Annotated in this window: 405 protein-coding genes, 10 tRNA genes, 2 pseudogenes and 1 riboswitch (2 of these 418 cut by a window edge); of the genes and pseudogenes, 158 read left to right on the forward strand and 259 right to left on the reverse strand. The window is 62.8% G+C overall.

The window, feature by feature from the left end; all coding sequences use genetic code 11:
* Together BLV18_RS12970 and BLV18_RS12975 are read right to left on the reverse strand one after the other, a co-directional pair.
* Nucleotides 1-1080, reverse strand: partial view of an aminopeptidase P family protein gene (locus tag BLV18_RS12970; protein WP_090359073.1) — the 5' portion only. 729 nt of this gene lie to the left of the window's left edge; the window shows 1080 of its 1809 coding nt (coding positions 1-1080); it begins with the start codon at nt 1078-1080; the stop codon falls past the left edge of the window.
* A 137-nt stretch (nt 1081-1217) separates the two neighbouring features.
* The gene (locus tag BLV18_RS12975; RefSeq protein WP_090359075.1) at nt 1218-1781 is read right to left on the reverse strand and encodes a helix-turn-helix domain-containing protein; all 564 of its coding nucleotides are present in this window, start codon (nt 1779-1781) and stop codon (nt 1218-1220) included.
* A 189-nt stretch (nt 1782-1970) separates the two neighbouring features.
* On the opposite strand from BLV18_RS12975, the gene BLV18_RS12980 reads away from it, so the two are divergent.
* Genes BLV18_RS12980 through BLV18_RS13005 form a run of 6 tightly spaced genes read left to right on the forward strand, consistent with a single transcriptional unit; the run spans nt 1971 to nt 8034 of the window.
* Nucleotides 1971-4889 carry a monovalent cation/H+ antiporter subunit A gene (locus BLV18_RS12980; protein WP_090359077.1) on the forward strand — a complete coding sequence of 973 codons (2919 nt, stop codon included), beginning with the start codon at nt 1971-1973 and terminating at the stop codon, nt 4887-4889.
* A complete protein-coding gene (locus BLV18_RS12985) occupies nt 4889-5233 on the forward strand; it encodes a Na+/H+ antiporter subunit C (RefSeq protein WP_043186251.1) in 345 nt (114 codons plus the stop codon). The genes BLV18_RS12980 and BLV18_RS12985 overlap by 1 nt, the downstream gene beginning before the upstream one ends.
* Nucleotides 5230-6909: a monovalent cation/H+ antiporter subunit D gene (locus BLV18_RS12990; protein WP_090359079.1), complete on the forward strand. Its 1680-nt coding sequence runs from the start codon at nt 5230-5232 to the stop codon at nt 6907-6909. Before BLV18_RS12985 ends, BLV18_RS12990 begins: the two co-directional genes overlap by 4 nt.
* Nucleotides 6906-7394 (forward strand): Na+/H+ antiporter subunit E, encoded by a 489-nt coding sequence (locus BLV18_RS12995; protein ID WP_090359082.1) that lies wholly within the window; start codon nt 6906-6908, stop codon nt 7392-7394. Before BLV18_RS12990 ends, BLV18_RS12995 begins: the two co-directional genes overlap by 4 nt.
* Entirely contained in the window at nt 7391-7669 is a 279-nt protein-coding gene (locus BLV18_RS13000) for a K+/H+ antiporter subunit F (protein ID WP_049858721.1), read from the forward strand. The genes BLV18_RS12995 and BLV18_RS13000 overlap by 4 nt, the downstream gene beginning before the upstream one ends.
* Complete coding sequence (locus BLV18_RS13005; protein WP_049858722.1) at nt 7666-8034, forward strand: Na+/H+ antiporter subunit G; 369 nt, start codon at nt 7666-7668, stop codon at nt 8032-8034. The genes BLV18_RS13000 and BLV18_RS13005 overlap by 4 nt, the downstream gene beginning before the upstream one ends.
* A gap of 1 nt (nt 8035) precedes the next feature.
* Here BLV18_RS13005 and BLV18_RS13010 read toward each other — a convergent pair whose 3' ends face one another.
* Both BLV18_RS13010 and BLV18_RS13015 read right to left on the reverse strand, forming a co-directional pair.
* Nucleotides 8036-9052, reverse strand: a complete 1017-nt coding sequence (locus tag BLV18_RS13010; protein ID WP_090359084.1) for an ABC transporter substrate-binding protein — start codon at nt 9050-9052, stop codon at nt 8036-8038.
* Nucleotides 9053-9121: 69 nt separating this feature from the next.
* Nucleotides 9122-9589, reverse strand: a complete 468-nt coding sequence (locus BLV18_RS13015; protein ID WP_082223526.1) for a hypothetical protein — start codon at nt 9587-9589, stop codon at nt 9122-9124.
* Nucleotides 9590-10096: 507 nt separating this feature from the next.
* On the opposite strand from BLV18_RS13015, the gene BLV18_RS13020 reads away from it, so the two are divergent.
* Nucleotides 10097-10333: a DUF2789 domain-containing protein gene (locus BLV18_RS13020; RefSeq protein ID WP_090359086.1), complete on the forward strand. Its 237-nt coding sequence runs from the start codon at nt 10097-10099 to the stop codon at nt 10331-10333.
* Between the two features lie 21 nt (nt 10334-10354).
* Here the strand turns inward: BLV18_RS13020 and BLV18_RS13025 are convergent, their stop codons facing one another.
* Entirely contained in the window at nt 10355-10759 is a 405-nt protein-coding gene (locus BLV18_RS13025) for a TraR/DksA family transcriptional regulator (protein WP_049858726.1), read from the reverse strand.
* 274 nt (nt 10760-11033) lie between these two features.
* On the opposite strand from BLV18_RS13025, the gene BLV18_RS13030 reads away from it, so the two are divergent.
* Complete coding sequence (locus BLV18_RS13030) at nt 11034-11678, forward strand: YceH family protein (protein ID WP_090359088.1); 645 nt, start codon at nt 11034-11036, stop codon at nt 11676-11678.
* A gap of 8 nt (nt 11679-11686) precedes the next feature.
* Here BLV18_RS13030 and BLV18_RS13035 read toward each other — a convergent pair whose 3' ends face one another.
* Nucleotides 11687-12505: a shikimate 5-dehydrogenase gene (locus BLV18_RS13035; protein WP_090359091.1), complete on the reverse strand. Its 819-nt coding sequence runs from the start codon at nt 12503-12505 to the stop codon at nt 11687-11689.
* 183 nt (nt 12506-12688) lie between these two features.
* On the opposite strand from BLV18_RS13035, the gene BLV18_RS13040 reads away from it, so the two are divergent.
* The 3 genes from BLV18_RS13040 to pbpG all read left to right on the forward strand — a co-directional run bounded on the left by BLV18_RS13040 (nt 12689) and on the right by pbpG (nt 14474).
* On the forward strand, nt 12689-13054 hold the full coding sequence (locus BLV18_RS13040) for a hypothetical protein (protein WP_090359094.1): 366 nt from the start codon (nt 12689-12691) through the stop codon (nt 13052-13054).
* A gap of 113 nt (nt 13055-13167) precedes the next feature.
* On the forward strand, nt 13168-13347 hold the full coding sequence (locus BLV18_RS13045) for a hypothetical protein (RefSeq protein WP_049858967.1): 180 nt from the start codon (nt 13168-13170) through the stop codon (nt 13345-13347).
* A 206-nt stretch (nt 13348-13553) separates the two neighbouring features.
* Nucleotides 13554-14474: a D-alanyl-D-alanine endopeptidase gene (gene pbpG / locus BLV18_RS13050; protein WP_049858730.1), complete on the forward strand. Its 921-nt coding sequence runs from the start codon at nt 13554-13556 to the stop codon at nt 14472-14474.
* Nucleotides 14475-14590: 116 nt separating this feature from the next.
* Here pbpG and BLV18_RS13055 read toward each other — a convergent pair whose 3' ends face one another.
* Entirely contained in the window at nt 14591-15043 is a 453-nt protein-coding gene (locus BLV18_RS13055) for a hypothetical protein (protein ID WP_090359096.1), read from the reverse strand.
* 218 nt (nt 15044-15261) lie between these two features.
* On the opposite strand from BLV18_RS13055, the gene BLV18_RS13060 reads away from it, so the two are divergent.
* The 3 genes from BLV18_RS13060 to BLV18_RS13070 are packed head-to-tail and all read left to right on the forward strand — an operon-like array spanning nt 15262 to nt 17979.
* Complete coding sequence (locus BLV18_RS13060) at nt 15262-15945, forward strand: response regulator transcription factor (RefSeq protein ID WP_049858732.1); 684 nt, start codon at nt 15262-15264, stop codon at nt 15943-15945.
* Complete coding sequence (locus tag BLV18_RS13065) at nt 15923-17314, forward strand: sensor histidine kinase (protein ID WP_090359098.1); 1392 nt, start codon at nt 15923-15925, stop codon at nt 17312-17314. The genes BLV18_RS13060 and BLV18_RS13065 overlap by 23 nt, the downstream gene beginning before the upstream one ends.
* A gap of 2 nt (nt 17315-17316) precedes the next feature.
* Nucleotides 17317-17979, forward strand: coding sequence for a response regulator transcription factor (locus BLV18_RS13070; RefSeq protein ID WP_090359102.1), 663 nt, complete (start codon nt 17317-17319; stop codon nt 17977-17979).
* 15 nt (nt 17980-17994) lie between these two features.
* Here BLV18_RS13070 and BLV18_RS13075 read toward each other — a convergent pair whose 3' ends face one another.
* Nucleotides 17995-19098 (reverse strand): DUF1615 domain-containing protein, encoded by a 1104-nt coding sequence (locus BLV18_RS13075; protein WP_090359104.1) that lies wholly within the window; start codon nt 19096-19098, stop codon nt 17995-17997.
* A gap of 102 nt (nt 19099-19200) precedes the next feature.
* Here BLV18_RS13075 and BLV18_RS13080 point away from each other — a divergent pair, with 102 nt between their 5' ends.
* Together BLV18_RS13080 and BLV18_RS13085 are read left to right on the forward strand one after the other, a co-directional pair.
* On the forward strand, nt 19201-19599 hold the full coding sequence (locus BLV18_RS13080) for a hypothetical protein (protein ID WP_090362267.1): 399 nt from the start codon (nt 19201-19203) through the stop codon (nt 19597-19599).
* A gap of 89 nt (nt 19600-19688) precedes the next feature.
* Nucleotides 19689-20459: a YkgJ family cysteine cluster protein gene (locus BLV18_RS13085; protein WP_090359106.1), complete on the forward strand. Its 771-nt coding sequence runs from the start codon at nt 19689-19691 to the stop codon at nt 20457-20459.
* A 19-nt stretch (nt 20460-20478) separates the two neighbouring features.
* Here the strand turns inward: BLV18_RS13085 and BLV18_RS13090 are convergent, their stop codons facing one another.
* Genes BLV18_RS13090 through cydP form a run of 5 tightly spaced genes read right to left on the reverse strand, consistent with a single transcriptional unit; the run spans nt 20479 to nt 23810 of the window.
* The gene (locus BLV18_RS13090; protein WP_090359108.1) at nt 20479-20769 is read right to left on the reverse strand and encodes a cyd operon YbgE family protein; all 291 of its coding nucleotides are present in this window, start codon (nt 20767-20769) and stop codon (nt 20479-20481) included.
* Nucleotides 20759-20875: a cytochrome bd-I oxidase subunit CydX gene (gene cydX / locus BLV18_RS13095; protein WP_056843503.1), complete on the reverse strand. Its 117-nt coding sequence runs from the start codon at nt 20873-20875 to the stop codon at nt 20759-20761. Before cydX ends, BLV18_RS13090 begins: the two co-directional genes overlap by 11 nt.
* A gap of 12 nt (nt 20876-20887) precedes the next feature.
* Nucleotides 20888-22030: a cytochrome d ubiquinol oxidase subunit II gene (gene cydB, locus BLV18_RS13100; protein WP_090359110.1), complete on the reverse strand. Its 1143-nt coding sequence runs from the start codon at nt 22028-22030 to the stop codon at nt 20888-20890.
* Nucleotides 22030-23616 (reverse strand): cytochrome ubiquinol oxidase subunit I, encoded by a 1587-nt coding sequence (locus BLV18_RS13105; RefSeq protein WP_090359112.1) that lies wholly within the window; start codon nt 23614-23616, stop codon nt 22030-22032. The genes cydB and BLV18_RS13105 overlap by 1 nt, the downstream gene beginning before the upstream one ends.
* On the reverse strand, nt 23613-23810 hold the full coding sequence (gene cydP / locus BLV18_RS13110) for a cytochrome oxidase putative small subunit CydP (RefSeq protein WP_090359113.1): 198 nt from the start codon (nt 23808-23810) through the stop codon (nt 23613-23615). The genes BLV18_RS13105 and cydP overlap by 4 nt, the downstream gene beginning before the upstream one ends.
* 226 nt (nt 23811-24036) lie before the next feature.
* Here cydP and BLV18_RS13115 point away from each other — a divergent pair, with 226 nt between their 5' ends.
* On the forward strand, nt 24037-26148 hold the full coding sequence (locus BLV18_RS13115) for a TonB-dependent siderophore receptor (protein WP_090359116.1): 2112 nt from the start codon (nt 24037-24039) through the stop codon (nt 26146-26148).
* A 51-nt stretch (nt 26149-26199) separates the two neighbouring features.
* On the opposite strand, the gene BLV18_RS13120 is transcribed toward BLV18_RS13115, so the two are convergent.
* Nucleotides 26200-28092, reverse strand: a complete 1893-nt coding sequence (locus tag BLV18_RS13120) for a methyl-accepting chemotaxis protein (protein WP_090359118.1) — start codon at nt 28090-28092, stop codon at nt 26200-26202.
* Nucleotides 28093-28346: 254 nt separating this feature from the next.
* On the opposite strand from BLV18_RS13120, the gene BLV18_RS13125 reads away from it, so the two are divergent.
* Nucleotides 28347-28880, forward strand: a complete 534-nt coding sequence (locus BLV18_RS13125; protein WP_090359120.1) for a cytochrome b — start codon at nt 28347-28349, stop codon at nt 28878-28880.
* Nucleotides 28881-28900: 20 nt separating this feature from the next.
* Here BLV18_RS13125 and BLV18_RS13130 read toward each other — a convergent pair whose 3' ends face one another.
* Nucleotides 28901-30388 carry a YdgA family protein gene (locus tag BLV18_RS13130; RefSeq protein WP_090359123.1) on the reverse strand — a complete coding sequence of 496 codons (1488 nt, stop codon included), beginning with the start codon at nt 30386-30388 and terminating at the stop codon, nt 28901-28903.
* Between the two features lie 305 nt (nt 30389-30693).
* Between BLV18_RS13130 and BLV18_RS13135 the strand changes: the two genes are divergently transcribed.
* Nucleotides 30694-31059 (forward strand): response regulator, encoded by a 366-nt coding sequence (locus BLV18_RS13135; RefSeq protein ID WP_090359125.1) that lies wholly within the window; start codon nt 30694-30696, stop codon nt 31057-31059.
* Between the two features lie 109 nt (nt 31060-31168).
* On the opposite strand, the gene BLV18_RS13140 is transcribed toward BLV18_RS13135, so the two are convergent.
* From BLV18_RS13140 to BLV18_RS22240, 3 genes are all read right to left on the reverse strand, one after another.
* Nucleotides 31169-31849, reverse strand: coding sequence for a GNAT family N-acetyltransferase (locus BLV18_RS13140; RefSeq protein WP_090359127.1), 681 nt, complete (start codon nt 31847-31849; stop codon nt 31169-31171).
* Between the two features lie 109 nt (nt 31850-31958).
* Complete coding sequence (locus BLV18_RS13145) at nt 31959-32711, reverse strand: SDR family oxidoreductase (RefSeq protein WP_090359129.1); 753 nt, start codon at nt 32709-32711, stop codon at nt 31959-31961.
* Nucleotides 32712-32732: 21 nt separating this feature from the next.
* A complete protein-coding gene (locus BLV18_RS22240) occupies nt 32733-33089 on the reverse strand; it encodes a hypothetical protein (RefSeq protein WP_139211023.1) in 357 nt (118 codons plus the stop codon).
* A gap of 168 nt (nt 33090-33257) precedes the next feature.
* Between BLV18_RS22240 and fnr the strand changes: the two genes are divergently transcribed.
* The 4 genes from fnr to BLV18_RS13170 all read left to right on the forward strand — a co-directional run bounded on the left by fnr (nt 33258) and on the right by BLV18_RS13170 (nt 36799).
* Complete coding sequence (gene fnr / locus BLV18_RS13155; RefSeq protein WP_049858749.1) at nt 33258-33995, forward strand: fumarate/nitrate reduction transcriptional regulator Fnr; 738 nt, start codon at nt 33258-33260, stop codon at nt 33993-33995.
* A 216-nt stretch (nt 33996-34211) separates the two neighbouring features.
* Entirely contained in the window at nt 34212-34760 is a 549-nt protein-coding gene (locus BLV18_RS13160; protein WP_090359133.1) for an adenine phosphoribosyltransferase, read from the forward strand.
* A 108-nt stretch (nt 34761-34868) separates the two neighbouring features.
* Complete coding sequence (locus BLV18_RS13165; RefSeq protein WP_090359135.1) at nt 34869-35930, forward strand: SDR family oxidoreductase; 1062 nt, start codon at nt 34869-34871, stop codon at nt 35928-35930.
* A gap of 146 nt (nt 35931-36076) precedes the next feature.
* Entirely contained in the window at nt 36077-36799 is a 723-nt protein-coding gene (locus BLV18_RS13170) for a CatB-related O-acetyltransferase (RefSeq protein WP_090359137.1), read from the forward strand.
* Nucleotides 36800-37032: 233 nt separating this feature from the next.
* On the opposite strand, the gene BLV18_RS13175 is transcribed toward BLV18_RS13170, so the two are convergent.
* Nucleotides 37033-37899, reverse strand: coding sequence for a manganese catalase family protein (locus BLV18_RS13175; RefSeq protein WP_090359139.1), 867 nt, complete (start codon nt 37897-37899; stop codon nt 37033-37035).
* A 672-nt stretch (nt 37900-38571) separates the two neighbouring features.
* Nucleotides 38572-39468, reverse strand: coding sequence for a DUF808 domain-containing protein (locus tag BLV18_RS13180; RefSeq protein WP_167375946.1), 897 nt, complete (start codon nt 39466-39468; stop codon nt 38572-38574).
* 161 nt (nt 39469-39629) lie between these two features.
* Here BLV18_RS13180 and BLV18_RS13185 point away from each other — a divergent pair, with 161 nt between their 5' ends.
* The 4 genes from BLV18_RS13185 (at nt 39630) to BLV18_RS13200 (ending at nt 44433) form a co-directional block, all read left to right on the forward strand.
* Nucleotides 39630-40235 carry a TetR/AcrR family transcriptional regulator gene (locus tag BLV18_RS13185; protein WP_049858757.1) on the forward strand — a complete coding sequence of 202 codons (606 nt, stop codon included), beginning with the start codon at nt 39630-39632 and terminating at the stop codon, nt 40233-40235.
* A 97-nt stretch (nt 40236-40332) separates the two neighbouring features.
* Complete coding sequence (locus tag BLV18_RS13190) at nt 40333-41148, forward strand: ion transporter (protein ID WP_090359143.1); 816 nt, start codon at nt 40333-40335, stop codon at nt 41146-41148.
* A gap of 98 nt (nt 41149-41246) precedes the next feature.
* Complete coding sequence (locus BLV18_RS13195; protein ID WP_049858759.1) at nt 41247-42245, forward strand: sulfate ABC transporter substrate-binding protein; 999 nt, start codon at nt 41247-41249, stop codon at nt 42243-42245.
* Between the two features lie 169 nt (nt 42246-42414).
* A complete protein-coding gene (locus BLV18_RS13200; protein WP_090359145.1) occupies nt 42415-44433 on the forward strand; it encodes an acyltransferase family protein in 2019 nt (672 codons plus the stop codon).
* 17 nt (nt 44434-44450) lie between these two features.
* On the opposite strand, the gene BLV18_RS13205 is transcribed toward BLV18_RS13200, so the two are convergent.
* From BLV18_RS13205 to ccmA, 10 genes are all read right to left on the reverse strand, one after another.
* Entirely contained in the window at nt 44451-44855 is a 405-nt protein-coding gene (locus BLV18_RS13205; protein ID WP_090359146.1) for a hypothetical protein, read from the reverse strand.
* A gap of 9 nt (nt 44856-44864) precedes the next feature.
* Nucleotides 44865-46064, reverse strand: coding sequence for a c-type cytochrome biogenesis protein CcmI (gene ccmI / locus BLV18_RS13210; protein WP_090359148.1), 1200 nt, complete (start codon nt 46062-46064; stop codon nt 44865-44867).
* Complete coding sequence (locus BLV18_RS13215) at nt 46061-46546, reverse strand: cytochrome c-type biogenesis protein (RefSeq protein WP_090359150.1); 486 nt, start codon at nt 46544-46546, stop codon at nt 46061-46063. Before BLV18_RS13215 ends, ccmI begins: the two co-directional genes overlap by 4 nt.
* A complete protein-coding gene (locus tag BLV18_RS13220) occupies nt 46543-47079 on the reverse strand; it encodes a DsbE family thiol:disulfide interchange protein (protein WP_090359154.1) in 537 nt (178 codons plus the stop codon). Before BLV18_RS13220 ends, BLV18_RS13215 begins: the two co-directional genes overlap by 4 nt.
* Nucleotides 47076-49046 carry a heme lyase CcmF/NrfE family subunit gene (locus BLV18_RS13225; protein WP_167375984.1) on the reverse strand — a complete coding sequence of 657 codons (1971 nt, stop codon included), beginning with the start codon at nt 49044-49046 and terminating at the stop codon, nt 47076-47078. Before BLV18_RS13225 ends, BLV18_RS13220 begins: the two co-directional genes overlap by 4 nt.
* Before the next feature lie 11 nt (nt 49047-49057).
* Entirely contained in the window at nt 49058-49501 is a 444-nt protein-coding gene (gene ccmE / locus BLV18_RS13230; RefSeq protein ID WP_090359158.1) for a cytochrome c maturation protein CcmE, read from the reverse strand.
* Nucleotides 49498-49674, reverse strand: coding sequence for a heme exporter protein CcmD (gene ccmD, locus BLV18_RS13235; RefSeq protein WP_056843526.1), 177 nt, complete (start codon nt 49672-49674; stop codon nt 49498-49500). The genes ccmE and ccmD overlap by 4 nt, the downstream gene beginning before the upstream one ends.
* Nucleotides 49671-50435 (reverse strand): heme ABC transporter permease, encoded by a 765-nt coding sequence (locus tag BLV18_RS13240; RefSeq protein WP_208598887.1) that lies wholly within the window; start codon nt 50433-50435, stop codon nt 49671-49673. The genes ccmD and BLV18_RS13240 overlap by 4 nt, the downstream gene beginning before the upstream one ends.
* 61 nt (nt 50436-50496) lie before the next feature.
* On the reverse strand, nt 50497-51165 hold the full coding sequence (gene ccmB / locus BLV18_RS13245) for a heme exporter protein CcmB (protein ID WP_090359160.1): 669 nt from the start codon (nt 51163-51165) through the stop codon (nt 50497-50499).
* Entirely contained in the window at nt 51162-51794 is a 633-nt protein-coding gene (gene ccmA / locus BLV18_RS13250) for a cytochrome c biogenesis heme-transporting ATPase CcmA (RefSeq protein WP_090359162.1), read from the reverse strand. The genes ccmB and ccmA overlap by 4 nt, the downstream gene beginning before the upstream one ends.
* A 170-nt stretch (nt 51795-51964) precedes the next feature.
* Between ccmA and fliK the strand changes: the two genes are divergently transcribed.
* The 3 genes from fliK (at nt 51965) to BLV18_RS13265 (ending at nt 56784) form a co-directional block, all read left to right on the forward strand.
* The gene (gene fliK / locus BLV18_RS13255) at nt 51965-53530 is read left to right on the forward strand and encodes a flagellar hook-length control protein FliK (RefSeq protein WP_090359164.1); all 1566 of its coding nucleotides are present in this window, start codon (nt 51965-51967) and stop codon (nt 53528-53530) included.
* The gene (locus BLV18_RS13260) at nt 53527-53847 is read left to right on the forward strand and encodes an EscU/YscU/HrcU family type III secretion system export apparatus switch protein (RefSeq protein ID WP_090359166.1); all 321 of its coding nucleotides are present in this window, start codon (nt 53527-53529) and stop codon (nt 53845-53847) included. Before fliK ends, BLV18_RS13260 begins: the two co-directional genes overlap by 4 nt.
* 186 nt (nt 53848-54033) lie before the next feature.
* Nucleotides 54034-56784, forward strand: coding sequence for a dermonecrotic toxin domain-containing protein (locus BLV18_RS13265; protein ID WP_090359168.1), 2751 nt, complete (start codon nt 54034-54036; stop codon nt 56782-56784).
* A gap of 69 nt (nt 56785-56853) precedes the next feature.
* Here BLV18_RS13265 and BLV18_RS13270 read toward each other — a convergent pair whose 3' ends face one another.
* The 54 genes from BLV18_RS13270 to BLV18_RS13540 form a co-directional block, all read right to left on the reverse strand.
* The gene (locus BLV18_RS13270) at nt 56854-57246 is read right to left on the reverse strand and encodes a DUF2802 domain-containing protein (protein ID WP_090359170.1); all 393 of its coding nucleotides are present in this window, start codon (nt 57244-57246) and stop codon (nt 56854-56856) included.
* Nucleotides 57247-57726: a chemotaxis protein CheW gene (locus tag BLV18_RS13275; RefSeq protein WP_049858774.1), complete on the reverse strand. Its 480-nt coding sequence runs from the start codon at nt 57724-57726 to the stop codon at nt 57247-57249.
* Nucleotides 57727-57766: 40 nt separating this feature from the next.
* Entirely contained in the window at nt 57767-58657 is an 891-nt protein-coding gene (locus BLV18_RS13280; RefSeq protein ID WP_090359172.1) for a CheW domain-containing protein, read from the reverse strand.
* Entirely contained in the window at nt 58657-59445 is a 789-nt protein-coding gene (locus BLV18_RS13285) for a ParA family protein (protein ID WP_090359174.1), read from the reverse strand. Before BLV18_RS13285 ends, BLV18_RS13280 begins: the two co-directional genes overlap by 1 nt.
* Nucleotides 59446-59495: 50 nt before the next feature.
* Nucleotides 59496-60380: a flagellar motor protein MotD gene (gene motD / locus BLV18_RS13290; RefSeq protein WP_090359176.1), complete on the reverse strand. Its 885-nt coding sequence runs from the start codon at nt 60378-60380 to the stop codon at nt 59496-59498.
* Nucleotides 60381-60391: 11 nt separating this feature from the next.
* Nucleotides 60392-61132, reverse strand: a complete 741-nt coding sequence (locus BLV18_RS13295; protein ID WP_090359178.1) for a flagellar motor protein — start codon at nt 61130-61132, stop codon at nt 60392-60394.
* A complete protein-coding gene (locus BLV18_RS13300) occupies nt 61132-62280 on the reverse strand; it encodes a protein-glutamate methylesterase/protein-glutamine glutaminase (protein WP_090359180.1) in 1149 nt (382 codons plus the stop codon). Before BLV18_RS13300 ends, BLV18_RS13295 begins: the two co-directional genes overlap by 1 nt.
* 16 nt (nt 62281-62296) lie before the next feature.
* A complete protein-coding gene (locus BLV18_RS13305; protein ID WP_090359182.1) occupies nt 62297-64522 on the reverse strand; it encodes a chemotaxis protein CheA in 2226 nt (741 codons plus the stop codon).
* A gap of 58 nt (nt 64523-64580) precedes the next feature.
* Nucleotides 64581-65369, reverse strand: a complete 789-nt coding sequence (locus BLV18_RS13310; protein WP_049858781.1) for a protein phosphatase CheZ — start codon at nt 65367-65369, stop codon at nt 64581-64583.
* A 19-nt stretch (nt 65370-65388) separates the two neighbouring features.
* Nucleotides 65389-65763 (reverse strand): chemotaxis response regulator CheY, encoded by a 375-nt coding sequence (locus BLV18_RS13315; RefSeq protein WP_090362272.1) that lies wholly within the window; start codon nt 65761-65763, stop codon nt 65389-65391.
* A gap of 213 nt (nt 65764-65976) precedes the next feature.
* Nucleotides 65977-66723, reverse strand: coding sequence for an RNA polymerase sigma factor FliA (gene fliA, locus BLV18_RS13320; protein WP_236690444.1), 747 nt, complete (start codon nt 66721-66723; stop codon nt 65977-65979).
* Entirely contained in the window at nt 66717-67550 is an 834-nt protein-coding gene (gene fleN / locus BLV18_RS13325; RefSeq protein WP_043186074.1) for a flagellar synthesis regulator FleN, read from the reverse strand. Before fleN ends, fliA begins: the two co-directional genes overlap by 7 nt.
* A gap of 118 nt (nt 67551-67668) precedes the next feature.
* Nucleotides 67669-68988: a flagellar biosynthesis GTPase FlhF gene (gene flhF / locus BLV18_RS13330; protein WP_090359184.1), complete on the reverse strand. Its 1320-nt coding sequence runs from the start codon at nt 68986-68988 to the stop codon at nt 67669-67671.
* 11 nt (nt 68989-68999) lie between these two features.
* The gene (gene flhA / locus BLV18_RS13335) at nt 69000-71129 is read right to left on the reverse strand and encodes a flagellar biosynthesis protein FlhA (protein ID WP_049858971.1); all 2130 of its coding nucleotides are present in this window, start codon (nt 71127-71129) and stop codon (nt 69000-69002) included.
* Nucleotides 71130-71355: 226 nt separating this feature from the next.
* Nucleotides 71356-72492 carry a flagellar biosynthesis protein FlhB gene (gene flhB, locus BLV18_RS13340; RefSeq protein ID WP_049858784.1) on the reverse strand — a complete coding sequence of 379 codons (1137 nt, stop codon included), beginning with the start codon at nt 72490-72492 and terminating at the stop codon, nt 71356-71358.
* Between the two features lie 3 nt (nt 72493-72495).
* The gene (fliR, locus tag BLV18_RS13345) at nt 72496-73281 is read right to left on the reverse strand and encodes a flagellar biosynthetic protein FliR (RefSeq protein ID WP_049858785.1); all 786 of its coding nucleotides are present in this window, start codon (nt 73279-73281) and stop codon (nt 72496-72498) included.
* The gene (gene fliQ / locus BLV18_RS13350) at nt 73281-73550 is read right to left on the reverse strand and encodes a flagellar biosynthesis protein FliQ (RefSeq protein WP_043186065.1); all 270 of its coding nucleotides are present in this window, start codon (nt 73548-73550) and stop codon (nt 73281-73283) included. The genes fliR and fliQ overlap by 1 nt, the downstream gene beginning before the upstream one ends.
* Before the next feature lie 138 nt (nt 73551-73688).
* Nucleotides 73689-74441 (reverse strand): flagellar type III secretion system pore protein FliP, encoded by a 753-nt coding sequence (fliP, locus tag BLV18_RS13355; RefSeq protein ID WP_049858786.1) that lies wholly within the window; start codon nt 74439-74441, stop codon nt 73689-73691.
* Nucleotides 74441-74884 (reverse strand): flagellar biosynthetic protein FliO, encoded by a 444-nt coding sequence (gene fliO, locus BLV18_RS13360; RefSeq protein ID WP_090359186.1) that lies wholly within the window; start codon nt 74882-74884, stop codon nt 74441-74443. The genes fliP and fliO overlap by 1 nt, the downstream gene beginning before the upstream one ends.
* Entirely contained in the window at nt 74884-75354 is a 471-nt protein-coding gene (fliN, locus tag BLV18_RS13365) for a flagellar motor switch protein FliN (RefSeq protein WP_049858788.1), read from the reverse strand. The genes fliO and fliN overlap by 1 nt, the downstream gene beginning before the upstream one ends.
* Nucleotides 75355-75396: 42 nt before the next feature.
* Nucleotides 75397-76365 carry a flagellar motor switch protein FliM gene (fliM, locus tag BLV18_RS13370; RefSeq protein ID WP_056843540.1) on the reverse strand — a complete coding sequence of 323 codons (969 nt, stop codon included), beginning with the start codon at nt 76363-76365 and terminating at the stop codon, nt 75397-75399.
* A 9-nt stretch (nt 76366-76374) separates the two neighbouring features.
* Nucleotides 76375-76884, reverse strand: a complete 510-nt coding sequence (fliL, locus tag BLV18_RS13375) for a flagellar basal body-associated protein FliL (protein WP_090359189.1) — start codon at nt 76882-76884, stop codon at nt 76375-76377.
* 131 nt (nt 76885-77015) lie between these two features.
* Nucleotides 77016-78380 carry a flagellar hook-length control protein FliK gene (locus BLV18_RS13380; protein ID WP_090359191.1) on the reverse strand — a complete coding sequence of 455 codons (1365 nt, stop codon included), beginning with the start codon at nt 78378-78380 and terminating at the stop codon, nt 77016-77018.
* An 89-nt stretch (nt 78381-78469) separates the two neighbouring features.
* Entirely contained in the window at nt 78470-78763 is a 294-nt protein-coding gene (locus tag BLV18_RS13385) for an Hpt domain-containing protein (protein ID WP_090362274.1), read from the reverse strand.
* A 135-nt stretch (nt 78764-78898) separates the two neighbouring features.
* Nucleotides 78899-80611, reverse strand: coding sequence for an ATP-binding SpoIIE family protein phosphatase (locus tag BLV18_RS13390; protein ID WP_090359193.1), 1713 nt, complete (start codon nt 80609-80611; stop codon nt 78899-78901).
* Nucleotides 80608-80925 (reverse strand): STAS domain-containing protein, encoded by a 318-nt coding sequence (locus tag BLV18_RS13395; RefSeq protein WP_090359195.1) that lies wholly within the window; start codon nt 80923-80925, stop codon nt 80608-80610. The genes BLV18_RS13390 and BLV18_RS13395 overlap by 4 nt, the downstream gene beginning before the upstream one ends.
* Before the next feature lie 84 nt (nt 80926-81009).
* Nucleotides 81010-81459, reverse strand: a complete 450-nt coding sequence (gene fliJ / locus BLV18_RS13400) for a flagellar export protein FliJ (RefSeq protein ID WP_049858794.1) — start codon at nt 81457-81459, stop codon at nt 81010-81012.
* A gap of 6 nt (nt 81460-81465) precedes the next feature.
* Complete coding sequence (fliI, locus tag BLV18_RS13405; protein WP_090359197.1) at nt 81466-82824, reverse strand: flagellar protein export ATPase FliI; 1359 nt, start codon at nt 82822-82824, stop codon at nt 81466-81468.
* Nucleotides 82814-83581 (reverse strand): flagellar assembly protein FliH, encoded by a 768-nt coding sequence (fliH, locus tag BLV18_RS13410; protein WP_056843545.1) that lies wholly within the window; start codon nt 83579-83581, stop codon nt 82814-82816. Before fliH ends, fliI begins: the two co-directional genes overlap by 11 nt.
* Nucleotides 83582-83680: 99 nt before the next feature.
* A complete protein-coding gene (gene fliG, locus BLV18_RS13415) occupies nt 83681-84700 on the reverse strand; it encodes a flagellar motor switch protein FliG (protein ID WP_043193255.1) in 1020 nt (339 codons plus the stop codon).
* Nucleotides 84693-86480: a flagellar basal-body MS-ring/collar protein FliF gene (gene fliF, locus BLV18_RS13420; protein WP_090359199.1), complete on the reverse strand. Its 1788-nt coding sequence runs from the start codon at nt 86478-86480 to the stop codon at nt 84693-84695. The genes fliG and fliF overlap by 8 nt, the downstream gene beginning before the upstream one ends.
* Nucleotides 86481-86494: 14 nt before the next feature.
* Nucleotides 86495-86821, reverse strand: a complete 327-nt coding sequence (gene fliE / locus BLV18_RS13425; RefSeq protein ID WP_090359201.1) for a flagellar hook-basal body complex protein FliE — start codon at nt 86819-86821, stop codon at nt 86495-86497.
* 152 nt (nt 86822-86973) lie between these two features.
* Nucleotides 86974-88362, reverse strand: coding sequence for a sigma-54-dependent transcriptional regulator (locus BLV18_RS13430; protein WP_090359203.1), 1389 nt, complete (start codon nt 88360-88362; stop codon nt 86974-86976).
* The gene (locus BLV18_RS13435; protein WP_090359205.1) at nt 88359-89576 is read right to left on the reverse strand and encodes a sensor histidine kinase; all 1218 of its coding nucleotides are present in this window, start codon (nt 89574-89576) and stop codon (nt 88359-88361) included. Before BLV18_RS13435 ends, BLV18_RS13430 begins: the two co-directional genes overlap by 4 nt.
* Before the next feature lie 227 nt (nt 89577-89803).
* Nucleotides 89804-91285, reverse strand: a complete 1482-nt coding sequence (locus BLV18_RS13440) for a sigma-54 dependent transcriptional regulator (RefSeq protein WP_056843548.1) — start codon at nt 91283-91285, stop codon at nt 89804-89806.
* A gap of 150 nt (nt 91286-91435) precedes the next feature.
* Nucleotides 91436-91729, reverse strand: coding sequence for a flagellar protein FliT (locus BLV18_RS13445; RefSeq protein WP_049858802.1), 294 nt, complete (start codon nt 91727-91729; stop codon nt 91436-91438).
* 10 nt (nt 91730-91739) lie between these two features.
* Entirely contained in the window at nt 91740-92147 is a 408-nt protein-coding gene (gene fliS / locus BLV18_RS13450; RefSeq protein ID WP_049858803.1) for a flagellar export chaperone FliS, read from the reverse strand.
* A gap of 205 nt (nt 92148-92352) precedes the next feature.
* A complete protein-coding gene (gene fliD / locus BLV18_RS13455) occupies nt 92353-93819 on the reverse strand; it encodes a flagellar filament capping protein FliD (RefSeq protein WP_090359207.1) in 1467 nt (488 codons plus the stop codon).
* A gap of 80 nt (nt 93820-93899) precedes the next feature.
* Nucleotides 93900-94244, reverse strand: a complete 345-nt coding sequence (locus BLV18_RS13460; protein WP_090362276.1) for a flagellar protein FlaG — start codon at nt 94242-94244, stop codon at nt 93900-93902.
* A gap of 71 nt (nt 94245-94315) precedes the next feature.
* Nucleotides 94316-95773: a flagellin gene (locus tag BLV18_RS22610; RefSeq protein WP_090359210.1), complete on the reverse strand. Its 1458-nt coding sequence runs from the start codon at nt 95771-95773 to the stop codon at nt 94316-94318.
* A 604-nt stretch (nt 95774-96377) separates the two neighbouring features.
* Entirely contained in the window at nt 96378-97304 is a 927-nt protein-coding gene (locus tag BLV18_RS13470; protein WP_049858805.1) for a ketoacyl-ACP synthase III, read from the reverse strand.
* A gap of 274 nt (nt 97305-97578) precedes the next feature.
* Complete coding sequence (locus BLV18_RS13475; RefSeq protein ID WP_090359213.1) at nt 97579-99180, reverse strand: flagellar hook-associated protein 3; 1602 nt, start codon at nt 99178-99180, stop codon at nt 97579-97581.
* Between the two features lie 13 nt (nt 99181-99193).
* Nucleotides 99194-101236 (reverse strand): flagellar hook-associated protein FlgK, encoded by a 2043-nt coding sequence (gene flgK, locus BLV18_RS13480; protein WP_049858807.1) that lies wholly within the window; start codon nt 101234-101236, stop codon nt 99194-99196.
* Between the two features lie 11 nt (nt 101237-101247).
* Complete coding sequence (flgJ, locus tag BLV18_RS13485; RefSeq protein ID WP_090359215.1) at nt 101248-102450, reverse strand: flagellar assembly peptidoglycan hydrolase FlgJ; 1203 nt, start codon at nt 102448-102450, stop codon at nt 101248-101250.
* 11 nt (nt 102451-102461) lie between these two features.
* Nucleotides 102462-103571, reverse strand: a complete 1110-nt coding sequence (locus tag BLV18_RS13490) for a flagellar basal body P-ring protein FlgI (RefSeq protein WP_049858809.1) — start codon at nt 103569-103571, stop codon at nt 102462-102464.
* A gap of 12 nt (nt 103572-103583) precedes the next feature.
* Entirely contained in the window at nt 103584-104279 is a 696-nt protein-coding gene (gene flgH / locus BLV18_RS13495; protein ID WP_049858810.1) for a flagellar basal body L-ring protein FlgH, read from the reverse strand.
* A 70-nt stretch (nt 104280-104349) separates the two neighbouring features.
* Nucleotides 104350-105135: a flagellar basal-body rod protein FlgG gene (gene flgG, locus BLV18_RS13500; protein WP_049858811.1), complete on the reverse strand. Its 786-nt coding sequence runs from the start codon at nt 105133-105135 to the stop codon at nt 104350-104352.
* Nucleotides 105136-105184: 49 nt separating this feature from the next.
* Nucleotides 105185-105922, reverse strand: coding sequence for a flagellar basal body rod protein FlgF (locus BLV18_RS13505; protein ID WP_049858812.1), 738 nt, complete (start codon nt 105920-105922; stop codon nt 105185-105187).
* Between the two features lie 432 nt (nt 105923-106354).
* Nucleotides 106355-107665: a flagellar hook protein FlgE gene (gene flgE, locus BLV18_RS13515; RefSeq protein WP_049858813.1), complete on the reverse strand. Its 1311-nt coding sequence runs from the start codon at nt 107663-107665 to the stop codon at nt 106355-106357.
* Nucleotides 107666-107693: 28 nt separating this feature from the next.
* Nucleotides 107694-108395, reverse strand: coding sequence for a flagellar hook assembly protein FlgD (flgD, locus tag BLV18_RS13520; protein WP_090359220.1), 702 nt, complete (start codon nt 108393-108395; stop codon nt 107694-107696).
* A gap of 15 nt (nt 108396-108410) precedes the next feature.
* Nucleotides 108411-108854: a flagellar basal body rod protein FlgC gene (flgC, locus tag BLV18_RS13525; RefSeq protein WP_049858815.1), complete on the reverse strand. Its 444-nt coding sequence runs from the start codon at nt 108852-108854 to the stop codon at nt 108411-108413.
* A 3-nt stretch (nt 108855-108857) separates the two neighbouring features.
* Nucleotides 108858-109265: a flagellar basal body rod protein FlgB gene (gene flgB / locus BLV18_RS13530; RefSeq protein WP_090359222.1), complete on the reverse strand. Its 408-nt coding sequence runs from the start codon at nt 109263-109265 to the stop codon at nt 108858-108860.
* A gap of 225 nt (nt 109266-109490) precedes the next feature.
* On the reverse strand, nt 109491-110318 hold the full coding sequence (gene cheR / locus BLV18_RS13535) for a protein-glutamate O-methyltransferase CheR (protein ID WP_049858975.1): 828 nt from the start codon (nt 110316-110318) through the stop codon (nt 109491-109493).
* A gap of 48 nt (nt 110319-110366) precedes the next feature.
* Nucleotides 110367-111293: a chemotaxis protein CheV gene (locus tag BLV18_RS13540; RefSeq protein ID WP_090359223.1), complete on the reverse strand. Its 927-nt coding sequence runs from the start codon at nt 111291-111293 to the stop codon at nt 110367-110369.
* Nucleotides 111294-111351: 58 nt separating this feature from the next.
* On the opposite strand from BLV18_RS13540, the gene flgA reads away from it, so the two are divergent.
* The 4 genes from flgA to BLV18_RS13560 all read left to right on the forward strand — a co-directional run bounded on the left by flgA (nt 111352) and on the right by BLV18_RS13560 (nt 114173).
* Nucleotides 111352-112104 (forward strand): flagellar basal body P-ring formation chaperone FlgA, encoded by a 753-nt coding sequence (flgA, locus tag BLV18_RS13545; RefSeq protein WP_090359225.1) that lies wholly within the window; start codon nt 111352-111354, stop codon nt 112102-112104.
* A 149-nt stretch (nt 112105-112253) separates the two neighbouring features.
* Nucleotides 112254-112559 carry a flagellar biosynthesis anti-sigma factor FlgM gene (flgM, locus tag BLV18_RS13550; protein WP_049858819.1) on the forward strand — a complete coding sequence of 102 codons (306 nt, stop codon included), beginning with the start codon at nt 112254-112256 and terminating at the stop codon, nt 112557-112559.
* A 49-nt stretch (nt 112560-112608) separates the two neighbouring features.
* Nucleotides 112609-113076, forward strand: a complete 468-nt coding sequence (locus BLV18_RS13555) for a flagella synthesis protein FlgN (RefSeq protein WP_090359227.1) — start codon at nt 112609-112611, stop codon at nt 113074-113076.
* Between the two features lie 350 nt (nt 113077-113426).
* Complete coding sequence (locus tag BLV18_RS13560; RefSeq protein ID WP_090362279.1) at nt 113427-114173, forward strand: flagellar brake protein; 747 nt, start codon at nt 113427-113429, stop codon at nt 114171-114173.
* Between the two features lie 36 nt (nt 114174-114209).
* On the opposite strand, the gene BLV18_RS13565 is transcribed toward BLV18_RS13560, so the two are convergent.
* Nucleotides 114210-115502 carry an MFS transporter gene (locus tag BLV18_RS13565; protein WP_090359229.1) on the reverse strand — a complete coding sequence of 431 codons (1293 nt, stop codon included), beginning with the start codon at nt 115500-115502 and terminating at the stop codon, nt 114210-114212.
* Between the two features lie 114 nt (nt 115503-115616).
* The gene (locus BLV18_RS13570; RefSeq protein ID WP_208598889.1) at nt 115617-116858 is read right to left on the reverse strand and encodes a glutamine synthetase family protein; all 1242 of its coding nucleotides are present in this window, start codon (nt 116856-116858) and stop codon (nt 115617-115619) included.
* A 310-nt stretch (nt 116859-117168) separates the two neighbouring features.
* On the opposite strand from BLV18_RS13570, the gene BLV18_RS13575 reads away from it, so the two are divergent.
* Both BLV18_RS13575 and BLV18_RS13580 read left to right on the forward strand, forming a co-directional pair.
* Nucleotides 117169-117894 carry a winged helix-turn-helix domain-containing protein gene (locus tag BLV18_RS13575; RefSeq protein WP_167375947.1) on the forward strand — a complete coding sequence of 242 codons (726 nt, stop codon included), beginning with the start codon at nt 117169-117171 and terminating at the stop codon, nt 117892-117894.
* 108 nt (nt 117895-118002) lie between these two features.
* Nucleotides 118003-118443, forward strand: coding sequence for a winged helix-turn-helix domain-containing protein (locus BLV18_RS13580; protein ID WP_090359235.1), 441 nt, complete (start codon nt 118003-118005; stop codon nt 118441-118443).
* On the opposite strand, the gene BLV18_RS13585 is transcribed toward BLV18_RS13580, so the two are convergent.
* The 4 genes from BLV18_RS13585 to BLV18_RS13600 all read right to left on the reverse strand — a co-directional run bounded on the left by BLV18_RS13585 (nt 118440) and on the right by BLV18_RS13600 (nt 142477).
* A complete protein-coding gene (locus BLV18_RS13585) occupies nt 118440-119690 on the reverse strand; it encodes an HlyD family type I secretion periplasmic adaptor subunit (protein ID WP_090359237.1) in 1251 nt (416 codons plus the stop codon). The genes BLV18_RS13580 and BLV18_RS13585 overlap by 4 nt on opposite strands.
* An 18-nt stretch (nt 119691-119708) precedes the next feature.
* Nucleotides 119709-121886 (reverse strand): type I secretion system permease/ATPase, encoded by a 2178-nt coding sequence (locus tag BLV18_RS13590; RefSeq protein ID WP_090359239.1) that lies wholly within the window; start codon nt 121884-121886, stop codon nt 119709-119711.
* Complete coding sequence (locus tag BLV18_RS13595) at nt 121883-123340, reverse strand: TolC family outer membrane protein (RefSeq protein WP_425272650.1); 1458 nt, start codon at nt 123338-123340, stop codon at nt 121883-121885. Before BLV18_RS13595 ends, BLV18_RS13590 begins: the two co-directional genes overlap by 4 nt.
* A 135-nt stretch (nt 123341-123475) precedes the next feature.
* A complete protein-coding gene (locus BLV18_RS13600; RefSeq protein ID WP_090359243.1) occupies nt 123476-142477 on the reverse strand; it encodes a BapA/Bap/LapF family large adhesin in 19002 nt (6333 codons plus the stop codon).
* A 612-nt stretch (nt 142478-143089) separates the two neighbouring features.
* On the opposite strand from BLV18_RS13600, the gene BLV18_RS13605 reads away from it, so the two are divergent.
* Both BLV18_RS13605 and zapE read left to right on the forward strand, forming a co-directional pair.
* Nucleotides 143090-144232 carry a M14 family metallopeptidase gene (locus BLV18_RS13605; protein WP_192001493.1) on the forward strand — a complete coding sequence of 381 codons (1143 nt, stop codon included), beginning with the start codon at nt 143090-143092 and terminating at the stop codon, nt 144230-144232.
* A 27-nt stretch (nt 144233-144259) separates the two neighbouring features.
* Nucleotides 144260-145363, forward strand: coding sequence for a cell division protein ZapE (zapE, locus tag BLV18_RS13610; protein ID WP_244156864.1), 1104 nt, complete (start codon nt 144260-144262; stop codon nt 145361-145363).
* 8 nt (nt 145364-145371) lie between these two features.
* Here zapE and BLV18_RS13615 read toward each other — a convergent pair whose 3' ends face one another.
* Nucleotides 145372-147249 (reverse strand): propionyl-CoA synthetase, encoded by a 1878-nt coding sequence (locus BLV18_RS13615; protein WP_090359248.1) that lies wholly within the window; start codon nt 147247-147249, stop codon nt 145372-145374.
* Between the two features lie 157 nt (nt 147250-147406).
* Here BLV18_RS13615 and BLV18_RS13620 point away from each other — a divergent pair, with 157 nt between their 5' ends.
* On the forward strand, nt 147407-148693 hold the full coding sequence (locus BLV18_RS13620) for a leucine-rich repeat-containing protein kinase family protein (protein WP_090362285.1): 1287 nt from the start codon (nt 147407-147409) through the stop codon (nt 148691-148693).
* Nucleotides 148694-149055: 362 nt separating this feature from the next.
* Here BLV18_RS13620 and BLV18_RS13625 read toward each other — a convergent pair whose 3' ends face one another.
* Nucleotides 149056-149760: a YebC/PmpR family DNA-binding transcriptional regulator gene (locus BLV18_RS13625; RefSeq protein WP_090359250.1), complete on the reverse strand. Its 705-nt coding sequence runs from the start codon at nt 149758-149760 to the stop codon at nt 149056-149058.
* Between the two features lie 113 nt (nt 149761-149873).
* Complete coding sequence (locus BLV18_RS13630) at nt 149874-150425, reverse strand: NADPH-dependent FMN reductase (protein ID WP_056843571.1); 552 nt, start codon at nt 150423-150425, stop codon at nt 149874-149876.
* A 175-nt stretch (nt 150426-150600) separates the two neighbouring features.
* On the opposite strand from BLV18_RS13630, the gene BLV18_RS13635 reads away from it, so the two are divergent.
* Nucleotides 150601-150810: a hypothetical protein gene (locus BLV18_RS13635; RefSeq protein WP_043185963.1), complete on the forward strand. Its 210-nt coding sequence runs from the start codon at nt 150601-150603 to the stop codon at nt 150808-150810.
* Nucleotides 150811-150871: 61 nt separating this feature from the next.
* The gene (locus tag BLV18_RS13640) at nt 150872-151774 is read left to right on the forward strand and encodes a LysR family transcriptional regulator (protein ID WP_090359252.1); all 903 of its coding nucleotides are present in this window, start codon (nt 150872-150874) and stop codon (nt 151772-151774) included.
* On the opposite strand, the gene BLV18_RS13645 is transcribed toward BLV18_RS13640, so the two are convergent.
* The 4 genes from BLV18_RS13645 to BLV18_RS13660 form a co-directional block, all read right to left on the reverse strand.
* A complete protein-coding gene (locus BLV18_RS13645; RefSeq protein WP_090359254.1) occupies nt 151757-152314 on the reverse strand; it encodes a GNAT family N-acetyltransferase in 558 nt (185 codons plus the stop codon). The genes BLV18_RS13640 and BLV18_RS13645 overlap by 18 nt on opposite strands.
* Nucleotides 152315-152332: 18 nt before the next feature.
* The gene (gene dnaQ, locus BLV18_RS13650) at nt 152333-153064 is read right to left on the reverse strand and encodes a DNA polymerase III subunit epsilon (protein ID WP_090359256.1); all 732 of its coding nucleotides are present in this window, start codon (nt 153062-153064) and stop codon (nt 152333-152335) included.
* A gap of 150 nt (nt 153065-153214) precedes the next feature.
* The gene (gene rnhA / locus BLV18_RS13655) at nt 153215-153667 is read right to left on the reverse strand and encodes a ribonuclease HI (protein WP_043185945.1); all 453 of its coding nucleotides are present in this window, start codon (nt 153665-153667) and stop codon (nt 153215-153217) included.
* A complete protein-coding gene (locus BLV18_RS13660; RefSeq protein ID WP_090359258.1) occupies nt 153667-154437 on the reverse strand; it encodes a methyltransferase domain-containing protein in 771 nt (256 codons plus the stop codon). The genes rnhA and BLV18_RS13660 overlap by 1 nt, the downstream gene beginning before the upstream one ends.
* Before the next feature lie 81 nt (nt 154438-154518).
* Here BLV18_RS13660 and gloB point away from each other — a divergent pair, with 81 nt between their 5' ends.
* The 8 genes from gloB to fabI all read left to right on the forward strand — a co-directional run bounded on the left by gloB (nt 154519) and on the right by fabI (nt 165164).
* A complete protein-coding gene (gene gloB / locus BLV18_RS13665) occupies nt 154519-155298 on the forward strand; it encodes a hydroxyacylglutathione hydrolase (protein WP_090359260.1) in 780 nt (259 codons plus the stop codon).
* A gap of 99 nt (nt 155299-155397) precedes the next feature.
* Nucleotides 155398-156843 (forward strand): lytic transglycosylase domain-containing protein, encoded by a 1446-nt coding sequence (locus BLV18_RS13670; RefSeq protein WP_090359263.1) that lies wholly within the window; start codon nt 155398-155400, stop codon nt 156841-156843.
* A gap of 138 nt (nt 156844-156981) precedes the next feature.
* Nucleotides 156982-158814 carry an extracellular solute-binding protein gene (locus BLV18_RS13675; protein WP_090359265.1) on the forward strand — a complete coding sequence of 611 codons (1833 nt, stop codon included), beginning with the start codon at nt 156982-156984 and terminating at the stop codon, nt 158812-158814.
* Nucleotides 158811-160643, forward strand: a complete 1833-nt coding sequence (locus BLV18_RS13680) for an extracellular solute-binding protein (protein ID WP_090359267.1) — start codon at nt 158811-158813, stop codon at nt 160641-160643. The genes BLV18_RS13675 and BLV18_RS13680 overlap by 4 nt, the downstream gene beginning before the upstream one ends.
* A gap of 1 nt (nt 160644) precedes the next feature.
* Nucleotides 160645-161718, forward strand: coding sequence for a microcin C ABC transporter permease YejB (locus tag BLV18_RS13685; protein WP_049858842.1), 1074 nt, complete (start codon nt 160645-160647; stop codon nt 161716-161718).
* 1 nt (nt 161719) lies between these two features.
* The gene (locus BLV18_RS13690; RefSeq protein ID WP_049858843.1) at nt 161720-162739 is read left to right on the forward strand and encodes an ABC transporter permease; all 1020 of its coding nucleotides are present in this window, start codon (nt 161720-161722) and stop codon (nt 162737-162739) included.
* Nucleotide 162740: 1 nt separating this feature from the next.
* Nucleotides 162741-164351: an ABC transporter ATP-binding protein gene (locus BLV18_RS13695; RefSeq protein WP_090359269.1), complete on the forward strand. Its 1611-nt coding sequence runs from the start codon at nt 162741-162743 to the stop codon at nt 164349-164351.
* Between the two features lie 18 nt (nt 164352-164369).
* Nucleotides 164370-165164 (forward strand): enoyl-ACP reductase FabI, encoded by a 795-nt coding sequence (gene fabI / locus BLV18_RS13700; RefSeq protein WP_090359272.1) that lies wholly within the window; start codon nt 164370-164372, stop codon nt 165162-165164.
* 183 nt (nt 165165-165347) lie between these two features.
* Here fabI and BLV18_RS13705 read toward each other — a convergent pair whose 3' ends face one another.
* The 6 genes from BLV18_RS13705 to tig form a co-directional block, all read right to left on the reverse strand.
* Nucleotides 165348-167222 (reverse strand): SurA N-terminal domain-containing protein, encoded by a 1875-nt coding sequence (locus BLV18_RS13705; RefSeq protein ID WP_090359275.1) that lies wholly within the window; start codon nt 167220-167222, stop codon nt 165348-165350.
* A gap of 171 nt (nt 167223-167393) precedes the next feature.
* Entirely contained in the window at nt 167394-167666 is a 273-nt protein-coding gene (locus BLV18_RS13710) for an HU family DNA-binding protein (RefSeq protein ID WP_049858847.1), read from the reverse strand.
* Nucleotides 167667-167809: 143 nt separating this feature from the next.
* On the reverse strand, nt 167810-170206 hold the full coding sequence (lon, locus tag BLV18_RS13715; RefSeq protein ID WP_090359277.1) for an endopeptidase La: 2397 nt from the start codon (nt 170204-170206) through the stop codon (nt 167810-167812).
* Between the two features lie 151 nt (nt 170207-170357).
* Complete coding sequence (clpX, locus tag BLV18_RS13720) at nt 170358-171644, reverse strand: ATP-dependent Clp protease ATP-binding subunit ClpX (protein ID WP_049858849.1); 1287 nt, start codon at nt 171642-171644, stop codon at nt 170358-170360.
* Nucleotides 171645-171756: 112 nt separating this feature from the next.
* Nucleotides 171757-172392, reverse strand: coding sequence for an ATP-dependent Clp endopeptidase proteolytic subunit ClpP (gene clpP / locus BLV18_RS13725; protein ID WP_049858850.1), 636 nt, complete (start codon nt 172390-172392; stop codon nt 171757-171759).
* 91 nt (nt 172393-172483) lie between these two features.
* On the reverse strand, nt 172484-173794 hold the full coding sequence (gene tig, locus BLV18_RS13730) for a trigger factor (RefSeq protein WP_049858851.1): 1311 nt from the start codon (nt 173792-173794) through the stop codon (nt 172484-172486).
* Between the two features lie 312 nt (nt 173795-174106).
* Here tig and BLV18_RS13735 point away from each other — a divergent pair, with 312 nt between their 5' ends.
* Nucleotides 174107-176275, forward strand: coding sequence for a GAF domain-containing protein (locus BLV18_RS13735; protein ID WP_090359279.1), 2169 nt, complete (start codon nt 174107-174109; stop codon nt 176273-176275).
* 101 nt (nt 176276-176376) lie between these two features.
* Here BLV18_RS13735 and BLV18_RS13740 read toward each other — a convergent pair.
* From BLV18_RS13740 to BLV18_RS13750, 3 genes are all read right to left on the reverse strand, one after another.
* Nucleotides 176377-176461: transfer RNA gene (locus BLV18_RS13740), tRNA-Leu, on the reverse strand.
* A 57-nt stretch (nt 176462-176518) separates the two neighbouring features.
* A tRNA-His gene (locus BLV18_RS13745) sits at nt 176519-176594 on the reverse strand.
* 41 nt (nt 176595-176635) lie between these two features.
* Nucleotides 176636-176712: transfer RNA gene (locus BLV18_RS13750), tRNA-Arg, on the reverse strand.
* 290 nt (nt 176713-177002) lie between these two features.
* On the opposite strand from BLV18_RS13750, the gene folD reads away from it, so the two are divergent.
* Entirely contained in the window at nt 177003-177857 is an 855-nt protein-coding gene (folD, locus tag BLV18_RS13755) for a bifunctional methylenetetrahydrofolate dehydrogenase/methenyltetrahydrofolate cyclohydrolase FolD (protein WP_090359281.1), read from the forward strand.
* A gap of 113 nt (nt 177858-177970) precedes the next feature.
* Here folD and BLV18_RS13760 read toward each other — a convergent pair whose 3' ends face one another.
* From BLV18_RS13760 to BLV18_RS13785, 6 genes are read right to left on the reverse strand one after another with little or no spacing between them, the layout of a single operon-like run.
* On the reverse strand, nt 177971-179716 hold the full coding sequence (locus tag BLV18_RS13760) for an ABC transporter substrate-binding protein (protein WP_049858854.1): 1746 nt from the start codon (nt 179714-179716) through the stop codon (nt 177971-177973).
* A gap of 46 nt (nt 179717-179762) precedes the next feature.
* Nucleotides 179763-180035, reverse strand: a complete 273-nt coding sequence (locus tag BLV18_RS13765; RefSeq protein ID WP_090359282.1) for a DUF2160 domain-containing protein — start codon at nt 180033-180035, stop codon at nt 179763-179765.
* Between the two features lie 10 nt (nt 180036-180045).
* Complete coding sequence (locus BLV18_RS13770; RefSeq protein ID WP_049858856.1) at nt 180046-180846, reverse strand: carbohydrate ABC transporter permease; 801 nt, start codon at nt 180844-180846, stop codon at nt 180046-180048.
* A 7-nt stretch (nt 180847-180853) separates the two neighbouring features.
* Nucleotides 180854-181720 (reverse strand): carbohydrate ABC transporter permease, encoded by an 867-nt coding sequence (locus BLV18_RS13775; protein ID WP_090359284.1) that lies wholly within the window; start codon nt 181718-181720, stop codon nt 180854-180856.
* Nucleotides 181717-182814 carry an ABC transporter ATP-binding protein gene (locus BLV18_RS13780; RefSeq protein WP_090359286.1) on the reverse strand — a complete coding sequence of 366 codons (1098 nt, stop codon included), beginning with the start codon at nt 182812-182814 and terminating at the stop codon, nt 181717-181719. Before BLV18_RS13780 ends, BLV18_RS13775 begins: the two co-directional genes overlap by 4 nt.
* A complete protein-coding gene (locus BLV18_RS13785; RefSeq protein WP_049858859.1) occupies nt 182814-183908 on the reverse strand; it encodes an ABC transporter ATP-binding protein in 1095 nt (364 codons plus the stop codon). The genes BLV18_RS13780 and BLV18_RS13785 overlap by 1 nt, the downstream gene beginning before the upstream one ends.
* Nucleotides 183909-184164: 256 nt before the next feature.
* Between BLV18_RS13785 and BLV18_RS13790 the strand changes: the two genes are divergently transcribed.
* A complete protein-coding gene (locus BLV18_RS13790; protein ID WP_090359288.1) occupies nt 184165-185961 on the forward strand; it encodes a sigma-54-dependent Fis family transcriptional regulator in 1797 nt (598 codons plus the stop codon).
* A 15-nt stretch (nt 185962-185976) separates the two neighbouring features.
* Here BLV18_RS13790 and BLV18_RS13795 read toward each other — a convergent pair whose 3' ends face one another.
* Nucleotides 185977-186801 (reverse strand): IclR family transcriptional regulator, encoded by an 825-nt coding sequence (locus BLV18_RS13795; RefSeq protein ID WP_090362288.1) that lies wholly within the window; start codon nt 186799-186801, stop codon nt 185977-185979.
* 238 nt (nt 186802-187039) lie between these two features.
* Between BLV18_RS13795 and BLV18_RS13800 the strand changes: the two genes are divergently transcribed.
* From BLV18_RS13800 to BLV18_RS13830, 7 genes are read left to right on the forward strand one after another with little or no spacing between them, the layout of a single operon-like run.
* A complete protein-coding gene (locus BLV18_RS13800; protein ID WP_090359291.1) occupies nt 187040-188065 on the forward strand; it encodes an ABC transporter ATP-binding protein in 1026 nt (341 codons plus the stop codon).
* Nucleotides 188062-188907 (forward strand): ABC transporter permease, encoded by an 846-nt coding sequence (locus BLV18_RS13805; RefSeq protein ID WP_090359293.1) that lies wholly within the window; start codon nt 188062-188064, stop codon nt 188905-188907. The genes BLV18_RS13800 and BLV18_RS13805 overlap by 4 nt, the downstream gene beginning before the upstream one ends.
* 3 nt (nt 188908-188910) lie before the next feature.
* Complete coding sequence (locus tag BLV18_RS13810; protein WP_056843590.1) at nt 188911-189705, forward strand: ABC transporter permease; 795 nt, start codon at nt 188911-188913, stop codon at nt 189703-189705.
* Nucleotides 189705-189995, forward strand: coding sequence for a (2Fe-2S)-binding protein (locus BLV18_RS13815; protein WP_049858865.1), 291 nt, complete (start codon nt 189705-189707; stop codon nt 189993-189995). Before BLV18_RS13810 ends, BLV18_RS13815 begins: the two co-directional genes overlap by 1 nt.
* Nucleotides 189992-191347 (forward strand): FAD/NAD(P)-dependent oxidoreductase, encoded by a 1356-nt coding sequence (locus BLV18_RS13820; protein ID WP_090359296.1) that lies wholly within the window; start codon nt 189992-189994, stop codon nt 191345-191347. Before BLV18_RS13815 ends, BLV18_RS13820 begins: the two co-directional genes overlap by 4 nt.
* The gene (locus BLV18_RS13825; RefSeq protein ID WP_090359298.1) at nt 191344-192486 is read left to right on the forward strand and encodes an NAD(P)/FAD-dependent oxidoreductase; all 1143 of its coding nucleotides are present in this window, start codon (nt 191344-191346) and stop codon (nt 192484-192486) included. The genes BLV18_RS13820 and BLV18_RS13825 overlap by 4 nt, the downstream gene beginning before the upstream one ends.
* A complete protein-coding gene (locus BLV18_RS13830; protein WP_090359300.1) occupies nt 192483-193523 on the forward strand; it encodes an ABC transporter substrate-binding protein in 1041 nt (346 codons plus the stop codon). The genes BLV18_RS13825 and BLV18_RS13830 overlap by 4 nt, the downstream gene beginning before the upstream one ends.
* A gap of 155 nt (nt 193524-193678) precedes the next feature.
* On the opposite strand, the gene cysS is transcribed toward BLV18_RS13830, so the two are convergent.
* Together cysS and BLV18_RS13840 are read right to left on the reverse strand one after the other, a co-directional pair.
* Nucleotides 193679-195061, reverse strand: a complete 1383-nt coding sequence (gene cysS / locus BLV18_RS13835; RefSeq protein ID WP_090359302.1) for a cysteine--tRNA ligase — start codon at nt 195059-195061, stop codon at nt 193679-193681.
* Nucleotides 195062-195090: 29 nt separating this feature from the next.
* A complete protein-coding gene (locus tag BLV18_RS13840; protein ID WP_090359303.1) occupies nt 195091-196788 on the reverse strand; it encodes a glutamine--tRNA ligase/YqeY domain fusion protein in 1698 nt (565 codons plus the stop codon).
* A 242-nt stretch (nt 196789-197030) separates the two neighbouring features.
* Here BLV18_RS13840 and BLV18_RS13845 point away from each other — a divergent pair, with 242 nt between their 5' ends.
* The gene (locus BLV18_RS13845; RefSeq protein ID WP_049858872.1) at nt 197031-197534 is read left to right on the forward strand and encodes a peptidylprolyl isomerase; all 504 of its coding nucleotides are present in this window, start codon (nt 197031-197033) and stop codon (nt 197532-197534) included.
* Nucleotides 197531-198265 (forward strand): UDP-2,3-diacylglucosamine diphosphatase, encoded by a 735-nt coding sequence (gene lpxH, locus BLV18_RS13850; protein WP_090359305.1) that lies wholly within the window; start codon nt 197531-197533, stop codon nt 198263-198265. The genes BLV18_RS13845 and lpxH overlap by 4 nt, the downstream gene beginning before the upstream one ends.
* 72 nt (nt 198266-198337) lie before the next feature.
* Here lpxH and BLV18_RS13855 read toward each other — a convergent pair whose 3' ends face one another.
* From BLV18_RS13855 to BLV18_RS13865, 3 genes are all read right to left on the reverse strand, one after another.
* Nucleotides 198338-199870, reverse strand: coding sequence for a DHA2 family efflux MFS transporter permease subunit (locus BLV18_RS13855; RefSeq protein WP_049858874.1), 1533 nt, complete (start codon nt 199868-199870; stop codon nt 198338-198340).
* Between the two features lie 57 nt (nt 199871-199927).
* A complete protein-coding gene (locus tag BLV18_RS13860; protein WP_090359307.1) occupies nt 199928-201154 on the reverse strand; it encodes an HlyD family secretion protein in 1227 nt (408 codons plus the stop codon).
* 71 nt (nt 201155-201225) lie between these two features.
* Nucleotides 201226-201699, reverse strand: coding sequence for a MarR family winged helix-turn-helix transcriptional regulator (locus tag BLV18_RS13865; protein ID WP_090359309.1), 474 nt, complete (start codon nt 201697-201699; stop codon nt 201226-201228).
* Between the two features lie 313 nt (nt 201700-202012).
* On the opposite strand from BLV18_RS13865, the gene dacB reads away from it, so the two are divergent.
* Nucleotides 202013-203473, forward strand: a complete 1461-nt coding sequence (gene dacB / locus BLV18_RS13870) for a D-alanyl-D-alanine carboxypeptidase/D-alanyl-D-alanine endopeptidase (protein WP_056843596.1) — start codon at nt 202013-202015, stop codon at nt 203471-203473.
* Between the two features lie 77 nt (nt 203474-203550).
* Here dacB and rlmKL read toward each other — a convergent pair whose 3' ends face one another.
* Nucleotides 203551-205827 carry a bifunctional 23S rRNA (guanine(2069)-N(7))-methyltransferase RlmK/23S rRNA (guanine(2445)-N(2))-methyltransferase RlmL gene (gene rlmKL, locus BLV18_RS13875; RefSeq protein ID WP_090359311.1) on the reverse strand — a complete coding sequence of 759 codons (2277 nt, stop codon included), beginning with the start codon at nt 205825-205827 and terminating at the stop codon, nt 203551-203553.
* Between the two features lie 533 nt (nt 205828-206360).
* Between rlmKL and rmf the strand changes: the two genes are divergently transcribed.
* Entirely contained in the window at nt 206361-206576 is a 216-nt protein-coding gene (gene rmf / locus BLV18_RS13880; RefSeq protein ID WP_008368461.1) for a ribosome modulation factor, read from the forward strand.
* Nucleotides 206577-206668: 92 nt separating this feature from the next.
* On the opposite strand, the gene BLV18_RS13885 is transcribed toward rmf, so the two are convergent.
* From BLV18_RS13885 to ppsA, 9 genes are all read right to left on the reverse strand, one after another.
* Nucleotides 206669-207697, reverse strand: coding sequence for a quinone-dependent dihydroorotate dehydrogenase (locus BLV18_RS13885; RefSeq protein WP_090359314.1), 1029 nt, complete (start codon nt 207695-207697; stop codon nt 206669-206671).
* Between the two features lie 149 nt (nt 207698-207846).
* On the reverse strand, nt 207847-208881 hold the full coding sequence (locus BLV18_RS13890) for an OmpA family protein (RefSeq protein WP_049858880.1): 1035 nt from the start codon (nt 208879-208881) through the stop codon (nt 207847-207849).
* A 104-nt stretch (nt 208882-208985) separates the two neighbouring features.
* A complete protein-coding gene (gene sigX, locus BLV18_RS13895; RefSeq protein ID WP_082484608.1) occupies nt 208986-209576 on the reverse strand; it encodes an RNA polymerase sigma factor SigX in 591 nt (196 codons plus the stop codon).
* Nucleotides 209577-209679: 103 nt separating this feature from the next.
* The gene (locus BLV18_RS13900) at nt 209680-210504 is read right to left on the reverse strand and encodes a mechanosensitive ion channel family protein (protein WP_090359317.1); all 825 of its coding nucleotides are present in this window, start codon (nt 210502-210504) and stop codon (nt 209680-209682) included.
* A gap of 3 nt (nt 210505-210507) precedes the next feature.
* Nucleotides 210508-210753, reverse strand: coding sequence for a hypothetical protein (locus BLV18_RS13905; RefSeq protein ID WP_049858883.1), 246 nt, complete (start codon nt 210751-210753; stop codon nt 210508-210510).
* Between the two features lie 84 nt (nt 210754-210837).
* Entirely contained in the window at nt 210838-211833 is a 996-nt protein-coding gene (locus BLV18_RS13910; RefSeq protein WP_090359319.1) for a divalent cation transporter CmaX, read from the reverse strand.
* Nucleotides 211834-211860: 27 nt separating this feature from the next.
* Nucleotides 211861-212346 carry a ribonuclease E activity regulator RraA gene (rraA, locus tag BLV18_RS13915; protein WP_056843603.1) on the reverse strand — a complete coding sequence of 162 codons (486 nt, stop codon included), beginning with the start codon at nt 212344-212346 and terminating at the stop codon, nt 211861-211863.
* Nucleotides 212347-212430: 84 nt separating this feature from the next.
* A complete protein-coding gene (locus tag BLV18_RS13920; RefSeq protein ID WP_090359321.1) occupies nt 212431-213417 on the reverse strand; it encodes an alpha/beta fold hydrolase in 987 nt (328 codons plus the stop codon).
* 161 nt (nt 213418-213578) lie between these two features.
* On the reverse strand, nt 213579-215954 hold the full coding sequence (ppsA, locus tag BLV18_RS13925; protein WP_090359324.1) for a phosphoenolpyruvate synthase: 2376 nt from the start codon (nt 215952-215954) through the stop codon (nt 213579-213581).
* Nucleotides 215955-216126: 172 nt separating this feature from the next.
* On the opposite strand from ppsA, the gene ppsR reads away from it, so the two are divergent.
* The 6 genes from ppsR (at nt 216127) to BLV18_RS13955 (ending at nt 222435) form a co-directional block, all read left to right on the forward strand.
* A complete protein-coding gene (ppsR, locus tag BLV18_RS13930; RefSeq protein WP_049858888.1) occupies nt 216127-216945 on the forward strand; it encodes a posphoenolpyruvate synthetase regulatory kinase/phosphorylase PpsR in 819 nt (272 codons plus the stop codon).
* Nucleotides 216946-217126: 181 nt separating this feature from the next.
* Nucleotides 217127-217669 carry a retropepsin-like aspartic peptidase RloA gene (gene rloA, locus BLV18_RS13935; RefSeq protein ID WP_049858889.1) on the forward strand — a complete coding sequence of 181 codons (543 nt, stop codon included), beginning with the start codon at nt 217127-217129 and terminating at the stop codon, nt 217667-217669.
* A 5-nt stretch (nt 217670-217674) separates the two neighbouring features.
* Nucleotides 217675-219210 carry an osmotic stress tolerance membrane protein RloB gene (gene rloB / locus BLV18_RS13940; protein ID WP_049858890.1) on the forward strand — a complete coding sequence of 512 codons (1536 nt, stop codon included), beginning with the start codon at nt 217675-217677 and terminating at the stop codon, nt 219208-219210.
* On the forward strand, nt 219210-220196 hold the full coding sequence (locus tag BLV18_RS13945) for an alpha-L-glutamate ligase-like protein (protein WP_090359326.1): 987 nt from the start codon (nt 219210-219212) through the stop codon (nt 220194-220196). Before rloB ends, BLV18_RS13945 begins: the two co-directional genes overlap by 1 nt.
* A gap of 78 nt (nt 220197-220274) precedes the next feature.
* Nucleotides 220275-221618, forward strand: coding sequence for an aminodeoxychorismate synthase component I (pabB, locus tag BLV18_RS13950; RefSeq protein ID WP_090359328.1), 1344 nt, complete (start codon nt 220275-220277; stop codon nt 221616-221618).
* A gap of 82 nt (nt 221619-221700) precedes the next feature.
* Complete coding sequence (locus BLV18_RS13955; protein ID WP_056843608.1) at nt 221701-222435, forward strand: phosphoadenylyl-sulfate reductase; 735 nt, start codon at nt 221701-221703, stop codon at nt 222433-222435.
* A gap of 45 nt (nt 222436-222480) precedes the next feature.
* Here the strand turns inward: BLV18_RS13955 and cysB are convergent, their stop codons facing one another.
* Together cysB and BLV18_RS13965 are read right to left on the reverse strand one after the other, a co-directional pair.
* The gene (cysB, locus tag BLV18_RS13960) at nt 222481-223455 is read right to left on the reverse strand and encodes an HTH-type transcriptional regulator CysB (protein WP_049858894.1); all 975 of its coding nucleotides are present in this window, start codon (nt 223453-223455) and stop codon (nt 222481-222483) included.
* Between the two features lie 121 nt (nt 223456-223576).
* Complete coding sequence (locus BLV18_RS13965; RefSeq protein ID WP_090359330.1) at nt 223577-224077, reverse strand: universal stress protein; 501 nt, start codon at nt 224075-224077, stop codon at nt 223577-223579.
* A 213-nt stretch (nt 224078-224290) separates the two neighbouring features.
* Here BLV18_RS13965 and BLV18_RS13970 point away from each other — a divergent pair, with 213 nt between their 5' ends.
* Nucleotides 224291-225364 (forward strand): 3-deoxy-7-phosphoheptulonate synthase, encoded by a 1074-nt coding sequence (locus BLV18_RS13970; protein WP_049858978.1) that lies wholly within the window; start codon nt 224291-224293, stop codon nt 225362-225364.
* A 54-nt stretch (nt 225365-225418) separates the two neighbouring features.
* Here the strand turns inward: BLV18_RS13970 and BLV18_RS13975 are convergent, their stop codons facing one another.
* Nucleotides 225419-225700 (reverse strand): GNAT family N-acetyltransferase, encoded by a 282-nt coding sequence (locus tag BLV18_RS13975; protein ID WP_049858896.1) that lies wholly within the window; start codon nt 225698-225700, stop codon nt 225419-225421.
* 480 nt (nt 225701-226180) lie between these two features.
* Between BLV18_RS13975 and BLV18_RS13980 the strand changes: the two genes are divergently transcribed.
* Nucleotides 226181-226432 (forward strand): Lpp/OprI family alanine-zipper lipoprotein, encoded by a 252-nt coding sequence (locus BLV18_RS13980; protein ID WP_043185736.1) that lies wholly within the window; start codon nt 226181-226183, stop codon nt 226430-226432.
* Between the two features lie 67 nt (nt 226433-226499).
* On the opposite strand, the gene BLV18_RS13985 is transcribed toward BLV18_RS13980, so the two are convergent.
* From BLV18_RS13985 to BLV18_RS13995, 3 genes are all read right to left on the reverse strand, one after another.
* Entirely contained in the window at nt 226500-227468 is a 969-nt protein-coding gene (locus tag BLV18_RS13985; RefSeq protein WP_090359333.1) for a L,D-transpeptidase family protein, read from the reverse strand.
* A 92-nt stretch (nt 227469-227560) separates the two neighbouring features.
* Nucleotides 227561-227854, reverse strand: coding sequence for a hypothetical protein (locus tag BLV18_RS13990; protein ID WP_049858898.1), 294 nt, complete (start codon nt 227852-227854; stop codon nt 227561-227563).
* A 56-nt stretch (nt 227855-227910) separates the two neighbouring features.
* A complete protein-coding gene (locus BLV18_RS13995) occupies nt 227911-228516 on the reverse strand; it encodes an arylesterase (RefSeq protein WP_090359336.1) in 606 nt (201 codons plus the stop codon).
* A gap of 11 nt (nt 228517-228527) precedes the next feature.
* On the opposite strand from BLV18_RS13995, the gene BLV18_RS14000 reads away from it, so the two are divergent.
* Nucleotides 228528-229211, forward strand: coding sequence for an ABC transporter ATP-binding protein (locus BLV18_RS14000; protein WP_049858900.1), 684 nt, complete (start codon nt 228528-228530; stop codon nt 229209-229211).
* Nucleotides 229211-231715, forward strand: a complete 2505-nt coding sequence (locus BLV18_RS14005) for an ABC transporter permease (RefSeq protein WP_090359338.1) — start codon at nt 229211-229213, stop codon at nt 231713-231715. Before BLV18_RS14000 ends, BLV18_RS14005 begins: the two co-directional genes overlap by 1 nt.
* Nucleotides 231716-231730: 15 nt before the next feature.
* On the opposite strand, the gene BLV18_RS14010 is transcribed toward BLV18_RS14005, so the two are convergent.
* From BLV18_RS14010 to BLV18_RS14020, 3 genes are all read right to left on the reverse strand, one after another.
* The gene (locus BLV18_RS14010) at nt 231731-232039 is read right to left on the reverse strand and encodes a hypothetical protein (RefSeq protein WP_090359340.1); all 309 of its coding nucleotides are present in this window, start codon (nt 232037-232039) and stop codon (nt 231731-231733) included.
* 196 nt (nt 232040-232235) lie between these two features.
* Nucleotides 232236-232712, reverse strand: a complete 477-nt coding sequence (greB, locus tag BLV18_RS14015) for a transcription elongation factor GreB (protein WP_090359343.1) — start codon at nt 232710-232712, stop codon at nt 232236-232238.
* A gap of 70 nt (nt 232713-232782) precedes the next feature.
* Nucleotides 232783-234204, reverse strand: coding sequence for an MltF family protein (locus BLV18_RS14020; RefSeq protein ID WP_090359345.1), 1422 nt, complete (start codon nt 234202-234204; stop codon nt 232783-232785).
* 121 nt (nt 234205-234325) lie between these two features.
* On the opposite strand from BLV18_RS14020, the gene BLV18_RS14025 reads away from it, so the two are divergent.
* Nucleotides 234326-235171 carry a TatD family hydrolase gene (locus BLV18_RS14025; RefSeq protein WP_090359347.1) on the forward strand — a complete coding sequence of 282 codons (846 nt, stop codon included), beginning with the start codon at nt 234326-234328 and terminating at the stop codon, nt 235169-235171.
* Nucleotides 235172-235326: 155 nt separating this feature from the next.
* Nucleotides 235327-235557 (forward strand): hypothetical protein, encoded by a 231-nt coding sequence (locus BLV18_RS14030; RefSeq protein WP_049858907.1) that lies wholly within the window; start codon nt 235327-235329, stop codon nt 235555-235557.
* Here the strand turns inward: BLV18_RS14030 and BLV18_RS14035 are convergent.
* From BLV18_RS14035 to BLV18_RS14085, 11 genes are all read right to left on the reverse strand, one after another.
* Nucleotides 235526-236320, reverse strand: coding sequence for an acyl-CoA thioesterase (locus BLV18_RS14035; RefSeq protein WP_090359348.1), 795 nt, complete (start codon nt 236318-236320; stop codon nt 235526-235528). The genes BLV18_RS14030 and BLV18_RS14035 overlap by 32 nt on opposite strands.
* A gap of 114 nt (nt 236321-236434) precedes the next feature.
* Complete coding sequence (locus tag BLV18_RS14040) at nt 236435-238420, reverse strand: transglutaminase TgpA family protein (protein WP_090359350.1); 1986 nt, start codon at nt 238418-238420, stop codon at nt 236435-236437.
* The gene (locus BLV18_RS14045; RefSeq protein ID WP_375143188.1) at nt 238417-239400 is read right to left on the reverse strand and encodes a DUF58 domain-containing protein; all 984 of its coding nucleotides are present in this window, start codon (nt 239398-239400) and stop codon (nt 238417-238419) included. Before BLV18_RS14045 ends, BLV18_RS14040 begins: the two co-directional genes overlap by 4 nt.
* Entirely contained in the window at nt 239370-240287 is a 918-nt protein-coding gene (locus tag BLV18_RS14050) for an AAA family ATPase (protein WP_049858911.1), read from the reverse strand. Before BLV18_RS14050 ends, BLV18_RS14045 begins: the two co-directional genes overlap by 31 nt.
* A gap of 80 nt (nt 240288-240367) precedes the next feature.
* On the reverse strand, nt 240368-240646 hold the full coding sequence (locus BLV18_RS14055) for a hypothetical protein (RefSeq protein ID WP_043193238.1): 279 nt from the start codon (nt 240644-240646) through the stop codon (nt 240368-240370).
* Nucleotides 240647-241167: 521 nt separating this feature from the next.
* A complete protein-coding gene (locus BLV18_RS14060) occupies nt 241168-241875 on the reverse strand; it encodes a response regulator (protein ID WP_090359354.1) in 708 nt (235 codons plus the stop codon).
* Nucleotides 241876-241877: 2 nt separating this feature from the next.
* On the reverse strand, nt 241878-244514 hold the full coding sequence (locus BLV18_RS14065) for a DUF4118 domain-containing protein (protein WP_090359356.1): 2637 nt from the start codon (nt 244512-244514) through the stop codon (nt 241878-241880).
* 28 nt (nt 244515-244542) lie between these two features.
* A complete protein-coding gene (gene kdpC / locus BLV18_RS14070) occupies nt 244543-245103 on the reverse strand; it encodes a potassium-transporting ATPase subunit KdpC (protein ID WP_043193234.1) in 561 nt (186 codons plus the stop codon).
* 16 nt (nt 245104-245119) lie between these two features.
* Nucleotides 245120-247174 (reverse strand): potassium-transporting ATPase subunit KdpB, encoded by a 2055-nt coding sequence (kdpB, locus tag BLV18_RS14075; protein WP_090359358.1) that lies wholly within the window; start codon nt 247172-247174, stop codon nt 245120-245122.
* A 10-nt stretch (nt 247175-247184) separates the two neighbouring features.
* A complete protein-coding gene (gene kdpA, locus BLV18_RS14080) occupies nt 247185-248879 on the reverse strand; it encodes a potassium-transporting ATPase subunit KdpA (RefSeq protein WP_090359361.1) in 1695 nt (564 codons plus the stop codon).
* 6 nt (nt 248880-248885) lie between these two features.
* Nucleotides 248886-248975, reverse strand: a complete 90-nt coding sequence (locus tag BLV18_RS14085) for a potassium-transporting ATPase subunit F (protein WP_082223535.1) — start codon at nt 248973-248975, stop codon at nt 248886-248888.
* A gap of 198 nt (nt 248976-249173) precedes the next feature.
* On the opposite strand from BLV18_RS14085, the gene BLV18_RS14090 reads away from it, so the two are divergent.
* Both BLV18_RS14090 and BLV18_RS14095 read left to right on the forward strand, forming a co-directional pair.
* Complete coding sequence (locus tag BLV18_RS14090; protein WP_090359363.1) at nt 249174-250415, forward strand: exonuclease SbcCD subunit D C-terminal domain-containing protein; 1242 nt, start codon at nt 249174-249176, stop codon at nt 250413-250415.
* Complete coding sequence (locus BLV18_RS14095; RefSeq protein ID WP_090359364.1) at nt 250412-254044, forward strand: AAA family ATPase; 3633 nt, start codon at nt 250412-250414, stop codon at nt 254042-254044. Before BLV18_RS14090 ends, BLV18_RS14095 begins: the two co-directional genes overlap by 4 nt.
* A 54-nt stretch (nt 254045-254098) precedes the next feature.
* On the opposite strand, the gene BLV18_RS14100 is transcribed toward BLV18_RS14095, so the two are convergent.
* The 4 genes from BLV18_RS14100 to BLV18_RS14115 form a co-directional block, all read right to left on the reverse strand.
* Nucleotides 254099-255259, reverse strand: a complete 1161-nt coding sequence (locus BLV18_RS14100) for a lactonase family protein (protein WP_090359367.1) — start codon at nt 255257-255259, stop codon at nt 254099-254101.
* A 106-nt stretch (nt 255260-255365) separates the two neighbouring features.
* Nucleotides 255366-255641, reverse strand: a complete 276-nt coding sequence (locus BLV18_RS14105) for a DUF5629 family protein (RefSeq protein ID WP_236707082.1) — start codon at nt 255639-255641, stop codon at nt 255366-255368.
* Nucleotides 255642-255710: 69 nt separating this feature from the next.
* A complete protein-coding gene (araD1, locus tag BLV18_RS14110; protein WP_090359369.1) occupies nt 255711-256700 on the reverse strand; it encodes an AraD1 family protein in 990 nt (329 codons plus the stop codon).
* Nucleotides 256701-256722: 22 nt separating this feature from the next.
* Entirely contained in the window at nt 256723-258033 is a 1311-nt protein-coding gene (locus BLV18_RS14115) for an MFS transporter (protein WP_090359371.1), read from the reverse strand.
* Nucleotides 258034-258247: 214 nt separating this feature from the next.
* On the opposite strand from BLV18_RS14115, the gene BLV18_RS14120 reads away from it, so the two are divergent.
* Nucleotides 258248-259987 (forward strand): IlvD/Edd family dehydratase, encoded by a 1740-nt coding sequence (locus tag BLV18_RS14120; protein ID WP_090359373.1) that lies wholly within the window; start codon nt 258248-258250, stop codon nt 259985-259987.
* A gap of 103 nt (nt 259988-260090) precedes the next feature.
* Here the strand turns inward: BLV18_RS14120 and BLV18_RS14125 are convergent, their stop codons facing one another.
* Both BLV18_RS14125 and earP read right to left on the reverse strand, forming a co-directional pair.
* The gene (locus tag BLV18_RS14125; protein WP_049858924.1) at nt 260091-260660 is read right to left on the reverse strand and encodes an elongation factor P; all 570 of its coding nucleotides are present in this window, start codon (nt 260658-260660) and stop codon (nt 260091-260093) included.
* Between the two features lie 49 nt (nt 260661-260709).
* Nucleotides 260710-261852, reverse strand: a complete 1143-nt coding sequence (earP, locus tag BLV18_RS14130) for an elongation factor P maturation arginine rhamnosyltransferase EarP (protein WP_090359375.1) — start codon at nt 261850-261852, stop codon at nt 260710-260712.
* 122 nt (nt 261853-261974) lie between these two features.
* Here earP and BLV18_RS14135 point away from each other — a divergent pair, with 122 nt between their 5' ends.
* On the forward strand, nt 261975-262439 hold the full coding sequence (locus BLV18_RS14135) for a GreA/GreB family elongation factor (RefSeq protein WP_090359377.1): 465 nt from the start codon (nt 261975-261977) through the stop codon (nt 262437-262439).
* A 128-nt stretch (nt 262440-262567) separates the two neighbouring features.
* Here the strand turns inward: BLV18_RS14135 and BLV18_RS14140 are convergent, their stop codons facing one another.
* Together BLV18_RS14140 and BLV18_RS14145 are read right to left on the reverse strand one after the other, a co-directional pair.
* Nucleotides 262568-264991 carry a glucose/quinate/shikimate family membrane-bound PQQ-dependent dehydrogenase gene (locus BLV18_RS14140; protein WP_090359379.1) on the reverse strand — a complete coding sequence of 808 codons (2424 nt, stop codon included), beginning with the start codon at nt 264989-264991 and terminating at the stop codon, nt 262568-262570.
* A gap of 295 nt (nt 264992-265286) precedes the next feature.
* A complete protein-coding gene (locus BLV18_RS14145) occupies nt 265287-265712 on the reverse strand; it encodes a cell wall hydrolase (RefSeq protein WP_090359381.1) in 426 nt (141 codons plus the stop codon).
* A gap of 233 nt (nt 265713-265945) precedes the next feature.
* On the opposite strand from BLV18_RS14145, the gene BLV18_RS14150 reads away from it, so the two are divergent.
* The gene (locus tag BLV18_RS14150; RefSeq protein ID WP_090359384.1) at nt 265946-268060 is read left to right on the forward strand and encodes an ATP-binding protein; all 2115 of its coding nucleotides are present in this window, start codon (nt 265946-265948) and stop codon (nt 268058-268060) included.
* A 187-nt stretch (nt 268061-268247) separates the two neighbouring features.
* Nucleotides 268248-268709 carry a PA2169 family four-helix-bundle protein gene (locus BLV18_RS14155; RefSeq protein ID WP_056843640.1) on the forward strand — a complete coding sequence of 154 codons (462 nt, stop codon included), beginning with the start codon at nt 268248-268250 and terminating at the stop codon, nt 268707-268709.
* 94 nt (nt 268710-268803) lie between these two features.
* On the opposite strand, the gene BLV18_RS14160 is transcribed toward BLV18_RS14155, so the two are convergent.
* The 5 genes from BLV18_RS14160 to BLV18_RS14180 form a co-directional block, all read right to left on the reverse strand.
* Nucleotides 268804-269352, reverse strand: coding sequence for a S1 family serine peptidase (locus BLV18_RS14160; protein WP_090359386.1), 549 nt, complete (start codon nt 269350-269352; stop codon nt 268804-268806).
* A gap of 576 nt (nt 269353-269928) precedes the next feature.
* The gene (locus BLV18_RS14165; protein ID WP_090359388.1) at nt 269929-270855 is read right to left on the reverse strand and encodes a LysR family transcriptional regulator; all 927 of its coding nucleotides are present in this window, start codon (nt 270853-270855) and stop codon (nt 269929-269931) included.
* Complete coding sequence (locus BLV18_RS14170) at nt 270852-271826, reverse strand: quinone oxidoreductase family protein (protein ID WP_090359390.1); 975 nt, start codon at nt 271824-271826, stop codon at nt 270852-270854. Before BLV18_RS14170 ends, BLV18_RS14165 begins: the two co-directional genes overlap by 4 nt.
* Before the next feature lie 120 nt (nt 271827-271946).
* Nucleotides 271947-272987 (reverse strand): histone deacetylase family protein, encoded by a 1041-nt coding sequence (locus BLV18_RS14175; RefSeq protein WP_090359393.1) that lies wholly within the window; start codon nt 272985-272987, stop codon nt 271947-271949.
* Between the two features lie 27 nt (nt 272988-273014).
* Complete coding sequence (locus BLV18_RS14180) at nt 273015-274349, reverse strand: MFS transporter (protein WP_049858935.1); 1335 nt, start codon at nt 274347-274349, stop codon at nt 273015-273017.
* A gap of 162 nt (nt 274350-274511) precedes the next feature.
* Between BLV18_RS14180 and BLV18_RS14185 the strand changes: the two genes are divergently transcribed.
* Nucleotides 274512-275453 carry a LysR family transcriptional regulator gene (locus tag BLV18_RS14185; protein ID WP_090359395.1) on the forward strand — a complete coding sequence of 314 codons (942 nt, stop codon included), beginning with the start codon at nt 274512-274514 and terminating at the stop codon, nt 275451-275453.
* 3 nt (nt 275454-275456) lie between these two features.
* Here BLV18_RS14185 and BLV18_RS14190 read toward each other — a convergent pair whose 3' ends face one another.
* Nucleotides 275457-276434: a LysR family transcriptional regulator gene (locus BLV18_RS14190; protein WP_090359397.1), complete on the reverse strand. Its 978-nt coding sequence runs from the start codon at nt 276432-276434 to the stop codon at nt 275457-275459.
* A 118-nt stretch (nt 276435-276552) separates the two neighbouring features.
* Between BLV18_RS14190 and BLV18_RS14195 the strand changes: the two genes are divergently transcribed.
* From BLV18_RS14195 to BLV18_RS22535, 19 genes and pseudogenes are all read left to right on the forward strand, one after another.
* Nucleotides 276553-277308, forward strand: coding sequence for a class II aldolase/adducin family protein (locus tag BLV18_RS14195; protein ID WP_049858938.1), 756 nt, complete (start codon nt 276553-276555; stop codon nt 277306-277308).
* On the forward strand, nt 277305-278234 hold the full coding sequence (locus tag BLV18_RS14200; protein ID WP_049858939.1) for a 2-hydroxyacid dehydrogenase: 930 nt from the start codon (nt 277305-277307) through the stop codon (nt 278232-278234). The genes BLV18_RS14195 and BLV18_RS14200 overlap by 4 nt, the downstream gene beginning before the upstream one ends.
* An 80-nt stretch (nt 278235-278314) precedes the next feature.
* Nucleotides 278315-279544: a Zn-dependent hydrolase gene (locus BLV18_RS14205; RefSeq protein WP_090359399.1), complete on the forward strand. Its 1230-nt coding sequence runs from the start codon at nt 278315-278317 to the stop codon at nt 279542-279544.
* A gap of 168 nt (nt 279545-279712) precedes the next feature.
* A complete protein-coding gene (locus tag BLV18_RS14210) occupies nt 279713-281047 on the forward strand; it encodes an MFS transporter (RefSeq protein WP_090359401.1) in 1335 nt (444 codons plus the stop codon).
* A gap of 68 nt (nt 281048-281115) precedes the next feature.
* Nucleotides 281116-281505, forward strand: a complete 390-nt coding sequence (locus BLV18_RS14215; RefSeq protein WP_090359404.1) for a RidA family protein — start codon at nt 281116-281118, stop codon at nt 281503-281505.
* Nucleotides 281502-282119, forward strand: coding sequence for an RraA family protein (locus BLV18_RS14220; RefSeq protein ID WP_090359406.1), 618 nt, complete (start codon nt 281502-281504; stop codon nt 282117-282119). Before BLV18_RS14215 ends, BLV18_RS14220 begins: the two co-directional genes overlap by 4 nt.
* Nucleotides 282120-282555: 436 nt before the next feature.
* Nucleotides 282556-283794 (forward strand): urea ABC transporter substrate-binding protein, encoded by a 1239-nt coding sequence (locus tag BLV18_RS14225; protein WP_056843648.1) that lies wholly within the window; start codon nt 282556-282558, stop codon nt 283792-283794.
* Between the two features lie 10 nt (nt 283795-283804).
* On the forward strand, nt 283805-284674 hold the full coding sequence (locus BLV18_RS14230) for an ABC transporter permease subunit (protein ID WP_090359408.1): 870 nt from the start codon (nt 283805-283807) through the stop codon (nt 284672-284674).
* Nucleotides 284674-285705 (forward strand): ABC transporter permease subunit, encoded by a 1032-nt coding sequence (locus BLV18_RS14235; protein ID WP_049858946.1) that lies wholly within the window; start codon nt 284674-284676, stop codon nt 285703-285705. The genes BLV18_RS14230 and BLV18_RS14235 overlap by 1 nt, the downstream gene beginning before the upstream one ends.
* Nucleotides 285702-286427, forward strand: a complete 726-nt coding sequence (locus BLV18_RS14240) for an ATP-binding cassette domain-containing protein (RefSeq protein WP_090359410.1) — start codon at nt 285702-285704, stop codon at nt 286425-286427. Before BLV18_RS14235 ends, BLV18_RS14240 begins: the two co-directional genes overlap by 4 nt.
* Nucleotides 286420-287124: an ABC transporter ATP-binding protein gene (locus tag BLV18_RS14245; protein WP_049858948.1), complete on the forward strand. Its 705-nt coding sequence runs from the start codon at nt 286420-286422 to the stop codon at nt 287122-287124. Before BLV18_RS14240 ends, BLV18_RS14245 begins: the two co-directional genes overlap by 8 nt.
* A 12-nt stretch (nt 287125-287136) precedes the next feature.
* On the forward strand, nt 287137-288657 hold the full coding sequence (locus BLV18_RS14250; protein WP_090359412.1) for an amidase: 1521 nt from the start codon (nt 287137-287139) through the stop codon (nt 288655-288657).
* Nucleotides 288654-289778, forward strand: coding sequence for a transporter substrate-binding domain-containing protein (locus BLV18_RS14255; protein WP_090359414.1), 1125 nt, complete (start codon nt 288654-288656; stop codon nt 289776-289778). The genes BLV18_RS14250 and BLV18_RS14255 overlap by 4 nt, the downstream gene beginning before the upstream one ends.
* Nucleotides 289779-289794: 16 nt before the next feature.
* Nucleotides 289795-290439 (forward strand): ANTAR domain-containing response regulator, encoded by a 645-nt coding sequence (locus BLV18_RS14260; RefSeq protein ID WP_090359416.1) that lies wholly within the window; start codon nt 289795-289797, stop codon nt 290437-290439.
* Between the two features lie 21 nt (nt 290440-290460).
* Nucleotides 290461-291612, forward strand: a complete 1152-nt coding sequence (locus tag BLV18_RS14265) for an iron-containing alcohol dehydrogenase (RefSeq protein ID WP_090359418.1) — start codon at nt 290461-290463, stop codon at nt 291610-291612.
* A gap of 248 nt (nt 291613-291860) precedes the next feature.
* Nucleotides 291861-292397: a hypothetical protein gene (locus tag BLV18_RS14270; RefSeq protein WP_139211024.1), complete on the forward strand. Its 537-nt coding sequence runs from the start codon at nt 291861-291863 to the stop codon at nt 292395-292397.
* Nucleotides 292398-292411: 14 nt separating this feature from the next.
* A complete protein-coding gene (locus BLV18_RS14275) occupies nt 292412-293194 on the forward strand; it encodes a DODA-type extradiol aromatic ring-opening family dioxygenase (RefSeq protein WP_090359422.1) in 783 nt (260 codons plus the stop codon).
* Between the two features lie 126 nt (nt 293195-293320).
* Nucleotides 293321-293932, forward strand: coding sequence for a LysE family translocator (locus tag BLV18_RS14280; protein ID WP_056843659.1), 612 nt, complete (start codon nt 293321-293323; stop codon nt 293930-293932).
* A 1-nt stretch (nt 293933) separates the two neighbouring features.
* A pseudogene (locus BLV18_RS22535) lies at nt 293934-294185 on the forward strand (GNAT family N-acetyltransferase); the annotation flags it as partial.
* A gap of 105 nt (nt 294186-294290) precedes the next feature.
* On the opposite strand, the gene aroQ reads toward BLV18_RS22535, so the two are convergent.
* The 6 genes from aroQ to BLV18_RS14315 are packed head-to-tail and all read right to left on the reverse strand — an operon-like array spanning nt 294291 to nt 298596.
* Nucleotides 294291-294737: a type II 3-dehydroquinate dehydratase gene (gene aroQ, locus BLV18_RS14290; protein WP_090359424.1), complete on the reverse strand. Its 447-nt coding sequence runs from the start codon at nt 294735-294737 to the stop codon at nt 294291-294293.
* 11 nt (nt 294738-294748) lie between these two features.
* Nucleotides 294749-295567: a shikimate dehydrogenase gene (gene aroE, locus BLV18_RS14295; protein WP_090359426.1), complete on the reverse strand. Its 819-nt coding sequence runs from the start codon at nt 295565-295567 to the stop codon at nt 294749-294751.
* Nucleotides 295564-296796 carry a CaiB/BaiF CoA transferase family protein gene (locus BLV18_RS14300; protein WP_090359428.1) on the reverse strand — a complete coding sequence of 411 codons (1233 nt, stop codon included), beginning with the start codon at nt 296794-296796 and terminating at the stop codon, nt 295564-295566. The genes aroE and BLV18_RS14300 overlap by 4 nt, the downstream gene beginning before the upstream one ends.
* Nucleotides 296793-297251: a MaoC family dehydratase gene (locus BLV18_RS14305; protein WP_090359431.1), complete on the reverse strand. Its 459-nt coding sequence runs from the start codon at nt 297249-297251 to the stop codon at nt 296793-296795. Before BLV18_RS14305 ends, BLV18_RS14300 begins: the two co-directional genes overlap by 4 nt.
* Nucleotides 297248-297649 carry a VOC family protein gene (locus BLV18_RS14310; RefSeq protein WP_090359433.1) on the reverse strand — a complete coding sequence of 134 codons (402 nt, stop codon included), beginning with the start codon at nt 297647-297649 and terminating at the stop codon, nt 297248-297250. The genes BLV18_RS14305 and BLV18_RS14310 overlap by 4 nt, the downstream gene beginning before the upstream one ends.
* Nucleotides 297646-298596: a ketopantoate reductase family protein gene (locus tag BLV18_RS14315; RefSeq protein WP_090359435.1), complete on the reverse strand. Its 951-nt coding sequence runs from the start codon at nt 298594-298596 to the stop codon at nt 297646-297648. Before BLV18_RS14315 ends, BLV18_RS14310 begins: the two co-directional genes overlap by 4 nt.
* A 91-nt stretch (nt 298597-298687) precedes the next feature.
* Between BLV18_RS14315 and BLV18_RS14320 the strand changes: the two genes are divergently transcribed.
* Nucleotides 298688-299626, forward strand: a complete 939-nt coding sequence (locus BLV18_RS14320) for a LysR family transcriptional regulator (protein ID WP_090359438.1) — start codon at nt 298688-298690, stop codon at nt 299624-299626.
* A 62-nt stretch (nt 299627-299688) separates the two neighbouring features.
* On the opposite strand, the pseudogene BLV18_RS14325 reads toward BLV18_RS14320, so the two are convergent.
* Nucleotides 299689-299988 (reverse strand): annotated as a pseudogene (locus BLV18_RS14325) (VOC family protein); the annotation flags it as partial.
* A gap of 172 nt (nt 299989-300160) precedes the next feature.
* On the opposite strand from BLV18_RS14325, the gene BLV18_RS14330 reads away from it, so the two are divergent.
* Nucleotides 300161-300547 carry a hypothetical protein gene (locus tag BLV18_RS14330; protein WP_090359440.1) on the forward strand — a complete coding sequence of 129 codons (387 nt, stop codon included), beginning with the start codon at nt 300161-300163 and terminating at the stop codon, nt 300545-300547.
* 151 nt (nt 300548-300698) lie between these two features.
* Complete coding sequence (locus tag BLV18_RS14335) at nt 300699-301286, forward strand: LysE family translocator (RefSeq protein WP_090359442.1); 588 nt, start codon at nt 300699-300701, stop codon at nt 301284-301286.
* On the opposite strand, the gene BLV18_RS14340 is transcribed toward BLV18_RS14335, so the two are convergent.
* Complete coding sequence (locus tag BLV18_RS14340) at nt 301237-302088, reverse strand: helix-turn-helix transcriptional regulator (protein WP_090359445.1); 852 nt, start codon at nt 302086-302088, stop codon at nt 301237-301239. The two genes, BLV18_RS14335 and BLV18_RS14340, sit on opposite strands and share 50 nt — an antisense overlap.
* A 147-nt stretch (nt 302089-302235) precedes the next feature.
* On the opposite strand from BLV18_RS14340, the gene BLV18_RS14345 reads away from it, so the two are divergent.
* On the forward strand, nt 302236-302460 hold the full coding sequence (locus BLV18_RS14345; protein WP_049858979.1) for a YgdI/YgdR family lipoprotein: 225 nt from the start codon (nt 302236-302238) through the stop codon (nt 302458-302460).
* Here the strand turns inward: BLV18_RS14345 and BLV18_RS14350 are convergent.
* The gene (locus tag BLV18_RS14350) at nt 302438-303352 is read right to left on the reverse strand and encodes a DMT family transporter (protein WP_090359447.1); all 915 of its coding nucleotides are present in this window, start codon (nt 303350-303352) and stop codon (nt 302438-302440) included. The genes BLV18_RS14345 and BLV18_RS14350 overlap by 23 nt on opposite strands.
* A gap of 88 nt (nt 303353-303440) precedes the next feature.
* Between BLV18_RS14350 and BLV18_RS14355 the strand changes: the two genes are divergently transcribed.
* A complete protein-coding gene (locus BLV18_RS14355; RefSeq protein ID WP_090359449.1) occupies nt 303441-304772 on the forward strand; it encodes an aminotransferase-like domain-containing protein in 1332 nt (443 codons plus the stop codon).
* A gap of 11 nt (nt 304773-304783) precedes the next feature.
* On the opposite strand, the gene BLV18_RS14360 is transcribed toward BLV18_RS14355, so the two are convergent.
* Complete coding sequence (locus tag BLV18_RS14360; RefSeq protein ID WP_090359451.1) at nt 304784-306409, reverse strand: methyl-accepting chemotaxis protein; 1626 nt, start codon at nt 306407-306409, stop codon at nt 304784-304786.
* Nucleotides 306410-306603: 194 nt separating this feature from the next.
* Between BLV18_RS14360 and BLV18_RS14365 the strand changes: the two genes are divergently transcribed.
* Entirely contained in the window at nt 306604-307335 is a 732-nt protein-coding gene (locus BLV18_RS14365) for a carbon-nitrogen hydrolase family protein (RefSeq protein WP_090359453.1), read from the forward strand.
* A gap of 82 nt (nt 307336-307417) precedes the next feature.
* Here the strand turns inward: BLV18_RS14365 and BLV18_RS14370 are convergent, their stop codons facing one another.
* Nucleotides 307418-307744, reverse strand: coding sequence for a DUF2845 domain-containing protein (locus tag BLV18_RS14370; protein WP_090359455.1), 327 nt, complete (start codon nt 307742-307744; stop codon nt 307418-307420).
* Nucleotides 307745-307802: 58 nt separating this feature from the next.
* Nucleotides 307803-309155, reverse strand: a complete 1353-nt coding sequence (locus BLV18_RS14375; RefSeq protein ID WP_090359457.1) for a Fic family protein — start codon at nt 309153-309155, stop codon at nt 307803-307805.
* A 258-nt stretch (nt 309156-309413) separates the two neighbouring features.
* Between BLV18_RS14375 and BLV18_RS14380 the strand changes: the two genes are divergently transcribed.
* Nucleotides 309414-309671: a type B 50S ribosomal protein L31 gene (locus BLV18_RS14380; RefSeq protein ID WP_049858980.1), complete on the forward strand. Its 258-nt coding sequence runs from the start codon at nt 309414-309416 to the stop codon at nt 309669-309671.
* A gap of 251 nt (nt 309672-309922) precedes the next feature.
* Here BLV18_RS14380 and BLV18_RS14385 read toward each other — a convergent pair whose 3' ends face one another.
* Complete coding sequence (locus BLV18_RS14385) at nt 309923-310228, reverse strand: hypothetical protein (protein WP_139211025.1); 306 nt, start codon at nt 310226-310228, stop codon at nt 309923-309925.
* Nucleotides 310229-310579: 351 nt separating this feature from the next.
* On the opposite strand from BLV18_RS14385, the gene BLV18_RS14390 reads away from it, so the two are divergent.
* Nucleotides 310580-311308 carry an AraC family transcriptional regulator gene (locus tag BLV18_RS14390; protein WP_090359461.1) on the forward strand — a complete coding sequence of 243 codons (729 nt, stop codon included), beginning with the start codon at nt 310580-310582 and terminating at the stop codon, nt 311306-311308.
* Nucleotides 311309-311388: 80 nt separating this feature from the next.
* Nucleotides 311389-312330: a DMT family transporter gene (locus BLV18_RS14395; protein WP_090359463.1), complete on the forward strand. Its 942-nt coding sequence runs from the start codon at nt 311389-311391 to the stop codon at nt 312328-312330.
* An 82-nt stretch (nt 312331-312412) separates the two neighbouring features.
* On the opposite strand, the gene BLV18_RS14400 is transcribed toward BLV18_RS14395, so the two are convergent.
* A complete protein-coding gene (locus BLV18_RS14400) occupies nt 312413-313600 on the reverse strand; it encodes an FAD-dependent monooxygenase (RefSeq protein WP_090359465.1) in 1188 nt (395 codons plus the stop codon).
* 166 nt (nt 313601-313766) lie between these two features.
* Between BLV18_RS14400 and yfcF the strand changes: the two genes are divergently transcribed.
* The gene (gene yfcF / locus BLV18_RS14405) at nt 313767-314393 is read left to right on the forward strand and encodes a glutathione transferase (protein ID WP_090359467.1); all 627 of its coding nucleotides are present in this window, start codon (nt 313767-313769) and stop codon (nt 314391-314393) included.
* Nucleotides 314394-314495: 102 nt separating this feature from the next.
* Here the strand turns inward: yfcF and BLV18_RS14410 are convergent, their stop codons facing one another.
* The 4 genes from BLV18_RS14410 to BLV18_RS14425 form a co-directional block, all read right to left on the reverse strand.
* Nucleotides 314496-315260, reverse strand: a complete 765-nt coding sequence (locus tag BLV18_RS14410; RefSeq protein ID WP_090359469.1) for an IclR family transcriptional regulator — start codon at nt 315258-315260, stop codon at nt 314496-314498.
* Between the two features lie 116 nt (nt 315261-315376).
* Complete coding sequence (locus BLV18_RS14415) at nt 315377-316696, reverse strand: MFS transporter (protein WP_244156865.1); 1320 nt, start codon at nt 316694-316696, stop codon at nt 315377-315379.
* 87 nt (nt 316697-316783) lie between these two features.
* Nucleotides 316784-317983 (reverse strand): CaiB/BaiF CoA transferase family protein, encoded by a 1200-nt coding sequence (locus BLV18_RS14420; protein WP_090359470.1) that lies wholly within the window; start codon nt 317981-317983, stop codon nt 316784-316786.
* On the reverse strand, nt 317980-318921 hold the full coding sequence (locus BLV18_RS14425) for a hydroxymethylglutaryl-CoA lyase (RefSeq protein WP_090359472.1): 942 nt from the start codon (nt 318919-318921) through the stop codon (nt 317980-317982). Before BLV18_RS14425 ends, BLV18_RS14420 begins: the two co-directional genes overlap by 4 nt.
* A gap of 305 nt (nt 318922-319226) precedes the next feature.
* Between BLV18_RS14425 and BLV18_RS14430 the strand changes: the two genes are divergently transcribed.
* Entirely contained in the window at nt 319227-320153 is a 927-nt protein-coding gene (locus BLV18_RS14430; RefSeq protein WP_090359474.1) for an SMP-30/gluconolactonase/LRE family protein, read from the forward strand.
* Nucleotides 320154-320257: 104 nt separating this feature from the next.
* Nucleotides 320258-321544, forward strand: a complete 1287-nt coding sequence (locus BLV18_RS14435; protein WP_090359476.1) for a CitMHS family transporter — start codon at nt 320258-320260, stop codon at nt 321542-321544.
* A gap of 101 nt (nt 321545-321645) precedes the next feature.
* On the opposite strand, the gene BLV18_RS14440 is transcribed toward BLV18_RS14435, so the two are convergent.
* Complete coding sequence (locus BLV18_RS14440) at nt 321646-322812, reverse strand: MFS transporter (RefSeq protein WP_090359478.1); 1167 nt, start codon at nt 322810-322812, stop codon at nt 321646-321648.
* 94 nt (nt 322813-322906) lie between these two features.
* Between BLV18_RS14440 and BLV18_RS14445 the strand changes: the two genes are divergently transcribed.
* The gene (locus BLV18_RS14445; protein ID WP_056843690.1) at nt 322907-323800 is read left to right on the forward strand and encodes a LysR family transcriptional regulator; all 894 of its coding nucleotides are present in this window, start codon (nt 322907-322909) and stop codon (nt 323798-323800) included.
* A gap of 251 nt (nt 323801-324051) precedes the next feature.
* Here BLV18_RS14445 and BLV18_RS14450 read toward each other — a convergent pair whose 3' ends face one another.
* The 3 genes from BLV18_RS14450 to BLV18_RS14460 all read right to left on the reverse strand — a co-directional run bounded on the left by BLV18_RS14450 (nt 324052) and on the right by BLV18_RS14460 (nt 327299).
* On the reverse strand, nt 324052-325143 hold the full coding sequence (locus BLV18_RS14450; protein WP_090359480.1) for a polyamine ABC transporter substrate-binding protein: 1092 nt from the start codon (nt 325141-325143) through the stop codon (nt 324052-324054).
* Nucleotides 325140-326174 (reverse strand): histone deacetylase family protein, encoded by a 1035-nt coding sequence (locus BLV18_RS14455; RefSeq protein WP_090359482.1) that lies wholly within the window; start codon nt 326172-326174, stop codon nt 325140-325142. The genes BLV18_RS14450 and BLV18_RS14455 overlap by 4 nt, the downstream gene beginning before the upstream one ends.
* A 132-nt stretch (nt 326175-326306) precedes the next feature.
* The gene (locus tag BLV18_RS14460; RefSeq protein ID WP_056843695.1) at nt 326307-327299 is read right to left on the reverse strand and encodes an AraC family transcriptional regulator; all 993 of its coding nucleotides are present in this window, start codon (nt 327297-327299) and stop codon (nt 326307-326309) included.
* Between the two features lie 242 nt (nt 327300-327541).
* On the opposite strand from BLV18_RS14460, the gene BLV18_RS14465 reads away from it, so the two are divergent.
* Together BLV18_RS14465 and BLV18_RS14470 are read left to right on the forward strand one after the other, a co-directional pair.
* Nucleotides 327542-328339, forward strand: coding sequence for a phosphodiesterase (locus BLV18_RS14465; RefSeq protein ID WP_090362295.1), 798 nt, complete (start codon nt 327542-327544; stop codon nt 328337-328339).
* A gap of 341 nt (nt 328340-328680) precedes the next feature.
* Nucleotides 328681-329598 (forward strand): arginase family protein, encoded by a 918-nt coding sequence (locus BLV18_RS14470; protein ID WP_090359484.1) that lies wholly within the window; start codon nt 328681-328683, stop codon nt 329596-329598.
* 24 nt (nt 329599-329622) lie between these two features.
* Here the strand turns inward: BLV18_RS14470 and BLV18_RS14475 are convergent, their stop codons facing one another.
* The 5 genes from BLV18_RS14475 to BLV18_RS14495 form a co-directional block, all read right to left on the reverse strand.
* Nucleotides 329623-331233, reverse strand: coding sequence for a PQQ-dependent sugar dehydrogenase (locus BLV18_RS14475; RefSeq protein ID WP_244156867.1), 1611 nt, complete (start codon nt 331231-331233; stop codon nt 329623-329625).
* A gap of 239 nt (nt 331234-331472) precedes the next feature.
* A complete protein-coding gene (locus tag BLV18_RS14480) occupies nt 331473-333989 on the reverse strand; it encodes a TonB-dependent siderophore receptor (RefSeq protein WP_090359488.1) in 2517 nt (838 codons plus the stop codon).
* 97 nt (nt 333990-334086) lie between these two features.
* A complete protein-coding gene (locus BLV18_RS14485) occupies nt 334087-335085 on the reverse strand; it encodes a FecR domain-containing protein (protein WP_244156869.1) in 999 nt (332 codons plus the stop codon).
* A gap of 5 nt (nt 335086-335090) precedes the next feature.
* The gene (locus tag BLV18_RS14490) at nt 335091-335600 is read right to left on the reverse strand and encodes a sigma-70 family RNA polymerase sigma factor (RefSeq protein ID WP_090359490.1); all 510 of its coding nucleotides are present in this window, start codon (nt 335598-335600) and stop codon (nt 335091-335093) included.
* Nucleotides 335601-335641: 41 nt separating this feature from the next.
* Nucleotides 335642-336547: a helix-turn-helix domain-containing protein gene (locus BLV18_RS14495; protein WP_090359492.1), complete on the reverse strand. Its 906-nt coding sequence runs from the start codon at nt 336545-336547 to the stop codon at nt 335642-335644.
* Nucleotides 336548-336704: 157 nt separating this feature from the next.
* Between BLV18_RS14495 and pobA the strand changes: the two genes are divergently transcribed.
* The gene (gene pobA, locus BLV18_RS14500; RefSeq protein WP_090359494.1) at nt 336705-337889 is read left to right on the forward strand and encodes a 4-hydroxybenzoate 3-monooxygenase; all 1185 of its coding nucleotides are present in this window, start codon (nt 336705-336707) and stop codon (nt 337887-337889) included.
* A 39-nt stretch (nt 337890-337928) separates the two neighbouring features.
* On the opposite strand, the gene BLV18_RS14505 is transcribed toward pobA, so the two are convergent.
* From BLV18_RS14505 to BLV18_RS14520, 4 genes are read right to left on the reverse strand one after another with little or no spacing between them, the layout of a single operon-like run.
* Nucleotides 337929-338120, reverse strand: a complete 192-nt coding sequence (locus BLV18_RS14505) for a hypothetical protein (protein ID WP_090359496.1) — start codon at nt 338118-338120, stop codon at nt 337929-337931.
* Between the two features lie 43 nt (nt 338121-338163).
* Nucleotides 338164-339189 (reverse strand): sensor histidine kinase, encoded by a 1026-nt coding sequence (locus BLV18_RS14510; RefSeq protein ID WP_139211026.1) that lies wholly within the window; start codon nt 339187-339189, stop codon nt 338164-338166.
* A gap of 9 nt (nt 339190-339198) precedes the next feature.
* A complete protein-coding gene (locus BLV18_RS14515; protein WP_090359500.1) occupies nt 339199-340683 on the reverse strand; it encodes a DUF7125 family protein in 1485 nt (494 codons plus the stop codon).
* Complete coding sequence (locus tag BLV18_RS14520; RefSeq protein ID WP_244156870.1) at nt 340680-341114, reverse strand: hypothetical protein; 435 nt, start codon at nt 341112-341114, stop codon at nt 340680-340682. The genes BLV18_RS14515 and BLV18_RS14520 overlap by 4 nt, the downstream gene beginning before the upstream one ends.
* Before the next feature lie 414 nt (nt 341115-341528).
* On the opposite strand from BLV18_RS14520, the gene BLV18_RS14525 reads away from it, so the two are divergent.
* On the forward strand, nt 341529-343094 hold the full coding sequence (locus BLV18_RS14525) for a sensor domain-containing diguanylate cyclase (RefSeq protein ID WP_090362305.1): 1566 nt from the start codon (nt 341529-341531) through the stop codon (nt 343092-343094).
* Between the two features lie 44 nt (nt 343095-343138).
* On the opposite strand, the gene BLV18_RS14530 is transcribed toward BLV18_RS14525, so the two are convergent.
* On the reverse strand, nt 343139-345121 hold the full coding sequence (locus BLV18_RS14530; protein ID WP_090359502.1) for a methyl-accepting chemotaxis protein: 1983 nt from the start codon (nt 345119-345121) through the stop codon (nt 343139-343141).
* Nucleotides 345122-345503: 382 nt separating this feature from the next.
* Between BLV18_RS14530 and BLV18_RS14535 the strand changes: the two genes are divergently transcribed.
* Nucleotides 345504-346469 (forward strand): DMT family transporter, encoded by a 966-nt coding sequence (locus BLV18_RS14535; protein WP_090359504.1) that lies wholly within the window; start codon nt 345504-345506, stop codon nt 346467-346469.
* A gap of 14 nt (nt 346470-346483) precedes the next feature.
* Here the strand turns inward: BLV18_RS14535 and BLV18_RS14540 are convergent, their stop codons facing one another.
* Nucleotides 346484-347182, reverse strand: a complete 699-nt coding sequence (locus BLV18_RS14540) for an SDR family NAD(P)-dependent oxidoreductase (protein WP_049862113.1) — start codon at nt 347180-347182, stop codon at nt 346484-346486.
* A gap of 38 nt (nt 347183-347220) precedes the next feature.
* Nucleotides 347221-347745 (reverse strand): winged helix-turn-helix transcriptional regulator, encoded by a 525-nt coding sequence (locus BLV18_RS14545; RefSeq protein WP_090359506.1) that lies wholly within the window; start codon nt 347743-347745, stop codon nt 347221-347223.
* Nucleotides 347746-347828: 83 nt separating this feature from the next.
* Between BLV18_RS14545 and BLV18_RS14550 the strand changes: the two genes are divergently transcribed.
* A complete protein-coding gene (locus BLV18_RS14550; RefSeq protein ID WP_090359509.1) occupies nt 347829-348569 on the forward strand; it encodes a class I SAM-dependent methyltransferase in 741 nt (246 codons plus the stop codon).
* Nucleotides 348570-348710: 141 nt separating this feature from the next.
* Here BLV18_RS14550 and BLV18_RS14555 read toward each other — a convergent pair.
* Nucleotides 348711-348800, reverse strand: a tRNA-Ser gene (locus tag BLV18_RS14555).
* A gap of 212 nt (nt 348801-349012) precedes the next feature.
* On the opposite strand from BLV18_RS14555, the gene BLV18_RS14560 reads away from it, so the two are divergent.
* The 3 genes from BLV18_RS14560 to BLV18_RS14570 all read left to right on the forward strand — a co-directional run bounded on the left by BLV18_RS14560 (nt 349013) and on the right by BLV18_RS14570 (nt 351541).
* A complete protein-coding gene (locus tag BLV18_RS14560; RefSeq protein WP_090359510.1) occupies nt 349013-349702 on the forward strand; it encodes a crotonase/enoyl-CoA hydratase family protein in 690 nt (229 codons plus the stop codon).
* 84 nt (nt 349703-349786) lie between these two features.
* Nucleotides 349787-350509 carry a lysophospholipid acyltransferase family protein gene (locus BLV18_RS14565; protein WP_090359512.1) on the forward strand — a complete coding sequence of 241 codons (723 nt, stop codon included), beginning with the start codon at nt 349787-349789 and terminating at the stop codon, nt 350507-350509.
* A 60-nt stretch (nt 350510-350569) separates the two neighbouring features.
* A complete protein-coding gene (locus BLV18_RS14570; protein WP_090359514.1) occupies nt 350570-351541 on the forward strand; it encodes a magnesium and cobalt transport protein CorA in 972 nt (323 codons plus the stop codon).
* Nucleotides 351542-351578: 37 nt separating this feature from the next.
* Here the strand turns inward: BLV18_RS14570 and BLV18_RS14575 are convergent, their stop codons facing one another.
* The 10 genes from BLV18_RS14575 to BLV18_RS14620 form a co-directional block, all read right to left on the reverse strand.
* A complete protein-coding gene (locus BLV18_RS14575; RefSeq protein WP_090359516.1) occupies nt 351579-352304 on the reverse strand; it encodes an amidotransferase in 726 nt (241 codons plus the stop codon).
* A gap of 537 nt (nt 352305-352841) precedes the next feature.
* Nucleotides 352842-353675, reverse strand: a complete 834-nt coding sequence (locus BLV18_RS14580; protein WP_049862120.1) for a transglutaminase family protein — start codon at nt 353673-353675, stop codon at nt 352842-352844.
* A complete protein-coding gene (locus tag BLV18_RS14585; protein ID WP_049862121.1) occupies nt 353672-354622 on the reverse strand; it encodes an alpha-E domain-containing protein in 951 nt (316 codons plus the stop codon). The genes BLV18_RS14580 and BLV18_RS14585 overlap by 4 nt, the downstream gene beginning before the upstream one ends.
* 12 nt (nt 354623-354634) lie before the next feature.
* The gene (locus BLV18_RS14590; RefSeq protein ID WP_049862122.1) at nt 354635-356044 is read right to left on the reverse strand and encodes a circularly permuted type 2 ATP-grasp protein; all 1410 of its coding nucleotides are present in this window, start codon (nt 356042-356044) and stop codon (nt 354635-354637) included.
* Nucleotides 356045-356420: 376 nt separating this feature from the next.
* Complete coding sequence (locus BLV18_RS14595; protein ID WP_049862123.1) at nt 356421-356762, reverse strand: ribonuclease E inhibitor RraB; 342 nt, start codon at nt 356760-356762, stop codon at nt 356421-356423.
* A gap of 220 nt (nt 356763-356982) precedes the next feature.
* On the reverse strand, nt 356983-357219 hold the full coding sequence (locus BLV18_RS14600) for a hypothetical protein (RefSeq protein ID WP_049862124.1): 237 nt from the start codon (nt 357217-357219) through the stop codon (nt 356983-356985).
* 177 nt (nt 357220-357396) lie between these two features.
* Nucleotides 357397-359496: an LTA synthase family protein gene (locus BLV18_RS14605; RefSeq protein ID WP_090359518.1), complete on the reverse strand. Its 2100-nt coding sequence runs from the start codon at nt 359494-359496 to the stop codon at nt 357397-357399.
* A 199-nt stretch (nt 359497-359695) separates the two neighbouring features.
* Nucleotides 359696-359887 carry a PLDc N-terminal domain-containing protein gene (locus tag BLV18_RS14610; RefSeq protein ID WP_043185491.1) on the reverse strand — a complete coding sequence of 64 codons (192 nt, stop codon included), beginning with the start codon at nt 359885-359887 and terminating at the stop codon, nt 359696-359698.
* Nucleotides 359888-359977: 90 nt separating this feature from the next.
* On the reverse strand, nt 359978-360508 hold the full coding sequence (locus BLV18_RS14615) for a hypothetical protein (RefSeq protein WP_090359520.1): 531 nt from the start codon (nt 360506-360508) through the stop codon (nt 359978-359980).
* A gap of 64 nt (nt 360509-360572) precedes the next feature.
* On the reverse strand, nt 360573-361094 hold the full coding sequence (locus BLV18_RS14620) for an ankyrin repeat domain-containing protein (RefSeq protein ID WP_090359522.1): 522 nt from the start codon (nt 361092-361094) through the stop codon (nt 360573-360575).
* 355 nt (nt 361095-361449) lie between these two features.
* Between BLV18_RS14620 and BLV18_RS14625 the strand changes: the two genes are divergently transcribed.
* Nucleotides 361450-361728, forward strand: a complete 279-nt coding sequence (locus tag BLV18_RS14625) for a DUF3509 domain-containing protein (protein WP_090359525.1) — start codon at nt 361450-361452, stop codon at nt 361726-361728.
* 137 nt (nt 361729-361865) lie between these two features.
* Here the strand turns inward: BLV18_RS14625 and BLV18_RS14630 are convergent, their stop codons facing one another.
* From BLV18_RS14630 to aroC, 3 genes are read right to left on the reverse strand one after another with little or no spacing between them, the layout of a single operon-like run.
* Nucleotides 361866-362411, reverse strand: a complete 546-nt coding sequence (locus BLV18_RS14630; protein WP_090359528.1) for a hypothetical protein — start codon at nt 362409-362411, stop codon at nt 361866-361868.
* A 20-nt stretch (nt 362412-362431) separates the two neighbouring features.
* A complete protein-coding gene (locus BLV18_RS14635; protein WP_090362308.1) occupies nt 362432-363610 on the reverse strand; it encodes an MFS transporter in 1179 nt (392 codons plus the stop codon).
* Nucleotides 363611-363615: 5 nt separating this feature from the next.
* Nucleotides 363616-364707, reverse strand: coding sequence for a chorismate synthase (aroC, locus tag BLV18_RS14640; RefSeq protein ID WP_056843750.1), 1092 nt, complete (start codon nt 364705-364707; stop codon nt 363616-363618).
* Nucleotides 364708-364834: 127 nt separating this feature from the next.
* On the opposite strand from aroC, the gene BLV18_RS14645 reads away from it, so the two are divergent.
* Entirely contained in the window at nt 364835-365800 is a 966-nt protein-coding gene (locus tag BLV18_RS14645) for an alpha/beta hydrolase (protein WP_236707091.1), read from the forward strand.
* A 74-nt stretch (nt 365801-365874) separates the two neighbouring features.
* Nucleotides 365875-366657, forward strand: a complete 783-nt coding sequence (locus BLV18_RS14650) for a hypothetical protein (protein ID WP_090359530.1) — start codon at nt 365875-365877, stop codon at nt 366655-366657.
* A 30-nt stretch (nt 366658-366687) separates the two neighbouring features.
* Here the strand turns inward: BLV18_RS14650 and prmB are convergent, their stop codons facing one another.
* Nucleotides 366688-367596, reverse strand: a complete 909-nt coding sequence (gene prmB / locus BLV18_RS14655) for a 50S ribosomal protein L3 N(5)-glutamine methyltransferase (RefSeq protein ID WP_090359532.1) — start codon at nt 367594-367596, stop codon at nt 366688-366690.
* Between the two features lie 137 nt (nt 367597-367733).
* On the opposite strand from prmB, the gene BLV18_RS14660 reads away from it, so the two are divergent.
* The 7 genes from BLV18_RS14660 to budC all read left to right on the forward strand — a co-directional run bounded on the left by BLV18_RS14660 (nt 367734) and on the right by budC (nt 372458).
* Nucleotides 367734-368324, forward strand: coding sequence for a cysteine hydrolase family protein (locus tag BLV18_RS14660; protein ID WP_090359534.1), 591 nt, complete (start codon nt 367734-367736; stop codon nt 368322-368324).
* Between the two features lie 35 nt (nt 368325-368359).
* Nucleotides 368360-368680 (forward strand): hypothetical protein, encoded by a 321-nt coding sequence (locus BLV18_RS14665; protein ID WP_049862133.1) that lies wholly within the window; start codon nt 368360-368362, stop codon nt 368678-368680.
* 36 nt (nt 368681-368716) lie between these two features.
* On the forward strand, nt 368717-369274 hold the full coding sequence (locus BLV18_RS14670; protein WP_090359536.1) for a Smr/MutS family protein: 558 nt from the start codon (nt 368717-368719) through the stop codon (nt 369272-369274).
* 72 nt (nt 369275-369346) lie between these two features.
* On the forward strand, nt 369347-369892 hold the full coding sequence (gene folE, locus BLV18_RS14675; protein WP_043185450.1) for a GTP cyclohydrolase I FolE: 546 nt from the start codon (nt 369347-369349) through the stop codon (nt 369890-369892).
* Between the two features lie 28 nt (nt 369893-369920).
* Nucleotides 369921-370292, forward strand: a complete 372-nt coding sequence (locus BLV18_RS14680) for a glutaredoxin (RefSeq protein WP_090359538.1) — start codon at nt 369921-369923, stop codon at nt 370290-370292.
* Nucleotides 370293-370401: 109 nt separating this feature from the next.
* Entirely contained in the window at nt 370402-371595 is a 1194-nt protein-coding gene (locus BLV18_RS14685; protein ID WP_090359541.1) for a benzoate/H(+) symporter BenE family transporter, read from the forward strand.
* 98 nt (nt 371596-371693) lie between these two features.
* The gene (gene budC, locus BLV18_RS14690; RefSeq protein WP_056843758.1) at nt 371694-372458 is read left to right on the forward strand and encodes a meso-2,3-butanediol dehydrogenase; all 765 of its coding nucleotides are present in this window, start codon (nt 371694-371696) and stop codon (nt 372456-372458) included.
* Here the strand turns inward: budC and pyrF are convergent, their stop codons facing one another.
* Nucleotides 372459-373160 (reverse strand): orotidine-5'-phosphate decarboxylase, encoded by a 702-nt coding sequence (gene pyrF, locus BLV18_RS14695; protein ID WP_049862138.1) that lies wholly within the window; start codon nt 373158-373160, stop codon nt 372459-372461.
* A 206-nt stretch (nt 373161-373366) separates the two neighbouring features.
* Here pyrF and BLV18_RS14700 point away from each other — a divergent pair, with 206 nt between their 5' ends.
* Entirely contained in the window at nt 373367-373534 is a 168-nt protein-coding gene (locus tag BLV18_RS14700; protein ID WP_082223724.1) for a DUF2897 family protein, read from the forward strand.
* A gap of 271 nt (nt 373535-373805) precedes the next feature.
* Here the strand turns inward: BLV18_RS14700 and BLV18_RS14705 are convergent, their stop codons facing one another.
* Nucleotides 373806-374717 carry a LysR family transcriptional regulator gene (locus tag BLV18_RS14705; protein WP_090359543.1) on the reverse strand — a complete coding sequence of 304 codons (912 nt, stop codon included), beginning with the start codon at nt 374715-374717 and terminating at the stop codon, nt 373806-373808.
* 139 nt (nt 374718-374856) lie between these two features.
* On the opposite strand from BLV18_RS14705, the gene BLV18_RS14710 reads away from it, so the two are divergent.
* The 8 genes from BLV18_RS14710 to aauR all read left to right on the forward strand — a co-directional run bounded on the left by BLV18_RS14710 (nt 374857) and on the right by aauR (nt 384295).
* Complete coding sequence (locus tag BLV18_RS14710) at nt 374857-376161, forward strand: MFS transporter (RefSeq protein ID WP_208598892.1); 1305 nt, start codon at nt 374857-374859, stop codon at nt 376159-376161.
* 60 nt (nt 376162-376221) lie between these two features.
* Nucleotides 376222-377496, forward strand: a complete 1275-nt coding sequence (locus BLV18_RS14715) for a glucarate dehydratase family protein (RefSeq protein WP_090359546.1) — start codon at nt 376222-376224, stop codon at nt 377494-377496.
* A 388-nt stretch (nt 377497-377884) separates the two neighbouring features.
* The gene (locus tag BLV18_RS14720) at nt 377885-378799 is read left to right on the forward strand and encodes a glutamate/aspartate ABC transporter substrate-binding protein (RefSeq protein ID WP_090359549.1); all 915 of its coding nucleotides are present in this window, start codon (nt 377885-377887) and stop codon (nt 378797-378799) included.
* Between the two features lie 84 nt (nt 378800-378883).
* Nucleotides 378884-379630, forward strand: a complete 747-nt coding sequence (locus BLV18_RS14725; RefSeq protein ID WP_049862143.1) for an amino acid ABC transporter permease — start codon at nt 378884-378886, stop codon at nt 379628-379630.
* Nucleotides 379627-380295 (forward strand): amino acid ABC transporter permease, encoded by a 669-nt coding sequence (locus BLV18_RS14730; RefSeq protein ID WP_049862144.1) that lies wholly within the window; start codon nt 379627-379629, stop codon nt 380293-380295. Before BLV18_RS14725 ends, BLV18_RS14730 begins: the two co-directional genes overlap by 4 nt.
* On the forward strand, nt 380292-381026 hold the full coding sequence (locus tag BLV18_RS14735; RefSeq protein WP_043185416.1) for an amino acid ABC transporter ATP-binding protein: 735 nt from the start codon (nt 380292-380294) through the stop codon (nt 381024-381026). The genes BLV18_RS14730 and BLV18_RS14735 overlap by 4 nt, the downstream gene beginning before the upstream one ends.
* A 63-nt stretch (nt 381027-381089) precedes the next feature.
* A complete protein-coding gene (gene aauS, locus BLV18_RS14740) occupies nt 381090-382979 on the forward strand; it encodes a two-component sensor histidine kinase AauS (protein ID WP_090359552.1) in 1890 nt (629 codons plus the stop codon).
* Entirely contained in the window at nt 382976-384295 is a 1320-nt protein-coding gene (gene aauR / locus BLV18_RS14745) for a two-component response regulator AauR (RefSeq protein WP_090359554.1), read from the forward strand. Before aauS ends, aauR begins: the two co-directional genes overlap by 4 nt.
* Before the next feature lie 127 nt (nt 384296-384422).
* Here aauR and BLV18_RS14750 read toward each other — a convergent pair whose 3' ends face one another.
* Both BLV18_RS14750 and metE read right to left on the reverse strand, forming a co-directional pair.
* Complete coding sequence (locus BLV18_RS14750) at nt 384423-385442, reverse strand: alpha/beta fold hydrolase (RefSeq protein WP_167375948.1); 1020 nt, start codon at nt 385440-385442, stop codon at nt 384423-384425.
* Nucleotides 385443-385533: 91 nt separating this feature from the next.
* Entirely contained in the window at nt 385534-387843 is a 2310-nt protein-coding gene (gene metE / locus BLV18_RS14755; RefSeq protein WP_090359557.1) for a 5-methyltetrahydropteroyltriglutamate--homocysteine S-methyltransferase, read from the reverse strand.
* Nucleotides 387844-387949: 106 nt separating this feature from the next.
* Between metE and metR the strand changes: the two genes are divergently transcribed.
* Complete coding sequence (gene metR, locus BLV18_RS14760) at nt 387950-388867, forward strand: transcriptional regulator MetR (RefSeq protein WP_049862367.1); 918 nt, start codon at nt 387950-387952, stop codon at nt 388865-388867.
* A 113-nt stretch (nt 388868-388980) separates the two neighbouring features.
* Nucleotides 388981-394257, forward strand: coding sequence for a dermonecrotic toxin domain-containing protein (locus BLV18_RS14765; protein ID WP_090359559.1), 5277 nt, complete (start codon nt 388981-388983; stop codon nt 394255-394257).
* A gap of 155 nt (nt 394258-394412) precedes the next feature.
* Here BLV18_RS14765 and mgtE read toward each other — a convergent pair whose 3' ends face one another.
* The gene (mgtE, locus tag BLV18_RS14770; protein ID WP_056843768.1) at nt 394413-395861 is read right to left on the reverse strand and encodes a magnesium transporter; all 1449 of its coding nucleotides are present in this window, start codon (nt 395859-395861) and stop codon (nt 394413-394415) included.
* Nucleotides 395862-396186: 325 nt separating this feature from the next.
* Between mgtE and BLV18_RS22405 the strand changes: the two genes are divergently transcribed.
* Nucleotides 396187-396576: a hypothetical protein gene (locus tag BLV18_RS22405; RefSeq protein ID WP_167375949.1), complete on the forward strand. Its 390-nt coding sequence runs from the start codon at nt 396187-396189 to the stop codon at nt 396574-396576.
* A gap of 20 nt (nt 396577-396596) precedes the next feature.
* On the opposite strand, the gene BLV18_RS14775 is transcribed toward BLV18_RS22405, so the two are convergent.
* The 7 genes from BLV18_RS14775 to ltaE form a co-directional block, all read right to left on the reverse strand.
* Nucleotides 396597-396673: transfer RNA gene (locus BLV18_RS14775), tRNA-Arg, on the reverse strand.
* A 76-nt stretch (nt 396674-396749) separates the two neighbouring features.
* A tRNA-Arg gene (locus BLV18_RS14780) sits at nt 396750-396826 on the reverse strand.
* 106 nt (nt 396827-396932) lie between these two features.
* Nucleotides 396933-397023: transfer RNA gene (locus BLV18_RS14785), tRNA-Ser, on the reverse strand.
* A gap of 62 nt (nt 397024-397085) precedes the next feature.
* Nucleotides 397086-397274 carry a carbon storage regulator CsrA gene (csrA, locus tag BLV18_RS14790; RefSeq protein ID WP_043185394.1) on the reverse strand — a complete coding sequence of 63 codons (189 nt, stop codon included), beginning with the start codon at nt 397272-397274 and terminating at the stop codon, nt 397086-397088.
* A 134-nt stretch (nt 397275-397408) separates the two neighbouring features.
* Nucleotides 397409-398641 carry an aspartate kinase gene (locus BLV18_RS14795; protein WP_043185392.1) on the reverse strand — a complete coding sequence of 411 codons (1233 nt, stop codon included), beginning with the start codon at nt 398639-398641 and terminating at the stop codon, nt 397409-397411.
* 87 nt (nt 398642-398728) lie between these two features.
* The gene (alaS, locus tag BLV18_RS14800; protein ID WP_090359561.1) at nt 398729-401353 is read right to left on the reverse strand and encodes an alanine--tRNA ligase; all 2625 of its coding nucleotides are present in this window, start codon (nt 401351-401353) and stop codon (nt 398729-398731) included.
* Nucleotides 401354-401498: 145 nt separating this feature from the next.
* Entirely contained in the window at nt 401499-402503 is a 1005-nt protein-coding gene (gene ltaE, locus BLV18_RS14805; protein WP_090359563.1) for a low-specificity L-threonine aldolase, read from the reverse strand.
* Between the two features lie 140 nt (nt 402504-402643).
* Nucleotides 402644-402801: riboswitch (FMN riboswitch) on the forward strand.
* A gap of 106 nt (nt 402802-402907) precedes the next feature.
* Here ltaE and BLV18_RS14810 point away from each other — a divergent pair.
* Both BLV18_RS14810 and BLV18_RS14815 read left to right on the forward strand, forming a co-directional pair.
* The gene (locus BLV18_RS14810) at nt 402908-403411 is read left to right on the forward strand and encodes a 6,7-dimethyl-8-ribityllumazine synthase (protein WP_090359565.1); all 504 of its coding nucleotides are present in this window, start codon (nt 402908-402910) and stop codon (nt 403409-403411) included.
* Between the two features lie 165 nt (nt 403412-403576).
* Nucleotides 403577-404692: a M91 family zinc metallopeptidase gene (locus tag BLV18_RS14815; protein WP_090359568.1), complete on the forward strand. Its 1116-nt coding sequence runs from the start codon at nt 403577-403579 to the stop codon at nt 404690-404692.
* Between the two features lie 3 nt (nt 404693-404695).
* On the opposite strand, the gene astE is transcribed toward BLV18_RS14815, so the two are convergent.
* From astE to acs, 13 genes are all read right to left on the reverse strand, one after another.
* Nucleotides 404696-405694, reverse strand: coding sequence for a succinylglutamate desuccinylase (gene astE / locus BLV18_RS14820; RefSeq protein WP_090359570.1), 999 nt, complete (start codon nt 405692-405694; stop codon nt 404696-404698).
* 27 nt (nt 405695-405721) lie between these two features.
* Entirely contained in the window at nt 405722-406012 is a 291-nt protein-coding gene (locus BLV18_RS14825) for a hypothetical protein (RefSeq protein ID WP_043185377.1), read from the reverse strand.
* A gap of 37 nt (nt 406013-406049) precedes the next feature.
* A complete protein-coding gene (astB, locus tag BLV18_RS14830; RefSeq protein ID WP_090359572.1) occupies nt 406050-407393 on the reverse strand; it encodes an N-succinylarginine dihydrolase in 1344 nt (447 codons plus the stop codon).
* Nucleotides 407394-407442: 49 nt separating this feature from the next.
* The gene (astD, locus tag BLV18_RS14835; protein WP_167375985.1) at nt 407443-408909 is read right to left on the reverse strand and encodes a succinylglutamate-semialdehyde dehydrogenase; all 1467 of its coding nucleotides are present in this window, start codon (nt 408907-408909) and stop codon (nt 407443-407445) included.
* On the reverse strand, nt 408906-409934 hold the full coding sequence (gene astA / locus BLV18_RS14840; protein WP_090359576.1) for an arginine N-succinyltransferase: 1029 nt from the start codon (nt 409932-409934) through the stop codon (nt 408906-408908). Before astA ends, astD begins: the two co-directional genes overlap by 4 nt.
* Before the next feature lie 60 nt (nt 409935-409994).
* Nucleotides 409995-411023 (reverse strand): arginine/ornithine succinyltransferase subunit alpha, encoded by a 1029-nt coding sequence (gene aruF / locus BLV18_RS14845; protein WP_090359578.1) that lies wholly within the window; start codon nt 411021-411023, stop codon nt 409995-409997.
* A 77-nt stretch (nt 411024-411100) separates the two neighbouring features.
* Complete coding sequence (locus BLV18_RS14850) at nt 411101-412321, reverse strand: aspartate aminotransferase family protein (protein ID WP_090359581.1); 1221 nt, start codon at nt 412319-412321, stop codon at nt 411101-411103.
* 358 nt (nt 412322-412679) lie between these two features.
* Complete coding sequence (gene argR, locus BLV18_RS14855; RefSeq protein ID WP_049862160.1) at nt 412680-413660, reverse strand: transcriptional regulator ArgR; 981 nt, start codon at nt 413658-413660, stop codon at nt 412680-412682.
* Between the two features lie 116 nt (nt 413661-413776).
* Nucleotides 413777-414541, reverse strand: a complete 765-nt coding sequence (locus tag BLV18_RS14860; protein ID WP_049862161.1) for an ABC transporter ATP-binding protein — start codon at nt 414539-414541, stop codon at nt 413777-413779.
* A gap of 71 nt (nt 414542-414612) precedes the next feature.
* Complete coding sequence (locus BLV18_RS14865) at nt 414613-415311, reverse strand: ABC transporter permease (RefSeq protein WP_049862162.1); 699 nt, start codon at nt 415309-415311, stop codon at nt 414613-414615.
* On the reverse strand, nt 415308-415997 hold the full coding sequence (locus tag BLV18_RS14870; protein ID WP_090359583.1) for an ABC transporter permease: 690 nt from the start codon (nt 415995-415997) through the stop codon (nt 415308-415310). Before BLV18_RS14870 ends, BLV18_RS14865 begins: the two co-directional genes overlap by 4 nt.
* 86 nt (nt 415998-416083) lie before the next feature.
* A complete protein-coding gene (locus BLV18_RS14875; RefSeq protein ID WP_090359585.1) occupies nt 416084-416860 on the reverse strand; it encodes an ABC transporter substrate-binding protein in 777 nt (258 codons plus the stop codon).
* 498 nt (nt 416861-417358) lie between these two features.
* Nucleotides 417359-419320: an acetate--CoA ligase gene (gene acs / locus BLV18_RS14880; RefSeq protein ID WP_056843945.1), complete on the reverse strand. Its 1962-nt coding sequence runs from the start codon at nt 419318-419320 to the stop codon at nt 417359-417361.
* A gap of 337 nt (nt 419321-419657) precedes the next feature.
* Between acs and BLV18_RS14885 the strand changes: the two genes are divergently transcribed.
* Nucleotides 419658-419918, forward strand: a complete 261-nt coding sequence (locus BLV18_RS14885; protein ID WP_043185340.1) for a DUF2790 domain-containing protein — start codon at nt 419658-419660, stop codon at nt 419916-419918.
* Between the two features lie 96 nt (nt 419919-420014).
* Here the strand turns inward: BLV18_RS14885 and BLV18_RS14890 are convergent, their stop codons facing one another.
* Nucleotides 420015-422939, reverse strand: coding sequence for an RHS repeat domain-containing protein (locus BLV18_RS14890; RefSeq protein WP_090359588.1), 2925 nt, complete (start codon nt 422937-422939; stop codon nt 420015-420017).
* A gap of 221 nt (nt 422940-423160) precedes the next feature.
* Between BLV18_RS14890 and BLV18_RS14895 the strand changes: the two genes are divergently transcribed.
* The gene (locus BLV18_RS14895) at nt 423161-424363 is read left to right on the forward strand and encodes an MFS transporter (protein WP_090359590.1); all 1203 of its coding nucleotides are present in this window, start codon (nt 423161-423163) and stop codon (nt 424361-424363) included.
* A 12-nt stretch (nt 424364-424375) separates the two neighbouring features.
* On the opposite strand, the gene arfB is transcribed toward BLV18_RS14895, so the two are convergent.
* From arfB to BLV18_RS14915, 4 genes are all read right to left on the reverse strand, one after another.
* On the reverse strand, nt 424376-424789 hold the full coding sequence (gene arfB, locus BLV18_RS14900; protein WP_090359592.1) for an alternative ribosome rescue aminoacyl-tRNA hydrolase ArfB: 414 nt from the start codon (nt 424787-424789) through the stop codon (nt 424376-424378).
* A gap of 12 nt (nt 424790-424801) precedes the next feature.
* Nucleotides 424802-426175 carry an amino acid permease gene (locus tag BLV18_RS14905; RefSeq protein ID WP_090359594.1) on the reverse strand — a complete coding sequence of 458 codons (1374 nt, stop codon included), beginning with the start codon at nt 426173-426175 and terminating at the stop codon, nt 424802-424804.
* A gap of 164 nt (nt 426176-426339) precedes the next feature.
* A complete protein-coding gene (rluB, locus tag BLV18_RS14910; RefSeq protein ID WP_090359596.1) occupies nt 426340-427521 on the reverse strand; it encodes a 23S rRNA pseudouridine(2605) synthase RluB in 1182 nt (393 codons plus the stop codon).
* A 112-nt stretch (nt 427522-427633) separates the two neighbouring features.
* Complete coding sequence (locus BLV18_RS14915; RefSeq protein ID WP_049862171.1) at nt 427634-427828, reverse strand: DUF1289 domain-containing protein; 195 nt, start codon at nt 427826-427828, stop codon at nt 427634-427636.
* A 287-nt stretch (nt 427829-428115) separates the two neighbouring features.
* Between BLV18_RS14915 and BLV18_RS14920 the strand changes: the two genes are divergently transcribed.
* A complete protein-coding gene (locus BLV18_RS14920; RefSeq protein ID WP_090359599.1) occupies nt 428116-428586 on the forward strand; it encodes a hypothetical protein in 471 nt (156 codons plus the stop codon).
* Between the two features lie 79 nt (nt 428587-428665).
* Here BLV18_RS14920 and BLV18_RS14925 read toward each other — a convergent pair.
* From BLV18_RS14925 to BLV18_RS14995, 15 genes are all read right to left on the reverse strand, one after another.
* A tRNA-Asp gene (locus BLV18_RS14925) sits at nt 428666-428742 on the reverse strand.
* A 94-nt stretch (nt 428743-428836) separates the two neighbouring features.
* A tRNA-Asp gene (locus BLV18_RS14930) sits at nt 428837-428913 on the reverse strand.
* A gap of 68 nt (nt 428914-428981) precedes the next feature.
* Nucleotides 428982-429057 (reverse strand) — tRNA-Val (locus BLV18_RS14935).
* 218 nt (nt 429058-429275) lie between these two features.
* Entirely contained in the window at nt 429276-430487 is a 1212-nt protein-coding gene (locus BLV18_RS14940) for an O-succinylhomoserine sulfhydrylase (RefSeq protein WP_090359602.1), read from the reverse strand.
* A gap of 14 nt (nt 430488-430501) precedes the next feature.
* The gene (purF, locus tag BLV18_RS14945; RefSeq protein ID WP_056843788.1) at nt 430502-432007 is read right to left on the reverse strand and encodes an amidophosphoribosyltransferase; all 1506 of its coding nucleotides are present in this window, start codon (nt 432005-432007) and stop codon (nt 430502-430504) included.
* Nucleotides 432008-432048: 41 nt separating this feature from the next.
* On the reverse strand, nt 432049-432606 hold the full coding sequence (locus BLV18_RS14950; protein ID WP_049862174.1) for a CvpA family protein: 558 nt from the start codon (nt 432604-432606) through the stop codon (nt 432049-432051).
* 181 nt (nt 432607-432787) lie between these two features.
* Nucleotides 432788-433429, reverse strand: a complete 642-nt coding sequence (locus BLV18_RS14955) for an SPOR domain-containing protein (RefSeq protein ID WP_090359604.1) — start codon at nt 433427-433429, stop codon at nt 432788-432790.
* On the reverse strand, nt 433413-434720 hold the full coding sequence (gene folC / locus BLV18_RS14960) for a bifunctional tetrahydrofolate synthase/dihydrofolate synthase (RefSeq protein WP_090359606.1): 1308 nt from the start codon (nt 434718-434720) through the stop codon (nt 433413-433415). The genes BLV18_RS14955 and folC overlap by 17 nt, the downstream gene beginning before the upstream one ends.
* Nucleotides 434717-435637 carry an acetyl-CoA carboxylase, carboxyltransferase subunit beta gene (gene accD, locus BLV18_RS14965; RefSeq protein WP_049862177.1) on the reverse strand — a complete coding sequence of 307 codons (921 nt, stop codon included), beginning with the start codon at nt 435635-435637 and terminating at the stop codon, nt 434717-434719. The genes folC and accD overlap by 4 nt, the downstream gene beginning before the upstream one ends.
* Nucleotides 435638-435801: 164 nt before the next feature.
* Nucleotides 435802-436428: a phosphoribosylanthranilate isomerase gene (locus BLV18_RS14970; RefSeq protein WP_090359608.1), complete on the reverse strand. Its 627-nt coding sequence runs from the start codon at nt 436426-436428 to the stop codon at nt 435802-435804.
* A gap of 39 nt (nt 436429-436467) precedes the next feature.
* Nucleotides 436468-437340 (reverse strand): tRNA pseudouridine(38-40) synthase TruA, encoded by an 873-nt coding sequence (gene truA / locus BLV18_RS14975; protein ID WP_090359611.1) that lies wholly within the window; start codon nt 437338-437340, stop codon nt 436468-436470.
* 157 nt (nt 437341-437497) lie between these two features.
* Nucleotides 437498-439987, reverse strand: coding sequence for a motility hub landmark protein FimV (locus BLV18_RS14980; protein ID WP_090359612.1), 2490 nt, complete (start codon nt 439985-439987; stop codon nt 437498-437500).
* A 127-nt stretch (nt 439988-440114) separates the two neighbouring features.
* A complete protein-coding gene (locus BLV18_RS14985) occupies nt 440115-441122 on the reverse strand; it encodes an aspartate-semialdehyde dehydrogenase (protein ID WP_090359615.1) in 1008 nt (335 codons plus the stop codon).
* A gap of 165 nt (nt 441123-441287) precedes the next feature.
* A complete protein-coding gene (gene pap / locus BLV18_RS14990) occupies nt 441288-442766 on the reverse strand; it encodes a polyphosphate:AMP phosphotransferase (RefSeq protein ID WP_090359617.1) in 1479 nt (492 codons plus the stop codon).
* Between the two features lie 21 nt (nt 442767-442787).
* On the reverse strand, nt 442788-447083 hold the full coding sequence (locus BLV18_RS14995; protein WP_090359619.1) for an NEL-type E3 ubiquitin ligase domain-containing protein: 4296 nt from the start codon (nt 447081-447083) through the stop codon (nt 442788-442790).
* A gap of 147 nt (nt 447084-447230) precedes the next feature.
* On the opposite strand from BLV18_RS14995, the gene mnmC reads away from it, so the two are divergent.
* The 6 genes from mnmC to pdeM all read left to right on the forward strand — a co-directional run bounded on the left by mnmC (nt 447231) and on the right by pdeM (nt 456746).
* Nucleotides 447231-449234, forward strand: coding sequence for a bifunctional tRNA (5-methylaminomethyl-2-thiouridine)(34)-methyltransferase MnmC2/FAD-dependent 5-carboxymethylaminomethyl-2-thiouridine(34) oxidoreductase MnmC1 (gene mnmC, locus BLV18_RS15000; RefSeq protein WP_425272626.1), 2004 nt, complete (start codon nt 447231-447233; stop codon nt 449232-449234).
* A 90-nt stretch (nt 449235-449324) separates the two neighbouring features.
* The gene (locus tag BLV18_RS15005; RefSeq protein WP_090359621.1) at nt 449325-449993 is read left to right on the forward strand and encodes an ABC transporter ATP-binding protein; all 669 of its coding nucleotides are present in this window, start codon (nt 449325-449327) and stop codon (nt 449991-449993) included.
* A gap of 1 nt (nt 449994) precedes the next feature.
* Complete coding sequence (locus BLV18_RS15010; RefSeq protein ID WP_244156871.1) at nt 449995-452466, forward strand: ABC transporter permease; 2472 nt, start codon at nt 449995-449997, stop codon at nt 452464-452466.
* Nucleotides 452456-453535, forward strand: a complete 1080-nt coding sequence (locus tag BLV18_RS15015; protein ID WP_425272627.1) for a lipocalin-like domain-containing protein — start codon at nt 452456-452458, stop codon at nt 453533-453535. The genes BLV18_RS15010 and BLV18_RS15015 overlap by 11 nt, the downstream gene beginning before the upstream one ends.
* Before the next feature lie 86 nt (nt 453536-453621).
* Nucleotides 453622-456093, forward strand: a complete 2472-nt coding sequence (locus BLV18_RS15020) for a ligase-associated DNA damage response DEXH box helicase (protein WP_090359624.1) — start codon at nt 453622-453624, stop codon at nt 456091-456093.
* The gene (gene pdeM / locus BLV18_RS15025) at nt 456090-456746 is read left to right on the forward strand and encodes a ligase-associated DNA damage response endonuclease PdeM (RefSeq protein ID WP_090359626.1); all 657 of its coding nucleotides are present in this window, start codon (nt 456090-456092) and stop codon (nt 456744-456746) included. The genes BLV18_RS15020 and pdeM overlap by 4 nt, the downstream gene beginning before the upstream one ends.
* A 4-nt stretch (nt 456747-456750) precedes the next feature.
* Here the strand turns inward: pdeM and BLV18_RS15030 are convergent, their stop codons facing one another.
* Together BLV18_RS15030 and dcd are read right to left on the reverse strand one after the other, a co-directional pair.
* The gene (locus tag BLV18_RS15030) at nt 456751-456954 is read right to left on the reverse strand and encodes a hypothetical protein (RefSeq protein ID WP_049862190.1); all 204 of its coding nucleotides are present in this window, start codon (nt 456952-456954) and stop codon (nt 456751-456753) included.
* Nucleotides 456955-457051: 97 nt separating this feature from the next.
* Nucleotides 457052-457618, reverse strand: a complete 567-nt coding sequence (gene dcd / locus BLV18_RS15035) for a dCTP deaminase (RefSeq protein ID WP_043185284.1) — start codon at nt 457616-457618, stop codon at nt 457052-457054.
* A 324-nt stretch (nt 457619-457942) separates the two neighbouring features.
* Here dcd and BLV18_RS15040 point away from each other — a divergent pair, with 324 nt between their 5' ends.
* Nucleotides 457943-458152, forward strand: a complete 210-nt coding sequence (locus BLV18_RS15040; RefSeq protein WP_049862192.1) for a cold-shock protein — start codon at nt 457943-457945, stop codon at nt 458150-458152.
* Between the two features lie 126 nt (nt 458153-458278).
* Here the strand turns inward: BLV18_RS15040 and apbC are convergent, their stop codons facing one another.
* Nucleotides 458279-459373 (reverse strand): iron-sulfur cluster carrier protein ApbC, encoded by a 1095-nt coding sequence (gene apbC, locus BLV18_RS15045; protein WP_090359629.1) that lies wholly within the window; start codon nt 459371-459373, stop codon nt 458279-458281.
* A 202-nt stretch (nt 459374-459575) separates the two neighbouring features.
* Between apbC and rapA the strand changes: the two genes are divergently transcribed.
* A protein-coding gene (gene rapA, locus BLV18_RS15050; protein WP_090359631.1) for an RNA polymerase-associated protein RapA crosses the window boundary here: on the forward strand, nt 459576-461373 show its 5' portion. It continues 1049 nt past the right edge of the window; 1798 of the gene's 2847 nt are visible here — the first part of the coding sequence; its start codon is at nt 459576-459578; its stop codon lies off the right edge, out of view.

The following is a 461373-nucleotide window of genomic DNA, read 5'->3' on the forward strand; positions in this document are numbered from 1 at the left end:
ACGTGCGCGTGCGGCCGTGAGCTGCTCGTCGATGGTCAATTCGGTTATGCGCTCGCCTGCCCAGGCACCCTCCAGCCACGCGAAGAACTCGCACAACGCCGCGCCGTCCTGCTCCATGGCCTGGCGAATGTGCTCTGCCTCTTTTGCGGTCTTGCGTGATTTGCTCAGGGTCGTCGGGTTCAGCGCTTCTATCAGGCTGACACCGGTGTCGAGGTTTTCGATGATGCCCACGGTGACGCGGGCAGGATCGATCAGGAGCTTTTCACCCCCCGGTATCGCAGCCAAGGCAGCGCCGATCTCGGTGTAATCCCGGACGTCCACGCCTTCCTGAGACAAGTCATCGCGCAGTGTGGGATCGACTCGGGACAGTGCTGTGAACAAGGTTGCCGTGCCCTCGCCGATCAACGCGAAGGCGACGAAGACCGGATTGTAGGGGACGTCCGAACCGCGCAGATCGAACAGCCAGGCGATATCGTCGAGGGTTGCCAGCAAATGCCACTGAGCGCCGTGGGATCGAATCTGGTCGCGCAGCGCTTTCAGCTTTTCAGCGCGCTCGCGAGCGGCGTACGGCGGCAAATGCGCATAGACAGCTTGCTCCGGCAAAGCGGGACGATCGAGCCAGACCTTTGCAAAGAGGTCGATGTCGGTACGCAGCGACGCCCCCGTGTGTTGCAGTTTTTCGCGCAACTGGCGGGCGGCAGCCACTGCCATGACTGCGCCGTCGACCGCGACCTTAGCGCCAGTGGACATGTGCAATCCCAGCCAATCCAGAGGACCCGGCTGCCCCGCCATCAGTTTGACCAGTTCGATGCCGCTTCCGGCGAGTTCGACCTGAGCTTGTTCCCAGTAGCGGCTGTCGGCCCAGAGTCCGGCGAAATCGGCGGTCACGATCAAGGTACCAACCGATCCATGAAAACCGGACAACCACTGGCGTGCCTGCCAGTGTTCAGGCAGGTATTCGGACAGATGCGGGTCCGCCGAAGGCACCAGCAAAGCGTCGATGCCTTCGCGCTGCATGATCGCGCGCGTCTGGCGCAGACGCTCGGAAATGGGGAAGTGGGCAGAAGGTGTCAGGCTCATTCGGGCTCCGGTTCGGATGCTGAATCGTGTGGGTTGCTTTTGTGGACCGATCATGGCGAATGCGGGAGCGCGGGGCAACCTTGGCAGGGAGGTGCGTGGGGACGCCAGGCGGGTGCAGGCCGCTGTCGGCAGCTACCCTAGATAACGACGTTGCGCACGAAGCGCACCAATGTTTCGCTGTCGTTGCGATAGGCATAGGGCTGATTGCTGGGATAGACGAAGAACTCGCCGGCTGCCAGCTCATGGGAGCGGCCGTCCAGCAGGATGGTCAGTCGTCCTTCACAGACGTAGATCTGTTCGCTCCAGCCTTCGGCATCGGGCTCCGATGCGTAGGCTTCGCCGGGCTGCAGCAGCCATTCCCACAGTTCGACTTCCTTGCTGGCCACTGTGCTGGCCAACAGCACGGCCTTGCTGCCTGGCAGCGTACCGACCCAGGCCAGCTCGTTGATGCGACTGGGATCGCGATTCTCGCCGGGCTGGATGAGATCGCTGAAAGCGACATCGAGCGCTTCGGCAATCCGGTCCAGGGTCGTCAGGCTGACGTTGTTGTCACCGGCTTCTATTGCCACCAGCATCCGGCGGCTGACCCCGGAGCACTCTGCCAGGGCGCTCTGCGAAAGCCCGGCGGCCTGGCGCAGGCGGCGCACGTTATGACTGACGTGCTGGAGAACCGAGGCTCTGGAAGTGGGGTCTTTGACCAAGGGGATCTGTGCTCGCTGGGATAGTCCTGCTGATCGATACAATCGCGGCGGAGCTATCGATGGTAAAAAATTGTCATAAAAAAACAAGTCGTTATGGCGCACCTGTACGATTCTGGCACAGCTTGCGGGTTGGTGATCACCCAGTGACACCGTATGATCCCTTTCAATATTCCTGCAGATTAGAAGCCTATGTCCTTGATAGTACTATTGCTTCTGCCCTTCGTAGGCAGCTGCGTAGCGGCTATTTTGCCGCACAACGCACGCAACGCAGAATCGCTTCTGGCCGGACTGGTTGCCTTGGTCGGCACGGTACAGGTAGCCATGCTGTATCCGCAAATTGCCAACGGTGGCGTGATACGCGAGGAATTCCTCTGGCTGCCCAGCCTCGGCCTCAACCTGGTGCTGCGCCTGGACGGCTTCGCGTGGCTGTTTTCCCTGCTGGTGCTGGGCATCGGGGCGCTGGTCGCGCTCTATGCGCGCTACTACATGTCGCCGCAGGATCCCGTACCTCGCTTCTTCGCGTTTTTCCTAGCGTTCATGGGTGCCATGCTGGGCCTGGTGATCTCGGGCAATTTGATCCAGATGGTGTTTTTCTGGGAACTGACCAGCCTCTTCTCTTTCCTTCTCATCGGCTACTGGCATCATCGCGCCGATGCTCGCCGTGGTGCCTACATGGCGCTCATGGTGACCGGCGCCGGTGGGCTGTGCCTGCTGGCTGGCGTGTTGCTGCTGGGCCATATCGTGGGCAGCTACGACCTGGACAAGGTGCTGGTTGCCGGTGACGCCATTCGGGCGCATGGCCTGTATCCGGTCATGCTGACCCTGGTCCTGCTCGGCGCACTGACCAAGAGCGCCCAGTTTCCGTTTCATTTCTGGTTGCCGCACGCCATGGCGGCGCCGACGCCGGTTTCGGCGTATCTGCACTCGGCGACGATGGTCAAGGCCGGGGTATTCCTGCTGGCCCGGCTATGGCCTTCCCTGTCGGGCAGCGAACAATGGTTCTGGATCGTCAGCGGCGCAGGGGCTTGCACGCTCATGCTTGGCGCATACGCGGCGATGTTCCAGAACGATCTCAAAGGCCTGCTGGCCTACTCGACCATCAGCCACCTGGGCCTGATCACGCTGCTGTTGGGGCTCAACAGCCCGCTGGCAGCGGTGGCTGCGGTGTTCCACATTCTCAATCACGCGACGTTCAAGGCGTCGCTGTTCATGGCCGCCGGCATTATCGACCACGAAAGTGGAACACGCGACATACGCCGCCTGAGTGGACTGTTCCGCCTCATTCCCTATACGGCGACGCTGGCCATGGTTGCCAGCGCGGCCATGGCAGGGGTGCCACTGATGAACGGCTTCCTGTCCAAGGAAATGTTCTTCGCCGAAACGGTTTTCATCAGCTCCACCGCCTGGGTCGAGATCGCCCTGCCGGTAGTCGCGACGCTGGCCGGTATCTTCAGCGTCGCCTATTCACTGCGCTTCACGGTTGACGTGTTCCTGGGGCCCAAAGCCACCGACCTGCCCCACATCCCCCACGAGCCGCCGCGCTGGATGCGTGCGCCCGTGGAACTGCTGGTGCTGACCTGCCTGGTGGTCGGCATCTTTCCGGCACAGTCGGTGGCGCCGTTCCTGGCGGCCGCGGCGATACCTGTTGTAGGTGGCGATCTTCCGGAGTACAGCCTGGCCATATGGCATGGCTGGAATGCCCCCATGGTCATGAGCCTGATTGCGATGGGCGCCGGGGTGCTTCTATATGTATTGCTGCGCAATCAGTTCCGTCACGGTCGGCTGCGCTATCCACCGGTGATCGAGCGCTTCAACGGCAAGCGGCTGTTCGAGCGCTCGCAGGTGGTCATGATGCGGCTGGCGCGCAGGGTGGAGCGACTGCTTACCACCAGACGCCTGCAGGCCCAACTGTTCATGCTGGTGCTGGTTGCGGTGCTCGCGGGCCTCGCGCCGATGCTCCATAGCGGACTAAGCTGGGGGGATCGACCGAAGATCCCGGGATCAGGTGTCTTCGTGATTCTCTGGTTGATCGCCATTGCCTGCGCATTGGGCGCTGCCTGGCAGGCTAAGTACCACCGGCTGGCAGCCCTGACCATGGTCAGCGTGTGCGGATTGATGACCTGCGTCACCTTCGTCTGGTTTTCCGCACCGGATCTGGCGCTGACTCAGTTGGTGGTCGAGGTGGTGACCACGGTGTTGATATTGCTCGGGCTGCGTTGGTTGCCTCGGCGGATCGAGGATGTCGCACCTTCCAGGGCGACGCTGGACCGTGCCAAATTGCGCCGTCTGCGCGATCTGGTGCTGGCAGTGGTGGTCGGCGGCGGCATGGCGCTGTTGTCCTATTCGATGCTCACCCGCGCCACGCCCAACTTCATTTCCGAGTTCTACCTGAGCCGTGCCCTGCCCCAAGGCGGCGGGACCAACGTGGTCAACGTCATGCTGGTGGACTTCCGCGGCTTCGATACCCTGGGCGAGATTACCGTGCTTGCCGCCGTGGCCCTGACCGTGTTTGCCCTGCTGCGGCGCTTCCGCCCACCCAAGGAAAGCATGCAGCTGCCGGCGCAGCAACGATCGCTGGCACCCGACGTGGTCACCGATCTCATCAACCCGCGCGGCGCGGACGACACTGCGCTGGGCTTCATGATGGTTCCGGCCGTTCTGGTTCGTCTGTTGCTGCCAGTGGCAGTGGTGGTGTCGATGTATCTGTTCATGCGCGGGCACAACCAGCCTGGCGGTGGATTCGTTGCCGGCCTGGTGCTGTCGGTAGCGTTCATCCTGCAATACATGGTGGCGGGTACCCAGTGGGTGGAGGCGCAGATGCGCCTGCGACCGCTGCGCTGGATGGGTACCGGACTGCTTTGTGCCACTGTCACCGGGATCGGCGCCATTGCCTTGGGTTATCCATTCCTCACCACACACACTGCGCATGTTCATTTGCCGGTCCTGGGTGACTTTCATGTCGCCAGCGCCCTGTTCTTCGACATCGGTGTGTTCACCGTCGTGGTGGGATCCACTCTGCTGATGCTCACCGCGCTGGGTCACCAGTCGGTGCGTGCTCACCGCCCCTCGAGCCTGCCCAAAGGCATTGCCCCAAAAGGAGCCGTCTGATGGAAGAAGTGATAGCGATTGCCATCGGCGTACTGGCTGCATCGGGCGTTTGGCTGATCTTGCGTCCACGAACGTTCCAGGTGGTCATGGGCCTCTGCCTGCTGTCTTACGGGGTCAACCTGTTCATCTTCAGCATGGGCAGCCTGTTCATCGGCAAGGAGCCGATCATCAAGGAAGGTGTGCCGCAGGACCTGCTCAATTACACAGACCCCCTGCCCCAGGCACTGGTACTGACTGCCATCGTCATCAGCTTTGCGATGACTGCGCTGTTTCTGGTGGTTCTGTTGGCTTCGCGCGGCCTGACCGGCACTGACCACGTAGACGGCAGGGAGCCCAAGGAATGAGCTGGATGCCCCATCTGATCGCTGCGCCCATCATTCTGCCGCTGTTCACGGCGGCATTGATGATGCTGCTCGGAGAGAAACACCGTTCGCTGAAAGCACAGATCAACATCATCTCCAGCCTCCTGGGACTGGCGATTGCCTGTTACCTGATGTGGTGGGTCCAGGATCAAGGCCAGGCCGGTTCGATTGGCGTGTACTTGCCCGGCAACTGGCAGGTGCCATTCGGTATCGTGCTGGTGGTGGACAGGCTGTCAGCGTTGATGCTGGTGCTGACGGGCATCGTCGGCGTCTGCGCCCTGCTGTTCGCCATGGCCCGCTGGGATCGGGCCGGCGCGAGCTTCCACGCCTTGTTCCAGATTCAGTTGATGGGCCTCTACGGTGCCTTCCTGACCGCCGATCTGTTCAACCTGTTCGTGTTCTTCGAGGTGCTCCTGGCCGCTTCCTATGGCCTGATGCTGCATGGTTCGGGCAAGGCCCGGGTATCGGCCGGGCTGCATTACATCGCGATCAACCTGCTGGCCTCGTCGTTGTTCCTGATCGGTGCGGCCATGATCTACGGAGTCACGGGAACCCTGAACATGGCTGACCTGGCCCTGAAGATCCCGTTGGTGCCCGAAGCGGATCGCGGCCTGCTGCATGCCGGTGCTGCCATTCTCGCGACAGCCTTCCTGGCCAAGGCGGGCATGTGGCCGTTGAATTTCTGGCTGGTGCCAGCGTACTCGTCCGCCAGCGCCCCGGTTGCGGCGCTGTTCGCGATCATGACCAAGGTGGGCTTCTATACCCTGCTGCGGCTGTGGACCCTGATGTTTTCCGGACAGGCCGGTGCCTCGGCGCATTTCGGCGGTCAGTGGCTGATCTACGGGGGCCTGGCGACCATCGCCGTGGCGGCCGTCTGCATTCTTGCGGCGCAGCGACTGGAGCGCATGGCGAGCCTGAGCATCCTGATTTCAGCCGGCATCCTGCTGGCGGCGATCGGTTTCGGGCAGAGCGGGTTGATCGCTGCCGCGCTGTTCTATCTGGTCAGCTCGACCTTGGCACTCAGTGCGCTGTTCCTGCTCGCCGAATTGATCGAGCGTTCGCGGTCTGCCAACGAGATTCCCCTGGAGTACGATGCCGACCCTCTGCCAGCTGCAGTCGAGGCATTGCATCCGCCCAAGGGTATCAACCTGGATGACGAACAGAAGGCCGTGGTAGGCCAGGTGATTCCCTGGACCATGGCCTTCCTGGGCTTGAGCTTCATTGCCTGCGCACTGCTGATCATCGGCATGCCGCCGTTGTCCGGGTTCATCGGCAAACTGAATCTGATCGCCGCGTTGTTCAATCCACAGGGTCTCGGGGTGGCCACCGAGCAAACCCCGAGTGCGAGCGCATGGGTCTATCTGGCGTTGCTGGTCCTTTCCGGACTGGCGTCGCTGATCGCTCTGGCGCGTGTGGGCATGCAGCGCTTCTGGACGCCGCACGAGCGGCCTTCACCGTTGCTGCGGCTCAACGAGTGTGTACCGATCATGGTCCTGCTGGGATTGTGTGTGTTGTTGGCGATGCGCGCAGAACCGTTACTGCGGTACACGGCCGATACGGCGGCCATGCTCGATGATCCCAAGCAATACGTGATGACCGTGCTGGGCGCCCAGCCGGTACCCGGTCCGACTACAACAAGCCTTGAGGGTGAACCATGAGTCGCCTGTTTCCTGCTCCGTTGCTGTTGATCGCCCTTGCCATACTGTGGTTGCTGCTCAATGTTTCAATGAGTGCCGGCAACCTCTTGTTCGCCGTGCTGCTGGGGTGGCTGGCGCCGCTGTTGATGTCGCCGCTACGACCTCAAGCCGTGCGTATCCGTCGGCCCATGGTGATACTGCGGTTGCTGCTGCGCGTAGGCGGCGGTGTACTGGTGTCGAACCTGCAGGTGTTCTGGCAGGTGTGGAGCATGGACGCTCGCCCGCCACGTTCGGCGTTCGTGGAGATTCCGTTGCAGTTGCACAATGCCAACGGGCTGGCTGCCTTGGCGGCAGTTGCCACCGTCATTCCTGGCACCGTATGGTCCGAGTTGGCGCTGGATCGCAGCGTTTTGCTGATGCATGTTCTGGATCTGGATGACGAGGCGCAATTCATCGAGGAATTCAAGGACACCTACGAACGCCCGCTGATGGAGATCTTTCAATGAGCGCATTGCTGTCCAATGCCATCGTCGCGAGCTTGTTCATATTTGCGCTGGCGATGTTGCTGACGCTGATCAGACTGTTCAGAGGACCGTCGGCCCAGGACCGGGTATTGGCTCTGGACTACCTGTACATTCTGGCAATGCTGGTCATGCTGGTGCTGGGCATACGTTATGCCAGTGACACCTATTTCGAAGCGGCCCTGCTGATTGCCCTGTTCGGCTTCGTCGGCTCGTTCGCGCTGGCCAAGTTCCTGCTGCGTGGAGAAGTGATCGAATGAATTCACTCCAGGTTTTACCCTTCTGGGTAGAGGTGGCCACGGCCATATTGCTGCTCGCCAGCAGTCTGTTCGCGTTCACGGGCGCCTTGGGGTTGCTGCGCTTCAAGGATTACTTCCAGCGCATGCACCCGCCAGCGCTTGCGTCCACGCTGGGCGCCTGGTGCGTAGCGCTCGCGTCGATCCTGTATTTCTCCTGGCTCAAGCATGGGCCGGTGGTGCATGCCTGGCTCATTCCCATCCTGCTATCGATCACCGTGCCGGTGACCACGCTGCTGTTGGCCCGGGCAGCGCTGTTTCGCAAACGCACGGCTGGAGAAGCGGTGCCTGCCGAGGTCAGCAGCCACCGCAGCGACAGCGGTCACTGACTCATTTCAGACTGGCGTTCACTTTGCTGGCTACGTCTTCAGGCAGCCAGGTCTTCCACACTTCAGGATGGTCCTTCAGAAACGCCTCGCCAGCCTGGCGAGGCGAAGTACGGTTTTCGCTCATGTTGGCCAGGGCCTTGTTCAGTTGATCGATCGGAAGGTCGACCTTGGCGAAGAACTCGACCAGTTGCGGATACTCCTGCTGGAATGCCTTGGACACTCCGATCGACAGCTTTGATGGCAGTGAACGGGTGGGCAGCGGCGCGGGATTGTCAGCATCGGTCAGGGTGGCCCAGGCCTTGGCATCGAACGGTGGCTCTTCAAGCTGGATCAACTTGTAGCGGCCCAACAGGGGAGTCGGTGACCAGTAGTAGAAGAGCACGGGCTTGCCGCGACGGATGGACGAGGCGATCTCGGCGTCCAGTGCGGCGCCGGAGCCCGAACGGAAATTGACGTAGTCGTCGGTCAGCTTGTAGGCCTTGAGTTTTTGCGCGTTGACGACCTCGGATGTCCAGCCAATGGGGCTGTTGAGGAAGCGGCCTTTGTCTGGGCTTTCCGGATCCTTGAAAACATCCTTGTAGCGCGGTAAGTCGGCGACGCTGCGCAGATCCGGCGCCAGCGGCTTGATACCTTTGGCGGCGTCACCCTTGATCACGTATTCAGGCACGAACCAGCCTTCGGTGGCGCCTTTGACGGTGTCACCCAAGCCGATCACCTTGCCCTCGGCTTCGGCCTTGACCCAGACCGGACTGCGGCCGGCCCACTCTTCGGCAATGACCTGGATGTCGTTCTTGGCCAACGCCGTTTCCAGCGTGATGGTCGTGCCAGGCTGGGTATCGGTGGGCAGGCCGTAGCCCTTCTCGACGATATAGCGCAACAGTTCGGTAATGAGGCTGCCACTCTCCCAGTTCAGGTCGGCGAACTGGATGGGCGTGGTTTGCGCGTGGGCCGGAAGTGTTGCGGTCGATAGCCAGAGGCCGGCGCCACAGGCGACAAGCCAGGCACGTAATCCTTTCATGCGGGGTTCCTCGGTAACAGTCGATGACTTGGGTAAGTCACCTTACTGTAGCGCAGGTTCCCCGAAGCATTATTCGCTGGGTTTGAAGGTCAGTTCGCCCTTGCGCCATTTGGCTGCCTTGGCGGTCGCCGCTTTCAAGGTCTTGCCCAGATTTTCCTCGATGCGCTCGTGGGCAGCGAAGACCAGCATCACGGTCTGACCTTCCTTGAACACGATGCCTTCGCCCTGCGCCATGCTGACGAACGCATACTCGCCCAATCCGTAGACAGTGAGTTTGATATCGCGAAACTTGAGTTCGAACTTGCCACCTTCGCGGCTCGGCAAAACCGCAGCGCGGAAGTGATCGCCTACTTTGAGTTCCAGTCGAGGTTTGTCGTCGACCACCAGAGCGGACTCGGTATCGAGTTCGGCCATGTAGATGCCTTCCGCGCTTTGCTCGGTGACATAGACGAAACGCGACTGAAAGAGTTTGACCAACTTCGCACGCAAATCGCCGAGCACGAACAGTGCGTGCATATCCAGATTAGTTACTGCCAATGAAGAATCCTCAAATCGAAACACAGACTACCGGACGCTGTTCGCGTGGTAATAACCTGAAGACGCGGGGAGCGCCGAACGGTCGGCAGCACGTGCAATGATTGCCACCGACCTGCTAACGAAAGACTAAAGGATCGAACCTTGATCCGGGATGCGCAGCGTCGACCTGCTGCAGGGAAAATTGCCGAAGACCGCGAAGGAAAAAGGCAAGCCTGGACGTGTATGGCAGAGCGGCGCCACGGCCTCATGGGGAAGCTGGCGACCAACACGTGCAGGGCAGCGAAGCGCATGACGGTGATCTGGCGCGAATAGTACCGAATCGAACCCCGGCGCGGTCAAGAAGTTTGTTGGGTGGACACGTTCAAAACAGGATCGGGGCAAAGCTCGATGCCCTGTGCCGTCCATTGCAAACAAACACGGTACTGCGAGCGAACTCTGGCGAGGCCGTCGCCTCAGATACAGGGTAACCTTTCAATCATGGCTGGAAACGGCCGCAGAGGAGTCAACATGGATCTGCCGAACCCAAGCCTTACTGGCCTTTTCGATCAACTGGGTCTGGACAGCGAAGAAGCTGACATTCAGAAGTTCATTGCCGAGCATCAGCTCGACCAAGACACCAAGCTGATCGATGCGCCCTTCTGGACTGATCAGCAGCGCAGCTTTCTGAAAGAGGAGCTGCACAGCGATGCGGAGTGGGCACCCATCGTCGATGAACTCAACGTGGCCTTGCATCCGCAGGCGTAAGAAACGCCTGCGGTCTATTGATCACGCTTGACGTTGATGCTTGTCGATCTGCTCGTGGCGCTCTTGCGCCTCGATGCAGTACTTGGTGGTAGGGCTGATCAACAGGCGCTTCAGGCCGATCGGCTCGCCACTGTCGTCACACCAGCCGAAGCTGTCGTCATTGATGCGGCCCAGGGCCATTTCCAATTGCGGCAGCAGGCGCTGGTCGCGCTCGATGACATTGACCAGCCAGTGACGCTCCTCTTCCACAGAGGCAGCGTCGGCAGGATCGGCGGGCGTGTCCAGGCTTTCAATGGCTACACGGCTTTGCTCGATGCGCTGCTGGGTCTCGATCTTCATGGCCTGCAACAGCTCGGTGAAGTAGGCCAGTTGCTCAGCGTTCATGTAGTCATCAGCCGGCATGGCCAGCAACTTTTCCTTTGTCATTGATTTCTCTGCAAACGAATAATGCGCTAGGGCAAAACAGGAAGCCCGCGACGCTGTCAGCGACGCAGGCAGAATTCTTCAAGCACCACACGGCACATGGTCAAGAGGGGCGGCAGTCTAAGGCCGGTTTACATGCGCAGCAACCCTAAATTTGGCAGCGGGCCGAGGGCCTGCTCGCTGGCGCAGGCGCGACCGCGCCACAGGCGGCGGCAGGCAGCCGTCTGGGCGGTTTTTATAGCATACTGGCCGTTACCGATTGCCTGGGGTTTATGCCATGACCGATGTTGAAACAACCGCTTCCGAACCCGTACGACTCGATGCCGTGGAGATTCGCGTACTGGGCGCACTGATCGAGAAACAGGCCAGCAATCCTGAAACCTACCCATTGACGCTCAATGCGCTGGTGCTGGCGTGCAATCAGAAAACCAGTCGCGAACCGGTGACCCAGTACACCCAAGGACAGATCGGGCAAAGCCTGCGCGCACTCGAAGGTCGGCAGATGACCCGTCTGGTGATGGGCAGCCGCGCCGATCGCTGGGAGCACCGGCTGGACAAGGCGCTCGAACTGGTGCCTGCCCAGGTCATTCTGATGGGGCTGATGTTCCTGCGCGGACCGCAGACCGTTGGCGAGCTGCTGACGCGCAGTGCCCGCCTCCACGATTTCGAGGACGCCGAGCAGATCCTGCATCAGTTGGAGCGTCTTGCGAGCCGCGGCTTCGCGGTACATGTGCCACGCCAGGCGGGGCAGCGCGAGGATCGCTACAGCCATGCCTTGGGCGATCCTGCGGCTATCGACGCCATCTTGAGCGCCCGGGGCGTGCCGCCCGAGCGCAACGGTTCAAAACACGACGATACCCGCCTGGACGAGCTGGAGGCACGTATCGCTGCGCTTGAAGAGCGCCTGTCGCGGCTGGAATGACAGCCGTGTCAGCCGCGGGCGTACTCGGTGGCCAGGCGTAACTGCTCGGCGGTAGGGCGTACGCCGGTGTAGAGCACAAACTGCTCAAGGGCCTGGATGGCGATGACCTCGAGGCCGGTAATCACGGGTTTGCCCAGCTCAAGAGCGGCTTTGATCAGTGGCGTCTGCCACGGCAGGGCGACGACGTCGAACACCTGCTGCGCCGCCTTGATGGCGGCCCTATCGAACGACAGTTCCTCGGCCTGGTCACTGCCGGTCATGCCGACTGGCGTGACATTGACCAGCAGCTGTGGGCGCGAGTCGCCCAACTCGGCCTGCCAGGGATAACCGCAGGTATCGGCCAGCGCGCGTCCGGTTTCGTAGTTGCGCGCAATGATCAGGCCATTGCGCAGACCGGCGTCGCGAAACGCCGACGCCACGGCTTTGGCCATGCCGCCGCTGCCGCGCAGGGCGAACGTGGTGTCGGGGTCGACGGCGTGCGTGTCCAGCAATTGGCGGATGGCCAGATAGTCGGTGTTGTAGGCTTTCAGATAACCGTTGTCGTTGACGATGGTATTGATCGATTCGATGGCCGAAGCCGATGCATCGAGTTCGTCCACCAAGGGTATGCAGGCTTCCTTGAACGGCATCGACACGCCGCAGCCACGGATGCCCAAGGCGCGGATGCCGCCAATGGCGGCCGGCAGATCGCCTGTGGTCATGGCCTTGTAATAATAGTTGAGACCCATCTGCTCATACAGATGGTTGTGAAAGCGTACACCGAACGTTCCGGGACGCGCGGCAAGCGACATGCACAGGATGGTGTCGCGGTTGGGAGCAATGGACATTCTTGGCCTCCGGCGGCGTGGGGCATGAAAAAAAACAGGCAGACGTCGCGCTGCCCTTACACAAAATTTACCCATCGACGGGGACGCTTTTGACGGTTTTTTTGTCATAGTCATGTCCCCGGCGAAATGATTTGACCCTATCGCAGGTTCGAACGCCAGGGCGCGAAACACGAGGAATCTATCATGATGCGTCAACTTCCCAAGATGGCTCTGCTGGTAGGGGCGCTGGCGATGGCCGGTCAGGCCTCGGCGCACGGCGGCGGCTGGCACGGTGCCGGGCCGGGTATATTGGGCGCGGTACTGGGCGCGGCCGTGGTAGGCGCAGTGGTCACTTCCAATGCGCCGCAGCGGGTCTATGTGGAGCAGCAGCCGGTGTATGTGCAGAGCCCGCCGCCGGTGTACGTGCAACAACCTGCCTATGTGCAGCAACCGGTGTATGTGCAGTCGCCGCCTGTGTATGTGCAGCCTTATCCGGTGTACGCAGCCCCGCCTCCACCGCGTGGCTACTATGGGCCGCCACCGGTGTACTACGGCCCCCCACGCTGGTGAGTCGCCGCGGCAGGGCGTGATAGGAATCGTCGATGGTGACTATCGAGCAAGGTGATTTCTATGGGCCGCGGCGAACTCGTAAGGTGGCTGACAGGAACCACCGGAGGTGTCTCATGCCTGTATTAAGAATCATGTCGGTCGTCGGCAGCGCGGTCCCGGAAAAGTTGCGTGATCTGGGCCTTTTGGCGTGCTGGTACGTGGTGCGCGACGGCGAGCCTGTCAGTGGGCCCCTGCCCTCCCTACCCCACGCCAAACAAGCCTTTGCCACGCTCAATGCAGCGCAGCCCCACTAGCCAGCGCACTGCATGGAATGGATCAAGCCCCGCTCTGCGGGGCTTTTTAATGGTGTTTGCGCTGGATGAGCTTTTCTTCACGCACCAGGCCTTGCCGGGCGCGACAATCGACAGGCGCTTTGCCATACTCGCGCCACGTGACAATCGTCACTTCGAATCCGCTCCACCCCAGGCCCGATCTACCTCTATTTCAGTGAGCGCTCCGCGTGAAGACCCCGCTATCTCTTTTCAGCCTGTTGCTGGCTTTGACCACTTTCGTCGCCACCCCAAACCTCGAAGCGGCGGAAAAAGCCGCCGTGCCACGGGATCCCTCGCAGTTGCACCTGGCTTCGGGCAGCGCTCTGCTGATCGATCTGCAGACCAATAAAGTGGTCTACGAGAACAACGCCGACCATGTGGTGCCTATCGCATCGGTGACCAAGTTGATGACCGGCATGGTCGTGCTGGACGCCAAGCAGTCGATGAGCGAAGTGATCTCGGTCGACATCACTCACAACAAGGAAATGAAGGGTGTGTTTTCCCGGGTCAAGCTCGGTAGCGAGCTGAACCGCCGGGACATGCTGCTGATCACCCTGATGTCTTCGGAGAACCGTGCAGCGTCGAGCCTCGCCCATCATTACCCCGGCGGCTACGGCGCTTTCATCGCGGCGATGAACGCCAAGGCTCGCGCACTGGGCATGACCCATACCCGCTATGTAGAGCCGACCGGCTTGTCGACCAGCAACGTGTCCACCGCCCGTGACCTGGCCAAGTTGCTGATCGCGGCGCAGCAGTACCCGTTGCTCAGCGAGCTGAGCACCACGCGGGAAAAGACCGTGGCGTTCAAGAAACCCAGCTACACCCTGGGGTTCCACAATACCGATCACCTGATCAACAAGGATGACTGGGACATCAAGATCACCAAGACCGGTTTCACCAATATGGCCGGGCACTGTCTGGTGCTGGTGACGCGCATGGGCGGCCGACCTGTGGCGATGGTGATCCTCGATGCGTTCGGCAAGTACACCCACTTCGCCGATGCCAGCCGTCTGCGCAAATGGGTAGAAACCGGCAAGAGCAGCGCGCCGCCAGCCGTGGCGATGGACTACAAGGCGCAGAAAAAGCAGATGCGCCAGGCTGCCGACTGACCGCATCCTTCAGGCACGGCGGGCGGCCTGGTTGCGGTTGTACGTTGTGGCATCGGCACGGGAATCGGCGAGCAGACGCTTGGCGGTGCCGCGATGGGCCGGGAATTGACAGAGCCTCAGGCGGTGGTACTGACCATGGAGCCGGCGGTGCTGCTGCCTGATTCCTGCATGGCTTGAAGCAAGGCGGCGGTAGCGGTCTGCAACCCTGCAGAGGTGGCGACGACCTGGGCCTGGATGGCGGCTACCGCAGCGGCCTTGCTCTCTTCGCTCTGCTGGCTGGCCTGGACACGAGCCATCTCCTGTTGTTGCTCTTGCAACTGTTTCTGCAGCTCGGCGATCTGCTTCTGCAGTTGTTTGATCGTGTCCGAGTTGCCGCTGCTGCTACTGCTGCTCTGACTGCCACCCGCCCCGCCTGGGCCACCGACCGGGGCGTTCGTCGGCGTTGCGGCCGGTGCGGCAGCGGCCTGCGTTGCATCGCTGTCGGCAGTGGACGCGGGAGCGGCGGTGGTTGCGGCGAGCGCTGGGGTACGGATGCTCAGGTTGCTGGCGATGGTGCTCAAGGTGCTCATGGCGATCGTGTCCCGATAGGCTGTGACCGTTACATCGGCGCCGATCGGCCAGGCTTTAGGATGCGCCTGTGATTCATCGGCCAATCGCGCGTGCAGGACGACTGGGCTCACGCCGATGGGGTCAGGTGGCGCAAGATGAAAAAAACTTCAACGAGCCCTGGGCCGATTGTTGTCACAATGCCGCCATCCTCAGCAGAAATCATCGGGTAGAGACCAACATGACTCGCGTACTGACCATCGAAGACGATGCCGTGACCGCCAGGGAAATCGTGGCGGAACTGAGCAGCCACGGCCTGCAGGTCGACTGGGTGGACAACGGCCGCGAGGGGCTGGTCAAGGCGGTTAGCGGCAACTATGACGTGATCACCCTGGACCGGATGCTGCCGGAGCTCGACGGACTAGCCATCGTGACCACCCTGCGCACCATCGGTGTGAGCACGCCGATCCTGATGATCAGCGCGCTGTCGGATGTCGACGAGCGGGTGCGTGGTCTGCGTGCCGGTGGTGATGATTACCTGACCAAGCCGTTCGCCTCGGACGAGATGGCCGCCCGAGTCGAGGTGCTGCTGCGTCGCAACAACGCCGTGGCCGCCGCCGACAACACGCTGCGCGTGGCCGACCTGACGCTGGATCTGATGACCCGCGAGGCGTGCCGTGGCGAACAGGCGTTGAACCTGCTGCCCACCGAATACAAGCTGCTGGAATTCCTCATGCGCAATGCCGGCCAGATCCTCACGCGTATGATGATTTTCGAGGAAGTCTGGGGCTATCACTTCGACCCGGGCACCAACCTGATCGACGTGCACATCGGCCGCTTGCGCAAGAAGATCGACCCACCGGGCACCGCACCGTTGATCAAGACCGTGCGAGGCTCCGGCTATGTCATTGCCGAACCTGTCTAAAGGCTGGCGCTCGTCCAGCAGTCGGCTGCTGGCGCTCTACAGTTTTCTGTTCGTGGCCTGGAGCAGCTTGCTCATGGGCGTGCTGTACTTCGAGGTCTCGGCCTATCTGGCCGATCTGGCGCGGCATTCGCTGATGCAGCGTCAACATCTGTTTTCGCGCTTTCACGGCGAAGCATTGAACGAGGCGCTGGCTGCCAGCGAAGCGTTCGACGACCGTACCTTCGACGCCTATGGTCTGTTCGATCTGCAATTGCGGCCGTTGTCTGGCCAGTTGCTGCAGGTGCCGCGAGGTCTTCCACTGGACGGGCGCATCCATGACCTGAACAGTTGCGTGGACAGCGACAACCCGCAAATGCCGCAGAACAGCTGCGACGCGGTGGCGATGCGCACTCTGGATGGCCGCTGGCTGGTGCTGGTACGCGACAACGGCTCGTTGTTCGCGGTCACTCACATCATTCTACGGGCGCTGCTGTGGGGCATTTCCCTGACGATCATTCCCGGCATTGCCGGCTGGCACCTGTTACGGCGCAGGCCGTTGCGGCGCATCCGCGCCATCGAAGCGAGCGCCGATGCAATCGTGGCCGGTGATCTGACTACCCGCCTGCCGCTGTCGGACCGGCGCGACGAACTGGACATGCTGGCGGCCATCGTCAACGCGATGCTCGAACGTATCGAGCAGCTAATGATCGAGGTCAAGGGTGTCTGCGACAACATTGCCCATGACTTGCGCACGCCGCTGACCCGCCTGCGCGCGCAGCTCTACCGCATCCAGCAGGAGGCGCCGGCGGATTCGCGCCAGGCGTTGCAACTGGATGAGGTAATCGCTGAAACCGACACGCTGATGGCGCGATTCCGTGGCTTGTTGCGTATCTCCGAAATCGAGGACCACCGCCGACGTTCGGGCTTCATTTCCTTCGACCCGCAACCCCTGCTGCACGAGCTGCACGACTTCTATCTGCCCCTGGCCGAAGACGAGGGCATCAATCTGCGTCTGGACGTGCCGGACACGCTGCCAATGCTGCATGGTGACCGCGCGCTGCTGTTCGAAGCCGTGGGCAACCTGCTCAGCAACGCCATCAAGTTCACCCCGGCCGACGGCCTGGTGGTGCTGCGCGCCACGGCGGAGAACGGCGCCACGCGGCTGGAGATCAGCGACAGCGGGGCGGGCATCGCGCCCGAGGAACGTGAGGCGATCTTTCAACGTTTCTATCGCTGCGAGGGCGATGGCCAGCACAGCGGTTTCGGGCTGGGGCTGTCGATCGTCGCGGCAGTGGTGAAGCTGCACGGATTCACCCTTGAGGTGGGCAGCAGCGAACAAGGTGGCACGCGGATGACCCTGTGGTGCCGACAAAGCAAGGCATTGGTGTGACCATGAACCTGCTCTATATCAGCGATACGCCCGATCCGGCCATGCAACAGGGGTTGGCGCAACATCACACGGCCCTGAGCACGGTCGGCACGGCCGCCGCAGCGCAGGCACTGGCGCAGGACCGGTACGGCTTCATCGTTCTGGCGCTGGAACGACCCGGCAATAGCCTGCTGCAACATTGCCTGGCGAACCGAGGCGATGCTGCGGTGATGGTGCTGCTGGCCGACGACGACCGGCTGGCGCGCATCGCTGCGCTGCGCGCCGGTGCCGATGCGTGCCTGGCGCAGCCGGTGGCCCCTGCCGAGGTGTTGGCGCGCTTGCAGGCCTTGGCTCGGCCGCGCCCCCGGGCGACGGCGCTACCGCCATCGCGTCTGTGGCTGTCGCCTTCGCGGCTGATGGTTGGGCGGGGTAAACGTCAACAGAGCCTGACGGTGAGCGAGCATCGCTTGCTGGCCATGCTGGCGAGCACCCCCGGCGCGGTCAGCCGGGAGTCCATCGAGCAGCAGCTATGGGGCACGGGCCTCGAGCCCAAGACCGCACTGATCGAGCGCCACGTGTGCAACCTGCGCCGCAAGCTGGCACAGCTGGACTGCCCGCAGGCGTTGCAGACCCTGCGCGGTTTCGGCTACAGCCTGGCCGAACCCCTGGTACTGCGCGCGGATTGAGCATGCCGATCAGGCTCAGCGTGCGCGGGCCATGCAGCGGGTGTAGCGTTCGTCGACGCGTTGGGCGAACCAGGCGGTGGTCAAGTTGCGGGTGATCTTCGGACTCTGCAGCTTGATGCCGGGCAGGATCGCGCGTGGTATCGGTTTGCCAGCGGCCTTGTCGGCCAGGGCAAAGGTACGCTGGTAAAGCGTGGTCTTCTCGAAATCCAAGGTCTCCCCCTCTTCCAGAGCACGGCGAATGTCGCGGTCGCTCATGTTCAAGCGGTTGCCCAGCCCCCGCACGGCCAGCTCGGTATTGCTCGCGGCGCTGGAGTCGTAGCGGATCAGGTCACCGTCGAGCGCCAGGCGGCTGGCGGACAGCTGGTTCACGGCGTTCTGGAACGCGGCGTTGCGGCTGGCGTACCAGCCGGCATTGAAGTCGGCGAAGCGATACAGCGGTCGCTCATAGCTGGCCGGGTAGCCGAGCAGATGGGCAATGCCGAAATACATGCCGCCGCGCCGGGTGAACACTTCGCGTCGAATCGAGCCGTCCACCGTGTAGGGATAGCCCGCCCGGTGTTTCTCGGCGAAATCGATGCTGACCTGCATAGGCCCGCCGGTACGCACCGGGTTGAAGGTGCCGAACAGCTGTCGGCCCAGGGGCACCATGCCGGTGAAGTCATCGAAGATTTCGCTGAGCTGTTTCTCCGAGCGCGCGGCTTCCAGCCGCTGCGCATAGGTTTTACCGTCGCCCGAGCGGATGCCCAGGGCAGTGTCGACGAGAAAACCGGGCACGTGCACGCTTCCAGCGCGGCGGTCGATTTCCTGGCGGGCGATCTTGCCCAGGCCCGGCACGCTGGGATCGACCTGAAAGGTGGACTCCTGTTCGGCTACCGCCAGTATTGCGCAGAGGTTGTCGTCGGTGCCGGCGATGTCCTGCACCTTCAGGGCGGTTTCGATATCGGCGGCCCAGCCCTCACGGTCGGCGACCTTGCCGGGCAACAGTTGCACGAGCTTGGCGCGGACCTGCTCGGACGAAGGCGCCGGGGGTTGGCCGGCGCGCTGGGTGGAACAGGCGGCGAGCAGTACAAGGAGGATGCTCAGTGCGCCATGGCGCACGGCGAGCCGACTTCTGGACATGTAAGGCCTTGGGAACGGATGAATTCGCGCCAGTATGGACGAGCACCCGTCCTGTCGACAGCCCCTGTGCAAATCACCTGCAGCATGGCTATGCTGCGGGTCATGAACATGGCCCCTGTCGCTCGCCAACCTTGCCCGCCCGGCGCTTGCATCTGCGAGCGCGAACGGCTGCACGCGTTACCCGACGCCGACTTGCGCATCCTGCGCCTGACTCGCGAGGAAGAGAGACGCCTGCTCGAACGACTGGAGAACGTGGAAAGCCTGGACGAGTTGCGGCGCCTGCAACAACGCATCTTCGATCAGCTCGGGCTGCGCGTGGAAGTCACGCCGGGCGCGAGCACCGTGCGCAGCATGCGCGGCATCTCCATTCACATCGAGGCGTTGCCGGGACTGTGTCGCAAGACGCGGCAGTCGATTCCGGCGGCCATCCGTCGCGGCCTGGAAAAGAACCCTCAAGTGGCTTACAGACTGCTGGACGCCCATGACCTGCTCGGTGGCTGAAGCCCGCTGGCACGGAATCTGCTCTCTCCCCTCTCACTGATGACGAAGCGCCACGTTTTCGTCACTCATCCAGTTCAGACGGGGTTTGCATGGACACACGTTTTTCTTGCACCGGGTGCGGCAAATGCTGCAGCGACCACCACGTACCGCTGACCCTGACCGAGGCGCGGCGCTGGGCGGAGGATGGCGGTCAGTTGATCGTGTTGCTCGAAGCCTTCCTGGAAAACGGCCCCGGTTTGCACAGCCTCAACCTCAGCCACGCCCAGCAGGAACATGCCCGCCGTCGCTCGCTGCCGGTGCTGTGCGGCAGCGCGCCCGCCTACGTCTCGATCACCTTCGCAGCCTACAACCTGGGCCCCTGCCGGAATCTGAACGCCGACAACCGCTGCGGTATCTATGCCGAGCGGCCGCTGGTGTGTCGCATCTATCCGATGGAGATCAATCCGCACATCCCGCTGCGTCCGGACATGAAGGACTGCCCCAGCGAAGCCTGGGCCACGGGCCCTGCGCTGATTGCCGGCGGGCAGTTGGTGGACGCGCCGCTGGCGGCGCTGATTGAACAATCGCGCCAGGCTGACCGTGACGATATCGCTGCCAAGGCACAGGTCTGCGCGCAGTTGGGCATTCATACCGCTGCGCTCAAGGGCGACGGCTTCACCACCTACCTGCCCCAGCCCGCCGCGTTCCTTGCCGCGCTGCGCGAAGTCGACGATATGCCGATGCTGGAAGACAACTCGACGCGCTGGGACCTGCACATTCCAGACGAGGACCTGGCCCGGCGCCTGGCCGAAACCGGCGCGATGATCGCCGCCATCCTGGCCGACGACGCCATGTTCATCTCGTTGCGTCGCGCGGCCTGAACACCCGTTGTGGGTGCGCTCAGAGGTTACGCAACAGTACCCAGTAGCCCAGTGCCATCAAGACCCACCCCAGCGAAGGATGAAAGATCAGGCGCCAGGCCCAGGCACGCGGGTCGAAGCCGACCCCGTGCACGTATCCGGTGGCAATGCCCCACATCATCAGGCTCAGCAGGCCATGGCTGTAATGTCCCTGGGCATCGAGCAAGGCCACCGGGTGCAGCAGCAACACCAGGCTGATCGGTCCGGCGAGCAGCGATGACAGCCAGCGCCAGCCGGGCGTGCGCAGCGCGGGCGCCGCTTCAGCGTTCATCCGCAGGGTCCTCGTCCAGGGCGTTGGAGGCTTCCAGCCACAGGGCGTTGATGATGCCCAGGCTGCACGCCAGCAGCACTCCCAGAATCCAGGCGAAATACCACATAGTCAGGCTCCTTCAGTAAAGACTGTGCGCGTTCTGCTCGATCTGAGCGGTGGTGACCCGGCCCCACATGCGGCGGTAGCACCACAGGGTGTAGCAAAGGATCAAGGGCACGAAGATGCCGGCGGCGACCAGCATGATCAGCAGGGTCTTGTGGCTGGACACCGCGTCCCACACGGTCAGGCTCGACGCCGGATCCAGGCTGGAGGGCATGACGAACGGGAACAGCGCAAAGCCTGCGGTGCACAGTGTGCCGACGATCGCCAGGCTGCTGCCGGCGAAGGCCAGCGAGGCGCGCCGACCTGCGGCGGCCAACAGCGCCAGCACACCGCCGAGCATGCCCAGCACCGGAGCGATGGCCGTCAGCGGATGGCGCACGTAATTGCCCATCCAGCCTGGGTTGCCGCTGACGACCGTCTTGGCCAAGGGGTTGAGCGCCAGTTGCGGATCCAGATTCGAACTGATCACCAGGCCCTGCACATGACCGCTCGCCAGCCAGACACCGGCGGCGCCGAAGGCCAGCACGAACAGTACCGCCATGGCCACGGCAGCCTGCCGGGCACGTCCGGCGATCGCGCCTTCGGTGCGCATCATCAGCCAGGTTCCGCCGTGCAGGCTCAGCAGGCTCAGGCTGACCACGCCGGCGAGCAGGCCGAAGGGGCTGAGCAGTTGCCAGAACGAGCCGTGGTAGCTGGAACGCAAGGTGTCGTCGAAACGAAACGGCAGGCCCAGCAGCAGGTTGCCGAAGGCGACGCCGAACACCAGCGCCGGTACCACGCCGCCCACGAACAAGCCCCAGTCCCAGCTCTGCCGCCAGCGCGTGTTGGCCAGTTTGCTGCGGTAATCGAAGCCCACCGGACGCACGAACAGGGCGAACAGCACCAGCAGCAAGGCCCAGTAAAGGCCGGAGAAGGCTGCGGCGTAGACCAGTGGCCAGGCTGCGAACAAGGCGCCACCGGCCGTGATCAGCCAGACCTGATTGCCATCCCAGTGCGGTGCGATGGTGTTGATTACCACGCGGCGCTCGTTGTCATTGCGGCCGACGAAGGGCATCAGCACGGCGGCGCCCAGGTCGAACCCGTCGGTCAGGGCAAAGCCGATCAGCAGCACGCCGACCAACACCCACCAGATCAACTTGAGATTCTCGTAATCGAACATCAGATGGCTCCCTGTAGCGGACCGTGGGACAACGCCGCCCCGCGTTCGAAGTGATAGCGACCGGTGTGCAGGCTGCTCGGGCCCTGTCGAGTGAACTTGATCATCAGGTACATCTCGATCACCAGCAGCACGGTGTAGAACGCGGCCAGGGCCAGCAGCGATCCCCAGACGTCACCCGTGGAAAGACTCGACGCCGACAGGTGGGTGGGCAGCACTTCACCGATCGACCAGGGCTGGCGGCCGTGTTCGGCGACGTACCAGCCGGTTTGGGTCGCGACCCACGGCAACGGCAGGCTGAACAGCGCCCACTTGAGCAGCCAGGGTTTGCGTGTTTCGTTGCGGCGGATCGAGGCCCAGAAGGCGCAGATGAACAGACCCAGCATCAGCACGCCGCTGAGCACCATGAGGCGGAAGGTCCAGAAGATCGACGCCACACCGGGGATCGAGTCCAGTGCGGCGGCTTCGATCTGCGCGTCGCTGGCGTCGACCACGGTGTCGGTGTACTTCTTCAGCAGCAGGCCATAACCCAGGTCTTTCTTGACCTGATTGAAGGCGCTCAGGGTCTGTTCGCTGAGGTCGCCGCCGCGCAGTTGCCCCAGCAGTGCGTAGGCCTGCATGCCATTGCGGATGCGTGCCTGGTGCTCGATCACCAGGTCCTTGATGCCGGTGACCTGCTTGTCCACCGAGCGGGTGGCGATGATGCCCATGACGTAGGGGATCTTCACCGCGTAGTCGGTGCGTTGTTCAGCCTGGTTGGGCAGGCCGAACAAGGTGAAGGCGGCTGGTGCCGGTTCGGTCTCCCATTCCGCTTCGATGGCGGCCAATTTGGTTTTCTGCACGTCGCCGATCTCGTAGCCGGACTCATCGCCCAGCACGATCACCGAGAGGATCGACGCCATGCCGAACGCGGCGGCGATGGCGAACGAGCGCCGGGCGAAAGCGATGTCGCGGCCCTTGAGCAGGTACCAGCTGGAGATCGCCAGGATGAAGACCGCGCCGGTGACGTAGCCGGCGGCCACGGTGTGGACGAACTTGACCTGGGCCACCGGGTTGAACAGCAGGTCGGTGAAGCTGGTGAGCTCCATGCGCATGGTGACGAAGTTGAACTCGGCGCCCACCGGGTTTTGCATCCAGCCGTTGGCGATCAGGATCCACAACGCGGAAAGGTTCGAGCCCAGCGCGACCAGCCAGGTCACCGCCAAGTGCTGCTTGCGTGAGAGGCGGTCCCAGCCGAAGAAGAACAAGCCGATGAAGGTCGATTCGAGGAAGAACGCCATCAGGCCTTCGATGGCCAGCGGCGCACCGAAGATATCGCCCACGTAGTGGCTGTAATAGGCCCAGTTGGTGCCGAACTGGAATTCCATGGTCAGCCCGGTGGTCACGCCCAGGGCGAAGTTGATGCCGAACAGCTTGCCCCAGAACTGGGTCATGTCCTTGTACACCTGCTTGCCGGTCATGACGTAGACCGATTCCATGATGGCGAGCAGGAACGCCATGCCGATGGTCAGGGGCACGAACAGAAAGTGATAGAGCGCGGTCATGGCGAACTGCAGCCGAGAAAGGTCGACGACTGATTCGGAGATCATTTCAGGTTCTTCTCGAGAGGTGGGGAAGCGGAGCCGAGCACATGCTGGCCGACGGTGGTGCCGTCATCCTTGACGTCTACGCCCGCGTCGAACCACAGGCTGCGAATGCCCAGCAGCAGGACCAGCTTGATCAGCAGAATCACGGCGATTTCCCGCGCAAGCGGTTTCTTGAGGAAGTCGAAGTGTCCGGACATGGGTGGCACTCGGTGTCGGGCGGGTCGGTAGGTGGGCGGATTTTCTGCCCGCACCGCCAGACGGCCATTGATCCAGATCAATGATTCTCGAGCGCCAAGCTGCGACCAAGCGCCACAGTGACTGCTCAGGGAGGAACACCGCTTCCAGAAGATGTAGAAAAGAGATAGGCAACGGCGCAATTCATGACGTTATAATATAACTATAATCACCAATGGACTGCTGCACATGCGCTCACCTCGCTTCGCCCCCCTGGCCGGCTTCGCCTTCAGCGTGCTGGGGTTGCCCGCCTATGCCGAAACCCCGCCCGAGACCCTTGAACTGGAAGCCATCAGCGTCACCGCTGGCGGCGAAATGGAGACGGCCAATGGCCCGGTCACAGGCTACCGCGCCACGCGCTCGGGCAGCGCGACCAAGACCGACGCTGCGATCAAGGACATCCCCCAGGCCGTGAGCGTGGTTCCGGTAAAGGTCCTGGAGGACCTGGGCAGCACCAACGTGGAGCGGGCCCTGCAATACGCAGGTGGGGTGTCCCAGCAGAACAACTTCGGCGGGCTGACGCTCTACGAATACAGCGTGCGCGGCTTCACCACCTCGGAGTTCTACCGCGACGGTTTCAGCGCCAACCGTGGCTATCCCGCTACACCGGACGTGTCCAGCATCGAGCGCATCGAGGTGCTCAAGGGGCCGGCCGCCAGCTTGTACGGCCGGGGCGACCCCGGTGGGACGGTCAACATCGTCAGCAAGAAACCGCAGGCCGAATCCTTCGCCCGCCTGTACGGCAGTGCCGGCTCATGGGATCGCTACCGCACCAGCCTGGACCTGAACACCCCGCTCGATGACGAAGGTCAGGTGCTCAGCCGCGTCAACCTGGCGGTGGAGGACAACCACAGCTTTCGTGACCATGTGCAGAACAAGCGGGTGTACGTGGCGCCGTCGCTGAGCTGGCAACTGGATCCGGATACCTCATTGCTGGTGGAGACCGAACTGGTGCGGCATCAGTCGGCGTTCGACCGCGGTGTGGTTGCACCTGGCAACGGCTGGGGTGGCGGCTCGCGGCGGACCTTTCTCGGCGAACCCAACGACGGTTTCATCGACAACGACAACAACCGTATCCAGGCCGCGCTGGAGCACCGCCTCAGCGACGACTGGCAACTGCGCGTGGCCAGCCACTACAAACAGGGCGAGCTGAGCGGCGATGCCAGCGAGGCCCGCGCGCTCAACGCCGACGGACGCACCGTCAACCGCCGCTATCGCGAGCGCGACATGGATTGGCACGACAGCATCAGCCAGGTCGAGCTGCGTGGCTTTCTCGACACCGCCAGCGTGCAGCATGAACTGTTGATCGGCACCGAGTATGAGGATTACCGCAAGAGCGAACGGGTGACCAACACAGCCGGTGCCTATCCCATCGACATCTTCAATCCGGTGTATGGCCAGGCCAAACCCACCGGCGCGCGTTCTGGCACCGACTTCCGCGAGCATGTGCGCAGCCACGCGCTGAACCTGCAGGATCAACTGGTCTTCAGTGAAAAGCTGCGCGGCATGCTCGGGGTTCGCTACGAACATTTCGACCAGCGTATCGCCGACTACACCACTGGCAACCGCAGTACCCAGCGCCAGGATGCCGTCACCCAGCGCGCCGGCCTGCTCTACCAGCTCACGCCGCAATGGGGTGTGTTCGCCAATGCGTCCACCTCGTTCAAGCCCAACAACGGCCTGGATGCCAGTGGCAAGTCATTCGACCCGGAAGAAGGCATCGGCTACGAAGCCGGTTTCAAGGCCGAACTGTTCGACGAACGCCTGAGCGCCACCTTGGCAGCCTTTCACATCGACAAGGAAAACGTGCTGGCGCTGGACCCGACGAGCAACCTCAACCGGGCCATCGGCAAGGCACGCAGCCAGGGCGTCGACCTGCAGTTCAGCGGCCAGTTGAGCGACGCGCTGCGTGTGATCGGCGCCTACGCCTGGATCGATGCCGAGGTGACCGAGGGCGATGCCAGCGTGCCCAAGGGCAGCCGCCTGCTCGGTATGGCACGCAACAGCGCCAGCCTGCTGGGCGTCTATGAGTTTCAGGATGGTCGGCTGCGCGGTTCCGATATCGGCGCAGCGTTCACCTACGTGGGCGACCGGTCCGGGGAGTCGGGGGGCAATTTCGAGCTGCCCGCCTACCACACGGTCGATCTGCTGGCGCACTACAAGGCTAGCGACAAGGTCACCCTGGGCGTCAACCTGAACAACCTGTTCGACGAGAAGTACTTCGAGCGTTCCTACAGCAACTACTGGGCGATGCCCGGCGAGCCGCGCAACCTGACCTTCAGCGTGGCGATGGATCTGTAGCCTGACGCGGCTCCTTCCCTGGAAGCCGTCGTGCCGGCGCAGGCCGGGTGATCAGATGCGGAAACTGCCGACCAGTTGCTTGAGGCGCAACGCCTGCTGTTCGAGGTCGGCGCACGCGCGCAGAGTGGATTGCAGGTTCTCGACACCCTCTTGATTGAGGGTGTTGATCTCGGTGATATCGACGTTGATGGATTCCACCACCGAGGTCTGCTCTTCGGTGGCTGCGGCCACCGACTGGTTCATGCCGTCGATCTCGCCGATGCGCTGGGTCACGCTGACCAGACGTTCGCCGGCCTGGTTGGCGATGGTGACGCTGGATTCGCTCTGGCCCTGGCTTTCGTTCATCAGGATGACGGCCTGGCGCGCCCCCACCTGCAACTGCTCGATCATGCCCTGCACCTGCTGGGCCGATTCCTGGGTACGGTGCGCCAGATTGCGCACTTCGTCGGCGACCACGGCGAAACCGCGCCCTGCTTCGCCAGCCCGCGCCGCTTCGATGGCGGCATTGAGCGCGAGCAGGTTGGTCTGCTGGGAAATGCTGGTGATCACTTCCAGGATCTGACCGATGTTCACCGTGCTGGCATTGAGGCTTTCGATGTTGCCGCACGAGCCGCTGATTTTCTGCGACAGCAGGTTCATGGCGCTGATGGTCTGGCCAACCACGGCCTGGCCATCGGCGGCCAGATTGCGCGCGGCACTGGAGTGCTGCGACGCCAGGGCGGCGTTCTGGGCGATTTCCTGCGCGGCGGCGCCCAGTTCGTTGATGGCCGCCGCCACGCTGCTGGTGCGGTTGGCCTGCTGATCGGAGTTGAGCATCGAAGAGTTCGAAGCGCTGACCACCCGCTGGGCCACTTCGTTGACCTGGCCGGTGGCCGAGGACACTTCGCGGATCGAGTCGTGGATACGCTCCACGAAACGGTTGAAGGACAGGGCCAGGGTGCCGAATTCATCGGCGCTGTGGATGCTCAGGCGACGGGTCAGATCACCCTCGCCTTCGGCAATGTCGTGCATGGCCCGGCCCATGGTATGAAGCGGCTGCATCAGCAGGCGAATCAGCATGCCCAGCAAGGCGATGATCAGGACCACGGCCACGATCGTGGCGATCACCGCCGAGCTGCGGAATTGGCTGAGCATGGCGTAGGCCTTGGCCTTGTCCATGCTCAGACCGATGTACCAGTCCACCGAAGGCAGGCCCTCGACCTTGGCGAAGGTGACGATGGAGACGCGGCCATCGCGTTCGACTTCGGTCACGTCATCGCCGATGCGCGGGGTGTGCTGCGGGTACACGTCCTTGAGCGATTTCATGACCAACTGGCTGTCGGGATGAACCAGGATCTTGCCATCGCCGCTGACCAGAAAGGCGTAGCCACCGCCGTCGAAATCCAGCGAGTTGATGGTCTTGACCAGGGTGTCCAGGCTCAGGTCGCCACCCACGACGCCTACCGGCTGGCCGTTGCTGCTCATGGCGGGGGTGGCGATGGTGAGGATGGTCTTGCCGTTGGCGGCATCGATGTAGGGCTCGGTGAGAACGGTCCGACGCGCACTCATGGCATCGGTGTACCAGGGCCGCGTGCGTGCATCGTAGCCTTCGGGCATGGTGTCCGGTGGCTCCAGAAAGTAGTTGCCGGAGACATCGCCCAGGTAGGCGAAGTCAAAGTTGGCCAGCAGGGTTTTCTGCTTGAGCAACGCGCCCACGGCTTCGGCACTGGGGTTGAAGGCAACGCTCTCGGCCAGGGTTTCGGCCAGCAGGATACGACCCGAGAGCCAGTGCTGAATGTTGGTGGACGTGGCGCTGCCCATTTCGTGCAGGTAGCTTTCCAGGTCGTCGCGAATGGCGTTGCGCTGCAGATAATCGTTGTACAAAGTGAACAGCGCGAAGGCTGCAGTCACGATGAGCGAGGCGGCCAGGAGAATCTTGTGGCTGAATTTCAGGGTTTTTTGCATGGCCGATAGGTCCGCTGTGTAGTTGCAGGGGCTATCGGCACCGAGTTGCCGCTATTGAATGAAATGAAACAGAAACGTGAATCGATTCATCTTTTCCGACTGGCGGTTATAGGGTCATCGGACAATGCCCGCCTGACCGGTACGCCGTTCGCACCACGGCAGTAACGGACATACTATGACCCAGTGGGTGCAGCCGGTCGGCACGCCGACGTCGAGATACGTCCGCCAGGTGCGGCGCTTGAGGAAGTGAGAGGATGGTGATCGAACGCTACAACGGCTTCGCCCAGGCATTGCACTGGCTGACGGTCGCCGCGCTGTGCCTGGTACTGCCCTGTGTCTGGGTCGCGGAGAACTTCCCACCCGGCCCGGTGCGGGTGCTCTGGTACCTGGCCCATGAATCCATGGGCATCAGCGTCGGCCTGCTGGTGCTGATCCGGCTGACCTGGCGCTGGCGGTACCCAGCTCCGGCCTATCGTTCGGACATCGGCGCGTGCACCAGGATGCTCGCCCACTTGAACCATGGCCTGTTGTACGCCGTACTGCTGGCCATGCCGGTGACTGGCTACCTGATGGCGGGTAATGGCCAGGATGTGCCGTTCTTCGGCCTGGTATCGCTGCCTGGATTCGCCAAGAACGAGGACCTGGGCAAACTGGCCAACACCGTCCATGTGTGGGGCCAGTTTGCGGTGTACGGCCTGATCGTCCTGCACGTGGCCGCCACGGTATGGCACGTGGCGGTGCGGCGCGACGGCATGCTCGAACGCATGTTGCCGCCGCAGCGCGACTGACGCTTGCGGCACCCCTGCCCTCAGCGCTGCCCCATGACGCCGACCTGGCCGAGCATCTGGGCGAATTGCTGCAGCGGCATCTTCTGACCGTTGAAATCCACCACGGCATCGCTGTAGCGCAGGGTAGCGCGCAAGTGTTCGCCTTCATCCTTGACCAAGCCCAGCATCTGCCCCAAGCCGGCAATGGTCGCAGTCAGATCACGTCCGGCCTGGGCCACACGCGCCGGGTCGGTCTGCCCTTGCAGGCTTGCCTGCAGACTGCCCACGTCGGCCAGCATCGGCTTGGACACTTGCAAATCGGCCTGCAGACTGGGGATCAGCGCAGGCCAATAGGCAGAAGAGCCTGGTTGCGTCGGCGCCGGATTAGCCAGTTGCGCCGTCATGCTCAAATGGCTCTCACCGTGTTCGGTGGCCAGGCTCAACCGCTCCAGTTGCAAGCGGGGCTTGGCATCGAGCAGTCTGCCGATGACCGCGTCCAGTTGTTGGCGCTGCACCTGGGTCAAGCGCAAGGGCGGTAAGGTGCCATCAGGCAGAGGTGTCTGCCACTGCGGGGCAATGACGGTACGGTACAGATCGCCGAATTCGCGGCTGGCGGCGATGTCGAGGTTGGCCAGCTTGACGCTCATCTGAAGCGCGCCGACCGGGCGGCTGGCATAGTTCAAGGCGCCGACGCTGTAGCTGGCCTGGACATCCAGATTGCCTTCGACTTCCTGCATCAGGCCGGAAGCGGAAAGATTTTCCACCCGTACGGGCGCAACATCGGCGCCTTGCAGGCTGGCCTCGGCCAGCTTGAGATCGGAGTGCCCCAGGTACAGGCCGGAGGCGCCCAGGGTGCCACCGGTGTCGAAACTCAGGCCTTTGAACTGCGCCTGGAGGCGTCCGGCCTGGCCTTCGATATCGGCGAGCAGTTCATCGCTCTGACCGGTCAGGCTGTAGCGGCTGGCGTCGGCGTTCAGCGTCAGGCGTGCATTCAAGCCGGAAAACCGGACGGTGTCATTGGTTTCGCGGGCGTCGAGCGGCAGCAGTTGCAGGCGGGTATCGCTGGCGCCGTCGTAGCCAAGGCTGACCTGACCGCGCAACGGCGGCTGATTCTGGCTCATGGCGAACCAGGCCTGGGTATCGGCGTTACGCTCGAGCTCGAAGTTGCTGGCTGCCATCACCGGCATGAGCCTGAAGGCCTTGAGGTGCGACCATGGCAGTGGCCCGTGCTCGATGTGATCGACCAGCAACAGCTCGCGGCGCTCAGGTCCGGTGTCACTTTGCAGGTTGTTGAGTGTGATGCGGTAGTGCGCCGTGCTGGTGAAGAAACGTCGGTCCAGCGACAGCAGTTCGATCTGCATGCCGGGTTGGCCGTCGACGTTGAAGGACGCCGCCAATTCCCGGTTGGCTTGCGTGATGGCAGTGCTCAGGACCGGCTCCAGCTGAGTGCCGGTGTACCAGGCCCCACCCACGGTGGCGGCTGCGGCCACGACGACGATGCCAGCGAGGATGCCTGTTGCTTTGTTCATGATCGGACTCGTTCGAAAGGGTGCCGAGCCATCGGGGCTCTGGCGCAAGACGGTGGCGCGCTCGGCATGAGGTTAGCACCTGCGCTTGGTGATCAGCCAGCCAGAGAGGTGAGCGCTGCGAAGGAAAATGATGCCGCAGATGACTTTATTCGACATCGTCGATCCGGGCTGAATCTCTTTGCATATCCGTTACTTGTACGCAACAGTTTATGCCCTTTCGTCAGTCTTTTTTTCTTGGCACAGAACCCTTTCAAGTTGTATCAGTCGACTGTGTAGCCGCTTATGCATCTTTGAAGGTACGCCCCATGCCCACCGCCTCCATTCTGGTCCTCGAAGACGAAGATCTTATCCGTGATCTGCTGACGACGGTACTTGAAGATGCAGGCTTCAAGGTCACTGCATTTCAGACGGCCGACCAAGGTTGCGACTTTCTGGAGACCCATCCAGGGGAAGTCAACATGGTGGTCAGCGACATTCGCATGCCCGGGAAAATGGACGGCTACGATCTGAGCATGTTGGCCGCCGAGCGCTGGCCGGCCCTGCCGATCCTGCTTACTTCAGGTTTCTCCGGTCGCGACCTGGTGTTGGGGCCGAACGTCGAGTTCTTGCCCAAGCCCTGGACGAGCGAGCGGTTGCTGACGAAGGTCAACAAGTCGCTGCATATTCATTGATGTGAGCGTTCCGCGCCGACCTCGGCGTTCCAACGGGTGATTGATCAGGGATACCTGGGTGGCAGATGACGCGGCTTGCGCCGCTGCTACAGGGGAATGGGGCAACCGGTCAGATTTGTGAGTCCCGGGCGAATGTGGCGGCCTGGCGGGTCATGTGGTCGAGTTGCCGGTCACGCTTTTTTTCGGCGTCGAGCATGGCCCTGCGGCCGTGCTGGTTGAGCAGATAGGCGTGGATCTGCCGTACTTCCAATGACGCATAGATGGGCGCCACGTCCAGTACCGCAATGGGCTGATCGGTCGTTTCACCGTCACTGCTCAGCTTGACCTGCGGTCCTTGCGCGCCGATCACCTGAAACCCCATGTTTTCGAACCACGACACCTTGCTCACCACGCAGGCCAGTTCCACGTGGGCATGACGCTGCTCGATCACGTCGAGCAAGGCCCGCGCCACGCCCCTGCGACGTTTCGATGCGCGCACTGCCATGTAGGCCACGGTACACACCGAAGGGTCGTGCTCGGCGCGCAAGAACAAGGCGAACCCGTCCAGCGTTTCCGGCTGCGCTTCGTCCAATGCCAGGACCAGTTCCGGTCGCACCTCACGACCGCCCGACATCGCCTCCAGATACTGATGCACTTCGTAGCCGACACCGTACTGGTAAAGCTGATAGAGCGGATTGCTCGGGGTGATGCCCAGACTGCTGATGTCGGTGAGATAATCGACGACCATCTGCAGCAGCTGACTCTTGATGTCCTCGGACGGCGCGGAACTGGAATGGTGGATCAGTGACATCGGTGGCAGGGCTCCGGCAGGATGCTCGCAAGGGAAAGAGCGCCATGATAAACCCTGATCCGCGCCGATCGACAGCGTAGCGAGAGCGCACGAGTCGCAGGGAGGCGTTTCAGCCTCGCCCCACGAACGGCATGTTGGTGGCCATCACGGTCATGTTCAACACGTTCGCCGACAACGGCAGCTTGGCGATGTAGCGAACCGCGTCGACCACATGTTCCATGTCGACCATGGGTTCGACGGCGATGTCGCCATTGGCCTGGCGTACACCCTTTGTCATGCGTGCCGACAGTTCGGTCAGGGCATTGCCGATATCGATCTGGCTGCAGGCGATGTTGAACTCGCGGCCATCGAGCGCCAGGCTCTTGGTGATGCCGAGCACGGCGTGCTTGCTGGCGGTATAAGGCATGCTGAAACTGCGTGGCGTGTGCGCCGAAATCGAACCGTTGTTGATGATCCGTCCACCTTGCGGTTGTTGGCGACGCATCAATCCGAACGCAGCGCGGCAGCACAGAAATACGCCGGTGACGTTGGTCTGCAGAACGTCGGACCACTTGGCCACGTCCAGCTCGTCGATCGGCACCGCAGGGGCGCCAATGCCCGCATTGTTGAAAATCACGTCGAGGCGTCCGTAGGTCTGCTCGACGGTGGCGAACAGAGCGTCGACGCTGACGCTGTCGCGGACATCGGCCGCCACTGCCAGGGCTTCACCGCCCTGCCCCGCTATCTGCTGCGCCACCGCCTGCACGGTTTCCAGACGTCTGCCCGCCAGCACCACACAGAAACCATCGGCTGCCAGCCCCAAGGCGGTCGCCCGGCCGATGCCGCTGCCGGCACCGGTCACCAACGCTATTTTCTTCGACATGCTTGTTCCTCTGGTTTGGGGTCAGTTGCTGTCCGCCGCTCGCCCCTTGCGTTCTTCGATCATCTGCGCACCGCTCTGCTGGCGCTGCTGTTGCAAGGTGTCGGTCGTGTCCGAAGGTGAGGAGGACGCGGGCTCTTGGATCGTACTCGAACTTCGGGTGGCCGGGGCGCGATTCATGCTGCTGGACGGGTTGCGTGTGGTATTGGCCTGGGGCTGCGCAGTGCTGGCTGCCGGGGCCGTATTCACGGTCGAGCCGCCCCCGCCGCCCGCCGCAGGACCCGAGGCGCTGAGCCCGGTTGCGGCACCGACGCCGCATGAGGCCGATAAAAGCATGCCGATCACCCCGCTGTATTTCAGTGCACGAAAAAGCGTGTTCATGGGTATCTACCTTTGGCTGTGACGCGGTGGCTTTCCTGATGTAGCTGAGCCTTTGGTTCGCGCGTAGTTCCCCGCGCCTGATGGCGGTTGTTGGCCTGGAGGCGGTTGACTGGGTTACCCTTGTCCGGTCACGAGTGCTTATCAAGATGTTTCAAGAAGGATCGACCAATGTCCGAGCCGGCGAAAAACCGCGCCACTCATCAGACCCATTGCAAGGACTGCAGCCTGGCGCCCCTGTGCCTGCCCCTGTCACTGGAACTGGCCGACATGGATGCGCTGGACGATATCGTCAAGCGTGGCCGCCCGTTGAAGAAAGGCGAGTTCCTGTTTCGCCAGGGCGAAGCCTTCGATGCCGTGTACGCAGTGCGTTCGGGGGCGTTGAAGACGTTCAGCCTGAGTGACAACGGTGAGGAGCAGATCACCGGTTTTCATTTGCCCAGCGAACTGCTGGGACTGTCCGGGGTGGACAGCCAGACGTACCCGGTCACCGCGCAGGCTCAGGAAACCACTTCGGTGTGCGAGATTCCCTTCGAGCGTCTGGACGAGCTGTCGGTGCAACTGCCGCAGTTGCGTCGTCAGCTGATGCGGGTGATGAGCCGCGAGATCCGCGACGACCAACAGATGATGCTGCTGCTGTCGAAGAAGACCGCCGACGAGCGCATCGCCACCTTTCTGGTCAACCTCTCGGCTCGGCATACCGCCCGTGGCTACTCGGCTGTACAGTTTCGCCTGAGCATGTCGCGCAACGAGATCGGCAACTTTCTTGGCCTGGCGGTGGAAACCGTGTCGCGGGTGTTCACCCGTTTCCAGCAGAACGGCCTGCTCGAAGCGCAAGGCAAGGAAGTGCGTATCCTCGATGCGCAGCAGCTATGCGCCGTGGCCGGTGGCACCCTAGGGTCTGTGTGAAAAGTCTTGAGACGAAGGTCAGGCCAGGCGAAAACAGCCGAGGAAGCAGGGTTTACGGGCTGTAAATGAGCATCGCAAGGCTGTTTTCAACGCAGCATCACCGAGTATCAAGGCTTTTCACACAGAGCCTAGTCAAATGACCGCAGCCGGCGGGGCAGTACTGGCCGGCGGTGAAGGTTATACTGCGCCATCCCTGCCCTTCCAGAGCTATGACCGATGGTTTTCGACGAACACAGCTTCAAGTCCCTGATCCGCCCCGTACCGGATTTCCCCAAGCCCGGCGTGGTGTTTCGCGACATCACTCCACTGTTTCAATCACCCAAGGCCCTGCGCCTGGTGATCGACAGTTTCGTGCACCGCTACATCGACGCACAGTTCAGTCACATCGGCGCGATGGATGCGCGCGGTTTTCTGATCGGCTCCATCGTCGCCCATGAGCTGAACAAGCCACTGATCCTGTTCCGCAAGCAAGGCAAGCTGCCAGCGGACGTGCTGTGCGAGGGTTATCAGACCGAATACGGCGAAGCGTTTCTGGAAGTGCACGCCGACAGCCTGTGCGAAGGGGACTCGCTGGTGCTGTTCGATGATCTGATCGCCACTGGCGGCACACTGATCGCAGCGGCCAATCTGGTTCGGCGGATGGGCGCAGAGGTGTTCGAAGCGGCGGCCATCATCGACCTGCCCGAACTGCAAGGCTCGCAGCGTCTTCGGGACGCCGGGGTCGGCACCTTTAGCCTGACCCGCTTCGCCCTCGACGAACGCTAGGCGCTCTGCTCAGCAGCGCTGCGACGTCCCACCACACGCAATTCGATGCAGTCCCCCGCGGGATGTTGCGGTCCAACGCCACAGCATCCACTCAAAACGGGAGACAACATGACTCATTCTGCATTGGTGGTAGGCGCCAGCGGCATCGTTGGCAGCGCGACTTCGCGGCTGCTGCTGGACCAGGGTTGGCAGGTCGCTGGCTTGGCGCGCAAGCCAGCCGTGGCCGAGGGTGTCACCCCGGTCCAGGCTGACCTGCTGGACCCAGCTTCACTGGCCACGGCGCTGGCCGAGCTCAAGCCCACCCACGTCTTTTTGACCACCTGGGCCCGCCAGGACACCGAAGCGGAGAACATCCGCGTCAACGCCGCCATGGTGCGCAACGTGCTCGACGCCTTGCGCGCGGCGGGAAGCGTCAAGCATGTGGCCCTGGTCACCGGTCTCAAGCACTACCTGGGCCCGTTCGAAAACTACGGCAAGGGCAGCCTGCCGCAGACCCCGTTTCGTGAGGAGCAGGGTCGCCTGGACGTCGAGAACTTCTATTACGCCCAGGAAGATGAAGTGTTCGCCGCCGCCCAGCGCGATGGTTTCACCTGGAGCGTGCATCGCCCTCACACCATTACCGGTGTGGCTGTAGGCAACGCCATGAACATGGCGACCACCTTGGCGGTGTATGCCTCCATCTGCAAAGCCACCGGCCGCCCGTTCGTGTTCCCCGGCTCGCGCGTGCAGTGGGACAGCCTGACCGACATGACCGACGCCCGTTTGCTGGCCAAACAGTTGCTCTGGGCCAGTACGACTCCCGCGGCGGCCAATCAGGCTTTCAACGTGACCAACGGTGACGTGTTCCGCTGGAGTTGGATGTGGCAGCAGATCGCCGACTGGTTCGGTGTCGAGGCAGCGCCCTATCCGCAGCAGGTCACGCCTCTGGCAGAGCAAATGACCGACGACGCCGACGTATGGCAACAGTTGGCCCAGAAACATGGCCTGCGCGAAGCGGATATCGATCGGCTGGTTTCACCTTGGCACACCGATGCCGATCTGGGCCGTCCGATCGAGGTGGTCACTGATGTGTCCAAGAGCCGTCGACTGGGCTTCACGGAGTTTCAGGCCAGTGATCAGGCATTCTTCGACGTGTTCGAGAAGCTGCGCAGCGAACGCCTGATTCCTTGAACGCTGTAGCGGCGGCGCGAGCCGCGCCGACGGTCGATGCGTTGGGTCGATAGGATCGCGGTGCGGCCAGATAGGGCTTGCGCCGCTGCTACAGCGATCGCGCATGGGATATGCTTACGGCCCGCATGACTGATCCGGACCCTGCAATGAACGTTCTCAAACGCGCCTTCCTCGACCGCAAGCTGAAGAAAACTCTGGCGGCGCGCAAGTGCCGCCTGGACTGCGGCAGCCGCGGATTGCGCAACGGCATCGAGCTAACGCTCGAGGAAGGCGTCAAACTGCATGACGTCAAGCTGTTCGGCCAGCGCCTGAGCATCGGCGCGCACACCGATATCATGAGCGGTGCCGAGTTGCATGAAGTGTCCGAGATCGGTCGTTACTGCTCGATCGCCGCCAACACGGTCATTGGTCACAGCCGTCAGTCGCACCCGCTGGGCTGGCTGTCCACTCACAGCAAACTGTTCGCCTTGCGTGCGGCGCGAGCGCCCGGGGCGGCGGGCTATTATGTCAGTGCACCAACCACATTGGGGCACGACGTATGGGTCGGGCGCGATGCGATGATCATGGACGGCCTCAGCATCGGCACGGGCGCCGTGGTAGGCGCGCAGTCATTGGTGAACAAGGACGTGCCGCCTTACGCGATCGTCGCCGGGACCCCGGCACGGGTGATTCGCTACCGCTTCGACCCCGGTACCATCGAACGCTTGCTGGCCAGCCAGTGGTGGGAACTGGCGCCTGATGCCTTGGCCGACTTGCCCATGGAGCAGCCTGCGGCGCTGCTCGAAGCACTGGCGGAAAAACCCACAGCGCGCCTGACACCACGCCGAGTCAGGCTGCACAGTGCACCGTGGCATATTGAACCGCTTTGATCCATGGTTCGTGTCCCGTCCGGTCTTGCAGGGCTAACTCGCTCGTCAGGAATCTCTGCATCGAGTCTGCGCTTGCCTGAACGGGTTCGAAACCAGAAGCGGTCGGTGAGCCGGCAGGCCACCCATGAGTGTTGTCACTGTGCCGATCATGGACACTGAAAAACCTCCCGGCAGCCAGGCTGCGGGGAGGTTTTTTCAGTGCTCGACAGCTCCAGCGATCAGGCAAGACCGCCTTACGCCTTGCCTGAACCCAGATCGGCCCCGGTGACCGGATCGGCATCCGGATCGGATTCGGTGCGCAGCTTCATCGCCGCCAAGACATCCGCATCGTCTGCGGACAACGTTACAGAAGCGCTGCCATCACCGCCATCGACTGCCGGTTCCGGTGACTCGACGAATTCCCACTCTTCTCCCTGATTCCACGGCCCACGTACATTCGGCTCACCCGACATATTGAAGTACTTGTTGGTGAATTCCGGCATGCCCGGCAACTTGCCTTGGGGAAAGTTGGGCTGAATGGAATGCAAGGCTTTTTCGAATGACAATTGATGCGCTATTTCACGCGTCATCAAAAAGCCCAGCGCTTCTTTTACGCCCGGATCGTCCGTCACATTCATCAACCGCTCGTAGACAATCTTCGCCCGTGACTCGGCGGCAATATTGGAGCGCATATCGGCAGTGGGTTCACCGATGGTATCAATGTAGGCGGCCGTCCACGGTACACCTGCAGAGTTGACCAATGGTGCACCGGCACCATACAGCAGGCTGGTGATATGGGAATCATTGCCCGCTCCGTTGATAGCGCGGTACAACTCGCCCTCTTCCTGCACGCCTTCGGCCAACTGCCCCTTGGCGCCCTTGTTGAGCATGACGATGATCGAACCGACGATTTCCAGGTGGCTCAGCTCTTCGGTGGCGATGGACATCAGCAGGTCCTTGCGGCCCGGATCATCCTCGGCCAGAGCCTGGGTAAAATAGCGCGCCGCGGCAGCCAGTTCGCCCTGTGCGCCACCGAATTGTTCCAGCAAGAGGTTAGCCAGTCCGGGATTGGGTGCGGCCACACGCACGGTGTATTGCAAACGCTTGTTGTGCAAGAACATTGTCAAATCCTCAGGCTATCTAATTATGCTATCGGGTCATGGAGCGGCACACGGAAACTCCCGATAAACGAGAGCCACTGCTACAACGCCGTCCTAACTAGGAAGATAGATCGCCGAGTTAATGCCATTTATATTGGACGGACAGACGAAAGGTTATTTATAAAAGAATGACTACTGGCCTATCAGTATGACCTTGTCGTGTCACGAAGCATGAAATGATTGCCATTCAACTGCGAGCCTTGTTTAACGACACCTTATATCCAAGCATTCATTAACACACCTGAGTGGTCGAGCTTTTGCATGTCCAGGGGAAGGACGTTGAGTTCGTGAATACGCCGGTGGCCCAACTGAGCAAGGCGCTGCGCATGAAGTTCGTAATCTCGCAGAACACCAGGCAAACGTGGCCGCGTACACACCGAGCACCGCGTCGTTCCCGAACGCGGCTTGCGCCGCTGCTACAGAAGATTGCGGTGCCTGTAGCAGCGGCGCGAGCCGCGTCGGCGGGGTATGCGGTGTGGCTGTCGGACCGCGTCGTGGCCGGACGCGGCTAGCGCCGCTGCTACAGAAGATTGTGGTGCCTGTAGCAGCGGTGCGAGCCGCGTCGGCGGTGGATGCGGTGTGGCTGTCGGACTGCGTCGTTCCCGGGCGCGGCTTGCGCCGCTGCTAGAGGAGCTAGGATTTGCCGAAGAGCTTTTTGCCAAGGGTGACAACGGCCAGGACCACGGCGCCGGTAAGGATACCGGTCAGTGCGTCCACCAAGGTGCTGGCCACCGTGCCCATCACGCCGCCACCGGCCAACGCCACCGCTGCCTCGCTGATGTGATGCACGAACGGCAGGCCGTGGGCGATGATGCCGCCACCCACCAGAAACATGGCGATGGTGCCCAGAATCGATAACACCTTCATCAACACCGGCGCCAGCCACAGCAGACCATTGCCCAGCGCCTGACTGGCCGATCCGGTTTTCTGCTTGAGGTACAGCCCCACATCGTCCAGCTTGACGATGCCGGCCACCAGTCCATAGACACCTGCGGTGATCAGCACCGCAGTGATCACCAGCACGCCGACCTGGTCCAGGAAGGGTCGCGTTGACACCACCCCCAAGGCCAGCACGATGATTTCCGCCGAGAGGATGAAATCGGTGCGCACCGCGCCTTTGATCTTGTCCTTCTCGAACGCGACCATGTCGACCTTGGCATCGGCCATGGCGGCCTTGCGCTGCTCAAGGTCAGCAGCCGAGTCCTTGTGCAGGAACTTGTGCACCACCTTTTCGAAACCTTCGAAACACAGATAGGCACCGCCGATCATCAACAGCGGCGTGATCAGCCACGGTGCGAACGCGCTGATCAACAGCGCCGCCGGCACCAGGATCGCCTTGTTCAGCAAGGAACCCTTTGCCACTGCCCAAACCACCGGCAGTTCGCGATCCGCCTTGACCCCGGTGACCTGTTGGGCGTTGAGCGCCAGATCGTCGCCAAGCACCCCAGCGGTTTTCTTTGCGGCCAGGGAAACGTCGTCGAGCAGAGTGGCGATATCGTCGAGAAGGGTCAGCAAATTGCCTGCGGCCACGGGGAGTATCCTTATGGGTGAGTTAGGTGGCTGACGCATGGGACACCGGCTTAGTTCCCCCACAGGGCCGCTGTTGAGCGCTCGGCAAGGCCGGTGCTAACATCGCAGACCCTCCGGCGCGGCCGGATGCCACTGCGCAGAAACAAGGATCTTTGCCCACCATGAGCAGTATTCGCGAGCGCAACAAGGCCCTCATCCTGCGTGCGGCGAGCGAAGAATTCGCCGACAAGGGTTTCGCCGCCGCCAAGACCCAGGACATCGCCAGCAAGGCCGGTGTGCCCAAGCCCAACGTCTACTACTACTTCAAGTCCAAGGAAAACCTCTACCGCGAGGTGCTGGAAAGCATCATCACGCCAATCCTGCAGGCCTCCACGCCGTTCGACACGGCCGGCGAGCCGCAAGCGGTGCTGCGCGCCTATATCCGCTCCAAGATCCACATCTCCCGCGCCCTGCCCTTCGCCTCGAAAGTGTTCGCCAGCGAAATCATGCACGGCGCGCCGCACCTGAGCGCCGATCAGGTCGAGCAGCTCAACGCCCAGGCATTGCACAACATCCAGTGTCTGCAGACCTGGATCGATCGTGGGCAGATTGCTCCGGTGGACCCTCATCATCTGATGTTCAGCATCTGGGCCGCGACGCAGACCTACGCCGACTTCGACTGGCAGATCGCCTCGATCACCGGCAAGGCCAAGCTGGACGACAGCGATTACGAAGCAGCCATCGACACCATCACGCGGCTGGTGCTCAAGGGCTGCGCGCCGGAATAGCGCCACCTCGCCAGACCCGCTGACGAGGTCGGCGCACAGCCTTGCACCGACGCGGCAAAGCTCCTACGCTGTGCGCCTTCTTGGGAACCCCTTTGCCATGACCACTTTGCGTGATCGCCTGTACGTCGTCGTCTTCCAGAGCGATACCCCTGCCGGACGCCGCTTCGACAAGACCTTGTTGCTGATCATCCTCGCCAGCCTGCTGGTGGTGATCATCGACAGCGTCGAGACGGTGCACAGCCAATACGCCGACCTGTTCGCCTGGATCGAATGGGGCTTCACGTTCATCTTCGCCGTGGAGTACCTGCTGCGCCTGTACTGCTCGCCCAAGCCCCTGCGCTATGCGTTCAGCTTCTACGGCCTGATCGACCTGCTGGCGATCGTCCCCGGCATCCTGGCCATCTACTACAGCGACGCCCAGTACCTGATGATCGTACGCGTGGTGCGCATGCTGCGGATCTTCCGCGTGCTCAAGCTCAGCCCTTACCTGAAGCAGGCCAACTACCTGCTGGCGGCTCTGCGTGGCAGCAAGCAGAAGATCATCGTGTTTCTGGTGAGCGTCACCACTCTGGTCACGGTGTTCGGCACCTTGATGTACGTGGTCGAAGGTCCGCAGAACGGCTTCGCCAACATTCCCACGGGCATCTACTGGGCCATCGTCACGCTGACCACGGTCGGTTACGGCGATATCGTACCGATCACGCCGATCGGCCAGGTGCTCTCGGCGATGGTGATGATCACCGGTTACTCGATCATCGCCGTGCCCACCGGCATCTTCACCGCCGAACTGGCCAACGCCATGCGCAGCGAAGGCCTGCAGCACGAGTGCGGGGTGTGCCACAAAAGCAGCCACGAACAGACAGCCTCGTTCTGCTCCCAGTGTGGCAATGCGCTGTTCAAGAAAGCGCTATAAGCACCGCCCTTTTTGATCTAATCGCCCCCATAACGCCTGGCCACGGGGCGCAGGCATAATGCCGCCTATTTCCAAGAACGCTCGAAGAGGGAACTGCAGTGAAAAAATTGATCGGTGCCTCGCTGTTGGCGGCAGGCTTGAGCCTGACCGGCCTGGCCCAGGCCGCACCCAGCCTGCTCAACGTCTCGTATGATGTGATGCGCGACTTCTACAAGGACTACAACAGTGCGTTCCAGAAGCATTGGCAAGCCGAACACAACGAAGCCATCACCGTGCAGATGTCTTTCGGTGGTTCGAGCAAGCAGGCGCGTTCGGTCATCGACGGCCTGCCGGCAGACGTCATCACCATGAACATGGCCACCGACATCAATGCCTTGGCTGACAATGGCAAGCTGGTGCCCGACGACTGGGTCACGCGCCTGCCGAACAACAGCGCACCGTTCACCTCGGCGACCGTGTTCATCGTACGCAAGGGCAACCCAAAGGCGCTGAAGGACTGGCCTGATCTGCTCAAGGATGGCGTGCAGGTTATCGTCCCCAACCCCAAGACCTCCGGCAACGGCCGCTACACCTACCTGTCGGCCTGGGGCTATGTGCTCAAGAACGGTGGCGATGAAAACAAGGCCCGCGACTTCGTCGGCAAGCTGTTCAAGCAGGCACCGGTCCTGGACACCGGCGGTCGCGGCGCGACCACCACGTTCATGACCAACCAGATCGGCGATGTGCTGATCACCTTCGAGAACGAAGCCGAAATGATCGCCCGCGAGTTCGGCCGCGACCAGTTCGAAGTGGTCTACCCCAGCGTTTCAGCCGAGGCGGAGCCACCCGTCAGTGTGGTCGACAAGGTCGTCGACAAAAAGGGCACGCGTGCCGCGGCCGACGAATACCTGAAGTACCTGTGGTCGCCGGAAGGCCAGGAAATCGCGGCCAACAACTACCTGCGCCCACGTGATCCTGCAGTGCTGGCCAAGTACACCGATCGCTTCCCGAAAGTCGAATTCCTCTCGGTGGAGAAAACCTTCGGCGACTGGCGCAGCGTGCAGAAGACCCACTTCAATGACGGTGGCGTGTTCGACCAGATCTACACCGGCCAGTAAACGATCGCTCCACCGCTGGACAGCGTTGCAGGCTTGGGGTAAAACCTCGCCTGTAACGCCCTGCCTTTCGCTTCTCCCCCCTTCTCTTTCCTACGTCCAACGTTCGGCGGTAGCCTGCCCGATGGTTTTTCATCGCGCGCGCTCCAGCGTTGGCGCGAGTTCGACCATCATGAGCACATCATCGGATGCCGTACTGAAATATCGCCCGGAAATCGACGGCCTGCGCTCGCTTGCCGTGCTGCCGGTGATTCTGTTTCATGCCGGCTTCAGCCTGTTTTCCGGCGGATTCGTGGGGGTCGACGTGTTCTTCGTGATCTCCGGTTATCTGATCACCTCGATCATCCTGGCGGAAATGACCAAAGGTGATTTCTCCCTGCTGCGCTTCTACGAGCGTCGGGCCCGACGGATTCTGCCGGCGCTGTTCGTGATGTTGCTGGTCTGTCTGCCCATGGCGTGGCTATGGCTGGACCCGCCGGACCTCAAGGCGTTCAGCAAGAGCCTGGCGGCAGTGCCGCTGTTTTCCTCGAATCTGCTGTTCTGGCGCGAAAGCGGCTATTTCGATGCCGCCGCCGAGATGAAACCTCTGCTGCATACCTGGACATTGGCGGTGGAAGAGCAGTACTACGTGCTGTTCCCACTGCTGCTGATAGCCGGCTGGCGGCTGGGCCGTCGCGCGATCGTGGCACTGTTGGCCGTGCTGGCCCTGGCGAGCCTAGTCCTGGCCGAACACGGCGCCCGTGCGGAATCGGTGGCCGCGTTCTACCTCCTGCACGCCCGCGCCTGGGAGCTGCTGATCGGCGCCTTCATCGCCTTCTACTTCACCTGGCGACCACGCTCGGTCGAGCCTTGCCTGCAAGCGCAGATGGGCAGCCTGCTGGGCGTGGCCATGATCGGCTATGGCGTGCTGGCGTTCGACCACGCCACGCCGTTTCCCGGTGTGAATGCCTTGTTGCCGACGCTAGGCGCGGCGCTGGTGATCGTTTTCGCTCATCCGGGCAACGTCGTCGGCCAGGTGTTGGCCAGCCGCCCGTTGGTAGGCATTGGCCTGATCAGCTACAGCGCCTATCTGTGGCATCAACCGTTGTTCGCCTTCGCCCGCAACAACAGCCTGGTGGCGCCCAGCTCGCTGACCATGCTGGGCTTGAGCGGGCTGTCGCTGGTGTTGGCCTGGCTGAGCTGGCGCTTCGTCGAACGTGGCTTTCGTGACCGGCATAGCGTTCCCGCTGCGCGCTTGTGGCGTTGCAGCGCAGGCGCTTCGGCGCTGTTCGTCGTGCTCGGCATTACCGGGTTCACGCAGCAGGGCTTCACCGAGCGTTTCGACGTGGACCCCAGCATCATGACCGCCTTCGAAGACCCACATATCCGCGATGCCTGCGACACGAACTATGACGGCAAGGGCTGGGGCATGGACTTCTGCCTGTTCGGTGCCGATCGCCAGCGGCAGGCTGCGGACGTGGCGGTGTTCGGCGACAGCCATGCCGAAGCCCTGTTGCCGGCGTTCGATACCGCAGGCAAGCGGTACGACCGGCGCATCGCTCACATTGGCATGGGTGGCTGCCCGCCGTTGCTGGGTGTCGACGTGGCGGTGGGCAACTATTCGCCAGGGGCGTGTCCGGCGTTGGCCCAGCGCGAGTACGACTATGTGAAGGCCCATGGCATCAAGACGGTGGTGCTGGTTTCACGCTGGACGCTGTACACCGATGGCGATTACGACCAGAACCGCATGAGCGGCTATTTCCTGGTGGATCAAGCCAGCCAGGCGCGCACCCGCGAGGCCTCGCGCGCGGTATTCGAAAAAGCCCTGGAACGGACCATCGATGCCTACCGAGCGTTGGGCGCACAGGTCTACGTGGTGGCTCAGGCGCCGCAACAGCAGACCAGTCCGAAGCAGCTCTACTATCGTCTGGCGCGCGACAAGGGGGACGATGCCGAACACACGCAACGGCTGCTCGACCGGCTGTCCGTGCCCTACGCGAAACACCTGCAGTTCCAGCACTACACACGCTCATTGTTCGCCGCCGACAGCGCGCGCGAACGGATTCGCCTGGTCAACCTCGATGAAGCGCTGTGCAGCCCGCAGACGTGCCTGATCGGTGACAGTGGGTCGTGGTACAAGGACCACGACCACTTGAGTGCCCGCGGGGTCGAGCGGGTGGCGAGCCTGGTGGGTCAGATCATGCAGAACTGACTCGCGCCTGCCGTGCTTCAGGGATGTTTGCGCCCCAAGCCAGCCGGCACGCCGGTGGTGTCAGTCGCTTCCCATGGGCCTTTGGGACTGGTGGCCCAGCTCCAGCCGTCGTTCCAGCGGTAGTAGGTGCGCTGGCGATAGTAGGTGTCGGGCTGATCTTCAAGCACGTACACACCCAGGCTTGGGTCCCAATGACTGGCACCGCCCGGGGGCGGAGCGAAACTGGCCGAGGTCCGCGGCATCGGCTTGGGTGCGGGTGGCGTGGGCGTCGCAGGTGGGGCTGGAGTGGGCGCGGTGCTCGGTCCTGTCGGTGGCAGGGTCTGCACCGGTGGCTGCGGCGCAGGTTCGGACGGGCGCTGCACGGCGCAGGCGCTCATGCCCAGGGCCAGGCTGATCACGGCCATTCGAGCTAAACGGTTCATGGCATCTCTCTACAGGTCAGGGCTGTCGATCATCAATTGCTGCACGGCGGCGCTGTCGCTGGCGATCGGCGCACCTCGCGCCAGCCATTCGCCCTGCGTGGGCTGGCCGGCCCTGGATATCCGGGCGATGAGTTGGACTTCGGGAAAGTTAGACAGTTTCAGCTGCGGCATCATCGCATCGCTGTCCGCCAGTTCGACTTGGGCCGGCAGGTCGGCGACCGTCAGGCGCTTGACCGCCAGTGGCATGGGCGGCCCGGACACCGCGCGGGCAAAGACGAACACGCTGTCGCCCGGCTGGACCCTGGCCACCACGGCGGGTGCCAGGGCTACCTGCACCTTCAATACGGCGCGTGCCGGAGCGGGCTCGGCGACAGGCAACTTGCCAGCGGCGGCCAGTTGGCCGCGGGCACGTTCGATTCCACCCTGCAATGCCGTGCGTGCGGGGTCTCTGTCCGGAAGCGTGGCCAGCAGGCGCTCCCAGTAAGCGATGGCCTTGTCGAAATCGCGCCCTTCGAACGCGACGATACCGAGCAAGCCCAGACTGGTGGCTTCCTTCGGATCACCCAGCAGGGCTTCGTCAGTGAGTGCCTGGATCTGCTCGGACCATTTCTTGCCTGCAGCGAAATACAGCGCTTGCGCCCACTGCCCCAGCACCTCTGGCTGACGACCGCTGAGTTTTGCGGCGCGCTCGAACAAGTCCGCCGCCTGCGCCGGCCGGTTCTGCGCCATGTAGGTCCGACCCAGGATGTACACCCCCTCCACCGCCTCCGGCTGCATCTGCACCGCCTGTTCCAGGCGCGCCGTCATCTGAGCGATGGACGTGGGCGGTACGGCGAACTCGCGGCTCAACTCGACCTGGTCGCTGGCGCCATAGTGCAGGTACACCACGAGCCCCAGCACCGGCACCAGAATCGCAGCCACCAGCGGTATCGAGCGGCCCAGACGGGTGTCAGCGAGCACTTCCCCGCCCTCGGTATCGGCCAGCAACTCGCGGGCGGCTTCGGCCTGGCCGCTTTCCAATTGCGCGGCCGTCAAGACGCCTGCAGCCTGTTGCGTATTCAGTTCGGCCAGGCGCTCTTGATACAGCGCCACGTTGAGGGCGGTGCGGTCCTGCTCGGGCTGGTTGCGACGGGCACGCAGCAACGGTACCAGCAAAAAACCCAGGGCGAGCAGCAGCAACAGGCCGGCAGCGAGCCAGAAATCGATCATGGGCGGTCTTCATCCAACGGTTTTTGGGCGAGCAACGCGGCCAAACGGGCGCGTTCGGCAGGGTCGAGATCCCGCGGGCTGGTAGCGGGTTGCCTGCGCCGACGTCGCAAGGTCAGCGCGATCACACCCACGCCGACCACCAACAAAACCGCCGGGCCGAACCAGAGCAATCCGGTACGCGCGGTCAGCGCTGGCTTGTAACGAACGAACTCACCGTAGCGATCGACCATGAACTCTATGATCTGCCCGTCATCCTTGCCCTCGGTCAACAGCCGATGGATCTCGCGGCGCAGGTCACTGGCGATGGGCGCATTGGAATCGGCGATGTCCTGGTTCTGGCATTTGGGGCAGCGCAGTTGCTGGGTCAATTGGTGAAAGCGCTCGCGCATCTGGTCGTTGGCGAACTGATAGGTATCGATGGCAGCCCGTGCCACGCCGGACAGGCTCAACAGCAGTATCGACAGCAGCAGCCAGCGCTTCATGGCCGAGCCTCGTCGAGCAGCGCCTGGTACAACGGCGCCAGTTGCTCGCGCCAAACGGTCTGGTCGATGACCCCGACCCACTTGTGGCGAATCACGCCCCTGGCGTCGATAAGGAACGTCTCCGGTGCGCCGTACACACCCAGGTTCAAGCCCAGGCTGCCGTCCTTGTCGTTGATGTCCAGCGTGTAGGGATTGTGATAATCGGCCAGCCAGCGCCGTGCTGCCACGTTGTCATCCTTGTAGTTGATGCCATAGATCAGCACGCCCTGCTCGGCCAGCGTGTTGAGCACGGGATGTTCGACGCGGCAGGCCACGCACCACGTCCCCCAGACATTGACCAAGGCCGGCTTGCCCAGCAGATCGGCTCGAGTCAGCCTTCGTTGGCCCTGAGTGTCAGGCAGGCTGAACTCGGGAAACGGCTTGCCGATCAGGGCCGACGGCAACTGCGCAGGGTCAAGATAGAGCCCGCGGTAGAGCAGCACGGCCAGCACCAGGAAAGCCCCCAGCGGCACCGCCAACAGCCAACGCTTCATGCCACGGCCCCTTTGCCCAATACGTCACGCACACGCGCCTTGACCTTGATGCGATAGCGCCGGTCCAGTGCGGCGAGGAAGCCGCCCAGCCCGGTCATCAACCCACCCAGCCAGATCCAGCGCACGAATGGCTTGACGTGGATCCGCACCGCCCACGCGCCGTTTTCCAGCGGTTCGCCCAGCGCGACATAGAGGTCGCGGGTGAAGCCGGCATCGATGCCGGCCTCGGTCATCACCGATTGCTGCACGCTGTACAAGCGTTTTTCCGGATGCAGCAGGCTGACTTGCACGCCATTGCGCAGGACTTGAACACTGCCCCGCTGGGCGCTGAAATTCGGCCCCCGGTAAGGCTCGGCGCCCTGGAAGATGAACTGATAGCCACCCAGATCGACCGCATCGCCCGGCGCCATGCGCAGATCGCGTTGGGCACTGTTGTGGCTCGACAACACCACGCCCAGGGCACAGACGGCTATGCCCAAGTGAGCCAGCTGCATGCCCCAGTAGCTGCGCGGCAAGCCGGCAATGCCGCGGGGCAGGCCCTTGTGACGGGTCTTGTCGTGCAGGTCGCGCACGCCGGCCAGCACCACCCAGGCCGCCAGGGCGAACGTGCTCAGCACCGGCCAGGCGAAATCTCTCAGGCACCAGGCGGCCAGCGGCGCCAGCACGGCGCTGCCGAGCAGTACCGGCACCAGCATGCGACGCAGCCAGGCGGTCGGCGTGTGTTTCCAGCGCACCAGCACGCCAACGGCCATGGCCAGCATCAGCAACGCCATGAGGGGCACGAACAGCGCATTGAAATACGGTGGACCGACCGACAGCTTGGCGCCGGTCAGGGCATCCAGCGCCAGCGGGTACAGGGTGCCCAGCAGAATCATCGAAGCGGCCACCACCAGGATCAGGTTGTTACCCAGCAGCAGGGTCTCCCGCGACCACAGGCCGAAGCCCACGTGGCTCTTGACCACCGGCGCGCGCAGCGCGAACAGCGTCAATGATCCGCCCACCACGAACAGCAGGAAGATCAGAATGAACACGCCACGGGTCGGATCCGAGGCGAACGCATGCACCGAGGTCAACACGCCCGAGCGCACCAGGAATGTGCCCAGCAGGCTCAGGGAAAACGCGGCAATGGCCAACAGCACCGTCCAACTCTTGAACACGCCGCGCTTCTCGGTGACCGCCAGGGAATGGATCAGCGCAGTGCCGACCAGCCAGGGCATGAACGAGGCATTTTCCACCGGGTCCCAGAACCACCAGCCGCCCCAGCCCAGTTCGTAGTACGCCCACCACGAACCCAGGGTGATGCCAATGCCCAGAAAGCTCCAGGCCACCATGGTCCAGGGGCGCGACCAACGGGCCCAGGCAGCGTCCAGCTTGCCGCCCAGCAGCGCGGCGATGGCAAAGGCGAAGGCGACCGAAAAACCCACGTAGCCCATGTACAGCATCGGCGGATGGACGATCAGACCAATGTCCTGCAGCAACGGGTTGAGGTCGCGACCGTTGGCCGGAATCTGCGGCAGCACGCGGGTAAAGGGGTTGGAGGTGAGAATCAGGAACAACAGGAAGCCGACGCTGATCATGCCCATCACTGCCAGCACCCGCGCCAGCATGACCTGGGGCAACTGCCGCGAGCGGATCGACACGGCGAAGGTCCAGCCGCCCAGGATCAGCGCCCACAGCAGCAAGGAGCCCTCGTGGGCACCCCATACGGCGCTGAACTTGTAGTACCAGGGCAATGCGCTGTTGGAGTTTTCGGCCACGTAGCGCACGGAAAAATCGTCGCTCAGAAAGCTTGCGGCCAAGCACGCGAACGCCAGTACCAGGAAGGTGAACTGGCCCCACGCGGCCGGCCGTGCCAGGCTCATCCACAGTCGATCACCGCGCCATGCGCCCACCAAGGGCACGCTGGCCTGGACCAGGGCCAGACACAGCGCCAGGATCATCGCCAAGTGGCCCAACTCGGGCACCAGCAGAGCGCCGATCATTGTGAAGCTCCCATTCGGCCGGAATCCTTCAAAGCCTTGGTGACCTCCGGTGGCATGTATTTTTCATCGTGCTTGGCCAACACCTCGTTTGCTTCCACAACGCCGTCGGCGTTCAAGGTGCCCAGGGCGACGATGCCCTGCCCTTCGCGAAACAGATCGGGAAGGATCCCGCGGTAGGTGATCGTGACGCTGTGCTGGAAGTCGGTGACCACGAAGCGCACATCCAGCGAGTCGCCGGAGCGTTGCAGCGAGCCCTTTTCGACCATGCCACCGGCGCGAATGCGCGTGCCCGTCGGCGCCTCGCCATTGGCGATCTGCGTTGGCGTGTAGAACAGGTTGATGTTCTGCTGCAATGCGCCAAGGGCCAGTCCGACGGCCAGGGCGACGCCGGCCACCAGGGCGAGGATCAGCGTCAGGCGTTTGCGCCGTTGCGGTTTCACGGTCGGCCCTCCCGGCGCAGGCGTCGCGCCTCTTGTTGCAGATAGCGTCGCCGGGCCAGCAGCGGCCCGACCACGTTGACGATCAGTACCAGCAGGCACAGGCCATAGGCCGACCAGACGTAGACACCATGGCGCCCCATGCTCAGAAACTCGGCGAACGAGGTGAAGCTCATGGCCCGACCCTCGGTTTCAGTTCACCGGCCAGGTATTCCTGAACCCAGCGGCTGCGAGCCTCGCGCCGGAGCACTTCCAGACGCATGCGCAGCAGCAGTACCGCACCGAAGAAACAATAGAAACCCAGGACCGTGAACAACAGCGGCAGCCACATCTGCGCGGGCATCGCCGGTTTTTCGGTCAGGCTGAAGGTGGCGCCCTGGTGCAGGGTGTTCCACCACTGCACCGAGTACTTGATGATCGGAATGTTGACCACGCCGACGATGGCCAGCACTGCGCAGGCCTTGGCCGCGTTTTCGCGATTGCCGATGGCCTGGCCCAGGGCAATGAGCCCCAGGTAGAGAAACAGCAGGATCAGCATGGACGTCAGGCGCGCATCCCAGACCCACCAACTGCCCCAGGTCGGCTTGCCCCAGATGGCGCCGGTGGCCAGCGCCAGCACGGTCATCCAGGCGCCCACGGGCGCGGCGCATTGCAGTGCGACGTCGGCAATCTTCATCTTCCAGACCAACCCGACCACACCGGCCAGGGCCATCATCACGTAGCAGGACTGGGCAAGCATGGCCGCGGGCACGTGGATGTAGATGATGCGAAAGCTGTTGCCCTGCTGATAATCCGGCGGAGCGAAGGCCAGGCCCCACACCACACCGGCACCGATGAGCAACGCCGCCGCCAGGCCCAGCCAGGGCAGCAAGCGCCCGCTCAGGGCATGGAACGCCTTGGGCGAGCCGAGCTTGTGAAACCACGTCCAGTTCATCACCTTGTTCTTCATGACCCCGTATTCAAAAGCATGAGCCGGTCGCACACCCGGCCTCGTCCGTTCATTCGCCGACACTGATCTTGAGCCCGGCCGCGATCGCGAAGGGCGCCAGTGTCACGGCCAGTGCCGTCAGGCTGCCCAGCCACAACAGGTAGCCAGCGGTCGGCAACTGCTGCAAGGACGCCTGCAGCGCGCCACTGCCCAGAATCAGCACTGGGATGTACAGCGGCAGCGTCAGCAAGGCCAACAGCAGGCCGCCGCGCTTGAGCCCAACGGTCAGCGCAGCTCCCACCGCGCCCAGCAGGCTGAGCACCGGCGTGCCGAGCAGCAACGAGGCCAGCAGCACCGGCAGGCAGCGTTCAGGCAAGCCGAGCATCAGGGCCAGCAGCGGTGAAACCAGCACCAGCGCCAGCCCGGAGAACGCCCAGTGCACCAGCACCTTGGCCAGCACCAGCACTGGCAATGGGTGTTCGGACAGCACCCATTGCTCGAGCGAGCCGTCTTCCAGATCACTGCGAAACAACCCGTCGAGCGACAGCAGCACCGCCAGCAACGCGGCCACCCACACCAGGCCTGGGGAAAGACTTTGCAGCAGCTGCATCTGCGGCCCCACGGCCAGCGGGAACAGCGCAACCACGATGGCGAAAAACACCAGAGGATTGGCCAGCTCTGCGGGTCGCCGACACAGCAGTCGCGCCTCGCGCTTGAGCAACAGGACGAAGACACTCATGCCGCGTTCGCACCCAGTTCCAGTCGCCGGTAGCGATTCGGCGTCTGCCCCAGCACATGGTGTGTGGTCAGCACCACCATGCCGCCTCGCTCGCAGTGATCGACCAGGTGCTGCTCGACCTGCTCGACCGCCTGCGCATCGAGCGCGGTGAAGGGCTCGTCGAGAATCCATAACGGCGGGCCGGGCAGATACAGACGGGCCAACGCCACGCGGCGCTGCTGACCCGCCGAAAGCATACGGCACGGCACGTCTTCGAAGCCGCGCAGACCGATGGCGGCCAAAGCCTTCCAGATGTGCTCGCGGCTGGCTGGCGTATGCAGCGCGCAAAGCCAGGCGAGGTTTTCCTCGGGGCTGAGGGCATCCTTGATACCCGTCGCATGGCCGATCCACAGCAGCTGACCGCCACGCTCGCTGCGCTGCGCGTGCAGCGCCGGGCTGGCAAAGACGACCTGCCCATCGGCGGGCTGCATCAGCCCGGCCAGCACGCGCAGCAGACTGGTCTTGCCACAGCCGTTGGGTCCGCACACCTGGAGCATGTCACCCGCAGCCACCTGGACCTGCAGATGCTCGAACAGCAGGCGCCCATCGCGGTCGCAGGCAAGATCGGTGGCGTACAGGTATGGGGTCAAGAATCCGCCTCATCGGGTTCGGTCGCAGGTTACGGCACCGTGCCGCACTCAAGTTTCGCAGGGCAAGGCCGCTATACTCCCATGGCGCTGTGTAGCAGAGCCGGCCGCCGTGGCCGCGCATTATACATGCGCAGTCTCTGCCCAAGGGCGTAACCGACACAGGTTTCATCATGCCTGACCTGATCAGCAACCTCGCCGCGCTTCCCACCGCCAGCGGTGCCGCGCGCGTCAGTGCGTCGAACACCGAGACGGTGAAGATCACCCAGCCCCTGGACAGCCTGCTGGCCCTGGGCGAGACGGTCGATGCCGAAGTGGTTTCGGTCAAGGCCGGCGCGCAGGATTTCCAGTTGCTGCTACGCCTGAGCCTGGCCGGCGGCGGCGTGGCGACGATCACCGCCAGCAGTCTGCAGCCGGTGCCGCAAGGCACTGCATTGCTGGTGTCGCACCTGGCCGGGGGCGCAGCACTGGTCACCACCCAGGAGCGCGGCAATGGCGCACCGGTGACCCTGACACGCATCGACACCCAGGCCCTGCCAGTCGGCACGCTGTTGCAGGGCAAGGTCAGCAGCAGCCAGACGCTGCCTCAGATCGCCGGGCAACCGGCGGTGTACAAAGCCATGGTGACCCTGCTCAACACTGCCCAGGCCGGCAACATTCTGGCCATCGAGAGCCCTCAGCCGCTGCGCCTGGGCAGTCTGCTCAGCGCCCAGGTGATGAGTGACCAGAGCCTGAATTTCGTGCCCTTGAGCGGGCGCATGGACCAGTTGGCCGTGGCCCAGCAACTGGGGGCCCAGCAAGCCCGGCAGGGTTCGCTCGACAGCCTGCTGAGCCTGGTGCAGAACCTGAGCCAAAACCCCGATATGGCGCCGCCGACCCGCGCCGGCCTGGAACGCCTGCTGGCCAGCCTGCCGGACGTGCAGCAGATGGCCGATCCGAAAACAGTCGCCCAGGCCGTGGTCGCCAGCGGCGCCTTTCTGGAAGCCAATCTGCTCAACGGACAACCGGCCCCCGATCTCAAGTCGGCGCTGTTGCGCCTGATGGCGCAGATCGCGCCCGGCACGTTGCCCAATCCGGCGGCGCAACCGGCGGTGGCGGCCAATGTCCTCGCTCAGGTCTTGCCGGGCCGGGTGCGCAATGCCCTGAATGCCTGGGGGCAGGTCAGCGAAAAGACCGTGCCGGTGAGCTTCCCCCTGCCCGCCCGTACTGCACAGAAAGGCGAAGGCGAAGACGACCTCGAACACCTGTTGCGCCTGGCCGGTGCAGCGGTGGCTCGGCTGCAGAGCCATCAGCTTGCCGGCCTGGAGCAAACCGGACGCACCCCCGAAGGGGCCACACAGACCACCTGGCAACTTGAGATTCCCATGCGCCACCTGCACGAGTTCATCCCGCTGCAGGTCAAGGTGCAACGCGAAGACCCGCCACCGGATCAGCAGCCCCCTGACAAGAACGAGTCCAGGCCGGCCCAGGAGAAGATCTGGCGGCTGGACCTGGCCTTCGATCTGGACACCCTGGGCCCGCTTCAGGTGCAGGCGCAATTGGCCCACGGCAGCCTGTCCAGCCAACTGTGGGCGCAGCGTCCGGCTACCGCCCTGCTGATCGAGAACCAATTGGACAATTTGCGCCAGCGTCTGCAAGCCACAGGCTTGAACGTGGCTGATCTGCAATGCCATCAGGGCAGCGCACCGCAAGGTGCACGGACGCGACTGGAGCAACGCTGGGTGGACGAAACCGCATGAGCGAACGAGCCCCGCGCCAAGCCATCGCCCTGCGCTACGACGGCCAGAAGGCCCCTACCCTTACCGCCAAGGGCGACGATGAGCTGGCCGAAGCGATCCTGGCGATGGCCCGCGACTATGAAGTGCCGGTCTACGAGAATGCCGAGCTGGTGAAGATGCTGGCACGCATGGAACTGGGCGACAGCATCCCCCACGAGTTGTATCTGACCATCGCAGAGATCATCGCCTTCGCCTGGCACCTGCAAGGCAAGACCCCCGCAGGGTTCGAGCTGGCACCCGCGCCCGTGGAACGCGACATCACCCCCAAAGCCCCGTAGATCCTGGGCTGCGGGCCCCACACGGATCGATGACTGGATCCTTTTCGAGGCGTTCAGCCATGACGCGCTCGCACCCCCGAACGGACGTTCGTGACTACAGCGCCCTATCTATGTATCCCGTTCACCGTCCGCCCGCCGCGAATCATGGCCTGGCACGAATTTCCGTGCTTGAACAGGAATACCGCCATGACCCAATCATTCATCTCTGCCCAAGGCATCCAGGCCGTCCGCGATTCGCTGGACAATTACCCTCGGCCCGATCGCGCCGCCGCCGACGCCATAACCGAGTGGGCTGCAAAGCGCGACATGAAGCTGAACCCGGACAGGATCGATGCAGTCACGCTGCACTATCAGATCAAAGGTCAGCGCTGCATCGCCCGTGTCGTTCAGAAACTCACCATGACACAGGCGCTGCTGTCCAACTGGCAGGGTGAGTCGAACAACAATCTGATCGGTGCTGCGCTGCATGAGGCGTGGGCGGGGGATCCGCCGCCGTACCCGATCACGCTGGTCGACCACTTGGACGAGCAGAGCCTGTTCGACAATGGCGCGCCCTATCTGGTGTACAACGGACTCTACCGTCAGTCGTCGCAAGCTGCCTTCGACGCGGACCATCACGTACGTCTTCCTGCCGAAGACTTCCAGCGATTCATCTGGCAGTTGGACTTCCGCTATCCCTATGGGCGCATGCTGGAGACGTACTGGAAAGATGGACTGACCCGCTACCGCGATGCGGCAAAGGTCAACTTCATCGCCGCCTGCAACAAGCAGGTCGCCAACGCAAGCCTGAGCGACGACGGTCGCGTTCTGGCCTGGCAGGTGGCCGGCCTGCAAACGCGCCCGCGTCACGTCCAGGTCGCCTGCCTGAACATCTATGGCTATGTGGCCACCAACCTGCTTTGCCTGAAAAACACGACCACGGGCCTGACCCTGTTGTACATACCTGGCAACAGCTCGCCGTTCCATGAGTTCAGCGACGAGTTGACCATGCAGCGTTGGGTGGCCAGACAGTGCAAGCACCCCGATACCCGGCAGGCCCTGGAAACTCACTTCCCGCCAGGCGACGAGGCCGACACATTGGGTTTCAGCGGCTTGAGCACAGCGTTGACCGGGCTGGGACTGTTCCCGAAAGAGCACCACTTCGACCCTGATCGCCACCCTGGCTTTGCCACCAGCGGCTTGTGGAAACCCAAGGAGATCGTCAACTACAACGTGAGCAAATACAGCCCTCCCATCGAAGGCGATCTGTTCAAGGCGATGGCCAGGCAGCAGAAGAAGCGCTGCGAGCAGGACGCTGATTTCATCATCAGTACCGACAATTCGGTGACCAAGGAGAAATGGCGGGGGTACTTCGACTCGCTCATCAATACGCTGGCGCCGATCGCAATGGTCGTGCCGGAACTGGCGCCGATATTTGCGCTGGGCGGGCTGATCGAACTGGGCCTGGGCCTGGACCGCGCAATCAATGCCAAGACGCTGGCGCAGCGTGCAGACGGCGCCGCAGACGCTGCCTGGGGCCTACTCAACGCTGAGCCGCTGGTGCATCTGACAGTCCCGGAAACGCCTGCTATCTTTCGCATAAAACGGTCCGAGTTCGTACTTCCCAGCCGAGTCAATGGACAGATCGGGTATCCGCTGAGTCCGCTCAACGCTCCGCACCTGCCGCCTGTCGAACCGGTCCTGGAAACGGCGTTCAGCCTGCCCAACGCCATCCCGCCCTTGGCCGGTGCGCGTGAGGATATTGCAAATGCCATCGTCAGGGTACGTACCTACCGGGGTACGCGGGACATTCTGGAATGCGAGATCGATGGAGAGCTGACAGACGTGCACTACGATGTGGAGCACGATGCCTTCGTCCGCACCTCGGACGTGGACGAGCAGAACCCGCAGTACTATGTAGCGCCCCAGTCAGGCGGCCGGTCTCTGGTAAAGCTGGAAAATCCCGAGCGACCCGTTACCGATGCACAGCGCATGGAAACGCTGCAGGCACTGGGGGTGGACGTGATACTGCCCATGAGCCTCGCCGAACTGCGTCCGCCAGCCGCCAAACCCATCCCGCAGAAAATCTCGTGCATCTGGGTAGGCGACAAAGTCATCAGTCCCTCACTTTTAGCGAATGTGCGGCGCAACGCCGCCCTTCTGAGCGAATCCAGATACAAATATCGCCTGTACCTCTCCACGATGTCGCCAAGCATCTATGCTCGCAACGTCGAATATCTGGCCGCACATGCTCCAACGCTTGAAGTCATCCCGCTCGAATCGCAGCCACTGTACAAGGAGTTCCAGCGAAGCCCCTATTACGCCCAGTACAAAGCGGCCATCAACGGCAATCGCGGTGTGGGTTCCAACTTTGCGTCGGCATCGGACGTACTGCGCTATCGGGTGCTCTATCACGAAGGGGGGCTGTACATGGATCTGGACGATGCCATCCTGCCGCCGGGAAAAAAAACGCCACTGAAGCAAACGTCGGTGCCGATCGATTCGGTGCCCATGCGCACTTCGAACCGAGGCTTGATTGTGGGCTTGCCATTGTCCAATGAAACCTTGGGCATGAACACTGAATATGGCAACAGCATGATCGGCAGTCATCCGGGCAATCCGACCCTGAACGCGATATCGGACACCATGCGCCAGCGTTTCGAGGCGCAACCGGACTTCTACAAGAGCCGTCCGGACTTCTTTCACGACCCTGCAGGGTTTCAACGTTACGCCATTGCCCTGAACCACATAAGCGGGCCAAAAGCACTCACCGACACCATCCGTGAGCGGCTGCTGGAGCTGGCTCAGTACCGTGAAGTCTGGAACATGATGGCACTGCCGTTGCGCAATCAGGCCGCGACCATCAATTGGTCCGAAGTCGAGGAAGCCTACCAGGCGCTGACGCCTCTGAATAAGTTCTCTCAGGTGGGGAGTACTGCGAGCTGGAGATACACTTGATGGCCCACTGCCCGAATACCTGAATGGCGTCTGCTGTTGAATCCGATGACAGGCTGCACCGTCTCCGTGTTACCCACGGTGCAGTTTGCTCATCAGCTCGGCCTCGGCTTGGGTCAGGCCACACGCCTGAGTCAGCTCATCCACCGAGGCGCCCATGGCCACCAGCTTGCCGGCCTGGGCGAACGACAAGCTGCCGGGGTCGCGCTGCTCGAGCTGCGCCAGCTTCTCGGGCAGAGGCCCGACCACTGCGCGCAGCTCGTGCAACGCTTCGCCCAGGCGCACGTTGAGGTTCTGGTAGTCGTCCAGGCGCTTGGTCAGCTCGCGCAGCCGCTGATCACGCAGCGCGTCACCGGCCGCCTGCTCGGCGGCCAACAGGCGCTGGGTTTTCTGGTAGGAAAGGAACAACGACACCGTTCCTATCCACAGCACCGCCAGCAAGACGACAGCGACCTCGAAGATCACTCAGATGTTCTCCAGCTCGGACCACTCTTCTTCGGACATCATCTTGTCCAGCTCTACCAGAATCAGCAACTCGCCGTTCTTGTTGCACACGCCCTGGATGAACTTGGCCGACTCGTCGTTACCGACGTTGGGCGCGGTCTCGACTTCCGACTGGCGCAGGTAGACGACCTCGGCGACGCTGTCGACCAGAATCCCCACCACCTGCTTGTCGGCCTCGATGATGACGATGCGCGTATTGTCGCTGACATCGCTGGACTGCAAGCCGAAGCGCTGACGCGTATCGATCACGGTGACCACGTTGCCGCGCAGGTTGATGATACCCAGCACGTAGCTGGGCGCACCCGGCACCGGCGCGATTTCGGTGTAGCGCAACACTTCCTGCACCTGCATCACATTGATGCCATAGGTTTCATTGTCCAGACGGAAGGTGACCCATTGCAGAATCGGATCTTCGGAACCTTGGGCAGACGACTTCTTCATGCTACTAACCCCTCAAATGCCATGACGGCGGCGTGTTCATTCAATGCTTGATAACGGTGTTGATGCTGCTGGCGGCGGACTTGCCCGACGCCGAGTCGACCGCGCGCAGATGTCGCGCGCCGCCACTGGCGATCAGCTCGGCCAGCTCTGCGACGTCCAGTAGCGCACACATGTGTTCGATGACGGTTCCTGCCAACCATGGGCGCTGACCGCGCTGGCTGCGCCACTTGATCTCGCTTGGGTCCAGGCGCAGGGAGCGGCTGACTTGATGCACGGCCAGGCCCCACTCGTAGCCCTGCACCGAAATGACGTACTGCAGCCCGTCGCGGAAATCGTCACGATAGCGGTCGGGCATGACCCAGCGCGCGGTGTCGAGCACCTTCAGGTTGCCGCTGTTGCTGGGAAGGATGCCGAGAAACCAGTCTGGCTGGCCGAACAACGGCGTCAGGGTCTGACCGGCCAACGCATAGATGGAACCCAGGCATACCAGCGGTACGGCCAGAGTCAGCCCGGCCACGTCGAACAGCAGGCACTCGAACGGCTCGGCCGCCCAGGTGGGACGGCCATCGACCGCCGCCAGCAACGGTCGCGTGGCGACCGTCGGCAGATGCACATCGGCCACGGGCGAGACGCGCTCGGGCTCGGCGATGGGCAACGGATCGGCGACCGGAATGGGTACGGGCATGGGTACTGGCGCTGACCGCAATGGCGCCGGCTCGGGTTCCAGTACTGATTCGGCCACTGGCGCGGGCGCCGACTGCAGACTGACGGCATCGCGCGCCTGCTCTTCGAGCACCGCGGCCTGGAATTCGTCGAGCCGGTCCAGGCTGGGCTCCAGTTCGAGTGCTTCGGTGGCTTCGTGCAGCAGACTGTCCAGGTAGGACTGCAAGGCCACCTGTGGCCGCTGGGCAATATCGACGGGACGGTTCATCAGGCTACCTGCGCGACAAGTTGTTGAGCCAGCAAGTGCTTGAGCAAGGCACGGTAGGCGACCACGCCGCGGCTCTTGCCGTCGAAGCGCGAGGGTGTCTGTCCGGCCCGGCTGGCATCGCGCAGACGGGTGTCGACCGGGATGTAGCCCGGCCAAAGATGTTGCGGGTAATCGTCGCGCAGGGTGCGCAAGGTGCTCAGCGATGCCTGGGTACGACGGTCGAACAGAGTCGGAATGATGCTGTACGGCAACGCCTGGCGCCGCGAACGGTTGATCATGGTCAAGGTGCTGACCATGCGTTCCAGGCCCTTGACTGCCAGATGCTCGGTCTGTACCGGAATCACCAACTGCTGGCTGGCCGCCAAGGCGTTGACCATGAGCACACCCAGCAAAGGCGGGCTGTCGATCACGGCGTAGTCGAAATCCTGCCACAGCTGCGCCAGCGTCTTGGCGATGACCAGGCCAAGCCCGCTCTGCCCAGGCTGCTGCCGCTCCAGCGTGGCCAGTGCGGTACTCGACGGCAACAGCGAGACGTTGGCCTCGCTGGTCGGTAGCAGCAACTGGTGGGCGAGCCCTGCAGGCACTGCGCCCTTGTGCAGGAACAGGTCGAAGCAGCTGTGCGCCAGCTCGTCCGGATTGTGCCCGAAATAACTGGTCATCGAGCCGTGTGGATCGAGATCGACCACGACCACGCGTTTGCCTGCCTCGGCCAGCAAACCCGCCAAGGCGATCGAGGTCGTGGTCTTGCCGACCCCGCCTTTTTGATTGGCTACTGCCCAGACTCTCATGATGGTGGTTTCCCCTCGGTCAACAGCCGCCGAGACAGTGATGCTTCAATTTATGGGCCGGGCGGCGGACTTTTGACAGAGCCAGCCGCCGACGGCGCGTTTAGCGGCGTCAGTGCAGTTTGTGTGCCAGCACGACGCAACGCCGCATCCGGCTGCGCATTGGCACTGCCTGAACTGGTGATGCTGCGACGTACGTCCAGGTTGCGTGAAATGACCAGCACCACCCGACGGTTGCGCCCTCGCCCATCGGCGGTGGCATTGTCGGCCACCGGCTGGAACTCGCCATAGCCCACCGCAGCCATGCGGCGTGGGTCGATTCCCTCGAGGGCCATCATGCGCACGATACTCGCCGCCCGTGCGGTCGACAGCTCCCAGTTGGTCGGGTACTGCGCCGTGCTGATGGGCTGATTGTCGGTGAATCCCTCGACATGCACCGGGTTGTCGAAAGGCTTGAGAATGGTCGCGACCTTGTCGATGATCGAAAACGCCATGTCACTGGGCATCGCATCGCCGCTGCCGAACAGCAGGCTGGACTTGAGCTCGATCTCGATCCACAACTCGTTGCCGCGTACCGTCAATTGATCCGAGGCGATCAGGTCACCGAACGCCTGACGCACATCGTTTGCGATAGTCTGCAGCGGATCGGCCGCCTCGCCGACGGCCGCTTCAGGCTGTTCGCTGTCGGTCACCAACGGCTGCGCCGGACGGGTCGTCAAGGGTCGCTCCTCGCCGATCGGAATCGGCCGGATGCTGCGGTCCGGATCATTGAAGACCCCGACCAGCGCTTGCGAGAGCACCTTGTACTTGCCTTCGTTGATCGACGAGATCGAATACATCACCACGAAGAACGCAAACAGCAAGGTGATGAAATCGGCGTAGGACACCAGCCAACGTTCATGATTCTCCGGCTCTTCAATGCGACGACGACGGGCCATGGCTTGCTCTCCTAGTCGAGATAGCCTTGCAGCTTCATTTCGATGGAGCGCGGGTTCTCGCCCTCGGCGATGGACAGCAGTCCTTCGAGCAGCATTTCCCGATAGGCCGCCTGCCGCTGGGCCAATGCCTTGAGCTTGTGCGCCACCGGCAACAGCAGCAGGTTGGCACTGGCCACGCCATAGATGGTCGCCACGAACGCCACGGCGATGCCATTGCCCAGCTGGCTGGGATCGGCCAGGTTGCCCATGACGTGGATCAACCCCATGACCGCACCGATGATGCCGATGGTTGGGGCATAGCCACCCATGCTTTCGAACACCTTGGCCGCTTGCAGATCGCGGGTTTCGCGGTTGTACAGATCGACTTCGAGAATGTTGCGGATGGTCGCCGGCTCGGCGCCATCGACCAGCAGCTGCAAGCCCTTGCGGGCATAGTCGTCGGGCTCGGCTTCGGCGCTGGCTTCAAGGCCCAGCAAGCCTTCCTTGCGCGAGACCAGGCTCCAGTTGACGACGCGATCAATGCCCCCGGCCATGTCGATCCGGGGCGGAACGATGATCCAGCGAACGTTGTGCAGGGCGCGCTTGAACGCGCTCATGGGCGACTGGATCAGCGCCGCGGCCAGGGTTCCCCCGACCACGATCAGCGCGGCCGGACCGTTGAGCAGAGCCGACAGGTGGCCGCCTTCGAGAAAGTTGCCACCGATGATGGCGACGAACGCGAGGATGATCCCGATCAGGCTCAAGACATCCATCAGCCGCACGCCTCGACCAGGTGCCGACCGATGTCGTCGAGGCTGTAGACGGCGTCGGCCAGGCCAGCCTTGACGATGGCCATGGGCATGCCATAGATGACGCAACTGGCCTCGTCCTGGGCCCAGATCTGACTGCCACCCTGCTTGAGCAGACGCGCGCCCTCTCGCCCGTCGGCGCCCATGCCGGTAAGTACCACCGCCAACACCTTGTCGCCGTAGGACTTGGCCGCCGAGCCAAAGGTGATGTCGACGCAGGGCTTGTAGTTCAGCCGCTCGTCACCCGGCAGGATCTTCACCGCGCCACGGCCATCGATCATCATCTGCTTGCCGCCGGGCGCCAGCAAGGCCAGCCCGGGACGTAACACGTCACCGTCCTCGGCTTCCTTGACGGTGATCCGGCAGAGCTTGTCGAGGCGCTCGGCGAAGGCGCGGGTGAACGCGGCCGGCATGTGCTGGACCAGCACGATAGGGGTCGGAAAATGCGCGGGCAACTGGGTCAGGACGCGCTGCAGGGCCACCGGGCCGCCGGTGGAGGTGCCGATCGCCACCAGCTTGTAGGGCTTGCGCCGCGGCGTTGCGTTGCTGGCCGCGGGCGCTGGAGCGCGCGCAGGTGTGGCTGGCGCACTCGTGGCAGGCGATGGTGACCGGCTTGGCGCTGGCCGCGAAGACGCCGCTGCGGTACTGGCACCTGACGTGGCCGCAGGTGCGGCCGGCGCAGCCGGCGCCGTGAAGTGCGAGCCCAAACGGCGGTTACTGCGCGAGATCGTATGGACCTTCTCGCAGAGCATCTGCTTGACCTTCTCGGGGTTGCGAGAAATGTCTTCGAAATTCTTCGGCAGGTAATCCACCGCCCCCGCGTCGAGGGCGTCGAGGGTCACCCGCGCGCCTTCGTGGGTCAGCGAGGAAAACATCAATACCGCAGTGGGGCAACGCTGCATGATGTGACGCACGGCGGTGATGCCGTCCATCATCGGCATCTCGTAGTCCATGGTGATCACATCAGGCTTGAGCGCCTGGGCCTGATCGATCGCTTCGCGGCCATTGGTGGCGGTCCCGACCACCTGGATGGTGGGGTCCGACGAGAGAATTTCCGAGACGCGGCGGCGGAAGAAACCAGAATCATCCACCACCAGGACCTTGACTGCCATAAACACTCCACTACGATCAGATACGCCGCGCGGCGTAGCGCTTGAGCATGCTCGGTACATCGAGGATCAAGGCGATACGGCCGTCCCCGGTGATCGTCGCGCCGGACATGCCCGGCGTGCCCTGCAGCATCTTGCCCAATGGCTTGATCACCACTTCTTCCTGGCCGACCAGCTGGTCCACCACGAAGCCGATACGCTGAGTGCCCACCGACAGAATGACCACATGCCCCTCGCCCTGCTCCTCGTGAGCGGCGGACTTCACCAGCCAGCGCTTGAGGTAGAACAACGGCAGCGCCTTGTCGCGCACGATGACCACTTCCTGGCCGTCGACGACGTTGGTGCGCGAGAGGTCCAGGTGGAAGATCTCGTTGACGTTGACCAACGGGAAGGCAAACGCCTGGTTGCCCAGCATCACCATCAGCGTCGGCATGATCGCCAGGGTCAACGGCACCTTGATGACGATCTTGGAACCCTGGTCCTTGGCCGAGAAGATGTTGATCGAGCCATTGAGCTGGCTGATCTTGGTCTTGACCACGTCCATGCCCACGCCACGGCCCGACACGTCGGAGATTTCCGTCTTGGTGGAGAAACCCGGCGCGAAGATCAGGTTGTAGCAGTCCGATTCGCTCAGGCGGTCGGCCGCATCGCGGTCCATCAGGCCCTTTTCCACGGCCTTGGCACGCAGGACCGCAGGGTCCATGCCCTTGCCGTCGTCGCTGATCGACAACAGGATGTGGTCACCCTCCTGCTCTGCCGACAATACCACCCGCCCACCGCGCGCCTTGCCGCTGCGCTCGCGCTCTTCGGGTGTCTCGATGCCGTGGTCGACGGCGTTGCGCACCAAGTGCACCAACGGGTCGGCCAGGGCCTCGACCAGGTTCTTGTCGAGGTCGGTTTCTTCACCGACCAGCTCCAGATGGATTTCCTTCTTCAACTGCCGCGCCAGATCACGGACCAGGCGCGGGAAGCGCCCGAAGACCTTCTTGATCGGCTGCATCCGCGTCTTCATCACGGCGGTCTGCAGGTCGGCGGTGACCACGTCGAGGTTGGAGACCGCCTTGGACATGGCCTCGTCGCTGCTGTTGGCGCCCAGGCGGACCAGGCGGTTACGCACCAGCACCAGTTCGCCGACCATATTCATGATTTCGTCGAGGCGCGCGGTGTCGACCCGCACGGTCGTCTCGGCTTCGCTGGCAACCGGTTTCTCGGCCACCGGCGCACGTGCCGGAGCGGCCTCGGCCTTGCGCGGGGCCGCAACCGGCGCCGCTACGGCAGAAGTCGGCTGCGCGTCGGGCAGGCTGGCAACATCGCTGAACTTGCCCTTGCCGTGCAGCTGGTCGAGCAATGATTCGAATTCGTCGTCGGTGATGTTATCGCTCACCGGAGCCGGGGCTTGCACTTCGGCGGGCGGTTGCGGCTTGACCGCATCGGCGGTGAACGCACCCTTGCCATGCAACTGGTCGAGCAGCGCCTCGAACTCGTCGTCGGTGATCTCGTCGCCCGGTGCCGGGGCAGCCGTTGAAGCCGTTACGGTATCAACGGCTGGCGTATCGGCAACTTCCGAGGCAACCGGCGCTGTGGAAGCAGGCGCCAACGCGTCGACGGCGAACTGACCCTTGCCGTGCAGTTGATCGAGCAGCGATTCGAATTCGTCGTCGGTGATCTCGTCACTGACCGGCACATCGGGCACAGCAGTGGCTGGCGCAGCAGCCTGCGCCTTGGCAGCACCCAGAGAGTCGAGCAACTGCTCGAATTCGTCATCGGTGATGTCGTCGCCAGGCGCCGGAGCCGGTGCAACGACCGGTGTCGCCACGGGCGGTGCAGCCGTCACTGCGGGTGCTGCGACGGCCACTGCCGGCTCGGCCAGACGCGCCAGCGCATCGAGCAGCTGCGCACTGGCCGGCGTGACCGGGGCGCGCTCGCGCACTTCGGCGAACATGCCATTGACCGCGTCCAGGGCCTCGAGCACAACGTCCATGAGTTCCGAGTCAACCCGGCGCTCACCCTTGCGCAAGATGTCGAAGACGTTTTCGGCGATATGGCAGCACTCCACCAGCTCGTTGAGCTGGAGGAAGCCGGCGCCGCCTTTTACAGTGTGAAAACCGCGAAAAATTGCGTTGAGCAAGTCGGCATCATCGGGACGGCTTTCCAGCTCGACCAGTTGTTCGGACAGTTGCTCGAGAATTTCGCCGGCCTCTACCAGGAAATCCTGAAGGATTTCTTCGTCGGCGCCGAAGCTCATGTGGATGCTCCCTGGAATACGTGATTAACGGTCAACACAGTCAGACGCAGGCGGTGGCCTAGAAGCCCAGACTGGACAGCAGATCGTCGACATCGTCCTGACCGGATACGACGTCTTCACGTTTATCGGCATGAATCTGCGGACCTTCACCCTTGGCAGGATGTTTTTCTTGATCTTTTTCGGCACGAAGCTTTTCGTGGTCGTGCTGGATGCCGGCGAAGCGGTCCACCTGGCTGGCCATCAGGACCAGTTTGAGCAGGTTGCTTTCCACTTCGGTGACCAACGCGGTAACGCGCTTGATGACCTGGCCGGTGAGGTCCTGGTAATCCTGTGCCAGCACGATGTCGTTGAGGTGGCTGGCCACTTCACGATTGCCCTGCTCGCTGCGGGTCAGGAATCCGTCCACCCGGCGGGCCAGTTCGCGGAACTCGTCGGCGGCCACTTCGCGGCGCATGAAGCGCTGCCAGTCGGCGCTCAAGGCGCTGGCCTCGGTGCTCAGCGTATTGAGCACAGGCGTGCTCTGCTCGACCAGGTCCATCGTCCGGTTGGCTGCGCTCTCGGTCAGGCGCACCACGTACGACAGGCGTTCGGTCGCGTCGGTGATCTGCGACACCTCTTCGGCCTGGGGAATGGTCGGATCGATCTGGAAACTGACGATGGCGCTGTGCAGCTCGCGGGTCAGCTTGCCGACTTCCTGATACAAACCGCGATCGCGGGTCTGATTCAGTTCGTGGATCAATTGCACCGCTTCACCGAAACGGCCTTTCTCAAGGCTGTCGACCAGCTCGACGGCGTGTTTCTTCAGGGTCGACTCGAAGTCCCCCAACGTGCTTTGTTTGTGGTCCATTGCGCCCCCATTGCAGACTTCAGCTATTGACGCGCTCGAAAATCTTTTCGATTTTTTCTTTCAGCACTTGCGCAGTGAAAGGCTTGACCACATACCCGTTGACCCCGGCCTGGGCGGCTTCGATGATCTGCTCGCGCTTGGCCTCGGCGGTCACCATGAGCACCGGCAGGTGCTTGAGGCGGTCGTCGGCGCGCACCTGGCGCAGCAGATCGATGCCCGACATGCCCGGCATGTTCCAGTCGGTGACGAGGAAATCGAAGTTGCCGCTGTGCAACATCGGCAAGGCGGTGTTGCCATCGTCGGCCTCGGCGGTGTTGGTGAAGCCCAGGTCACGCAGCAGATTCTTGATGATGCGCCGCATCGTCGAAAAATCGTCGACGATGAGGATTTTCATGTTCTTGTCCAATTAGACCTCCAGCAGTCTTGAACACGCCCAGCCTCTGAGCGTGCATAACAATCGAATTCGCCTGAGCCACTTGCCGCTGCAGATCGCTTACACGCGCTACGCCAACGGGCCTCTTCGCGGGCAGAGCCCGCTCCCACATAGGTCGAGACTGTGGGAGCGGGCTCTGCCCGCGAAAAAGCCCGCACCGATCTCGCCGTTCCTTCAGCGTGCCCGCCACTCTCCCAAGCGCCCGCGCAGTCGCGCGGCGCACTGGCTGTGCAACTGGCTGACGCGCGATTCGCTGACACCCAGTACCTCGCCGATTTCCTTGAGGTTCAACTCTTCGTCGTAATACAGCGACAACACCAGCTTCTCGCGTTCGGGCAGGTTGGCGATGGCCTCGGCCAGCGCACCCTGGAAGCGCTCGTCCTCCAGATCCCGCGAGGGCTCCAGCGAACCGCTGGCGCCGTCTTCGTGCAGCCCCTCGTGTTCGCCGTCCTGCAGCAGGTCGTCGAAACTGAACAGGCGGCTGCCCAAGGTATCGTTCAGGATCCCGTAGTAATCATCCAGACTCAGATTGAGTTCGGCCGCAATCTCGTGATCTTTAGCGTCGCGACCGGTTTTTGACTCGATTCGGCGAATGGCATCACTGACCATGCGGGTATTGCGGTGCACCGAACGCGGTGCCCAGTCACCCTTGCGCACCTCGTCGAGCATCGCGCCGCGAATACGAATGCCGGCATAGGTCTCGAAACTGGCCCCTTTGCTCGAGTCGTACTTGGTCGAAACCTCCAGCAGGCCGATCATGCCGGCCTGGATCAGGTCTTCCACCTGCACGCTTGCCGGCAGTCGCGCCAGCAGGTGATAGGCAATGCGCTTGACCAGCGGCGCGTATTGCTCGATCAGCTGATGCTGCTGCGAGTCGCGCGACGCCTTGCTGTACATACGGTATCCGCTGGCGCTCATGATACGGGCCCTGCACTGGTTTGCTGCACCAGGCGTTCGACGAAGAACTCCAGGTGGCCGCGGGGATTGGCCGGCAATGGCCAGGTGTCTACCTTCTGCGCGATGGCCTTGAAGGCCAGCGAGCATTTGGAGCGGGGAAACGCCTCGTAGACGGCGCGCTGCTTCTGCACGGCCTTGCGCACCGACTCGTCGTACGGCACGGCGCCGACGTACTGCAGGGCCACGTCGAGGAAGCGGTCGGTCACCTTGGTCAGCTTGGCGAACAGGTTGCGGCCTTCCTGAGGGCTCTGCGCCATGTTGGCCAGGACCCGGAAGCGATTCATGCCGTAGTCGCGGTTGAGCAGCTTGATCAGGGCGTAGGCATCGGTGATCGAAGTCGGCTCGTCGCACACCACCAGCAGCACTTCCTGGGCCGCGCGTACGAAACTCACCACGGAGTCGCCGATACCGGCAGCGGTGTCGATGATCAATACGTCGAGGTTGTCGCCCACGTCGCTGAAGGCCTGGATCAGGCCTGCATGCTGGGCCGGGGTCAGGTGCACCATACTCTGGGTGCCGGAGGCCGCCGGCACCACGCGAATGCCGCCAGGGCCCTGCAACATCACGTCACGCAGTTCGCAGCGACCTTCGATCACGTCGGCCAGGGTGCGCTTGGGGGTCAGGCCCAGCAATACGTCGACGTTGGCCAGGCCAAGGTCGGCGTCCAGCAACATGACCCGGCGGCCGAGCTCGGCCAACGCCAGGGACAAGTTCACTGACACATTTGTCTTGCCGACGCCGCCTTTGCCGCCGGTCACCGCGATCACCTGTACGGGATGCATGCTGCCCATGTTCGTTCTTTACCTTGTCTAGACCGAGGCCACACCAGTGGCTGCCAGTTCGATTGCTCGAGTAATTCCTGGCAACCCTACGATGCAGGAAGATTGTGCTTGCCTAACGTTCTTCACCTCAGCCAACTCGCTTGTCGGGGCTGTGGTAGAGACCTGCGAACATATCGGCCATGGCCTCTTCGCTGGGCTCTTCTTGCATCTGCACGCTCACCGCGCGGCTGACCAGCTGGTGCCGCCGCGGCAGATGCAAGTCGTCGGGAATGCGCGGCCCATCGGTGAGATAGGCAATCGGCAGTTCCTGACTGATGGCCAGGCTCAGCACTTCGCCGAGACAGGCCGTTTCATCGAGTTTGGTCAGGATGCACCCGGCCAGACCGCAACGTTTGTAGCTATGGTAGGCCGCGGTCAGCACCTGCTTCTGGCTGGTGGTCGCCAGCACCAGGTAGTTGCGGGCGTTGATCCCACGTCCGGCCAGGCTTTCGAGCTGCATGCGCAGGGCCGGATCGCTGGCCTGCAGGCCGGCGGTGTCGATCAAGACCACGCGCTTGCGCAGCAGCGGCTCCAGGGCCTGTACCAATGACTGGCCCGGATCCACCTGAGTCACCGAAACGTTGAGAATGCGGCCCAGGGTCTTGAGCTGTTCCTGAGCACCGATACGAAAACTGTCCATGCTCACCAGAGCCACGCTCTGCGAGCCGTATTTGAGCACATAGCGCGCCGCCAGCTTGGCCAGGGTGGTGGTCTTGCCCATGCCGGCCGGGCCGACCATGGCGATCACGCCACCTTCTTCGAGCGGTTCGACGTCCGGCGTGCGAATCATACGCGCCAAGTGCGCCAGCAGCATCCGCCAGGCCTGCCGTGGCTCGTGAATTTCACTGGTCAGGCTGAGCAGTTCGCGAGCGATCGGGCCAGACAGGCCGATGCGCTGCAAGCGCCGCCAGAGATTGGCCTGGGCCGGCTTGCTGCCCTGCAGCTGCGTCCAGGCCAGGGAGCCGAGCTGCACTTCGAGCAACTGGCGCAGACCGTTGAGTTCCGAACGCATGGAATCGAACACGCGCTGGTCGACCGCAGGCTGAGGCGCCGGTGCGGGCTGGGTACGTGCTGGCTCTTCGCGACGCGGCTCCACCAACGGCTCGGCGGCGGTCAACGGCAGGCCGGCGACCAATTGACGATTGGTGGCGGCGTCGGTTGCGCCACGGGTGCTCAGTTCGGCCTGGGCGGAGACGATGCGCGACTGGGTCTTGCGCAGCTCTTCTTCCAATTCCAGGTTCGGCACGCGCGGGGCCAGGGCCGACAGCTTGTAGTCCAGGGCAGCGGTCAGCTCGACGCCGCCGGCAATGCGACGGTTGCCGATGATGGCAGCGTCGGCACCCAGCTCATCGCGGACCAATTTCATGGCCTGACGCATGTCGGCGGCGAAAAATCGCTTCACTTGCATAACCCACTACCTCAGCCGTTGGGCCCTACTGTCGCTACGATGGTGACTTGCTTGTTATCAGGGATTTCCTGATAGGCCAGTACGTGAAGGTTGGGGATCGCCAGGCGACCGAAGCGTGACAGCATCGCGCGGACCGGACCGGCCACCAGCAGTATCACCGGTTGGCCCTGCATCTCCTGCCGCTGCGCCGCATCGATCAGGGATCGTTGCAGCTTTTCCGCCATGCTCGGTTCCAGCAAAACGCCTTCTTCCTGACCCTGACCAGCCTTCTGCAGACTATTTAGCAATATCTGTTCCAACCTTGGCTCCAAGGTGATAACTGGCAGCTCCGGCTCAACGCCTACAATGCTTTGCACGATGGCACGGGACAAACCGACCCGTACGGCCTGGACCAGCGCGGCGGTATCTTGACTCCGATGACCGTTGTTGGCGATCGCTTCGGCGATGCTGCGAATGTCGCGCACAGGCACCTGTTCGGCCAACAGCGCCTGCAACACCTTGAGCAGCGAGGACAGCGAAAGGATGCCTGGAACCAGCTCTTCAGCCAGCTTGGGCGAGCCTTTTGCCAGAACTTGCAGCAGTTGTTGCACTTCTTCGTGACCGATCAGCTCATGCGCGTGTTTCTGCAGAATCTGATTCAAATGCGTGGCCACTACCGTACTGGCATCGACCACGGTGTAGCCGAGGGATTGCGCCTGGCTGCGCAGGTTGACGTCGATCCACACCGCGTCCAGACCGAACGCCGGATCCTTGGCGGTGATGCCGTTGAGCGAGCCGAACACTTGACCCGGGTTGATCGCCAGTTCGCGATCCGGATAGATCTCGGCTTCGGCCAGGATCACACCCATCAGCGTCAAACGATAGGCGCTGGGAGCAAGGTCAAGGTTGTCGCGGATATGAACCGTCGGCATCAGGAAACCGAGGTCCTGGGACAGCTTCTTGCGCACACCCTTGATCCGCGCCAGCAGCTGGCCACCCTGGTTGCGGTCCACCAGGGGAATCAGGCGATAGCCGACTTCCAGGCCGATCATGTCGATGGGCGTCACGTCGTCCCAGCCCAGCTCCTTGGTTTCCTGGGTGCGCGTCGGCGATGGCAACAGTTCCTGTTGGCGCTGAACTTCGGCCAGGGCCTGGACCTTGACGTCGTTCTGCTTCTTCCACAACAGGTAGGCGGCGCCACCGGCGATGGCACCCAGGGTGATGAAGGCCAGGTGCGGCATGCCGGGCACCATGCCCATGATGGCCATCAGCGCGCCGGAAACGGCCAGCGCCTTGGGGGAGGCGAACATCTGCCGCTGGATCTGCTTGCCCATTTCCTCGGAGCCCGAGGCACGGGTGACCATGATCGCGGCTGCGGTGGAGAGCAGCAGCGAGGGCAACTGCGCCACCAGGCCATCACCGATGGTCAACAGGGCATACACCTTGCCCGCTTCGGCGAACGGCATGTTGTGTTGCAGCATACCGACCAGCATGCCGCCGATCAGGTTGATGAAGAGGATGAGCAAACCGGCGATGGCGTCGCCGCGGACGAATTTGCTGGCACCGTCCATCGAGCCGTAGAACTCGGCTTCGGCCGCCACTTCGCCGCGACGAGCCTTGGCCTGGTTCTGATCGATCAGGCCGGCGTTGAGGTCGGCGTCGATGGCCATCTGTTTGCCGGGCATGGCGTCCAGGGTGAAACGCGCGCTCACTTCCGAGATACGCCCGGCACCCTTGGTAACCACCACGAAGTTGATGATCATGAGGATGGCGAACACTACGATACCGACGATGTAGTTACCGCCGATCACCACCTCACCGAAGGCCTGGACCACCTTGCCCGCAGCGGCGTGGCCTTCCTGGCCGTGAAGCATGATCACCCGCGTCGACGCGACGTTGAGCGCGAGGCGCAGCAGCGTGGCCACCAGCAGGATGGTCGGGAACACGGCGAAATCCAGCGGCCGCAAGGCGTACACACACACCAGCAGGACGACGATGGACAAGGCGATGTTGAAGGTGAAGAACACGTCCAGCAGCAGTGCCGGGATCGGCAGCATCATCATCGCCAGCATCACCAGCAACAGCAGCGGCACCCCCAGGTTGCCGCGGCCAAGGCCGACGATGTTGCTGCGAGCGGTGTTGATTAATTGAGAGCGATCCACCGGCATTCCCCACTTCCCCAAGCGAACTTTTGACGCGCCAGGCGTCCTGTCAGGGGGCAGTGCAAGAAGGGGTCCAACTTTTGTCGGAGGGGATTAAAGATTCTCGCCCTATGGTCGAGTGCTGGGTGTCAGGCGATTCGGCGGTGCGCCCTTCGCGGGCAGAGCCCGCTCCCACAGGGTTGGCACTTGTGGGAGCGGGCTCTGCCCGCGAAGGCCGGGGCGCGGTCTAACTGTCTCGCTGCAGATCCGGCGGAATCGGCAGGTCCTTCAACGGGTCGGGCCGCTTGCCTCGCCCCGCCTGGTATTGGCGGATCTGGTAGACATAAGCCAGCACCTGCGCCACCGCCAGGTACAGCCCGGCCGGGATCTGCTGCTCAATGTCCGTGGAATAGAAGATCGAGCGTGCCAGGGCCGGCGATTCGAGCACCTGGATGCGGTGCTCGTTGCCAATCTCGCGAATCTTCAAGGCAATGAAGTCCGAGCCCTTGGCCAGCAGCACCGGCGCATTGCCCTTCTCCGGATCGTACTTGAGCGCCACGGCGTAGTGGGTCGGGTTGGTGATGATCACGTCCGCCTCGGGAATGGCCGTCATCATCCGCCGCTGGGACATTTCGCGCTGCAACTGACGCACTCGCCCTTTCACCTCGGGACGGCCTTCGGCGTCCTTGTGCTCGTCCTTGACCTCCTGCTTGGTCATCATCAGCTTCTGCTTGCTGCTGTACAGCTGGAACGGCACGTCCACGGCGGCGATCAGCGCCAGCCCGCAGGACATCCACAAGGCGCTCCAGCCGACCAGTTGCACGCTGTGGATGATCGCCATTTCCAGCGGTTCGTTGGCAATGGCCAGCAGGTCGGCGCGGTCCTTGGCCAGGACAGCAATGGCAACAATGAGGATGATGGCAAACTTGGCCAGTGCCTTCAGCAACTCGGTCAGCGCATGCATGGAAAACATGCGCTTGAGGCCCGCGGCCGGGTTCATGCGGCTGAACTTGGGCGCCATGGAGCTGGCAGCGAACAGCCACCCGCCCAATGCAACCGGCCCGATCAGGGCTGCGAGCAGCATCGTCACCAGAATCGGCTGGGTGGCCAGGATCGCCACCTTGCCCGACTGCAGCAGAAAGATGCCCATGTAGCGCTCGTCGAGCAGCACCTCGCGGCTCAGGGTGAAGTTGCTGCGCATCAGCTCCAGCAGGCTCTGCGCCAAATGCCCGCCGAACGCCAGCAGCGCCCCGCACCCGGCGACCATCACCGCCAGGGTGTTGAGCTCCTTGGAACGGGCGATCTCGCCTTTTTCGCGCGAGTCTTTCTTGCGCTTGTCCGTGGGGTCTTCTGTCTTGTCGGCACCGCTTTCGCTTTCGGCCATTGCCTACTCCGCTCGCGCCAATTCGCGCAGCCACTGCAAGGCGTTGGTCGCCAGCGGCTGATACTGGTTGAGGATGTCGCCCAGGCTGACCCAGAGGATGAACATCCCCAGTACCAGGGTCAGCGGGAAACCGATGGAAAAGATGTTCAGCTGCGGCGCGGCACGGGTCATCACGCCGAAGGCGATGTTGACCACCAGCAAGGCGGTGATGGCAGGCAGCACCAACAGCACGCCGGCACCCAGCACCCAGCCCATGCGCAGCACCACATCCCAGTAATGCGCGGTCAGCAGGCCGCCGCCGATGGGCAACGTGGTGAAGCTCTCGGTCAGCACCTCGAAGATCACCAGATGACCGTTCATGGACAGGAACACCAGGGTCACCAGCATGCTGAAGAACTGGCCGACCACCGCTACCGACACGCCGTTGGTAGGGTCGACCATGGACGCGAAGGCCATGCCCATCTGGATCGCCAGAATCTGCCCGGCGACCACGAAGGCCTGGAACAGGAACTGCAGGGAGAAGCCGAACAGCGCGCCGATGATGATCTGTTCGGCCACCAGCAGCAGCGCCTGGACACTGATGGCGTCGACCGTCGGCGCGGGCGGCAGCCCCGGCACGATGACCACGGTGATCGCCACGGCAACGTACAGGCGCACCCGCTGCGGCAGCACCTGGGTGCCGAAGATCGGCATGGTCATCAGCATCGCGGCAACCCGGAACAATGGCAGGATGAAGCTGGCCACCCAGCCACCGATCTGCGCGTCGGTCAGTTGCAGCAATGGCTGCATCAGCCGATCACCTGCGGGATGTTGGAGTACAGGGTGGTGATGTACTCCATGAAGGTGCGCACCATCCACGGCCCGATGACGATCAGCGTCACCAGCATCACCAGCAGGCGCGGCAGAAAGCTCAAAGTCTGTTCGTTGATCTGCGTGGCAGCCTGGAACATGGCGATGATCAGGCCGACGATAAGACTGGGCAGCACGAGGATCGCGACCATTACCGTGGTCAGCCACAGCGCTTCGCGAAACAGGTCGACGGCGACTTCCGGGGTCATGGGTTCAGGCTCCTGGGCAAGGCAGATCTGGCTTCTTCGCGGGCAGAGCCCACTCCCACACAATGGGTAGCGCCGCGACTGATGTGGGAGCGGGCTTTGCCCACGAAGAGGCCCTCGACAACACAGCACATCGCAAAGTCAGACACCACCGAAACTCCCCGCCAGGGTCCCGATGATCAGCGCCCAGCCATCGACCAGGACGAACAGCATGATCTTGAACGGCAGCGAGATGATCAGTGGCGAGAGCATCATCATACCCATGGCCATCAGCACACTGGCGACCACCAGGTCGATGATCAGAAACGGAATGAAGATCATGAAGCCGATCTGGAACGCCGTCTTCAGCTCCGAGGTGACGAAGGCCGGTACCAGGATGGTCAGCGGCGCCTGGTCGGCACTGGCGATGTCGGTGCGCTTGGACAGCCGCATGAACAGCTCGAGGTCACTCTGCCGAGTCTGCGCCAGCATGAAGTCCTTGATCGGACCTTCGGCGCGGGCGACCGCGTCCTGGGCGCTGAGCTGTTCGTTCAGGTAGGGCTGCAGGGCCTGCTGGTTCACCTTGTCGAACACCGGCGCCATGATGAACATGGTCAGGAACAGCGCCATGCCGGTCAGCAACTGGTTGGACGGGGTCTGCTGCAGGCCCAGTGCCTGGCGCAGGATGGAAAAGACGATGATGATGCGGGTGAAACTGGTCATCAGCATGACGAACGCCGGGATGAAACTCAGCGCGGTCATGATCAGCAGGATCTGCAGGTTGACCGAATACTCCTGCTGGCCGTTGGCGCCGCTGGTCATGGTCAACGCCGGAATCTGCAGCGGATCGGCGGCCAGCGCCAACGGCGCCGCCAACATCAAGGCCAGGGGCAGGACTACGCGCAACGCACCCATCACTTCTTATCCTTCTGGTCCTTGCCCAGCAGTTCCATCAGGCGCTGGGCGAATTCGGGTGTGGCCTGCGTGGTTCGGTCGGGCGGCATGACCGGCGTGTTCATCACGTGCAGGGCGCTGATGCGACCGGGGCTGACGCCCAACAGGATCTGCTCCTCGCCCACCTGCACCAGCACCAGCCGGTCACGCGGACCCAATGCCTTGGCACCGATCACGTCGATGACCTGCCCCTGACGCGGCGCGACCTGCTGCACACGGCGCATCAGCCAGGCCAAACCGAAGATCAACGCTACCACCGCCAACAGCCCCAGCACCGTTTGGGTCAATTGACCGGCCAAGCCAGTTCCACCCGACGCCACCACCGGCGCCGCAGCCGGGGCCGCTTCGGGCGCCGCCAGAACGACCATGGGCAGGAGCAGCAGAGCCCACAGAAAGCGGCCCATCACCGCAGCTTCTTGATGCGTTCGCTGGGACTAATCACGTCGGTCAGGCGGATGCCGAACTTCTCGTTGACCACCACGACTTCGCCATGGGCGATCAACGTCCCGTTGACCAGCACATCCAGCGCTTCGCCCGCCAGCCGGTCGAGTTCGATCACCGAACCCTGGTTGAGCTGCAGCAGGTTGCGGATGCTGATGTCGGTCGCCCCGACTTCCATGGAGATGGTCACCGGAATGTCGAGGATCACATCCAGATTCGGTCCATCGAGGGTGACCGGGCCGTTGCCCGACTTGGGCGAACTGCCGAACTCTTCCATGGGCAGGCGCGAGGAGGCGGAGCCGCCACGGGCATCGGCGGCCAGCAGCGCATCGATGTCGTCCTGCCCGGCATCCCCGGACTCACCCAGTGCAGCGGCCCATTCATCGGCGAGCGCCTGGTCTTCGGCGGAAATTGTTTCATCTTGATCAGCCATCAGTGGTCCTCGACGGGCATCTAAATCATCGGATTGAAGCGATCAGCGACGCTCGATCGGTTCGATTACTTGTAAAGCCAGGTTGCCCTTGTGCGAGCCCAGTTTGGCCTTGAACGAAGGTACGCCATTGGCGCGTAGCACCAGCTCTTCCGGCAGTTCCACCGGAATCACGTCGCCGGGCTGCATGTGCAGGATGTCGCGCAGTTTCAGCTGGCGTCGCGCCACGGTGGCGCTCAACGGCACGCTGACGTCCAGCACGTCTTCACGCAGCGCCTTGCTCCAGCGCTCGTCCTGGTCGTCCAGGTCGGACTGGAAGCCGGCATCGAGCATCTCGCGCACCGGCTCGATCATCGAATACGGCATGGTCACGTGCAGGTCACCGCCACCGCCATCGAGCTCGATGTGGAACGTGGACACCACCACCGCCTCGCTGGGGCCGACGATGTTGGCCATGGCCGGATTGACCTCCGAGTTGATGTACTCGAAGTTGACTTCCATGATCGCCTGCCAGGCCTCCTTCATGTCGAGGAAGGCCTGGTCCAGCACCATGCGCACCACGCGCAGCTCGGTCGGGGTGAACTCGCGACCCTCGATCTTGGCGTGGCGACCGTCGCCGCCGAAGAAATTGTCGACCAGCTTGAACACCAGCTTGGCATCGAGAATGAACAGACCGGTGCCACGCAGCGGCTTGATCTTCACCAGATTGAGGCTGGTGGGGACGTACAGCGAGTGGACGTACTCACCGAATTTCATCACCTGCACACCGCCAACCGCCACATCGGCGGAGCGACGCAACAAGTTGAACATGCTGATCCGGGTATAGCGGGCGAAACGCTCGTTGATCATTTCCAGGGTGGGCATGCGCCCACGCACGATGCGATCCTGGGTGGTCAGGTCGTAGCTCCTGATGCCTCCGGGTTCGCCATTGCCTTCGGTTTGCACCAGGCCATCGTCGACACCATGCAGCAGCGCATCGATCTCGTCCTGGGACAGCAGGTCCTGCACGGCCATGAGTTGTTCCTACTGCAATACGAAGTTAGTGAAGAGCACCTGGTCGATGACTGGCTTGCCCACTTCTTTCTGCGCCACTTCCTGCACGCTAGCGGTCGCTTTCTGGCGCAGCATTTCCTGGCCGATCGGCGTGGTCAGGGTGTCGAACGGTTGCCCGGAGAAGAGCATGACCAAGTTGTTGCGGATCACCGGGGTGTGCACTTTCAAGGCCTCCATGTCGGCCTTGTCGCGCGCCTGCAGGACAATGCTGACCTGCATGTAGCGATCACGGCCGTTCTGCTTGAAGTTGACCACGAAGGCGGGCGTCAAGGGCTCGTAGATTGCCGCAGGCTTGACGTTGGTGGCTGCCGCCGGGGTTTCCTCTGCGGGCGCACTGGCGGATTTGTGCATGAAGTACCAGGTGGCGCCCACCGAAAGGCCGACAGCCAGCAACAGGCCTACGACCACCAGGATGATCAGCTTGAGTTTGCCCTTGCCTTCCTTGGCTGCGGGGTCCTTTGCTTCTTCGGTCTTTGCCATGCCAATAATCCGTCACCATTGAGGGGTAAGCGTACCCATGGCGACGATGGAGCAAGGGTTATGCCAACACTCACGGCGATGTGTCTGCGCGGCACGGCGCCAGGATCGACCGGCTGGATCAGGCAGCTGGATCAGGCATAGTAATCCACCGCGCTGCTGCCCAGCACAGTGCTGGATGTCACGGGCTGGACAGCAGCCACCGCGGGCTCGCCGGTGTCGATCGCGTCGCCGCCGGAGCGTTCACCAGTGCTGCGGCGACTCTGCTGTGCCTGCTGCTGCTCGCCCTGGGACTGGCGAGACTGGTCGGATACGTTGACGTCCAGTTGCCCCATGCCCTGCTGGTTGAACATGTCCTTGAGGCGATGCTGCTGGCTTTCCAGCGCCTCGCGTACGCCGATATGAGCGCTCGAGAAGGTCACCTGCGTCTGCTGGTCGGGCGTGATGTCGACTCGAATGTCCAGACGTCCCAGCTCTGCGGGTGTCAGCTGGATATCCGCTGATTTGAGGTTCTGGCTCGACAGGTACATGACCCGATTGACCAGGCCTTCGGTCCAGCCCGATTGCTGCATGGCCAGCGGCTGGCCCAAAGGACTGGCCAGCGGTGCCGCACTGCCGGCCTTGGCCGTGGCGGTCTGAGTCAGGGCTTGCAGGCGATCGGCGAACGTGTCGACGCGGCTGTCACCGGCGGCCGCATCGGGGTCTTTCGGAGCACTGTCGAGCAAACCAGCAAACCCAGTATCATCGCCCTCGCCCGCTTCACCTGCCTGCTCCTTGCCCATCATCGCCGCCAGACCGTTGACGAAACCGCCCTCCAGACTTCGCTCGTTGGTCGCCGAAGGGTCGGTCGGTGACGTTTGGCTGGCATGTGCGGAGGTGGTGCCATTGTTTTTGGCGGTCTGCTCAAGCGCCAGACGCAGTGCAGGCAGGTCAGCCAGGACGTCCTGGGTCGGATCGAAATCCTCGGCTGGGGTGTCGGTGTCGCTGTCGGTGAGACTGGCAGCAGTCAACGCCGCAGGCGGAGCCTGGACCAGCGCAGGGTTGCTGGCAGGGTCGGCAGGGACCGGCGCAGCCGCGGAATCGACCGGCGCAGTCGTCGAGGCGACGGCAGAATCATCCTTGTCGTCAGCAGCGGTGACCTTGTCGTCGTCCTTGTCGGCAACCTTGTCGGCCTTACCGGACTTGTCAGCCTTGTCGATCTTTTCAGGTTTCTCCGGTGTGTCTGCCTTGGCCACTGGCAACTTCTTGCCGCTATCGGCAACCGTCGAGCTGGCTCCGGCAGCTTTGTTGGCAGGAGTGGCAGCCGTTTCCCGTGCAGCCACGGACGCAGGGTCGGCCTTGGCCTTGACTGTGGTTGCGTGGTTTTGGCGGGCATAGAGATCGGCGAAACGCGGCGACGAATCGGTGTCCGCTGCAGCGGGCTTGGCCGCACCGGTGGCGGAGGCCGCGCGTGCGGCAGCGCCCAGTTGCAGCAGCAGAGGGTTTGAAGCGACAGCCATGAAGATCTCCCCGATACGGTAGCGTTAACGCTGATAGCCTGGAGAAAGCAAGTATCGGGCCATCGGCAGTCAACGACTGAAGGTGTCGCTCAGTCAGGGAACCGTGCACGCTCTTCGGAGTACAGTTTCAGGATCAGCGCGAACTCGCTGTCGATACGCTGCACGTAGGCATCCACGCCATCCGGCGTGCCCTGACGGCAGTACTGCTCCAACTCGCTGCACAGTTGCGCCAGGCGCATGGCGCCCATGTTGCTGCTGCTGCCCTTGAAACTGTGGGCAGCATGGCCGAGCTCGACCACATCATGGGATCGATGCAGTTCGTTCAGGCGCAGTTGCGAGTCACTGAGGAAGGTATCGAGCAACAGAGGGTATTCATCTTCCATGACGTCCTCCAGAGCCGCCAGGGCCGTGGGGTCGACGTGGGGCTTTTCCGGCTGTTCATGGCTGGGCTTGTGCACCGTCAGCGGTTCGCCAGCTAGATGTTCGATAGTCACTTGTTCGCTCCTTGATCAAGCCAGTTACGCTTGAGACTCCCAGGTAAATTCAACGTGGACGCTGCGTCCGTCTTCCGACCACCCCGAACTGCTGCTGAGCTGGCGGACCAGGTTGACCCCGCGCCCCGACAGCCCATGCACGCTCGGCGCTCTGGCCAGCACCTTGGCCGGATCGAAGCCCTTGCCACTGTCTTCGACCACGATGCGCAGCACACCGCCAACGCCTTGCGGGCGCACCTGCAAGTGTAAGCGGATATAGCCGCCTTCCAAAGCGGCCAGACGCTCGTTGCGCAGCGCGTAATACCGGGAGAAACCAGCGGCGTCGCGCTTGAGTGCGGAATCGAGCTCCAGCACGCCATGCTCCAGAGCGTTGGAGTATAGCTCGGCCAACACGCTGTAGAGCTCACCACTCTGCGAGCGCAGGCCGTGAATCTCCTGCAACAGTTGCAGGATGTAAGGCAGCGGATTGAAACGACGCAGGGTGTCGGCACGAAATTCGAACATGGCCGACCAGTCCAGCGGACTGGATTGACCACTGTCGGAATAGATCAGGCTGGCCGGCGGCTGGCGTTGGGCGTCGATCAAGGCCAACTGCACCATGCTCACGTCGTCGCGCGATTCACCGCGAAAATCCTCAAGGGCCTGCAGGATGCCTTCGAACAATGACTCGGGGTTTTTGTGGGTGTCGAATACCCGTTCGAGCCGTTCGACCCCGAAGGATTCGTCCTGCGCATTGCTCGTTTCGATAACGCCGTCGGACAGCAGCAGCACCCGATCACCCGGCGCCAGCGGCCAGACTTCGGTCTGGTCCTCGAAACGGGTAGCTGGCAGTACGCCCAGCGGTAAATGCCGCGATACCAGCGCCACGCGCTTCGAGCCGTCGTGGCGGTGCAGATAGCCATCGGGCATGCCGCCGTTCCAGACTTCCACGGTGCAACGCTGAAAGCTCAGGCGCAGCAGGGTGGCGCAGCAGAACATGTCCACCGGCAGGATGCGCTTGAGCTTGGCGTTCATCTCGCGCAGGATTTCCGCCAGCCCGTATCCCTTGGCGGTCATGCCGTAGAACACCTCGGCCAGCGGCATGGCCCCCACCGCTGCCGGTAGCCCATGCCCGGTGAAATCGCCGAGCAGCACATGCATGTCGCCCGACGGTGTATAGGCGGCGAGCAGCAGATCACCGTTGAACAGCGCGTAGGGTGATTGCAGATAACGCACGTTGGGCGCATCGAGACAGCCGGAGTGGGCGATCTGATCGAACACCGCCTTGGCCACGCGCTGCTCGTTGAGCAGGTAATCATGGTGGCGGGTGATCAGGTCACGCTGTTCCAGCACCGTAGCCTGCAGACGGCGCAGGCGATCCATGGCCTTGATCTTGGCGGCCAGAATCACCTGATTGTAGGGTTTGGCCAGGAAGTCGTCGCCACCGGCATCCAGGCAGCGGACCAGCGCCTGTTCTTCGGTCAACGAAGTCAGGAAGATGATCGGCACCAGGGCCTCACCGGCCAATTGCTTGATCGTGCGCGCCGCTTCGAAGCCGTCCATCACCGGCATCATGGCGTCGAGCAACACCAGTTGCGGTCGTTGCTGGCGAAACAGTTCGATGGCTTCCTGACCGTTGCTGGCGGTGATCACCGCGTGCCCCTGCCGACGCACGATGCTCGACAGCAACATGCGGTCGGTCATGTTGTCGTCGGCGATCAGAACCGTCAGTGGTCCCTCATTGGCGGGCGGTTTCAAGGGATCTTGAACAACTTGTCGAAGTTGGAGATCGCCAGAATCTTGCGCACGTCAGAGGAAATGTTCGACAGCGTGATATCGGCGTTTTCACCACCGGCGTGGTCGCGCAGCAACAGCAACATGCCCAGTGCCGAGCTGTCCATGTAAGTGGTCTCGTTCAGGTCGACGACATAGCGGGTGGACTTGCCCTCGCGCTCGTAGCTCTCACGAAATTGCTGATGCAGGCTGAAATCGAATCGACCCTTGACCGCAATCGATGACGTATTGTTTTCGCCATTGAAACTGTGGCTTACCGAACTCTGGGTTACAGCCATGTAGTAATGCTCCTTGGGTGTGCCGTGCAGGCAAGGTTTAACACTGCATGACGGGGCGTTCAACAGGGTACTGACTAAATCTGACTAGAAGCTGTCGTGCCTGGGCAATCGCTGCGACAGCTCGTCGAGCAGGCGCTGCTCACGCTTGTCCTCCAACTGCCGGGCCTCGAGGATATAACGCTGGACCAGCTTGCGCAGTCCCTCCACACGGGCATAGGCCTGCTGCCAGGTGGCGCGCGCATTGTTCAGGTTGTTCTGGTGCCACGCAAGGCTCTGACGCTGCTGGCCGACGGCGGTTTCGAGCTGGTTGAGAAAGCGCTGGTAGTTCATCAGCCACTGGCCGGACACACCGCGGCTGCCATTGTTGATCCACTGCTGCTGATAGTCGTTGCGAAAACGCTCGAGCTCCGCCAGCTTGGCTTCGGCCAGGTTCACTTGCCCCTGAAAATGACCCAGGCGCTGGGCAGCCTTGCGCTCGGTGCTTTCGGCCATCTCCACCACGGGCGCCAGGCGCGCTGCGCGACTCATCGCCATGCGCGCTTACCCCGGTGCCACGGGCGTGAACACCGCGGCCAGGCGCTCGGCGCTGGCCCGCAGGCTTTCGTTATCGTTGAGACCCTGGCGCAGGTAACGCACCAGCTGCGGTTGCAGGGCAATGGCCAGGTCGGTCTCGCGATCACCGCCCGCGACGTAGGCGCCGACGCTGATCAAGTCGCGGCTCTGCTGATAGCGCGACCACAGTTGCTTGAACTGTTGTGCCTGGCCCAGGTGCTGGGGGCTGACCACGCTGGGCATCACCCGGCTGATCGACGCCTCGATATCGATGGCCGGATAATGCCCCTCTTCTGCCAGACGACGTGACAGCACGATGTGGCCGTCGAGCACGCCACGCGCCGAGTCGGCGATGGGATCCTGCTGATCGTCGCCTTCGGACAATACGGTGTAAAACGCGGTGATCGAGCCGCCGCCCGCCTCGGCGTTGCCGGCACGCTCGACCAGCTTGGGCAGCTTGGCGAACACCGAAGGCGGATAGCCCTTGGTCGCTGGCGGCTCGCCGATGGCCAGGGCGATTTCCCGCTGGGCCTGAGCGAAACGGGTCAACGAGTCCATCAGCAGCAGGACGTTCTTGCCCTTGTCGCGAAAGTATTCGGCGATGCGCGTGCAATACATGGCGGCGCGCAGGCGCATCAGTGGCGCTTCGTCAGCCGGTGATGCCACCACCACCGAACGGCGCAGCCCCTCCTCGCCCAACGTGTGTTCGATGAACTCCTTGACCTCGCGGCCCCGCTCGCCGATCAGACCGACGACGATGATGTCGGCTTCGGTAAAGCGCGTCATCATGCCCAGCAGCACGCTCTTGCCCACGCCGGTACCGGCGAACAGGCCCAGGCGCTGGCCACGGCCCACGGTCAGCAAACCGTTGATGCTGCGAATGCCGACATCCAGCGGCTGACTGATGGGGTCACGCTTGAGGGGGTTGATCGTAGGCCCGTCCATCGGCACCCAGTCCTCGGCCTTCATGCCGCCCTTACCGTCCAGTGCTCGCCCGGCGCCGTCGAGGATGCGCCCAAGCATGCTCATGCCCATCGGTAGACGCCCGGTATCGGCAACCGGCACCACCCGCGCGCCGGGCGCGATGCCGCTGACGCTGCCCACGGGCATCAGGTAGATCTTGCTGCCGGAGAAGCCCATGACTTCCGCTTCGACCTGCACCGGCTGGTCGCTGTCGTCATTGATCACCACGCAGCGACTGCCCATGGCCGCGCGCAGCCCTTCGGCTTCCAGGGTCAGGCCGACCATGCGCAGCAGGCGCCCTTCGACGATGGGCTGGCGTGGCAGGTCGATGGCCGCCTCGTAGCTGCCCAGGCGCTTGCCGAAGCTGGTGCGATCAAGCTTCATCGGGCGCGTCCAGATCGACGGTGATGTCGGCCGGGGCCGGGTGCATGTTCTGCTCGTGCAACTGATCGAACAATTGCGCAATGGCCTGGGTAATGCGCGTCTCCATGCTCGCATCGATGCGGCTGTGTTCGGTTTCGATACGGCAACCACCGGGCTGTAGCGAGTCGTCTTCCTGGATTCGCCAGTTCTCCTCGTGCTTCTCGCGCAGCGACTTGATCTGCTCGAAGTCCTGAGGGTTGATGAAGATGCGGATATTGTTGGCGCCCATGGGCAGCAACTTCAACGCTTCGCGCAAGACTTTTTCGATCTGGCTGGAATCGGTGAGCAGTTCGCGGCGGATGACCTGGCGGGCAATGTGGCCCACCAGTTCGACCAGTGATTTCTCGATCTGGGTATCTTGATCAGCAATAGGCGTCAGCAGGTGTCCCAACAGCCGGTCGAACTGGGCAAGCTTGCCAGCCAGCGCCGCTTCGGCTTCTTGACGGACCTTGAGCTGGGTGCTGTGGAAGCCTTCCTTTTCACCGGTGGCGAAGCCCTCGTTGTAGGCCTCCTGGCGAATGGCTTCCAGCTCTTCCAGGGTAATGGGCTGCACCTCGTCGAGGGGCACCTCTTCGATTTCCTCGACCGACACGGGCTCCGGCACCACCTCTTCGGCAGGCCGCTCGGGATCGAAGCTGGGCAACGCCCACAGGTCGGCACTGCGCGCGTCGACGGCGCGAATCAGTTCACTGACGGGTTCTTGGGTGGGGCGGGACATGGCTTGCGATTCCTGACGCCTGGGTGCGAAGTAGGGTCGCTCGGAGCCGGCCATCCCAGGGCAGCCGGCCTCCACGACAGAGGTCTGGGAGAGGGATGATTAGATCATCTCTTCCCCACCCTTGCCACCGAGCACGATTTCACCGGCCTCGGCCATGCGCCGGGCAATGGTGAGCACTTCCTTCTGCGCCGACTCGACATCGCTGACCCGCACCGGCCCCTTGGCCTCGAGGTCGTCACGCAGCAGCTCGGCCGCGCGCTTGGACATGTTCTTGAAGATCTTCTCGCGCACACCCTCGTCGGCGCCCTTGAGCGCCACCACCAGCACGTCCGAGGAAACCTCGCGCAGCAGCGCCTGGATACCCCGGTCGTCGACATCCTTGAGGTTGTTGAAGACGAACATGAGGTCTTCGATCTGCCCGGACAGTTCTTCGTCGACCTCGCGGATGGAGTCCATCAACTGGCCTTCGGACGAGCTGTCGAGGAAGTTCATGATATCGGCAGCGCGCTTGACCCCACCCAGGGTCGTCCGGGTGGCGTTGGAATTGCCGGAGAACTGCTTCTCCAGAATGGTATTGAGTTCTTTCAGCGCTGCCGGCTGTACGGTGTTGAGCGACGATACGCGCAGGATGATGTCCAGCCGCGCCTTGTGCTCGAAATGCGCCAGGACTTCGCCGGCCTGGTCGGGGTCGAGGTAGGCCACGACGATCGACTGGATCTGCGGATGCTCGTAGCGAATGACGTCGGCCACGGCCCGTGGCTCCATCCACTTCAGGCTGTCCAGGCCGCTGGTGTTGCCGCCCAGCAGGATCCGGTCGATCAGGCCGTTGGCCTTGTCTTCGCCCAAGGCCGAGGTCAGCATCTTGCGGATGTAGTTGTCGGAACCGACGCCCAGACCGGTCTGATCGCCGACGACGGTGACGAATTCGCTCATCACCTGCTCGACCTGCTCACGGTGCACGTTGCGCATCTGCGCCATGGCCACGCCTACGCGCTGGACCTCCTTGGGGCCCATGTGGCGAAGCACCTGCGCCGCATCTGTTTCACCCAGCGACAGCAGAAGGATGGCGGCCTTGTCGACCTTGGTCAGCTTGGGGGTGACGGCTTGTGAACTACTCATCGGCATTGATCCACTCTTTCACGACCTGGGCCACTCGGCCCGGGTCTTCGGCCACAAGACTCTTGATCGCATTCAACTGGGCGTCATAGCCCTCAGTCGGGCTGGGCAGCAGAATGCTCTGCGGCCCACCCAGGCTGACCCGATCGTTGGCCAGCTCGCCGTCCATGCCCAGGGCAGCCACACCGCCCATCGCGCCGGCGGCGCCGAGTTCGGCATCGCCCGCCTTGCCTTTGCCACCGCCGGTGATGTTGTTCAGCACCGGACGCAGGACGCCGAACACCAGAACCAGGATGAACACCACGCCCAGCACCTGCTTCATGATGTCCCAGAACCAGGGCTCCTTGTAGAACGCAGGTGCGGTGATGACTTCCGCCGAGTTCGGCGCGAAGGGTACGTTGATCACGGTCACGCTGTCGCCGCGGCTGGCATCGAAGCCCACGGCGTCCTGCACCAGGCGGGTGAAACGGGCCAGTTCCTGAGCGTTCCACGGCGTCATGGTCACGGTACCGTCGGCCGGTTTGACCTTGGCCTGATCGTCGACCACCACCGCCACCGACAACCGGGTCAGACGACCCTGCTGCTGCTTGGTGTGGCTGATGGAACGGTCCAGCTCGAAATTCTTGGTCGACTGCTGACGCTTGTCGGCCGGATACGGTGCCAGCATCGGTTGGCCGGTGGCCGGGTCCATGATCTGCTGGCCGTTGGCGTCGAGCAGCGGCTGGCCCGGCTGGATGGCGCCTGCGGCGGCCTGGCCCTGAGCGGCATTCTGCGGCGCGGTGGCCGGCCCCGGAGGCTGGTTGCTCAAGGCCCCCGGCACGCCCGAAGGGCCCGAACCGCTGGAACGCTGCTCGCTGGTGGACTGCTCGCTGCGCAGGGCCGGCTGGTCCGGGTTGAACTGCTCGGACGTCGATTCGACGGCGCTGAAATCCAGGTCTGCCGAGACTTCGGCCTTGAACCGATCGCTGCCCACCACCGGCTGCAGAATGTTCTGCACCCGCTGAGTCAGCATGCTTTCCAGGCGACGGCTGTAGTCGTACTGCTTGCCGGCCATGGTCAAGGCGTTGTCTTCGAGCTGCGCCGAGAGCAGCGTGCCCTTCTGATCGACGACCGACACGTTCGACTTGTTCAGTTCCGGAACGCTGGTCGCCACCAGATTGACGATGGCCGCCACCTGCCCGGCGTCCAGGGTACGGTTGGGGTACATTTCCACCAGCACCGAAGCGGTGGGTTTGCGCTCGTCGCGAACGAACACCGAGCTTTTCGGAATGGCCAGGTGCACGCGAGCTGCGCGGATGTTGTTCAGGCTGCCGATGGTACGCGCCAGTTCACCTTCCAGGCTGCGGCGATACCGCGCGGTTTCCATGAACTGACTGGTGCCCAGGCCCTGCTCCTTGTCGAGCGATTCGTAGCCGACATTGCCGTCGCTGGGTGCCACGCCGGCCGAAGCCAGGGCAATGCGCGCGCGCGACTGATCGTCGGCCTTGACCAGCAAGGCGCCCGAGTTTGGTTCCACTGTGTAGGGAATGTTGGCGGTGGTCAGGGTATCGATCACCTGCTTGGTGTCCATGCCCGCCAGGCTGCCGTACAACGGACGGTAGTCGGGCTGCTGCGACCACAGGACCACGGCGAAGCCGATCGCCACGCTGGCCGCCAGGCCAACCAGCAGGCCGACCTGACGCAGCATGGTCATCTGTGACAGATTCTGCAGGACGGACAGACCCATGAGCGGCGATTTGTTGCCGCTCTTGGCCGGAAGATTGTCGGTGGTCGCTTCAGCCATGACTCAATTCGTCCTCAGACCGGCATCTGCATGATGTCTTGGTAAGCCTGGACCAGTTTGTTGCGCACCTGGGTCAAGGCCTGGAACGAGACGCTGGCTTTCTGCGAGGCGATCATCACGTCGGTGAGGTCGACGCCACTCTTGCCGATCTCGAAGGCAGTGGCCAACTGGCTGGAAGCGCCCTGTACGTCGGCGACCTTGTTGATCGCGCCACCGAGCATGTCGGCAAAGCTGCTGGTGCCGACTTCAGGCGCCGCAACCGCCTTGGGTCTGGCCATGGCGTCCGCCTGCATGGCGCGCATGTCCAGCATCAAGCGGTTGAATTCAATACCTTGGCTCATGGGGTAACCCTCTGCGACGACCTGCGTTTTTTTGACACTGCTGCATTCACTACAGAGGTAGTAGCAAGGAGGGTGCCAGTTGCAGTCGCAAGGTGGCCAAACGGATCGGCGGCGACAAATGACCGCACCGGCCGTCGCTCATCGGACGGCCTTCAAGAGGCGAACAGACTGGCCTCCACATCCATTCCGGCGTCACGCATCTGGGCCAGTTTGTAGCGAAGTGTGCGTGGGCTGATACCCAGACGCTCGGCGGCTTCCTTGCGCCGACCACGCTCGCTGCGCAGGGTGTCGATGATCATCTCGAATTCGCGTCGGCGCAGATCGTCCTCCAGCACGCCGGGGAGTACCGGCGGCTCGACAGGCGCGGGCGCCTGCTCCACCAGGCTCAACGCTGACGACGCAACTGCACCGACGGGCCCGGCCAGGCAGAAGTCGGCGGCCTGGATCAGGTTACCGTGCTGCAGGATCAACGCGCGCTGGATGGCGTTGTCCAGCTCGCGAACATTGCCTGGCCAGGGGTGATCGAGCAGGCACTGTTCGGCCTGGGGCGCGAAGCGCACGGGCGCGTGCTTCATCTTGTCGACGTGACGGGCCAGCAACCGTCGGGCCAGCGGCAGAATGTCGCCAGGCCGTTCGCGCAGCGGTGCCCAGGCCAGCGGGAACACCGAAAGCCGATAGAACAGGTCTTCGCGGAAACGCCCCGCCGCGACGTCTTGCGCAAGGTTGCGGTTGGTGGTGGCGATGACCCGGATGTCCAGGGCAATGGGCTTGCGCGCGCCGACACGTTCGACCTCGCGCTCCTGCAGCACACGCAGCAACTTGGCCTGCAGCCCCAGGGGCATCTCGGAAATCTCGTCGAGCAGCAGGGTACCGCCATCGGCCTGCTCGAACTTGCCGGCCTGGGCCGCAATGGCGCCGGTGAATGCGCCTTTCTCGTGGCCGAACAGCGTGGCTTCGAGCATGTTGTCCGGAATCGCCGCGCAGTTGATGGCAACGAAGGCCTGCTGCGCGCGGTTCGACTGTTGATGGATATAGCGCGCCAGCACTTCCTTGCCGGTACCCGACTCCCCGGATATCAGCACCGTGGAATCACTGCGCGCGACCCGCGCGGCCAGCTCGAGTAGAGCCTGACTGGCGGGTTCCAGCGCCACCGGCCCCTGCTCGCTTCCCGCCGGAACCAGACCACGACCATGCCGGGTCACCAGATCGAGCAACGCGCTCGGTTCGAACGGCTTGACCAGGTAATCGGCCGCGCCCTGGCGCATGGCATCCACCGCTCGCTCGACCGCGCCATGGGCTGTCATCAGCAGGACCGGCAGTTGCGGTTGGCGAGCGCGCAGCAGTGCCAGTAGCTGATGTCCATCGATTCCGGGCATGTTGACGTCGCTGATGACGATGCCAAAGGCTTCGCGTGCCACCGCCAGCAAGGCCTCCTCGGCACAGGTCACCGCTTCGAATTCGAAACCGCCCAGTTCGAGGGTATCGCCCAGCGCCTCGCGCAGGGCACGGTCATCCTCGACCAACAGCACCTTGATGTTCATCGAATGGGCTCCTGCTGAACGACCAGCGGCAAGGTCAAGGTTGCGCAGGTACCCCGCCCGACTCTGGAACGCAAGACCAGGTCACCCTGATGCGCGCGCGCCACAGCCTTGACCACCGACAGGCCGAGCCCGGTTCCGGTGGGCTTGGTGGTGAAGAACGGCTCACCCAGACGCGCCAGGATCGCCGGCGCCATACCAGGCCCGTCGTCGCTGACGCACAGGCGCAGCGTATCGCCGCGGGAATACAGGTGGACTTTCAAACTGACCTGGCCGCCGCTGGCCTGGATGGCGTTATTCACCAGGTTGAGTACGGCGCCTACCAGGGTGTCCTTGTTGCACAGCAGCTCACCGACGTGACTGTCGCATTGCCAACGCACAGGTACGTCCTGCACATGGGGCTGAGCGGCAGCCTGCAAAGCCTGCAGCAATTGCTTGGGCGCCAAGCGATCCGGGAGCGGCAGCTCGCCGCGGGCGAACACCAGCATATCGCGCACCTGATGCTCCAGCTCGTGCAGACGTTCCTTGAGGCGGCTGGCGAAACGCTGCTGGGTCTGGACCGGTAAAGGCTTGTCGGTCAGGTGGCTGGCGTACAGCAGCGCAGCCGACAGCGGCGTGCGAATCTGGTGGGCGAGCGAAGCCATCATCCGGCCCAGCGACGACAGGCGCTCGCTGCGCGCCACCTCACTCTGCAGCCGACGGGTTTCGGTCAGGTCGGTGAGCAGCACCAACTGGCCAGGCTCGGCATCGAGCGAGCGCGTGGCAATCGACAGGCGTCGCCCGTCGATCAAAGATATCTCGTGGCCGTCATCCCGGCGCGGCGCGAAACTGCGCACGATCACCTCACGCCACAGCTCGCCTTCCAGCGGTGCACCCAGCATTTCCAGGGCTGCTGGGTTGGCCTCGCGTACGTGACCGTGACCATCGATGACGATGACCCCGCCAGGCAACAGATCGAGCAGGTTCTGCAGGCGATTGGCGAGGCGTTCCTTTTCCGCCAGCTCGGCCAGGCGCTGCGCGCTGACCACTTCCAGCTCACCCTTGAGCGCTGCCACACGCTCTTCGAGCAGGCTGTAGGAGTCGCTCAGGCGATCGGACATCTGGTCGAACAGAGCGAAGGCCTGATTCAGACCCGGGCGGCTGTCGGGCTGCGCTGCTGGTGCGCAAACGTCGCGATGGGGCTGGGCAGCGGACGGCTGGATAGCGGCCTGTGGCATGGCTCTCTCTCACTTGGCTCACCGTCAAAAACGGTATCGTGACAGGGGCAAAAGCAATAGCCGTGCCGAATGAAACTCGAAAGGCGCAAGACAGGGGAAAGAATGAGGCGGATGCGCTGGGCTAAAGCCTGCGATTTCAGCGGCTTGGCGCGGTTAACACGAAGTATCAGAAAGGATGTGAAGCGCGGCCGCTGTCTTGCAAGCAGCGGCCGTTGCAGCCCCAGGCGTCAATCGTCTGCCTGTTGTTCTTCGCCCTCACCTTCACGCCGGCTCATGCCGTACTTGCGCATTTTTTCCACCAACGTGGTGCGGCGGATGCGCAGGCGCTCGGCAGCCCGGGCGACGATACCGTTGGCATCGTCCAGCGCCTGCTGGATCAGGCCTTGCTCTAAGCCACCGAGGTAGTCCTTCAGATCGAGGCCTTCGGGCGGCAGCATGGCGCTGGAAGCGAAGTCTGGCGTGTGGCCGTTGATCGCCACACGTTCTTCCAGATCGCTGCGCAGGCTGTCGACCAACTGCTCGTCTTCGTCGTCCACGTAGCGGAATTTCTTCGGCAACTCGACCACGCCGATGACGCCGTACGGGTGCATGATCGCCATGCGCTCGACCAGGTTGGCCAGCTCACGTACGTTGCCCGGCCAGCCGTGACGGCACAGTGACATGATAGCCGCCGAGTTGAAGCGGATCGACCCGCGCTTTTCATGCTCCATGCGCGAAATCAGCTCGTTCATCAGCAGCGGAATGTCTTCCACACGTTCGCGCAACGGCGCCATCTCGATGGGGAACACGTTCAGGCGGTAGTACAGGTCCTCACGGAACGTACCGACCTCGATCATGCTTTCCAGATTCTTGTGAGTTGCGGCGATGATGCGCACGTCAATACTTTGGGTCTTGTTGCTGCCCACGCGCTCGAATGTCCGTTCCTGTAACACTCGCAGCAGCTTGACCTGCATCGGCAACGGCATGTCGCCGATCTCGTCGAGGAACAGGGTGCCACCATTCGCCAATTCGAAACGACCGGCGCGGCTGGTAATTGCGCCAGTGAAGGCGCCCTTTTCGTGACCAAACAGCTCGCTTTCGAGCAACTCGGCGGGAATGGCGCCGCAGTTGACCGGCACGAACGGCGCATCGCGACGCTTTGAGTGGTAATGCAGGTTGCGCGCGACCACTTCCTTGCCGGTACCCGATTCGCCAAGGATGAGCACACTGGCGTCGGTATCGGCCACTTGCTGCATCATCTGCCGCACGTGCTGAATCGCGCGGCTGGTGCCGACCAGGCTGCGGAACAGGTTGGGTTCACGCTGACGGCCGCGTTCGCGGGCCTGGTCGTACATCTCGCGATAGACCTGGGCGCGGTGCAGGGAATCGAGCAGCTTGCTGTAGCTGGGCGGCATTTCCAGGTGGGAGAGCACGCGACGACGCAGGTCGTCGGGAAGCTCGACGGCGCCCGGATCACCCAGCAACAGCACCGGAAGGAATTCATCCCAGTTGGCCAGGGTCTTCAGCAGCCCGGCCAGATTGCCCGAAGACACGTCACCCACCAGAACGCAGAGCGCCTCGCGGCTGGACGACAGCGAGTCGACCGACATCTGCCAGTCGCCGCTGCCGCAGGCCAGGTTCTCTTCGCCAAGAAAGTTCAGGATGACCGCCAGATCCCGGCGGCGAACGCTATCGTCATCGATCAGCAGAATTTTCGTTTCACGCCACATGCAATAGCAACTTCCCTAGTCAACTCGAAGCCCGGAGGGCGCTCTCGACGTTTTTGGCCATGGTTTCAGCTAACAGACGCCAGACGAATCACAACAGCCACTAGTAAAGGCAAAAAAATCGACTTAGTCAAATTTATGGCGCAATGGCTGTCAACGGAACAGATGGTAAACCTTTGCAGCGTTCTTCGCTTGGTTGAACTGTGACATTTCGTCGACAACCGACTGACGCGCTAAACGAGTGACGTTGAGTAATTGACGGTAGACCTCGAGCAGATCTTCCAGGTGGCTGCGCAACTGGGAAGGGTCTTCCGGGACTTCCTGCAGCACGCTGTCGACGCAAGCGCGGCACTCGATGTCGAGTACGCCGATCGCATCCCAGTCTCCGGCCTGCATGGCGTCTACCAGGGCGTGGCGAGTCTGCTGAATCCGCTGTAGTGCACTCATGACGAACTCCTCAGGCCGGCAGGGCCGATTCGTGGCTGGCGATGGCGTCCCAGCCGCTCTTGACGGTGATCATCAGGCGAGCGACTTCGTCGATCAGTTGCGGATCGTTCTTGATGTTGGCTTCGGTCAGGCGTCCGGACATGTAGGCGTACAGATCATCGAGGTCCTTGACGGACTGTTCGTTGGCCGCCTTGGTGGCATCCAGCCCCTGGCGCAGACCGCCAATGATGGCGACGGCCTTGCCGAGCATCTCACCCTTCTGCGCTACCTGACCGCGGCTCAGCGCGCCCTTGGCCTGGGCCATGCGATCGAGGCTGCCCTGCATCAGCATCTGCACCAGCCGGTGAGGCGTGGCTTCGGATGTCTGGGCATGGGAATCGACCTTCTGGTATTGGCTCAGCGCTCTCATGGCGTTCATTGCGGTGGACCTCGTCACACAGTATTTGATGTTGTATCGCTTGATTACTATGTCGTCGCGGGCGGGGAAAACTTTAGCGGGCCTGGGGGAATATGCGCATGAAACTGAGATCAGGCCGATAACGTCGGCGATATGGAGGTGTTCGTGAAACGGCTGGATACGCAAAAGCCCGGTATGAACCGGGCTTCTGGAGTTTTGCAAAGCATCAATCGCTGTCGGTCTTGTTCAGCGCATTGAGCGTGGTCATGATGCTTTTGCTGGTGGCGTTCAGCTGCGCGACGAGGGTGTCCATGGCGGTGTATTTGGCATTCAAGGTGTCTGTCAGGTTACTGATCCGGCGATCAAGAGCCTTCTGCTGCTCGGTCAGTTTGGTCAGCGTGCCGGAGAGCGAGTCTGAACGTGACGCGAGAATGCCGCCTTTCACTGCATAGGAGTCGGTCGCCGTGGTCATGCGCGCAAGCAGGCCGTCCTTGCCCGTGAACATGTCCTGAATGGCTGCCACGTTGGCGGTATCGGCCATGGCCGTGTTCCACTTGGTGTCATCCATCACCAGCAGGCCAGTCTTCTGGTCGGTGTTGATACCGAACTGAGACAGTGTCAGCTTGCCGGAGCCCGAGGATGTCACCAGTTCGTTGCGCATCGACTGGATCAGGTGGCGCACGGTGGAGTCGCCGGTCAGCCCTCCTCCACTGGTCGTGCCGTCGGCCGCCGTACTGACCTTGGTCAGAGTGTTGAGCTGGGTCATGAGCGCGTTGTAGGCGTCCACGAATCCGGTAGTGGCTTTTTTCAGGGTGTCGGTATTGGTGGTGACGCTGATGGTCGTCTTTTCACCGCCCGCCTCCGACAGTTTGATCGACACGCCACTGATGGCGGCTGCCACCGTGTTGGTCGATGACTCCATCTCGATGCCGTCGATCTTGTATTTGGCATTGGTTGGAGCGGTGACGGTAGTGGTAGCGGTCAATTTGTCGAGCCCGCTGTCGGCATTGGCGGACATCGAAATTTCGGTGCCCGAGCCGGTGGTCGACGAACTGAGCACCAGACGCGAGCCGCTGGCGTCGGTGAGGATGTTGGCACTGATGCCGCGGCTGGCCATCTGGGTGTTGATCAGATCACGCGTCTGCGCCAGGGTGGCCTTTGCCGGAATGCTGATTTTGGTGTCCTTGCCCGATTGAGTGATCGTGAGGTCCTGAGCGGACGACGTGGCGTTGACCACCGCAGTGCTCTTGTCGGCATACACGCCGGAAGAAATCTTCGAGGCGCTGGCCAGCGTCGTTACTTCCAACGAGTAGGTGCCGTTGGAAGCAGAATCGGCCGCTGTCACCGACGCGACCTTTTCGTTGGACGAACCTGCGGTCAAACCGCTGAAGGTCGACGCCTTGTTCATCGCCGCGACGGCAGTGCGATAAGTCTCCAGCGCGCTTTTGACGGTACCTACGGCGGTTAGCGTCGTGGTAGTGGTCAGCGTCTGGGTATCGATCTGCTTCTGCTTGGGCGCCTTCTCGGCGTTGACCAAGGCCTTGACGATGGCTTCGGTGTCGATGCCCGAGCCCACGCCGCTGGACTTGATCGCGCCACTGGTGCTGGTCGAGCTGGTGGTGCTGCTGGTACTTGCGGTGCTGGCAGCCGTAGTAGTGGCTGTAGTGCCGGTAGTGGAGGAAACAGTAGCCATCGCAATCTCCTAGAATCGAGTCAGGCGTGTTTTTGACGGATACCGCCCCAAGCACACCCAGCTACATTTTTCGTGCCAGTTCAGATCTTCGCGTCGAACAGACCGCTGCGACCGTCCGCAAGGCTTTGCGCCAATTTGAGCGCGGCCTCCGTCGGCAACTGACGAATGACTTCACCGCTGTCCGTAGCGATGACCTTTACCACGACGGCATGCGTCGAGTCGTCGATGGAGAATTCCAGGTTTCGCTGTGAGGTGTTCACGTGCGCCTGGATATCCTTCACCGCTTGTTCCAATTCAGCCCGCTCGGGTGCAACGGGTTGCGCCGCGGGTTCGTCTTGCGTGACCTGCCGGGCAGGCAGGGAGGCGGCGCCGGCTGGCGCTGACGTGACGGCAAGAGGCGGTCTCGCTGTAACGCTCATGTCCATGTTCATCACCCCGAAAATCAAAAAACGGAAGGGTGCATGGGCACCCTTCCGTCAGTCAGCCAAGGGCCGAATTACTGAAGCAGCTTCAGTACCGACGATGGCAGCTGGTTGGCCTGAGACAGGATCGCGGTGGATGCCTGCTGCAGGGTCTGCTGCTTGGTCAGCTCGGCGGTTTCCGAAGCGAAGTCGGCGTCCTGGATACGGCTGCGAGCGGCCGAAGAGTTCTCGGAGATGCTCTGCAGGTTCGACACGGTGCTGTCGAAACGGTTTTGCACCGCACCCAGATCGGCGCGCTGGGAGTCGATGTTGGAGATCGCCTTGTCCAGTGCAGCGATGGCGTTCTGAGCGTTGAACGCGGTGGTGATGTCGGTTTCGCTGACCGAGGTCAGCTCGGAGGCTTTGCTCGACGAAGCACCGGCGGTGCCGGTGGCGAACAGGCCGGTAACGCCGACGCCAGCGACCGAGTAGCCTTTGGCCGAATCAAGCGATACTGCCCCGGTGGCGATGAAGGTGTCTGCAATACCTACCGCAGTGCCTGGAGTACCGCTGGCGTCTTTGGTTGCTACCGTCACGGTCGCAGCGGCGGCAGCCGCCCCGGTGACCGACGTATCGACACCGAACACGATGTTTTCGCCAGTGTCGGATTTGACCGACAGCGTGCCTGCCTTGCTGTCGTAGTTAACACTGATGCCCAGCTTCGCCGCGTTCGAATTCAACTGATCGGCCAGCGAGGCGGTATCGGTCACACCAACCATACTGACGGTTTCGCTGCTACCGACCTTCATGGTAAAGGTCGCCGGAGTGGTTGCGGCACCTGCGCCTACTACGAAAGATGCCTCGGTGCTTGCCTTGGCGGTCAGGCCGGGTACCGCACCGTTGAGCTGGCTGGCGATGGTCTTGGCTGACGCTTTTGGGTCAATAGTCACATCTTTAGTAGCACCCCCGCCGGTAACCTTGATGGCACCACCGGCTACACCGGCAGCCGACACGGCTACACCGATACTCTTGACCTGCTGCGAACCGATGGCGCTGGCAGACACGTCACCCAAGGTCACGTTGATGGTTTCGTTTGCGTTGGCACCGATTTGGAAAGCGGTGGAACCGAACGAGCCGTCGACCAGGTTGCGACCACCGAAGGTGGTGGTGTTGGCGATACGGGTCAGCTCGGAAGTCAGCTGGGTGTATTCGGACTGCAGGGAAGTACGGTCGTCGGTGCTGTTGGAACCGTTCGCCGATTGCAGAGCCAGTTCACGCATACGCTGCAGGATGTTGGTGGATTCCTGCATCGCGCCTTCAGCGGTCTGGGCGATGGAGATACCGTCGTTGGCGTTCTTGACTGCAACCGACAGGCCGTTGATCTGGCTGGTCAGACGGTTGGAGATCTGCAGGCCGGCGGCGTCGTCCTTGGCACTGTTGATTTTCAGGCCCGAGGAAAGACGGGTCATCGCGGTGCTCAGCGAATCGGAAGCCTTGTTCAGGTTTTTCTGAACGGTCAAGGAAGCGGTGTTGGTGTTTACGGATAAGGCCATGACAAATTCCTCGGGGTTGTTAGCTGTGGCTTCCGGCCCTGGCGAGCGCCGGGTGTGGCCTAGAGAACCTTCGTAGTAGTTATCGTCGGTTCAGCGCTTTGCTTGAGGGTGATTGCAATGTTTTTTCACCTTCGAGCCGCTGTAGCCGGAAAAAGCAAGCGTTGGCTTGATCTCTCTTGATAACTATTTCGTCCGGGGAAGGGGGAACTTGAGGGGGGATGCGTGGGAAAAGCGGGGATTTCTGGCGTCAACGGATAGACGGTCGCAGTGGCGTCGGTCGCGTTGGTAGATGCGCAGTGTGTATGGATGACCGCAGTGCGGCCGGACGCGGCTTGCGCCGCTGCTACATGGATCGCGGTGTTCGCGTGGGCGGGTAACGCGGTGTGAATGGACAACCGCGGTGTTTGCGTGGGCAGATACACGATGTGTAGGCACGACCGCAGTGCGGCCGGACGCGGCTTGCGCCGCTGCTACAGGGATCGTGTTGTCCGCGTGGACGGTTAACACGGCGGCGTGCAACGCGGTGGCCCGGATGAACAGCGTGTCGGTAGGCGGCCCAGGTTTTGTAGCAGCGGCGCGAGCCGCGTCGGCAGGCGGCGCGGTATCAGGGCCGGTAGATGAGCGCAGAGCCCCAGGACAGACCGACGCCGAAGCCGCTCAGGGCGACTCGCTTCCAGGAGGAATCGAGGATGTGCTTTTCCAGCAGCAGCGGAATGCTGCTCGATACCGTGTTGCCGGTCTCGACCATGTCCTTGATGAACTTCTCCGGCTCTTCCTCGAACCGCCGCGCCACGGCGTCGACGATCGCCGCGCTGCCCTGGTGGATGCAATACGCGTCGACATCGGCGCTGGTCAGTCCCGATTCGTCAAGCAGTTCATGCAAATGTGCCGGTACCTTGAGCAGCGCGAAGTTGAACACCTGACGGCCGTTCATGAAGAAAACGCCATCGGTCACCTTCAGATGCGGCGCGCCGGAACCGTCGGTGCCGAACTTGGCCTTGCCCAACTGCCAGGGCGCGTCTTCACCCATCCAGGTGGCGGTGGCCGCGTCGCCGAAAAGCATGGTGGTGTTGCGGTCTTCAGGGTCGACGATCTTGGAGTACGGGTCGGCGGTGATCAGCAGACCGTTCTTCAGGCCGGCCGCTTCCATGAAGCCCTTGAGTGCATAGATGCCGTACACATAGCCCGAGCAACCCAGGCTGATGTCGAACGCTGCGACGTGGGTTGGCAGGCCGAGCTTGTCCTGAACGATGGCGGCGGTGTGCGGCAAGCCCTCCTCGTCTCCGTTCTGGGTCACGACGATCAACGCGTCGATGGACTCGCGCGACAGCTGCGGATTGCTGGCGAACAGCGCGTTGGCCGCTTCCACGCACAGGTCGGAGGTTTCCTGGTCGGCAGCCTTGCGCGGCAGGAAGGCCGAGCCGATCTTGCCGATGATGAATTCTTCATCCTTGGCGAATTTGGCACCTTGGGCGTAGTTGTCCAGGCCTTCGGCAGGCACGTAACTCGCGATGCTTTTTATGCCAATCATTGTGGCTTCCCAATACAAAGGTAGCTGGAGGTCATCACGCGGGGCATGTGCGCAATGCCATCGAAAAGGGTGTCAGGCGGCGCCGACCTCTACGGGACAGCGCCAGCGCTGCCGAAAAACAAGCAGCTGCAGGCCGCTGATGCAGCGACCTGGCAATACATAAGGGTGAAGATGCACGATCCGACTCATTGGTCACAGGGATATTGTGCCATAGGCCGTAGGAAATGGCGCGACGCGGGGTGGTAGAGGAAAGACGGGGCTTGCGCCCCGCCACTCACAGCTTGTTGAACAGACTGAGCTGGGAGATCTTCGCGAAGGCCAGCTGCGAGGCTTGCAACATGGTCTGTTGCAGGCTCAGGGTGACCGAGGCCGTGGCGAAGTCGGTGTCGGCTATCGCGGACTGGGTGCCCTTGTTGGCAAGAGCCAGGCTGACGTTCTCGTCGTTCTGAATGGCCAGCGAATTGAGCCGTGCGCCAATCTGCCCGCGGGAGATGTCGATGTTCTCGTTGGCGCTGGCCAGGTTGCCCAGCGCCGAGTCGGTGGCATTCTTCAGCGCCAGCGCGGACTTGGCGTCCGTCACCGGTATCTCCAGAGCTGTCTTGAGCTGATGCAGGGTGTCCAGCACGTTCTGGGTCTTGTGGCTGTTGGCGTTGACGCTGAAGCTGTCACCCGCATTGGCCTCGCCGGAGAGCTTGAACGTCACGCCTGCAGCCGTGATCGTGCTGCCATCGGCGCCGACGGCCACCGTACCCCTGCCGATGGCCCGACTCGAATCGGTCAACGGCTGGGCGTAGAGCTCGTACTCGCTGCTGCTGGTGAACTTGATCACCGCCCCCCCGGCCGGGAAACCCGCCGCATAGCCCTGGGTATCGGTCACGTTCGCACTGACCAATTGCGCCGTGGACGTGTTAGCCGCGTTGCGCGTCAAACTGATGCTATCCGGCTTGCTGCCCAGGCTGAACGTGCGCCCGGCGATGTCGGCATCGGTGACGGTGCCCAGCTCGCTTTGCTTGGTGGCCACATCGATGTCGAATTCCACACCGTACAGGCTGACGGTGGTGCCGCCGTCGGCCTTCGGGTCGAAGGTGCCATTGCCGCTGACCTGGGACGTCACGTCCTTGCCGCTGCTGTTGGTGAGGGTGAACTGGGTGCTGCTGGTGAACGTCAACTTGTACGGCTGGCCATCGGTGAAGGCCTTGTTGTAGGTCGTCAGCGATTCCAGGCGGCCGTCGGACACCGTGACCCGGCCGTCGTCGACCACCGCGCCGTTGGCATCCACCGGCGCGGTCATGGTGGTCTGCGTGCGGCTGGTGTTCACCGCCGTTTCCAGAATGCTGTAGCCGGTGTCGTTGGTGGCCAGTTGCAGGGTGTCGGACACCTGCAGGCTGAGCTGGGTCTGGTCGCCCTGATAGGTGTAGCTGCCGTCGCTGTTCTGCACATAGGGCGGCGTGCCGGTCTTGGACCCGGAGAACATGTACTGGCCGTTGGAATCCTTGGTATTGAGCAGACCCAGGACGTTCTTTTCGATCTCGCCGATTTCGCTGGCGATCGACGTCCGGTCGGCGTCGCTCAGGCCACCGTTACCGGCCTGGATGGTCAACTCCTGCGCCCGCTGCAAGGCCGTCGTGATGCTGTCGAGCACACTCTCTTCCTGGGTCAGCGAGTTGGTGACGCTGGTCATGTTGCCGCTGTACTGGGTCAGCAAGCTGCTCTGCTGTTGCAACTGCAACAACTTGGCCGCGCCGACCGGATCGTCACCAGCACTCTGGATGCGGTTGCCCGAGCTGATCTGTGCCTGGGTCTTGGCGGTGTCCGAGAAATTCTGGGAATAGCCGGTCGCGCTGGTCTCGAAGTACTGAGAAGTGGAAATTCGCATGGTCGACTATTCCTTAGAGGGCGTTGATCAGGACGCTGAAGGTTTCCTGAGCAGCCTTGATGATCTGCGAGGACGCGGTGTAGTACTGCTGGAACTTCACCAGGGATGCCGCTTCGTCGTCCAGGTTGACGCCGGATACCGAGTCGCGATTGGTCTTGGACTGGGTCAACACGGCGCCGGTGGCCTTGGTGTCGACGGTGGCCTGGCTGGCCTTGGCGCCGACCCGCTCAACCAGTGAGGCGTAGGCACTGGTGAAGCTCATGCCGGGGTTGCCCGCCGTGGCGCCCACGGTGGCCTTGGTCTGCAACGCCAGCAGTTGCGTGGCATTGCGGTTGTCGGATTTGCCGTCGGCGTTGAACGACACGGTGTAGCTGTCGTTGACTGCAGGCGAGCCACCCACGGTGGTTTCGAAGGTGAAGGTCAGTTGCTTGCCGTCGGCGCCGTTGACCGGTTGGCCATCGGCACCCACCACCGGCACGGTCAGGCTCAGGTTGTTGCTCTGGCCGGGCACGATCGTGCCGCTGCCGATGCTGGTGCCCGAGGCATTGAACAGGCTGTAGCTCTGCGCACCGTCGGTGGTCTTGCCGAACACCAGCTTGACCGGCGACGAGGTTTCGATGCCGCTCTGCAACTGGCTCAGGGCCGTGCCGCTGTAGATGTCCAGCTTGCTGCTGAGCACCGGCTGGGTGAAGGTGCCGGTGCCCGAGTTGCCGACGGTCGCCGTGCCGGTGAGCGGCGCGGCGAAGGCCAGCTTGTTCGAGTCGGTCAGTGTATTGGTGATGGCGCTCGCGCCACTGCGGGTCGGCGTGACCACGAAGCTGTCGCCAGTCGCGACCTTGCCGTTCAGACCCAGGGTAACGCCATCGATCACCGGCGCAGGGTTCGTGCCCAGGTCGAAATTGCCCATGGAAGTGCCGTCGGAACGGGTCACGCTGTAGGCAGTGGCGCTGCTGAACTTGACGTTGTAATCGTAGATGGTCAGCTTGCTGGAATCGGCCACGGTGACATTGAGGTTGCCCGAACCTGCGCTGTTGTTGGACGACGCCAGGCTGCGGTTGGCAACGGCGGTCGCGCTGTTGATGCTGGAAAACAGCGAGGAGCCGAAGTCACCGTTGAGGTCGATGCCTTTGCCCAACTGGCTGTTCAGACTATCGGCGACGACGATTGCCGTGCGCCCCAGCTCGTTGATCGCCGGGTTCAGGGCATCGCTGCGAAAACGCAACAGGCCGCCGATCTCGCCGCCGGTGGTCACCGAGGTCACGTCGGTGCTGTAACCCTGATACTGGATGGTCAAGCCGTACTGGCTCTTGTCGGCCACGCCGGGCGTTGCCACCAGCGAGTTGGCCGAGCTGCCGGTGACCAGCGACTGCCCCGAACCCAGGTAGACATCGTAGTTGCCGTCGCGTTGCTGCACGGTCACGCCGACCAGCTCGTTGAGCTGGCGGACGTTCTCGTTGCGCGCATCGATCAGGCTGTTGGGCGTGGAACCGCTGCCCGACATCTCGGTGATCTGCCGGTTGAGCTCGGCGATATTGCCACTGAGCTTGTTGACCTGCCCGGTCAGGGTGGTCAGCGAGGCATTGATGCTGTCGTTCTGCTGACTGAACTGCGAGGAAATCGAGTTGAAGCGATTGCTCAGGGTCTGCGCCTGGGTCAGCAACAGCTGCCGCGCCGAGGTATCGCTGGGGTTGGCCGATGCGGTCTGCACGGCGGAAAAGAAGCTGCTGAGCACGGCGCTGATACCGGTGCTGCCATCGGACAGCAACTTATCGATGCTGTTGATCTGGGTGCTGTACGCGGTCGCGTCGGCACTCAGTGCAGTACTGGTCTGCAACTGGGTGTCCATGTAGCTGCTGTAGATGCGGCGCACGTCGGAAATGGTAGTGCCGGTGCCCAGATAGCCCACGCCGATGTTCTGCAAGCCACTGGCAGTATTCACCACCGACTGCCGGGAATAGCCGGCAGTCGCGACGTTGGCGATGTTGTTACCGGTGGTCGCCAGGGATGCCTGGCTGGACGCCAGACCGGACAGCCCAATGGAGATCAGATTCGACATGGGTTCAAACCTTATAGATTCGTGGTAGCGCTGGTGCTGCTGCGAGCGTAGTTCTCATAGCCTTGCATCTGCTTGGCGATCGAGGAGATCTTGCTGGCGTAGTTCGGGTCGGTGGCGTAGCCGGCCTTCTGCAGTTCCTTGACGAATTGTTCGGGGTTGTCCGCGGACTTGACCACGCCCTGGTAGCGGTCATTGTTCTGCAACAGGCTGACCAGGTCGTGGAAGCTGTCTTCGTATGAGTCGTAGGAGCGGAAATCGGCGGTTTCCTTGACCATCTGGCCATCACGGAACTCGCTGGTGATCGCGCGGGCGTTCTCGCCCTTCCAGTTGCCGGTCGCCTTGATGCCGAACAGGTTGTGGCTGTTGCTGCCGTCATCGGCGCGCATGATCGATTTGCCCCATCCGGTTTCCAGCGCCGCCTGGGCGACCAGCACCTTGGGATCGACACCGATGCGCGCTGCAGCTTTTTCGGCCATGGGCAGCATGGTCGCGATGAATTCGTCGGACGATCCGAAGGCGCGCTTGGCCGGCGCCAGGGGTGGCTGAGCGACGCTTTTCGCCAGGCTGCTGCCCTCGACCGCGGCACCGCTGCGTACGGCATTGGCAATGCTGTTGGCCGGTGCGCTGGCCGGGACGTTGATGAGGTTCTTGCTGCCGGTGGCGGCGCTCGCATCGGTCGCCGCCGACGGCACGATGCCGGCCACGAGACGGTCGGCCAGCTTGCTCGGCAGGGACAGGCGTCGCTGGTTCAGCAAGGCCATGTCGTTGTGCGCCGTGGTGCCGGCAGCCTTGGCATCGGCCGAGGCGTCGCGGGTGGCGCCCAGCGGCTTGGTCAGGCTGTTGTCGGCATGGGCGAACGGATTCGCCCCGGCACGGGCCACGCCCTTGGTCTTGGACAACTGGCGCATGAGCACGTCCTGCAGGCCAATGCCGCCGCCCTCCTTGGACAGGGTCACGGACAGCTGCTGGTCGTACATGGACTGGTATTGCTTGGTGGTTTCGGTGTTCAGCGGGTTGTCCTTGGCCAACACGTCATTTGCCGAACGCATGGACTTGAGCATTTCACCGAGGAACAGCGACTCGAATTCCTGGGCCACCTTGCGCAGGTTGGCCTCGCTGTCGCGATCCCCGACTTTCAACGAGCTCAGGCGATTGAGGTCTGTGTAAGCCCCCGAATCCCGTGTTCCCGATACTCCGCCATTCGGCATTTCCATCAGCTGCTACCTCAAATCACGATCAGGTCGGCCTGCAAGGCGCCGGCCTGTTTCAGGGCTTCGAGAATGGCCATCAAGTCACCGGGCGCCGCGCCTACCTGGTTGACCGCGCGGACGATCTCGTCGAGCGTGGTGCCAGGGCCAAACTTGAACATCGGTTTGGCTTCCTGCTGGGCGCTGACCCGCGAACGTGGCACCACCGCCGTCTGGCCGCCGGACAGAGGCCCGGGTTGGCTGACGATCGGATCTTCGGTGATGGTCACCGTCAGGCTGCCGTGGGTCACTGCCGCAGGCGATACCTTGACGTTCTGGCCAATCACGATGGTGCCGGTGCGCGAATTGATGATCACCTTGGCCACCGCCTGGCCTACATCGACGTCGAGGTTCTCGAGAATCGACAGGTAGTCCACACGCTGGCTGGGGTCGACCGGTGCAGTGACGCGTACCGAGCCCCCATCGACAGCTTGTGCAACTCCCGGGCCAAGTAGCTCGTTGACCTTGTCGACGATGTGCTTGGCCGTGGTGAAGTCAGGCCGGTTGAGGTTCAGCGTCAGGCTGTTGCCCTGGTTGAAGCCACTGGGCACGGAGCGCTCGACGCTGGCACCGCCAGGAATCCGTCCTGCCGACGGCACGTTGACGGTGATTTTCGACCCGTCGCGGCCTTCGGCGTCAAAACCACCGACGACCAGGTTGCCTTGGGCAATGGCGTAGACGTTGCCGTCGATACCCTTGAGGGGAGTCATCAACAGGCTGCCGCCGCGCAGGCTCTTCGAGTTGCCGATGGACGACACGGTGATGTCGATCACCTGCCCCGGCTTGGCGAATGCGGGCAGATCAGCGTGGATCGATACCGCAGCGACGTTCTTGAGCTGCACGTTGCCCGAGCCTGGCGGCACCTTGATGCCGAACTGCGACAGCATGTTGTTGAAAGTCTGCAGGGTGAACGGGGTCTGGGTGGTCTGGTCGCCGGTGCCGTTGAGGCCCACGACCAAGCCGTAGCCGATCAGCTGGTTGGTGCGCACGCCGGAAATGCTGGCGATGTCCTTGAGACGCTCGGCCTGAACGCCGAACGCGGCGGACATCAGCAGTGCAGCGGCGATCAGGTGCTTGAAGTTGAGCATGGACGGACGCACTCAGAAAGGAAACAGGGGGCTGGCGAAGAACCGGTCGAACCAACCCGGCTGACTGGCTTCGGCGAAGGAACCGGTGCCCGAATAGGTAATGCGCGCATCGGCCACCCGTGTCGAGGACACGGTATTGTCGGTGGCGATGTCATCGGCCCGGACCAGCCCCGCGATGCGCACCAGCTCTTCGCCAGTGTTGAGCGTCATCCACTTTTCTCCGCGGACAGAGATGATGCCGTTGGGCAGCACGTCGGCCACCGTCACCGTGACCGAGCCGGTCAGGCTGTTGTTCTGCGCCGCCGCGGCGGTGCCGTTGGTGGCGCGCGTGCCGCTGTAGCCTGCGTTGAGGCTCAGATCACCACTGCCCAACGGGTTGTTGGTGTTCACACCGGCGCCGAACAGCGAGGTCAGGCCCAGGCTGTTGCTGCTGTCCTTGCCGACCTTGGAGTTGGCACTCTTGCTGGCGCTGGTCCGCTCGTTGAGGGTGATGGTGATGATGTCGCCGACGCGGAACGCCTTGCGGTCGCTGTACAGGTTCTGCTCGAAGCCGGCCTGGTAGATCGAGCCGTTGTTGGCGGCGGCAGGCATCGGTGTGCGCGGCAGCACCGGGGCGTAGTACGGGTCGTTGGGCTTGGCCGGTGGCGCGACGCAACCGGTCAGCAGGGCCATTCCACTCAGGGCAAGAACAATCGAGACACGACGCATGACACAGACCTCACGGTGTAGCCGGCGCACTCGGCGCCCAGGTAGCTTGGGGATTACGGTTAGCCCAGGATTACAGGTTCTGGGTCAGGTTCTGCAGCATCTGGTCGGCGGTGGAGATCACCTTGGAGTTCATCTCGTAGGCACGCTGGGTGGTGATCATGTTGACCAACTCCTCCACGGTGCTCACGTTGGAGTTCTCCAGGGTGTTCTGCAGCACGGTACCCGCACCGTTCAGACCAGGGGTCGCTACCTGCGGCGCGCCGCTGGAGGCGGTTTCCAGGAACAGGTTGCCACCGATGGCCTGCAGGCCTGCCGGGTTGATGAAGTCGGCGGTCTGCAGGTTGCCAATCACCTGCGAAGCAGGGTTGCCGGCGGTGGTGATGGAGACGGTGCCGTCAGTGCCCACGGTGAAGGTCTGTGCGTCGTTGGGGACGACGATGGCCGGTTCCAGGGCCAGGCCCTGAGCGGTGACGATCTGGCCGTCGGAGTTCAGGTGGAACGTGCCGTCGCGGGTGTACGAAACGGTGCCGTCAGGCTGCATGACCTGGAAGAAACCGCGACCGTTGATGGCCATGTCCAACGGCTGCTCGGTGGTCTGCAGGCTGCCGGCGGTGAAGTTCTTCTGGGTGCCGACGATGCGCACACCGGTACCGACCTGCAGGCCCGACGGCAATTCGCTGTCCTGGGTCGACTGGGCGCCGGGTTGCCGCTTGATCTGATAGAGCAGGTCCTGGAATTCGGCGCGATCACGCTTGAAGCCGGTGGTCGATACGTTCGCCAGGTTGTTGGAAATCGTGGTCAGGTTGGTGTCCTGGGCCTGGAGGCCGGTCTTGCTGACCCAAAGTGCTGGAAGCATGTGTCATCTCCTGGAGCGCCTGGTTTACGGCGCGATCGCTACGCTGGAATTAGATTTGCAAGACCCGGGCCATGGCCTCGTCGCCTTCTTTGGCGGTGCTCATCATCTTGATGTGCAGTTCGAACTGCTTGGAGAGCGCCAGCACCGAGGTCATCTCCTCGACCGCGTTGACGTTGCTCGCCTCCAGGAAACCGGACTCGACCCGCACGGCGGCATCGGCGGGCGCCGGCTGGCCGCTGGTGGTGTGGATCAGGCCGTCCAGCCCCTTGGTCAGGGTTTTCACATCGGGATTGACCAGCTTGATGCGGTCGACCTGGGCCATGACGTTCGGCGCCTGGCCCAGACCGCGAATGCTGATGGTGCCGTCCATGCCGATCTCGATTTTCTCGTCCGGCGGAACGGCGATCGGACCGCCGTTGCCCATGACCGGCAAACCATTGCCGGCACGCAGCACACCGAGCGCATCGACGTTCATGCTGGCGGTACGCACATAGGCTTCGCCGCCGTCGGGTGTCTGCACGGCGATGAAACCGTTGCCGCCCACCGCCACGTCCAGGTCCCGTCCGGTTTCCTGCAACGCTCCACCGCTGAAATCGGTCGCCGGCCGTTCGGTCAGCGCGTAAGCCCGCGAAGGAAAGGTGTCGCCGAACACCGGCATGGAACGCGCCTGTTCAAGGTCACGCTTGAAGCCGGTGGTCGAAATGTTGGCCAGGTTGTTGGCATGAGCCTTCTGCGCCAGCGCGTTCTGGCTGGCACCGGTCATTGCCACGTAGAGCATCTTGTCCACAGGTGTCTCCCTCGACGGGCGAATGCCGTCTACTGCTGTACTGAGAGAGGTAGAGCAATATGCGGGCCAACTTTCGAAAGATCCCTGCAGCCCCTCTGGGACGGGGCCTGCGGCGATTCGGGAGAGACTAACTGGTAGCTTGACGCCGAAAAGTCGGCGCGGCATTGCCGCTAGCGGCAAGGGAAGAAAGGATTTACGTCACCCTGCCACGGCGAAGCGTGGCAGGTGTGCTGTCAACGACGGCAACCGGCGTTGCCGAAGGGCCCGGCAAAGCGCCGATACTGGGGGCCGGGGTCGACCTGACTGCACAGGTACCGACCGGTCGCCAGGCTCTGGTATTTGTACCAGGGCGCTGGCGCAGCGACCGCCATCGCACAGGTTGCCGCGATGACCAGGGCCGCACACAGACACCGCATCACTGCCCTACCCTCATCAGGTCATCTGAATGATGGTCTGCATGACGGTGCTTTCGGTGGAAATGGTCTTGGCGTTCGCCTGGTAGTTGCTCTGTGCCTTGATCAGGTTCACCAGTTCAGCGGTCAGGTCGACGTTGGAGTCTTCCAGCGATTGCGATTGCAGGTTACCCATGACGCCAGTATCCGGGGTGCCGATCACGGCAGTACCGGACGCGAACGACTCCTTCCAGTTGGTGCCGCCGTTGGGCGCCAGACCCTGCATGTTGGCGAAGCTGGCCATGGCGACCTGACCGATGACCTTGTTCTGGCCGTTGGTGAAGTTGGCGAACAGGTTGCCGGTACCGTCCACCGACAGGCCGGTGAGCTCACCGGTCGCATAACCGTTCTGAGTCTTGGCCGAGGTGGCGGAGGCCGAGTTGTATTGCGTGGTCGCCAGCATGTCCAGAGCGACGCCACCGGCATTGGCCGTTGCGCCGTTGGGCGTCCAGGTACCGTCGGCGCCCTTGCTGGCAGGCACCCAGCCGGCCAGGTTGAAGCTCTTGTCGGCGTTGATCCCCAGGCCGCCAGCTACCGGACCCTGATCGGGAACGATGAGGCTGCCATCGGATTTGAAGGTCAGCTTGTTCACCAGCGGTGTGGTGGACGTGGCATCGGCCGGGTTGCGACCGTCGATGGTGGTGTGCATGGTCCAGCTGTTGGCCACGTCGTCCTTGACGAAGTACTGGTTCATCTGGTGCGCGTTGCCCAGGCTGTCGTAGACGTCGGTGTTGAAGGTGTAGTTGTAGCTGCTGACGTTGCTCGGATCGAACGGGGTGATGGTCGGCTGCGCAGCGCTGGAATTCAGGTTGACGGTTTCGGCGATCTTGGAAGTGGCCTTGGGCTGCAGGTTGGACGAATCGATTTTCAGGTTGGTCAGCACGCCGGTCTGCACCACGCCGTCCTGTGCGTTGTAGCCCTGCAGGTTGTTGCCCGACACGTCGACGACGTTGCCGTCCTTGTCGCTGTAGAAGGCACCGGCACGGGTGTAGAGCTTCTGGCCGCCGTCGTTGAGCACGAAGAAGCCGTTGCCGTTGATGGCCAGGTCCAGGCTCTGCCCGGTCGAGGTGATGTTGCCCTGGGTGAACTGCTGCGATACGGCCGCTGTGGTCACACCGCTGCCGACGCTGGTCTTGCCGGCCGTGGCGCGGATCGACGCGGCGTACTGGTCGGCGAACTCGGCGCGCGAGGATTTGAAGCCGGTGGTAGCGACGTTGGCGATGTTGTTGCCGGTCACGTTGAGCGCCTTGTTGGCTGCCGAAAGACCGCTCAAGCCGATGTTGAAAGTCATGCTGTACTCCTGCGCCGAACGAAGCGGCTCAAATTCCGATGGTTTGGACTTTCGACAGCGCGACGCTACCCAGTCCAGCGAGGTTGAGGGTCAGTTCACCACCATTGGTGCCCATCGTGACGCTGTTCACCGTGGCGGGCAGGTAAGTGCTCATGGCCGTGGCGGTACCGTCGACGGTGGCTGCGGCCTTGAAGGTGTAGGTGCCGGCAGCGGCGACCGCGCCGTTGCTGTCCTTGCCATCCCAGGTGAAGCTGGCGTTGCCGGCCGACTGGCTGCCCAGATCGATGCTGCGCACCAGGTCGCCTTTGCTGTCGTAGACACCAACCGTGGTGTTGCTGCTCGACGAGGTCAGCGCCACGGAGCCGGTGAGGCCCTTGGTGGGGTCGACCACGGCGGTGTCGGTCTGGGCGATGACCGAGCGGCCGACCAGGGACGAGGCCTGCAGCGCCTGGGACGATTGGTAGTTGCTGGCGATGGTGCTCACCGACGAATTCAGGCTCTGCATGCTTTCCAGGCTGCTGAACTGCGCAAGCTGGGCGACGAACTCGCCGTTGTCCTGGGGATCGAGCGGGTTCTGGTTCTGCATCTGGGTCACCAGCAACTGCAGGAACGCGTCCTTGCCCAAGGCACTGCCGGCGGTGCCGGTCGAGCTGTTGGTGCTGCTGGTGGTTTTCTGCAATGAGTCCAGGACCGAGGAGCTCACGCCGGTAGTACTGCTGGTAGTCGTCATCTGCGCTCGCCTCTATCACTGACCCAGGGTCAGGACCTTCTGCATCATGGTCTTTGCGGTGTTCATCAATTCAGCGTTGGTCTGGAAGGAACGGCTGGCCGAGATCATGTCGGCCATTTCCTCGACCACGTTGACGTTCGGGTAGTAGACGTAGCCGTCCTTGTTCGCCGCCGGATGGTTGGGCTCGTAGCGCGCCTCGAGGTTGCTCTGGTCCTCGACCACGCCGGTGACCTGCACGCCCTGCCCCGCCGAGTCCTGGTCCTGGAACAGCGAACCGCTGTCGCCGTTCTGCTGGCCCTGGAGCATGGTGGCGAACACCGGGTGCCGCGCACGGTAGGTCTGGTCGATGCTCGAGGACACGGTTTCGGCGTTGGCGATGTTGCTGGCCACGGTGTTCAGGCGCGTGGTCTGGGCACTCATGCCGCTACCGGCGATGTTGAAGACACTGGCAAGGGACATGGCTTACTCTCCGCGAAGGGCCGATACCAGCCCTTTGAACTTGCTGTTGAGCAGGGTGAAACTGGCCTGGAAGTTCACCGAGTTCTCGGCGTAGTTCGATTGCTCGATCTGCGCATCGACGGTGTTCTGGTCCAGCGATGGCTGGGTGGAAACGCGGTACTGCAGCTCCTCGTCACCCGAGCTGAATCCCTGGGCGGCGATGTGCTTGCCGTTGGTGGTCTGCAGGCCGAAGGCACCTTTGCCGTTCTGCTCGCTCTGAGCGGCCAGCACCGAGGCGAAATCCAGGTCACGAGCCTTGTAGTTGGGGGTGTCGGCGTTGGCAATGTTGTTGGCCAGCACTTCGGCGCGCTTGGCGCGAAACCCCAATGCCTGCTCGTGAATGCCCAGCGCTTTGTCGAAACTGATGCTCATGTTGGTACCTATGCGGCAGACCAGATGGTTCGTGCAGGATAGGTAGCAATGACTGTGCCAAGTCCCGAAATGCCCGCCCTGTGCGGGTTGCGGGCCGGTCAGCCGAGGGGTGATGCCAGAAAAGCGGCAAGAAATTTCCGCTGGAGGGGAAAAGCGGCAACGCCGGCGTCAGAAAAATTGCCGCATGGCGCTGCAGTAGCGAACCTCGTCAGACGAGGCACGGGGTCACTTGGCCTGATAGATGATGCCGGGGCTGCACTGCACCATCTGGTAAAGCTCGGGCAGACCGTTCAAGGCTTCGGATGCGCCCAGAAACAGGTATCCGCCTGGCTTGAGGGTGCCGTGGATGCGGGTGAGAATGTCTTTCTTTACCTGCGCGGAAAAATAGATCAGCACGTTGCGACAGAAGACGATATCGAACTTGCCCAGGGCGGCGTAGCTATCGAGCAGGTTGAACGCGCGAAACTCGACGCGACTGCGAATCGGCGCCTTGACGGCCCAGCGTCCTGGACCCTTGGGATCGAAGTAGCGCTGCAGACGCTCCTGGGAAAGGCCGCGACCGATGGCCAGGCTGTCGTACTCGCCGCTCTTGCAGTTGGTCAGCATGCTGCCGGACAGGTCGGTGGCCACGATCTGCACGCCCGACTTCAACTGGCCCAGATTGCTGCGCTCGAATTCGTCGATGGTCATCGACAGCGAATAGGGTTCCTGGCCCGAGGAACAGGCCGCCGACCAGATGCGCAGGCGCGCGCCGGGGCTGGCCTTGATGCTTTCGGGCAGCACCTTGTTCTTCATCACTTCGAACGGGTAGGTGTCGCGGAACCACAGGGTTTCGTTGGTGGTCATGGCGTCCACCACCTGCTCGCGCAAACCGCTGCGCGGCTGGTTCTGGATGCGTTGCACCAGCTCGCCCAGGGATTTGATGCCCTGCTGCTCCATCAGCTTGTTCAGGCGGCTGGCAACGAGGTACTGCTTGTTCTCGCCCAAGAGAATGCCACAGGCTTTTTCCAGGAAGACCCGGAACTGATCAAAATCCAAATTACCCGTAGACACGGTGCCGCCTCTTGCTGGTTCGGTAGGCCGGGCGCTGGCGCCCGGCATTCATACTGCTGCCTTGATGCGATCGACGACGCGAGCCGCCAGATCGTCGGGGCGGAACTTGGCCAGGAAATCGTCGGCGCCGACTTTCTTCACCATGGCCTGGTTGAACACCCCGGACAGGGAAGTATGCAGGATCACGTGCAGTTTCTGCATGCGCGGATCGCTGCGAATCTCGGCGGTCAAGGTGTAGCCGTCCATTTCCGGCATCTCGATGTCGGAGATCAGCATCAGGAATTCCTCTTCCGGACGCTTGCCATCGTCGACCAGGTTGCGCAGGTACTCCAGCGCCTGCCGACCGTCGTTGAGAGCCACGACTTCCACGCCGACCGTCTGCAGGCAGCGGGTGACCTGCTTGCGCGCCACCGATGAGTCGTCGACGGTCAACACGCGCAGGGACACGGCCTTGCTGTGGGTCTCTTCGTCGACCACCCCGACCGAGATCGCTTCGGAAGTCGGCGCCACTTCGGCGAGGATCTTCTCGACGTCGATGATCTCGACCAGCTGGTTGTCCACGCGGGTGACAGCGGTCAGGTAGTGATCGCGGCCGGTACCCTTGGGCGGCGGATGGATCTCTTCCCAGTTCATGTTGACGATGCGTTCCACCGAGTGCACCAGAAAGCCCTGAATCTTGGTGTTGTACTCGGTGATGATGACGAAGGTATCGGTGGATGCCTCAAGCCCCACGGAGCCTGTGGCCATGTCCAGATCCAGGATCGGGATAGTCGCCCCGCGGATGTTGGCCACGCCGCGAACCACCGGGTTGGACTTAGGCAATACCGTCAGTTTGGGGCATTGCAGCACCTCCCTGACCTTGAAGACATTGATCCCGTAGAGCTGTTTGCCATTGAGGCGAAACAACAACAACTCGAGGCGATTCTGTCCAACCAGCTGCGTGCGCTGGTTCACCGAATCCATAACACCGGCCATGCCCAAACTCCTCTTGCGACCCGGACGATATCGGCACGGGCCTTGCTATTAGCACTGCATGAACGCAAAAACGACGGTTTCTCGACACATCGCTGCGTATTTATTCTGGGCCGTTGCCACGGTGGGTGGCGCGGTGCTCGGCAGTACGGCGCGCGCCGACAATGTCACATTGCCCGAACAGCTTATCGGTGTCACCCAGGGTTTTCTTGAGTTCACTGTCGAAGATTATCTGGCGACCTCGCAGATCCAGGGTCGCTACGAGATCGAGGTGAACAATCTTGACCCGCGCCTGCGCATGCCGGGCTGTGATCGGCAGCTGTCGGCGACCCTGGAAAGTCCGGCGCAACCCCTGGGCCGGGTGACCGTGCGTGTGCGTTGCGAAGGCGGCGCGCCATGGACGGTATTCGTTCCGGCCCAGGTCCGCCTGTTCCGCGAGGTGGTCACCACCACCCGGCCGCTCAAGCGCGACAGCGTGCTGACCGAGGCCGATGTGGCGTTGCGCGAGCGGGACATCGGGGCGATGGGGCAAGGCTTTCTGGTTTCGCTGGACGAAGCGGTGGGCATGAAGCTGATCCGACCGACGGTTGTCGATCAGGTGCTCACGCCGGTGTTCCTTGAACAGCAGGCACTCGTGCTCAAGGGTGACCAGGTGGTGATCATCGCCCGCAGCGGCACCCTGGCGGTGCGCATGCCGGGTGAGGCGCTGGCCCAGGGTGGCATGAGCGAGCAGATCCGCGTGCGCAACCTGAACTCCAAACGGGTGGTCAAGGCACGGGTGACTGGCCCTGGACAGGTGGAAGTGGCGATGTAAACGCTGGTCGGCGAAGCGGAGTTTTCCTACACTATGGGGCTAGACAAGCCCGTCGCCGCGGCATCGGGCATTTGCGAAATAGCGCCTAAAGTTAATCGGGATTTGGCCGAAAACAAGGCAAGCGTCCAAATACCCAGAGGTTCAGAACAATGGTTATCGACTTCAACCGAGTAGGAAACTCGCCGTCAGTGCAAGGTACGCCACGTACCGGCGCTGCCAAGGAAGTGGCCGCCGACACGCCCGTGCCAAGCACGCCAGCCGTGAAGAGCGGGGAACCGGTCACCTTGAGCGATCAGGCCCAGCAAATGCAGAAAATCACCGACAAGCTGAGCGATCAGCCAACTGTCGACAGCGCCCGCGTCGCCGAGCTCAAGCAGGCCATCGCCGAGGGTAGCTACAAGGTCGACAGCGAGCGCGTTGCCAGCAAAATGCTCAATTTCGAAGCCCAGCGCTAGTTCAGTCTAGGCGCTGTGGCTTCTGGACGCGTCAACGCCAGGGCTCACCATGCACGATCAAACGCTGTTGCAGCTGATTGAAGAAGACCTCCCTTACGCAGGGCAACTGCTCGAGCTGCTGCGTGATGAGTCGCTGGCCTTGCAAAGCCGCGACATGGAGCTTCTGGAAACGATTCTGGCGCAGAAGCAGTCGTTGATCGTGTTGCTGGAGCAGAACGGGCGGCGGCGCAGCCAGTTGCTGATGCAGATGGGCCTGTCGGCCGATCGCGAGGGCTTGCAGGCGCTGGCGCTTCAGTCGCACCTGGGCGATGCGTTGCTGGCTCGGGGTGACGCGTTGAGTCAGTTGCTGGCGCAGTGTCAGGCGATCAATGCCCAGGTCGGTCAAGGTATCGCGCGCCAGCAGGTGGCGACCGCCAACCAGATCCGCATCCTCACTGGCGCGGAGCCACCGTCGCTCTACAACAGCCGTGGGTCGACTGCGAAGATGGCCACCTACCGGGCGCTCAGCCAGGCGTAATAAGCGCGTCGCCCCCGGACGCGGCTCGCGCCGCTGCTACAGGGATCGCGTACACCCACGCGATGCACACCGCACGCCTCCGCAACGACGGCGCAAGTCGCGCCAGCAGTACACGCGGTTCCCGTGACAACGGCGCACATTCGTCGGCGGTACACACGGTTCCTGTAGAAGCGGCGCGAGTTGCGTCGGGGGGTACACGCGGTCCCTGTAGCAGCGGCGCGAGCCGCGTCGGCGGGCGATGCAGTGCGTGTTGGCACAACGCAATGCGCGCGCGTCATCTTTAAACCTTTTCAACGAGCTGGCAGAATGCCGCACCTGCGCAGTCGGCGCGATCCGGAGTGGACAAGAACGTGTCAAACGCATCGAACCTGGAAGACGCTCCGCAACCGCCCAAGGTACTGGCTACACCTCTGGAAGTCGCCGCCAACCTGCGCCTGCTTCAGGAAAGCCATGACCCCCTGATCATCACCTTCCAGGACCGCCCCCTGCGCTGCCAGAGCTTCCTGGTGGAAGTGGACCGTGACAACCTGCGCATCGTGCTCGACGAAATGATCCCTCGCGAAGGCGAAAAATACCTGGAGGCCGGCGAGCCGTTCAAGGTCGAAGGCTTTCATGACGGTGTGCGCGTGGCGTGGGAAAGCCATGGCAACTGGACCATCACCCAGAAGGAATGCGGACGCTGCTATGTCGGCGCGCTGCCGGGCCAGGTGGTCTATCACCAGCGACGCAACGCCTTTCGCGCCGCACTCAAGCTTTCGCAACTGGTGGACGTCGAGATCGCCGGCAGCCGACTCAAGAACACCCTGGTCGGCAAGCTGCTGGACATATCGGCCCACGGTTGCAAACTGCGCTTCGAGGGCGACATCAGTGAGCGCCTGCAATTGGGGCAGATCTACGAGCGTTTCATGGCCGCCCTGCCCTTCGGCGCCATGACCACGCCGGTCGAGCTGCGTCATCTGCATTTCGAGGAGCGTATCGACACCACCTTCGTGGGCGTGCGCTTCCACAATATTCCCGGCCTGGTGCAGCGCCAGATCGAACGCTTCGTGCATCAATTGCAACGCGAAGCGCAGCGCTTCGACAGAGACGACTTCTGAAACAAGGCCGCGCGCCATGCGCGGCACCGCCAATCTCTAGACGGGCTTGACCGGCTCCTCGTCGCCAGGCTCGGTGTTCTGCATCTGCTCCTGTACCAGGTGCTCGTCGACACGGGGATCCAGTGCCGCGGCCAGCGGCGAGTTGGCCGCCGGCATGGCGACGTGATGCAGCGGCGCATCGTCCACCACATGCAGGTTGGTCACCGCCTTCGGCCGGATGCGCCAGACCAGCACCACGGCGAAGAAGCAGAAGAAGGCATACAGCATCTGGCTGCCGAACTGCTTCATCAGCACGCCGGCCACCAGCGGGCCGACACTGGCACCCACCCCGTAGGTCACCAACAGCATCGCGGTCAGCGACACGCGCCGGTCGGCTTCCACATGGTCGTTGGAAAACGCCACGGCCAACGGATACAACGAGAACTGCAACAGCGATACCAGGAAGCCGGCGGCGAAGAGCACTTCCAGCGGCACGGTCGGAATCAGCGCCAATGGCAGCGCGGCAACGGCGATACCGACGGCCACGCAGCGGATCAGCAGAGCACGGTCGTAGCGGTCCGACAGCCAGCCCAGCGGCCACTGCACCAGCAGGCCGGCAAAGATGCACGAACCCATGAACAAGCCCACCTGCTCGGTGCTCAACCCCTGCTGTGAGGCATACAGCGGTGCCAGGCCATAGAACGAGCCGACGATCAGACCGGATCCGAGCACGGTGCTCAGCGACTGCGGTACCCGACTGAGGAAGAAGCGCGGTTCCATGGGCGCCGGGTGCATCGGCGCCGGGTGAATCCGTCGCGTGAGCGCAACCGGTACCAGGCACAGGGCGAAGCACAGGGCAACCAGCATGAGCAGTTCCAGGCCCAGTTGCGGATGCACGACCAGGATCAGCTGACCCAGTACCAGGCCAAGGTAGGACGCGATCATGTAACCGCTGAACACCGCCCCACGCTGCTTGGTGTCAGCCTGCTCGTTTAGCCAGCTTTCGATCACCATGTACTGGCACATCATGCCCAGGCCGACGATAACCCGCAGGAACAGCCAGGCGGGCAGGTAATTCACCAGGCCATGGCCCAGCACGGCCGCGCCGACGATACCGGCGCAGGTGGCGTAGGCGCGTATGTGCCCCACGCGGGCGATCAGCCTGTGGCCGATCTTGCCGCCCAGAGCCAGACCGAAATAGTTGGCTGCCATCAGGGCGCCGACCCACAGGCTGTCGACCTGCTCGGCCGACAGGCGCAGGGCCAGGTAGGTACTCAATAGACCAGAGCCGATCAGCATCATCAGTGAGGCGAAATACAGGGCTCGAAAGTTTTTCCAGATTTGGCGCATTGCAGGTCCGCGGTAAAGGGTGTCGGAACGATCAGGTCACGGGCGACGGCCCTCCCGCCACTTCGGCGGACCGCTGCGGGAGAGGAACGTCACCTGCATCAAGCTGTTGCAGGATCAAGCCTGGGCCGCCAGTACCCGGCGCTCCCAAGGGGTGATTTCATCGAAGAAACTCGCCAGCTCCAGGGTCTTGGTCGCGATGTAGCCTTCGATGAACACATCGCCGAACAGTTCCCTGGCCAACAGGCTTCGTTTCAGACGCTCCAGAGCGGCATGCAAGGTACATGGCAAGGACAATTCATCGGGCACCGCGAGGTCGCCCTGCATGGGCGGGGATGGCTCGAGTTGCTGTTCGATGCCGTGCAGACCGGCGGCAAGGCTGGCGGCGATCGCCAGGTAGGGATTGGCATCGGCACCCGGCAGGCGGTTCTCGACCCGTCGCGCACTGGCCGCACTGGCAGGGATGCGCAGCCCGGCGGCGCGATTGTCGTAGGACCAGCAAGCATTGTTGGGCGACGCATACGGCTGGCAAAGGCGCTGATAGGAATTCACGTTGGGCGCCAGCAGCGCGGTGAAATCAGCCATGGCCGCCTGTTGCCCACCGATGAAGTGGCGGAAGGTATCGGTGGGCTGGTCATGGGCATCGCTGAACACGTTCAGGCCGCTGTCCACTGCCACCACACTCTGGTGTATGTGCATGGAGCTCCCGGCCACCCGCGCCAGCGGCTTGGCCATGCACACCACGCTGAGCCCATGCTTGAGCCCGACTTCCTTGAGCAGATGCTTGAACAGGAAGGTCTGGTCGGCCAACAGCAGCGGATCGCCATGGAGCAGGTTGATTTCGAACTGGCTGACGCCCATTTCGTGCATCACCGTGTCGCGTGGCAGGCCCATCGCCGCCATGCTGCGATAGACCTCGGTGAAGAACGGCCGCAGACCGTTGTTGGAGCCGACGCTGAACGCGCTGCTGCCGTCTTCCCGTCGACCATCCAGGCCGATCGGCGCCTGGAACGGCAGCAATGGATCGGGATTGGCGGCGAACACGAAGAACTCCAGCTCGGTGGCCACCACCGGCGCCAACCCCAGACGGCCATAGCGGGCAAGGACTGTCTTGAGCAGGCCACGGGTCGACAGCGGGGAGAAGCCACCGGTCAACTCCTCGGCATCGCAGACCACCCAGGCGCGGGGCGGCTCGCTCCACGGCAGGCGGTGCAGCCGAGTCAGGTCGGGCACCAGCGCGACGTCGCCGTCATCGGCACCGTAGTAGCGGCTGGGCGGATAGCCGCCCATGATGCATTGCAGCAACACGCCGATGGCCAGTTGCAGCCGCCGCCCCTCCTGAAAGCCCTCGGCGGTCATCACCTTGCCGCGCGGCACGCCGTTGAGGTCAGGTGTGACGCACTCGATTTCATCGACACCGCGCAGGTGCTCGGCGACCGTACGCGGTCCTTCGATACTCATGTCTCTGTCCTTGACGTTGAATGCCGCACGCGGCGATGGGCACAAAATACGCAACGCAGCAGGCGCGTGACAAGCCATCGGCAAGCACAGCTACGACCAAAGTCGCTTGCCGATAGCGTAGCGCCAGTACACAGTGTGACTGTTTGGATAAAAGCAGCTCGATGCTGCGCCTTGTTCGCCGGCCCGGCGAACAGCAGGAATGGTACACATGGAAGTTTTGGCTGCACTGTTTCACCCGCTCGAACCACGCCTCCTCATGCTCTGCAGCGATACTTCACGGACCGATTCGCTCAAGCGCTACCTTCAAGACCTTTCTCTACCCGTCGAGGGCCTGCAGCCGGAATTGCAGCCGGCGTACGACTACGAAAAAAGCCGGCACAAGGCCATTCTCGTGGAGCCTGGCCGTGGTGAACGCCAGAAAGGCGTGCGCTGGGTAGACGATATCCGCCGCGGCAACAGCTGGGCTTCGATACTGGTGGCCTTGACGGGCGCCGATGCGGCCACTCGCCAGAGCTATCAGCAGGCCGGGGCCGACCATGTCTTGCGCCTGCCAAGCACGGAGCCTGCGCGCGAGACGTTTTACGTCGAACTGTTCCAGAACCCGGACTACTGGAATCTCACGCCGCCGGTGGTGGACCCCGCGCGTCTGTGTCTGGAGGATGAAACCCGGCGGCTGGACCTGACCTTTGCGCAGGTTCAGGTCGTCCTGGCGTTGCTGTACGCGCCGCATCACCAGTTGAGCTTCGACGATCTGGCGCAACTGCTGGGGCTGAATCTGCGGACCTACGACATGCGTGTGGTGGAGAAATTCGTCAGCCGGCTGCGCAGCAGCATCCGTCAAGTCTTCGGCACCAACGTGATCCAGAGTGTGCGCGGCAGTGGCTACCGCCTGAACCGTGGGTGCATCTCGCCGCCGCCCAGCGCTTTCCACTGAAAGGCGGTTTTCACCAGACCGATGGGCATTGGCGGTTTTTTCACGGCGTACTAGGCTTGGAGTGATACGACAACTGTATCCAGCTCTACGTTTTGAAGGAACGACCTCATGCCTACGGATCTTGGCGACAAATTTTCATCCATCAACAATCAGCTCTACACAGCCCACCAGACAACCGACGAAGCGCAGTTGGCGCGTGGTTTCTGGTGGTTCAATGACGTCGACTGCACCCTGACCCAGAACGGTATCACCGTGGGTCTGACGCGCACCGAATGTTGGCTGCTGAGCCTGCTCGCCTTCAGCAGCGAGCGGGTCATCAGCAAGGAAGCGCTGATTGCCGGACTGGACAAGGACCCCAGCCACTACAACGGGCTGGAAATGTCCCTGAGCCGCCTGCAAAGCAAATTTGGCCAATGCAGCGGTGGTGAACGGCTGATCCGCTCGGTACGCAACCGAGGCTACTGCCTGGCCCAGGTGGTGCGTGCGGCCTATGGCCCGAGCTGGAAATCGTCGACGGGCCTGGCTGGCAAGCCCCCCTGCTGCTGCTAGCGTTCGCGCAGGGCTTCCTTGGCCCGGTTCAGTGGCTTGATCAGGTAATCCAATACCGTCTTATGCCCCGTGGTGATGTCCACCGTGGCGATCATGCCGGGGACGATGGCGAAGGTCTTGCCGGCCTTGTTTTCCAGCGAGTCGGAATCGGTGCGGATGAACACGCGGTAATAGAACACTTCCGGTTTGACCTCATCCTGAAGGGTGTCGGGCGAGATGGTGACGACCTTGCCGTCGAGCCCGCCGTAGATCGAATAGTCGTAGGCGGTGATCTTCACCTTGGCCTGCTGGTCGGGGTGGATGAAGGCGATGTCGCGAGGCGAGATGCGCGCCTCGATCAACAGACGCTCGTCCAGCGGCACGATTTGCATGAGTTGGCCGTTGGGCGGTACCACGCCACCGATGGTGGTGACCTCGATATCCTTGACGATGCCCCGTACCGGCGAACGCAGGGTCAGGCGCGAGACTGAGTCGGAGCGTCCCTTGAGCACGGCGGTGAGGGTTTCGACATCGGCATTGGCCTTGGCCAGTTCCTCGCGGGCACGCACCATGTAGTCGGAGCGCGCCTCGGTGAGCTTGAGTTCGAGTTCCGAGCGCTGCCGATTCAGGCGCAGGACTTCCACGCGGCTGGCCGCCCCGGTCCTGGCCAGGTTATCGGTGATCTGCAACTCGCTGCGCACCAGACGCAGCGACTCGTTGATGCCGGTCAGGGAATCGTCCAGGCCACGACGGCGGGCGTTGTACAGCTCGGTTTCAGCCTTGAGCAGTGCCGGGTAGGCATCGAGCTCGGGGGGAAATTTCAGCGGCTTGAGCCCGACCTCGGCCTGCAGCCGGGCGACGCTGGCCAACGTGGCCCGGTATTTGGCTGCGCTTTCACCGAAGTTGGACTCGGTCTTGGTCGGGTCCAACTGGGCCAGCACTTGCCCGCGCTCGACGATCGCCCCTTCGGTCACATTCATCTCGGCGATGATCCCGCCTTCGAGCGACTGGATCACCTGTTCCCGCGAGCTGGGAATCACCTTGCCGGTGCCGGTGGAGACTTCCACCACTTCGAAAAAGAACGCCCAGACGAAGAAGGCCAGGAGCATGGAGACCGATACCCACACCACGCGGGTCGCGCGCACCACGGTGGAGTCGTCGACACCGTCCTGATAATACGACTGGCCGGGCGCACCGTCTTCGCTGAGCAGCGGAATGCGCTTGAATTCACCGGAGCCCAGCACCTTGAAACCCTTGCCTGTGTCCATTTGCCCTGCCCTCCTTGATTAAGCCGCACCCTTGGGACGCGACAGCGTGGCGATGGCGTTTTCCTTAGTGTCGTCGATGACCACCTGGCCGTTGTCGACCACGATGATCCGGTCGACCAGCGCCAGCACGCTGGTGCGGTGGGTGGCGACGATGATCGTGCGCCCTTGCCCCCAGGTGGCCAGGTTGTGGATCAGCCGGCGCTCGGTGGTCTCGTCCAGGGACGCGGTGGGTTCGTCGAGCAGCAGGATGTGCGGCTGACGGATCAACAGGCGCGACAGCAGCAGCGACTGGCGCTGGCCGCCCGACAGGCCGAGACCGCCTTCCAGGATCAAGTGATCCATGCCGGTCGGACACTGGCGGACGAAATCCAGCGCGCCAGTGATCTCCAGCGCGGCGATGATTTCCTGATCCGAGGCCTGCCCGGCGCCCATGATCAGGTTCTCGCGCAGGCTGCCATGGAACAGCCGCGAATTCTGCGTGAGCAGGCCAATGTCGCGGCGCACGTCGGCCGGGTCTATGTGTCCCAGGGCCACACCGTCGAGCGTGATACTGCCGCCGCTCAGGTCCAGGCCACCGGCCAATGCCTGGAGCAGGGTCGACTTGCCTGCCCCGTTGCGGCCCAGCACCGCGATGCGTTCGCCCGGTGCGATGGTCAGGTCGTTGACGGTCAGCGCCGGGGTGCGCGATTCCTCGCTGTATTTGAAGCTGGCGCGCTTGAGCGCGTAGCGCCCGCCGATCACCGGCAGGTGCACGCGCTGGGCGCCTTCGGGGTGATCGACAGGCAGCAGCATCAGACGGTTGAGCCCTTCCAAAGCCACCTTGGCCTGTTGCCAGCGCGTCAGCACGTGGGTCAGTTGCGACACCGGCGCCATCATCCGCGAAGCCAGGATCGAGGCCGCCACCAGGCTGCCGGTGGTGAGGTCACCGGCGATCACCATGGGCGCACCGAACACGATGACGATGGCGAACACCGCGCTCTGCACGTTCTGCGTCCAGGCCACCAGGCCGTTGGTCAAAGTGCGCAGACGCAGGCTGCTGTCGGCTGCCACGGCGTTGTAGTGGTTCCACTGCTGCTGGAAGCGTTGTTCGGCCTGCAGACTCTTGATGTCGTCCATGCCCTGCACGGTTTCCACCAGCATGGCGTTGCGCAGCGCCGACTCGCGCATGGACTCGTTGGCCAGACGCGCCAACTTGCGCTGGGCCAAGAGCCCCGGCACCACCATGGCAACGAGCGCGCACAAGGGAATCAGCACCAGCGGCCCGCCGATCAGGTAGAACACCACCAGGAAGATCAGGAAGAACGGCAGGTCGGCCAGCGCCGTGGCGGTGCTGGAGGTGATCAGGTCGCGCAGCGATTCCAGCTCGCGCAACTGCGAGATGAACGAGCCGGTCGACTTGGGCCGTGCCGAGTTGCGCAGGCGCAGGGCGTGACCGAACACCAGGTCGCTGACCCGCAGGTCGGCACGCTTGCCCAGCAGGTCGGTGATCTTCATGCGCATGATGCGCATGATGAAGTCGAAGACGATCGCCAGCAGCACGCCGCCGAACAGCACGTACAGCGTGGGCAGTGATTCGGCCGGGATGACCCGGTCGTACACCTGCATGGAGAACAGCACCCCGCCCAGCCCGAGCACGTTGGCCACCAGCGAGGCCAGCATGACGTGGCCGTAGGGCCGCAGGTCGCGCAGGACGATCTTGCGGAACCAGTGCTCGTCGTAGGGTTTGATGTAGTCGTTGGTGCGCACGTCGCTGACCGGCCGAGCCGGACGCAGGATCACCGTGCGCAGCGCGTTGTCCAGCAGGGTCTGGCGGTCGATGCTGCTTTGCAGCCCCAGGTCGCCGCTGTAGGCGATGCCGATCTGCTCGTCGTCGCCGAGCACCTGGATGATGCCCACCTGACCGTCCTTGAGCTGCACCACCAATGGCGTGCGCCATTGGGTCAGGGTGGTGGGGTCGTAGTGCGCGAACTTGATGGTCAGGCCGGCCTGACGGGCCATCTGCCGCAGCACGTCCTCGACGCTCGAATCGTCGGCGCGCATCGACGCGATGCGCACGTTTTCGGCCGAGCATTCCAGGCGGTAGTGGCGCGCCACCCCCAGAATCGCGTCGAGCCAGACCTGGTAGTCCTGGCGCGAAAAGGTTTCGTGGGGTTGCGCCGTTTCCGGATCCAGCGGCAGGTTCACGGCATCGTTCATGGCAGGATCTCCACGCCTTGGATGGTGCTCCGATCGATCCGGTAGGCACTGCGCAGGGCGCCGGTGCTGTACAGGCAGTCCACCTGCAGGCGGCGCAGGTCGGCCTCGGTATTGGCCAGGTCGAAACGCGACTGGTGGATTTCCTGCTCGGCGTTGAGCAGGTCCAGCAGCGGCCGCGTGCCCAGTTCCAGGTACTGCTGGCCATACAACTCGCGAGCTTCGACGATGCTCGTCTGGCGGTACTGCAGCGAACCAAGTCGACGGTCCAGGCTGGCGGTCTGCGCCTGGGCTTCGAACAGCCCCTGGCGCGCCTGCAGCCTTGCGGCGTCTTCGGCCGAATCGGCGGCGGTCAGGGCGTAGGTGGCCGCTGCGGTGCGGGCGGTGGTGGCGCCGCCCTGGTAGAACGGCACGTCGAGGTTGATGAAGATGCCCGCCTGGGTCCGGTCGATGTTGGAATTGTTGCTGTTGTAATTGCTGTCCAGGTAATGGTTGAGCGTGGGGTCGACCGACAGGGTCGGCAGCCCGTCGGCGCGGGCCTGGCGGATGGCCGCCTGGGCTTCGACCCGTTGCGCGTTGGCCACCAGAATCCCCGGCAAGGCGTTCATGTCCGGCTCGGCGGTGTTGCAGGAGGCCAGCAGTGAGGACGGAAAGTCGTCGTTGACCTCGAACGGTGCGGCGCGCCCGACCAGGTTGATCAGGTTGGCTCGCCAGCGGTTGTACAGCGCCTGATACTGCAACAGCGTGGCCCGCGCGCCGTCTTCGCGTGACTTGGCCTGGACCACGTCGGAACGGGTCGCGGCGCCCATGTCGCTGCGCTGACGGGCGAGTTCGGCGATGCCGGCGATGCCCTTGATCTGCTCCCGGGCGATCTCGAGCAGGCGCTTGTAGCGCTGCACCTCAATGTAGGCCTGGGAGGTGTCGCGCGCCACTTGATCGATGCTGAGCAGCACCTGCGCCTGGCTGCGGGCGACCCGTGCCTTGGCCACGTCCACAGCGCTGTCGACCTTGCCGAAGTCATACAGCATCTGCTTGAGCGAAATGTTCACCGCCTGACTGGTGCCGTTGCCGCCGTAGGAGCTGTCGAGGCCACCGCGCAGGCCGCCGGTGATGCGCGGGTAATAACCGGCGCGCGCGACGTTGATGCCCTCGCCCTGCTGGTAGAGGGTGCCGATCGCTTCAGCGATGCTCGGATGCCATTCCACCGCCAGGCGAACCGCCTGGACCAGGCCCAGCTGGCTGCCGGCTATCGGCGCAGCCAGGTCGGTGTCATCCCGCTGAGCAGGGCCAGGCACGGCTGTGGGCCGGGCGGTGGGGCGTGGATGAAGCCCGACGCGGGAGTCGGGGCGGGTTTCCAGACGGCTGGGGCTGATGACCCGCAGTTCGGGTTCGACGGTGTCTGCGGCCTGTGCCGACAGGGTGTACAGCGTTGTGCTACTCAAGGCCAGAACGGCCACCGAAAACTGTGCTGCCAAAAAGGTCCACTTCAAGCCAATCCTCCACTTCCTGTTGTCCATGACACGCCCGAGACAGGCAACGTGCGACTTCCTGCCGCAACGTCAGGCCCGAAGGCCTGACGTGGATTGCAAGTATCAGACGACACTGATACCGCTCTGCACCCACAGATGGTGCGATGGATCCTCCTGCGCAGTGTAGACGTTGTACTGCACGCCATTGTCGGTCTGGATAGCGCCCGGAGCCCAGGTCGCGCCGGTCATGTGCACGGTGTCGTGGCTGTCGCCCAGTATCAGCAGCTTGTCGGTGCTGGCGTCGGTGACCGATAGCAGATCGCTCAAGCTCAAGGTCAGGTTGACCTTGCTCGACTGGTTCAGGTCGATGACCTCGATGTTGTTGATGCGCGCGGCCAGATTGCTCAGGTCGATGTCGGCATCGCCGCCGTTCCACTTCAGGGTGTCGATCCCGGCACCCCCATCCACCGAGGCAAAGGCCTGGTCGTAGATGACCAAGGTGTCATTGCCTTCATGCCCCTGCAGGGTCAGCGCACCGCCCTGGGCTCCATCGAGCACATCGTCGGCCGAAGTGCCCTGCTGGTCGTGCAGGTCGCTGCCGGCAGCGGCGACGTGGACGGCGCTGGCATCGTCGCTGTCGAACGACGCCAGGCGCGCGAAGCTGGTCGGCGCAGCCGCGTTGCTGAGGTTGATGGTCAGGGTCGCGGTATCGCTGGCCCCGGTCGGATGGTTGAGCTGGTAGGTGAACACGTCGCTCTGCCCCACCGCCGTGCCGCTCTGGTTCAAGGTCGGTGTGTAGGCGTAGCTGCCGTCGGCGTTGACCAGCAGCGAGCCGTGGGCACCGGCGATGCTCACCCCGTTCACCCCCGGCAGCACGAAGGCCCCGGCGCTCAGCACGCTGAGCGAAGTGTAGGGAGAGCCCACCACATCGGCGCCTGCACCGGTCAGCAGGTTGCCCGTGGCAGTGGTTGCGCTGCCGACGACGAAGGTGTTGGTCGAGGTGGCCTCCTGGCGCACGCTGGCGGTGTAACTCGACGACACACCCAGGCCGCCGTTGGTGATGGTCAGGCGGTAGGTGCCCGCCGTCTGGTCCTCGACCCGCACTCCCAGGCCTGCGCTGCCGACCGCGATCAGATTGGCACCCGAGTAGGCTCCTACCTGCACGTAGCTGCCGTTGGCCTGCAGTTTTGACAACACGAAATTGACCGGCGACAACAACGACAGGCCGCTGCCGGTGACGGACAAGGTCAGATCGCTGGAGGTGTTGGGTGCCACGCTGAAGGTGAACTCGCCGCGACCGCCTAGCGTGCCGCTGGTGTAGCTACCCAAGGTGGCCGTGGTGTCGGTGAACTGGCCAACCAGACTCAAGGCGCTTGTCGCGGTGTCGTTGACGGCATCCACCAGCGTGGCGTTGGCGGCCAGGTTATCGGGGTTCCACACCTCGGTGACGTTGGCGCTGTCGATGCGCACATACAAATGAGCACTGGAGCTCAGGCCGTTGGGATGCACCAGCTGGTACTGGAAGTCTTCCACCTTGCCCACGCTGGCCACCGCCCCGCTCGGGTTGTAGGTGTACTTGCCGGTGGCATCGATGGTCAGTTGACCGTACAGCCCCTGCACCACGGTGCCTGCACCGGCGCTCACGTAGGTACCGTTCTTGAGCACCTGCAGCACCGCACCATTGTCCGGCCCGGTGCGGTCGGCCAGGCCGTTCACGCCAGGATCGGTGACGACGTTACCGTTGAGCGCGGTGGGCGTGCCGGTGAACTGGGTCAGGCTGGTGGTGGAGAACTGGATCTGAGTGCTCAAACTGTCGAGCAGCGACACCAGGTTGCTGGCCACTGTCAGCCGGTAGTTGCCAGCTTGCAGCGGGCTGATGTCGGCCTGGACCTGGTTGGTGCCCAGTCCAATCAGGTTGAGCAACTGCGGATTGGTGACGCTGTTGGCCAGGGTGACCCAATTGCCTGCAGCGTTCTGCACCTCCAAGGCGAAGGCCGAAGCAGGCAACACACCGAGCGCCGCATTGTTGTTCACTGTGATCAACGGATCGGTCACGGTACCGGAGGCGACAGTGAAGCCGAAGGCTTTGACTTGGCCCAGCAGCAGGCTGACGCTGGTGTTGGTGTAAGTGCTGTCCACCGTCACCGGGGTGATGTTGACGGTTGCCGTCGCCAGGTTGCTGGAAGCGATCACCGGTTCGTTGACATCGATGTCCGGTGCCACCACCGCGGCACCGGCGCTGACGTTGCCGCGTGCATCGGTCAGGGTGACGCTCAGGCGTTCGCCGTTGATCTGCGCGGCGTTCAAGGCCACGGTGAACGTACCGTCAGTGCCGACGGTGACTGGCGCGACATTGAGCACGACGCCGGTGGCGGCTTTGACGCTGACGGTGGCGCCTGGCTCGCCGGTGCCGCTCAAGGTCAGGCCATTGCCAGCCACGGCCAGCCCGGTGGCCACGTTCGGCGGGGTCAGGTCCGGCGCCGTGGTGGTGGTCGTGGGCGAAACGTTGGCCGCAGCGTCGGCCTGACTGACGCTCAGGACCTGGCTGTTGATCTGCGCGGCACTGAGCGTAACGCTGTAGGTGCCGTTGGCCGCGACCACGGCGCTACCCAGGACGCTCGCGCCGCTGCGCACGGTGACCGTGGCACCCGCCTCGCCTGTGCCCGAAACCACGGTGCCGCTGGGACTGATGGTCGCGGTGGGCGCAGTGGGTGGTGTGGTATCGGCCACACCCAGTTGACCCGCAGCGGACACGTTGCCAGCCGCGTCGGTCAGCGTCACCCGCAACGCACCGCCGTTGAGCTGCGGCGATGCCAGGGTCACGCTGAACAGGCCCAGGCCACTCACCGGCCCTTCGGCCAGCAAGGCATTGTTGGCACCGTAGACTTTCACGGTGCTGTTGGCCTCCCCCACACCCGTAAGGCTGACGCCACCGACCAGCACCAGTGCGGTCGGTGCATTCGGCGCGGTCGCATCGCGCGCCGTCAGTGCAGTGATGGGCGATGTCAGCCCGGCGGCGTCGGTCTGCACTACAGTCAATTGCTGACCATTGAGCTGCGCGGCGCTGAGGTTGACGCTGAAGTTACCGCTGGCGTCGACCACGGCAGTGCCCAGAGCCACGCCACCGACGCTGACGGTCACCCGTGCGCCCGCCTCGCCCTGCCCGGTCACGGTACTGCCACTGGTCGCCAGGGCCACATTGACCAAGGCAGCAGGAGGCGTGGTGTCGAGCGTCAGGAACGGCGTTGCCACCGACACGTTGCCCGCCGCGTCGGTCAGCTTGACGCTGAGCAACTGCCCATTGAGTTGCGGGCTGCTCAACGTCACCGCGAAGGTGCCATTGGGCAGTACAGTGGTGGTGCCGATGGCCACGCCTGCTGCGTTGTAGACGGTAGCAGTGGCACCCACTTCACCGGTGCCGCTGAGGATCAGCCCGGCATTGCCCAGGCCGGTGACCACCGGCGCAACGGGCGCGATGATGTCCGGTGCGGGGACCGTCACAGCCGTGGAGACGTTTTGCGCCGCATCGACCTGAACCGCCGTGAGTACGCCACCGTTCGCCTGTGCCACCGGCAGCAGCACGGCGAAGGTGCCGTTCGAGCCAACCAACCCGGTTCCGACCACCACGCCGGCGCCATTGCTGACCCGCACGGTAGCGCCCACCTCGCCGCGACCGGTGACCACGGTGCCGGTACCGTTGACGTTCAGTTCAGTGATCGGGACCGGCGCGGTGCTGTCCACGGCAGTGAAGAAGGTCGCCACCGACGTCAGCGCGCCTTTGGTCGCGTGCAGTTCCAGCACCTGGCCGTTGGCTTGCGGCGGGTTCAGGGTCACGGTGAAAGTGGTACCGGTGGCGACCGCGCTGCCCAATACGGTTCCACCGGCGTTGCGCACGATCACCGTGGTGCCGGCCTCGGTGGTGCCGGTCAGGGTCACACCATTGCTGGTGATTGCGCTTGCCAGAGGCGCCGCGGGTGGCAGCTCCAGTGGAATGTTCAACGCAGCGCCCGCCGACGGATTGCCTGCCGCATCGGTCTGGATGACCGTGAGCAATTGCCCGCCCAGCGCAGCCGGCACTAGCGGCACCTGGAAGTTGCCGTTGGCATCGACCACAGCGGTGCCCAGCACGACAGGCGTCTGGCCAACCACCAGGCCGACACTGACGGTCGCCCCGGCCTCGCCCTTGCCGGTCAACAGGGTACCGTCGGCATTCACCACCAGTTGCGTGGCCAGGCTTGGCGGGGTGAGATCGGGAACGCTCAAGCGCGCCAGTGCCGATTTGTTGCCGGCGGCATCCTGGGCATACACCTCCAAGGTACCGCCGTTGAGTTGGGCCAGGCTCAGCGGCACGCTGAAGGTACCGTTGGCGCCGACCAGGACATTGCCCAGCGACGCACCCTGTGCGTTGGTCACGAACACCCGCGCACCGGCTTCAGCCGTGCCGTTGAACACCAGCCCGTCGACGCTCAGGCCCAGGCCGGTCGGCAGCGCCGGTGGCGTGAGGTCCGGGGCATTGACGGTGACGCCTGTGGAGACATTTCCCGCAGCGTCGCGCTGAACCAGCAGCAAGGCCTCGAAGTTGGTCTGCGGCGTGCTCAGGGTCACACTGAACGTACCATCGGCGGCCACGACAGCCGTGCCCAGCGATGCGTTGAGCGGGCCGGTGACGCTGACCGTCGCGCCGGCCTCACCACGCCCGGTGACGATTCGACCGTCGGCGCTGACCGCCGCGAGCGTCAGGGCCACAGGCGCGGTGACGTCGGGTACCGGGAAGTTGAATGGCAACGAGACGTTGCCGGCCACGTCGGCCTGGGTCACGACCAGCAACTGGCCATTGAGTTGCGGGGTGGCCAGGTTGACCGTAAAGAGACCGTCGGCATCGGCCGTCGCTCCGCCGATCTGCACGCCCAGCACGTTCTTGACCACGATGCGCGCCAAGGCTTCACCGCTGCCGGTGAGTTGCAGACCGTTGCTCGACACCGTCAGATTGACCAAGGCGCTCGGGGCCTGGAGGTCGCTGGCGGTGACGGTGACGGCCACCGAGGCATTGCCTGCGGCGTCGACCTGGCGGACGCTGAGCACTTCGCCATTGATCTGCGGCACGCTCAGGGTGACGCTGTAGGTGCCGTCGGCGTTGACCGTACCGGTGCCCACCGAGACGTTGAGGTTGTTGCGCACGACTATCTGCGCGCCGGCCTCCCCTGTACCTGTGAGCAAGGTGCCATTCGCGTTCAGCGCCAGAATGGTCGGTGCTGCTGGTGGTGTCACATCAGGGGCGGTCAGACTGCCCGGCCCCGACACATTGCCGGCCGCGTCGGTCAGGGTCACCACCAGCGATTGACCGTTTTGCTGCGCTGGCAAGGTGACCTGGAAAGTGCCATCAGCACCCACCGTGGTCGCCGCGCCCAGCGTTGCGCCTGCCGCATTCTTGACGATGACAGTGGCGTTGGCTTCGCCCAGCCCGCTGAGCACGGTGCCACTGGCATTGAGCGTCAGTTGCGTGGGGGCAGCCGGAGGCGTCAGGTCGGGCGCGAAGATCGGCGTGCTCGCGCCGACGTTGCCGGACAGGTCCGTCTGCGCGACGGTCAGCGGTTGGTTGTTGATCTGCGCTGGCGACAAGGTCACCACGAAGCTGTTGTCGCCCGCCACCTGCGCGGTGCCCAGTACCACGCCCGCGGCATCCTTGACCGTCACGGTCGCCCCAGCCTCGCCACGCCCGGTCACGGTCGCCCCGGTGGTGAGGTTGATCGCCACCTGGGTCAGCGGATCGGGTGCAGTGGTGTCTGGCGAGTTGATCGTCGCGATCGGCGAGACGTTGCCCGCTGCGTCGACCTGCACTAGGTTCAGCGGCTCGCCAGTGGTGACGGCCGGCGTCAGGATGATGTTGAAATTACCTGCCGCCGACACCGTGCCACTGCCCAGTTCGGTCCCGTCCAGGCGTATCACGGTGACGACAGCCCCCGGTTCACCCTTGCCGTTCAGCACGCTGGTCAAAGCGCCATCGTTGCTGATGGTGATGTTGGTCAGGGCCACCGGCGCGGTGGTGTCGCCGGCCAGTACGACGCCTGGCACCGACACGTTGCCCGCAGCATCGGTCAGGGTCACGCCCAGCGCCTGGCCATTGACCTGCGCCTGGCTCAACACGACCTGGAAGCTGCCGTCGAGCAGCACCGTACCCGTACCCAACACGATGTTCTGAGCGTTGCTGACCGTGACCTGCGCACCGGGCTCCCCGCTGCCGGTGAGTACCAGACCTTGGTTGATCACGGCCAGATCGACAGGCGCCAACGGTGGCGTGCGGTCGCCCGCCAGGGTGACGAGCGCAGCCGAGGTGTTGCCGGCCGTGTCGGTCTGCACCACGCTCAAGGCTTGGCCATTGAGTTGTGGCGTGTCCAGGTTGACGGTGAAGATTCCGGTCACGGCCACTATGGCGGTGCCCAGAATGACATTGCCGGGGCCCGTGACGACTACGGTGGCGCCGGCTTCGCCACGACCGGTCAACAGCGTGCCGTCGAGGCTGACCGACAGCTCGGCGAGGTTGGTCGGCGCCGTCACATCCGGCGCTACCAATTGCGCAGGCAGCGAGGTCAGCGCGCCGTCGGCGGCAGTGACCTGAAGGATCTCGCCATTGAGCTGCGCGGTGGCAAGCTGGACCTGGAAGGCCCCGTTGCCATCGACGGTCGCCGTACCCAGCACGGTGCCTTGCAGGTTGCGCACGGTGATCAGGTTGCCGATGTCACCCTGGCCGACCACCTGCAGACCGTCGGTGCTGAGCACCAGCGCCGTCGGCACGTCAGGGCCATTGATGTCGGGGGTGGTGACGGTGGCGATGGCTGAAACGTTGCCGGTCTGATCGGCCTGGGTAACGCTGAGCAGGGTGCGGTCTGCGGAAACCGGATCGAGGGTGACCGTGAAGTTGCCATTGGCATCGACCGTGGCCGTGCCTACGGACAGACCGCCCGCTCCCAGCACCGTGACTCGGGCACCGACCTCGCCCTTGCCGGTCAACAGCGCGCCGTCGGCGCTGACCACCAGATTGGTGACTGCGTCGGGCACAGTGGTGTCGGGCGCGACCACGACCGTGGTCGAGGACACGTTGCCGGCTGTATCGGTGGAGGTCACCAGCAGCGTCTGCCCATTGGTCTGCGCCGCATCGAGCACGACCTGGTAGGTGCCGTCGGAGGCGACCGTGGCGGTCCCCAGGACATTGCTTTGGGCATCGCTGACGATCACCGTGACCACGCTGCCCGGTTCGGCCGTGCCGACCACGGCGTTGCCGTTGAGCTCGACGGTGGCGCTCGGCGCCACGGGCGGTGTGCTGTCCACCGCAGGTACCAGCGCCGTTGGCGAAACGTTGCCCGCCACGTCGGTCTGCGACACCGTCAGGTTGCCGCCACCCAGCTGCGGCACCGTGAACGGCACGGTGAAGGCGCCGGTGACACCGATGACCACGCTGCCCAGAACATTGCCGTCGGGGGCAAGAACGGTGACCGTCGCGCCCACTTCGCCACGCCCGGTCAATTGGGTGCCATCTGCACTGGCCACCAGATCGGTCAGCGCCCCCGGCGCGGTCACATCGAGCGCCTGGAATGACGCAGGTACCGAGACCTGCGCACCCAGGCTGGCAATCACTTCAAGCTGTTCGCCGTTGAGTTGCGCGGTCGACAGAACGATCGTGAACGCACCGTTGGCGTCGGCCACGGCCGTGCCCAGCACCACACCAGTGGCGCTGCGCACGGTCACGGTGTTGCCGGCGTCGGCCTGGCCGCTCAGTTGCAGGCCGTCGGTGGTGAGCACCAAGGCGCTCGGTTGATCGGGACCAGTACCGTCCGGTGCAGTGATGTTCAGGCCAATGGACGGATTACCGGCGGCATCTTGCTGCACCACCGAGAGCACGGCGCCAGGAACGACGGGGGTCGTCAGGGTGACGATGAAGCTGCCGGTGGCACCGACCAGGCCGGTACCGATGGGGTTCCCGCCAGCATCGCGCACGGTCACTTGAGCACCTGGCTCGCCGCGCCCGGCCAGCAGGTCGCCGTCGGGGCTGATGACCAGACCGGTCACCTGCGCCGGTGGCGTGATGTCCGGCGCAAACAGCGTGGTGGTCGCCGACACATTGCCTGCCGCATCGGTCGAGGTCACCAGCAAGGTCTGGCCGTTGGCCTGGGCTTCGAGCAGATCGATCCGATAGCTGCCATCGGGCGCCACGATTGTGGTGCCGAGTACGTTGCCCTGGGCATCGCTGACGATCACCCTGACCACGGTACCCGCCTCGGCAGTGCCGCTGACCGCCGTGCCGCCAGGATTGAGAATCGCTACCGGAGCATCGGGCAGCGTGCTGTCGCGAGCAGGGACGGTGGCTGCAGCCGACGGGTTGTTGCTACCGTCGACCTGCACGGCCGTGAGCACCTCGCCGTTGGTTTGCGCGTCGTTGAGCGTCACGCTGAATGCGCCGGTGACACCGACCGTCGTCGTGCCCAGTACCACGTTGTCAGGGCCGCGAATGGTCACGGTGGCTCCTGCTTCGCCGCGCCCGCTGACCTGGGTGCCGTCGAGGCTGACCTGCAGGTTGGTGATGAGACCGGGCGGCGTGATGTCGGCCGCGGTGATCAGCGCCGGCAACGACACCAGGGCGCCGCTGGTGGCGACGACTTCTAGTGTCTCGCCGTTGGTTTGCGCCGCGTTCAGTGCAACCTGGAAGTTGCCGTTGGCGTCGACCACAGCCGTGCCCAGGACTGCGCCGGTCACGCTGCGTACAGTGATGGTGTCGCCCACATCGCCCTGCCCGCTCAGGCTCAAGCCGTTGCCGCTCAGGAGCAGTGCAGTGGGTTGATCAGGACCGTTCACGTCCGGCGCCACGACGGTGGCCGCCGTCGAAACGTTGGTGGCCGCATCGATCAAGGTGACGTTGAGCACCTCGTTTTCAGTGGCAGCGCGATTGAGCGTGATACTGAAGGTGCCATTCGCACCCACCCGACCAATGCCGAGCAGATCGCCATTGGCAGCGCGCACGTTGACGGTAGCGCCAATTTCGCCCTGGCCTGCCACGGTCAGGCCATCGAGGCCGACCACCAGCGCGGTCGGTGCATCCGGCGCGGTGAGGTCGGCGGCGATCACGGTGACACTGGTCGAGGTGTTGCCGGCGGCATCGGTAGAGGTCACCAGCAAGGTCTGGCCATTGTTCTGCGGGAACGCCAGGTCGACCTGGAAGGTACCGTTGGCAGCTACCGTGGCGCTGCCCAGCACATTGCCCTGGGCGTCGCTGACCACCACCGATACCACGGTGCCGGGCTCTGCCTGGCCAATGACAGCACCGCCTTGGGGACTGAGCACGACATTGGTCGGTGCGGGCGGCGCTTGCAGGTCCGGTGCATTCAGGGTGACGTTGGCGGAGAAGTTACCTGCCCCATCGACCTGAGTGACGGTCAGCTGCTGCAGGTTCACCTGCGGGGTGTTCAACGTGATCGAGAATTGACCGCTGGCGTCGACCTGGGCGCGGCCCAGTTCGGTATTCCCGACCAGTACGCGAACCAGCGCACCGGCCTCGCCGCGCCCGGTGACCACCCCACCATCGCCGCTGATCAGCACAGCGCTGAGGGCCGTGGGCGGTGTGAGGTCCGGCGCGGTGAGCGCCACGGGTACCGAAGCATTGCCGGCCGCATCGGTCTGCAGCACGTCCAGAAGCTGGCCGTTGGCCTGCGCCGGGTCGAGCGCCACGCTGAAGGTCCCGTTGGCGGCAACCAGGGCCGAGGCGAGCACGGTACCGGTGACGGTGGTGACCGTGACGGTCGCACCCGCCTCGCCACGCCCGCTGATCAAAGTGCCGTCGGCGTTGATGACCGGGGTGACCACGGCCACCGGCGCCAGGGTATCGCGGCCGATCACGCTGCCCGCCAGGGACACGTTGCCTGCAGCATCGCTCAGCGTGACCCGCAACGCACCGCCGTCGATCTGCGGGGTGTCCAGGGTAATCTGGAAGCTGCCGTTGGCGCCCACGATGCCTGCGCCGACCTGGGCACCCACGGCATTGCGTACCACTATGTTGGCGCCTGCCTCGCCGGTGCCGGTCAAGACCGTGCCGACATCGTTGAGCACCAGGGCGACCGGCGCTTCGGGCGCCGTAAGGTCCGGTGCGGTCACGGTGACACCCGGCGACAGATTGCCGGCCGTATCGGCCTGGGTCACGTTGAGCACCTGCAGGTTGGTCTGGGCTGGCGCCAGGATGACCGTGAATGTGCTGTCCGCTGCCACCGTCGCGGTGCCCACCGACTGGTTCAGCGCATCGCGCACCGTCACTTGCGCACCCGCCTCGCCCATGCCGGTGATCAAGGCACCATTGGCGCTGATCTGCACGTTGGCCAGGGTATCGGGCGCAGTCGTGTCAGCGGCCGCGAAAGGAACCGCAATCGACACGCGGCCGATCGCGTCACTGGCCTGCACGCTGAGCACTTCGCCGTTGCGTTGCGGGGTATCGAGCAGAATGCTGAACGCACCTGACCCATCGACCGTGCCAGTGCCCAGCAGCACGCCGGTCGTGCTGGTGACACGAATGATCGCACCGGCCGATCCGGTGCCGGTGAGAATGGCGCCTTCCAGCGTCAGCAGCAGATTGGCCGGCGCGCTCGGGGCGCCGCCGTCCGGGCCATTGACCTGGGCCGGCGTCGATGGATTGCCCGCCGCATCGGTTTCGACCACGGTCAGCACATCGCTGAGGGTGGCCGGCCGGTTCAGGGTGATCAGGAAGGTGCCGGCCGCGTTCACCGTGCCGGTGCCGAGTAGATCGCCATTGGCGGCAGTGATGCGCACTGTGGCATTGGCCTCGCCCGAACCGCCGAGCAGGGTGCCATCGGCGCTGACCACCAGATTGCTGACCGCGACCGGTGGCGTGATGTCAGCCGCCGCCAGGGTGCCTGGCAGCGAGGTATTGCCCGCACCGTCAGTGGCTGTGACCCGCAGTGTCTGGCCGTTGGCTTGGGCCGACGCCAGCGTGATGGCGAAGGTACCGTCAGTGCCGGCCACACCTGTGCCGAGCACTTGGCCCTGTGCACCGGTAATGCTGACAGTGGCGCCCGCTTCGGTGACACCGGAAAACAGCGTACCCGCCCGGCTCAACGACAACTCGCTCGGCGCGGCAGGCGCGGTGATGTCGGCGGCCTGCAGGGTAAACGTGGGGGAAGCATTGCTGGCGGCATCGACCTGCACCAGCGACAACGTCTGGCCATTGATTTGCGGACTGCTGAGGATGACGTTGAAACTGCCATCGGCGGCCACTAAGGCGCTGCCCAGGGGCACGCCAGCAGCGCTGCGTACCGTCACGTTGGCACCGGCTTCACCGGTACCGGTCACCACCCGTCCATCGCTGCTCAACGCAACGTTGACCAGCACGGTCGGTGGCGTGGTGTCCGCTGCGGTCACGGGTGTGGAAGGTGAAGTATTACCGGCCGCATCGCTCTGCGTGACGGCCAACAACTGCCCGGCGACCTGTGGCGTGTCCAGGGCAATCTGGAAGCGACCATTGGCGCCTACCACCCCGCTGCCGACAACGGCACCGTTGGCATTCCTGACCTGCACGCTCGCGCCGGGCTCACCAATACCACTGAGCAACAACCCGCCGCTGTCGAGTACCAGCGCAGTGGGCGCCAGGGGAATCGAGGTGTCGCCGGCCTGCACGTTGACGACCGGCGATTCATTGCCCGCCAGATCGCGCTGCAACAGGGTCAGGGTCTGGCCGTTGTTCTGTGCCTGGTCGAGGTTGACGCTGAACACGCCATTGCCATCGACCACGCCGCTGCCCAGTACCACGCCATTGCTGGCGAACACGGTGACTGTCGCACCGGCTTCACCGCGCCCGATGACGACCAGGCCATCAGCGCTTACCAGTGGCTGCAGCACCCCAGCAGGCGCCGTCAGGTCTGGCGCGGTCACGGTGGACGGCGTCGAGCTGTTGCCGGCCGCATCGACCTGGTTAACTTGCAAGCGCTGCGCGTCGATCTGCGGCGGCGTCAAGGTCACGCTGAACTGGCCAGTGACGCCAACGGTGGCGGTGGCAATCGCCACACCGACCGGGTTGAGCACGGTCACCGTGGCACCGGCTTCACCGCGCCCGGTGATCAGGCTGCCGTCGTTGCTGATGACCACGTTGGTCAACGCCGGCGCGGTGCTGTCCACGGCCGTGACTTGGCCAGGCAGCGAGTTGAAGCCACCGGTGCTGGCAACCACATCCAGCAACTCGCCATTGGTCTGCGCAGCACTCAAAGTCAGTTGGAAGGAGCCATCGGCATTGACCGTGGTGGTGCCGAGCACGCCATTGGGGCCGAGCACGGTGATGATGTTGCCCGCGTCGGCGATACCGCTCAGGCGCAGGCCATCGGCGCTGAGCACCAGCGCGGTCGGTTGATCGGGCCCGTTGGCGTCGGGCACGGTCACCGTGGCCGGCAGCGAAGCATTGCCAACACCATCGGTGAGAATCACGCTCAACACGGCGTTCTGCGCGACTGGTGTCACGTTGACCAGGAAGCTTCCGTTCGGCCCGACGGTACCGGTGCCGATCTGCGTGCCCTGGGCATCGAACACCGTGACCGTGGCACCGACTTCACCTTTACCGGCCAACAATGTACCGCCCGGGTTGACCGCCAGGTCAGTGGCCTGGGTGGGCGCCGTGAGGTCGGCGGCAATGACCGTGATGGATGTAGACACGTTGCCAGCAGCGTCGGTGGACGTCACCAGCAGGGTCTGGCCGTTGGTTTGCGGCGTGGTCAGGTTGACTTGGAAAGTGCCGTTGGCGGCCACGGTTGCACTGCCCAGAATATTACCCTGGGCATCGCTGACCACCACCGACACCACCGTGCCAGGCTCGGCCAGGCCGGTCACGGCCGATCCTTGCGCAGTGAGCACGACATTGGTCGGCGCGTTCGGCGCCTGCAGGTCGGGCGCGAGCAGGTTGACGTTGGGCGAGAAGTTGCCAGCACCATCGGCCTGGGTCACGGTGAGCGACTGCAGATTGATCTGCGGCGTCGCCAGAGTGATCGAGAAGCGCCCATCGACGCCGACCGTTGCCGAGCCCAGCTCGCCGCCTGCGCGGGTCAAGACCCGCACCGTGGCGCCGGCTTCACCTACGCCGCTGACCACCGCGCCGTTGGCGCTGATGACCACATTGTTCAAGGCGGTGGGCGCGGTCACGTCGGCGGCAATCACTGCCACCGGCAACGACAGGTTGCCGGCCGCGTCCGCCTGTTGTACGTCGAGCACTTCGCCATTGGCTTGTGAAGGCACCAGATTGACGACGAAGCTGCCGGTCGCGCCGACGATGGCGCTGCCCAGCACACTGCCATCGGCGCCTGTCACGCTGACGGTCGCACCCACTTCGCCCTTGCCGGTCAGCACCGTGCCCGCCACGTTGAGTTGCAGGCCAGTCACCAGACCAGGCGCGGTGACATCGGCAACCGGCAGAGCGGCCACCGGGGAGACGTTGCCGGCGCCGTCCGCCAAGGTCACTTGCAGAATCGTACCGGTCAATTGCGCCGGGCTCAGGGGGATCTGGAACGTGCCATCGGCGGCCACGCTGCCGCTGCCGATGACGGTACCCGCAGCGTCGCGCACGGCGACCGTGGTGCCGGCTTCGCCCAGGCCACTGAGCAACGTGCCCACAGCGTTCAGGCTCAAGCCCGAAGCAGCCGGTGGCGCCGTGAAGTCCGGCGCGGTAACGCTGACCGCAGGCGACACGTTGCCCCCCAGGTCGACCTGGGTGGCGGTCAGCACTTGGCGGTCGACCAGAGCAGGCACGAAGGTGATGCTGAAGGCGCCGTCGGCGCCGACCGTGCCGGTCCCGAGCAACTGCCCCTGGGCTCCGCGCACGTTGACCGTGGCACCGGCCTCACCGGTACCGCTCAGGGTGCTGCCGTTGGCGCTGAGCAGGACATTGTCGAGAGCCTGTGGCGGTGTGTCGTCCAGCGCCGTGAGCAAGCTGGGTACCGACACTCGTGCACCATCGCTGGCCTGCACGCTGAGCAGCTCGCCGTTATGCTGGGCCGGGGCCAGGGTCATGGTGAACTGGCCGGAGGCATTGGCCACGGCCGAGCCCAGCAGTACGCCCTGCGCATTGACCACGGTCACGGTGTTGCCAGCCAGTGCGGTGCCGGTCAGGGTCAAACCGTCCAGGCTGATCACCAGGTTGCCGGGAGCGACCGGTTCAGTGCCGTCCGGCCCGTTGACGGTGACAGGTGTGGAGGCGTTGCCTACCGGATCGGTCTCGATGACGTTCAAGACGTCGCCCTGCACCGCCGCACGGGTCAAGGTGATCAGGAAAATGCCGTTGGCCCCCACGGTACCGGTGCCGATCAGATCACCGTTAGCCGCACGTACCGCCACGCTGGCGCCCGCTTCACCGGTGCCCGACAGCGTCAGGCCGTTGGGACTGATCGCCAGATTGCTGACCGCGACGGGTGGCGTGGTGTCCGCCGCAACCAACGTGCTGGCCGCCGAACTGTTGCTGGCCGCGTCGGTGGCCACGGCCTTGAGGCTCTGGCCGTTGGTCTGCGCGGCGCTCAGGGTGATGCTGAAGGTGCCGTTGGCGGAGACTGTGCCTGTGCCCAGCAGCGTGCCCTGAGCATTGGTGATGCGCACCGTGGCACCGGCCTCGCCGGTACCGGTCAGCACCAGACCATTGGCGTCCAGCGCCAGTGCAGCCGGAGCACCGGGCGGGGTGATATCCGCGGCCGTGACGAAGGTGGTCGGCGATAGGTTGCCGCTGGCATCGGTCTGGGCGGCGCCCAGCCGTTCGCCATTGACCTGCGCACTGGCCAGCACGATGCTGAATGTGCCGTTGGCGCCTACTACAGCGCTGCCGAGCACGGCGCCATTGGCCGCGCGCACCGTGACCGTGGCACCGCTTTCACCGGTGCCGGTCATGTTCAGTCCGTCCCGACTCAACGCCACATTGGCCAAGGCAACCGGCGCCGTGTTGTCGCTGGCGATGATCGTCACGGGCACCGAGGTCTGGCCAGTGCCATCGGTCTGGGTGACTTCGAGCAATTGGCCGTTGGCCTGGGCCGGAACGAGGGTGACCTGGAAGGTGCCGTTGGCGCCGACCACGGCAGTGCCGAGCGCAACGCCATTGGCATCCACCACGCGCACGGTAGCGCCCGCCTCGCCCACACCGCTCAACACGGTGCCGCTGACGTTAAGCTGCAGCGCGCTGGGCGCGGCAGGCGCATCGGTGTCAGGTGCCTGCGCGAGGGCGATCGGCGAGCGATTGCCGGCGGCATCGCTCTGACTCACGCTCAGGCTCTGTCCATTGGTCTGTGCCGTGTTCAAGGTGACGCTGAACAAGCCGTCGCCGCCCACCGTCGCGGTTCCCAAAGCCACACCGTTGGGTGCCAGCACCGTGACCGTCGCGCCGACCTCGCCACGTCCGGTCAGGGTCAGGCCATCATTGCTCACGGCCAACTGCGACAGCGCGGCAGGCGCGGTCAGGTCGGGCGCGATCAGATCGACAGCGTCAGCACTGTTGCCCGCTGCATCGGTCTGCGTGACTTGCAGCAACTGCGCATTGAGTTGCGGCGTGTTCAACGTGACGCTGAAGGTGCCATCGGTGGCCACCGTGGCCGTGCCGATCACGGCACCGTTGGCGCCACGTACAGTAACGGTGGCGCCGACTTCGCCGGTACCGGTCACAGTCGTGCCGTTGGCGCTGATGGTCACGCCACCCACGGGGTTGGGCGCGGTCGAATCGAATGCAGTGATTTCGACCGGTACCGAGTCCTCGCCTCGCGCATCGGTGGCGACCACCGACAACACTTCGCCATTGGTCTGGGCCGGGTTGAGTGCAATGACGAAGGTGCCATTGGCGCCGACGGTGACGGTGCCCAACAGGTTGCCTTGGGGGCCGAACACGTTGACCGTGTTACCCACGCTGCCGGTACCGGTCAGTTGCACACCGTCACCGCTCAGGGCCAGATTGCCAGGCGTTCCGGGGCCGATGGCATCGGGCGCAACGACGGTCGCCGGCAGGGAGACATTGGTGGCCGCGTCGGCCTGCACCGCGGTGAGTACATCGCCTTCGACCACGGCGGGAGCCAGGCCCGTGCTGAAATTACCGTTGGCACCGACCGTAGCGGTGCCGACGATCGCGCCACTGGCGTTGGTGATGGTGACGGTGGCGCCGGGCTCACCGCGACCGGTCAGGGTCAGGCCATCGGCGCTGACCAAGAGGTTGGTGACGGCATTCGGCGCGGTCGTGTCCGGCGCCGTGAAGGGTACCGCTGCCGAACTGTTGCCAGCGGCATCCACGGCACTCACCGTCAGTGCCTGGCCATTGGCCTGAGCCCCTGAAAGCGTGGCCTGGAAGGTACCGTCCGCAGCGACCAGTGCCGTACCCAGCACCGTGCCCGCAGCGTTCTTGACCGTTACCGTAGTACCAGCCTCGCCGAGGCCCGAGAGCAGCGTACCGGTGGCGTCCAGCGCCAGGTTGCCAGGCGCCACGGGCGCTTCCAGGTCCGGCGCGGTCAGGCCGACAGTGGCCGACGCATTGCCGGCCGCGTCCTGTTGACCGACCAGCAGCGCCTGGCCGTTGGTCTGCGCCGGATCGAGGACGAGGCTGAAGGTGCCGTCGGCGGCAACCGGGCCGCTGGCCAGGACCGCCGCGCCCGTGCCGGTGACGGTAATGGTGTCGCCGGGCTGGCCACGGCCGCTGACCAGAGTGCCGTCAGCACTGATGGTCACCTGGCTCAGCTCCACGCCAGCGGTAATATCGGGCGCCGTCGTTTGCACCGCGGCCGAAACGTTACCCGCCGCGTCGGTCTGGGTAACGCTCAGTACTTGCCCATCGGCCTGGGGCGGAGCCAGCACCACGACGAAATTACCGGCCTGGTCCACCGTAGCGGTGCCGATCACGTTGCCCTGCGCATCGCGCACGGTCACCGTGGCACCCGGCTCGCCGGTGCCGGTCAAGGTCGTCCCGTCGGCGCCAAAGCCAACGTTGCCGACGATGGCCGGAGCCGTGCTGTCGGCAGCCACGAACGGCACGGGCACCGAGTTTTCGTTATCGAAATCGGTGGCAATGAGGGTCAGGGCCTCGCCATTGGTCTGGGCCTGGCCGAGGGTGACCGAGAACGTGCCATCGGCATTGACGATGGCACTGCCCAGCAACACGCCCTGGCTGGTGAAGACGCGTACGGTGTCGCCGGCAGTGCCAGTACCGGTCAGGGTCAGGCCGTCCTGGCTGAGGCTGAGGTTGGCCGGAGTGCCAGGGCCGATGTCATCGGGCACCAGCGCGCTGAGCGTGGAGGTAACGTTGCCGTTGTCATCGGTCTGCGTGGCGGTAATGGGCTCGTTGGGGGCCAGACGCAGCGCGAAGCGAATGAAGAACCGACCGAAAGCGTTCACCTGCGCGCTGCCGACCACATCCCCGGCCGCGTTGGTGATGGTTACGGTATCGCCCGCCTGGCCACGGCCGCCGCAGGAGAACCCGTCGGCGCTGATGACGAACTCGGAAATAGGTTCGGAAACCGTCAGGTCCGGCACCTGCAACTGGCCGGGCAGCGACGCATTGCCCGCCGCATCGGTGGCCACCACGCTGAGGGTTTGGCCGTCGACCTGAGGGGTATTCAAGGTAATCTGGAAACTGCCGCTGGCATTGGCCGTGCCCGAGCCGAGCAGAGTGCCCGCCGCGTCGCGCACCACCACCGTGGCACCGGCTTCGGCGCGTCCGCTGAACACCAGGCCCGTACCATCGATGCTCAGGCCGGTAGGTGCTGCAGGTGCTTCGATGTCCGGCGCGACGACGTTGCCGGGCCCCGAGACATTGCCCGAAGCGTCGGTCAGGGTCACCTCCAGCCCCTGACCATTGGCCTGGGCCGGATTGAGGTCCACGCGGAAGTTGCCATTGGCGTCCACGGTGCCGGTCGCGATGAGGTTACCGGTGGCATCGGTGACGTTGACAACAGTGCCCGCTTCACCACGGCCCACCAGTACACCGCCGTTGGCACTGACCGCGAGGCCCGTCGGCACCGCCGGAGCGGTGGTGTCGGGTGTTGGATCGGGGGTCGGCTCAGGCGTGGGGTCAGGCGTGGGATCGGGTGTCGGATCAGGCGTAGGGTCTGGTGTCGGATCAGGGGCGGTGTCAGGTGTCAGATCGGGTGCGACCAGGCTGGCGGCCGGCGATAGGTTGCCCGCTGCATCGGTCTGTGTTGCGCTCAACGCTTCACCGTTGACCTGCGGCGGGTTCAGGACCAGGCTGAACGACCCATCGGCCGCCACCACCGCCGAACCCAGCACCACGCCCGAAGCATTGATCACGGTGACCGTGGCACCAGGCTCACCGGTACCGGTCAAGGTGGAGCCGTCCGCGGTCAGCGCAAGCCCGGCGGGCGCTGCAGGGGCCGTAGTATCAGGTGCGGTGATCACCACTGGATCTGAGCTGTTGCCTGAACTGTCGGTGATGACGACTTGCAACGGCTCGCCATTGGTCTGAGGCGCAGGAAATGCCACCTGGAAGTTGCCATCGGCATCCACCGTACCGCTGCCCACGACGTTGCCCTGAGCATCGCGAACGACTACGGATGCATTGCTTTCGCCGCGGCCTGAAACACCACTGCCATCGGCCGCGAAAATGAGCCCGGTGGGCGCGCCGGGCGCCGTGGTATCGGTCGGTGGCACCGGAGTGACAGGTGATGCCGCGCCGCCACCGCCGCCTCCACCACCGCCGCCCGATACCGCAGCACCCGCGGCACCTACGCCCGCCAGACCGAACGCGGCCAGCATCCAGCCAGGCGTGGAACCGCTGGCGGCCGCGCCGGCCAAGAGCAATTCATCGGCGGTCGAGGCTTCCGAAAAGGTAAAGCCGGTGAAGGGCTCGCCGTAGTTGGCCTGCCAGAGAAAACCATCCTGGCCTTCGAACACCAACTCGCTCTGCTGACCCGCCGCATCGACCTTGAAAAAGTCGCCGATGGTGACTTGTTCGCCAGATTTGAGGGTGACGATCAGGTTGTTGCCGGAACGCGCAGTGGAAGCGACATCGCTGGGGTCCACTGGCAGTTTGACCAGGCTGGTATCCAACAGCTTTATATTGCCCCACGCCATTTCCGAGGTGCTTTGCGCCGACTTCGCAGCAACAACGATACTGTCCATATTTGCTCCTAGCAGATTCTTGCAGTGCACCAGAGGGCACCGCACACGCAACTTCACCTGCACGCGGCGATTGCCAGCGCCAGTGATTCAAGGTGTATTCCAATAAGTATCCCGAACGGGAAGTCGCTAGACGAAACGATTCATCCGTAGCAATCCCGCTGCATGATGAATAATTGACATGATTCCATGGCGCGCCCACCTTAAACTTCTAACTGCCTGTCCTAGGTCGACTTTTCTGAAAACCTTATATATTGTCGACGTTATGGCTCTGCGCCATATAAGCAATAGGCTAGTACGTCAGGGCGCTCATGGGCTGACGATTTATAACAATTTCGCGATATCAGACCGCTATCACCCAACATCGTTAATCCGGAAAAAAACAGCACAGCATTAGTTTGTGCAAAAAATAAAAAGACGTCTCCGACTTCGCCTCTGCCCAGCATTGACCCCGACTTCAAGTTGCACGAACCATCCCTTAACCGGCCTGTCATCGATTCAACGACGTCGCACCTCATTGCGAAAAGCATGAAAGAAGTTCGTGCGCTAGTTGCGGGATGGCCCACTGCTCGGTGTACAGTGGCGGTACAAGAATTCAGGTACAGGAACACAACCGTGACCCGCCCCTCCCCGCAGATCAGTGCCGACTTCGACAGCGGCAACATCGAAGTCATCGACGCACGCGATCCGCTCGACGTGCACCTGGCGATTCGCCCGGACCGTCAGAGCGCGCACTTCCAGTGGTTTCACTTCAAGGCCGCAGCGCTGCAGGTTGGCCAGCGCTACGAATTCAGGTTGCAGAACGCCGCGCAGTCCTCTTACGGACACGCCTGGCACGGCTACCATGCCGTAGCCTCTTGCGATCAGAAGCACTGGTTCCGCGTGCCCAGCACCTTCGACGGCCAAGCCCTGCGCTTCGGTCTGGAAGCGCAGAACAGCGACATGTGGTTTGCCTACTTCGAGCCTTATAGCCGCGAGCGCCACGACGCCCTGATCGATCGCGCCGTCATGCAGGCCGGTCTGCAACTCCTGGCCGTGGGGCAAAGCTGCGAAGGGCGGGAAATACCGCTCCTGCGCAAGGGCGATGGTGCGCCGGGCAAGCGTCGGCTGTGGCTGATCGCCCAGCAGCATCCGGGCGAGCACATGGCCCAGTGGTTCATGGAAGGCGTGATCGATCGCCTGCAGGCCAATGATGCCGAGGTCCAGGCGCTGCTGGAGAAGGCCGACGTGTACCTGGTCCCGAACATGAATCCCGATGGCGCCGTGCACGGTCATCTGCGCACCAATGCCCGCGGTCGCGACCTGAACCGCGCCTGGCAGGATTCAAGCGCCGAATACACGCCCGAAGTGTTCTTCGTTCAGCAGCAGATGGACAAGCATGGCGTCGACCTGTTCATCGACGCCCACGGTGACGAAGAAATCCCCTACGTGTTCACCGCCGCCTGCGAAGGCAACCCTGGCTATACCCCACGCATCGCCCAACTGGAACAGACCTTCCGCGACCTGTTGTGCGCCCGTACCCCCGACTTCCAGGCAGTACACGGCTACACCCGCGACAAACCGGGCGAGGCCAACATGACCCTGGCCTGCAACAGCGTCGGCGAGCGATTCGATTGCCTGTCGCTGACCCTGGAAATGCCGTTCAAGGATCACGACGACGCCCCGGACAGTCATACCGGCTGGAACGGCCAGCGCTCCGCGCGACTGGGCGGCGATGTGCTGAGTGTGCTTGCGCAAATGGTCTCCGGTCTGCGTTGACCCACGGTTCGTCATGGAGCACCCCGATTGACCGCATTACCGTCGCTGCACGCCCTGTACAAACGCCTGTTCAAACCCGAGCCGAAGGCTGAAAACAGCGACGCCGCTGTGGCGTTGCAGACTTGGTTCGATGAACGGGCCAGGCAATCGGGCTACACCCTGGGTGCCGATCAAACGCGGGTCATCGCCAGCATGGCCGAGCGCATGCCTGCCTTGCTGCAGGGCACGGCGGTGCGCAGTCTGTACCTGCACGGCGCCGTGGGGCGCGGCAAAAGCTGGCTGCTCGATGGCTTGTTCAGGGCAGCTCCTTTGGAAGAAAAACGCCGCCTGCACTTCCATGATTTTTTCGCCCAGTTGCATCAGGGCATGTTCCGCCATCGGCAGGCCGTCGACCCATTGGCGACTACCCTGGATGAGCTGCTGGAGAACTGTCGTCTGCTGTGTTTCGACGAATTCCATGTGCACGACATCGGCGACGCCATGCTCATCACGCGGCTATTCAAGGCGCTGTTCGAGCGAGGCATCCTGCTGGTCGTGACCTCCAACTACCCACCCGAAGGCCTGCTGCCCAACCCCCTCTATCACCAGCGTTTCCTGCCCGTTATCGAACTGATCAACGCCCGGATGGATGTACTGGAAGTCGGCGGCGCCACCGATTACCGCAGCCTGTCTCAGGAACGACCGCAACAACGTTTCACCCGCGGCCACTATGTATGGCCCGGCACCGCTGCGCAGCGGGCGCGGCTGCAACTGCCGCCAGCGGATCTGGAGCCGGTGCCGCTGGACGTCGGCAATCGCCAGCTACGCGCGCGCCTGATCGACGACAACCGTGTCCATTTCACCTTCGCCGACCTCTGTGAAGAACCCACTGCGGTCATCGACTACCTGGCGCTGTGCAAACGTTTCGAGCGGTGGAGCATCGACCATCTGCCGCTGCTGGACGAGTGCTCGACCGCTGTGCAGCAACGCTTCATCAACCTCATCGACGTGCTGTACGACCAGGACAAGACCTTGATACTGATAGGCGAACGCCCGCTGGCCGAGAGCCTGGCCGGTTCGGTCATCGACCTGATGCGCACACGCAGTCGACTGGGGCAGTTGATCCTGCTCGATGAACAACCGCCCCGGTAACAGCTCGGCTAACGCGCGGCGAGCACCTGGGCGATCTCCTCCAGTATCGTCGGGTCGTCGATGGTCGAGGGGGCGACGAACACTTCTTGCGCGGCAATCTTGCGCAATACAGCGCGCAGGATCTTGCCCGAGCGGGTCTTGGGCAGGCGCTTGACCACCAGCACCCGTTGCAGGCAGGCCAGCGCGCCAATGGATTCACGTACCTGCGCCACCAGTTGCGCCTGCAGCACGCTGGGGCTCACGTCACTGCCGTCCTTGAGCACCACCAGCGCCAACGGCACTTCACCCTTGATTTCATCGCTGACGCCGATCACGGCGCACTCGGCCACGTCGGCATGGCGGGCAACCAGGTCTTCCATTTCACCGGTCGACAACCGATGGCCCGAGACGTTGATGACATCGTCGGTGCGCCCCATGATGTGCACATAGCCGTCGGCGTCCAGGTAACCGCCGTCGCCGGTGTGGTAGTAGCCGGGGTAGCGTTCCAGATAGCTTTGCAGGTAGCGCGAATGATCGCCCCACAGGGTCTGGCTGCACCCCGGCGGCAACGGCAGCGCGATGACGATGGCGCCCTGCTCGCCCGGCGCCAGCAGCTCGCCCTGCTCGTCCAGGACCTGCACGTGATAGCCCGGAACCGCCCGGTTGCTCGAACCCACACGCACTGCCGAGCCCTCCAGGCCCATGCAGGGCGCGGTTACCGGCCAGCCTGTTTCGGTCTGCCACCAGTGGTCGTGGACCGGCTTGCCGGTCTGCTCTTCCAGCCAGCGGTGAGTACTGGAATCGAGCTTCTCGCCAGCCAGGAACAACTGGCGCAACGAGCTCAGGTCATAGTCGCGCAACAACCGCCCCTCCGGGTCTTCCTTGCGAATCGCGCGCATGGCGGTGGGCGCGCAGAACAGCGCATTGACCCGGTATTGCTCGATCACGCGCCAGTAGCTGCCGGCATCGGGCGTGCGAATCGGCTTGCCCTCATAGAGAATGCTGGTGCAGCCGCACATCAAGGGTCCGTAGACGATCAACGAGTGACCCACTACCCAGCCGACATCGGAAATCCCCCACCATACATCGCCCGCGCGCATCCCGTAGATGGCGCCCATGGTGAAAGTCAGGGCGACCGCGTTGCCACCGGTTTCACGGACGATGCCCTTGGGTTTGCCGGTGGTGCCGGAGGTGTACATCACGTACAGCGGATCGCCGCTGGCCATGTCCACGGCTGCGACCGGTTCTGCATCCTGCAACTGCGTCTGCCAGTCCAGATCGCGCCCGCTCTGCAGGTGCGCCAGGGCCTGCGGCCGTTGCAGTACCAGCACTTGCTGTGGCGCGTGACGTGCCAGGTTCAGGGCCTTGTCCACCAGAGGCTTGTAGGCAATCACGCGGTCGAATTCCACACCGCAGGAGGCCGTCAGCAGCAGCTTGGGCCGGCAGTCGTCGATGCGTAGCGCCAGCTCGTTGGCGGCAAAGCCACCGAACACCACCGAATGCACCGCGCCGATCCGCGCGCAGGCCAGCATCGCCATGGCCGCCTCGGGCACCATCGGCATGTAGATCACCACGCCATCACCCTTGCCCACGCCCAGGCGAGTGAGCACGCCCGCAAGGCGCGCCACGTGGTCGAGCAGTTCTTGATAGGTAAAGCGCTGCTGTACCCCGGTCACCGGTGAATCGTAGATCAGCGCCGTCTGTGCACCACGGCCGAGTGCCACCTGCCGGTCCAGGCACAGATAGCTGGTATTCAGACGGCCGTCGGCGAACCAGCGGTGGGTGCCGTCTGGCTGTACATCGAGCACGTGCTGCGGAGGGTGCGACCAAGCGACCGACCGGGCCTGTTCTGCCCAGAACCCGGCCGGGTCGGAAATGGAGCGCGCGTACGCTTGCTGATAGTTCATCGATAGCCAACCCTGGATTGTTGTTATTGAAGGGCGAGCATTGAGTATGGCTGGCGTTGGCCGAGCTGCCAGCCGACCAAGGTCGAACGACGAACGTGGCGAGATGCCCACGAACCGCTATGATGGCCACCGCGATTTCCTTGACGACGGTTGTCCCATGAATACCCCCGAGCTGCTCGAAGCCGGCCAACTGGCTGGCGCCACCCGACTGGACCTGTCCTGCGGCCTGACCGAATTCCCCCAGGCCATCTTCACCCTGGCCGACAGCCTGGAGGTGCTCAACCTCAGCGGCAACGCGCTGACCCGCCTGCCCGATGACCTGCACCGGCTGCACAAGCTCAAGGTGCTGTTCTGCTCGGACAATCCTTTTACCGAGTTGCCCGCCTGCATCGGGCGCTGTCCGCAGTTGAGCATGGTGGGCTTCAAGGCCAACCGGATCGAACACGTGCCGGCAGAAGCGCTGCCTGCTCAGTTGCGCTGGCTGATTCTCACCGACAACCGTATCGAACGCTTGCCCGATGCACTGGGCAACTGTCGGCAGATGCAGAAGCTGATGCTCTCGGGCAACCGTCTGCAGGCCTTGCCCGACAGCCTGGCGCAACTGGAAAACCTCGAATTGCTGCGGTTGTCGGCCAACCGTCTGCCGGCCCTGCCCGACTGGCTGCTGCGCCTGCCGCGGCTGGCCTGGCTGGCCTATGCCGGCAACCCGATGAGCGAAGCCTTCACCACACCGCACAGCGAAGGCACGCGCGGACACATCGCCTGGGAAGATCTGCGCCTGGACGCGCAGCTGGGGGAAGGCGCTTCGGGGATCATCTACCGCGCCCATCTGGACAGTGGGCAGCCGGTGGCCGTGAAGTTGTACAAAGGAGCGATGACCAGCGACGGTTCACCGGTCAACGAAATCAACGCCTGCATGGCCGCGGGTGAGCATCCGCAACTGATCGAGGTACTGGGCCGGCTGAGCGGGCATCCCGACGGTACCGCCGGGCTGGTCATGGCCCTGATCGATCCGTCGTTTGCCAACCTGGCAGGACCGCCGAGCCTGGCGTCCTGCACGCGCGACATCTACTCGGCCGATTTCACCATCGATCGCGATGCTCTCTTACGCTTGCTGCGGGGTATGGCCGGCGTCGGCGCCCATCTGCATGCGCGCGGGATCAACCACGGTGATTTCTACGCCCACAACGTGCTGTGGCAGGAAAGTGGCGAGTGCCTGTTCGGCGATTTCGGCGGCGCCTCGTTCTACCCCGGCGACGGCGGTGAGGTATCACAGGCATTGGAGCGTATCGAAGTCCGCGCCTTCGGCCTGCTGTTCGAAGAGTTAATGACGCGTTGCAACGAAGTGGACGACGGCCTATGGACGCTGCAACGCCAATGCGTCCAGCCTCAGGTCCTGGCCCGCCCCAGCTTCGCGGAAATCACCCGAAGCCTGGACGCCTGAGTCCAGCCCGACCTACCGCGCCGAACCCGGACGCGGCTCGCGCCGCTGCTACACCGGCGGCGCAAACCCAAGCCCACGGCGTGCGCCGATCCCACCGCGGCGCAACCCCACGCCCACGGCAGGCGCCGATCCCACGGCGGCGCAAACCCACGCCCACGGCAGGCGCCGATCCCACGGCGGCGCAAACCCACGCCCACGGCATGCGCCGATCCCACGGCGGCGCAAATCCACGCCCACGGCAGGCGCCGATCCCACCGCGGCGCAAACCCACGTCCATGGCAGGCGCCGATCCCTGTAGCAGCGGCGCGAGCCGCGTCGGCGGTACATGCGATCAACCTGATGCACCGCAGGCGCCGATAAAATCAGCCGGCCAGGCCTACATAGACGTTCTGCACGTCATCGTTACCGTCGATGGCATCGAGGAAATCCTCCACTTCGGCCAGCTGCGCGGCATCGTCCAGGGTCACCGGGTTCTTCGGCACGTAGCCGATCTTCGCCGACACCACGGTAAAGCCCTGGCCCGGCAATGCCTTGCAGACAGCGTCCAGATCGGTGGTCTCGGTCAGGAACAGGAACGCACCTTCATCGGCCGCCTCGACTTCCTGAGCACCGGCTTCAATGGCCGCTTCCTCGGCATCGACATCAGCCGAATCCGGTGTCGCCTCGATCATCCCATAGTGATGGAAATCCCAGGACACCGAACCCTCGGCGCCGAGTGTGCCCTTGCGAAACAGCACGCGAATCTGCGAGACGGTGCGGTTGACATTGTCAGTCAGGCACTCGACGATCACCGGCACCTGGTGCGGCGCAAAGCCTTCGTACTTGACCAGCGTGTAGTTGACTGCATCGTCGCCCACGCCGGCGCCTTTCTTGATGGCGCGTTCTAGCGTCTCGCGGGTCATCGAGGCCTTCTTGGCCTGTTCGATCACCAATCGCAGGCGGGCGTTGGTGTCCGGATCGGTACCGGAACGTGCCGCGATCGAAATTTCCTTGGACAGCTTGCCGAAGATCCGCCCCTTGGCGTTGGCTGCTGCTTCACGATGTTTAGCTTTCCACTGTGCGCCCATTTACCCGCTCTCTTGTTCGCTTGACCCATGCGCGGGCGACTGCTGCCCGCGCGTTGCGGCGCAGTTTACCTGCCCGCCGGGAGCGGATCGACCAAAATCCGCCGGGCCCACCATCACGCCACGCGTTCCACCCAGCGCCCGAACGCATCGATGAAACCCTGCAGGAATGGCCGGCTCTTCTCCACCACCTGCCCGTTCTCGTCGAACAGGCCACCGGCGTGCCCCAGGTACGCCTCGGGCTGCTGCATCATCGCCACGTCGAGAAACACCATGCACTGGCGCAGGTGCTGGTTGGCCCCGAAACCACCGACGGCGCCGGGCGAGACGCTCATCACCGCGCCTGGTTTGCCGGTGAAGTGGCTCTGGCCATAGGGGCGCGAACCCACGTCGATCGCGTTCTTCAACGGCGCCGGCACCGAGCGGTTGTACTCGGGCGTGACGAAGAGCACGGCATCGGCTTCGCCCAGCGCCTGGCGAAAGGTGTTATAAGCAGCGGGGGGCGTGACATCGATGTCTTCGTTGTAGAGCGGCAGATCGCCGATTTCGACGATCTTCAGCGCCAGGTTGTCAGGCGCCATGGCCTGCAGCGCCAGAGCCACCTTGCGGTTGATGGAATCCTTCCTGAGGCTGCCGACCAGTACCGCAACCGAATAGACCTTGCTCATGTCGTTACCCTCGTAGTGGATTGATCGAGGGGTAGTTATAGATGACTTGGCCCGGTTTGTCCGCCACCAGTCCGGAACCCGCACTATTTTTCCTCGCTGGCAAAACTACCTGAATAAACAGAGGTCTACAGTGCCAGCGAGATACGCGCAAAATTCTTCAGAGGTTGGAAATAAAATGGCTGCAGTGCTGGTTGGGCAATTTCATGCACGCGATGCGGAAGGTCGCATCTACCCGGTGCATGAGTTTCAGGAATCGACCCCGGCGGTCGAAGGCAGCGCGCCGACCTCCACCTACAAGCTGGCCATCGGCGATCGCGTCAATCACCTGGGCGAAGACCGTTTTCAACTGGTGCAGAGCGGCGTGGAAATCATCCGAATCCCTTGATCGTCCGTGCACCGATTTGCGTTAGCATACCCGCCGAACCCTTAGCTGGTACGGACTGCGCATGAGACTGCGCCACATCGAAATCATCCAGGCGCTCTGCCAGACCGGCGAACTCAAGAGCGCCGCGCAGATGCTCGATATCTCCACGCAAACCCTGGAGCAGACCCTGCACGATGCCGAACGGCAACTGGGGTTTCTGCTGTTCGCACGGGTCCGCGGCCATGTCCAGCCCACGCCGGAAACCCTGCGCATGCAGGCCGACATCGCCGCGGTGCAGACTCAGGTCGAACGTTTGCAACGGCTGGCCGACGGTTTGCGCGAGCACCAGGACCCTAGTTTGCACGTGGTGTGCACGGCGTCCCTGGCTCACCAGTTGTTGCCGCAGAGCATCGCGACCCTGCGCCGACGCTTCCGTGAAACGCCATGCACTTTGGGGATCCAGAACACCGACGAGATGGTGCGCAGTCTGCTGCTGCACCAGACCGACGTCGGCCTCAGCCTGCACTGCCCCCAGCATTCCTCCATCAGCAGTCAAGTCCTGGCCGAGGGCAAGGTGCAGCTTCTGGCGCCACAGGGATGGCTTTCTCCCAAGCATCGCTACATCGCGCTGCATGAGCTGGCGGGACAGGCGATGATCGGCCTGGAAGGGGAAGATCCGCTGAGCCTGGTGCTCGAGCACAAGCTGCAATCGCTCAATCCACCGCCGCGAATCCACACGCGGGTGCAGACCTATCCGCTGATGCGCAGCATGGTCGCAGCCGGCGAAGGCCTGGCCATCGTCGACCCGTTCACTGCGGCAGATGCGCGTGATCAGGGGCTGGACACCTGCCCATTGTCACCCGCCGTGCCGGTGACCTTGTACGCCCTCACGCGCAACGCAGGGTCGAGCTCGGCAGCCGAGAAGACCCTGCTGGAAATCATCGCCCACAATGCCCAAGCGTTGCTCTCACCCGTCCGCGAATAACCGGTACCAGAACAGCGCCGTCTCGTGGCTGGCCGCATCGATCGCCTGATAACGCAGATAATCGATACCGCCCAGGCGGAAACCGCAACGCTCGTAAAGACGACAGGCCGGCAGGTTGTTGTTCTGGGTTTCCAGCATGATGCCCGGCAGGCCTTGCTTCACGGCCCAGAATCGCACCACGTCCAGCAGCGATCTGGCCACACCCAAGCCGCGCGCCGAGGCATCTACGGCCAGTTCGTCGACATAGGCGAGGTTGTTCCAGTGCCGACTGACCACCACATGACCGACCGCTTTCTCACCCAGCCAGGCCATGAAGATGGCGCCGCCAGTGTCGGGCTCGCGATAACAGGCGAACTCGGCCGGATCGATGCCATAGTCCTTGCGATAGGCCCGTATGGACCTGAGGGGCCAATCGGCTACCGGTCGGTTGAACTCGGGCGAGGCGTAGCCTGACACCTGGGCACTGAAATCGGCACCCAGTACATAGTCGTCGAAGCTGGCGTCGGCCAGTCGGATGCACACTTGCGCAGAGAACGTCACCGAGTGCGCCGAGGTGGCCTATGAGCCCAGTTGCGTCCAGAGCGCATCGGCTCCGGCGGCTTTGGCGATGATCTGCAGGCGCGCCATGTGCTCGTCGAGCTCGGCCTGGGTGGCGCGGATGATAGCCGTCTGCCGACGGTCCGCAGGCAGGCGACGGATCTCGCTGCCCTGCTGGCTGCTGCTGTCGCCATCGCTGGCGTTACCTGCAAGCGACAGGCTGGTCTGCCCCCCGGTCATGGCCAGGTAGACGTCCGCGAGGATCTCCGAGTCGAGCAACGCGCCGTGCAGTTCACGCCCGGAGTTGTCGATGCCGTAGCGCTTGCACAGCGCGTCGAGGCTGTTGCGCTGCCCCGGATGACGCTCGCGCGCCATCGCCAGGCTGTCGATCACCGTGCAGTACTCGGCAATGTTGGCCCGCTCGGGCATGCCGGCGATCTTGAATTCGTTGTTCAGGAAGCCGACGTCGAAGGTCGCGTTGTGGGCGATGATCTGGGCGCCCTGGATGAACTCGTAGAATTCGTCGGCGACCTCGGCGAAACGAGGCTTGCCGACCAGAAACTCGTCGGTGATGCCGTGCACGCCAATGGCACCCTCGTCACTGGGTCGGTCCGGCTGCACGTAGACGTGAAAGTTGCGCCCGGTCAACCGGCGTCCCATCAATTCGACGCAGCCGATCTCGATCACGCGATGGCCATCGGTGACCGGCATACCGGTGGTTTCGGTGTCGAATACTACGGAACGAACGGCCATGGGCAAAAACTCTCGAGCGGGTAAGCAGAAATCGGGGGTAAAACGAAGATCTGTCGGTTCGAGAAGATCGAACCGCATGCGGTGAAACTCTAGCACAGCACGGCAGGCGCTCCCAGCGACCTGCCTCGGGCTACCTGACTGGCTGCCTGGCTAAGCCTGACGCATCCCCCGCACTTCATCGACCCCGCGGTTGGCCAGGTCATCGGCGCGCTCGTTGCCCGGATGGCCGTTGTGGCCGCGGACCCACTGCCATTTCACTTCATGGCGATTGACCTGTTCATCGAGCTGTTGCCACAGGTCGGCGTTCTTGACCGGCTGCTTGGCGGCGGTCTTCCAACCGCGTTTCTTCCAGTTGACCATCCACTCGTTGATGCCTTTCATCACGTATTCGGAGTCGGTCACCAGCAGCACGCTGCAGCCACGCTTGAGCTCCTGGAGGCCGCGAATGGCGGCGGTCAGCTCCATGCGGTTGTTGGTAGTGGTGCTTTCGCCGCCCCACAACTCTTTCTCCACGCCCTTGCACACCAGCAACGCACCCCAGCCACCCGGGCCGGGGTTGCCCTTGCAGGCGCCGTCGGTGAAGATTTCCACAGTGTCACTCATCAGGCTTTTCCATCGATGTTCGGATTGTCTCGGTTGACCTTGGCCATCGGCAGCGGCAACAGCTTGCCCATGGGCTCGCGGCGTTGCTGCACCAGTGGCCGCAGCCCCACCACCATCTTGCGCGCGACCAATATATAGAAGCCTCCGCCGCCGCTCTGCCACTTGCCGGCAACCCGCTCCAGACCGGCGAGACGCGCCTGCCAGCTGGGCGAAGCAAGCGGCGGACGATAACACCCGAACCGGCGTTTCTCCAGCCCGAAGCCCAGCAGGTTGAGCCAGTCGGCGACCCGCGAGGCGGAGAAACAGCGGGCCTTGTGCAGGGCGTCCTTGGCGAACACTCGGCGTGCGCCCCAGGCGCTCCACGGGTTGATGCCGACGATCAGCAGGTGCCCGCCTGGCCGTACCGCGCTGGCCGCCTCGCGCAGCAGGCCATGGGGCGACAGGCTGAAATCCAGCCCGTGCTGCAGCACCACGACGTCGGCGGCGTGTTCGCCCAGGGGCCAGGCCTGTTCCTCGCAGACGATCTCGACTCCAGGAAACGGCGCGCCCATGCGCACGTTGCGGTGGATCTGCCCGGCCACTGGTGGCGGCTCGGCGCTGGGGCCGTAGTGCACCAGGTAACCACCGAAGAAACGCGCCAGCTCCTCCTCGAGCAGGCGCTGCTCCTCACGCAGCAGCAACTGGCCATGCGGCCCGGCGAACCACTCGCGGGCCTGGCCGATCAGGTCCAGCCACTGTGGGTCGGCCTGGGCAAAGGCGGTATCGGACATGACGATCTCCCACGCTGAGGTTCACCTAGCGCCGACGCGGCACTAAGATGGACCATTAATCGAAATCAAGCGAACCGAGCCATGATACAGATTCAAGCGCTGAACGCTTTCTCCGACAACTACATCTGGTTGTTACAAGACACTGCGGCGGGCGAATGTGCAGTGGTCGATCCGGGCGACGCCGGGCCGGTCGAGCGATGGCTCGATGCCCACCCCGACATGCGCCTGACCGACATCCTCATCACCCATCACCACAATGATCATGTGGGCGGCGTCGAGGCGCTCAAGCGCCGCACCGGCGCCCATGTCAGCGGGCCCGCCCAGGAATCGATACCGGCCCGCGACCGCGCGCTGCACGACGGCGACACCCTGGACGTGCTCGGCCTGCACCTGCAGGTGCACGACGTACCGGGGCACACGGCAGGCCACATCGCCTTCTATCACGCCAGCGATACCCAGCCCCTGCTGTTTCCGGGCGATACGCTGTTCGCCGCCGGCTGCGGTCGCCTGTTCGAAGGCACGCCGCAGCAGATGCACGCCTCGCTGTCGCGCCTGGCCCAACTGCCCGACAACACTCAGGTCTACAGCGCCCACGAGTACACCCTGAGCAACCTGAAATTTGCCGCGGCGGTCGAGCCAGGCAATCCCGACATCGTTCAGCGGCTGCAAGAGGTCACCGCGTTGCGTGAGCGGAACGCTATCACCCTGCCCACTTCGATCGGCCTTGAAAAGCGTACGAACCCTTTTCTGCGGGTCGCTGAAACATCCGTTAAACAAAAAGCGGACGAACGGGCCGGAACGGCTCATGGCACGGCGCAGGCGGTGTTCGCAACCTTACGTAGTTGGAAAGATAAGTTCTGAAGGCCGCTGATTTGTGTCGGAAATTTCTCAAAGGTTGACCGACCTTCGGTCACTTTCTAGAATCGCCCGACATTTTCGCGCGGAACTATCCTCCAGCCAATGTCGTCATCCATACGCACAACCCTCAAGTCCGACGCATTGACGCGACTGGCCCAAGCGATCGCGGTCACCCTGTGCGCCGGTCTGGCCGGTTGCCAGAGCACGGCGAGCGTCTCTTCAGGCACTGGCCAGGACGCCCGCCCCCATGCGCTGACCGCCCACGTGCGGCCCAAGCCGATCTTCGTCAACCAGGCCCAGGCCAAGAAGGCCCCGCACGATGTGTGGGAGCGCATCCGCGACGGTTTCCAGCTGCAAGACAGCATCGCCATGAACCCGCGCGTCGAGCAGCAGCGCCTGTGGTTCGTCAGCAACCCGTCGTTCCTGGAAAGCGCCAGCGGTCGCGGCAGCCTGTACATGCACTACATCGTCGAGCGCCTGGAAGAACGCGACATGCCGTTGGAGCTGGCCTTGCTGCCGGTCATCGAAAGCGCGTTCAACCCCATGGCCTACTCGCGCTCCGATGCCTCCGGACTGTGGCAGTTCATCCCCTCCACAGGTCGCTACTTCAACCTGCGCCAGACCAATTTCTACGACGGCCGTCGCGATGTCACCGCCTCCACCGGCGCGGCATTGGACTACCTGAGCAAGCTGCACGAGATGTTCAACGGTGACTGGCTGCTGGCCCTGGCGGCCTACAACGCCGGCGAAGGTACGGTCAGCCGGGCTATGGAGCGCAACGAGAAACTGGGCCTGCCCACCGATTACTGGAACCTGCCACTGCCGCAGGAAACCCGTGACTACGTGCCCAAGCTGCTGGCCCTGGCCGAACTGGTGCAGTCGCCTCAAGCCTACGGTGTGAACCTCAACCCGATCGCCAACCAACCGTACTTCGATGTGGTGGAGGTCAACCAGCGCGTCGACCTGTCCCGCGTGGCGGCACTGGCCGGCATCGACGAAGACGAGATGTTCCAGCTCAACCCGGCGTTCAAGAAGCGCGTGACCATGGAGCCGACCCAGCACCTGCTGGTGCCCACGGCCAAGGCGCAATTGCTGACCGCCAGCCTGTCGAACATGAAGCCCGAAGAACTGCTGACCCTGGCGCCCGCCCAACGCGTCTTCGACGAAGTGGCGGTGGTGCAGCCCAGCCGGCCCAAGTCGTACACCGTGCGCCGCGGCGACAACCTGGCGTCGATCGCCAAGGCGAACAAGGTCGACACCCGCGACCTGCAGCGCTGGAACCGCCTGACCGGCAAGAACCTCAAGGTCGGCCAGACCCTGGTGATGCAGGCCGAGACGCAAGCCAAGGGCCGGGTGATGGCCAAGGCCGGGTCGGCCGCCAGCGATGTGCAGAAAACCACCACCTACAAGGTGCGCAAGGGTGATTCGCTGTACCTGGTCGCCAAGCGCTTCAATGTCGAGATGCAGCACCTCAAGCGCTGGAATCCGCGCAGCGGACATGCGCTCAAGCCCGGCCAGACCCTCACGGTCTATCTGAACCGTCGCTGAGGGCGCCTGACCCCGCAACGATCCGCCCTGGCGGACGTTGCAGGGCCAGCCGAATGCCACCACCACTCTTCTTCCTGCTGAGACAAACTGTTACTGTAAGCGCAACAAAGTCATTGCCGACCGGTTCGGATTCATGAATTGATGCGTCCCCTCCTTCTCAGCCTGCTGGGCCTTGCGTTGAGCACCTGTGCCAACGCGACGATCACCCAGAGCCACGGCTATGCGCAATTCGGATCGCTCAAATACCCGGCTCGCTTCAGCCACTTCGATTGGGTCAACGCCGACGCTCCCAAGGGCGGCACCTTGCGCACGATGGCCTTCGGCACCTTCGACACGCTCAACCCCTATACCTTCAAGGGCATCAGCCCGGTCCAGACCGCCAACTTCCTGCAGTACGGCATCAACGAGCTGAACGAGCCGTTGATGGTCGGCACCGGGCAATACGCGCCTTCGGGTGATGAACCCACCTCCAGCTACGGCCTCATCGCCCAATCGGTGGAATACAACGAAAGCCGCAGCTGGGTCGTGTTCAACCTCAGGCCGCAGGCGCGCTTCAACGATGGCCATCCGATCACCAGCGCGGACGTGGCGTTCTCCTACCGAACGCTGTTGAGCCAGGGTCATCCGATGTACCGGACCAACCTGCAGGAAGTGCTGCGGGTCGATGTGCTGAGCCCGACGCGGATCCGCTTCGTGTTCAAGCGTTCGGGCAACCCGCTGCTGATCCTGCGCCTGGGCGAGTTGCCGATCCTGCCCAAGCACTACTGGCAAGGTCGGGACTTCCAGGCCACCACCTTCGAGGCGCCGGTGAACAGCGGCCCGTATCGGATCACCCAGGTGGTGCCGGGCAGAAGGCTGGTGCTGGAGCGGGATCGAAACTGGTGGGGCAAGGACCTGCCGGTCAATCGCGGCAAGTACAACTTCGACCGCATGGAAGTGGAGTTCTACCGGGACAGCGACGTAGCCTTCGAAGCGTTCAAGGCGGGCGAGTTCGACATCTACATCGAGCACCAGGCCAAGAACTGGACCAACGGCTACGACTTTCCAGCCGTGCGCCGCGGGGAAGTGATCAAGGCGCAGATCCCCCACAAGATCCCGACGCAGACCCAGGGCCTGTTCTTCAATACCCGTCGCCCGGCCTACAGCGATCCACGCGTGCGCGAGGCGCTGGGCCTGCTGCTGGATTTCGAATGGACCAACCGCGCCCTGTTCAGCGGCGCCTATCGGCGCACCGAAAGCTACTACCCCAACAGTGAATTCGCCGCCACCGGCCTGCCCAGCGGCAAGGAACGGCTGCTGTTGTCGGCGTACAAAAGCGCGCTGAGCCCGGCCTTGTTCCTTGAGGCGCCAAGCATGCCCGCCACCGACGGCAATGGCATTCCCCGGGCCGCGCTGCGCCAGGCCCTGCACCTGCTTGGCGAGGCCGGCTGGACGTTGCAGGGCGACCGCCTGCGCAATGCCGCGGGGCAGCCGCTGCGCCTGGAGATCCTGCTGGTCAATTCCAATCTGGAGCGCATCCTGGGCCCCTATGTCGCCAACCTGGCCAGCATCGGCGTGCAGGCCAACCTGCGCAGCGTGGACCGCGCGCAGTACAAGCAGCGCCTGGACCAGTTCGATTTCGACATGATCTCGCTGACCCTGCCGCAGACCCTGAGTCCGGGGCTCGAGCAATGGCAGTACTTTCACTCCAGCCAGGCCGCCGTGCGCGGCAGCAAGAATTACGCAGGCATCGCCAACCCGGTGGTCGACCGTCTGCTCGAACAGTTGCTCGCCGCCCAGAGCCGCGACGACCAGGTGGCCGCCGCCAGGGCGCTCGACCGCGTGCTCCTGTCGCAGCACTACATGGTTGCCAACTGGTACCTGGACTACCACCGCCTGGCGTACCGCAGCCGGTTGGCCTTCGTCACCACCCCGCCGTACACCCTGGGCCTGAGTGCCTGGTGGATCAAGCCTACGGAGAAGATTCGATGATGCCCTTACGTGCCCTGAGCAAGGCCCTGAGCGCTGTCGCGCTGTGCATCGCCGCCAGCGTGGCGCACGCCGCGCCGCAGCATGCACTCACGCTGTACGACGAAGCGCCCAAATACCCTGCGGACTTCGAGCACTATGACTACGTGAACCCCGACGCCCCCAAGGGGGGTACCTTTCGCCAGAAAGGCGTGGGCAGCTTCGACAGCCTCAACCCCTTCATCAGCAAGGGTGTGCCTGCCGACGACATAGACCTGATCTACGACACCCTGGCGCGGCGGAGTCTGGACGAGCCCTTCACCGAGTACGGCCTGGTGGCCGGCCGCATCGAGAAAGCCCCGGACAACAGCTGGGTGCGCTTCTACCTGCGTCCCGAGGCGCGTTTCCACGATGGCCAGCCCATGCGCGCCGAAGACGTCGTGTTCAGTTTCCAGACCCTGATGCAAAGCGGCTCGCCGCTCTACCGAGGCTACTACGCCGATGTCGCCGACGTCGTCGCCGAAGACCCGCTGCGGGTACTGTTCAAGTTCAAGCACAGCAACAACCGGGAACTGCCGCTGATCCTCGGTCAACTGCCGGTACTGCCCAAGCATTTCTGGCAGGGCCGGGACTTCACCAAGGGCAGCCTGGACATTCCCCTGGGCAGCGGCCCCTACAAGGTCGCCGAGGTCAAGGCAGGTCGCTCGATACGCTACGAGCGGGTCAAGGACTACTGGGCACGCGACCTGCCGATGAACCGCGGGCTGTTCAACTTCGATGTGCTCGATATCGAGTACTACCGCGACAGCACCGTGGCCCTGCAAGCCGGCAAGGCCGGACAATTCGACTTCTGGCTCGAAAGCAGCGCGAAGAACTGGGCCACTGCCTACGATATCCCGGCAGTGCGCGAGCGACGCCTGTTGCGCGAGGAAATCCCCAACGGCAACCCGACCGGCATGCAAGGCTTCGTCTTCAACCTGCGCAAGCCGCTGTTCCAGGACGTGCGCGTGCGCGAGGCCCTGGCATTGGTGTTCGATTTCGAGTGGACCAACAAGCAACTGTTCAACGGCGCCTACCTGCGCACCGACAGCTATTTCGAGAACTCCGAGATGGCGGCTTCCGGCCTGCCCAGCCCGGCCGAACTGAACATCCTCGAACCGCTGCGCGGACAGATTCCCGAACGCGTCTTCGATACGCCGTTCAGCAACCCGGTCACCGACGCCAGCGGCATGCTGCGCGAGCAGCAACGCCAAGCCTACAAACTGCTGCAGGAGGCCGGCTGGCGCATCGTCGACGACAAGATGGTCGATGCCCAGGGCACACCGGTAAAGATCGAGTTCCTGCTGACCCAGGCCGACTTCGACCGGGTGCTGCTGCCCTACAAGCGCAACCTGGCGGATCTGGGCATCGAACTGGTGATCCGGCGTGTCGATGTCTCGCAATACGTCACTCGGGTGCGCTCGCGCGACTTCGACATGATGGTCGGCAGCTTCGCCCAGTCCACCTCGCCCGGCAACGAGCAGCGCGAGTACTGGGCCAGTTCCAGTGCCGACAAGCCGGGCAGCCGCAACTTCATGGGCCTCAAGGACCCGGCCATCGACAGCCTGGTGGAGGGCCTGATCAATGCCTCCTCGCGCCAGGACCTGATCGACCACACCCGCGCCCTGGACCGGGTGTTGCTATGGGGCCACTACGTGGTCCCCAACTGGCACATCAAGACCTGGCGCGTGGCGTACTGGAACCACATCGGCCACCCCGCCATCACGCCGCGCTACGACATCGGCGTGGAAACCTGGTGGAGCAAGCCCCAGGCCACGCCTGCGGTCACCACCACGCCTTCAGGGACGCCATAAGATGCTGGCCTACATCCTGCGCCGACTGCTGCTGATCATCCCCACCCTATTGGGGATCCTGATCATCAATTTCGCCATCATCCAGGCCGCGCCTGGCGGGCCGGTGGAACAGATGATCGCCAAGCTCGAGGGATTCGACGGCGCCACCAACCGCATCGCCGGTGGCGGCGCCGAAGTCGCGGTTGCCGGTTCCAGCTACCGCGGTGCACAGGGCCTGGACCCGGCCCTGGTGCAGGAAATCGAGAAGATGTACGGCTTCGACAAGCCGGCGCCCGAACGCCTGTGGATCATGATCAAGAACTACGCGCGACTGGACTTCGGCAGCAGCTTTTTCCGCGACGCCAAGGTCATCGACCTGATCGTGGAAAAGATGCCGGTCTCGATCTCGCTGGGCCTGTGGAGCACCTTGATCATGTACCTGGTGTCGATCCCCCTGGGCATCGCCAAGGCCACCCGCCACGGCAGCCATTTCGATGTCTGGACCAGCTCGGCGATCATCATCGGCTACGCCATTCCCGCGTTCCTGTTCGCCATCCTCTTGATCGTGGTGTTCGCCGGCGGCAGCTACCTGGACTGGTTCCCGTTGCGCGGCCTGACCTCCAACAATTTCGAGGAGCTGAGCTGGGGCGGCAAGGTACTTGATTACTTCTGGCACCTGGTGCTGCCGGTCAGCGCGCTGGTCATCGGCCACTTCGCCACCATGACGCTGCTGACCAAGAACAGCTTCCTCGACGAAATCGGCAAGCAATACGTGGTCACTGCCAAGGCCAAGGGCCTGAGCAATCATCGTGTGCTGTACGGCCATGTGTTCCGCAACGCCATGCTGTTGGTGATCGCCGGCTTCCCCTCGGCCTTCATCGGGATCTTCTTTACCGGCTCCCTGCTGGTGGAGGTGATCTTCTCCCTCGACGGTCTGGGCCTGATGAGCTTCGAGGCCGCGATCAACCGCGACTACCCGGTGGTGTTCGGCACCCTGTTCATCTTTACCTTGTTGGGGCTGGTAGTGAAACTGATCGGCGACCTTACCTACACCCTGGTCGATCCACGCATCGACTTTGGCCACCGGGAGCATTGAGATGAACCTGTCTCCCCTCAACCGACGCCGCTTCGAGCGGTTCAAGGCGAACAAGCGTGGCTGGTGGTCGCTGTGGCTGTTCCTGGTGCTGTTCGGCCTGAGCCTGGGCGCCGAGCTGATCGCCAACGACAAACCGCTCGCGGTGCGCTACGACGGCGAATGGTATTTCCCGGCCTTCAAGCGCTATCCGGAAACCACCTTCGGCGGCGAGTTTCCCCTGGAAGCCAACTACAAGAGCCCCTACATCCGTGAGCTGCTGGCGGCCAAGCAGAGCTGGACGCTGTGGGCGCCGATTCCGTTCAGCTACCAGAGCATCAACTACGACCTCAGCGTACCGGCACCGGCGCCGCCGTCCGCGCAGAACTGGCTGGGCACCGACGACCAGGGCCGCGACGTGCTCGCGCGGGTGATCTACGGCTTTCGCATCTCGGTGCTGTTCGCCCTGACCCTGACCATCGCCAGCTCGGTCATCGGGGTGATCGCCGGAGCGTTGCAAGGCTTCTATGGCGGTTGGGTGGACCTGGCCGGCCAGCGTTTTCTTGAAATCTGGTCCGGCCTGCCGGTGCTGTACCTGCTGATCATCCTGGCCAGCTTCGTGCAGCCCAATTTCTGGTGGCTGCTGGGCATCATGCTGCTGTTTTCCTGGATGAGCTTGGTGGACGTGGTCCGCGCCGAGTTCCTGCGTGGCCGCAACCTGGAATACGTGCGCGCCGCCCGCGCGCTGGGCATGCAGAACGGCGCCATCATGTTTCGCCATATCCTACCCAACGCCATGGTTTCGACCATGACCTTCATGCCGTTCATCCTCACCGGCGCGATCGGCACCCTGACCGCGCTGGATTTTCTTGGCTTCGGCCTGCCTGCTGGCTCACCGTCGCTGGGCGAGCTGGTGGCCCAGGGCAAGTCCAACCTGCAAGCGCCCTGGCTGGGCATCAGCGCCTTCACCGTGCTGGCCCTGATGCTCAGCCTGCTGGTGTTCATCGGCGAATCCGCCCGTGACGCCTTCGACCCGAGGAAATGACATGCGCCAGGACAATCTGATCGAGGTCCGCGACCTGGCCGTCGAGTTCGTCGCCGGTGAGAGCCGCCAACGCGTGGTCGAGAACATCAGCTTCGATATCCGCCGGGGCGAAACCCTGGCGCTGGTGGGCGAAAGTGGCTCGGGCAAATCGGTGACGGCGCACTCCATCCTGCGCCTGCTGCCCTACCCGCTCGCCCAGCACCCCAGCGGCACCATTGCCTACAATGGTCGCGATCTGTTGACGCTGCCGGAAAAACAACTCAGGCAGATTCGCGGCAATCGCATCGCCATGATTTTCCAGGAGCCGATGAGCTCGCTCAACCCGCTGCACAACATCGGCAAGCAGATCGGCGAAGTGCTCGCTCTGCACAAAGGGCTGACCGGAGCAGCCGCCACCCAGCGCACCCTGCAGTTGCTGGAACTGGTCGGCATCGGCGAACCGCACAAACGGCTCAAGGCATTGCCCCACGAATTGTCAGGTGGCCAGCGTCAACGCGTGATGATCGCCATGGCCCTGGCCAACGAACCTGAATTGCTGATCGCCGACGAGCCCACGACCGCGCTCGACGTGACGGTGCAGCTGAAGATCCTCGAATTGCTCAAGGAACTGCAGGCCCGACTGGGCATGGCCTTGCTGCTGATCAGCCACGACCTGAACCTGGTGAAGAGAATTGCACACCGGGTATGTGTCATGCAGCGCGGTCGCATCGTCGAACAGGCTAGCTGCGAAGAATTGTTTCGTGCACCACGGCATCCGTACACACAGGTGCTGCTGGGGGCCGAACCCAGCGGAGCGCCTGCGGCAACGCGGATCGGCGAGCCGATTCTGTCGATCGACGACCTGCGCGTCTGGTTTCCCATCAAAAAGGGGTTTCTGGGGCGCACCGTGGATCACGTCAAGGCCGTCGATGGCATCCAGTTCAAGCTGCCCCGTGGTCAGACCCTGGGCATCGTCGGCGAAAGTGGCTCGGGCAAGTCGACGCTGGGCCTGGCTATCATGCGCTTGATCGCCAGCCGTGGCTCGATCCGCTTTCAGGGTGAGGCCCTGGACGGCCTGCCCCAGCAGCAGGTGCGCCCGCTGCGCAAGCAGATGCAGGTAGTGTTCCAGGACCCCTTCGGCAGCCTCAGCCCTCGGATGAGCGTGAGCCAGATCGTCGGCGAAGGCCTGCGAATACACAAGATCGGCAACGAAGCCGAGCAGGAACAGGCTATCATTGCCGCGCTCGAAGAGGTTGGGCTGGACCCACAGACCCGGCATCGTTACCCTCACGAGTTCTCCGGCGGGCAGCGGCAACGTATCGCCATTGCCCGGGCCTTGGTTTTGAAGCCGGCGTTGATCCTGCTGGACGAGCCCACATCGGCGCTCGACCGCACCGTTCAACGCCAGGTAGTGGAGCTGTTGCGTTCACTGCAACTGAAATACAACCTGACCTATTTGTTTATCAGCCATGACCTGGCGGTAGTCAAAGCGCTGAGCCACCAGTTGATGGTGATCAGGCACGGTCAGGTCGTCGAACAAGGGGCGGCGCGGGAGATCTTTGCCGCGCCGCAGCACCCTTATACACAGCAGCTGTTGGAAGCAGCCTTTTTGGCCCCAACGGCTGTCGATTAACCTGAAGAGGAACAACACATGGGTTTTCTCGCCGGTAAGCGCGTCCTGATCGTCGGTGTCGCCAGCAAACTGTCCATCGCATCCGGCATCGCTGCCGCCATGCATCGCGAGGGTGCTGAACTTGCCTTCACCTACCAGAACGAAAAGCTCAAGGGCCGCGTCGAGGAATTCGCCGCAGGCTGGGGCTCCAGCGCCGATCTGTGCTTCCCGTGCGATGTGGCCAGCGATGCTGAAATCGCCTCGGTCTTCAAAGCCCTGAGCAAGAAGTGGGACGGCCTGGACGTCATCGTTCACTCCGTCGGCTTCGCCCCGGGCGACCAGCTCGATGGCGACTTCACCCAGGCCACCACCCGCGAAGGCTTCCGCATCGCTCACGACATCAGCGCCTACAGCTTCGTGGCCCTGGCCAAGGCCGGTCGCGACATGATGAAAGGCCGCAACGGCAGCCTGCTGACCCTGTCGTACCTGGGTGCCGAGCGCACCATGCCCAACTACAACGTCATGGGCATGGCCAAGGCTTCGCTGGAAGCAGGCGTGCGTTACCTGGCCGGTTCCCTGGGCCCGGAAGGCACCCGCGTCAACGCCGTATCGGCCGGTCCGATCCGCACCCTGGCAGCCTCGGGCATCAAGAACTTCCGCAAGATGCTGGCCGCCAACGAAGCGCAGACCCCGCTGCGTCGCAACGTCACCATCGACGAGGTCGGCAACGCCGGCGCGTTCCTGTGCTCCGACCTGGCATCAGGCATCAGCGGTGAAATCATGTACGTGGACGGCGGCTTCAACACCACCGCCATGGGTGATATCGAAGAGTAAGCTGGCTTCGGTCGGTTGAAGAAACGCCGCTGATTTCAGCGGCGTTTTTTTATCGCTGGGTTTATCGGTGGCGCAAGGAGTAGTGGTGACATGTGGGAGCGGGCTCTGCCCGCGAAGAGGCCCTTGAATCCACCCAAAAACAAAAGGCCGCATACGCGGCCTTTTGTTCAAACATCCATCACCTCAATACTTGGTGATGTCCGCCTTGGTTTCCAGCAGCTTGCGGTACGCCGCGAAATCCTGCTGCCCCATGCGCGACGCCAGGAAGCGGCGGTACTGGGTCTTCTCTTCATCGCTAGGCGCCGCAGCTTCGTTCACGCCGTCCAGGCGCAGAACCACGAAGCTACCGTCCTTCAGCGTCACGCTGCTGAACTCGGGCTTGTCCTTGGCTTGCGGCTTGGGCATGCGGAACAGTGCCTGCAGCTCGGCCGGCTCGATACCGTCCTGGCCGCGGCTGACCGCCTCCAGCACTTTCCAGGGCTGACCTTCCTGACTGGCCGCCAGCGGCACCTTGCCGTCGCGCAGACCGGCCAGCAGCGCTTCGCCCTTGGCCTTCACTTGGGCCGCAGCATGCTGCCGGGCCAGCTCGGCGCGAATCGGTCCGGCCACCGCTTCCAGCGGCAGTTGCTCAGGCTTGCGATGCTCCTTCACGCGCACCACAACCATGGTTTCCGGGTCCAGCTCCAGCGCAGCGCTGTTGGAACCCTCCTCCAGCACTTCAGGGCTGAATGCGGCCTGCACCACGGCACGGCTGGCAGTCACGCCCTGGCTGCCGCCTTCCTTGCCGAACGGCTCGGACGTGTGGACCTTGAGGCCCAACTCCTGCGCAGGCTGCCCCAGGTCCGAGGCTTCGAACGCCGAGTCTTCCAGTTGCTTGGTGGCGGTCACGAAGCGCTGTTCAACTTCCTGAGTCTTCAGGTCGCTGGTCAGCTTGGCCTTGAGGCTGGCGAAGGTCGGTACGTCCGGAGCCTGCACGTCTTCAAGCTTGATCAGGTGCCAGCCGAAATCGGTGCGCACCGGCGCCGAAACCTGGCCCTTGCTCAGGGCATTGAGCGCGGTTTCGAACGCCGGGTCGTACACGCCATTGCCGGCGAAACCGAGGTCACCGCCATTGCTGGCCGACCCTGGATCCTGGGAGACTTCCTTGGCCAGCTTGGCAAAGTCCTCACCCTTCTCCAGACGTGCCTGCACTTCCTCGATCTTGGCCTTGGCCTGCGCGTCATCGAGCTTGTCGTTGACCTCGATCAGAATGTGCGCGGCACGACGCTGCTCGGACAGGTTGGCGATCTCTTTCTGGTAGGCGTCCTGGAGATCCTCGTCCTTCACGGTGACCTGGTCGAAGAAGGATGACTTCTTCAGCTCGACGTAGTCGATGACCACCTGATCAGGGCTCATGAACTCCTTGGCGTGTTCGTCGTAATGCGCCTTGACCTCGTCGTCGGTGACCTTGGTCGCCGTCGGGTCCGCCTTGAATGTCAGCGAAGCGAAATCACGGGTCTGTTTCTCGAGGCGAGCGAACGCGGCAACCTGCTCGTCGGTCACGAAGCTGCTGCCCGCCAGGCCGGCACGCAGCTGGCCGATGAGCATCTCTTCGGAGAGCATCTGACGGAACTGCAGACGGCCGTAGCCCATCTGGCGAATGACCTGATCGAAGCGTTCGGCGCTGAACTTGCCGTCGACCTGGAATTCAGGCGTCTGCAGCATGATCTGGTCGAGCGCGCCCTCGGAGAAGGCGAACTTGGCGTCATGGGCACCTTGCAGCAGCAGCTTGCGATCGATCAGGCCCTTGAGGGCCGCTTCGCGCAGCATCTTGTCGTCGAGCAGGGCTGGATCGAAATCCTTGCCCAGCTGTTGCATCAGTTGGCGACGTTGCATCTCGGTCGCCTGACTGAGTTCGTTCAAGGTGATCTCGTCACCGTTGACCTTTGCAGCGTCCTGGCTATGGCTGGCGGCCTGGAAGATCGCGTCGAAACCGGTCAGCGCCATCAATACGATGATCAAACCGATGATGGTCTTGGCAATCCAGCCCTGGGAATTATCCCTGATGTTCTGCAGCATGCATCCCCCGAAAACGGCCGTACAGATAGAGCGACCGCGGAGAGTAATAGGAATCCGGATAGAAGAAAGGCGCATCCGAGGATGCGCCTTCTCGTAACTCGCGGAGCTTGCTCAGCTCCACTCCTGTTGCCGGCATTGCCTGGCAGCAGGTAGCAAAGGCGTGGCCGAAGCTTAGTTGACAGCTTCTTTCAGGGCTTTACCGGCTTTGAAGCTGGGCTTCTTGGCAGCCGCGATTTCCAGGGCCTTGCCGGTTTGCGGGTTGCGACCGGTACGCGCTGGGCGATCAGTCACGGAGAACGTACCGAAACCTACCAACACAACCGAATCACCGGATTTCAGGGCACCCGTCACGGATTCGATCACGGCGTCCAGCGCCTTGCCAGCTGTAGCTTTGGAGATATCAGCAGATGCGGCGATTGCGTCAATCAGTTCCGACTTGTTCACTATAAGTCCCCTTATATCGATATTTTGAGTTGTTTCTAAGTATGTGGTGAAACGTGCGCCGGGTGGCTGTCGACACAGCAAGTGCCGCTTTATAACAAGGGCTCAAAAAAGCTGTCAAGAAAGCCACCCAGTCAAATCAAGGCTCAATGCGTGCTGATTCGTTCCTTGGAATCCGTATCGCGTTTCTCATCCTTGGCGACAATCTCGGGAGCCACATCGGGCAAGGGCTCCGGCGCGTATTGCAGCGCAATTTGCAGGACTTCGTCAATCCATTTAACAGGTTTAATCTGCAGATCCTGCTTGATATTGTCGGGAATTTCCTTGAGATCGCGCACGTTTTCTTCAGGGATGATTACCGTCTTGATTCCACCACGATGGGCCGCCAGCAACTTCTCCTTCAGCCCGCCGATGGCCAATACCTGGCCACGCAAGGTGATTTCGCCGGTCATGGCGACATCGGCGCGTACCGGAATCTGGGTCAGCGCCGAGACCAGTGCGGTGCACATGCCGACACCGGCGCTCGGGCCATCCTTGGGGGTCGCACCTTCGGGCATATGGATGTGCGTGTCGTGCTTCTCGTGGAAGTCCGCGGCGATTCCCAGGCTATTGGCACGGCTGCGCACCACCGTCTGCGCCGCAGTGATGGACTCGACCATGACGTCACCCAGCGAACCGGTCTTGATCAACTGGCCCTTGCCTGGGATGACTGCCGCTTCGATGGTCAGCAACTCACCGCCCACTTGAGTCCATGCCAGGCCGGTGACCTGACCGACCTGATCCTGCTGCTCGGCCAAACCGTAGCGGAACTTGCGCACGCCCAGCAGATGATCCAGCGAATCGGGCGTGACCTTGACCGTGAATTTCTTCAGGTGCGCATGTTCTTTCACCACCTTGCGGCAGATCTTGGCAATCTGACGTTCCAGCCCACGCACGCCCGCCTCGCGAGTGTAGTAGCGGATGATGTCGCGAATCGCATCGACCTCGATCTCGACCTCGGCCTTCTTCAGGCCATTGGCTTCGATCTGCTTGGGCGACAGGTACTTGATCGCGATATTGATCTTCTCGTCTTCGGTGTAGCCCGGCAGACGGATGACTTCCATGCGGTCGAGCAGCGCCGGCGGGATGTTCATCGAGTTCGAGGTGCACAGGAACATCACGTCGGAAAGATCGTAGTCGACTTCCAGGTAATGGTCGTTGAAGTTGTGGTTCTGCTCAGGATCCAGCACCTCCAGCAACGCCGAGGCCGGATCGCCGCGCATGTCGCTGCCCATTTTGTCGATCTCGTCGAGCAGGAACAGCGGATTGCGAACGCCCACCTTGGTCATCTTCTGGATCAGGCGACCGGGCATCGAGCCGATGTAGGTGCGACGGTGACCCCGAATCTCGGCCTCGTCACGCACGCCACCCAGGGCCATGCGCACGAACTTGCGGTTGGTGGCATGAGCGATGGATTCGGCCAGGGAAGTCTTGCCCACACCCGGCGGCCCTACCAGACACAGCACCGGACCGCGGATCTTCTTCACCCGCTTCTGCACGGCGAGGTATTCAAGAATACGTTCCTTGACCTCTTCCAGACCGTAGTGGTCGGCATCGAGAATGCTCTCAGCGCGCGCCAGGTCCAGACGCACCTTGCTCTGCGCCTGCCATGGCACCTGCACCAGCCAGTCGATGTAAGTGCGCACCACGGTCGCTTCCGCCGACATCGGCGACATCTGCTTGAGCTTGTTCAACTCGGCCGTGGCCTTGGCCAGGGCGTCCTTGGGCAGGCCCGCGGCATCGATGCGCTTTTTCAGCTCTTCGACTTCGTTGTGCCCTTCCTCACCGTCGCCCAGCTCTTTCTGAATGGCCTTCATCTGCTCGTTCAGATAGTACTCGCGCTGGCTGCGCTCCATCTGCTTCTTGACCCGTCCGCGAATGCGCTTCTCGACCTGCAGCAGGTCGATCTCGGCATCCAGCAGGGCCAGCACGTGTTCGACACGCGCAGGCAGCTCGATGATTTCGAGTATTTCCTGCTTCTGTTCGATCTTCAGCGCCATGTGCGCGGCCATGGTGTCGACCAGGCGACCGGGCTCATCGATGCTGTTGAGCGAGGACAGCACTTCGGCCGGAACCTTCTTGCCCAGCTGCACGTACTGCTCGAACTGGCCCAGCAAGGTACGTACGAACACTTCGGACTCGCGATCCGGAGCGTCGACCTCGTCGATCAACTGCACTTCGGCACGCACGTGGCCGTCGATCTCCAGGAACTGCTCGACACTGCCGCGCTGCTCGCCTTCGACCAGCACCTTGACGGTGCCATCGGGCAGCTTGAGCAACTGCAGGACGGTGGCGACAGTGCCGACACGGTACAAGGCGCCTTCACCTGGATCGTCATCGGCGGGATTCTTTTGCGCGAGCAAAAGGATCTGCTTTTCGCCCGACATCGCCGCCTCGAGGGCTTCGATGGACTTCTCACGACCCACAAACAGCGGGATGACCATGTGCGGATAGACGACGACATCGCGCAATGGCAGGAGAGGCAATTCGATGGTTGTCTTCATGATTTCGCCTCTACAGCGGCCCCGAAGGCCGTAAACAGATGGAATTGAACATGCCTTCAATGTGGGGGCTTGCCCGGCAAAAAACAAGTTCGCTGTCTGAAAAACGAAAAGGGCCCGTAGGCCCCTTCCTTGTTCCAGCTCAGATTTTCGATCAGGCGTCGGGTGCAGCCTTCGCCGGCGGCTCGCTGTTTTCGTAGATCAACAGCGGCTTGGACGTCCCTTCGATCACGCTTTCGTCGATGACCACTTTGCTGACATCCGTCTGCGAAGGAATCTCGTACATGGTGTCGAGCAGAATGCCTTCCAGGATCGAACGCAGGCCACGGGCACCGGTCTTGCGCTCAAGAGCGCGACGGGCCACCGATTTCAACGCGTCGGTACGGAACTCGAGATCCACACCTTCCATTTCGAACAGCTTGCCGTATTGCTTGGTCAGCGCGTTCTTGGGTTCGGTGAGAATCTGGATCAGTGCCGCTTCGTCCAGCTCGTCCAAGGTGGCCAGCACCGGCAGACGACCGACGAACTCGGGAATCAAACCGAATTTGACCAGGTCATCGGGTTCAACTTCGCGCAGCGATTCGCCGACCTTCTTGCCTTCCTGCTTGCTGCGCACTTGGGCACTGAAACCGATACCGCCCTGGGTGGAGCGATTCTGGATGACCTTCTCCAGGCCGGAGAATGCGCCACCGCAGATGAACAGAATATTGCGCGTATCGACCTGCAGGAACTCCTGCTGAGGATGCTTACGACCACCCTGAGGCGGTACCGAGGCAACCGTGCCCTCGATCAGCTTCAACAGCGCTTGCTGCACGCCTTCACCCGAAACGTCACGGGTGATGGACGGGTTGTCCGACTTGCGCGAAATCTTGTCGATTTCGTCGATGTAGACGATGCCCATCTGGGCCTTCTCGACATCGTAGTCGCACTTCTGCAGCAGTTTCTGAATGATGTTCTCAACGTCCTCACCCACGTAACCGGCTTCGGTCAGGGTGGTGGCATCGGCGATGGTGAACGGGACGTTGAGCAGGCGAGCCAGGGTTTCGGCCAGCAGCGTCTTGCCCGAACCGGTCGGGCCGATCAGCAGGATGTTGCTCTTGCCGAGCTCTACGTCGTCATTCTTCTTGTCACGCTGGTTCAGGCGCTTGTAGTGGTTGTACACCGCTACCGCGAGAACCTTCTTGGCGCGCTCCTGGCCAATCACATACTGATCCAGGATGCCGCTTATTTCTTTGGGCGAGGGCAATTTGTGCGCGCTGCTCTCGGCCTGGGCTTCCTGCACCTCCTCGCGGATGATGTCGTTGCACAGGTCGACGCACTCGTCGCAGATAAAGACCGAGGGGCCGGCAATCAATTTGCGCACTTCATGCTGGCTTTTGCCACAGAAGGAGCAATAGAGCAGCTTGTTGCCGTTGTCCTCGCCGTTGCGGGTGTCAGTCATTCGATCGATCCAAATCCGATAGGCTTGCAACACAAGATGAAGGCTATTGCGGGCTTTTTCAAGCCCGGCAATGGTCGGGCATGCCAACCAGCCCTATTTTGAGCGGCTCATGTTAAGCGGGGCGACGGTCAATCACTTTGTCGATCAGGCCATAGGCTTGCGCCGCTTCGGCACTCATGAAGTTGTCGCGGTTGGTATCGCGCTCGATTTCTTCCAGGGTGCGCCCGCTGTGCTTGGCCATCAGCGCGTTGAGACGCTCCCGGATAAACAGGATTTCCTTGGCATGGATTTCGATGTCCGACGCCTGGCCCTGGAAGCCACCCAGTGGCTGGTGAATCATCACGCGTGAGTTCGGCAGGCAGAAACGCTTGCCTTCGGCACCGGCGGTCAGCAGGAATGCGCCCATGCTGCAGGCTTGGCCAATGCAGGTGGTCGACACGTTCGGCTTGATGAACTGCATGGTGTCGTAGATCGACATGCCTGCAGTGACCGAACCGCCTGGGGAGTTGATGTAGAGATGGATGTCCTTGTCCGGGTTTTCCGCCTCAAGGAACAGCAGCTGCGCACAGATCAGGTTGGCCATGTAGTCCTCTACCGGGCCAACCAGAAAGATCACTCGCTCCTTTAGCAGGCGTGAGTAGATATCGTAGGCGCGTTCGCCACGAGCGGATTGCTCGACAACCATCGGGACCAGGCCGCCAGCGGCCTGGATATCAGAGTTCTGCTGAATATAGGAATTACGGAACATGCTCTGCAGTTACTCCCAAATAGTCATGTCTTGAAAACGCACAAGCCAGCGCGAGGCTGGCTTGTGGTTGAATTTCCAACGAGTTGGACAATCAGTCGGCTTGTGCTGCTTCCGCCGGTTTGACTGCTTCTTCGTAAGAGACCGCTTTATCGGTCACCTTAGCCTTCTGCAGAACAGTATCCACAACTTGTTCTTCCAGCACAACCGAACGGACTTCGTTCAGCTGCTCGTCATTTTTGTAGTACCACGATACAACTTGCTCGGGCTCCTGGTAGGCCGAGGCCATTTCCTGGATCAGCTCGCGCACGCGTGCTTCGTCCGGCTTGAGCTCGTTCTGCTTGACCACTTCGGCGACGATCAGGCCCAGCACGACGCGGCGCTTGGCCTGTTCGGTGAACAGCTCGGCCGGCAGTTGGTCGGGTTTGATGTTGCCACCGAACTGCTGAACGGCTTGAACGCGCAGGCGGTCGACTTCGTTGTCCAGCAGCGCCTTGGGCACTTCGATCGGGTTGGTCGATACCAGACCGTCCATGACCTGATTCTTGATCTTGGCCTTGATGGCCTGACGCAGCTCGCGCTCCATGTTCTTGCGAACTTCGGCGCGGAAGCCGTCGAGACCGGTTTCCTTGATGCCGAACTGGCCGAAGAACTCTTCGTTCAGTTCAGGCAGCTTGGCTTCGGAAACGCTGTTGACGGTAACGGTGAACTCGGCGGCCTTGCCGGCCAGCTCGAGGTTCTGGTAGTCCTCGGGGAAGTTCAGGTTCAGCACCTTCTCTTCACCGGCCTTGGCGCCGACCAGACCGTCTTCGAAACCGGGAATCATGCGGCCCGAACCCAGTACCAGCTGGGTACCGCTGGCCGAACCACCGGAGAACGCCTCGCCTTCGATCTTGCCGACGAAGTCGATGTTCAACTGGTCTTCGGTCTGGGCAGCGCGCTCGACCTGCTCGTAACGCACGTTCTGCTTGCGCAGCACTTCGAGCATGTTGTCCAGGTCGCTGTCGGCGACGTCGGCGCTCAGGCGCTCGACTTCGATGCTGTCGAACGCGCCGACTTCGAACTCGGGGAACACTTCGAAGGTGGCGATGTATTCCAGATCCTTGCCCTTTTCGAACACTTTAGGCTCGACGGCGGGTGCGCCGGCTGGGTTGAGCTTGTGCTCGACCACGGCTTCATAGAAGGAAGCCTGGATGACGTTGCCCAGAGCTTCCTGGCGCGCGTCAGCCTCGTAGCGCTGACGGATGACGCTCATAGGCACCTTGCCTGGACGGAAGCCCGGGATCTTGGCGTTACGGGCGGTCTGTTGCAGACGCTTGTTGACTTCGGCCTCGATGCGCTCGGCGGGAACACCGATGGTCATGCGGCGCTCGAGAGCGGAAGTGTTTTCAACAGAAACTTGCATGGATTTTCCTCGTTGCACAGACGTTAGCCGGCCATTTCCGACCCCAGATCAAGGGCAAGCATTCTAGTGGCTCGAACTCAAGAAGTCACCCTATGCACATGGATGCGCGGAAAGTCACTGCAGAAACCGTCCAACGGCAGCAAAACAAGGCCTGTTCAGGGATGAAAAGTGATCTCTCGGACAACTTTTGCAAGACAATGATGGGCCCGCTGGTATTCTGTCAGCGGATAAAGTCATTACCTTGCACCTCTATGCGGAGAGCACGATCATTCTGTCGTTTCCGGTAACAATGCCCACCATCGCAGGACCTTCATGGCCATAAACCCCGTGCCGCTGGTGTCCCTCGCCAATTGCGAGGACGAGCCCATCCATCGACCGGGCGCGATCCAACCTCATGGCGCACTGATCGCGCTGGATGCCGAAGGTCGCGTATTGAGCCGCAGCGCCAACCTGATGGCGACCATTGGGCTGGATGTGCTGCCGGGCAGCACGCCGGACGGCGAGTTGCTGGGCGGCGATGTCCTGGAGCTGATCGCAGAGGGGCTTGCCAGCAGCGATCACTGGGCCAACAGTGTCGAAAGCGTGCTGCTCGGCCGCCTGTTCGACGTGGTTGCCCATCGCCATCTGCAGATCCTGTATCTGGAGTTCGAGCCGCGCCGTACGGCCAGCGGCTCCTTCAGCCAGTTCGCCCTGTACGCGCAGCGCATCATCAGCCAGATGCAGAACCGCCACGACATCGATGCCCTGCTGAGCCGCGTGACCCAGGAAATCCGCAACATGACGGGCTACGACCGGGTCATGGCCTATCGCTTTCGTCCCGACCTGTCCGGCGAGGTCATCGCCGAGGCCCATCGCGAAGACCTCGAAAGCTACCTGGGCCAGCGTTACCCGGCCTCGGACATCCCTGCCCAGGCTCGCCTGCTCTATATATTGAATCCGATTCGCCTGATCGCCGACGTGACCTATGCGCCAGCGCCACTAACCCCGTCACTGGATCCGCGAACCGGCCAGCCATTCGACCTCAGTTTCAGCACCCTGCGCAGCGTTTCACCGATCCACTGCGAGTACCTCACCAACATGGGCGTGCGCGCCTCGATGAGCGTTTCCATCGTCGTGGGTGGCAAGCTGTGGGGGCTGTTCTCCTGCCACCACATGTCGCCCAAGACGATGGCTCACCCCTTGCGCATGTCGTTCCAGGTCATCTCGCAGGTCTGCAGCGCACTGGTCGAACGCCTGGAACACAACCTGGCCACACAGACCCTGAAGCAGGCAAGCGACCAGCAACAGAGACTCATGACCCTGGCCCGCGACTCCGAAGATCTGGTCAGCGCGTTGGCGGGTGATCCGGACAATATTGCCTCGCTGATTCCGTGCGATGGCGCTGCGGTGGTGATGTCGGGACGTACCCAGAGCATCGGCGGGCATTTCGACGCCCTGTGCCGCCAGGTACTCGAACACGTCGAACAGGACCCGAACCTCGAGGTGTTCCATACCGAGCATTGGCAAGGCTCGGCAAGCGAGCGCAACACCAGCGGCTACTGTGGCATTCTGGCGGTCCGCTTCCACCGACAGGAATCGGGCTGGGTCATGTGGCTGCGCAAGGAAGAAATCAACAACGTGCGCTGGGGCGGCAAGCCGGAGAAGATCATCAAGGTCGGGCCCTCGGGCGCCCGGCTGACACCCCGAGGCTCGTTCGAAGCCTGGGAAGAAGTGGTGCGCGGACGCTCGGCCAGCTGGGGTGATACCGACATCGCGATAGCCGAGAAGCTGCGGCGTGATCTGGTCGAGTTGTGCCTGAGCCGCGCCAGCGAGATCGATGGCATGCGCCAGCGCCTGATCGCGATGCTCGGTCACGACCTGCGCAACCCGCTGCAGTCCATTTCCATGGCCGCCGCCATGCTGTCTTCGAACGAAACGCGCGACACCGAACTGCGCAAGCACATCAGCCACTCCAGCGGTCGCATGGAACGGCTGATCAGCCAGATCCTGGAGATGAGTCGCCTGCAGTCGGGCCTCGGCATCATGGTCAATCGGGTCGAGACCGATCTGTCGACACTGGTGGAAAGCATCGTCCACGAAACCGCCGTGGCTTTTCCCAGCCTGACCATCGAAGCCCGCATCGAGCCGGACGTACGCGCCATGGTCGATCCGGATCGCTACGCGCAGGTCATCACCAACCTGCTGGGCAATGCTCGCTACCACGGCACGCCCGACACACCGGTACTGATCAGCTTGAGCACCGAACAGCAGAACACGCGATTGTCCGTGCTCAACCAGACCACTCCGGTGGCGCCCGAGCGACTGGCGACGCTGTTTCAGCCGTTCAAGCCGCACAGCGCCGAGAACCTGCGCAACAAGAATGGCCTGGGGATTGGCCTGTACATCTCTCAGGCAATCGCGGTGGCTCACAGCGGCAACCTGAGTGTGGAGCAGAACGGCAATGTCATCACGTTCAGCATGGTCCAACCGGTGGAGGCGTGAAGCCTTGAGCGCGTGAAGCGCTCGCCAAATCGCAGACACGAAAAAGCCGCCCTGAGGCGGCTTTCACGTTGAGCGACAGGCCTGGGCCTTGCCATTCTGGTTGGTGCGGACGAAGAGACTCGAACTCTTACACCTTTCGGCGCTGGAACCTAAATCCAGTGTGTCTACCAATTCCACCACGTCCGCGTGTAGCTTTTAAAGCAAAGGCGCCGGATCGGTTAGAATCGGGCGCCTTTCGGAATATGGGGTGGACGATGGGGATCGAACCCACGACAACAGGAGTCACAATCCTGTGCTCTACCAACTGAGCTACGCCCACCATATTGCGTTTACTGCGTTACTTGTGCCAAAGCTGCCTAATGGCGCACCCGGCAGGACTCGAACCTGCGACCATCCGCTTAGAAGGCGGATGCTCTATCCAGCTGAGCTACGGGCGCTTTTGAGTCTGTAGTCCTTGCAGATTACAAATCCAGAGCTTCAGTCGGTGATGACAAACAAGCCTTGAAACCGCTTGCTTTGCCCTACCTTCTTCACCAGTGCTAGGCCCTGCCCGACAAGTGCGACGAATGTTATAGACGAGCCTTGGGGTCGTCAACTCTTTTTTCAAAAAAATTCATTTAATTAAAGGGCTTAGGACGTTTCGCTAAGCAAGCGCCTTTGCCCTGGGCGTGCGACATGCGAGAATGCGCGCACATTTTCATTCCTTTTCGATGGTTAATCACGCGTCATGACTGCACAACTTATCGACGGCAAGGCGATCGCCGCCAACCTGCGCCAGCAGATCGCTCATCAGGTTGCCGAGCGTCGTCAGAAGGGCCTGCGCACGCCAGGGCTCGCGGTGATTCTGGTGGGCACCGACCCCGCTTCCCAGGTCTATGTATCGCACAAGCGCAAGGACTGCGAAGAAGTCGGATTCGCTTCCCGCGCCTTTGACCTGCCGAGCACGACTTCGCAGCTGGAGTTGGAGACGCTGATCGACACCCTCAATGCCGATACCGATATCGACGGCATCCTGTTGCAGTTGCCGCTGCCCGAGCACCTGGATGCCTCGCTGCTGCTCGAGCGCATCCGCCCGGACAAGGACGTCGATGGTTTCCATCCTTATAACGTCGGTCGCCTGGCCCAGCGCATCCCGTTGCTGCGCCCCTGCACCCCCAAAGGGATCATGACGCTGCTGGAAAGCACCGGCCAGGATCTGTACGGGATGGACGCAGTGGTAGTAGGTGCTTCCAACATCGTCGGTCGGCCCATGGCCATGGAACTGTTGCTGGCAGGCTGCACCGTGACCGTGACGCACCGTTTCACCAAAGACCTCGCGGGCCATGTAGGCCGCGCCGACCTGGTGGTGGTCGCTGCCGGCAAGCCGGGGCTGGTGAAGGGCGAATGGATCAAGGAAGGCGCGATCGTGATCGACGTGGGCATCAACCGTCAGGCCGATGGCAAGCTGGTGGGCGATGTCGTGTATGAAACCGCTCTGCCCCGCGCCGGCTGGATCACGCCGGTGCCAGGCGGCGTAGGTCCGATGACCCGCGCCTGCCTGCTGGAAAATACCCTCTATGCAGCACAGACCTTGCACAAGTGATGTGACTCCCTTTTGCTGCCTCTGACCGCCCCTACGGATGAATCGATGTCCTGTAGGGGCGGTCCGTGGCCGCGAAGCAGGCGCCGCGGTTCATCAGACGCACCGCAACGCTGCTATTTCCTCGCATCCTCCCACGACTTGACCAGTTCGGCGTAGCCCACGGTCTGGCCCTGGGGTTTTTCGTTGGCCAGTTTGGGCTTGGGCGCGCCGGGTTGGTCGAACCAGTACTGGGCGTCGCGCTCGGGGTTCATCTTCGGCCCACATACCGGCTGCACCTTGCTGCGTTCCAGGCGGGTCATGATCGCGTCCTGATCCTTGGCCAGGCCGTCGAGCGCCTGCTGCGGGGTCTTCTCGCCGCTGGCCGCCTCGGAAATGTGGCTCCACCACAGCTGCGCCAGACGTGGATAGTCAGGCACGTTGGTGCCGGTCGGGGTCCACTGCACGCGGGCCGGGCTGCGGTAGAACTCCACCAGACCACCCAGCTTCGGCGCCAGATCGGTCATGGCCTGGGAGTTGATATCCGATTCGCGAATCGGGGTCAGGCCGACGATGGTCTTTTTCAACGACACCGTCTTCGACGTCACGAACTGCGCATACAGCCAGGCGGCCAGACGCTGCTTCTCGGGGGTGGACTTGAGGAAGGTCCAGGAGCCGGTGTCCTGATAGCCCAGTTTCATCCCCTCCTCCCAGTACGGGCCCTTGGGCGATGGCGCCATGCGCCACTTGGGCGTGCCGTCGTCATTCATCACCGGCAAGCCAGGCTTGGTCATGTCGGCGGTGAACGCGGTGTACCAGAAGATCTGCTGAGCGATGTTGCCCTGGGCCGGTACCGGTCCGGATTCGGAGAAGGTCATGCCCTGGGCTTCGGGTGGTGCGTAGGCGCGCATCCAGTCGACGTACTTCTGGGTGGCATACACGGCGGCCGGGCCGTTGGTGTCGCCGCCACGGGTCACGCTGGAACCCACCGGATGGCAGTCCTCCACGCGAATGCCCCACTCGTCCACCGGCAAGCCGTTGGGCAGGCCCTTGTCGCCACCACCGGCCATGGAGAACCAGGCATCGGTGAAGCGCCAGCCCAGGGAAGGGTCTTTCTTGCCGTAGTCCATGTGCCCGTAGATGCGCTTGCCGTCGATTTCCTTGACGTCTTCGGAGAAGAACTTGGCGATGTCTTCATAGGCGGACCAGTTGACCGGAACCCCCAGCTCATACCCGTAGATCTGTTTGAACTTGGCCTTCAACTCGGGCCGTTCGAACCAGTCGGCGCGGAACCAGTACAAGTTGGCGAATTGCTGGTCGGGCAGCTGATAGATCTTGCCGTCAGGTGCGGTGGTGAAGGAGATACCGATGAAGTCTTTCAAGTCCAGGGTCGGCGAGGTGGCTTTCTTGCCCTCGGGGCTGGCCATCATGTCGGTGATCGACTCGCTCTTGCCGTAGCGAAAGTGCGTACCGATCAGGTCCGAATCGTTGACCCAGCCGTCGTAGATGTTCTTGTCCGACTGCATCTGCGTCTGCAGCTTCTCGACCACGTCGCCTTCCTGCAGCAGGTCGTGGGTGAGCTTGATCCCGGTGATTTCGCTGAACGCCTTGGCCAGGGTCTTGGCTTCGTATTCGTGGGTGGTCAGCGTTTCCGACACGACATTGATGCTCATGCCGCGGAAAGGCTTGGCCGCCTCGATGAACCACTGCATCTCTGCCATCTGCTGCTCGGGCGTGAGGGTGGACGGCTTGAATTCGGCGCCGACCCATTTCTTCGCCGCGTCTTCGTAGGCATCCGCCCATGCTGCGGCGCTCAGGCCAGCGCACGCCAGTGCGGTCGCCAGGGCAATGCTATGTCGCAATTTGTTGTTGTTCTTGTACATAGTGACCTCCTGTTTGAAATTTTCGCGCTGCGCAGATCCGCATGGCTCAGCCCCAACGCATTACCGCCAGCAACCACATCAGGGACAGCGTCGAGGCGACCCAGATGTTCCAGTCGGTCACGCCGATCACCAGCAGGTGCAGGTAGGCGCTTCCGAGAAGACCGATGAACAAGCGGTCGCCACGGGTGGTGGCGATCGGTAGAAATCCGCGCCGCTCGGTGCAGGGCACGCGCAGTTCGTAGAACGTCATGCCGGCGAGCAACAGCGCAATGGCGCCGAAGAACAGGGCAGTCGGTAGAGTCCAGGCCATCCACTCCATCACAGGCTCCTCATACGCGGCCCAGGGCGAAGCCCTTGGCCACATGGTTGCGAACGAACCAGATCACCAGCATGCCGGGCACGATGGTCAGCACGCCGGCTGCAGCCAGCACGCCCCAGTCGATACCCGAGGCGGAAACCGTACGGGTCATTACCGCCGCGATCGGCTTGGCATCGACCGAGGTCAGGGTGCGCGCCAGCAGCAGCTCGACCCACGAGAACATGAAGCAGAAGAAGGCCGTCACGCCGATCCCCGAGCCGATCAGGGGCATGAAGATCTTCACGAAGAATTTCGGAAAGCTGTAGCCATCGATGTAGGCGGTTTCATCGATTTCCTTGGGCACGCCGGACATGAAGCCTTCCAGGATCCACACCGCCAGCGGCACGTTGAACAGGCAGTGCGCCAGGGCCACGGCAATGTGCGTGTCGAACAGGCCGATGGAGGAGTAAAGTTGGAAGAACGGCAGCAGGAACACCGCCGGCGGGGCCATGCGGTTGGTCAGCAACCAGAAGAACAGGTGCTTGTCGCCCAGAAAGCGGTAGCGCGAGAAGGCATACGCGGCCGGCAGCGCAACGCTGAGCGAAATGAGCGTGTTGAGGCTCACGTAGTACAGCGAATTGATGTAGCCGGTGTACCAACTCGGGTCGGTGAAGATCACCCGGTAGTTGGCCAGGGTGAACTCATGGGGAAACAGCGTCAGCCCGCCGAGGATTTCGCCGTTGCTCTTGAACGACATGTTCAGCAGCCAATAGATGGGCACCAGCAGGAACAGGATGTACAGCAGCAGGGGGATCAGTTTGCGCTTGTTCATGGCCGCCTCAACCTTGCTTGTCGTTGTGGGTCATGGCCGTATAGAACAGCCAGGACACCAGCAGGATGATCAGGAAGTACACCAGCGAGAAGGCCGCGGCCGGGCCCAGGTCGAACTGCCCCACGGCCATCTGGGTCAGGGTCTGGCTGAGGAACGTGGTGGCGTTGCCCGGCCCGCCGCCGGTCAGCACGAAGGGTTCGGTGTAGATCATGAAGCTGTCCATGAAGCGCAGCATCACCGCGATCAACAGCACGCTTTTCATCTTCGGCAGTTGGATGTGACGGAACACCGCCCAGTTCGACGCTCGGTCGATGCGCGCAGCCTGGTAGTACACGTCCGGGATGGCGCGCAGGCCCGAATAGCACAGCAGTGCCACCAGCGAGGTCCAGTGCCAGACGTCCATGATCAGCACCGTGACCCAGGCATCCAGGGTATTGGAGGCATAGTTGTAGCTGATCCCCAGGGCGTTGAGCGTGTAGCCCAGCAGACCGATGTCGGCGCGGCCGAAGATCTGCCAGATGGTGCCTACCACGTTCCACGGAATCAGCAGGGGGATGGCCATGACGATCAGGCACAGCGACGACCAGCGGCCCTTGGCTGGCATGGTCAGGGCGATGGCGATGCCCAGGGGTATTTCGATCAGTAGCACGCAGGCCGAATAGATGAACTGGCGCAGCAGCGAGTCGTGCAGGCGCGGGTCCTGCAGGACCTGGCGGTACCAGTCGGCGCCCACGAAATAGCGGCTGGATTGATCGAAGATGTCCTGCACCGAATAGTTGACCACGGTCATCATCGGGATCACCGCGCTGAAGGCCACCAGCAGGAACACCGGCAGCACCAGCCACCAGGCCTTGTTGTTCTGGACCTTGTTCATGGGTGCACCTCCAGCAAGCGATCGTCGGCGTAGACCATCAGCCACTGCGCGGGGAAGCTGATGAACACGGTGCCTTCCGGCACGGCGCGGTCCTCGGGCAGACGTACCTTGAAGGTCTGCCCGCCGAGCGCCAGGGTCAGGATCTTGTAGGTACCCAGGTCTTCCAGGTGTACCCGTTCGCCGTGCAGGGCGGCCTCGAAGCTCTCGTCCCAGACGCGGATGAACTCGGGACGAATGCCGATCTGCAGGCGTTGCCAGCCGCCCTGGGCGATCCGCGCCTGCAAGGCTTCCGACAACGGCACGTGAATGCCGCCGAAGCCGACGCCGCCGCGCTCGGGCAGCACGTCGACCAGGTTCATGCCGGGGCTGCCGATGAAGTAGCCGACGAAGGTGTGCGCCGGTCGCTCGAACAGCTCGCGCGGTGTGCCGAACTGGACGATCTGGCCGCGGTACATCACGGCGATCTTGTCGGCGAAGGTGGAGGCCTCGAGCTGGTCGTGGGTGACATAGACCATGGTGATGTTGAACTGCTCGTGGATCTGCTTGAGCTTGCGTCGCAGTTTCCACTTCAGGTGCGGGTCGATGACCGTCAGCGGCTCGTCGAAGAGGATCGCCGACACGTCATCGCGGACCAGGCCGCGGCCCATCGACACCTTCTGTTTCTCGTCGGCGCTGAGATTGCGCGCCTTGCGCTGCAGCAGTCGCTGAAGGTCCAGGACTTCGGCGACTTCCTGCACTCGGGCCTGCACCTGTTCGGGCGACTTGCCCTGGTTGCGCAGGGGGAAGGCCAGGTTGTCGAACACCGTCATGGTGTCGTACACCACCGGGAACTGGAACACCTGGGCAATGTTGCGTTGCTCGGGCGGCAGGTCGTTGACCACCTTGCCGTCGAACAGCACCTGCCCGTGGGACGGGCTGAGCAAGCCGGAAATGATGTTGAGCAAGGTCGATTTGCCACAGCCGGACGGGCCGAGCAAGGCATAGGCGCCGCCCTGCTCCCAGATGTGATCCATCTCGCGGATCGCATAGTCTTCAGGCGCCGACGGGTGCGTGCTGTAGCTGTGCGCCAGGTGCTGCAAACGGATCTCGGCCATCAGGCAGCCCTCGCCACACGCAGGCCGGGGGCCTGGACCAATTGCCCACCAGGCTGGAACACGAAAAGCTTGTGGGTCGGGATGTACACCGGTATCGCCGCGTCCACGGCGTAGTCGTGGACCCCCGGCAGGTGCAGCACCAGGGAGAAATACTCGTTGCGTACGTGCAGGAAGGTCTCCGAACCACTGATCTCCGCCAGCTCCACGGTCACCGCCAGCTCCAGGTCATCGTCGTTGCTCGGCGTCAGGCCGATGTGGCTGGGGCGCACGCCGAAGCGGTAATCGCCATCCGGCACGGCAGATAGATCAACGTTGCGAGCGAAGTGAACGAAATTGGCGAAGCTGACTTCCTGGCCGCCGATGCGGCCATCGATCAGGTTGATCGGTGGCTCGGAGAACAGTTCGGCCGCCAGCACACTGGCCGGCCGGTGATAGACCTCAGACGTCTTGCCGCTCTGGATCACCCGCCCTTCGTGCAGGATCGTGGTGGTGCCGCCCAATGCCAGGGCTTCGTTGGGTTCGGTGGTGGCATAGACGGCGATGGTGTGGCGAGTCAGGAACAGTTCGCGCATTTCGAAGCGCAGTTCTTCGCGCAGCTTGTAGTCGAGGTTGACCAGGGGTTCGTCGAACAGGATCAGCTCGGCATCCTTGACCAGCGCCCGGGCCATGGCCGTGCGCTGTTGCTGGCCACCGGACAGTTCCAGTGGATGGCGCTTGAGGAACGGCTCGATGCGCAACATGCGTGCGGTTTGCAGTACCCGCTCTTCGATCTGCTCGCGGGCCATACCGGCCTGGCGCAGCGGTGAGGCAATGTTGTCGAAGACGGTCATGGTCGGGTAGTTGATGAACTGCTGGTAGACCATGGACACGTTGCGCTGGCGTACCGGCTTGCCGGTCACGTCCACGCCGTTCATCAATACACGACCCTGATCGGGTTTGTCGAGGCCGGCCATCAGCCGCATCAGGCTGGTCTTTCCGGACAACGTGCGTCCCAGCAGGACATTGAACGAACCGGGTTCCAGTACCAGCGACGCGTTGTCGATGTACAACTGGTTTTCCACACGACGAGTGACCTGCTCGAGCACAAGGGACATGGCGGCGCCTTTTTTATTATTGGAAGCGGTTGCAGCTTTGCGTCGGTACGACTGCTGGCAAACCCAGAGCGATAACCGTGCCAATTGCCGTGTGCCATGCCGGCAGGCGCGAGCCAAACGGTTCGGGCGCAGGTGTGGGTCTCAGGTCAGGTTCGCCCCTGAACAAAAATGAACGCCTGGCGCATTGACAATGAACAACCGTGAACAACACTGCATGAACAAAAACAACAAGGCCGCGCGCCGGGATACCTGAACCATGTCCGTATCCAATCCAACCCTTGCCCACGATCAACTCATTCAACGCTCCTGGGCGCGCTGTCGCGAGGCGGGGCTGGAGCATCACCACGTGCCGCGATTCGAGCCACTGGCGCGCGTTGCGCTGCAACAGATGCTCGACGGTCACCAGGCCTTGCTGCACACCACCCACCGCGAAGTGTTGCCCTATTACGAACACATCCTGGGCAACTCGCGTTGTCTGATCCGCCTGGCCGACCCGCAGGCCCGTCTGCTCAGGTCCTGGGGTGCGCAGCCCGGCGCGGGTGCCGGTCACCTGGGCCACGCACCCGGTGCCTGCTGGCTGGAAGCGGCCGCCGGGACCAATCCGATCGGCACGGCGCTGGCCTGCCGCCAGGCCGTGCATGTCGAGCCGGACGAACACTTCCTGCTGGCTAACCGCCTGATGAACGGTTCGGCTTCACCGATCTTCGATGCCCGGCGGCAGATGGTGGCGGTACTGGACGTCTCCAGTGACAGCCACCTGCCGCCTTCGCACACCCTGGGACTGGTGAAAATGATGAGCCAGACGGTCGAGAACCGCCTGATCCTGGAGACGTTCGCCGATCGGCATCACCAACTGATTTTCAACACCGGGGTGAACAACCTCGATAGCCAGTGGGCTGGGCTGCTGGTGTTCGATGACAGCGGTCGCGTGCTGGCCGCCAATCGTCGCGCCGACAGCCTGCTGGGTGCCGAGTTGCCTGGCCTGACCCTGCAACAGCTGTTCCGACTGACGCCCCAGGCTCTGCTCGACCATCCGCCGGAGCGCACCTTTGCCCTGCAACCGCCAGGACGCAGCCGCCTACAATGCCTGCTCAAGAAGCCCGCCCTGCGCCCTGCGCCGCCCGCCGCGCGACGTGGTTCCGACCCGCGCCTGGACAAGGCCTTGCAACAAGGGCTGCGTCTGCTGGAGAAGGACGTGCCCTTGCTGCTGCGCGGTGACACTGGCACCGGCAAGGAGGTGCTGGTCAAGGCCTTGCACCAGGCCAGCAGCCGCGCGTCGTGTCCACTGATTGCGGTCAATTGTGCGGCGATTCCCGCCGAACTGGTCGAGTCGGAGCTGTTCGGCTACGAACGTGGCGCCTTCACCGGCGCCAGCCACAAGGGCAGCCCCGGCCTGGTGCGCAAGGCCGACAAGGGCATCCTGTTCCTCGACGAGATCGGTGACATGCCGCTGCCCACCCAGGCGCGACTGTTGCGCGTGCTGCAGGAGCGCTGCATCCAGCCGCTGGGGGGCGGCGATCCGCTACCGGTCGATATCCGCCTGGTTTCCGCGACCCATGAAGACCTGCGCCAACGGGTACAGGCCGGGTTATTCCGCGAGGATCTGTACTATCGCCTGGCGGGCATGACCTTGCACCTCCCGACCCTGAACGAACGCAGCGACAAGCGTGAACTGATCGAGCAGGTGTGGGAGACGCACCGTGAAGCACAGCAGACTGCCGGTTTCAGCGACGAGGTGTGGGCGGCCTTCATGGTCCATCCCTGGCCGGGCAACGTGCGCCAGCTGGCAGCGGTGGTCAAGGTGGCGCTGGTGCTGGCCGATCAGGACGTCATTAGCCTTGAGCATCTGCCTGAAGATTTCCTCCTCGAAGCCGGTCTGCAACCAGCGCAGGCACCTGCCTCGCCTCGGCCACTGCTGACCCTGGCCAAGGTCAGCGACCTGGGTGAGCTGCTGCAGGCCAGCGACGGCAACATCTCCCGCCTGGCCCGGCGCCTCGGTGTCAGCCGCAACACCCTGTACAAGCGCTTGCGCGCTCAGGGCCACGCGCTATGAGTATGAGCTGTGGATTCAGCTCTTGCCGAAAGTCTGCGACGGTCGGCGCAGGGTCGGGTCGAAGGGGTTCAGGCGCGGGCCGATGGCGGCAGCCTCGCGCTTGAGCAGCTCGACCACCGTGGGCAGTCGGTCGGGGCCGAGCCGATCGCTGATGGTGGCGACGCTGAGGGCTGCGACCGCATGGCCGTCGCGGTCGAGTATCGGCACCGCCAGGCCCGCCATGCCGGGCAACACGCCGGTGTTGCGCGCGGCATAACCGAGCTGGCGCACGCTGGCGACCTCCGAACGCAGCAGCACTTCGTCGTACAGGTGCAGGTCCCTGAGCCGCGGCAGGTTGTAGTGGATCACGGTTTCGCGCTCATCCTCGGGCAGGAACGCCAGGATGGCCAGACTGCCCTGGCCTACCCCCAGTGCGACACGGCCACCGATGTCGCCGGTGAAGGTCCGAATCGGGTAAGGCCCTTCGCTGCGGTCCAGGCAGATCGCGTCGAAACCACTGCGCGCGAGCAGGAACAGCGAGTCACCCAAAGAGGCCGACAACCGCAGCAGGCTGGGCCGTGCCAGCTCGCGCAGGTTGCTGCCGTTGCCGGCGCGCGCGGCCAGGGCGAAGAATTCCAAGCTCAGCCGATAGCGCTTGCTGCGGACATCCTGCTCGACCATGCCCTCCTCCACCAGCCCGCGCAACAGCCGATGGGTGGTGGGTTGCGACAGGCCGATGCGCTCGGCGAGCTGGATCACCCGCTCACCCTCGGCTGGCGCAGCCGACAAGCCACGCAACACGGCGAACAACCTGGACACACTGCCTACGCCTGGCTCAGCATTCCGTTCAGTGGAATCAATATCCATACGCTGCGCACCTGATTTCATTGAAAGGATTAATCTGAAAATACCTACCCGCTCAGTGAAATAAGCGCTTTCGCCATCCTAGCCTTCGTCCTACTCTTCGTCCACGGGGCGAGACCAACAATAGCCGGCAGCCGACTCAGATCGAGCGCCACCCCACTGCAGGACCCCTTTCGCCTCTGCCCTCGATCAACGCACCGCACATGCGGCCGACAATGACAGGTAGAACGCAGCCATGGCCTTTCTCGAACTTCAAGCACTGTGCAAACGCTACGGATCCGTACAGGCCGTGGTGGCGACCGACCTGAGCGTCAGCCAGGGCGAATTCGTCTCGCTGCTCGGGCCTTCGGGCTGCGGCAAGACCACCACGCTGCAGATGATTGCCGGTTTCGTCGACGTGACCAGCGGCCGGATCGTGCTCGATGGCCGCGACATCACCCACGCAAAACCCAGCAGCCGCGGCCTGGGCGTGGTGTTCCAGAGCTACGCGCTGTTTCCGCACATGAGCGTGCGCGACAACGTCGCGTTCGGCCTGAAGATGCGCAAGGTGAGCGGCAGCGACATTCGCACCCGTGCCGACCAGGTACTGGCGCTGGTGCGCCTGACCGCGCATGCCGAGCGCTACCCGCGGGAGCTTTCGGGAGGCCAGCGCCAGCGCGTGGCCCTGGCCCGTGCCCTGGTGATCCAGCCGCCAGTGCTGCTGCTCGACGAGCCGTTGTCCAACCTCGACGCGAGCCTGCGCGAGGAGATGCAATTCGAGATTCGCCGCATCCAGTGCGAAGTCGGCATCACCACCCTGATGGTGACCCATGACCAGGCCGAAGCCCTGTCCATCAGTGACCGGGTGGTGGTGATGCAAGCGGGCCAGGTCACCCAGATCGACGAACCCTACAAACTCTACGAGCACCCGCGCACGCCGTTCATCTCTGGCTTCGTTGGCAAGGCCAACCTGCTGCCCGGCGAATACGACGCGCTGGGCCAGCCACAGGCGCTGGCCCAAGCCGGGGACGGCGAACTGATGTTGAGCTTGCGCCCGGAGAAGATCGACATCTGCAACGCCGGTGAAGGCCGTATTCAAGGACGCATCGTCACCCGCTACTTTCTGGGCAGCCAGTGGTTGTACCGCCTGGACACCGCCCTGGGCGAAATCACCGTGGTGCGCCGCAACGATGGCAGCGCACCGCTGGTGACCGGCATCACTGTCGGCCTCGACTGGCCGCACGAACTGCTTCGCGTCTTGAATCACGAGGTCTGCGCATGAGCCGCGGATATCTGCTGTCGGCGCCGGCGCTGGCGCTGTTCGTCGCCCTGCTGATCGTGCCCCTGGGCCTCACGGTGGTGCTGTCGTTCAACCTGTTCGACTACGAGGTGGGGGTCAAGAGCGACAGCTATACGCTGGCCAATTACGCCAGCCTGCTGAGCGACAGCTACTTCTATGAAATCTTCTGGCGGACCTTCTGGATCAGTGCGCTGGTGACCCTGCTGTGCGTGGTGATCGGCGTACCGGAGGCTTACATTCTCAGCCGCATGGGTACCCCGTGGCGCTCGATCTTTTTGATCCTGATCCTCACGCCGCTGCTGATTTCAGTGGTGGTGCGCGCCTTCGGCTGGAGCCTGCTGCTGGGTGCCGATGGGCTGATCAACCAGGCCATCGCCGCCTTGGGCGGACGCCCGCTGAAAATGCTCTACACACCGTTCGCGGTGATTCTGGCACTGGTCCACGTCATGCTGCCCTTCATGATCATCCCGGTCTGGACCTCGCTGCAGAAGCTCGACCCGGCAGCCGAACAGGCCGCGCAATCGCTGGGCGCAAGCCAGGCGAAGGTCATGCGCATGGTGGTGTTGCCACAGATCATGCCCGGGGTGCTGTCGGGCACGCTGATCGTCTTCGGACTGGCGGCCAGCTCGTTCGCCATCCCCGGTCTGCTGGGTGGCCGACGCTTGAAGATGGTCGCCACGGTGGTCTACGACCAGTACCTCTCGGAACTCAACTGGCCCATGGGCGCGACCATTGCCGTGGCGCTGTTGCTGGCCAACCTGCTGATCATGCTGTCCTGGAACCGCTTGGTCGAAGGTCGCTACAAGAAAGCCCTGGGGGAATGATCGATGTCCAAGAACGGTCCGCTGGCCCTGTCGTTTCATGCCCTGGTGGTGGTGTTCATGCTGGCTCCGCTGGTGGTGGTGTGCCTAGTGGCGTTCACCCCGGAGAACACCCTCACCCTGCCCACCTCCGGCTTTTCCCTGCGCTGGTTTCGCGCGGTGTTCGAGCGCGCCGACTTCATCGACGCGTTCTATAACAGCCTGATCCTGGCTGTGGTGGCCGCGACCCTGGCGACCTTGATCGCCGTGCCGGCGGCGCTGGCGATCACCCGTTATCACTTTCCGGGACGCAACTTTCTCAATGCGCTGTTTCTGTCGCCGATCATCATTCCGCACCTGGTGCTGGGTGTGGCCATGCTGCGCCTGTTCGCGCTGATGGGCGTCAATGGCAGTTTCGTCTGGCTGATGCTGGCTCACGTGGTGGTGATCACGCCCTATGTGCTGCGTCTGGTGATCGCCGCCGCCATCGGTATCGATCGCAGCGCCGAACAGGCGGCGGAGTCGCTGGGCGCAAGTCGGTTCACCCTGTTTCGGCAGATCACCCTGCCGATGATCCTGCCGGGGGTCGCCGGAGGCTGGTTGCTGGCGTTCATCAACAGCTTCGACGAGGTGACTCTGTCGATCTTCGTCACCTCCCCCGCGACCCAGACCTTGCCGGTGCGCATGTACGTATACGCCACGGAATCCATCGACCCGATGATGGCAGCGGTGTCGGCGCTGGTGATCGCCCTGACCGCCGCGACCATGATTCTGCTCGATCGGGTGTATGGGCTGGACCGTGTACTGGTGGGGAAAAACTGATGGCTTTGTTCAAGCGTCTGACCGAACTCGATCGGCCTTCGGTGCCGTTCACCCTCGACGGACAGGCCGTGAGCGGCCTGGCGGGGGATACCCTGCTCACCGCCGTGCTGACCTGCGCCGACCATGTGCGTGGCAGCGACTTCAGTGCCCAGGCCCGTGCCGGCTTCTGCCTGATGGGCGCCTGCCAGGACTGCTGGGTACGGCTGGGTGACGGCCGCAGGGTGCGTGCCTGCGCCACGCCCCTGGAGGCGGGCATGCAGGTCGACCGCGACCTGGGGCGGCGCTCGTGAGCGCCGTGGTGATCGTAGGCGCCGGACCGACTGGCATCCGTGCGGCGCAGACCCTGGCTGCCCACGGTCTGCGGCCGTGCCTGGTGGACGAAGCCCTGCAGGGCGGCGGCCAGGTCTACCGACGTGCGCCGGGCAATTTCCAGCGCCCGGCCAATCAACTTTATGGCTTCGAAGCGCGCAAGGCGGGGGCAGTGCATCAGGCGCTGGACGCGCTGCGCGCGCAGATCGACTACCGTCCCGACACTTTGGTGTGGAACGCCGAGGATGGCCACCTGCACACGCTCAGTCAGCAGCGGGTCGGCACTATCCAGTACGACCACCTATTGATTGCCACCGGCGCCACCGACCGCATCCTGCCAGTACCAGGCTGGACCTTGCCCGGCGTGTACAGCCTCGGCGCCGCGCAGATCGCGCTCAAGGCCCAGGGTTGCGCCATCGGCGAACGGGTGGTCTTCGCGGGCAGCGGGCCGTTGCTGTACCTGGTGGCCTACCAGTACGCCAAGGCCGGCGCACGGGTGCTGGCCGTGCTGGACAGCTCGCCCTTCGGTGCCCAGGTCGCTGCCCTGCCCCGTCTGTTGCTTCAGCCTGCAACCCTGGCCAAGGGCCTGTACTACCGGGCCTGGCTGACTGCCCACGGGATCGCCGTACATCAGGGCGCGACCTTGGTCGAGGTCGTCGGCGAGCAAAAAGTCGAAGCTGTCACCTGGCAACGCGCTGGCAGCCAACACAGTCTGGCCTGCAATGGACTGGCCTTCGCCCATGCGTTGCGCAGCGAAACGCAACTGGCCGACCTGCTCGGCTGCCAATTCACTTGGAGCCCGCTCAATCGCGCCTGGTTGCCGAGCCGCGATCGAGCCGGGCGCAGCAGCGTGCCGAGCGTGTACCTGGCCGGCGACGGTGCCGGGATCATGGGCGCCGATGCGGCGGAAATGGCCGGCGAGCGCGCAGCATTGGCCCTGCTCGAAGACATGGGCGTCACCATTGACAGCGAACGTGGCCCACAGCTCGAGCGACGGCTGGCGCGCATCCAGGGGTTTCGCGTCGGCCTGGAAGCCGCATTCCCGTTCCCCGAGCAGTGGGCCAGCCAGGCCCCCGACGACTTGATGCTGTGCCGATGCGAGGAAATCAGCGTCGGCGAAGTTCGCCAGGTGGTCGCTCAGGGCCACACCGATATCAACCGGGTCAAGGCCCATTGCCGGGTCGGCATGGGCCGGTGTCAGGGGCGCATGTGCGGCAGCGCAGCGGTGGAAATCATTGCCCAAGCGGCCGCGTGCTCACCGCAGCAAGTCGGTCGCCTGCGCGCCCAGGCGCCGATCAAGCCCCTGCCCTTCGGTGTCGAGGTGCAGCCATGAGCCGCGTCGCTGAAACCGATGTGATCATCATCGGCGGCGGGATTGTCGGTGCGTCGGCGGCTCTGATGCTGGCGTTGCGCGGTCAGCGCGTGGTGTTGCTGGAGCGTGATTTCTGTGGATCGCGCTCCAGTGGCGTGAACTACGGCGGCGTACGCCGTCAGGGCCGCTCGCTGGTGCAACTGCCCCTGTCCCAGCGTGCCCATGAACTGTGGAGCGACCTGCCCGGCTTGATCGGTATCGATGGCGAGTATGTCCGTTCGGGCCATCTGAAGCTGGCCCGCAGCGACGCCGACATGGCCAAGCTGCAAGCCTGGGCCGACGCTGCCGCCGATTTCGACCTGGGTGTGGAGTTGCTTGACCATGGTCAGTTGCGTCAGCGGTTTGCCTGGGTCGGCGACGTGGCAGTGGGTGCGTCGCTGTGCAGCGGTGATGGGCATGCCAACCCGCGTCTGGTGTCGCCGGCTTTCGCAGCCGCTGCCCGGCGCGCCGGCGCTCGGATCGTGGAGCAGGTCCAACCGCTGGCCTTCGACCATGATGGCCAGACATTCGAAGTCGCCTGCAGCAACGGCGAACGGCTGCGCGCACCCTGGCTGCTCAACTGCGCCGGAGCCTGGGCCAATCATATTGCCGAGCAATTCGGCGAGCAGGTGCCCATGACCAGCGGGCACCCGGCCATGCTGGTGACCGAACCGCTGCCAGTGGTGATGGACGTCAGTACTGGTGTCGAGGGCGGCGGTATCTACGCTCGCCAGGTGGCACGGGGTAACTGCGTGCTCGGTGGCGGGCAGGGTTTTGCGCTGGACCCGTTGCGGGCACGGCCCGGCCAGCTGGCGACCTTGGATATCCTGCGCAACGCCGTCGAGTTGTATCCGTTCCTGCACGGTGCACAGGCAATCCGCACCTGGAGCGGGACCGAAGGTTATCTGCCCGATCGCGAGCCCGTGATCGGACACAGCCAGGTACAACCGGGCCTGATCCACGCCTTCGGCTTTGCCGGGGCCGGTTTCCAGATCGGCCCCGCCGTCGGTGAAGCCCTGTCGCAACTGGTCGTCGAAGGCCGCAGCCGGGCGCCGATCGACGCGTTTTCCATCCAACGCTTTTCTCCCCTTGAACTGCATAAAGGAAGGTCGCTTTCATGAAGCCAGTCAAACGTACGGTTCACGCACTCTCCCTCGCTGCCCTGCTGGCCGCCACCGGCGCTCAGGCCGGGCCCACGCTCTACCTGGGCATGAACGGCGGCACCATGGAACGCTTATACGCCGACAAGGTGCTGCCAGCGTTCGAGCAGGCCAACGATGTGAAGGTGGTCATCGTGCCGGGCACCTCTTCGGACATTCTCGCCAAGGTTCAGGCGAGCAAGGACAATCCGCAGATCCACGTGATGTTCCTCGATGACGGCATCATGTACCGCGCCATTTCCATGGGCCTGTGCGACACCTTGCAGGACAGCGATGGCCTGGCGGCGATACCGGCCAAGGCCCGGATCAAGGATCAAGCGGCCGCAGTCAGCCTGGGCGTGACCGGGCTGGCCTACAACACGCGCCTGTTCAAGAAGAATGGCTGGGCGGCGCCGACTTCGTGGATGGACATGGCCGACAGCCGCTTCAAGGAAAAACTGGTGTTCCAGTCGCTGGCGTCATCGACCTTCGGGCTGCACGGCTTCCTGATGTTCAACCGGCTGCAGGGTGGCAGCGAAACCGATGTCGAGCCGGGGTTCAAGGCGTGGCCGAAGACGGTGGGTCCCAATGTGCTGGAGTACATCGCCAGCTCCGCGAAGATTTCCGAGATGGTCCAGACCGACGAAGCGGCGCTGTTCCCGCTGACGCCGACCCAGGTAACGGCCCTGAAACTGCGCGGTGTGCCGGTTGAATACGCGCAGCCCAAGGAAGGCGCGGTGGTGCTCAACGTGGCCGAGTGCGTGATCGCCAAGAACGATCAGCCCGAGCTTGCGCAGAAGCTGGCGGCCTATCTGCTGAGCCCCGAGGCGCAAGCACCGGCGCTGGAAGAAGGCGATCAGATCCCATCCAACCCCAACACACCGACCACCGAAAAGACCCGTGGTCAGGTGCAGGCGATGGAGAAGTACCTGGAGACGGCAGTGGCCATCGACTGGGACCAGGTCAACCAGCTCCGCCCCGCCTGGAACGCCCGCTGGAGCCGCTCGATCGAGCGCTAGGGGAAAACCGCCTCGCCTGGTTTGCAGCCAGTGACCGCTCCTACGCAAGATCCGCAGGAGCTGTCACTGGCCGCGAAAGCCGCAACGCGTTCCAACCCAGACACCGCAGCGTCTGGTTCGCGGCCGATGACCGCTCCGACGGAAATGTTGCTTTATCAGTCCGCCAACCGCCAGGTCGTGACACCTTTGCTGTCTTCCAGCACCACCCCCATGGCCGTCAACTCGTCGCGAATGCGGTCCGATTCGGCCCAGTCCTTGTTGGCCCGGGCAGCCAGGCGTGCGGCGATGAGGGTGTCCACCTGGGCCGCATCGACGCGACCGGCAGCGCCGGCTTGCAGGAATTCGTCGGAGTCCAGTTGCAATACGCCGAGCAATCCACCCAATTCGCGCAGGCGGCCGGCCAAACCCGCGGCAGCGTCGACATCGCTGTCGCGCAACCGGTTGATCTCGCGCACCAGATCGAACAACACCGCACAGGCTTCCGGCGTGCCGAAATCATCGTTCATGGCATTGGCAAAGCGTTCGACGAATGCCTCGCCGCCCGCCGCCGCCACCTTGGGCAAGCCCTTGAGCGCATGATAGAAACGCTCCAGCGCGCCCTTGGCCTCTTTGAGGCTGTCTTCGGAGTAGTTGATCGAACTGCGGTAGTGGCTTGAGACCAGCAGGTAGCGCACCACCTCGGGCTGATACTTCTCCAGCACATCGCGGATGGTGAAGAAGTTGTTCAACGACTTGGACATCTTCTCGCCGTTGATACGGATCATCCCGCAATGCAGCCAGGCGTTGGCGTAAGGCTTGCCGGTGGCCGCCTCGCTCTGGGCGATCTCGTTCTCGTGGTGCGGGAATTCCAGATCGTTGCCACCGCCGTGGATGTCGAAGGTGTCGCCCAGGCAGCAGGTCGACATCACCGAGCACTCGATGTGCCAGCCCGGACGGCCTGGGCCCCACGGTGACTCCCAGCTTGGCTCGCCAGGCTTGACGCCCTTCCACAGGACGAAATCGAGCGGATCCTGCTTGGCCTCTTCCACCTCGATGCGCGCACCCCTGCGCAGGTCTTCGATCTTCTTGCGCGACAGCTTGCCGTAGCCCTGGAACTTGCCGACCCGGTAGTACACGTCGCCGTTGCCCGGTGCGTAGGCGTAGCCCTTGTCGATCAAGGTCTGGATCATCGCCAGCATGCCCGGGATGTGGTCGGTGGCACGCGGCTCCTGGTCCGGCTTGAGGATGTTCAGGCGCGCTTCGTCTTCATGCATCGCGTCGATCATGCGCGCGGTCAGGGCATCGAAGCTTTCGCCGTTGTCCCGCGCCCGGTTGATGATCTTGTCGTCGATGTCGGTGATGTTGCGTACGTAGGTCAGCTCATAGCCGCTGTAGCGCAGCCAGCGCGTGACCAGGTCGAAGGCGACCATGCTGCGGCCGTGGCCCAGATGGCAGTAGTCGTACACGGTCATGCCGCACACGTACATGCGCACCTTGTTGCCGTCCAGCGGCGTGAAAACCTCTTTGCTCTTGCTCAGCGTGTTGTAGATGTTCAGCACAACGATTCCTCAACTTGGCCTGGCGAGGCTCAGCCCCACGAGTCACGCAGGGTGACGGTACGGTTGAACACCGGACGACCGGGTTGCGTGTCGGCCAGGTCGGCGCAGAAATAACCTTCGCGTTCGAACTGGAAACGATCTTCCGGCGCGGCGTTGGCCAGCGACGGCTCGGCGCGACAGCCACGCAGCACCTGCAGGGAGTCGGGGTTGATGTTGTCGAGGAACGTGGCGCCGTCTTCGGCCTTCTCCGGGTTGGCCGAACGGAACAGGCGATCGTACAGGCGCACTTCGCACTCGACGCTGGCGGCGGCCGGCACCCAGTGGATCACGCCTTTGACCTTGCGCCCTTCCGGGTTCTTGCCCAGGGTGTCCGGGTCGTACGAGCAGCGCAGTTCGACGATGTTGCCGTCGGCGTCCTTGATCGCTTCGTCGGCACGGATCACGTAGCTGCCGCGCAGACGCACTTCACCGTTGGGTTCCAGGCGCTTGTAGCCCTTGGGCGGCGCTTCCATGAAGTCGTCGCGATCGATGTACAGCTCGCGCTCGAAGGGCAAGGCGCGCACGCCCATGTCTTCCTTCGGATGGCGCGGCAGTTCGAGGTGCTCGACCTGGCCTTCCGGGTAGTTGGTGATCACCACCTTGAGCGGACGCAGTACGCACATGGCGCGCGGTGCCGTGCGGTCGAGGTCGTCACGGATGCTGAATTCGAGCATCGACATGTCGACCACACCGTCGGAACGGTTAGTGCCGATCATGTCGCAGAAGTTGCGGATCGACGCCGGGGTGTAGCCGCGACGGCGGAAACCGGAAAGCGTCGACATGCGCGGATCGTCCCAGCCGTGCACGTGCTGCTCGTCGACCAGTTGCTTGAGCTTGCGCTTGGAGGTGATGGTGTAGTTGAGGTTCAGGCGGCTGAACTCGTACTGGCGCGGGTGCGCCGGCACCGACAGGTGGTCCAGGAACCACTCGTACAGCGGCCGATGGCCTTCGAACTCCAGGGTGCAGATCGAGTGCGTGATGCCTTCGATGGCATCGGACTGACCGTGGGTGAAGTCGTAGTTGGGATAAATGCACCACGCATCGCCGGTCTGGTGGTGATGGGCGTGGCGGATGCGATAGAGGATCGGGTCGCGCAGGTTCATGTTCGGCGAGGCCATGTCGATCCGGGCGCGCAGCACCCGCTCGCCGTCCTTGAATTCGCCGGCCTTCATGCGTGCGAACAGGTCCAGGTTTTCCTCGACGCTGCGCTCGCGGAACGGGCTGTTGCGGCCCGGCTCGGTGAGGTTGCCGCGGTATTCACGGGCCTGCTCCGGGGTCAGGTCGCAGACGTACGCATCGCCCTGCTTGATCAGCTCGACGGCCCAATCGTGCAATTGGTCGAAGTATTGCGACGCGTAACGCTCTTCACCGGCCCACTCGAAGCCCAGCCACTTGATGTCGCGCTTGATGGCGTCGATGTATTCCTGGTCTTCCTTGGCCGGGTTGGTGTCGTCGAAACGCAGGTTGCAGACACCGCCGAATTCCTTGGCCAGGCCGAAGTTGACGCAGATCGACTTGGCATGGCCGATGTGCAGATAGCCGTTGGGCTCGGGCGGGAAACGAGTGACGATCTGGCTGTGCTTGCCGGCGTCCAGGTCGGCCTGGATGATCGGGCGCAGGAAGTTGGTAGGCACGGCAGGGCCATTGCCTTTGGAGGTGGGAGCGTTGTCGGCGGTGGGCTTGCTCATTGGAATCCTTGAACGAACGATGCGGCGGCAGCCAGGGTAGGCCGACCAAATCAAAGCGCTTATCATAGCCGAAGCGGTCAACCGGCTGACAGGCCAGCCCCGACAAACTATCGGGTAAATCCTGCAGCATGGAAAAAAACAGCCTTTGAATGGCTATCGGCGCCTGTAAACTGGGCGCTGTCGTTATCGGATGCTCGACAGAGCGTTCCCACAGAACATGCTTCATAGACAGAGAGAGCCCCATGTCCAACGTCAAACTGACCACCAACCACGGCGACATCGTGCTGCAACTGAACGCCGAGAAAGCCCCGCTGACCGTGGCCAACTTCATCGAGTACGTCAAAGCCGGTCACTACGAGAACACCGTGTTCCACCGCGTGATCGGTAACTTCATGATCCAGGGCGGCGGTTTCGAGCCAGGCATGAAAGAGAAGAAGGACAAGCGTCCGAGCATCCAGAACGAAGCCGACAACGGCCTGCCGAACAAGAAGTACTCGGTCGCCATGGCGCGCACCATGGAGCCGCATTCGGCGTCGGCGCAGTTCTTCATCAACGTGGGCGACAACAGCTTCCTCAACCACACCTCGAAAACCACCCAGGGCTGGGGCTACGCCGTGTTCGGTGAAGTGATCGAAGGCCAGGACGTGGTCGACAAGATCAAGGGTGTGTCCACCACCTCCAAGGCGGGTCACCAGGACGTGCCGGCCGAAGACGTGATCATCGAGAAAGCCGAGATCGTTGAGTGATACTGCTGATCTCCGATCTGCACCTGCAGGAAGAACGCCCGGACATCACCCGGGCGTTTCTGGATTTCCTCGGCGGGCGCGCGCGCTCGGCCGAGGCGCTGTACATCCTGGGCGACTTCTTCGAAGCCTGGATCGGCGACGACGCCATGACCCCTTTTCAATCGTCCATCTGCGCAGCGCTGCGTGCGCTCAGCGACGGTGGCACGAAGATCTTCCTGATGCACGGCAACCGTGATTTCCTGATCGGTTCCACGTTCTGCAAAAAAGCCGGCTGCACCCTGCTGGCCGATCCGAGCGTGGTACGCCTCAATGGCGAACCGGTGCTGTTGATGCACGGCGACAGCCTGTGCACCCTCGACGAAGGCTACATGCGCCTGCGTCGCGTGCTGCGCAACCCGCTGACGCTGTTCGTCCTGCGGAACCTGCCGCTGAGCACCCGTCACAAGCTTGCCCGCAAGCTGCGCAGTGAAAGCCGGGCACAGACGCGAATGAAGGCCAGCGACATCGTCGATGTGACGCCTGAAGAGGTGCCACGGGTGATGCGCCAGCACGGCGTATCCACCCTGATTCATGGACACACCCACCGCCCGGCGGTGCACGGGGTGCAGATCGGTGATCTACCGGCGCGGCGTATCGTGCTGGGGGACTGGGATGCACAAGGCTGGGTGCTGCAGGTGGATGAGCACGGTTTCGACCTGGCGCCGTTCGATTTCACCGCGCAGCCTGCCTGACGCACCGCGCCGCCCCGTTCGCGGCCACTGGCCGCTCCTACAGATACGGCGCCACCTGCGGGAGGCCCAATCTCAATGTCCACCCCCGGCGGCCGGTCCCGCCTTGGCGGTGAACGGCGGCTTGGCCAGCCACACCAGCAGCACGAGCCCGGCGAAGATCCACCCCATCAGGGTGAAATAATCGACCGTGCTCAACATGTAGGCTTGGCTGTTGACCATCTGCTCCATCCGCGCGTACGCCTGAGGCGTACTGCCGCCCATCTGCTCCAGTGCATGGCGGGTAATCGGATCGTAGGTGCTGATGCTCTCGGTCAGGTAGGCATGGTGCTGATCGGCGCGACGGATCCAGATCCAGGTCGTCAGCGAGGCGGCGAAGCTGCCGCCCAGGGTGCGCAGAAAGGTCGCCAGTCCCGACCCGTCGGCGATCTGCTGCGGTGGCAGGTCCGACAGCAGAATGCTCAAGGTGGGCATGAAGAACAGCGCCACCCCTGCCCCCATGAACATCTGCACCAGGGCCACGTGCTGGAAATCCACCTGGCTGTTGAACCCGGCGCGCATGAAGCAACTGGTGCCGATGGCCACGAACGCCAGGCCCGCGAGCAGGCGCAAGTCGAACTTGTGCGCGTACTTGCCCACGAAGGGCGACATCAACACCGGCAGGATGCCGATCGGTGCCACGGCCAGGCCCGCCCAGGTCGCGGTGTAGCCCATCTGGGTCTGCAGCCACTGGGGCAGGATCAGGTTGATGCCGAAGAATCCGGCGTAGCCGAACACCAGCACCAGCGTACCGATGCGAAAGTTGCGGAACGCGAACAGCCGCAGGTTCACCACCGGATGCTCGTCGGTCAGCTCCCAGATGACGAAGGCCGTCAGGGCCACCGCCGAGATGACCGAACCGATAACGATGAAACTGGACTCGAACCAGTCCAGGTCGTTGCCCTTGTCCAGCACCACCTGCAAGGCACCGACGCCGATGATCAAGGTGATCAGCCCGACGTAGTCCATGGGCTGCCGGCTCAGGTGCACAGGCCGTTTCGCCATCTGCTGGCGCACCACCGCACAGGCGAACAGCCCGATGGGGATATTGATGAAGAAGATCCACGGCCAGCTGTAACTGTCGGTGATCCAGCCGCCCAGAATCGGCCCGGCGATCGGCGCCACCACCGTGACCATGGCCAGCAGCGCCAAGGCCATGCCGCGCTTGGCCGGCGGATACACGGCAATCAACAGGGTCTGGGTCATCGGGTACAACGGCCCGGCGACCAGGCCCTGCACCACGCGAAAACCAACCAGCTCGGGCATCGAGGTGGAAATGCCGCACAGGAACGAGGCCAGCACGAACAGCATCGTGGCCCACAGAAACAGCTTCACTTCGCCAAAGCGCCGGCTCAGCCAGCCGGTCAGCGGCAAGGCGATGGCGTTGCTCACCGCGAACGAGGTGATGACCCAGGTACCCTGCTCGGAACTGACGCCCAGGTTGCCGGAAATGGTCGGCAGGGCGACGTTGGCAATGGTGGTGTCGAGCACCTGCATGAAGGTCGCCAGCGACAGGCCGATGGTGCAGAGCAACAGGCTTGGCGGCGTGAACGAGGCTTTGGAATCCATGATCCACCCTTTGCAATGCGAGACCGCGCCGACCCGTGACGGGCCGGCTCGGGTAGATCAGCGGGTGGCCGTGGTGCCGGACGCTGCGCTGTTGTCGTGGATCAACTGGGCGATCATGGCATCCGCTTCACCCAACTGCTTCTCGTAGACGTTGGTGGTGAAGGACGCCTGCTGCGGCGGTTGCTGCGCCAATACCGGCCCGCTCTGGTCGTGCAGGTCGACATCCACCACCGTCGACAGGCCGATGCGCAGCGGATGCTCGCTCAACTGTTGCGGATTGATGTGCACCCGCACCGGCACCCGCTGGACGATCTTGATCCAGTTGCCCGTGGCGTTCTGTGCCGGCAGCAAGGCGAAGGCACTGCCGGTGCCCGCACCGAGGCTGTCGATGGTGCCGCTGTACTTCACCTCGTCGCCATACAGATCGCTGGTGATGTCCACCGGCTGGCCGATGCGCATGTGGCGCAGCTGGGTTTCCTTGAAGTTGGCGTCGATCCACAACTGGTTCAGCGGAATCACCGCCATGGTCGGCGTTCCCGGCTCGATACGCTGGCCCAGTTGCACGGTGCGCTTGGCCACATAGCCGGTTACCGGGGCGATCAGGGTAGTACGAGCATGGGCCAGGTACGCCTGACGCAACTGCGCAGCCGCCGCCCGCACGTCGGGGTGGTTGGACACCTGGGTGGCATCGACCAGCGCGGTCGAGGTCGCCAGTTGTTGCTGGGTATTGCTCAGGGCGCTCTGCGCCGAAATCAGATCGTCATGGGCGTGGGACAGTTCTTCCTGGGAGATCGCCCCGTCGGACGCCAGGTTCTTGCGTCGGCCATAGTTGTCCTGGGCGCGCTGCACTTCCGCCTTGCGCGCAGCCACCTGGGCCTTCATGCCGTCGACGTTGCTGTACAGGCCGCGCACCTGGCGTACCGCCTTGGCCAGATTGGCCTGGGCATTCTGCAGATCGATCTGCGAGTCGTTCGGGTCGAACTGCACCAAGGGTTGGCCTTCGTGGACGAGATCGCCATCGTCGGCACCGATGCTGATCACCGTGCCCGTGGTCAACGGCGTGATTTCCACCACGTTGCCGTTCACGTAGGCATCGTCGGTGCTCTCGTTCCAGCGCCCGTACAGGGTGTACCAGGCCCAGACGCCCAGACCGCCCAGCACCACCAAGGCCAGCAGGATGAACAACCAGAGTTTGCGCTTGCGTCGATTGGCCGGGGCCTTGTCGTCGGCCGCCGGCGCTGCGGGCGGTTGCTGGGAAGCATTGGAATCAGTGGCAGTGGCCATGGCAGTTCACCTGAAAGGGTTCGGTCGGTGTTGCGTCGAGCAGATCGGTCGGGGCGCTGACGTCGGAGTATTCAGCCGGCGGCGGCACCCAGCGCCAGCAGCGGATCCCCGGAAGCTTGCAACAGCTTCTTGAGGATCCGTTCCAGCTCGGCGATCTCTTCACGATCGAGCATGCCCACCAGCTCGTTCATGGCGTTGGCGCCAATGACCGGCAGGCGCGCTGCCAGTGCCTGGCCTTCATCGGTCAGCACCAGCTGCACCTGTCGTCGGTCAGCGGCGCTGCGCTGGCGCCGGATCAATTGCTTGTGTTCCAGCCGGTCGAGCATGCGCGTCATCGAACCGCTGTCCAGCGACAGGTAGCGCGACATCTCCGCCGGCGTGTCGATGCCGAAACGGGCGTTGATGATCAGCACCTTGAATTGCGCAGCGGTCACGCCATAGGGCACCAGATGCGTGTCCAGCAAACGATCCTTCAACGCCGATCCGCGGCCCAGCAGCAGGCCCAGGTTGCAGGTATGGAAGTTCTCGGGGGTGTAGTGATTCATGGGCCGGAAGCTGTCCACCTGTTAGCCGAATGCATGTCTGCGCGTGTGCATGGATACAATTTGTACATCTCTCATACATCGTCGAAACATAATGTTACTGCTTAGGCAGACAATGTCAAGGCAATGGTTAGCTTGCTAACATTAAGGCCGATCGGTCGCTTTGATGGGAAAAATTCACTCCATCCCGGTGCCCGCTGGCCAAAGCAGGCAGCGCTTGGGGCATAATGCTGGCGGTTTCACCCGTAGTGGGGGTCTTCATCTACCTATATGGCCCTCGTTTTCGTCACCCCTCGCCCGCAGGGTTTTCAAGCACATGATCAAATCTCTTCGTCCACTATTGCTCGCCGGCCTGATGCTGCCCCTGGCCCTTCCCCTCTGCGCTGCCCCCCTGAACACCACACTGCCGCCCAAGGTTCAACAGGCCATCAAGGCCAGCAAGCTGCAGAATGACGCCCTGTCTCTGGTGATGCTGCCGCTCAACGGCCCCGGCAGCCCGACCGTGTTCAACGCCGACGTATCAGTGAATCCAGCCTCGACCATGAAACTGGTCACCACCTACGCGGCCCTCGAACTGCTGGGCCCGACCTATCAGTGGAAGACCGAATTCTTCACCGACGGCACCCTGAGCAACGGCGTGCTCAACGGCAACCTCTACCTCAAGGGTGGCGGCGATCCCAAGCTGAACATGGAAAAACTCTGGCTGCTCATGCGTGACCTGCGCGCCAACGGCGTGCGTCAGGTGACCGGCGACCTGGTGCTGGACCGCAGTCATTTCATCCAGCCGCAGTTGCCGGCCTTCAACGATGACGGTGGCGACGAGAACGCGCCGTTCCTGGTCCGCCCGGACTCCCTGCTGGTCAACCTCAAGGCCTTGCGCTTCGTGACCCGCAACGACACCGGCAAGGTGCTGGTGTCGGTCGAACCACCGATCGCCACCATTCGCATCGACAACCAGGTCAAAGCGCTGCCCGGAACCAAGTGCACGGGCGACGTGCGCTACAACCCGATCACCCAGGCCGACGGCATGACCGTCGTGGTCAGCGGCCAGTTGGCCGAAGGCTGCAGCTCGCAGACCTACCTGTCGCTGCTCGACCACCAGAGCTATGCCGCCGGCGCGGTCCGAGCGATCTGGAACGAACTGGGCGGCACCATCCAGGGCGGCGACCGTGTCGGCACCGTGCCCAAGACCGCGCGCGTGCTGGCGCGGGCCTTTTCGCCGGATCTGGTGGAAATCATTCGCGACATCAACAAGTACAGCAACAACACCATGGCCCAGCAGCTGTTCCTGAGCCTGGGCGAACGCTATCGCAACGAGGCCGACGGCGACGACGCCAAGGCCGCGCAGCGCGTGATTCGGGGTTGGCTAGCGAAGAAAGGCATCACCGCGTCGCACCTGGTGATGGAGAACGGCTCGGGGCTGTCCCGCGACGAGCGCGTCAGCGCGCGGGAGATGGCAACCTTGCTGCAGGCCGCCTGGAAAAGCCCGTACGCCGCCGAGTTCATGGCGTCGATGCCGATCGTGGGCATGGACGGCACCATGCGCAAACGCTTGAAGCGTACGGCGCTGCAAGGTGAAGGCCACATCAAGACCGGCACCCTCAACACCGTACGCGCCATCGCCGGCTACAGCCGCGACAGCAACGGCAACACCTGGGCGGTGGTCGCCATCCTCAACGATCCGCGCCCATGGGGCGCCTCATCGGTTCTGGATCAGGCGCTGCTGGACCTGTACTCGCAGCCAAAGGCCGCGTCTACCTCGCCCAACATCCAGTAATCATCCAATACGTGTGGGAGCGGGGCGGGCGGCTGAGCCCGCTGCCCGCGAAGGCAGCGCCACATCTCCTCAGGGAGTCACCGCGCCTGGATCTTCCAGGCCCGGTGAATCTTGCCGTTGCGGGCAAAGTCCTGATCTACCGTCTGCGCCGTGATTTCCTCGACTGCATAGCGCTCCGCCAAATTCGCATCGAGCTGGAACTTGCGGAAGTTGTTGGAGAAATACACCACGCCCCCCGGTGCCAACCGAGCAACCGCCAGGTCCAGCAGCTCGACGTGGTCGCGCTGTACATCGAACACCCCTTCCATGCGCTTGGAGTTGGAGAAGGTCGGCGGGTCGATGAAGATCAGGTCGTATTCCTCCCGATTGGCCTGTAGCCAGGCCATCACGTCGCCCTGCTCCAAGCGGTTCTTGTCCGAGAAACCGTTCAGGGACAGATTGCGCCGTGCCCAATCCAGATAGGTCTTGGACAAGTCGACGCTGGTGGTGCTGCGCGCCCCGCCCTTGGCAGCGTGAACGCTGGCCGTGGCGGTGTAGCAGAACAGGTTGAGGAAACGCTTGCCAGCCGCTTCTTTCTGAATGCGCAGACGCATCGGCCGGTGATCGAGAAACAGACCGGTGTCCAGGTAGTCGGTCAGGTTGACCAGCAATTGCACACCCCCTTCCTGCACCTGGGTGAACTGGCCCTGGGCACTCTGACGCTCGTACTGGCGAGTCCCGCTCTGGCGCTCGCGGCGCTTGATGATGACCCGACTCTTGTCGATGTTCAGTGCCTGTGGAATGGCCGCCAAGGCGTCGTACAGTCGCGCCGAGGCTTTCTCAGGGTCGATCGACTTGGGCGCGGCGTATTCCTGCACGTGCACCCAGTCGTGGTACAGATCGATGGCCATGGCGTATTCGGGCATGTCCGCGTCATACACCCGATAGCAATCGATGCCTTCGCGTCGTGCCCATTTGCCCAAGGTCTTGAGGTTCTTCTGCAGGCGGTTGGCGAACATCTGCCCGCCTTCGCTCAGCCGCGCCTGTTCGACCACCGGCGCAGGCGCCGGTGCTGGCTTGACTGGGTTGCCGTTCTTGTTGACCCGTGCATACGGATCGGCCAGCGGTGGCGTGGTGTCCACCTGTTCGGCCTGCTCACGCGCCGCCTGGCGCTGCTCGGGGGTACGGCGCTCACCGGTGACGAACTGGTCGGGCGTTACCTTGATCAACAGCAGCTTGCAGGGCAAGGCGCCGTTCCAGAACGAATACTGTTTGTGACTGCGGATGCCCATGCGCTTGCCCAAATCAGGCGCGCCGGTGAACACCGCCGCTTCCCAGTTCAGGCAAGCCTGACGCAGGCGCTCGCCCAGGTTCTGATACAGGTACAGCAGACTGGCTTCGTCACCCAACCGCTCGCCGTACGGCGGGTTGCAGATGACCAGGCCTTTCTGATTCTGATCCGGGCGGGGCTCGAAGGTCGCCACTTCGCCCTGATAGACCTTGACCCAATCGCTGAGACCGGCTCGCTCGACGTTGTTGCGCGCCGGCTGGATCAGTCGTGGATCGGCTTCGTAGCCACGAATCCAGGCCGGGGTCTTGGCCAGGCCGGCCTCGGCGCGAGCCAGTGCCTCGTCGTGCAGCTTGCGCCACATGGCCGGGACGTGGCCCAGCCAGGCGCTGAAACCCCAGCGGGTGCGCTTGAGGTTGGGCGCGATGTCGGCAGCGATCATCGCCGCTTCCACCAGGAAGGTACCCACACCACACATCGGGTCGGCCAGGGCGCCGCCTTCGGCAGCGATGCGTGGCCAGCCAGCGCGAATAAGAATGGCAGCGGCAAGGTTTTCCTTGAGTGGCGCGGCGCCCTGCTGCAGGCGATAGCCACGCTGGTGCAGGCTGTGCCCGGACAGGTCGAGCGAGAGAATGGCTTCACCGCGATCCAGGCGCAGGTGCACGCGCAGGTCCGGATTGAGCTTGTCGACGCTGGGACGCTCGCCACTGGGCGTGCGCAGCTTGTCGACGATGGCATCCTTGACCTTCAGCGCACCGAAGTGAGTATTGTCGATGCCCGAGCCATGCCCACTGAATTCCACGGCCAGGGTGCCATCGGGCAGCAGGTGGTCCTGCCACTCGACATCGAGCACGCCGTGATAGAGCTCTTCAGCGTCTTTCATGGCGAAGCGCTTGAGCACCAGCAACACGCGGTTGCCCAGGCGCGACCACAGGCACAGCCGGTAGGCGGTTTCCATGTCGGCCATCCCGCGCACGGCGGAAGTGTGTTCGCGGGTTTCTTCCAGCCCCAGGGCGGTGGCTTCCTCGGCCAGCAAGCCTTCGAGACCCTTGGGGCACGTGAGAAACAGTTCAAAACGGTCCGACATGGTATTTCCTGGCCCTTGCGGGCATCGATGAGAGGGCAAGCGCATTGCCCTTTCGAGGTTCAACCAGGCGCTTTACGCAATAGAGCGCCCGAACGACACCACCATGGTGTCAGCCCACCTCACCCGTTGCCATGTTCGGCGCAAAAATGAGGCAGAACGTGATTCTGCTCAAAAAAGGGCCGCTCAGGCGACCCTTCGTCGATTTGATGCCACATCGAAATCGAGATGATTCGCAATGGCATAGTGATCTCAAACTACGCTGCAGGCCCTGCACACGACGGACTTGCAGACCTCGTGCCCCAGAAGCACCTGCTTACTTATCGCCCATACCGCTAAATCGTTACGTGCTTATGACAAAACGATCATTCACATGACGCGGTTCAACGTTTAGAAATCACCTCAGGTCGTCGCTGCAATGGCGATGACATCACTGCTCGCCACGCCGGCAGCGAGCGCGATACCGGCAGACCATCTGCCTGGCCTCAGACGAGGCCGACGGGACATTACAGTCAATAGACAGAGGGCAACACCCTATGAGAAGACTTAAGCGTGATCCGTTGGAACGAGCATTTCTACGCGGATACCAGTATGGCATCCATGGCAAATCCCGCGAGCTTTGCCCTTTTACTCTACCGTCGGTACGCCAAGCCTGGATCAACGGCTGGCGCGAAGGACGCGGCGACAACTGGGACGGTATGACCGGCACTGCGGGAATCCATAGGCTCAACGAACTTCACGCCGTCGGCTGAAAACCTTTTTTACCTGTTCACCATGCACGCCCAACCAGGGCGGCGGGCTAGCGCCCAGGGGCCTCTTCACGGGGCCCCTTTCGCGCCTGGATTCAGCGAGTCGCCTGCAGCGCCGCAATGGCGTCTACCGATTCCCGGATCAATGCCGGCCCCTTGTAGATGAACCCCGAGTAGATCTGCACCAGGCTGGCACCGGCGGCGATCTTCTCAGCCGCATGGCCTCCTTCGGTGATACCGCCCGCCGCAATGATCGGCAACTTGCCACCCAGGGTCTGTGCCAGCACCTTGACGATATGCGTGCTCTGTTCGCGCACCGGCGCCCCTGAAAGGCCCCCAGCTTCATCCCCATGCACGAGCCCCTCGACCCCAGCTCGGCCGAGCGTGGTGTTGGTGGCGATCACTGCATCCATCCCTGCATCGACCAGCGCCTGAGCCACCAGCGCGGTTTCTTCGTCACTCATGTCTGGGGCGATCTTGATCGCCAGGGGCACGTGACGACCGCTCTGGCCAGTCAACACCACACGGCGTTCGGCCAGGGTATCGAGCAGCTGCTTGAGCGAATCGCCGAACTGCAGGCTGCGCAGGCCAGCGGTATTGGGCGAGCTGATGTTCACCGTGATATAGCTGGCGTGATCGTAGACTTTATTCAGGCATATCAGGTAGTCATCGACCGCCTGCTCGACCGGCGTGGTCAGGTTCTTGCCGATGTTGATGCCCAGAACGCCCCGATACTTGGCGGCCTTCACACGCGCCACCAGATTGTCGACGCCCAGGTTGTTGAAGCCCATGCGATTGATGATCGCCGTGGCCTGCGGCAGACGAAACAGCCGGGGCTTGGGGTTGCCTGGCTGCGGACGCGGGGTCACGGTCCCGATTTCAACGGAACCGAAACCCAGTTGAGCGAAACCGTCGATGGCCGCGCCGTTCTTGTCCAGCCCAGCCGCCAGCCCGACCGGGTTATCGAACTGCAGCCCCATGACCGTCACCGGCAGGCGTGCCGGCGGCTTGGTGAGCAGGCCGTTGAGGCCCAGGCGGCCACCGGCGCCGATCAGGTCCAGCGACAGGTCGTGGGAGGTTTCTGCGGACAGTTTGAATAACAGCTGGCGGGCCAGAGTGTACATAGGCGGGCTTGGCTCGGTGGAAGCGATAGAGGGCTGCGATTGTGCCAGATTCGGACCCGGTTAGGTATGCCGACTCCCCTGCCGGCCACCAAATCGCAGGCAAAGAAAAGCCCGGCCTGAGCCGGGCTTTTCGTTGAAGCGGTCGCTAATTACTTAGCTTGAGCTTCTACTTCAGCTTCTACGCGACGGTTTACAGCGCGGCCAGCGTCAGTGGCGTTGTCAGCCACTGGGCGGGTTTCGCCGTAGCCAACCGACTGAACGCGGTTGGATTCAACACCGTACTGACCGGTCAGCACTTGCTTGACAGCAGCGGCGCGACGCTCGGACAGCTTCTGGTTGTAAGCGTCAGGACCGACGGAGTCAGTGTGACCTTCAACAGTGGTGGTGGTCTGTGGGTACTGCTTCATGAAGTCAGCCAGGTTCTTGATGTCGCCATAGCTGTTGGTCTTCACGACCGACTTGTCGAAGTCGAACTTGACGTCCAGCTCAACGCGAACGGTTTCGGCAACGGCTGGGCAGCCATCAGCGTCAACGGTAACGTTGGCAGGGGTGTCAGGGCACTTGTCGACGTTGTCGCAGACGCCGTCGTTGTCGGAGTCAGCGCAAACTTCAGCTACTGGAGCTGGAGCAGCGACTGGAGCAGGCTTGGAGCCGCCACCGAAGTTCACACCAACGCCGACGGCAGGAGCCCACTCGGTGTCGCCCTTGTCGATGTTGTACAGAGCTTCAACGCCGGCACGGGCGTAGAAGTTCTCGGTGAAGTAGTACTTGGCGCCGCCACCCAGCTTGGCGAGGGTGGAGTGGTCACGACCACCGCTGTCCTGGCCAATGCTCTGGTGTGCGAAACCAGCGGAGACGTACGGACGCAGACCGGCGCCTGGAGTACCGAAGTGGTAGAAAGCATCCAGAGCGGCATCAGCGCCCTTGATGTTTTTGCCAGCATCGCTACGGATGTTGTGGACTTCGTCGTAGGACAGAGCCAGTTCAACGTCGTCGGTCAGGAAGTAGCCAATCGAGCCACCGAACAGGTTGCCGTCGTTCTTGTAGTCACGGGCGCTGTCAGTCATGTACTTCTTGGCGAAGCCTTCCACCTCGACTGCGCCTTGGCCTTGTGCCAATACGCCGAACGAAGTCACGGCAACAAGAGAACCAATGGCAAGGCCCAAGGTGTTTTTCAGTTTCATCCGTTAAATCCCCATCTGGTGATTGTTAAGCGCCCCTAATCCAGGGGCAGCTCGACGACAAGTCTAGCAGACCTTGCCGATACGTTAGAGACCTTTACGCCGAACTAAGTTTCGGACAGGTCTGCAAATTTATCGCGGAGCTTATCTAAAGCCCGCTTGTACCGCATTTTGGTGGCGCTCAAGCCCATGTGCATGATGTCGGCGATCTCCTGGAATTCCAGCTCCGCGACGAATCGCAGCACCAGAATCTCCCGATCGATCGGGTTCACGTACACCAGCCAACGGTCGAGACCACCGCGCTCCTCCGGCTTGGGCGCCTTCTCTTCGGATGCCTCCTCGAGCGGATCGAGACTCAAGGCATCCATCAAGCGGCGCTTTCGCCTTTCCTTTCTGTACTGCGTGATGCATTCGTTATAGGTGATGCTGTAAAGCCACGTCTTGAATTTCGACTTTCCCTCGAAATTCTTTAGCCCGTACAGCACCTTCAGCATCACTTCCTGACAGACATCGTCAGCGTCACGATCGTTCCCTAAATATCTTGCACAGACGTTGAAAAGGGTTCGCTGGTAGCGACGCATCAACTCTTCATACGCCCGTGTGACATGGAACAGCTCCTCGTGCGAACGCGCCACCAACTCCTCGTCAGAGAGCTCGCGGGGGTCGTAGCGCACGGGCAGCGTATGTACTTTATTCAAAACAGGTCGGCCCGAAGGTCAGGTCCCCGAAGGTCTGGTCAGTGTCCGCCACGGCATGATCGCTCAGCCTTTTTGCGGCGGCATACATTAGCAAAACGTTGACCTATCGGCTACTCACCCGCTGCTCCAGCAACTCGCGGTTGGACATCGAGACCAGTTCGCCGTCGTCGGTCAGGACCGTCGTCTTGACGGTGCCGATCGCCTCGATCTGCCCCTCGACCTCGCCAACCTGCACCTGCTGGCCTACCTGAAACATTTCCCGCACATAGATTCCGGCCAGTATCTGACTGGCGATTTCACGGCTGCCCAGCCCCATCGCCAGTGCTGCGGCCAGACCAACGGTAATCAACGCGATGACGATCACATGGTTCAGCAGGTCGGTCTTGACCTCCAGCTGACTGATGGCCACCGAGATGCTGATGATGATCACCAGCCACTGAGCCACCCGACCCAGACCTGCAGCATAGTCGAGCCCGACCCCTTCGGCCGCGCCGCGCACCACGCCGTTGACCAGTTGCGCCAGCAGCACGCCGACCAGCAGCACCAGGGCGGCACCGAACACCTTGGGCAGGTACAGCGCCAGCATGTCCAACGTCGCCGACACACGCTGTAGCCCCAGCGACTCTGCGGCCGACACCAGGAAGATCAACAGCACGAACCAGTAGACGATCTTCCCGATCAGGGTCGAGATCGGCACCTTGAGGCCGCCGCGGCCCAGCAACTTGGTCAGGCCCGTACCGGCCATCAGGCGGTCGAGGCCGAACTTGGCCAGCAGCTTGGACAACAAGGTATCGAGCAGCTTGGCCACCAGGAAGCCAAGGATCACCACGACCAACGCACCAAAGAGGTTGGGGATGAAGTTGGCGACCTTGGTCCACAAGGCGGTCATCGCCGCAAACAGGCTTTGGGTCCAGGGATCCAGTTCCATTGATCAATCAGCCTTATCCGCAGCAGCGGCGGAGTTTTTACGACGCGACACCGGCGCGATATTCGCCGAACCACTGTTCACCGCGATCATGAACGCCTGTCCCCAACGCCCCATGAGGCTGAAGAGGTCACCTGCGCCGACTTGCCGATTGGCAGTCTTGAGCACCCGCCCCAGCGCGGCACGATCGTCGCGCCCCGGCGCCTGGGCGTTGAGCATGTCTCGCAGGGATTCTTCGAACGGATCAGGCATGCACACCTCGCGAATTTCATTCAAAGACGAGACCGCTGCACGGTGAGTCACAACGATCGTCCCGCGCAGAGGTTAAATTCTCGATCAGACCCAGCGCAAGCGGCGAAACAACAACCACTGCCCCAGCGCCACCACGACCATCAATCCGCAGGCCATGGTGAAGCCATAGGGGTTGTCCGAACCCGGTATTCCGCCGACGTTGATGCCCAGCAGACCGGTGAGAAAACTCATCGGCAGGAAGATCCCGGTGATCACTCCGAAGCGATACATGGTGCGGTTCATGCGCTCGCTCTGGCGCCGGTCTTCGGCTTCGAGCACCAGCCCTACACGCTCGCGCGCCAGTTCGAGCTCTTCCAGGTAGCGGGTCAGGCTATTGTTCAGCTCGTTCCAATAATCGGCGTCATCGTCGACGAACCACGGCACCTTGTTGCGCGCCAGCTGGCCATAGATATCACGTTGCGGCGCCAGGAATCGCCGCAGTCCTGCGGCACGACGTCGCAGTTGCAGAATGCTGCCATGCTCGGGCGTGTACCGCTCGTCGGCATCGAGCTTGTCTTCTTCCAGATCGACGGTTTCGGAGAGGCCTTCGACCAATGCCTGGACCTTTTCAGTCAGGTGCTGGGCCAGGTAGAGAATCAGCTCGGACGCGGTCTTGGGGCCCTTGCACGCTGCAAACTGCTCGAGCAGGTCGTCGGTTGCGCGGAGCGGTCGCAGGCGCAGGGAAATGATCCGCTGGGCCTGGGCGAAGATGCGCACCGAAACCATGTCCTCGGGTTCGGCACCAGGGTTGAGGTTGACCCCGCGCAGAAACAGCAGCAGTTCATCGTCGGGCAGCGGCACCAGGCGTGGACGGGTGTTCTCTTCGAGCAGCAGGTCGCAGGAGAATTCGCTCAGGCCGCTGCTGCGGCGCAGCCAGTTGCGGGTCTGGGGATGACTGCGATCCCAGTGCAGCCACAGGCTCTGATGAGGCTGCAGCTGCAATTCATCGATTTCGGTCCGGGCAATCGAGCGCGCGCCGCCTTTGCCGTCCAGCACCAGGGCATGCACCAGCCCCCACTGCGCGTTTTCTTCCTCGAACATCGTGTCCCCGTTACTGATGGAAAATTCTCATTCAGGCATGGTCAGCGCCTTCGGCGAGACGATGATGCCGTTGTTGTCGGCATACAGATAGTGGCCGGGAATGAAAGTTACGCCAGCGAAGCTGACCTTCACGTCGAGATCGCCCAAGCCGCGTTTGACGGTGGGCATCGGATGACTGGCCAGGGCCTGAACACCGACATCGGTTTGCGCCAGCATGTCGACGTCACGCACGCACCCATAGATGACGAGCCCTTCCCAGCCGTTCTCGGCGGCCTTTTGCGCAAGCATGTCGCCCAGCAAGGCCTTGCGCAGCGAGCCACCGCCGTCGACCACCAGCACCTTACCGGTGCCATCCAGCGCGACCTGCTCGCGCACCCGTGAGTTGTCCTCGAAGGTCTTGATGGTGACGATCTGGCCGCCGAAGGAGTCGCGGCCGCCGAAATTGCTGAACATCGGTTCGAGCACTTCGACGTCGGGGTAGGCGTCGCACAGGTCGGGGGTCAGATAGTGCATGGCGTTGCTCCTGGGGCGAGTGGCGGCTGCAAGAGCCGGAAAGCTGCGCCGGACGCGGCGCGGCCATCACAGCCTAGACCATGCTCAGGTCGCCGCCAACGGGGTCGCACCTGGCAGCAATGGCCGGTAAGGGTCGCTCAGCCAAGTACCGACCAGCGGCCAGACTTCAGCCTGGGCCTGGGGGCTGACCAACATGCGCACGTGATCGAAATCATCGCCGAAGCCCTCGCTGCGGCCCAGGTTGACGAACTGATTGTGGCTGCCCGCGAACTGCTCGAAGAGGTCCCGGCAGGCCCAGCTCGGGTCCTGCAGGTCGCCTGCGGCGGCCACGGCCAGGATCGGCAGCTTCACCTCGTGCAACCCATCCCACCAATCACGCTGGCTGTCGCCGAAACGGCCGAACAGGCCTTTCCAGCGCAGCCATTCCAGGCCGACGCCCACGGGCTCGTCTTCCGGACCGCGCTTGAGCCGGGCGCCGGAAATGTGCGGATAACGCTTGAGCAACAAGCGACCGGCCCAGTTCACGGGTGGAATCCGCAGTGGCCAGTGGCGACGGCTGACCTGCGCGCCGAACAGCGCTGCGGAGGCGGCCAGGTCGCCTTGCAGATAGCCGCCTCCCAGGGCCGCTGCCAAGGTGATACCGCCGAGCGAATGCCCGACCCAGTGCGGCGTCTGGGCGCTGACCTCGGCGACGAACGCACCGATCACCGGCAGATCGTACCGGGCATAGTCGGCCACGGTGTTGCTGGCGTACTGCTGGTTGCGCGGCGACAGGCCGTGCCCGCGCATTTCGGCGATCCAGACATCGAAGCCACGACGCGCCAGCCAGGGCCCCAGGCCGATGCCCTTGGGCGAGTACCAGAAGCGCCGGTTGGAAAAGCTGCCATGCAGGAGGATCACCGGCACTCCGCGGGCGCCGGGCTGATCGGCCAGGCCCAGGCGCGTCAACGCCAGCTCGACGCTGGGGTCGGGGCTGTTGGCGGCCTTGATGCGGTAGATGTCTTCGCTGAGGTCGCCGCGACGCTCGGCACTGAGCAGCGCGACGGGAAAGAGGGTACTGCTGCTTTGCATAGGGCACTTGCATCTGAATGAATGAAACCGTAGCAGCGGCGCAAGCCGCGTAGCTTTTTGATTTGCCTTTGAAAAGCAAGATCACAAGCTACGCGGCTTGCGCCGCTGCCACAGGGGGACCGGGTGTGTGGGAGGACACACCGGTCTGGGTGTTGCGGTGCTTAGGCGACGCCTTCCTTTTCAGCCAGGAAGAACCAGGTTTCCAGGACCGAGTCCGGGTTCAGCGAAACGCTTTCGATGCCCTGCTCCATCAGCCACCTGGCCAGGTCGGGGTGATCGGATGGCCCCTGGCCGCAGATGCCGATGTACTTGCCGGCCTTGTTGCACGCCTGGATGGCGTTGGCCAGAAGCTTCTTGACTGCCGGGTTACGCTCGTCGAACAGGTGGGCGATGATCCCCGAGTCGCGGTCCAGGCCCAGGGTCAGCTGGGTCAGATCGTTGGAACCGATCGAGAAGCCGTCGAAGAACTCGAGAAATTCGTCGGCCAGGATCGCGTTGGAAGGCAGCTCGCACATCATGATGATGCGCAGGCCGTTGTCGCCACGGGCCAGGCCGTTCTCGGCGAGCAGGTCGATCACCTGCGACGCTTCGCCCAGCGTGCGCACGAACGGCACCATGATCTCGACGTTGGTCAGGCCCATTTCGTTGCGCACCCGCTTCATTGCCCGGCATTCGAGCTCGAAGCAGTCGCGGAACGACTCACTGATGTAGCGCGACGCCCCGCGGAAGCCCAGCATCGGGTTTTCTTCTTCGGGTTCGTAGAGCTTGCCGCCGATGAGGTTGGCGTATTCGTTGGACTTGAAGTCGGACAGCCGGACGATGACCTTTTTCGGCCAGAACGCCGCTGCCAGGGTGCTGATGCCCTCGACCAGCTTGTCGACGTAGAAATTCACCGGGTCGCTGTAGCCGGCCACGCGCTTGTCGACGCTGTCCTTGATTTCCGCGGTCAAGGTGTCGTAGTTCAGCAGCGCCTTGGGGTGCACGCCGATCATGCGGTTGATGATGAACTCCAGGCGCGCCAGGCCGACACCGGCGTTGGGCAACTGGGCGAAATCGAACGCGCGATCCGGGTTGCCGACGTTCATCATGATCTTGAACGGCAGCTCGGGCATGGCATCGACCGAATTCTGCTTGATGTCGAAGCCCAGCTCGCCCTCGAAGATGTAACCGGTGTCGCCTTCGGCACAGGAAACCGTCACGCCCTGGCCGTCCTTGAGCAGTTGGGTGGCGTTGCCGCAGCCCACCACGGCGGGAATGCCCAGTTCACGGGCGATGATCGCCGCGTGGCAGGTGCGTCCGCCGCGGTTGGTGACGATGGCGCTCGCGCGCTTCATCACCGGTTCCCAGTCCGGGTCGGTCATGTCGGAAACCAGCACGTCGCCGGCCTGGACCTTGTCCATCTCGGAGACGTCGTGAATGATGCGCACCTTGCCGGCGCCGATGCGCTGGCCGATGGCCCGGCCTTCGACCAGCACCGTGCCCTTTTCCTTGAGCAGGTAGCGTTCCATGACATTGGCGCTGGAGCGGCTCTTGACCGTTTCAGGGCGCGCCTGAACGATGTACAGCTGGCCGTCGTCACCGTCCTGGGCCCACTCGATGTCCATCGGGCGGCCGTAGTGCTTCTCGATGATCATCGCCTGCTTGGCCAGCTCGCTGACCTGCGCATCGGTCAGGCAGAAGCGCGCACGTTCGGCCTTGTCGACGTCCACCACCTTGACCGAGCGACCGGCGCGGGCTTCGTCGCCGTAGACCATCTTGATCGCCTTGCTGCCCAGGTTGCGCCGCAGGATGGCCGGGCGACCGGCTTCCAGGGTGTTCTTGTGCACATAGAATTCGTCGGGGTTGACCGCGCCCTGCACCACGGTTTCACCCAGGCCATAGGCGCCGGTGATGAACACCACGTCGCGAAACCCGGACTCGGTGTCCAAGGTGAACATCACCCCCGCGGTACCGGTTTCCGAGCGGACCATGCGCTGCACACCGGCCGACAGGGCGACCAGCTTGTGGTCGAAGCCCTGGTGCACGCGGTAGGCAATGGCACGATCGTTGAACAGCGAAGCGAACACTTCCTTCGCGGCGCGAATGACGTTGTCGACGCCGCGGATGTTGAGGAAGGTTTCCTGCTGGCCGGCAAAGGAAGCATCGGGCAGGTCTTCGGCGGTGGCCGAGGAGCGCACGGCCACGGCGATGTCCGGATTGCCCTTGGAAAGTTCAGCGAAGGCGATGCGGATCTCTTCGTTGAGGCGCTCGGGAAACTCGGCTTCCATGACCCACTGGCGAATCTGCGCGCCGGTGCGGGCCAGGGCGTTGACGTCGTCCACGTCCAGCGCATCGAGGGCGGCGTGGATCTGCTCGTTCAGGCCGCTGAGCTCGAGGAAGTCGCGATAGGCCTGGGCAGTGGTGGCAAAGCCGCCGGGGACCGACACGCCGGCACCGGCCAGGTTGCTGATCATCTCGCCCAGGGACGCGTTCTTGCCCCCCACGTGTTCCACATCATTATTACCAAGCTTATCGAGGGAAACTACGTACTCTACCAAGGTGATCTCTCCACTGACTGGGTTGGAAAAGCTCGGGTGCCCGGCGCGAATGAACGCACACGGGGGCTGTGGCCGCAGCCCTGGAAATGAACGAGAATGCCTGGCAATGCTGGCCATCAATCGGGCCTATCATATCCAAGAATCGTCAGTTGCTTAAGGGCCGGGGCGTACAATGAAACGATCTGCATTCTTCATCTCCGACGGTACCGGCATTACCGCCGAAACGCTGGGGCAAAGTCTACTGGCGCAGTTCGAAAACATTACCTTCAGCAAGTTCACGCGGCCCTATATCGACAGCGTGGACAAGGCTCGGGCCATGGTACAGCAAATCAATAACTGCGCTGACAAGGACGGCGTACGGCCAATCATCTTCGACACCATCGTCAATCAGGACATCCGCGAGATCCTGGCGACCTCCAACGGTTTCATGATCGATATTTTCTCGACCTTCCTGGCGCCGCTGGAAATGGAGCTCAGCGCCCATTCCTCGTATTCGGTCGGCAAGTCTCACTCCATCGCCCACAACGCCAACTACATGGAGCGCATCGAGGCGGTCAACTTCGCCCTGGACAACGACGACGGTGCCAGGACCCACTACTACGACAAGGCCGACCTGATCCTGGTAGGCGTTTCGCGCTGTGGCAAAACCCCGACCTGCCTGTACATGGCCATGCAGTTCGGCATCCGCGCCGCCAACTACCCATTGACCGAGGACGACATGGAGCGCCTGCAGCTGCCGCCCGCGCTCAAGGCTCACCAGCACAAGCTGTTCGGCCTGACCATCGACCCCGACCGGTTGACCGCGATCCGTCACGAGCGCAAGCCGAACAGTCGCTACGCCAGCTTTGCCCAGTGCGAATTCGAGGTGCGCGAGGTGGAAGGCCTGTTCCGCCGGGAGAACATTCCCAACATCAATTCCACGCATTTTTCGGTGGAGGAAATCTCCGCGAAGATCCTCGTCGAAAAAGGCGTCGAACGGCGCTTCAAGTAGCTATTGCCAGGCACACCGGGCAGGCGCTCGGCGAACTTTCGGATGGTTCCAGACTCCAAGGCCTCGCCTGGCGGTGCCTGCGCTGGCGGCATGAAAGCACCGTGCTAGAATGCAGCGCTCCCTTCCTGTTACCCGCGGAACGTTTTCGCGGTGTCCGATTCGGTATTCATAATTTCAATTCATGACTCTCAAGCCCCTCTCCCGCCTGCTCAGCCTCCTCTTCATTCCGGGCCTGAGCCTGGCCGCCGAAAAGACCACCTACGGCTTGAACGAATACGCACAGCTGACCGACATCGACCTGCGGGTCGCGGCCAAGCTCGACACCGGCGCACTGACCGCCTCGCTCAGCGCCCGTGACATCAAGCGCTTCAAGCGCAACGGGCAATCCTGGGTGCGTTTCTATCTGGCCATCGACAACGCCCATTCCCACCCCATCGAACGGCCGCTGGTGCGCATGAGCTCCATCAAGCGCCGTGCCGATGACTGCGAATGCAGCGCGCAGGAACGCAAGACTCACACCCAGCGACCGGTGATCGAACTCGACGTGTGCATGGGTCATACCCAGCGGCGCATCGAGGTCAACCTGACCGACCGCACCGCATTCGACTACCCGCTGCTGATCGGCTCCGACGCGCTGACCCGCTTCGATGCGCTGGTCGACCCCAGCCGCAAACACGCTGCCGGCAAACCTGCCTGCGCCACTGTCGCCAAAATCGCAGAGTAATTTCAATGCGCGCGCTAACCCTGCACCTGAAGATCCTGATCACCGCGCTGGTGGCTCTGGGCATCGCCATCACGGCCTATCAGATTCTGGTCCTCGGCATTCCGGTGACCGAGGACGAAACCGACGATCTGTGGAACATCGATGCCAAGGTCGAGTTCGTCGCCAGCGCCAAGGACCCGGTGAAGGTGCAGATGTTCGTGCCGCCACTGAGCCGGGACTACGTGAGCCTCAACGAGAGCTTCATCTCCAACAACTACGGGGTCAGCGTCAATCGCCTGGACGGCAACCGCAAGGTGACCTGGTCGGCCCGCCGCGCCTCGGGCAACCAGACCCTGTATTACCGCCTGGTGCTGACCAAGCGCTACAGCGGTGAAAAGCCCAAGGTCAAGGGGCCCATCTTCCGCGACAGCCTGGCCGTGGAAGGCCCGGAGAAGATCGCCGCCGAGGCACTGCTGGCACCCATCCGCCAGCATTCGGCGGACGTCGAAACCTTCGTCGGCGAAACCATCAAGCGAGTCAACAACCTGGCCGACGACAACGTCAAGCTGCTGCTGGCCGGTGACACCTCGACCCTGCACAAGGCGCGGATCGTCGACCTGCTGCTGTCCATCGCCCACGTGCCGATGGAAAAGGTCCATACCGTGCGCCTGCTGGCCGATCAGGCGCAGACGCCGGAACTGTGGCTGCGCAGCTTCAACGGCAGCGACTGGCTGTACTTCAACCCCGATACCGGCGAACAGGGCCTGCCCGAGGATCGCCTGCTGTGGTGGACGGGTGACGAGAACCTGGTCAGCGTGGAGGGCGGACGCAAGGCGACCGTGACCTTCACCATGAACAACAGCGAGATGAACGCCATTCGCCTGGCCAAGCTGACCGACGAAAACACCGACGCCGACTTTCTCGAATACAGCCTCTACGGCCTGCCGCTGCAGACCCAGCAGACCTTCATGATCATGGTGATGATCCCGATCGGCGTGCTGGTCATCCTGATCCTGCGCAACCTGATCGGCATCCAGACCCTGGGCACCTTCACCCCGGTGCTGATCGCCCTGGCGTTCCGCGAAACCCAACTGGGGTTCGGCATCATCCTGTTCACCGTGATCACCGCCCTGGGGCTGTCGCTGCGCTCGTACCTGGAGCACCTGAAGTTGCAGATGCTGCCCAGGCTATCCGTGGTGCTCACCTTCGTCGTGGTGCTGATTGCCGCCATCAGCCTGTTCAGCCACAAGCTGGGCCTGGAGCGCGGGCTGTCGGTGGCGCTGTTCCCGATGGTGATCCTGACCATGACCATCGAGCGCCTGTCGATCACCTGGGAAGAACGCGGCAGCGGGCACGCCTTGAAGGTCGCCGTGGGTACGCTGTTCGCCGCGTCCCTGGCGCACATCCTGATGAGCGTTCCGGAACTGGTGTACTTCGTGTTCACCTTCCCAGCGATCCTGCTGATTCTTGTCGGTTTCATGCTTGCCATGGGCCGCTACCGGGGCTACCGCCTGACCGAACTGGTTCGTTTCAAGGCATTCCTCAAGCAGGCCGACTCCTGATGTTCGGTTTGTGGAAGACCTGGAAGGCGCTGGAAGCCCGCGGCATCATGGGCATCAATCGGCGCAACGCCGACTATGTGCTCAAGTACAACCGGCGCAGCCTCTATCCCATCGTCGATGACAAGATCATCACCAAGGAGCGCGCCATCGCCGCAGGCATTCACGTGCCTGAGATGTTCGGGGTCATTTCCACGGAAAAACAGATCGACCGACTGGACGAGATCATCGGCGGGCGCAGTGACTTCGTGGTCAAGCCCGCCCAAGGGGCTGGCGGTGACGGCATCCTGGTGGTCGCCGACCGCTTCGAGGAGCGCTTTCGCACCGTGTCGGGCAAGATCATCAGCCGCGCCGACATCGAGCACCAGATCTCCAGCATTCTCACCGGCCTGTATTCACTGGGTGGGCACCGCGATCGCGCGCTGATCGAATACCGGGTGATTCCCGACCAGATCTTCAAGAGCATCAGCTACGAAGGCGTGCCGGACATCCGCATCATCGTGCTCATGGGCTACCCGGTCATGGCCATGCTGCGCCTGCCGACCCGGCAATCGGGCGGCAAGGCCAACCTGCACCAGGGTGCCATTGGCGTGGGCGTCGACCTGGCCACCGGGGTGACCCTGCGCGGTACCTGGCTCAACAACATCATCAGCAAGCACCCCGACACCACCAACGCAGTGGACGGTGTGCAACTGCCCAACTGGGACGGTTTCATGCGTCTGGCGGCGGGCTGCTACGAGCTCTGCGGACTGGGCTACATTGGCGTCGACATGGTCCTGGACCAGGAAAAAGGCCCGCTGATCCTGGAGCTCAACGCCCGCCCCGGGCTGAACATCCAGATCGCCAACGATTGCGGCCTGACCCTGCGCACCCAGGCCGTGGAAAAACACCTGGAAGAACTGGCCGCCGAAGGCCTCGTCGAAACCGTGGAAGAACGCACGCGGTTCGTCCAGGTGCTGTTCGGCCACGTGCCTGCCGTGACGAGCTGAGACCGGACGCCACACCGCCCGCACACGAGCGGCCGGGTGCATTACAATCCCAGCCCCGCCACTGGCCACCGATCAATCATGCCGACCTGCTTGCTCCACGCCCTGCCCTACCTGGCCAATCCGGCGCCCTATTTCGCCGTGGTCCGCCACGCCCCCGGCGCGGTACTGCTCGACAGTGCGCAGCCGATTGCCCAACGCGGCCGCTTCGACCTGATCAGCGCCTGGCCTCTGCAGACGCTCAGCGTTCAACCCGATGAATCCGGCCAGCAGTATCTGCACCGTGCGCGCCAGGCATTGGCCGGATTGGGTCAGGCGCAATTGCCCGATGGCTGCGAACTACCGTTCGCCGGCGGCCTGATCGGCTACCTGAGCTACGATTTCGGCCGCCGGCTGGAGAACCTGCCACACCCCAACCACGACGATCTCGACCTGCCGCACGCCAGCCTCGGCCTGTATGGCTGGGCCCTGATCAGCGACCATCAGCGGCAGACCAGCCACCTGATGTTCCATCCCGCGCTGCAGGCCTGCGAACGGCAACGCCTGATCGAGCTGTTCGGCCAACCGGCCCGGGATCAGGCGCAGCCCTTCCGCTTGCAGTCGCCGATGACGCCGGATCAGACCCCGGAGCAGTATCGACGGGCATTCGAGACGGTGCAGGCCTACATCCAGGCGGGCGATTGCTATCAGGTCAACCTTACCCAGCGCTTTCGTGCGGCCTGCGCCGGGGATCCCTGGACCGCCTATCAGGCAGTACGCGCCGCCTGCTCCACGCCGTTTTCCGGCTATCTGCAACTGAACACCGGCGCGGCCCTGTTGAGCTTCTCCCCGGAGCGCTTCATCAAGGTCACGGCCGGCCAGGTGGAAACCCGGCCGATCAAGGGCACCCGCCCGCGCAGCCTCGACCCTGAAGAGGATGCACGCCATGGCCGCGAACTGCTGGCCAGTGCCAAGGACCGCTCGGAAAACCTGATGATCGTCGACCTGCTGCGCAACGACCTGGGCCGCACCTGCCGGATCGGCTCGGTGCGGGTGCCGCAGCTGTTCGCCCTGGAAAGCTACCCGAACGTGCATCATCTTGTCAGCGCCGTCACCGGTGAGCTGGCAGCGGACAGGGACTGCCTGGACCTGATCGCAGGCAGCTTTCCCGGTGGTTCGATCACCGGCGCACCGAAGATCCGCGCTATGCAGATCATCGACGAAGTGGAACCGACCCAGCGTGCGATCTACTGCGGCTCGTTGCTGTACCTGGATGTGCGCGGCGAAATGGACAGCTCGATCGCTATCCGTACGCTACTGATCAAGGACGACCAGGTGTGCTGCTGGGGCGGCGGCGCGATCGTGGCCGACTCCCAGTGGCAAGCCGAATACGAGGAATCGATCTTCAAGGTCAAGGTCTTGCTGGACACCCTGGCCGGGCTCTGATCCCGGCCATGCCGCTGGGTGTTTTTTGTTACCATGGCGCCATATAGAGCGCCCAGCGCCACTTTGACCAGGAAGCCGCCTGATGAGCCAGCCCTTCGATGTCGCCGAAATGGCGACGACCTACGCCAACAAGTCCCCCCAGGACATTCTCAAGCTCGCCTTCGCCCACTTCGGCGACGACCTCTGGATTTCCTTCAGCGGCGCCGAAGACGTGGTGCTGGTGGACATGGCCTGGAAACTGAACAAGAACGTCAAGGTGTTCAGCCTGGACACCGGTCGCCTGCACCCGGAAACCTACCGGTTCATCGAACAGGTGCGCGAGCACTACAAGATCACCATCGAACTGGTCTCACCGGACAATGCGTTGCTGGATCCTTTCGTCAAGGAAAAGGGCCTGTTCAGCTTCTATCGCGACGGCCACGGCGAGTGCTGCGGCATCCGCAAGATCGAACCGCTGCGGCGCAAGCTCTCGACCGTCAGCGCCTGGGCCACCGGCCAGCGGCGCGACCAGAGTCCCGGAACACGCAGCCAGGTCGCGGCAGTTGAGGTGGACGGCGCGTTCTCGACGCCTGAGCGCACGCTGTACAAGTTCAACCCCCTGGCGCAGATGAGCAGTGAAGAAGTGTGGGGTTACATCCGCATGCTGGAACTGCCCTACAACAGCCTGCACGAGCGCGGCTTCATCAGCATTGGCTGCGAGCCGTGCACACGCCCGGTCCTGCCCAACCAGCACGAGCGCGAGGGGCGCTGGTGGTGGGAGGAAGCCACGCAGAAGGAATGTGGACTGCACGCAGGGAATCTGATCACCAAGGCCTGAGCATCGCAGGCACATGGGCCTGCAATGCTCAGGCCCGTGGCGTGATCAATGCTCGGGCAGCTCGACGCCTTCGAACAGGGCTTCGAGCTCCTGCTTGTTGTGGCACTGGATGGCCTTGGCCATGACCTCGCGGGTGAGGTGCGGCGCGAATTTCTCGATGAAGTCGCACATGAAGCCGCGCAGGAAGGTGCCACGGCGGAAGCCGATACGGGTCACGCTGGATTCGAACAGATGGTCGGCGTCGAGCACCACCAGGTCATTGTCGAGCTTGGGATCGACGGCCATCTTGGCCACGATGCCCACGCCCAGCCCCAGACGCACGTAGGTTTTGATCACGTCGGCATCGGCCGCGGTGAACACCACTTTCGGCGCCAGGCCGCGGCGCGAGAACGCTTCGTCCAGCTTGGAACGGCCGGTGAAACCGAACACGTAGGTGACGATCGGGTATTCGGCGAGCGCTTCCAGGGTCAGTTTCGGCACCTTGGTCAGGGGATGCCCCTGGGGCACCGCGATGCAGCGGTTCCAGCGGTAGCACGGCATCATGATCAGGTCACCGAACGAATCCAGGCCTTCGGTGGCGATGGCGAAGTCGACGGTGCCGTCGGCAGCCATTTCGGCGATCTGCATCGGTGAGCCCTGGTGCATGTGCAAGGCCACGTCCGGGTACTGCTTGATGAAGCTGCTGATCACCGTCGGCAGGGCATAGCGCGCCTGGGTGTGGGTGGTGGCGATGGACAGCGTGCCCTTCTTCTCGTTGGAGAATTCCTGGGCGATCTGCTTGATGCTTTCCACCTTGCGCAGGATTTCACCGGCGGTGGTGATGATGCGCTCACCTGCCGGCGTGACGCGGGTCAGGTGCTTGCCGCTGCGTGCGAAGACTTCAACACCCAGTTCGTCTTCCAGCAGGCGGATCTGCTTGCTGATACCTGGCTGCGAGGTATACAGGCTTTGCGCCGTGGCGGAGACGTTGAGATCGTGGTGCGCTACCTCCCAGATGTAGCGCAGTTGTTGAAGCTTCATATGAATCCCTCACACAGGAAAACCGCCAGTCGTCGGCGAAGGGTTATAACTATATTAAAGGTCCAGGCAATAAATCTAGAACTTTTTATTAAATTTGTAGGAAAAATAACCAGCTTGTCGCCTAGCTCTTCAGGCGACTGCGTTGCTCTGTGAGGGGTACCAGATAGACCGGCGCCGGGGACAGCTGCAACACGCGGGTCGCCGTGCGGCCCAGCGAAACATCGACGGTAGCCACCTGACTGTGGCTGCCCAGCACCAGCAGGTCCACTTTCAGGCGCTGGGCCTGATCGAGAATGACCTCGGCCGGATCGCCCTGAAGCACCCGCACGGCGCGGATCAAGGCAAGGTCTGGCTCGTCGTCGCCCAGGTCACTGCGCAGGCTTTGCAGAACCCTCGTTTCAATCCCCGCCATCACGGCGCTCAAGCCGTGGTTGTGCAGGCGATCCAGGGTGGACTCGTCCAGATAGCTCTGCAGCACCGATTCGGCGATCAGGCCCATGGGCTCGACGGCATGGATCACATACAGCTGCGCATTGAAGCTGCGCGCCAGGGCGACGGCGTGCTGCATGACGAATGGGGCGTACACCCCCAGGTCAGTGGCGTACAGCATGGAGCGGATCATGCGACCTCCGAAGTGGCCAAGGCGACAGGGCACACTTGAGCGTAGCAGCGCCGTTCGCAGTGCACCGGTCGTCGGCAGAGCGATGGCACAAATGCGTTGTCGGCATGCGCTCTAACGCGCTAAGGTTCGACTCCCCCGCCGCTCATAATCATGCTGTGCCTCGCCGTGCGGGGTTCGCTGGCGGCCGGCACCCGTGACCTGACGAGTAACACGATGGCTGACCTACCGATCGACGACCTTAACGTCGCCTCCAATGAAACCCTCATCACGCCTGCCCAGCTGAAGCGGGAAATTCCGCTCAGCGCCGCTGCGCACAAGACCGTCGCCGCTGGCCGTGAAGTGGTGCGCGATATCCTCGATGGGCGCGATCATCGCCTGTTCGTGGTCATCGGCCCCTGCTCGATCCACGACATCGATGCGGCGCACGAGTATGCCCGCCGCCTGAAGGCGCTGGCCGCCGAAGTATCGGACACCCTGTACCTGGTGATGCGCGTCTACTTCGAGAAGCCGCGCACCACGGTCGGCTGGAAAGGCCTGATCAACGATCCGTACCTGGATGACTCGTTCAAGATCCAGGATGGCCTGCACATCGGTCGGCAATTGCTGCTGGACCTAGCCGAGATGGGCCTGCCTACCGCCACCGAAGCCCTTGACCCGATCTCGCCGCAGTACCTGCAGGACCTGATCAGTTGGTCGGCCATCGGCGCGCGCACCACCGAATCCCAGACCCACCGCGAAATGGCTTCGGGCCTGTCTTCGGCCGTGGGCTTCAAGAACGGTACCGATGGTGGCCTGACCGTGGCCATCAATGCCCTGCAGTCGGTGTCCAACCCTCACCGTTTCCTGGGAATCAACCAGGAAGGTGGCGTCTCCATCGTCACCACCAAGGGCAATGCCTACGGCCACGTGGTTCTGCGTGGTGGCAACGGCAAGCCCAACTATGATTCGGTCAGCGTGGCGGTGTGCGAGCAAGCGCTGGAGAAGGCCGGCATCAAGGCCAACATCATGGTCGACTGCAGCCATGCCAACTCCAACAAGGACCCGGCGCTGCAACCTCTGGTGATGGAGAACGTGGCCAACCAGATTCTGGAGGGCAACCAGTCGATCATCGGCCTGATGGTGGAAAGCCATTTGAATTGGGGAAGCCAGTCGATACCCAAGGACTTGGGCGACCTGCAATACGGGGTGTCGGTCACCGATGCGTGCATCGACTGGGCCAGCACCGAAAAGACGCTGCGCAGCATGCACGCGAAACTCAAGGATGTATTGCCAAAGCGTACGCGCTGACCGTCAGTACCGGGTCAGTCGAACCTTCGCTGCCCCGGTACCCGGGGCACAGCGTTACAGCTTTGCCGCACGACGCTGATGGCGCTCCATGTAGCGTTCGACATACGAGCAGGACGGAATCACCGTATAGCCATGGCTTTCGGCGTAGTCCAAGGCCTGCTCGGTCAACGCTGCAGCGATCCCGCGCCCGCGCAGGGCGTTGGGGACGAAGGTGCGGTAGATGTCCAGGGTCTGTTTGCCCAGGTCCATGTACGTCAGGTACGCACGGTGGCCGTCGATGTTGGTTTCGAACTGGTGACCGGCCTGGTCGTGGTGGATGGATAGCGCCTCGCTCATGGCAATTCCTCGCGGGTCTTGGATTTTGATCTCTACCTTACCGCTCTTTGTACGACTTAGAAACAGTTGTGCCGACTCGTGCTGTTTTTGTCATCAAGGCCGGGCGAAGCCTGCGCGTTCGATGTGATAAATATCGTCGTTCGGCTTACGTTTGGCTTAGTTGTCTCGCATCGTGCTAAATCAAGGGCCGCTTTCTAACCCTTCTCGATTGACCCGCAGAAGCGGACATGTAAATCCCGCCTTAGTTCATGTCTGCGACAACTAAACCGCGCACTTGCGATAACCCGCGACCCTCTTGCAACCAGCGCTAGACCGCGCTTTGCGGGTTACGTTCCGCCACCCTGGGCACCCATGGATTTTTTTTCATCTCTTGCGTTGCGTCCGTTTACTTACTACAAGTAATGAGTACTATGTACGGCGGCCAGTTTCTCATTCATGAGAAATGGCTACTTAAAAGAATGTCCTTCGAAGGGGAACACAATGAACAACGCTCTGAAATTCTCTGCACTGGCCCTGGCCGCCGTTCTGGCTACCGGTTGCAGCAGCGCATCCAAAGAAACCGAAGCTCGTCTGACCGCTACCGAAGACGCCGCTGCACGTTCGCAAGCCCGTGCCGACGAAGCCTACCGCAAGGCTGACGAAGCACTGACCGCTGCTCAGAAAGCTCAGCAGACTGCCGACGAAGCCAACGAGCGCGCCCTGCGCATGCTCGACAAGGCCAGCCGCAAGTAACAGCTTTTCGAGGCTGTAAAAAAACCGACCCATTGGGTCGGTTTTTTTATGCCTGATGAAGACCGCGCTATGGCGCGGGCGCTGTGTCAGGTGCGCTGCTGATCATCGGCGCGCCGGAAACGGCGATCTCGACCGGCAGGCCGTCTTCGGCAGCGACCACATCGCGGACCACGTCCCAGTTCATCTTGATGTCCGGGGCGAAGTCCCTGCGGTTGAGCAAGGCGTTGATCACGGCGGTGTGCCTGTCCAGGGCCACCGGGTCACCCTTGTCGGTCAATTGAGCGTGGGCCTCGAGGTACACCTTGCCACCGCTCATGCCAAACTTGTAGGACTCGTTCATGATGCGCACGCTGGTCCCCACCGGCACCATGCTCGCCAACTCCAGCACGTTGTCGTTGTACATGCGGAAACAGCCATGGCTGGTGCGCATGCCGATGCCGAACTGCTTGTTCGAGCCGTGAATCAGGTAGCCCGGCAGGCCGAGGGTGAACTTGAACGGCCCCAACGGATTGTCCGGACCGGCCGGGACGACGTTGGGCAACGGGTCGCCGTCCGCAGCGTGCTCGGCCTTGATCGAGGCCGGCGGCGTCCAGGTCGGATTGGCGGTCTTGGCGATGACCTTGGTCTGCGCAATGGGCGACCCCCACCCTTCCCGGCCTATCCCCAGTGGGTAGGTACGCACGACGTTCTCGCCCCTGGGGTAATAGTAGAGGCGATATTCGGCCAGGTTGATGACGATGCCTTCGCGCGGACCGGGAGGCAGAATGAAACGGGTCGGCAGGACGATCTGCGTGCCGGCACCCGGCAGCCAGGGATCGACACCGGGGTTGGCCGCAACCATTTCCAGGTAGCCAAGGTCGTTGGCGGTCGCGATATCGGCGAAGGTGTCTTCGTACTTGGCGGTGATGGTCTGCACCTGGCCAATGATGTCTTCACCCGGAGGCGGCAACGGGAATTCCAGCGCCATGACCGGCGCCGCAGCGAACGCGGCGGCCAGCGACAGGCAGCGAGTGAAGACGGAAAGGCTCGGCGGCATCCAGGAAATCCTTGATCGAACTGAACGGGACAATGCCGCGATTGTACGCGCAGTTGCCGGGCGCGTGTAGCCGAAGACCCTCGGCGCGCCGATCAGGGGATCGACTGCAACTCGGGCCACACCGGCCGCGTGCCTTTGCGCTGGGCGAACAGAATGGCCCGGCACAGTTTGCACAGGCGCTGATCGCGGAAGATCTGCTTGTGCACCTCCAGCCACCGCGGCTGGGCCGGCAGCAAGGTGCCGCACAGGGTGCGGTCCACCGAACCACCGAGCTCCAGCTGGCGCGCCACCAGATGCACCCGGCTTTCCTGGCAGGCGAACAGGTCCAGCTGATCGTCGGGTTCGATCAGTTGGTAGGCAAACAGGGACCAGGCGGGACGCGGCATCGGGGGCTCCAAACAGGGGGCGCCACATTAGCCGAAAGCCAGCATCCAGAAAAGCGTCAAAGCAACGGTTTGAGCGTCGGCCAGACGTTTTCCAGCAGTTTGCCCTGGGCACCGGCGGTGGGATGGACACCGTCGGCCTGCATCAATGTCGGAACGCCGCCAACCCCTTCGAGCAGGAACGGCACCAGGGCCACTTTTTTCTCGTCCGCGAGTGTTTGGTAGACCTGGGCGAATGCCTTGGTATACCGCGCGCCGTAGTTGGGCGGCAATTGCATGCCCAACAGCAGTACCTCGGCCCCGGCCTTGCGAGAGAGATCAATCATCGACGCAAGATTCTGTTGCAATTGCGCGACAGGCATCCCGCGCAGGCCATCGTTGCCGCCCAACTCCAGCAGCACCAGGTCCGGCTTGTGCGCTGCAAGCTGCGCGGGCAGCCGCGCCAAGCCATTGGCCGAGGTATCGCCGGTGATCGAGGCATTGACGACTTTGTCGTCGAAACCCTGCTGCGCCAGGCGTTTTTCGAGCAGTGCTACCCAGCCGGCGCGGGTATCCAGGCCGAAAGCCGCGCTGATACTATCGCCAACGATCAGGACGGTACCTGCCACTGCACTCTGGGCGGCCAACATCAGGCCCAGGCCAGCACTCATCAACCACATTCGCATCGGGACTCTCCATGGGCGCAAGCATTCTTACAGCGCGGAACCTTAGCAAAGTGGTCACCAGCGCGGAAGGTGAACTGACCATACTGCACGAACTCTCCCTGCAATTGGCGAAAGGCGACAGCCTGGCGATCGTCGGCGCCTCGGGTTCGGGCAAGTCCACCCTGCTCGGCCTGCTGGCCGGCCTCGACCTGCCCAGTGCGGGCAGCGTGACCCTGGCTGGCCAGGACCTCGGCACCCTCGACGAGGACCAGCGGGCTCGGGTGCGCGCCGAACACGTGGGGTTCGTGTTTCAGTCGTTCCAACTGCTGGACAGCCTCAATGCGTTGGAAAACGTGATGCTGCCGCTGGAGCTCGACGGCCGCAAGGATGCCCGGGAGCATGCGCGCAACCTCCTCGAACGGGTTGGCCTGGGCCAACGTCTGACACACTCGCCGCGCCAGCTCTCGGGCGGCGAACAACAGCGCGTGGCCATCGCCCGCGCCTTCGCTGCCGAACCCGACGTGCTGTTCGCCGACGAACCCACCGGCAACCTCGACAGCCATACCGGCGAGCGCATCAGTGACCTGCTGTTCGAACTGAACAAGGAACGCGGCACGACCTTGGTACTGGTAACCCACGACGAGCGTCTGGCGCATCGCTGCCAGCGTTTGATCCGCCTCGATGCCGGGCGCCTCGTCGCGCCTCTGGAGCCCTGATGGTCGGCTTGCCGATGTTCCGCCTGGTCGCCCTGGCCGCCCGGCAGTTGTTGCGTGACGCCCGCTCCGGCGAGCTGCGCGTACTGTTCTTTGCCCTGCTGGTGGCGGTCGCTGCCAGCACTGCGATCGGCTATTTCGGGGCGCGCCTCAATGGCGCGATGCAACTGCGCGCGACCGAGTTCCTTGGCGCCGACCTTATCCTGCAAGGCAGCAGCCCGGCCCGCCAGGAACAGATCGATGCAGGCACCCAGGCGGGGCTCGAGCATGCGCGCGTGGTCGAGTTCGCCAGCGTGATCGCCGCCGACAACGGCATCCAGTTGTCCAGCGTGAAGGCGGTCGATGAGGCGTACCCGTTGCGTGGCGAGCTCAAGAGCGCTGCGCAGCCCTATGGAGAGGAAACAGCCGGCGCAGGCCCGGCGCCCGGTGAGGCATGGGCAGAGTCACGCTTGCTGGCAGCGCTGAACCTCAAGGTTGGCGACACCCTGGATGTGGGCAGCAAGACCCTGCGCCTGGCACGCGTGCTGACCTATGAGCCGGACCGAGCCGGCAATTTCTACAGCCTGACGCCACGGGTGATGATCAACCTGCAGGACCTGGCCGCCACCAACGTGGTGCAGCCAGGCAGCCGAGTGACCTACCGCGAGCTCTGGCGTGGCACGCCCGAGCAACTGGCCAGCTATCAGCAGCGACTGGAGTCGGCGCTCGAGCCCAACCAGCGGCTGCGTGATTCCAAGGACAGCAACCAGCAGATCGGTGGCGCGCTGGGCAAGGCCGAACGCTATCTGAACATGGCCAGCCTGGTGGCGGTACTGCTGGCGGGCGTGGCGGTGGCCATGTCGGCCAGCCGCTTCGCCGCGCGACGTTTCGATGCCAGTGCCCTGCTGCGCTGCCTGGGCCTGTCACGCCGCCAAGTGATGCTGATGTTCTGCGTGCAACTGGCCCTGCTCGGTGTGCTGGCGTGCCTGAGCGGTGCGCTGATCGGCTGGTTGGCGCAACTGGTCCTGTTCCAGATGCTCCATGGCTTGTTGCCTGCCGTGGTTCCGGCCGGGGGCGTATTGCCCGCGTTGGCCGGCATCGGTACCGGGCTGGTCGCCTTGGCCGGGTTCGCCCTGCCACCGCTGGCAGCTTTGGGTGCGGTACCGCCGCTGCGCGTGCTGCGGCGCGACCTGCTGCCGGTGCCGACCAGCACCTGGCTGGTGTACGGCACTGCGCTGCTGGCGCTGGGCCTGATCATGTGGCGGTTGAGCCTGGACCTGGTCCTGACCTTCGCGCTGCTCGCCGGTGGCCTGCTGGCCGCGCTGATCCTGGGCGGCCTGTTGCTGCTGGGCCTGAAAAGCCTGCGCCGGCTGCTGGCCCGTTCCACCCTGCCCTGGCGTCTGGGGCTTGGGCAACTGCTTCGGCATCCGCTGGCTGCGGCTGGCCAGGCCCTGGCCTTCGGCCTGATTCTGCTGGCCATGACGCTGATCGCGCTGCTGCGTGGCGAGTTGCTGGACAACTGGCAGAACCAGTTGCCAAAGGATGCGCCGAACTATTTCGCCCTGAACATCCTGCCGGACGAGCGCGATGCCTTCGCCCGTCACCTGCAGGACGCCGGCGCCCGTGCGGCGCCCCTGTACCCGGTGATGCCGGGACGTCTGGTGGATATCAACGATGCGCCGGTGCAGGAACTGGTCGAGAAGGATTCCCGCGGTGAACGCGCGGTGCAACGGGACTTGAGCCTGACCTGGGCCGAACATCTGCCCAACGGCAATCGGATCACCGCCGGGCAGTGGTGGAGCGCTGCGCAGAACCAGGACCTGCCCGGCGTGTCGGTCGAGGAAGGCGTTGCGCAAAGCCTCAAGCTCAAGCTGGGCGACCGCTTGACGTTCAACATTGGCGGTTCCAATCGCGACGCTGTGGTCACCAGCCTGCGCACCGTGGACTGGAACAACTTCCAGCCCAACTTCTTCATGATCTTCCAGCCCGGCACCTTCGATGACCTGCCGACCACCTACCTGACCAGCTTCTACATCGCTCCTGGGCATGATTCACAGGTGGTCGAGCTGTCTCGCGCCTTCCCTGCGGCGACCATCCTGGGGGTCGAGGCACTGCTGGAACAGCTGCGCAGCATCCTGGCTCAGGTCACCCTGGCAGTGGAATACGTGCTGCTGTTCGTGCTTGCCGCGGGCATGGCCGTGTTGTTCTCCGGGCTGCAGGCGACACTGGACGAGCGCATTCGGCAGGGCGCACTGCTGCGAGCGCTGGGTGCCGAGCGGCGCCTGCTGGTCAAGGCACGGCGCATCGAGTTCGGTCTGCTGGGTGCCGCCAGCGGTGTGCTGGCGGCGTTGGGCAGCGAACTGATCAGCTTTGTGCTGTATCGCTATGCCTTCGACCTGGCCTGGACCCCGCACCCATGGTTGCTTTGCTTGCCGCTGATCGGCGCACTGCTGGTCGGTGGGGCGGGCGTCTTCGGCACCCGTCGAGCCCTCAATGCAAGCCCGTTGCAGGTACTCAGAGAAGGCTGATGTGCTACCCGCCGATCAGCGAAGGGTGATCAGCCCCTGCCGGGCGATGCGCACGGCATGGGCAATCACCTCACGGGCATCCTGCGCCGATGGTGCCTGGATCACGGCCAGTTCGAAGCTGTTGTCGGGCAAACCTTTCAAGGCGCTGTGCTGGTCGATGAAGCGAGCCACGAAAGCACCGGGCTTGCCACGACGGCGAGGCCAGCCATCAAGGCTGCGCAGCAGGTTCGGTTGGTGCTGGCCCACCAGCAGGATGCGCGGGTTGCGCAGGGAAGGACTCGCCGGGATCGGCGCCAAACAAACGATGGGACGGGGACAGTTCATGATGGTGTTCTCAGCCTCGACCGCTTCATGTGGGAGAGCTGGACAGCGGTGGGAGGCATCACCGAACCAGCGCTTTAGCGGTATTTCGAAGGCTCGCAAGAACCTCCAGGCGCCCCGCAAGTAGCTGTCTAAATCGGCGCATGAGGGGTAATCCTATTGAATCGGTCGGCAGGGTGTCAACCGCCTGGTGCACACCTCAGGCCGGCTTGTAGCGGATCTGATTGATATACCACAGCGCCTCGCCATCAGGGATCTGTACGACTATTTCGTCGCCTTCCTGCTTCTTCAGCAGCGCGCGGGCCATGGGTGAATCAATGGAGATATAGTCGTTGCGACCATAGATTTCGTCATAGCCGACGATACGAAAGGTCTTGGTCTCGCCTGCGTCGTTTTCGATCTCTACCCAAGCACCGAAGAACACCCGGCCTTCTTGTTCGGACGAATAATCGACGACCTTGACGTCTTCCAACCGTTTGCGCAGATAACGCACCCGACGGTCGATCTCACGCAGCAGCTTTTTGTTGTACTGGTAATCCGCGTTCTCACTGCGATCCCCCAAAGATGCAGCCCAAGCGACCTTCTGCGTGATCTCTGGCCGATAGACGCGCCACAGATGATCGAGCTCTGACCTCAGCGCCTCGTGCCCCTCACGCGTAATGATGTTCGTTGCCAATGCGGCCTCCGGCCAGACATAAAAGCGTAGCCTACAATAAACACCCTGCCCTGCCAGCAAGGCTCATGATTCAACGCGCCGACGCCAGCTTGCGCGCGCCTGGCTCCAGCGAATCGCGTTCGCGGGCGAACGCCAGGTAGTACTTGTTCACGCTGTTGACGTAGCTCACCGAGGCCATGCCCATCTGTTCCATGGCGATGCGCTCGGTCTGGAAGAACCATTGGTCGGGGTTGAGGCCACGGCGGCGGGCTTCCTTGCGCATGGCCTGCACCCGTTCAGGGCCCATGTTGTAGGCGGCCAGGGTGAAGGCCATGCGCTCACGCTCGTTGAGCTTGTTGCTGGAGAAGAATTTGCGGCGGATCATCGCCAAGTACTTGGCCCCGGCCTGGACGTTGTTGTCGACGTCCTGGATGTTGCCCACGCCTACCCGCCGGGCGGCCGAGGGGGTGATCTGCAGCAGGCCGGTGGCGCCGCCGCCCCCACGCGCCGCCGGGTCGAGCTTGGACTCCTTGAAGGCCAGCGCGGCGAGGTTGAGCCAGTCCATGTGTTGCTCGCGGGCGTGGCGCTGGAGGACCGGACGCAGTTTTTCCAGCCGCTGACGATCACTGCGGGCCAAGGGGTAGTGAACCCTGTACAGGCCACGGTAAACCTTGACGAACGCGGCGTCCTGATCGCTTGGCGCCTTGTAGGACGCCAGGAAGCGATCGACACTGGCGCCGAGCTGCGGTGCGTCGCGGCGCACGTACCAGCTTACCGAGCCGGGCGCGCTGAGGACCACGCGGCGGTCCACCCGCAGCCGTGGCATGACCTTGGCCCAGCGCTCGGCGATGGGCAATTCGACCACGGTCAGCGGGTAGATCCCGGCTTGGACCATCTCCAGCACGTCTTCAACGGCCAGGCTGGGGTCGACCCATTCGATGTCGATAGGCGCCAGTTTGCGCAAGGCCAGCTTCTGATTCAGGCGTTCGATGGCGGCGCCCGCAGCGCTGCCATTGGGCAAGGCGAGGGTTTTGCCTGCCAGTTGCTCGACCCGCACCGGGCGCCGCCCGCCTTTGCCGCTGACCAGCACGAATGGCACGTTGGCGATCACGGCATCGCTGGCCGCGACCTTGCTGGCGGGATGCAACTCCATCAGTTCGCCCGGCGCGACCAGATCGCCTTCGCCACGCTGCAGGGCGCCGAGCAGTTGTTCCTTGGCTCGCGGAATGATCTTGAGTTGCAACGCCTGACCTTTACCGGCGTGGGCATTGAGGAAGCTCTGGAAGGCCTGCAGGCGATGGTATTCGACGCCGATGGCCTGGCCGCGGACCTGGCCGGAGCTGTTGCGGCTCTGATTGACCAGCACGCGCAACACGCGGCTCGACTGGATCTGGGCCAGGTCGCGGACCTTGGCCGGGTGTGCCGCCAACGGGGGACCCGCCGGACGAGCGGCGGCTGCCGAGGGCAGTCCGAGGACCAGACACAGCATGACAATCAGTGATCTTGCGCCCATGGTTCCCCGGCAAATGTCTCGAGCAGCCCTCAAAGACCGCCATAACCTTTTGAAGTTCTTGGTTTTCTTGCCCATCACCAAGCTCTGGTATGCTTTTCGCCTCCTGCTTTGAGGTAGCACCATGCAACTCATCGATATTGGCGTCAACCTTACCCATGACAGCTTCGCGCAAAAGCACGAGGCCATTCTGCAGAGGGCCTACGCCGCTGGCGTCTGTCAGTTGGTGCTCACCGGCACGAGTGTCGAGGGCAGCGAACAGGCCTTGCAGCTGTGTCAGCAGTGGGACGAAGCCGGTGAGCGCTTGTTCGCCACCGCCGGCATCCACCCGCACAGCGCCAGCGAGTGGAACGGCGACAGTGCCACGCGTTTGCGTGATCTGCTGAGCCAGCCACAGGTCAAGGCAGTGGGCGAATGCGGTCTGGATTTCAACCGCGACTTCTCGCCGCGACCACAGCAGGAGAAAGTGTTGCAGGAGCACCTGGCGCTGGCTGTCGAGCTGCAGCTGCCGGTGTTTCTCCACGAACGCGATGCGCCTCAGCGCTTGCTGGACATCCTCAAGGGTTACCGCGATCACCTGCCGGCAGCCGTGGTGCACTGCTTCACCGGCGAGCGCAAGGCCTTGTTCGATTACCTGGATCTGGACCTGCACATCGGTATCACCGGCTGGATCTGCGATGAGCGTCGCGGCACTCACCTGCACCCGCTGGTGGGCAGCATTCCCGCCTCGCGGCTGATGCTGGAGAGCGATGCACCGTATCTCTTGCCGCGCACTTTGCGGCCCAAACCCAAGAGTGGCCGCAACGAACCGGCCTTTCTCACCGAGGTTTTGCGCGAGGTGGCAATGCATCGGAATGAAAGCCTGGCCGATCTGGCGTCGAGTACGACCGCGTGCGCCCGAGCATTTTTTCGCCTGCCCCAGATCAGCTCGGGCGCGCCCGCTCTCTATGACGCTGATAGCGAAGCTTGATTCGCGGCCGATGCGAGCGGTGACTATTATCGTTCTCAACCGATTCGGATCTGGATCTGGCTTGAACAATCGGCGGTTGGCTGGACTCTACAGCTCATGCTACCCGCCTTGCTGAACCCAGGTCCTGTTGCACCATGCCTATGGAGCATTGAGCCATGAACGATATGAACGCCCTGAACATCGTCAACGACCCGAACAACGGCATCCGCGTCTCGCGAGCCATCGCCCTGCCGTTGCTGGCCCTGTCTGCCCTGATGCTGGTCGATGCGGCTGCCTGCTCCAGCATCGCCGAAGCTGCCATCGGCGTGATCGGCCTGGTTGCCGCCTTCGCGCTGGGTCGCCCGCAGCATGCGCTCAGCCAAACACCGTCACCGTCTGCCGGCTGATCGCCAACAGTTCGCCTTGCGGGTTCCACATGGCTGCGGACGTGTGGCCGTACCCGTCCCGGGCATGTTCGATCACAGCCTGGTAGCGGCACCAGTCCAGGCTTCCCATGGCGGGCATGGGCTGGATGAATTCGATGGTCCAGGTCAGACTGCTGCCGGGCGCTGGTTTGCTCAGATAAGGCAGCAGTGCGGGTGGCCAGGCGTCTCCCAGCACCAAGAGCAGTGCTTCGGTGATGGGTTCGTCGACCTCATGTTCGCGTAACTGCATCCATCCGCCGATCCCGGCGACCGGTGTATTGCTGAACGGCAGCGCACCAATGCCCCATCGCATGTCCAAGTGTCGAATGTACTCCGGGGTAACGCCCGGCAGATACGGCAGCGGCGTCGACTCGGCCAAGGGTTTCATGGGCGCCACCGGCATTGCGCTGATGTCGATTGCCGATTGCCGCGCCAGGCCGAAACTGGCCTGGACCACGGTCATGGTGCGGCCGTGCTGAACTGCACGGGCCAGCACCGAGGTGACGGCACTGCCCTCGCGCAGTATTTCCACCCGCAGATCGATGGGCACTTCCAATTCGGCGGGGCCCACGAACGTGATCGCCATCGAACGGACCGGGCGGTCGGGAATGTGCGCCGCCATGGCTTCGTGCAGCAAAGCAGCCATGAGCCCGCCGTAACAGGCACGGCCCTGGCTCCATTCGTGAGGTACGGTGACACTGTGGGGTGGACGTCGTGCGCTTGCTAGCAGGTCGCGAAGGTTCATGGGCCGGCCTTGAAGGTGAGGGTCGATGGGCTAAATGGTAGCCAGCTCGGCGCCCGACCGCAGGTTTCATATCGGCCAATTTACAGTTCTCTCAGCTTTCGTGGCGATACGCCGCTAGCGGGGCCCTGGGCCAGGCGCGTTCGCCAGTTTTCGGCGCAAGATCGTCAACGCAGCACGCAATTGCTCGCGGGAAACCGGTCGACCGGCGTAGTGCTGGGCCATGAAGGCATAGGCGAAGGCCAGGATGGCTTCGCTCTGCCTGGGCAAACGAGCCGCTGCGCGCTCGGCGAATGCCATGGCCCCCTCACCGGTATGCCGCACGAGGCCACGCCGACGCAACAGACGCTCGAAGGCGAGGAATTCCTTGAGCTGGGGATCGGCCCGACGCTGCCACGGTTTGAGCAGCCAGACACTGGCCAGCACCATGAACAACAATCCACCGACCGGCAGCGCCCAGCGTTGCAGACCCTGGAACCAGCGCGCGAGAAATTCGATCTGGCGCTCGCCCTGGTACTCCAACACCCAGCGCTGCCAGCCGTAGTTGAGATTGTCCCACTGCAGGCGCAGGTCGTTGAGCCACGTCAGATGCGGGTAGCGCAAGGGCGAGAACGGTGAGCCGGCGAGAAATTCCTCATCTGCCGAGAGCGCCTGCTGCAAGCCCTGTTCGACCCGCGCGGGTGCCACTGCGGCAGTGGGATCGGCCCGTTGCCAGCCGATGCCTGACTGCCAGTACTCGACCCAGGCATGGGCTTCGTATTGACGCACGGTCAGGTAGTTGCCTGCCGGGTTGACCTCGCCGCCCTGATAGCCGGCCACCACCCGCGCGGGCACCCCGGCCACGCGCAGCGCGTAGACCATGGCGCCGGCGTAGTGGGCGCAGAAGCCCCGGCGGCTGTCGAAGAGGAATTCGTCGATGCTGTCGCGGCCCAGCACCGGAGGGTTGAGCGTGTAGTGGAAGGGCAGCTCGCGAAACTGTCGGAGCATTTCGTTGACCAGTGCCGGTGCCGTGCTGAAACGGGCGTGCAGGTCTTGCGCCCACTGGCGCGTGCGCGGGTCGCCCTGCGCCGGCAATTGCAGCGCCGTGCGCAATGCGGGAGGTGCCAGCTGGGGTTCGCGGATCACCTGCGGCCAGGAAGTGACCGCGTACATCAACGGCTGGTCGACCGGGCGACGACGCTGCAGGCGTCCGTCGCTGAGCTGGCGCACGCCGGGCAAAGCGGTGCGCGCGACGTCCAGGGCGAACAGCCAGGGCTTGCCGCTGGACTGCTGAATGATTTGATAGGTCAACGAAGGCCCGGTCGGTTGCCACTGTGCTGCCAATTGGGTCTGGATCCAGGGGGACTGGCTCCAAGTGCGGCCGTCGTACACATCCAGGCTCAACGCGCGCCAATACAGGTCGCGCTTGGGCGGTATGGCGCCATCGAAGCTGGCACGAAAGGCCACTTCTCCGGATTGACTGAGGCTGGCCACGTCGGCCGCGCTCATGCTTTCCGACAAGCCGGTCACGCCCTGCCCCGGCGCGGGCAGCGGCAGCGACCAGAGCGGTTCCAGGCGCGGAAAGAACACGAACAGCAGCAGCATCAGCGGCAACGCCTGCAACATCAGGCTACCGGCCAGTTTCAGCGTGGCCATCGGGCGTGCGATGAGTGAGGTCTGCTGCAATCCGATCAAGGCGGCGAGCAAAGCCAGCAGTGGCAGGACGCTGTACAGCGCCCAGCCCAGGCTGGCATCGAACAGGTAGGCCACCGCCAGGCAGAACAGGCCGAGAAAGATCAACACGCGGGCATCGCGGGCGGTTTGCATCTCCAGAAGCTTGAGCAGGAACGCGGCCACCAGCAGCGCGGCGGTGGCCTCCAGGCCCACCCAGGTGCCGCTGGGCAGATACACCCCGGCGGCCACCGCAAGCATCAGCGCGACCTTGATCAGCCGTCCCGGATAGCGCGCACGCATGCGAAACACCTGCACGCGCCACAGCGTGCAGCCCAACCACAACCCCAGCAGCCACAACGGCACGTGCCACCACAGCGGCACCAGTACCAGCGACTGCGCCAGGAGCAGCCAGGTCAGGCTGACGCGCGGAATCGCGGCGGGCGTGCTCATGGCTGTTCTCCGAAAAGTGCCAAGGCACGCAGACAGGCTTCGCGGTGTGCGTCGCCGCTGTCGGTGTCCAGCCGATTGCCGGGCAACTGCAGGGCGAAAGGCCGCTGCTCGCGGGACAGGGCCAATACCCAATAGCACAGGCGCGAGAGGCGCTGTTCGACATCGCCGCCAAGCGCGACGAAGTCCAGGCACAGTTCCTGGCCGCGCAGGTCGGCGAAGTCCTTGACCAGCAGCCCTTCGCCGCGTGAATAGGCCTTCCAATGCATGCGCCGCCACGAATCGCCCGGCTGGTATTGCTTGAGGCCCTGAAAATCGTCCACGCCTTGGCCGTGCAGGCGTTGCGCCTGGTCTTCGATATCCGCCGACTCGCTGTGCAAGGTCGGCACTTCGCCCTGCAACGGTTGCGGATAGACCAGCACTCGCTGGCCCAGGTCGACCCAGGTCCAGGCAGTGAGCACGCCGAGGGGAAAGCTGGTCTCCACGCGCATGCGCGGTGCTGGAAGCCAGCCGCGGCGCTCGGTCGGCAAGCTCAGTTCCAGCGCCTGCACGTGATCGGGGGCGACATCGCTGCGTTGCAGTTGCTGCGCGTTCCAACCCACGCCGATGGCCTGGTGCTCCTTGCCGCCGCTTTCCAGACGCAGGCCGAAGCGCGCTTGCTCGCCGACGAACACCGAGCTGGCGCCGTTGCCGCTGACCAACAGGCCGCTGAGGTTGCGGTAGGTGTGCAGAATCGCGACGACGAACACAGAGCCCAGCAGGAATACCAAGGCATAGGCCAGGCTGTTCTGGTAGTTGATGGCGGCGAGGAAGATCAACAGCAGCACGACGATGAAACCGGTACCGCTGCGGCTGGGAACGATGAAGATTCTGCGCTGGTCCAGCTCGATGCGCGGCGCCGCCGGCAAGCGGCGCGCCTGCCAGCGCCGCCAGCGCTCGCCGAGCAGTCGCCTCACAGCGCAGGCACCTCCCGCAGCAGCCACTGCACCAGCGCGCCGCCGCCCTGACCGGTAGGGTCGGCTCGTTCGCGCAGGCGGTGGCTGACGACTGAGGGCAGTACCGCTTGCACGTCTTCGGGAATCACGTAGTCGCGATCGAGCAGCAAGGCCCACGCCTTGGCAGCGGCAAGCAGCGCCAGGCTACCCCGTGGCGACAATCCATAGGCGAACTGCGGCTGGGTGCGGGTGGCTTCCACCAGGCGCAGTACGTAATCCACCAACGCGTCGCTGGCCCGCACTGCACGGGCCTGGGCTTGCAACGCGGACAGCTGCGCGTGGTCGAGTACGGCGCTCATGCGCGGCAGCAGATCGCGTCGCGACTCGCCCATCAGCAAGGCCTTTTCGGCGGCCTTGGCCGGGTAGCCGAGTGACAGGCGCATGAGAAAACGGTCCAGTTGCGACTCGGGCAGCGCGAAGGTACCGCCCTGGGTAGTGGGGTTCTGCGTGGCGATCACGAAAAACGGTTGGGGCAATGGACGGGTGGCGCCCTCGATGGTGACCTGGCCCTCCTCCATGGCTTCGAGCAGGGCACTCTGGCTCTTGGGCGTTGCGCGGTTGATTTCGTCCGCCAGCACCAGTTCGGCGAAGATCGGTCCGGGGTGGAATACGAAACGACCGCTGTCCTTGTCGAACACCGACGTGCCGAGGATATCGCTGGGCAGCAGGTCGGAGGTGAACTGGATACGTTGGAAGCTCAGGCCCAGCACCTTGGCCAGGGTATGACTCAAGGTGGTCTTGCCCATGCCGGGCAAGTCCTCGATGAGCAGGTGGCCATCGGCGATCAGGCAGGTCAACGCCAGGCGAACCTGGGTTTCCTTGCCCAGCAGGACTTCATTGACGGCTTGCAGGCATTCATCCAATCGGCTGCGCATGGCAGACACTCCTTGTCGATACTACGTCTGCTGGCCGTCTGCCGGCCCGCTGTCAGGCGGCTCTGGGCGACCGAAGTGCTTCAGCGTCCGGCACGCGACTCGCGGATATAGAACCGCGCTTTTTCGGCCTTGTTGGTGCAGCCCTCGAAGGCTTCGAACTGCTGCTGGGTCTTGGCCCCGGTGAGCAGCGAAAGCGCCTTGGAATAGCTCACGGTGCCGGCCAGGCCTTCGGCCTTGGCCAGGTCGAGCTCGTGCCAGGCACCATCGAGCTGCGTGGCGCAGCTGTCGCGGTAGGCGGTCTTGCCGGCACAACCGCTCAAGGCCAGTGCCACCAGCGGCACACAGATCCAGGCTTTCATCGATGACACCTCGGGAAAAACGTCAGGGTAATGCTGGGTCAGACGATGTGCCATCTAAAAAGTGCCGTTGTGTGGGTCCGTAGTGTGGCCTCCAGTGATGCGCGCTCATGTGGGAGCGGGTTCCTGTGGGAGCGGGTTCTACCCGCGAAGGCGTCGGCACTGGCACCGCTGGATTCGAGTGTAAATCCGGGATTGATGGTGTGGGGGCTGGCGTCTTCGCGGGTAGAACCCGCTCCCACAGGGGGACGGGGTGGGTGCTGCCGGATTGGTGGTGTGGGAGCTGGCGTCTTCGCGGGTTGAACCCGCCCCCACAGGGGGACGGCGTGGGTGCCGCGGGATTGGTGGTGTGGGGGCTGGCGTCTTCGCGGGTAGAACCCGCTCCCACAGGGGGGCGGCTTGCGTGCTGCGGGATTGGTGGTGTGGGGGCTGGCGTCTTCGCGGGTAGAACCCGCTCCCACAGGGATAGCGACCACAGGGGATAGCGACCACAGGGGGATAGGTGTGGGCTGGGGAGCGGCGCGTCAGTCGGGGCTTGCCAGGCGGTAGCCGACACCGGGTTCGGTGATGAGGAAGCGCGGGGCGGCGGGGTCGTCGCCGAGTTTGTGGCGCAGGTGGCCGACGACGATGCGCAGGTAGTGACTGTCGTCGAGGTGAGTCGGGCCCCAGATGTCCTTGAGCAATTGCTGCTGGGTGATGACTCGCCCCGGGTAGCGCGCCAGCTGTGCGAGCACGGCGTACTCCTTGCGGGTCAGCGCCACCTCGGCGCCGCCGAGGGTGACCCGGCGCGATGCCAGGTCGACCTGCAGCGGGCCCAGTTGCAAGGCCGCTTCGTGGACCGGGCTGCCGCTGGCCTGGCGCAACAGCGCACGCACCCTGGCGAGGAATTCCTGGATGCCGAAGGGCTTGGTCACGTAGTCGTTGGCGCCGCTGTCCAGGGCCTGGACCTTCTGTGCCTCGCTGGCGCGCACCGAGAGCACCAGCACCGGCACCGCGCTCCACTGGCGCAACTGCTCCAGCACCTGCTGGCCGTCCATGTCCGGCAGGCCCAGGTCCAGCACGATCAGGTCCGGACGCAGCAGCGCGGCCTGGCTCAGGCCCTCGGCGCCGGTGCCCGCTTCGATCACCTTGTAGCCCTGGGAGGCCAGGCTGATGCGCAGGAATTTGCGGATCTGCGGTTCGTCGTCGATGACCAGCAAGGTGCTGGCCAGAGGAGAATGGGTAAGGCTCATGCTCAGGTATCCGGATCGGCGCCCGGTTGAGCGCGCAGCGGCAAGCATAAGGCGATGCAAGTGCCATGGCCATCGATGCCGCTGCCGACTTCCACGCGACCGCCATGGGCGCCGACCATGCCCTGGCAGATCGCCAGGCCCAACCCCGTGCCCTGCCCGCCTCGATCACCGCGCGCGGCGGTGTAGAACATGTCGAAAATCTTCGCCCGCTCGGCTTCGGGAATACCGGGGCCTTCGTCGCTGACCGCGAGCAGCAGGCTGTCGTCGCGCACACGGGCCGACACTTGCAAGCGACCGCCCACAGGCGAGAACCGCGCGGCATTTTCCAGCACGTTGACCAGGGCCTGTTCGATCAGCGCCGCATGCACGTACAGCAAGGGCAGTTGCGCGGGTACCTGCACCTGGACCTGCAACGGAGCCAGCGGCGCGCGCAATCGACTCACGGCGCTGGCGACGATATCCCCGGCCGCCACCCAGTCCCGCGCCAGCTTGAGGGCGCCGTGGCCCAGGCGTGTCATGTCGAGCAGGTTCTGGATGTAGCGGTCCAGGCGCTCGGCTTCGTCTCGGGTAACCTCGAGCAACGCCTGGCGATCGTCCGGCGCCAGGGCCGTGCCCAGGGCCAGCAGGCTGTCGATGCTGCCACGCATGGCGGTCAGCGGCGTGCGCAGGTCATGGGACACCGAGGCCAGCAAGGCACTGCGCAACTGTTCGGTTTCACCGTGCAGGCGCGCCGCTTCCAGGTCATGGGCCAGGTCCGCGCGGGCCAGGGCCTGCGCCACCGGCTGCACGAGCGCGCCAAGCAGACGTCGGCCAGGGTCGTCGAGCCGACCGGCCTGCTGTTCGGCCACCGCGAGCAACGCCAGCACCTGGCCCTCCCACGTTACCGGTAACCACCACCAACGCCCCGCCGGCAATGTGGTGGTGCCCAGCCCGGCCGGTTGCGCGTGGTTGCCGGCCCACTGCGCTGCAGCCAGTTCGGTGGTCGAGAACGACACCGCCGCGCCCTGGGCCACCTTCCAGCCCTGGTCGCTGCGCTCGAGCAGACAGATGTCCAGCCCCGGCCAACCCTGCATGTGCTGCGCGGCTGCACTGAACACCGCCTGGCGGTCGGTCGCCGCAGCCAGCAGTCGGGACAGCTCCAGCAGTTGCGCGGTGTGCGCCTGGGTTTCGCGCAAGGCGCTGAGTTGCTGGCGCTGGCGCGCGGCCAGGTTGCCCGTGAGCGCCGCCATCAGCAGAAAGAACAGGAGCGTCAGGACGTCTTCCTGACGCTGGATGCTCAGGGAGAAATTGGGTGGGATGAATAGAAAGTCGTACGCCAGGAACGACAGCGCGGCACAGCTGAGCGCCGGCCCCGGGCTGCTGCGGACCGCCACCAGCAGCACGGCGGCGAGGAACACCAGGGAGATATTGGGCAAGTCCAGCACCTGTGCCACGGCCCAGGCCAGCCCGCTGGCCAAAAGCGTTGCCAGCACCGCCAGGGCATACTCGCGCCAACGTCCGACGGGCCGCGTGCGCGGCGTTGGCGGTGACGGCACCTGAGCCCGCGCCAGCACGTTGATTTCCAGACCGCTGCGGTGGCGCAGCAAGCGCTCGGCCAGGCCCGCACCGAAGCGGCGACGGCGCGACTGGCCGACCAGTACCAGATTGGCGCGACGGTCGGCGGCGTGTTGCAGCAAGGTCCTGGCCACTTCCGCATCGCGCAGTTCCACCACCTCGCCGCCCAGCCGTTCGGCCATCTGCTGGGCCAGTTTCAGGCGCTGACGCCCTGTTTCATCAAGCAGCGAGCCGTCATCGACATGGACCACGGACCAGGGCAGATGACGACGGCGGGCGACGCGGCTGGCGTGGCGCACGAGGCGCTCGGCCTGCTCATCGGCGGCGATGCCTACCAGCAGTCGTCCGCGCACGCTGGGCGCCTGCTGGCCGAGGCTGCGGTAGCCTTCGTGCAGATCGTCGTCGACCTGGGCGGCGGCCGTCTGCATGGCCAGTTCGCGCAGGGCGCTGAGGTTGGTCTGGGTAAAGAAGGCGTCGATGGCGGCCCGGGCCTGCTCCGGCACGTACACCTTGCCCTCGCGCAGGCGTTCGAGCAGCTCGCGCGGCGGCAGGTCGATCAGCAGCAGATCGTCCGCCTCCTGCACCACCCAATCGGGTAGGGTTTCGCGCACCTGCACGCCGGTGATCGTCTGGACCTGATCGTTCAGGCTTTCCAGATGTTGGACGTTGACCGTGGTGTACACATCGATGCCGGCGGCGAGCAGTTCCTGCACGTCCTGCCAACGCTTGGCATGCCGGCTGCCAGGTGCATTGCTGTGCGCCAGCTCGTCGACCAGGACCAGGGCCGGGTGGGCAGCGAGCACGGCATCCAGGTCCATTTCCTCGAGGGTCACGTCGCGGTATTCGCAGCGCCGCAATGCCTGCTGGGGCAGACCGACCAGCAGCGCTTCGGTTTCCGCGCGGCCGTGGGTCTGCACCACGGCAGCCAGTACCTCGATGCCCTGACGCTGGCGAGCGTGGGCGGCCTGGAGCATGGCGTAGGTCTTGCCGACACCGGGCGCGGCGCCGAGAAACACTTTCAAGCGACCACCCCCGCTGCGGGGCAAGGCGGCCAGCAGGGCATCGGCGCGGCCGGAATCACTCATGGTCTGGGCTCATGGCATCGCATCATGGTCATCGGGACTGTGACGTTAGCCGATCCAGCGCCTGGTTCAAAGCCAGCACGTTGACCACCTCCGGGCCGATGGCCGGCGATCGGGTCTGCGCTTGCACCAGCGCGCGCAGAGTCGACTCGGGCAGCCCGCGTTCGCGCGCCACCCGGGGGACCTGATAGCTCACCGCTGCCGGTGGCAGATCAGGGTCCAGACCACTGGCCGAGGTGGTCAACAGCGCCAGCGGAACCGGACCTTGCTGCGCATCGAACTGTTCATCGGCCTGCGCCAGCACGCGAGTGCCCAACGCAGGATTGCTCGGCGCCAGGTTGCTCGCACCGCTGGCCAGGGTCGCGTAGTCGGCCGCCGAAGGCCGTGAATGAAACCAGCGCTCATCGGTGAAGGCCTGGGCGAGCAAGGCTGAACCGCGCACCTCACCCTGCGCGTCGCGCACCAGGCTGCCGTTGGCCTGGGCGGGAAAGGCCCACTGCCCTACCGCCCACACCAGCAGCGGATAGGCACCGCCGGTGAGCAAGGTCATCAACAGAATCAGGCTCAAGGCCGGACGCAACAAACTGTTCATCATTCAAGCTCCAGGGTCAGACCAGGTGCAAAGCGGTGAGGACGATATCGATGGCCTTGATGCCGATGAAAGGCACCACCAAGCCACCCAGGCCGTAGATCAGGACGTTGCGCCGCAGCAGTTGCGCGGCGCTGTCGGCCTGCACCCGCACGCCGCGCAGGGCCAGGGGGATCAACACGATGATGATCAGGGCGTTGAAGACGATGGCCGAGAGGATCGCGCTCTGCGGGCTGGCCAGGTGCATCACGTTGAGCACGCCCAAGGACGGGTACACCGCGGCGAACAGCGCCGGGAGGATGGCGAAATACTTGGCCACGTCGTTGGCGATGGAGAACGTGGTCAAGGCGCCGCGGGTGACCAGCAGTTCCTTGCCGATGCGCACGATGTCGAGCAGCTTGGTCGGATCGCTGTCCAGGTCGACCATGTTGGCTGCCTCGCGCGCGGCCTGGGTGCCGTCGTTCATCGCCACGCCGACGTCGGCCTGAGCCAGCGCGGGGGCATCGTTGGCCCCATCGCCACACATGGCCACCAGGCGGCCGTCGGCCTGTTCCTGGCGTATGCGCGCCAGCTTCTTCTGTGGCGTGGCTTCGGCCAGCACGTCGTCGACCCCGGCTTCGGCAGCGATGGCGGCGGCGGTCAATGGGTTGTCGCCGGTCACCATCACGGTGCGGATGCCCAGCTTGCGCAGTTGCTCGAAGCGCTCGCGAATGCCGGGCTTGACCACGTCCTTGAGGTGGATGACACCCAGCAGTTGGCGGTCGCGGCACACCAGCAGCGGTGTGCCGCCACTCTGCGCGATGCGCTCGATGTGTTCGGCCAGCGCGGGCGCAAGCTGCGCCCTGGACTGGCCGATGAACGCCAGCAGCGAGTCCACCGCGCCCTTGCGGTAGCTCTGCTGGTCGAGGTCGACGCCCGACAGCCGTGTCTGGGCGCTGAACGGCACCGATTGCCAGCGCTCGGCGGCCGGCTCGTCGATGCTGAACAGTGGCCGGATGAACTCGACCACCGAGCGCCCTTCCGCCGTCTCATCGCCCAGCGAAGCCAGCAGCGCACCTTCGGCCATCTGTGCGTCGCTGACCCCAGGCGCGGCATGCAAGGCGCTGCAGCGGCGGTTGCCGAAGGTGATGGTGCCGGTCTTGTCGAGCAGCAACACATGGACGTCGCCAGCCGCTTCCACGGCGCGGCCGGACTTGGCCACGACGTTGAGCCGCACCAGGCGGTCCATCCCGGCGATACCGATGGCCGACAGCAGGCCGGCGATGGTGGTCGGGATCAGGGTTACCAGCAATGCCAGGAGAAACACCAACGGCAGGCTGTGCCCGGAGAAGCGAGCAAACGGCTGCAGAGTGACCACCACCAGCAGGAAGACCATGGTCAGGCCGATCAGCAGGATGTCCAGGGCCACTTCGTTGGGCGTCTTCTGCCGCTTCGCACCTTCCACCAGAGCGATCATGCGATCCAGGGTCGACTCGCCGGGGTCGGTGCTGATCTCGATCAGCAGCCAGTCAGACACCACCAGGGTATTGCCGGTGACGGCCGAGCGGTCGCCACCCGATTCCCGGATCACCGGCGCCGACTCACCGGTGATGGCGGCCTCGTTGACGGCGGCGATACCCTCGCGCACCTCGCCGTCACCGGGAATCATCTGCCCGGCTTCGACGCGAACCACATCGCCCTTGCGCAAGGCGGTGGCGGCAACCGTCTCGAAGCTGCCGTCGGCACGTTGCCGGCGAGCCTGCAGGCCCTGGCTGCCGGCCTTGAGGCTGTCGGCGCGGGCACGGCCACGGCCTTCGGCCAGTGCTTCGGCGAAATTGGCGAACAGCAGGGTAAACCAAAGCCACACGGCAATCTGCACGGCGACCGAGGCCGACACTGCCGGGTCGGGCAGCAGGCACAGGCCGGTGGTCAGTACGGCGCACAACTCCACCACCAGCAGCACGGGGCTGCGCAGCAGCCGCCGGGGATCGAGCTTGACGAACGCCTGCAGCAGCGCGGGTCGCCACAAGGCACTCAAGGTGGCCCCGGCAGGCGGTGAGGGTTGCGTGGCAGCGGCAACGGTCGATCGGTTCATTGTCCAGGCCTCAGAAATACAGGTTCAAGTGCTCGGCGATCGGCCCCAGGGCCAGCACCGGCAGGAAAGTCAGGCCACCCACGATCAGCAGGGTCACGGTCAGCAGGGTGATGAACAGCAGGCCGTGGGTGGCGAAGCTGTCGGCGCTCGGCGCGCTGGCGTTCTTGCTGGCCAGGGCTCCGGCCAGGGCCAGCACCGGCAGGATGTAGCCGAAGCGGCCAAGCAACATGCCCAAAGCCAGCATGAGGTTGTGAAAGGCCGTGTTGGCGGACAGGCCGGCGAAGGCCGAACCGTTGTTGGCGCTGGCCGAGGTGTAGGCATATAGCAGCTGAGTGAAGCCATGGGGGCCGGGGTTGCTCACCGCTGCGGCCGGCCCCGGCAGGCTCACGGCGATGGCGCTGAGCACCAGCACGCCCACGGGCATGACCAGCAGGCTCGCCACCAACCAGCGCACCTCGCGCGCCTGGAGTTTCTTGCCCAGGTACTCCGGGGTTCGACCGATCATCAAGCCGGCCAGGAACACCGTCAGCAGCACGTTGAGGAGCATGCCGTAGAGACCGGCGCCGACACCGCCGAAGATCACTTCGCCGAGCATCATGTTGACCAGCGCGACCATCCCGGAGAGCGGGTTGAGGCTGTCGTGCATGGCATTGACCGAGCCGTTGGAGGCGGCCGTGGTGGTCACCGACCAGAGCACGCTGGCGGTGGTGCCGAAGCGGCTTTCCTTGCCTTCCAGCGGCGCGGTCTGCTCGACCATGGCACTGGCCAGCGATGGGTTGGGTTGCTGCTCGGCGTACAGCGACAGCCCCAGGCCCAGCAACAGCAAGGTCAACATGCAGGCCAGGATCGCCCGGCTCTGACGCAGGTCCTTCACGTAATGGCCGAAGGTGAAGACCAAGGCGACCGGGATGGTCAGGATCGCGACCAGTTCGAACAGGTTGCTCCAGGCCGTGGGATTCTCGAACGGATGGGCCGAGTTGACGCCGAAGAACCCGCCGCCATTGGTGCCCAGCTGTTTGATGGCGATCTGGCTGGCTGCCGGGCCGAGGGGGATGGTCTGTGAGTTGCCCTGCAAGGTCAGCGCGTCGACATAGGGCGCGAATGTCTGCGGCACACCCTGCCAGACAAGGAAAACGGCGAGCAGCAAGGCCAGCGGCAGCAGACCATACAGCGTGGCACGGGTCACATCGACCCAGAAGTTGCCCAGGGTACTGGCCGAACGGCGACTGATGCCCCGGCACAGCGCTACCAGCACCGCCAACCCGGTGGCGGCGCTGAGAAAGTTCTGCACGCCCAGGCCAGCCATCTGGCTCAGGTAGCTGAGCGAGGTTTCGCCGCTGTACGCCTGCCAGTTGGTGTTGGCCATGAAGCTGACGGCGGTGTTGAACGCCAGGGTCCATTCCTGGCCCGGCAGGTGCTGGGGATTGAGCGGCAGATATCCCTGCAGCATGAGCATGGCGAACAGCAGGCCGAATCCGGCCAGGTTGAAAACCAGCAGCGCCAAGGCATATTGCTGCCAGCTCTGCTGCTGTTGCGCATCGATACCGCAAAAGCGGTAGCACAGCTTCTCCACCGGTTGCAGCGGTACGCTGAGCCAGGTGCGCTGGCCTTCCATGACCTTGTAGTAGAAACGTCCGAGCCAGGGCGCCGGCAGCAGGATCAAGGCGAGAAAGGCCGCTATCAGGGCAAAATCGTGACTGTTCATCAATGACTAGCCTCCACTGGCGCGCAAGAGGGCAACGAGCAGGTACACGAACAAACCGATGGCCAGCAGCAGGAACAGGCCGTCCAGAACAGACATGGGAATATCTCCAGGCGCGGCGGCTGCCGCTTGCCGACATTCTCCGAGGCCAGGGTGTAAAGGCGCGAGATCGATACCCGGGCCTGGCCGTAAAGAAAGCGTAAAAATCGGTCCGTCACATCCCGCCACGAGCGGGCGCATGGGAAGCGCGGGACCGAACGGCTATCATGGCGGCCTTCCCTGCCCCCTGGAGCCTTCATGCGCCTGTTCCACACCTCCGACTGGCACCTCGGCCAAAGCCTGCACGGTCAGGAGCGCGACTTCGAACACGCAAGCTTCCTGCGCTGGCTGCTGCGTCAGCTCGCCCAGCGCCAGCCCGACGTGCTGCTGGTGGCGGGCGACATCTTCGACACGGTCAATCCGCCCGTGCGGGCGCAGGAGCGGCTGTACAACTTCATCGTCAGCGCCCACGAGCAACAACCGCAGCTGACCATCGTGATGATCGCCGGCAACCACGACTCCGGTTCGCGCATCGAATTGCCCGGGCCGTTGATGCGCCGCCTGCGCACCCATGCGCTGGGCCGGGTGATGTGGCTCGAAGACGGCCGCCTCGACAGCGAGCGGCTGTTGCTGCCGCTGCCCGATGCCCATGGCCAGGTGCAGGCCTGGTGCCTGGCCCTGCCTTTCCTGCGCCCTGCCGAGGTGACCGGCGCAACCCTGGGCGAGGATTACCTGCAAGGCATCGCCCGGGTGCACGAGACGCTGATCGCCGCTGCCAATGCCCGACGCTCGCCGGGGCAGGCCCTGATCGCCATCAGCCACGCGCACATGGCGGGCGGTTCGGTGTCGATGGAGTCCGAGCGCAGCCTGGTGATCGGCAGCGCCGAAGCCCTGCCGGCCAGCCTGTTCGACGCCAGCATCAGCTACGTTGCGCTGGGCCATCTGCACAAGCCGCAGAAGGTCAACGGCGAATCACGCATTCGCTACAGCGGCTCGCCCATACCGCTGTCGTTTTCCGAGATCGAGTACCCGCACCAGATCCTCGAGATCGAGTGCGCCGGCGAGCAGCTGGTGAGCGTGGAACCGATCCTGATCCCGCGTGCGGTCGACCTGCTGCGCATCGGCCCGGCGCCGTTGCCGCAGGTCCGCGAACAGTTGCAGCAACTACCGGACGTGGACCTGTTGGCCGATGTGCTGGGCTACCCCTGGCTGGAAGTGCGGGTGGTACTCGACGAGCCGCAACCGGACCTTCGCCAGCACATCGAAACCGCGCTGCAAGGCAAGGCCGTGCGTCTGGTGCGGATCGCTGCCGAGTACGCCGGGCGGATCAACGCCGACAACGAGGATGTCGGCGCCCTGATCGAGCTGGACCAGCTCAGCCCCCACGAACTGTTCAGCCGCGCCTGGCTCGACAGCTACGGCAGCGAGGTGGACGAACAGACCCTGGACGACTTCGCGCAGTTGTTGCAGGAAGTGCAGCTGGAGGGCGAAACCCCATGAAGATTCTGGCCATCCGCCTGAAGAACCTCGCCTCGCTGGCGGGCCCGTTCGAACTGGACTTCACCGCCGAACCGCTGGCCAGCGCCGGTCTGTTCGCCATCACCGGCCCCACCGGCGCGGGCAAGAGCACGCTGCTCGACGCCCTGTGCCTGGCGCTGTTCGGCGCCGTACCGCGCCTGGGCAATGCGTCCCAAAGTGCCAAGGTGCCCGACGCCGACGGTGAAATCGGCAGCTACGACCCGCGCACCCTGTTGAGTCGGGGTACCGGGGCGGGCTATGCGGAAGTGGACTTCCTCGGCGTCGACGGTCGTCGCTATCGCGCGCGCTGGGAGGCCAACCGGGCACGGGACAAACCGGCGGGCAAGTTGCAGAACAGCCGGCAGTCGCTGCGCGATCTGGACAATGACCAGTTGCTCGCCAGCCAGAAAGGGGAATACAAGCAACTGCTGGAAGCCCGCCTGGGGCTGAACTTCGAGCAATTCACCCGTGCGGTGATGCTGGCGCAGAGCGAGTTCAGTGCCTTTCTCAAGGCCGACGACAACGAACGCAGCGAACTGCTGGAAAAGCTCACCGACACTGCGCTCTATACGCGCCTGGGCAAACGCGCCTTCGAAAAGAGCCGCGACGCCCGCGAGCAGCTCAAGCACTGGCAGGACCAGGCCACCGGTATCGCGCCACTGGCCGCCGAAGCGCGCGAAGCGCTGGATCTGGAGTTTCACACCGCCAGCGAGCAACTGCGGCAGCACCAGGCGCACCTCAAGCAGGTGGAGCAGCAACAACAGTGGCACGGCGAAGACCGGCGCCTGAGCGACGACTGCCAGGCGGCACGGCAGCAGGTGCAAGACGCATCCCAGGCATGGGAAGCAGGCGCCGAGCAGCGTTTGCAGTTGCACATGCTCGAACAGCTGGCACCGCAACGCTACCTGTTCAGCCGCGAGCAGGAAGTGCGCACCCAGCTCCAGCCCCTGGCCGAACGTATCGAGCTGTCGCGTTCGCGGCAGCAACGGCAGGCGGTGCAGCAGCAACACCTGGACGAGCAACGCGAGCAGGCCGGGCGCACGCTGCAACAGGCGTTGGCGCAACAGGCCCAAGCGCAGCCCCGGTTGCAGCAGGCCTTCGACGAACAGTCGAACCGGAGCCGATTGCAGGCCGAGCTCGAACCCCTGAGTCCGGCGCTGGCCGAAGCCGAGCGGCAGCGTTCGTCCGCAGAGCAGGCGCTGCGGGGCATGGAGCAGCAACAGGCCGACAGTGGTGAACGCCTGCAGCAGGTCGCCGACGCGCTCGAACGCAGCGCCGAGCTGGCCCCGCTGGCCGCCACCTGGAGCGCCTACCTGCCGCGCCTGCAGCAAGTGGTGACGCTGAGCAGTCGCCTGCGCCAGGGCCAGATCGAACTGCCAGAGTTGCAGACGCAGGCACACGCCACACAAACGAGCCTGGAAGCGCATCAAAGCGACCTTGCCCGCGTCTTTGAGCATGCCCCATGCAGCGCCGAGGAACTGCCCGAGCGCTTGCAGCAACTGACCCAGCGCCTGCAACAGCAACGCCTGGCGCTACGCGGCGTACAGGAACTGGAACGGCTGTGGCATCGGCGCAACGCCGTTCAGGAACGTCTCGAACAAGGGCGCCAGCAGCAGGCCAACTTGCTGGCCCGTCGCGAGCAATTGACCGCCCAGGGGCTGGAGGCCCGCGCGGCCCACGAACAGGCCGAGCAAGCCTTGAAGGTGACCCTGCAACTGCTCGAACGCCAGCGCCTGGCGCGCAGCGAAAGCGTCGAACAGTTGCGCGAACGCTTGCAGCCCGAGCAGCCCTGTCCGGTCTGCGGCAGTGTCGAGCACCCCTATCATGCGCCGGAGGCGCTGTTGCAGGCGCTGTCGGCGCACGATGACGATGAAGAGCAACGCGCCCGCGCTGCGTTGAAGCCGCTGTCCGAACGCCTGGTCGAGCTGCGTACCGAAGTCGGCGCGCTGATCGAGCAGCACAAGCAGCTCAAGGCGCAGGAGCAACAATGGCTCGACCAGCCAGGTGACGCCGAGCTGGCCGGGCATCCGCTTTACCCTGCCCTGAGCGACGCCGAGCAGCCGGCGCACTGGCTGCGCGACACCCTGGCCAACCACACGCGTCTGATCGACGAGGATGAACGTCAGCAGAACAGCCTGCTGGCCTTGCAACAGCAGGCGACCGCCCTGCAGCGCGCCGTGGCGCAGGCCAGGGAAGCCAGCCAGCAGGCGCAGCAGACACTGCAGGCGCATCAGTCCCACCTGGACGCCGATCAGCAGCGGCTCGACGACGAGTTACAGGCGCTGGCCAGTCAGTTGCCCGCCGCTCGCCTGCAGGCCCTGCGCGAACACCCGGCGCAGACGTTCATGGCCTTGGAGCAGAACATCGCCGAGCGCCTGGCCCAGGTCGAGCAGCGCGATGAAGAACAGTCGGAGTTCGACGCCCGTGCGCGACGCATCGAACAGGCCCGCAGCGAGCATGCGCGGCAGCAGGCCGACTGCGAGCAGCAACGCCAGCGGGTCGAGGCGCTGTCCACGCAACTGCAGACCTGCGAGGCACGGCTACGCGAATTGCTGGGCGAGCATGCCCAGGCGACCGCCTGGCAGACGGCCTTGCACGATCAGGTCGAGACGGCGCGCGAGCAGGAACGGCAGGTCGACCGCCAACAACAGGATCTCCGAACCCAGACAGTGCAGACCGCCAGCGCCCTGGAGGCCGACACTGCGCAGCAGGCCCAATTGCAGCAAACCCTGGCTGACGTGCAGCAGGCCCTGCACGCCTGGCGCGAGCAGCGTCCTCAGCTGGACGACGACGGGTTGCAGGCACTGCTCGCCATCGATGAACCCCAGGTCGATGAGCTGCGCAGCCGCCTGCAGACCACGGAAAAAACCCTGGAACAGGCGCGCATCCGCTTGCACGAACGCGAGCAGCGCCAGCAGGCTCATCAGGCACAGGTCGACGCGATCGCCAGTGCCGAGGCACTGGACGCACAGCACGCCACCCTGCTGATGGACGTCGAACGGCAGGAGCACCACTGCGCCGAGCTACGCGCCCGGCAAGCCGAAGACCAGCGCCGGCACAGCGCTAACCAGGCCCTGCAGGCGCAGATTGCCGAGGCTGACGCACACTACCATCGCTGGGCGCGATTGGCGGCACTGATCGGTTCGGCCGAGGGCGATCGCTTCCGCAAGATCGCCCAGGCCTACAACCTCGACCTGCTGGTGCATCACGCCAACGTGCAACTGCGTCAGCTGGTGCGCCGCTACCGCCTCAAGCGCGGCGGCAGCATGCTCGGGCTGTTGGTGCTGGACACCGAAATGGGCGACGAACTGCGCTCGGTGCATTCGTTGTCAGGCGGGGAAACCTTTCTGGTGTCGCTGGCACTGGCCCTGGGGCTGGCGTCGATGGCGTCGAGCACGCTGCGCATCGAGTCGCTGTTCATCGACGAAGGCTTCGGCAGCCTCGATCCCGAATCGCTGCAACTGGCGATGGACGCACTCGATGGCCTGCAGGCGCAGGGCCGCAAGGTGGCGGTGATTTCCCACGTGCAGGAGATGCACGAACGCATCCCGGTGCAGATTCAAGTCCGGCGTTTGGGCAATGGGCTGAGCAGCGTCGAGGTCAGCGGCTAGCGCCCTGACCCGGACAACGCGGCGTGCCTGGCACGCCGGGTTGGCTGGAGCGTGTTACTGAGTCAGGAATTTCAGGTCCGACGGCGCGTCCTGCTTGAAGCTCTGTACCGTCTCACCCAGCATCCCGGTGCTGGCGTCGCGCTTGAGCACGGTGATCTGGTTGCTCTTCTGGTTGGCGATCAACAGGAAGTGACCGGTGGGGTCGAGGGCGAACTCGCGTGGGTGATCGCCGTCCACATGCCGACGCTGGATCTCCTTGAGATGGCCGGTGCCAGGGTCGACGCTGAACACCAGCATCTGGTTGGCCGTGCCACGGTTGCTCACGTAGAGGAAGCGACCATCGGCAGACAGGTGCAAGGCGCCGCTGGCGCTTTCCTTGCCGACGGTGCCCAGTTCGAGCAGCTGCTGGCGTACGAGGTTGCCATCTTTGACGTCGAACATGGCCAGTTGACCGCTCATCTCCAGTGTCAGGTAGGCATGCTTGCCATCACGACTGAACAGCAGGTGACGCGGACCACTGCCGTCCGGCAGTTGCACCGAGGCCGGTTGAGCGGGCACCAGCGGACGCTCAGCGGACTTGGGCTCGTAACGGTAAACGTAGACCCGGTCAGCGCCGAGGTCGCTGGCATAGACATAACGCCCCGAAGGCGGCAGCGACACCACCGAGTGGACGTGGGGCCCGGCTTGGCGCTCGGGGTTGACCTGGCTGGCGACGTGCTTGAGCTCCTGTACGACGTTACTGAGGGTGCCGTCTTCGGCCACATTCAGCACGCTCAGGCTGCCGCCCGGATTGGCACTGACGGCATAGTTGGCGACGAACAGATGGCGCCCGTCCTGGCTCAGGCTGGAATGGGTCGGCTCGTCGCCGCTGGTGGCCACCTGATTGACCTGACGGATGTCGTGGGTCCTGCCGTCCACGGTGAAGCTGGTGACCTTGCCAATTACGTCTTTCTGGCCGGGGCCGTTTTCATTGACCACGAACAGGCGACGCTGGTCCTGGGACAAGGTCAGCCAGGACGGGTTGGAACTCTTGACCGTCTGCCGAGGCTGGGCCTCGATCTGGCCGGTAGTGCTGTCGAAGGCATAGCGGTAGATGCCTTCGCTGGAACCCTGGGTGTAGGTGCCCACCAGCAGGTCATATTTTTCGGCTGCAGTGGCGTGCAGGGATGTCAGGGCCAAGCCGTTGACAAGCATGGATAGCAGAACTCGCTTCATGAAGGTTTCTCCGAAGCCTCTTGTGTGTGTGGCCGATCTTGCATGGCGCTGAATGTTGTTGCGGCAGCAGGAGCGAACGTGGATCGGACTTTACAGACCGCCGTGTTCACGCCTGGGTTTCATCGTCTTCGTCGCGGGCCGAAAAGGCACTGAGGCAAGTCAAGGTGTGGGACGTGCCGTCGCGAGTAATAACGAAGCTGTCGGGCTCGGCACCTGGCTGAGCAGCCTGCTGCTCAGCCAGGGTAAACGCCCAACGCTTGAGCTCGCGGCCGTCCATGCATTCGATGTGCAGGGTCTGCTCTTCGTCGAAGGAGAAGTCGAAGGCATGCAGCGTGTCGATCAGCAGCATGTCGCAGGTTTCTAGCGCGGTGGGCAGGGTCATGGTCGGACCTCCTGGGTAAAGTCGGACCATGATACCTGCGATGCATCCTTCTGGCCTGCTGTCGCGCCCCTACAGGACGCCCACGGTGCCTGGAGCGAACGCTTGCTCTGCCTGGCCAACGCTGTTCACCAACGGTGCGCCGAACTCCGGTAGGCTGATTTCGAAGCGATCACCCACCTGGGTGGCGAGGCCATCGGCGAACGACAGCGTGGCCGTGCCGAAGAAGTGAATGTGCACGTCGCCGGGATTGAGGAACTGCGCGTACTTGAAATGGTGGTACTCGAGGTTGTCGAAGCTGTGGCACATGTTCGCTTCGCCACTGAGAAATTCCTTTTCCCAGATCACCTCGCCAGCCCGCCGGATACGGCTGGTACCGGACAGGTGCTCGGGCAGCTCGCCCACGCGCAGCTCCGGACCATAGCTGCAACTGCGCAACTTGGAATGGGCCAGGTAGAGGTAGTTCTTGCGTTCCATCACATGGTCGGAGAATTCGTTGCCCAGGGCGAATCCCAAGCGATACGGGTGGCGGTCCGGGCCGATCACGTACAGCCCACCCAGCTCGGGCTCTTCGCCGGCGTCTTCAGCGAAGGGCGGAACGGGGAACGCCTGGCCGGGCCGCACGACGATGCTGCCGTCGCCCTTGTAGAACCACTCCGGCTGCACCCCAGGCTGGCCTGCGGCAGGCTTGCCGCCCTCCACACCCCACTGGAATATCTTCATGCTGTCGGTGACTGCCGTGTCGGCGCTGTGCTGGTGCATCTTGTCGCGGGTGGCGGCACTGCCCAGGTGGGTCAGGCCGGTGCCGGTCACCAGCATGTGCGCCGGATCGGGGTGATCCAGCGGCGGCAGAATACGCGCCTCTTCGAGCAACTGCGGGTAGTCGTGCTGCTCACCCAGACCGCAGCCATCCACTGCCTGGGCCAGGCCATGGCCTGCGGCGATGGCGGCCAAAGCCAGTTCACGGACGCTGTTCGCGCCGCGCACTTCATGGACCCGATCGCCGTCGACCAGACCGACACGACGTTGACCGTTGTTCAATTCAAATTGCACCAGATGCATGACGAACTTCCTTTTGCTGGGTTCAAGAACGGGCGCTGGCGGCGAACGCATCGGCCGGCAGCACGTGACGGCGCTCCAGCAACTGGTAGACCACTGCGGTCAGCACCAGCCCGAACACCATCACGCCGCTGAGAAAATACAGGCCGCTGGCCAGGTTACCGGTGTACTCCTTGAGCGCGCCGATCACGAACGGCCCGATGTAGCCGCCCAGGTTGCCCACCGAGTTGATCAGGGCAATGCCGGCCGCCGCACTGGCCCCGGCAAAGAAGCGGCCCGGCAGGGTCCAGAACACCGCCGTGCAGGAGAACAGGCTGAACGCCACCAAACACAGAGCTGCCAGTTGCGCCGCCGGCAGGCTCAGCCAGGCGCTGAGAAACAGACCGATTGCGCCCAGCACGTACAGCACCGCCAGATGGCCGTAGCGATCGTTGAGACGATCCGAGCTGCGCGGGATGAGCAACAGGCCGATGATGCCGAACACATACGGCACCGAAGACACGAATCCGGTGGTCAGGTCGCTGCCGCCGAATTGCTTGATCAAGGTCGGCAACCACAGGCCCAGACCGTAGATGCTCAAGGTCACCGGCAGGTAGAACAACGCCAGCAGCAGCACGCGGAAGTCCTTGAGCGCATGCAGCGGGTTGCCGTGGCGGGTCTGGCCATAGGCTTGCAGGTCGTTCTGCAGTTCAGTGGCCAGCCAGTCTTTCTCAGCCTGGTTCATCCATTTGACCTGCTGCGGGCCATCGGGCAGCCAGCGCAGCACCGGCCAGGTCAGCAGGATGGCCGGTGTGCCGATGACGATGAACAACCACTGCCAGCCGTGCAGGCCGAGCACGCCGTCCAGGCCCAGCAAAGCGCCGGACACAGGCCCGGTGATCATCATGGCGATGGGTTGGGACAGAATGAACAGACCCAGGATCTTGCCGCGGTGACGGACCGGGAACCACTGCGTGATGTAGTACAGCACGCCAGGAAAGAAGCCGGCTTCGGCCGCCCCCAGCAGGAAGCGCATGACATAGAAGCTGTGCGGGCCCTGCACGAACGCCATGCCGATGGTGATGGCGCCCCAGGTGATCATGATGCGGGCGAACCAGCGACGGGCGCCGAAGCGTTCGAGCATCAGGTTGCTGGGGATTTCCAGCAGAAAGTAGCCAATGAAGAACAGCCCTGCACCCAAGCCGTAGGCGGCGTCGCCGATGCCCACGTCCGCGCCCATGTGCAGCTTGGCGAAGCCCACTGCGGAGCGATCCACGTAGGCGATCAGGTACAGCAGAATCAGGAACGGGATCAATTTGAAGGTGATGCGGCGTATAAGCCCGAGTTCCTGGCTCATGGGATCGATCTCCACTTTCTTGTTTTTATGCTTGTTTTGGGTGGGAAGGCCACAGCGCCCGTCGCCCTTTTCGGGGGACCTGAAACGACGCTCAACCCTCACTGAAATCGACTTTATAGTATTACTATTTGCTTCACAAGCTCTTCCAATCGGCGATCCGATGGCCTATTTTGAGGGCATACACAAAAACAAGTCTTACAATAAGAGAGCCCTCATGCCTGACAACAAACCCACCCTGCGCTCGGCCCAATGGTTCGGTACGGCTGACAAGAACGGCTTCATGTACCGCAGCTGGATGAAGAACCAGGGCATCGCCGATCACCAATTCAACGGCAAGCCCATCATCGGCATCTGCAACACCTGGTCCGAGCTGACGCCGTGCAACGCCCACTTCCGCACCATCGCCGAACACGTCAAACGCGGCGTGATCGAGGCCGGTGGCTTCCCTGTGGAATTTCCGGTGTTCTCCAACGGCGAGTCCAACCTGCGCCCCACGGCGATGCTCACCCGCAACCTGGCCAGCATGGATGTGGAGGAAGCGATCCGCGGCAACCCGATCGACGGCGTGGTACTGCTCACCGGCTGTGACAAGACCACCCCTGCCCTGCTGATGGGCGCGGCCAGTTGCGACGTGCCGGCCATCGTCGTGACCGGCGGGCCGATGCTCAACGGCAAGCACAAGGGCCGCGACATCGGCGCCGGCACCATCGTCTGGCAGATGCACGAGTCATATAAAGCCGGCCAGATCAGCCTCGACGAATTTCTCTCGGCCGAGGCCGGCATGTCGCGTTCGGCCGGCACCTGCAACACCATGGGCACCGCCTCGACCATGGCCTGCATGGCCGAAGCGCTGGGCACTTCGCTGCCGCACAACGCCGCCATTCCCGCAGTGGACTCGCGTCGCTATGTGCTCGCGCACATGTCGGGCATGCGTGCGGTGCAGATGGTCCGTGAAGACCTGCGCCTGTCGAAGATCCTTACCAAGGAGGCGTTCGAAAACGCCATTCGGGTCAACGCGGCCATCGGCGGCTCGACCAATGCGGTGATCCACCTCAAGGCCATCGCCGGCCGGATCGGCGTGGACCTGGAGCTCGACGACTGGACGCGCATCGGCCGCGGCACCCCCACCCTGGTCGACCTGCAGCCGTCGGGGCGTTTTTTGATGGAGGAGTTCTACTATGCCGGTGGTCTGCCGGCCGTTCTGCGCCGCCTGGGGGAAAACAATCTGATCCCCAACCCGGATGCCTTGACGGTCAACGGTCAGACGTTGTGGCAGAACGTGCAGAACTCGCCGATCTATGGCGAGGACGAAGTGATCCGCGCCATCGACAACCCCTTGGTGGCCGACGGTGGCATCTGCGTGTTGCGCGGTAACCTGGCGCCGCTAGGAGCGGTGCTCAAGCCCTCGGCCGCCACTCCTGCGCTGATGACCCATCGCGGTCGCGCGGTGGTGTTCGAGGACTTCGACATGTACAAGGCGCGCATCAACGATCCAGACCTGGACGTGGACGCCAGCTCCATCCTGGTCATGAAGAACTGTGGGCCCAAGGGTTATCCGGGCATGGCCGAGGTCGGCAACATGGGCCTGCCGGCCAAGCTGCTGGCGCAAGGAGTCACCGACATGGTGCGCATTTCCGATGCGCGCATGAGCGGTACTGCCTACGGCACGGTAGTCCTGCACGTGGCGCCGGAAGCCGCCGCCGGCGGGCCGTTGGCGGTGGTCCGCGAAGGCGATTACATCGAGCTCGATTGCGCCAGCGGGCGCTTGCACCTGGACATCCCCGACAGCGAACTGCAGGCCCGCCTGGCTGACTGGCAGGCACCGGCGCAATCGTTACTGGTGGGCGGCTACCGGCAGTTGTACATCGACCACGTGATGCAGGCCGACCAGGGCTGCGACTTCGATTTCCTGGTCGGGTGCAGGGGGTCCGAGGTGCCGCGGCATTCGCATTGAATACGGGGTAGTAACGCAAGGCTCTTCTCGATACCTGCCTTCACCCATAAAAAAACCCGACTCGAGGTCGGGTTTTTGCATCGCTATCAAGCAGGCATGAAGCTTACTTGGCGCGACCTTTGTACGAACCGCCTTCACGGGTGTCGATCTCGATCATGTCGCCGATCTCGATGAAGTCCGCAACGCTCAGCTCGGTACCGTTCTTGAGTTTGGCAGGCTTCATGACCTTGCCCGACGTGTCGCCGCGAGCGGAACCTTCGGTGTAGTCGACCTGACGCACGATGGTGGTCGGCAGCTCTACGCTGACCAGACGCTCTTCGAAGAACACGGCTTCGCAGACGTCGGTCATGCCTTCTTCAACGAATGGCAGAACGGCTTCGATGTCTTCGGCGTTCAGTTCATACATGGTGTAGTCGGTGGTATCCATGAACGTGTAGCTGTCACCGCTGATGAACGACAGGGTCGCTTCCTTGCGGTCCAGGATCACGTCATCCAGCTTGTCGTCGGCACTGTAGACGGTTTCGGTCTTGTAGCCGGTCAGCAGGTTCTTCAGCTTGGTCTTCATGATCGCGCTGTTACGGCCCGACTTGGTGAATTCAGCTTTCTGAACCAGCCAAGGGTCGTTGTCGATACGGATCACGGTACCGGGTTTCAGTTCTTTACCAGTTTTCATTACGAATATCCGAATTTGGATGGTGATTTACAAAAATCTAGGCCGCGTATCATAGCCAATTTCGGTAAAACTGCACCAGCGCCGTCGCAAGATCAGCTTGTGCGGCCTGTAGCGCGCACCATTGACGCGCGTGCGCGACCAGTTCCGGCCAGTGTTCGAGGGCCTCGCGCCACGCCGGGCCGATGTCGGCGCCCTCCACGCTCTGGTTCCAGGCCCGCCACAGTCCGCGCAGCGCCGCATAGGCCGCGGGCGACAGGCCTTCGCCGTAGCGATCGAGGAACGCTTCGAGCTTTTCCCAGTGGGCGTATTCTTCCTGCACATAGATGTGCCAGACCATCGGCGCGGCGGCCCACTGGGCGCGAACGAAGGAATCTTCGCCGCGCACGGCATTGAAATCGCAGCACCACAGCAGCCGGTCATATTCGCTCTGGCGGACGAACGGCAACACCTGGACCTTCAGGCTGCCTCGTTGCACCTGGCTGCCGACCTCCAGGGAAGCGTCGCCCAGCCATTGCCGTACATCGGCCAGCACTCGTCCTTCGGGGACCAGCAGATGGTTGCTGCGCGTATCGTCAGCCAGCGCGTCCAGCCATGAGGCCAGGCCGCTGTGCTCGTAGGCGAACAGGGACAGCAAGCGCGCCCCCGGTTCGGGCTCCACGCCCACTCCTGCGAGAAACGCCTGACGCGCCGCAGGATCGGCCTGGAAAGCCTCGCGCCGCTCGATCAGCCCGGCTTCGCGCAGCAGGCCACCGGTCCCCGTGGTGAAGCCGGGGAAGAAGAAGTACTTGCGCAGCCCGCCCGGCTGCGGCGACGGCAGGCCGTGGCAGCCATCGACCCAGGTTTCGGCGCTCAGGTAATCGAGGTTCAACCACAACGGTTTCGGGCTGCGGGCCGCCATCGCGTCGACGTATTCGGGCGGCAGCTTGCAGGCGAAGGCCCCCACCACTACGTCGGCGACCTCGGTCGCTTGCCATTCGCCACTCCAATGCCGGACTTCGACGCCGTCGTGCCACTGCTGCGCCTGCTCGGCGTTCGCCGCAGGCCACAGGCGGGCGAACGGCACCAGGTCGTCTACCCACAGACGAACCTGCATGCCGTGCTCGACCTGCAGCTGCCGGGCCAGGCGCCAAGTGATACCAATGTCGCCGTAGTTGTCCACGACCGTACAGAAAACGTCCCAGGTGGCCTTCATGGCTGACTCCAACGCAAACGGTTACACAAAGCGCGCTATTGTCCGCATAAACACCGGCACACAGAAGCATTAAAGGCGGTTCGTGCGACAATCGTGCGCTCGCCCCAATCATCAGTCTGCCCATGAACAAGCCTGCCCTTCTGCAATCGATCATCGAACGCCTGACCCTGGACCTGGATGTGGCCCAGCGGGCTGCCCAGACGGCCTACGAAACCGCCACCCACGAAGAGAGCGTGGCCGAGAACAGATACGACACGCTGGGGCTGGAAGCGTCCTACCTGGCCACCGGACAGGCGCGGCGAATGGAGGAGATTCGCCAGGGGCTGGCGAAGTTTCGTGCGTTGCAGTTGCGTGATTTTCGGACGGGAATCGAGCTGGGCGCGCTGGTGACGCTGGAATCGGCAACTGGTGCGCGCCAGTGGTTTTTTCTAGGTCCGGATGCGGCGGGGTTGAAGCTTGAGTTCGAAGGCTGCCCGGTCATGGTCATCACCCCACGCTCGCCGCTGGGGCAAAGCCTGTTGGGCAAAGAGGTGGACGATGAGGTCAGCATGGGCGGCAACGTTCAGGTCATCACCGAGGTGATTTGACGCATGGTGCAGGTCATGTGGGAGCGGGCTCTGCCCGCGAAAGGCGCGACGCGGTTTGTCTGGTACACCGCGTATACCGCCGACGCGGCTTGCGCCGCTGCTACAGGGTGTAGCAGCGGCTGTGAGGGTTACTTCTTGTCGGGTAGGGCGTAGGCGATCACGTAGTCGCCGCGGTCTGGCGACTGGCGCGCGCCGCCGGCGGTGATGACCACGTACTGCTTGCCGGTCTTGGGCGAGACGAAGGTCATCGGGCCACCTTGGCTGCCAACCGGCAGACGGGCTTTCCAGGCCTCTTCACCGGTGGCCGAGTTGAACGCCCGCAGGTAGTAGTCCTGTGTACCGGCAATGAACACCAGGCCACCTTGGGTCGACAGCGTGCCACCCAGCGTCGGCATGCCGATCGGCAGCGGCAGGTGCATCTTCACACCCAGCGGGCCGGTGTCTTCCACGGTGCCGACCGGTACTTGCCACGCGACTTTCTGAGTCTTCATGTCGATCGCGGTCAAGGTGCCGAATGGCGGCGCCTGGCACGGGATGCCGGCGATGGACAGGAAGCGGTTCTTGTTCACCGCATACGGCGTGCCCTTGAGCGGCACTGCACCCATGCCGGTGTTCAGCGCTTCGCCACCCGAAGAAGCCTTGGCATCCTTCTGCTGAGGCACCATCTGCACCCACAGGCCCAAGCGCATATCATTGACGAAGATGAAGCCATGCACCGGGTCGGTCGACAAGCTGCCCCAGTTCATACCACCCAGGGAGCCCGGGAAGCTGAGCGACACGTCGGTGCCCGGCGCGGTGTACAGTCCTTCATAACGCATTTTCTTGAACGAGATGCGGCACAGCATCTGGTCGAACGGCGTGGCACCCCACATGTCCGATTCGCTCAGGTGTTGCGCGCCGATCTGCGGCATGCCCACCGACAGCGGCTGGGTCTTGGCATAGGGTTCGCCAGGAATGTCCGAGCCCTTGACCGGAATGTCCTGCACAGCGGTCAGCGGTTGACCCGTGGCGCGGTCCAGCACATAGATCTGCCCTGCCTTGGTGCCGATCACCACTGCTGGCACGCTGCTGCCGTCAGGCTTGGGGAAGTCCATCAAGGTGGGCTGCATCGGCAGGTCGAAGTCCCACAGATCGTTGTGCACGGTCTGATAGACCCACTTTTCCTCACCCGTGGTCGCGTTCAGCGCCAGGATCGAAGCACCGTAGCGGTGATCAAGCGCGGTCCGCTCGACACCGTAGATGTCGGTGGACGAGCTGCCCATGGGCAGGAACACGGTGTTCATCTTCGGATCGTACGACATCGGCGCCCAGCTGTTGGGCGTGCTGCGTACATAGGTGTTGTCGCCAGTGGGCGCCTGCTTGTCCTCAGGGTTGCCCGGGTCGAAGGCCCAGCGCATCTCGCCGGTGATCACGTCGAAACCACGGATCACGCCACCGGGCATGTCGGCTTGCACGTTGTCGGCGACACGGCCGCCGACCACCACGGTAGTGCCCGCCATCAACGGCGCGGACGACAACTGATAGTAGGAATCCGGAACCTTGCCCAGGCCGGCTTTCAGGTCCACCTGGCCATTGTTGCCGAAACCCTGGCAGAACTCGCCGGTGTCGGCGTCCACGGCAATCAGGCGGGCATCGATGGTGTTGGTCAGCAGGCGACGCTGGCAGTTGGCGCCGGGTGCGACCGACACCGCCTTGACCGGCGTGTTGCCTTCACTGGACTCAACCACCGGGCTGCTGGCATCGAAATACGCCAGGCCACGGCAACGCTGCCAGACCGCAGCCTGGGCATTGATCTCGTTCTTCCACAGCTCTTTGCCGGTGTCGGCATTCAGGGCGATGATGTTGTTGTGCGGGGTGCACACGAACACCTTGTCACCCACCTGCAACGGTGTGGCCTGATCTTCGGCGCCGTTGCCGTTGCTGATGGCAACGTCACCGGTGTGGTAGGTCCAGGCCGGTACCAGGCTGGCGACGTTGTCGCGGTTGATCTGGTCCAGGGCCGCGAAGCGATTGCCGCCTTCGTCGTTGCCGTAATGGGCCCAGTCTTTCTGCGCATTGGCCGGGTTGACCTGGGTCAGGCCGGGGCCTTCACCGGTCGGCGCGACCGAAGGGTGTGGCACGAACATGCCGGCGCCGCCAGCAACCACCGCCACCGCCAGCACGGCGCCGAGCACATAGCCAGCGCGGCCGCCGCTGAGGCCATTGGCCCGACGCAAGGTCGGATAGGCCAACGCCACCACCAGGCTCAGCACCGCCGGAGCGAACAGACGGGAGATTTGCGGCCAAAAGTTCAGACCGGCATCGACCAGGGCCCAGATCACCGACAGCACCATGACCGCGGCAAACAGCCAGGCGCCCAGCAGGCGCGACTTGAACAGGGCGATGGCGGCGACGGTCATGCCCAGACCGGCCAGCAGGAAGTACCAGCTTCCACCGAGCGCGGCAAGGTAGCCACCGCCAGCAAGATAGAGCAGTCCGAATACGAGTACGCCCAAGGCAGCGACCCAGATGGGCCAACGGCGCACCGCTGGCGAAGGTTGAGGCTTAGTCATGTTGCATGATCCTGTTGACGCATGAACGTTTCTGGAAGGTCGAACACAGTGTAGGCAAGCCTGTACGACACGCTTGTCAGGACACGATGGGTGACGTGGTTCCACGACCTGCACGGCCTCCCGTCAAAGCTCCCGGCAGGGAAACGGGTGCCGCCACAGCATTAACTAATTAGTTAGTTACGCAACGATATCAAAAAAATCCTGCAGCTGCGACAAATCGCCATAGCGCAGCGCGGTGAAACACTGTTGCACGGACGGTAATACTGACCAGGTTTTGTCGAGACAACAGCCAGGCTCAGGCCACGTTCTTGAAGAAGGCATGACGACCCAGCACCACGGTGCGGGTAGCGTCCTTTGTCCAGGCTGGCGGTGGGGAGAGGTGCGTGGCGTGGTAATGGGTGGCGCCGCCAGTGGGGTCTGCCACCTGGCCGGCCACCACCTGTTCGGCCACTGCCAGGGCTTGCGCCAACTGCGCCGAAGGAATGGGACGAGCGCCGCTGACATAGGGGTAATTGGGATCGCGAAGGTTCCAACAGCTGAACTGCCAGGGCTTGCGACACACGCCGATGTAGCCCTCGCCCCACCATGACCGTGGCTGGGCGTCCTGCACGCGGTTGCGGATGACCCAGGCCACCGCGATTTGTCCGCGGATACCTTCGCCACGGGCTTCACCCCATAACGTTCGCGCAACGACATCGTGTACCTGCTGAATGTGTGTCATGGTGATCTCTGCTGATGAGCGGTCGGGCGTGGCCAGATTGCGGAGCTGCGCAGGGGTTTGCCAGCCGGCAACGATTCCCCATCGGCAGCGGCGTGGCGGTAGTTTCCTGATCCGAAGAAAGCAGCCCAAGGCTTGAGACTTGGCGGTATTGGCTCTACAAATGACAGACCCAGCCTTCGCCGCACACTCACCAGCCCCTCGATCGCCCATGCCACCACGGAGGCCCGTTACCGATGCACGCACCTGACGACGACCTGGACATCGGAACCCGCACTTCCGATTGGGGATTGAGCCGTCTGCATGCCGCGACGTCGGTCAGGTGGGTGGCCAAGCTATTGGCCTGGGTGGCGCTGCTCATCGGTGCCGCAGCGCTGTGCGAATACGGGCTGGGTCGACCCCTGCTCGATCATTTGGCGCCAGCCCTCACGGGGATGTCGCCACTGACGGCCATGGCCCTTGCCGCGCTGGCGCTTTCCTGCCTGCTGGGACGGCGGGCGCGCCCCAGTTGGCTGCTCGCCGGAGTCGCCGCGTGCATCGCCTTCGCCTTGCTGGGCGCGCATTTGCTCATTGGTCAGGACGTTTTCAGCGGTCCGGTGAACGCGTGGTTGTTTGCGCCTTCGCCGCTCGTCCACGGCAGCGTTTCCCCGGCCACGGCGAGCTGTCTGGCCCTGCTGAGCGTGGCGCGCATGGCGCAACTCGCCGGTCGACACAAAGTCTGCGATGTCCTCGCCCTGCTCGCCTTCGCCGTGGCCGGCATTGGCCTGCTGGGTTATGCCTACGGCGTGAAGGACCTGTACTCGGTGCTGCTGTTCAACGCCATGGCGGTCCACACCGCCTTGGCGCTGGTGTGTCTGGCAGTGTCGATGATGCTGTTCCAGGCCGACCAGGGCTGGTTGAACGTGGTGACGCTGAGCAATCGCGCCGGCGCCGCGACCCGCCGACAGTTGCTGCTGACCGCCATTCTGCCAGTCATCGGCTGGCTGCTGCTGTCGGCCGTCAACGCCCGTGCCATCGGTGCGCCTGCCGCACTGGCCCTGGTAGTGGCAACGGTGTTCATGCCGCTGGTGATTCTGATCATCAAGGATGGCCGAGTAACTGCTCGACTGGACCTTCAACGGCACAAGCAGCGGCGACTGGAAACCACCATCAGGCAGCGTCTGGAGCTGGAACTGGACGAGAAGCGGGCGGAGCTGGAACAGGAATCGGCGCAACGCATCGTCGCCGAACAGGCAATGAACCGCGCCCAGCGCCTGGACGCAGTGGGCCAATTGACGGGCGGCATCGCTCATGATTTCAACAACCTGCTGATGGGCGTTTCAGGCAATCTCGAATTGCTCCATCGCCACGTCGTAAGCGATCCCAAGGCGCTGAAGTACGTGACACGGGCCACCCTGTCGACCGAAAAGGGCATTCGCCTGACCGGGCAATTGCTGGCCTTCTCACGCACGCAACGCCTGAACGTATCGGCGGTGAATCTCGCCGATAGCGTCAACGCTGCCTTCGAACTGGTGGGTAACGCACTGGGCCCTGACATCAACATCGACATGCAGACGCCGAACCGTCATCTGTTCGTCAGCACCGACCCATTACAACTGGAGATGGCCATCCTCAACCTGGCCCTGAACGCCCGAGATGCCATGCCCGATGGCGGCTGGTTCACCGTCAAGTGCTCCCCCACCGAGCCGTCGAGCACGCCGCCCACGGTATCGATTCACGTCAGCGACAGCGGCACGGGCATGTCGCCCGAGGTGCTGGCCAAGGCCTGTGAACCCTTTTTCACCACCAAGGAATCCGGCCGCGGCACCGGCCTGGGTCTGGCCCAGGTCTATGGCCTGTGCCGTCAATGCGGCGGGGATCTGAGGATCACCAGTGAGTTGGGCCAGGGCTCGACCTTCGAACTCGTGCTGCCCGCGGCCGAACGGCCGCAGGTGCCCCCGCGCGGCGAGGTGCAGCCCATGACCACTGCGCCAGCGATACCCTTCGCCCGGCCGGTGCTGGTCGTCGACGATGATGATGCGGTACGCACGGTGCTGGTCGATGACCTGCGCGCCCGCGGCTACCAAGTGATCGACGTCGACCGCGGCAGCAAGGCATTGGCGCTGCTGGGCAACACCCGCTTCGCGGTGGCCGTCATCGATTTTCTGATGCCGGAGATGAACGGCGCCGAGCTGGCGCGCAAGGCCCGCCAATTCGTTCCGCAGTTACCGATCATTTTCATCAGCGGCTACGCCGACACCCTCGCGCTCGACGCCATCGCCGGTGCCGTGGTGCTGCGCAAACCGTTCGAACTTGCCGAGCTGGATCGATTGGTCAGGGAGTTGGCCGACACAACTCAGCCAGTCACCTGATTTTGCTGGGTGTAGGCGCGCCTCGACACGTCAAGTAGACGGGTTCTGCAAGAACGTCGAACGCTCATTTTCAAAAAAATCGGAACCTTCGGCACAACCGGGCGCCCTAATCACAGCGTACGTACCATGCATACGCCATGGCTGCCTCTTGGGTCTGAGCCAGACCGTCCATCACGGAGATTTTGAAATGACCGACGCTCATAAAGAAACGATCAAGGTACTCAACGACCTCATCGAGACATCGAAAGATGGTGAGGCTGGTTTCAAGGATCTCGCCGAGAACACCAAAAACGCCGAACTCAAAGGCGTCTTCACCACCGCTGCTGCCGACACCGCTTCCGGCGCTGCCGAGCTGCAAGCCTACGTCCGTCAACTGGGTGGCGAAGCTGAAACCACCACCAGCGTCGCTGGCGATCTGCACCGTCGTTGGGTCGACCTGAAGTCGGCCATCACCGGTAAAGACGATGTTGCCCTGCTCAACGAAGCCGAGCGTGGCGAAGACGTTGCCAAGAAGAGCTACACCAAGGCTCTGGAAAACAAGGATGTGACCCCCGAGGCACACGCCCTGATCCAGAAGCAATTCGAAGGCGTAATGCGCAACCATGACAAGATCAAGGCCCTGCGTGACGCAGCTCGCGCTCAGAAATGAGTGAAGGGCTTGGGCGGCTGCCAAGGCCGCCCGAGCCGTGCTTTTCCCGCCACGTCCCCCGCCTCGACAACACCCCTGCCCTCGCGCGACTTACTCAACGTATCACGTAGCCTGCAACTGGGGCCGGTACCTTGACGTCACCCTGAAAGCGACGCCATTCCTTCTCGATTTCCTTGTAACCCATGAACACGCTCACACGCTTGGCATCGGCCAGGTCGCTGTTGGTCAGGTTTTGGGTGTAGTGCGTGGGCACGAACGCCACTGTCATACCGACCACGGAGCCGTCTTTGCCATACACCGGCCCGCCGGACATGCCTACGGCGCTGGGACCATCATGGATGGAATAGAGCACGCCATCATTGAGGTTCTGGAGCAGCAGCTTGCCTTCCTTCACCTGACCACTGCCTTTGACGGGCATCAGCAAAGGGCTGAAACCCACAGCGGTGACGCTTTCGCCAACTGTTGCCTGACGCCAGTGCGGCGCCGAAGTGGCTTTGCGCTTGATGAAGACCACGTCGCCGCGACCGCGGTACGCGACATCACTCAGATAAGGCGTGTGTTTGGCGGAAACTGCATAGTCCTCGTTCCATTGCACGGCCGAGGCTTGATACAGAAGAGGGGCGGGAAGACTGGAGGTGACCATGAAAGCGTCTTTGTAGGCAGCATCGCTTACAAAGGGAGTCGGGATGCCATTACAGCCGGAAAGAAGCAGGCCGAGGGTCAGGCAGATAGATCGATTCATTGTGTTCCAATGGAGCAATCCCATTTCTGGGATTATAAAAGCAACCTTGCTTGCGTGGTTCTCACCCCTCTGGATGAGAATAGGTTCGCTTGCGCGAGTGTTTGTAAAGACCCTGGATGCCAACGCAGGCCTGTAGCGCTACGTGGAAATCCAGGCCGCCATTGTTCCCTGGCGATCCTGTCGGATCGTGACTGACAGCATGATCGGGTGTCGGTCGGCATGATCGTGAAGCTCAAGAGCTGCACGGGGCATGTCGAACCAAGCAAGGCCATGACGCCCTGGATTAAGGGACGCAATAACCGATGATGGCATTGTGCCATCACTTGTTGCGAACAAACGACTGCGATGAAGGCTTTTGGCCCTCATGTGTTCGCTTGTATTGGGGGTATCGGTCGAGTCGTCAGAGACTTTAATATCACAGTGACACTACTGTGACGTGGTTCCGCTTTGCGTGCCAAACGGTCCACCAGGGACCGTTCACAACGCCCAGAGCGGCCCATTGGCAAACCTGGATTCGATCCACACCTTGAACGCCAGAACGGTGGCCGCCGGGAATTTCGAGGACGGCCGTATCAGGTAGACCCCACCCACTGAATCCAGTCGCCAGTCGGGCAGCACCTGAACCAGCTCGCCTGACGCCAACTCACGGCTCATCAGCCACTCGCCGGCGCCGAGAATGCCCACGCCCGCCAACGCGGCGCTGAGCAAGGTTTCGCTGTCATTGGAGGTCAGGGTGCCCTGGGTCGTCACGCTCTCCTGCCGCTGCGCATGGTGCAGCCGCCACTCGGGAAACGACGCCAGCCCGCTGAAGCGCAGGCAGTTGTGCCGGACAAGGTCGCTGGGGCTGAGCGGCATGCCGAACCGTTCGATGTAGGCGGGAGCCGCGCAGAGTATGCGGCGATGGTCGCAGAGCTTGTTGGCGATCAGCCGGCTGTCGTCCAGCTCGCCGATGCGCAGGGCCAGGTCATAGCCCTGCTCGATGATGTCGACGACGTGTTCGCTGTAGTCGGCAATGATCGAAACACCAGGGTGCGCGCTTAGAAATTCGGGCAACAGCGGCGCTATCCACAGGCGCCCCATGGCAGCCGGCAGCGCCAGGCGCAGGACGCCGCGCACCTGCGTGACGCCCGAGGTGGCCTGCTGCTCGGCTTCGGCGATCTGGGACAGCGCCGAGCGCAGGCGCTGTTCCAGCTTCGCGCCGACGTCGGTAATGCGCACCTGGCGGGTCGAGCGCTCCATGAGTCGCACGCCCAGCCGCTTTTCCATGGCGGCCAGGCGTTTGGAAATCACCGTGGGATGACGCTGCAGCAAGCGACCGGCGGCGACGAACGAGCCCTGGCTGGCGACGGCCAGGAAGGCGGCGATCTCGTCGCTGTGCTGACTGTCGAGCAGGTCCGGGGTCATGGCGTCAGAACGATCGCCCCGCCCGACTGCCCCGACTCGAGTGCCTCATGGGCACGCGCTGCTTCGGCCAGCGGATAGGTCTTCCAGATCCGCGGCGTGATGATCCCCGCCTCGACCGCTGCCAGCACGTCGGCGGCGCGCTCCTGATACTCGGCGGCGGATGCGGTATGAGCCACGATCGACGGCCGGGTCAGGAACAGCGAGCCCTTGCCATTGAGGGTGGACAGCTCGACCGCCGCCGGAGCGCCCGAGGACGCCCCGAACGACACCATCAGGCCCCGCGGTCGCAGGCTGTCCAGGGACGCCTCGAAGGAGATCCGTCCGATCGGGTCGTAGACTACGTCCACCTTGCGCCCCTGGGTCAACTTCGCCACATCCGCAGCCAGCGTGGCCGCATCGAACACCAGCACCTCGTCGCAGCCCACGGCCTTGGCCCGCTCGATACTTTCGGGCTTGGACACCACACCGATGACGTACGCGCCCAGGTGCTTGGCCCACTGGCCCATGATCTGCCCCAGGCCACCGGCGACGCCGTACAGCAGCATCGTCGTTTCGGGGCCCACCGGATAGGTGGATTTGAGCAGGTATTGCGCGGTGATGCCCTTGAACAGCGCCGCCGCCGCCTGCTGGAAGCTGACGTCAGCGGGCAGCTTCACCAGACGTTCCGCAGGATAGAGCCGCTGCGCCGCATAGCCGCCCAGCGGGCCTGTGGCATAGGCCACGCGGTCACCTGGCTGTACATTGGTGACCCCTGCCCCCACCGACACCACGGTACCGGCACCTTCCAGGCCGAGGCCGGACGGTAGCGGCACCTTGACCGCACCGTTGCGCTGGGTGACGTCGAGATAATTCACGCCAATGGCCGCCTGCTGCAGCCACACCTGCCCCTCCCCCGGCGCCTGCTCGGCCACAGTGTCCTCCCACAGCACGGAAGGTTCGCCCGGTTGATTGAAACGGATCACTGCGGCCATGTCGTTCTCCAGTCGGTCAGTAGTGCGAGTGAGTATGGAAACTCGCTCGGGGTTCTACAAGACGGTGGAATTGCAGTATATACCTGCATGGGGTGCAGCAATCTTCAGCGGATAAACGGCTCAGTCGCCGCCACCATCGAGCTGCCAGACCTGAGGCCCGACAAAAAAGGCGCGTGCATTGTCCTCGAGTGATTCCAGGTGGTAGCCACCCTCCTGAACGATCACGCACGGCAGACCGAGGCTGCGCACCCGCTCGCCCAATCGAGCGAAGCCTGCGGTGGTCACTGCCACCTTGCTTTGCGGATCCAGTTCATAGATGTCGAAGCCCAGCGACAGCACCAGCACGTCGGCGCCAAACGTGGTCACCGCGTCGAGTGCCAGCTCCAGCTTGTCCATGAACACCGACTCGGTCGAGCCATGGGGCATTGGCAGATTCAAGTTGAATCCCTCGCCCGGCCCGGCGCCGCGCTCATCGTCGAAACCCGCAACACCGGGGTAGAAGTTGGTCGGGTCGCCATGGATCGATACGTAGAGCACGTCATTGCGCTCGTAGAAGATTTCCTGAATGCCCTGCCCATGGTGCATGTCACTGTCCAACACGGCGACCTTGGCATAACGGGCAAGCAGCGCCTGGGCTGCCACGGCGGCGCTGTTCACGTAGCAGAAGCCACCGGCGGCCTCGGCGCGCGCATGGTGCCCGGGTGGACGGCACAGCGCATAGGCGGCGGGTTCTCCGTCGAGTACGGCCTGAGCAGCAGCCACGGCACACTGCGCTGACCAGTAGGCTGCGTGCCAGGTATGCTCGCCAACCGGGCAACTGCCATCAGCCAGGTAGCGCCCCGCTTGCGCGAGGATGCCGCGCAGGGCATTGGGCTCGCGAACGAAGATGTTCGACATGACTTCATCGCCCCAGTCCTCAGGCACCTCTTTCCAATGCTGGTGCGCCTCCTGCAGGAATACCAGGTACGCGGAACTGTGCACGGCCAGCAAGGGTTGCATACCGGAGTCGCCAGGCTGTTCGATGGCAAAGCCCAGCGACTCGGCGGCCTTCACCAGGTTCAAGGCACGCTCGGGGATTTCCTGCGGCGTGCGCATCTGACCTCGGGAGTAATAGCTGCGCGGGTGATGAAGCAGTTGTTCTGGGTGAAAGAAACTGCGCATGACGGGTTCTCCGAAAAAGTGATGGGCTCAGCGCGGTTGCGTGACACCGGCCATTTCAAGGTCGTGAGCGGCGGCGTGACGGCGCGCCAGCGCCAGGACGCATACCAGCGAGGTGCCTGCGATCAAGGTGTAGAACGCTGCCATCGGCCACCACTGACCGGCATAGGTATGAGCCAGCCAGGTACCGATCAAGGGAGTAAGGCCGCCCGCAACCGCGCCGCACACTTGATAGGCCAGGGAAATGGCGGTGTAGCGCACGCGGGTGGCGAACATGCCGCTGACGAAACCGGCAATCACGGCGTAGAACGACGCCATGCAGATCACCGCCAGGGCAATCCCCAGGATGATCTTGCCGGGCTCGCCACTGCTCACCAATACGAACATCGGGTACGGCGAGGCCATCGCAAGGGTCGCCACCAGCGCCAGAAACCGTGTGGCACCGATTTTTTCGGCGATCCACGCCGCCGCCGGCTGAATACAGAATTGGATGACCGAAACCACGAACAGGCACTCCAGAATGAGCGAACGCGGCAAGCTCAATTGCTGGGTTGTGTAGGCGATCATGAAGGTGTTGGTGAAGTACACCCCGGCAATGCCCAAGGTGTTGGCGCCGATGCACAACAACAGCGGTCGCCATGCTGTTTTCAGGACCTCCACCACCGGTGCCTGCTCGGTGTGGCCTGGTACACTGCGAGCGTGTTCGGCCTTGGCCTTGTCGTCGAGAAACTCGGGCGACTCGTTGACGCCCAGACGAATCATCAAGCCTACGATCAACAGCAGTGAACTGGCCAGGAACGGCAGCCGCCACCCCCAGCTCATCAGGTCGGCTTCGGGTAGCCGGGTCACCGCGCTGAATGCCAGCAATGACAGGATCAGGCCCGCCGGGCTGCCCAACTGGGCGAACGAGGCAAAGAAATTCCGTCGCCCCTTGGGAGCGTGCTCGCCGGCCATCAGCACTGCTCCGCCCCACTCGCCGCCCACGGCGATACCCTGGACGATCCGCAGCAGGATCAACAGTACCGGCGCCGCAACGCCGATCTGTGCGTAGGTCGGTAGCAGGCCGATGCAGACGGTGACCACGCCCATCATCAACAGGGTAATGACCAGCGACTTCTTGCGCCCGATCCGGTCACCGACATGGCCGAAGATGATGCCCCCCAGCGGTCGCGCAAAGAAGCCCACCGCAAAGGTCCCGAAGGCCGCCATGGTGCTGAACAGGGCATCCGTGGAAGGAAAGAACAACTGGCCGAACACAAGCGCGGCGGCCGTGGCGTAGATGTAAAAGTCGTACCACTCGATCATGGTGCCGATGAACGCAGCGGCGGCGGCCCGTTTTGGCTGCGCTTGAGCAGGACGGTTCATGGAATTGAGACTCCCGTAGAGGTTGTTGTTTTGGCAGGAGATAAACGAGGTCGCTGCGCTCTGACGGCGCTTGCTGGAAATGATTTTTCGGCGCAGGGCTATGATTAGTCAATGTTCTATTTATTATGCATATTATAAATCCGAGTGATAATTGGACGAACGATGGAAGAAGGTCGCCGCGAACTCCCCCTGCTCAACGATCGTCTGGACTGGAACCTGCTGCGTACCTTCAGGGTGATCGGCCAGGAGCTGAGTATCAGCCGCGCTGCCGCACGCCTGCACTTGACTCAACCGGCGGTCAGCCAGGCATTGAAGCGCCTCGAAGAGCAGTTGGGCTATCAGCTCATCGCTCGCCGGGGACCGCGCTTTGACCTGACCGAAGCCGGGCACAAGATCTTCGCCACCGCCGGCGAGATGTATGGCCAGGTTTCGCAGATGAGTCAGACCCTGGAGCAGCCGGGCGATGATGTAGTGGGCAAGGTGCGGATACTGATGGTCAGCCGCATCGTCAACACCCGCTTCGACCAGTACCTGGCCACGTTCCACCGTCGGCATCCCAGGGTCGATTTCGAGATCGACGTGATGCGCAGTTCCGACATCGTCAGCGCGCTGTTGGAAAAGACCGCCAGCTTGGGTGTCAGTCTCAACCGCCGAATGCAGCCACGGCTCGAACAACGCCTTTTTCAGCGTCAGCGCTACATGTTCTATTGCGGCCAACACCACCCGTTGTACGGCCAGGCCGGGCTGACGCTGGAGCAGTTGCAGGCGGAGAACTTCGTCAGTTTCACCAGTGACCAGATTGGCGGCATGCTCTCGCCACTGACGATCTTCCGCGACCAACAGGGGTTCAGCGGCAGAATCGTCGCCTCATCGCCCAGCCTCGAAGAAATTCGTCGTCTGGTCATCGCCGGCATGGGCCTGGGTTGCCTGCCCGAGCATGTGGTGGCCGAGGATGTCGGCAATGGCCTGCTGTGGCAACTGCCGCCCTATGAAGGCGTGGCCGATGTCGATATCCACCTGCTGTGGAACCGCGACCAGCGCAGGACACGGGCGGAAACGGTGTTCACCGATGGCCTGGTGCGCTGCATGGCCGAGCCGGCCTGATCCTCAGACCGAGTCCACCTGCAAGCCTTCGATCGCCTGCTCGAAGGCTTGCAGGAATACGGTTTCGGCGCGACTCATGCGCTGGTCGCGGTTCCACATCAGGAACACGTCGACATCGACCACGCCTTCGGCGGGCGGCAGCCGCCAGATCAATCCGTTGTGCAGGTCGATGTCCACCAGATGTTCGGGTAGGCAGCCCACGCCGTAGCCGGCGATGATCAGCCGGCGGATCTCCTCGAAGCTGGAGGACGAGGCGACGATCTTGCCGGTAAACCCCTGCTGGTCGCGGAACATGGTCAGCGGCGAGAGATTGCCGCCCACCTGATCGCTGGTGAAACTGACGAAATTCTCGCTCTGCAACGCTTCGAGGGGCAGCTTGCGCTGACCGAACAGGCGATGGCGCTTGCCGCAGAAAAACGCATAGCGTTGGCGCAGTAGTCGTCGACGCTCCAGCTTGGCTTGCGGAAACCGGCACAAGCCCAACCCCACGGTGGCCGTGCGCTGGCTCAGCGCGCTCTGAATGTCGGAACTGCCCATCACTTCGACCTCCAGTTCCACTCTGGGATGGTCACGATGGAACTGCACCAGAAAATCATCGTACAACGCCGACTGCACCTTGCTGATGGTCAGAATACGGACCTTGCCGACCACATCGTCCTCGGGGCTCTTGAGCGTCGCTGACAAGCGCGCAACGTTGCCGTAGATCTCCTCGGCGATCCGCAGCACTTCTTCGCCGGCCGGTGACAGATCGAAGCGTGGCCCACGCCGCAGGATCAATGGACACTCCAGCTGTTCTTCCAGGCGTTTGAGCGACTGGCTCACCGCAGATTGGGTGAGGAACAACCGGGCGGCCGCGCGGCTGATGCTTTTTTCCTGGCCGATGACCAGAAAGGCTCGCAGCAGATTCCAGTCGAGCCGATCGCTCAATAAACGCCGAGTATGCCAGTGCTTGGGACTGTCCTCGGGATGCACATTGTTCATCGCCCACCATCAGTAACCTGGCTAATAATCAGATTAAGTATTAGCAAATTGATTAAACATTCAGGTTAAGGGATAAAACCAGCCAGCGCCACAATCCGGGACCTGACAAGGAACTCACATGCAAAAGCTCGACGACATCGACCCTGTAGAGTGGCAGGCACGTTGCGAATTGGCAGCCCTTTATAGACTGGTCGCGCACTTTCGCATGACCGACCTGATCGATACCCACATCACCCTGCGCATCCCAGGTCCGGAGCACCACTTTCTGATCAACCGCTACGGTGTGATCTTCGAACACATGAAAGCCAGTGATCTGGTGCGTATCGATCAACACGGCACTGTCATCAACGCGGATCCGTCGATCAGCCGAGTCAACGCGGCCGGCTTCGTGATCCACTCGGCCATCCACATGGCCCGTCCCGATCTGAACTGTGTGATCCACACCCATACTGCCGCCGGCATGGCCGTTGCCGCGCAGGAGCATGGGCTGTTGCCGATCAGCCAGCACGCACTGCGCTACTACGGCAACCTGGCCTATCACACCTACGAAGGCATCGCGCTGTCACTGACCGAACGTGAGCGTCTGGTGGCAGACCTGGGCCCGCACAAGGCGATGATCCTGCGCAATCACGGTCTGCTGGCCGCCGGCATCAGCGTTGGTCACGCGTTCCAGGAAATCCACTTTCTGGAACGCGCCTGCCAGGCGCAGATTCAAGCCCTCTCTGGTAACACCAAGCTGGTGTATCCCAGCGAAGAGGTATGCCGGCTCACAGCCGCACAGTTCGCGCGCGACGAAGCCGACGAGATTACCCACCTCGGCTGGCTGGCGGCCCTGACCCTGATCGAAGACCAGCGCGAGGTCTACTGCTCATGACCACTGTCGTGCTGCTGAGCAAGGACCCCGGCTTGCTGGTGCAGTTGCAGCAGGCGTTTGCCGAGCACGCGCCCGAGTTGCGGACGGTGCTTGCCGATGATCCTGCCGCAGAGCAGGCGATCGTCGCCGCTTGCTGGTACCCACCGGCCGGCAGTCTGGGGCGCTTGCCCGACTTGCGCCTGGTGCATTCGGTGGCCGCCGGTGTCGATCACCTACGCACCGACCCCAGCGCTGCGGACCTGCCAGTGTGCCGAGTCGTCGACCCCGACCATCGCCGTGGCATGATCGAGTACGTGCGCTGGACAGTGCTGCACTATCACCGCGACTTCGATCGGGCCATCCACCAGCAAAGGCAAGGTCAGTGGCTCCGTCACCCTCAACGCACGGCTGGGCAGTTCAAGGTCGGCGTCATGGGTCTGGGCTCACTGGGCGCTGCGATTGCCGCAGACCTGGCCGGCGCAGGCTATGCCGTGCGTGGCTGGGCACGCAGTGAACGGCAGTTGGCCGGAATCGCCTGTCATCACGGACCCGAGCAGTTCGACGACTTTCTTCAAGGCCTGGATCTGCTGGTCAATCTGCTGCCGTTGACCGATGCCACCCACGGCATTCTCGATCGGGACACTTTCGCGCGCCTGGCCCGCGGCGCTGCAGTGGTCAACGGCGGACGCGGCCAGCACCTGGTGATCGACGATCTGCAAACAGCGCTGGCCACCGGTCAACTGCGCGGGGCAGTGTTGGATGTGTTCGAGCAAGAACCATTGCCCAGCGATCATTCCCTGTGGCAGATGCCTGGGGTGGTGGTCACGCCGCACATGGCATCGGCCGCCTCCCATCCCTGCATCGTGCGTCAGGTCGCCGAAAACACCCGCCGGCTGCTCGCCGGTGAAGTCCTGAACCATCGGGTCGACCCATCGCTGGGCTACTGAGCACCTACCTGGTGTGACCCACCTGTTGAAACCGGTCTGTAGAAACCGGCCCGGATGAACAGAGCCAAAAGAGAGATTCCATGAACGTATTGAAATGCAACGGCGAACGGCTATGGCAGAGTCTGATGGACATGGCCAAGGTAGGCGCCACGGACAAGGGCGGCAACTGTCGGCTGGCCCTGTCGGAGGAAGACCGGGCGGGCCGCGAGTTGTTCATCGGCTGGTGCCGCGAAGCCGGCATGAGCATCACCTTCGATGCCATCGGCAACCTGTTCGCCCGGCTTCCCGGCTTGAATGACCAGCTACCGCCGGTCGTCATGGGCAGTCATCTCGACACTCAGCCCAAGGGTGGGCGGTTCGACGGTATCTATGGTGTCCTCTGTGGCCTGGAAGTAGTGCGCAGCCTTGCCGATGCGGGGGTCCGCAACAAGCGCCCGATCGAGATCGCCGTATGGACCAACGAAGAAGGCGCACGCTTCACGCCCGCCATGTTCGGCTCTGCCGTGTTCACCGGCAGCCTGGCGCTGGACGCCGCGCTGAACGCCTGCGACAGCGAGGGTGTCAGCGTGCGCCAAGCACTTGAGAGCATCGGTCATGGCGGCGATGCGCCGTTCCAGCGCCCTTTCGATGCCTACTTCGAAGCTCATATCGAGCAAGGCCCGATTCTGGAAGACAACGGGCTGCCGGTCGGCGTGGTCACGGGCGGGCAAGCCATCTGCTGGCTCGATGTGCAGGTGCAGGGCCAGAGTGCCCATGCCGGCACGACACCCATGGCATTGCGCAAGGACGCCTTGTTCGGTGTTGCCGAAATGGCCGGGCAACTCGAAGCGCTGGTTGCGCAGTTCAATCCACAGGGCTTGGTGACGATCGGCCAAGTGAACATCGCCAAGTCATCGCGCAACACGATCGCAGGCAGCGTGACGTTCACCGTCGACCTGCGCCATCACCAGGATGAGCAGATTGACCTCATGGAACGGCAGGTCCACGAACGCTTCCAGCAGGTCGCCGATGCGCGCGGCCTGGCGCTGAGCATCGAGCGCCACTGGCTCAGCCCCGCTACCCCTTTCGACGGCGACTGTGTCGAGGCCGTGCGGCGTGCGGTGCATGCGTTGGACTACCCCCATCAAGACATCGTCAGCGGCGCAGGCCACGACGCCATCCTGCTCGCGCGACATTGCCCCACCACCATGGTGTTCATTCCCTGCATGGGCGGGCTGAGCCACAACGAAGCCGAAGCCATAGACCCGCAGGATGCGCGCAAGGGCTGCAATGTGCTGCTCAATGCCGTGACCGAACGTACACAACGCTGAGAACACTGCAGGTGCCGCCTCGGTGGCGGCCGTGCGACGAGAGTCCGTCGAGCCTCCGTTTCTATAACAAGCTTCACCCATAAAGCGCCCGGACGCGGGCGCCGCATCACTCGCTATCTGCCGCCCTAAACACATTCCGTTGTGCAACGGCTCATTTTGGAGACAGGCATGAACAGTTCTGCGTGCGCACCCGACTACCTGGCTACACCGCAAGCCCCGGTCAACATGAGAAAGGTCGCTGTTGCCAGCGTCATCGGCACCACCGTCGAATGGTACGACCTGTTCGTCTTCGCGACCGCATCGGCGCTGGTGTTCAACAAGATCTTCTTTCCCGCGTTCGACGCGCTGGTCGGCACATTGCTGGCCTTCGGCACCTTTGCCTCGGCATACGGCGCACGTATCGTCGGGGCAGCGCTATTCGGCCATTTCGGCGACCGACTGGGGCGTAAATCGATGCTGCTGATCTCGCTGCTGGTCATGGGCGCTGCGACCTTCGCCATCGGTCTGCTGCCCGATTACGCCACCATCGGCATATGGGCGCCGATACTGTTGTTGACGTTGCGCATCATCCAAGGCCTGGCGCTGGGCGGCGAATGGGGCGGTGCGGTGTTGATGGCGGTCGAGCATGCCCCGGCCCATCAACGCGGCCTGTACGGTTCGTGGGTCCAGATCGGTGTACCGGCCGGCACCATGATCGCCAACCTGGCATTTCTGGCGATCGCCAGTTCACTGTCTACCGAAGACCTGCTGGCCTGGGGCTGGCGGATTCCCTTCCTGGGCAGTGTGCTGCTGATCGCCGTGGGCCTGTACATCCGACTGAACATCACCGAAACGCCTGCCTTCAACCAGGCCCAGGAGCGCGACCAAGAGGTCAAGGTGCCGCTGGCGGAAATCTGCCGCAAGTACTGGAAACAGGTGCTGCTGGGTGGTATCGCCACGATGTCCACCGGTTCGTCGTTCAACATCATCGTCGCGTTCGGCCTCACCTACGGCACCCAGACCCTGGGCTTCACCCGACCTGTGATGCTCAGCGTGGTACTGGCCTCCTGCGCCCTGTGCATCTTCCTGCTGCCGGCTTTCGGCGCGCTGTCCGACCGCTGGGGCCGCAAACCGGTGATCATCGGCGGCATCGTTGCCGAAGCCTTGGTGGCATTCCCGATGTTCTGGTTGATGGACACGCGCGAGCTGCCGCTGGTGTTCCTCGGCTACATGCTGCTGATGACGGCGTTCGCCGCCAACTATGGCCCCATCGCCACGTTCCTGGCCGAACTGTTCGGCACCAAGGTGCGTTATTCCGGGCTGTCGGTGGCCTACATGCTGTCTGGCCTGCTGGGCAGTGCGGCAACGCCCATGGTCACTACGGCGCTGCTGAACTGGACCGGCAAGGGCTCGTCGGTGGCCTGGTACCTGATCGGGTCCGCGTTGCTGTCGCTGATCGCCTTGTTGCTGTTGACCGAAACCTTCAAACGCGACCTGACCACCGCTGGACCCAAGTCCACCTAAGCCAATGTCTGGCCCCGTGCAGGTGGCCAGGCAATTCTTTTCCAACCCGTGCTCGAACGAGGTATGACATGAAGCGCATAACTGCCGCCCCAGGCACGATCGGTCCGGTCGGCCCGTACTCGCAAGCGGTGATCAGCGGCAACCTGGTGTTCACCGCCGGGCAGATTCCCGCTCGTGACGATTTCGATTTACAACCTGCCGACTTCGAGGATCAGGTTCGCCAGACCCTGCGCAACCTCGAAGCGATATTGATCGCCGCAGGTTCGGACTTCGAGCATGTAGTGAAGGTGAACGGGTACTTGACCGATCCGGCGCAGCTGGAACCCTTCAACCGGGTCTACACCAAGGTGCTGGGCCATGCGCCACCAGCGCGCACCACCGTGTGCGTGTCGCTGTGGGGAGTGGCGCTGGAAATCGACTGCGTCGCCGAACTGATCGACAAAGAGGCAACGGCATGAGTGATGAACAGCAACTCGAAGCAAAACTGCAGCAGGTGAGCTTTGCGACCTTGGGGCATTTTCTTGAAGAAGGCTTTGTCAGCTACGCCATCACCTCGCAGCTGAGCGGCGTCAAAGTGGTCGGCCGGGCGCGCACCCTCAAGGTCGCGAACGCCGATGCCCTGGCAGTGAATCAGGCCCTGGTCGACCTGCAACCCGGTGAGGTACTGATCATCGATATGCAAGGCGACCACCACCACGCCTGCGTCGGCAGTGTCACCTGCTGCGCCGCCATGGCAAAAGGTGCTCGGGGTCTCATCGTCGACGGCGTGGTCACCGATATCAATGAGCTGCGCACCGCCGGCCTGCCTGTCTTCGCCCGCGGTACCAGCCTCTTGACCACCAAGTTGCAAAGCGATCCCACCAGTGCGCAGAACGTGACCGTGCAGTGTGGAGGCGTCAGGGTCAGCCCAGGCGACTGGGTACTGGGGGATGACAATGGCCTGCTGATCACCACTGCTTCGGCATTGACGGCGGTCATCGACATTGCTTTGGCCAGCGATGCTGCGGAACCTGCCCTTTTGCAGCGTCTGCAGAGCGGTGAGCCTGTCGAGAGCGTATTGCGCTTGAGCTGATCGGCCCAACACGTTCGTGTTACTTGGGTAGGCTGCCCTGCACGTTTTGAGTGCAGGGTTCCCAACTGAGTGCACGGCTGGTTATTGCACTTGCCGCTTGCCAGAGTAAATTTCAAGCCTGAACAATGGTTTACCTGCAATGGCCTGATACTTGCTCTGCGTATCGGGTCACTCCCCACGTGACACCAGTTTCCCCCAGCGCCCCCACGCTCTGGGTGACCCGGCCCCAACGATGCGGCCGCGGTTCACAAGCGAAACGCTCGACACCCGTTCAGCCGACAGCGTCGTCGGTCACGTGAAATCAGGCCCCACCTTCCCTCGCCTGCATTTCATCCAGCCCCACTCCTCTCCTTTTCCGGTTTGCACGGCGGCCCGTTCGGCTGTCCGCGATCCGGCTGGCGATGGCATGACGGGGTTGGTTTCAGGAGCACTGAGCATGGCTATCAATCGTCGTACCTTCCTGCGTTCGTCCGCCATTTCCGCTGCCGCATTGTCGGCGTTGAGCTTCAAGAGCCTGTCGGCCTTCGCCGCCGACGACGCGATCAAGATCGCCTCGCTGTACGACAGTTCGGGCGGCCTGGACATCTATGGCAAGCCGATCGTGGATGCTTTGACGTTCGCCACCGAAGAGCTGAACGCCCAGGGCGGCCTGCTCGGCCGGCCGCTGAGCCTGATCAAGTACGACACCCAGTCCAACATGCAGCTGTACGCCCAGTACGCGCAGCAGGCGGCGCTCAAGGATCGTGTGGCGGTGGTGCATGCGGGCATCACCTCCGCGTCCCGTGAAGTGGTGCGTCCGGTGCTGGACCGCTACAAGACGCTGTACTTCTACGACAACCAGTACGAAGGCGGCGTGTGCGATCGCAACTTCTTCGGCACCGGCGTGACCCCAGGCCAGACCGTGGAGAAGCTGGTGTCCCACGTGACCCAGAAGTGGGGCAAGAAGGTCTACATCGTCGCGGCGGACTACAACTACGGGCAGATCGTCACCGCCTGGGTGAAGAAGTACGTCGAGCAGGCTGGTGGGTCGAGCGTGGGGATCGAGTTCTTCCCGCTGGACGTGACCAACTTCGGCGCCACCATCTCGAAGATCCAGGAAGCCAAGCCGGACTTCGTCTGGTCGGCTCTGGTCGGCGGTGCTCACATGTCGTTCTACCGACAGTGGAAGGCCGCCGGCATGACCGGCAAGCTGCCGATCGCTTCGACCACCTTTGCTGGCGGCAACGAGCACATCGTGCTCTCGCCCGAAGAGTGCAACGGCATCCTGATCTGCCAGAACTATGTGCAGGAACTGCAGACCCCACTCAACACCGCGTTCGTCGAACGCTTCCACACCCGCTTCGGCGCCGACTATCCGTACATCACCGAACTGGCGATGGGCGCGTATCAGGGCATGATGCTGTGGGCCGAGGGCGTTCGCCAGGCCGGTTCGATCGAGCGCATGGCGGTCATCGAGGCGCTGGAGAAAGGCATCAGCCTGGACCTGCCCAGCGGCAAGGTCAGCATCGACCCGGCCACCCACCATTGCATTCTGGACGTGCACATCGCCGAGGTGCGCGATCGCCGCCTGGAGGTGGTGCAAAGCTTCGCCCAGCAGGCCCCTTCGGACACCGCCGCGGTCTGCGACCTGGTCAAGAACCCGCGCGATGCCAAGCAATACAGCATCGCGCTGTAAGGAGACGGACATGGATTGGGCCGCGATTTTTTCCCTGCAGATCGTCGGCGCCATCGCCACGCTGGTGCTGCTCAGCATCGGTCTGGCGGTGGTGTTCGGCATGATGAAGATCATCAACCTGGCGCATGGCGAGTTCATGATGCTCGGCGGTTACGTCGCCGTCCTGGCAACTCACCATCTGCATGTGCCGATCTGGATCTCGATCCTGGTGCTGGCGCCGCTGACGGTGGGCGTGTTCGGCATGCTGGTCGAGCGCTTGCTGATACGCCACCTGTACGGCCGCATGATCGACACCATGCTGGCGACCTGGGGTTTGAGCCTGGCGTTGACGGGCACGGCGACCATGCTGTTCGGCAACACCACCGTGGGCATCAGCTCACCGTTGCCGGGTATCACCCTGGGTGCCTATCAAACCAGTGGCTACGGGCTGTTCGTCATCGCCGTGGCCGTGGCGGTATTGCTGGGGATGTGGGCGCTGCTGCGCTTCACCCAGTTCGGCCTGTGCGCCCGGGCGACCATGCAGAACGCCAGGATGGCCGCCGCCCTGGGTGCCAACCCGGGACGCATCTACAGCCTCACCTTCGGCTTGGGCGCGGCCCTGGCCGGGCTCGGCGGCGCGGTTCTCGCACCGCTCACCGGGGTGATCCCGACGCTGGGCGCCAGCTACATCGCCAAGGCCTTCATCACCGTGATCGGCGGCGGCAGCGCTGTGATCACCGGCACGCTGAGTGCGGCCGGTGCGTTCGGCGTCATCAGTCAGGTGGTGACCTTCTTCAGCACCCCGGTGTTCGGTGAGGTGGCCCTGTTGCTGGCCGCCATCGTGTTGATCCGCGTGTTGCCTCAGGGCATCACCGGTCGGTTCTTTCGGAGGGCGTTCTGATGCCTGTCGCATTTCGTGATCTGCTGCCGGTGCTCGGCTGCGCACTGGCCGCCGTGCTGGTCGGCGTTCTGCCGTATTGGCTGGACCTGTTCACCCTGCTCTCGCTGACCATCTACCTGGTCATGGCCCTGCTGGCGCTGAGCCTGGCGTTCATCTGGGGCTTTGGTGGCATCCTGTGTTTCGGGCAGGCCGCGTTCTTCGGCCTGGGGGCCTATGCCTATGCGGTCGGTGTCCTGAACATCGGCGACAGCACCTGGCCGGTGTTGCTGGCCATTGCCGTGCCCGCCCTGTTCGCTGCGGCCATGGGCTACTTCATGTTCTACGGTGGCATCAGCGATGTGTACCTGGGCGTGATCACCCTGGCGGTGACGCTGATTCTGTTCAACGTGATGAACTCCACCTCGGGCAGCGAATACCACATCGGCAGTGCGTTGCTGGGCGGTTTCAACGGCATTCCGGCGATCCCGACGCTCAACGTGCCGTTCGATCCCGAGCGCGTGCTGGAGCCCGAAACCTTGTTTCAGGTGATCGGCGGCGCCTTGATCCTCTGCTACCTGGGCCTGCGCGGGCTGCTCGCCAGTCGCTTCGGCAAGGTGGTAGTGGCCATCCGTGAAAACGAGCAGCGCGCCGGATTGCTCGGCTATGACACGCGCCTGCACAAGCTGATCGTCTTCAGCCTGGGCGGCGGCATCGCCGGCCTGGCCGGGTGCCTGTACGCCAACTGGGGCGCGTTCGTCAGCCCGGGTGTGTTTGGCCTGGCGCAGTCGGCGCAGATCATCATCTGGGTCATCGTCGGCGGTCGCGGTACCTTGTTCGGGCCGATCCTGGCCTGCATCGGCCTGCAGGCGCTGATGGCACGCCTGGGCGAACAGCAGACGGTGGACAGCGGCCTGGTGCTGGGCGCGATCCTGCTGACCTTCGTCATGCTGCTGCCGCGTGGCTTGCTGCCCAGCCTTGGCACGTTGGCCGGGCGCGTGTTCAAGCGTCGTCCCGCTTCCACCAGCGCCGTGCCACAGGAGGGCGCCGTATGAGCGTGCTTCTGCAAACCCAAGGTCTGGGCGTCAGTTTCGGCGGCGTGCACGCCGTAAAAGCGGTGGATTTCACCCTGCACCGCGGTGAACTTCGCTGCCTCATCGGTCCCAACGGTGCCGGTAAAAGTACGTTCTTCAAACTGCTCAGCGGGCAGCTGAAGCCAACTCACGGCAGTTGCCACTTCCAGGCCGAGCGCATCAGCGGCCTGCCGCCGCACCGTATCGCGCGCCTGGGCATCGGCATCAAGACGCAGACACCCAGTGTGTTCGACGGCCTCGATGTACTGGAAAACCTGCGCCTGGCCGCCAGTCGCAACCAGAGCGCCGCCCAGGCCCGGCAAACCGCCGAGCAGACGCTGCAGCGCATCGACCTGAGCGAACACCGCCACCGTCTGGTGGGCGACCTGGCCCACGGTCAACGGCAATGGGTCGAGCTGGGCATGATCCTCGCCTCGAAGCCGACCCTGGTGCTGCTGGACGAGCCTGCTGCCGGCATGACCTACCAGGAAGTGCGCAAGACCGCCGCCCTGATCAAGGAGATCAACACGCACAGCACGGTGGTGGTGGTCGAGCACGACATGGAGTTCATTCGCCTCATCGCCGGCACGGTCACCGTGTTCAACCAGGGCGCGGTGCTGGCCCAAGGCAGCTTTGCCGAGGTGACTCAGAACCCATTGGTGCGCGAAGCCTATCTGGGCAAACAGGAGATCAAACATGCTTGAAGTCAATGGATTGTGTTCCGGCTACGGGCGCGTGCCGGTGCTGCGCGACATCGCTCTGCGCGGCGCCACCGACAGTTGCATCGGCGTGCTCGGCCGTAACGGCATGGGCAAGACCACCCTGCTGCGCGCGCTTATCGGGGAGCTGCCGGCGCTGTCGGGCAGCGTGCAGTTCGCAGGCCAGGACCTGAGCCGCGCCGACGCCAGCCAGCGGGCACGGGCCGGCATCGGCTACGTGCCCCAGGGCCGGCAGATCTTCCCGTTCCTGACCGTCGGCGAAAACCTGCGCATGGGCTGCGTGAAGCACTTCGCCGACGCTCCGGCCACCATCGAGCGGATCCTGGCGTATTTTCCACGTCTGCAACGGCTGCTCGACCAACCCGGTGGCGCCTTGTCGGGCGGCGAACAACAACTGCTGGCCCTGGCGCGCTGCCTGTGCGGCAACCCGAAGCTGATCCTGCTCGACGAACCCACCGAAGGCATCCAGCCCTCCATCTGCGACGAGATCATCGAAACCCTGCAACGCCTGCGTCGCGAACAAGGCCTGGGCATCATTCTGGTGGAACAGGACATCGACTTCCTGACGGCGCTGGCCGATCGCATCCTGATCATCGAGAACGGCCAGTTGGTCGATGAAGTCGACCCCGCCAGCACCACCGCCGAAGCGCTTGCCGAGCGCTTCATGGGCTTTCATTCCTGAGGATTCATCGTCATGTCCATTCAACGTCCCACCCAGGCCGAGCTTGCCGAAACCGGCCGCCAACTGGGTCTGCACCTGCAAGCACCGTTACTCGAGCGATACGCCGACATCCTCGAAGCCGTCTGGCAGGACTATGACCGCCTCGACCATTTGCAGCCTGCCAGCGTCCCGCAACGCTACCCCAGAAGCACCGGGCACCTGCCGACGCCTGCGCAGAATCCCTACAACGCCTGGTACGTGCGCACCGATCTGCATGGGGCGGCGGGCGGCAAGCTGAGCGGCAAGCGCGTCGCCCTCAAGGACAACATCTGCCTGGCCGGGGTACCCATGATGAATGGCGCCTCGACCCTGCAAGGGTACGTGCCGGACGTCGACGCCACCGTGGCCACGCGCGTGCTCGACGCTGGCGGCAGCATTCTGGGCAAGGCCCACTGCGAGTTTTTCTGCGTGTCGGGCAGCAGCCATACCAACGCCACCGGCGCGGTGCACAATCCGCGCAATCCGGGCCACTCCACTGGAGGATCGTCTTCAGGCTGCGCCGCGCTGATCGTCGCGGGCGAAGTGGATCTGGGCATCGGCACCGATCAAGGCGGTTCGGTGCGCATCCCGGCAGCCTATTCCGGCATCTACGGGATGAAGCCGACCCACGGACTGGTGCCCTACACCGGCATCATGCCCATCGAAATGACCCTGGACCACGCCGGCGTGATGAGCGCCACGGTGGCCGACAATGCCCTGCTGCTCGAAGTGCTCGCCGGTGCCGATGGCCTGGATCCGCGCCAGGATCGGCAGATGCCGGTGCAGGCCTATACCCAGGCGCTCGGCGCGGGTGTTTCGGGGCTGCGCATCGGTGTGGTCCGCGAGGGCTTCGGCCACGCCAATTCCGAAGCCGACGTCGACGCCGCGGTGCGCCGGGCGGCCGGTCTGTTCGCCGAATGGGGCGCGCAGGTGGAAGAGGTTTCCATCCCCCTGCACGCGCTGGGTCATGCCATCTGGACGCCAATTGCCGTGGAAGGCACCACGCAGCTGCTGCGCGGCTACAATTACGGCTCCAACTGGAAAGGCTTGTACGTGGAGAGCCTGATGCGCGCGCAACAAGACTGGCAGCAGCAGGCCGACGCGTTCCCCCATGACCTGAAGACCTGCCTGCTGGCAGGCCACTATGCCCACCAGCGATTCGGCGGCCAGTACTACGCCCGGGCACAGAACGCCGCGCGCCAGCTGCGCGCCGCCTACGACGAGCAGTTCGCCCGCTACGACCTGCTGCTCATGCCGACCGTGCCACTCAAGGCGCCGAAACTGCCGGCCGCCGATGTCACGCCCGCGACCTGGGTCACCCGCGCCCTGGAAATGAACGCCAATACCGCCCCGTTCGATGTCACCGGCCACCCGGCCATGTCCATCCCCTGCGGGCTGGCGGCAGGGTTGCCGGTGGGCCTGATGCTCATCGCCCGCGACTACCATGAGGCGACTCTCTACCAGGCCGCGCACCACTTCGAACAACACATCGACTGGGAAAGCCTGAGTTCATGAACGGCGACGATTACAAGGTAGGCCTGCTGTTCTCCCGCGCCAGCCTCACGGCGGCGTCGGAAACCGCGCAGGCCAATGCCACCCACCTGGCCATCGCCGAGGTCAACGACAGCGGCGGGATCGACGGCCGCCGCGTGACAGCCATCGACGGCGACCCCGGCGCCGATCCGAACGATTACCGCGACAGCGCGCTGCACCTGTGCGACCACCATCAGGTGCAGGTGCTGTTCGGCACGCACATGTCGAGCACGCGCAAGGTCGTGCTGCCGGTGGTCGAAAGCCGTCGGCGCTTGCTGTTCTATCCAACGCTTTACGAAGGTTTCGAATACTCGCCGTACTGCTTCTACACCGGCTCGGCCCCCAATCAGAATTCGCTGCAGCTCGCCCGCTACGTCCTGCAGACCTATGGCGGGCGCGTGCTGTTCGTGGGCGGTTCGTATGTCTATCCCTACGAATCGAACCGCATCATGCGCGAGCTGTTCGAGCAGGCGGGCGGCGAGATCGTCGACGAGATCTACCTGCCTTTCCATGCCACGGCGGAGGACTTCGAGCGAGTCATGCAGCGGGTGCGCGAGACCGCACCCGACGCCATCTATTCGACCATCGTCGGCAGCGACATTCCCTCGCTGCACCGGGCCTACCGCCAGGCGGGCTTCGATCCTGCATGCCTGCCCATCGTCAGCCTGGCCACCAACGAGGTCGACGTGCAGGCCATGACCGACGAAGAAGCCGAAGGCCACATCTCGGCCGCACCTTGGTTCTCGACGTTGCAGACGCCCGCCAGCCAGGCGTTCGTCAGCCGCTATCGCGCGCGCTTCGGCGAAGGGGCCGCCATCACTGCCGGCGCCGAGGCCGCCTATTTTCAGGTGCACTTGTTCGCCCAGGCCGCGCGCCGCGCCGCCGACGATTCGGTGCAGGCCCTGCGCGAAGCCCTGGCCGGCGCTCGCTTCGATGCACCTCAGGGCACGGTGCAGATCGACCCGCAGACGCAGCACACCTGGCTGTGGCCCCGCATTGCCCGGCTCGACGACCGACGCCAGTTCCAACTGGTGCTGGAGAGCGCCGAAGCGGTGCCGCCAAGCCCCTACATGGTCGACTACCAGATGGACGCACAGCCATGAGCTGCCGGAGGCCGAGATGACCAGCGCGCCGTCCCTGCTGCGCGAACTCAAGGGCCTGCGCGTGCTGGTGATTCACCCCCAGGACGGTGAGGCCCGCATCGTCCTCGACCAGTTGCAGCGCATCGGCTGCATCGTCGAACAGCGCTGGCCGGTGCCCACGACGTTGCCCGAAGCGGTCGACGTGGTGCTGCTGGCCGTGGAGCTCAGCCAGCGCAGCAACACGCAGACGCTGGTGGAAAGCCTGAGCGAACAGGCGCCGCCGATCATCGCCGTGGTCGGCTACGAGAACCCGTCGATGCTGCAACTGGTGCTGGAAACGCAACCGGCGGCGGTCATCGAACGGCCGTTGCGGCCGTTCGGTCTGCTGACCCAGTTGCTGATGGCGCGCGCCGCCTGGCGGGCGCGCATCGACATGCTCGCCGAGCTGCGCAAGCTGCAAAGCCGGCAACCGGCGGTGTCGAAGATCTCCATGGCCAAGGCGCTGTTGATGGCCCGCCATCGCCTCGGCGAAAACGATGCCCACCGGCGCCTGCAACGCGAAGCCATGACGCGCCGGACCAGCATGGAAGCCATCGCCCAGCAGATCATCGATGCCGATCCACCGACCGAACCCGAACAGCCGCCGCCCCGGCCAGGTGCGGAAAACAGCTCCCCCCCATGACAAGAATACGAGGTTAACCCCATGCAAGGATTCACCTTCAGCAGCACTGCCCACCTCATCTGCGCCACCGGCAGCGCCGCCGGCCTGGCCGAACAATGCGCCAGCCGCGGCGCCCGGCGTGTATTGCTGGTCACCGACGCCGGTATCCTCAAGCACGGCCTGCTCGACAGCGTGCTGCCGGGCTTCGCCAGCGCCGGTATCGAATACGCGGTGTACAGCGATGTGCTCGCCGACCCAGCGGAAGCGTTGGTGCTGGCCGCCACCGAACAGGCCCGGCGCATGAACGCCGACCTGATCGTCGGCTTCGGCGGCGGCAGCTCCATGGACACCGCCAAGCTGGTCGCCTACCTGGCGCACCCCGCACAGCGACAGGGCCTGAGCGACATCTACGGCGTGAACCAGGCCACCGGCCCGCGCTTGCCGTTGATTCAGGTGCCCACTACTGCAGGCACCGGATCGGAAGTCACGCCCATCTCCATCGTCACCACCGCCACCGGCAAGTCCGGCGTGGTGGGGAATCAGCTGTTGCCGGACCTGGCAATTCTCGACGCCCAATTGACCATCGGCCTGCCCGGCCCGGTGACGGCGGCCACCGGCATCGACGCCATGGTGCATGCCATCGAGGCCTACACCAGCAAACACCGCAAGAATCCCCTCTCCGACCTGCTGGCACGTGAGGCCTTGCGCCTGTTGGCGGCTAACCTCGAACGCGCCGTCAACACGCCGCACGACCTGGAAGCCCGCCAGGCCATGTTGCTGGGCGCCTGCCTGGCCGGGCAGGCGTTTGCCAACGCGCCGGTCGCCGCCGTGCACGCACTGGCCTACCCGCTGGGCGTCAGCTTCCACCTGCCCCATGGCCTGTCCAATGCACTGGTCCTGCAGCAAGTGCTGCGTTTCAACCTCTCCGCTGCCCAGAATCTGTACGCCGAACTTGCCCCTGTGGTGCTGGGCGAACGCCTGCGATCGGGCGATGCGGCCCAGCAATTCATCGACGAATTGCTCAGGCTGCATGAAGCCACCGGCCTGCCGCTGCGCCTCAGCGAAGCCGGCGTGACCCGCGAAAGCCTGCCGGAACTGGCCCGCAGCGCGATGCTCCAGCAACGGCTGCTGGTCAACAACCCGCGCGAGGTCAGCGAAGCCGATGCGCTGGCGATCTACACCGCCGCGTTCTAGATCCTTGGCAAGCAGCGCGCCGTGGCAGGGCGCGCTGTCCATCGCATCAAATACATCGATGTTAACTATCGTTAAACAACGCTTCACATTCCCCTTGCCAAACGCTTAGATGCGCGACTTATAGACATCGTCCCGCTTTGGAGCTTCACGTGTACGCCCGCCCCGATTTGAAATACCCGCTCCTGTTTGCCCTGGCCAAATGTTCGGTTGCCGTTTTGTGTTTTGCCATGGTGTGGCTGGACATTGCCGTGTTCCACACAGAAATTCTGGAAATGTCATTCACCGAGATCACCCAGGAACTGATGCTCGCGCTGTGCGCCCTACTCTTTTGGACCGCCCCGGGAACCGGCCGCAAAGGCGGCTTCGAATTTCTCGCTGCAGGCTTCTTCGCCTGCCTGCTGACCCGCGAGCTGGACGGCCTGTTCGACACCATCAGCCATAGCGCCTGGCTGTGGCCTTTTCTGGCCATCGCTGCGGTGGCCATCGGCAACGCGGCGCGTACCGCACACCGACGGCAAACGCTGCAATCGCTGGGTGCGTTCATGCGCACCCCGACGTTCGCCGCGTTGGCGACGGGCTTTGCGGTATTGATCTTTTCCAGGATCTTCGGCATGGGCTCGTTCTGGCATCAGGTCATGGGCGACGGTTACCAGCGCCTGGCCAAAACCACCGCCGAGGAAGGCGTGGAACTGCTCGCCTATGGCATCTGGCTCTGCACCAGCTTCGAGTACTGGGTCAAATGCCGGCTTGGTGAAAGCTGGAGTCCTCAAACCGCAACTTCTTGATGTGGAGCCCGCCGATGACCATTCCATCGCCCGTACTGTTCGTTTCCCATGGCTCTCCCATGTTCGCGATCCAACCTGGCCCTGCAGGCAAGCACCTGGCCGAGTTGGGGCGTGAGCTGACACGGCCTCAGGCCATCGTCATCGTGTCCCCGCACTGGATGACCCGTGGCGAGATCGGCGTGACCGCAAGCGCAGCTCCCGCCACTATCCATGACTTCGGCGGCTTCCCCGACGCGCTGTACAAGATTCAATACCCGGCGTCCGGCGCACCGGTTCTGGCAGCGCAGATCGTCGACATGCTCAAGACCGCCGGCTGGGGCGCCCGCCTGGATGCCGAGCGGGGTCTGGACCATGGCGCCTGGGTACCCCTGCTCTACCTGGCGCCAGCCGCGGACATCCCGGTGATCCAGGTTTCCATGCCGGCGTCGCTCGACACCCGCGAGGCGTGGAAGCTGGGCCTGGCGCTCAAGCCACTGCGCGACATGAACGTGTTGATCGTGGCCTCGGGCAGCCTGACGCACAACCTCTACGAGTTCCGCGGCGCCACGCCCCACGGCGCTCAATACGTCAAGGATTTCGCCGCCTGGACGGCCAAGACCCTGGCCTCGGGCAATCTGGAGTCGCTGCTGGACTACCGGCAATACGCACCCTCGGCCGAGCGCGCGCACCCGACGGACGAGCACTTCCTGCCCTTGTTCATCGCCGTCGGCGCGGCGGGTGAGCAGTATGAAACGCGGGTGATCGAAGGTGGCGTGGAGTATGGGGTGTTGGCGATGGACAGTTATTTGTTTACGTAGAAAGTCCCTCATGGCCAGGCTGCCGAAAGCCTGGGTGTACTGGTGAATTCAATAATGTCTGTACGGTATCAACGGCCGCACCGTCAGTTACTTTCACCCGTACCACATCCCAGAGACCATACGGACATGCTCATCGACCTGCTGCCTGCCTTCGCCCTCTTCGCTCTGGTGTCCTCCATCACCCCAGGCCCGAACAACACCATGCTGCTGGCCTCGGGGGTGAATTTCGGTTTCCTGCGCACCATTCCCCATGCACTGGGCATCAGCCTGGGGTTCATGCTGCTGGTGCTGGCGGTCGGACTGGGCCTGGGTGAAATCTTCACCGCCGTGCCCTGGACCTACACCGCCCTGCGCTGGATAGGCGCGGCCTACCTGCTTTATCTCGCATGGTGCATCGCCACCTCAGGCAGCGTGAGCGAAGCAGGAGACCAAGACAGCACGCCAATGACCTTCCTCGGCGCCGCCGCCTTCCAATGGGTCAATCCCAAGGCCTGGGTAATGGCGGTCGGCGCCATCACCACCTATGTGCCGGCGCAGGGCTACGTCTATAACGTGATGGTCATCGCTGCGGTGTTCGCACTGGTCAACCTGCCCAGCGTGTGCGTCTGGGCCGGCTTCGGCAGCGTCCTGCGCAACGTGCTGCGAGTACCGCGCTGGTTGCGGCTGTTCAACTGGAGCATGGCGGCGTTGCTGGTGTTGTCGTTGTATCCGTTGCTGCAAAGCCCGGCGCCGGTGTGAGGTGCATATTCGACTTACAGAGACAGCGGATTGGGTGCTGTTGAAACACACACGGCTTGCGACCCTTTTGGACACGCCGGCGGCGTTCGGCGTGAGCTATCAGACTGCGGCTCAGTACACTGACGAGCAGTGGAAAGAGCGAGCGTCGTCCGCTGGAACAGCATTTTGGCTGGCGTTCGACGGTGACCGACCGATCGGGATAGTGGGTGCGGCCGTTGGTGGTGCAGGTCGATATTGCTTGATCGGCATGTGGGGGACAGTTGTAGTGTTGTGCATGCCGTGATGCGCTCGTTGCTCGGAGCGCTTTGGGCCAAAAGCGAACATTGGCAAACCTGCGCTTCTGAATCGAGCTCAAACCTCACCCCCGGTCGTGGCATGCAGCCGTCACGGCTGTGCGTAACCCCAGCAGATAGCTCTCGACGCCAAAGCCACTGATTTGCCCACGCACCACGTCGGCGAATACCGAGTGGTGGCGGAAGGCTTCGCGAGCGTGAATATTGGACATGTGGATTTCCACCACGGGCACGGTGAGGATCGCCAATGCATCACGGATGCCGTAGCTGTAGTGGGTCCATGCGCCAGCGTTGATCAGCACGGCGTTGGTGCCCTCCAAGTAGGCTTGGTGGATGCGCTCGCACATGGCGCCTTCGTAATTGGTCTGGAAGCTCTCGATTTCCACGTCCAGGGACGTGGCCAGATCGCTCAGGCGCGCGTCAATTTGGTCCAGCGTGATGGTGCCGTACTGCACCGGATCGCGCTTGCCGAACATGTTGTGGTTGATGCCGTGCAGCATGAGTACTTTCATAGTCTGCGCCCTCACGTCAGTGGCACGGTGAGTCGCTGGATCACCGCCCCGGTTTGCGGGCGCACGCCGCGCCACCACTCGAAGGCCTCGGCCGCCTGCTCGACCAGCATGCCGACGCCGTCCGCCAGAGTCTCAACGCCGGCCTTCTTTGCCACCTGCAGAAACGGTGTCAGGCCCTTGCCATAGGCCAGTTCATAGGCCAGCGTTGCGTTGGTGAATACTGATGCCGGCACGGGCGGCAGCGCGCCAGTCAGGCTGGCCGAGGTGGCGTTGATGACAAGATCGAACCATTGATCGGCCAGGTCTTCGTACGTACTCAAGAGCAGGCGCGGATCATTTACTTCGTTCTCCAGCACCCGCGCCTTGACCATGTCGCGGTTAACCAATACCAAGCGATCCGGACCTGCCGCCAGGAACGGCAGCAGTGCACCACGCACTGCTCCGCCGGCGCCGAGCAGCAGCACCCGGCGCCCGGCCAGAGGTTGGCCGAGGTTGTGCTCGATATCGCGCAACAGGCCGACGCCATCGAAATTATCGGCCAGCACGGCATCGTCCTCGAATTTGAAGGCATTGGCGGCCCGCGCCAGCCGGGCTCGCTGGCTGGGCTGGGTGGCCAGCTCGAAGGCCTGCAACTTGAACGGCGCGGTGATGTTCATGCCACGCCCGCCCTGGGCCTTGAAACGCGCCACGTCACCGGCGAAGTCGGTGGTCGAGCCTTCGATGGCGGTGTACTCGATCTGCTGCCCGCAGCTCTCCGCGAACAGCCGGTGAATCACCGGTGACTTGGTGTGACCGATGGGGTTACCGATCACGGCGTATTGGTCTGTCATATTTTTTCTCCTTGGCTGTACAGCACTCCGTCGACCTGTAGCTGAGTGATTTCCTCAAGGCTGAAGCCCAGCTGCGCGGCAACTTCGGCGTTATGCTCGCCCAGGTCCGGCGCGACGCGAGTGACCGTGGTATCGCAGTCGGAAAAACGGAACGGCAGGTTCGGCAATCTAAGGGCGCCGTAGCGCGGATGCTGCTGCTCGATGATCATGCCGCGCGCCTGGATCTGCGGGTCGTTGACCACTTCGTCAATGCGCTGCACCTTGGCGCTCGGCACGTCTACCTCGTCGAGCAGCGACAGCAAGCGAGCGACCGGATTGGCACCGACCCAGCGACGCACGATGGCAAGAATCTCTTCACGATGCTCGTTGCGGCCGCCAGGAGTATGGAAGCGCGTGTCGCTGCTGAACCCGGCCACGCCGGCATCGGCCTCGACCAAGGCGGCGAAACGCTTCCAGGAATCGTCGACCTGGGCGGCGATCACCAGGTCGCCATCGGCGGCGCGGAATACCCCATAGAGCGTGGAAGTTGGCATGTCATGGCCGGTCTGCTGCGGCAGGATTTCCCCGCCGGACAGGGTGTAGCACTGCACCGCGTATTCGTGCATCGACACCAGGGTGTCGTAGAGCGCCATGTCGATATGTTGGCCCTTGCCGCTGTTCACACGCCCCAGCAGGGCGGCGTTGATGGCTGCCACCGCATGGATGCCGGTGTACATGTCGCCCAGGGAAATGCGCAGCAGTGGCGGCGCTTCACCGGGCGTGCCGACCATCTGCATGATGCCGCTCTTGGCCTCGGCGATCAGCCCGAAGCCGGCACGATGGGCATCCGGGCCGGTGTGGCCGTAGGCGGAAATCGAGCAATACACCAACTTGGGATTGCGCTCGGCAAGCTCCTTGTAACCCAGGCCCAGCTTGTCCAGCGCGCCGGGGCGGTAGTTCTCGATGAACACGTCGGCACTGTCGCAGAGTTTCTGCATGAAGGCTTTGCCGCGCGGGTCCTTCATGTTCACGCTGACGCCCTGCTTGCCCATGTTGAGCTGCAGGAAGTAGCCGCTCTGCTGGTCGTCGAGGACGAAGGCATGCTGTCGGCCGGCGTCACCGCTGCCGGGCCGCTCGACCTTGATCACCTCGGCACCCAGGGCTGCCAGGCAGCGCCCTACATAAGGGCCGGCGAGAAAATGGCTGTAATCGATGACGCGGATGCCTTTCAGCGGCAGTGGCTGGCTCATAGGCTGGCCTCCCGGCGCGGCACCATCAGGCGGTGTTCACCGCGCTGCACCACCTCGCCGTTCTGGTTGATCAACTCCGAGGGCAGCACCACAATGCCCCAGCCCGGTTTGCTCTTGCTGGCACGCATGGAGCCGACGCGCATCTTCACATGCAGTACGTCGCCGACGCGGATCGGCAGCAGGAAATCCCAGGTCCAGCCCAGCGACATGCCGGGCAGAAAGCGATAATCGCACTGGGTCTTCAGGCCATCGGCGATAGACAGCCCCATCAGCCCGTGGGCGACCAGGCCGCCGAAATGACTGGCGTTGGCAAATTCCTCATCAACGTGCACCGGCGTGTAGTCGCCGGTCAGGTCGGCGTAGGCCCGGATGCGTTCTCTGGTCACGGTGTAGCTGGGGGTGCTGGCTTCGTCGCCCTCGCGGGCATCGTCCCAGTACTTCTCGACGATACTCATGCCGACACCTCCACGCGGGCATTCACCGCCAGGGCTTCGGCCACCGCACTGGCCGGCGAGGCCTGGATGAACTCCACGGCCAGACCATCGGGCAGGCGCAGCCAGTTGTGGCCTTGCGGCATCCCGGTCACCCCCTCGAAACACCGGGCGGCGGCCAGCGCCGCTTCCATGTCTTCGCACATCATGCCCAGGTGGCCCATACGCCCTTCCGGGCCGGTGAAGTCCGGCTGGCTGATGAACTGCATGCCGCCGAGAGTCCAGTACTGGGTCGGCTGCTCAAGCGTGCCGTGCACCTCGCGCATGGTCATGCCGAACACCTCGTGGAAGAAATCGATGTACCAGTGGATATCACTGACCCAGAAGGCCACGTGCTCAAGATAGGCTTTGGGGATACTCATCGCTTGGTTTCCTCTTGTTGTTGATCGGCCATGGCGCGTTCGATGCCCTTGACGCACGCCACCAGCGTGGCGTTGACGGGCGTGGCGATGCCATGGCGCCGACCGAGCCGCACCACGGCGCCGTTGATGAAATCGATTTCGGTGATCGAGCCCTTTTCCAGGCTCTGTAGCATGGAAGTCTTGAATGAAGACGGCAGCCCGGCACTGGCGAGGTTCCACACCTGCTCCGGCTCGGTGAGGCTGAGGGTGGCGCCCGCAGCCTGTGCCACGGCGATGGCTTCTGCCACCGCGGCCAGGGCGGTTTCCCGCATCAGCGGCTCGCTGTAGAGCTGGCCGTAGGTGAGCATGGTGATTCCGGTCAGCGCGCCGGTGGAGACGTTGACCAAGAGCTTGTCCCACATGGTACCGAGGATGTTTTCGCTGACCGTGGTGGCCAAACCCGCACCGCGGAAAACCTCGGCGATATGGCTGACGCGCGCGCTGACCTGGCCATCGAGTTCGCCGATGAACGTCTGCTTGCCTTCCAAACCGCAGCGGATGCGTCCGGGCGCCAGCAGCACGCCGCCCACATAAGTCTTGCCAGCGATCACCTTGTCATGGCCGACCGCTTCAGTGAGCAGATCTTCATGGCCCAGGCCATTCTGCAGCGATAGCACCACAGTCTGCGGCCCTACCAGGGCGGTGGCGTCGGCGATGGCGGCGGCAGTGGCGAACGACTTGACCAGCACGATGAGCAGGTCGACAGCGCCGACCTCTTCGGCACGCGAGGTGGCGTTAATACTCACGCTACGTTCGACGTCGTCTTCGATCACTACCAGACCGTTGTGCCGCATGACATCAATATGCGCGCCGGCGCGGTTAAGCAGCCAGGTTTCATGGCCCGCCTCGCTCAGCACAGCGCCAAAGGTGCTGCCCAGCGCACCGGATCCGAGGATGCAAATTTTCAAGGTGAAGCGCTCCTGCTTTTTCCTCACCTTAAACACGCCACCATTGTTAAGCTATACAATGGAAGTAATAGCGCTATCAGTAAATTAAATAATGATGTCCATAGACGCCCTGCCTGAACCCAAATTGCTGCACCTGTTCGACGTGCTATACGACACCCGCAGCGTGACCCGCACCGCCGAGCAACTGGGCCAGAGTCAGCCGACCATCAGCCTGTGGCTCGGCAAGCTGCGTGAGCAGTTGGGCGATCCTTTGTTCGTGCGAACGCCAACCGGCATGGCGCCCACACCCCAGGCCGAAGCCTTGATCACCCCGTGTCGCGAGGTACTTGAATCACTGCGCCGGCTGACCGCCTGGGAGATTGGCTTCGACCCGGCCAGTGCACAGCGGCGCTTTCGCCTGGGCCTGAGCGACGCCAGTCATATAACCCTGCTGCCGCGTATCCTCGAACACCTGCGCCGCCATGCCCCCGGTATTCGCCTCGAGGTTGCTCGCATTGACGGCAACACCGAACGAGCTCTGGAGACGGGTGAGGTGGATCTGGCGGTAGGCTTCGTACCTTGGCTCGGCGGTGGCATCTACCAGCAAATGCTATTTCCACAGGATTGGATTTGCCTGATCAGCCCAAGGCATCCAAGGATCAGGAAGACGTTGCCGCTCAAGACTTACGTCCGCGAAGGCCATGTGTTCGTCAGTGCCGGCACCGGACAGAAGCTGCTCGAAGCAGCGCTGACACGCAGCAACATTGAGCGCCAGATCGTTCTGGAACTACCCGGTTTTCTCGGCCTGGGTGCGGTTATAGACAGCACTGATCTAATTGCGACGCTACCTCGGCAGATTGGCGAAACGCTGGCGAGCACGCATGGGCTGGTAGTTCATGCCTGTCCTTTTCCAATCGAGACCTTTGCCGTCAAACAGCACTGGCATGCTCGCTATCATCAGGATCCGGGCAATCGCTGGCTACGAAGCACGCTCTTGGAACTGTTTCAATACAGCAAGAATTCGCTGGCAGCAGATCTCTCGGCCAGATGATCGAGTACCTGCTGTACGCAAACCTTACAGTGGTCAACCCGATACAAAGTCTCCGCACATTAGCGGTTAAGGCTGTATCCCGCTCGGCGAAGCTTATGAATGATCGGCGCGACAGCGGCGACATCGATCTGCAGATTGATCCCCCTTCCAAAAGGCTTGCTCAACGGCGCAGTGAGCCATTGGCCGGCGTCCGGATCTATCTGCGCGAGCATCATTTGAGCGCCGTTCAAATCCAGGTAGGCAAAGCCATCCTCTGGACGTTGATAAGCCACTTCGAAACCCAGGCAATGCACCCAGAACGCCAAGCTGGTATCCAGGTCAGTGACCATCAATTCAGGGACCAATTTGTTGCGTTCGAACACGATGAATTCCTTTTCAGCAGGGCGGGAGCCTGGGTAGCTCGTCAGGGTATCAGGCCTCGTGCTTGTGCTGCGAAGGTGAACTGCCGACAGCGCTGGCCCTCCCTCGGGAACCGCTCGATGCACCTTGCGGCCTAACCCTACCGACACCCACCGGCCCACACTGGATACACTCATGAAATACATCATCCTGGCTTCGCTATTGGTTTTGAGCCTGAACGCCTCGGCCGCTCAACAGAGTCTTGACCTGCCCAGTTGCAACATCAAAGCCCAACGCGAACTGGTGGGCGAAACAGGCGGAAAGATCACCGACCCCCGACAAGCCCACATCTCGGTTCGAGCCAACATTCTGAGCGCGGACATCGGCACCACGCGAAAAGCACGTAAGATCACTCAGACTCAAGCTGACCAAATGATCGAACGCGTTGCCGCCATCCGTCGTCAAACCGACCAATTCGTACAACAGCAAGGCTTTCTAAGCGCTGCAGAAAACGCCAGTTTCGACCGGGAATTCGACGGCATCGCCCTACAGCTTTGCAAATTGGACAATCCGATCAAATGAAGTGGGTCTCCCTCTCAGGATGAGAGACGTCCAACTCACAACCCAGCAAATCAACCATTCACCCCACACCCCCCAAGGGCGATTTCCTTCAATACGGGTCCAGAAATGATCTTTACCGTCAGTGCTCCGTTACCCGTATTGAAGGTGCCTGATGAGTATCGTCGTTTCCATGGCCGTTTTTGCGCTGGCCTCCTCCGTAAGCCCCGGCCCGGTCAACCTTGTCTCCCTGAGCTGTGGCGCACGCCACGGCGTGCGGGCCGCCCTGCCCCATGTCACGGGAGCGACCCTGGGGTTCATCTTGCTGCTGTTGCTCATGGGTTTGGGACTGCACGAAGTGCTGAACCGCTGGCCATGGTTGACGCAGGTCATTCGCATCGCTGGTGTGATCTTTCTGCTTTATCTGGCCTACAGGCTGGCAACCAGTGATGGTCGAGTGGACTCCGTGCAGGCGCAGGCGCGCCCTTCTGCCTTCACGGGCGCGCTGATGCAATGGCTCAATCCGAAGGCCTGGCTCGCGTGCCTTGCGGGCATGGGCGCGTTCGTCGCCGATGGCGATGTGCAGATGGTGTGGGTCTTCGCGCTGATCTATCTGGTGGTCTGCTGGCTATCCCTGGCCAGCTGGGCCTGGGCCGGTGCTTCGTTGCGAGAGTATTTGAACAGTAGCACCAGAATGCGCGGCTTCAATCGGATCATGGCCGCGCTGCTCGGGGGTTGCGCCGTGTATCTGCTGCTTGAGTAGGCACGCCGCGATATTGCCCGGGCGTGGTCGCCAGGGCGCGCTTGAACAAGCGCTGCAAGTGCGCCTGATCCGCGAAGCCCACGCGCGCGGCGACCTGGGCAATGCCCTCCCCCTGGCGCAAATGGTCGCGGGCAAGTTGGAGGCGACAGTCGATCAGGTAACCATGAGGCGTGAGCCCATGGCACGCCTTGAAGGCACGGATCAGGTAAGAAGGCGACAGCTGTACGGCTGACGCGATGTCCTCCAGACGCAACTCACTGGCGCAATGTTCGCGGATGAATGCCGCTGCCTGGGCCATTTTTTGCGGCTCAGTTCTGGCTTCATCACTGGCGGGCTGCAGCCGTGCTACCAGTCGCTGGAAAAAAACCAATGCTGCATTTTGCATGGTGTCTGGCAGGCAGTCGTCGGCTGTGAGCGTGTGGTACAGATCGTCCAAATCTTCGAACAGGCTGACGTCGGCGCTATGGGTCTGCGCGAAAGGCACGAAGCCTTTTTGTGTGCCAGAACGTTGTTGCTGTTGCAGCGCCGCAAGCCACTGGGTATCCACGTAGAACATGCGGTATGCCCAGGGCTGTTCATGGACGGGATTGCAGGCATGCACTGCACCGGGATTCATGAGTACTACACTTCCGGCGCCGATCAAACGGCTACTGTCGCCATTGAGGTAAGTACTTTGCCCCTGCGTAATCGCGCCAATCGAGAACGTCGAATGTGAATGGCGCGCGTGGCTGAAACGGCGACCGTCTTCGACGTTGCGGATTTCCAGATGCGGAACCGCGGGATGCCGCCAGTAGTGAGACATGGGTCCTCCAGTCACGCGACGTGAATGTATCCGATTGCTATGAGCGAACCATCGACGAGCTGGTCGTTCTGGAACTCGGACAAGGCGTCAGCATCGAAGTCTGTGTTTACGCAGATAACTTCGCACATCCAGAACAAGGTCGACTTCATGAAACTGAAAACTTTTTACTATGGCGCTGCGTTTCTGTGCGCCGCCACGTTGGCCGGTTGCTCCACCAACACGGTCGTCACGTTGCAGGATGGGACACAGTACATCACCAAGGATGTACCTGACACCAAAACGAAAGATGGCTTCTATGAATTCGAAGATGTTTCAGGCAAACAGGTAAGAATCAAGGCGGATGAAGTCGCTACCGTGAAGGAAGAGGATTGATCCGACCGTAACGCCTGGCGCCGGCGACACACAGGATCACCGCAACGGTGACGCCGAACATGCCGAGGCTGACTTGTTCGTGCAGGAGTGCGGCGGCCAGCGCCAGGCCAAAGAACGGTTGCAGCAACTGAAGCTGCCCGACCGCTGCGATGCCGCCCTGCACCAGGCCGCGATACCAGAATACGAAGCCGATCAGCATGCTGAACAGCGACACGTAAGCCAGGCTCAACCAGGCCGGGGTGCTGATCCGTGAAAACGACACGGGCGCTAACCATGCCGTCAAAGGCATCACGACCGGCAGCGACAACACCAGCGCCCAGCAGATCACCTGCCAACCACCCAATGCTTTGGAAATCTTTGCCCCTTCGGCGTAGCCGAGGCCGCAGGCCAGAATGGCCAGGAGCATCAGAATGTCGCCGGTCGGCGAGGCGGTCAGTCCCTGGCTGACGGCGAACCCGACGACCAGCAGACTGCCCAGCACCGAGAAAAACCAGAACGCCGGCCGAGGACGTTCGCCACCGCGCAGGACACCGAACGCGGCGGTGGCCAGCGGCAGCAGGCCGACGAACACGATGGAATGGGCCGACGTCACGTATTGCAAAGCCAAGGCCGTCAGCAGTGGAAAACCAATCACCACGCCCATCGCCACGATGATCAACGACAGTATCTGCCGACGGGCCGGTCGCCGTTCCTTGAACAGCAAGAGCAGGCACAGCGCGAGCACGCCGGCAATGGCTGCCCGCGCCACGGTCAGAAAGACCGGGTCGAATTCCAGCACCGCAATACGCGTAGCAGGCAGCGAACCGCTGAAGATCACGACACCGATGAGGCCATTGATCACACCGCTCGCGGGTTTCTCTGTTGCCGGGTTCTGGTTAGAGGTGCGTTCCATTGTGCGTCCACTCTGCGCTGGGTTGCGTACAGGCATCCTATGGCCGACTATCACGACAATCAAAAAATTGTCATGGATACATTTCGACATGGCTAGCTCCCGGTACAAGTTGTTGGTGGACACCTTTGCAGCCGATATCCGTGCCGGGCGTTTGCCGCCGGGTACGCGTTTGCCGACCCATCGCCAACTTGCGGCCACCCATGGCTTGGCCCTGGTCACTGCCAGCCGGGTGTATGCGGAATTGGAGGCCATGGGACTGGTCAGCGGGGAGACCGGGCGCGGGACGTTCGTGCGCGAGACGTCGTTGCCGCCCGGACAAGGCATCGATCAGCCGGACGTTGCGGCGGGTGTGATCGACCTCAACTTCAACTATCCGGCCATGCCGGGGCAAGCCGACCTGTTGCGCAGTGCCCTGCGCCAACTGGCGCTGTCCGGCGACCTGGAAGCTCATTTGCGCTATCAGCCACATGCGGGCCGCTTGCATGAACGGGCCTCCATCGCCCGTCATCTGCTCCAACGTGGCGTCACGGTAGATGCCGAGCAGATTCTGATTGTCAGTGGCGCCCAACACGGTCTGGCGGTGAGCCTGATGGCGTTGCTGCAACCGGGGGACGTGATTGCGGCCGATGCACTGACCTATCCGGGGTTCAAGCTGCTGGCCAAAACATTGCACCTTGAAGTGGTGCCCATTCCTGTCACGGCCCAAGGACCGGATCTGGAGGCCCTCGCCTCGCTCTGCCGCCGGCGTCCGGTGCGCGCCGTGTACACCATGCCCACGCTGCATAACCCATTGGGTTGGGTGCTGCCGACCGATCAACGCGAGCGCCTGGTGGCGATCGCCCGCGCACATGATCTGACAATCATCGAAGATGCAGCCTACGCGTTTCTGGCGCAGGATCCGCCGCCGCCGATCATCGAGTTGGCGCCTGAAAGAACCCTTTATGTGTCGGGGTTTTCCAAGAACATCGCCACTGGATTGCGCGTCGGCTACGTCGCAGCGCCGATGGACCGATTGGACGCCTTGAAGCGCACGGTCAAGGCCACGACCTGGAACACACCCGGCGTCATGACGGCCATCACCTGCGCCTGGCTCGACGATGGCACGGTCGCCGCACTGGAAACGCAAAAACGCGCAGATGCCCGAGCCAGGCAGGCGTTGGCCGACTCGCTGCTGTCAGGGTTGCCCGTGACACGTCACCCCGCTTCGTACTTTCTGTGGCTGCCGCTGGCGGAGGACGCAAGAGCGGATCAGGTCACGCTGGAATTGATGCGCGACCACGTGTCGGTTTCGACGGCCGAGCCGTTCTGCACCTCGGCTCATGTCCCTCATGCCATACGGCTGGCGCTCGGCTCGGTGAGCATGGAGACCCTGCGTGAAGCGCTGACCACCGTAAAGCGGGTGGTCGGAGCCTATATCTGATCTCGGTTCACTCAGGTACGAAAACGAGACACGAGGTCGTTCAACTCGACCGCCAGACGCGACAGCTCGTGACTCGCCGCATTGGTCTGCAGAGCGCCCGCCGCAGACTGCGCGGACAGGTCACGAATGGCGACCAGGTTGCTGTCCACTTCACGGGCGACCTGAGCCTGCTCTTCCGCCGCACTGGCGATGACCAGATTGCGTTCGTTGATCTGGCCGATGGCAGCAAAAATGTCTTCCAGTACCGCGCCAGAGGCTTGAGTGATTTCCAGAGTCCCTTGCGCGCGCAGGGTGCTATCGCGCATCGAGTCGACAGCTTGCTCGGCGGTGGTCTGCACGCTGCCGATCATCTGCTCGATCTCGCGGGTGGACTCCTGAGTGCGATAGGCGAGCGTTCGCACCTCATCGGCGACCACGGCAAAACCGCGCCCCGCCTCACCAGCACGGGCGGCCTCGATGGCGGCATTGAGGGCCAGCAGGTTGGTCTGCTCCGATACGGCACGGATCACGTCCAGTACCTTGCCGATGTTGCGCACTTCGCCGGCCAGGTGCTGGATACGCTCTGCGCTGCCCTGGATTTCAGTTGTCATCAACTGAGTACCGGCGATGTTTTCGCGAACCTGTTGACGGCTTTTCTCCGACAGCGTGTTTGAGGCTGTCGCCGCTTGCGAAGTGGACACGGCATTGCGCGCGACTTCTTCGACGGCGCTGGTCATCTGGTTGACTGCAGTGGCGGCTTGTTCAAGTTGCATGTCTTGTTGCTGCAGGCCACGGTTGCTTTCCTCGGTCACTGCGTTGAGCTCTTCGGCCGCCGACGCCAGTTGGGTCGCGGAACCGGAAATCAGGATCAAGGTGTTGCGCTGGCTGGCTTGCATGCGCTGAAGCTCGACGAACAAGTCACCAATCTCGTTGCGGCCCGGGGACACGACCTCCTGGGTCAGGTCGCCGTTGGCGATGCGTTTGAAATGCTCACCAGCTTCACGAAGCGGGCGCAGTACACGGCCGGAGATGAACATCCAGCAAACCACCGCCAGCGCCAGCGTGATACAGGCCAGTGCCAGGGATAGCCGCTTGGCGGTTGCCAGGCGGTCACTGGCGTCCTGGTTGATCTCAGCGGCACGGGCATCCAGGGCGCCGACCAGATTCACCCGGATTTCCTGAAGCTTGGTCATGCCCTTGCCAGCGCTGATGTTGACCACGAAATACTGGTCCGCCGAGCGTGCACGGGTGGCAGCGCGCTGGCCGACGATGGCGGTGCCGTACTCGGCGAACGCGGCCTTCAAGTCGTCGGCGAGCGCCTGAAGTTTCGGGTCGCGAATATCGGCCGTCGAGGCATTGAGTTTGGCAATGGCATCGTTCCAGATGCCTTCACTGCGCACCAGCCGGGCTTCCGCATCCTCGAATCGACCGCCCACGGTTTCGATGAAGGCCGATGACACATTGGCACTGGTACGGATGGCCAACAGCAGCGAATTGTTGATACCGTCAATCTGTTGTGAAGTATGTCTGAGCTCGTCGACCTGGTCGTAGCTGCGCACCGCCGATGACCAACTGTTGACGATCGAGAACATCAGCGCGATGACGAATAACACCAACACGCCGATCATGCCTGTGCGGACTTTCAAGTGGGCGAACATGGAGAAGCTCCGGACTGCGAATAGATTGTTGTAATACGCTATCCACGCCAGGCGTTGAAACTTGAGCGGCTTACGGAGAAGCTGGGCGATCAGCGCACAGTTTGGTGCAAGCTAGCCCTGTATTTTTTGAGTTCGCTCTCGGCACAGGTTCATTCGCCTCAGTGCCGTCACTACATCTTGAAGAGAAAGAGCAAATGAAGCTGATCGCCGCGCAAATCCGCCCCGTACCGGGCGACTGTGAAGCAAACATCGCCAAACATATGGCTGCCATCCGGCAGGCCGCAAATCTGGGCGCCAATCTCGTGCTCTTTCCCGAGCTTTCCCTGACCGGTTACGAGCCAAGGCTGGCTGATGCCTTGGCGATGGATGCGAGCGACGGCCGTCTTGATGAGTTCCAGCAACTGAGCGATCGATATGGGATGCTCATCGCCGTGGGTGCGCCCACCCAGGGACGCGAGGGTATCGAAATCAGCATGATCAGTTTCCAGCCTGGACAGCCGCGTACCTGCTACTCAAAACAGATTCTGCATGCCGACGAATTACCGTTCTTCGCCGCCGGCAGCCGCAAGCTTGTGCTGAATCACGCAGATGTCATCTTGGCCCCCGCCATTTGCTACGAATCACTTCAGCCAAGCCACGCCGAAGAAGCTGCACAGTCGGGTGCTCAGGTGTATCTGGCAAGCGTGGCGAAGTCTGAGCGCGGTACGACCTTGGCGAAAGCTCATTATCCGATGATCGCTGAAAAGCATTCCATGACCGTGGTGATGGCGAACTGCGTAGGGTCCGCCGACGACTATGTCGCGGCGGGTTGCTCTGCCATTTGGAACAATCAGGGTCAAATCCTGTGCAGTGCAGATGCCGTTCAAGAAGCACTAGTCGCTTATGACACGCAGACTTGGGAGGCGGGAGTATTCGACTTGCTGTGAAACCGGTCCGTCCGCGTTGCGACCTGAGAATCACCGACTGTTTTTTCTGAATGCCGCACCCACGCGTAGATAGCAAGACGGCTCACCATCTAAGGATGTTTCCGGCAGGCGCCTCCCGACGAAGATCTACCCTGACCAACTCGTCATTGATGAATAGCATGTACTGGTAGGCACCACCATTCGGGCCGTAGACAACCACATCGGTTTTCTGCGAGCCCTTGCGTGGCACACCGTTGTTGCGTATCACCGGACCGTCGCTGGCTTGGGCAACGGGACTGCCACATGACTGTAAAACGTCAGCAAGCTTGTCTCCGGGATTGACCAGCTTTGTTCCGCAACGGCTGGCTGCGTTTGCATCGGTAATGAGCATGCACGCGAACAGCAACGCCATCGATGGCTTGATAAACATCGTGTATCTCCTGAGCATTGATAGTCGTTTACTCGGCCCCGCGCTTGGACCTTCCCTTCTACCGACCCCTCCTCCTCCAAGCTTCCAGCTCCGAGGGCCTGAGCCGGTAACGCGCCAGAACCCCCTCATGCAGGCGTTGCAGCTCCTCGACGATAACCGCCTCCACCCCTTCCTGCTCACCTTGCGGGACCTGCTCTGACACGCACTGCCGGATAACGGTCAACGGATCACGTTCGGGCTGACGCACCACTTCGCGTATGGTGCTCTTGATCAGTTCCCGCCATACCAGACGAAGCGGATCAGGCTCGGCCAGCGTTTGACGTATCACCATGTATTCCTGCGCCGATCGCTCGTAGGCCCATACATACAGATCACGGAGTAGTTCCACACGCGTCATCTCGTAGACGCCCAGCGTTGCTCGGCTGTAGGCAATTTCAGGCACATCGAGAAATGTCAGTGGGCAGAGGTTGGCGCGAAACAACGGTAAGTTCGCCGCAAGCCGTGAGGTACGCTTGTTGATATCTGCGAAAGGCTGCAGATAGGGTAAATGCACCATCACGAAAAAGGATTGCTCAAACGGATCAGTGATCCGATTGGCCTTGCTCAGCACTTCGTCCAGTAACTTATCGATGAGCTGAGGCGCGGACAGTGGCCGATACACGCTTTTGCTGATGTCTACCGCATGCTGACGAATCCGCCCTTCATCAGCAGGATTGGGCAGCAGGTTTTCCGATAGAGCGCTGTGCAGGTTCATCAATGTATAACGATTGAATTCGACTGTATCAACGTTCTCGACCAACAACTCGATTGCCACCTTATGATTGAGGATCATCTGGGTTTCGATCGCTGGCTTGCCCTGCGCCACCCGACCATGCTCGATCAACTCTCGGGTGTCCAGTCGTGAGTAGGTATTGCCTTCCAGATGACTGGACGCCCATGACAAGTCGATCAACAGCCGGTTAAGGATGGCGCGGCTATGGGTACCAGCAGGTGATTCGTCCGGTGAGGTACGCCCTATGTTATGCAGCCGACGCCTCAGCGACTCGGAGAGATACGAGGTGCGATTGGGCAGGTAGGCATCGAGAAATTCGCGTTGATAGCCCACAGGGGTGCGCAAATGCAAAGGCTGATCGATATAGGCCAGGATGTCCGTGCTGTCGGCGGACAGGGGAATCCCGATCGGGAAGGCATCGTTGACATGCAGGACATCGCTGACATTCAAACCCGGAGCTAAATAACGTCTCGCACGGGCATCACCGCGCGTCTCGAGCTCACCGGTCTCGACCAACTGGCTCAGCCACCGCTGTACAGTGCGGCGGGCCAGTTGAGGACGTCGCGCCAGGATTTCGGCCAAAGTCAGCCCTGAAGATGATTCAAGAATGAGTTTCTTCAGTTCTTGTGCGTCAGGCATATTTTTTGGCGCGATTTAGTGAGGACATGGCGCGATTATGGCGCGATTTCGCGAATCGCGCCAATCTGTGGCGCAATCTGTGGCGCGACTCAGTGAATCGCGCCAACGAAGAACGCTCCAATGGGAATCCCCACAGGTAGACGTCCGCGATGAGCTCTGGCTGTGATAGCCGCTCTCAGCGAACCAGCATAGAGGCATGGACCGCCGTGCACATTAATGTTACGATATAACATCTATAAACGACGTGAGATCCCGACCATGAAACCTGGTATTCACCCGGACTATCGGACAGTCCTGTTCCACGACACAGCCGCCGACGTTTATTTCCTGATCGGCTCGACCGTGGAAACGACTCGAACCGAGACGCATACGGATGGCAAAGCGTACCCGTATGTCGCCCTTGACGTTTCGAGCGCTTCACATCCCGTCTACACCGGGCAAGTCCGAAAAACACAGGCAGAAGGACGGATTGCCGGCTTCAACAAGCGCTTCGCCGGTTTCACTTCCACCAAGTAAACCCAAGCGATGGCGTGGTGAAGTCAGTGCGTGCTACTGACTTCACGCTTGGCAACGTCATCGCGGTCGCAACAACCCGCGCCGGTCCTGCGCTTGGAACCTATTACCGGTCGGCTTTGCGTTCTGAAATCGAGCATATTGCTGTGCTGCGCGTTGCAGTGGAGCGCGACATGTTTGCAATGCGATCCTCTGGCGGGGCGCCTCACCGTTGGAGATCAGTATCGATCCAGATCAGGTATCGCACGCGGCAGTCAAATGCGCTTGATCGCATACAAAAACGCAAAAACGGCCAGAATTTTGAAGGTCGCCAAAAGCGCTTTGAAAGCCAAAGAATACCATTCTGTTCCTTCAATGCAGTCCATGCACTGCAGCGACTCAGGAGAACTTCCTGACTTGGTGAACTCCAGTTCGCGGCAATAGCCGTAAAACATGAATGACCAAAGCAGCATGACCATGCCCAATGCCTTGACCTTGTCCCTGGAGGAGTAGTTGACTTCCGGCTCAAGAAAGTAAACCACCCCAGCCAAGACAAAAAAGAACATGCCGACATAAGCCATTTTTTTCCGGCACCTTGGCGACGCCCGAAAATTGTTGAACACATCGAAGGGATGAAATGTATGGTCCCTCTGTAACCTATCCTCGAGGGAAACCAGATACCCCGAGCAAAAAGCCAACATCCCGATAATAAGAACAAGGATCATATGAAGCCCCGCATTGGCAAAACCGAGCAGAGCGCCGAGTTACCATTTTCGGATCAGGCTGTAGCTCTCACTAACTGAATACTAACACTGGCACCCGCGATCGGAATATGATGCGGTCGTGTTGTCAACGGCTCCTTTTCGAGCAATCTATCGCTCGGCTGGGTGTTAGAATCCTGCGTCCCTGGACTCCGCCCGAGTGATGCACTCATGCTCCTGAATCTTGAAATCCGCAGCTATGAGCGTGAAAACCCTCACCACTCCCACGACCATGCTCAATTGGTCCTGCCGGTTCGTGGCCAGATGGAAATTGATGTAGACGGTCGCGGTGGCAGCATCGACCAGTCATTGGCCGCTGTGGTGAGACCGGGTTCGGTGCACTCCCAGCTCAGCCACGCAGACAGCCGTTTCCTGGTGCTGGACTGCGCGCCGACCCTCCTGGAGACACTCCAGATGGAGCGTCTGGCTCGAAAGACCTACGTGCCTATTTCCCCTGCGACAAGGCGGCTGATCGAGTTCGCCGAGCTCATCGGCAACAAGCAGCTCGCCTTGGGCGCTCCACAGTTGAGCTCGCTGCTTCTCTCATCTCTCGGCCCTGACATCTACAGTTCCCCATCCGCCATCGAGCAACTGGTCGCCCGCTTGCAGGCTAACCCAGGGGCAAACTGGAGCAACGAAGTCATGGCCCAGGTTGCGAACATGAGCATGAGTCAACTGCACCAGCGATTTCGGCAGATGTTTGGAATGAGTCCTCAGGCCTGGTTGACGGAGTTACGCATAAAGCAAGCTCAACGATGGCTGCGTGGCACTTCCTTGCCGATCGCCGAGATTGCCTTGCGTACAGGTTTTTCCGATCAGGCGTCGCTGACTCGAACCATGCAACGTGTGAGCGCGATCACTCCGGCGGTGTATCGCAAAGCGCAAAAACATGCTGGGTAAAAAATTCGGCAGCTACTGACAATACTCTCTTGGCTCGACGCTTCAGACTTTCCCCGTTCAAGCTGCGGAGCACGGGTGGAATGTTTACTGATCGATCGCTGTTGAAGGGCATTGTGTATGGTATTTGCTCGGGACTGTGCTGGGGCGTGATTTTTCTTGGGCCACAGCTCACCCAAGGCTTGAGCGGCCTGCAATTCGCGGTGCTTCGATTTCTTTGTTACGGTGCAATTTCAGCTGTACTGCTTATGCCCCGATGGCGGCGGGTGTGCGCCAACCTCACGCGAGCCGATTGGAAGTCACTCTTCTGGCTCAGCCTGATCGGAAATCTCGTTTACTACGCGCTGGTGGGTACCGGGGTGCAACTGGTGGGGATTGCGACCACGTCCCTGATCGTCGGGCTCATCCCCGTGTTGATGACCTTGGCAGGTCGGCACGATACCCATGCCGTCTCCTTGCGCAGACTCTTCCCTTCGCTATGTTGCGCAATGACCGGCGTTGTAATTATCAGTTGGCATGCACTGATCAATGGCAACACACCTGAAACATCAACAGCCATTGCAGGTGTTCTCTGCGCCACAGGTGCATTGATAACGTGGACTTGGTTCGCCGTTGGCAATGCTCGGAAACTGATTCAGCTCACCCGCATTTCCTCCAATGACTGGGCACTGCTGACCGGTATCATGACGGGCGCTCAGTCGCTGCTCCTGGCGGTGCCTGTCCTGGTTTATCTGGCAGATGCCCATGGAAGTGAAGAATGGCTGCATTTTTTCCTGGTGGCCTGCGGTGTAGCCCTTCTTTCTTCGGTCGTTGGCGGCGCGTGTTGGAATCAGGCAAGCCGGCTTCTGCCGTTGGCACTTAGCGGGCAAGTGCTGGTGATCGAAACATTGGCAGCGCTGGCTTTTGGATTTCTATGGGAGCATCGACTACCTGATACGTACGAGATAGCGGCCATTGCTCTGCTGGTCGTCGGGATTGTCTGGTGTCTGAATTGCCATCGTCCTCGCCCTACACTCGCAAGCTGATCAGCTCGGACATTGACCCGGAGCGCAAACTGGATCGGCAGCAATCGGCCAAAAGCATGCATCCCACCCTACCCCCCGCCCCTTACCCATAATCCGGCAACCTAATTGCATCAGCCTTCGGCGAAAGGATCTTCGCAAACAAGGCCTTGAAGCCCGGCGCGGTCGCCAACCTTAATACGGCATGACCCAGCGCGATTCTCCATCGCGAATGCGGCGAGGCCAGTCTGGGCGCGAACGTGGGCACGCTTTGCGCCTGATCGACGTATGGACGCATCAATTTTTCATACTCTGCAAATGCCTGAACATGATCTATGTGGCGGCCCAGCTCGCCAGCCAAGACGTAGGCGCCACACAACCCCAAACTCGTGCCCATGCCGCTGATCGGCGATGCGCAATAGGCGGCGTCACCTACAAGGGCGATACGGCCCTTGCTCCAGTGGGGCATCTTAACTTGGCCGACCGCGTCCAGATAAAGGTCAGGCGCGCCCTCCAAAGCAGCGAGTACACGAGGTGTTTCCCAACCGGCGTCGGCAAATAGGTGCTTGAGCAAAGCTTTCTGCTCTGCCTGATTCAGCTTCTCGTAGCCGCTCGGCGCCTGCTGAAAGGACAAGAAGGCCCGCGTGGTGCCGAGGTTGTCAGGGCGCAGGCAGACACACCGGCCCCCGGGGATATTATGCCAGCGCATGATCTGACCATCGCTTGGCTGCCGGGGCACGGTGAAGTAGGCGGTGTATAGATCAAGAGGACGACGCTCGACTTCACTGCCGAATATCAGCTTGCGCGTTTTAGAGCCAATGCCCTCGGCGACGATGACGAGATCATAGACCTGCTCATCGCCCTGCTCGAAGCCCACATGCACCTGTACGCCATCGTCCAAAATGGTTGCAATACTGTCGCCGAATCGGTAGTCGACCCGGTCCTGACTGTGCTCGATCAGCAGCTTGGCCAGTTCACCACGCAGGATTTCCAGCTCGGCAACCGGCCCCTCACCGCCGAACGCGTCGACAGCGATGAACGCTTTGGTGCGGTTGGATCGATCAACGAAAGCGATACCCTGTTCATTGGTTGTGTTGGCTCGGACCCGGTCTTCCAAACCCATACGCTGAACGACGACGCGACCAGCGCCACGCACATCGACAGTCTGCCCTCCATCGCGAAACGCAGGCGCGCGCTCCACCACGGTAACGTCCATGCCCTGCCGGGACAACCAATAAGCCAACGCAGGCCCGGCGATGCTTGCGCCGGTTACAAGAACTTTTTTTGGTTTCATATCGCGTCCTTATGTTCGAAGGTGAGGCAATGGTCCACCCGATAGTTGAGCACGTCTGAATTCCAATATTGCGCATTCCCACCAGGTATGCCCCCATGAAAATCATCGATTTCACTCTCCCTGGCTAATCTCGTACGGTGCTTGCTCTGCATAAGGAGATCACTCTATGAACACCGTACGCTTATACGTCGACTCACAGTTCGCCAGCCCCTACGCCATGTCCGTCTTTGTCGCATTGACCGAGAAAGGCATCGACTTCCAGATGAGTACCGTGGACTTGCAGGCCCTCGAAAACCAGACAGAGGCCTACGCGGCCCTCTCACAAACCCAGCGAGTTCCAACCCTGGTTGACGGCGACTTTGCCTTGTCCGAATCTTCTGCAATCACCGAATACCTCGAAAACGCTTACCCCCAAATCTCGATCTATCCGCACGACGTGCGGCTGCTTGCAAAAGCGCGGCAGGTTCAGGCGTGGATCCGCAGTGACCTGCTGCCCATTCGGCAGGAGCGCTCCACGCTGGTCGTCTTCTACGGCAAGAAATCAGGGCCTTTGTCGCCAGCTGCTCGTATGGCGGTAGACAAGTTATTCCAGGCCGCGCAAGCACTGCTCAAGGAGGGTACGGAACATTTGTTCGGCCAATGGTCGATCGCCGATGTCGATCTCGCGCTGATGCTCAACCGGCTGATACTCAATGGCGATGCAGTGCCCCAGGTTCTCGTGGACTATGCGCAGCGTCAGTGGCAGCGCCCTAGCGTGCAGGCGTGGGTAAGGCTGCAACGACCCACGCTTTGAGCCTGTGCTGGCGGGAGCCGCTTGAGGAGGCGGCTCCTCCTGATGCCTGGAAAAGGTGTGGCACAAGGTACGTCCGCAGCCCTCTATCCGTCAGCTGAACAGTCATGGGTTCAAGCGCTTGAGCGCAGCACGGATCTCTGCATCGTGACCACCCAACGCAGTAGTTGCGATCGCCGCATTACGCAACAGGATCGACGCTGCATGCTCGATGTGATCCTTGAGCAGGCGATCAGAGGGACCGGACAGTGTCAGGGCCCCTTTGAGTTCGAATCCCATGGAGAACACCGGTACCGACACCGCGGTGGTTTCCGGATCACGCTCGCCGAATGAGCAGGCCCAGAAGCGCTCGCGCACTTCACTCAGCGCAGGATCGACATTACGCGAGAAGGCGCGAAGGATCTTGCCGGAGGCTCCGGCATGCAGCGGGAACCGAGCGCCTTCGAGCACCGACACCCGTACTGCTCGTTTGGGCTCGACCCGAAACAGAACGACCCGACTGCCGTTTTCCATCACGTAGAACGAAGACGTCTCACCGCTTTCGTCGGTAATGGATTCGAGCAAGGGATGAATCACGTCGCGCAGGCGAAAGGAGGTTTGGTAGAGCTGCGACAAGCGCAGGGGCTCGGGGCCGATGGAGTAGCGGCCGTCAGTGGTGCGACGCATGAACCCGGACTTTTCCAATGAGGCGATCAGGCGAAGTATCGTGCTTTTGTAAAGACCGGTACGCCGCGATATTTCGGCCAGGGACAGGCTGTCCTGCTCGATATTGAAAGCAGCCAGAATAGCGAACGCGCGATCCACTGCCGCGACACCACCCTCAGCTGAACTGGCGTGGTCGGTAAGGTTCTTGTCGGATTCAGTAGTCATAGACACTCTTTGTCGATTGCACTTGCAGGCAGCCAGTTGCTCAAGGGGTAGCACGACTGCCTGCAAGACAATATCAGAGGTCCATGGCATTCACTGGGAAAACTGAATCCGCTTCGTCACGCTTCGCGCAAGAACAGACGCAGGGACATGACCATGGCCGCAGCCACGAACAGGATGCACCCCATGACCATCAGGCCTGCGGTGAACGACCCGGTGTAATCTTTCAGGAACCCCATCAAGTAAGGACCCACGAACCCACCGAATGCACCAATCGAGTTGATCAGAGCGATCCCGCCTGCAGCCGCCTGCCCCCGCAGGAACTTGCCTGGCAAGGTGTAGAAGATGGTCTTGCCGGCGATAGTACCCACCAAGGCCAGTGTGATACCCGCCAATGCCGGCACCAACGAGTCCATCTGCAAGGCGAACAACAGTGCGATGCCAGCCAGCAGCATTGCCAGGGTCAGGTTGAGAATACCCTTGCCAGTACGGTCAACGTGCCTGGCCCACACCAGCAGCCCGACGGTTGCAAAGAAGTAGGGAATAGCTGCGACCCAGCCGATCATGCTGATCTCGACCCCTTGGGCCTTGAGCATTTGCGGCAGCCAGATGCCAATGCCGTAAGAGCCTAGCGTGAAGCTGAAGGTAATCGAGCTGAGAATCCATACTCGCGGATCCTTCAAGGCTGCCTTGAAACCATGGCTATGCTGCCCCTTGCCTTGTTCCTCGGCCAACATACCCGTCAACACTTCACGCTCATCGCTCGATAGCCATTTGGCTTGCGCGGGATGATTGCTCAGCACCTTCAGCGTGATCAGGCCAAGGACGCAGGCGGGCAAGCCTTCGATCAGGAACATCCACTGCCAACCTGCGAGACCCCAGGCGCCGTGCATCTGCAGGAGCCAAATCGACAGAGGCCCACCGACCAGAAACGATATCGGGGTCGCGACCGTGAACCAGGCGAGCACGCGAGTGCGGTACTGCGCCGGAAACCACAAGGTCAGAAAGAAGATCACGCCGGGGAAAAAACCTGCTTCCGCGATCCCCAGGATAAGCCTCACCGCGTAGAAACTGTACGGCCCCACCACCAATGCTGTCGCCGCTGCGGCCAGGCCCCAGGTGATCATGATTCGGGCCATCCACAATCGAGCGCCGAACCGATACATGGCCAGGTTGCTCGGAACTTCGCACAGGCAATACCCGAAAAACATGATGCCGGCGCCGAGCCCGAATTGTGTTGCGGTCAAACCCAGTTGCTCGGTCATCTGCAACGCGGCGTAGCCCACGCTGGTGCGATCGAGGTAGTTGAAAAAATAGGCCAGCGCCAATAGCGGAATCAGGCGCCAGGCTGCTTTGTGCAAGACGCGAGTCTGTTCTGCGCTGAGTGCGCTGGCGCCGTCGCTGGTATCAGGGCGCAGGGATGTCGTGACAATCGCCATGATCGGTTTCCTCACTCTTTATTTTTATAGAACCAACGGCGGGAACGTCCGTCAGCATCGTGACTCAAGCGTGCGGTCGATACGGCGTCAGCGAATGATTCCGCGTGCACGCAACGCGTCGACATCTCCTGGCGCGTAGCCCATGTCCTGAAGCAACTCGGCAGAGTGACTCCCCAGCGTCGGCACATTGAGGCGCGTGGCGAACCGGTGCCCGTTCATTTCGAAGGGCAGCATCGGCACCTTGACCTGTTCGCCGTTCTCCAGGGTCAGGTCGGCAAGCCCTCCCGACTCGTTCAAATGTCGATCGTCGAAAAGATCCTGCGGTCGCTGAATCGGCGAGAATGGCAGGCCAGCTTCCTCGCACATCGTCATGACCTCCTGTTTGCTCAGCTGCAGAAGGCGGGCTTTGACCTGGGGCAGAATTCGCGCGCGCGCTTGAACGCGCTGAGTATTCTTTGCCAACTCCGGAGCTGCGCCCAGCTCTGCGAATCCGAAACTTTGACAGAAGCTGACCCACTGGCTGTCACTGACAACGCCCATGAAGACCTGCTCGTTATCACACGTATCGAATACGTCATAGATGGCCCAGGCGGAGAGTCGGCTGGGCATCGGTGCGGCTGCTTTGCCGGTGGTCGCCATCTGCATCATGTGCTGACCTACCAGGAATGCCGAATTCTCGAACAGGCCGGTCTGTACGAACTGGCCTTCGCCGGTGTTTCTGCGCTGCCACAACGCCGCGAGGATCGATATGGCACTGAACATACCGCCCATTACGTCGTTGACCGAAGCGCCAGCGCGCAGGGGTCTGCCTTCAGGGCCGGTCATGTACGCCAGGCCCGTCATCATCTGCACTACTTCGTCGAGGGCAGTCCGGTGTTCGTAAGGCCCAGGCAGGAAACCTTTCATCGAGCTGTAAATGATGTCCGGTTTGATCAGCTTCACCTGCTCGTAGCCCAAGCCCAGCTTTTCCATGGCGCCGGGGCGAAAGTTCTCGGTCACGACATCCGCGCTTTCGATCAGCTTGCGCACAGCAGCCATGCCCTCATCGGTCTTGATGTCGACGGCGAAGCTTTTCTTGTTGCGGTTGTAGGTCATCCAGTAGCCCGCGCCCGAACCGGTCAGGCGTCGGGTGTTATCGCCTTCGGGTACCGGTTCGACCTTGATCACCTCGGCACCCAGGTCAGCCAACACCAGTCCGCAGGTGGGGCCCATGACCATATGGACGAACTCGATGACGCGTACTCCAGACAGGGGCAGGCTCTGCAGGTTCTCGTTCTGCTGGCTCATCGGGCACCTCCCGCGTAGTGGAAGTTCTTGCCCACACCGGCATCAGGAATGAACCCATACAGCGGCTCTCCCGGCAGCCCTTGAATCAGCCACTTCCGGGCAGCGACAAGTTTGTCGATGTCGATTCCCGTCCGAAGCCCCATGGACTCGAGCAGATAAACCAGATCCTCGGTCACGATATTGCCCGAAGCGCCCGGTGCGTAAGGGCACCCACCGATACCGCCTTGGGAAGCGTCGATGATGGTTACCCCGACGTCCAGGGCGGCCACCACGTTCGCCAGGCCCTGGCCGCGGGTGTTATGGAAATGCGCACTGCCCGCCTTGCTACCGATTTCATCGCGCAAACGTGTGAACACACGGCGAACCTGCGCTGGGTTGGCATAGCCCACGGTATCGGCCAGACCTATCTCGTCCACACCCAGCTCGCTCATGATCAATGCCATGCGGATCACATCGTCCTCTGGCACCTCACCTTGGATGGTGCAGCCAAAGACGGTCGACAGACCTGACTCGACCTCCACATGAGGAAACTGCTCGTTGCGCAGTGACATCACAGCCTTCACTTCTTCGAACACCTGCTGATGGGTCTTGCGGATGTTTGCCAACGAGTGCGGCTCACTGACCGAGATAGGCAAGGTGATTTTCTGCACGCCAGCATTGAAGGCGGCTTCTGCGCCCTTGAGGTTTGGCACCAATGCGGTCACGAAGACATCCTGGCGTCTGCGCAGGTGCTTCACCAGGACCGCGGCGTCGGCCATCTGCGGCAGCAATTTGGGCGATACGAAGGAGCCGACTTCGATCTCTCTGAGCCCGGCATCGGCAAGAGCGTCCAGCCACTGGAGTTTGAGCGCGGTGGGCATGGTCGCATCGACGCTCTGCAGGCCATCACGAGGGCCCACTTCGCTGATCAGGATGTCTACGTTGTTGTTGTGATTCATCGCCGGGTCTCCGGGTAGGGACTTGAAGCGTTCCATCTGACAGAACGTTGTTCTGTATTAATCTTCCTGCCAGGTACCCAGCTTGTCAATGTGATCTGTTCGAATATTCGATATTCGTTGACTCATCACCTAACGGCTAAACGACGAGAACCTTGTGACGGGTTGACAGAGACGATAAGAACGTCGACATTTGTTCTGTCAGAAAATATACAGTTCTGCCTGATAGAACAAAAATAACGGTGAATCTGTCGATCGTCGTCTTCAAAATGGGCGATGTCTGGAAACACCCCGTAGGAGTCGATCCTGTGAGCCTCTATCCCCCGCCCCGCGATTTGTCGACCCGAGTGTTCAGCAAGCTGCCAGAAGCCTTTTGGGAAGACGGAAATTCCGACTGGGTTCGAGCGAACAAACCCGGACAGAAGATCAAAAGCTTTCTCGAGGGACCCTCGTTCGATCTGCAGGGCAATCTGTACGTCACCGACATCCCGTATGGAAGGATCTTCCGCATCGACACTCACGGTCACTGGACGCTGGTCACTCAGTACGATGGGTGGCCCAACGGCCTGAAAATTCACCGTGACGGTCGTATCTTCATCGCCGATTACAAGCAGGGCATCCTCACACTCGATCCGAAGAGCGGCGCATTGACGCCCTTGCTGACCCACAGCCGCAGCGAGGGCTTCAAAGGGGTGAACGACTTGTTCTTCGATGCTGCCGGCAAGCTCTACTTCACCGATCAAGGCCAGACCGGCCAGCAGGACCCTAGCGGTCGTGTGTATAGCTATGACCTGGACAAGCAGATGCTCAACTGCCTGATCGCCAATGGTCCAAGCCCCAACGGCCTGGTGATGGACCTGGAGCAAAAGGCGCTCTTGGTAGCGATGACTCGCGGGAATGCAGTCTGGCGCTTGCCGATCCAAACCGATGGCGGGACCAGCAAGGTCGGCATCTTCGCCGCAATGGCTGGAGGGGTCAGCGGTGCAGACGGCATGGCGCTGGATTCGCTGGGCAACCTGTACGTCTGCGACGCCGGCAACGGCTGCGTTTGGGTCTTCGATCCCCACGCCGTACCGCTGTATCGGATTCGCTCATGCACTGAAGGACGCACGCTGACCAACCTGGCCTTTGGTGGCGAAGGCAATCGGCAGTTGTTCATGACCGACTCCTCGACCAGCACGATCCTGGTGGCCGACCTGGAGCACAGCGGCCAACCGATGTTCTCTCACCGCTAGACCCGACCGACGACACCCTGTGTGCACGGCATACGGGTTTCGCTCGGCCGAAGAAAAGCGGGCACCCCTCGCCCGCCCCTACAAAACAATAAAAGGGATGGCCCATGTTGATATTTCTGAGCTACACCATGATCGCAAGCTTCATGTACCTGATCATGAGCAAACGTCTGTCGCCACTGGTGGCCTTGTTGCTGGTACCGGTGATATTCGGTTGCTTGAGTGGATTTACCACCCAACTGGGCGGGATGATGTACGACGGCATCAAGATGCTCGCGCCAACGGGCATCATGCTGACCTTCGCCATTTTGTACTTCTGCATGATGACCGATGCAGGGCTGTTCAACCCATTGATCAAGGTCATACTGCGGCTGGTCAAGGGCGATCCTCGCAAGATCGTGGTCGGCACTGCCGTGCTTGGGCTCTGCGTTGGCCTGGACGGTGACGGCGCAACCACTTACATCATCGCTACGGCTGCCTTCCTGCCACTCTACCGACTGACCGGTATCCGTCTGCAGGTCATGGCGACCGTTTTGTTGATGGCAATCGGTGTCATGAACATTCTGCCGTGGGCAGGTCCTTTTTCCCGAGCCGCAAGCGCGATGCATGTGGACATCACTGAGTTGTTCATACAGATGATCCCGGTGATGATCGCCGGTGGCGTATGGGTAGTGTGCGCCGCCTGGTGGCTGGGACGCATGGAATATCGACGTCTGGGCTTGGTCAGTGTCAGCGAGGAGAAGGTGCTCGACGGCTACGCACACATCCGCCTGAGTGATCCGAAGTTTCTGTTCAATGTTGTGCTGACCACGGCCTTGATCGCCTCAATGATGCTCAACCTGATGCCCCTGCCGATCCTGTTCATGATGGCTTTCGGGTTGGCGTGCCTGGTCAACTTCCCGACACTCAAACAACAGAAGGAAGTTATTGCGCGCCACGCCGATAACGTTCTGGCCGTGACCTTGCTCATATTTGCCGCTGGCATCTTCGTAGGCATCATGGGCGGCACGGGAATGATCAAAGCCATCTCCAACAACCTGATCACCCTTCTGCCTGAGCAGACGGGCCCTTACATGTCGCTGATAACAGCCTTGCTCAGCATGCCTTTCACCTACGTACTGACCAATGACGCCTTTTACTTCGGCGTACTGCCGATTCTCGCGGAAACGGCCGCTCATTACGGCATCGGGCCGCACGAGATGGCGATTGCCTCGTTGATTGGCCAGCCGGTCCATCTACTGAGCCCGCTGGTGGCATCTACCTACCTGCTGTGTGGTCTTCTGGATATCGACTACGGCGACAACCAGCGCGTATCACTCAAGTGGACAGTAGGCACAGTCATAGTGATGCTGTGCGCGGCCATCGCGGTAGGTGCCATTACGATCGTCAATTGAAGAAGGTTCCTGGGATCGGAAGCGGTCGCTTGCGAGCGGCCGCTATCGACAGATTCAGCAACACAGCGGCCAGCGTGAATTCATACGTCGCGCCATGTTCGTCAAACCACTGCCGATTCAATCCTTCTGGAACGCCAGGCATAGGCCAATACCATCAGCAGCCCCAGAGCGGCCATCGCCGCTCCGGCCAGGGAAATCGCCGGATAACCCAAACCAGCGTTGATCACCGCTCCGCCCAGTGCTGCGCCAATCGCGTTGCCGAAATTGAAGGCGCCAATATTCACCGCAGAGGCAAGGTTGGGCGCGTCCTTCGCTGCTTCCATGACGCGCATCTGTAACGGCGGCACCAGGGCGAAACTGGCGATACCCCATATCAGGATGGTCAGAGCAGCCGGCACTGCCCACCGCATCAGCACGGTGAACGCCAGCAAGACGAGAATCAGAACGCCTAGCGAGACGATCAAGGTGCGATCTACCGAGCGGTCGGCGGCCTTGCCGCCCCACATGTTGCCCAGCGTCAACCCCACACCGAAAAGAACCAGCATGGCGGTGATATAGGCGGTGGAACCATGGGTCTCGCTACTGAGGATGGGCGCGATGTAAGTAAAGACGGTAAACATTGCGCTCGATCCGACTACGGTCAAGGCCAACGCGCCCAGCACCGGACCACGTCCCAGTACCCGGATTTCGGCCATTGCACCGACGCTTTGCGACGTGTTCAGGTTGGGCAGGGCGAACCACAACGCGGCCATGGTCAGCACGCCGAGGCCGGTGATCCCCCAGAAAGCGGTGCGCCAACCGAACAGTTCACCAAACCAGGTGGCCAGCGGTACACCGCCGATGGTGGCCAGGGTCAGGCCCATGAACATCGCCGCGACCGCCCCGGCACGTTTCTGCGGGGCAACTACGCTGGCGGCGACGATGGAACCCACGCCAAAAAATGCACCATGGTTCAGTGAGGTCACCACCCTGGCGACCATGAGGCTGTAGTAATCGGTGGCCAGGGCTGACATCAGATTACCCAAAGTGAAAATGGCCATGAGCCCGATCAGCAGATAGCGTCGGGGAATCCTGCCGGTAGTCAGGGTCATCAGCGGTGCGCCGAGCAATACGCCCAGCGCATAGGCACTGACCAGCAAACCGGCGGCGGGGATGGAAACGCCCAGATCCGCAGCGATACCCGGCAACATGCCCATGGGGGCGAACTCTGTTACGCCGATGCCGAAGGCACCGATGGCGAGCGCGACAAGTGGTGGATTGATACGCATGAACGGCTCCTTATCTATGCCGCCAATGCTACGATCCAGGTTTTTAACGCGGTAGCTAGCATTTTTGGCAATCACCTATGCGCAGGAGGCACAAGTGGATTTCAACGGCAGGTCAGGTGAGATGTGCGTGTTCACCACCGTGGCGCAGGAAGGCAGCCTATCGGCCGCCGCGCGGGCGCTGGGCTTGACACCCTCGGCAGTCAGTCGAATCATCACGCGAACCGAGCAACGTCTTGGCGCCCGCCTGCTGCTGCGTACCACCCGAGCGATCGCCTTCACTGCCGAGGGCGAAGCGTTCCTGCGCGGCGCCCGGCGTATCCTGGCCGACATGGACGAGGTCGAAGAAGCGATCGCCGACCAGGGCGTACCCAAGGGACGATTACGGGTCAGTGCCGCCCTTGGCCATGGGCGGCTGGCGATTGTTCCCCTGGTTGCAGCATTCAGCGCCCGTTACCCGAACATCGTCGTCGACCTTAGCTTGGGCGACGAAGTGGTCGACATCCTGGGTGGGCAGGCCGACGTAGCGATCCGTTTTGGCCATCTGCCCGACAGCCCGCTGACCGCGCGCAGGATCGGCGACACAGGTCAGGTGGTGGTCGCATCGCCCGAGTACCTGCAGCGCCACGGTATCCCCGAGGCGCCGGAAGACCTGTTGCGGCACAATTGCCTGCGCTTCAACTTCCGGCGTGCCGAACCCAACTGGCCGTTTATCCGCGATGGAAAAGAGTTTTCCCTGAAGGTCAGCGGCAACATCGAATGCAGCAGCGGTGAAGCGCTGGCACAACTCGCGCGAGTAGGTGCCGGCATTGCACGCATCGGTGAGTTCAGCGTGAGTGAGGATCTGCAGCGCGGCGCCCTGATTTCGCTGTTGGAAGCCTGGAACCCTGGGGACGAGGAACCGATTCATGCGGTATTCGTCGGCGGGGCGGCAATGCCGGCGCGGGTACGATTGTTCGTGGACTTCTTACTGGAACATCATCGGATGTAAGCGGACGCGTAATCTGATATTTCCGAGTACTCGTGATGTTAAAGTGACCCAAACATTTCTGGGGCACCATCAATAGCTGGTTTGCCCTCTTGGAACAATCTCGAGCTCTGGCATTGATGGGTCGTCCGCACGTTTTAAATGGCTGTCGTGGAAGACCGCTTTTGGCCGAAAGCTGACGTCCATGTCCCTGCTTAACCTTAAGCCTTCTCGACCTGAGACCGCTAATCGATCGCCGGGGGGCCTTCCCGGTATCAGGTGCCTGATTTGATCTTGGTCCAGGCCCGCGTGCGCGCGCGTTCGGCGTCACGCCCCAGAGGCTTGAGCGTATAGAGCGTGGTCATCGCGGCCTCGGTGGGGTACAGGTTGGGATTGTTGCGAATCGCCGGATCGACCTGTTCGGTAGCGTCTTTGTTGGGGTTGGGGTAGCCGACAAAATCGCTGATTGGCGCGATCACCTGCGGCTGTAGCAGGTAGTTGATGAATGTGTAGGCGTCTTGGGGATTCCTGGCACCTTTGGGGATGGCGAGCATGTCAAACCAGATGGGGGCGCCTTCCTTTGGCAGGCGCATGTCTACGGTCACGCCGTTCTTGGCCTCTTTGGCGCGGTTGGCGGCTTGGGAAAAGCTGCCGGAGTAACCGACCGCGACGCAGATGTCACCGTTGGCGATATCCGCCATGTATTTGGACGAATGGAAGTAGGTGATATAGGGGCGGATTTTCATCAACAGAGTTTCGGCCTTCACATAGTCCTTGGGGTTGCCGCTGTTGGGGTCGAGGCCCAAGTGCTTCAAGGCCAGGGGCAGGATTTCGGAGGGTGAGTCCAGCAGCGCTACACCACAGGACTTGAGCTTGCTGATGTTTTCTTCCTTGAAAATCAGTTCCCAGCTGTCCACTGGCGCATCTGCACCCAGGGCGGCCTTGACTTTGTCCGGGTTGAATCCGATCAGGATGGTGCCGTACATGTAAGGCACGGCGAATTTATTGCCCGGATCGTTGGCCTCGATCAGCTTCATCAGCTTGGGATCGAGGTGGTTCCAGTTCGGCAGCTGGCTGCGGTCCAGCGGCTGGAATATACCGGCTTCGATCTGCTTGGCCAGGAACACGTTGGATGGCACTACCACGTCATACCCTGAATTGCCGGTGAGCAGCTTGGCTTCCAAAGCTTCATTAGTGTCGAAGATGTCGTACACCAATTTAAGGCCAGAATTCTGCGCCTTGAAGTCCTCCAGCGCCTTGGGGGTGATGTAGTCGAACCAGTTGTAGACCCGCAGGGTTTTCTCTTCGGCATGAGCCATGCCACTGATAACCGCAGCGCAGAGGATAAGTGACTTGAACATGTTCATTGGGCAGCCCCTTCAAAGCCTTCGAGAACGTTGACGGCATTGATACCGATTTCTTCCACCGCGTAGCCGCCTTCCATCACGAACAGCGTAGGTTTACCCAAGCGGGAGATGCGTGCGCCCATCGCCAGATAATCCTTGCTGTCGAGTTTGAATTTCGAGATCGGGTCATCCTTGAATGTATCTACGCCCAGGGAGACGACGATGATGTCGGCGTCATAACGATCAATTTCTATGCAGGCTTGCTCGAGCGCCGCGCTCCAGGTTTCCCAGCCGGAACCGGCCGGCAGTGGGTAGTTGAAGTTAAAGCCAACACCTGCGCCTTCACCGGACTCGTCGGCATAGCCCAGGAAAAACGGAAACTCCCCTTCCGGGTGGCCGTGGATCGAGGTGAACAGCACATCGCTGCGCGCATAGAAAATTGACTGGGTGCCGTTGCCGTGGTGGTAGTCGACATCCAGAATCGCGACCTTTTTGTGGTCCTGATCAAGAAAGGCCTGTGCGGCAATAGCGGCGTTGTTTAGGTAGCAATAACCGCCCATCAAGTCGCCAGCTGCGTGGTGTCCCGGCGGACGGCACAGGGCGAAAGCACTGCGGGCACCTTGCTGAATCGCTTGTTGCGCGCTAAGCGCGACCTGTGCCGCCGAGTAGGCTGCCTGCCACGTGCCGGCGGTGATCGGCGCTCCGCCGTCGAAGCTGTAATAGCCGAGTTGACCATGCAGGCTTTCGGGTAATACGCGGCGCAGGGTACGGGCGGGCCAAGTGTAGGGCAGGAGGTCGCCGTCCTGACCGAATTCGGTCCAGCGGGCCCAGGCACCCTTGAAGAAATCGAGGTACTCACGGCTATGAACGCGTTGCAGCGGTTCCAGACCAAAGTCCTGCGGCGCCTGTACATCGCCAAGTTGACGGTCCCTGACCCGTTGCAATACATGATCGGCGCGTGAGGGCATTTCGAAGCAGGGCATCAACTGCCCGTCCATCAGCTCACAGCGGCCGTGGTGCAGGTGGTGAGCGTCCGAGTAAATTGTCAGCATTTGTTGTTCTCCGCGGGCTGTATCGGTCAATACAGTCTTGCGCCGGGCGAGGTTTATGAGAACGGCAAGTGCGGCCAAAAGGGGATAAATATGGCCAGATTTTCTGTCCGTAATTCGCTCCTCAATGAGGCGTCATGCGCGAAATTGGCTCGGCGCCACGCCACTCCAGCGCACGAAAGCGTGCCTAAAACTTGCGGTCTCGCTGAAGCCCAGAGCCTCGGCGATCCGGTAGATGGGCCACCGGTCTTCGGCCAGCAGTTGCTTGGCGCGTTCGAAACGAAGTTCGTCGAGCAGTTCCTGATAGCTGCAGCCCAGGTCGTGCAGATGTCGACGCAAGGTGCGCGCCGAGCAGTTCATCTGTCGGGCCAGCATGTCCAGCCTAGGTGCGGCATGCAGTTGCGCAGCCAGCGATAGCCGGATCCGCCCCAACCAGGCCTCGCGCCCGGTAAATTCCGTGTTCTGTTTTCGGCAGCGCTCGGTCATGGCCTGATGGGTTACCGCGTCAGCCAGCGGTAAAGGCTGGGCGAGCCAGCGTTTATCAAAAGCAAAGGCATTGACGGTGGCCTGGAACTGCAACGGACAGTCAAAACATTCGGCGTAGCGAGTCTGATAGTCCGGCGCATCGTGCTCAAAGCAAGCGCCAAGCAAGGGCAGTGAGTGGCCGAGGAGGTCGTCGCAAATGACTTTCAGCGACCCCAGGCACAGCTCGACATTGAAGGCGGTCAGTGCCGGATTCTCGCGGTAATCGCCCGCAGTGAACCAGATACGTTCGCCGTCTTCCTCCAGACTCAGCTCGAACAGTGTTCCCAGCAGCGCGGGATAACGCAGAGCCAAACGGAGCGCGTCACCGAAAGTGGCACTGGTAAGCAGGGCATAGCCGAGCATGCCGTAGGATGAGACATGCATACGCCGCCCCACGATCAGGCCGATGTCGCGCTGCAGAGCCACGGCATTGGCGCACACCTGCATCTCCTGATGCGTGGCGATGCGCGTGTCGGCACGGTTCAAGTCCGCTGCGCATATGCCACTGCCGGCCAGCAGCGCCTCGGCGGACCAGCCTTGCGCCTTGAACGTGCTCAGGACCAGTGAGACAGCGTTGAGGGTGGTGAGATGGGAGTGCAGCATGGGGACTTCCAGCGAGGCGAGGAATACGAGAAGAGCAAGTTATGTGCCGGAATCCCGACGAGTTAATTTTGCTTAGGCGACTGGCTGTTCGAGCCTGGGTCGGTTCGACCTCCATCGCCCGTTCCGGCCTTCGAGATCTCGGCGCTCTGACATACCGCATGGACGCTGACCCATCCATTGCAGCTCAGGCATGCTACCTTCACCCCGCCATTGATCACCGCATCCTCCAAGGAGAATATTCCGTGCTGATTGCCCACCTTTCCGATCTGCATATCAGGCCGCAAGGCATTCTTTATCAGGGGCTGGTTGATTCAAACACGATGTGCGAGCAGGCTATTGCACACCTGAACAGCCTCATGCCGCGGCCCGATGTCGTGATCATCACCGGCGACCTGGTGGATGAGGGGCTACCGCAAGAATATGCAATGGCACGTACCTTGCTGGCGGGGATCAAGCAGCCGTTGCTGATGATTCCTGGCAATCATGATGACCGAAACTTAATGAGTTCTACCTTTTCCCAGCCGTATCTCTCTTCAACGGGAAACCCGTGGCACTTCGTCGCCGATGACCTCGGACCGGTACGGATCATTGGTGTGGATGTGACCGTCCCGCAGGAACATCACGGCGACATGAGCGAGGCGGCTGGGGCCTGGCTCGATGCGGCACTTGCTCAGGAGCCGACGCGCCCGACTCTGATCATGCTGCACCAGCCGCCGTTCCTCAGTGGCATTCCTTATATCGACACGTATGCCTGCCGGAACTCGGAGCGGCTGCGCGAAGTGGTGCAGCGCTATCCGGCGATCGAACGTGTGGTGTGCGGCCACATTCACCGCTCGATGCAATTACGTTTTGGCGGCACGGTCCTGTGCACTGCGCCCAGCACAACGACTGCCATCGGGTTGGCTTTGGATGCAGAGGCTGAAGAGGCGTCGTATGTGGAGCCGCCGGCGTTACTCCTGCATCACTGGAAGGTGGATACCGGTCTGATTACCCACTGGGTGCCCATCGGCACATTTCGCGGGCCACTGCCGTTTGCATGAGCGGAGAAGTTTGGCGGAAGCGTATAAGGGTGAGTACTGGTGACGGGCAGCTACCGGCCAGGAGCGGCCAGGAGCGCATAAGCATAGGGCTGCAGCTTCACCCTAATCCGCGCGAAATTAGTAACAATAAATACGCTATGCGTAATTTTTGGTCTTCCGGCCATGGAAACATTACGGAGTGCTCATGGCAAAAAGCAGCCCGTTCGGCAAGTCAAGAATGACTGAAATTTACGCATACCATCCATAACTCCATTCCACACAACAGGTGCTACCCTCAGACGTCACTCATTTCTATCGTCTGCCACAATTCGCAGCCCTCCACTCAGTGCAAACCCCACCCCATGCAGCTAATAACCGCACCCTCCAACCTTGGACTAAGCCCCCCACACCCCGGCCACGAACCCGGCACATGGCGAGCGCCCTCTGCTCTGATGGCCGCCGGCCTACTGGAGGCGATCGGCGCGCATGCCTCTCAGGAACTACCCCGCCCCCGCTATTCCCCCGAAGCCCAGCCAGGCACACGGCTACGCAACGGCCACGCCATGCGCGCGTTCAACATCGCTTTGGCGAAGCGAGTGAGCGAAGCCTGCAGACAGGGTGAGTTTGCCTTGGTCATCGGCGGGGATTGTTCGATCCTTTTGGGGGCGTTGGCGGGCGCTCGCCAAGCCGGCCCCGTTTCCCTTATGCATATCGATGGGCACAGCGACTTTCGCCATCCGGGCAACTATGACTCGCAGCTGAGCCTCGGCGCGGTAGCGGGCATGGACCTTGCGTTGGCCACTGGGCGTGGTGAGTCATTGGCGACACAGTGGCCGGGCGTCGTGGGACCTCTGGTTGCTGACGTGGATGTCGTTCAGCTGGGCGAACGGGAAAATCGCGACGCAGATTTTGCGTGGCCTGACATCAACGATACGGCGATCAACCGGATCGATGTCTTTGAAGCGCTAAGGTTGGGACCAGCTGCCGTCATTCAACGCATTCGCGAAACGCTGGACCGAACACCTGAGCAAGGGTTCTGGATACACCTGGATGTGGACGTTCTGGACCAGTCAGTGATGCCCGCCGTGGACTGCCCTGGCTCCCCGGGCATTCCAGCTGCGGACCTGTCGCGCATCATGGCTCCCTTCGTGGCTGACCCGCGGTGCAGGGGGATGACCGTCACGGTATTTGACCCTGACCTAGACCCTGACGGTCGCTACGCTGCGGTCATCGTGGATCTGTTGAAACAGTTGCCGTTCCCCGTTCAGGTGAGCCCGTGATCCGAGCGAAGCAGGCCCTGTCCTTCAACCCCCACGAGCCCCCGGCATCACCCTCAACAGCTTCGCATCGACCCCATCGGTAAGCACATAGATCGACCCATCGGGAGCCACCTTGACGTCTCGCATGCGCTCGTCCAGTTCGCTCAGCAACAACTGCTGATCCACGATCTGCTGCCCATTGCGGACGACGCGGCGCACGGCGCGCTCCTTGAGTGCCGGGACCAGCAAATCCCCGCGCCAGTGGGGAAACAACGGGCCGTCATAAATCGCCAAGCCTGAAGGTGCAATCGACGGTGTCCACTCCAGAACCGCATTTTGATAGCCCGGCAGCTGAGTGAACGGCGTCACCTTGGCGAACGGGTAGTCGATGCCAGCGGTCACGACAGGCCATCCGTAGTTGCCGCCCGGCACGATCCGGTTGATCTCGTCACCGCCGCGCGCGCCATGCTCGGTGATGAGCAGGTCGCCCGTTGTCGGATCCACGGCGATGCCCTGGACATTGCGGTGGCCGAGACTGTAGATCTCGGGGGCCGCACCGGCTTTGCCGATGAAAGGATTGTCCGCCGCAGGCCTGCCCTCGCGATCAAGCCTGACCAGGGTACCCAGATCATTCGCCGGGTTCTGCGCTTCCTCACGTCGCTCGCTGCCGTCTCCCAGAGAAAGCACCAAGGTCTCGTCGCCGAGAAACGCAATGCGCCCACCGTTGTTGCCCGTGCGAGGTTTGAGCGTGGAGCTGAACAGGACTCGGACATCCTCTATCCTGTCGCTCTTCAGCGTGGCCCGTACCAGGCGCGTGCCGTTCGCAGCGGCTTCGCCGTAGCCCATCGTCAGGTACAGCCAACCATTGCGCTCGAACTGTGGATCCAGCACGACTTCCATCAATCCAGCAGTGCCGCCCTGCTGGAAGATGGGCGGGAGCCCGTCGAGCTTGATCTGCGAAGCTGCGCCATTCGTACCAATGACCAAGAGTCGCCCACCCATTTCAGTGACCAGCACACGGCCGTCCGGAAGAAACGCCACCGACCACGGGCGGTTCAGCCCCGTCGCGACGGTTTGCACTTCATAGCTGGCCCGATCCACTGTCGCCGGCTTGTCGGGGGCGCCTGGGGCCATGGCGAAAAAAAGCATGGCCGGTGCCGCCAGCAGAACTGCCACCACAGCCGCCTCGCGCCAGCGCCCTCCTCCGTCCGGCGAATCACTCCGTTTGGAGGAACTGGTCAGACGCGCATACAGCCACCCGCCGACGATCCCCGTCAGCGACATCAGGCCAAGGCCAACAGCCGTGCGGGTGCCCGGCAGTGCGGGCATGGGGATCACCGAGCGCATCAGCCAGAAGACGAAAGCCAGACCACACGTGCTGGCCGCGATGAACACGAACCGGCGCCAGGAAGGCGGAGCGAAACGCAGCACCCAGTGGCCTGCCATGACCGCGAGCAATAAGGCTGCCGCAGCGATGCCGAACATGACCGGACCAAACCGTGCGAGGTCTTCGAGCGTCGTCCAGAGCCGTACCGATGAAGTCACCGGCGCCCCGAGGCGGAGCAGCTCGCCCAGATTGAGCTGGGTCTGCACGATACTGGCGATGGCGCCGGTTGCCAGCGCGGCGACAAGTAGCGTCCTGAGGGTGCGAATCATGGCCGTCATTCGATTTTGTCTCTGGCTGGCTTCCACGTTTTGCAGAATCCCCACGCGTCCTGATCTGAGACACTTCCCCTGGAAAATTCGCTCATCGAGTGTGCTACCAGTTCTTACAGACGAACTGCCCGCGGTTCACCTGAGCCGCACGCCCCTCAAACAACATACCTTCGTCGGCCTCGTCACCTCTCAAGGTCTGGATGACCGTAGCAACCTGCAGCCTCAAGACCGCTTGCCCATCAGAACTGGTATTTAGCCGTGACCATGAGATTGCGTGGGTCGCCGTAGTAACCGCCGAGGAAGGTTTCATCCAGTGAACTCAGGTACTTCTTGTCGAACAGGTTGTTGACGTTGACCAGCGCAGACAGGTTGTCGGTGAACGCGTAGCGGGCCATCAGGTTGAAGACCGCGTAGTCGTCCTGCCTGGCTTTGACCGTCTTGCTCAACTGCCACGGCGTGGTGCTGAAGTGGATGCCGCTCTGCCAGTTGACGCCACCGCCCAGGGTCAGCCGATCCAGTTCATTGGGCATGCGATAGGTGGTCCAGAACTTGACCAGCTCGGCAGGCGCAACGGTATTGATCCGGTCGCCATCGGCGTTTTCCGTCACGGCGTGGGTGTAGCTAGCCGCGACTTTCCAGCCGGGCTGGATCTCACCGTTGATCTCCGCATCGAAACCGCGGGTCCTGGCGCCGTTGACTGCACGGTAGGCTCGTTCGCTGAGGGTGCCGCTGACGATCTGTCCTGGATCAAGCTCTGCCAGGTTGTCTTGCTTGGTCATGAACACGTCGAAGCTGGTGGTGATGCGACCGTCGAGAAACTCGCTTTTGACGCCAACCTCGAACGCATCGCCGGTACGCGGTTCCAGGGACTTGCCGTCCCGATCATGCACACTTTGCGGCTTGAAGATGCTGGCGTAGCTGGCGTAGATCGAGTGCTGGTCGGTCAGGTCGTAGACGATACCGGCGTAGGGGGTGAACTCGCCGTGCTCCTGGTATTGGGTATCGCTGCTGTTGGCGGCATCTGCCGGCGCCCGGTAATGGTAGTAGCTGTCGTATTTATAGTTGCTGGCCCGCCCGCCGAGGATGATCGACAGGTCATCGGCAGGGCGCAGGCGCACGGCGGCGTAGGTGCCCAACTGGCGGATGGTGGTGTCGTTATCGAACAGAATCTGGCCGTTGCCCTGAGGTTCCTCGGTACGGTTGTTCCACGTGTAGTAGTTGATGGAGCGACCTTCGACATCTTCGCCCGCGGCAGGATCGTTGTGGTCTTCGAACTTTGTGTAGGTCATGCCGATCACGAGTTCATGCTCACGCCCGAACAACCGGAACGGGCCCTTGGCGTTGACATCAATCCCGGTCTGTTTTTGCCAGCCGGTCGACGAGCCACCATAGAGCTGCATGCCGTCACCGGTAGCTTCGTCGATAAACCCCCAGCTGGCGGAAGCCAGTTTCGAATCGCGCTTGCTGTACATCTGATTGACCGAAGCCTTCAGCGCCCAGTCATTGGCCAACTGCTGTTCCAGCGAGTAGAAGACATTCAGCGTGTCCTGCTGGCGCCTGCTCCAGCGCGACGCCGGGTTGGTGGAGCGGGAAAAATCGGTCTGCCCGCCCTCGCTGTTGAACAGCGGGAAACTGGCGAAGGACACGCCGCGCGGATCCTGTTTCTGATAGTCATAGCCAGCGGTCAGCAGCAGGCTGTCGGTCAAGTCGGCTTCGACGATGCCGTAATGGACCTGTTTCTCTGTCTGGTAGTGATCGATGTGGCTATTGCCTTGCTGATAGGCGTTGACCATGCGCCCGCGGATGTTGCCCGTGGGCGTCAAGGGTCCGGAAACGTCCATCTCGGTACGGTACTGATCCCACGAGCCGAGGCCTGCGCTGACATAGCCCTGCAATTGATCGGTGGGGCGCTTGCGCACCAGATTGATGGTGCCCGAGGGATCGCCGGCCCCGGTCAGCAGCCCGGATGCACCGCGCAATACTTCGATACGATCGTAGATCGCCATGTCGGACAGGCTTTGCGGGGTGGCGCTGGTGGAAACCACCAACGTGGTAGGTACGCCGTCGTACTGATAGCTGTCGATACCATAGCCACGGGAGTAGATGTTCACCCGCTCCGAATCCAGCGGTTGCAGAGAAATGCCCGGGATTTGCTCCAGTACTTTGGCCAGGCTCGTGAGGTTCTGGTCATCGAGTCGCTGGCGAGTGATGACGCTGACGGTCTGCGGCGTTTCACGCAACGACAGGTTCAGACGTGTCGCGGTCGTGGTCGCCGTCGTGGTGTAGGACCCGGAACCGTCGCTGGTAAGGCCCAGGGTTCGCGCATCGATACTGGTGGCTCCGAGCTCCACGGCGCCCTGCTCTTCGACGACCTGGTTCAGCAGGTAATTGCCCTGCGAGGTTTTCACCACAGCAAGGCCCGTACCCCTCAGCAAACGGGCGAAGCCCTGTTCCACGCTGAACGAACCTTGCAGACCGGGACTGGACAGGCCGGCGGTCAGACGAGCATCCGCAGACAGGGGAATTGCCGCCTGACGCCCAAACTGGCTGAGTGCCTGATCCAGCGGCCCGGCTGCGACCGAGAAGCTTACCAACGCCGAGGCCAACGCAACCGGCTCCTGGGCGTACACCCCAGGGGCGGCCAGCGTTGTGCCCAACGAAAGACTGCTGGCCAGCAGCAACGGCAAAGACCAGACGCGGGTTTCTTCGATGGTGTGGCCAAGGGCCGGGCGACGGTGATGGATAGGATGCTTCATGCAGTGTTTCCGGAAGGACTGAAAAGGCCGCCTACATGGCGGGGATATCCCCAGGCCAATCGAGAATCGAAAAACTGCCTCCCGTTTGAAAAAAAAATCAGGCTGAACCCCGTGCCGTTACGGTGACCCAGTAGCGCGTGCGGCGCACGATGATCACCGGCAGGCTGTCCTCGAGTAACGAGAGAATCCGTTCGCTGTCGTCCAGTGGGTAGGAGCCGGTAAGCAGCAGATCGGCCACCTGCGGATCGCAGCGCAGGACACTGCTGCGATAGCGCGCCAATTGCGCCACGAAATCGCCCAGCCGCATGCGCTCGGCCACGATGAAGCCGTCGATCCAGGCAAGGCTGGCCGCGTTGATCGGCTGGGGGTGGGAAATGCTTCCGCGAGCGATGCGGGCCTGATAACCCGCCTCGACGATCTGCTCCGCCAGGTTCCCGGGCATGGAAGCCGCCACGCGACCGCTGCTCACTGACAACAGTGTGCCTGACCCTGCCTCGTCGCAGCGTACGGTGAAGCGCGTGCCCAACGGACGCAGCAGTGCATCACGCGTTTGCACGAGCAGTGGTCGCCGAGCCGAATCGCTACCGGTGAGAATATCCACCTCGCCGTAGCGCACGAGGATGCGCCGCTCATGAGCATCAAAGCGGATGTCCACTGCGCTGTCGGTGTTGAGCCACAACTGTGTACCGTCGGCCAGCCGGTGGCGGCGGCGCTCACCGGTTGCCGTGCTCAGATCGGCCAGAGCCGATTGCAGCCAATGGCCGTCCTTGGTCTGCCAGCCCACTGCCCCCAGCAACCCGGCACCGATCAATATTTTCAATGCCTGGCGTCGGTCGCCACTGACGTAACGGGTCTGTTGCAAGGCGCGGCGCGCGACGGGGCTTTCCAGCGCCTGGGCGCGGTTCTTGATGACATCGGTCATACCTGTCATGCGTTGCCAGGCGCGCTCATGCTCGCTGTCGCTTTGTCGCCAGCGCTGCAGTTGCTGTAGATCGGTTTCACTGATGTCGCCGGATTGACTCAAGGTGAACCAGGCAAGTGCTTGATCTCGCACCTCGGCACGGATCGGCGACTCTGAGGTGCGGCGTGCAGACACGGGCTTCACTCGAACAGACTGGCGTAGCAGCGGCTGAATGCCTTGAGCATGGACTTCTGCACCTGATTCACGCTGAGCCCCAACTGGGCAGCGATTTGTTTGTAGGTCATGCCATCCAGCTGCGAGAGCAGAAAGATCTCCCGGACACGTGGCAACAGACCCTGCAGCAGTGCGTCGATTTCGGTGAGGGTTTCGATCAGCAGGTAGCGTTGCTCGGCAGACAGCTCGACGTGCTGGGGCTGTGTGGCAAGCGCTTCGGCGTAAGCGCGCTCGACAGCCAGGCGTCGCCAGCGATTGACCAGCAAGCTGTTGGCAATCGTCGCCAGGTAGGCCAGTGGCTGCTTGAGTTCAGCGACCGGATTGCGGGAGCGGATGATCCGCACAAAGGTGTCCTGAGCCAGGTCATCGGCATCCGCAGCCTGGCCCAGACGGCGTTGGAGCCAGCCTTTGAGCCAGCTGTGATGTCGCACATAGAGGACTTCGACATCCTGTTCGAACGAGTTGTGCGTCCCCATCAGCCAGTACGCCTATCCGTAGATGATAACTATTCGCAATATTAGCGATAAGTCTCGGCTGGCTGCAACGTGTTACTCGGATCGCGCACGCGAAACTGCTTCGGCGACTGTCCCGTGCCGCGCTTGAAAAAACGCGAAAAATACGCCGGATCGGAAAACCCCAGGCGGTCGGACACCTGGCCGATGGTCATGCTGGTGTACACCAGGTCGCGCTTGGCTTCGAGCAACAGGCGCTGGTTGATCATCTGCAATGCGGATTGGCCTGAAAGGCGCCGACACAGGGCGTTGAGGTGAGCGCTGCTGATCCCCAGGGTGGCTGCATAGTGGTCGATGGGCAAATGCTCGCGAAAGCGCAGTTCCAATGCACGGGTGAAGTCCTGCAGATACTCCCGGCCTCGGTCCGGTTGCGCGGCGCGCGACAAGGACAGCGCCTGTTTGCGGCGACTGAGCCAGATCGACAGCACGGTGATCAGCGATTGCAGCATCGCGTCGCGGCCGGCCTGCTGTTGGCTGTATTCCTGGGCCAGGGTTGCAAACAGGGTGTCCAGATAGGGGCGATCAGTACCGATCGGATAACAGGCCGCAGTGGTCAGCACCGGACTGTTGAGCAAGCTGCCCAGTTGCTCGGCCAACGGTTGCGCCAGGCTGAGTACGTAGCCCTGAATGTCTTCGGAGAACTTGAAGGTGTGCACACTCAGCGCCGGGACGACTTGCAGAGCAGGCGAATCGACGTGATTGATCACCTCCTCCACTTTCAGGCTCGCCTGCCCGGCCTGCACGTACAGCAGCTGTACCAGATCACTGTGTCGATGGGGCTTTATTTCCCAGCCGTGAAGCTGGCTGCGCGCGGGGATCGACTCGCAGTGAATCAGGTCGGGCGTCGGCCAGGCGCCGGTTTCGCCATACAGTTTGAACACGGGAACAGCTATCGCTGAGGATTTCGACATCGCGGGCTTTGCCTTGGAACGATCCACCGAAAGTCCATGGAATATGCCGAATATTGCCTTCTTATCTCAAGTTCAGTCATCAAAAATACCGGAGACAACAATAAAAAGTGCTCTGTGAGGCCTCGTGCCCCAGTGGCACACCTGAGGACAGCTCCCTATGAAAACCCAAGTCGCTATCATCGGCTCCGGCCCGTCCGGCCTTTTGCTCGGGCAACTGCTGCATCGTGCCGGCATCGACAACGTCATCGTCGAACGCAAGAATCCCGACTACATCCTCTCCCGAATTCGGGCCGGGGTGCTGGAGCAAGGCATGGTCGAGCTGCTGCGTGAAGCAGGGGTCGGCGCGCACATGGACGCCCGCGGCCTGGTCCACGACGGCTTCGAGCTGGCGTTCGACGGACGCTGTGAACGCATCGATCTCAAGGCGCTGACAGGGGGCAGAACGGTGATGGTCTACGGCCAGACCGAGGTCACCCGTGACCTGATGGAAGCCCGCGCCGCTGTGGGCGCGCTGACGCTCTACGATGCCGACGACGTTCAGCCCCATGACATGAAAACCGACAGCCCTTATGTGACCTTTCAGCGCAACGGCGAGACGGTTCGCCTGGACTGCGATTACATCGCCGGTTGCGATGGTTTTCATGGCGTGTCGCGACAAGCGATTCCAGCCGAGGCGCTGAAGATTTTCGAGCGGGTTTATCCCTTCGGGTGGCTGGGGATTCTCGCCGACACCCCGCCGGTCAATCACGAGCTGATCTACGCCAACCACGAGCGTGGCTTCGCCTTGTGCAGCATGCGCTCAGCCACCCGCACGCGCTATTACGTGCAGGTGGGCGCCGAGGAAAAGGTCGAGGACTGGTCGGACGCGCGCTTCTGGGACGAGCTCAAGCTTCGCCTGCCACCGCCTATCGCCGAGCGGCTGGTCACCGGCCCCTCCATCGAAAAAAGCATCGCGCCGCTGCGCAGCTTCGTGGTCGAACCGATGCAGTACGGTCGCCTGTTTCTGCTCGGCGACGCTGCCCACATCGTTCCGCCCACCGGCGCCAAGGGTCTGAACCTGGCGGCCAGTGACGTCAGCACCTTGTATCGCATTCTGCTCAAGGTGTATGGCGAGGGGCGCACCGATCTGCTGGAGAAATACTCGCAGATCTGCCTGCGCCGGGTCTGGAAGGCTGAACGCTTCTCCTGGTGGATGACCTCGCTGCTGCATCGCTTTCCCGATACCGATGCTTTCGGCCAGCGCATCCAGCAAACCGAACTGGACTACTTCGTGGGCTCGGCCGCCGGACGTCAGAGCATCGCCGAAAACTACGTCGGCCTGCCCTATGAGGACATCGAGTGAACGCGCTGAGCCACCCACTGAACTGACACGCGGGGGCTGCTATTTCTTCGGAAGTCGGTCCAGATCTGCGGGACCGAGTTCCACCCTTGCCCCCTCCCCTTCAGGTTCGGCTTCTCGACTGACACGCTCATCATCCGTGAGGCCTTTGCCAACCTCCTTCTGCACGATCGGGTCGTTTGGGGTATTTGGCGCGTCAGCGTTCTCGGCGTTCTTGTCGGTTTCTGTGTTCATGTCAACCTGCCTGATGAGTCAATCGAAACGAAGGGAAAAAGCGCTATCTGTCGATGATCGGGAAGGTAACGGTGAATTGGCTACCCCGCCCTGGACCGTCGCTGTGCGCGGTTATACGCGCACCGTGCGCATCCACCAGTTCCCGAACTACGGTAAGCCCGATACCCAAGCCCGAGCCGTCGAAGCCGATGGCTTCCACGTCCTGAACATAGGGATCGAATATACGAGGCAGCAGGCTCGACGGGATGCCTATGCCATTGTCCGATACAACGACGTCGAAGGTTTCGTCAGCCCGTGTACCGCTCAAGGTGATCGTTCCGTTTCGCGGCGTATATTTCGCGGCATTGGTGATGATGTTGGTGAAAATTTGCATGATGCGGACGCGGTCGCCATTCACCAGAACTTCCTTGGTTGGAAGTGAAACATCGAATGCCAACGTTTTGGACAGTATCAGCGATGCGCAGCTATCGGCTGCTTGTTCAAGAATGGGAACGATATCGACCGGTGTGCAATTCAGGCTCAGCTTTCCCCTGCTCACGCGGGAGATATCCAGCAAGTCCTCGATCATCCGTGACAGGTGCTTGACCTGATTTTCGATCAGAACGCCCATCTGCGGAACATCACAACTGGGCGTCATGCGCATGCGCTGGGCCAGCAGACTGATCGGTGTCAGCGGGTTGCGCATTTCATGCACCACCGACGTCAATGCATTTCTCTGTTGCGACAATGCTTGTTCAGCATCGGCCTGAAGCTTTTGAGCCCTGAGCGCCGCCAGGACCAAATGTTCGTTGGCTTCCTGCATTTCTTGCTGCAGGCTTTTGAGTGTGGCGGGTTCCTGCACCGATGGAAGATCAGGCACTGCCAGGGCGGCGCGGACCAGCCGTTGGTTGGCCTCCACCAATAGCTGTATGTGCACGCCATTGCCAGCAACCGTTTCTGCTTCAAGAAGTTCGCGCTGCAGCGCAGCCAGATGGGCAAGCACCTGGCGCTTCTTCCTTGGATCGGTGAAAGCTAGCTTATGAGCCTCGTCCTTGTTTTCACGCGCGTCTGCTCCCTTCGACTCATTCAATAGGTGCTCTCATGAGATATCTTCTCCAGCAGGTGACGTCGAACAATGGCGTCGAGTCGGCCGGCCACCCAGCAGTCCCTCCTGGCCTTGGACCCTACCCCCGATTTGCAAGCCGTTGTCATCGATGCGATACATCCGCAGCTCGTCCGAATGCGCACTGGCCCTGACCTTGACCACGGCCATGATGCGCTGCAGACGGCTGTCGACTTCGATATACCGCTGCACGATGATTGCATCGGTCAGAAACGCCGTTCCGTAAGGACTGAATCTGAGATCGTTGTAGCGATCTTCAAGCTCGGAGGTCATCAACACGGTGACCCCGGTCGAGGTGAGCGCACTGACCATGCGCGACAACGACTCGCGAAAGTCCTCCCGGAAAGCCGGGGCAACGGCGAGTTCGAACCCTGACAACGAGTCGATGACCACCCGGGTCGCGCCCAACCGCTGAATCTCACTGAACAGTTGCTGCACGATTTCATCGATGGACAGATCCGGCACGCGTCGATCGACCACGCCGACCTGATCGTTCTGGATCAGGCGAGTCAGTTCCGCGCTGCGCAGGTGGCTTGGCCGTTGTTCGAAAACCGCCATGACACCTTTCTCGCCACAACGCGCGCCTTCCTCGAGGAACGCCGCCGCCAGCAGACTCTTGCCTGAACCCGAGGGGCCGGCAACCAACAGGGAGTAGCCCTGAGGAAGACCACCGCCCAGCATCTCGTCCAGATGGGCCACGCCCATGCCCAATCGTTGCGCGACGTCACCCTGGAAGAGCGCATCGTTTTGCTGGTTGCCTACCGAGGCCGGTGGAAACACAGTGACGCCGCCCTGGCCGATACGGAACGTGTGCAAACCCGGCAGCGTCGGTTGCCCGCGCATCTTCATGATTTCCATCTTGCGCACCATCGAGTTGCGCTGGACGCTTTGGCGAAGCCAGATCAATCCGTCGGCCACGGTGAAGATGGGGTTGCTGTCCAGCTCGTTGAAGTACTCGCCCAGCAGAAATGTCGTGGCATGCCAGGTGGTCATCAACATGCCCAGCTGTTGCACGAACTGAGGCAGGTTGTTGTTCGGATTGCATTCCGTTTCGCTGGCCAACACCACCGACCGAAACGAATCCACGAACACCAACGCAGGGGAATGGGTTTCCACCTCGCTGACAATGCGTCGAAGGACCTCGTCCAGGTCACCGGCGAGGGTATCGTCTGCCAGGTTGACGTAGCGGATCGACGTATTGACCGCTTCCTCGTCGAAGAAATCGAACTGCTGCTGATAGCGCAGCATCTTGAGCGGCGGCTCGCCCAGCACGGTGAAGAAAATGGCCGGACGCTCAGGCGTCGCCAAGGCAAACATCATGTGATGCGCCAGCGTGGTTTTCCCGCATCCAGGTGGACCTGCGATCAGGTTGAACGAAAACTCGGGTAGCCCCCCGCCGAGGATTTCATCGAAGCCTGGCACGCCGGTCTTGAGGCGGTTGATGGTGACTTTGGTACTCATTGTGGTGTGTCCTGCGGATCTGGGCCGCTCAGAAAATTTCCCCACACGTCCAGTAGCAATCGTGCAGCCAGTGATCGTCCGATCAGGGTGGCGAGGAGCTCGTAGAATGTCTTCAGCAATTGCTCGCTAAACATGACTGCATCGGTCTTTTCTTGCTCGCTCAAAAGTGAACGTAGTTGCGTCAGGTTCATCGCAGCTGCGAGTCCCTTGTATCTTTCTGCATAATCCGGATGGGTCGACATGCACAAGAACAGGCTGCGACGGTATAAAGCAGCAACGCCTTTCGGCCCAATGATTGGCGTGAGGGTGGCATCGATATCCTCGAACATGGAAATGATCGCATCGGCGATTTGAAAATTGTCAACGAGGCTGCCAACCCGATGCGCCAAGGCTGCTGAGATCTTCTGGCTCGCTCCGGTTTCAGGTGACATGAGTGTAGATTCTGATAAGTGTGTGTTGAGGGTACACCTTTCAGGCCACCAGGGTTGAATAAAGGGGTTTCATCTGATGAAAAGCCTTGATGAGTCGATTGCTGTTCGCATCGCTCTTGGGATATAACGGCTTTAATACAAATTCTTATGCAAACTCTTGTACAGATAAATCTTGAGTGAGCAATTTAGTACACCGTTTTGTATAACTAGCCGATTATATAGAAGAGAGAAACAGCAGCGGTATTGCATGACCCTATAGCGAGGGACGTCGGTCGACAGTGCACGATTCAGGGTTTGCCAGGAAACACAAGATCTCGCACATGGCGTTCATTTCCAACAGCCGCCCTCATGAACCCGGCCGATCGGTACGAAAACTGCATCGGTCCGGTTCGCCGCCAATCCTATGACATCAATATGAAATTACGTCACTTCACCCCCGCCAGACTTTCGCCGTCGTCGCTGACCAAAGCCTTGATCGGTTTCATTGCGCTGGTGTGCCTGTCCCTGATCCTGGCGACGGCCTGGCAAATGAACCTGTCCAGGCAGGAACGTGTGGCGACCGCCAAGGTGGCCGTGTCGAACGTCGTTCGTGCCGCTGAACAGCAAGCACAGGATACGGTGCGCCAGGCCGACAATACTCTGCGCGATCTTGTGGAACGCGTGGAGCACGACGGCCTGGCCATTGGTGAGCGAGATCGCCTGGCAAGGCTGATGGCTCAGGACGTGGCGGAAATGGAATCCATACAGGGGCTTTTCATCTACGACGCTCAAGGCAACTGGATAGTCAATTCCTTCTCCCAAGGACTGCAAAGCAACGACAACAGTGATCGACCCTATTTCATCTATCACCGCGACCATAAGGACCGCTCGGTTCAAATCGGCTCCATCGTGAAAAGTCGCCTCACCGGCGACATGGTCATCCCGATCAGCCGACGCATCGATGGTCCGGACGGCAGTTTTGCCGGCGTGGTATTGGCCACGGTGCCTGTGGCTTATTTCCAGAACTTCTTCGAGAGAATGGACGTAGACGATCAGGGCGTGATTTTCCTGGCGCTCAACAACGGCGATCTGCTGGCTCGACGCCCGACCCTGACCGCGCTGATGACCACCAATCTGGCCAAGGGCGAGATTTTCTCGCGCTACCTTCCCCAGAGCGACAGCGGTATTGCCGTAACCAAATCGCTGGTGGATGGCGTGGAAAGAATCTATGCCTACCGTCGCGTGGCCGGCCTGCCCATGGTCGCGGCTGCCGGCGTGTCTTCTCACCACGTCTTCGCGCCCTGGTGGGCGTATGCCTATCGCTCGGTGGGGATACTGGCCCTGATCTGCCTGGCGCTGATCGTGTTGAGCCTGTTGTTGTACAAGCAGATCCGGCAGCTGATCACCGCAGAAAGCGAGTTGCAGAGTGCCCAGAACGAACTGGAGATCATCGCGCAGACCGACAGCCTTACGCACCTGGCCAATCGGCGCCGCTTCGACGTCGCCGTGCAACAGGAATGGGGACGGGCCAGCCGCAATCGGTCGACGCTCGGGATCATCCTGTTGGACATCGATTGGTTCAAGCAATACAACGACCACTATGGGCATGTCCGGGGTGACGATTGCCTTGTAGAGGTGGCCAGCCTTATCGGCGCCGCCGTGCAGCGAGCGGGCGATCTTGCAGCGCGTTATGGTGGCGAAGAGTTCGTGATCCTATTGCCCGAAACGGATTTCGCCGGTGCGCTCAGCGTGGCCGAAAAGGTCAGGCAGTCCATCTTCGATGCCCGCATAGCGCATTCAGCCAGCCCCCTGGGCAACGTCACGGTGAGTCTGGGCGTGGTGGCAATCACTGCGCCGAAACAAGACGCCTACACCGCGGCCCTGAAAGAGGCGGATCGGCTGCTTTATCGCGCCAAAAAACGAGGTCGAAACTGCGTCGAGGCCAACGAGCTGCTCGGTATGCAAGCAAGCAGCCCCTACACGACCAGCCCGGTGATCTGAATACTCGAGGATGCGGCCTGCCCCCACGGAGGCAGGCCCTACCTTTACACCTTGAAGCGTCGAACGACCGCGATGAGATTGGCGTTGGACGCGGCGAGAGCCGACGTGCTGCTCTCGCTCTGCGCGCCACCGGCGACCAATTCATCGACGATCTGCCGCACCGCCACCATGTTGCGGTTGATCTCTTCGCTGACGGCACTTTGCTCTTCAGCCGCCGTGGCTATCTGAGTGCTCAGGTCATTGATGCGCACCACCGACTCGGTCATCCCGTCCAAGCCTTCGTTGACCCTGGACGTCTTGTCGACCGTGGCCTGGCAACGCTCCTTGGTGTTCTCCATCGCCACCACTGCGGCACTTACACCGTGCTGCAGACGAGTGAGCATTTCGTTGATCTCCGAGGTACTGGTCTGGGTACGCCCTGCAAGCGCCCTGACTTCATCCGCAACCACGGCAAAACCGCGACCTTGTTCACCTGCCCGTGCCGCTTCGATTGCCGCGTTGAGCGCGAGCAGATTGGTCTGCCCTGCAATATCGCCGATGACGCCGAGCACGGAGTTGATCCGCTGGGCATCGTGCTCCATCGCCCTGACCTTGCTGGTCGCCTCTTCCACCTCCGAAATCAGTTCGCGAACACTGCTGGACGCATCCTCCACTACTACTTTGGAATGGCGGGCCTTTTCGCTCGCGACCTGCGTCATGCTCGCCGTTTGCGCCGCATTACGGGCGACGTCATCGGCGGTCGAGCTCATTTCGGTGATGGCGGTCACAGCCTGATCGGTTTCGCTGGCGTGGCGAGTCAGGATGCTGTTGGTGCCACGGGACTGCCCGCGCAGTTGTTCGATCCCCTCGGCGATCAACGAAGAGGAGTCCGACACTTCTGTGATCATCTTCTGCAAATAGACGATGAAGCGGTTGATGGAGTGGCCCACCGCGCCCACTTCATCCTCGGCGCGGATCACGATGCGCTTGGTCAGGTCGGCATCACCCGCCGACAACGTATCGATATTGGTCTTGAGCACCGCCAAACGGTTCATCAGTTGCCTGAGGGCAAAGACGATCACCAGCAGCATGATGACCACCATCGGGATCTGCAGTATCGCCAGGGTCTTGAGCACATGGCTGCTCTGCGCCGTCAGTATCTGGGTAGGTTGCGCGACAGCCATCTTCCATGGCGTGCCTTCGACAGGCAGGAGGAACAGGGTGTACTCCTTGCCACTGCTGCCCATGAACGTCGAGCGGGTGGCACCCGGGGTTTTCAGCAAGCCTTGCAAGGCCGCTGCGAAAGGATACTGGCCGGCCAGGTCGCCAAGGTTCTTGAGTACGATGTTGCCGGGGATCTCGGGCTGGTTGCTCAGGACCTTGCCGTCGCTTTCGACGATCATCAGCTCGGCGTTGATCTCGCGTTCTTTCTGGGCGATCAGGTCATTGAAGAAACCCAGGGTCACGTCGACGGTCGCCACGCCATAGGCGGCGCCCTCCTTGGTGATGGCCATCGCGCAGTTGGTGCGCGGCTCGGGGCTGGCGTCATCCTGATAGGCGGCCGCCCAATTGCACTGCCCTGCAGGCGCCTTGAGACCACCCAGATACCAGGACTGCTCGAAGTAATTCTGCGATTCGGGCGAGTTCCAGTGCGTATTGACGATGAGCTTGCCGCTGGCATCTCGATGATAGAACGTACTGTGCTTGGCCCGGCCCTCGGTACGCTTGTTCGGCAGAGGCCAGATGCCACCGCCGAATACTTTCGATTCTCCGTACTGGTTGACCATGCTGGGTAGCAGGCGGTCGATACTGTCGCTGTCCAGTTGCGGAACCGTTTCGGTGATCACGCGCTGCTGCGCCTGCACCCGGGCCAGTTCACCCTTGATGACGGCACTGATTTCCCCCGCTTCAGTGACCAGTTTGCGTTCATCGGTGCTCGTCAGGCTGGGCGTGATCAAGTAGTTGATGCCGACCGCCGTGAGCACGGCGATCAGCAGCACGAAGCCGACGAAGGTAGCGGTATAGCGAGCTTGAATGGTCTGCAGCATAGGGGATGCATCCGCGATGTTTGGAATTGTTGGTCTTGTAAGACTTTATCGGCGCGGAGTGCTGCTGCATGAGGGCCAGTTTTCAGAAATACCCCGATGTCAGGGTTGTGCTGAAGAATGATTGATTACGAGCCGACGGAACTCTATGGCCCCCATCGCCGAGGTCGTCACCGATGCCTCCGGCTCACCGAGTCACTTGTACGATGTCTTATCAGAGGGTATTACTGCACCTCCATAAAAATAAGATCATGGAGATCGCCCGGATGGACTCATCGCTGCCTGCCTGCCCCGAAACCTTCCATACTCCACGCGACCGCGCCAGTGGCCCGCGTGTTCTGCGCGGTGAAAACACCTCTTGCGTCGTCGAATCGTGGGTCGCCCCATGAACGCACCTGCCGCACGCAACGTATCGCAGTTTCTCTCTGACCCTAAAATCGTATTGCTTCTGGCCACCCTGTGTTGTGCCCTGTGGGGCAGCTCTTACCCGGCGATCAAGAACGGCTACGAGATGCTCCAGATTGCTCCGCACGACGTGTCGTCCAAGCTCATTTTTGCAGGCTATCGTTTTCTGCTGGCCGGCCTGTGCCTGTTGCTGCTCGCCGCCATCATGGGCAAGCCGGTCTTGCGCTTGAGCCGACACACGTTTGGCCAGGTGGCCCTGCTGGGTATCCTGCAAACGGGCCTGCAATACGTGTTCTTCTACATCGGCCTGGCCTTCACCACGGGCCTGCGCGCGTCGATTCTGAATGCCACCACCACCTTTTTCAGTGTGCTGCTGGCGCACTTCGCCTATCAGAACGACAAACTGTCCACGCGCAAAAGCGTGGGCTGCCTGCTCGGTTTTGCCGGTGTATTGACCGTCAACGCCGGCGCGGGTCCGCTCGATGCCTTGCCGTCGCTGCACGGTGAGGGCTTCATCGTGATCGCTGCGTTCGTGCTGTCGGCCGCGTCCATCTATGGCAAATACGTTTCCCACCGCATGGATGCAATGGTGATGACCGGCTGGCAACTGGCCATTGGCGGCATGGCTTTGCTCGTGGGCGGCTATGCCACTGGCGGCACTCTGGGTCACATGACACCAGCCTCCACCCTTTTGCTCGTTTACCTGGCCCTCCTGTCGGCGGTGGCATTCACGCTGTGGAGCCTGCTGCTCAAATACAATCCGGTTGGCAGGGTCAGCGTGTTCGCGTTTCTGGTGCCGGTGTTCGGCGCCGCGCTCTCGGCACTGTTTCTGGGCGAGAGCATTTTCGAATGGAAGAACCTGGCCGCCTTGGTGCTCGTGTGCGCCGGTATCGCACTGGTGACACGGGCACAAATGCCCAGTGTCGTGGCATCCAAGGCGAGCTAGTAGGGAAGCAGTGGTTACCAGGGCTCGTGGAAGGGGCGTACCTCTGCTATGAACGACCACGCATCCTTTGGTTGATGAGCCAAGTGATGGACTTCGCCGGCGATCGACGCCGGGGAGATAAAGAAATCATCCGGGGCTTCGGGACGCAGTTCGCGCTGCCAAGGCACATCGATTACGGCATCGATGATCAGGTAGGCAACATGGATACCCTTGGGCCCCAGGTCGCGGGCCAAGGACTCGGCCAGAATGCGTTGGGCTGCCTTGGTGGGCGCAAAACCTGCGAAGGCTGCTTTGCCACGCAGCGCAGAGGTATTGCCGGTAACGATCAGAGCACCCCGACCTGCTTCGATCATGGCCGGTGTCGTCAGTCGTGCCAGGTGAAAGAGCGCCATGGTGTTGATCTCGAAGTTGCGCTGCAAGACGTCTGCATCGACCTCGGTGAATGTGCCGAAAGCCCCGCCTACGGCGTTATGGATCACCACATCGGGATTTCCGATCCGCTGGATCGCACTCGCCAGGTCCTCGTGATGGGTCACGTCGCAGGGGACCGCGATGGAATGTGGGATCTCGCGTTCCAACTGCGCCAGTCTTTCCGCATTTCTCGCCAGCATGGCCACGCGATAACCCGATTCGGCGAAGCGTCGGGCAATTGCCGCTCCTGTGCCAGGGCCGACCCCGGTCACCAAGGCCAATGGCTTGTTCGAATTGCTCATGGGTAGCTCCTTTTTGCATGGAAGTGAAATGGGGGTGCTCAATGCTCCGAACTGTCGCTGCCGATCAAGCCGCCCGAGACGGCTGCCGGAGTCACGGGTCGACGGGGTACAGACTCGCCACTCCCTACCCCAGGCCCGAACTGGGCTCGCAAGTCGCCGGGACCGAGCACGCGGCCGTCGTCCGCGCAGATCGACACGGGCCTGATACGTCTGCCGTTCTGGGAATCGGTGAAAACAATTCGCTCACCATCGGCGTGTGGCATGTGCTGCTCGCCCCATTGCGTCATGGCAACGAGGATCGGCTGCAGCTCTGCTCCCTTCTCTGAAAGCCGGTATTCCGGGTGGCCCGGACCCTCTGATCTCTGAAGAACGCCCTCATCGACCAGCTTCTTCAATCTCAGGGTCAGTACATTTCGCGAGATGCCCAGGCTCTTGTGAAACTGATCGAAACGGGTAAGACCGAAGAACGCATCCCTGATGATCAGAAGCGTCCAGTGCTCGCCGATCACCGACAGGGTTTGCGCCAGGGAGCAATTGAATTGCTCGAAGGATTTCAACTTCACCGGAAGAACCCTGATTGATTTAGTCCTTTGATGCTACTAGGATTAGTTCTGTCAAACAACTAAATCAAATGGAAGTACGTTCTATGCCGTGTACTACGCTTGAGTCGCTGGTCATTGGTAGCCACCGAAGCCCAGACAACATCGCACGCAATGCCGCACGCCATCCGCTTGAAACGCTGGAGTTTTTCGGTCTGCAACCGGACATGACTGTGCTGGAAATACTCCCGGGCAAAGGTTGGTACACAGAGATTCTGGCGCCCTATCTGGCCGAGAATGGCCGCCTGTATGCGGCGCATTTCTCACCCGATGGCGTCGAGTCGTACATGCCCGTCATTCTGGAGATGTTCGAGGATCGGCTGGTCAACGAGCCTGAAACCTTCGGCAAGGTCATCGTTCGGCATATCAACCCGCCAAGGGAGATCAGTGTGGCGCCCGCCGGGAAGGCTGACTTGGCGATGACCTTTCGCAACGTGCACAACTGGATAATGGCGGGCCAGGAGCATGAGTACTTCGCCGCGTTCTTCAAGGCGGTCAAACCCGGAGGCGTCCTGGGCGTCGAGGAACACAGGGCGCCGGAACATGCTGACATGCACAGCATGCGCACCACGGGTTATGTGACGCAAGCGTACGTGATCGAGCTAGCAGAGCGCGCCGGTTTCGTTCTCGAAGCCACGAGTGAGATCAATGCCAATCACAGGGACACGAAGGATCATCCCAAGGGGATATGGTCCCTCCCGCCGTTGCTCATGTCAGGCGACGTCGACAAATACCAGGCGATTGGCGAAAGCGATCGAATGACCTTGAGGTTTCGCAAACCGCAGTGATGATTCGTGCGTTGAACGGGGCCGCAGTCGTAGCGGTCCTGGGTCTGCATTCTTCGCCATGGGAATAACCTGAATCATTTCCCTGGAAACCAAAAACCCCCGAAACGCTAAGCGCTCCGGGGGTTTCTGACGTATCGAATATGGCGGTGAAGAAGGGATTCGAACCCTTGATACAGTTTCCTGTATACACACTTTCCAGGCGTGCTCCTTCAGCCACTCGGACACTTCACCGTTTCCCTGCAAACCTGTTCGGTCTGTCGAGGCGCGCTAATGTAGTCGAAAGCGCTCGCGATGGCAAAGCTTTTTTGCAAGATTTTCATGCGCTTAAGCAAAGCCTTGGATTTCTTCGCAGGTGCTGGCGTGACTGGTCAGTCAGTCACGGCGCTTTACCCGGCCGACAAGGCTGGGTAACGTCGGCGCCACAACATGATAAGGAATAGCGCATGAACGAGCTGGTCGATTACCGATTCGAGGACGGCATTGCCACCTTGACCCTGAACAACGGCAAGGTGAATGCCATCTCGCCCGAGGTCATTGCGGCGTTGAACGACGCTCTGGACCAGGCCGTGCAGGCGCGTGCGGTGGTGATCATCACAGGGCAGGCCGGTATTCTCTCGGCCGGCTACGACCTCAAGGTCATGACCTCGAGCCCGCAGAATGCGATCAGCCTGGTCACCCAGGGCTCTACCCTCGCCCGCCGGCTGTTGAGCCATCCGTTTCCGGTCATCGTCGCCTGCCCGGGGCACGCGGTGGCCAAGGGTGCGTTCCTGCTGCTGTCGGCCGATTACCGGATCGGTGTCGAGGGGCCTTTCCATATTGGTCTGAACGAGGTGCAGATCGGCATGACCATGCACCATGCCGGCATCGAGCTGGCGCGGGATCGCCTGGGACGTGCGGCCTTCGAGCGCTCGGTGATCGGCGCGGAAATGTTCGACCCGGCCGGCGCGTTGCAGGCCGGTTTTCTCGATCAGATCGTCGCGCCCGAGCAGTTGCAGTCAGCTGCGCTGGCCGCCGCGCAGCGGTTGCAGAAGCTGAACATGAAAGCTCACGCCAAGACCAAGCTCAAGGCACGTCGCGCGTTTCTGGAAACCCTCGACGAAGCGATCCTGCTCGATCAGGAGCAAGGCTTCTGACAGCGAGCGGCACGCCAGACCTGCAATTGCCGATAGGGGTGCACGACCGTACACTGATGTTTTCCATTCAAGGTATTGCGCAGGATGCTCTACGCCGTTCGTCTCGTGTTGTTGGGGCTGCATTTCGTTGCAGTGGGTGTGCTGGGATTGTTGCTCGGGCTGTGTCGACCGTTTCATCCCGACAACACCCGGTTGTTTGCCCGGCTCTATTCACTGCCCGCCAGACGGGTGCTGGGTGTAAAGGTCGAGGCGCAAGTGGATTCGCTGAACGCACAGCCGCCCGGTTTCGTCATGGTTGCCAATCATCAGTCCAACTACGACCTGTTCCTGCTCGGCGGCATCGTGCCGCCGCGCACGGTGGCGGTCGGCAAGAAGAGCCTGGGGCTGATCCCGCTGTTCGGTCAGTTGTTCTGGCTGGGCGGCAACATCCTGGTCAATCGCGAGAACGCCCGAGAGGCTCGCCGCTCGTTGCAGCTCACGTCGAAAACCCTGCGTGACCGCAGCACCTCCATCTGGATCTTTCCCGAAGGCACCCGCAACGGCACCGATGAACTGCTGCCGTTCAAGAAAGGCGCCTTTCACATGGCCATCGATGCCGGCGTGCCTATCGTCCCGGTGTGCATCAGCCGCTATCGGCGCACGCTGCGCCTGGGCCGCTGGCGCAGTGGCCAGGTGCGCGTGCGGGCGCTGGCGCCCATCGCCACCCAAGACCTGACGCACAAGGACACCGCCGAGCTGCTGCAACGCTGCCGCGCCCAGATGCAGCAGACGATCGATGAACTGGACCACGAACTGCGCCGCGCCTAGACACTCCTATCCACAGCGGGCCCATACCGGGCCGCCCCGCCAACCGAAGAAGTGAACATCATGGGCCGAGTGGTCGCCGCCGCCGTATACAGCGCGGGCAAGAAGATTACCGATATCAACCTCGACGAAGGCGCGAAGTGGGCACGGCGCCCGGGGCATTTCGTTTGGATCGGCCTGGAGCAACCCAGCGCCGAGCAGATGAGCCAGTTGCAGAAGCAGTTCGACCTGCACGAACTGGCCATCGAAGATGCTCTGGAGGTGCACAGCCGGCCCAAGCTGGAGACCTTCGGCGATGCGCTGTTCATCGTCACCTACTCGCCTATTCGCCGCGACGACAAGGTGGAGTTCGTCGAGACCCATATCTTCGCCGGGCGTGGCTACATCATCACCTGCCGCAATGGCCATTCGGCGTCCTATGCCTCGGTGCGCAAGCGCTGCGAGGCCCGACCACTGCTGCTGGATCACGGTGAGGATTTCGTCCTCTATGCGCTACTGGACTTCGTGACCGAAAACTATCAGCCAGTCAGCGAGACCATCCACGCCGAGATCGAAGCACTGGAACGCAGGGTGCTCGGGGGTTCGCTCAATGAGGCCGACATCCAGCACCTGCACGGGCTGCGCCGCGAGCTGCTGCGCATGCGGCGCTACGTGGCGCCCATGGTCGAGATCAGCGAGGAGCTGCAACGGCTGGACTTCCCGTTCATCGACAAGAACATGCGCCCCTACTTCCGCGACGTGCAGATTCACGTGACGCGGCAGATGGAAGACCTGGGCACCATGAGCGACATCGCCACGCAGACCATCGAGATCGGCCTGCTGCTGGAGTCGTCACGACAAAGCATCACCCAGCGCAAGTTCGCCGCCTGGGCTGCGATACTGGCCTTCCCCACGGCCATTGCCGGCATCTACGGGATGAACTTCGAAAACATGCCCGAGCTGAGTTGGCACTATGGTTACTACATCGTGCTGGGCGTGATCGTGTCCGGCTGCACCGGCTTGTTCGCCGGCTTCAAGCGCGCCGGCTGGCTGTAGCCCGACGCGAAAAGCCCTCACCGCAGCCCGTTGCCCTTCACTGAGCGGGCTGGGTACCCTGCGCCACGAAACGCATCATCCACTCCGCCACGGTGACGCCGTGGTGATCGCGGTCGAGGCTGGCAATCGCCTGCTGATACACCGGCTCGCCCAGGTGCTGCTGACGAATGTCGAGCAGCGCGCGGGAGTAGTCGTGGATGAACTCCGGATGACCCTGGAAGCACAGCACCTGATCACCGATCTGGTAGGCCGCGAATGGGCAGAATTCGCTCGACGCCACCACCGAGGCGTCCTTGGGCAGCGAAGTCACTTGATCTTGATGGCTGATGAGCAAGGTCAGGGTCTCGATTTCCGGGGTCATCCAAGGCGCGCGATTGGCCAGGCTGTACTCGTGGGTTCCCACGCCCCAGCCTTGGGTGGCGCGCTCGGCCTTGCCGCCCAGCAGGAGCGCCAGCAGCTGATGACCGAAGCAGATGCCCAGCAGCTTGTCGCCACGCTGGTAGCGCTCCAGCAAGAACGCCTTCAGCGTCTCGATCCATGGGTCGGTGGCAAACGAGTCCGCCTTGCTGCCCGTCACCAGATACGCGTCGTACTGGGCATCGGCGGGCGGATACTCGCCATTCATCACGTTGAACACGGTGAACCGGGCAGGAATGGGTTGGCTGGCAAACAGCCTTTCGAACATCCGTCCATAGCCATGGTATTGCTCGACCAATTCGGGCCGCAGGACGTCGGTTTCCAGAATGCAGATGTTGAGGGTCATAGGTCACTCGAAGAAGAGGGAACGCAGGTGACAAGCCTGCCCGTTAATCGATTCCGCTGGCAAGTGAAGCCGCTTCGAATTTAGCCGATGAACGGTAGATTGCCTCTGCAGTCGTGCATTCCCGAACTCGGCCGTCTAGCCCGGCATGTTCGAATTTAGCGAAAGAGTTCCTTAGTCGAACTCGATTCGAAAAACCCGCCGAATTGCAGCAAAGCGTTCTAAGCCGCGCCAATCAAGGGTTCTAAGGTAAAAGCATGACTATTGATGCCGCCGATTGCGTGCATCGAGTCGTGGGGGTGCACCTTTTCGCCAAGCTCAACCCAGGTTGTGGCACGCGTTGGCGCCAGGAAGAACATAACTCATAGGCAGTCTGCCATGTTCAAACATCCGAAAATCCGTCAGGCCGGACTGATCGTGTTCACCATGACCTTGGTACTGATCCTGCCCAATCTGGGCAGGTTGTTCAGTTGAACGGTGGGCGCCAGGCACAAAACCGTCGTCAGGTCCGAAGTCCTGGCGATGGCGTCGATTGAACACCTAGCCTTGGGTCTGGCTCTGCGATTGGGGCTGACCGGCCACGCTGACGACGGGCGCACTCGGCGCGACCAGGACCTTGGCGTGCATCTGTTCGAAACCGCCACCGCGACGCATGCCGCGTACCGGGCAGGCGTCCAGGTAATCCAGGCCAACCGCCAGCTTTAGATGACGTTCGGGCCGCGCGAGCTGGTTGGTCACGTCGAAACTGTACCAGGCGTCGTCCAGCCAAGCTTCGGCCCAAGCATGACTGGCCATGTGCTCGGTGTCCTCGGTGAACAGATAGCCCGACACATAGCGCGCCGGGATGCCGAGGCTGCGGGCGCAGGCAAGAAACGCGTGGGTGTGGTCCTGGCAGACTCCGGCACCGCTGGCGAAAGCTTGGGCGGCACTGGTGTCCACGGCCGTTGCGCCGCTGGTGTAGGCGATGCGCTGGTGCAGGCCTTGCATCAGGTCGATCAGGCCATTGCGGTCGCGCCGGGTGGGGCACTGCTGGGCGGCGAAGGCACGCAAGGCATCGTCGGCGTCGGTCAGCCGAGTGAAGCGCAGGAACGGCAGAGGTGATTGCGTTTCGTGTTCGGCTTCACGGGTCTCATCGATTTCGACCTGGCCGCGCGCACCGATGATGATCGCATCATGGGGATCGTCCAGGGTCAGCACGTGCAGGATGTTACCGAATGGATCGAGCTGGGCCCGCACGGGGCGCGGCAGGTCCAGTTGCCAGCTCAGGATGCGCTGGCGCTCGCTGTCGTGGGGTGTCAGCCTCAGGTACTGGATGCTGGCCCGCACCTCATCATCGTAGTGATAGGCTGTTTCGTGACTGATGTTGAGCCTCATACAGCCTCCAGATAGGAACTGTGAATCGCGTTGCCCAGCTGGCGCACCAGTGGGATCTGTTCGTTCAACCACTCATGCAGGCCCTCGTCGAGGATCTCGCCGATGCCGGTGTAGCGCAGACGCGCGTCCAGCTCGGCCGCCAGACGCTGGGCCGGACGGCCGTTGGCACCCGGCAGGTCGGCGAGGATCTGATTGATCTCCTCGGTACAGGCGCGCAACGAGCGCGGCACGTCGGCACGCAGCAGCAACAGCTCCGCCACCGGCTTGGCCGCCGGCGCGTCGCGGTAGATCTCGGTGTAGGCTTCGAAACTCGACAACGCGCGCAACAGCGCGCTCCACTGGTAGTAGCCCCGTGCCGAGCTGTCGTCGACCGAGTAGGCTTCATCGCCGAGCATTTCGTAACGTGCATCGAGCAGACGCAGGGTGTTGTCGGCGCGCTCGATGAAGGTGCCCAGACGGATGAAGCGGAAGGCATCGTTGCGCATCAAAGTGCCGTAGGTGGCGCCACGAAACAGGTGGGCGCGCTCCTTGACCCAGTCGCAGAAACGGCTCATGCCGTAGCGACCCACGCCCTGCTCGGCAATGCCACGGATCTCAAGCCAGGTGGAGTTGATGTTCTCCCACATGTCGGCGGTGATGCGTCCGCGCACCGCATGAGCGCTGGCACGCGCCGCCCCCAGGCAGCTGTAGATGCTGGCCGGGTTGGCCGGATCCAGGGCGAAGAAATGCAGCAGGCGCTCGGCGTGCAGCTTGCCATGACGCGCCAGGTAGTCTTCCAGGGTGCCGGTGATCAACAGCGGCATGGCGATTTCATCCAGACCGTCACCCCGGCCGTCCTGGGGCATCAGCGACAGCGAATAGCTGACATCGAGCATGCGCGCCAGGTTTTCGACGCGCTCCAGATAGCGCGACATCCAATACAGATCAGAGGCAGTTCTACTTAGCATTGGCAGGCATCCTTAATCCTCGACCACCCAGGTGTCTTTGGTCCCGCCGCCCTGCGACGAATTCACCACCAGCGAGCCTTCACGCAAGGCCACGCGGGTCAGGCCGCCGGGCACCACGCGGGTTTCGCGGCCGGCGAGGACAAAGGGGCGAAGATCGATATGGCGTGGCGCTATGCCGTTCTCGACGAAGGTCGGGCAGGTCGACAACGACAACGTGGGTTGGGCGATGTAGGCATGGGGCCGGGCCTTGATGCGCGCCCGGAAGGTTTCGATTTCCGCGGCACTCGCACACGGACCCACCAGCATGCCGTAGCCACCCGAGCCCTGGGTTTCCTTGACCACCAGATCCGGCAGGTTGGCCAGCACGTGGGAAAGCTCCGAGGGCTTGCGGCACTGCCAGGTCGGCACGTTCTTGAGGATCGGTTCTTCGTCGAGGTAGAAGCGGATCATGTCGGTCACGAAGGGGTAGACCGACTTGTCGTCGGCCACGCCGGTGCCGATGGCATTGGCCAGCACTACGTTGCCGGAGCGATACGCAGCCAGCAGGCCAGGCACGCCCAGCATGGAATCGGGGTTGAAGGCCAGGGGGTCGAGGAAGGCATCGTCCAGGCGGCGGTAGATCACGTCCACCGGCTTGGGTCCGTCGGTGGTGCGCATGAACACCTTGTCGTCACGCACGAACAGGTCCGCCCCTTCTACCAGTTCCACACCCATCTCGCGCGCCAGAAAGGCGTGCTCGAAGAACGCGCTGTTGAAGCGACCCGGCGTCAACACGACCACGCTGGGGTTGTCGATGGCGCTGGAGCTTTTCAGGGTGTCGAGCAGCAGATTGGGGTAGTGATCCACGGGTGCGATGCGCTGCGCCGCGAACAGCTCGGGGAACAGGCGCATCATCATCTTGCGGTCTTCGAGCATGTAGCTCACACCGCTGGGCGTGCGCAAGTTGTCTTCGAGTACGTAATAGGTGCCATCACCGTCGCGCACCAGGTCGACCCCGGAAATGTGCGAGTAGATGTCGCGGTGCAAGTCCAGGCCTTGCATCGCCAGCTGATACTGCTCGTTGGCCAGTACCTGCTCGGCAGGAATGATGCCGGCCTTGATGATGCGCTGGTCGTGGTACAGGTCCGCCAGAAACATGTTCAGCGCCTTGACGCGCTGAATGCAGCCGCGCTCCACGATCCGCCACTCGCTGGCGGGAATGCTGCGCGGAATGGTGTCGAAAGGAATCAGCCGCTCAGTGCCCTGCTCGTCGCCGTACAAGGTGAAGGTGATACCGGCGCGATGAAACAACAAATCGGCCTCGCGTCGACGCTGGGCAAGCAATTCCTGCGGCGTCTCGGCCAACCAACGGGCGAACTCCCGGTAATGCGGGCGAACCTGGCCGTCGGCATCGTACATCTCATCATAATAGGTGCGGCTCATGCCGTACTCCTTGTCACCCGGACCCAAGAGCCTTCGCAAGGCCCGTGCCATCGGCATATGTGCCATTAAATCAAGTGCTTGGGATCCCTGATCGAGAACCGTGCACCGTTCTTGTGCGGCAATGTCCGAACGCCGATGACATACGCTTCATTGCGAAGCGGATTGTTCAAGCGGTTTGACTCTATGACCAGCATAGACAGAGTTGAATTCAATAGCTTGCGGCGTTAGCTGATAATTATTTCATCGAAACCGGCAAAAGCTTGGCGCTTGCTGCAATCCATCAAATTCCCATTCGCCGCTCCCTTGAGAGCGGCTTTTTTTTGCCTGTCATTCGGTGAGAAGCGTGAACCACCATGCCATTGTGGTTCACTCCGGCTCAGGCCTGCGGACGCCTGACTTCGTGCTTGACGCCCCAGCCTTCGATCTCACCGCCCAGGGGTTCGACGACGGCTTCGAAATCCTGCTCGAATTCACCGATGCCACCGTGGGTGGCGTACATCAGTTTGCTCAATTCCAGGTGCCAGGCACCGTCGTCGCGCTCACTGATCTGGGCGTTGAGCGACTCGCCGCGAAACTTGCCGGCAGCCGTGCGCGCCCGGTCTTCATCGGGAAAGACCGCGTAAAACTCGATGGGATGGATGCGGGCGAAATCGAAGCCGCCCTCTTTCATGCGGCGTAGTACATTGCTGCTGATGTCTTCTTGATAGGTTGTGCTCATGAATCGTCTCCCTCAGCAATAACGACGGATAGACTTTCAGTACTTCCAGAACCTCCTCGGGACAAGGAATGGGTGCGGTGCGGCGTCAGTGACGCAGCGCCTGGAATCGAGCGTGTTGCAAGAAGCGGGATGCAAAGACGAGCAGCGAGATCCTCAAGGACCTCGAGCGCAGAGTAACGCGAAGGCCGGGCCTGTGCCAATGGCCCGGCTCACTCGCAGTTCACACGACTTCAGTGATGGCAGTGATTTCCACGCTGTGCTGGGACTTGAGCGTCTTGGCGACCGGCGAGGCTACGGTATCGGGAAGGTTGACTTCATCCAGCTCGGCTGCGACCGGGTACAGCCTGGAGCGCACGAGGGTTGCTGCCTCTTCAATCGACGGGCAGGTGTCAGCATTGATCGCCATGCTGTCCAGTACGCCATCCTTGTTGAAGAAGCTGATTTTCCACTCTTTCATTGTTGTACATCTCCTCGACGCAATTCAGGCAGGAAGCTGCTGGATAAGCTCACTCAACGTTGACTCGCAACGCCCGGCATTCGTTCCGGACGGCAGATTGCCGGAGGTGTGCCGGAACGGGCTCGATCACCCCATGAAAAAAGGCCCCGAAGGGCCTTTTCACAGAGCGTCAGGTACTTACTCCTGCTTGCTCTCCACGGCACCTGCGGTGTTGTCGAGCAGGCTCTTGGTCGCGGTCTGGATGAACGAGTCCAACTTGGCGCGCAACTGCGGCACGTCGGCGGCGTTGGCGTCGGTATCGGGGATCAACTGGGCGCCGAACTCGCGGCCCAGCTGGTAGCGATACAGGCGTGTGTCCATGTCGCGCGGCTCGACCAGAATACGGTCGCCCTTGACGATGGCCACGGTCTGCTCGCTGCCCGAAGGCTTGATCACGGCGAAGCCAGGATCGCCTGCCGGCAGGTTGAGCAGGTCACGCCCCCAGCACTGGTGCTGGCTGGCGCCGCCCAGGCGACCCATGATGGTCGGTACCACGTCGGGTTGCGAGCCGACGGTGTGGTTGACCTTGCCGAACTTCTCCTGAATGCCGGGGCCGACGAGCAGCAGCGGAATGTTGAAGCGGCCCAGGTCCATCTCGGTGATCTGCTTCTCGTTGCCAAAGCCATGGTCGCCCAGCACGATGAACAGGGTTTCCTTGAAGTATGGCTCCTTGCGGGCCTTCTCGAAGAACTGGCCCAGGGCCCAGTCCGAGTAGCGCATGGCGGTCAGGTGCAAGTCCAGGCTGCCGCGCCCGGTGACCTTGTCCACCGGCAAGTCGGCTGGCAAGGCATAGGGCACATGGTTGGACAGGGTTTGCAGCAGTGCGTAGAACGGCTTGCCGGCCGCTCCGCGCTTGGCCAGTTCTTCGTTGCCACGGTTGAACATGTCCTGGTCGGACACGCCCCAGGTCGGATCGGAAAACACCGGATTGACGAAGTCATTGCGGCCGATGAACGTGGTCATGCCCTGGTTGCTGAAGAAACCGGACTGGTTGTCCCAGGCGAAGTCGCCGTTGTAGACGTAGACGTCGTCGTATCCGCGCGCGGCGCTGAGCATCTCCGGCAGGCCGGACAGCTTGTGGCTGCCCTCCGGGGTCTGCATCAGGTATTCGAAGCCCGGCAGGTTGGGGAAGCAACCCATGGTGGCGAACATGCCTTGATGGGTGTGGGTGCCGCTGGAGAAGAAATGGTCGAACAGCAGACCTTCCTGGGCCAGCTTGTCGAAGTAAGGCGTGATGTTGCCTTCGGCGCCCAGCGCGCCCACCGAATGACCGGCGAAGCTTTCCATCAGGATCACCACTACGTTCTTGATCGGCAGGGTGTTGGCCTGAGGCGGCTGGAAGTTGCGACGCACGGCGGCAGTGTCGTCGTCCACCAAGGTGTCATGAGGTGTGAGCAGCATGTCACGCACGGTGCTCTGCGCCTGATCCTGCGGCAGGGTCGCTTTCCAGATGTTGTCGCGGTCTTCGGACATGCGGCTTTTCGCGGCAGCGATCAGCGTCAGCGAACCGTTGAGGCCCAGCTGGTTGGCGAAGTTCGAATCGGTGGTGTAGGCATCACCCCAGCGCAGCGGCGGTCCCTGGCGCAAGGTGCCGCGCGCGGCGACCACGGCGATCAGCAGGATCACCACGAACACGCCCGCTCGTGCGTACCACGGTGCAACCGAACGGCCGACATTGGCGGGCGCCGTGACCCGCGGACGGGTCAGGCGATCGAAGCCCTTGAACACCAGGCTCAGCAGCCAGGTGACGAAGGCCCAGGCCAGCAGGTAGCGCACCACCGGATAGCCGTACCAGATCATGCTCAGCACGGTCTTGGGGTCTTCCTTCACGTACTGGAACACCAAACCGTTGAGGCGCTGGTGAAACTCGCGGTAGAAGTCCATTTCCATCAGGCCGCACAGCAGCACCACGCTGGACGTGATGGTCAGCCATGCCCGGAACAGCCCGCGCCAGCGCATGGCGCGGGCGCTGAGCACGGCCAGCAGCAGTGGAATCAGCAGGTACACCACCAGGCGCAGGTCGAAGCGCAAGCCATTGAAGAAGGCTTCGACGAAGGTGCTGGTTGGGGTATCCCCGATCATCTCGCGGTTGTACATCAGCAATGCCAGGCGCAACCCGCTGAGCATCAGCATGATCGCCAGGCCGCTGAGCAGCGTGTAAGCCAGGTGCGATTTGACGGTCGGTTGCAGTTTGCCGCGCGCGGCCTGCTTTTGACTCAAGGCGTCCGGAGTAGCCATGTGTAGGAAAGGTCCGTTGAGGTCTATTATTGGGATCTGTTGGAAGTGCGTAGGGTAAATCTGGGCGCGGATTGTCCGTGAAGACAGGTGAAAATTCCGTTCAGATGCTACGCATCGGCCGCGAAACGGCGGTCGGGCCGAGGATGATACGTCGCCAGGGCAGCCAGGTCGAACCCGTTGCAGGTTCGACCTGTTTGATTCAGACCCGCACGTTGCCGCGTGGACCGGCGATGGCCCAGATGATCAGGCCCAGTACCGGCAGCAGGATGATCAGCAGTACCCACAGGACCTTGGCCCCGGTCGAGGCACCACTCTTGATGACGTTGATGACCGCCCAGATGTCCAGCGCGAGGATGATCAGGCCGATCAGGCTATTGAAAGTGGAACCCATGTGATACTCCTTGTGGATGGCATGCATCAACTAGGATAGCGGCGTGTCGCAGGGGTTCCGTGGTCGCCGTGCGAAAGGTGAAGGCTGCGTTCAGACGTGCAACGCCACGCGCAATGTCTCCAGGGCGGGTACGGCGGTGATGTGCAACTCGGCGCCCAATGCCGTCACCCGATCGGCATCCTTGCCGTACACCAGTACCATCTGCAATTCATCATCCAGGGGCTGGCTGAAATCGAACAGCACGTACCCTCCCTGATCCTTGCTCATGGCAGCCAGTTGCACCTGGATACGATTGAGTGCGGTCAATGCGTCGATCTTGTTCAGCTGCTTGGGCTTGATGTTGAACGTAACGTCGGGCCCGAACGAATCGATGATCTGCTGCAGCAGCTCGGGGTAGGTATCGGCCTGAAAGATCACCGTGTCGGGCAGGCTGCCCACCACGACCCATTCGCCCAAGGGAATCGGAAAGCTGTCGTCGTAATTGATGTCGGGATTGGCAGTGAGGAACGCCTGGGGGTCGGCGTAGGCCTGGGCGGCCTCATCGGCGATGCGATCGATGTCGTCATCGCGCATGCAGCCGGAACTGATTTTGCCGATGAGTTCGACAAGTGACTGTTTCATGAGGCAACCCCTGCGGCGCTGGAAAAATGGCCGCAAGGATAGCCGCAAATCAGCCAGACGGGTATCAGGCGGCCAGCTTCTCCAGCTGTTCGATGGTCAGCTTGGCACCCATGGCGCGTGCGGCGCCCAATGCATTGATACCCTGAGCATCCACCGCAGCCGGATTGGCCCCTTGCGCCAACAGGTACTCGACCATTTCCGTACGGTTGAACATGGCCGCCATCATCAGTGCCGTGCGTCCATCAGCCGAGGCGCCATCGACGGGGGCACCCTCCTCTATCAGCAGCTGCACGATCGACAGGTTACCCTTGAAGGCGGCACCGGCCATGGGCAACTGATTCTTGTCATTGGCAATCAACGGATCCGCCTTGTACCTGAGCAATACCCGTGTGGCATCGAGATGACCATGATAGGTCGCCAGCATCAACAAGGTATCGCCGTTGTGGTTGCGCAGATTGGGCGGAAGGCCTTTTTCCAGCAGACGCTCGAGCATCTGCGCGTCACCGTTGCGGGCAACATCGAACACCTGTTCGGCGAACTCGGCGGCTTCTTCATCGTTCATTTGGCGAGCTTCGGGCTGGGTCATGGAAACCTCCTGGCAATGGATCACGGTAGACAGTGTTCCCGCTTGGGTTCAAGCCTGCAACAGAGCCTGGCTATCACCCGCGAATCGGGAATTTATTGGCGATTTGTGGTCATAGACAGTAGCGCGATGGGAAAAAATCCATTGCGCGCGCCTCACTCCCTCGCAACGACTCATCGCTCGCCTTACTCCGCCGCGCAAAATGCAGCATGTCAAATGGCCGTTCATGCAAATTGCACGGAGAGCAAAATAAGCCTTATTTTCAAGTCTATGATTTATAAGGGTTTTATTTTTAAAGGGACTTGGCACACTCGCTGCAACTACCTAGACATGTCTGCCAACTTGCTAGGAGCTGCACATGAACTTCCTCCACGAAAAATTCGTTTCCGTTTTCTCCGAGTACGAAGTGACCACCCAGCCACGTCCGGATGGTGCCGTTCTGCTGACCCTACGTGACACCGATGGCAAACAGATCAGGCGTTCGATTTCCTACGCCCAACTGCACACCCCTGAGCAACTAACTTGGGTCATCAGCGCCATCCGCCGCGACTTGGCCGGTGAAGCCAGTCAGCTGCCTGCGATCAACATGCTGCAAAGTCAGAACCGCTTTGCCCTGCCGACCTACCATTCGGCCTGATCAGCGTAGCTGATCTACCTGGCAAGCTTGGCTTGGCCTGACTGATACACCTCTGTTTCCTCTGCTCTGTTTCTTGCAAAACCCGATACCTGGCGCATCCTGGTACCGGGTTTTTTTTCGCCTGGACGAAGCTGGAATCAGTCATCCATCCGCGGAAACAGGTCGTGCACGGGCTGATCCACGTAATCGGGTCGCCAGCCATGGGAATTGGTGAGGATACGCAGGCCGACGAACCGTGCACGTTCGCCCAGGTCCAGCCAATGCGTTACGCCTGCCGGTACCGTGATCCGGTCGTCACGTTCGCAGAGCACGGCATACACGTAGTCACCGGCGTGTACGCTCAACTGGGCACGCCCGGCCACCACGCACAGAACCCACTCTCCCTCCAGCCGGTGCTCACGCAGAAACTCGGCCTGGTTCGAAGCCCGCGGGCGGTGATCCTCGTCAATGCTGACGACGTCCACGCTCATGTAGCCTCCCTTGGCCATCCAGGCATCGACCTCACTCCGGCAGGTCGCGATCACCTCTTCCGCGCTCGCCTCCCAGGACACGGGAAGCGTCTCTTCGGCGCGTTCGAAGCCGATGCCCAGCTCGGCCAGGGTCGCGGTGATGTCTTCAGGGTGGCTCAACACCTTGTTGGGGATGTCGGGCGTGCTGCGGTGGTAGACGGTCAGGCGGCTCATGCAGAGTCCTCGAATGGGTGTCAGTGGCTGGCTGCGGGCGGGGGCGTTGCAGGCGAGCGTTTGAGCATGATCAGGGCGGCGGCGAATGCGGCAAGGCTAGCCAAGGCAAACGTGCCGGTGGCGCCCAACGGTTGCCACAGGTAACCGGAATACAGTGCACCCAAAGCCCCACCGACACCGGCCAACGTTGCGTACAGGGCCTGCCCCTGCCCCTGTTGATGGATGCCGAAGCTGCGTTGCACGAAATGGATCGCCGCGGCATGGAAGCTGCCGAAGGTGGCCGCGTGCATGAGTTGGGCGAGCACCAGCAGCCACAGGTGTTCGGCGAAACTGCCCAGCAACAGCCAGCGCACCGCAGCCAACAGGAAACTGGCCACCAGTACGTGGCGCAGGGAAAATCGCCCCAGGATCCGGCTCATGGCCAGGAACATCAACACCTCGGCCACCACACCAACCGCCCACAGCATGCCGATCACCGCGCGGCTGTATCCCAACTGTTCAAGGTGCAGGGTCAGAAACGTGTAGTACGGACCATGGCTGAGCTGCATCAGCCCCACGCATCCGTAGAACGCCAGTACGCCAGGGCGAACCAGTTGCTTCATGAAACCGTCCCCCGGCGTCCGACGCGGGCCGTCGCCAACCGGCGCATCGGGCACCCAGGCACTGGCCGCAACGATCCCGGCCATGATCGCCAGCAGCGTATAGGGGTAGGCATCCAGACTCAGGCTTTCGAACACTCGGCCCAGGCCGACGACGGTGAGGATGAAGCCGATCGAGCCCCACAGGCGGATCTGGCTGTAGCGCGCCGTCTGGCCCTGCAGATGACCTAGGGTCAGGGTTTCGAACTGAGGCAGCACGGCGTGCCAGAAAAACGCGTGCAGCGCCATGACCAGCGCCAGCCAGGCGTAGCTGGTGTCCAGCAGGATCAGCGAGAAACTGGCCAGCGTACACACCGCGCCGATGCGCACGATGGCCAGTCGCCGACCGGTGTAGTCGCCCAGCCAGCCCCAGAGATTGGGCGCCACGCAACGCATGAGCATGGGAATCGCCACCAGCTCACCGATGCGCGCGCTGTCGAAGCCCAGGTGATGGAAATACAGCGCCAGGAACGGCGCCGTCGACCCCAGCAAGGCGAAGTAGAACAGGTAGAAGGTGGACAGTCGCCAATACGGGACTGCATGTCCCGCAGGCGACGGCACCGCGCTCAAAGCTGGCCCAGCACCGGGGTGTCGACCTTGACGTCGGCATTCTGCCCACGATGACGCAGCAGGTGGTCCATCAATACGATGGCCATCATGGCTTCGGCAATCGGCGTGGCGCGGATGCCTACGCACGGGTCATGGCGGCCCTTGGTGATGATGTCGGCCGGCTGGCCGTGGACATCGATCGAGCGACCCGGGGTGGTGATGCTCGACGTCGGCTTGAGGGCCAGATGAGCCACGATCGGCTGCCCCGAGGAAATACCGCCCAGCACCCCACCTGCGTGATTGCTGAGGAAGCCCTCGGGCGTCATCTCGTCGCGGTGCTCGGTGCCACGCTGGGCCACGCTGGCGAAACCGGCGCCGATTTCCACACCCTTGACCGCGTTGATGCTCATCAATGCATGGGCCAGATCAGCGTCCAGACGATCGAAAATCGGCTCGCCCAGGCCGGGCATGACGCCTTCGGCGACCACGGTGATCTTCGCGCCGACCGAGTCCTGGTCGCGGCGCAACTGGTCCATGTAGGCCTCAAGCTCCGGCACCTTGTCCGGGTCGGGGCTGAAAAAGGCGTTGTCTTCCACGCCGTCCCAGCTCTTGAAGGGAATCTGGATCGGGCCCAGCTGGCTCATGTAGCCACGAATCAGGATGCCCTGGGTGGCCAGGTACTTCTTGGCGATCGCCCCGGCCGCCACGCGCATGGCGGTTTCGCGCGCCGAGCTGCGGCCACCGCCGCGGTAGTCGCGCTCGCCGTACTTATGATGGTAGGTGTAGTCGGCATGGGCGGGACGGAACAGGTCCTTGATTGCCGAGTAATCCTTGGATTTCTGATCGGTGTTACGAATCAGCAGGCCGATGGAGGTACCGGTGGTCCGCCCTTCGAACACGCCGGAGAGGATCTCGACCTCGTCGGGCTCCTGGCGCTGGGTGGTGTGCCGGCTGGTGCCCGGCTTGCGGCGATCCAGGTCGCGCTGCAGGTCGTCCAGGGAGATCGCAAGGCCTGGCGGGCAGCCGTCGACGATGGCGACCAACGCCGGGCCATGGCTTTCGCCAGCGGTGGTGACAGTGAACAGCTTGCCGTAGGTATTGCCGGACATGCAGGGCGCTCCGCGAAATCAACCGAATCAGACAGGGCGCCAGTATACGCACGGTCGACGGCCAGTTCATCCCTGAACCTTAGCCAGACGCCCCAGTCCAAATCGCACTTCCCTGGATAGTGGCTCGATGATGTTGCAGATGATGTTCCGATTGCTTGCCGTGTTCCTGTTCGCCAGCAGCGCCGCGGCACTGGCCGCCACGCCCGACATCGCCAGGCGCCCGATCGAGTTGCAGACGGCTCAAGGCACGTTGTACGGCTCGCTGCTGGTGCCCCGCGCCGACCGGCCGGTCCCTGTTGTGCTGATGATTTCCGGCTCGGGCCCTACCGACCGTGACGGCAACAATCCCGAAGCCGGACGCAACGACAGTCTGAAGAAGCTTGCCTTGCTTCTGGCCCAGAACAACATCGCCAGTGTGCGCTACGACAAACGCGGTGTGGCGACCGGCCGCAAGGCCACGCCCGATGAACGCGACCTGAGCGTGGCGGGCTACGTCGACGATGCGGTGGCCTGGAGCGCGCAGCTCAAGCGCGATCCGCGTTTCGGCCCGCTGGTCATTCTTGGTCACAGCGAGGGTGCGCTGATCGCCACCCTGGCAGCCCAACGTGCCGGCGCCAATGCGGTGGTATCGCTGTCGGGCAGCGGCCGGCCCCTGGGTGAAGTGCTTCGCGAACAGATCGGCGAGCGTCTGCCGGCCGAACTGCAGCCGCGCAGTTATCAACTGATCGAGCGCCTGGAGGCAGGACAATACGACCCGGACGTACCCCAGCCCTTGCAGGTGCTGTTTCGCCCCAGCGTGCAGCCCTACCTGATTTCGCTGCTGCGCCAGGACCCTGCGCAAGCCTTCGCTGCATTGAAGATCCCGGCGCTGATCGTGCAGGGCAGCCACGACATCCAGGTGGGCGTCGGCGATGCACAGGCACTGCAGCGCGCCAAGCCCGATGCGCAGCTGGCGATCATTCCCGGCATGAACCATGTGCTGCGCATCGTGCCGATGGACCTGCCGTCCCAACTCAAGTCGTACCGTGACCACAATCGGCCGCTGGCAGCCGAACTGGGCCGCGTCGTCGTGCCTTTCATTCAGGGGCTTTGAGCGGCGCTCTGCGCCGAGCGCACTCAAGAGTGGGTCGAGGTAGCCGATACAAGCTGCGTGAAGAGGATCGCGCCATGACCGAACAAGACCCGCCAAACGCCGACATCGATAAACCCGCGCAGGTGCCGCGGCCATGGGCCGAGGTCACCGCCGAGCAGTTCAGGATGCTGCGCCTGGCGTCCCTGCCCGCCGACCGGGCGACCGGCCCACGCCCGCTGCGTTTCGTGCAGTTCGGCCTGGCCGAGCGCCACGACCCGGCCCTGAGCCTGCTGCGGTTGGACATCCAACTGCCAGGCCAGCGTGTGCGCAAGGAACAGAACCAGCTGGACGTATGGGTCGACCACCAGCTCAAGCAGGTCACTCTGGGCAGCGAAGCGGGTCTGCAACTGGAGCCGGTCAACCGCGGCCTGGGCCGTTTCGTCATGGCCCAGGCCACCGCCTGGCTGCAGCGTCACTGGCCGCACTACACCCTGCAGGGCGCAGCGCTGTCGAGCAAGGAAGCGCTGCAACCGGCAGGCCTGGATCGCCGCGATCACGCCCTGCGCACCCAAGGCCTGAACGTCGAGTACGCCGACGTGCAACGCCTCAAGGGGCGCTATCACCCCATTGCCGTCAGCCAGTTGCTGAGCACCTGGAATCCGGAAAAGGTCCAGGTGGTCGAGGTGCTGGCGGCCAGCGAGATGCTGCAGCTGGCCGAACAGCAGTTGCAGGAAATGGAGCTGAAACTGCACACCCAGCAGGAGCGGATCGGCAAGTACTCGCGCGAAGAAGGCGGCCTGCGCTTCACCATCGCCTGCCTGATCGCGTTCGCCGTGTTCCAGGCCGCGTTGCTGATCTGGATCGCCACTCACCGCTAGCATCAGCCGCAGTGAAGTGGGCGAACGCGATCAGATCCGCGAAACGAACAGCGCCTGGTGCTCGCGACACTGCTCGGCGCTGAGCATGAACACGCCATGCCCACCACGCTGGAACTCCAGCCAGGCGAAATCCACTTCCGGATAGAGCGCCTCGACGTGCACCTGGCTGTTGCCGACCTCGACGATCAACAGGCCTTTGTCGGTCAAATGATCCGCCGCCTCGGCCAGCATGCGTCGCACCAGGTTCAAGCCATCGTCGCCACAGGCCAGGCCCAGTTCCGGCTCGTGCTGATACTCGGCCGGCATGTCGGCGAAGTCTTCGGCATCGACGTAGGGCGGGTTGGACACGATCAGGTCGAACCGCTGCCCCGGCAAACCTTCGAAACCATCACCCTGGACGGTGTAGACGCGCTCTTCCTGACCGTGCCGCTCGATGTTCTGATTGGCCACTTCGAGCGCCTCGAAGGACAGGTCGGCGAGAATGACTTCAGCTTCCGGGAAGACATCGGCGCAGGCGATACCGATGCAGCCCGAACCGGTGCACATATCGAGGATCCGCGCCGGCGGCTGGCTCAGCCACGGCTCGAAGCCGTTTTCGATCAATTCGCCGATCGGTGAACGGGGCACCAGCACCCGTGTGTCGACGATGAACGACATGCCACAGAACCAGGCTTCGCCGATCAGGTAGGCGGCCGGCACGCGCTCTTCGATGCGCCGCTTGAGCAGGTGTTGCACACGTACGATCTCGTCCTCTTCCAGACGGCAGTCCAGGTAGCTGTCGGCGATTTCGTAGGGCAGGTTCAACGCGCCCAGCACCAGCAGGCGGGCCTCGTCCCAGGCGTTATCGGTGCCGTGGCCAAAGAACAGTTCTTCGCCATGAAAACGGCTGACGGCCCAACGGATGTGGTCGCGCACGGTGCGCAAGCGGGAAGTGATCACAAAAGCTCCTCGGTCGAATCAAGCCGGGATATTAACAGAGGGCCGCGGGCGATTTTCGCCATGTTCGCTCAATCCGATTCACAGAACGGCTCGAGCAGAGGACAATGCGGCAAAAGCCCTAGCCAAAGGAGCCCCCGATGTCCGTTCCAAAGACGATGTTCCAACTCAGCGGCCGCGGTTTCCCGCCCACGCGGATCGCCAACGCCAGCCTGATCATCATCGATGCACAGAAGGAATACCTCAGTGGCGACCTGGCCCTGTCGGGCATGGACGAGGCGCTGGCCAACATCGCCAAACTGGTGGCTGCGGCACGCGCAGCCAAGCGTCCTGTGGTGCACATCCGCCATCTGGGCACCGTGGGTGGGTTGTTCGACCCCCAGGGCGAGCGTGGCGAGTTCATCAAGGGCTTCGAACCCCAGGGCGACGAAGCGGTGGTCGAAAAGCGCATGCCCAATGCCTTCAACAACACCGGCCTGCACGAACTGCTGCAGAGCTACGGTCATCTGGACCTGATCGTCTGCGGCTTCATGAGCCACTCCAGCGTCAGCACCACGGTGCGCGCCTCGAAGGACTACGGCTATCGCTGCACGCTGGTGGCCGATGCCTGCGCCACCCGCGACCTGCCCCAGGGTGATGGCGTCCTGGCTGCGGCCAAGGTGCAGGAAGCCGAAATGGCCATCATGCGTGACAATTTCGCTGCGGTCGCCATGACCGGCGATCTGCTCTGACCTCCCAAGCCGGCCCGATCGCCATCGAGGAATCAATGAAGTCATCCCAGGGTTTCAATGCGCGCAGGCTCAGGAAGCGCAGTTCAGGTGGCTGGCGTTACCGTCTCGGCGCAGCGCTGGGTGCCGTGCTGTTGACCCTTGGCCTGCTGCTGGCCATGGCCGGCATCGCTACCTTGCTGGGGCATCCGCCCCAGGTGACCGGACTGGACACCACGACCACCGGCGCGGCCATCCTGGCGGGCATCGGCGTGCTGGTTCTGTATCTGGGCCTGTGGTTCTGGCGGCGCAGCCGCCGCGGGATGCGCCGCAGCCGTGAACTCGATCTGGCCCCGCATCTGATGAAAAAGCACGATTGAGTCGCGTAGACTAGCGCTCCCGTGGTGGAGGCCCTCATGCAAGACGACGAATTTTCCCTGTTCAAGGACCAGATGCGCGGCGTCAAGCCGATCCGGCACGACCGTGCCGACACCGGCAAGCCCAAGGCCGACAAGGCCAAGATGCAGGCGCTGCGTCAGGCTGCGACGGTGGGGACCCACGTCACGACCGTCGATGGCTTGTCCGATCAGTTCGTCATCGACGTCGGCCCCGAGGACGACCTGCACTGGGCCCGTGATGGCGTGCAGGAAAGCCAGATGCGCAAGCTCAAGGTCGGCCAGATTCCCTTCGAAGGCAGCCTGGACCTGCACGGCATGACCGTGGAAAAGGCTCGCGAAACCCTCTGGGCGTTCCTCGCCGAAGCCACCCGCTTCGAAATCCGCTGCGTGCGCGTGACCCACGGCAAGGCCGTGCGCCTGGACGGCAAGCGGCCAATGATCAAGAGCCACGTCAACACCTGGCTGCGCCAGCACCCGCAGGTGCTCGGCTTCACCTCCTGCCAGCCCCGCCACGGCGGCGCCGGCGCGGTTTACGTGATGCTCAAGCGCACCATGCTCGAAGGGCGTGACGAATAACGCCCCGCTTGCACCCGTGCGAGCGGAGCCGTACCCTTCGCGTCTGCGAAATATTTCCCCACAGGTTTGATCATGTCCCTGGAACAGAACTACACCGAGATCCTTGGCCAGCTGGGCGAGGACGTTACCCGCGAAGGCCTGCTCGACACGCCCAAACGCGCTGCCAAAGCCATGAAGTACCTATGCCGCGGGTACGAGCAGACCCTCGACGAGGTCACCAACGGAGCCCTGTTCAGCTCCGATGCGAGCGAGATGGTGATGGTCCGGGATATCGAGCTGTATTCGTTGTGCGAGCATCACCTGTTGCCGTTCATAGGGCGCGCCCATGTCGCCTATATCCCCAATGGCAAGGTGCTGGGGCTGTCCAAGGTCGCGCGGATCGTCGACATGTACGCCCGCCGCCTGCAGATCCAGGAGAACCTGGGCCGGCAGATCGCAGATGCGGTGCAGCAGGTCACCGGCGCGCTGGGTGTCGCGGTGGTCATCGAAGCCAAGCACATGTGCATGATGATGCGCGGCGTCGAGAAGCAGAACTCCTCGATGATCACCTCGGTGATGCTGGGCGAGTTCCGTGACAACGCGGCGACCCGCAGCGAGTTTCTCAGCCTGATCAAATAAGCCGCACCCCAATCTCGAGGACTGCCACATGTTGATGAAAGCCTTGCGTATCGGACTGGGCCAGGTAATCGTGGCGGGCGACCTGCTCACCCGTCCACCGCGGCGCAAGCGCACCGCCGAGGCCCAGGCCGAGGTGGACCGCGCAGCCAGCGGGCTGACGCTCTATCAGTTCCACGCCTGTCCATTCTGTGTGAAGACCCGCCGCACCCTGCACAAGCTCAACGTGCCGGCGAGCCTGCGCGATGCCAAGAACGACAGCGTGGCTCGGGAAACCCTGCTGGCCGAAGGCGGCAAGATCAAGGTCCCGTGCCTGCGCATCGAGGAAGCCGGCAAGGTCACTTGGATGTACGATTCCAAGGTGATCATCGATTACCTGAACGGGCGCTTCGCGGCAGCCTGATCGCTGTCGCCCAGCTGTATCGTCGATTGATCGCGCCGCTGTACCGCTGCTGGCCGGACACCTTGGCTTACCCTTGACCGACGCTGTTCAGGACAAGGATCCGACCGCCATGCCCAACCCCATCACCTCTGCCCCACTGCGCCCGCTGGCCGACACTGCTCCCTCTGCGGTGGTGGCCGGCTTCATCGCCATGATGACCGGCTACACCAGCTCCCTGGTGCTGATGTTCCAGGCGGGTCAGGCTGCCGGCTTGACGACCGCGCAGATATCCTCCTGGATCTGGGCCCTGTCGATCGGCATGGCAGTGTGCAGCATCGGCCTTTCCCTGCGTTACCGCACGCCCATCACGGTGGCCTGGTCGACGCCGGGCGCGGCCCTGTTGATCACCAGCCTGGGCGGCGTGAATTATGCCGAGGCCATCGGCGCGTTCATCACCTGTGCGGTGCTGGTCACGATCTGTGGCCTGACCGGCAGTTTCGAGCGCCTGCTCAAGCGCCTGCCGGCATCGCTGGCCGCCGCGCTGCTGGCCGGTATCCTGTTCAAGATCGGCAGCGAAATCTTCGTCGCCGCGCAACACCGCACCGCCCTGGTGCTGTGCATGTTCTTCACCTACCTGATCGTGAAGCGACTGTCGCCACGCTATGCGGTGCTGGCAGCGCTGGTCTTCGGTACGCTGGTGTCCGGGCTGCTCGGCCTGCTCGACTTCAGCCATTTCAGCCTGCAGGCGGCCCAACCTCAGTGGACCACCCCGTCCTTCTCCCTGGCCGCGACCATCAGTATCGGCATTCCGCTGTTCGTGGTTGCCATGACCTCGCAGAACATGCCCGGTATCGCCGTACTGCGCGCCGACGGTTACCAGGTGGCAGCCTCGCCGTTGATTTCAGTGACCGGCATCGCCTCGGTGCTGATGGCGCCATTCGGTTCCCACGGCGTCAATCTGGCTGCCATCAGTGCAGCTATCTGCACCGGCCCACAGGCTCACGAAGATCCAGCCAAGCGCTACACCGCGGCGGTCTGGTGCGGTGTGTTCTACGCCATTGCCGGCACATTCGGCGCCACGCTGGCCGCGCTGTTTGCCGCACTGCCCAAAGAGCTGGTGTTGTCGATCGCAGCGTTAGCGCTGTTCGGCTCGATCATCAACGGCCTGACTCAAGCCATGAGCGAGCCCAGGGAGCGCGAAGCGGCCCTGGTCACGTTCATGGTGACCGCGTCAGGGCTGACGCTGTTCTCGGTGGGCTCGGCGTTCTGGGGCATCATCGCCGGGGTCCTGACGCTGCTCATCCTCAATGCGCGCAAAGCCTGACACCTGAAGCATCATTAAAGGATTGTCATCAAGCCGAATGAACCGCACCTGCGGCGACGCTTTCACACCTGTAACTCCACATCACAGAGGACACAGGCATGAATCGTTTCCAGGACAAAGTCGTGATCGTCACCGGCGCGGGCTCCGGCATTGGCGCGGCCACCGCGCTGCGCTTCGCCAAGGAAGGTGCACGCGTCGTGTTAGTGGGGCGCAACGCTGAAAAGTTGGAAACCGTGGCCAAGGGCATCGGGCCCGGCCAGAGTCTGGTCGTCAGCGCCGATGTTTCGAAGTGGGAAGACGTGCAGCAGTTGGTCAAGCGTGCAGTCGAGCATTTTGGCCAACTGGACGTGCTGGTCAACAACGCTGGTGTGGCACCATCGGGCGCCTTGACCGAGGCCTCGCTGGACGACTGGCGCAGCGTGATGTCGATCGACGTGGACGGTGTGTTTTACGGTTGCCGCGCCGCCATGCCGCATTTGCTCAAGAGCGGCGGCAGCATCATCAACGTGTCGTCGGTATCGGGCCTGGGCGGCGACTGGGGCATGAGCTTCTACAACGCCGCCAAGGGTGCGGTCACGAACTTCACCCGCGCCCTGGCGCTTGAATACGGCGGCCAGGGTGTACGCGTGAATGCCGTATGCCCTGCCCTGACCAAGAGCGAGCTCACAGCAGGCATGGCCGACGACAAGGCCCTGATGGACAAATTCGCCGAGCGCATTCCCATGGGTCGCGCTGCCGAGGCCGAAGAAGTGGCAGACGTGATCGCCTTCCTGGCCAGCCACGACGCGCGTTTCGTCAACGGTGTGAACCTGCCCGTGGACGGCGGGCTGCACGCCTCCAACGGTCAGCCCAAGCAGGCCTGATCAGGCGTTGATCTGCGCCACGACGTCGGCCAGCGCCTGAGCGGGATCGGCGGCCTGGCTGATCGGACGGCCGATCACCAGGTAGTCGGAGCCAGCGTCCAGGGCCTGGCGAGGGGTCAGGATACGGCGCTGGTCATCCTGAGCACTGCCCGCTGGGCGAATGCCGGGAGTGACCAGCTGCAGAGCGGGATGCGCAGCCTTCAAGGCCTGGGCTTCCAGTGCCGAGCAGACCAGCCCGTCCATGCCGGCCTTCTGCGCCAGCGCCGCCAAACGCAGCACCTGCTCCTGTGGTTCGATGTCCAGGCCGATGGCAGCGAGGTCTTCACGCTCCATGCTGGTCAGCACGGTCACGCCGATCAGCAACGGCTTGGCACCGGAGCGCTGTTCCAGCACTTCGCGACACGCCGCCATCATGCGCAGGCCGCCAGAGCAATGCACGTTGACCATCCAGACACCCATTTCCGCCGCAGCCTTGACGGCCATGGCGGTGGTGTTGGGGATGTCGTGGAATTTCAAGTCCAGGAACACCTCGAAGCCCTTGTCATTCAAGGTTTCGACGATGCCCGACGCGCTGCTGGTGAACAGTTCCTTGCCCACCTTGACCCGGCACAACGTGGGATCCAGCTGATCGGCCAGCTTCAGAGCCGCCTCGCGGGTTGGGTAATCCAGGGCGACGATGATGGGAGTCTGGCAGGCGGACATGGCGGGCTCTCTGAAGGCGGGTCGAAATCGGCGCGCATTGTAGCGGATTTTGCTGGCTCAGGGGCGTTGCCACGATTGTCCACGTCGCCATCGGGCGGCGTCGCCACAGGGCAGGAACGGGCTATGATGGAACCACTGCGACACCCTGTCGCTCCAATCTCTACAAGCGCCGCGCATCTTCGGCGCACCGTTCAAGGAGTGTCCTCATGCCCTGGTATGCCTGGTTGATCTTGTTGGTGGCCATCGGCTCGATCGTCGGTGGATTGCTGGTGCTCAAGCAAAGCGCGCAGAAACTGCCGTTGACCGACGAGCAGCTCAAGAAGGTACACGAACGCAACGCCGAGATGGATGCCAAGGACGCACGAAACCGCTGACAGGTACTCAGCCCCCCGGGTGTCTCTGTGCTTCAGGGGGCTGGCCAGTCACTCTCATGGGTTATCCAACAAAAAGCTGCATGAGGCTGTGCATAAGCTGGGTGCAATACCCTGCAGGCCACGGCCCGCCAGCGTTTCCAGCCGTCGATTAAAAAACGAGCAGTTTCAAGGGGTTGTGCACATTCGACGTGCACCTGCCTGTGGATAAGCTTGGGAGAACACGCTGCAGGCCACGGGCCACACGGCCCAGCGAAACATGATCATTTTTTGATCAGCTATTTTCTCCGCCCCACCCATCCTTGGCTGCGCCCTTGATTGCCTTAAGCAGAATGGCGAACGCCGGATTGTCATTGCTCTCTCGCCAGATCAGGTGCAGTTCGCTCTGCACGCCCTCCCCCAGATCGATATCGCGGAACATCACATTCTTGAAGACCACGCTGGTGGCGCAGCGCGGCACCAACGCCACCCCCATGCCAGCGTTGACCAGCGCCAGGATGGTCAGCGACGACCCCAGCCACTGCACGTATTGCGGGGTCACCTGAGCCGAACGCAGCATGCCGGTGAGCAATTCGTTGAACGGTGGATAGGCGGCGTGCGAGTACATCAGGAAGGGTTCACCGTCCAGATCCTGCACACGTACCTGGGCTGCATTGGCCAGCCGATGGGTGGCCGGCGTTGCCAGCACGAATGGTTCGCGCACCAGGCATTCGGTGAGGTAACCACTGTCGAGCAACGGCGCGCGGGCGATGCCCAGATCGATACGCCGGGCACGCAAGGCCTCGTGCTGCTGGTAGGTGTTCATTTCCGACAGGTCAATCTTCACCTGCGGTTGCTTGAGCCGCGCTTCGGCGATGACCTTGGGCAGGAATTCGTACACCGCACTGCCGACGAAGGCGATGTTCACCGAGCCGATGTCGCCATCGGCGAAGCGGCGTGCCGACACCGCAGCTTGCTGGGCACGCTCCAGCAGATTCTGCGCCTCGATGAAAAAGGCCCGACCCGCCGCCGTCAACGCCACGCTGCGCGTGCTACGGGTGAACAGCTCGACGCCCAGATGATGCTCCAGCAGTTGGATCTGCCGACTTAGCGGCGGCTGCGTCATGTTGAGGCGCTCAGCAGCCCGGCGGAAGTTGAGTTCCGTGGCCACGGTGGTGAAGCAACGGAGCTGGCTGAGTTCGAACATTGATTCAACCTCGGTATCAATCAAGTGCCAACTTGAATTGGACTGAAACAATACCTCAAGTTCATGATCGAGCCCTCCAAAAAAAACAATGATCGGAGTGTCGCCCTTGAACGTTCAATCCGGTGCCGTCGACCCCAGCGTGCTCGCCAGCGCAGTGGCCAAGGTCAAGCGGCACGTACTGCCGCTGTTCGTCGTGATGTTCATCGTCAACTACATCGACCGGGTGAACATCGGTTTCGTCCGCACCCACATGGAAACCGACCTGGGCATCGGCGCTGCGGCCTATGGTCTGGGCGCTGGTTTGTTCTTCGTTGGCTACGCATTGTTCGAAGTGCCGTCCAACATGCTTCTGCAACGCTTCGGCGCCCGCGCCTGGCTGACCCGGATCATGTTCACCTGGGGCCTGGTGGCCATGGGCATGGCCTTCGTTCAAGGCGAGACCAGTTTCTATGTCATGCGCTTCCTGCTCGGCGTCACCGAGGCAGGCTTCTATCCCGGCGTGCTCTACTACTTCACCCAGTGGTTGCCTGCCAGCGAACGCGGCAAGGCCATGGCGATCTTCCTCAGCGGCTCGGCCATCGCCTCGATCATTTCCGGCCCCATCACCGGCGCCCTGCTGAGCGTGACCGGGCTGGGCCTGCATGGCTGGCAGTGGATGTTCCTGATCGAAGGCGGCGCATCGGTGGCGCTGTGCGGGTTCGTCTACTACTGGCTGCAATCGCACATCCATGAGGCCAAGTGGCTTACCCCTGCCGAGCAGACGACCCTGAGCGGGATGATCGCCGAGGAACAGCGCGCCCGTGAAGCCGAGCATGTGGTCAAGCCGTCGATCTTCAAGCTGCTCGCCGACACCCAGATCCTGGTGTTCTGCTTCATCTTCTTTTCGGTGGCGCTGACCATCTATGGCGCCACCTTCTGGCTGCCGAGCATGATCAAGAAGATGGGCAACGTCTCGGACTTCGAAGTGGGGCTGTTCAACTCCATCCCCTGGATCATCTCGATTGCCGCCATGTATGGCTTCGCAGCCCTCGCCGCCCGCTTCAAGCACCAGCAGGCGTGGGTGGCGACGACGCTGATCATCGCGGCCGGGGGGATGTTCATGTCGACCTATGGCGGCCCGGTGTTCGCCTTCGTCGCCATCTGCTTCGCTGCAGTGGGGTTCAAGGCGGCATCGGCGCTGTTCTGGCCTATCCCGCAGGCCTATCTGGACGCCCGGATCGCCGCCGCCGTCCTGGCGCTGATCAACTCGGTGGGCAACCTGGGCGGCTTCGTCGCGCCCACCGTATTCGGCTTTCTGGAAGAGAAGACCGGCTCGATCCAGGGCGGCCTTTACGGCCTGGCCGCGACCTCGGTGCTGGCCGCGATCGTGGTGTTCTTCGCCCGCACCCGGCCTCGCGGGCAGAAGCCCGATGACAAGCCACTGCAACCTGCCGCCGCGCACTGACCGCCGTGTACTAGAAAGGAATGGTCCGCGATAGCGGGCCTGCACCCCGAGGAGAAGCTTGTGAAGATCAAACGTGTCACCGTCACTCCCATCGCCTTCCGCGACCCGCCATTGCTCAACGCCAGCGGTATCCACGAACCCTATGCCTTGCGCTCGATCATCGAGGTGGAAAGCGACAACGGCTACGTCGGCCTGGGTGAAAGCTATGGCGATGCCCCGGCCTTGGCCATTCAGATGGCCATCAAGGATCAACTGCCCGGCCTGGATCCGTTCAACCTCAATGGCCTGCGCCAGATCGTCGCCAGCACCGTGGCCCGGCACAAGCCGGCCAGCGTGAGCGGTGCCGAACTGGCTCCCGGTTCACATGCCAGCAAGGCCGTGACCAATGCCTACTCGGCCTTCGAAGTGGCGCTGCTCGATCTTCAGGCGCGGTCGCTGAATCGGCCACTGGTCGACCTGCTCGGCGGTGCGGTGCGCGATGAAGTGCCTTTCAGCGCCTACCTGTTCTTCAAGTACGCCGAGCACGTCGATTCGCCCTACCCTGCTGACAACTGGGGCGAGGCGTTGAACGAGGAGCAGATCGTCGGCCAGGCCAGGCGCATGATCGAGCAGTACGGTTTCAAGAGCATCAAGCTCAAGGCCGGGACCTTGGAACCCGAGCGTGAAGTGGCCTGCATTCTGGCGCTGAAGAAGGCCTTTCCCAACCATCCGCTGCGCATCGACCCCAACGGCAACTGGTCGCTGGAGACGTCGATCAGGATGGCCGAATTGCTGGGAGACAGTCTCCAGTACTACGAGGACCCCTGCCCCGGCCTGGACGATATGGCCGAGTTGCACAAACGCACCGGGCTGCCGCTGGCCACCAACATGGTGGTGACCGACTTCGCCGAGTTCCGCCGCAGTGTCGAGCGCAACAGCGTGCAGATCGTGCTCGCCGATCACCACTACTGGGGCGGGCTGCGTGATACCCAGGTATTGGCGAGCATGTGCCAGACCTGGGGACTGGGGGTGTCGATGCACTCGAACTCGCACCTGGGTATCAGCTTGATGGCCATGGCGCATGTGGCCGCCTCGGTGCCGAATCTGGACTATGCCTGCGACACCCATTATCCGTGGCAGGAGCCGGACGAAGAGGTGATCAAGGGCGGCAAGCTGCCGATCGTCGATGGCTGCGTGAAGATCAACAAGACCCCTGGGTTGGGTCTGGAGCTGGATCGCGACCAGTTGGGCATGTTGCATGAGCAGTTCCTGCGCTGCGGGATTCGTTCACGGGACGACGTGCGGCAGATGGCTCGGTACAAGCCTGATTGGAAGGCGGTGAAGCCGCGGTTTTGAGGGTTTGATCCAAGGGCCTCTTCGCGGGTAGAACCCGCTCCCACAAGGACCGCGGTGCATGTGGGAGCGGGCTCTGCCCGCGAATGCTTATGTTTCACCTGCGGGAGCGGGGCGGGCGGCGAGCCCTCTGCTCGCGAATGCTTGCAGCGACTCGGAAATCCGTCCATGGCACCCTTGGATATTCGGATTCCCGAACGACCCTCTTATCCCTCTCCCTCCTCAAAAGTGCTGCCCGCCCCAGCCGACCTGGCTCTGAGCCACATCCCCCGCCTTGGCATGACTCATGCTCTACACTCTTCAACGAAACCGGCGCATACCAGCCGCCGAGCTTCGCCGTACCCCGAGGGCCTGCGGGCTCGATAAAAAAAACAAAGTCGAGGATTCACTGATGCGCATCGTTCCAAAACTCCTGAGCGCCGCCATTGCCGCCGCTCTGATCAGTACTCCAGCGTTGGCCGCCGAACTCACCGGCACCCTGAAGAAAATCAAGGATTCGGGCACCATCACCCTCGGTCACCGCGACGCCTCGATCCCCTTCTCGTACATTGCCGATGCGTCCGGCAAGCCGGTCGGCTACTCCCATGACATCCAGCTCAAGGTGGTCGAGGCCCTGAAAAAAGACCTCGACATGCCGGACCTGAAGGTCAAGTACAACCTGGTGACCTCGCAGACCCGTATCCCGCTGGTGCAGAACGGCACCATCGACCTGGAGTGCGGCTCCACCACCAACAACGCCGAACGCGCCCAGCAAGTGGATTTCTCCGTCGGCATCTTCGAGATCGGCACCCGTCTGCTGAGCAAGAAAGATTCGTCCTACAAGGATTTCGACGACCTGAAAGGCAAGAACGTCGTCACCACCGCCGGTACCACCTCCGAGCGCATCCTCAAGTCGATGAACGCCGACAAGCAGATGGGAATGAACATCGTCTCGGCGAAAGACCACGGCGAGTCCTTCCAGATGCTCGAATCGGGCCGCGCCGTCGCCTTCATGATGGACGACGCCCTGCTCGCCGGCGAAATGGCCAAGGCCAAGAAGCCGACCGACTGGGAAGTCACCGGTACCCCGCAGTCCTATGAAATCTACGGCTGCATGGTGCGCAAAGGCGACGAGCCGTTCAAGAAAGCCGTGGACGATGCCATCAAGGCAACCTTCGCCTCGGGCGACATCAACGGCATCTACGACAAGTGGTTCAACCAGCCGATCCCGCCAAAAGGCCTGAACCTGGGCTTCCCCATGAGCAACGAGCTCAAGGCGTTGATCGCCAACCCCAACGACAAGCCGGCTCCCGACAAGAAGTCGTAAGCACCACCCTGATTTCACCCGAACGCCGCCCGGCGCTCGGGTGAAAGCCTGTGCCCGTGAATCAATTTCCGAGGGGTATTCCCCATGAATTACAACTGGGACTGGAGCGTCTTCTTCAAGTCCACTGGCGTCGGCAGCGAGATCTACCTGGATTGGTACATCTCCGGCCTGGGCTGGACCATCGCCATTGCCGTGGTCGCCTGGATCATCGCCCTGCTGCTGGGCTCGGTACTGGGTGTCATGCGCACCGTGCCGAGCCGCTGGGTCTCGGGTATCGCGACCTGCTACGTCGAGCTGTTCCGCAACGTGCCGCTGCTGGTGCAGCTGTTCATCTGGTATTTCCTGGTACCCGACCTGCTGCCCGAAGGCATGCAGGAGTGGTACAAGCAGGACCTCAATCCGACCACCTCGGCGTTCCTGAGCGTGGTGGTCTGCCTGGGCCTGTTCACCGCTGCGCGGGTCTGCGAGCAGGTGCGTACCGGTATCCAGGCGTTGCCGCGCGGCCAGGAATCGGCCGCCCGAGCGATGGGTTTCAGCCTGTCGCAGATCTACTGGAACGTGCTGCTGCCCCAGGCCTACCGCATCATCATTCCGCCGCTCACCTCTGAGTTCCTCAACGTGTTCAAGAACTCGTCGGTGGCCTCGTTGATCGGCCTGATGGAGCTGCTGGCGCAAACCAAGCAGACCGCGGAGTTCTCGGCCAATCTGTTCGAGGCTTTCACCCTGGCCACGCTGATCTACTTCACCCTGAACATGAGCCTGATGCTGTTGATGCGGGTGTTCGAGCGCAAGCTCGCCGTGCCTGGGCTGATCTCCCTGGGAGGTAAATGATGGACTTCAGTGGAATCATTCCAGCCCTGCCGGGCATGTGGAACGGCATGGTCATGACCTTGCAGCTGATGGTGCTGGGCGTCATCGGCGGCATTGCGCTGGGCACCGTGCTGGCCCTGATGCGGCTGTCGTCGAACAAGCTGCTGTCGCGCTTCGCCGGCGCCTACGTCAACTATTTCCGCTCCATTCCGCTGCTGCTGGTGATCACCTGGTTCTACCTGGCGGTTCCTTTCGTGCTGCGCTGGATCACCGGCGAAGACACGCCGGTGGGCGCCTTCACCTCGTGCCTCGTGGCCTTCATGATGTTCGAGGCCGCGTACTTCTGTGAAATCGTGCGCGCCGGTGTGCAGTCCATTTCCAAGGGCCAGATGGGCGCGGCGCAAGCGCTGGGCATGAACTACGGTCAGACCATGCGCCTGATCATCCTGCCCCAGGCGTTTCGCAAGATGACCCCGCTGCTGTTGCAGCAAAGCATCATCCTGTTCCAGGACACCTCGCTGGTCTACACCGTCGGCCTGGTGGACTTCCTCAACTCGGCGCGTGCCAGCGGCGACATCATCGGTCGGGCCAACGAGTTCCTGATCTTCGCCGGCGTGGTGTACTTCGTCATCAGTTTCAGCGCCTCCCTTCTGGTCAAGCGTCTGCAAAAAAGGTTAGCCGTATGATCTCCATCAAGAACATCAACAAGTGGTATGGCGACTTCCAGGTGCTCACCGATTGCAGCACCGAGGTCAAGAAAGGCGAAGTGGTCGTGGTGTGCGGGCCATCGGGTTCGGGCAAGTCGACCCTGATCAAGTGCGTGAATGCCCTGGAGCCTTTCCAGAAGGGCGACATCGTGGTCGACGGCACCTCCATCGCCGACCCCAAGACCAACCTGCCCAAGCTGCGCTCGCGGGTGGGCATGGTGTTCCAGCATTTCGAGCTGTTTCCGCACCTGACCATCACCGAAAACCTGACCATCGCGCAGATCAAGGTGCTGGGCCGCAGCAAGGAAGAGGCCACGAAAAAGGGCCTGCAACTGCTCGAACGCGTCGGCTTGTCGGCCCACGCGCACAAGCACCCTGGCCAGCTGTCCGGTGGCCAGCAGCAGCGTGTGGCGATCGCCCGTGCGCTGGCGATGGATCCGGTGGTCATGCTGTTCGACGAGCCGACTTCGGCGCTCGACCCGGAAATGGTCAACGAAGTGCTCGACGTGATGGTGCAACTGGCCCACGAAGGCATGACCATGATGTGCGTGACCCACGAGATGGGCTTCGCGCGCAAGGTTGCCAACCGGGTGATCTTCATGGACCAGGGACAGATCGTCGAAGACTGCCCCAAGGAAGAGTTCTTCGGCGATGTCAGCGCGCGCTCCGACCGCGCTCAGCAATTCCTCGCCAAGATCCTGCAGCACTGATGACCGGCCGTCCCGCGCCCGCGCTGTCGGGCGCGGGACGCTGGCTGCTTGAAGGCGACTGTGATGAAATGCCTGCCCGCCACAAAGCCTGACCTGATCGTGAAGCCCCGCCTGATTCGCCAACTGTTCCTGCCGCCCCTGATCCTGCTGTTGACGCTGGGCCTGGGCTACGTGGGCTTTCTGGTGAGTGAGCACAACAGTATTCGTGCCTTGTCCGAGAACGGCGAGCGGCAGCTCGAACTGCACGCGCGTGCGGTCGAAAGCGAAATCACCAAGTACACCTACCTGCCCAGCCTGCTGGAGCTCGAAGACAGCGTCTCGACCCTGCTCAACGACCCCGACGGCGAACATCGCCAAGCGGTCAACGACTACCTGGAAGGCCTGAACCGGCGCAGCCGCAGCCGCGCCATCTATGTGCTCGACACCACCGGCCGCGTGCAGGCCACCAGCAACTGGCGCGATGCCGACAGCTTTCTCGGCGAAGACCTGTCCTTCCGCGGTTACTTCCAGGCGGCCATTCGAGGCCAGCCGGGTCGCTTCTACGGCATCGGCAGCACCACTGGCGAGCCTGGCTATTTCCTCGCCCATGGCCTGGAGGAACACGGCAAGCTGATCGGCGTGGCAGTCATCAAGGTGCGCCTGGAGGCGCTGGAGGAACGCTGGCAGAAAGCTCGGCTGGAAGCCTTCGTCAGCGACGAGAACGGCATCATCATCCTGTCCAGCGATCCGGCACGGCGGTTGAAGTCGATACGCCCGCTGACCCCGGAAATCAAGGAGCGCCTGGCGCGCAGCCTGCAGTATTACTGGTGGCCGCTCAACGAGCTCGAACCCCTCGCCCGCCAGAGCCTGGCCGATGGCGTGGAGCTGCTGACCTTCGCCACGCACACCGACAAGCCGGGCAAGGACATCAACGTCACCTACCTGTCGCAGTCGCGGCGCCTGGCCGATACACCCTGGCGTTTCACGCTGCTCACGTCCCTGCAGGACCTGCGCCACGAAGCCATCGTCCAGGGCGTGCTAGTGGCCGTGGCGTTTGCCTTGCTGGCCTTCCTGCTGATCGCCTGGAACGAACGACGCAAGGTGCTGGCCACCCGCCTGGCCGCTCGTGAGGCATTGGAACAGGCCAACAGTCACCTGGAGCGCCGCATCGCCGAGCGAACCCAGGACCTGCGCGCCAGCAACGAACGGCTCAAGGGCCAGATCCGTGAACGCCGTCAGGCCGAGGAAACCCTGCGCAAGGCCCAGGATGAACTGGTCCAGGCAGGCAAGCTGGCGGCCATCGGGCAGATGTCGACCAGCATCGCCCACGAGCTCAACCAGCCGCTGGCAGCGCTGCGCACCTTGTCGGGCAATACCGTGCGCTTCCTGGAGCGCGGAGCGCTGGACACGGCCAGCACCAACCTGAGCACCATGAACGAACTGATCGATCGCATGGGCCGCATCACCGCCAGCCTGCGCTCCTTCGCTCGGCGTGGCGACGACAAGGGTCAGGCCAGCCTGGGCAAGGCCCTGGACGGTGCGCTGCAGGTGCTGGCCAGCCGCATCGAGGCCAGCCATCTGAGCGTGCAACGCACGTGCGCCGAGCTGCAACTGGCCATCGACCAGACCCGTCTCGAGCAGATTCTGGTCAACCTGATCGGCAACGCGCTGGATGCCACCGCCGGCGCATCGGAACCGACGCTGTGGCTGGACGGCCGCATGGAGGGTGAGCGCTACGCCCTGCGCGTGCGCGACAACGGCCACGGCATCGATGTGGAGACCCGCAAGCACCTGTTCGAACCGTTCTTCACCACCAAGCCCGGCGATCACGGCCTGGGCCTTGGCCTGACCCTGTCGGCCAGCCTGGCGGCGGCCGCCGGTGGCAACCTGGCCGTCGAGCATCCCGCCGACGGTGGCACCACTTTCATTCTCAGCCTGCCGCTTGCGGCAGCGTCGCCCAGCGAGTCGCCATGAACGCCTTGACCGTCCTGATCGTCGAAGACGACCCCCATGTACTGCTCGGCTGCCAGCAGGCCCTGGCGCTGGAAGACATTCCCAGCCAGGGCGTGGCCAGTGCCGAGGCCGCGCTGGCGTGCATCGGCGACGACTTCGCCGGCATCGTCGTCAGCGATATCCGCCTGCCCGGCATGGACGGCCTGGAACTGCTGAGCCAACTCAAGGCGCGTGACCCCAGCCTGCCGGTGGTGCTGATCACCGGCCATGGCGACATCTCCATGGCCGTGGGTGCCATGCGCAGCGGCGCCTACGACTTCATGGAAAAGCCCTTCTCGCCCGAACGTCTGGTGGACGTGGTCCGCCGCGCGCTGGAGCAGCGCGGCCTGGCCCGCGAGGTCAGCTCCTTGCGTCGGCAACTGGCCGAGCGCAGCTCCCTGGAGGGTCGCATCATCGGTCGCTCGCCGGCCATGCAGAACCTGCGCGAACTGATCGCCAATGTCGCCGACACTTCGGCCAACGTGCTGATCGAAGGCGAAACCGGCACTGGCAAGGAGCTGGTCGCCCGCTGCCTGCACGACTTCAGCCGCCGTCAGCCACAGCCGTTCGTGGCGCTCAACTGCGGCGGGCTGCCGGAACAGTTGTTCGAAAGCGAGATTTTCGGTCACGAGGCAAATGCCTTCACCGGTGCCGGCAAGCGCCGCATCGGCAAGATCGAACACGCCGACCAGGGCACCCTGTTCCTCGACGAAGTGGAAAGCATGCCCATCCCCTTGCAGATCAAGCTGCTGCGGGTGCTGCAGGAGCGCACCCTGGAACGCCTGGGTTCGAACCAGAGCATTGCTGTGGATTGCCGCCTGATCGCTGCCACCAAATCGGATCTGGACGCGTTGAGCCGGCAGAACCAGTTTCGCAGCGATCTGTATTACCGCCTCAACGTGGTCACGCTGGAGTTGCCGCCGCTGCGCGAGCGCCGTGAAGACATTCTCGAGCTGTTCCAGCACTTCCTGCAGCTGGCTGCGCTGCGCTTCGACCGCGAGCCGCCGGAACTCGATGCGCAGACGGTGTCGCGCCTGATGAGCCACGACTGGCCCGGCAACGTCCGCGAACTGCGCAACGTGGCCGAGCGTTATGCGTTGGGCCTGCCGGCCTTCAAGAAGAACGATGCGGCCAGCGTGGTCAGCCTGGGCTTTTCCGAAGCGGTGGAGGCGTTCGAGCGCAACTTGCTGACCGAGGCTCTGCAGCGAACGGCGGGCAACCTCAGCCAGGCCAGCCAGGAGCTGGGCATGGCCAAGACCACCCTGTTCGACAAGGTCAAGAAGTACGGATTGAACTGATATATGGGGTTGGCTTGCGGGCCTCTTCGCGGGCAGAGACCCGCTCCCACAGTTCAAGGCTCCACTTGCTCTGTGTGGGAGCGGGTCTCTGCCCGCGAAGAGGCCCCGCCTGACACCCCAAAACCCACTACAACCCCGCCAACACCCCTTCCCGCTGCCGCTGCTGCGCCAGGTACGGCAACACCGCCCCCAACAGCGGCGCCTTGAAGGCCTCCTGGAAGCGATGCGCCAACCCCGGTATCAGCCGCAACTGGCTGCCCTTGATATGCGCCGCCAGATGCACCCCGTGCATCACCGGCAACAGCGGATCGGCCGTGCCATGCACCACCAGCGTCGGCACCCGCAGGCGGTTGAGCAAGGCCACCCGGCTAGGCTCGGCCAGAATCGCCATGATCTGTCGCTGCACCCCCAGCGGATTGAAAGCCCGGTCGTATGACACCTGCGCCTGATGCAACAACTCGGCGCGGTCGTCGGCGATCTGCGGGCTGCCCAACGCTGCCAGCAAGTCAGCCTGCTGCTGCAGCGCCAACTCCCGGCTCGGCGCGCTGCGCTTGGCCAGCAGCTGAAGCAAGGCCGGACGCGGCTCGGGCAGGCCCGGCGCGCCGGAACTCGACATGATCAGCGTCAGGCTCTGCACCCGCTGCGGCGCACGGTCGGCCAGGTGCTGGGCGATCATCCCGCCCATGCTCGCGCCCAACACGTGGAAGCGCTGCACCTGCAGCGCATCCATCAAACCCAGTGCGTCATCGGCCATGTCGGTCAGGCTGTACGGCGCCGACACCGCCAGGCCCAGCTTGTAGCGCAGCACCTCGAAGGCCAGGTTGGCCGACGGCGGCGGCTGCGACCAGGTCGACAGGCCGACATCGCGATTGTCGTAGCGAATCACCCGAAAGCCCTGCTCACACAGGGCGCTGACCACTTCGTCGGGCCAGTCGATCAGTTGCCCACCCAGCCCCATCACCAGCAACAGCGCTGGGTCCTGGACGCGACCGATACTTTGATAGGCCAGGCTGACCTGAGCCAGTCGAGCGTGTTGAAGCGGAACATCGACATCGCAACGTGCAGCTGCAAAAACCCACTGACCGCACAGCAGCGCGGTCAGAAACACCCATAGACGCATGACTTGCACCAGAACGCAGAACCCCATTGAAGCGCGAGTCTGATGACCTTTCGTACATCGCGCTGCCACACTTCTGTGACCGTTTGATGAACTCCGCTGTACGGTCTGTGGTTCGCGCTCAGGCCAGCCGTTGCCGGGCCTGGCGCGCGGCCGCCACCATGTTGACCAGCGCCGCTTCGGTTTCGGGCCAGGCACGGGTCTTCAGCCCGCAGTCGGGGTTGACCCACAACCGTTCGGCCGGGATACGCGCTGCGGCCAAGGTCAGCAAGCGCAGCATCTGTTCGGTGTCCGGGACTCGCGGCGAATGAATGTCGTACACCCCCGGGCCGATGTCATTGGGGTACTCGAACGCTTCGAAGGCCTGCAACAACTCCATGTCCGAGCGCGAGGTCTCGATGGTGATGACATCCGCGTCCATGGCGGCGATGGCCTCGATCACGTCGTTGAATTCGCTGTAGCACATGTGCGTGTGAATCTGCGTCGCATCGGCCACGCCACTGGCGCACAGCCTGAACGCCTGCACGGCCCATTCGAGGTAGGCCGGCCACTGGGCCCGGCGCAGCGGCAGCCCCTCGCGAAACGCCGCCTCGTCGATCTGGATGATACGGATTCCGGCGCGCTCCAGGTCCTGCACTTCGTCGCGGACCGCCAGGGCCAACTGCCGTGCCTGGACTTCCCGCGGCAGGTCTTCTCGGGCGAACGACCACATCAGCAGGGTCACCGGGCCGGTCAGCATGCCCTTGACCCACTTGCCGGTCTGCCGCTGGGCATAGGTGATCCAGTCCACGGTCATGGCGCGCTCGCGGCTGATGTCGCCGTAGATGACCGCCGGTTTGACGCAGCGCGAACCATAGCTTTGTACCCAGCCGAAGCGGGTGATCAGGTAGCCATCCAACTGCTCGGCGAAGTACTCGACCATGTCGTTGCGCTCGGCCTCGCCATGCACCAGCACATCCAGGCCTAGCCGCTCCTGGACCTGGATCGCATGGCGAATCTCCACATGCATCGCGTCGGTGTAGTCATTGGCCGAGAGCTTGCCGGACTTGTACGCCTGGCGAGCCAGACGAATCGACGCAGTTTGCGGGAAGGAGCCAATAGTGGTGGTAGGAAACGCCGGCAAGCGCAGGGGCGCCCGCTGCACGTCGATGCGCGTGGCGAAGGCCGACGAACGTTGCGTGTCGGCAGGCGTCACCGCTGCGAGGCGCGCTTGCACGGCCGGCTTGTGAATGCGCGGTGAGTGCTCGCGACTGACCCGTACCGCCTGACTCTGCGCCAGCGCCTGCTTTACCTGCAGCGCTTCGGGCGTGTTCAGGGCCTGCACGAGCACGGCGATTTCCTCGCACTTCTGCACGGCGAAAGCCAGCCAGCTCTTGAGTTCGCCATCGAGGCGGTCCTCGCGGCGCACATCGACCGGGCTGTGCAGCAACGAACAGGAACTGGCCACCCACAGATTGGCGCCGAAACGCTCGCGGGCCTGGTGCAGGTGCGCAAGCGCCGCCTCCAGGTCGCAGCGCCAGACGTTGCGGCCGTTGACCACTCCGAGCGACAGGACCTTGTAGGTGGGCAGACGGTCGAGCACTGCCGGCAGTTGCTCGGGCGCGCGCACCAGGTCGACGTGCAGACCGTCTACCGGCAGGCCCGCAGCCAGGCCAAGGTTGTCGTCCAGGCTGGCGAAATAGGTCGCCAGCAGCTTCTTCAGCGGTGAGTATTGGAGAATGTGGTAGGCGCGCTCGAACGCATTCTTCCAGTCCTGGGGCAAATCCAGGCCCAGGATCGGTTCGTCGATCTGCACCCATTCCACCCCTTGCCGGGCCAGGCGCGAAAGGATCTCACCGTACACCGGCAACAGCCGTTCCAGCAGGTCGAGCTTGTCGAAGGCCGAGCCCTTGGCCTTGCCCAGCCACAGGTACGTGAGCGGCCCGATCAGCACGGGCTTGACCTCGTGACCGAGCGCGACCGCCTCGTCGACCTCTTCGAACAACTGTTCCCAACTGAGCACGAAGCGCTGGTCGGCACTGAATTCAGGCACCAGGTAATGGTAGTTGGTATCGAACCACTTGGTCAGCTCCAAAGCATGCTGGTTCTCGCCCGCTGCACCGCCGCAACAGCTTCCGGCACCACGCGCCATGGCGAACAACGTGTCGAGCGTGGGCCTGCCATCGGCACCCAGGGCATCGGCGAAACGGCTGGGCACCACGCCGAAGGCAGCCGAGTGCGCGAGCATCTGGTCATACCAGGCGAAGTCGCCCACCGGCAGCAACTCGATGCCGGCCTGCGCTTGCAACTGCCAGTGGCGGGCACGCAGCTCGCGGCCGGTCTGGCGCAGGGCTGCCCGGTCGAGATCGCCTTTCCAATACGCTTCGAGCGCCCTCTTCAGTTCGCGGTCGGCGCCGATGCGAGGAAATCCGAGGGTGTGGGCCAGTGCCATGAGTGCAGCTCCTTGTAAATGATGGCGCCATTGTCGACAACCACACCAACATGAGACAAACTCAATCTTTTCGTGTTGATCACAAGTTCTACTCATGGAGACCAAGGTGCTCGAAATCCGTCACCTGAAAACCCTGCACGCCCTGCGCGAGGCAGACAGCCTGGTGGAAGCCGCCGAGCGCCTGCACCTGACCCAGTCGGCGCTGTCCCACCAGTTCAAGGAACTGGAGGAGCGCCTGGGTATGCAACTGTTCGTGCGCAAGACCAAACCGATTCGCTTCACCAGCGCCGGGCTGCGCCTGCTGCAGCTGGCCGACGCCACACTGCCGTTATTGCGCGGCGCCGAGCGTGACATCGCTCGTCTGGCCGGCGGCACCGCAGGCCGGCTGCACATGGCCATCGAATGCCACAGCTGTTTCCAGTGGCTGATGCCGACCATCGACCAATTCCGCGACGCCTGGCCGGAGGTGGAACTGGACCTGGCCTCCGGCTTCGCTTTTGCGCCCTTGCCGGCCCTCGCCCGCGGCGACCTGGACCTGGTGGTGACCTCCGACCCACTGGAGCTGCCGGGCATTACCTATGTACCGCTCTTCACCTACGAGGCCATGCTGGCGGTGGCCAACCAGCACGCACTGGCGAGCAAACCCTTCATCGTGCCCGAAGACCTGGCCAGCGAAACCCTGATCACCTACCCGGTGGAGCGCGACCGGCTGGACATATTCACGCGCTTCCTGGAGCCGGCCGACATCGAACCGGCGCAGGTGCGCACCTCCGAGCTGACGGTGATGATGATGCAGTTGGTGGCCAGCGGTCGCGGCGTCTGTGGCATGCCCCACTGGGCGCTGCACGAATACAGTTCGCGCGGCTATGTGAAGGCCAAGCGCCTGGGCGACAAGGGCCTGTTTGCAACGCTGTATGCAGCGGTGCGCACCGACATGCTCGACGCGCCCTACATGCGTGACTTCCTGCTGACTGCCAAGGACACCTCGTTCTCCACCCTGGACGGCGTCAGCGCGGTACGTTGATCCGAGTCACGGTTCGCGGCCTATCTATGTAGCGCCGCGAGGCGCTCAGGCAGGTTCGTAATGCTCGCAGCAGTGGCCAATCCGGTCATTGCCCGACCACACGGAACCTGCCCATGATCGATTTCATCCCTGCCCTGACCCTGCGGCCCGTACCCTACCAACGCTACCCGATGCGCCATGATCGGTTACTGCAGGAGGGCACGCTGCTGTGGCAACAGTCATATGCGACGTTGCACACCCTACTGGATCAACTGCCCGTCGCCAGCGATGTCCTGATCAACCTCAAGGCACAGCAACCAGCGCTTTCCAACGAAGCCCTCGACGAAGGGCTCAAGCAGCACTGGATCGAGTATTGGAACGGCCGCGCGCCGCGCAGCCCCCATTCACGCCGTGCACAGGCCGAGCAGGCGTTCACCGGACATTTGCAGGCCGCCGCACAGCTGGCCTACTACCATGGCCAATTGACGCTTGCGCAGCTTGAGCCCTTGCTGACACTGCTCGCCGACCACGCCCAATCCGATGACCCAACGGTGTACGTCGAAACCCTGGCGCTGCAGTTTGAAGACGGCGAGAAAATGAAGGCGGCAGGCATGCTGGTGATGACACTGGACGGTGATGCTCCGGTGGCTCAACTGCTCTACGTGCCTGGGGAAACGCCTGCCTTGCTGGCCTTCGCGAACCGGGAAGCCCTGCAGAACTATCTGCTGCAACACAGCCGACGGTTCTGGCCAGCGCTGACCCGACACACCACCGCACGGGTGGCGCTCAGCTTCCAATCAGGGCAAATCTCCAGTGCCTGCAAGCAGTGGCTGAGCCAAAGTCGCCAGCAGTACCAGAGCCTGGCCTCTAGCACGGCATTGCAACCATTCAACAAGTTGCCCGCACTGGAAGTCGCTGAACTGGACGACTCGCCAGAGGCGTACCCCGGGTTCGGCAACCTGAGCCCCGACGTCACGCAAAGCCAGCGCTGGACCCAGACTAGAACCGAGCACGATGCAATGGTTCGGTTGCTGGGTGACGAGCACGCCCAAAGTACTGACGGCCCAGCCTGGCGTCGCCTCAACGCCCTGCGCAAGGCACTGACCGATGCACAGGATGCCGCTTCGCAAGCTGCCGCCGGGTTGCTCGATGCCCAGAAGCTGAGCGATCTTTATCGACTGCGCTACCTGCCCAATGCTCACTACACCGCCCTTTATCAGGCGCGCATCGAAGGACTTCGCGCCGAGCTGGCCTTGCAGCAAGCGCTTGGGCACATCAGTCAGGCGCAGGCGCAACCGCTGCAAGCGTGGCTGGCGATGCCCGGCCAGCCGATCCCTGATGGCGACCAGGTGGTTGCCGCCGCCGTATCGGTCTCGACCCTCACGGTCCAGGGCGCCACGACCACTACCCAGACCGAAGAGTTGCCGGGCGTCGCCGTGTTCGCCCAGGCCCAGACCTTGCGCCCGGCGTCCGAACCGGGCGCGCTGCTGCTGTATTGGCCTGGGGTGGGAGGCGGTCTGCAGTTGTACCAATCGCTGCCGGAATTGGAGCAGGCGCTGCTACGCCAAGTGTCGAGCAGTAGTGAAGTGAGCCTGAATCTGTCGCCGGTGGCAGGTGATATCTTCGACTATGGTTTGCAGGCTCAACTGTACGAGTGCGAGGAAGCGGCCAGTAAGCTCATCCACAGCCTGCCAGCCGCTACTCATCTGCGCGAACGCGCAGACGCCTTGCAACGACTGGTCCAGCAGACCTACCAGCATCTGCAAGTACCGACCCACGCGGCCCGGGATCGCGCCTATGTGCAACTGACCGAACAAGCCTACAGCCAGAGCCTCACCCAAGGCCTGCCTGCGTGGCTCAAGCAACTGCCCGTCAACGATCGCGAGCGGTTGCGCGGGGTGATCAGTGACTACATTCGTGCCATGCGTCTGTCCTACCAGCAACTGCAACGTGATCTCCCCGATGCGCAGCAGTTTGCCCAGGGGCTCGTGCAACAAAGGCTGCGTCGCGATTTCGAATTGACCGCAGAGGCGACCGTCGAGCTCGACATTCCCGACGCTGTGATCTATCGCAAAGAGCCGGTCGCAGGCTCCGGCGCCCCCGGCACACCACAGCAGACCATCGCCCACGCCAGCGAGAAACGTACCCTCTGGAGTCTGGAAACATTGGCGCAGCACAACATCGATGCGCCCCTGTTGCAGCGCATGCGATTCATGGACGTACGCGTTCAAAGCACCGAACCTTCTGAACGTGCTCGGTTGATCGCTGGCATCGACATCGCCTACCTGCGCAAGACCGTCACCGACCTGAACCTGGCCCAGGCGTATGAAGACAGGATTCGTACCGCGTTCATGGGCTCGGCCGGGCAGCATCCGTTTGCCCAGGCCTACCAGCGCGAGTGCCTGGTGGAACCTGTGCGACTGATGCTGCAGATGCAGGGCGAATATGCTCGCCACCAGGGCACGATCAGCACCGCTGGCCTGCGCCTGCTGACGCTGGCCATCGATGCCAGTGACAGCGCCACGTTCAAATCGGGCAAGCATGACGTACAGCTGCTGGCAGCACGCCTGCAAGTCGGTGGTCGCGACACGAACGAACTGCCCACTACGCTCTCCGGCGTCACCTTCGTGCATGACCGCCATGGCGGGCTCACCCTCCTCTACCTGCCCGACAGCCCGGACCATCGCAGCTTGCGTGAATACGCCAACCTGGAGCAGGCGCGCCGGGGGCTGTTCGCATTGTGCGTGGAACAGAAGATGGTCACTTACCTGGCGGGCAGAGCCATCACCGGGGATTTCGCCAACCATCAGGCACGTATCAAAGAAGCGGCGCTGCGCAACTTCGATGGATTGATCAGCGTTGGCGGTCCCTGGCCGAGCACCACGTCTCTGGCCAATCACCTGGTCGATGCGCACATGGGCCGTCTGATCGAAGCACAGCGCCTGCTGGGGCGTAGCAACGACGCGCTGTATCTGGAGCAGGCGGCACTGAGCCGAGGCAATGTCTTCGACTACATCAAGATGGCCTTTGGCGTGTTGCCTTTCATCGGGACGGCCTTGGCTGTCTATGATCTCTGGACTGCCGCCAACAACGCGGTCAGCGGCTTGCTCAAGGGTGACCTGGCCGAGGCCTTGAATCAGCTGGAAGCCGTGCTCGCCGGGCTGATCGATGCGGTGATCGACACCGTACCCGGCTCGGCATCCGCACCTAATGCCCGACTGACCACGCGAGCCCGTCAATGGTCGGCAACCGCCCGGCGCCTGGGTGCGCCTGAAGCGCCGGCGCGGATGACAACGGTGGCGCGAGCCAATCCGTTCGCCGGCTATCACTACACCGGACCGCTGTCCTTGAGCAACGTGCAACCGGGCGCCCAGGGCCTCTACCGCAATATCTACCGTCATGCCGAGGGCGACTTCATCGTGCGTGACGGCGTGGTCTACCGCGTACAGTTGCATGACAGTCCGCGTACCTGGCGGCTCTACGGGACTGCACAGAAAACCTATCGACAACCGATCGCGCTGGATGCCGCCGGGCGCTGGGAAACCCATGGCACGCTGTATGGCACCTTGATCAACGAAGGCCTGGCAGGCGGTGGCGGCGTACTGGGCTACCTGGGCCACCGCGCCGCCGATGGCCTGCAACCCCTATGGCCAGCGGCCATTCGTGACCGTTTGCCCCGCTGGTTGGTAGATCGCCAGTATCGACGCCATTTCGAACTGGCCAGCGGCATCGATGAACACAATCGGCTGCTGCGCGAGCAACTGGCACGTCATGAACCCTTGATCAGTGGCCATGCAGCACAACCCGTTCTGAGGCCGTTGGCCGAAGCCGCGTGCGCCAGCGACATCGCCAAAGCCAAAGCCCTGCACGCGCAACTCGAAGAGCACGCCGGCTTCGTGACCCGAGATTTCCTTCGCCGTAATCGACAGTTTCGCAGCGAAGTCGCCTATATCATTGCTGGTCGGGAAATCAACGCTGCCAACATCGCCAAGCACAAGGCCCACGAGTTGAGCGATGCGCTCAATCAAAGCAAGCAACCAGGCGATCTGTTCGACCTGCCACAACACCTGATGCGTCAGCATCGTCGCAAGCGGGTGGAACTGCTCGAACAAATGGATCTGATGGAACAGCGGCTCGAACAAGCCCAGCACTGGGCCGAGAAGGTGACCGATCGGGCTGATCGGGCAACGCTCCGGGACGTCCTGGACAGCATCGACCCTGCCGATATGGAAATCGCTCGGGCCTCCAACCTGACCCAGCTTGTGCACAAGACCGCTGCGCTCGATGACCTTTCGGCCATGTTCCATCTGCTCGACACCGCCGAGCAGCGCAATCGTTTCCATCATGCATTGGAAAGCCACTACCATCTGCAAAGCACCAAAGCTTCGCTGCGCGAAAGGCAGAATGTCCTGCGCTCTTCTCGGCAAATCTATGCGGACTACCGAGCACAACTGAACGTCTGGAAACGCAACCGGCCCGAACGTTTCGAACTCGATCATATGGAGCGCATGAACCGCTCACTGGATCGGCTGATCGAGCAGGTGGATAGAACCATGCCGCGTTTGAGCAATATCCCGCGACCGCCACATCATCCAAACCAGCCCACGCGCCGAGTGTTCGAAACCCATGACCATGACTTCTTCATTGGCGATGAAGGGCGAAGCATCGATGGCGAGCAGGTATTTACCCTGACCGGGACTGGAGGGCGGATCGAAACCTATCGAAAGTCTGCGGGCAAATGGCACCTGCAGACCGAGCCCCATACGACTTCGGCCTCGAGTGCCAACCTTCCAGTGCTGCGAGATCTGCTGGCCGAGGGTCAACACTGGCTGGATGCAACGCCTGGACACGAGCGGCGCGTGGAAAGCTATGCCGTTCCAGGTGAGCCACCTGCCAATCTCGAAGACCTGATGGTCAACCAGGGCAAACAACTGGAACTGCGTGCACAAGCGATCGAACGACAGGCCCCTGATCATCGACTGGCCAAGCGCCTGCGCGAACGCGCCAGAGAACTGCGGGCCAAAGGGCGAGCCATGCGCATTCGTCAGTCGATGGACAGTCAGACGCCGACCGAGGGCTACCTGGACTATCTGCTGGAACAACGTCAGGTCGAGATTACCAAGCTGGGCCATCGCCGGGACATCGGCGTGGGACCTGGACAGCGGGACTTTCTGCAGGAGTACGAGGTGAGCGACATCAGCGCGCGGCCCGCCAAGCCATTATGGTACGTGCACTTTCACTATCGTCGTGAAGGCATGGCCTTCGAGCAGTTCGAGAAGGCCCACATCAAGCGGCTCGATCAGCGCTTGCTGGGCTTGAGTTGGCAACAGGGGCAAGGGGCGGACGCGCAGCGCATCTGGCGTGGCCCACTGGGCAAGCCCTTGGCGGTCAAGCATTTCGCCGGTCTGTAGGAGCAGTCATCGTCCGCAACGCCCGCGCCGCGTTGGTAGCTGACACACCGCGGTGGTCTTTCGCGGCCACCAGCGGCTCCTGCACGATCGGGTTTTCCGTGTGGGAGCCGCCGACAGCCGCGCAGACCGCGCCGCCGTGTAGCCGACGCGCCGCGCTACATCAGGAACAGCGTGGCCAGACCCAGGAAGATGAAGAACCCGCCACTGTCGGTGACGGCGGTGATCATCACACTGGCGCCCATGGCCGGGTCGCGGCCGAACCTGGCCAGAGCCATGGGAATCGATACGCCCATGAAAGCGGCGAGCAGCAGGTTCAGGGTCATCGCCGCGGTCATCACCACGCCCAGTGACCAGCTGCCATACAGCAAATACGCCACAACCCCGATCACGCCGCCCCACACCACGCCATTGACCAGCGCAACGCCCAGCTCCTTGCGCATCAGGCGCTTGGTATTGCCGTTGCCAGGGCTGACCTGGTCCAGCGCCATGGCGCGCACGATCATGGTGATGGTCTGGTTGCCGGAGTTGCCACCAATACCGGCCACGATCGGCATCAACGCCGCCAGGGCTACCAGCTTTTCGATCGAGCCTTCGAACAGGCCGATCACCCGCGAAGCCATGAACGCCGTGATCAGGTTGATCGCCAGCCATGACCAGCGGTTGCGCAGCGAACGCCACACCGAGGCAAAGATGTCTTCTTCCTCGCGCAGACCGGCCGTACGCAACGCTTCGCTTTCGCTTTCTTCACGAATCAGGTCGACCATGACATCGATGGTCAGACGCCCGATCAACTTGCCGTGCTTGTCTACCACGGGCGCGGAAATCAGGTCGTAGCGCTCGAACGCCTGAGCGGCTTCGTAGCCGTCTTCGTCGGGATGGAAGCTGACCGTGTCGCTGGCCATCACCGCGGCTACTTGTTTTTCCGGATCGTTGACCAGCAGGCGCTTGATCGGCAGCACGCCCTTGAGAATTCCGTCGGAGTCGACCACGAACAATTTGTCGGTGTGGCCCGGCAGTTCCTTGAGACGGCGCAGATAGCGCAGGACCACTTCCAGGCTGACGTCTTCGCGGATGGTGACCATCTCGAAGTCCATCAGCGCACCGACCTGGTCGTCCTCGTAGCTCAGGGCCGAACGCACGCGCTCGCGCTGCTGGGCATCCAGGGTTTCCATAAGCTCGTGAACCACGTCGCGCGGCAGTTCGGAGGCCAGGTCGGCGAGCTCGTCGGCGTCCATTTCCTTGGCTGCAGCGAGGATCTCGAAATCGTCCATGTCCGCGAGCAGTGTCTCGCGCACCGAGTCCGATACTTCGAGCAGGATGTCGCCGTCGCGCTCGGCCTTGACCAACTGCCAGACGGTCAGGCGCTCTTCCAGAGGCAAGGCTTCGAGAATGTAGGCGACGTCGGCGGAGTGAAGATCGTCGAGCTTGCGTTGCAACTCGACCAGGTTCTGCCGGTGAACCAGATTTTCGACCAGATCGTTGTGCTGGCCTTCCTGGCGATGAGCCAGGCTTTCGACGATACGCTGGCGTTGCAACAGGTCGACGACCTGGGCCAGACGATCCTGCAAGCTTTCCTGCGTTTTCTTTGCTTCTACTTCAGACATAGGCGAACTCCACTCCCAGCAGTGGGCACGCCGGGAGAATCAATCGGTCGATTCTTGATGGGTATACAGCTTCAGCGAGTAACTACTGGGTAAGTCCATGGAGGTTTTCCAAAGCCCCGGCGGGGCTGACGGGCGCAATCATACACAACTTGTACGGATTCATAGCGAAAAAAACAGGGTTGAAACAACTGCTTGCGTGCAACGCTCGCAAATCATGCATCACCGTGGGTGGGACGACGCATTCGGTAAACAAAGCACAAAGCGTGCGTCGCCAGGGCTGACTAGTCTGCAAGCCAACACGATCCACAACCCAGGACGGACACCGGTGTACAGATCCTTCTCCACGCTTGTGCTGCTGGCTTCGCTGGCGCACCCGGCCGACGCCGCCGTAGTGCAACGCTGCCAAGGCCCGCAGGGGCACATCACCTTCACGCACTCGAACTGCCCCGAAACCCAGCCTTGGGTGCGTCAGCGAGCGCTGAACCCGGCATCCGGAAGAAAACCCATGGCACGCAAGGCGGCGCCGCGTCGGTTGCCAGTGACGATCATCGAGGACGGCACACGTACACAGTTGGCAGCGCCACCCACGCCGCCCGTCAAGGCACCGAAAAAAGCCAGTCGCATGAAGAAAAAGAGAAGACCCAAGTATCTGGCTGAGGAGCAGACGCCGCCCGCCAGAAAACTTAAAACGCAGAAAGCAAAAAGCCCGCATTGAATGCGGGCTTTTCACTTGTATGGTGCACTCGACAGGATTCGAACCTGTGACCGCTCGGTTCGTAGCCGAGTACTCTATCCAGCTGAGCTACGAGTGCAGGTGGCATTTTGTTGGACCAGGTTACCACTGGTTGACGCAGAAGCTGTAGACATTGCTGAAAGCAGCTTCTTGTATGGTGCACTCGACAGGATTCGAACCTGTGACCGCTCGGTTCGTAGCCGAGTACTCTATCCAGCTGAGCTACGAGTGCATTTGTTGCCGCGCATTATAGGCCGTCGATTTCTTTTGTAAAGCGCTTTTTTCAGTAATTTCAACAACTTACAGAAAAAGCCAGATTCAACGTACTACGCAAATAATGGCGGAGAACGGGGGATTCGAACCCCCGACACCCTTTTGAGGTGTACTCCCTTAGCAGGGGAGCGCCTTCGGCCACTCGGCCAGCTCTCCGCAACACGGGGCGTATATTAACCACCTTCTTCCCCGTTTGCAAACATAAAAAACGATAAAAATTAATGGCTTGGTTCGTCGTCCTTCTCGTTCTTGATCCGCAGGTAGATTTCTTCGCGGTGGACGGCCACTTCCTTGGGTGCATTCACCCCGATTCGTACCTGGCCACCTTTCACGCCAAGCACCGTGATGGTGATTTCGCCGTCGCCAATGATCAGGCTTTCCGCGCACCGACGAGTCAGAATCAGCATACCTTTCTCCTTACGCTTTCATTTCAGGGACAACACAGTCTGCAAAAAAGGGCACTCACCCATGGTGGGAAGCCATGGACATCGCCCGAAAACAAAGAAGGGCGCGGTTAGCCGCGCCCTTCTCTCACTGCACGTTAGTCACCCTGTCGGGCGGCATCGAGCTCGAAGGCCGTGTGCAGCGCACGCACGGCCAGCTCCAGGTATTTCTCCTCGATGACCACCGAAACCTTGATTTCGGAAGTGGAGATCATCTGGATGTTGATGCTTTCCTTGGCCAGGGCCTCGAACATGCGGCTGGCCACACCGGCGTGCGAGCGCATGCCGACACCGACGATGGACACCTTGGCGATCTTGGTATCGCCCACCACCTGACGCGCACCGATCTCGCTGGCGGTCTGCTCCAGCACGGCCAGCGCCGCCTGGTAGTCGTTGCGGTGCACGGTGAAGGTGAAATCGGTGGTGTTATCGTGAGAAACATTCTGCACGATCATGTCGACTTCGATGTTCGCCGCGCTGATCGGGCCGAGGATCTTGAAGGCCACGCCGGGGGTGTCTGGCACGCCACGGATGGTCAGCTTGGCTTCATCGCGGTTGAAGGCGATGCCGGAAATGATCGGCTGTTCCATGGATTCCTCTTCGTCAATGGTAATGAGGGTGCCCGGACCCTCCTGAAAGCTGTGCAGGACGCGCAGCGGGACGTTGTACTTGCCGGCGAATTCCACCGCGCGAATCTGCAACACCTTGGAACCGAGGCTGGCCATTTCCAGCATTTCCTCGAAGGTGATCTTGTCCAGGCGCTGAGCCTGGGCAACCACGCGCGGATCGGTGGTGTAGACACCATCGACATCGGTGTAGATCTGGCATTCGTCGGCCTTCAGCGCAGCCGCCAGGGCAACGCCGGTGGTGTCCGAGCCGCCGCGCCCCAGGGTGGTGATGTTGCCGCTTTCGTCGACCCCCTGGAAACCCGCCACGACCACCACTCGGCCGGCCTTGAGGTCGGCGCGAATCTTCTGGTCGTCGATCTGCAGGATGCGCGCCTTGTTGTGCGCGCTGTCAGTGAGGATGCGCACCTGATTGCCGGTGTACGACACCGCATCCACCCCGCGCTTGATCAGGGCCATGGCCAGTAGCGCGATGGTGACCTGCTCGCCGGTGGAAACGATCACGTCCAACTCGCGTGGTACCGGCTGGTCGCTGATCTGCTTGGCCAGGGAAATCAGGCGATTGGTCTCGCCACTCATGGCCGACAGTACGACCACCAGGTCATCGCCGGCATCGTGGAATTTCTTCACCTTGTCGGCGACCTGTTCGATACGCTCGACAGTGCCCACCGAGGTGCCGCCAAATTTCTGTACGATCAAAGCCATTTCAAAGCCGCCTCAGCCCGTGAAGGGCGCCCATTAAATACAACACCGGGCTCGCCGCGAAAGGCACGAGCCCTGGCGAGGGTTGAATCAGTTCGCGTTTTCCACGAACGGCACGGCCAGGGCCAGTGCAGCGTCCAGGGCGCTGGCGTCCACGCCGCCGCCCTGGGCCATGTCCGGACGACCACCGCCCTTGCCGCCGACGGCTGTCGCCGCCTGCTTCATCAGGTCGCCGGCCTTGAGCCGGGCCGTCAGGTCCTTGGTCACGCCGGACACCAGCACGACCTTGTCGTCGTGCACGCCGCCGAGCAGGATCACGGCCTGGCCCAGCTTGTTCTTCAACTGGTCGACCAGCGCCAACAGCGCCTTGCCGTCCTGACCGTCGATACGTGCAGCCAAGACCTTCACGCCCTTGACCTCGACCGCCGAGGCGGACAGGTCGTCGCCAGCGGCGCTGGCGGCCTTGGCCTGCAACTGTTCCAGCTGCTTCTCCAGGGCCCGATTGCGCTCGATGACTGCCGAGAGCTTGTCGATCAGATTGTCGCGGCTGCCCTTGACCAGTTGCGCGGCTTCCTTGAGCTGCTCTTCGGCCTGGTTCAGGTAGTTCAGCGCGGTCGCGCCGGTGACCGCTTCGATGCGGCGCACGCCCGAAGCCACACCGCCTTCGCTGGTGATCTTCAACAGGCCGATGTCGCCGGTGCGCTTGGCGTGAATGCCCCCGCACAGTTCCACCGAGAAATCGCCACCCATGGTCAGCACGCGTACGGTGTCGCCGTATTTCTCGCCGAACAGCGCCATGGCGCCTTTCTTGCGTGCCTCCTCGATCGGCATCACTTCGGTCTGCACCGGGGTGTTCTTGCGGATCTCGGCGTTGACGATGTCTTCCAGCGCCTTGATCTGCTCGGGCTTGATCGCCTCGAAGTGGCTGAAGTCGAAGCGCAGGCGCTGGCTGTCGACCAGCGAGCCTTTCTGCTGCACGTGATCGCCCAGCACCTGGCGCAGGGCCGCATGCAGCAAGTGGGTCGCGGAGTGGTTCAGGCCGGTGGCCCGCTGCAGGGTTTCGTCGACCACGGCACTGACTTCGACACCGACCGCCAGGTCGCTGAGCACGGCCACGCCGTGGTGCACAAAGGCGCCACTGGTCTTGGTGGTGTCGCGCACGTCGAAGCGCGAACCGCCGGCCAGCAGGTAGCCACGGTCACCGACCTGGCCACCGGACTCGCCGTAGAACGGCGTCTGGTCGAGGATGACCACGCCCTCCTCGCCCTCTTTCAATACGTCGACCGCGACACCGTCCCTGTACAGCGCAATGACCTTGCCATTGCCGTGGTTGGCGTCGTAGCCCAGGAATACGGTCGGTACATCGACCTTGATCAGGCTGTTGTAGTCCATGCCGAACGAGCTGGCCGAACGGGCGCGTTCGCGCTGTGCGTTCATTTCGCGCTCGAAACCGGCCTCGTCCAGGGTCAGCTCGCGTTCGCGGGCGATGTCACCGGTCAGGTCCATCGGGAAGCCGTAGGTGTCGTAGAGCTTGAACACCACATCACCCGGCACGACGCTGCCCTTGAGCTCGGCCAGATCCTGTTCGAGGATCTTCAGGCCCTGCTCCAGGGTCTTGGCGAACTGCTCTTCCTCGGCCTTGAGCACGCGCTCGATGTGCGCCTGCTGGCTTTTGAGTTCCGGGAAGGCATCGCCCATCTCGGCCACCAGGGCGGCGACGATCTGGTAGAAGAAGCTGCCCTGGGCACCCAGCTTGTTGCCGTGACGACAGGCCCGGCGAATGATGCGGCGCAGCACGTAGCCACGGCCTTCGTTGGACGGCAGCACGCCGTCGGCAATCAGGAAGCCGCAGGAACGGATGTGGTCGGCCACGACCTTGAGCGAGGCCTGGCCTTGGTTGGCGCAGCCGATGGCGCTGGCCGAGGCTTCGAGCAGGCTCTGGAACAGGTCGATCTCGTAGTTGGAATTGACATGTTGCAGGACCGCACTGACCCGTTCCAGGCCCATGCCGGTGTCCACCGATGGCGCCGGAAGTGGGTGCAGAACCCCGTCGGCGGTGCGGTTGAACTGCATGAACACGTTGTTCCAGATCTCGATGTAGCGATCGCCGTCTTCCTCGGGCGAGCCGGGTGGGCCACCCCAGATGTCGGCGCCGTGGTCGTAGAAGATCTCGGTGCAGGGACCGCAGGGGCCGGTGTCGCCCATGGTCCAGAAGTTGTCGGACGCATAGGGAGCGCCTTTGTTGTCGCCGATACGAACCATGCGCTCGGCCGGCACGCCGATTTCCTTTGTCCAGATATCGTAGGCTTCGTCGTCGCTGGCGTAGACCGTGACCCAGAGCTTTTCCTTGGGCAGGTTCAGCCACAACTCGGACGTCAGGAACGTCCAGGCATAGGTGATCGCGTCACGTTTGAAGTAATCGCCGAAGCTGAAGTTGCCCAGCATCTCGAAGAAGGTGTGGTGGCGGGCGGTGTAGCCGACGTTTTCCAGGTCGTTGTGCTTGCCACCGGCGCGTACGCACTTCTGGCTGCTCACGGCACGGGTGTAGGCGCGCTTCTCCTGGCCCAGGAAGCAGTCCTTGAACTGGTTCATACCCGCGTTGGTGAACAGCAGGGTCGGGTCGTTGCCCGGGATCAGGGAGCTGGAGGCGACTCGGGTGTGGCCTTGCTCCTCGAAGAAGCGAAGGAAGGCTTCACGGATTTCTGCGCTTTTCATAGGTTCTTCCACGACAGGCTGCGGCCAGAGGCCAGTGCGCACGCCCGACGGGCGATGCGACGGCAAAGGGCCGCATTATATAGGCCCTGCGGCCTGGGTACAGTGTGTTTATACGATTGGTCCACTCAATTGGACAGCAAAGCGTTCAGCTGCGCGCGAAATCAGCGAATACGCCGACGACCTGCTCGATCTGCTGCGCATCGACATCCAGATGGGTGACCATGCGCAGCCGCGGCGCGGCCGTCACGCTGACGCCACGGGCGGCTGCGAATTCCTTGAACGCGCCGGCACGCGCATCCAGGTGTACGTAGACCATGTTGGTCTGCACCGGCTCGACGGTGTAACCCTGGGCCTGCAGGCCCTCGGCGAGCTGGGCAGCGTGAGCATGGTCCTGTTCCAGGCGCTGCACCTGGTGATCCAGCGCGTAGAGCCCGGCGGCTGCCAGGATTCCAGCCTGACGCATACCGCCGCCGACCATCTTGCGCAGGCGCCGCGCCTTGGCAATGTAGGCCTGCGAACCGCACAGCACCGAACCCACCGGTGCGCTAAGCCCCTTGGACAGGCACACCGAGACCGAATCGAAATACTGGGTGATTTCACCGGCCGGAACGCCCAGCTTGACGGCCGCGTTGTACAACCGAGCCCCATCCAGGTGCAGTTGCAGGCCGTGCTCGCGGGTGAAGTCACGCGCCTGGGCAAGGTAGGCCAAGGGCAGCACCTTGCCTTGCATGGTGTTTTCCAGGGCCAGCAGACGGGTGCGGGCAAAATGGAAATCGTCGGGCTTGATCGCCGCCTTGACCTGATCCAGGTCCAGCGTGCCGTCAGGCTGGAATTCCAGGGGCTGGGGCTGGATGGAGCCGAGCACGGCAGCCCCGCCGCCTTCGTATTTGTAGGTGTGCGCCTGCTGCCCGACGATGTACTCCTCGCCACGCTCGCAGTGGGCCATGAGGGCTAGCAGGTTGCTCATGGTGCCGCTGGGAACGAACAGCGCCGCCTGCAAACCCAGACGGGTTGCCAGCTCGGCTTCGAGGTGGTTGACCGTCGGGTCTTCGCCATAGACATCATCACCGGTCGGTGCTGCGTGCATGGCCGCGAGCATGCCGGGCGTGGGCTGAGTAACGGTATCACTACGCAGGTCGATGATGGACATGATGGCCTCGAATGTGTGTCAGCTTCTATTACTGCGGGCTGCGCGGCCACGAATCAAGCCTTGCCGAAACAATTGTCCAGGCCGCTGTTCAGCGCGTCCGCAAGTATGTTACAAAACCAGCGCCGCTCCATGAGGGTGGCAAACGTTCTCAGGGCGGGGTGCAACTCCCCACCGGCGGTGATGGCGCGCAACGCGTCGAGCCCGCGAGCGCTTGTGAGCCGGCAACGGCCCGCAAGGTCAGCAGACCCGGTGTGATCCCGGGGCCGACGGTCATAGTCCGGATGAAGAGAGAACGGGATTGCGACACCTTCAAAAGGCCAACGCAGGGCCGTGCCATGCGCACGTACCCACAGATCCCCTTCGATCCACCATGCCCTGTTTTTTTCTTGAACAGGAGTGAACCGATGCAACCCACTGCAATTGACAGCAAGAGCCATACTCACGAACGAATCGCTTTCGTCCAGGCTTGCTGGCACAAGGATATTGTCGATCAGAGCCGCAAAGGCTTCGTCGAAGAAATGCGCGCGCTGGGCTATCAGGAAGCCGACATCGACTTCTATGAAGTCGGCGGCGCCTTCGAAATCCCCCTGCACGCCAAGCTGCTGGCCAAGACCGGGCGCTATGCCGCCGTGGTCGGCGCGGCCCTGGTGGTGGACGGCGGTATCTACCGTCACGAGTTCGTCGCCCAGTCGGTGGTCAGCGCGCTGATGCAGGTGCAGCTGGAAACCGAAGTGCCGGTATTCTCGGTGGTGTTGACCCCGCACCATTTCCACGACGGCGAGCAGCATCACACCTACTTCTTCAACCACTTCCTGCACAAGGGCGCGGAAGCCGCGCGCACCGTGGCCGATACCGTGCAGAAGGTACGCGCCCTGCGTCGCCTGCAGCAGCAGCAGAAAATCGCCTGACGTTCAACGGCGTGCAGTTCGTTCGGCCACGGGTTCCGACAAGGTCCCGTGGCCGGTTGGCCGAGAGCTCAGGTACAGCTCTTCATCCTCGATACATGTGTAGCACTCCCCGTACTGCCCTCCTGCCTACGCTGCGGCTTCTCTATCATAGACAGGAAGCCTGCCATGGAACATCCGTTACCTCGCGTGTTCACCCGTAGCGGTGAGGAATACATCTCCGAATCCAACAGCCATCCGATCCCCTATGCCGATCTGCATGTACGGATCGACTTCGAAATCGAATCCCTGCCACGCCTGCGAATCACCACCACGAGCGCCGATGACCAACTGAGCCTCGACACCAGCAATGACACGCTGCTACTGACTCTCAACCGCCTGCAGTACCGTATCCAACCCATCGTTCAGCCACTGAACTTGATCATCGACACCGGTCCCGGCGATGACTTGATAAAGGTCGGCGCGGGCAACTTCTACATCGATTCGGGTGCAGGCAACGATACTGTCCTGACCCGTGGTCAGGGAATGCACACGATCTATGCCGGAGACGGAGACGACACTTGCTTTGGTGGTGAGCAACTGACCTTCATGGCCGGCGGCGAAGGTGATGATCGCCTGGTAGCAGGCGCAGGCCTGAGCATCATCAGTCCCGGCCCGGGCGAGGATTCGATATTCCCCGGCTCAGGCAGCAACGTGGTCTACAGCAGCGACGAGGACGATCTGATCTTGCGCGACAAAGGCACACTGCGCCTGCATCAGATTAACGATGAGCGCGCGGGCAACCAGGCGCTGCACATCGAAGGCAACGATGACTTCGTCAAACGGGTGGAAGCCGACCTCGATCTGCTGCGCACCTCGCCCACGGCCCGCTCACTGTTGAAGGCGCTGGATGAGGCGGCCAAAACTCACGGCACTCAGATAACCATCGTGTTCACCGATGCACCCAATGGCTACTTCAGCCGTCCGCCCCTGCCAGTGATCGACGGCCAGCGTGCACCGGCAGGAGAAGCAGGCGAACTGCTCTACAACCCTGCCTGGCATACACCTGGCAGCTTTCCTATCGTGGTGCTGTACCACGAGCTATGTCATGCCTACAACTTCGCCACGGGATCGATGTTCAGCTTCGATCACGAGCGTCAGGTCGTCGGCCTGCCTACCGAACATCCCCCGTTCGACTTCGACGACGACCCGCAAACACCGCCATTGAACACCAATCCGGATCCGTTCAATGAAAATAGCCTGCGCCGCGAGTTGGGTCTGCCGCCACGCCTGCACTACTGCTGAGCATCACACCTGCGCCGCCGGCACGATAAGGATTCCGGCGCGCAGCCCATTGGCAACCTTGGGGTTGGGAAAGATGATCCGCGCGCCCTGTTCTTCCACGACCCAGCGCTGTTCGCGGCCGTCTTCGGCCAGCAGGTAGCCTTGATCCAGCTCGGTGAAATTCTCGATATCGTCATCCAGGTGCAGACGGAAGGCATCCGTGTGCTTGATGACTTCACGTGACACGGAAAACAGCACCAACTGGTCCAGTGGCTGTTCGAGGTCCGTCTCGACCCCTTCGATCAACTGCCGCAGGCTGGCCTCCAGACGACTCAGGTCGACCTCGACGTTCTGCCCGAATGGCCTGGCTTTGCCCAGCTCCAGGGTAAAGGCTTCGGCGTCGAGCTGCTCGTAGGTGAACGCGCTGAACGTGATGGAAGGCTTGTTCTGCAGCAACACGGCGCGCATGCCTGCCGCCTGCAGGCGCACCAGCTCTTGCCGGGAATGCTCGCGGCCCTGCTTCCAGGGATAGAGGGCGAACTGCTCGATCCGTGAACCACGGATGGCGGTGTGCAGGTCGTAGTGCAGACGCGTGCGCTGCGGCAGGCTGAAGAAGGTCGTGGCCAGGCGTTCCAGCTCGCAGGCACGCAAGGCTTCGTTGCCGCTGACAGCGTCGTGTCGGCCGTTGAACAGGCGGTTGACGTCGCGCTCGATGTAGCGGACGCCACGGCGCATCGCTTCAGGGTTGCCGAACAGAAACAGCAGACGTGCGCGGGGAACCAACTGGCCGCGGGCGATGGCCTGAACAAGCGTGTCGAGCAATTCGATGGGCGCGGTTTCATTGCCGTGCACACCGGCCGACAGCAACAAGTCGAGGCCGCTGTCGGTGTTGGCTGCGGGGCGCACTTCCAGGGCGCCTTCCCCGAGCCAGCGCAGGCTGACCCCGCCGGTGGTCAGCTGGATCTTCTGCGCCGGCTCGCGGCCGGCCAAGGTCAAGTCGAGCAGTTTGCCAAGAGCGAGCATGGGGCGGCGTTCCTGAAGGATGGAGTTTTAGTGGTTGCAGTCCGGACCGTGAACGTGACCGTCCTCTTCTTCGGCGCCCGCATCGGCCGGTTCCATTTCCAGCTGCAGGCTGACCAGGTTGGTCGCCAGGGGTCGCAGCAACAGATTGGCGTATTCGGCATCGCCTTCTTCGACGTCCACGCCGATCAGCAACTGGCCACGGCCGTCGTGCTGGATCCAGACTTCCTTGCCCTGCCAGACCACGCAGAAGCGGGTGCAGGAGGTTTCCAGCTGGGTGCCGTCGGTGTCTTCGAGAATCAAGCGCAGGGCGTCGGACATACAGTTACCTCAATGATATTCAGTGTTGAAAAAATGGTCAGCGTTGGAAAGGATAGACCGAACCCAGTGCCAGGATCCGAGTCAGCTCGTCCAATGCCTCGCGGCATTCGATCAGCAGTTGTGGGTCGGCCATGTCGGCCTCGACCAACCGGTCGCGGTAATGGCGCTCGACCCAGTCGTTCAGCGTTTCGTACAGCGCAGGCGTCAGGATCACGCCAGGGTTGACCGCTGCCAGCTCCTCGGGCTTGAGCGCCACGCGCAGTCGCAGGCAGGCCGGCCCGCCACCATTGCGCATGCTTTGCTTGAGGTCGAACACCTTGACCTCGGCAATGCCGGTGTTTTGCCCGGTCAGGCGTTCCAGATAACTCCAGACACGCGGGTTGGCGCGGCATTCTTCCGGGACCACCAGCAGCATGCTGCCGTCGGCACGGCTGAGCAACTGGCTGTTGAACAGGTAGGTGCGCACGGCGTCGTCCACCGAGACCTCGGCGCGGGGCACGCCGATCGCCTGCAAACGCCCGCCACGCGCGGCGAGCTTGGTCTGCAGTTCGGCCAGCACGCGGTCGCTGTCGAGGAACGCGTCCTGGTGGTGGAACAGCAACTCGCCATTGCCGACCGCGATCACGTCGTTGTGAAACACGCCCTGATCGATGACGTCCGGATTCTGCTGGGCGAACACCACGCCCTCCTCGCCCAGCCCATGCAGCCGGGCCACGGCCTGGGACGCTTCCAGGGTCTGGCGCGCGGGGTACTTCTGCGGCGCGGGCAGGCGCGCGTCGAAGGCACTGCGACCGTAGACGAAGAATTCCACCCCGGCCTCGCCATAGTCCCGGCACAGGCGGGTGTGGTTGGCGGCGCCCTCGTCGCCGAACTGGGCAACGGCAGGCAGCGCCTGGTGATGAGCGAAATAGGTCGGGTTGGCGAACATCGCCTGCAACACACGGCTTGTGGTGGGGTGCTCGATGCTGCGGTGGAACTTGCAGTTGAGGTTGGCGGCGGTAAAGTGCACGCGGCCATCGGCGGTGTCCGCGCTGGGGCTGACGGTCGCCGCGTTGGCAACCCACATGCTCGACGCCGAGCAACTGGCCACCAACAGCGGCATGGCCTCGCGCGCGGCTTGGGCGATCACCTCGGCATCGCTGCCGGTAAAGCCCAGGCGCCGCAGCGCAGCCACATCAGGGCGCTCCTGGGGCGCCAGCACACCCTGGGTGAAGCCCAGTTCCATCAGCGCCTTCATCTTGGCCAGGCCCTGACGCGCCGCTTCGCGCGGGTTCGAGCCTTGCTGGCTGTTGCTCTGCGACGCCACGTTGCCGTAGGACAACCCACCGTAGTTGTGGGTGGGCCCCACCAGGCCATCGAAATTCACTTCACAGGGTTTCATCGGTTCGGCTCCGTGGATCTGTTCTTGTACGCAACGTTGCTACGACGTTCTACAGCGTGATGCCCGGACTCAGGGTCGCCGGCAGACTGAGCGCGGGGGTTTCCAGCGAGGCCACTGGATAGGCGCAATAGTCGGCGGCGTAGTAGGCGCTGGCGCGGTGGTTGCCGGACGCGCCGACACCGCCGAACGGCGCGCTGCTGGCGGCGCCGGTCAGCTGCTTGTTCCAGTTGACGATACCCGCCCGGCTGCGCAGCCAGAATTCACGATAGCGTTGTTCGGAATCCGAGAGCAGCCCTGCGGCCAGCCCATATTGGGTGGCGTTGGCCTCGGCGATGGCGGCATCGAAATCAACGTAACGCACCACTTGCAGCAGCGGGCCGAACAGCTCTTCGTCCCGTCGACCGTGGGCTTGGGTGACGTCGAGGATGCCGGGGGTGAGCAAGGCGGCGTCGGCCCGTGGCTGGGTCATGCTCAGCAGGCCGACCGCGCCGCTGTTCAGCAGGTGTTCCTGCGCCTCGAGCAGCGCCTGCGCCGCTTGCAGCGAGATCACCGAACCCATGAAGGGCGCCGGCTGACGGTCGTATTCGCCGACTTCGAGAGTGACGCAGACCTCTACCAAACGCTCGAGCAACCGGTCGCCCCACGCCCCGGCGGGTACCAGCAAGCGCCGCGCGCAGGTGCACCGCTGCCCAGCGGAAATGAACGCCGATTGGATGATGGTATAGACCGCCGCATCCAGGTCCTGGACCTGCTCGACCACGAGCGGGTTATTGCCACCCATTTCCAACGCGAGGATCTTGCCTGGCTGGCCAGCGAACTGCTGATGCAGCAGATTGCCGGTGGCACTGGAACCGGTGAAGAACAGCCCGTCGAGCCCGGCGTTGGCAGCCAGCGCCATACCCGTCTCGCGACCACCCTGCAGCAGGTTCAGCACGCCCGCTGGCAGCCCGGCTTCGGCCCAGCAGCGCACGGTCAGCTCGGCCACCTTGGGCGTTAGTTCGCTGGGTTTGAACAGCACGCAGTTGCCGGCCAGCAGCGCCGGCACGATATGGCCGTTGGGCAGGTGACCGGGGAAGTTGTACGGGCCGAACACCGCCACCACACCGTGGGGCTTGTGCCGCAGGGCCGCCGTGGCATCGGCCAGGGGTGCGCTCTTCTCACCGGTGCGCTCGGCGTGACTCTGAATCGAGATGGCGACCTTGTTGACCATGCTGGTCACTTCGGTGGCCGCTTCCCACAATGGCTTGCCGGTTTCTTCGCCAATGCACTGCGCGAGTTCGTCGGCGCAGGCCTTGAGCCGATCGGCGAACGCGTGCAGCACGGTGATGCGCGCCGACAGCGGCTGGCTCGCCCAACCTACGAAGGCATGCCGCGCCGCCAGAACGGCTTTGTCCACCTGCTCGGCGCTGGCGCAGCATCCCTGCCAGACCACGGCCTGACCCACAGGATTGAGGGACGTCAGCTGTTCGCCTTCGCCCGGCAGCCACTGACCATCGATGTATAGCGTATTCATCAGAGCACCTCCCGTGCTGGCGGGGTCATGGGCACCGCGCGCACCTGGTCGCCCGCGCTCAGTTGCAGGCGGCGGGCGGTCAACGGATCGACCACCAGGGTGCCGGAGGCGAAACGCGCAGGGGCTGCGGTGATGCGGCACGCTTCGCGCTCGCGGTTGTAGATCAGGAACGGTGGCGCATCGTCACCTGGAGTGCCGATGGCCAGGACCAGGCTTTTGCTGTCGTGGACCGCGCGGATCTTGCTGGTTTCGCATTCCACGGCCGGGCCTGCGTCGAAAATATCCACATAACCCTGGTAACTGAAGCCTTCGGCCTTGAGCATGGTCAGCGCCGGCTCAGTGTCCGGGTGAACCTTGCCGATCACTTCCCGCGCCGCCGGCGACAGAAAGCAGCTGTACAGCGGGAACTTGGGCATCAGCTCGGCGATGAAGGCGCGATTGCCAACACCGGTGAGGTAGTCGGCTTGGCTGAATTCCATCTTGAAGAAATGCCGACCCAGGCTTTCCCAGAACGGCGAGCGGCCGTCGGCATCGGAAATGCCGCGCATCTCGGCAATCACCTTGCGCCCGAACAGCTCCGGAAACTGGGCGATGAACAGCAGCCGCGCCTTGGCCAGCAAACGGCCGTTCAGGCCCTTGCGGTAACCCTCGCGCAGGAACAGCGAACACAGTTCCGAATTGCCGGTCAGGTCGTTGGCCAGGAACAGCGTGGGAATCTCGCGATAGATGTTCAGTTCCTTCGAGGCGCTGACCGTCAGCCCCACCCGGTAGTTGTACCAGGGCTCGCGCTGACCCACGGCGCCGGCGATGGCCGAAATGCCCACGACCGTGCCGTCGTCGTCTTCAAGGACGAACAGGTAATCGGCATCACCGGGCTCGGCTTCGCCACGGAAGGTCTTCTCGGCCCAGCCGACGCGGTGCGCCAGCCGCTCTTCGTTGGCTGGCAGGGTGGTCAGGCCGGGGCCGGTGCTGCGGGCCAATTCGATCAGCGCTGGCAGGTCGCTGCTGCGTACGGGACGAACGATCATGCTTTCTCCTCGAGCAGGCACCGCACGGCACCCGCAGAACTCGGCCTGTTCAATCAGGTATCAAACTGCAACCAGGCGCACGCTGGCGCCCTCGCCCACACCCAGCGCCTCGGCTGTCGCCAGATCCAGGCCGACCGGCTTGCCGGGCACCCAGTCGAGCTCCAGCAACACCGCGCGATAATCCTGCAGCAGGCCGTTGGAGACCAGATAGGGACGGCCCGGTCCACCGCGCTCATCGCTGGCCGCGACCAGCTTGACCGGGACCACCCGGCTGTGGGCGATGGAGCGAATGCCCGACACACGGGCATGTAAGGTCGGCCCGCCGTCGAAGATATCGATGTAGTGATCGGTCTCGAAGCCTTCGCGCATCAGGATGTCGAACGTCACTTGGGCCCGTGGATGCACCTGGCCCATGGCCTCCTGGGCCTGGTCGGGCAGCAGCGGCACGTAGATCGGGTAATGCGGCATCAGTTCGGCAAGAAACGTGCGGCTCTTGATGCCGCACAGGCGTTCGGCCTCGGCGTAGTTGAGGTCGAAGAAATTGCGGCCGATTGCGTCCCAGAAGGGCGAATCACCCTGCTCGTCGCTGTAGCCGACGATCTCGGTCACCACCGAGTCGGCAAAGCGTTCCGGGTGGTTGGCCATGAACAGCAGGCGGGCGCGGGAGTTGAGTTCGGCCCAGATACTGCCCACCAGCTCGGGCACCACGTAGAAGCTGGTCAACAGGCTGTTGCCGGTCAGGTCGTGGCACTGCGAAAGCACGTGAATCTTGTTGTGGATCTTCAGCTCGCGCGAAGCGTGCACGAAGGTCTCGTTGCGAAAACTGTAGAACGGTTCGGAGTAGCCGGCAGAGGCGACGATCGCCGAGCACCCCACCAGACGCTGGGTGACCAGGTCTTCCAACACGAAGAAATAGCTCTCTTCACCGTTGAAGCTGACTTCGGCGGCGAAGGACGCTTCCGACTTGCTGATCTTGTCGCTCAACCGGCCAGCGTCGTCAGGCAGGGAAGTGACACCGATGGGGCTGTCGGCGGCCAGCCGCTGAACCTCGGCCAGGTCAGCCATTTGCGCAGGGCGCATTACCAGCATGGTGTCACTCCTTGTCGATTGAAGCGGTCGATTGCAAAGGCGGCGCCGAACGGGGGCAGGCGCCGCGAGCAGGCCGTTCAGGCCTGGGTCAGGTGCGCCACGGCGCGCTCGAAACGGTCCAGGCCTTCATCGATGTCGGCTTCCTCGATGACCAGGCTCGGGGCAAAGCGCACCACGTCGGGGCCGGCTTGCAGGATCATCAGGTCGTGCTGCTCGGCAGCATTGAAGAAGTCCTTGGCGCGCCCCTTCCAGGCGTCGCTCAAGGCGCAGCCGATCAGCAGGCCCAGGCCGCGCACCTCGGTGAACACGCCATAGCGCTGGCCAATCTGCTCCAGGCGCGTCTTGAAGCGCTGGTGCCGGGCCTTGACGCCGGCCAGCACTTGCGGGGTGTTGACCACGTCGAGCACCGCCTCGGCGACCGCGCAAGCCAACGGGTTGCCGCCATAGGTGGTGCCATGCACGCCGACCGCGAAATGCTTGGCCAGTGCGTCGGTGGTCAGCATCGCGCCGATGGGGAAGCCGCCCCCCAGGCTCTTGGCGCTGGAGAGGATATCCGGGGTCACGCCGTAGTTCATGTAGCTGTACAACTCGCCGCTGCGGCCCATGCCGCTTTGCACTTCGTCGAACACCAACAGGGCATTGAACTGGTCGCACAGGTCGCGCGCGCCTTGCAGGTAGGCCGGATCGGCAGGCACCACGCCGCCTTCGCCCTGAACCGGCTCCAGGACCACGGCGCAGGTCTTCTCGGACACCGCCGCTTTCAGCGCTTCGAGGTCGTTGTATGGAACGTGACGGATGCCGGTGATTTTCGGACCGAAGCCATCGGAGTATTTCGGCTGACCGCCGACGCTGACGGTAAACAGCGTGCGACCGTGGAAGCTATTTATGGCCGAAACGATCTCGTATTTCTCGGGACCGAATTTGTCGTGCGCCACACGCCGGGCCAGCTTGAAGGCGGCCTCGTTGGCTTCGGCGCCGGAGTTGCAGAAGAACACGCGGTCGGCGAAGGTGGCGTCGACCAGCTTCTTGGCCAGACGCAGGGTCGGCTCGTTGGTGAAGACGTTGGACACGTGCCACAGCTTATTGGCCTGTTCGGTCAATGCGCCGACCAATGCCGGGTGCGCGTGGCCCAGCACGTTGACGGCGATGCCACCGGAGAAATCGATGAGCTCGCGACCGGCCTGATCCCACACTCTGGAGCCGGCACCGCGCACGGGAATGAAAGCGGCCGGCGCATAGTTGGGAACCATTACCTGGTCGAAATCGGCACGTTGCACGGGGGCTTGCTCAACGGACATCGGAGTCTCCTGTCAAGGAACGCTCAGCGCAAAATGGGCGAGCGATGGGGAATTGTAAGGACTGGTTCGCGCGCGGCATTGCCGCCATGCGACAACTTGTTACAGCGCCAAACCGCCATTCTACGGGGGTTGTCGCGAATGCGACAAATAGGGATAGAAAGTGGGATAGAAAGACGCTCGCCTTGCGGTTCAGCCCGATATACCGCGGCGCGCCCTTCGCGGGCAGAGCCCGCTCCCACATTCTGCTGCGAGGGCACCCTTCGCGGACATAGCTTGCTTCTGCTTCCCTGTGGGAGCGGGCTCTGCCCGCGAAAGCCACACCGCGCTTCGCCTGATACAGCGCACCTCAGAGGCCGGGTCAGCCGCGTTCGGCCGGCACCGAAGACAGTTCGAACGGGCTGCTGCTACGGCGCTGGTTGCGGTCTTCGCGGGGGGTGGCGCCGAAGAAATTGCGGTAGGCACTGGAGAAGTGCGGCCCGGAAGAAAACCCGCACGACAGGCCGATCTGGATGATCGACTTGCTGGTCTGCATCAGCATCTGCCGAGCCTTGTTCAGGCGCAGCTCAAGGTAGTACTGGCTCGGCACACGATTGAGGTACTGCTTGAAGATGCGCTCCAGCTGACGCCGGGACACACACACGTGCTGGGCGATCTCGTCGGTGGTCAACGGTTCTTCGATGTTGGCCTCCATCAACAATACCGCCTGGGTCAGCTTCGGGTGGCTGGAGCCCAGGCGATTCTGCAGGGGAATACGCTGGCGCTCCCCGCCTTCGCGGATACGCTCCACCACCAGTTCCTCGGAAACCGCCCCGGCCAGTTCGGCGCCATGATCACGGGCCAGCACCGCCAGCAGCAGGTCGAGCACCGACAGACCGCCGCAAGCGGTCATCCGGTCGCGATCCCAGTCGAACAGGTGGCTGGTGGCGATGACCTTGGGGAAGCGTTCGGCGAAATCATCCTGCCAGCGCCAGTGCACGGCCGCGCGGTAACCGTCGAGCAGCCCCAATTGCGCCAGCGGGTACACCCCGGCCGACAGTCCACCGACCATGCAGCCTGCTCGGACGGTCTGCTTGAGCGCAGTGGACAGTGCCGGCGCCAACGCCGCTGGTGGCTCGTCGGCCAGCAGAAACAGCTTGTGGCACCCTTCCAAGCGACCGTTCCACGCCTCCCCCGGCAGTTGCCAACCACCCGGCACGGGTGGCTCGGCCTGCAGGAACAGCAACTCGTAGGTCACGTCCGGGTGCACCTTCTGCGCCACCCGCAGGGCCTCCTCGGCCAGCGCCAAAGTCAGGGCTCGCGTGCTGGGCCAATAGAGGAAACCGATTCGTTGGGCTGTCATCTGATGCGGACCGAAACCTTAAGTATCAAAAACCGAATGGGACATGGTACTGCGCCGGATCAGGCATGCCTGCTCTGCACACACGAAAACACTCGGCAAAATGTTTCAAGCAACGATCACTTGAGGCTGCCGGACAAAAACTGCTGCAACCGCTCGGAGCGCGGATTGGCCAGCACCTCGCGGGGATCGCCGGTCTCCTCGACCAGCCCCTTGTGCAGGAACACCAGCTGGTTCGACACTTCGCGGGCAAAGCCCATCTCGTGAGTCACCACGACCATGGTTCGTCCTTCCTGGGCCAGGGCCTGCATCACCTTGAGCACGTCACCGACCAGCTCGGGGTCCAGCGCCGAAGTCGGCTCGTCGAACAGCATCACCTCAGGCTCCACCGCGAGCGCGCGAGCGATGGCCACGCGCTGCTGCTCGCCGCCGGACATGTGCCCCGGATAGGCATCCTTGCGGTGCGCAACACCGACCTTGGCCAGATAGTACTCGGCTTTCTCCAAGGCTTCCTTCTTCGAAACACCCAATACGTGCACCGGCGCTTCGATGATGTTTTCCAGGGCGGTCATGTGCGACCACAGGTTGAAATGCTGGAACACCATCGACAGCCGCGAGCGCAGGCGCTGCAACTGCTTGGGGTCGGCCGCCTTGAGCGCGCCGTCCTTGCCGGGCACCAGCTTGAGTTCTTCGTCATTGAGCAGGATCTTGCCCGCATGGGGCTGCTCGAGCAGGTTGATGCAGCGCAGGAACGTGCTCTTGCCCGATCCGCTGGAGCCGATGATGCTGATCACATCGCCCGCCTTGGCCGCCAGCGAGACACCCTTGAGCACCTCGTGCGAGCCGTAGCGCTTGTGCAGGTCCTGAACTTGAAGTTTATACATGATCGGGGGTCTCGCAGATCGGTCAGTCACGGCTCACTGGCTCGCGACGAAAGGGTTTTCGCTGCACGCGGTCAGTGCCTGCGGGGAGCGAGGTAGGCCAGCCAGCGGCGCTCGGCCAGCTTGAACAGGCGCACCAGAATGAACGTCAGGCACAGGTAGCAAACGCCCGCCGTGATGTAGGCTTCGAACGGCAGGTAATACTGGGCGTTCACCGTACGCGCCGCGCCGGTGATGTCGATCAGCGTCACGATCGAGGCCAGACTGGTGGTCTGCAGCATCATGATCACTTCGTTGCTGTACTGCGGCAGCGCCCGACGCAGTGCCGACGGCAATAGAATGCGTCGATACATCCCGGCCTTGGACATGCCCATCGCCCGCGCCGCTTCGATCTCGCCCGGGGGCGTGGCGCGCAGGCTGCCGGCGATGATCTCGGCGGTGTAGGCGCTGGTATTGATGGCAAATGCCAGGCAGGCGCAGAACGTGGCACTCGACAACCAGGGCCAGAGCACACTGTTGCGCACGACCTCGAACTGGGCCAGGCCGTAGTAGATCAGGAACAGCTGCACCAGCATGGGCGTGCCGCGGATGACATAGGTGTAGAGCCACGCGACACCGTTGACCAGTGGCTGCCGGGACACCCGCATCAAGCCCAATGGCAGTGCCGCCAGCAGACCGAAGAACAGCGAGATGGCCAGCAGTTTCAAGGTTTCCAGCATGCCGCTCATGTACAGCGGCAGGCTGTCCCAGACGACGTTGTAATCGAAGATCATAGTTCAGCCGCCTTGATGCCCACCGAATAGCGTTTTTCGACGGCGCGCAGCAACAGCAGCGACACGCTGGTAATCACCAGGTACATCGCCGCCACTGCGAGGAAGAAGGTGAACGGCTCGCGGGTGGCATCCGCCGCCTGCTTGGCCTTGAACATCATGTCCTGCAGACCGACCACCGAAATCAGGGCCGTGGCCTTGGTCAGCACCAGCCAGTTGTTGGTCACACCGGGGATCGCCAGGCGAATCATCTGCGGCACCAGTACCCTGAAGAACACCTGCAGGCTGCTCATGCCATAGGCCATGCCAGCCTCGGCCTGGCCCTTGGGAATGGCCATGAACGCACCACGGAAAGTTTCCGAGAGGTACGCCCCGAAGATGAAGCCCAAGGTGAAGATACCGGCGAGCAGTGGATTGAGGTCGATGTAGTCGTCGTACCCCACCAGCGGCGCAACGCGGTTGATGATGTCCTGGCCGCCGTAGAAGATCAGCAGGATCAACACCAGATCGGGAATGCCACGAATCACCGTGGCGTACACATCGCCCAGCCAGGCCAGCCAGCGTACCGGCGACAGGCGCAGGGCCACGCCCAACAGACCCAGCACGATGGCCAGCGCCATGGACGACAAGGCGAGCTGCAGCGTCAGCCAAGCGCCATCGAGAATGACGGCCCCGTAGCCTTTCAACATGTAGAGATCCTCGCCCGGAGAATGAAAAATGGTGCGAACCGCGGTTCCCCGCCGTTGGCACCATCAGTCAGGTAACGCCTGCCGGCTTATTTGCCGTAGATGTCGAAGTCGAAGTACTTGTCCTGGATCTTCTTGTACTCGCCATTGGCACGAATGGCGTCGATGGCCGCGTTGATGCGTTCCAGGTTGGCCTTGTCACCCTTGCGCACGGCAATGCCGATGCCGTCACCGAAGTATTTCGGATCGTTGACCGATGGGCCGACGAAGGCATAGCCCTTGCCTGCGTCAGTGTTGAGGAAACCGTCCTGCAGCAAGGTGGCATCGGCCAGCGTACCGTCCAGGCGACCGGCAGCCACGTCAAGGTAGATCTCGTTCTGCGAGCCATACGGCATCACTTCCACGCCCAGGGGCTTGAGCACTTCGGTGGCATAACGGTCATGGATCGTGCCGCGCTGCACGCCGATCTTCTTGCCCTTGAGCTCGCTCATGTCGTCACTGACCGTGGTGCCCGCCTTCATGACCAGGCGCGCCGGCGTGGCGTAGTACTTGTTGGTGAAATCGACGGATTTCTTGCGGTCATCGGTGATCGACATCGACGACAGAATGGCGTCGATCTTGCGCACCTTGAGGGCTGGAATGAGGCCGTCGAATTCCTGCTCGACCCAGGTGCACTTGACCTTCATCTCGGCACACAGCGCGTTGCCGATGTCGTAGTCGAAGCCAACGATGCTGCCGTCCGGCGCCTTGGAGGCGAACGGTGGGTAAGCGGCCTCGATGCCGATCTTCAGCGGCTTTTCATCGGCGAACGACGCCGCCGACAGCACGGACAGTGCCAATGCGCCAAACAGTGCGAGTTTCTTCATTGGGTGAGCTCCAGCGAAAAGGGGCAGTATGGGCAAAGTGAGCGCAGGCCCAGAATGCGAAAAAATGAAGCTGAACAGGCGACGCCGCAGGGTCCGGCGAGTGAGCGCATTCTAACGGCACTGTGCCAGTCGATATTTCGTCAATGCGACAAGTAGTTACAGAAGCAACGAGACACCCAGACTAGGGGATTGACAGCCCTCATCGAGTGTGGTTTGGGAAAATGAGAGGCAATCTGAGACTGAAGCAATTAGCGCGCCCATTATTGGCAAAGCCTTCTAGGACGGCAAGTGTGGCGTTGCTAGTGGAAGCAGGTAGGCGTTGCAGTGGGGTATTGAGTGGCAGGTGGTGTGTCGTACGCGTTCACGCAGTAACACCGGTAATCTTCGGCGAGTTTTGACGACCCCTTCGCGGGCAGAGCCCGCTCCCACATAGGGATTGCAGTGATGCATTGTGGGAGCGGGCTCTGCCCGCGAAGAGGCCCTCAAGATCACCTCAAATCACGCAGAAGCCCGATGCATATCCTTGTGGGTATCGATCAACTGCTGCACCACCCCCGGATCGGCCAGAGTAGAAATGTCACCCAGCGCGTCGTACTCGGACGTGGCGATCTTGCGCAGAATGCGCCGCATGATCTTGCCCGAACGCGTCTTGGGCAATCCCGGCGCCCACTGGATCACATCCGGCGACGCGATGGGACCGATCTCCTTGCGCACCCAGTTCTTGAGCTCCAGGCGCAATTCCTCGCTGGCCTGCTCGCCACCATTGAGCGTGACATAGACGTAGATGCCCTGCCCCTTGAGGTCGTGAGGCACACCCACCACAGCGGCTTCGGCCACCTTGGGATGGGCGACCATCGCACTTTCGATCTCGGCCGTGCCCATGCGGTGCCCGGAAACGTTGAGCACGTCATCGACCCGCCCGGTGATCCAGTAGTAGCCATCTTCGTCGCGACGCGCACCGTCGCCGGTGAAGTACATGCCGCGAAAGGTCTTGAAATAGGTATCGACGAAGCGATCGTGATCGCCATACAGGGTGCGCGATTGGCCCGGCCACGAATCGAGGATCACCAGATTGCCTTCGGCCGCCCCCTCGATGATGTTGCCCAGGTTGTCCACCAGCGCCGGCACCACGCCGAAGAACGGCTTGGTTGCCGAGCCCGGCTTGAGGCCGATCGCGCCCGGCAACGGGCTGATCAGGATGCCGCCGGTTTCGGTCTGCCACCAGGTGTCGACGATCGGGCAGTTCTGCTTACCTACCGTGTTGTAGTACCAGTTCCAGGCTTCCGGGTTGATCGGCTCGCCCACCGAACCGAGCAGGCGCAGACTGGAGCCATCGGCGCCCTCGACCGCCTTGGAGCCCTCGGCCATCATCGCGCGGATCGCCGTGGGCGCCGTGTAGAGGATATTGACCTTGTGCTTGTCGACGATCTTCGACACCCGGGTGATGTCCGGGTAGTTGGGCACGCCCTCGAACAGCAGCGTGGTGGCGCCGTTGGCCAGGGGGCCATAGACGATGTAACTGTGGCCGGTGATCCAACCCACGTCCGCAGTGCACCAGTAGACGTCGCCGGGCTTGTAGTCGAACACCCGCTCATGGGTCAGCGCGGCATACACCAGGTAGCCACCGGTGGTGTGCAGCACGCCCTTGGGCTTTCCGGTGGAGCCGGAGGTGTAGAGAATGAACAGCGCTTCCTCGGCGCCCATTTCCTTCGGCGCGCAGGTGCTCGACGCCACTTCCAGCAGGGAGTGGTACCAGATGTCGCGGTGACGGTTCCACTCGATGTCGCCGCCGGTGCGCTTGCACACGATGACCTTTTGCACGCTGCTGGTTTCAGGGTTGGTCAGGGCCCGGTCGACGTTGGCCTTGAGCGCCGTCTTGCGCCCGCCGCGCAGACCTTCGTCGGCGGTGATCACCACCTTGGACTGGCAGTCGATGATGCGCCCTGCAAGCGCCTCGGGCGAGAACCCGCCGAACACCACCGAATGCACCGCGCCGATGCGCGTGCACGCAAGCATGGCCACCACCGCTTCGGGGATCATCGGCATGTACAGGGTCACCACGTCGCCACGGTGCACATCCTGGCCGCGCAAGGCATTGGCGAACTTGCACACTTCGGCATGCAGCTCACGATAAGTGATGTGACGGCTCTCGGAGGGATCGTCACCCTCCCAGATGATCGCGACCTGATCGCCGCGCTCGGCCAGGTGCCGGTCCAGGCAGTTGTAGGAAACGTTGAGGGTGCCGTCGGCGAACCACTTGATGTCGACATGGTGGTCGTCGAACGAGGTCTGCTTGACCTTGGTAAAGGGCTTGATCCAATCGAGACGCTGCGCCTGCTCGCGCCAGAAACCGTCCGGGTTGACCACGGACTGCTGGTACATCGCCTTGTAGGTCGCCTCATCGGTCAGCGTGGACGCTGCCACTTCGGGACGAACGGGATACAGGGAAGCCGCACTCATCATTCTTACCTCGGTTGAATAGTTGTTGTTGTATGGACCTGTTTTAAGGGTATCTGCCCCAGGCAGCCATTCGACGATGGTAGTACCGGGACCCGTGCCGATGCCTGCTCGGCGATGCGCGATTAATGCAGATTCGGATAAAACTGTTTATCCAAACCCGCTCTGTTTACCACAGGCACCGGGGCCTAGAATCGTTTTCGCCAGCAACGGCACTGCGATCGACAAAGACTGTATCCCCCACGAAGGCTGTCGATCGCAACTTTCCCACTCTCAAGTTTCACACGTGACCTCACAAGGGCCGCGTGCCCCCTGACGACTGTAAAACAGGAAAATCGAAATGAAAGCTTTGTTGATTCTTGCGCTGATTGGCTCGAGCGGTATCGCCCTGGCCGATGAGACGACCACTGCCGCCACACAGAAACCCGTGGTAGAACCCTATGACTATTCACAGCACCCGGACATCGCCCATGTCATTTCCAACTCGGCGATCCCCAATGTCTGCGCCGTGGTGCCAGCGCGTCTGACCTACGAGGACTCGCAGGGCAAGCGCCACATCATGGAATACCACGTCATGGGCAACGGCTGTACCAACAGCTGACATCCAACGCTTGCCAACGACGCGAATGACAGCCAGAAGCGGATAGCTGGGTCAGCTATCCGCAGTAGGTGCCTATCCAGGCATTGGCTCGTGCCATCAGACTCGCGGGAGCATGGTCGCTTTGACGACATACCGGTGAGCCGTACCGAATCGTTCTGCGTTGCCCTGATAGGCTTGACCCTCGGGGATAGACGCCACTGACTCGATCCTCATGGGGTTGTAAAGCGGAAATGTCACTTCGGTCTCGGCATACAAGCCTTCGGAAATGCCCGCGTGACTTTCATCTAAGGTGAAATGCCAAAGAATGCTCTTCGGCAGGACGTAGGCCTCTTGAGGACTTATCGCAGTAGACATGATGAGCGATGACTTCATGTCCATATCCAATCGCTGATACATGGCCGTATCGCTTGCCTGGGCTTGCTCGACGAAACTTGCCAGCCATGGATAACTACCCAGCACCGCCGGCGTATCTCCACGAAACGTCTGGCTGACGTCGGGCTTGGGCTTGGTATAACCCGACCACTCCTTGTCCATGCGCGCCAAGGTAGACTGGACTTCAGTTAACTTGTCCAGATCGATGTTTGGGGCTGACGGCTTCATCGCACTGGCTACCTCCTTCCAGGTTTTAAGAAAACTTTCCGGATCAGGAATATTCGAGTAGTGCTCGATATTTGCTTTCTGCAGGGCAATCGTCATGGATGAATAATAGGGATATTCTCCGCCTTGCTGCTTTTTGATCGCGGGATCCTCTTTGATGACCCACTTCTTGCGCGGCGCCACACCAGCAGACGAACCCTCGCCTCCAAGGGGTGGCGGCGGAGGCGGCCCGGACAAGCCGCTGCCTGGCGGGGGCGGGGGCGGAGGCATCACCGGAACGGCGGCCGACATCCCAGGTGGCGGCGGTGGCGGCGGCGGCGCACTTGCCATTCCAGGCATCGGCGGGGGCGGGGGCGGCTGCAACCCATTGGGGTCATGCAGAGTGACCGGGTTGTTGCGCACCATGCGGTAGAGATTCAAGCCGTCGGCCGCACCCGATGGGTCGGCGCTCAGCCAACGGGCTGCCCAGGGCTGGTAGTAACGGTATCCGTAGTAGTAAAGACCCGATGCATCTCGTTCCTTGCCTGAGTAACGCAAGGTCTTGTAGCTGGATTCGGTATCGGTGCGTGCCGCGTACAGGGCGGTCGTACCGAAGGGGTAATATTCTTCCTGGGAAATGATCTGGCCATCGGCGTCCAGCTCCAGGCCTACGCTGCCGACTTGGTTGCGGTGACTGTAGCGTACTCTACTGGACTGCATGCCCTGGGGCTCTCCAACCTGCCAGTGGAAAGCCGTCACCTGTACCGGGCCGGGGCTTGCGACACTCAGGACCTCCAACTGCTCTGTGAGCCTGCCTGCCCGATGGGTAGAACGCAGTTCGATATCCGGCAGGTAGAGCGTCGTCTGCTCGCACCTCAGATCACCCTCCCGTGCCGTGCTGACTTTCACGCGGCGCTGGTGCTCGCCGCCATAGCGGTACCACTCCCACAGGGCGGCTCCAGAGTGTCCAACCTCCTCGAGGTCACCGTCCATTCCCCACGACAAGGCCTGGCCTTCGGGAAGCCGCTTCTGCTGGCCGGCAGCAAGGAAGCAGTCGTCCACCTGCTCGGGATCCGCGCACATGTCGCTGATCACCGCACGATTGCTGGCACGAGCGACCGTCATGTCCAGCGTGAAGTCGTTGCCGCTGGCGGCAGCCTGATGGCGCATGCCTATCAGATTGTCCCCGATGTCGTAGCTGTAGGTACGTGTGTACTGGGTGTAGGTCGCCGCATCCAGAGACTGGGGGACGGTAGCCGGCAGGCGGCCTCGACCGGCCACGCGCCGGGCCATCTCTCGGCCGGTCGCTTTGGTCAGCCTGTAGAGCGTGTCATAGCTGAATGTACTTTCCGGAGCGACGCGTACGTTGCGCCAATAGCGTGTGGCTTGAGCATCATCGACCACCGCCAGCACATTACCCACAGGGTCGTATCGGTACTGCAAGTCCTGCAACGTTCGCGCACCCCTGGGATGGCCTGCCGGTCGACTGACAGTGGTCGCTTGCAGACGCTGACTGCCCTGCTCATAGCGATAGCGACTGATAACGTCGTTACCCTGGGTCTGGCACAGCAATTGACCGTCGGCACCGTACTGCACCGACTTGACAACCGGTTGCTCCGCCACGCCGGCGGGTTGCAGCCAGCCGGCGGCAAACTGTCCGCTGACATCGTACCGGTAACGCTGGCGGTGACCGCCGACGTCAACTTTGAGCAACAGTTGCCCACACGCATCGAGCGTGGCCACACTCGTCAACACATCGTCGGCTAACGATTCGCGCCAACTCGATTCGACATCGCCAGGCCAGCCTGACAAGCGCTTGTCGCGTCGCAGTTGCCGACTTTGACGTATCACAGCACCGTGCACCGACTGCAACTCAACCATCTGCAGTCCCGCGCCGTCGTAGTGGCGTATCAGTTGTCCAGCCACATTGGCACTGCGCGCCTCAGCCCCGGAAGCACCCCACACGAATCGCTCCGCCACCACCGAGGCTGCGTTTGGCGAAGGTTGTAGCTCAATGGCCAGCAGGCGGCCCGGCAGGGTCGTCGCCTGATAGCGATAGCGTTTGATGACGTCATTGCCGGTGCGACAGAGAGAAACCCTGCCCTGGGCATCGCGAAGGATCAGGGAGCTGCCGGAATCGCGACTATCTTCGCGCACCACATTTCCCGAAAGACCGTAGGACCAGCGCATATTGGGGCCCGGATCGGCCGAGCCCGCTGCGAGCCGACGCGGATCGAAGCTTTCCCGCTGTCGTCCTTGCGCGTCATGCCGCGTAACGATAACCATGGGTTGGACAGTGTCATCGACGCTACTGCGCAGATAGGCGATCGACCGAATGACGCATCCACGACCGTCACGGGCGCTGATGGCCGGTGTCCTGCTGTGAAGTGAAGATTGTTGTTGAGTAATCACGATCAGTCCCGAAGTGCAAAAACGAACGAACATACCCAGCCAGTTCGCCTCCGTCAGGGCTCCGCAAATGTCATGCGCCAACCGACAACTGCCCAGACCTCAGCCCTTGCGACGCCAATCATCAAGAGCCTGTGCGACTCGAAAGACCGAAGAACCCATGCGGGCTGATTTTTTTTGTGTCTTGCGCGTCTATCATGAACGTCAGGCTATGGCCTGCATTTTTTATCCATCCCCAGCCCATTTTCGGACTACCCATGCCTCACTCCCAGCGCCCCATGACGGTCACGCTGCAAGTCGTTTCCATCGTGCTGTTCACCTTCATTGGCTACCTGAGCATCGGCATTCCCCTGGCGGTATTGCCCGGCTTCGTCCACAGCGATCTGGGCTACGGCGCGGTGATCGCTGGCCTGGTGATCAGCGTTCAATACCTCGCCACCCTGCTCAGCCGCCCCCAGGCGAGCAAGATCATCGACAACCTGGGCAGCAAGAAGGCCGTGATCTACGGATTGGTCGGCTGCGGCATCAGCGGGTTGTTCATGCTGCTGGCCGGTTGGTTGCAAAGCTGGCCAGCACTGAGCCTCACCAGCCTGCTGCTGGGTCGGGTGTTGCTCGGGTCGGCGGAAAGCCTGGTGGGCTCCGGTTCCATTGGCTGGGGGATCGGTCGCGTCGGGGCGGCCAACACGGCCAAGGTCATCTCCTGGAACGGCATCGCCAGCTACGGCGCACTGGCCATCGGCGCGCCGCTGGGTGTGTTGATGGTCAAACATCTGGGCTTGTGGAGCATGGGCGCGAGCATCATCGTTCTGGCAGGCGTGGGCATCGCCCTGGCCTGGAACAAGCTGCCTGCGCCAGTGGTGGCCGGCGAGCGCCTGCCGTTTCTGCACGTTCTGGGTCGAGTGCTGCCCCACGGCACTGGGCTGGCCCTGGGTGGCATCGGCTTCGGCACCATCGCCACGTTCATCACCCTGTACTACGCCAGCAATGCCTGGGACAACGCGGCACTGTGCCTGAGCCTGTTCGGTGCCAGCTTCATTCTCGCGCGGCTGTTGTTCGGCAACCTGATCAACCGTCTGGGTGGCTTTCGCGTGGCGATTGTCTGCCTGAGCGTGGAGACCCTGGGCTTGCTGCTGCTATGGTTGGCGCCCAGCCAGGAACTGGCCATGGCCGGCGCGGCCCTGACCGGTTTCGGTTTTTCCCTGGTATTCCCGGCACTCGGCGTCGAAGCGGTCAATCTGGTGCCAGCGTCGAGCCGCGGTGCTGCAGTGGGGGCCTACTCGCTGTTCATCGACATGTCGCTGGGCATCACTGGGCCGGTGGCCGGCGCCATAGCCGCCGGCTTCGGCTTCAGTTCGATCTTTCTGTTTGCCGCCGCTGCTGCGTGCACGGGCCTGGGCCTGACCTTCTATCTGTACCGCCAGGCCGCTCGCCTCCCACCACCGGAAGACAAGCTGGTCTGAGGATAACGCCTTTCAGAAGTCGATCTTGCCACGCCCGGCCTTGATCGCGCCCCGCTTGGTCTTGCCTTCCAGGCGGCGGGTCTTGGAGCCCAGCGTGGGCTTGGTCGGCCGCCGCTTCTTCTCGACCTTGGTGGCCATCAGAATCAGCTCACGCAAGCGCTGCAACGCATCGGCCCGGTTCTGCTCCTGGGTACGGAACTGCTGCGCCTTGATCACGATCACGCCATCACCGGTGATCCGGCTGTCACGCAGCGCCAGCAGCCGCTCCTTGTAGAACGGCGGCAACGTCGAGGCGCCGATGTCGAAGCGCAGATGCACCGCGCTGGAAACCTTGTTGACGTTCTGCCCACCCGCGCCTTGCGCGCGGATGGCGCTGAGTTCGATTTCAGCATCTGGCAGATGGACGACGTTGGAGATCTCCAGCATGCGGCACTCCGCTCAGGACAGGGGTTTGGGCTTGAGGCGATAGCACAGGTACATCCCGCCGACCCACAGTGGAATCGCATAGACCGAAATGCGAATACCCGGAATCATCAGCATGATGATCAAGATGAACGCCACGAAGGCCAAACACAGGTAGTTTCCGTACGGATACCACAGCGCCTTGAACAACGGCACCTGGCCTTGGCGCTGCAGGTGCTGGCGGAACTTGAGGTGCGAGTAGCTGATCATCGCCCAGTTGATCACCAGGGTCGCGACCACCAGCGACATCAACAGCTCCAGCGCCTGCTGTGGCACGAAGTAGTTCAACGCCACGGCCACCAGCGTGATTGCCGCCGACACCAGCAGCGCACGTACCGGTACGCCGCGTGCATCCACCTTGGCCAGCGCGCGCGGTGCATCGCCCTGCTCGGCCATGCCCAGCAGCATGCGGCTGTTGCAGTAGGTGCCGCTGTTGTACACCGACAGGGCCGCGGTCAGGACCACGAAGTTGAGCACATGCGCCGCCGTGTCGCTGCCCAGCATCGAGAACACCTGCACGAACGGGCTGCCGCTGTAGGCGTCGCCCGAGGCATTCAGGCTGGCCAGCAGGCCATCCCACGGCGTTAGCGACAACAGCACCACCAGCGCGCCGATGTAGAAGATCAGAATACGGTAGATCACCTGATTGATGGCCTTGGGGATCACCGTCTTCGGGCTGTCCGCCTCGGCCGCGGTGAAACCGAGCATTTCCAGGCCGCCGAACGAGAACATGATGATCGCCAGGGCCATGACCAAACCGCCGACGCCGTTGGGGAAGAAGCCGCCATGCTCCCAAAGGTTGCTGACACCTGCCTGCGGGCCGCCATTGCCGCTGACCAGCAGGTAGCTGCCCAGGGCGATCATGCCGACGATCGCCGCCACCTTGATGATGGCGAACCAGAACTCGGCTTCCCCGAACACCTTGACGTTGGTCAGGTTGATGGCATTGATCATCACGAAGAACACCGCGGCCGAGACCCAGGTCGGTATCTCCGGCCACCAGTAGTGCACGTATTTGCCGACGGCGGTCAGCTCCGACATGCCCACCAGGATGTACAGCACCCAGCAGTTCCACCCCGACAGGAACCCGGGAAACCGGCCCCAGTAGCTGTGGGCGAAGTGACTGAAGGAACCGGCGACCGGCTCCTCGACGATCATCTCGCCCAGCTGGCGCATGATCAGGAAGGCGATGAAGCCGCAGATGGCGTAACCCAGGATCATCGACGGTCCGGCCGATTTGAGCACGCCCGCAGACCCCAGGAACAACCCGGTGCCGATGGCTCCGCCCAGGGCGATCAATTGGATGTGGCGATTCTTCAGCCCACGCTTGAGCTGGTTTGGTTCAGTCATCAGGGAGAGGTCACTTCTTCGACGTTCGAGGTATCAAGAGTGCAATGGTCCGCCGCAGGCAGACCTTGTGGGAGCGGGTCTCTGCCCGCGAAGAGCCCCCCCACCGACACCCTACAAAAAAACGCCAACCCTGGAAGGTTGGCGCACGTGGACATCAGCTGTCCTTACTCAGGCTTGGGCTTGCGACGGCCGAAGCCTGGACGCTGACCCGTGCCCGCTGCCGGACCGCGACGATTGCCCGAAGGCGCGTCGTCCAACAGCTTGATGCCTGGACGCTTGGCCGCAGGCTTGGCACCTGGCTTGCCCGCAGGCTTGGCCGGGCGCTTGTTCATGTCCGCCGGACGCTCGGCCACGGGCGTGCCACGGCCACTGTCCTTGCGCGAAGCCGGCGCCGAATCGCCACGCGGCTGGCGAGCCGGGCGCTGTTCGGTGGACGGCGCGCCGTCGTGGGCCGGACGCAGGGTACGCACACGCTCGCCACGGCCCATGGGACGTGAGGACTTGCGCTGCATGCGCTCCAGCTTGTCCTTGGTCTTGGTGGTCATCGACGGCATGGCGACCGCTGCCAGACCCACCTCGGCGCTCAGGGTATCGACTTCACCCTGAGTCAGCTCACGCCACCGACCCATCGGCAGGTCAGAGTTGAGGAACACCGGACCGAAGCGCACACGCTTGAGGCGGCTGACCACCAGGCCTTGGGATTCCCACAGGCGACGCACTTCACGGTTACGGCCTTCCATGACCACGCAGTGGTACCAGTGGTTGAAGCCTTCACCGCCCGGTGCTTCCTGGATGTCGGTGAAACGCGCAGGGCCGTCTTCCAGGATCACGCCGTTCTTGAGGCGCAACAGCATGTCTTCGTCGACTTCGCCGCGTACACGTACGGCGTACTCACGGTCCATTTCGAACGAAGGGTGCATCAGGCGGTTGGCCAGTTCGCCGTCGGTGGTGAACATCAACAGCCCGGTGGTGTTGATGTCCAGGCGGCCGACGTTGATCCAGCGGCCTTCGCGCGGGCGCGGCAGGCGGTCGAAGACGGTAGGACGGCCCTCAGGGTCGTCGCGGGTGCAGATTTCGCCGTCAGGCTTGTTGTAGATGATCACGCGGCGCACGGTTTCCGAGGCTTCTTCGCGCTTGATCACCTTGCCGTCCACGGTAATGGCGTCGTGCAGGTCGACGCGCTGGCCGAGGGTGGCGACCTTGGCGTTGACCTTGATCCGGCCTTCGCTGATCCACGCCTCTACGTCACGGCGCGAGCCCACGCCGATACGGGCCAATACTTTCTGCAGTTTTTCGCCGGCGGGGCCGATTTCCTGGCTGCCGTCTTGCTGATCGAGATCTTTCATCGTAAGCACCTCCCGGTGGGTCGAATGGAATACTGCTCGGCGCAGGCGCGCCGGAGGGCCGCGAATGATACGCGCAACACGGGTGTTGCGCATCCAAGGCTAGCCGTTTTTTTCAGCCTTTCTTCTTTTTCCGCTTGGCGGTGCCCTTCATGTCCTTCAACCGCTGCGCGGCCTGCTCGTTCACCTCGCGGCGCTCATCCTTGTCCATCTTCTTCCAGGCCTTGCACTCAGGCTTGGTCCGTCCGCAGGCGATACAGGTGTCATCGGTGAACTTGCAGACGCTGATACAGGGGTTCTTGCTGCTCATGGGACGGGCCACCGGTGCACGATTGATTGGATAAGCGTCAGACAGCGGGGTGTGGCAAATGCGCAATTTTCTTTACAAGACCGAGCCTTTCAACTGACCGGGCAGTTAAAGCTGCACTCTAAAAAATCACGTTCATAAGTGCTAGCCACGAAAAAACATAGTCAACCTGTTTCTTTGCTCGATCAACAGGCGGGTGCTTAACTAACTTTCAAGTCAGAGGCTGTATCGCCTCTAATGACACAACCATTCATTCAACCGGTAAGTCTCTACTGTATGGAGAGTGCACCATGAGTACCAAAGACCATGACCTGTTCGATCTGTCCACCGTTGAGCGGGATTCCAAACCCCATGCTGATGGGCCAGCGCAGCTCACAGTGGACTTCAGCCATGTTCCTTCACAATACGCCGACGAATTTCCAGACAAGACTGTGACATTCACTAATATCCAGATATCTGAAACAACGAGCCGAGTGATTTCCTCGGCGTACTATATGCCCGAACGTGGAAGTTACTGGGAATTCCTGATCGCCACACCAAAGTCGATTGGTTTCCATATTATTGGCCCCACCGGCACTGCTGTTGTCGCATTGCGACATGCCGGCTCGGAGATGCACACGATGGATCACGGCACCGTGAAACTACAGGATTACACGGCGGATGAAAGTTATGAGGTAGAGCTGGTCAATGTCGGTCAGGCTCAAGCGGACGGCTTCATTATCAGCATTGCGGCCACATCTGGCGCGACAAAAGCCGACTGAAATTCAGGCACAAAAAAAGCGACCCGAAGGTCGCTTTCTTTGTTCGCTTCGAGGAGTTCAAGGGCCTCGAAGCTGTGTATGGCGCAGCGGACGGGACTCGAACCCGCGACCCCCGGCGTGACAGGCCGGTATTCTAACCGACTGAACTACCGCTGCGTATCGCTCGGACTTGCGTCCGTTTGAAACCTGTTGATCGAGAACTTTCGAGTTTCTCGATCGCTGACCCGGAGAACCGAATCAGTACAAAAAATGGCGCAGCGGACGGGACTCGAACCCGCGACCCCCGGCGTGACAGGCCGGTATTCTAACCGACTGAACTACCGCTGCGCAGTGTGTGCTCTCGAACTTCAGCACGTGTTACTAGGTGTTGCGTTCTCAGCTGCATTTCAACGAAATGGTGGGTGATGACGGGATCGAACCGCCGACCCTCTGCTTGTAAGGCAGATGCTCTCCCGGCTGAGCTAATCACCCTTTGCTTCGCTGAGGCCGCGAAATTTACGCAGGTACCGAACCTAAGTCAATACCCTGTATGAAGTTTTTTTGAAAAAGGTGCCAAACCCCAGAACTTGTGAAACCTTGCGGGCCTCTTCGCGGGCAGAGCCCGCTCCCACAGTAACCCAGCTCAACTGAGAACTCTGTGGGAGCGGGGCGGGCGGCGAGCCCTCTGCCCGCGAAGAAGCCTTCAGCCCTTACAGCGCAGCCAGACCGCGCGCGAGATCGGCCTGCAGGTCGCCCACGTCTTCCAGGCCTACCGCCACCCGAATCAGGCTGTCACGAATCCCTGCCGCTTCGCGCTCGGCTGGCGACAGGCGCCCGTGCGAGGTGGTGGCCGGGTGAGTGATGGTGGTCTTGCTGTCACCCAGGTTGGCGGTGATCGAGATCAGACGCGTGGCGTCGATGAAGCGCCAGGCACCCTCCTTGCCTCCCTTGACCTCGAAACTGACCACTGCGCCGAAACCCTTGGTCTGACGCTTGGCCAGCTCGTGCTGCGGATGGCTCGCCAGACCCGAGTAATGCACCTTCTCGATCCCGTCCTGCGCTTCCAGCCACTCGGCCAGCGCCTGGGCACTGGCGCAATGGGCACGCATGCGCAGGCTGAGCGTTTCCAGACCCTTGAGGAAGATCCAGGCGTTGAACGGGCTCAGGGTCGAACCGGCGGTGCGCAGGTAACCGAGCACCTCGTTCATCTCCTTGCTGCGCCCACACACCGCGCCGCCCATGCAACGACCCTGGCCGTCGATGAACTTGGTCGCCGAGTGCACGACGATGTCGGCCCCCAGAACCAGCGGCTGCTGCAAGGCCGGCGTGCTGAAGCAGTTGTCCACCACCAGCATCGCACCACCGGCCCTGGCCACTGCGCTCAGGGCGGTGATGTCGACCAGTTCGGCCAATGGATTGGACGGTGACTCGACGAACAGCAATTTGGTATTGGCCTTGATGGCCCGCTCCCAGCCGCCGACGTCAGCCAGTGGCACGTAGTCCACCTCGATGCCGAAGCGCTTGAAGTACTTCTCGAACAGGCTGATGGTCGAGCCGAACACGCTCTGCGACACCAGCACATGGTCGCCCGCGCTGCACAGGCTCATGACCACCGCAGTGATCGCCGCCATGCCAGTGGCGAAACCGACGGCCTGCTCGGCGCCTTCCAGAGCGGCCAGGCGCTCTTCGAAGGAGCGCACGGTGGGGTTGGTGTACCGCGAGTAGACGTTACCCGGCACTTCGCCGGCAAAACGCGCCGCAGCATCGGCCGCGGTACGGAAAACGTAGCTGGAGGTGAAGAACAGCGGATCGCTGTGTTCGCCTTCCGGCGTGCGGTGCTGGCCGGCGCGAACGGCCAGGGTGTCGAAGCACACCCCTTCCAGATCGCTATCCAGTCGCCCGGCATCCCATTCCTGTGTCATGCCGTTGCTCCCAATCAGTTGTTGTAGAGGTCTATGATCGCGCTGACCGCCTGAGACTTGCTCTTGTTGGAGTCATTGCGCGCCTGTTCGATCTTGTTCAGGTAGAACTCGTCGATATCGCCGGTGACGTACTTGCCGTCGAACACCGCGCAGTCGAAGTTCTCGATCTTGACCTTGCCGCCACCGACCGCGTCGATCAGGTCGGGCAGGTCCTGGTAGATCAGCCAGTCGGCACCGATCAGATCGGCCACTTCCTGGGTACTGCGGTTGTGCGCGATCAACTCATGCGCACTCGGCATGTCGATGCCGTAGACGTTCGGGTAGCGCACGGCTGGAGCAGCCGAGCAGAAATAGACATTCTTGGCGCCCGCTTCGCGCGCCATCTGGATGATCTGCTTGCAGGTGGTGCCGCGTACGATCGAGTCGTCCACCAGCATCACGTTCTTGCCGCGGAATTCGAGCTCGATGGCATTGAGCTTCTGGCGTACCGATTTCTTGCGCGCAGCCTGGCCAGGCATGATGAAGGTACGGCCGATGTAGCGGTTCTTGACGAAGCCTTCGCGAAACTTCACGCCCAAATGGTTGGCCAGTTCCAGGGCTGCGGTGCGGCTGGTGTCCGGGATCGGGATGACCACGTCGATGTCGTGCTCGGGACGCTCGCGCAGGATCTTGTCGGCCAGCTTCTCGCCCATGCGCAGGCGCGCCTTGTACACCGAGATGCCATCGATGATGGAGTCCGGACGTGCCAGGTAGACGTGTTCGAAGATGCACGGCGCGTATTGCGGGTTGGGTGCGCACTGGCGAGTGTGCAGCTTGCCGTCTTCGGTGATGTACACCGCTTCGCCCGGTGCGAGGTCGCGGATCAGGGTGAAGCCGAGCACGTCCAGGGACACGCTTTCGGAAGCGATCATGTACTCCACGCCTTCGTCGGTGTGCCGCTGGCCGAACACGATCGGGCGGATCGCATGCGGGTCGCGGAAGCCGACGATACCGTAGCCGGTGATCATGGCCACCACTGCGTAACCGCCAGTGCAGCGCTTGTGCACGTCGGTGACGGCCGCGAACACGTCTTCCTCGGTAGGCTGCAGCTTGCCGCGCACCGCCAGTTCATGGGCGAAGACGTTCAGCAGCACTTCGGAGTCCGAGTTGGTGTTGACGTGACGCAGGTCCGATTCGTAGATCTCCTTGGCCAGCTGCTCGACGTTGGTCAGGTTGCCGTTGTGCGCCAGGGTGATGCCGTAGGGCGAGTTGACGTAGAACGGCTGGGCCTCGGCCGAGGTCGAGCTGCCTGCCGTGGGATAGCGCACATGACCAATACCCATGTGCCCGACCAGCCGCTGCATATGGCGCTGCTGGAAAACGTCCCGTACCAGCCCGTTGTCCTTGCGCAGGAACAACTTGCCATCGCTACTGGTAACGATACCGGCAGCATCCTGGCCGCGGTGTTGGAGGACCGTTAGCGCGTCATACAGCGCTTGATTGACGTTCGACTTACCGACGATACCGACGATGCCACACATGCGACGCAACCCCTACTTAATGAATCTGAACTGAGCACCACTCACTGCGCTTTCGCGGCAGGCAAGAGGTGTTCCTTGAACGGAATGTCAGCCGGTGCGCTGATTCCGCTGGCGAGCCACTGGCTGGACATCCCCAGAATGAGGTTTTTCGACCAGTCAGCAACCAAAAGAAATTGCGGCAGCAGGCGTGATTCCTGCCACCAGGCATCCTGTTGAACGGGCCCCAGGCTCAGCAGCCCGGCGGCCACCACCACCAGCAGGCCACCGCGCGCGGCGCCGAAGACCATGCCCAGAAAGCGGTCGGTGCCCGACAGTCCGGTGACGCGAATGAGTTCGCCGATCAGGTAGTTGACCATGGCGCCGACCAGCAAGGTGGCCACGAACAGCACGGCACAGCCTGCGATGACACGTGCCGATGGCGTCTGGATGTAGTTTTCGAAGTAACCGGCGAGCGAACCGCCGAACAGCCAGGCCACGCCACCTGCGACTATCCACGTGACCAGCGACAGGGCTTCCTTGACGAAGCCGCGTGTCAAGCTGATCAGTGCGGAGATGGCGATGATCGCAATGATCGCCCAGTCGACCCAGGTAAATGCCACGGTGCGGCCTGCATACGGATAAGGCGGCGCATTTTAGCAGAGCGCGGGCCCGGTAGTAAGCGGCGATTGTCGCCTGCGCCGCAGCGCGCCCCTTCGCGGCCGCTGAGCGGTCCTGCAGCTTCCCGTAGGAGCGGTCAGCGGCCGCGAAGAAAGCGACACGATCCCACGGCGAACCAGGTCCTCAGCCGCGTTCAGGCTCGAAGCGCACCACGAAACCCTGGAGCTTCTGCTGGCGATTGATCACATCGCGCAGCCGTTCGGCCTCGGCGCGTTCGACCAATGGCCCGACGAATACCCGGTTCTTGCCGTCGGACGAACGCACGTAGGCGTTGTAGCCCTGCGTACGCAGGCTCTTCTGCAGGGCGTCGGCACCGGCTCGATTGGACAGACTGGCCAGTTGCACCGACCAGCTGACCGGCAGCCCGTTGGGGTCGATCTTGCTGGCGGTGTCCGGCTTGGCGGCCGGCGCCACCTTGGCGGCTGCAATCGGTGCCGAGGGCTGCACCGTTTCCACCGGCTTTTTCGCAGCAGCCGCAGGCGCTGAGGGCACCGGCTGGATGGGCTGGCTCGGCGCGCTGGCCTGCACCTGGGCCTGCTGGGGAACGGGCTCGGACTCGATGATCTGCGGCTCGGGCACGTCAACCGGCTCGACCTGCACCTGGGGCGCGGCCGGTGCCTGCGGCGCTGCCGGGGCCTGCACCTGAACCTGGCGCACGGTGTCGTCCTGCCGCGAAAACAGCATCGGCAGGAAAATCACCGCCAGCGCGATCAGCACCAACGCGCCGATCATGCGCTGTTTGAACACCTTACTGGGCAATGCCATCCACGCTCTCCCGTTCTACGTTGCCATACATCCATTTCAAGGCCTGGGCGACACAGTGGAACGAGCCGAACACCAGAATCTCGTCACCCTCGCCTGCTGCTTCGCACTGCGCTTCGAGCGCATCGGCGAGGCTGGCATGAGACGTCGTGGTGGCGCCAAGGTTCAGGAGTGCAGCATTCAACTCGGCGGCTGGCCGGGTGCGAGGGGTTTTCAGCGGTGCGACGGCCCACTCGGCGATGACTGGAGCCAGTGGCTCGACCACACCGGCCAGATCCTTGTCGGCCAGCAGGCCGAACACGGCCAGACGCCGGCCCGTCAGAGGCTGGCCCGCCAGACGCTCGGCCAGGAAGCGCGCAGCGTGCGGGTTGTGACCCACGTCCAGGAGAATGTCGAGCGTCTTGCCTGCCACGTTCACCCGGTGGCGATCCAGGCGACCGGCCACGCGGGTGTGCGCCAGCGCCCAACCGATGCGCCCGGCGTCGCGCGGCAGATCCAGGGCGACGTAGACCTGCAGCGCCAGCGCCGCGTTCTCCAGCGGCAGGCTGGGCAGCGGCAACGACAGCAGCTCGACCGGGTAGCCTTCGACGTCCACGCCTCGCCACGACCAGTGATCGTCATGCTCGGTGAAATCGTAGTCGCGACCACGCAGATAGAGCGGACAGCCCAAGGTGGCCACCTGATCGAGCAATGGCTGTGGAGGATCGATATCGCCGCACAAGGCCGGCACGCCGGCACGCAGGATACCGGCCTTCTCGAAGGCCACCGACTCGCGGGTATCGCCCAGGTATTCGGCATGATCCAGGCCGATGCTGGTGATCACGGCGAGGTCGGCATCCACCAGGTTGACGGCGTCGAGCCGACCACCCAGGCCGACTTCCAGAACCACGGCGTCGAGCTCGGCACGCTGGAACAACCAGAACGCGGCCAGGGTGCCCATCTCGAAATAGGTCAGGGTGGTCGCACCACGCGCCGCTTCAACGGCGGTGAACGCTTCGCACAACTGGGCGTCGGTAGCCTGCTGGCCATCGATCACGACCCGCTCGTTGTAGCGCAACAGATGCGGCGAGGCATAGACCCCGACCTTCAGCTCGCGGTCCTGCATCAGCGCAGCGATGTAGGCGCAGGTCGAACCCTTGCCGTTGGTGCCGGTGACCGTCACCACACGCTCGGCCGGCTTGCCCAGGCCCAGGCGTTGCGCGACTTCTCGGCAACGGTCCAGGCCCATGTCGATGGCCGCCGGATGCAACTGCTCCAGGTAGGCGAGCCACTGGCTCAGGCTACGCTCGGTCATACGTTGGCAGGCGCCGGTGGCACCACGATGGGCTCGATCGGAGCGGCCACGTAGGTGGGCGTCGGCAGGCCCATGAACTGGGCCAGCAGGCTGCCCAGGCGCGGACGCAGTTCCTGGCGAGAAATGATCATGTCGATGGCGCCATGCTCGATGAGGAACTCGCTGCGCTGGAAGCCTTCGGGGAGTTTCTCGCGCACGGTCTGCTCGATCACGCGCGGGCCGGCGAAACCGATCAGCGCCTTGGGCTCGGCGACGATCACATCACCCAGCATGGCCAGGCTGGCGGAGACGCCACCGTAGACCGGGTCGGTCAGCACCGAAATGAACGGAATGCCCTCTTCGCGCAGGCGCGCCAGAACCGCCGAGGTCTTGGCCATCTGCATCAGCGAGATCAGGGCTTCCTGCATGCGCGCACCACCGGAGGCGGCGAAGCAGATCATCGGGCAGCGATTTTCCAGGGCATAGTTGGCGGCGCGCACGAAGCGCTCGCCGACGATGGCGCCCATGGAGCCACCCATGAAGGAGAATTCGAAGGCGCTGGCCACCACGGGCATGCCCAGCAGGGTGCCGCTCATGGAGATCAACGCATCCTTTTCACCGGTCTGCTTCTGCGCAGCGGTCAGGCGATCCTTGTATTTCTTGCCGTCGCGGAATTTCAGGCGATCGACCGGCTCCAGATCGGCGCCAAGCTCGGCACGGCCCTCTTCGTCGAGGAAGATGTTCAGGCGCGCACGTGCTCCGATACGCATGTGGTGGTTGCACTTGGGGCAGACGTCGAGAGTCTTCTCCAGCTCCGGACGGTACAGCACTGCTTCGCAGGACGGGCACTTGTGCCACAGGCCTTCGGGCACCGAGCTTTTCTTCACTTCCGATCGCATGATCGAAGGGATCAGCTTGTCTACCAACCAGTTGCTCATGCTTTATTTCTCCAGTACCGGGGACTGCTGGCCTGGCCAGGTCCCGCGCATGCTCTTGAGCGTATTCAGATATGAAACGAATGCGTGGGCGATCGTGGCGCAGGCTTGAGACCTGCGTGCCGCGCGTTTCGCGAAACGTATGGACGGTGCCGGGCAGCGCGCCGTCACATGCCGCTCCCACGCACCGCCTTGATGAAAGCGTCGATCTTGCCGTGGTCCTTGATGCCCTTGCTCGACTCTACCCCGCCGCTGACATCCACCGCCCAGGGTTTGACTTGAGAGATGGCCTGGGCGACGTTGCCCGCATGAAGCCCGCCGGCCAGCACGATCGGCTTGTCCAGGTGCTCGGGCACCAGCGACCAGTCGAAGGCTTCGCCAGTACCGCCGGGCACGCCGGCCACGAAGGTATCGAGCAGAATGCCGCTGGCGTTGCGATAGGCGCGGCAAGCTGCCTGCAAATCGTCGCCGGGACGTACGCGCAGGGCCTTGATGTACGGACGGTGGTAACCCTCGCACTCGGCCGGTGTTTCGTCGCCATGGAACTGCAGCAGGTCCAGCGGCACGGCATCGAGGATTTCGCCCAACTCGCAGCGGCTGGCGTTGACGAACAGGCCCGTGGTGGTCACGAACGGCGGCAGCGCGGCGATGATCGCGCGGGCTTGCTGGACGTTCACCGCCCGCGGACTTTTGGCATAGAACACCAACCCGATCGCATCGGCACCGGCGTGCGCAGCGGCCAAAGCATCCTCTATGCGGGTAATACCGCAGATTTTGCTGCGAACGGCTGACATGTCGGCGAGTACCTCGACTTGGCTAGGGAACGGCGGATGTTAGCAAATGCTGTCGGTAACGTCAGCCAGTGTGTCGAACCCGGTCAGGAAGTGCGGGCCGATGTAGCGTTCGGGCAAGGGAAACTCGTCACGGTACTCGACCTGCACCAGGTACAGCCCGAACGGATGGGCGGTGACCCCGCCGGTGCGGCGCACTCGGCTCTGCAACACTTGCGCAGCCCACTCGATGGGCCGCTCGCCGGTGCCGATGGTCATCAGCACCCCGGCGATATTGCGCACCATGTGGTGCAGGAAGGCATTGGCGCGCACGTCGATGACGATCATCTTGCCGTGCTGGGTGACCCGCAGGTGATGCAGCTGCTTGATCGGCGACTTGGCCTGGCACTGACCGGCGCGGAAGGCGCTGAAATCATGGGTGCCAACCAGCGCCTGTGCCGCGGCAGCCATGCGGGTGACGTCCAGCGGGCGGTGATTCCAGGTGATTTCCTCGCCCAGGTGGGCGGGCCTGATCTGGTCGTTGTAGATGACGTAGCGGTAGCGTCGGGCGATGGCCTTGAAGCGCGCGTGAAAATTGGGCGGCATGACCTTGGCCCAGGTGACGCTGACGTCGTGGGGCAAGTTGATGTTGGCGCCCATCACCCAGGCTTTCATGCTGCGTTCGGCCTGGGTGTCGAAGTGCACCACCTGGCCGCAGGCGTGAACCCCGGCGTCGGTGCGGCCGGCGCACATCAGCGAGACAGGCGAGGCTGCGACCTTGCCCAGAGCGTCTTCGAGGGTTTCCTGGACGGTGCGCACGCCCGACGCCTGGCGCTGCCAGCCGCGGTAGCGCGAGCCTTTGTACTCCACGCCCAGCGCGATACGGTAAAAGCCGTCGGCCGCCGATTCGGCGGCCGAGTTGTCGATGTTTTGCACGAAGTTGCAGCCTGTTGGTTAAGCGATGGCGGCGATTATACCGGATCCTGAAATTACGGCGCCTGGTCCGCCGCCTTCGCGGGCAGAGCCCGCTCCCACATCTGTTCATCAAGCCCCCCCTGTGGGAGCGGGCTCTGCCCGCGAAGGCACCCCTGGATTATCGGCTGATACGCCCCAGCATTTCGCGTGCCTCGCCCTGCTGCCCGGCGCTGCCTTCCTTCAACACTTCGCCGAGAATGTCGCGGGCGCCATCGTTGTCGCCCATCTCAATGTAGGCACGGGCTAGGTCCAGCTTGGTACCGGCCTCGTCGCCCCCGTCGAGGTAGTCGAAATCATCTTCGCCTTCGATCGGTGGGAGATCTTCAGGTTTGGGTGGCGTGGCGAACGGTTCGGCCATGGGTGTGCGCGCAAAGCCGTCGGAGAGTTTTTCCAGCTCCGCGTTGATCTCGGTCAGGCGCGATTCCGGTGTTTGCGGCTCTTGAGCATCTTCGGCCAGAGACAGGTCGAAATCTTCCGGCAACGTGGTGTCGTTGTCGTCGGCCGGGCTCGCGGCTGCCGCTTTCTGTTCGGCCAGCAGGGTGTCGAAATCGATGTTGCTTTCCGCGGTGGGCGCGGTGTCCTGAGTGTCGTCCAGGTTCAGATCGAAATCGGTGTCGAAGGTGCCGTCCAGCGAATCGGCCGCGCCAGGCTCGTCCTGCAGCAGCTGCTTGACATACTCCGCATCCATTTGCGCAGCAACCGCCGCCGCACCGGCAGCTGCCGCAGCGGCGCCGAGCATGGCCGGGAAGCGGGCCTTCAAGCGCTCGACATCGGCGTGGTTCTGGCCCGTGGCAATCAGCTGTCGCTCCTGACTGACGAAACCATCGCGGTCACCTTGCAAGCCGTAGACTTCCATCAGCTTCAAGCGCAGGTCGCTGCGCTTGGGCTCACGTTCGGTCGCAGCTTCCAGCAGTTCGGCGGCGTGATTGAGACGGCCCCGGGCAATGCTCTGTTCCACTTCCGCGAACAGACCTGCATCGGTGTCGATGCTGGGGCGCAGTGGCGGCGTGGGCAGTACGGTCTGCTCAGGCGCCGCAGCGAACGTGGAAGGCGCGGCGCTGGCTCGGGCGCCGGCTACCGAGGCGGCGACCATCGCCGGGGTCAGGTGCACGGTCGCGGCCGGGCGCTCCAGCCCTTCGAAGCTGTTGGGCGGCAGGTCGAGGTCCGGGCCGTGGTCCGGCTCTTCGGCCAGGGCACGGGCCATGCGCAGGTGCTTTTCGGCTTCCTGTTGCGCCTTGCGGCGGCGGGCCAGCAACAGCAGCAGCAACAGCAGCGCGGCCAGGGCGCTGGCACCGACCACCATCAGCAGGGTCGAATTGTCGGCGGGCTGGTCGGCAGCGGCGTCGTCGGCCGGATCGTTGACGCCGTCCAGTGGCTCGCCTTGAGGCGCTACCGGCGTACTGGCGGCAGCGTCCGGGTTGACCTGTTCGGTGGCACCCGGCACGGTCGGTGCCGGAACCAGCTCGGCGTTGGTTGTCGCAGTGGGGTCACCGGTGGCAGGCGCGCTGCCATCGGCTGTGGGCGCCAGCGCCTCGGCCGGGACCAGGGCTTCGGCAGGCACCGGCACATCGGCGCCAGCCGCCTGCATCTTGGCCAGTTGGTCGTTCTTGAGCTGGATAAGCTTCTGCAACTTGTCGAGCTGGCTCTGCAGGTCGGCGTTGCGGCTACGCAGCTCTTCGTTGTCACGCCGGGTGGCATCCAGCGCTTCCTGGGTCACGGCAAGCTTCTGGTCCAATGCCTTGGCATCGCCTGCCGGACCATTGGCCTCGCTGGCGCCCGACACCAGGCTGAGGTTGTCCTGCGGTGGCGCAGCGGCCGGGGCCGGTGTGCCAGTGCCGCGCCGCGTGGCGTCGACCTGCTGGGCACGCGGGCCCAACCGACGGCCTTCGCGCCACGCAGCGTTCTGCCGCGCGACTTCGGCCACTGCCGGCCCCGGCGCGGTGGCCGAGGTCTGCTGCACGTCAGGCATGCGCAGGACCTGCCCGGTCTTGAGACGGTTGATGTTGCCGTCCAGGAACGCGTCGGGGTTGAGCGCCTGAATGGCCAGCATGGCCTGCTGGACCGAACCGCCCTGGCGATTGCGCGCAGCGATTTCCCACAGCGTATCGCGCGAACCGGTTGTGTAGGACGCCTGGTTGACGGTGGCCGCCGGCGCACTCACGGCGGGTCGAGGAGCGTTCTGCGCGGCTTGCGCGGCCTGCGGGGCAAACTGCGCCGGATCGAGCAGCATGCTGTAGTCGCGCAGCAGACGACCACTGGGGAAGTTGACCTGAACCAGGAACTTCACCAGCGGCGCGGACAAGGGTTGGGTCGAGGTCACACGGATGACGCTGCGGCCATTGGCGTTGATCACCGGCGTGAAGCGCAGGCTGTCCAGAAACGCCTGGCGCTCTACGCCCGCCTTGCTGAACTCCTCGGCCGGGGCCAGCACAGGCTGGACCTCGGCGGCGCTCAGGCCGCGCACATCGAGCAGTTCTATCTCGGCCAGCAGAGGCTGGTTCACCGCAGACCTGAGGGTCAATTCCCCCAGCTCCAGGGCGTTGGCGATACCGGAGGACAGCGCCGAAGCGGCAGCCATTGCTAACACCAGTTTGCGAACTTGAACCATGGCCTAATCCTTGTTTGAACATTCCTCGGCAAGCGAGAAGAAGCTTGCACTGTCGCACGAACGACTGTTACACGCGATCAGCTGGGCAAAGCGTGCCAACCCTCTGCAAATTGTCGGCAAGTATCTTTTAGCCATGACCTTTAATCAACAACTCGGCCACTTGCACCGCATTCAAGGCTGCACCCTTGCGCACGTTGTCCACCGTGGCCCACAGGCTCAGCGCCTGGGGATCATCGATGCCGGTACGCACACGGCCCACGTACACCATGTCCTGGCCCACCGCATCGCCCACCGCTGTAGGGTAGTCGTCTTCCACCGTTTCGATACCCGGCGCTGTCGCCAGGGCCTGGTTGACGGCGGCAAGGTTCAGCCTGGTGCCGCTCTGCAAGGCGATGCTGTAACTGTCGCCGAAGAACACCGGGGCCTGCACGCAGGTCACCGAGATCTTCAAGGTCGGCATGCCGAGCAGCTCACGCAGTTCGCTCACCAGACGGCGTTCCAGCGGCACATGGCCCTGCGCGTCGGGCGTGCCAACCTGCGCCAGCAGGTTGAAGGCCATCTGGCGGTCGAAGAAGCGCGGCTCCAGCGGCCGTACATTGAGCAGTTCGGCAGTCTGCCGGGCCAGTTCGCTGACCGCTTCGCGGCCCAGGGCCGACACGGCCAGGCACGCCGTGACGTGGACCTGCTGGAGATCCAGCACAGCGCGCAGGGGCGCCAGGATCACGGCCAGGGCAATGGCGGCGGCGCTGGGGCTGGCCACCTGCACGGGCACCGGTAGATCGGCCAGTATGGCGGCGTTGGCTTCCGGCACCACATTGGGCGCCTCGTTCACCGGCAGGCCGCCCGAAAGATCGATAATCGTGCAACCGGCCGCCGTCGCACGCGGGGCCAAGCTGCGGGTCACTGCGGGACCGGCTGCGAAAAACACCCATTTGACCAGACTGAAATCGAACTGATCGACTTCACGCACACGCACGTTCTTGCCGCGATACGCCACCGACGCGCCAGCCGATTCGCTACTGGCCAGCAGATGCAACGCGCCGACCGGAAAGTCCCGTTCTTCCAGCACCTGCACTAGCGTTTCGCCGACCGTACCGGTGGCGCCGATCACGGCGATGTCGAAAGTCTGGGGCATGGGCAGGGTCCTCGAAGTATGAACTGGCCGCGCACTCTATCGGTTATCGACCGTTTTGTCCGCGCTGCCCTCGCAACTGCGCTCATCGGCCGCAAAGCAGATGCCACGGTTTTTTCGGACCACCGGGGCCGTCCTTCGCGGCCACGGACTGCTCCTACACGCGCCTCATTTGAACGCCGCCTCGAGTGCGTCGTTGATCGTGCGCAGCACCTTGACCCGTGCCCAACGCTTGTCATTGGCCTCCACCAGCGTCCAGGGCGCCACCTCGCTGCTGGTGCGGTCGACCATGTCACCCACGGCATCGCGATAGGCGCTCCATTTCTCACGGTTGCGCCAATCGTCTTCGGTGATCTTGAAACGCTTGAAGGGGATCTGCTCGCGCTCCTTGAAGCGCTCGAGCTGGGTCTGCTCGTCGATGGCCAGCCAGAATTTGACCAGCACCACGCCGGCCTCGGTGAGTTGTTCTTCGAAGTCGTTGATTTCGCTGTAGGCACGCATCCAATCAGACGCACTGCAAAAACCCTCGACCCGTTCCACCAGTACCCGGCCATACCAGGACCGGTCGAATACGGTGAATTTGCCGCGCGCCGGCAGCTGGCGCCAGAACCGCCACAGGTAGGGCTGGGCCAGTTCGTCCTGAGTGGGCGCGGCGATGGGCACGATGTGGTACTGGCGCGGGTCCAGTGCCGCAGCGACGCGTTTGATCGCACCGCCCTTGCCGGCCGCATCGTTGCCTTCGAACACGGCCACCAAGGCATGACGGCGCATGCGCTTGTCGCGCATCAGCCCGGCCAGACGTGCCTGCTCGGCGATCAGTTGGCGTTCGTAATCGTCTTTTTCCAGTTGTTTGCTCAGGTCCAGGCTGCCGATCAGGCTGCGCTTGTCGATGCTCTCGCCCAAAGTGGCCACAGCCTGAGCCTTGGGTTTGGCAGGCGCCTTGAGGGCGGCCTGCAAACCCTCCAGAAGGATCTGTCCAACCGCCAGGCTGCGGTAGTGGGCATCGGCACCTTCAATTACATGCCACGGCGCATAGTCGCGGTCGGTCCTGCGGACCACGCGTTCGCCAAAGCGCACGAAGCGGTCGTAGGTTTTGGACTGCTGCCAGTCCAGCGGACTGATTCGCCAGCTGTGCAATGGATCGTCACGCAGCGACTTGAGCCGCGCCTTCATCTGCTGTTTGGACAGATGGAACCAGAATTTGAAGATCAGCGCGCCTTCGTCGTAGAGCATCCGCTCCAGCCGCTGCGCACCGTTGATGGCTTGTTCCAGACGGCCGTCCTTGATATCGCCATGGACGCGATCCTGGATCATCTGGCTGTACCAGTTGCCGAAGAACACGCCCATGCGGCCCTTGGCCGGCAACTGACGCCAGTAGCGCCAGGCCGGTGGGTGGGCGAGTTCTTCGTCGGTCTTGTCGTCGAAGGTCCGCACCTCGATCAGGCGCGGGTCCATCCATTCGTTGAGCAACTTGACCGTCTCGCCCTTGCCGGCCCCTTCGACCCCATTGATCAGCACGATCACCGGAAAGCGCGCCTGCTCCTTGAGCTCGTACTGAGCCTCCAGCAGCGCTTCGCGCAGGGCTGGCAAGCGCGCTTCATAGGTGTCCTTGTCGATGGCATGACCAATTTCGGCAGATTCGAACATGGGGCAGGCATTCCTCGTCGGTTAGCTTTGCTGAACCTCGCTGGGCTCGGGGCTACGCTGTGTATCACTATTGAAGCCGACCTGCTCGAGCAAGGTTAGTTCGCCAAGCAGAGTGTTCTCGGCCTCCTCGCGACGTCGAGCGATGTCGTTGGCGCGGCGCAGGTAATCCCCACTGCTGCCCGGCTCCTGGCTGTCATCGAGCGCAGTGAGTTCGTCGGCGAAGGGCGCCAGGCGTCGCTCCAGCGTGGTCGCATGCTGTTCGCGCAGGTAGTCGACCCAGAACGACTGGCGGATCATGAACGTGGTGAACGCCGGCTCGGTCTCGGCCTGCAGGACCTGCTGCTGGGCGGCGTCGTAGACGTCCACGCCGATACGTGCCGTCGCGGCGTAGGCCATGCTCTGCGGTTGTCCCGGTAGCGCCAGCCGACGTGCCAGATAGGTGCGCAGCGCCATGCGCACTTCCGCTTCATCGACGCCCACACCCAGGCGACGTCGTTCGGCGATGATGCGCAAGGCGACATGCTCGAGTCGATCCAGGCGGAACAAGCCGCGGGCCAGCTCGTAAAGGCGCCGACCACGCTGGGTCCAGGTCGCGCCTTGCAGCGCATCGTGCTGCAGGACCTGCACCTCCATGTCGCTGAACATCAACCGTTCTCCGTCCACGCAGGTGTCCAGTTGCTGCGCCATGGTGTAGAGGCGCTGGCGCAATTGACGGTGCGCCGAAGCACCCACGATCACGTTCCAGACGCGCTGCGTCAGGTCGGCCGCGTCGCGGGTGAAATCCGGCGATCGGCGCAGGTTGTCGATCAACTGCAAAAAGGCATCGGAACCCTCTTCATCCACCAACCCTTGCCATAGCTGGGCGCGGTGACGGCGCTCGATCTCGTTGGCACCCTGTAGCCAGGCATCGACCAGAGGCCGTCCAACCCGGGAGGGACGAACGTCATTGGCCCGATGGGCGAAGAATTGGAAGCGTCGGTGCGGCCTGGAGCGTTCGAGCTGACGCAGGCTCGCCTGATCCAGTGCGTTGCGATCCATGAAGACGTCGACGCCATTGGCCTCCAGCGGCTCGGCAAAGACCGAATCGGGGATGTGGCGCAACCGCGTGCGGTACAGGTTCAAGGTGCGCAGCGCCGGCAGGCGCGAAGCCCAAAGCGGCCAGAGTGGCAATGTCATACCTGCCAGATTGAGTTGCTGAAGCCGCGTGAAGCCGGTGGAAGTGGCGATCTGCCCGAGGGTGTTGCCGCTCAGGGTCAGCACGCTGAGGTTGGGCAACTGACCGAGCCGGTCGAGCAGCGCCTGATCAATGGTAAGGTTGCACAAGGTCAGGTCCAGCTCGGTGAGCTGGGTCAGCCGGTCGACCACTTCGGGCAGATGGGCGATTGCACATTCACGCAGGGTCAGGCTACGCAACTGCGTGAAACTGCCGAGCAGGTTGGTCAGCGCCGGGGCATCGACCGTGCTACCGGTCAAGTTCAGATGCGTGACGAAACGCAGGTCCGCGCTCAAGGCAGGAAACCCCAACAGAGGTACGTAGGTCAGGTTCAGATAATAGTTGAACCCGTTGGACGCTCGCTCGGAAGGCAACTGGCGCCGCCAGGCAATGTCCAGGCGCGCCGTGACGTCGGCGCGGTAATAGACCAGATCGCCGCTGCTGGCGTTGTACCGCGCCGGGAGATTGGCGGGGGCCGGTTGTCGCGACCATGCATCCAATTGGGCATGCATCTGATTGCGCTCGTAGGTGAGGTTGTCCAAACCCTGCATTATATCGGCGCGGCTCATGCCGGTTTGCTCGTAAAGCCCCAACAACTCTCGTGCTGCCGACTCGCTGGTGCCAGGGTAGAGGCGGCGAATGCGCGCCACCAATACCCGGCGCGACAGGGCTACCTCGCGCCGTCCGCTCATCGGATAACCAACCCGACCGTAGCCGTCGCGCATCGGTGCCCGGTAGTTCTCCGACAAGGGTGTCTGTCCCAGCCAGCGAGCGCAGGCATCGCGATGGGCAAAGGCGTAATCACGTACCGCGTCGGCTTGCGCATTCTGGCCGAGCACCTTTTTTACGGCCTCCGCCAGCTCCACACTGTCCACCGACTGCGCCACGCTGAAGCACAGCCCCTCGAAGGCGCGGTTGAGTCGCTGACACTGCTGGTAGGCACGTGCGCGTTCGGCCAGTTTCAAAGGGATGCGTCGAGTGGAGACCATCTGCGCCTGTTCGCCAGGCGGTACATCGAGCAATACCTCTTCGGCGGCCGCTACGCTGAGGGTGGGAAAATCTCGACGGATCAGCTGGTTCGCGGGCCCGCTGCCAAAGTGGGTAGCGTCGTAGAGCGTTTCGAAACGGGTTGCTGCAGCGGTACCGGCAAGTCCGGCGCTTTGCACCTGGCGATGCAAGGCAAAGCGTTGCACCGTATCTACCAGCAGGGCGGCGGGCTTGTCGGCCTTGACATAGATTGCGTCCAGCGACGTTGGCTCAAGTCCCGTGCTGGCCAGCGCATGATGGATATCCTGCTCAGTCATGCCTGACGAACACCAGCTCAGGCGATCACGCAGCGTTGCACCACGCGGTTCGAGTTGCTGCTCGACGGCCAAGCGCCAACCGGCACCGGTTTCCTCGATCAGCGGCCGATAGGCATCGGTCTCGCGCGGATGGGTAATACGCCACTGCTGGTGCAGATCGTCGAACAGAATGTCATGGACCCGCTCGTCAATGACCACGCTGTCGCGCCCTTCCTCGTGATACAGGCCGTCGCTATCGGGCAGCAGGTCGGCTGACAAGGGCTGCGCGGCGACATAGTCGTCCAGGTTGGGGCGCCAGAGATCATGGCGACCATCGGCGAGCGTCACCGGCACCAGCTCCGCCAACTGCGTATCGGCGACCACCTCGGGTACCTTGGGCGCGATCCATGTGGTGCCAGCGTGCACAGCGCCAGCAAACACCGCCATGGTGGCCAGGTTCTCGGCAATGCCCATGGCATGGGTGAAGGCGGCATGGTCGTCGCCGTGGCGCCAATCGTCGATACCGCTGAACACCTCATGCAGCAACTGCGCGGCAGCGCACGTCAGCATGGCCGTCCCCAACGCCGGGATCAGCAGACTGGCGATATTGAGCAAGGTCATGCCGGCATTCAGGTAACGCCTACGCTCGCGCTCCAGCGTGATGGCGTCCTCATCAGCGGTCGGCACCGCTATCACGCGGGCGTCCTGGTAGATCTTGATCAAGCGGTCACTGTGCTGTAACTCGAACAGATCGCCCACTACCAGGCGTTTTTCCAGGTTCAGATGCTCACGCCACCCCCCTGCAGAGCCTTGAAGCCGCTGCGACAGGCGCTCGCTGAAAGGGGTCGCGAACTTCTCGCCGGCCAAGGTGGTGACATAGGCTCGGTAGTCACTCTCCTTCAGCTTTTCACCCAACTGGTCGGCAAAGGCCTGGAACGACGCGTATTGCTTGATCGGATGGTTGGGTTCGCCTGGCATCAGCACGACACAGCGGCCGTCCACGGTCGACTCGATCAGTTGCACACCATAAAGGGAGACGGCAGTGAAGTCGGGACTGCCCAGCAAACGAAGCCAGTGATAACGCACGGCACTGCCCGCCCAGGTCGGCGCGCTGCCTTCCGCGATCTGCAGCAGCATGCGATAGCCGTCTTCCTCGACGTCACCACGCAGACGGGCGATGTGGGCCAGCACCGTGAAATGAGCACGATCGTTGCGTTTGAACAGCGCCGTGACCTGTTCGGGGTTCTCTTGGGGTTTGAATACCGTATCCAGGTGGGTCTGGTAACGCTGGCCCAGGTCCAGGCTGCGACACATCGTGGCGAATCGCTTCGGATCGAGGTCGACCGCCGGCGTGTCGCTGCGGGCCCGGAAATCGATGTTCTTGCCGGCAGTGACGTATTCGATGCCCCCGACAGGCAGTACCATCGAACCTGCGGGAAACGCCAGGTTCGCTTCGAAATTCTGCATCGCGGCAACCAGCAGGTTCTGCTCGATGGGCCACCGATGACTGAAACCCATTCCGACGTTGTGCATTGCTCGTACCAGCGTGTGGCGCTTTGGATCGATATCGAGCTGGAATTGGGTGCGCAACGCCTCCCTGACCTGCTCCGCGCAGAACTCGGTGACGTCGCGCAGCCTGGCAAGCACAGGCGCGAGCGCCAGCTTGGCAGCATGGCTTTCGTTCTGGCTGGCGCTCATGGCCTGGCGCATCGCCGGACTGGCCTGAGTCAGCCAGTCGGGTAGCCGTTGCGCGACGATGCGCGCGTGTCGGCTGTCCCTAGTATTGCTGGCTTGACTCATTGGAGGATAGATCGTTTGCATGGTCGGCTCCTTGCCGAGAAGGGGAACGTGCACGGTAGCGAGTGCGATGCCCTTCGGGACGCGTATTAATCACCACCTGAGGACGGCCATCAGGTGTGCTGCAGTTCACCCGCCGATGCACCCGCGAAGTGAAGCGGGCGAGCTACAATGCCCCCCTTGCCCATTGCCGAAGCCGTCATGAAAACCCCGAGCCTTCTCGCCCAGCTGGACTGGACCGACACCGGTCACCCTCGATCGCGCGCCTTTGGCGACGTGTATTTCGCCGCCGACGGCCTGGCCGAAACCCGCCATGTGTTCATCGAGCAGAATCAGTTGGCCGCACGCTTCGCCGCCCTTCCGGACGACGGTCGTCTGGTGATCGGGGAGACCGGCTTCGGCACCGGGCTGAGTTTTCTCTGCGCCTGGCAATGTTTCGCCACCTCGGCCGCACCGGGCGCCCGTCTGCATTTCATCAGCGTGGAAAAATACCCCCTGAGCGCCGCAGACCTGACCCGTGCCCTGGCCCTGTGGCCGGAGCTGTCGGCCTACAGCGACGCATTGCTGAGGCAGTATGTGGCCGTGCATGAAGGCTTCCAGCGGCTGATCTTCGACGGCGGCCGGGTCACCCTGACGCTGCTGATCGGCGATGCGCTGGAGCAGCTGCCATGCCTCGAGGGCCAGGTCGACGCCTGGTTTCTGGATGGTTTCGCCCCGGCGTGCAACCCCGACATGTGGACCCCCGAGCTGTTCGCCGAGCTGGCGAGGCTGGCGGCGCCCGGGGCGACGCTGGCAACGTTCACCAGTACCGGCTGGGTGCGCCGCGGCTTGGCGGCGGTCGGCTTCAAGATGAAACGGGTGCCGGGCATCGGCAACAAATGGCATGTGTCCCGAGGCGTGTTCCTGGGCGATAGCGGCGCGCCTGCGCCTGCGGCCAAGCCCTGGTTCGCCCGCCCCAAGCCGGTCACGGGGGAGCGCCACGCGCTGGTCATCGGTGCCGGCCTGGCAGGGTGCGCCACCGCAGCCAGCCTGGCGGCGCGCGGCTGGCGCGTGTCGTTGCTCGAACGGCATGCCGAGCTCGCCCAGGAAGCGTCGGGCAATCCCCAGGGCGTGCTGTACTTGAAGCTGTCAGCCCACGGCACGGCGCTTTCGCAGTTGATCCTTGCCGGCTTCGGCCACACCCGTCGCCTGCTCGAACAACTGCAACGCGGGCACGACTGGGATGCCTGCGGCGTGCTGCAACTGGCCTTCGATGACAAGGAAGCGCAGCGCCAGCAGCAGCTGGCCGATGCATTCCAGCCTGAGCTGCTGCACCAACTGGATCGTCTCGAAGCCCAAGCGCAGGCAGGTGTCGAACTGCCCAGCGGCGGTCTGTTCTACCCTGAAGGTGGCTGGGTCCACCCGCCGGCGCTGTGCGAGCATCTGGCCCGCCATCCTCGCATCACCTTGCTGCGCCATCATGACGTGGCCGAACTGCGCTACCTCGACGGTCAATGGCAGGCCTTCGACGGTGACCACCACCTGGCCAGTGCGCCGGTGGCCGTGCTGACTTGCGCCGCCCAGGTCCGGGCCTTTGCCCAGACCGCCACGCTGCCGCTCAAGCGCATTCGCGGACAGATCACCCGCCTGCCCGAAACGGCGCGCAGCGCTGCGCTGTCGACGGTGGTCTGCGCCGAAGGCTACGTTGCCCCTGCCCGTTCGGGCGAACACACGCTGGGCGCCAGCTTCGATTTCCACAGCGACGACCTGACACCGACCCAGGCCGACAACCGCGACAACCTGGCGCTGCTCGAGGCCATTTCCCCGGATCTGGCGAGTCGCATCGACAGCGCCTCAATGCCTATCGAGCAACTGCAAGGCCGGGCCGGATTTCGCTGCACCAGCCCTGACTACCTGCCCATCATCGGGCCGGTGGCCGACGCTCAGGCCTTCGCCGAGCGCTTTGCGATCCTGGCCAAGGACGCCCGTCAGGTGCCCGAGCAGCCTTGCCCGTGGCTGCCAGGGCTGTACGTGAACAGCGGGCATGGCTCGCGGGGGCTGATCACTGCCCCGCTGTCGGGTGAACTGATCGCTGCCTGGCTGGACGACGAGCCTCTGCCGCTGCCACGCGAGGTGGCCTGGGCGTGTCATCCGAATCGCTTCGCGCTGCGGCGCCTGATACGCAACAAAGCTTGAACCTGCTCGGGGGCCGGTACTCACAGTCACAGCCCCCTTCGCTGCCGAGGCGTGAGCGTCGCGGCTTCACCGTCATGAAGAAACCAGCCCATGTTGCGTATTCAGGGTTTGCACAAGACCTACTCCACACCGCAAGGCCCGCTGCCCGTGCTGCAAGGTATCGACCTGCACCTGGAGCGTGGCGCCAGCCTGGCCCTGATGGGTGAATCGGGCAGCGGCAAAAGTACCCTGCTGCATCTGGTGGCCGGTCTGGATGTCGCCGACAGCGGACGAATCGAAGCCGCCGGGCAGGTGCTTACCCAGATGAGCGAGCGGGAACTGGCACGCTGGCGGCGCTGCGACATCGGTCTGATCTTCCAGCAATTCAACCTGATCGGCAGCCTCAGCGTGGCCGATAACCTGGCCTTCCAGGCCCGTCTGGCCGGACGCCTGGACCCCGCCTGGCAGCGTGAGCTGGCCGAACGGCTGGGCCTGTCGGCCCTGTTGCAGCGCTACCCCGAGCAACTGTCCGGCGGGCAGCAGCAGCGCGTGGCCCTGGGCCGCGCCCTGGCCTCGCGCCCGCCGCTGTTGCTGGCCGACGAGCCCACCGGCAATCTGGACGAGGCCACCAGCGAACAGGCGCTGGACCTGATGCTGGAGCTGCTGCAAGCCACGGGCAGCACGCTTTTGATGGTGACTCACAGCCCGCTGGTGGCCGCGCGCCTTGAACATCGCGTGGTGCTCAAGGCCTGCCGCATCGTCGCCGGGTCGGATCGCTGACGTGGCGGTGCTGTACTGGACCATGAGCAGCCTGCTCAGCCATTGGCGCCGGCATCCGGTCCAGGGCGTGGCACTGATCACCGGCCTGTGGTTGGCCACTGCGTTGTTCACCGGTGTACTCGCGCTGAACAGCCAGGCGCGGCAGAGCTATGCACTGGCCAGTCAGATGATCGGCGGGCAGGCCCAGGCGAGCATCGTGGCACGCGACGGCGCAGAGCTGGCGCAATCGACCTTCGTTGACCTGCGCCTGCAGGGTTGGCCGGTCTCGCCCGTGCTCGAAGGTCGAATCACCCTGCCCTCCCGCCCGCAACTGCGCCTGCAGGTGGTAGGGATCGAACCCCTGACGCTACCGATGGGCAGTCCCGTGGCGGGCGCGGTGCCCAATGTGGATGAGCTGAGCGTGTTCATCGGCGCACCTGGCCGAACCTGGGTGGCACCACAGACCCTGCGCGAACTGGGCGCCGAGGAAGGCGCGCGCCTGCAGACCAGCAACGGCAGCACGCTGCCCCCCTTGCAGACACGCGCCCAGGCAGCACCCGGGGTGTTGCTGATGGACATCGGTGCGGCCCAGACGGTCCTGCAGATGCCCGACCAGTTGAGCCGACTGCTGCTGCCCAGGACGTTCCAGCAAGCCCTTCCCGAGGCTTATACCGATCGCCTGCAGATCAACCGCAGCGACGCCGATGGCGACCTTGCCCGCCTGACCGACAGTTTCCACCTGAACCTGACCGCCCTCGGCCTGCTGGCCTTCGTGGTCGGTCTGTTCATCGTCCACGCCGCAATCGGCCTGGCGCTGGAGCAGCGCCGCGCCCTGCTGCGCACCCTGCGCGCCTGTGGCGTGAGCGCCGCCTTGCTGGTGCTGGCCCTGGTGCTGGAGCTGGGCCTGCTGGCGCTGCTCGGTGGTCTGGCCGGCATTGCCAGTGGCTACGGACTGGCCAGCCTGCTGCTGCCGGACGTCGCCGCCAGCCTGCGCGGTCTGTATGGCGCGGAAGTCGCCGGGCAATTGAACCTGAGTCCGTCGTGGTGGCTGGCAGGCCTTGCGCTGAGCCTGGGCGGCGTACTGCTGGCCGGTGCCGACAGCCTGTGGCGCGCCGCACGCCTGCCGCTGCTGTCTTTGTCTGGCGGCGAAGCCTGGCATCAGGCCCATCGCCAATGGCTGCGGCGTCAGGCCGTGGTGGCTGCGGGGGCAGCCGTATTGGCGCTGGCGTGTGCCGTGTTCGGCAACGGTCTGGCCAGTGGCTTCGTGCTGATGGGCAGCCTCTTGCTGGCGGCGGCACTGGCCCTGCCGGTCCTGCTCAGCACTGTCCTCGCCCTGCTTGCCCGGCGTCGTTGGGGCGTACTGGGACAATGGTTTCTTGCCGACTGTCGCCAGCAGTTGCCTGGCCTGAGCCTGGCGCTCATGGCGCTGCTGTTGGCCTTGGCCGCCAACATTGGCGCCGCGAGCATGACCGAGGGTTTCCGCCAGACCTTCAGCGGCTGGCTGGAACAGCGCCTGAGCGCCGAGCTGTACCTGCGCCCGCAACACCCCGAGCAGGCTCAGGCGTTGCAGCAATGGTTGCAGCAACAGAATGAAGTGCAGCAGGTCCTGCCCGGCTGGGAAATGCAGATCCGTCAGCAAGGCTGGCCAACCGAATTGGCGGCGGTGATCGATGCTCCTCTCTATCGCCAGCACTGGCCGCTGCTCGAACAGGCCGCCGGCAACCCGTGGGATCAATTGTTTTCCGGCGACAACCTGATGCTCAGCGAGCAACTGGCCCGCCGCCTGAATGTGGGCATCGGCGCGCGGCTCACACTGCCCGCCGCCCAGGGACAATGGAACCCGACGGTGGTAGGTATCTACGCCGACTACGGCAACCCCAAGGGGCATATCCTGGTCAGTGCCGAGCAGTTCCAGCGTCACTGGCCGGGTACTCCCCCCGCGCGTTTCGCGTTGCGTATGGCCGAGGCTGATACTGCCTCGCTGAAAAACAAAGTGCAGCAAGCGTTCGGCCTGGACGACAGCCATGTGGTGGAGCAGCAACAACTCAAGCGCTGGGCCTCGCAGGTTTTCGAACGCACCTTCAGCGCCACCGCCGCGCTGAATGCGCTGACGCTGGGGGTGGCCGGGGTCGCCCTGTTCATTGGCTTGCTGACCCAGAGTCAGAGTCGCCTGGGCCAGCTTGCACCGCTGTGGGCCATGGGTGTCGGCCGTCGCCAGCTGATTCTGTTGAGTGTGGCGCAGACCTTGATCCTGGCCCTCTTGACCTTGCTGCTCGCCGTGCCGCTGGGCATTCTGCTCGCCTGGTGTCTGGTCGCGGTGATCAATGTGCAGGCCTTCGGCTGGCGCCTGCCGTTGCAAGTGTTTCCCCTGCAGATTCTGCAACTGTGCGGCCTGGCACTGATCGCCGCGATGCTGGCTTCGGCCTGGCCCATGCGGCGTCTGCAACGCAGCCAACCCACCGACCTGCTGCGAGTGATGGCCAGTGAACGCTAAGCTGATCCAAACCCTGTTGCTGGCTGTATCGTTCGCAGTGAGCGGGTGCGAACCGACGCCGCCGCCGGCCGGTTTCGCCGGACTGGGCGGACAGGCTGGCGACTTCGCCCAGGTCAAGCCGGGGAAGGTCTTCAGCTTTCCAGCCGATCATGGCGCCCACCCGGACTTCCGCATCGAATGGTGGTACCTGACCGCCAACCTCGAAGACGACCAGGGCCAGCGCTTCGGTGTGCAGTGGACACTGTTCCGCAGCGCCCTGGCGCCGGGCAGCACGGCGTCCGGCTGGAACAACCGCAATCTGTGGATCGGTCATGCCGGACTCACTTCGGCGACTGGTCATTACAGCGCGCAGACCTTGGCCCGAGGTGGTATCGGCCAGGCGGGTGTAGAGGTCAAACCGTTCAACGCCTGGATCGACGATTGGCACCTGCGCAGCCAGCCGGGCGCTGCGGACAGCCTGGCGGCCATGGACGTGCAGGCCCAAGGCCAGGGCTTCGCCTACCAATTGGCACTGACCAGCGAGCGTGCGCTGGTACTTCAGGGCGAGCAGGGCTACAGCCGCAAGTCCGATGCCGGGCAGGCTTCGTATTACTACAGCCAGCCATTTTTCAGCGCAGCCGGGCAGGTGCAGATCGAAGGCAAGCGCTATCAGGTCAAGGGCCGTGCCTGGCTCGACCGGGAATGGAGCAGCCAACCATTGGCCGCCGATCAGTCCGGCTGGGACTGGTTTTCCCTGCACCTGGACGACGGCCAGCAGTTGATGGTGTTTCGTCTGCGTGGCGCCGGCGAACAACATTTTCTCAGCGGCAACTGGATAGACGCGCAGGGCCATAGCACGCCGTTGGCACCGGGCAGCATCAGCCTGCGCCCACTGCAGGACACCCGTGTGGCCGGCAGGCAGGTGCCCACGCGCTGGGCCATCGACATCCCCAGCCATGCCTTGCATGTGGAAACCACGGCATTGAACCCCAAGGCCTGGATGGCGGTAGGCACGCCCTACTGGGAAGGCCCGGTGACCCTGACCGGGAGCCACGGCGGCGAAGGCTATCTGGAAATGACCGGATACTGATACACGCACGGCTTTTTGTACAAATATCAAACCAACCGGCGTCGCAGCGGTCCTTGTACAAATACCTCAGGACGCTCCGTCAAGGCATGCCGACCCCCAGCGCTTTTGCCAAACACTGGTTCGCCAGCCGTCAATGGAAGCCGTTTCCTTTCCAGAAGGACGTCTGGGCCGCCGTCAAACGCGGCGAGTCGGGCATGCTTCACGCCAGCACCGGTGCCGGCAAGACCTACGCGGTCTGGTTCGCCGCCCTGCAACGTTTCGCCAAGGCCGGTCCCGTCATACCCAAAGGCAAACGCAAGCCCGTCATGGCACCCTTGACGGTGTTGTGGATCACTCCCATGCGCGCCCTGGCCGCCGACACCTTGCGCGCCCTGCAGGTACCGGTAGACGAATTGCAGATCGGCTGGAGCCTGGGCCTGCGCACCGGCGACACCAGCAGCAGCGACCGTGCCAAGCAAACCCGTCGGCTGCCGTCGGCGCTGGTGACCACACCGGAAAGCCTGACGCTGTTGCTGGCCCGCGACAAGGCCTGCGAAGAATTGAGCAGCGTCGCGATGGTTGTCGTCGATGAATGGCACGAACTGATCGGCAACAAGCGCGGGGTGCAGCTGCAACTGGCACTGGCGCGGCTGCGGCAGTGGAATCCGCAACTCATCGTCTGGGGTATTTCAGCCACCTTGGGCAACCAGGCTCATGCGCAGGAAGTTCTGCTACCCGGCCAACCCAGCGTCAGCGTACAGGGAGCCCAGGCCAAGACCATCGAGGTCGACACCCTCTTGCCTGCGGCCATCGAGCGGTTTCCCTGGGGCGGTCACATGGGCCTGCGCATGCTCGATCAGGTGGTGGCCGAAATCGATCGCAGCAGCAGCTGCCTGGTGTTCACCAACACCCGCGCGCAGTCCGAAATCTGGTTCCAGGCGATCCTCGACGCCCGTCCGGATTGGGCGGGCATCATCGCCCTGCACCACAGTTCGTTGTCGCGTGAGGTGCGCGAGTGGGTCGAGCGCGCGCTCAAGGATGGCCAGCTCAAGGCGGTGGTGTGCACCTCGAGCCTGGACCTGGGGGTCGACTTCCTGCCGGTGGAACGGGTGCTGCAAATCGGGTCGGCCAAGGGCATTGCGCGCTTGATGCAACGAGCCGGCCGCTCCGGACATGCCCCGGGCCGTGCTTCGCGGGTCACCCTGGTACCGACCCACAGCATGGAACTGGTGGAAGCGGCAGCGGCCCACGATGCGGTCGCACAGCGGCGCATCGAGCCGCGGGAATCGCCGGAGAAACCATTGGATGTGCTGGTCCAGCACCTGGTCAGCATGGCCCTGGGTGGCGGCTTCCTGCCCGAACGACTGCTGGCCGAGGTGCGCACGACCTGGGCCTACCGCAACCTCAGCGACGATGAATGGCAATGGGCCCTGGCGTTCGTTCGCTACGGCGGCCACTCGTTGACGGCCTATCCGGACTACCGCCGAGTCGAGCCGGACGAGCACGGCCTGTGGCGCGTGCCCGATGCGCGCCTGGCCCGCCGTCATCGCATGGGCATCGGCACCATCGTCAGCGATGCCAGCCTGCAACTCAAATACTGGAGCAAGGGCGGCGGCGGGCGCTCTCTGGGCAGTGTCGAGGAAGGCTTCATCGCCCGTCTCAAGCCGGGCGATGGGTTCCTCTTCGCAGGGCGCCAGTTGGAGCTGGTACGGGTCGAGGACATGACCGCCTACGTCAAGCGCAGCACCGCCAAGAAGGCTGCCGTGCCGCGCTGGAATGGCGGCCGCATGCCGCTGTCCGGCGAACTGGCTGACGCCCTCGTGGCAAAACTGGGCGCCGCCGCCCGCGGCGAGTACGACAGCCCAGAGATGCGCGCCGTACGCCCGCTGCTCGACGTACAGCAGCAATGGTCGGCGTTGCCCAGCGAAACCACGCTGCTGGCGGAAACCCTCAAGTCGCGTGAGGGCTGGCACCTGTTCCTCTACCCCTTCGGCGGTCGCCAGGTGCACCTGGGGCTAGGCAGTCTGCTGGCCTGGCGCCTGGCCCAACGCCAACCCCTGACCTTCTCCATTGCCGTGAACGACTACGGCCTGGAGCTGCTCAGCGCTACCGAAGTGGACTGGGCCACTCAACTGGACCCGGCGCTGCTCAGCGCCCAGGATCTGTTGAGCGACGTGCTCGCCAGCCTCAACGCCGGCGAACTGGCCCTGCGACGCTTTCGCGAGATTGCGCGTATCTCCGGGCTGGTCTTCGGCGGCTATCCCGGATCGCAAAAAAGTACCCGACAGGTGCAGGCCTCCAGCGGTCTGTTCTTCCAGGTATTCAAGCAATACGACGCCGGCAACCTGCTGCTGACCCAGGCCCAGGAAGAGGTCCTGAAACAGGAGCTCGAAGTCGAGCGACTGGAACACGTGCTGGAACAGATCGCCAGCCGTCGACTGGATCTGCACGCCGTCAAGCGCCCCACACCGCTGGGCTTTCCGCTGCTGGTGGAACGCTTCCGCGAAAGCCTGAGCTCGGAGAAGCTGGCCGATCGTATCCGCCGCATGGTCGGCGACCTGGAGAAAGCCGCAGGATGAGTGAGTATTGCAGCGTACAACTGGCGGGTGCCGAACTCTGGTTGCTGGCCAAAAAGGCCATCTACTGGCCTGAACGTGAAGTCCTGCTGATCGCCGACGCGCACTTTGGCAAGGCGGCCGCCTACCGCAAGTTGGGGCAACCCGTGCCCCATGGCACCACCGCCAGCAACCTGCAGGTGATCGATCGGATCATGGGAAGATACCCGACCCGGCACCTGATCTTCCTGGGCGATTTTCTTCACGCACCGGGGTCGCACTCGGCAGGAACGCTGGGCGCGCTGGCCGCCTGGCGTGCGGAAGTCGCAGATCTGCGCATCACGCTGATTCGAGGCAACCACGACAAACGCGCAGGCGACCCGCCGCCCGAGCTGCGTTTCGACGTGGTGACAGAACCTCTGGAAATGGGGCCGTTCGCACTGCAACACGAGCCGGACGCGCATCCGGCACTGCACGTACTGGCCGGACACATACACCCTGTGTACCGGCTGCATGGGCGGGGCCGACAGAGCTTGCGGCTGCCGTGTTACCTGCTGGGCGCAAAGGTCAGCTTGCTACCGGCCTTCGGCGCGTTCACCGGCGGATTCAACATGAACAACGACGCCGACCAGCGCGTGTACGTGGTCGGCGACGGTGGCGTCTGGCAGGTCGCCTGAGCGATCAGGCCACAGGCGCGGGCGGAGGCTCGTCGGGTATGGTCGGGCTGCCGGGTTCGGTCGGCTGCGGGGTATCAGGATCGGGTTGGCCGGGTACTCCACCGGCCATGTGGCCGTAAGAGTCGGCCAGAAGCGACCAGGCAAGTATGCCAATCTGGTTGGGTTGCAGCTGAGCCAGTTGAGCACTGATAGTCGGGTCGATTTTCATAGACACTCCTGAGCGATGGCCCGGCCTACGGTAAGCAAGCCGGGGAGTTCACTCATATGGAGTGGGAAATGGGCAACTAGTTCGCCCATCGCCGGTTTCAGGTACGCGGCAGGGTGACGCCGCGCTGACCTTGATACTTGCCACCGCGGTCCTTGTAGGAGACTTCGCACTCCTCGTCGGACTCCAGGAACAGCATTTGCGCCACCCCTTCATTCGCATAGATCTTGGCCGGCAGCGTCGTGGTGTTGGAGAACTCCAGGGTCACGTGCCCTTCCCATTCAGGCTCCAGCGGCGTGACGTTGACGATGATGCCGCAACGCGCGTAGGTGCTCTTGCCCAGGCAGATGGTCAGCACGTTGCGCGGAATGCGGAAGTACTCGACGGTGCGCGCCAGGGCGAAGGAGTTCGGCGGAATGATGCAGACGTCGCTCTTGATGTCGACGAAGCTCTTCTCGTCGAAATTCTTGGGGTCGACGGTGGCCGAATTGATGTTGGTGAACACCTTGAATTCGTCGGCGCAGCGCACGTCGTAGCCGTAGCTGGACACCCCGAAGGAAATCACGCGATCGGCGCCCTCGCCGCGCACCTGGCGTTCGACGTAGGGTTCGATCATGCCGTGTTCTTGCGCCATGCGGCGAATCCACTTGTCCGATTTGATGCTCATGGCGGGTGTCCTGAATAGCGAGGTGAATAGAATCCGAGCGGCATCTTACCGGGCCTCGCGCCAGGGTTCAAAGACTGCCTCGCCCAATGCCCGTCCAACCTGCCACAGGTCGACGCGAGGCCGCCGATCAACATTTGCAAGAAACCCTCAAAAGACCATTGGCACGTTCCCGAAAAAGGGTTAAGGTGGCGTCACTGTGTTGCTTGTGTCACTGAGAATCTCTACCCGATGTCCAACATCTTCATGAATTTTCCTGCTCTTTGCACTCAGTCTCGGCCAGGGCTCTTCCCGAACCGCAGTTAACTTTGTCCAAGGAGATACACCATGTCCAATCGCCAAACCGGTACCGTCAAGTGGTTCAACGATGAAAAAGGCTTCGGCTTCATCACTCCACAATCCGGTGACGACCTGTTCGTACACTTCAAAGCCATCCAGGCTGACGGCTTCAAGAGCCTGAAAGAAGGCCAGCAGGTCTCTTTCATCGCTACCCGCGGTCAGAAAGGCATGCAAGCTGAAGAAGTTCAAGTTGTCTAACTTGAGCTGAACAGCTTCTAAAAGACCCCGCCCTCACCGGCGGGGTTTTTTTATGCCCGTGATTCGTCGGCTTTCCGCGAAAGCGGCGAGCGCAACCCAGTGCACCCGCCGCCCACTCAACGGCAATCAGTCGTCAGTCATGGTAATGCTGGGCATCGCCGGTGCATCGGCTTCCTGCAGGACGATCCGCGCGCCGACATGCCGGGCCAGTTCCTGATAGACCATGGCAATCTGGCTTTCCGGCTCGGCCGCTGCGGTCGGTTTGCCGCCGTCGGCCTGCTCGCGAATCAGCATCGACAGTGGCAACGACGCCAGCAGCTCGACCCCGTATTGCGACGCCAGCTTCTCGCCCCCGCCTTCGCCGAACAGGTGCTCGGCATGGCCGCAGTTGGAGCAGATGTGCACGGCCATGTTCTCGACCACGCCGAGCACCGGGATGTGCACCTTGCGGAACATCTCAACGCCTTTGCGCGCATCCAGCAAGGCCAGGTCCTGGGGCGTAGTGACAATCACTGCACCCGCCACCGGCACCTTCTGCGCCAGGGTCAGCTGGATGTCGCCGGTGCCGGGCGGCATGTCGATGACCAGGTAGTCGAGGTCGTCCCAGGCGGTCTGGGTGACCAGTTGCAAAAGCGCCCCGGAGACCATCGGGCCACGCCAGACCATGGGCGTGTTGTCATCGGTGAGGAAGGCCATCGACATCACTTCCACGCCATGGGCCTGGATGGGCACGAACCATTTCTGATCCTTGACCCTGGGCCGTGTGCCCTCGGCGATGCCGAACATCACGCCCTGGCTGGGGCCATAGATGTCGGCGTCGAGAATCCCCACCCGGGCGCCTTCGCGGGCCAGGGCCAGGGCCAGGTTGGCCGCGGTGGTCGACTTGCCAACCCCGCCCTTGCCCGACGCCACGGCCACCACGTTCTTGACGTTGGCCAGGCCGGGAATCTGCGCCTGCGCCTTGTGCGCCTGGACCACGCAATCGATCTGCACGCGGGCACGGTCGACGCCGGCGATGTTTTCGACGGCGGTCTGCAACACCTGGGCCCAGCCGTTCTTGAACAGGCCGGCGGCGTACCCCAGTTGCAGGCGGACCTGCACCTGCCCGCCGTCGATATCGATGGCCTGCACACAGCCGGCGCTGACCGGGTCCTGATTCAGATAAGGGTCGGTGTACTGGCGAAGGACGGCTTCCACCGCTGCGCGATTCACGGTGCTCATGGCTACTCCCGATCAAAGACTGAGCAAAACAGGCGGCTATCCTAACGCGTCTGCCCAGGCACCGGCAGATTGGATTTGCGCGCGCGCCGGCAGGCCGTCCACGGCATCGGTGCGCGGCGCCCAGATTATTCAGCATACCTTTGGCCCTGCGCCCCCCAATCCGTTAGAATCAGCGCCTTTTCAAAAGCGGGAGACAGGCAGCATGGCGCAGCAGTATCAACCGGGGCAACGCTGGATCAGCGACAGCGAAGCGGAACTCGGCCTGGGCACCGTCCTGGCCCAGGACGGTCGCTTGCTCACCGTGCTCTACCCGGCCACCGGCGAAACCCGCCAGTATGCATTGCGCAATGCCCCATTGACGCGCGTGCGTTTTTCCCCGGGCGACGTGATCACCCACTTCGAAGGTTGGAAACTGACCGTACGCGAAGTCGACGACGCCGACGGCCTGCTGGTCTACCACGGCCTGAATGCGCAGAACGAGCAATGCACGCTGCCTGAAACCCAGCTGTCCAACTTCATCCAGTTCCGCCTGGCCAGCGACCGCCTGTTCGCCGGGCAGATCGATCCGCTGCCGTGGTTCTCGCTGCGCTACAACACGCTGGAACACACCAGCAAGCAGTTGCAGTCCTCGCTCTGGGGCCTGGGCGGCGTGCGTGCGCAACCCATCGCGCACCAGTTGCACATCGCTCGCGAGGTGGCCGATCGGATCGCCCCGCGTGTACTGCTGGCCGACGAAGTGGGTCTGGGCAAAACCATCGAAGCCGGCCTGGTGATTCACCGCCAGCTGCTGTCTGGCCGCGCCAGCCGCGTGCTGATCCTGGTGCCGGAAAACCTCCAGCATCAATGGCTGGTGGAAATGCGTCGACGCTTCAATCTGCAGGTGGCGCTGTTCGATGCCGAGCGCTTCATCGAAAGCGATGCCAGCAACCCGTTCGAAGATGCGCAACTGGCGCTGGTCTCGCTGGAATGGCTGACCGAAGACGAGAAGGCCCAGGATGCGCTGTTCGCCGCTGGCTGGGACCTGCTGGTGGTCGACGAGGCGCACCACCTGGTGTGGCACGAGGAAAAGGCCAGCCCGCAGTATTCGCTGGTCGAGCAACTGGCCGAGGTCATTCCCGGGGTGCTGCTGCTCACCGCTACCCCCGAGCAATTGGGCCAGGACAGCCATTTCGCCCGCCTGCGCCTGCTCGATCCGAACCGCTTCCACGACCTGGCCGCCTTCCGCGCCGAAAGCGAGAACTACCGCCCGGTCGCCGAGGCCGTGCAGGAGCTGCTGGACAAGGGTCGGCTATCGACCACCGCGCAACAGACCATCCACGGCCTGCTTGGCGCCGATGGCGACACCCTGGTCGCGGCGGTCAATGCCGGCGACGAGGAAGCCGGCCCGCGCCTGATCCGTGAGCTGCTCGACCGCCACGGCACCGGGCGCGTGCTGTTCCGCAACACCCGTGCTGCGGTGCAGGGCTTTCCCGAGCGCAAGCTGCACCCCTACCCGCTGCCGAGCCCGGACCAATACCTGGAACTGCCTCTGGGCGAACACGCCGACCTGTACCCGGAAGTCAGCTTCCAGGCCCAGGCCGAGGACGCTGAAGCCGAGCGCTGGTGGCGTTTCGACCCTCGGGTTGAATGGCTGATCGACACCCTCAAGATGCTCAAGCGCACCAAGGTGCTGGTCATCTGCGCCCACGCCGAAACCGCGATGGACCTGGAAGACGCCCTGCGCGTGCGCTCCGGTACCCTGGCCACGGTCTTCCACGAAGGCATGAGCATCCTGGAACGTGACCGTGCGGCGGCCTACTTCGCCGACGAGGAATTCGGCGCACAGGTCCTGATCTGCTCGGAAATCGGCAGCGAGGGGCGCAACTTCCAGTTCGCCCACCACCTGGTGCTGTTCGACCTGCCTGCGCACCCCGACCTGCTGGAGCAGCGCATCGGTCGTCTCGACCGGATCGGCCAGAAGCACGTCATCGAGCTGCACGTGCCGTACCTGGAAAACAGCC

Source organism: Pseudomonas coleopterorum, from assembly GCF_900105555.1.
GTDB classification, from domain to species: Bacteria; Pseudomonadota; Gammaproteobacteria; order Pseudomonadales; family Pseudomonadaceae; genus Aquipseudomonas; species Aquipseudomonas coleopterorum.

Bases quoted from the DNA above. Each gene is read 5' to 3' on its own strand.
- BLV18_RS12980 (WP_090359077.1), top strand. From the start codon at position 1,971: ATGTCCTTGATAGTACTATTGCTTCTGCCCTTCGTAGGCAGCTGCGTA.
- BLV18_RS12985 (WP_043186251.1), top strand. From the start codon at position 4,889: ATGGAAGAAGTGATAGCGATTGCCATCGGCGTACTGGCTGCATCGGGC.
- BLV18_RS12990 (WP_090359079.1), top strand. From the start codon at position 5,230: ATGAGCTGGATGCCCCATCTGATCGCTGCGCCCATCATTCTGCCGCTG.
- BLV18_RS12995 (WP_090359082.1), top strand. From the start codon at position 6,906: ATGAGTCGCCTGTTTCCTGCTCCGTTGCTGTTGATCGCCCTTGCCATA.
- BLV18_RS13000 (WP_049858721.1), top strand. From the start codon at position 7,391: ATGAGCGCATTGCTGTCCAATGCCATCGTCGCGAGCTTGTTCATATTT.
- BLV18_RS13005 (WP_049858722.1), top strand. From the start codon at position 7,666: ATGAATTCACTCCAGGTTTTACCCTTCTGGGTAGAGGTGGCCACGGCC.
- BLV18_RS13010 (WP_090359084.1), bottom strand. From the start codon at position 9,052: ATGAAAGGATTACGTGCCTGGCTTGTCGCCTGTGGCGCCGGCCTCTGG.
- BLV18_RS13020 (WP_090359086.1), top strand. From the start codon at position 10,097: ATGGATCTGCCGAACCCAAGCCTTACTGGCCTTTTCGATCAACTGGGT.
- BLV18_RS13025 (WP_049858726.1), bottom strand. From the start codon at position 10,759: ATGACAAAGGAAAAGTTGCTGGCCATGCCGGCTGATGACTACATGAAC.
- BLV18_RS13030 (WP_090359088.1), top strand. From the start codon at position 11,034: ATGACCGATGTTGAAACAACCGCTTCCGAACCCGTACGACTCGATGCC.
- BLV18_RS13035 (WP_090359091.1), bottom strand. From the start codon at position 12,505: ATGTCCATTGCTCCCAACCGCGACACCATCCTGTGCATGTCGCTTGCC.
- BLV18_RS13040 (WP_090359094.1), top strand. From the start codon at position 12,689: ATGATGCGTCAACTTCCCAAGATGGCTCTGCTGGTAGGGGCGCTGGCG.
- BLV18_RS13045 (WP_049858967.1), top strand. From the start codon at position 13,168: ATGCCTGTATTAAGAATCATGTCGGTCGTCGGCAGCGCGGTCCCGGAA.
- BLV18_RS13055 (WP_090359096.1), bottom strand. From the start codon at position 15,043: ATGAGCACCTTGAGCACCATCGCCAGCAACCTGAGCATCCGTACCCCA.
- BLV18_RS13060 (WP_049858732.1), top strand. From the start codon at position 15,262: ATGACTCGCGTACTGACCATCGAAGACGATGCCGTGACCGCCAGGGAA.
- BLV18_RS13065 (WP_090359098.1), top strand. From the start codon at position 15,923: ATGTCATTGCCGAACCTGTCTAAAGGCTGGCGCTCGTCCAGCAGTCGG.
- BLV18_RS13070 (WP_090359102.1), top strand. From the start codon at position 17,317: ATGAACCTGCTCTATATCAGCGATACGCCCGATCCGGCCATGCAACAG.
- BLV18_RS13075 (WP_090359104.1), bottom strand. From the start codon at position 19,098: ATGTCCAGAAGTCGGCTCGCCGTGCGCCATGGCGCACTGAGCATCCTC.
- BLV18_RS13080 (WP_090362267.1), top strand. From the start codon at position 19,201: ATGAACATGGCCCCTGTCGCTCGCCAACCTTGCCCGCCCGGCGCTTGC.
- BLV18_RS13085 (WP_090359106.1), top strand. From the start codon at position 19,689: ATGGACACACGTTTTTCTTGCACCGGGTGCGGCAAATGCTGCAGCGAC.
- BLV18_RS13090 (WP_090359108.1), bottom strand. From the start codon at position 20,769: ATGAACGCTGAAGCGGCGCCCGCGCTGCGCACGCCCGGCTGGCGCTGG.
- cydX (WP_056843503.1), bottom strand. From the start codon at position 20,875: ATGTGGTATTTCGCCTGGATTCTGGGAGTGCTGCTGGCGTGCAGCCTG.
- cydB (WP_090359110.1), bottom strand. From the start codon at position 22,030: ATGTTCGATTACGAGAATCTCAAGTTGATCTGGTGGGTGTTGGTCGGC.
- BLV18_RS13105 (WP_090359112.1), bottom strand. From the start codon at position 23,616: ATGATCTCCGAATCAGTCGTCGACCTTTCTCGGCTGCAGTTCGCCATG.
- cydP (WP_090359113.1), bottom strand. From the start codon at position 23,810: ATGTCCGGACACTTCGACTTCCTCAAGAAACCGCTTGCGCGGGAAATC.
- BLV18_RS13115 (WP_090359116.1), top strand. From the start codon at position 24,037: ATGCGCTCACCTCGCTTCGCCCCCCTGGCCGGCTTCGCCTTCAGCGTG.
- BLV18_RS13120 (WP_090359118.1), bottom strand. From the start codon at position 28,092: ATGCAAAAAACCCTGAAATTCAGCCACAAGATTCTCCTGGCCGCCTCG.
- BLV18_RS13125 (WP_090359120.1), top strand. From the start codon at position 28,347: ATGGTGATCGAACGCTACAACGGCTTCGCCCAGGCATTGCACTGGCTG.
- BLV18_RS13130 (WP_090359123.1), bottom strand. From the start codon at position 30,388: ATGAACAAAGCAACAGGCATCCTCGCTGGCATCGTCGTCGTGGCCGCA.
- BLV18_RS13135 (WP_090359125.1), top strand. From the start codon at position 30,694: ATGCCCACCGCCTCCATTCTGGTCCTCGAAGACGAAGATCTTATCCGT.
- BLV18_RS13140 (WP_090359127.1), bottom strand. From the start codon at position 31,849: ATGTCACTGATCCACCATTCCAGTTCCGCGCCGTCCGAGGACATCAAG.
- BLV18_RS13145 (WP_090359129.1), bottom strand. From the start codon at position 32,711: ATGTCGAAGAAAATAGCGTTGGTGACCGGTGCCGGCAGCGGCATCGGC.
- BLV18_RS22240 (WP_139211023.1), bottom strand. From the start codon at position 33,089: ATGAACACGCTTTTTCGTGCACTGAAATACAGCGGGGTGATCGGCATG.
- fnr (WP_049858749.1), top strand. From the start codon at position 33,258: ATGTCCGAGCCGGCGAAAAACCGCGCCACTCATCAGACCCATTGCAAG.
- BLV18_RS13160 (WP_090359133.1), top strand. From the start codon at position 34,212: ATGGTTTTCGACGAACACAGCTTCAAGTCCCTGATCCGCCCCGTACCG.
- BLV18_RS13165 (WP_090359135.1), top strand. From the start codon at position 34,869: ATGACTCATTCTGCATTGGTGGTAGGCGCCAGCGGCATCGTTGGCAGC.
- BLV18_RS13170 (WP_090359137.1), top strand. From the start codon at position 36,077: ATGAACGTTCTCAAACGCGCCTTCCTCGACCGCAAGCTGAAGAAAACT.
- BLV18_RS13175 (WP_090359139.1), bottom strand. From the start codon at position 37,899: ATGTTCTTGCACAACAAGCGTTTGCAATACACCGTGCGTGTGGCCGCA.
- BLV18_RS13185 (WP_049858757.1), top strand. From the start codon at position 39,630: ATGAGCAGTATTCGCGAGCGCAACAAGGCCCTCATCCTGCGTGCGGCG.
- BLV18_RS13190 (WP_090359143.1), top strand. From the start codon at position 40,333: ATGACCACTTTGCGTGATCGCCTGTACGTCGTCGTCTTCCAGAGCGAT.
- BLV18_RS13200 (WP_090359145.1), top strand. From the start codon at position 42,415: ATGAGCACATCATCGGATGCCGTACTGAAATATCGCCCGGAAATCGAC.
- BLV18_RS13205 (WP_090359146.1), bottom strand. From the start codon at position 44,855: ATGAACCGTTTAGCTCGAATGGCCGTGATCAGCCTGGCCCTGGGCATG.
- ccmI (WP_090359148.1), bottom strand. From the start codon at position 46,064: ATGATCGATTTCTGGCTCGCTGCCGGCCTGTTGCTGCTGCTCGCCCTG.
- BLV18_RS13215 (WP_090359150.1), bottom strand. From the start codon at position 46,546: ATGAAGCGCTGGCTGCTGCTGTCGATACTGCTGTTGAGCCTGTCCGGC.
- BLV18_RS13220 (WP_090359154.1), bottom strand. From the start codon at position 47,079: ATGAAGCGTTGGCTGTTGGCGGTGCCGCTGGGGGCTTTCCTGGTGCTG.
- ccmD (WP_056843526.1), bottom strand. From the start codon at position 49,674: ATGAGCTTCACCTCGTTCGCCGAGTTTCTGAGCATGGGGCGCCATGGT.
- ccmB (WP_090359160.1), bottom strand. From the start codon at position 51,165: ATGAGTGTCTTCGTCCTGTTGCTCAAGCGCGAGGCGCGACTGCTGTGT.
- fliK (WP_090359164.1), top strand. From the start codon at position 51,965: ATGCCTGACCTGATCAGCAACCTCGCCGCGCTTCCCACCGCCAGCGGT.
- BLV18_RS13260 (WP_090359166.1), top strand. From the start codon at position 53,527: ATGAGCGAACGAGCCCCGCGCCAAGCCATCGCCCTGCGCTACGACGGC.
- BLV18_RS13265 (WP_090359168.1), top strand. From the start codon at position 54,034: ATGACCCAATCATTCATCTCTGCCCAAGGCATCCAGGCCGTCCGCGAT.
- BLV18_RS13275 (WP_049858774.1), bottom strand. From the start codon at position 57,726: ATGAAGAAGTCGTCTGCCCAAGGTTCCGAAGATCCGATTCTGCAATGG.
- BLV18_RS13280 (WP_090359172.1), bottom strand. From the start codon at position 58,657: ATGAACCGTCCCGTCGATATTGCCCAGCGGCCACAGGTGGCCTTGCAG.
- BLV18_RS13285 (WP_090359174.1), bottom strand. From the start codon at position 59,445: ATGAGAGTCTGGGCAGTAGCCAATCAAAAAGGCGGGGTCGGCAAGACC.
- motD (WP_090359176.1), bottom strand. From the start codon at position 60,380: ATGGCCCGTCGTCGTCGCATTGAAGAGCCGGAGAATCATGAACGTTGG.
- BLV18_RS13295 (WP_090359178.1), bottom strand. From the start codon at position 61,132: ATGGATGTCTTGAGCCTGATCGGGATCATCCTCGCGTTCGTCGCCATC.
- BLV18_RS13300 (WP_090359180.1), bottom strand. From the start codon at position 62,280: ATGGCAGTCAAGGTCCTGGTGGTGGATGATTCTGGTTTCTTCCGCCGC.
- BLV18_RS13305 (WP_090359182.1), bottom strand. From the start codon at position 64,522: ATGAGCTTCGGCGCCGACGAAGAAATCCTTCAGGATTTCCTGGTAGAG.
- BLV18_RS13310 (WP_049858781.1), bottom strand. From the start codon at position 65,369: ATGGACCACAAACAAAGCACGTTGGGGGACTTCGAGTCGACCCTGAAG.
- BLV18_RS13315 (WP_090362272.1), bottom strand. From the start codon at position 65,763: ATGAAAATCCTCATCGTCGACGATTTTTCGACGATGCGGCGCATCATC.
- fleN (WP_043186074.1), bottom strand. From the start codon at position 67,550: ATGGGCAGCATGCATCCCGTACAGGTGATCGCGGTGACCGGCGGCAAA.
- flhF (WP_090359184.1), bottom strand. From the start codon at position 68,988: ATGCAAGTGAAGCGATTTTTCGCCGCCGACATGCGTCAGGCCATGAAA.
- flhB (WP_049858784.1), bottom strand. From the start codon at position 72,492: ATGGCCGAAAGCGAAAGCGGTGCCGACAAGACAGAAGACCCCACGGAC.
- fliR (WP_049858785.1), bottom strand. From the start codon at position 73,281: ATGCAGCCATTGCTGCAACTGACCGACGCGCAGATCGGTGGCTGGGTG.
- fliQ (WP_043186065.1), bottom strand. From the start codon at position 73,550: ATGACCCCGGAAGTCGCCGTCGACCTGTTTCGCGAAGCGCTGTGGCTG.
- fliP (WP_049858786.1), bottom strand. From the start codon at position 74,441: ATGGGTGCGTTGCGCGTAGTCCTGCCCCTGGCCTTGATGTTGGCGGCG.
- fliO (WP_090359186.1), bottom strand. From the start codon at position 74,884: ATGGGCCGCTTTCTGTGGGCTCTGCTGCTCCTGCCCATGGTCGTTCTG.
- fliN (WP_049858788.1), bottom strand. From the start codon at position 75,354: ATGGCTGATCAAGATGAAACAATTTCCGCCGAAGACCAGGCGCTCGCC.
- fliM (WP_056843540.1), bottom strand. From the start codon at position 76,365: ATGGCCGTGCAGGACCTGCTGTCCCAGGACGAGATCGATGCGCTGCTG.
- fliL (WP_090359189.1), bottom strand. From the start codon at position 76,884: ATGGCAAAGACCGAAGAAGCAAAGGACCCCGCAGCCAAGGAAGGCAAG.
- BLV18_RS13380 (WP_090359191.1), bottom strand. From the start codon at position 78,380: ATGGCTGTCGCTTCAAACCCTCTGCTGCTGCAACTGGGCGCTGCCGCA.
- BLV18_RS13385 (WP_090362274.1), bottom strand. From the start codon at position 78,763: ATGGAAGATGAATACCCTCTGTTGCTCGATACCTTCCTCAGTGACTCG.
- BLV18_RS13395 (WP_090359195.1), bottom strand. From the start codon at position 80,925: ATGGCTGTAACCCAGAGTTCGGTAAGCCACAGTTTCAATGGCGAAAAC.
- fliJ (WP_049858794.1), bottom strand. From the start codon at position 81,459: ATGGCGATGAGTCGCGCAGCGCGCCTGGCGCCCGTGGTGGAGATGGCC.
- fliI (WP_090359197.1), bottom strand. From the start codon at position 82,824: ATGAAGCTTGATCGCACCAGCTTCGGCAAGCGCCTGGGCAGCTACGAG.
- fliH (WP_056843545.1), bottom strand. From the start codon at position 83,581: ATGTCCCGCCCCACCCAAGAACCCGTCAGTGAACTGATTCGCGCCGTC.
- fliG (WP_043193255.1), bottom strand. From the start codon at position 84,700: ATGAGTAGTTCACAAGCCGTCACCCCCAAGCTGACCAAGGTCGACAAG.
- fliF (WP_090359199.1), bottom strand. From the start codon at position 86,480: ATGGCTGAAGCGACCACCGACAATCTTCCGGCCAAGAGCGGCAACAAA.
- fliE (WP_090359201.1), bottom strand. From the start codon at position 86,821: ATGAGCCAAGGTATTGAATTCAACCGCTTGATGCTGGACATGCGCGCC.
- BLV18_RS13430 (WP_090359203.1), bottom strand. From the start codon at position 88,362: ATGAACATCAAGGTGCTGTTGGTCGAGGATGACCGTGCCCTGCGCGAG.
- BLV18_RS13435 (WP_090359205.1), bottom strand. From the start codon at position 89,576: ATGCCACAGGCCGCTATCCAGCCGTCCGCTGCCCAGCCCCATCGCGAC.
- BLV18_RS13440 (WP_056843548.1), bottom strand. From the start codon at position 91,285: ATGTGGCGTGAAACGAAAATTCTGCTGATCGATGACGATAGCGTTCGC.
- BLV18_RS13445 (WP_049858802.1), bottom strand. From the start codon at position 91,729: ATGAGTGCACTACAGCGGATTCAGCAGACTCGCCACGCCCTGGTAGAC.
- fliS (WP_049858803.1), bottom strand. From the start codon at position 92,147: ATGAACGCCATGAGAGCGCTGAGCCAATACCAGAAGGTCGATTCCCAT.
- fliD (WP_090359207.1), bottom strand. From the start codon at position 93,819: ATGGCTACTGTTTCCTCCACTACCGGCACTACAGCCACTACTACGGCT.
- BLV18_RS13460 (WP_090362276.1), bottom strand. From the start codon at position 94,244: ATGGACATGAGCGTTACAGCGAGACCGCCTCTTGCCGTCACGTCAGCG.
- BLV18_RS22610 (WP_090359210.1), bottom strand. From the start codon at position 95,773: ATGGCCTTATCCGTAAACACCAACACCGCTTCCTTGACCGTTCAGAAA.
- BLV18_RS13470 (WP_049858805.1), bottom strand. From the start codon at position 97,304: ATGATTGGCATAAAAAGCATCGCGAGTTACGTGCCTGCCGAAGGCCTG.
- BLV18_RS13475 (WP_090359213.1), bottom strand. From the start codon at position 99,180: ATGCGAATTTCCACTTCTCAGTACTTCGAGACCAGCGCGACCGGCTAT.
- flgK (WP_049858807.1), bottom strand. From the start codon at position 101,236: ATGTCGAATCTGATCTCCATTGGGCTGTCCGGTCTGGCGTCCAGCCAG.
- flgJ (WP_090359215.1), bottom strand. From the start codon at position 102,450: ATGGAAATGCCGAATGGCGGAGTATCGGGAACACGGGATTCGGGGGCT.
- BLV18_RS13490 (WP_049858809.1), bottom strand. From the start codon at position 103,571: ATGCTCAACTTCAAGCACCTGATCGCCGCTGCACTGCTGATGTCCGCC.
- flgH (WP_049858810.1), bottom strand. From the start codon at position 104,279: ATGCGTCGTGTCTCGATTGTTCTTGCCCTGAGTGGAATGGCCCTGCTG.
- flgG (WP_049858811.1), bottom strand. From the start codon at position 105,135: ATGCTTCCAGCACTTTGGGTCAGCAAGACCGGCCTCCAGGCCCAGGAC.
- flgE (WP_049858813.1), bottom strand. From the start codon at position 107,665: ATGACTTTCAACATCGGCTTGAGCGGTCTTTCGGCAGCCAACAAGGCG.
- flgD (WP_090359220.1), bottom strand. From the start codon at position 108,395: ATGACGACTACCAGCAGTACTACCGGCGTGAGCTCCTCGGTCCTGGAC.
- flgC (WP_049858815.1), bottom strand. From the start codon at position 108,854: ATGTCCCTTGCCAGTGTCTTCAACATCGCCGGTAGCGGCATGAGTGCC.
- flgB (WP_090359222.1), bottom strand. From the start codon at position 109,265: ATGAGCATCAGTTTCGACAAAGCGCTGGGCATTCACGAGCAGGCATTG.
- BLV18_RS13540 (WP_090359223.1), bottom strand. From the start codon at position 111,293: ATGGCCGGTGTTATGGATTCGGTGAACCAGCGCACGCAGCTGGTTGGA.
- flgA (WP_090359225.1), top strand. From the start codon at position 111,352: ATGAACGCAAAAACGACGGTTTCTCGACACATCGCTGCGTATTTATTC.
- flgM (WP_049858819.1), top strand. From the start codon at position 112,254: ATGGTTATCGACTTCAACCGAGTAGGAAACTCGCCGTCAGTGCAAGGT.
- BLV18_RS13555 (WP_090359227.1), top strand. From the start codon at position 112,609: ATGCACGATCAAACGCTGTTGCAGCTGATTGAAGAAGACCTCCCTTAC.
- BLV18_RS13565 (WP_090359229.1), bottom strand. From the start codon at position 115,502: ATGCGCCAAATCTGGAAAAACTTTCGAGCCCTGTATTTCGCCTCACTG.
- BLV18_RS13570 (WP_208598889.1), bottom strand. From the start codon at position 116,858: ATGACCGCCGAGGGCTTTCAGGAGGGGCGGCGGCTGCAACTGGCCATC.
- BLV18_RS13575 (WP_167375947.1), top strand. From the start codon at position 117,169: ATGGAAGTTTTGGCTGCACTGTTTCACCCGCTCGAACCACGCCTCCTC.
- BLV18_RS13580 (WP_090359235.1), top strand. From the start codon at position 118,003: ATGCCTACGGATCTTGGCGACAAATTTTCATCCATCAACAATCAGCTC.
- BLV18_RS13585 (WP_090359237.1), bottom strand. From the start codon at position 119,690: ATGGACACAGGCAAGGGTTTCAAGGTGCTGGGCTCCGGTGAATTCAAG.
- BLV18_RS13590 (WP_090359239.1), bottom strand. From the start codon at position 121,886: ATGAACGATGCCGTGAACCTGCCGCTGGATCCGGAAACGGCGCAACCC.
- BLV18_RS13600 (WP_090359243.1), bottom strand. From the start codon at position 142,477: ATGGACAGTATCGTTGTTGCTGCGAAGTCGGCGCAAAGCACCTCGGAA.
- BLV18_RS13615 (WP_090359248.1), bottom strand. From the start codon at position 147,249: ATGAACTATCAGCAAGCGTACGCGCGCTCCATTTCCGACCCGGCCGGG.
- BLV18_RS13620 (WP_090362285.1), top strand. From the start codon at position 147,407: ATGAATACCCCCGAGCTGCTCGAAGCCGGCCAACTGGCTGGCGCCACC.
- BLV18_RS13625 (WP_090359250.1), bottom strand. From the start codon at position 149,760: ATGGGCGCACAGTGGAAAGCTAAACATCGTGAAGCAGCAGCCAACGCC.
- BLV18_RS13630 (WP_056843571.1), bottom strand. From the start codon at position 150,425: ATGAGCAAGGTCTATTCGGTTGCGGTACTGGTCGGCAGCCTCAGGAAG.
- BLV18_RS13635 (WP_043185963.1), top strand. From the start codon at position 150,601: ATGGCTGCAGTGCTGGTTGGGCAATTTCATGCACGCGATGCGGAAGGT.
- BLV18_RS13640 (WP_090359252.1), top strand. From the start codon at position 150,872: ATGAGACTGCGCCACATCGAAATCATCCAGGCGCTCTGCCAGACCGGC.
- dnaQ (WP_090359256.1), bottom strand. From the start codon at position 153,064: ATGGCCGTTCGTTCCGTAGTATTCGACACCGAAACCACCGGTATGCCG.
- rnhA (WP_043185945.1), bottom strand. From the start codon at position 153,667: ATGAGTGACACTGTGGAAATCTTCACCGACGGCGCCTGCAAGGGCAAC.
- BLV18_RS13660 (WP_090359258.1), bottom strand. From the start codon at position 154,437: ATGTCCGATACCGCCTTTGCCCAGGCCGACCCACAGTGGCTGGACCTG.
- gloB (WP_090359260.1), top strand. From the start codon at position 154,519: ATGATACAGATTCAAGCGCTGAACGCTTTCTCCGACAACTACATCTGG.
- BLV18_RS13670 (WP_090359263.1), top strand. From the start codon at position 155,398: ATGTCGTCATCCATACGCACAACCCTCAAGTCCGACGCATTGACGCGA.
- BLV18_RS13680 (WP_090359267.1), top strand. From the start codon at position 158,811: ATGATGCCCTTACGTGCCCTGAGCAAGGCCCTGAGCGCTGTCGCGCTG.
- BLV18_RS13685 (WP_049858842.1), top strand. From the start codon at position 160,645: ATGCTGGCCTACATCCTGCGCCGACTGCTGCTGATCATCCCCACCCTA.
- BLV18_RS13690 (WP_049858843.1), top strand. From the start codon at position 161,720: ATGAACCTGTCTCCCCTCAACCGACGCCGCTTCGAGCGGTTCAAGGCG.
- BLV18_RS13695 (WP_090359269.1), top strand. From the start codon at position 162,741: ATGCGCCAGGACAATCTGATCGAGGTCCGCGACCTGGCCGTCGAGTTC.
- fabI (WP_090359272.1), top strand. From the start codon at position 164,370: ATGGGTTTTCTCGCCGGTAAGCGCGTCCTGATCGTCGGTGTCGCCAGC.
- BLV18_RS13705 (WP_090359275.1), bottom strand. From the start codon at position 167,222: ATGCTGCAGAACATCAGGGATAATTCCCAGGGCTGGATTGCCAAGACC.
- lon (WP_090359277.1), bottom strand. From the start codon at position 170,206: ATGAAGACAACCATCGAATTGCCTCTCCTGCCATTGCGCGATGTCGTC.
- clpX (WP_049858849.1), bottom strand. From the start codon at position 171,644: ATGACTGACACCCGCAACGGCGAGGACAACGGCAACAAGCTGCTCTAT.
- clpP (WP_049858850.1), bottom strand. From the start codon at position 172,392: ATGTTCCGTAATTCCTATATTCAGCAGAACTCTGATATCCAGGCCGCT.
- tig (WP_049858851.1), bottom strand. From the start codon at position 173,794: ATGCAAGTTTCTGTTGAAAACACTTCCGCTCTCGAGCGCCGCATGACC.
- BLV18_RS13735 (WP_090359279.1), top strand. From the start codon at position 174,107: ATGGCCATAAACCCCGTGCCGCTGGTGTCCCTCGCCAATTGCGAGGAC.
- folD (WP_090359281.1), top strand. From the start codon at position 177,003: ATGACTGCACAACTTATCGACGGCAAGGCGATCGCCGCCAACCTGCGC.
- BLV18_RS13760 (WP_049858854.1), bottom strand. From the start codon at position 179,716: ATGTACAAGAACAACAACAAATTGCGACATAGCATTGCCCTGGCGACC.
- BLV18_RS13765 (WP_090359282.1), bottom strand. From the start codon at position 180,035: ATGGAGTGGATGGCCTGGACTCTACCGACTGCCCTGTTCTTCGGCGCC.
- BLV18_RS13770 (WP_049858856.1), bottom strand. From the start codon at position 180,846: ATGAACAAGCGCAAACTGATCCCCCTGCTGCTGTACATCCTGTTCCTG.
- BLV18_RS13775 (WP_090359284.1), bottom strand. From the start codon at position 181,720: ATGAACAAGGTCCAGAACAACAAGGCCTGGTGGCTGGTGCTGCCGGTG.
- BLV18_RS13780 (WP_090359286.1), bottom strand. From the start codon at position 182,814: ATGGCCGAGATCCGTTTGCAGCACCTGGCGCACAGCTACAGCACGCAC.
- BLV18_RS13785 (WP_049858859.1), bottom strand. From the start codon at position 183,908: ATGTCCCTTGTGCTCGAGCAGGTCACTCGTCGTGTGGAAAACCAGTTG.
- BLV18_RS13790 (WP_090359288.1), top strand. From the start codon at position 184,165: ATGTCCGTATCCAATCCAACCCTTGCCCACGATCAACTCATTCAACGC.
- BLV18_RS13800 (WP_090359291.1), top strand. From the start codon at position 187,040: ATGGCCTTTCTCGAACTTCAAGCACTGTGCAAACGCTACGGATCCGTA.
- BLV18_RS13805 (WP_090359293.1), top strand. From the start codon at position 188,062: ATGAGCCGCGGATATCTGCTGTCGGCGCCGGCGCTGGCGCTGTTCGTC.
- BLV18_RS13810 (WP_056843590.1), top strand. From the start codon at position 188,911: ATGTCCAAGAACGGTCCGCTGGCCCTGTCGTTTCATGCCCTGGTGGTG.
- BLV18_RS13815 (WP_049858865.1), top strand. From the start codon at position 189,705: ATGGCTTTGTTCAAGCGTCTGACCGAACTCGATCGGCCTTCGGTGCCG.
- BLV18_RS13825 (WP_090359298.1), top strand. From the start codon at position 191,344: ATGAGCCGCGTCGCTGAAACCGATGTGATCATCATCGGCGGCGGGATT.
- BLV18_RS13830 (WP_090359300.1), top strand. From the start codon at position 192,483: ATGAAGCCAGTCAAACGTACGGTTCACGCACTCTCCCTCGCTGCCCTG.
- BLV18_RS13840 (WP_090359303.1), bottom strand. From the start codon at position 196,788: ATGAGCAAGCCCACCGCCGACAACGCTCCCACCTCCAAAGGCAATGGC.
- BLV18_RS13845 (WP_049858872.1), top strand. From the start codon at position 197,031: ATGTCCAACGTCAAACTGACCACCAACCACGGCGACATCGTGCTGCAA.
- BLV18_RS13855 (WP_049858874.1), bottom strand. From the start codon at position 199,870: ATGGATTCCAAAGCCTCGTTCACGCCGCCAAGCCTGTTGCTCTGCACC.
- BLV18_RS13860 (WP_090359307.1), bottom strand. From the start codon at position 201,154: ATGGCCACTGCCACTGATTCCAATGCTTCCCAGCAACCGCCCGCAGCG.
- BLV18_RS13865 (WP_090359309.1), bottom strand. From the start codon at position 201,699: ATGAATCACTACACCCCCGAGAACTTCCATACCTGCAACCTGGGCCTG.
- dacB (WP_056843596.1), top strand. From the start codon at position 202,013: ATGATCAAATCTCTTCGTCCACTATTGCTCGCCGGCCTGATGCTGCCC.
- rlmKL (WP_090359311.1), bottom strand. From the start codon at position 205,827: ATGTCGGACCGTTTTGAACTGTTTCTCACGTGCCCCAAGGGTCTCGAA.
- rmf (WP_008368461.1), top strand. From the start codon at position 206,361: ATGAGAAGACTTAAGCGTGATCCGTTGGAACGAGCATTTCTACGCGGA.
- BLV18_RS13885 (WP_090359314.1), bottom strand. From the start codon at position 207,697: ATGTACACTCTGGCCCGCCAGCTGTTATTCAAACTGTCCGCAGAAACC.
- BLV18_RS13890 (WP_049858880.1), bottom strand. From the start codon at position 208,881: ATGAAACTGAAAAACACCTTGGGCCTTGCCATTGGTTCTCTTGTTGCC.
- BLV18_RS13900 (WP_090359317.1), bottom strand. From the start codon at position 210,504: ATGGAACTGGATCCCTGGACCCAAAGCCTGTTTGCGGCGATGACCGCC.
- BLV18_RS13905 (WP_049858883.1), bottom strand. From the start codon at position 210,753: ATGCCTGATCCGTTCGAAGAATCCCTGCGAGACATGCTCAACGCCCAG.
- BLV18_RS13910 (WP_090359319.1), bottom strand. From the start codon at position 211,833: ATGTTCGAGGAAGAAAACGCGCAGTGGGGGCTGGTGCATGCCCTGGTG.
- rraA (WP_056843603.1), bottom strand. From the start codon at position 212,346: ATGCACTATCTGACCCCCGACCTGTGCGACGCCTACCCCGACGTCGAA.
- BLV18_RS13920 (WP_090359321.1), bottom strand. From the start codon at position 213,417: ATGCAAAGCAGCAGTACCCTCTTTCCCGTCGCGCTGCTCAGTGCCGAG.
- ppsR (WP_049858888.1), top strand. From the start codon at position 216,127: ATGAAACGATCTGCATTCTTCATCTCCGACGGTACCGGCATTACCGCC.
- rloA (WP_049858889.1), top strand. From the start codon at position 217,127: ATGACTCTCAAGCCCCTCTCCCGCCTGCTCAGCCTCCTCTTCATTCCG.
- rloB (WP_049858890.1), top strand. From the start codon at position 217,675: ATGCGCGCGCTAACCCTGCACCTGAAGATCCTGATCACCGCGCTGGTG.
- BLV18_RS13945 (WP_090359326.1), top strand. From the start codon at position 219,210: ATGTTCGGTTTGTGGAAGACCTGGAAGGCGCTGGAAGCCCGCGGCATC.
- pabB (WP_090359328.1), top strand. From the start codon at position 220,275: ATGCCGACCTGCTTGCTCCACGCCCTGCCCTACCTGGCCAATCCGGCG.
- BLV18_RS13955 (WP_056843608.1), top strand. From the start codon at position 221,701: ATGAGCCAGCCCTTCGATGTCGCCGAAATGGCGACGACCTACGCCAAC.
- cysB (WP_049858894.1), bottom strand. From the start codon at position 223,455: ATGAAGCTTCAACAACTGCGCTACATCTGGGAGGTAGCGCACCACGAT.
- BLV18_RS13965 (WP_090359330.1), bottom strand. From the start codon at position 224,077: ATGATCCGCTCCATGCTGTACGCCACTGACCTGGGGGTGTACGCCCCA.
- BLV18_RS13970 (WP_049858978.1), top strand. From the start codon at position 224,291: ATGGCTGACCTACCGATCGACGACCTTAACGTCGCCTCCAATGAAACC.
- BLV18_RS13975 (WP_049858896.1), bottom strand. From the start codon at position 225,700: ATGAGCGAGGCGCTATCCATCCACCACGACCAGGCCGGTCACCAGTTC.
- BLV18_RS13980 (WP_043185736.1), top strand. From the start codon at position 226,181: ATGAACAACGCTCTGAAATTCTCTGCACTGGCCCTGGCCGCCGTTCTG.
- BLV18_RS13985 (WP_090359333.1), bottom strand. From the start codon at position 227,468: ATGCCGCCGAGCCTTTCCGTCTTCACTCGCTGCCTGTCGCTGGCCGCC.
- BLV18_RS13990 (WP_049858898.1), bottom strand. From the start codon at position 227,854: ATGCCGCGTCCCGCCTGGTCCCTGTTTGCCTACCAACTGATCGAACCC.
- BLV18_RS13995 (WP_090359336.1), bottom strand. From the start codon at position 228,516: ATGCGAATGTGGTTGATGAGTGCTGGCCTGGGCCTGATGTTGGCCGCC.
- BLV18_RS14000 (WP_049858900.1), top strand. From the start codon at position 228,528: ATGGGCGCAAGCATTCTTACAGCGCGGAACCTTAGCAAAGTGGTCACC.
- BLV18_RS14005 (WP_090359338.1), top strand. From the start codon at position 229,211: ATGGTCGGCTTGCCGATGTTCCGCCTGGTCGCCCTGGCCGCCCGGCAG.
- BLV18_RS14010 (WP_090359340.1), bottom strand. From the start codon at position 232,039: ATGAACTGTCCCCGTCCCATCGTTTGTTTGGCGCCGATCCCGGCGAGT.
- BLV18_RS14020 (WP_090359345.1), bottom strand. From the start codon at position 234,204: ATGGGCGCAAGATCACTGATTGTCATGCTGTGTCTGGTCCTCGGACTG.
- BLV18_RS14025 (WP_090359347.1), top strand. From the start codon at position 234,326: ATGCAACTCATCGATATTGGCGTCAACCTTACCCATGACAGCTTCGCG.
- BLV18_RS14030 (WP_049858907.1), top strand. From the start codon at position 235,327: ATGAACGATATGAACGCCCTGAACATCGTCAACGACCCGAACAACGGC.
- BLV18_RS14035 (WP_090359348.1), bottom strand. From the start codon at position 236,320: ATGAACCTTCGCGACCTGCTAGCAAGCGCACGACGTCCACCCCACAGT.
- BLV18_RS14040 (WP_090359350.1), bottom strand. From the start codon at position 238,420: ATGAGCACGCCCGCCGCGATTCCGCGCGTCAGCCTGACCTGGCTGCTC.
- BLV18_RS14050 (WP_049858911.1), bottom strand. From the start codon at position 240,287: ATGCGCAGCCGATTGGATGAATGCCTGCAAGCCGTCAATGAAGTCCTG.
- BLV18_RS14055 (WP_043193238.1), bottom strand. From the start codon at position 240,646: ATGAAAGCCTGGATCTGTGTGCCGCTGGTGGCACTGGCCTTGAGCGGT.
- BLV18_RS14060 (WP_090359354.1), bottom strand. From the start codon at position 241,875: ATGAGCCTTACCCATTCTCCTCTGGCCAGCACCTTGCTGGTCATCGAC.
- BLV18_RS14065 (WP_090359356.1), bottom strand. From the start codon at position 244,514: ATGAGTGATTCCGGCCGCGCCGATGCCCTGCTGGCCGCCTTGCCCCGC.
- kdpC (WP_043193234.1), bottom strand. From the start codon at position 245,103: ATGAACAGTTTGTTGCGTCCGGCCTTGAGCCTGATTCTGTTGATGACC.
- kdpB (WP_090359358.1), bottom strand. From the start codon at position 247,174: ATGAACCGATCGACCGTTGCCGCTGCCACGCAACCCTCACCGCCTGCC.
- kdpA (WP_090359361.1), bottom strand. From the start codon at position 248,879: ATGAACAGTCACGATTTTGCCCTGATAGCGGCCTTTCTCGCCTTGATC.
- BLV18_RS14085 (WP_082223535.1), bottom strand. From the start codon at position 248,975: ATGTCTGTTCTGGACGGCCTGTTCCTGCTGCTGGCCATCGGTTTGTTC.
- BLV18_RS14090 (WP_090359363.1), top strand. From the start codon at position 249,174: ATGCGCCTGTTCCACACCTCCGACTGGCACCTCGGCCAAAGCCTGCAC.
- BLV18_RS14095 (WP_090359364.1), top strand. From the start codon at position 250,412: ATGAAGATTCTGGCCATCCGCCTGAAGAACCTCGCCTCGCTGGCGGGC.
- BLV18_RS14100 (WP_090359367.1), bottom strand. From the start codon at position 255,259: ATGAAGCGAGTTCTGCTATCCATGCTTGTCAACGGCTTGGCCCTGACA.
- BLV18_RS14105 (WP_236707082.1), bottom strand. From the start codon at position 255,641: ATGACCCTGCCCACCGCGCTAGAAACCTGCGACATGCTGCTGATCGAC.
- araD1 (WP_090359369.1), bottom strand. From the start codon at position 256,700: ATGCATCTGGTGCAATTTGAATTGAACAACGGTCAACGTCGTGTCGGT.
- BLV18_RS14115 (WP_090359371.1), bottom strand. From the start codon at position 258,033: ATGAGCCAGGAACTCGGGCTTATACGCCGCATCACCTTCAAATTGATC.
- BLV18_RS14120 (WP_090359373.1), top strand. From the start codon at position 258,248: ATGCCTGACAACAAACCCACCCTGCGCTCGGCCCAATGGTTCGGTACG.
- BLV18_RS14125 (WP_049858924.1), bottom strand. From the start codon at position 260,660: ATGAAAACTGGTAAAGAACTGAAACCCGGTACCGTGATCCGTATCGAC.
- earP (WP_090359375.1), bottom strand. From the start codon at position 261,852: ATGAAGGCCACCTGGGACGTTTTCTGTACGGTCGTGGACAACTACGGC.
- BLV18_RS14135 (WP_090359377.1), top strand. From the start codon at position 261,975: ATGAACAAGCCTGCCCTTCTGCAATCGATCATCGAACGCCTGACCCTG.
- BLV18_RS14140 (WP_090359379.1), bottom strand. From the start codon at position 264,991: ATGACTAAGCCTCAACCTTCGCCAGCGGTGCGCCGTTGGCCCATCTGG.
- BLV18_RS14145 (WP_090359381.1), bottom strand. From the start codon at position 265,712: ATGACACACATTCAGCAGGTACACGATGTCGTTGCGCGAACGTTATGG.
- BLV18_RS14150 (WP_090359384.1), top strand. From the start codon at position 265,946: ATGCACGCACCTGACGACGACCTGGACATCGGAACCCGCACTTCCGAT.
- BLV18_RS14155 (WP_056843640.1), top strand. From the start codon at position 268,248: ATGACCGACGCTCATAAAGAAACGATCAAGGTACTCAACGACCTCATC.
- BLV18_RS14160 (WP_090359386.1), bottom strand. From the start codon at position 269,352: ATGGTCACCTCCAGTCTTCCCGCCCCTCTTCTGTATCAAGCCTCGGCC.
- BLV18_RS14165 (WP_090359388.1), bottom strand. From the start codon at position 270,855: ATGACCCCGGACCTGCTCGACAGTCAGCACAGCGACGAGATCGCCGCC.
- BLV18_RS14170 (WP_090359390.1), bottom strand. From the start codon at position 271,826: ATGGCCGCAGTGATCCGTTTCAATCAACCGGGCGAACCTTCCGTGCTG.
- BLV18_RS14175 (WP_090359393.1), bottom strand. From the start codon at position 272,987: ATGCGCAGTTTCTTTCACCCAGAACAACTGCTTCATCACCCGCGCAGC.
- BLV18_RS14180 (WP_049858935.1), bottom strand. From the start codon at position 274,349: ATGAACCGTCCTGCTCAAGCGCAGCCAAAACGGGCCGCCGCCGCTGCG.
- BLV18_RS14185 (WP_090359395.1), top strand. From the start codon at position 274,512: ATGGAAGAAGGTCGCCGCGAACTCCCCCTGCTCAACGATCGTCTGGAC.
- BLV18_RS14190 (WP_090359397.1), bottom strand. From the start codon at position 276,434: ATGAACAATGTGCATCCCGAGGACAGTCCCAAGCACTGGCATACTCGG.
- BLV18_RS14195 (WP_049858938.1), top strand. From the start codon at position 276,553: ATGCAAAAGCTCGACGACATCGACCCTGTAGAGTGGCAGGCACGTTGC.
- BLV18_RS14200 (WP_049858939.1), top strand. From the start codon at position 277,305: ATGACCACTGTCGTGCTGCTGAGCAAGGACCCCGGCTTGCTGGTGCAG.
- BLV18_RS14205 (WP_090359399.1), top strand. From the start codon at position 278,315: ATGAACGTATTGAAATGCAACGGCGAACGGCTATGGCAGAGTCTGATG.
- BLV18_RS14210 (WP_090359401.1), top strand. From the start codon at position 279,713: ATGAACAGTTCTGCGTGCGCACCCGACTACCTGGCTACACCGCAAGCC.
- BLV18_RS14215 (WP_090359404.1), top strand. From the start codon at position 281,116: ATGAAGCGCATAACTGCCGCCCCAGGCACGATCGGTCCGGTCGGCCCG.
- BLV18_RS14220 (WP_090359406.1), top strand. From the start codon at position 281,502: ATGAGTGATGAACAGCAACTCGAAGCAAAACTGCAGCAGGTGAGCTTT.
- BLV18_RS14225 (WP_056843648.1), top strand. From the start codon at position 282,556: ATGGCTATCAATCGTCGTACCTTCCTGCGTTCGTCCGCCATTTCCGCT.
- BLV18_RS14230 (WP_090359408.1), top strand. From the start codon at position 283,805: ATGGATTGGGCCGCGATTTTTTCCCTGCAGATCGTCGGCGCCATCGCC.
- BLV18_RS14235 (WP_049858946.1), top strand. From the start codon at position 284,674: ATGCCTGTCGCATTTCGTGATCTGCTGCCGGTGCTCGGCTGCGCACTG.
- BLV18_RS14240 (WP_090359410.1), top strand. From the start codon at position 285,702: ATGAGCGTGCTTCTGCAAACCCAAGGTCTGGGCGTCAGTTTCGGCGGC.
- BLV18_RS14245 (WP_049858948.1), top strand. From the start codon at position 286,420: ATGCTTGAAGTCAATGGATTGTGTTCCGGCTACGGGCGCGTGCCGGTG.
- BLV18_RS14250 (WP_090359412.1), top strand. From the start codon at position 287,137: ATGTCCATTCAACGTCCCACCCAGGCCGAGCTTGCCGAAACCGGCCGC.
- BLV18_RS14255 (WP_090359414.1), top strand. From the start codon at position 288,654: ATGAACGGCGACGATTACAAGGTAGGCCTGCTGTTCTCCCGCGCCAGC.
- BLV18_RS14260 (WP_090359416.1), top strand. From the start codon at position 289,795: ATGACCAGCGCGCCGTCCCTGCTGCGCGAACTCAAGGGCCTGCGCGTG.
- BLV18_RS14265 (WP_090359418.1), top strand. From the start codon at position 290,461: ATGCAAGGATTCACCTTCAGCAGCACTGCCCACCTCATCTGCGCCACC.
- BLV18_RS14275 (WP_090359422.1), top strand. From the start codon at position 292,412: ATGACCATTCCATCGCCCGTACTGTTCGTTTCCCATGGCTCTCCCATG.
- BLV18_RS14280 (WP_056843659.1), top strand. From the start codon at position 293,321: ATGCTCATCGACCTGCTGCCTGCCTTCGCCCTCTTCGCTCTGGTGTCC.
- aroQ (WP_090359424.1), bottom strand. From the start codon at position 294,737: ATGAAAGTACTCATGCTGCACGGCATCAACCACAACATGTTCGGCAAG.
- aroE (WP_090359426.1), bottom strand. From the start codon at position 295,567: ATGACAGACCAATACGCCGTGATCGGTAACCCCATCGGTCACACCAAG.
- BLV18_RS14300 (WP_090359428.1), bottom strand. From the start codon at position 296,796: ATGAGCCAGCCACTGCCGCTGAAAGGCATCCGCGTCATCGATTACAGC.
- BLV18_RS14305 (WP_090359431.1), bottom strand. From the start codon at position 297,251: ATGAGTATCGTCGAGAAGTACTGGGACGATGCCCGCGAGGGCGACGAA.
- BLV18_RS14310 (WP_090359433.1), bottom strand. From the start codon at position 297,649: ATGAGTATCCCCAAAGCCTATCTTGAGCACGTGGCCTTCTGGGTCAGT.
- BLV18_RS14320 (WP_090359438.1), top strand. From the start codon at position 298,688: ATGATGTCCATAGACGCCCTGCCTGAACCCAAATTGCTGCACCTGTTC.
- BLV18_RS14330 (WP_090359440.1), top strand. From the start codon at position 300,161: ATGAAATACATCATCCTGGCTTCGCTATTGGTTTTGAGCCTGAACGCC.
- BLV18_RS14335 (WP_090359442.1), top strand. From the start codon at position 300,699: ATGAGTATCGTCGTTTCCATGGCCGTTTTTGCGCTGGCCTCCTCCGTA.
- BLV18_RS14340 (WP_090359445.1), bottom strand. From the start codon at position 302,088: ATGTCTCACTACTGGCGGCATCCCGCGGTTCCGCATCTGGAAATCCGC.
- BLV18_RS14345 (WP_049858979.1), top strand. From the start codon at position 302,236: ATGAAACTGAAAACTTTTTACTATGGCGCTGCGTTTCTGTGCGCCGCC.
- BLV18_RS14350 (WP_090359447.1), bottom strand. From the start codon at position 303,352: ATGGAACGCACCTCTAACCAGAACCCGGCAACAGAGAAACCCGCGAGC.
- BLV18_RS14355 (WP_090359449.1), top strand. From the start codon at position 303,441: ATGGCTAGCTCCCGGTACAAGTTGTTGGTGGACACCTTTGCAGCCGAT.
- BLV18_RS14360 (WP_090359451.1), bottom strand. From the start codon at position 306,409: ATGTTCGCCCACTTGAAAGTCCGCACAGGCATGATCGGCGTGTTGGTG.
- BLV18_RS14365 (WP_090359453.1), top strand. From the start codon at position 306,604: ATGAAGCTGATCGCCGCGCAAATCCGCCCCGTACCGGGCGACTGTGAA.
- BLV18_RS14370 (WP_090359455.1), bottom strand. From the start codon at position 307,744: ATGTTTATCAAGCCATCGATGGCGTTGCTGTTCGCGTGCATGCTCATT.
- BLV18_RS14375 (WP_090359457.1), bottom strand. From the start codon at position 309,155: ATGCCTGACGCACAAGAACTGAAGAAACTCATTCTTGAATCATCTTCA.
- BLV18_RS14380 (WP_049858980.1), top strand. From the start codon at position 309,414: ATGAAACCTGGTATTCACCCGGACTATCGGACAGTCCTGTTCCACGAC.
- BLV18_RS14385 (WP_139211025.1), bottom strand. From the start codon at position 310,228: ATGGCTTATGTCGGCATGTTCTTTTTTGTCTTGGCTGGGGTGGTTTAC.
- BLV18_RS14390 (WP_090359461.1), top strand. From the start codon at position 310,580: ATGCTCCTGAATCTTGAAATCCGCAGCTATGAGCGTGAAAACCCTCAC.
- BLV18_RS14395 (WP_090359463.1), top strand. From the start codon at position 311,389: ATGTTTACTGATCGATCGCTGTTGAAGGGCATTGTGTATGGTATTTGC.
- BLV18_RS14400 (WP_090359465.1), bottom strand. From the start codon at position 313,600: ATGAAACCAAAAAAAGTTCTTGTAACCGGCGCAAGCATCGCCGGGCCT.
- yfcF (WP_090359467.1), top strand. From the start codon at position 313,767: ATGAACACCGTACGCTTATACGTCGACTCACAGTTCGCCAGCCCCTAC.
- BLV18_RS14410 (WP_090359469.1), bottom strand. From the start codon at position 315,260: ATGACTACTGAATCCGACAAGAACCTTACCGACCACGCCAGTTCAGCT.
- BLV18_RS14415 (WP_244156865.1), bottom strand. From the start codon at position 316,696: ATGGCGATTGTCACGACATCCCTGCGCCCTGATACCAGCGACGGCGCC.
- BLV18_RS14420 (WP_090359470.1), bottom strand. From the start codon at position 317,983: ATGAGCCAGCAGAACGAGAACCTGCAGAGCCTGCCCCTGTCTGGAGTA.
- BLV18_RS14425 (WP_090359472.1), bottom strand. From the start codon at position 318,921: ATGAATCACAACAACAACGTAGACATCCTGATCAGCGAAGTGGGCCCT.
- BLV18_RS14435 (WP_090359476.1), top strand. From the start codon at position 320,258: ATGTTGATATTTCTGAGCTACACCATGATCGCAAGCTTCATGTACCTG.
- BLV18_RS14440 (WP_090359478.1), bottom strand. From the start codon at position 322,812: ATGCGTATCAATCCACCACTTGTCGCGCTCGCCATCGGTGCCTTCGGC.
- BLV18_RS14450 (WP_090359480.1), bottom strand. From the start codon at position 325,143: ATGAACATGTTCAAGTCACTTATCCTCTGCGCTGCGGTTATCAGTGGC.
- BLV18_RS14455 (WP_090359482.1), bottom strand. From the start codon at position 326,174: ATGCTGACAATTTACTCGGACGCTCACCACCTGCACCACGGCCGCTGT.
- BLV18_RS14460 (WP_056843695.1), bottom strand. From the start codon at position 327,299: ATGCTGCACTCCCATCTCACCACCCTCAACGCTGTCTCACTGGTCCTG.
- BLV18_RS14470 (WP_090359484.1), top strand. From the start codon at position 328,681: ATGCAGCTAATAACCGCACCCTCCAACCTTGGACTAAGCCCCCCACAC.
- BLV18_RS14475 (WP_244156867.1), bottom strand. From the start codon at position 331,233: ATGATTCGCACCCTCAGGACGCTACTTGTCGCCGCGCTGGCAACCGGC.
- BLV18_RS14480 (WP_090359488.1), bottom strand. From the start codon at position 333,989: ATGAAGCATCCTATCCATCACCGTCGCCCGGCCCTTGGCCACACCATC.
- BLV18_RS14490 (WP_090359490.1), bottom strand. From the start codon at position 335,600: ATGGGGACGCACAACTCGTTCGAACAGGATGTCGAAGTCCTCTATGTG.
- BLV18_RS14495 (WP_090359492.1), bottom strand. From the start codon at position 336,547: ATGTCGAAATCCTCAGCGATAGCTGTTCCCGTGTTCAAACTGTATGGC.
- pobA (WP_090359494.1), top strand. From the start codon at position 336,705: ATGAAAACCCAAGTCGCTATCATCGGCTCCGGCCCGTCCGGCCTTTTG.
- BLV18_RS14505 (WP_090359496.1), bottom strand. From the start codon at position 338,120: ATGAACACAGAAACCGACAAGAACGCCGAGAACGCTGACGCGCCAAAT.
- BLV18_RS14515 (WP_090359500.1), bottom strand. From the start codon at position 340,683: ATGAGTACCAAAGTCACCATCAACCGCCTCAAGACCGGCGTGCCAGGC.
- BLV18_RS14520 (WP_244156870.1), bottom strand. From the start codon at position 341,114: ATGTCACCTGAAACCGGAGCGAGCCAGAAGATCTCAGCAGCCTTGGCG.
- BLV18_RS14525 (WP_090362305.1), top strand. From the start codon at position 341,529: ATGAAATTACGTCACTTCACCCCCGCCAGACTTTCGCCGTCGTCGCTG.
- BLV18_RS14530 (WP_090359502.1), bottom strand. From the start codon at position 345,121: ATGCTGCAGACCATTCAAGCTCGCTATACCGCTACCTTCGTCGGCTTC.
- BLV18_RS14535 (WP_090359504.1), top strand. From the start codon at position 345,504: ATGAACGCACCTGCCGCACGCAACGTATCGCAGTTTCTCTCTGACCCT.
- BLV18_RS14540 (WP_049862113.1), bottom strand. From the start codon at position 347,182: ATGAGCAATTCGAACAAGCCATTGGCCTTGGTGACCGGGGTCGGCCCT.
- BLV18_RS14550 (WP_090359509.1), top strand. From the start codon at position 347,829: ATGCCGTGTACTACGCTTGAGTCGCTGGTCATTGGTAGCCACCGAAGC.
- BLV18_RS14560 (WP_090359510.1), top strand. From the start codon at position 349,013: ATGAACGAGCTGGTCGATTACCGATTCGAGGACGGCATTGCCACCTTG.
- BLV18_RS14565 (WP_090359512.1), top strand. From the start codon at position 349,787: ATGCTCTACGCCGTTCGTCTCGTGTTGTTGGGGCTGCATTTCGTTGCA.
- BLV18_RS14570 (WP_090359514.1), top strand. From the start codon at position 350,570: ATGGGCCGAGTGGTCGCCGCCGCCGTATACAGCGCGGGCAAGAAGATT.
- BLV18_RS14575 (WP_090359516.1), bottom strand. From the start codon at position 352,304: ATGACCCTCAACATCTGCATTCTGGAAACCGACGTCCTGCGGCCCGAA.
- BLV18_RS14580 (WP_049862120.1), bottom strand. From the start codon at position 353,675: ATGAGGCTCAACATCAGTCACGAAACAGCCTATCACTACGATGATGAG.
- BLV18_RS14585 (WP_049862121.1), bottom strand. From the start codon at position 354,622: ATGCTAAGTAGAACTGCCTCTGATCTGTATTGGATGTCGCGCTATCTG.
- BLV18_RS14590 (WP_049862122.1), bottom strand. From the start codon at position 356,044: ATGAGCCGCACCTATTATGATGAGATGTACGATGCCGACGGCCAGGTT.
- BLV18_RS14595 (WP_049862123.1), bottom strand. From the start codon at position 356,762: ATGAGCACAACCTATCAAGAAGACATCAGCAGCAATGTACTACGCCGC.
- BLV18_RS14600 (WP_049862124.1), bottom strand. From the start codon at position 357,219: ATGAAAGAGTGGAAAATCAGCTTCTTCAACAAGGATGGCGTACTGGAC.
- BLV18_RS14605 (WP_090359518.1), bottom strand. From the start codon at position 359,496: ATGGCTACTCCGGACGCCTTGAGTCAAAAGCAGGCCGCGCGCGGCAAA.
- BLV18_RS14610 (WP_043185491.1), bottom strand. From the start codon at position 359,887: ATGGGTTCCACTTTCAATAGCCTGATCGGCCTGATCATCCTCGCGCTG.
- BLV18_RS14615 (WP_090359520.1), bottom strand. From the start codon at position 360,508: ATGAAACAGTCACTTGTCGAACTCATCGGCAAAATCAGTTCCGGCTGC.
- BLV18_RS14620 (WP_090359522.1), bottom strand. From the start codon at position 361,094: ATGACCCAGCCCGAAGCTCGCCAAATGAACGATGAAGAAGCCGCCGAG.
- BLV18_RS14625 (WP_090359525.1), top strand. From the start codon at position 361,450: ATGAACTTCCTCCACGAAAAATTCGTTTCCGTTTTCTCCGAGTACGAA.
- BLV18_RS14630 (WP_090359528.1), bottom strand. From the start codon at position 362,411: ATGAGCCGCCTGACCGTCTACCACCGCAGCACGCCCGACATCCCCAAC.
- aroC (WP_056843750.1), bottom strand. From the start codon at position 364,707: ATGTCCGGCAATACCTACGGCAAGCTGTTCACTGTCACCACCGCTGGC.
- BLV18_RS14645 (WP_236707091.1), top strand. From the start codon at position 364,835: ATGATGTTGCAGATGATGTTCCGATTGCTTGCCGTGTTCCTGTTCGCC.
- BLV18_RS14650 (WP_090359530.1), top strand. From the start codon at position 365,875: ATGACCGAACAAGACCCGCCAAACGCCGACATCGATAAACCCGCGCAG.
- BLV18_RS14660 (WP_090359534.1), top strand. From the start codon at position 367,734: ATGTCCGTTCCAAAGACGATGTTCCAACTCAGCGGCCGCGGTTTCCCG.
- BLV18_RS14665 (WP_049862133.1), top strand. From the start codon at position 368,360: ATGAAGTCATCCCAGGGTTTCAATGCGCGCAGGCTCAGGAAGCGCAGT.
- BLV18_RS14670 (WP_090359536.1), top strand. From the start codon at position 368,717: ATGCAAGACGACGAATTTTCCCTGTTCAAGGACCAGATGCGCGGCGTC.
- folE (WP_043185450.1), top strand. From the start codon at position 369,347: ATGTCCCTGGAACAGAACTACACCGAGATCCTTGGCCAGCTGGGCGAG.
- BLV18_RS14680 (WP_090359538.1), top strand. From the start codon at position 369,921: ATGTTGATGAAAGCCTTGCGTATCGGACTGGGCCAGGTAATCGTGGCG.
- BLV18_RS14685 (WP_090359541.1), top strand. From the start codon at position 370,402: ATGCCCAACCCCATCACCTCTGCCCCACTGCGCCCGCTGGCCGACACT.
- budC (WP_056843758.1), top strand. From the start codon at position 371,694: ATGAATCGTTTCCAGGACAAAGTCGTGATCGTCACCGGCGCGGGCTCC.
- pyrF (WP_049862138.1), bottom strand. From the start codon at position 373,160: ATGTCCGCCTGCCAGACTCCCATCATCGTCGCCCTGGATTACCCAACC.
- BLV18_RS14700 (WP_082223724.1), top strand. From the start codon at position 373,367: ATGCCCTGGTATGCCTGGTTGATCTTGTTGGTGGCCATCGGCTCGATC.
- BLV18_RS14705 (WP_090359543.1), bottom strand. From the start codon at position 374,717: ATGTTCGAACTCAGCCAGCTCCGTTGCTTCACCACCGTGGCCACGGAA.
- BLV18_RS14720 (WP_090359549.1), top strand. From the start codon at position 377,885: ATGCGCATCGTTCCAAAACTCCTGAGCGCCGCCATTGCCGCCGCTCTG.
- BLV18_RS14725 (WP_049862143.1), top strand. From the start codon at position 378,884: ATGAATTACAACTGGGACTGGAGCGTCTTCTTCAAGTCCACTGGCGTC.
- BLV18_RS14730 (WP_049862144.1), top strand. From the start codon at position 379,627: ATGATGGACTTCAGTGGAATCATTCCAGCCCTGCCGGGCATGTGGAAC.
- BLV18_RS14735 (WP_043185416.1), top strand. From the start codon at position 380,292: ATGATCTCCATCAAGAACATCAACAAGTGGTATGGCGACTTCCAGGTG.
- aauS (WP_090359552.1), top strand. From the start codon at position 381,090: ATGAAATGCCTGCCCGCCACAAAGCCTGACCTGATCGTGAAGCCCCGC.
- aauR (WP_090359554.1), top strand. From the start codon at position 382,976: ATGAACGCCTTGACCGTCCTGATCGTCGAAGACGACCCCCATGTACTG.
- BLV18_RS14750 (WP_167375948.1), bottom strand. From the start codon at position 385,442: ATGGGGTTCTGCGTTCTGGTGCAAGTCATGCGTCTATGGGTGTTTCTG.
- metE (WP_090359557.1), bottom strand. From the start codon at position 387,843: ATGGCACTGGCCCACACCCTCGGATTTCCTCGCATCGGCGCCGACCGC.
- BLV18_RS14765 (WP_090359559.1), top strand. From the start codon at position 388,981: ATGATCGATTTCATCCCTGCCCTGACCCTGCGGCCCGTACCCTACCAA.
- mgtE (WP_056843768.1), bottom strand. From the start codon at position 395,861: ATGTCTGAAGTAGAAGCAAAGAAAACGCAGGAAAGCTTGCAGGATCGT.
- csrA (WP_043185394.1), bottom strand. From the start codon at position 397,274: ATGCTGATTCTGACTCGTCGGTGCGCGGAAAGCCTGATCATTGGCGAC.
- BLV18_RS14795 (WP_043185392.1), bottom strand. From the start codon at position 398,641: ATGGCTTTGATCGTACAGAAATTTGGCGGCACCTCGGTGGGCACTGTC.
- alaS (WP_090359561.1), bottom strand. From the start codon at position 401,353: ATGAAAAGCGCAGAAATCCGTGAAGCCTTCCTTCGCTTCTTCGAGGAG.
- ltaE (WP_090359563.1), bottom strand. From the start codon at position 402,503: ATGTCCATCATCGACCTGCGTAGTGATACCGTTACTCAGCCCACGCCC.
- BLV18_RS14810 (WP_090359565.1), top strand. From the start codon at position 402,908: ATGCAACCCACTGCAATTGACAGCAAGAGCCATACTCACGAACGAATC.
- BLV18_RS14815 (WP_090359568.1), top strand. From the start codon at position 403,577: ATGGAACATCCGTTACCTCGCGTGTTCACCCGTAGCGGTGAGGAATAC.
- astE (WP_090359570.1), bottom strand. From the start codon at position 405,694: ATGCTCGCTCTTGGCAAACTGCTCGACTTGACCTTGGCCGGCCGCGAG.
- BLV18_RS14825 (WP_043185377.1), bottom strand. From the start codon at position 406,012: ATGTCCGACGCCCTGCGCTTGATTCTCGAAGACACCGACGGCACCCAG.
- astB (WP_090359572.1), bottom strand. From the start codon at position 407,393: ATGAAACCCTGTGAAGTGAATTTCGATGGCCTGGTGGGGCCCACCCAC.
- astA (WP_090359576.1), bottom strand. From the start codon at position 409,934: ATGATCGTTCGTCCCGTACGCAGCAGCGACCTGCCAGCGCTGATCGAA.
- aruF (WP_090359578.1), bottom strand. From the start codon at position 411,023: ATGCTGGTAATGCGCCCTGCGCAAATGGCTGACCTGGCCGAGGTTCAG.
- BLV18_RS14850 (WP_090359581.1), bottom strand. From the start codon at position 412,321: ATGTCCGTTGAGCAAGCCCCCGTGCAACGTGCCGATTTCGACCAGGTA.
- argR (WP_049862160.1), bottom strand. From the start codon at position 413,660: ATGACAGCCCAACGAATCGGTTTCCTCTATTGGCCCAGCACGCGAGCC.
- BLV18_RS14860 (WP_049862161.1), bottom strand. From the start codon at position 414,541: ATGTATAAACTTCAAGTTCAGGACCTGCACAAGCGCTACGGCTCGCAC.
- BLV18_RS14865 (WP_049862162.1), bottom strand. From the start codon at position 415,311: ATGATCTTCGATTACAACGTCGTCTGGGACAGCCTGCCGCTGTACATG.
- BLV18_RS14870 (WP_090359583.1), bottom strand. From the start codon at position 415,997: ATGTTGAAAGGCTACGGGGCCGTCATTCTCGATGGCGCTTGGCTGACG.
- BLV18_RS14875 (WP_090359585.1), bottom strand. From the start codon at position 416,860: ATGAAGAAACTCGCACTGTTTGGCGCATTGGCACTGTCCGTGCTGTCG.
- acs (WP_056843945.1), bottom strand. From the start codon at position 419,320: ATGAGTGCGGCTTCCCTGTATCCCGTTCGTCCCGAAGTGGCAGCGTCC.
- BLV18_RS14885 (WP_043185340.1), top strand. From the start codon at position 419,658: ATGAAAGCTTTGTTGATTCTTGCGCTGATTGGCTCGAGCGGTATCGCC.
- BLV18_RS14890 (WP_090359588.1), bottom strand. From the start codon at position 422,939: ATGTTCGTTCGTTTTTGCACTTCGGGACTGATCGTGATTACTCAACAA.
- BLV18_RS14895 (WP_090359590.1), top strand. From the start codon at position 423,161: ATGCCTCACTCCCAGCGCCCCATGACGGTCACGCTGCAAGTCGTTTCC.
- arfB (WP_090359592.1), bottom strand. From the start codon at position 424,789: ATGCTGGAGATCTCCAACGTCGTCCATCTGCCAGATGCTGAAATCGAA.
- BLV18_RS14905 (WP_090359594.1), bottom strand. From the start codon at position 426,175: ATGACTGAACCAAACCAGCTCAAGCGTGGGCTGAAGAATCGCCACATC.
- rluB (WP_090359596.1), bottom strand. From the start codon at position 427,521: ATGAAAGATCTCGATCAGCAAGACGGCAGCCAGGAAATCGGCCCCGCC.
- BLV18_RS14915 (WP_049862171.1), bottom strand. From the start codon at position 427,828: ATGAGCAGCAAGAACCCCTGTATCAGCGTCTGCAAGTTCACCGATGAC.
- BLV18_RS14920 (WP_090359599.1), top strand. From the start codon at position 428,116: ATGAGTACCAAAGACCATGACCTGTTCGATCTGTCCACCGTTGAGCGG.
- BLV18_RS14940 (WP_090359602.1), bottom strand. From the start codon at position 430,487: ATGACACAGGAATGGGATGCCGGGCGACTGGATAGCGATCTGGAAGGG.
- purF (WP_056843788.1), bottom strand. From the start codon at position 432,007: ATGTGTGGCATCGTCGGTATCGTCGGTAAGTCGAACGTCAATCAAGCG.
- BLV18_RS14955 (WP_090359604.1), bottom strand. From the start codon at position 433,429: ATGGCATTGCCCAGTAAGGTGTTCAAACAGCGCATGATCGGCGCGTTG.
- folC (WP_090359606.1), bottom strand. From the start codon at position 434,720: ATGACCGAGCGTAGCCTGAGCCAGTGGCTCGCCTACCTGGAGCAGTTG.
- accD (WP_049862177.1), bottom strand. From the start codon at position 435,637: ATGAGCAACTGGTTGGTAGACAAGCTGATCCCTTCGATCATGCGATCG.
- BLV18_RS14970 (WP_090359608.1), bottom strand. From the start codon at position 436,428: ATGTCAGCCGTTCGCAGCAAAATCTGCGGTATTACCCGCATAGAGGAT.
- BLV18_RS14980 (WP_090359612.1), bottom strand. From the start codon at position 439,987: ATGGTTCAAGTTCGCAAACTGGTGTTAGCAATGGCTGCCGCTTCGGCG.
- BLV18_RS14985 (WP_090359615.1), bottom strand. From the start codon at position 441,122: ATGCCCCAGACTTTCGACATCGCCGTGATCGGCGCCACCGGTACGGTC.
- pap (WP_090359617.1), bottom strand. From the start codon at position 442,766: ATGTTCGAATCTGCCGAAATTGGTCATGCCATCGACAAGGACACCTAT.
- BLV18_RS14995 (WP_090359619.1), bottom strand. From the start codon at position 447,083: ATGCAAACGATCTATCCTCCAATGAGTCAAGCCAGCAATACTAGGGAC.
- mnmC (WP_425272626.1), top strand. From the start codon at position 447,231: ATGCCCCCCTTGCCCATTGCCGAAGCCGTCATGAAAACCCCGAGCCTT.
- BLV18_RS15005 (WP_090359621.1), top strand. From the start codon at position 449,325: ATGTTGCGTATTCAGGGTTTGCACAAGACCTACTCCACACCGCAAGGC.
- BLV18_RS15020 (WP_090359624.1), top strand. From the start codon at position 453,622: ATGCCGACCCCCAGCGCTTTTGCCAAACACTGGTTCGCCAGCCGTCAA.
- pdeM (WP_090359626.1), top strand. From the start codon at position 456,090: ATGAGTGAGTATTGCAGCGTACAACTGGCGGGTGCCGAACTCTGGTTG.
- BLV18_RS15030 (WP_049862190.1), bottom strand. From the start codon at position 456,954: ATGAAAATCGACCCGACTATCAGTGCTCAACTGGCTCAGCTGCAACCC.
- dcd (WP_043185284.1), bottom strand. From the start codon at position 457,618: ATGAGCATCAAATCGGACAAGTGGATTCGCCGCATGGCGCAAGAACAC.
- BLV18_RS15040 (WP_049862192.1), top strand. From the start codon at position 457,943: ATGTCCAATCGCCAAACCGGTACCGTCAAGTGGTTCAACGATGAAAAA.
- apbC (WP_090359629.1), bottom strand. From the start codon at position 459,373: ATGAGCACCGTGAATCGCGCAGCGGTGGAAGCCGTCCTTCGCCAGTAC.